Source organism: Streptomyces sp. NPDC093065 (genome assembly GCF_044754585.1).
Lineage (GTDB): Bacteria > Actinomycetota > Actinomycetes > Streptomycetales > Streptomycetaceae > Streptomyces.
In genome coordinates this window covers 1-356,569 of record NZ_JBIVPJ010000007.1, presented here as the reverse complement: position 1 = coordinate 356,569, position 356,569 = coordinate 1, and the positions used below count along the sequence as shown (strand labels likewise).

At 73.1% G+C, this 356,569-nt stretch carries 335 protein-coding genes, 1 rRNA gene, 6 pseudogenes and 2 riboswitches; of the genes and pseudogenes, 175 read left to right on the top strand and 167 right to left on the bottom strand.

From position 1 onward, the window contains the following. Positions 1–168: 168 nt before the first annotated feature. From argG to ACIQFU_RS15890, 3 genes are all read right to left on the bottom strand, one after another. Positions 169–1,614 carry an argininosuccinate synthase gene (gene argG / locus ACIQFU_RS15900; protein ID WP_402551913.1) on the bottom strand — a complete coding sequence of 482 codons (1,446 nt, stop codon included), beginning with the start codon at positions 1,612–1,614 and terminating at the stop codon, positions 169–171. Positions 1,615–1,683: 69 nt separating this feature from the next. Beyond that, positions 1,684–3,129 carry an NAD-dependent succinate-semialdehyde dehydrogenase gene (locus ACIQFU_RS15895; protein WP_402551912.1) on the bottom strand — a complete coding sequence of 482 codons (1,446 nt, stop codon included), beginning with the start codon at positions 3,127–3,129 and terminating at the stop codon, positions 1,684–1,686. 67 nt (positions 3,130–3,196) lie between these two features. After that, positions 3,197–4,465 (bottom strand): aspartate aminotransferase family protein, encoded by a 1,269-nt coding sequence (locus tag ACIQFU_RS15890; RefSeq protein WP_402551911.1) that lies wholly within the window; start codon positions 4,463–4,465, stop codon positions 3,197–3,199. 224 nt (positions 4,466–4,689) lie between these two features. On the opposite strand from ACIQFU_RS15890, the gene ACIQFU_RS15885 reads away from it, so the two are divergent. Further along, on the top strand, positions 4,690–6,372 hold the full coding sequence (locus ACIQFU_RS15885) for a PucR family transcriptional regulator (RefSeq protein WP_402551909.1): 1,683 nt from the start codon (positions 4,690–4,692) through the stop codon (positions 6,370–6,372). A 38-nt stretch (positions 6,373–6,410) separates the two neighbouring features. Beyond that, positions 6,411–6,983, top strand: a complete 573-nt coding sequence (locus ACIQFU_RS15880) for a dihydrofolate reductase family protein (protein WP_402551907.1) — start codon at positions 6,411–6,413, stop codon at positions 6,981–6,983. Positions 6,984–7,050: 67 nt separating this feature from the next. Here ACIQFU_RS15880 and ACIQFU_RS15875 read toward each other — a convergent pair whose 3' ends face one another. Genes ACIQFU_RS15875 through ACIQFU_RS15860 form a run of 4 tightly spaced genes read right to left on the bottom strand, consistent with a single transcriptional unit; the run spans position 7,051 to position 12,524 of the window. Next, positions 7,051–9,441 (bottom strand): beta-glucosidase, encoded by a 2,391-nt coding sequence (locus ACIQFU_RS15875; protein ID WP_402551905.1) that lies wholly within the window; start codon positions 9,439–9,441, stop codon positions 7,051–7,053. Further along, on the bottom strand, positions 9,438–10,256 hold the full coding sequence (locus ACIQFU_RS15870; protein WP_402551903.1) for a carbohydrate ABC transporter permease: 819 nt from the start codon (positions 10,254–10,256) through the stop codon (positions 9,438–9,440). The genes ACIQFU_RS15875 and ACIQFU_RS15870 overlap by 4 nt, the downstream gene beginning before the upstream one ends. Continuing rightward, entirely contained in the window at positions 10,253–11,209 is a 957-nt protein-coding gene (locus ACIQFU_RS15865) for a carbohydrate ABC transporter permease (RefSeq protein WP_402551902.1), read from the bottom strand. Before ACIQFU_RS15865 ends, ACIQFU_RS15870 begins: the two co-directional genes overlap by 4 nt. A 10-nt stretch (positions 11,210–11,219) precedes the next feature. After that, positions 11,220–12,524 carry an ABC transporter substrate-binding protein gene (locus ACIQFU_RS15860; RefSeq protein ID WP_402551901.1) on the bottom strand — a complete coding sequence of 435 codons (1,305 nt, stop codon included), beginning with the start codon at positions 12,522–12,524 and terminating at the stop codon, positions 11,220–11,222. A gap of 138 nt (positions 12,525–12,662) precedes the next feature. On the opposite strand from ACIQFU_RS15860, the gene ACIQFU_RS15855 reads away from it, so the two are divergent. Next, positions 12,663–13,703, top strand: coding sequence for a LacI family DNA-binding transcriptional regulator (locus ACIQFU_RS15855; RefSeq protein ID WP_402551900.1), 1,041 nt, complete (start codon positions 12,663–12,665; stop codon positions 13,701–13,703). Positions 13,704–13,843: 140 nt separating this feature from the next. Here ACIQFU_RS15855 and ACIQFU_RS15850 read toward each other — a convergent pair whose 3' ends face one another. From ACIQFU_RS15850 to ACIQFU_RS15835, 4 genes are all read right to left on the bottom strand, one after another. Continuing rightward, on the bottom strand, positions 13,844–14,323 hold the full coding sequence (locus tag ACIQFU_RS15850; protein WP_402551899.1) for an NUDIX hydrolase: 480 nt from the start codon (positions 14,321–14,323) through the stop codon (positions 13,844–13,846). A gap of 68 nt (positions 14,324–14,391) precedes the next feature. Beyond that, entirely contained in the window at positions 14,392–16,005 is a 1,614-nt protein-coding gene (gene lnt / locus ACIQFU_RS15845) for an apolipoprotein N-acyltransferase (protein WP_402551897.1), read from the bottom strand. A gap of 76 nt (positions 16,006–16,081) precedes the next feature. Further along, positions 16,082–16,624 (bottom strand): hypothetical protein, encoded by a 543-nt coding sequence (locus ACIQFU_RS15840; protein ID WP_402551896.1) that lies wholly within the window; start codon positions 16,622–16,624, stop codon positions 16,082–16,084. 79 nt (positions 16,625–16,703) lie between these two features. Beyond that, complete coding sequence (locus tag ACIQFU_RS15835; RefSeq protein WP_402551937.1) at positions 16,704–17,489, bottom strand: glutamate racemase; 786 nt, start codon at positions 17,487–17,489, stop codon at positions 16,704–16,706. A gap of 57 nt (positions 17,490–17,546) precedes the next feature. On the opposite strand from ACIQFU_RS15835, the gene ACIQFU_RS15830 reads away from it, so the two are divergent. Continuing rightward, positions 17,547–18,773 (top strand): glycosyltransferase, encoded by a 1,227-nt coding sequence (locus ACIQFU_RS15830; protein WP_402551894.1) that lies wholly within the window; start codon positions 17,547–17,549, stop codon positions 18,771–18,773. Between the two features lie 18 nt (positions 18,774–18,791). On the opposite strand, the gene ACIQFU_RS15825 is transcribed toward ACIQFU_RS15830, so the two are convergent. Then, positions 18,792–20,069: a TerD family protein gene (locus ACIQFU_RS15825; protein WP_402551936.1), complete on the bottom strand. Its 1,278-nt coding sequence runs from the start codon at positions 20,067–20,069 to the stop codon at positions 18,792–18,794. A 298-nt stretch (positions 20,070–20,367) separates the two neighbouring features. On the opposite strand from ACIQFU_RS15825, the gene ACIQFU_RS15820 reads away from it, so the two are divergent. The 4 genes from ACIQFU_RS15820 (at position 20,368) to ACIQFU_RS15805 (ending at position 25,066) form a co-directional block, all read left to right on the top strand. Beyond that, a complete protein-coding gene (locus ACIQFU_RS15820) occupies positions 20,368–20,811 on the top strand; it encodes a DUF6643 family protein (protein WP_061447215.1) in 444 nt (147 codons plus the stop codon). A gap of 42 nt (positions 20,812–20,853) precedes the next feature. Then, positions 20,854–21,681, top strand: a complete 828-nt coding sequence (locus ACIQFU_RS15815) for an MOSC domain-containing protein (protein WP_402551892.1) — start codon at positions 20,854–20,856, stop codon at positions 21,679–21,681. Positions 21,682–21,913: 232 nt separating this feature from the next. Next, positions 21,914–22,519: a hypothetical protein gene (locus ACIQFU_RS15810; RefSeq protein WP_402551891.1), complete on the top strand. Its 606-nt coding sequence runs from the start codon at positions 21,914–21,916 to the stop codon at positions 22,517–22,519. A gap of 108 nt (positions 22,520–22,627) precedes the next feature. Next, positions 22,628–25,066 (top strand): right-handed parallel beta-helix repeat-containing protein, encoded by a 2,439-nt coding sequence (locus ACIQFU_RS15805; RefSeq protein ID WP_402551890.1) that lies wholly within the window; start codon positions 22,628–22,630, stop codon positions 25,064–25,066. 31 nt (positions 25,067–25,097) lie between these two features. On the opposite strand, the gene ACIQFU_RS15800 is transcribed toward ACIQFU_RS15805, so the two are convergent. Continuing rightward, the gene (locus ACIQFU_RS15800) at positions 25,098–27,473 is read right to left on the bottom strand and encodes a hypothetical protein (protein WP_402551888.1); all 2,376 of its coding nucleotides are present in this window, start codon (positions 27,471–27,473) and stop codon (positions 25,098–25,100) included. 256 nt (positions 27,474–27,729) lie between these two features. On the opposite strand from ACIQFU_RS15800, the gene ACIQFU_RS15795 reads away from it, so the two are divergent. Both ACIQFU_RS15795 and ACIQFU_RS15790 read left to right on the top strand, forming a co-directional pair. Further along, the gene (locus tag ACIQFU_RS15795) at positions 27,730–28,554 is read left to right on the top strand and encodes a DeoR/GlpR family DNA-binding transcription regulator (RefSeq protein WP_402551886.1); all 825 of its coding nucleotides are present in this window, start codon (positions 27,730–27,732) and stop codon (positions 28,552–28,554) included. A gap of 134 nt (positions 28,555–28,688) precedes the next feature. Beyond that, positions 28,689–29,162, top strand: a complete 474-nt coding sequence (locus ACIQFU_RS15790) for an SRPBCC family protein (protein ID WP_402551884.1) — start codon at positions 28,689–28,691, stop codon at positions 29,160–29,162. 7 nt (positions 29,163–29,169) lie between these two features. On the opposite strand, the gene ACIQFU_RS15785 is transcribed toward ACIQFU_RS15790, so the two are convergent. Continuing rightward, on the bottom strand, positions 29,170–30,294 hold the full coding sequence (locus ACIQFU_RS15785) for a PLP-dependent cysteine synthase family protein (protein ID WP_402551882.1): 1,125 nt from the start codon (positions 30,292–30,294) through the stop codon (positions 29,170–29,172). A gap of 360 nt (positions 30,295–30,654) precedes the next feature. Between ACIQFU_RS15785 and ACIQFU_RS15780 the strand changes: the two genes are divergently transcribed. Next, positions 30,655–30,978: a hypothetical protein gene (locus tag ACIQFU_RS15780; protein ID WP_402551934.1), complete on the top strand. Its 324-nt coding sequence runs from the start codon at positions 30,655–30,657 to the stop codon at positions 30,976–30,978. 185 nt (positions 30,979–31,163) lie between these two features. Then, positions 31,164–31,712, top strand: coding sequence for an ATP-binding protein (locus tag ACIQFU_RS15775; RefSeq protein ID WP_402551881.1), 549 nt, complete (start codon positions 31,164–31,166; stop codon positions 31,710–31,712). Positions 31,713–32,175: 463 nt separating this feature from the next. Here the strand turns inward: ACIQFU_RS15775 and ACIQFU_RS15770 are convergent, their stop codons facing one another. From ACIQFU_RS15770 to ACIQFU_RS15760, 3 genes are read right to left on the bottom strand one after another with little or no spacing between them, the layout of a single operon-like run. Further along, complete coding sequence (locus ACIQFU_RS15770) at positions 32,176–34,737, bottom strand: FtsX-like permease family protein (protein WP_402551880.1); 2,562 nt, start codon at positions 34,735–34,737, stop codon at positions 32,176–32,178. After that, a complete protein-coding gene (locus ACIQFU_RS15765) occupies positions 34,734–35,483 on the bottom strand; it encodes an ABC transporter ATP-binding protein (protein ID WP_402551878.1) in 750 nt (249 codons plus the stop codon). The genes ACIQFU_RS15770 and ACIQFU_RS15765 overlap by 4 nt, the downstream gene beginning before the upstream one ends. Beyond that, positions 35,480–35,764 (bottom strand): SHOCT domain-containing protein, encoded by a 285-nt coding sequence (locus tag ACIQFU_RS15760; RefSeq protein ID WP_402551876.1) that lies wholly within the window; start codon positions 35,762–35,764, stop codon positions 35,480–35,482. Before ACIQFU_RS15760 ends, ACIQFU_RS15765 begins: the two co-directional genes overlap by 4 nt. 176 nt (positions 35,765–35,940) lie before the next feature. Here ACIQFU_RS15760 and ACIQFU_RS15755 point away from each other — a divergent pair, with 176 nt between their 5' ends. The 5 genes from ACIQFU_RS15755 to ACIQFU_RS15735 are packed head-to-tail and all read left to right on the top strand — an operon-like array spanning position 35,941 to position 38,898. Continuing rightward, entirely contained in the window at positions 35,941–36,528 is a 588-nt protein-coding gene (locus ACIQFU_RS15755; protein WP_402551875.1) for a TetR/AcrR family transcriptional regulator, read from the top strand. 39 nt (positions 36,529–36,567) lie between these two features. Continuing rightward, entirely contained in the window at positions 36,568–37,155 is a 588-nt protein-coding gene (locus ACIQFU_RS15750) for a DUF4865 family protein (protein ID WP_402551873.1), read from the top strand. Further along, positions 37,152–38,060, top strand: a complete 909-nt coding sequence (locus ACIQFU_RS15745) for a phosphotriesterase (protein WP_402551871.1) — start codon at positions 37,152–37,154, stop codon at positions 38,058–38,060. Before ACIQFU_RS15750 ends, ACIQFU_RS15745 begins: the two co-directional genes overlap by 4 nt. Before the next feature lie 47 nt (positions 38,061–38,107). Continuing rightward, complete coding sequence (locus ACIQFU_RS15740) at positions 38,108–38,509, top strand: tautomerase family protein (protein ID WP_402551870.1); 402 nt, start codon at positions 38,108–38,110, stop codon at positions 38,507–38,509. Further along, a complete protein-coding gene (locus ACIQFU_RS15735) occupies positions 38,503–38,898 on the top strand; it encodes a VOC family protein (protein WP_402551869.1) in 396 nt (131 codons plus the stop codon). Before ACIQFU_RS15740 ends, ACIQFU_RS15735 begins: the two co-directional genes overlap by 7 nt. 21 nt (positions 38,899–38,919) lie before the next feature. Here ACIQFU_RS15735 and ACIQFU_RS15730 read toward each other — a convergent pair whose 3' ends face one another. After that, on the bottom strand, positions 38,920–40,158 hold the full coding sequence (locus tag ACIQFU_RS15730) for an ROK family protein (RefSeq protein WP_402551867.1): 1,239 nt from the start codon (positions 40,156–40,158) through the stop codon (positions 38,920–38,922). 40 nt (positions 40,159–40,198) lie between these two features. Next, positions 40,199–40,809: pseudogene (locus ACIQFU_RS15725) on the bottom strand (alpha-ketoglutarate-dependent dioxygenase AlkB); the annotation flags it as partial. Between the two features lie 124 nt (positions 40,810–40,933). Between ACIQFU_RS15725 and ACIQFU_RS15720 the strand changes: the two are divergent. Then, the gene (locus ACIQFU_RS15720; protein ID WP_402551933.1) at positions 40,934–42,067 is read left to right on the top strand and encodes a methyltransferase; all 1,134 of its coding nucleotides are present in this window, start codon (positions 40,934–40,936) and stop codon (positions 42,065–42,067) included. Here ACIQFU_RS15720 and ACIQFU_RS15715 read toward each other — a convergent pair. Both ACIQFU_RS15715 and ACIQFU_RS15710 read right to left on the bottom strand, forming a co-directional pair. Continuing rightward, entirely contained in the window at positions 42,057–42,941 is an 885-nt protein-coding gene (locus ACIQFU_RS15715; protein WP_402551865.1) for a class II fructose-bisphosphate aldolase, read from the bottom strand. The two genes, ACIQFU_RS15720 and ACIQFU_RS15715, sit on opposite strands and share 11 nt — an antisense overlap. Before the next feature lie 28 nt (positions 42,942–42,969). Next, positions 42,970–43,851 (bottom strand): SIS domain-containing protein, encoded by an 882-nt coding sequence (locus ACIQFU_RS15710; RefSeq protein ID WP_402551864.1) that lies wholly within the window; start codon positions 43,849–43,851, stop codon positions 42,970–42,972. A gap of 127 nt (positions 43,852–43,978) precedes the next feature. On the opposite strand from ACIQFU_RS15710, the gene ACIQFU_RS15705 reads away from it, so the two are divergent. Next, the gene (locus ACIQFU_RS15705; protein ID WP_402551863.1) at positions 43,979–44,758 is read left to right on the top strand and encodes a DeoR/GlpR family DNA-binding transcription regulator; all 780 of its coding nucleotides are present in this window, start codon (positions 43,979–43,981) and stop codon (positions 44,756–44,758) included. 28 nt (positions 44,759–44,786) lie between these two features. On the opposite strand, the gene ACIQFU_RS15700 is transcribed toward ACIQFU_RS15705, so the two are convergent. Then, on the bottom strand, positions 44,787–45,755 hold the full coding sequence (locus ACIQFU_RS15700) for a hypothetical protein (RefSeq protein WP_402551862.1): 969 nt from the start codon (positions 45,753–45,755) through the stop codon (positions 44,787–44,789). Between the two features lie 190 nt (positions 45,756–45,945). Here ACIQFU_RS15700 and ACIQFU_RS15695 point away from each other — a divergent pair, with 190 nt between their 5' ends. From ACIQFU_RS15695 to ACIQFU_RS15685, 3 genes are all read left to right on the top strand, one after another. Next, positions 45,946–46,179: a heavy-metal-associated domain-containing protein gene (locus ACIQFU_RS15695; RefSeq protein WP_402551860.1), complete on the top strand. Its 234-nt coding sequence runs from the start codon at positions 45,946–45,948 to the stop codon at positions 46,177–46,179. Positions 46,180–46,262: 83 nt separating this feature from the next. Beyond that, a complete protein-coding gene (locus tag ACIQFU_RS15690; RefSeq protein ID WP_402551858.1) occupies positions 46,263–48,524 on the top strand; it encodes a heavy metal translocating P-type ATPase in 2,262 nt (753 codons plus the stop codon). 208 nt (positions 48,525–48,732) lie between these two features. Next, positions 48,733–49,392, top strand: coding sequence for a phosphatase PAP2 family protein (locus ACIQFU_RS15685; RefSeq protein ID WP_402551856.1), 660 nt, complete (start codon positions 48,733–48,735; stop codon positions 49,390–49,392). Positions 49,393–49,448: 56 nt separating this feature from the next. Here the strand turns inward: ACIQFU_RS15685 and ACIQFU_RS15680 are convergent, their stop codons facing one another. Then, positions 49,449–49,901: a phospholipase gene (locus ACIQFU_RS15680; RefSeq protein ID WP_402551855.1), complete on the bottom strand. Its 453-nt coding sequence runs from the start codon at positions 49,899–49,901 to the stop codon at positions 49,449–49,451. A 127-nt stretch (positions 49,902–50,028) separates the two neighbouring features. Beyond that, complete coding sequence (locus tag ACIQFU_RS15675) at positions 50,029–51,144, bottom strand: Gfo/Idh/MocA family protein (protein WP_402551854.1); 1,116 nt, start codon at positions 51,142–51,144, stop codon at positions 50,029–50,031. Positions 51,145–51,379: 235 nt separating this feature from the next. Between ACIQFU_RS15675 and ACIQFU_RS15670 the strand changes: the two genes are divergently transcribed. The 3 genes from ACIQFU_RS15670 (at position 51,380) to ACIQFU_RS15660 (ending at position 54,384) form a co-directional block, all read left to right on the top strand. Then, the gene (locus ACIQFU_RS15670) at positions 51,380–51,982 is read left to right on the top strand and encodes a Dps family protein (protein ID WP_402551852.1); all 603 of its coding nucleotides are present in this window, start codon (positions 51,380–51,382) and stop codon (positions 51,980–51,982) included. Between the two features lie 11 nt (positions 51,983–51,993). Further along, a complete protein-coding gene (locus ACIQFU_RS15665) occupies positions 51,994–53,052 on the top strand; it encodes an ABC transporter permease (RefSeq protein ID WP_402551850.1) in 1,059 nt (352 codons plus the stop codon). 129 nt (positions 53,053–53,181) lie between these two features. Beyond that, on the top strand, positions 53,182–54,384 hold the full coding sequence (locus ACIQFU_RS15660) for a cysteine desulfurase-like protein (protein WP_402551849.1): 1,203 nt from the start codon (positions 53,182–53,184) through the stop codon (positions 54,382–54,384). 25 nt (positions 54,385–54,409) lie between these two features. Here ACIQFU_RS15660 and yicI read toward each other — a convergent pair whose 3' ends face one another. Beyond that, positions 54,410–56,680: an alpha-xylosidase gene (gene yicI, locus ACIQFU_RS15655; RefSeq protein WP_402551847.1), complete on the bottom strand. Its 2,271-nt coding sequence runs from the start codon at positions 56,678–56,680 to the stop codon at positions 54,410–54,412. Between the two features lie 285 nt (positions 56,681–56,965). On the opposite strand from yicI, the gene ACIQFU_RS15650 reads away from it, so the two are divergent. The 7 genes from ACIQFU_RS15650 (at position 56,966) to ACIQFU_RS15620 (ending at position 63,990) form a co-directional block, all read left to right on the top strand. Then, complete coding sequence (locus ACIQFU_RS15650; protein WP_402551846.1) at positions 56,966–58,252, top strand: ABC transporter substrate-binding protein; 1,287 nt, start codon at positions 56,966–56,968, stop codon at positions 58,250–58,252. 11 nt (positions 58,253–58,263) lie between these two features. After that, on the top strand, positions 58,264–59,223 hold the full coding sequence (locus tag ACIQFU_RS15645; protein WP_402551845.1) for a carbohydrate ABC transporter permease: 960 nt from the start codon (positions 58,264–58,266) through the stop codon (positions 59,221–59,223). A 5-nt stretch (positions 59,224–59,228) separates the two neighbouring features. Further along, positions 59,229–60,056, top strand: coding sequence for a carbohydrate ABC transporter permease (locus ACIQFU_RS15640; RefSeq protein ID WP_402551843.1), 828 nt, complete (start codon positions 59,229–59,231; stop codon positions 60,054–60,056). Between the two features lie 31 nt (positions 60,057–60,087). Then, positions 60,088–61,467, top strand: a complete 1,380-nt coding sequence (locus tag ACIQFU_RS15635) for a GH1 family beta-glucosidase (protein WP_402551841.1) — start codon at positions 60,088–60,090, stop codon at positions 61,465–61,467. Between the two features lie 201 nt (positions 61,468–61,668). Further along, positions 61,669–62,853 (top strand): MFS transporter, encoded by a 1,185-nt coding sequence (locus ACIQFU_RS15630; protein ID WP_402551931.1) that lies wholly within the window; start codon positions 61,669–61,671, stop codon positions 62,851–62,853. Between the two features lie 72 nt (positions 62,854–62,925). Beyond that, positions 62,926–63,666, top strand: coding sequence for a maleylpyruvate isomerase family mycothiol-dependent enzyme (locus ACIQFU_RS15625; RefSeq protein ID WP_402551839.1), 741 nt, complete (start codon positions 62,926–62,928; stop codon positions 63,664–63,666). Positions 63,667–63,705: 39 nt separating this feature from the next. Then, on the top strand, positions 63,706–63,990 hold the full coding sequence (locus ACIQFU_RS15620; RefSeq protein ID WP_402551837.1) for a DUF6332 family protein: 285 nt from the start codon (positions 63,706–63,708) through the stop codon (positions 63,988–63,990). On the opposite strand, the gene ACIQFU_RS15615 is transcribed toward ACIQFU_RS15620, so the two are convergent. The 3 genes from ACIQFU_RS15615 to ACIQFU_RS15605 all read right to left on the bottom strand — a co-directional run bounded on the left by ACIQFU_RS15615 (position 63,951) and on the right by ACIQFU_RS15605 (position 67,243). Then, a complete protein-coding gene (locus tag ACIQFU_RS15615; RefSeq protein WP_402551836.1) occupies positions 63,951–64,616 on the bottom strand; it encodes a response regulator in 666 nt (221 codons plus the stop codon). The two genes, ACIQFU_RS15620 and ACIQFU_RS15615, sit on opposite strands and share 40 nt — an antisense overlap. Beyond that, entirely contained in the window at positions 64,613–65,860 is a 1,248-nt protein-coding gene (locus tag ACIQFU_RS15610; RefSeq protein ID WP_402551835.1) for a sensor histidine kinase, read from the bottom strand. Before ACIQFU_RS15610 ends, ACIQFU_RS15615 begins: the two co-directional genes overlap by 4 nt. 96 nt (positions 65,861–65,956) lie before the next feature. Beyond that, a complete protein-coding gene (locus ACIQFU_RS15605; RefSeq protein ID WP_402551833.1) occupies positions 65,957–67,243 on the bottom strand; it encodes a geranylgeranyl reductase family protein in 1,287 nt (428 codons plus the stop codon). Between the two features lie 144 nt (positions 67,244–67,387). On the opposite strand from ACIQFU_RS15605, the gene ACIQFU_RS15600 reads away from it, so the two are divergent. Beyond that, positions 67,388–68,743, top strand: coding sequence for a dipeptidase (locus ACIQFU_RS15600; RefSeq protein WP_402551831.1), 1,356 nt, complete (start codon positions 67,388–67,390; stop codon positions 68,741–68,743). Between the two features lie 120 nt (positions 68,744–68,863). On the opposite strand, the gene ACIQFU_RS15595 is transcribed toward ACIQFU_RS15600, so the two are convergent. From ACIQFU_RS15595 to ACIQFU_RS15585, 3 genes are all read right to left on the bottom strand, one after another. After that, positions 68,864–69,907, bottom strand: coding sequence for an NUDIX domain-containing protein (locus ACIQFU_RS15595; RefSeq protein WP_402551829.1), 1,044 nt, complete (start codon positions 69,905–69,907; stop codon positions 68,864–68,866). A gap of 166 nt (positions 69,908–70,073) precedes the next feature. Continuing rightward, entirely contained in the window at positions 70,074–70,268 is a 195-nt protein-coding gene (locus ACIQFU_RS15590; protein ID WP_402551827.1) for a hypothetical protein, read from the bottom strand. Positions 70,269–70,479: 211 nt separating this feature from the next. Continuing rightward, a complete protein-coding gene (locus ACIQFU_RS15585; protein ID WP_402551825.1) occupies positions 70,480–71,436 on the bottom strand; it encodes an ROK family protein in 957 nt (318 codons plus the stop codon). A 213-nt stretch (positions 71,437–71,649) separates the two neighbouring features. Between ACIQFU_RS15585 and ACIQFU_RS15580 the strand changes: the two genes are divergently transcribed. Continuing rightward, positions 71,650–72,726: a LacI family DNA-binding transcriptional regulator gene (locus ACIQFU_RS15580; protein WP_402551823.1), complete on the top strand. Its 1,077-nt coding sequence runs from the start codon at positions 71,650–71,652 to the stop codon at positions 72,724–72,726. 41 nt (positions 72,727–72,767) lie between these two features. Continuing rightward, positions 72,768–73,634 (top strand): hypothetical protein, encoded by an 867-nt coding sequence (locus ACIQFU_RS15575; RefSeq protein ID WP_402551821.1) that lies wholly within the window; start codon positions 72,768–72,770, stop codon positions 73,632–73,634. Here ACIQFU_RS15575 and ACIQFU_RS15570 read toward each other — a convergent pair. From ACIQFU_RS15570 to ACIQFU_RS15545, 6 genes are all read right to left on the bottom strand, one after another. Next, positions 73,615–74,913, bottom strand: coding sequence for a DUF6986 family protein (locus ACIQFU_RS15570; protein ID WP_402551820.1), 1,299 nt, complete (start codon positions 74,911–74,913; stop codon positions 73,615–73,617). The two genes, ACIQFU_RS15575 and ACIQFU_RS15570, sit on opposite strands and share 20 nt — an antisense overlap. Positions 74,914–75,078: 165 nt before the next feature. Continuing rightward, complete coding sequence (locus ACIQFU_RS15565) at positions 75,079–75,549, bottom strand: hypothetical protein (RefSeq protein ID WP_402551818.1); 471 nt, start codon at positions 75,547–75,549, stop codon at positions 75,079–75,081. Between the two features lie 110 nt (positions 75,550–75,659). Continuing rightward, on the bottom strand, positions 75,660–76,622 hold the full coding sequence (locus ACIQFU_RS15560) for an electron transfer flavoprotein subunit alpha/FixB family protein (RefSeq protein ID WP_402551816.1): 963 nt from the start codon (positions 76,620–76,622) through the stop codon (positions 75,660–75,662). Positions 76,623–76,706: 84 nt separating this feature from the next. Beyond that, positions 76,707–77,495 carry an electron transfer flavoprotein subunit beta/FixA family protein gene (locus ACIQFU_RS15555; RefSeq protein WP_402551814.1) on the bottom strand — a complete coding sequence of 263 codons (789 nt, stop codon included), beginning with the start codon at positions 77,493–77,495 and terminating at the stop codon, positions 76,707–76,709. 220 nt (positions 77,496–77,715) lie between these two features. Beyond that, positions 77,716–78,225 carry a flavin reductase family protein gene (locus tag ACIQFU_RS15550; protein ID WP_402551812.1) on the bottom strand — a complete coding sequence of 170 codons (510 nt, stop codon included), beginning with the start codon at positions 78,223–78,225 and terminating at the stop codon, positions 77,716–77,718. Positions 78,226–78,371: 146 nt separating this feature from the next. Further along, positions 78,372–78,719: a TlpA family protein disulfide reductase gene (locus ACIQFU_RS15545; RefSeq protein WP_402551810.1), complete on the bottom strand. Its 348-nt coding sequence runs from the start codon at positions 78,717–78,719 to the stop codon at positions 78,372–78,374. A gap of 296 nt (positions 78,720–79,015) precedes the next feature. Between ACIQFU_RS15545 and ACIQFU_RS15540 the strand changes: the two genes are divergently transcribed. Then, on the top strand, positions 79,016–79,744 hold the full coding sequence (locus ACIQFU_RS15540; RefSeq protein ID WP_402551808.1) for a lysophospholipid acyltransferase family protein: 729 nt from the start codon (positions 79,016–79,018) through the stop codon (positions 79,742–79,744). A gap of 9 nt (positions 79,745–79,753) precedes the next feature. Here the strand turns inward: ACIQFU_RS15540 and ACIQFU_RS15535 are convergent, their stop codons facing one another. The 4 genes from ACIQFU_RS15535 to ACIQFU_RS15520 form a co-directional block, all read right to left on the bottom strand. Continuing rightward, on the bottom strand, positions 79,754–80,326 hold the full coding sequence (locus ACIQFU_RS15535) for a transglutaminase domain-containing protein (protein WP_402551807.1): 573 nt from the start codon (positions 80,324–80,326) through the stop codon (positions 79,754–79,756). A gap of 87 nt (positions 80,327–80,413) precedes the next feature. Continuing rightward, positions 80,414–81,484: a threonine aldolase family protein gene (locus ACIQFU_RS15530; RefSeq protein WP_402551805.1), complete on the bottom strand. Its 1,071-nt coding sequence runs from the start codon at positions 81,482–81,484 to the stop codon at positions 80,414–80,416. Beyond that, a complete protein-coding gene (locus ACIQFU_RS15525; protein ID WP_402551804.1) occupies positions 81,481–82,227 on the bottom strand; it encodes an SDR family NAD(P)-dependent oxidoreductase in 747 nt (248 codons plus the stop codon). Before ACIQFU_RS15525 ends, ACIQFU_RS15530 begins: the two co-directional genes overlap by 4 nt. A gap of 68 nt (positions 82,228–82,295) precedes the next feature. Beyond that, positions 82,296–83,699, bottom strand: coding sequence for a DUF6421 family protein (locus ACIQFU_RS15520; protein WP_402551803.1), 1,404 nt, complete (start codon positions 83,697–83,699; stop codon positions 82,296–82,298). Positions 83,700–83,926: 227 nt separating this feature from the next. Here ACIQFU_RS15520 and ACIQFU_RS15515 point away from each other — a divergent pair, with 227 nt between their 5' ends. Continuing rightward, positions 83,927–84,610: a glycerophosphodiester phosphodiesterase gene (locus ACIQFU_RS15515; protein WP_402551801.1), complete on the top strand. Its 684-nt coding sequence runs from the start codon at positions 83,927–83,929 to the stop codon at positions 84,608–84,610. Between the two features lie 42 nt (positions 84,611–84,652). Here ACIQFU_RS15515 and ACIQFU_RS15510 read toward each other — a convergent pair whose 3' ends face one another. Beyond that, positions 84,653–85,192 carry a GNAT family N-acetyltransferase gene (locus ACIQFU_RS15510; RefSeq protein ID WP_402551799.1) on the bottom strand — a complete coding sequence of 180 codons (540 nt, stop codon included), beginning with the start codon at positions 85,190–85,192 and terminating at the stop codon, positions 84,653–84,655. Between the two features lie 95 nt (positions 85,193–85,287). Between ACIQFU_RS15510 and ACIQFU_RS15505 the strand changes: the two genes are divergently transcribed. After that, the gene (locus ACIQFU_RS15505) at positions 85,288–85,680 is read left to right on the top strand and encodes a VOC family protein (protein WP_402551798.1); all 393 of its coding nucleotides are present in this window, start codon (positions 85,288–85,290) and stop codon (positions 85,678–85,680) included. A gap of 120 nt (positions 85,681–85,800) precedes the next feature. Continuing rightward, positions 85,801–86,565 carry a VOC family protein gene (locus tag ACIQFU_RS15500; RefSeq protein ID WP_402551796.1) on the top strand — a complete coding sequence of 255 codons (765 nt, stop codon included), beginning with the start codon at positions 85,801–85,803 and terminating at the stop codon, positions 86,563–86,565. Between the two features lie 39 nt (positions 86,566–86,604). Here the strand turns inward: ACIQFU_RS15500 and ACIQFU_RS15495 are convergent, their stop codons facing one another. Further along, positions 86,605–87,168: a MarR family winged helix-turn-helix transcriptional regulator gene (locus ACIQFU_RS15495; RefSeq protein ID WP_402551795.1), complete on the bottom strand. Its 564-nt coding sequence runs from the start codon at positions 87,166–87,168 to the stop codon at positions 86,605–86,607. Next, the gene (locus tag ACIQFU_RS15490; RefSeq protein WP_402551793.1) at positions 87,165–88,853 is read right to left on the bottom strand and encodes an FUSC family protein; all 1,689 of its coding nucleotides are present in this window, start codon (positions 88,851–88,853) and stop codon (positions 87,165–87,167) included. Before ACIQFU_RS15490 ends, ACIQFU_RS15495 begins: the two co-directional genes overlap by 4 nt. Before the next feature lie 199 nt (positions 88,854–89,052). Here ACIQFU_RS15490 and ACIQFU_RS15485 point away from each other — a divergent pair, with 199 nt between their 5' ends. From ACIQFU_RS15485 to ACIQFU_RS15465, 5 genes are all read left to right on the top strand, one after another. Beyond that, positions 89,053–89,619, top strand: a complete 567-nt coding sequence (locus ACIQFU_RS15485; protein WP_402551791.1) for a DUF5134 domain-containing protein — start codon at positions 89,053–89,055, stop codon at positions 89,617–89,619. A gap of 128 nt (positions 89,620–89,747) precedes the next feature. Further along, positions 89,748–90,683 (top strand): M56 family metallopeptidase, encoded by a 936-nt coding sequence (locus ACIQFU_RS15480; RefSeq protein WP_402551790.1) that lies wholly within the window; start codon positions 89,748–89,750, stop codon positions 90,681–90,683. A 45-nt stretch (positions 90,684–90,728) separates the two neighbouring features. Continuing rightward, a complete protein-coding gene (locus ACIQFU_RS15475) occupies positions 90,729–91,433 on the top strand; it encodes a phosphatase PAP2 family protein (protein ID WP_402551788.1) in 705 nt (234 codons plus the stop codon). Continuing rightward, positions 91,430–92,119, top strand: coding sequence for an HAD family hydrolase (locus tag ACIQFU_RS15470; RefSeq protein WP_402551786.1), 690 nt, complete (start codon positions 91,430–91,432; stop codon positions 92,117–92,119). The genes ACIQFU_RS15475 and ACIQFU_RS15470 overlap by 4 nt, the downstream gene beginning before the upstream one ends. A 145-nt stretch (positions 92,120–92,264) precedes the next feature. Next, on the top strand, positions 92,265–92,975 hold the full coding sequence (locus ACIQFU_RS15465) for a TetR/AcrR family transcriptional regulator (protein ID WP_402551784.1): 711 nt from the start codon (positions 92,265–92,267) through the stop codon (positions 92,973–92,975). On the opposite strand, the gene ACIQFU_RS15460 is transcribed toward ACIQFU_RS15465, so the two are convergent. Continuing rightward, positions 92,963–94,465, bottom strand: a complete 1,503-nt coding sequence (locus tag ACIQFU_RS15460) for an LVIVD repeat-containing protein (protein WP_402551782.1) — start codon at positions 94,463–94,465, stop codon at positions 92,963–92,965. The two genes, ACIQFU_RS15465 and ACIQFU_RS15460, sit on opposite strands and share 13 nt — an antisense overlap. Positions 94,466–94,672: 207 nt before the next feature. Here ACIQFU_RS15460 and ACIQFU_RS15455 point away from each other — a divergent pair, with 207 nt between their 5' ends. Next, entirely contained in the window at positions 94,673–95,329 is a 657-nt protein-coding gene (locus tag ACIQFU_RS15455) for a DUF305 domain-containing protein (protein WP_402551781.1), read from the top strand. 42 nt (positions 95,330–95,371) lie between these two features. Here ACIQFU_RS15455 and ACIQFU_RS15450 read toward each other — a convergent pair whose 3' ends face one another. Together ACIQFU_RS15450 and ACIQFU_RS15445 are read right to left on the bottom strand one after the other, a co-directional pair. Continuing rightward, entirely contained in the window at positions 95,372–95,827 is a 456-nt protein-coding gene (locus ACIQFU_RS15450; protein WP_402551779.1) for a DUF6214 family protein, read from the bottom strand. Between the two features lie 184 nt (positions 95,828–96,011). Further along, positions 96,012–96,374: a helix-turn-helix domain-containing protein gene (locus tag ACIQFU_RS15445; RefSeq protein WP_402551777.1), complete on the bottom strand. Its 363-nt coding sequence runs from the start codon at positions 96,372–96,374 to the stop codon at positions 96,012–96,014. A gap of 138 nt (positions 96,375–96,512) precedes the next feature. Between ACIQFU_RS15445 and ACIQFU_RS15440 the strand changes: the two genes are divergently transcribed. Together ACIQFU_RS15440 and ACIQFU_RS15435 are read left to right on the top strand one after the other, a co-directional pair. Next, on the top strand, positions 96,513–97,592 hold the full coding sequence (locus ACIQFU_RS15440) for an NADH:flavin oxidoreductase/NADH oxidase (RefSeq protein WP_402551775.1): 1,080 nt from the start codon (positions 96,513–96,515) through the stop codon (positions 97,590–97,592). A 197-nt stretch (positions 97,593–97,789) separates the two neighbouring features. Then, complete coding sequence (locus ACIQFU_RS15435; protein WP_402551773.1) at positions 97,790–98,590, top strand: pectate lyase; 801 nt, start codon at positions 97,790–97,792, stop codon at positions 98,588–98,590. Positions 98,591–98,594: 4 nt separating this feature from the next. Here the strand turns inward: ACIQFU_RS15435 and ACIQFU_RS15430 are convergent, their stop codons facing one another. Continuing rightward, the gene (locus tag ACIQFU_RS15430; protein WP_402551930.1) at positions 98,595–99,347 is read right to left on the bottom strand and encodes a PaaX family transcriptional regulator C-terminal domain-containing protein; all 753 of its coding nucleotides are present in this window, start codon (positions 99,345–99,347) and stop codon (positions 98,595–98,597) included. 102 nt (positions 99,348–99,449) lie between these two features. On the opposite strand from ACIQFU_RS15430, the gene ACIQFU_RS15425 reads away from it, so the two are divergent. The 5 genes from ACIQFU_RS15425 (at position 99,450) to ACIQFU_RS15405 (ending at position 105,183) form a co-directional block, all read left to right on the top strand. After that, entirely contained in the window at positions 99,450–101,153 is a 1,704-nt protein-coding gene (locus ACIQFU_RS15425) for a DNA alkylation response protein (protein WP_402551771.1), read from the top strand. A gap of 82 nt (positions 101,154–101,235) precedes the next feature. Then, on the top strand, positions 101,236–102,390 hold the full coding sequence (locus ACIQFU_RS15420) for a WD40/YVTN/BNR-like repeat-containing protein (protein WP_402551769.1): 1,155 nt from the start codon (positions 101,236–101,238) through the stop codon (positions 102,388–102,390). Between the two features lie 70 nt (positions 102,391–102,460). Beyond that, positions 102,461–103,138, top strand: a complete 678-nt coding sequence (locus tag ACIQFU_RS15415) for a uracil-DNA glycosylase (protein ID WP_402551768.1) — start codon at positions 102,461–102,463, stop codon at positions 103,136–103,138. Continuing rightward, positions 103,135–104,118, top strand: coding sequence for an N-acetylglucosamine kinase (locus ACIQFU_RS15410; RefSeq protein WP_402551766.1), 984 nt, complete (start codon positions 103,135–103,137; stop codon positions 104,116–104,118). Before ACIQFU_RS15415 ends, ACIQFU_RS15410 begins: the two co-directional genes overlap by 4 nt. A 138-nt stretch (positions 104,119–104,256) precedes the next feature. Then, positions 104,257–105,183 carry a sirohydrochlorin chelatase gene (locus ACIQFU_RS15405; RefSeq protein WP_402551764.1) on the top strand — a complete coding sequence of 309 codons (927 nt, stop codon included), beginning with the start codon at positions 104,257–104,259 and terminating at the stop codon, positions 105,181–105,183. A 190-nt stretch (positions 105,184–105,373) separates the two neighbouring features. Here the strand turns inward: ACIQFU_RS15405 and ACIQFU_RS15400 are convergent, their stop codons facing one another. Both ACIQFU_RS15400 and ACIQFU_RS15395 read right to left on the bottom strand, forming a co-directional pair. After that, positions 105,374–106,414, bottom strand: coding sequence for a lactonase family protein (locus ACIQFU_RS15400; protein ID WP_402551762.1), 1,041 nt, complete (start codon positions 106,412–106,414; stop codon positions 105,374–105,376). Between the two features lie 151 nt (positions 106,415–106,565). After that, positions 106,566–108,056 (bottom strand): FUSC family protein, encoded by a 1,491-nt coding sequence (locus ACIQFU_RS15395; protein WP_402551760.1) that lies wholly within the window; start codon positions 108,054–108,056, stop codon positions 106,566–106,568. A 218-nt stretch (positions 108,057–108,274) separates the two neighbouring features. Here ACIQFU_RS15395 and ACIQFU_RS15390 point away from each other — a divergent pair, with 218 nt between their 5' ends. From ACIQFU_RS15390 to ACIQFU_RS15380, 3 genes are all read left to right on the top strand, one after another. Further along, the gene (locus ACIQFU_RS15390) at positions 108,275–108,751 is read left to right on the top strand and encodes an Lrp/AsnC family transcriptional regulator (RefSeq protein ID WP_003977712.1); all 477 of its coding nucleotides are present in this window, start codon (positions 108,275–108,277) and stop codon (positions 108,749–108,751) included. Between the two features lie 20 nt (positions 108,752–108,771). Beyond that, positions 108,772–109,476: an HAD family hydrolase gene (locus ACIQFU_RS15385; protein WP_402551759.1), complete on the top strand. Its 705-nt coding sequence runs from the start codon at positions 108,772–108,774 to the stop codon at positions 109,474–109,476. A gap of 148 nt (positions 109,477–109,624) precedes the next feature. Further along, positions 109,625–110,365, top strand: coding sequence for a DUF4142 domain-containing protein (locus tag ACIQFU_RS15380; RefSeq protein WP_402551757.1), 741 nt, complete (start codon positions 109,625–109,627; stop codon positions 110,363–110,365). A gap of 20 nt (positions 110,366–110,385) precedes the next feature. Here ACIQFU_RS15380 and ACIQFU_RS15375 read toward each other — a convergent pair whose 3' ends face one another. Beyond that, positions 110,386–111,246, bottom strand: a complete 861-nt coding sequence (locus ACIQFU_RS15375) for a LysR substrate-binding domain-containing protein (protein WP_402551755.1) — start codon at positions 111,244–111,246, stop codon at positions 110,386–110,388. A 58-nt stretch (positions 111,247–111,304) separates the two neighbouring features. On the opposite strand from ACIQFU_RS15375, the gene ACIQFU_RS15370 reads away from it, so the two are divergent. Then, positions 111,305–111,712, top strand: a complete 408-nt coding sequence (locus tag ACIQFU_RS15370) for a DUF5997 family protein (RefSeq protein WP_402551753.1) — start codon at positions 111,305–111,307, stop codon at positions 111,710–111,712. A gap of 129 nt (positions 111,713–111,841) precedes the next feature. Here ACIQFU_RS15370 and ACIQFU_RS15365 read toward each other — a convergent pair whose 3' ends face one another. From ACIQFU_RS15365 to ACIQFU_RS15355, 3 genes are all read right to left on the bottom strand, one after another. After that, the gene (locus ACIQFU_RS15365; protein ID WP_402551752.1) at positions 111,842–112,333 is read right to left on the bottom strand and encodes a DUF1360 domain-containing protein; all 492 of its coding nucleotides are present in this window, start codon (positions 112,331–112,333) and stop codon (positions 111,842–111,844) included. A 16-nt stretch (positions 112,334–112,349) separates the two neighbouring features. Beyond that, a complete protein-coding gene (locus ACIQFU_RS15360; protein ID WP_402551750.1) occupies positions 112,350–112,763 on the bottom strand; it encodes a DUF2267 domain-containing protein in 414 nt (137 codons plus the stop codon). Positions 112,764–112,854: 91 nt separating this feature from the next. Continuing rightward, positions 112,855–113,967: a galactosyldiacylglycerol synthase gene (locus ACIQFU_RS15355; RefSeq protein ID WP_402551928.1), complete on the bottom strand. Its 1,113-nt coding sequence runs from the start codon at positions 113,965–113,967 to the stop codon at positions 112,855–112,857. A gap of 261 nt (positions 113,968–114,228) precedes the next feature. Between ACIQFU_RS15355 and ACIQFU_RS15350 the strand changes: the two genes are divergently transcribed. From ACIQFU_RS15350 to ACIQFU_RS15335, 4 genes are all read left to right on the top strand, one after another. Continuing rightward, positions 114,229–115,083, top strand: coding sequence for an SDR family NAD(P)-dependent oxidoreductase (locus tag ACIQFU_RS15350; protein ID WP_402551748.1), 855 nt, complete (start codon positions 114,229–114,231; stop codon positions 115,081–115,083). Positions 115,084–115,099: 16 nt separating this feature from the next. Then, the gene (locus tag ACIQFU_RS15345; RefSeq protein WP_402551747.1) at positions 115,100–116,008 is read left to right on the top strand and encodes a DMT family transporter; all 909 of its coding nucleotides are present in this window, start codon (positions 115,100–115,102) and stop codon (positions 116,006–116,008) included. Positions 116,009–116,123: 115 nt separating this feature from the next. Further along, the gene (locus tag ACIQFU_RS15340) at positions 116,124–116,951 is read left to right on the top strand and encodes a polysaccharide deacetylase family protein (RefSeq protein ID WP_402551746.1); all 828 of its coding nucleotides are present in this window, start codon (positions 116,124–116,126) and stop codon (positions 116,949–116,951) included. 4 nt (positions 116,952–116,955) lie between these two features. Next, entirely contained in the window at positions 116,956–118,734 is a 1,779-nt protein-coding gene (locus tag ACIQFU_RS15335; RefSeq protein WP_402551744.1) for a glycoside hydrolase family 15 protein, read from the top strand. 66 nt (positions 118,735–118,800) lie between these two features. On the opposite strand, the gene ACIQFU_RS15330 is transcribed toward ACIQFU_RS15335, so the two are convergent. Genes ACIQFU_RS15330 through ACIQFU_RS15315 form a run of 4 tightly spaced genes read right to left on the bottom strand, consistent with a single transcriptional unit; the run spans position 118,801 to position 123,653 of the window. Then, positions 118,801–119,925 (bottom strand): XdhC family protein, encoded by a 1,125-nt coding sequence (locus tag ACIQFU_RS15330; protein WP_402551742.1) that lies wholly within the window; start codon positions 119,923–119,925, stop codon positions 118,801–118,803. After that, a complete protein-coding gene (locus tag ACIQFU_RS15325; protein ID WP_402551741.1) occupies positions 119,918–122,068 on the bottom strand; it encodes a xanthine dehydrogenase family protein molybdopterin-binding subunit in 2,151 nt (716 codons plus the stop codon). The genes ACIQFU_RS15330 and ACIQFU_RS15325 overlap by 8 nt, the downstream gene beginning before the upstream one ends. After that, a complete protein-coding gene (locus tag ACIQFU_RS15320; RefSeq protein WP_402551739.1) occupies positions 122,065–123,057 on the bottom strand; it encodes an FAD binding domain-containing protein in 993 nt (330 codons plus the stop codon). The genes ACIQFU_RS15325 and ACIQFU_RS15320 overlap by 4 nt, the downstream gene beginning before the upstream one ends. Further along, entirely contained in the window at positions 123,054–123,653 is a 600-nt protein-coding gene (locus ACIQFU_RS15315; RefSeq protein ID WP_402551738.1) for a 2Fe-2S iron-sulfur cluster-binding protein, read from the bottom strand. The genes ACIQFU_RS15320 and ACIQFU_RS15315 overlap by 4 nt, the downstream gene beginning before the upstream one ends. Before the next feature lie 227 nt (positions 123,654–123,880). Between ACIQFU_RS15315 and xdhR the strand changes: the two genes are divergently transcribed. Continuing rightward, positions 123,881–124,471: a purine salvage operon transcriptional regulator XdhR gene (gene xdhR / locus ACIQFU_RS15310; protein ID WP_402551736.1), complete on the top strand. Its 591-nt coding sequence runs from the start codon at positions 123,881–123,883 to the stop codon at positions 124,469–124,471. On the opposite strand, the gene ACIQFU_RS15305 is transcribed toward xdhR, so the two are convergent. Next, complete coding sequence (locus ACIQFU_RS15305; RefSeq protein WP_402551733.1) at positions 124,434–125,288, bottom strand: response regulator; 855 nt, start codon at positions 125,286–125,288, stop codon at positions 124,434–124,436. The two genes, xdhR and ACIQFU_RS15305, sit on opposite strands and share 38 nt — an antisense overlap. After that, entirely contained in the window at positions 125,285–126,931 is a 1,647-nt protein-coding gene (locus tag ACIQFU_RS15300; protein WP_402551731.1) for an ATP-binding protein, read from the bottom strand. The genes ACIQFU_RS15305 and ACIQFU_RS15300 overlap by 4 nt, the downstream gene beginning before the upstream one ends. A 308-nt stretch (positions 126,932–127,239) precedes the next feature. Here ACIQFU_RS15300 and ACIQFU_RS15295 point away from each other — a divergent pair, with 308 nt between their 5' ends. The 4 genes from ACIQFU_RS15295 to ACIQFU_RS15280 all read left to right on the top strand — a co-directional run bounded on the left by ACIQFU_RS15295 (position 127,240) and on the right by ACIQFU_RS15280 (position 130,769). Further along, positions 127,240–128,226, top strand: a complete 987-nt coding sequence (locus tag ACIQFU_RS15295; protein ID WP_402551730.1) for a Bug family tripartite tricarboxylate transporter substrate binding protein — start codon at positions 127,240–127,242, stop codon at positions 128,224–128,226. Continuing rightward, positions 128,223–128,768: a tripartite tricarboxylate transporter TctB family protein gene (locus ACIQFU_RS15290; protein ID WP_402551728.1), complete on the top strand. Its 546-nt coding sequence runs from the start codon at positions 128,223–128,225 to the stop codon at positions 128,766–128,768. The genes ACIQFU_RS15295 and ACIQFU_RS15290 overlap by 4 nt, the downstream gene beginning before the upstream one ends. Before the next feature lies 1 nt (position 128,769). After that, the gene (locus ACIQFU_RS15285; protein WP_402551727.1) at positions 128,770–130,269 is read left to right on the top strand and encodes a tripartite tricarboxylate transporter permease; all 1,500 of its coding nucleotides are present in this window, start codon (positions 128,770–128,772) and stop codon (positions 130,267–130,269) included. Positions 130,270–130,445: 176 nt separating this feature from the next. Beyond that, complete coding sequence (locus tag ACIQFU_RS15280) at positions 130,446–130,769, top strand: putative quinol monooxygenase (protein WP_402551726.1); 324 nt, start codon at positions 130,446–130,448, stop codon at positions 130,767–130,769. Between the two features lie 27 nt (positions 130,770–130,796). Here the strand turns inward: ACIQFU_RS15280 and ACIQFU_RS15275 are convergent, their stop codons facing one another. Further along, positions 130,797–131,219, bottom strand: a complete 423-nt coding sequence (locus ACIQFU_RS15275) for a secondary thiamine-phosphate synthase enzyme YjbQ (RefSeq protein ID WP_402551725.1) — start codon at positions 131,217–131,219, stop codon at positions 130,797–130,799. Positions 131,220–131,274: 55 nt separating this feature from the next. Between ACIQFU_RS15275 and ACIQFU_RS15270 the strand changes: the two genes are divergently transcribed. Further along, positions 131,275–132,354 carry an NAD(P)-binding domain-containing protein gene (locus ACIQFU_RS15270; protein WP_402551723.1) on the top strand — a complete coding sequence of 360 codons (1,080 nt, stop codon included), beginning with the start codon at positions 131,275–131,277 and terminating at the stop codon, positions 132,352–132,354. A 12-nt stretch (positions 132,355–132,366) separates the two neighbouring features. Here ACIQFU_RS15270 and mltG read toward each other — a convergent pair whose 3' ends face one another. Both mltG and ACIQFU_RS15260 read right to left on the bottom strand, forming a co-directional pair. Continuing rightward, positions 132,367–133,122, bottom strand: a complete 756-nt coding sequence (mltG, locus tag ACIQFU_RS15265) for an endolytic transglycosylase MltG (RefSeq protein ID WP_402551927.1) — start codon at positions 133,120–133,122, stop codon at positions 132,367–132,369. A 223-nt stretch (positions 133,123–133,345) separates the two neighbouring features. After that, complete coding sequence (locus tag ACIQFU_RS15260; RefSeq protein WP_402551722.1) at positions 133,346–135,148, bottom strand: ABC transporter ATP-binding protein; 1,803 nt, start codon at positions 135,146–135,148, stop codon at positions 133,346–133,348. A 148-nt stretch (positions 135,149–135,296) separates the two neighbouring features. Here ACIQFU_RS15260 and ACIQFU_RS15255 point away from each other — a divergent pair, with 148 nt between their 5' ends. Continuing rightward, positions 135,297–135,761 (top strand): MarR family winged helix-turn-helix transcriptional regulator, encoded by a 465-nt coding sequence (locus ACIQFU_RS15255; RefSeq protein ID WP_402551720.1) that lies wholly within the window; start codon positions 135,297–135,299, stop codon positions 135,759–135,761. Between the two features lie 17 nt (positions 135,762–135,778). On the opposite strand, the gene ACIQFU_RS15250 is transcribed toward ACIQFU_RS15255, so the two are convergent. Continuing rightward, positions 135,779–136,537 carry a hypothetical protein gene (locus ACIQFU_RS15250; protein WP_402551718.1) on the bottom strand — a complete coding sequence of 253 codons (759 nt, stop codon included), beginning with the start codon at positions 136,535–136,537 and terminating at the stop codon, positions 135,779–135,781. A 254-nt stretch (positions 136,538–136,791) separates the two neighbouring features. Between ACIQFU_RS15250 and ACIQFU_RS15245 the strand changes: the two genes are divergently transcribed. From ACIQFU_RS15245 to ACIQFU_RS15230, 4 genes are all read left to right on the top strand, one after another. After that, the gene (locus tag ACIQFU_RS15245; RefSeq protein ID WP_402551716.1) at positions 136,792–138,711 is read left to right on the top strand and encodes an ABC transporter ATP-binding protein; all 1,920 of its coding nucleotides are present in this window, start codon (positions 136,792–136,794) and stop codon (positions 138,709–138,711) included. Beyond that, the gene (locus ACIQFU_RS15240) at positions 138,708–140,489 is read left to right on the top strand and encodes an ABC transporter ATP-binding protein (protein ID WP_402551714.1); all 1,782 of its coding nucleotides are present in this window, start codon (positions 138,708–138,710) and stop codon (positions 140,487–140,489) included. The genes ACIQFU_RS15245 and ACIQFU_RS15240 overlap by 4 nt, the downstream gene beginning before the upstream one ends. Positions 140,490–140,978: 489 nt before the next feature. Continuing rightward, positions 140,979–141,449, top strand: a complete 471-nt coding sequence (locus ACIQFU_RS15235) for a DUF5709 domain-containing protein (RefSeq protein ID WP_402551712.1) — start codon at positions 140,979–140,981, stop codon at positions 141,447–141,449. Between the two features lie 66 nt (positions 141,450–141,515). Further along, on the top strand, positions 141,516–141,788 hold the full coding sequence (locus ACIQFU_RS15230; protein WP_153180988.1) for a type B 50S ribosomal protein L31: 273 nt from the start codon (positions 141,516–141,518) through the stop codon (positions 141,786–141,788). Positions 141,789–141,808: 20 nt separating this feature from the next. On the opposite strand, the gene ACIQFU_RS15225 is transcribed toward ACIQFU_RS15230, so the two are convergent. After that, a complete protein-coding gene (locus tag ACIQFU_RS15225; RefSeq protein ID WP_402551709.1) occupies positions 141,809–142,603 on the bottom strand; it encodes a metal-dependent hydrolase in 795 nt (264 codons plus the stop codon). 145 nt (positions 142,604–142,748) lie between these two features. Between ACIQFU_RS15225 and ACIQFU_RS15220 the strand changes: the two genes are divergently transcribed. Both ACIQFU_RS15220 and ACIQFU_RS15215 read left to right on the top strand, forming a co-directional pair. Then, on the top strand, positions 142,749–145,262 hold the full coding sequence (locus ACIQFU_RS15220) for a DEAD/DEAH box helicase (protein ID WP_402551707.1): 2,514 nt from the start codon (positions 142,749–142,751) through the stop codon (positions 145,260–145,262). 19 nt (positions 145,263–145,281) lie between these two features. After that, positions 145,282–146,148, top strand: coding sequence for an acyl-CoA thioesterase (locus tag ACIQFU_RS15215; RefSeq protein ID WP_402551705.1), 867 nt, complete (start codon positions 145,282–145,284; stop codon positions 146,146–146,148). Positions 146,149–146,282: 134 nt separating this feature from the next. On the opposite strand, the gene ACIQFU_RS15210 is transcribed toward ACIQFU_RS15215, so the two are convergent. After that, a complete protein-coding gene (locus ACIQFU_RS15210) occupies positions 146,283–147,149 on the bottom strand; it encodes a DUF6397 family protein (protein ID WP_402551704.1) in 867 nt (288 codons plus the stop codon). Between the two features lie 137 nt (positions 147,150–147,286). After that, positions 147,287–147,700, bottom strand: a complete 414-nt coding sequence (locus ACIQFU_RS15205) for a roadblock/LC7 domain-containing protein (RefSeq protein ID WP_402551702.1) — start codon at positions 147,698–147,700, stop codon at positions 147,287–147,289. Positions 147,701–147,808: 108 nt separating this feature from the next. On the opposite strand from ACIQFU_RS15205, the gene ACIQFU_RS15200 reads away from it, so the two are divergent. The 3 genes and pseudogenes from ACIQFU_RS15200 to ACIQFU_RS15190 form a co-directional block, all read left to right on the top strand. Next, positions 147,809–148,237: a PPOX class F420-dependent oxidoreductase gene (locus ACIQFU_RS15200; protein WP_402551700.1), complete on the top strand. Its 429-nt coding sequence runs from the start codon at positions 147,809–147,811 to the stop codon at positions 148,235–148,237. Positions 148,238–148,875: 638 nt separating this feature from the next. After that, entirely contained in the window at positions 148,876–149,475 is a 600-nt protein-coding gene (locus tag ACIQFU_RS15195; RefSeq protein WP_402551699.1) for a class I SAM-dependent methyltransferase, read from the top strand. Positions 149,476–149,535: 60 nt separating this feature from the next. Next, positions 149,536–149,865 (top strand): annotated as a pseudogene (locus tag ACIQFU_RS15190) (PadR family transcriptional regulator); the annotation flags it as partial. Here ACIQFU_RS15190 and ACIQFU_RS15185 read toward each other — a convergent pair. Further along, positions 149,851–150,750: an oxygenase MpaB family protein gene (locus ACIQFU_RS15185; protein WP_402551697.1), complete on the bottom strand. Its 900-nt coding sequence runs from the start codon at positions 150,748–150,750 to the stop codon at positions 149,851–149,853. The pseudogene ACIQFU_RS15190 and the gene ACIQFU_RS15185 sit on opposite strands and share 15 nt — an antisense overlap. Before the next feature lie 94 nt (positions 150,751–150,844). On the opposite strand from ACIQFU_RS15185, the gene ACIQFU_RS15180 reads away from it, so the two are divergent. Further along, positions 150,845–151,150 (top strand): hypothetical protein, encoded by a 306-nt coding sequence (locus tag ACIQFU_RS15180; protein WP_402551695.1) that lies wholly within the window; start codon positions 150,845–150,847, stop codon positions 151,148–151,150. A 141-nt stretch (positions 151,151–151,291) separates the two neighbouring features. After that, a complete protein-coding gene (locus ACIQFU_RS15175) occupies positions 151,292–152,206 on the top strand; it encodes a hypothetical protein (protein ID WP_402551693.1) in 915 nt (304 codons plus the stop codon). 55 nt (positions 152,207–152,261) lie between these two features. On the opposite strand, the gene ACIQFU_RS15170 is transcribed toward ACIQFU_RS15175, so the two are convergent. Continuing rightward, positions 152,262–152,444, bottom strand: a complete 183-nt coding sequence (locus tag ACIQFU_RS15170) for a hypothetical protein (RefSeq protein WP_402551691.1) — start codon at positions 152,442–152,444, stop codon at positions 152,262–152,264. Between the two features lie 271 nt (positions 152,445–152,715). Here ACIQFU_RS15170 and ACIQFU_RS15165 point away from each other — a divergent pair, with 271 nt between their 5' ends. Next, positions 152,716–155,580 carry a DEAD/DEAH box helicase gene (locus tag ACIQFU_RS15165; protein WP_402551925.1) on the top strand — a complete coding sequence of 955 codons (2,865 nt, stop codon included), beginning with the start codon at positions 152,716–152,718 and terminating at the stop codon, positions 155,578–155,580. Continuing rightward, on the top strand, positions 155,577–156,842 hold the full coding sequence (locus ACIQFU_RS15160; protein WP_402551689.1) for an SWF or SNF family helicase: 1,266 nt from the start codon (positions 155,577–155,579) through the stop codon (positions 156,840–156,842). The genes ACIQFU_RS15165 and ACIQFU_RS15160 overlap by 4 nt, the downstream gene beginning before the upstream one ends. A 149-nt stretch (positions 156,843–156,991) precedes the next feature. On the opposite strand, the gene xylA is transcribed toward ACIQFU_RS15160, so the two are convergent. Continuing rightward, positions 156,992–158,155 (bottom strand): xylose isomerase, encoded by a 1,164-nt coding sequence (gene xylA / locus ACIQFU_RS15155; protein WP_402551688.1) that lies wholly within the window; start codon positions 158,153–158,155, stop codon positions 156,992–156,994. A 155-nt stretch (positions 158,156–158,310) separates the two neighbouring features. Between xylA and xylB the strand changes: the two genes are divergently transcribed. From xylB to ACIQFU_RS15130, 5 genes are all read left to right on the top strand, one after another. Further along, the gene (xylB, locus tag ACIQFU_RS15150) at positions 158,311–159,756 is read left to right on the top strand and encodes a xylulokinase (RefSeq protein ID WP_402551686.1); all 1,446 of its coding nucleotides are present in this window, start codon (positions 158,311–158,313) and stop codon (positions 159,754–159,756) included. A 253-nt stretch (positions 159,757–160,009) separates the two neighbouring features. After that, positions 160,010–161,218: an ROK family protein gene (locus ACIQFU_RS15145; RefSeq protein WP_402551684.1), complete on the top strand. Its 1,209-nt coding sequence runs from the start codon at positions 160,010–160,012 to the stop codon at positions 161,216–161,218. A gap of 447 nt (positions 161,219–161,665) precedes the next feature. Further along, positions 161,666–162,271, top strand: coding sequence for an N-acetylmuramoyl-L-alanine amidase (locus ACIQFU_RS15140; RefSeq protein ID WP_402551682.1), 606 nt, complete (start codon positions 161,666–161,668; stop codon positions 162,269–162,271). A 132-nt stretch (positions 162,272–162,403) separates the two neighbouring features. Continuing rightward, positions 162,404–163,663 (top strand): GAF domain-containing protein, encoded by a 1,260-nt coding sequence (locus tag ACIQFU_RS15135; protein ID WP_402551680.1) that lies wholly within the window; start codon positions 162,404–162,406, stop codon positions 163,661–163,663. A 138-nt stretch (positions 163,664–163,801) separates the two neighbouring features. Further along, entirely contained in the window at positions 163,802–165,325 is a 1,524-nt protein-coding gene (locus tag ACIQFU_RS15130) for an aldehyde dehydrogenase family protein (RefSeq protein ID WP_402551678.1), read from the top strand. Positions 165,326–165,659: 334 nt separating this feature from the next. Here ACIQFU_RS15130 and ACIQFU_RS15125 read toward each other — a convergent pair whose 3' ends face one another. Next, on the bottom strand, positions 165,660–166,067 hold the full coding sequence (locus ACIQFU_RS15125; protein WP_402551676.1) for an SgcJ/EcaC family oxidoreductase: 408 nt from the start codon (positions 166,065–166,067) through the stop codon (positions 165,660–165,662). A 34-nt stretch (positions 166,068–166,101) separates the two neighbouring features. After that, positions 166,102–166,860, bottom strand: coding sequence for a YqjF family protein (locus tag ACIQFU_RS15120; protein WP_402551674.1), 759 nt, complete (start codon positions 166,858–166,860; stop codon positions 166,102–166,104). A gap of 115 nt (positions 166,861–166,975) precedes the next feature. Between ACIQFU_RS15120 and ACIQFU_RS15115 the strand changes: the two genes are divergently transcribed. From ACIQFU_RS15115 to ACIQFU_RS15070, 10 genes are all read left to right on the top strand, one after another. Next, a complete protein-coding gene (locus ACIQFU_RS15115; protein WP_402551672.1) occupies positions 166,976–168,064 on the top strand; it encodes a MerR family transcriptional regulator in 1,089 nt (362 codons plus the stop codon). A 122-nt stretch (positions 168,065–168,186) separates the two neighbouring features. Continuing rightward, positions 168,187–169,041 carry a DUF4132 domain-containing protein gene (locus ACIQFU_RS15110; RefSeq protein WP_402551671.1) on the top strand — a complete coding sequence of 285 codons (855 nt, stop codon included), beginning with the start codon at positions 168,187–168,189 and terminating at the stop codon, positions 169,039–169,041. Next, positions 169,038–174,245, top strand: coding sequence for a hypothetical protein (locus tag ACIQFU_RS15105; RefSeq protein WP_402551669.1), 5,208 nt, complete (start codon positions 169,038–169,040; stop codon positions 174,243–174,245). Before ACIQFU_RS15110 ends, ACIQFU_RS15105 begins: the two co-directional genes overlap by 4 nt. A gap of 52 nt (positions 174,246–174,297) precedes the next feature. Continuing rightward, on the top strand, positions 174,298–175,467 hold the full coding sequence (locus ACIQFU_RS15100) for an AAA family ATPase (protein ID WP_402551667.1): 1,170 nt from the start codon (positions 174,298–174,300) through the stop codon (positions 175,465–175,467). Between the two features lie 5 nt (positions 175,468–175,472). Then, on the top strand, positions 175,473–179,336 hold the full coding sequence (locus ACIQFU_RS15095) for a DUF5682 family protein (protein WP_402551666.1): 3,864 nt from the start codon (positions 175,473–175,475) through the stop codon (positions 179,334–179,336). Beyond that, the gene (locus ACIQFU_RS15090; RefSeq protein WP_402551665.1) at positions 179,333–181,201 is read left to right on the top strand and encodes a hypothetical protein; all 1,869 of its coding nucleotides are present in this window, start codon (positions 179,333–179,335) and stop codon (positions 181,199–181,201) included. The genes ACIQFU_RS15095 and ACIQFU_RS15090 overlap by 4 nt, the downstream gene beginning before the upstream one ends. Positions 181,202–181,323: 122 nt before the next feature. After that, on the top strand, positions 181,324–182,349 hold the full coding sequence (locus ACIQFU_RS15085; RefSeq protein WP_402551663.1) for a LacI family DNA-binding transcriptional regulator: 1,026 nt from the start codon (positions 181,324–181,326) through the stop codon (positions 182,347–182,349). A gap of 309 nt (positions 182,350–182,658) precedes the next feature. Then, entirely contained in the window at positions 182,659–183,831 is a 1,173-nt protein-coding gene (locus ACIQFU_RS15080; protein ID WP_402551662.1) for a cellulose binding domain-containing protein, read from the top strand. Positions 183,832–183,997: 166 nt separating this feature from the next. After that, positions 183,998–185,092 (top strand): lytic polysaccharide monooxygenase, encoded by a 1,095-nt coding sequence (locus ACIQFU_RS15075; RefSeq protein WP_402551661.1) that lies wholly within the window; start codon positions 183,998–184,000, stop codon positions 185,090–185,092. Between the two features lie 119 nt (positions 185,093–185,211). Beyond that, positions 185,212–185,637, top strand: coding sequence for a luciferase family protein (locus ACIQFU_RS15070; protein ID WP_402551659.1), 426 nt, complete (start codon positions 185,212–185,214; stop codon positions 185,635–185,637). On the opposite strand, the gene ACIQFU_RS15065 is transcribed toward ACIQFU_RS15070, so the two are convergent. Together ACIQFU_RS15065 and ACIQFU_RS15060 are read right to left on the bottom strand one after the other, a co-directional pair. After that, on the bottom strand, positions 185,600–187,201 hold the full coding sequence (locus ACIQFU_RS15065; protein WP_402551657.1) for an MFS transporter: 1,602 nt from the start codon (positions 187,199–187,201) through the stop codon (positions 185,600–185,602). The two genes, ACIQFU_RS15070 and ACIQFU_RS15065, sit on opposite strands and share 38 nt — an antisense overlap. A 115-nt stretch (positions 187,202–187,316) precedes the next feature. Further along, positions 187,317–187,790 (bottom strand): MarR family winged helix-turn-helix transcriptional regulator, encoded by a 474-nt coding sequence (locus ACIQFU_RS15060; RefSeq protein WP_402551655.1) that lies wholly within the window; start codon positions 187,788–187,790, stop codon positions 187,317–187,319. A gap of 106 nt (positions 187,791–187,896) precedes the next feature. On the opposite strand from ACIQFU_RS15060, the gene ACIQFU_RS15055 reads away from it, so the two are divergent. Next, a complete protein-coding gene (locus ACIQFU_RS15055; RefSeq protein WP_402551653.1) occupies positions 187,897–188,265 on the top strand; it encodes a DUF779 domain-containing protein in 369 nt (122 codons plus the stop codon). A gap of 34 nt (positions 188,266–188,299) precedes the next feature. On the opposite strand, the gene ACIQFU_RS15050 is transcribed toward ACIQFU_RS15055, so the two are convergent. The 6 genes from ACIQFU_RS15050 to ACIQFU_RS15025 all read right to left on the bottom strand — a co-directional run bounded on the left by ACIQFU_RS15050 (position 188,300) and on the right by ACIQFU_RS15025 (position 193,532). Continuing rightward, on the bottom strand, positions 188,300–188,494 hold the full coding sequence (locus tag ACIQFU_RS15050; protein ID WP_007388144.1) for a hypothetical protein: 195 nt from the start codon (positions 188,492–188,494) through the stop codon (positions 188,300–188,302). 116 nt (positions 188,495–188,610) lie between these two features. Then, complete coding sequence (locus ACIQFU_RS15045; protein ID WP_402551651.1) at positions 188,611–189,474, bottom strand: phosphatidylinositol-specific phospholipase C/glycerophosphodiester phosphodiesterase family protein; 864 nt, start codon at positions 189,472–189,474, stop codon at positions 188,611–188,613. 137 nt (positions 189,475–189,611) lie between these two features. Continuing rightward, complete coding sequence (locus ACIQFU_RS15040; protein ID WP_402551649.1) at positions 189,612–190,700, bottom strand: acyl-CoA dehydrogenase family protein; 1,089 nt, start codon at positions 190,698–190,700, stop codon at positions 189,612–189,614. Beyond that, a complete protein-coding gene (locus ACIQFU_RS15035; protein WP_402551647.1) occupies positions 190,697–191,878 on the bottom strand; it encodes an acyl-CoA dehydrogenase in 1,182 nt (393 codons plus the stop codon). The genes ACIQFU_RS15040 and ACIQFU_RS15035 overlap by 4 nt, the downstream gene beginning before the upstream one ends. After that, positions 191,875–192,855, bottom strand: a complete 981-nt coding sequence (locus ACIQFU_RS15030) for an NADPH:quinone oxidoreductase family protein (protein WP_402551646.1) — start codon at positions 192,853–192,855, stop codon at positions 191,875–191,877. The genes ACIQFU_RS15035 and ACIQFU_RS15030 overlap by 4 nt, the downstream gene beginning before the upstream one ends. Positions 192,856–192,956: 101 nt before the next feature. Further along, complete coding sequence (locus tag ACIQFU_RS15025; RefSeq protein ID WP_402551645.1) at positions 192,957–193,532, bottom strand: helix-turn-helix domain-containing protein; 576 nt, start codon at positions 193,530–193,532, stop codon at positions 192,957–192,959. Positions 193,533–193,609: 77 nt separating this feature from the next. On the opposite strand from ACIQFU_RS15025, the gene ACIQFU_RS15020 reads away from it, so the two are divergent. The 8 genes from ACIQFU_RS15020 to ACIQFU_RS14985 all read left to right on the top strand — a co-directional run bounded on the left by ACIQFU_RS15020 (position 193,610) and on the right by ACIQFU_RS14985 (position 201,403). Further along, a complete protein-coding gene (locus tag ACIQFU_RS15020) occupies positions 193,610–194,575 on the top strand; it encodes an NAD(P)/FAD-dependent oxidoreductase (RefSeq protein WP_402551644.1) in 966 nt (321 codons plus the stop codon). 66 nt (positions 194,576–194,641) lie between these two features. Next, a complete protein-coding gene (locus tag ACIQFU_RS15015) occupies positions 194,642–196,180 on the top strand; it encodes an ATP-dependent DNA ligase (RefSeq protein ID WP_402551643.1) in 1,539 nt (512 codons plus the stop codon). After that, entirely contained in the window at positions 196,177–196,638 is a 462-nt protein-coding gene (locus ACIQFU_RS15010; protein ID WP_402551642.1) for an NUDIX domain-containing protein, read from the top strand. The genes ACIQFU_RS15015 and ACIQFU_RS15010 overlap by 4 nt, the downstream gene beginning before the upstream one ends. Positions 196,639–196,735: 97 nt before the next feature. Continuing rightward, positions 196,736–198,121 carry an NADP-dependent succinic semialdehyde dehydrogenase gene (locus ACIQFU_RS15005; RefSeq protein ID WP_402551641.1) on the top strand — a complete coding sequence of 462 codons (1,386 nt, stop codon included), beginning with the start codon at positions 196,736–196,738 and terminating at the stop codon, positions 198,119–198,121. Positions 198,122–198,146: 25 nt separating this feature from the next. After that, on the top strand, positions 198,147–198,383 hold the full coding sequence (locus ACIQFU_RS15000) for a DUF6213 family protein (protein WP_007388168.1): 237 nt from the start codon (positions 198,147–198,149) through the stop codon (positions 198,381–198,383). A 94-nt stretch (positions 198,384–198,477) separates the two neighbouring features. Next, on the top strand, positions 198,478–199,662 hold the full coding sequence (locus tag ACIQFU_RS14995; protein ID WP_402551640.1) for a 1,3,6,8-tetrahydroxynaphthalene synthase: 1,185 nt from the start codon (positions 198,478–198,480) through the stop codon (positions 199,660–199,662). After that, on the top strand, positions 199,659–200,873 hold the full coding sequence (locus tag ACIQFU_RS14990) for a cytochrome P450 (RefSeq protein WP_402551638.1): 1,215 nt from the start codon (positions 199,659–199,661) through the stop codon (positions 200,871–200,873). The genes ACIQFU_RS14995 and ACIQFU_RS14990 overlap by 4 nt, the downstream gene beginning before the upstream one ends. Then, the gene (locus ACIQFU_RS14985; RefSeq protein ID WP_402551636.1) at positions 200,870–201,403 is read left to right on the top strand and encodes a cupin domain-containing protein; all 534 of its coding nucleotides are present in this window, start codon (positions 200,870–200,872) and stop codon (positions 201,401–201,403) included. The genes ACIQFU_RS14990 and ACIQFU_RS14985 overlap by 4 nt, the downstream gene beginning before the upstream one ends. 103 nt (positions 201,404–201,506) lie before the next feature. Here ACIQFU_RS14985 and ACIQFU_RS14980 read toward each other — a convergent pair whose 3' ends face one another. Next, positions 201,507–202,733, bottom strand: a complete 1,227-nt coding sequence (locus ACIQFU_RS14980) for an acyl-CoA dehydrogenase family protein (RefSeq protein ID WP_402551634.1) — start codon at positions 202,731–202,733, stop codon at positions 201,507–201,509. A 170-nt stretch (positions 202,734–202,903) separates the two neighbouring features. On the opposite strand from ACIQFU_RS14980, the gene ACIQFU_RS14975 reads away from it, so the two are divergent. Then, positions 202,904–203,560: a TetR family transcriptional regulator gene (locus ACIQFU_RS14975; protein WP_402551632.1), complete on the top strand. Its 657-nt coding sequence runs from the start codon at positions 202,904–202,906 to the stop codon at positions 203,558–203,560. 50 nt (positions 203,561–203,610) lie between these two features. Here the strand turns inward: ACIQFU_RS14975 and def are convergent, their stop codons facing one another. Next, entirely contained in the window at positions 203,611–204,150 is a 540-nt protein-coding gene (gene def / locus ACIQFU_RS14970; RefSeq protein ID WP_402551630.1) for a peptide deformylase, read from the bottom strand. Between the two features lie 179 nt (positions 204,151–204,329). Here def and ACIQFU_RS14965 point away from each other — a divergent pair, with 179 nt between their 5' ends. The 5 genes from ACIQFU_RS14965 (at position 204,330) to ACIQFU_RS14945 (ending at position 208,927) form a co-directional block, all read left to right on the top strand. After that, on the top strand, positions 204,330–205,568 hold the full coding sequence (locus ACIQFU_RS14965) for a MurT ligase domain-containing protein (protein ID WP_007388173.1): 1,239 nt from the start codon (positions 204,330–204,332) through the stop codon (positions 205,566–205,568). Positions 205,569–205,591: 23 nt separating this feature from the next. Further along, entirely contained in the window at positions 205,592–206,320 is a 729-nt protein-coding gene (locus ACIQFU_RS14960; protein WP_328559181.1) for a glutamine amidotransferase, read from the top strand. A 218-nt stretch (positions 206,321–206,538) separates the two neighbouring features. Then, entirely contained in the window at positions 206,539–207,564 is a 1,026-nt protein-coding gene (locus ACIQFU_RS14955) for a 6-phosphofructokinase (protein ID WP_402551628.1), read from the top strand. 198 nt (positions 207,565–207,762) lie between these two features. Beyond that, positions 207,763–208,713 (top strand): cytochrome c oxidase assembly protein, encoded by a 951-nt coding sequence (locus ACIQFU_RS14950; protein WP_402551627.1) that lies wholly within the window; start codon positions 207,763–207,765, stop codon positions 208,711–208,713. Between the two features lie 43 nt (positions 208,714–208,756). Further along, positions 208,757–208,927, top strand: a complete 171-nt coding sequence (locus tag ACIQFU_RS14945; RefSeq protein WP_398325916.1) for a hypothetical protein — start codon at positions 208,757–208,759, stop codon at positions 208,925–208,927. Positions 208,928–208,949: 22 nt separating this feature from the next. On the opposite strand, the gene ACIQFU_RS14940 is transcribed toward ACIQFU_RS14945, so the two are convergent. Genes ACIQFU_RS14940 through ACIQFU_RS14925 form a run of 4 tightly spaced genes read right to left on the bottom strand, consistent with a single transcriptional unit; the run spans position 208,950 to position 213,236 of the window. Continuing rightward, complete coding sequence (locus ACIQFU_RS14940) at positions 208,950–210,155, bottom strand: sensor histidine kinase (protein ID WP_402551923.1); 1,206 nt, start codon at positions 210,153–210,155, stop codon at positions 208,950–208,952. An 8-nt stretch (positions 210,156–210,163) separates the two neighbouring features. Next, entirely contained in the window at positions 210,164–212,047 is a 1,884-nt protein-coding gene (locus ACIQFU_RS14935) for a cation acetate symporter (protein ID WP_402551626.1), read from the bottom strand. A gap of 28 nt (positions 212,048–212,075) precedes the next feature. Continuing rightward, positions 212,076–212,471 carry a hypothetical protein gene (locus tag ACIQFU_RS14930; RefSeq protein ID WP_402551624.1) on the bottom strand — a complete coding sequence of 132 codons (396 nt, stop codon included), beginning with the start codon at positions 212,469–212,471 and terminating at the stop codon, positions 212,076–212,078. A 3-nt stretch (positions 212,472–212,474) separates the two neighbouring features. Continuing rightward, positions 212,475–213,236, bottom strand: a complete 762-nt coding sequence (locus tag ACIQFU_RS14925; protein WP_402551623.1) for a LytR/AlgR family response regulator transcription factor — start codon at positions 213,234–213,236, stop codon at positions 212,475–212,477. 77 nt (positions 213,237–213,313) lie between these two features. On the opposite strand from ACIQFU_RS14925, the gene ACIQFU_RS14920 reads away from it, so the two are divergent. The 3 genes from ACIQFU_RS14920 (at position 213,314) to rocD (ending at position 216,002) form a co-directional block, all read left to right on the top strand. After that, entirely contained in the window at positions 213,314–213,817 is a 504-nt protein-coding gene (locus ACIQFU_RS14920; protein ID WP_402551621.1) for an Lrp/AsnC family transcriptional regulator, read from the top strand. Positions 213,818–213,942: 125 nt separating this feature from the next. After that, complete coding sequence (gene ddaH, locus ACIQFU_RS14915) at positions 213,943–214,782, top strand: dimethylargininase (protein WP_402551619.1); 840 nt, start codon at positions 213,943–213,945, stop codon at positions 214,780–214,782. Continuing rightward, positions 214,779–216,002 carry an ornithine--oxo-acid transaminase gene (gene rocD, locus ACIQFU_RS14910; protein WP_402551618.1) on the top strand — a complete coding sequence of 408 codons (1,224 nt, stop codon included), beginning with the start codon at positions 214,779–214,781 and terminating at the stop codon, positions 216,000–216,002. The genes ddaH and rocD overlap by 4 nt, the downstream gene beginning before the upstream one ends. 15 nt (positions 216,003–216,017) lie before the next feature. Here the strand turns inward: rocD and ACIQFU_RS14905 are convergent, their stop codons facing one another. Beyond that, positions 216,018–216,476: an RpiB/LacA/LacB family sugar-phosphate isomerase gene (locus tag ACIQFU_RS14905; RefSeq protein WP_402551617.1), complete on the bottom strand. Its 459-nt coding sequence runs from the start codon at positions 216,474–216,476 to the stop codon at positions 216,018–216,020. A 141-nt stretch (positions 216,477–216,617) separates the two neighbouring features. Between ACIQFU_RS14905 and ACIQFU_RS14900 the strand changes: the two genes are divergently transcribed. Beyond that, entirely contained in the window at positions 216,618–218,132 is a 1,515-nt protein-coding gene (locus tag ACIQFU_RS14900) for an MFS transporter (protein ID WP_402551616.1), read from the top strand. A 104-nt stretch (positions 218,133–218,236) separates the two neighbouring features. Here ACIQFU_RS14900 and ACIQFU_RS14895 read toward each other — a convergent pair whose 3' ends face one another. After that, a complete protein-coding gene (locus ACIQFU_RS14895) occupies positions 218,237–221,437 on the bottom strand; it encodes a M20/M25/M40 family metallo-hydrolase (RefSeq protein WP_402551614.1) in 3,201 nt (1,066 codons plus the stop codon). 546 nt (positions 221,438–221,983) lie between these two features. Beyond that, positions 221,984–223,411 (bottom strand): helix-turn-helix domain-containing protein, encoded by a 1,428-nt coding sequence (locus ACIQFU_RS14890; protein WP_402551612.1) that lies wholly within the window; start codon positions 223,409–223,411, stop codon positions 221,984–221,986. Between the two features lie 235 nt (positions 223,412–223,646). On the opposite strand from ACIQFU_RS14890, the gene ACIQFU_RS14885 reads away from it, so the two are divergent. After that, a complete protein-coding gene (locus ACIQFU_RS14885; RefSeq protein ID WP_402551611.1) occupies positions 223,647–224,378 on the top strand; it encodes a lysophospholipid acyltransferase family protein in 732 nt (243 codons plus the stop codon). A gap of 76 nt (positions 224,379–224,454) precedes the next feature. Beyond that, a complete protein-coding gene (locus ACIQFU_RS14880) occupies positions 224,455–225,480 on the top strand; it encodes an NAD-dependent epimerase/dehydratase family protein (RefSeq protein ID WP_402551609.1) in 1,026 nt (341 codons plus the stop codon). A gap of 66 nt (positions 225,481–225,546) precedes the next feature. Here the strand turns inward: ACIQFU_RS14880 and ACIQFU_RS14875 are convergent, their stop codons facing one another. From ACIQFU_RS14875 to ACIQFU_RS14860, 4 genes and pseudogenes are all read right to left on the bottom strand, one after another. Then, positions 225,547–227,160: an alpha/beta hydrolase gene (locus ACIQFU_RS14875; protein WP_402551607.1), complete on the bottom strand. Its 1,614-nt coding sequence runs from the start codon at positions 227,158–227,160 to the stop codon at positions 225,547–225,549. Positions 227,161–227,301: 141 nt separating this feature from the next. Continuing rightward, positions 227,302–228,033: pseudogene (locus ACIQFU_RS14870) on the bottom strand (urease accessory protein UreD). Beyond that, a pseudogene (locus ACIQFU_RS14865) lies at positions 228,028–228,252 on the bottom strand (urease accessory UreF family protein); the annotation flags it as partial. The pseudogenes ACIQFU_RS14865 and ACIQFU_RS14870, both read right to left, overlap by 6 nt. Before the next feature lie 101 nt (positions 228,253–228,353). Next, positions 228,354–228,638: a type II toxin-antitoxin system Phd/YefM family antitoxin gene (locus ACIQFU_RS14860; RefSeq protein WP_402551605.1), complete on the bottom strand. Its 285-nt coding sequence runs from the start codon at positions 228,636–228,638 to the stop codon at positions 228,354–228,356. A gap of 111 nt (positions 228,639–228,749) precedes the next feature. On the opposite strand from ACIQFU_RS14860, the gene ACIQFU_RS14855 reads away from it, so the two are divergent. The 3 genes from ACIQFU_RS14855 (at position 228,750) to ACIQFU_RS14845 (ending at position 230,785) form a co-directional block, all read left to right on the top strand. Next, positions 228,750–229,385 carry an ATP-dependent Clp protease proteolytic subunit gene (locus ACIQFU_RS14855; RefSeq protein WP_402551603.1) on the top strand — a complete coding sequence of 212 codons (636 nt, stop codon included), beginning with the start codon at positions 228,750–228,752 and terminating at the stop codon, positions 229,383–229,385. Positions 229,386–229,393: 8 nt separating this feature from the next. After that, positions 229,394–229,702, top strand: coding sequence for a hypothetical protein (locus ACIQFU_RS14850; RefSeq protein ID WP_402551602.1), 309 nt, complete (start codon positions 229,394–229,396; stop codon positions 229,700–229,702). A gap of 507 nt (positions 229,703–230,209) precedes the next feature. Continuing rightward, positions 230,210–230,280, top strand: a riboswitch (cyclic di-AMP (ydaO/yuaA leader). 31 nt (positions 230,281–230,311) lie between these two features. Beyond that, the gene (locus ACIQFU_RS14845; protein ID WP_402551601.1) at positions 230,312–230,785 is read left to right on the top strand and encodes a C40 family peptidase; all 474 of its coding nucleotides are present in this window, start codon (positions 230,312–230,314) and stop codon (positions 230,783–230,785) included. Here the strand turns inward: ACIQFU_RS14845 and ACIQFU_RS14840 are convergent. Further along, positions 230,756–231,268 carry an ATP-binding protein gene (locus ACIQFU_RS14840; RefSeq protein ID WP_402551599.1) on the bottom strand — a complete coding sequence of 171 codons (513 nt, stop codon included), beginning with the start codon at positions 231,266–231,268 and terminating at the stop codon, positions 230,756–230,758. The two genes, ACIQFU_RS14845 and ACIQFU_RS14840, sit on opposite strands and share 30 nt — an antisense overlap. A 216-nt stretch (positions 231,269–231,484) precedes the next feature. Here ACIQFU_RS14840 and ACIQFU_RS14835 point away from each other — a divergent pair, with 216 nt between their 5' ends. Together ACIQFU_RS14835 and ACIQFU_RS14830 are read left to right on the top strand one after the other, a co-directional pair. Then, positions 231,485–232,345 (top strand): helix-turn-helix domain-containing protein, encoded by an 861-nt coding sequence (locus tag ACIQFU_RS14835; RefSeq protein WP_402551597.1) that lies wholly within the window; start codon positions 231,485–231,487, stop codon positions 232,343–232,345. A 21-nt stretch (positions 232,346–232,366) separates the two neighbouring features. Next, the gene (locus ACIQFU_RS14830; RefSeq protein WP_402551922.1) at positions 232,367–232,597 is read left to right on the top strand and encodes a DUF397 domain-containing protein; all 231 of its coding nucleotides are present in this window, start codon (positions 232,367–232,369) and stop codon (positions 232,595–232,597) included. A 42-nt stretch (positions 232,598–232,639) separates the two neighbouring features. On the opposite strand, the gene ACIQFU_RS14825 is transcribed toward ACIQFU_RS14830, so the two are convergent. Continuing rightward, on the bottom strand, positions 232,640–233,767 hold the full coding sequence (locus ACIQFU_RS14825; protein ID WP_402551596.1) for an 8-amino-7-oxononanoate synthase: 1,128 nt from the start codon (positions 233,765–233,767) through the stop codon (positions 232,640–232,642). A gap of 150 nt (positions 233,768–233,917) precedes the next feature. Between ACIQFU_RS14825 and bioB the strand changes: the two genes are divergently transcribed. The 4 genes from bioB to ACIQFU_RS14805 all read left to right on the top strand — a co-directional run bounded on the left by bioB (position 233,918) and on the right by ACIQFU_RS14805 (position 238,229). Next, positions 233,918–235,180, top strand: a complete 1,263-nt coding sequence (gene bioB, locus ACIQFU_RS14820) for a biotin synthase BioB (RefSeq protein ID WP_402551595.1) — start codon at positions 233,918–233,920, stop codon at positions 235,178–235,180. Continuing rightward, complete coding sequence (locus tag ACIQFU_RS14815; protein WP_402551593.1) at positions 235,173–236,459, top strand: adenosylmethionine--8-amino-7-oxononanoate transaminase; 1,287 nt, start codon at positions 235,173–235,175, stop codon at positions 236,457–236,459. The genes bioB and ACIQFU_RS14815 overlap by 8 nt, the downstream gene beginning before the upstream one ends. A 1-nt stretch (position 236,460) precedes the next feature. Next, a complete protein-coding gene (gene bioD / locus ACIQFU_RS14810; RefSeq protein ID WP_402551591.1) occupies positions 236,461–237,177 on the top strand; it encodes a dethiobiotin synthase in 717 nt (238 codons plus the stop codon). Between the two features lie 374 nt (positions 237,178–237,551). Further along, the gene (locus ACIQFU_RS14805) at positions 237,552–238,229 is read left to right on the top strand and encodes a class I SAM-dependent methyltransferase (protein ID WP_402551589.1); all 678 of its coding nucleotides are present in this window, start codon (positions 237,552–237,554) and stop codon (positions 238,227–238,229) included. Positions 238,230–238,241: 12 nt separating this feature from the next. Here ACIQFU_RS14805 and ACIQFU_RS14800 read toward each other — a convergent pair whose 3' ends face one another. Both ACIQFU_RS14800 and ACIQFU_RS14795 read right to left on the bottom strand, forming a co-directional pair. After that, complete coding sequence (locus ACIQFU_RS14800; protein ID WP_402551587.1) at positions 238,242–238,616, bottom strand: fic family toxin-antitoxin system, toxin component; 375 nt, start codon at positions 238,614–238,616, stop codon at positions 238,242–238,244. Between the two features lie 16 nt (positions 238,617–238,632). Continuing rightward, positions 238,633–238,860, bottom strand: a complete 228-nt coding sequence (locus tag ACIQFU_RS14795; RefSeq protein ID WP_402551585.1) for a toxin-antitoxin system HicB family antitoxin — start codon at positions 238,858–238,860, stop codon at positions 238,633–238,635. On the opposite strand from ACIQFU_RS14795, the gene ACIQFU_RS14790 reads away from it, so the two are divergent. From ACIQFU_RS14790 to mug, 6 genes are all read left to right on the top strand, one after another. Then, a complete protein-coding gene (locus ACIQFU_RS14790) occupies positions 238,785–239,393 on the top strand; it encodes a GNAT family N-acetyltransferase (protein ID WP_402551584.1) in 609 nt (202 codons plus the stop codon). The two genes, ACIQFU_RS14795 and ACIQFU_RS14790, sit on opposite strands and share 76 nt — an antisense overlap. Positions 239,394–239,474: 81 nt before the next feature. After that, a complete protein-coding gene (locus ACIQFU_RS14785) occupies positions 239,475–240,875 on the top strand; it encodes a hemolysin family protein (RefSeq protein ID WP_402551582.1) in 1,401 nt (466 codons plus the stop codon). Then, positions 240,872–241,885, top strand: coding sequence for a hemolysin family protein (locus ACIQFU_RS14780; protein ID WP_402551581.1), 1,014 nt, complete (start codon positions 240,872–240,874; stop codon positions 241,883–241,885). Before ACIQFU_RS14785 ends, ACIQFU_RS14780 begins: the two co-directional genes overlap by 4 nt. A 239-nt stretch (positions 241,886–242,124) precedes the next feature. Continuing rightward, positions 242,125–242,907, top strand: coding sequence for an SGNH/GDSL hydrolase family protein (locus ACIQFU_RS14775; RefSeq protein WP_402551579.1), 783 nt, complete (start codon positions 242,125–242,127; stop codon positions 242,905–242,907). Between the two features lie 85 nt (positions 242,908–242,992). Next, complete coding sequence (gene purB, locus ACIQFU_RS14770) at positions 242,993–244,435, top strand: adenylosuccinate lyase (RefSeq protein WP_402551577.1); 1,443 nt, start codon at positions 242,993–242,995, stop codon at positions 244,433–244,435. 44 nt (positions 244,436–244,479) lie between these two features. Further along, a complete protein-coding gene (gene mug / locus ACIQFU_RS14765) occupies positions 244,480–244,992 on the top strand; it encodes a G/U mismatch-specific DNA glycosylase (protein WP_402551575.1) in 513 nt (170 codons plus the stop codon). A 9-nt stretch (positions 244,993–245,001) separates the two neighbouring features. Here mug and ACIQFU_RS14760 read toward each other — a convergent pair whose 3' ends face one another. The 3 genes from ACIQFU_RS14760 to ACIQFU_RS14750 all read right to left on the bottom strand — a co-directional run bounded on the left by ACIQFU_RS14760 (position 245,002) and on the right by ACIQFU_RS14750 (position 247,157). Next, positions 245,002–245,442 (bottom strand): hypothetical protein, encoded by a 441-nt coding sequence (locus ACIQFU_RS14760; RefSeq protein ID WP_402551573.1) that lies wholly within the window; start codon positions 245,440–245,442, stop codon positions 245,002–245,004. A gap of 66 nt (positions 245,443–245,508) precedes the next feature. Further along, positions 245,509–246,234 (bottom strand): ABC transporter permease, encoded by a 726-nt coding sequence (locus tag ACIQFU_RS14755; protein WP_402551572.1) that lies wholly within the window; start codon positions 246,232–246,234, stop codon positions 245,509–245,511. Between the two features lie 2 nt (positions 246,235–246,236). Then, entirely contained in the window at positions 246,237–247,157 is a 921-nt protein-coding gene (locus ACIQFU_RS14750) for an ABC transporter ATP-binding protein (protein ID WP_402551570.1), read from the bottom strand. Between the two features lie 108 nt (positions 247,158–247,265). On the opposite strand from ACIQFU_RS14750, the gene ACIQFU_RS14745 reads away from it, so the two are divergent. From ACIQFU_RS14745 to ACIQFU_RS14735, 3 genes are all read left to right on the top strand, one after another. Further along, positions 247,266–248,432, top strand: coding sequence for a sensor histidine kinase (locus ACIQFU_RS14745; protein WP_402551568.1), 1,167 nt, complete (start codon positions 247,266–247,268; stop codon positions 248,430–248,432). Positions 248,433–248,446: 14 nt separating this feature from the next. Then, positions 248,447–249,109 carry a response regulator gene (locus ACIQFU_RS14740; RefSeq protein ID WP_402551566.1) on the top strand — a complete coding sequence of 221 codons (663 nt, stop codon included), beginning with the start codon at positions 248,447–248,449 and terminating at the stop codon, positions 249,107–249,109. A 100-nt stretch (positions 249,110–249,209) separates the two neighbouring features. Continuing rightward, a complete protein-coding gene (locus tag ACIQFU_RS14735) occupies positions 249,210–250,364 on the top strand; it encodes an ROK family transcriptional regulator (RefSeq protein WP_402551565.1) in 1,155 nt (384 codons plus the stop codon). A gap of 148 nt (positions 250,365–250,512) precedes the next feature. Here the strand turns inward: ACIQFU_RS14735 and ACIQFU_RS14730 are convergent, their stop codons facing one another. Beyond that, the gene (locus ACIQFU_RS14730; RefSeq protein WP_402551563.1) at positions 250,513–251,274 is read right to left on the bottom strand and encodes a GntR family transcriptional regulator; all 762 of its coding nucleotides are present in this window, start codon (positions 251,272–251,274) and stop codon (positions 250,513–250,515) included. Positions 251,275–251,465: 191 nt separating this feature from the next. Then, a complete protein-coding gene (locus ACIQFU_RS14725) occupies positions 251,466–252,353 on the bottom strand; it encodes an RNA polymerase sigma-70 factor (protein ID WP_402551561.1) in 888 nt (295 codons plus the stop codon). Positions 252,354–252,492: 139 nt separating this feature from the next. On the opposite strand from ACIQFU_RS14725, the gene ACIQFU_RS14720 reads away from it, so the two are divergent. Further along, positions 252,493–253,371, top strand: coding sequence for an alpha/beta fold hydrolase (locus tag ACIQFU_RS14720; protein WP_402551560.1), 879 nt, complete (start codon positions 252,493–252,495; stop codon positions 253,369–253,371). Here ACIQFU_RS14720 and ACIQFU_RS14715 read toward each other — a convergent pair. Further along, on the bottom strand, positions 253,323–254,192 hold the full coding sequence (locus ACIQFU_RS14715; RefSeq protein WP_402551558.1) for an esterase/lipase family protein: 870 nt from the start codon (positions 254,190–254,192) through the stop codon (positions 253,323–253,325). The genes ACIQFU_RS14720 and ACIQFU_RS14715 overlap by 49 nt on opposite strands. A gap of 321 nt (positions 254,193–254,513) precedes the next feature. On the opposite strand from ACIQFU_RS14715, the gene ACIQFU_RS14710 reads away from it, so the two are divergent. From ACIQFU_RS14710 to ACIQFU_RS14685, 6 genes are all read left to right on the top strand, one after another. Further along, positions 254,514–255,176, top strand: coding sequence for a hypothetical protein (locus ACIQFU_RS14710; protein WP_402551556.1), 663 nt, complete (start codon positions 254,514–254,516; stop codon positions 255,174–255,176). Between the two features lie 49 nt (positions 255,177–255,225). Next, on the top strand, positions 255,226–256,983 hold the full coding sequence (locus ACIQFU_RS14705; RefSeq protein ID WP_402551555.1) for an NAD(P)/FAD-dependent oxidoreductase: 1,758 nt from the start codon (positions 255,226–255,228) through the stop codon (positions 256,981–256,983). A 223-nt stretch (positions 256,984–257,206) separates the two neighbouring features. Beyond that, entirely contained in the window at positions 257,207–257,656 is a 450-nt protein-coding gene (locus ACIQFU_RS14700) for an RNA polymerase sigma factor (protein WP_402551553.1), read from the top strand. A 53-nt stretch (positions 257,657–257,709) separates the two neighbouring features. After that, complete coding sequence (locus ACIQFU_RS14695) at positions 257,710–258,378, top strand: hypothetical protein (RefSeq protein WP_402551551.1); 669 nt, start codon at positions 257,710–257,712, stop codon at positions 258,376–258,378. A gap of 89 nt (positions 258,379–258,467) precedes the next feature. Next, positions 258,468–260,021 (top strand): ABC1 kinase family protein, encoded by a 1,554-nt coding sequence (locus ACIQFU_RS14690; protein ID WP_402551549.1) that lies wholly within the window; start codon positions 258,468–258,470, stop codon positions 260,019–260,021. A 106-nt stretch (positions 260,022–260,127) separates the two neighbouring features. After that, a complete protein-coding gene (locus ACIQFU_RS14685) occupies positions 260,128–261,027 on the top strand; it encodes an SAM-dependent methyltransferase (protein WP_402551547.1) in 900 nt (299 codons plus the stop codon). A 75-nt stretch (positions 261,028–261,102) separates the two neighbouring features. Here ACIQFU_RS14685 and ACIQFU_RS14680 read toward each other — a convergent pair whose 3' ends face one another. The 9 genes from ACIQFU_RS14680 to ACIQFU_RS14640 all read right to left on the bottom strand — a co-directional run bounded on the left by ACIQFU_RS14680 (position 261,103) and on the right by ACIQFU_RS14640 (position 270,810). Further along, on the bottom strand, positions 261,103–262,347 hold the full coding sequence (locus tag ACIQFU_RS14680) for a wax ester/triacylglycerol synthase domain-containing protein (protein ID WP_402551546.1): 1,245 nt from the start codon (positions 262,345–262,347) through the stop codon (positions 261,103–261,105). Positions 262,348–262,403: 56 nt separating this feature from the next. Beyond that, entirely contained in the window at positions 262,404–263,726 is a 1,323-nt protein-coding gene (locus ACIQFU_RS14675) for an NAD(P)/FAD-dependent oxidoreductase (protein ID WP_402551544.1), read from the bottom strand. Then, positions 263,723–264,325, bottom strand: a complete 603-nt coding sequence (locus ACIQFU_RS14670; RefSeq protein ID WP_402551542.1) for a flavin reductase family protein — start codon at positions 264,323–264,325, stop codon at positions 263,723–263,725. Before ACIQFU_RS14670 ends, ACIQFU_RS14675 begins: the two co-directional genes overlap by 4 nt. Then, complete coding sequence (locus tag ACIQFU_RS14665; RefSeq protein ID WP_402551541.1) at positions 264,297–264,764, bottom strand: aromatase/cyclase; 468 nt, start codon at positions 264,762–264,764, stop codon at positions 264,297–264,299. Before ACIQFU_RS14665 ends, ACIQFU_RS14670 begins: the two co-directional genes overlap by 29 nt. Positions 264,765–264,816: 52 nt before the next feature. Further along, positions 264,817–266,142, bottom strand: a complete 1,326-nt coding sequence (locus tag ACIQFU_RS14660; RefSeq protein WP_402551539.1) for an aspartate aminotransferase family protein — start codon at positions 266,140–266,142, stop codon at positions 264,817–264,819. Beyond that, on the bottom strand, positions 266,142–267,269 hold the full coding sequence (locus tag ACIQFU_RS14655) for an SDR family oxidoreductase (RefSeq protein WP_402551537.1): 1,128 nt from the start codon (positions 267,267–267,269) through the stop codon (positions 266,142–266,144). Before ACIQFU_RS14655 ends, ACIQFU_RS14660 begins: the two co-directional genes overlap by 1 nt. Before the next feature lie 845 nt (positions 267,270–268,114). Further along, on the bottom strand, positions 268,115–269,248 hold the full coding sequence (locus ACIQFU_RS14650) for an acyl-CoA dehydrogenase (RefSeq protein ID WP_402551536.1): 1,134 nt from the start codon (positions 269,246–269,248) through the stop codon (positions 268,115–268,117). A gap of 91 nt (positions 269,249–269,339) precedes the next feature. Continuing rightward, a complete protein-coding gene (locus ACIQFU_RS14645; RefSeq protein WP_402551534.1) occupies positions 269,340–270,302 on the bottom strand; it encodes a bifunctional lysylphosphatidylglycerol flippase/synthetase MprF in 963 nt (320 codons plus the stop codon). After that, positions 270,286–270,810 carry a hypothetical protein gene (locus ACIQFU_RS14640; RefSeq protein WP_402551533.1) on the bottom strand — a complete coding sequence of 175 codons (525 nt, stop codon included), beginning with the start codon at positions 270,808–270,810 and terminating at the stop codon, positions 270,286–270,288. The genes ACIQFU_RS14645 and ACIQFU_RS14640 overlap by 17 nt, the downstream gene beginning before the upstream one ends. A 149-nt stretch (positions 270,811–270,959) precedes the next feature. On the opposite strand from ACIQFU_RS14640, the gene ACIQFU_RS14635 reads away from it, so the two are divergent. From ACIQFU_RS14635 to ACIQFU_RS14625, 3 genes are all read left to right on the top strand, one after another. Continuing rightward, a complete protein-coding gene (locus ACIQFU_RS14635) occupies positions 270,960–272,378 on the top strand; it encodes a PLP-dependent aminotransferase family protein (protein ID WP_402551531.1) in 1,419 nt (472 codons plus the stop codon). 160 nt (positions 272,379–272,538) lie between these two features. Then, complete coding sequence (locus tag ACIQFU_RS14630) at positions 272,539–274,125, top strand: alkaline phosphatase D family protein (protein ID WP_402551529.1); 1,587 nt, start codon at positions 272,539–272,541, stop codon at positions 274,123–274,125. A gap of 181 nt (positions 274,126–274,306) precedes the next feature. Further along, the gene (locus tag ACIQFU_RS14625) at positions 274,307–275,620 is read left to right on the top strand and encodes a GNAT family N-acetyltransferase (protein ID WP_402551527.1); all 1,314 of its coding nucleotides are present in this window, start codon (positions 274,307–274,309) and stop codon (positions 275,618–275,620) included. 87 nt (positions 275,621–275,707) lie between these two features. On the opposite strand, the gene ACIQFU_RS14620 is transcribed toward ACIQFU_RS14625, so the two are convergent. Continuing rightward, positions 275,708–276,931, bottom strand: coding sequence for a trans-sulfuration enzyme family protein (locus ACIQFU_RS14620; RefSeq protein WP_402551526.1), 1,224 nt, complete (start codon positions 276,929–276,931; stop codon positions 275,708–275,710). Positions 276,932–276,990: 59 nt separating this feature from the next. Between ACIQFU_RS14620 and ACIQFU_RS14615 the strand changes: the two genes are divergently transcribed. Together ACIQFU_RS14615 and ACIQFU_RS14610 are read left to right on the top strand one after the other, a co-directional pair. Further along, the gene (locus ACIQFU_RS14615; RefSeq protein ID WP_402551524.1) at positions 276,991–277,506 is read left to right on the top strand and encodes an Lrp/AsnC family transcriptional regulator; all 516 of its coding nucleotides are present in this window, start codon (positions 276,991–276,993) and stop codon (positions 277,504–277,506) included. Between the two features lie 78 nt (positions 277,507–277,584). Beyond that, entirely contained in the window at positions 277,585–279,273 is a 1,689-nt protein-coding gene (locus tag ACIQFU_RS14610) for a DUF885 domain-containing protein (protein WP_402551522.1), read from the top strand. 19 nt (positions 279,274–279,292) lie between these two features. Here the strand turns inward: ACIQFU_RS14610 and ACIQFU_RS14605 are convergent, their stop codons facing one another. Genes ACIQFU_RS14605 through ACIQFU_RS14595 form a run of 3 tightly spaced genes read right to left on the bottom strand, consistent with a single transcriptional unit; the run spans position 279,293 to position 281,225 of the window. Then, a complete protein-coding gene (locus ACIQFU_RS14605) occupies positions 279,293–280,138 on the bottom strand; it encodes an SDR family oxidoreductase (RefSeq protein ID WP_402551521.1) in 846 nt (281 codons plus the stop codon). A gap of 55 nt (positions 280,139–280,193) precedes the next feature. Beyond that, complete coding sequence (locus tag ACIQFU_RS14600; RefSeq protein WP_402551519.1) at positions 280,194–280,712, bottom strand: immunity 21 family protein; 519 nt, start codon at positions 280,710–280,712, stop codon at positions 280,194–280,196. A gap of 21 nt (positions 280,713–280,733) precedes the next feature. Further along, positions 280,734–281,225 (bottom strand): rhodanese-like domain-containing protein, encoded by a 492-nt coding sequence (locus tag ACIQFU_RS14595; protein WP_402551517.1) that lies wholly within the window; start codon positions 281,223–281,225, stop codon positions 280,734–280,736. A 133-nt stretch (positions 281,226–281,358) separates the two neighbouring features. Between ACIQFU_RS14595 and ACIQFU_RS14590 the strand changes: the two genes are divergently transcribed. Then, entirely contained in the window at positions 281,359–281,805 is a 447-nt protein-coding gene (locus ACIQFU_RS14590) for an Lrp/AsnC family transcriptional regulator (RefSeq protein WP_402551515.1), read from the top strand. A 29-nt stretch (positions 281,806–281,834) separates the two neighbouring features. Here the strand turns inward: ACIQFU_RS14590 and ACIQFU_RS14585 are convergent, their stop codons facing one another. From ACIQFU_RS14585 to ACIQFU_RS14570, 4 genes are all read right to left on the bottom strand, one after another. Further along, entirely contained in the window at positions 281,835–284,834 is a 3,000-nt protein-coding gene (locus tag ACIQFU_RS14585; protein WP_402551513.1) for an AAA family ATPase, read from the bottom strand. Continuing rightward, a complete protein-coding gene (locus tag ACIQFU_RS14580; RefSeq protein ID WP_402551512.1) occupies positions 284,831–285,994 on the bottom strand; it encodes an exonuclease SbcCD subunit D in 1,164 nt (387 codons plus the stop codon). Before ACIQFU_RS14580 ends, ACIQFU_RS14585 begins: the two co-directional genes overlap by 4 nt. Before the next feature lie 136 nt (positions 285,995–286,130). Beyond that, positions 286,131–286,757, bottom strand: coding sequence for a YigZ family protein (locus ACIQFU_RS14575; RefSeq protein ID WP_402551510.1), 627 nt, complete (start codon positions 286,755–286,757; stop codon positions 286,131–286,133). Between the two features lie 68 nt (positions 286,758–286,825). Beyond that, positions 286,826–287,539 (bottom strand): hypothetical protein, encoded by a 714-nt coding sequence (locus tag ACIQFU_RS14570; RefSeq protein ID WP_402551508.1) that lies wholly within the window; start codon positions 287,537–287,539, stop codon positions 286,826–286,828. Between the two features lie 151 nt (positions 287,540–287,690). Here ACIQFU_RS14570 and ACIQFU_RS14565 point away from each other — a divergent pair, with 151 nt between their 5' ends. Next, positions 287,691–288,098 (top strand): CoA-binding protein, encoded by a 408-nt coding sequence (locus tag ACIQFU_RS14565; RefSeq protein ID WP_402551507.1) that lies wholly within the window; start codon positions 287,691–287,693, stop codon positions 288,096–288,098. A 27-nt stretch (positions 288,099–288,125) separates the two neighbouring features. Here the strand turns inward: ACIQFU_RS14565 and ACIQFU_RS14560 are convergent, their stop codons facing one another. The 4 genes and pseudogenes from ACIQFU_RS14560 to ACIQFU_RS14545 form a co-directional block, all read right to left on the bottom strand. Continuing rightward, entirely contained in the window at positions 288,126–289,361 is a 1,236-nt protein-coding gene (locus ACIQFU_RS14560; RefSeq protein WP_402551920.1) for a VWA-like domain-containing protein, read from the bottom strand. A 311-nt stretch (positions 289,362–289,672) separates the two neighbouring features. Beyond that, positions 289,673–290,914: an AAA family ATPase gene (locus ACIQFU_RS14555; RefSeq protein WP_402551506.1), complete on the bottom strand. Its 1,242-nt coding sequence runs from the start codon at positions 290,912–290,914 to the stop codon at positions 289,673–289,675. Between the two features lie 79 nt (positions 290,915–290,993). Then, positions 290,994–292,399: pseudogene (locus ACIQFU_RS14550) on the bottom strand (hypothetical protein). Between the two features lie 267 nt (positions 292,400–292,666). Then, entirely contained in the window at positions 292,667–293,026 is a 360-nt protein-coding gene (locus ACIQFU_RS14545) for an ArsR/SmtB family transcription factor (RefSeq protein WP_402551504.1), read from the bottom strand. Positions 293,027–293,134: 108 nt separating this feature from the next. Between ACIQFU_RS14545 and ACIQFU_RS14540 the strand changes: the two genes are divergently transcribed. Then, entirely contained in the window at positions 293,135–294,196 is a 1,062-nt protein-coding gene (locus ACIQFU_RS14540; RefSeq protein WP_402551502.1) for a cation diffusion facilitator family transporter, read from the top strand. A gap of 4 nt (positions 294,197–294,200) precedes the next feature. Here the strand turns inward: ACIQFU_RS14540 and ACIQFU_RS14535 are convergent, their stop codons facing one another. From ACIQFU_RS14535 to ACIQFU_RS14525, 3 genes are all read right to left on the bottom strand, one after another. Beyond that, entirely contained in the window at positions 294,201–294,758 is a 558-nt protein-coding gene (locus tag ACIQFU_RS14535; RefSeq protein ID WP_402551500.1) for a YbaK/EbsC family protein, read from the bottom strand. A gap of 43 nt (positions 294,759–294,801) precedes the next feature. Next, positions 294,802–295,374 carry a helix-turn-helix domain-containing protein gene (locus ACIQFU_RS14530; protein WP_402551498.1) on the bottom strand — a complete coding sequence of 191 codons (573 nt, stop codon included), beginning with the start codon at positions 295,372–295,374 and terminating at the stop codon, positions 294,802–294,804. A gap of 132 nt (positions 295,375–295,506) precedes the next feature. Beyond that, complete coding sequence (locus ACIQFU_RS14525; protein WP_402551497.1) at positions 295,507–296,310, bottom strand: acyltransferase; 804 nt, start codon at positions 296,308–296,310, stop codon at positions 295,507–295,509. Between the two features lie 107 nt (positions 296,311–296,417). Here ACIQFU_RS14525 and ACIQFU_RS14520 point away from each other — a divergent pair, with 107 nt between their 5' ends. Continuing rightward, positions 296,418–296,954: a gamma carbonic anhydrase family protein gene (locus ACIQFU_RS14520; protein ID WP_402551495.1), complete on the top strand. Its 537-nt coding sequence runs from the start codon at positions 296,418–296,420 to the stop codon at positions 296,952–296,954. A gap of 66 nt (positions 296,955–297,020) precedes the next feature. Here ACIQFU_RS14520 and ACIQFU_RS14515 read toward each other — a convergent pair whose 3' ends face one another. After that, positions 297,021–297,656 carry a DedA family protein gene (locus ACIQFU_RS14515; RefSeq protein ID WP_402551494.1) on the bottom strand — a complete coding sequence of 212 codons (636 nt, stop codon included), beginning with the start codon at positions 297,654–297,656 and terminating at the stop codon, positions 297,021–297,023. An 81-nt stretch (positions 297,657–297,737) separates the two neighbouring features. Then, positions 297,738–298,175 (bottom strand): DUF4442 domain-containing protein, encoded by a 438-nt coding sequence (locus ACIQFU_RS14510; protein WP_402551918.1) that lies wholly within the window; start codon positions 298,173–298,175, stop codon positions 297,738–297,740. An 84-nt stretch (positions 298,176–298,259) separates the two neighbouring features. On the opposite strand from ACIQFU_RS14510, the gene ACIQFU_RS14505 reads away from it, so the two are divergent. Further along, positions 298,260–299,195, top strand: a complete 936-nt coding sequence (locus ACIQFU_RS14505; protein WP_402551916.1) for a hypothetical protein — start codon at positions 298,260–298,262, stop codon at positions 299,193–299,195. Between the two features lie 77 nt (positions 299,196–299,272). Further along, on the top strand, positions 299,273–300,301 hold the full coding sequence (locus tag ACIQFU_RS14500) for a hypothetical protein (protein ID WP_402551493.1): 1,029 nt from the start codon (positions 299,273–299,275) through the stop codon (positions 300,299–300,301). Positions 300,302–300,325: 24 nt separating this feature from the next. Here the strand turns inward: ACIQFU_RS14500 and ACIQFU_RS14495 are convergent, their stop codons facing one another. The 3 genes from ACIQFU_RS14495 to ACIQFU_RS14485 form a co-directional block, all read right to left on the bottom strand. Next, positions 300,326–301,171, bottom strand: coding sequence for a spermidine synthase (locus ACIQFU_RS14495; RefSeq protein ID WP_402551492.1), 846 nt, complete (start codon positions 301,169–301,171; stop codon positions 300,326–300,328). Between the two features lie 31 nt (positions 301,172–301,202). After that, the gene (tuf, locus tag ACIQFU_RS14490) at positions 301,203–302,381 is read right to left on the bottom strand and encodes an elongation factor Tu (protein WP_402551490.1); all 1,179 of its coding nucleotides are present in this window, start codon (positions 302,379–302,381) and stop codon (positions 301,203–301,205) included. Between the two features lie 274 nt (positions 302,382–302,655). Next, entirely contained in the window at positions 302,656–303,378 is a 723-nt protein-coding gene (locus ACIQFU_RS14485) for a DNA alkylation repair protein (protein WP_402551489.1), read from the bottom strand. Positions 303,379–303,427: 49 nt separating this feature from the next. Between ACIQFU_RS14485 and ACIQFU_RS14480 the strand changes: the two genes are divergently transcribed. After that, entirely contained in the window at positions 303,428–304,204 is a 777-nt protein-coding gene (locus ACIQFU_RS14480; RefSeq protein WP_402551487.1) for a TVP38/TMEM64 family protein, read from the top strand. 7 nt (positions 304,205–304,211) lie between these two features. Here the strand turns inward: ACIQFU_RS14480 and ACIQFU_RS14475 are convergent, their stop codons facing one another. Then, complete coding sequence (locus ACIQFU_RS14475) at positions 304,212–305,381, bottom strand: thiolase family protein (protein ID WP_402551486.1); 1,170 nt, start codon at positions 305,379–305,381, stop codon at positions 304,212–304,214. Positions 305,382–305,527: 146 nt separating this feature from the next. Between ACIQFU_RS14475 and ACIQFU_RS14470 the strand changes: the two genes are divergently transcribed. From ACIQFU_RS14470 to ACIQFU_RS14460, 3 genes are all read left to right on the top strand, one after another. Further along, entirely contained in the window at positions 305,528–306,001 is a 474-nt protein-coding gene (locus ACIQFU_RS14470) for a winged helix-turn-helix transcriptional regulator (RefSeq protein WP_402551484.1), read from the top strand. 151 nt (positions 306,002–306,152) lie between these two features. After that, a complete protein-coding gene (locus tag ACIQFU_RS14465) occupies positions 306,153–307,028 on the top strand; it encodes an undecaprenyl-diphosphate phosphatase (protein WP_402551483.1) in 876 nt (291 codons plus the stop codon). A 63-nt stretch (positions 307,029–307,091) separates the two neighbouring features. Beyond that, the gene (locus ACIQFU_RS14460; RefSeq protein WP_402551481.1) at positions 307,092–307,271 is read left to right on the top strand and encodes a hypothetical protein; all 180 of its coding nucleotides are present in this window, start codon (positions 307,092–307,094) and stop codon (positions 307,269–307,271) included. A gap of 101 nt (positions 307,272–307,372) precedes the next feature. On the opposite strand, the gene ACIQFU_RS14455 is transcribed toward ACIQFU_RS14460, so the two are convergent. Continuing rightward, complete coding sequence (locus ACIQFU_RS14455; protein ID WP_402551480.1) at positions 307,373–308,113, bottom strand: SDR family NAD(P)-dependent oxidoreductase; 741 nt, start codon at positions 308,111–308,113, stop codon at positions 307,373–307,375. Positions 308,114–308,255: 142 nt separating this feature from the next. Here ACIQFU_RS14455 and lnt (ACIQFU_RS14450) point away from each other — a divergent pair, with 142 nt between their 5' ends. Continuing rightward, positions 308,256–309,830: an apolipoprotein N-acyltransferase gene (gene lnt, locus ACIQFU_RS14450; RefSeq protein WP_402551479.1), complete on the top strand. Its 1,575-nt coding sequence runs from the start codon at positions 308,256–308,258 to the stop codon at positions 309,828–309,830. Here the strand turns inward: lnt (ACIQFU_RS14450) and ACIQFU_RS14445 are convergent. Both ACIQFU_RS14445 and ACIQFU_RS14440 read right to left on the bottom strand, forming a co-directional pair. Continuing rightward, positions 309,754–310,659, bottom strand: coding sequence for a Gfo/Idh/MocA family protein (locus ACIQFU_RS14445; RefSeq protein ID WP_402551477.1), 906 nt, complete (start codon positions 310,657–310,659; stop codon positions 309,754–309,756). The genes lnt (ACIQFU_RS14450) and ACIQFU_RS14445 overlap by 77 nt on opposite strands. Positions 310,660–310,672: 13 nt before the next feature. Beyond that, the gene (locus tag ACIQFU_RS14440) at positions 310,673–311,863 is read right to left on the bottom strand and encodes an FAD-dependent monooxygenase (protein WP_402551475.1); all 1,191 of its coding nucleotides are present in this window, start codon (positions 311,861–311,863) and stop codon (positions 310,673–310,675) included. Positions 311,864–311,965: 102 nt separating this feature from the next. On the opposite strand from ACIQFU_RS14440, the gene ACIQFU_RS14435 reads away from it, so the two are divergent. The 3 genes from ACIQFU_RS14435 to ACIQFU_RS14425 all read left to right on the top strand — a co-directional run bounded on the left by ACIQFU_RS14435 (position 311,966) and on the right by ACIQFU_RS14425 (position 313,757). Then, positions 311,966–312,586 (top strand): TetR/AcrR family transcriptional regulator, encoded by a 621-nt coding sequence (locus tag ACIQFU_RS14435; RefSeq protein WP_402551473.1) that lies wholly within the window; start codon positions 311,966–311,968, stop codon positions 312,584–312,586. A gap of 42 nt (positions 312,587–312,628) precedes the next feature. Next, on the top strand, positions 312,629–313,141 hold the full coding sequence (locus ACIQFU_RS14430) for a DinB family protein (protein ID WP_402551472.1): 513 nt from the start codon (positions 312,629–312,631) through the stop codon (positions 313,139–313,141). A 112-nt stretch (positions 313,142–313,253) separates the two neighbouring features. Further along, positions 313,254–313,757 carry a hypothetical protein gene (locus ACIQFU_RS14425; protein ID WP_402551470.1) on the top strand — a complete coding sequence of 168 codons (504 nt, stop codon included), beginning with the start codon at positions 313,254–313,256 and terminating at the stop codon, positions 313,755–313,757. 32 nt (positions 313,758–313,789) lie between these two features. Here the strand turns inward: ACIQFU_RS14425 and ACIQFU_RS14420 are convergent, their stop codons facing one another. Continuing rightward, positions 313,790–314,341 carry a hypothetical protein gene (locus ACIQFU_RS14420; protein ID WP_402551468.1) on the bottom strand — a complete coding sequence of 184 codons (552 nt, stop codon included), beginning with the start codon at positions 314,339–314,341 and terminating at the stop codon, positions 313,790–313,792. Between the two features lie 123 nt (positions 314,342–314,464). After that, the gene (ung, locus tag ACIQFU_RS14415; RefSeq protein WP_402551466.1) at positions 314,465–315,148 is read right to left on the bottom strand and encodes a uracil-DNA glycosylase; all 684 of its coding nucleotides are present in this window, start codon (positions 315,146–315,148) and stop codon (positions 314,465–314,467) included. A gap of 128 nt (positions 315,149–315,276) precedes the next feature. Between ung and ACIQFU_RS14410 the strand changes: the two genes are divergently transcribed. Next, entirely contained in the window at positions 315,277–315,756 is a 480-nt protein-coding gene (locus ACIQFU_RS14410; RefSeq protein ID WP_402551464.1) for a nuclear transport factor 2 family protein, read from the top strand. A gap of 65 nt (positions 315,757–315,821) precedes the next feature. Here ACIQFU_RS14410 and ACIQFU_RS14405 read toward each other — a convergent pair whose 3' ends face one another. From ACIQFU_RS14405 to fabG, 3 genes are all read right to left on the bottom strand, one after another. Next, positions 315,822–317,408: an ABC transporter substrate-binding protein gene (locus ACIQFU_RS14405; protein ID WP_402551462.1), complete on the bottom strand. Its 1,587-nt coding sequence runs from the start codon at positions 317,406–317,408 to the stop codon at positions 315,822–315,824. A 209-nt stretch (positions 317,409–317,617) separates the two neighbouring features. Beyond that, a complete protein-coding gene (locus tag ACIQFU_RS14400; protein ID WP_402551461.1) occupies positions 317,618–318,379 on the bottom strand; it encodes an SDR family oxidoreductase in 762 nt (253 codons plus the stop codon). 37 nt (positions 318,380–318,416) lie between these two features. Continuing rightward, positions 318,417–319,178: a 3-oxoacyl-ACP reductase FabG gene (gene fabG / locus ACIQFU_RS14395; RefSeq protein WP_402551459.1), complete on the bottom strand. Its 762-nt coding sequence runs from the start codon at positions 319,176–319,178 to the stop codon at positions 318,417–318,419. Between the two features lie 266 nt (positions 319,179–319,444). On the opposite strand from fabG, the gene ACIQFU_RS14390 reads away from it, so the two are divergent. After that, positions 319,445–320,224: a hypothetical protein gene (locus tag ACIQFU_RS14390; RefSeq protein ID WP_402551457.1), complete on the top strand. Its 780-nt coding sequence runs from the start codon at positions 319,445–319,447 to the stop codon at positions 320,222–320,224. A gap of 52 nt (positions 320,225–320,276) precedes the next feature. Here the strand turns inward: ACIQFU_RS14390 and ACIQFU_RS14385 are convergent, their stop codons facing one another. Both ACIQFU_RS14385 and ACIQFU_RS14380 read right to left on the bottom strand, forming a co-directional pair. Continuing rightward, a complete protein-coding gene (locus tag ACIQFU_RS14385; RefSeq protein WP_402551455.1) occupies positions 320,277–320,660 on the bottom strand; it encodes a DUF3037 domain-containing protein in 384 nt (127 codons plus the stop codon). Positions 320,661–320,674: 14 nt separating this feature from the next. After that, complete coding sequence (locus tag ACIQFU_RS14380) at positions 320,675–321,421, bottom strand: HipA family kinase (protein ID WP_402551453.1); 747 nt, start codon at positions 321,419–321,421, stop codon at positions 320,675–320,677. Between the two features lie 193 nt (positions 321,422–321,614). On the opposite strand from ACIQFU_RS14380, the gene ACIQFU_RS14375 reads away from it, so the two are divergent. Both ACIQFU_RS14375 and ACIQFU_RS14370 read left to right on the top strand, forming a co-directional pair. Continuing rightward, a complete protein-coding gene (locus ACIQFU_RS14375; protein WP_402551452.1) occupies positions 321,615–322,112 on the top strand; it encodes a Rieske (2Fe-2S) protein in 498 nt (165 codons plus the stop codon). After that, complete coding sequence (locus tag ACIQFU_RS14370; RefSeq protein WP_328559299.1) at positions 322,109–322,576, top strand: pyridoxamine 5'-phosphate oxidase family protein; 468 nt, start codon at positions 322,109–322,111, stop codon at positions 322,574–322,576. The genes ACIQFU_RS14375 and ACIQFU_RS14370 overlap by 4 nt, the downstream gene beginning before the upstream one ends. Before the next feature lie 28 nt (positions 322,577–322,604). Here ACIQFU_RS14370 and ACIQFU_RS14365 read toward each other — a convergent pair whose 3' ends face one another. Then, positions 322,605–323,516 carry a LysR family transcriptional regulator gene (locus ACIQFU_RS14365; protein ID WP_402551450.1) on the bottom strand — a complete coding sequence of 304 codons (912 nt, stop codon included), beginning with the start codon at positions 323,514–323,516 and terminating at the stop codon, positions 322,605–322,607. A gap of 74 nt (positions 323,517–323,590) precedes the next feature. Here ACIQFU_RS14365 and ACIQFU_RS14360 point away from each other — a divergent pair, with 74 nt between their 5' ends. Further along, on the top strand, positions 323,591–324,580 hold the full coding sequence (locus ACIQFU_RS14360; RefSeq protein ID WP_402551448.1) for a DMT family transporter: 990 nt from the start codon (positions 323,591–323,593) through the stop codon (positions 324,578–324,580). A 13-nt stretch (positions 324,581–324,593) separates the two neighbouring features. Here the strand turns inward: ACIQFU_RS14360 and ACIQFU_RS14355 are convergent, their stop codons facing one another. After that, the gene (locus tag ACIQFU_RS14355; protein ID WP_402551447.1) at positions 324,594–325,931 is read right to left on the bottom strand and encodes an aminotransferase class I/II-fold pyridoxal phosphate-dependent enzyme; all 1,338 of its coding nucleotides are present in this window, start codon (positions 325,929–325,931) and stop codon (positions 324,594–324,596) included. Between the two features lie 35 nt (positions 325,932–325,966). Between ACIQFU_RS14355 and ACIQFU_RS14350 the strand changes: the two genes are divergently transcribed. Further along, entirely contained in the window at positions 325,967–326,653 is a 687-nt protein-coding gene (locus ACIQFU_RS14350) for a pyridoxamine 5'-phosphate oxidase family protein (RefSeq protein ID WP_402551445.1), read from the top strand. Between the two features lie 55 nt (positions 326,654–326,708). Here ACIQFU_RS14350 and ACIQFU_RS14345 read toward each other — a convergent pair whose 3' ends face one another. The 3 genes from ACIQFU_RS14345 to ACIQFU_RS14335 all read right to left on the bottom strand — a co-directional run bounded on the left by ACIQFU_RS14345 (position 326,709) and on the right by ACIQFU_RS14335 (position 329,498). Further along, positions 326,709–327,662 (bottom strand): DMT family transporter, encoded by a 954-nt coding sequence (locus ACIQFU_RS14345; RefSeq protein ID WP_402551443.1) that lies wholly within the window; start codon positions 327,660–327,662, stop codon positions 326,709–326,711. Between the two features lie 186 nt (positions 327,663–327,848). Continuing rightward, positions 327,849–328,853, bottom strand: coding sequence for an EamA family transporter (locus ACIQFU_RS14340; RefSeq protein ID WP_402551441.1), 1,005 nt, complete (start codon positions 328,851–328,853; stop codon positions 327,849–327,851). Between the two features lie 105 nt (positions 328,854–328,958). Further along, complete coding sequence (locus tag ACIQFU_RS14335; protein WP_402551439.1) at positions 328,959–329,498, bottom strand: Clp protease N-terminal domain-containing protein; 540 nt, start codon at positions 329,496–329,498, stop codon at positions 328,959–328,961. 220 nt (positions 329,499–329,718) lie between these two features. Between ACIQFU_RS14335 and ACIQFU_RS14330 the strand changes: the two genes are divergently transcribed. Beyond that, complete coding sequence (locus ACIQFU_RS14330) at positions 329,719–329,886, top strand: hypothetical protein (protein ID WP_003977461.1); 168 nt, start codon at positions 329,719–329,721, stop codon at positions 329,884–329,886. A gap of 89 nt (positions 329,887–329,975) precedes the next feature. Here the strand turns inward: ACIQFU_RS14330 and ACIQFU_RS14325 are convergent, their stop codons facing one another. From ACIQFU_RS14325 to ACIQFU_RS14315, 3 genes are all read right to left on the bottom strand, one after another. Next, the gene (locus ACIQFU_RS14325) at positions 329,976–330,635 is read right to left on the bottom strand and encodes a PadR family transcriptional regulator (protein ID WP_402551437.1); all 660 of its coding nucleotides are present in this window, start codon (positions 330,633–330,635) and stop codon (positions 329,976–329,978) included. 93 nt (positions 330,636–330,728) lie between these two features. Continuing rightward, positions 330,729–331,412 (bottom strand): ABC transporter ATP-binding protein, encoded by a 684-nt coding sequence (locus ACIQFU_RS14320; RefSeq protein WP_402551435.1) that lies wholly within the window; start codon positions 331,410–331,412, stop codon positions 330,729–330,731. Next, the gene (locus ACIQFU_RS14315) at positions 331,409–332,497 is read right to left on the bottom strand and encodes an ABC transporter permease (protein WP_402551433.1); all 1,089 of its coding nucleotides are present in this window, start codon (positions 332,495–332,497) and stop codon (positions 331,409–331,411) included. Before ACIQFU_RS14315 ends, ACIQFU_RS14320 begins: the two co-directional genes overlap by 4 nt. A 171-nt stretch (positions 332,498–332,668) precedes the next feature. Between ACIQFU_RS14315 and ACIQFU_RS14310 the strand changes: the two genes are divergently transcribed. The 3 genes from ACIQFU_RS14310 (at position 332,669) to ACIQFU_RS14300 (ending at position 335,419) form a co-directional block, all read left to right on the top strand. After that, positions 332,669–333,883, top strand: coding sequence for a sensor histidine kinase (locus ACIQFU_RS14310; protein WP_402551431.1), 1,215 nt, complete (start codon positions 332,669–332,671; stop codon positions 333,881–333,883). Continuing rightward, positions 333,880–334,515, top strand: a complete 636-nt coding sequence (locus ACIQFU_RS14305) for a response regulator (RefSeq protein WP_402551430.1) — start codon at positions 333,880–333,882, stop codon at positions 334,513–334,515. The genes ACIQFU_RS14310 and ACIQFU_RS14305 overlap by 4 nt, the downstream gene beginning before the upstream one ends. Positions 334,516–334,609: 94 nt before the next feature. Beyond that, positions 334,610–335,419, top strand: coding sequence for a PhzF family phenazine biosynthesis protein (locus tag ACIQFU_RS14300; RefSeq protein ID WP_402551429.1), 810 nt, complete (start codon positions 334,610–334,612; stop codon positions 335,417–335,419). Positions 335,420–335,447: 28 nt separating this feature from the next. Here the strand turns inward: ACIQFU_RS14300 and ACIQFU_RS14295 are convergent, their stop codons facing one another. Both ACIQFU_RS14295 and ACIQFU_RS14290 read right to left on the bottom strand, forming a co-directional pair. Next, positions 335,448–336,275, bottom strand: a complete 828-nt coding sequence (locus ACIQFU_RS14295; RefSeq protein WP_402551427.1) for a CPBP family intramembrane glutamic endopeptidase — start codon at positions 336,273–336,275, stop codon at positions 335,448–335,450. 85 nt (positions 336,276–336,360) lie between these two features. After that, a complete protein-coding gene (locus tag ACIQFU_RS14290) occupies positions 336,361–337,878 on the bottom strand; it encodes a glutamate--cysteine ligase (protein WP_402551426.1) in 1,518 nt (505 codons plus the stop codon). Positions 337,879–338,435: 557 nt separating this feature from the next. Between ACIQFU_RS14290 and ACIQFU_RS14285 the strand changes: the two genes are divergently transcribed. The 3 genes from ACIQFU_RS14285 to ACIQFU_RS14275 all read left to right on the top strand — a co-directional run bounded on the left by ACIQFU_RS14285 (position 338,436) and on the right by ACIQFU_RS14275 (position 340,856). Continuing rightward, positions 338,436–339,017, top strand: a complete 582-nt coding sequence (locus tag ACIQFU_RS14285) for a hypothetical protein (protein WP_402551425.1) — start codon at positions 338,436–338,438, stop codon at positions 339,015–339,017. 340 nt (positions 339,018–339,357) lie between these two features. Continuing rightward, positions 339,358–339,561 carry a DUF5999 family protein gene (locus ACIQFU_RS14280; RefSeq protein ID WP_030189388.1) on the top strand — a complete coding sequence of 68 codons (204 nt, stop codon included), beginning with the start codon at positions 339,358–339,360 and terminating at the stop codon, positions 339,559–339,561. A gap of 230 nt (positions 339,562–339,791) precedes the next feature. Then, complete coding sequence (locus ACIQFU_RS14275) at positions 339,792–340,856, top strand: LacI family DNA-binding transcriptional regulator (RefSeq protein WP_402551423.1); 1,065 nt, start codon at positions 339,792–339,794, stop codon at positions 340,854–340,856. A gap of 9 nt (positions 340,857–340,865) precedes the next feature. Here ACIQFU_RS14275 and ACIQFU_RS14270 read toward each other — a convergent pair whose 3' ends face one another. Continuing rightward, complete coding sequence (locus ACIQFU_RS14270) at positions 340,866–341,435, bottom strand: DUF1707 domain-containing protein (RefSeq protein ID WP_402551422.1); 570 nt, start codon at positions 341,433–341,435, stop codon at positions 340,866–340,868. Between the two features lie 343 nt (positions 341,436–341,778). After that, positions 341,779–341,947: pseudogene (locus ACIQFU_RS14265) on the bottom strand (MerR family transcriptional regulator); the annotation flags it as partial. Positions 341,948–342,108: 161 nt separating this feature from the next. Here ACIQFU_RS14265 and ACIQFU_RS14260 point away from each other — a divergent pair. Next, entirely contained in the window at positions 342,109–342,528 is a 420-nt protein-coding gene (locus ACIQFU_RS14260) for a molybdopterin-binding protein (protein WP_402551420.1), read from the top strand. A gap of 69 nt (positions 342,529–342,597) precedes the next feature. Here ACIQFU_RS14260 and gcvP read toward each other — a convergent pair whose 3' ends face one another. Next, a complete protein-coding gene (gene gcvP / locus ACIQFU_RS14255) occupies positions 342,598–345,483 on the bottom strand; it encodes an aminomethyl-transferring glycine dehydrogenase (RefSeq protein ID WP_402551418.1) in 2,886 nt (961 codons plus the stop codon). Between the two features lie 177 nt (positions 345,484–345,660). After that, positions 345,661–345,756, bottom strand: a riboswitch (glycine riboswitch). A gap of 150 nt (positions 345,757–345,906) precedes the next feature. Between gcvP and ACIQFU_RS14250 the strand changes: the two genes are divergently transcribed. Next, positions 345,907–346,284: a PRC-barrel domain-containing protein gene (locus ACIQFU_RS14250; RefSeq protein ID WP_402551416.1), complete on the top strand. Its 378-nt coding sequence runs from the start codon at positions 345,907–345,909 to the stop codon at positions 346,282–346,284. Here the strand turns inward: ACIQFU_RS14250 and ACIQFU_RS14245 are convergent. The 11 genes from ACIQFU_RS14245 to rrf all read right to left on the bottom strand — a co-directional run. Beyond that, a complete protein-coding gene (locus ACIQFU_RS14245; RefSeq protein ID WP_402551415.1) occupies positions 346,200–347,636 on the bottom strand; it encodes a DNA polymerase IV in 1,437 nt (478 codons plus the stop codon). The genes ACIQFU_RS14250 and ACIQFU_RS14245 overlap by 85 nt on opposite strands. 71 nt (positions 347,637–347,707) lie before the next feature. Next, positions 347,708–348,394: a MerR family transcriptional regulator gene (locus ACIQFU_RS14240; protein WP_402551413.1), complete on the bottom strand. Its 687-nt coding sequence runs from the start codon at positions 348,392–348,394 to the stop codon at positions 347,708–347,710. A 191-nt stretch (positions 348,395–348,585) separates the two neighbouring features. Continuing rightward, a complete protein-coding gene (locus tag ACIQFU_RS14235) occupies positions 348,586–349,059 on the bottom strand; it encodes a bifunctional nuclease family protein (protein WP_030189411.1) in 474 nt (157 codons plus the stop codon). Positions 349,060–349,167: 108 nt separating this feature from the next. After that, positions 349,168–349,908 (bottom strand): MerR family transcriptional regulator, encoded by a 741-nt coding sequence (locus tag ACIQFU_RS14230; protein WP_402551412.1) that lies wholly within the window; start codon positions 349,906–349,908, stop codon positions 349,168–349,170. A gap of 44 nt (positions 349,909–349,952) precedes the next feature. Further along, a complete protein-coding gene (locus tag ACIQFU_RS14225) occupies positions 349,953–350,804 on the bottom strand; it encodes an FHA domain-containing protein (protein ID WP_402551914.1) in 852 nt (283 codons plus the stop codon). Between the two features lie 148 nt (positions 350,805–350,952). Next, the gene (locus ACIQFU_RS14220; protein WP_402551411.1) at positions 350,953–351,810 is read right to left on the bottom strand and encodes a DUF881 domain-containing protein; all 858 of its coding nucleotides are present in this window, start codon (positions 351,808–351,810) and stop codon (positions 350,953–350,955) included. Positions 351,811–351,815: 5 nt separating this feature from the next. Further along, positions 351,816–352,148, bottom strand: a complete 333-nt coding sequence (locus ACIQFU_RS14215) for a small basic family protein (protein WP_003977440.1) — start codon at positions 352,146–352,148, stop codon at positions 351,816–351,818. After that, positions 352,145–353,041, bottom strand: a complete 897-nt coding sequence (locus ACIQFU_RS14210) for a DUF881 domain-containing protein (RefSeq protein WP_402551409.1) — start codon at positions 353,039–353,041, stop codon at positions 352,145–352,147. Before ACIQFU_RS14210 ends, ACIQFU_RS14215 begins: the two co-directional genes overlap by 4 nt. Positions 353,042–353,148: 107 nt before the next feature. Next, positions 353,149–355,644 carry a sugar phosphate nucleotidyltransferase gene (locus ACIQFU_RS14205; protein ID WP_402551407.1) on the bottom strand — a complete coding sequence of 832 codons (2,496 nt, stop codon included), beginning with the start codon at positions 355,642–355,644 and terminating at the stop codon, positions 353,149–353,151. Between the two features lie 112 nt (positions 355,645–355,756). Further along, a complete protein-coding gene (locus ACIQFU_RS14200) occupies positions 355,757–356,365 on the bottom strand; it encodes a CDP-alcohol phosphatidyltransferase family protein (RefSeq protein WP_007388195.1) in 609 nt (202 codons plus the stop codon). A gap of 109 nt (positions 356,366–356,474) precedes the next feature. Then, positions 356,475–356,569 (bottom strand): 5S ribosomal RNA (gene rrf / locus ACIQFU_RS14195); the annotation flags it as partial.

Sequence of the window (356,569 nt, the reverse complement as noted above, 5' to 3'; positions counted from 1 at the left end):
GGTTGTTTGGTGCGGCGCCGGCCCGGCCGCCCCCCGGCATATACCCCCCCCCCCCCCCCCCCCCCCCGGGCCCCCGGCCCCCCCCGCCCCCCCCCCCCCCCCCCCCCCCCCCCCCCCCCCCCCCCGGCCCTTGCCGGTGCGGGGTCCCCTCGGACGGGGGACGAGGGATCAGTCCGTGCCGGACTCCATCGCGGCGCGGTCCAGCAGCTCGTCGTCGGCGGATACCTCGCCGCGCGAGGCGATGGCCTCGGCGCCGCCCTCGGGCATGGCGCCGATCAGCCCGGTCGCGGCCGCCTGCGCGGCCCCGATGGCGGGGCTGCCGGTGCCGATGAGACCGAGCCCGGCGTACTGCTCCAGCTTGGCGCGGGAGTCGGCGATGTCCAGGTTGCGCATGGTGAGCTGGCCGATCCGGTCCACGGGGCCGAACGCGGAGTCCTCGGTGCGCTCCATGGAGAGCTTGTCCGGGTGGTAGCTGAACGCCGGTCCTGTGGTGTCGAGGATCGAGTAGTCCTCACCGCGCCGCAGCCGCAGCGTGACCTCGCCGGTGACCGCCGAGCCGACCCAGCGCTGCAGGGACTCGCGGATCATCAGGGACTGCGGGTCGAGCCAGCGGCCCTCGTACATCAGCCGGCCCAGGCGCCGTCCCTCGGTGTGGTACTGGGCGAGGGTGTCCTCGTTGTGGATGGCGTTGACCAGGCGCTCGTAGGCGGCGTGCAGCAGGGCCATGCCGGGGGCCTCGTAGATGCCGCGGCTCTTGGCCTCGATGATCCGGTTCTCGATCTGGTCGGACATGCCCATGCCGTGCCGGCCGCCGACGGCGTTGGCCTCCATCACCAGGTCGACGGCGGAGGCGAAGTCCTTGCCGTTGATCGTCACGGGGCGGCCCTGGTCGAAGCCGATGGTCACGTCCTCGGGCGCGATCTCGACCGACGGATCCCAGAACCGCACGCCCATGATGGGCTCCACGGTCTCCACACCGGTGTCGAGGTGCTCCAGCGTCTTGGCCTCGTGGGTGGCGCCCCAGATGTTGGCGTCGGTGGAGTACGCCTTCTCCGTGGAGTCCCGGTAGGGCAGGTCGTGGGCGACCAGCCACTCCGACATCTCCTTGCGGCCGCCCAGCTCGGTCACGAAGTCCGCGTCCAGCCAGGGCTTGTAGATCCTGAGCTGCGGGTTGGCGAGCAGGCCGTAGCGGTAGAACCGCTCGATGTCGTTGCCCTTGAACGTGGAGCCGTCGCCCCAGATCTGGACGTCGTCCTCGAGCATCGCCCGGACGAGCAGGGTGCCCGTGACGGCACGGCCCAGCGGCGTGGTGTTGAAGTAGGCACGCCCCCCCGAGCGGATGTGGAACGCCCCGCAGGTGAGCGCGGCCAGGCCCTCCTCGACCAGTGCCGCACGGCAGTCGACCAGGCGCGCGACCTCGGCGCCGTAGGTCTTGGCACGGTCGGGCACCGAGGCGATGTCGGGCTCGTCGTACTGGCCGATGTCGGCGGTGTACGTGCAGGGGACGGCGCCCTTGTCACGCATCCACGCGACCGCGACCGAGGTGTCGAGGCCGCCCGAGAAGGCGATACCGACGCGCTCGCCGGTGGGGAGGGAGGTGAGGACCTTGGACATAGGAAGAGTATGCATGATTACGCATGACCATGCAAAGCCTTGCTCGTCCCGGAGCGGAAACCCTCCTCGTCACCGCGTCGGCATCGCCACGTACTGGTACTCCAGGAACTCCTCGATCCCGACCCGGCCGCCCTCCCGGCCGAGACCCGACTGCTTGACCCCGCCGAAGGGCGCGGCGGGGTTGGAGACCAGGCCGGTGTTGAGCCCGACCATGCCGACCTCCAGGCGTTCGCTGACCCGCAGGGCGCGATCCAGGCCCTCCGTGAAGACGTAGCCGACCAGGCCCCAGGGGGTGTCGTTGGCCCGGCGGACCACCTCGTCCTCGTCGTCGAAGGTGAGGATCGCGGCGACCGGGCCGAAGATCTCCGTACCGGTCAGCCGGCTGTCCGGGGAGACGTCGGTGAGCACGGTGGGCGGGTAGAAGCAGCCGGGGCCCTCGGGCGTGGTGCCGCCGACCAGCACCCGGGCGCCGCGCTCCACCGCGTCGGCGACCAGTTCCTCGACCTTGGCGCGTCCGGCGGCGTCGATGAGCGGACCGACGTCGACACCGTCCTCGGTGCCGGGGCCCACCACGAGGGACCCCATCCGCCGGGCCAGCCGGCCCGCGAACTCCTGAGCCACCGAGCGGTGCACGAAGAAGCGGTTGGCTGCGGTGCACGCCTCGCCCATGTTGCGCATCTTGGCCACCATCGCGCCGTCCACTGCGGCGTCGAGGTCCGCGTCGTCGAAGACCACGAACGGCGCGTTGCCGCCCAGCTCCATCGACGTCCGCACGACCGTGTCCGCGCACTGCGCGAGCAGCAGCCGCCCCACGGCCGTCGAACCGGTGAAGGACAGCTTGCGGATCCGCCCGCCGCGCAGGAGCGGTTCGCACACCTCGCCCGCACGGGAGGTGGTGACGACGTTGAGCACCCCGTCGGGCAGCCCCGCCTCCTTGAGGATCGCGGCGAGGGCCAGGCTGGAGAGCGGGGTCTGGGGCGCCGGTTTGAGCACCGCCGTGCAGCCGGCCGCGATCGCCGGGCCGATCTTCCGGGTGCCCATGGCGAGGGGGAAGTTCCACGGGGTGATCAGCAGGCAGGGACCGACCGGGCGCCGGGCGAGCAGCATGCGGTTGCGCCCGTCGGGGAGGATTCCGTGGCCGCCGTCGATCCGGACGGCCTCCTCGGAGAACCAGCGGAAGAACTCCGCGGCGTAGGCCACCTCGCCGCGGGCCTCGGCCAGCGGCTTGCCCATCTCGGAGGTCATCAGGCGGGCCAGTGCGTCCGTGCGCTCCACGACGATCTCGTAGGCACGGCGCAGGATCTCGCTGCGCGCCCTCGGCGCCGTGCGGGCCCATGCCTCCTGCGCCTGGACCGCGGCCTCCTCGGCGAGCCGGGCGTCCTTGGGACCCGCGTCGGCGACGTGGGCCAGGACCTCGCCGGTGGCGGGGTCGTCCACGGGCATGACGGCGCCGTCCGCGGCGTCCACCCAGGATCCGCCGACGAACAGCTGTGTGGGGGTGTCGGTGCCGGTCATGGGGTTCCTCCTGATCACCGGTGTGCGGGCGCTGCGGGGCGGGTCGTGAGGCGGTGCGCGGCGGCCGTCACCGTCCCGCCGCTCCCGACGTGCCGGCCTCGACGGCGGCGGCCCACGCCCGGAGGCCCTGGTCCACGGCGGTCTCGTCGACGACCAGGGCCGGGATCATCCGCACCACCTGGTTCCAGGCCCCGCACAGCAGGAGGAGCAGCCCTTCGTCGACGGCCGCCCGCTGCACGCGGGCGGCGGTCTCCGGGTCGGGCTCGCCGTCCCCGGTGACGAACTCGCTCGCCAGCATCAGCCCCATGCCCCGTACGTCGCCGATGGCCGAGGTCCGGGACGCCACCGCCTCCAGTCCGTGGCGCAGCCGGGCGCCCATCGCCTCGGCGTTGTCGACGAGCTTCTCGTCGCGTACGACGTCCAGCGTGGCGCAGGCCGCCGCGCAGGCGACCGCGTTGGCGCCGTACGTGCCGCCCTGGGAGCCCGCCCAGGCCTTGCGCATCAGCTCCTCGGGAGCGGCGATGCCGGACAGCGGGAAGCCGCTGGCCAGGCCCTTGGCGGTGACCAGGATGTCGGGGGTGACGCCGAAGTGCTCGTGGCCCCAGAACCGGCCGGTGCGGCCCACCCCGGTCTGCACCTCGTCGAGGATCAGCAGGAAGCCGTGCCGGTCGGCGCGCTCGCGCAGGCCCTGGACGAAGGCCCGGTTCGCGGGCACGTAGCCGCCCTCGCCGAGGACCGGCTCGACGATCACGGCGGCGGTGTCGGCCGGCGAGGAGACCGTCTGAAGGGTGTAGTCCAGCTCCTTGAGGGCGAAGCGGGTGGCCGTCTCCTCGTCCCAGCCGTAGCGGAAGGCCGTCGGGAACGGGGTGACGACCACACCGCTCATCAGCGGCGAGAACCCGGACCGGAAACGGGTGCCGGAGGTGGTCATGGACGCCGCGGCCACCGTGCGGCCGTGGAAGCCGCCGTGGCAGACCAGCACGTTGGGCCGGCCGGTGGCCTGGCGGGCCAGGCGCAGCGCGGCCTCGACCGCCTCGCTGCCGGAGTTGGTGAAGAACAGACTGTCCAGGCCGTCGGGCAGCACCTCGCCGAGCTTGTCGACCAGGCGCCGCAGCGGCGGGTGCATGACGGTCGTGTACTGCCCGTGGACCAGGGTGGCGACCTGTTCCTGGGCGGCGGCCACGACCCTCGGGTGGCAGTGGCCGGTGCTGGTGACGCCGATGCCGGCGGTGAAGTCCAGATAGCGTCGGCCGTCCTCGCCCTCGATGTGGACCCCCTCGCCCCGGACCGCCACCACGGGGGTGGCCTGGCGAAGGTGCGGCGACAGTGCGGTCATGCTCGTCTCCCGGCCTGCTCGTCGGTCTCCTGCGGTCCCCCGAGCCTTCCCGCCCCGTCGGGCGCGGCAACGCGTGATCTGTCCGGACGGGGCGGGGTGTCCGGACGATGTGTCAGGCGTTCGGCGGCCCTGGCGGTGCCCGCCCGCGCCCCTGCCGGGCTCCGAGCGCCCTTGCGCAGGTCAGCGAGGCTTGTCAGAGTGACCGGAGTGCGCAGGGAGGCACCGTGAGCGAGAACCGGCAGCCGGGCCCGGCGGGCCGTCCGCCCACCGTGGCCGACGTGCTGGCGCTGCCCGTCCTGGCCGGCGGCGATCCGCGGGTGGTCACCGGCGAGGAACACGTGGACCGTCAGGTCCGCTGGGTCCACATCACCGAACTGACGGACCCCGCCTCCTTCCTGAAGGGCGGCGAGCTCGTCCTCACCACCGGCATGCCCCTGCCCGACGACCCCGCCGGTGTCCGCCGCTACGTCGACGAACTCGCCGCCGTCGGTGCCGCCGCCCTGGTCATCGAGCTGGTCCGCCGCTATCACCGGCCGCCCGACGCCCTGGTCCGGGCGTGCCGTGCGCGGGGGCTGCCTCTGGTCACGCTCTCCAGGGACGTCAACTTCCTGGAGGTCACCCAGGTGGTCCACACCCTGATCCTCGGCCACCAGTCGGAGGCGATGCGCAGGACCCAGGGCGTCCACGAGGCGTTCACCGCGCTCACGCTGCGCGGCGCGGGCCCCGAGGAGGTGCTGCGTGCGGCGGCGGAGATGAGCGGACGCACGGTCGTCCTGGAGAACCTCGTCCACCGGGCGCTGGTCTGCGAGCCGTCCGGGAGCACGGCGCACGCGGCTCTGACGGACTGGGAACGGCGCTCGCGCACCACGCCGGCCACCGACCGCGCGGAGGCCACGGGTCCCGAGGGCTGGCTCACGGCCCCGGTGGAGTACCAGGGGGAGCGCTGGGGCCGGGTGGTCATGCTTCCCGTCGTGCCGCCGGGGCGGGGCTTCGGCCCCGAGGACGTCACGGTGCTGGAGCGGACCGCGATGGCGCTCACCATCGCCCGTCTCACCCGTCCCGCTTCGTGGGAACGCACCGCCCACCGCACCGTGCTGCGCGATCTGGTCGAGCAGCGTCTTCACTCCGCCGCGGAAGCCCGGACCCGGGTCGCGGCCCTGGGGCTGCCCGCGGAGCACGTCCGCTTCGTCGCCGTCCTGGCGGACCTGCCCTCCCGGGAGGACGCCGGAGCGGCCGAGGCCCGGCTCGCCGAGGAACCGGGCGCGGCGGGAGCGCAGGTCCTCGTCGGTCTCCTGTCGCCCGCCCGCCTCGGGGTGCTGCTGGCGCTGCGCCCGTCCCGGCCGTGGCGCGAGGCCGTCGAGCGGCTGAGCCGCACCGTCCTGGACGTGGCCCCGGACGCGACGGTGTGCGTCGGCTCGCCGGCCCGCGACCTCGCCGACGTGGCCCGCTCGTTCCGCGAGGCGGCCCGGGTGGCCGAGGCCACCGAACCCGGCCTGCCCCTCCCGTCCGGCCGCTCCTTCCACGAGCGGTCCGACATCGGCCTGCGCCGCCTGCTGTTCGCGCTGCGCGACGATCTCCGCGTCCAGGACTACGCGGAGCGGCAGTTGGGCCCGCTCCTCGACCACGACGCCCGGCACGGCACCGGTCTCGTCGCGACCCTGCGGGGTTATCTGGAGGCCGCGGGCAACAAGACGGTGGCCGCCCGCTCGGCGGGGCTGTCCCGGGAGACCGTCTACCAGCGTCTGCGCACCATCGAGCGGTTGCTGGGCCGCGACCTGGAGTCCGGCGAGCAGCGCACCGAACTGCACGTCGCCCTGCACGCCGTCGACGCGCTGCGGGCGCGCCCGTCCACGGCGTCCGGGATCGCGGCCGCGACCGATGAGTTTCCCTCCGGCCCCCGGTCGTAGTGGGGACTGGCCGCACACGAAACATCGAGGAACCACGCATGCGTACTCTGATCAGCACCGCTTTCGTCTCGCTCGACGGCGTCGTGGAGGCCCCGGGCGGCGAGCCCGGCTACCGGAACTCCGGCTGGACCGTCGAGCTCGTGGACTTCGTCCCCGAGGCGTACGAGATCAAGGGCCGGGAGCAGGGCGAGGCCGCGGCGCTGCTCCTCGGCCGGGTCAGCTACGAGGCGTTCAGCCCGGTGTGGCCGGACATGGCGGAGTTCCCCGAATACCGGAGAATGCCGAAGTACGTCGTCTCCACCACCCTCGGCGAGGAGAACCTGGTGACGAACTGGGGTGAGACGACGATCCTGCGTTCGCTCGACGAGGTCGCCGCGCTGAAGGAGACCGAGGGCGGTCCGATCATCGTCCACGGCAGCGCGGCCCTGAACCGGAGCCTTTCGGACGCCGGGCTGATCGACCGCTACCACCTGCTGGTCTTCCCGCTCCTCCTCGGCGCGGGCAAGCGGCTGTTCAGCGACACGGACAAGGACGCCCAGCGGCTGAAGCTCGTCGAGCACGAGGTCTACGCCAACGGCATCCAGAAGAACGTCTTCGACGTCGTGCGCTGAGCCGGGCGGCGAGCGGTGGTGCCGGGAGCCGGAGCCCGGGACCACCGCTCGGCGTCGGGCCGGTGTCTCAGGCGCCCTCGACTGCCTCCTTTGCCTCCTGCCGGAACACGGCGTGCAGCCGCCGTGTGTGATCGACCTGCCGCTCCGGTCCGGTGAGCGCGACCGTCGCCGTGAGCCGCGGCTCGGTGCTGGACGCGGCGAACCGCAGCTCCAGCTCGCCCGGTTCGACGACGCGGCGGCCGTCGCGGCCGGTGAAGGAGGCGAGGTCGGCGGGCACCTCGACGCTCAGCCTGCGGGACTCACCGGGGCCGAGCGGCACCCGCGTGTAGCCGATGAGGCGCTGCACCGGCTGGACGACGGAGGCGACCGGGTCGTGCAGGTAGAGCTGCACGATCTCGGTGCCGTGCCGTTCGCCGGTGTTGCGGACGGTCAGCTCCAGCGAGAACGCACCGTCGGCCGGCGCCTCCCCGGTGTGCACCACGAGGTCGCTCCAGGCGAACGAGGTGTACGTGAGCCCGTGCCCGAAGCCGAAGGCCGGTGTCGGGTCGATGCTGGACACCTCGCTGGCGTGGGCGAGCCGCGCCCCGAGGTAGGTGGTCGGCTGGGCGCCCGCGCCGCCGGGCACGCTGACGGGCAGCCTGCCGGTGGGGCCGGTGCGGCCGCTGAGCACGCCGGCGATCGCCGCGGTGCCCTCCTCGCCGGGGAAGAACGACTGGACGATCGCGGCGGACTCGGCCACGGCGCGGCCGAGTGCGTAGGGCCGTCCGGCGAGCAGGACCGTGACCACCGGCTTCCCGGAGTCGAGCAGCGCGTCGAGGAGCTGCTGCTGGGCGCCGGGCAGGGCGAGGGACTCGGCGTCGCAGCCCTCGCCGCTGGTGCCGCGGCCGAACAGGCCCGCGCGGTCGCCGAGGACGGCGACGACGACGTCCGCCGCACGGGCCGCGTCCGCCGCCTCGCCGATGCCGGAGAGCTCGCCGTCGTCGACGCCGGTGCCGCGGGCGACGGTGATGTCCGCGTCGGGGAACTCGGCGGTCAGGGTGTCGCGCAGGGTGGGCAGGTCGATGCCGACCGGGACCTGGGGATGCTGCACACCGACGTGGCGCGGGAAGGAGTAGCAGCCGAGCACGGCGGTCGCCTCGGTGGCGTTGGGGCCGACCAGGGCGATGCGGCGGGGCCGGGCGAGCGGCAGGGTGCCGTCGTTGGTGAGCAGCACCACCGCCTTCTCGGCGATCTCGCGGGCCAGTTCCCGGTTCTCGGACCGGTCCAGGTCGATACGGCCGCGCAGCGCTTCCGGATCCGAGAGGTCCACCCCGTCGAGCGCGGGCGGGACGGGGCTCCAGTCCGGGTCGAGCAGTCCGAGCAGCGCCTTCTGGCCGAGGACGCGGCGCAGCGCCCGGTCGACGAGGGACTCGGGGACCCGGCCCTCGGTGACCGCCTCGACGAGCGGCGCGCCGAAGGTCTTCACGGTGGGCAGTTCGACGTCGACGCCCGCCTCCAGCGCGGCGCCCGCGGCGCCGGCCCAGTCTGCGGCGATGCCGTGCAGGGTCTTGAGGAAGGCGATGCCGAAGTAGTCGGCGACGACCGTCCCCTCGAAGCCCCAGGTGTCGCGCAGCAGCCCGGTCAGCAGTGCCTCGTCGGCCGCGGCCGGCACGCCGTCGATGTCGGTGTAGGCGTGCATGACGGAGCGGGTGCCGCCCTCGCGGACGGCCATCTCGAACGGCGGCAGCAGGACGTCGGCCCGTTCGCGGGCGCCCACGGAGGAGGGCGCGAGGTTGCGGCCGGCGCGGGAGGCGGAGTAGCCGACGAAGTGCTTGAGGGTGGCGACGATCCCGGCGGACTCCAGGCCCTGTACGTACGCGGTGCCGATGGTGCCGACGAGGTACGGGTCCTCTCCGATGGTCTCCTCGACGCGGCCCCAGCGGGCGTCGCGGACCACGTCGAGGACGGGTGCGAGGCCCTGGTGGACGCCGACGGACCGCATGTCGCGGCCGATGGCGGCGGCCATCCGGCGCACCGCGTCCGGGTCGAAGGTGGCGCCCCAGGACAGCGGGACGGGGTAGGCCGTGGCGCCCCAGGCGGCGAAGCCCGCCAGGCACTCCTCGTGCGCGAGAGCGGGGATGCCGAAGCGGCCCGCCGAGGTGATCCGGGCCTGGGTGCGCATGAGGGAGAGCGCGCCGAGGGCGGGGTCCACGGGGACGGTGCCGAAGGGGCGGGTGAGCTGGCCGAGGCCGGCGGGCAGGAGCGCGTCGAGGTCGACGGTCTCCTCCATGTCGTGCTGGTGGGGGGCGACTTCGCCGCCCTTGTCGGAGGCGCCCACCCACACTCCGTACAGCTGGGCGATCTTCTCCTCGAGGGTCATCGCGGCGACGAGCGCGTCGACTCTGGTGGCGACGGGGTGGGTGGGGTCGTTCCAGAGGGGGATTTCGGGGGTGGTCTCTACGGCCACGTCGGCAGTCACTTTCCTCCGACACCCATCAGCCCCTGGATGAGGGCGCGACGGGCGAACAGGTAGACGAGCAGGATGGGCACCATGGACAGCACCACGGCTCCCAGCAGACCGGGGATGTCGATGCCGTGCGCGGTCTGGAAGTTGTACAGGCCCAGGGTGACCACCTTGGTGGACTCGGACTGGGTCAGCACGAGCGGGAACAGGAAGCCGTTCCACGCCTGGAGCGCGGAGAACACCACGATCGTGGACAGTCCCCCGCGCGACAGCGGCACGACGAGCTGGAAGAACATGCGCCGCGGGCTCGCGCCGTCCATCGCCATGGCCTCGTACAGCTCCGGGGAGATGTCACGCATCGCACCGCTGAGGATGAGCGCGGACATCGGCAGGCAGAAGGCGGCCGTGGGCAGGATGACGCCGAGCAGGTTGTCGTACAGCCCGGCTTCGCTGATCAGGTAGAACATCGGCACGATCACGGCCTGGGCCGGGATGGCGAGACCGAGCAGGAAGAGCCGGAAGATCGCCGACGTGGCCCTGCCCCGGCTGCGGACGATGGCGTAGGCGAGCGGCGGGACCAGCAGCAGCACGATGCCGATCACGCAGGCGGTGACGACGAGCGTGTTGAGGAAGTACTGGCCGAAGCCCGAGTCGAAGGCGCCGGTGTAGTTGTCCAGCGTGAAGCTGTCCGGGAGGGAGACCGGGCCGTTCTCGGCGTAGTCCTGGCGGGTGCGCAGGGTCGCGGCCAGCATCACGTACAGCGGCAGGCCGACCAGGACGAGCCAGACGAGTGAGCCGGCGCCGGCCGGGTAGTTGGGTCGGCGCCTCATGACACACCCTCCATGGAGCTGCGCATCTTGTCGTAGCCGGAGACCCGGACGACGACCAGCGAGATGATCGTGGCCGCGACGACCAGGGCCAGGGCGATCGCGGAGCCGATGCCGTAGTCGAAGCTCTTGAAGGCCTTGTCGTACATGTAGTAGGCGCTGATGGTCGTGTCGGTGCCGGGGCCGCCCTGGGTCAGGATGAGGACCGTCTCGAACGTGGTCAGGCCGCCGACGATCATCAGGATCATCGAGGTGATCATGGAGGTGCGCAGCTGCGGCAGGGTGATGTGGAAGAACTGCCGGTAGCGGCCGGCCCCGTCGATCTCCGCCGCCTGGTACAGCACCTGCGGGACCGCGCGTGCGGCGCCCTGGTAGATGAGCGTGTGGAACGGGGTGAACTGCCAGGTGCTGACGAACGCCAGCACCCCGACTGCGGTGGTCTGCTCCCCGAACAGGTTGCCGTCGCCGAAGAGCCACGTGGCCTCGGCGGGGATGCCGAAGTTCGGGTCGAGCAGCGCCCGCCAGAGCACGGACACGGCCGTCGCGGACAGCAGCAGCGGGATGAAGTAGATGACGGACAGGACGGCGCGGTTGCGCTGGTGACCGGCGGCCCAGACGCCGAGCAGGATGCTCAGCGGGGTCTGCAGGACCACGCCGAGCGCGGTCAGCAGCAGGGTCAGCCAGATGCTCTTGAGCATCACCGGGTCGTCGATGAGGCGCGACCAGTTGTCGGTACCGACGAACTCGGGCGAGCTGATCCCGTCCCAGCTCATGAAGGACAGTACCGCCACCATGATCAGCGGGACGATGGCGAAGAGGAAGAAGAACACTGCGGCGGGCACCGCCCAGCCGAAGCCGGGGCGGCCCACCGTCGTCGCGGACGAGGCGGGCGGCCGCCGCCGGGACTCCTTGCGGGGTCCGGCGGCGGGCCGAGCGCTCGTGAGGTGTGTGGTCATGAGCCGTTCGTCACTCGGTCGGGAGGGCCTGCATGGCCTTGATGAAGCCGTCCGTGTCGAGCTGTCCGTTGAAGAACTGCTGGATGGCCTTGTGCATGTCCGAGCTGGCCTTCTGCGGGTACGCCTGGTCCCAGGACAGCTGGAAGGACGGGGCGTCGGCGACGAGTTCGTACTGGAAGCGCGTGTACTCGGGGGTGGCCGAGTCGTCGATGAACTTGTCGGTGTTGGTCGTGGTCGGCAGGTTGCCGATGTCCAGGTGCGCCTTGACGAACTCGTCGGAGTACATGAGCTTCAGGAACTCGGCGACGGCCTCGGGGTGCTTCGTCTTCTTCATCACCGAGTAGTAGTTGTTGGTGTTGCCGGCGACGTCGGCCGGGTCGCCCTTGCCGCCCTCGACGCCCGGGAAGGCGGTGTAGCCGAGGTCCTTCTCGGCGAACTCCTTGTGATCCGTGAGCTGCTGGGAGAAGTACCAGGAGCCCATCAGCTCGAAGCCCGCCTTGCCCGAGGCCACCAGCTGGACCGATCCTCCGTTGGTGTACTTGACGGAGTCGTAGTTCTTGCCGAAGGCACCGGCGTCGACGAGGTCCCTGATCATGCCCAGGGCCTTCTTGCTGTCCGCGCTCTCCCAGGCGCTCTTGTCGCCCGAGAGGGCCTTGGCGAACAGCTCCGGACCGGCGATGCGGTCGTAGAGGTACTGGAACCACATCTGGGTGGGCCAGACGTCGCCGCCGCCGAGCGCGATCGGCGTGACGCCCGCGTCCTTGAGCTTGTCCACCGCGGTGAGCAGTTCGTCCCAGGTCTTCGGCGGCTGGACGCCGGCCTCGTCGAGGACCTTCTTGTTGTGGAAGAGCAGGACCGGCTGGGTGCCGCGCATCGGTATGCCGTACGGCTTGCCGTCGACGACGGCGCTGTTGAAGACGGACGGCAGGAACTTGTCCTTCAGGCCCGGGTCCTTCTTGATGAAGTCGTCGAGCGGCATGAGCAGGTCCGCCTTGACGAACGGCTTGATGCTGCCGCCGCCCCAGTTGTAGAAGACGTCCGGGGCCTGGGGGGTGTTGATGATCGTCTGCAGCTTCGTCTGGTAGTCGGCACCGGGGATGGTGTCGAGCACCGCCTTGACGTCGGACGTCTTGTTGAAGGTGTCGACGATCTGCTGCTCGATCTTGTTGCTGGCGTCCCCGTAGACCAGGACATGGATCTTGCCGTCGTCCGACGACGCCCCGCCGTTCCCGTCACCGCAGGCCGACAGGCTCAGCGCCAGGGCCAGCGTCGCACCGGTGGCGACCAGTCTGGGCAAGCGCGCACGTGTCTTCATCGTTCGCCTTTCGAAAGTTTCGGCGCCATCACCGAAAGTCCATGCTGGTCGGACAGTAAAGTGAGACCGGATTTCTGGTCAATGGCCGTGCGGCTGCCGACTCAAAACGTTATCGATCGCATGGCCTATCCTGCCTGCATGCACGATGAAGTTGAGGTGAGCGCCAGGGTGACCCTGGCCGAGATTGCGAAAGAGGCGGGGGTCTCCCCGCCGACAGTTTCGAAGGTCCTCAACGGTCGTTCGGATGTCTCCAACCCGACCCGGGCGAAGGTCGAGCGGCTCCTGGAGGGGCACGGCTACCGCCGCCGGAACGCGGGCCGACCGCGCTCCCCGCTGGTCGAACTCGTCTTCCACGAGCTGGACAGCGTCTGGGCGATGGAGCTCGTCCGGGGCGTGGAGAACGTCGCCAAGGCCAACCGGACCGAGGTCGTGCTCACCCGCAGCGGCACCCGGCACGCCCCGGCGCCGGACTGGATCGACGGTGTGCTCGGGCGCGGGCCGCTGGGCGTCGTGCTGGTCTTCTCCTCGCTCCCCGCCGAGGTCAAGCGGCGGCTGCGGTCCTGGAACATCCCCTTCGTCATCGTCGACCCGGCCGGCGACCCGGACCCCGACGTTCCGTCCGTCGGCTCCGCCAATTGGGCCGGGGGTCTGGCGGCCACCCGCCACCTCACCGACCACGGGCACCGACGCGTCGCGATCATCACCGGGTTCGAGGACATGCTGTGCTCACTGGCCCGGCTCGACGGCTACCGCTCGGCGATGACCATGGCGGGCCTGCCGGTCGACCCGGCCCTGGTCCGCCACGGCGACTACGACGTGCAGAGCGGCTTCGAACACGGTATGGACCTGCTCGCGGGTCCCGACCGGCCGACGGCCGTCTTCGCGGGCAGCGACCTCCAGGCACTCGGCGTGCTGGAGGCTGCCCGCGTCACGGGCCTGAGGGTCCCGCAGGACCTCTCGGTCGTCGGCTACGACGACGTGCCGCTGGCCCAGTGGTCCAGCCCGCCGCTGACCACCGTCCACCAGCCGCTGCGGCACATGGCCGAGGAGGCCACCCGCATGCTCTTCCACCCGGACGACCCCGGCCGCGCGGGCCGGCGCATCGAGCTGGCGACCCACCTCGTCGTACGGCAGAGCACCGCACCGCCGGACGGGGCGGCCGCGGCGCCCGGTGCCTGACAGCGATGACCCGTTGAGCTTCCCTCGGCGCGCCTCCGCAGGCGGTACTGGCCATACCTCGCACCTGAGCCTGTCGGACCGGCCGTGAGATGCGTACGGCCCGCCGGGGCCACCCCTCCGGGTGGGCCCCGCACCGTGTCTCAGAGGGTGCCGCTGGGTTCGAACCAGGTGGGGGCGTCGGACAGGGCCTGCTTGACCCTGGTGTGTCCGAATTCCTTGATGTCCGGCAGCGCGTCCACCGCGAACCAGCCCACCTCCAGCGACTCGTCGTCGTTGACCCGGGCCTCGCCGCCCACGGCCCGGCAGCGGAAGGTGATGTCCATGAACTGGCAGACGTCGCCGTTGTCATAGGTGACCGGCTTCATCGCCTGTACGAGGACCATCCGCTCGACGGCGCACCGGACGGCGGTCTCCTCCTCGACCTCGCGCACGGCGCAGGCCGCGGGCTGCTCCCCCGGGTCCGGGATGCCCCCGATCAGCGACCAGCGCCCGTTGTCCGACCGCCGGCCGAGCAGCACTCTGCCCTCGTCGTCGAAGACGACGGCGGTGACTCCGGGGAGCCACAGGAGCTGGTGTCCGGCGAAGGCCCGCAGGTCGCGGATGAAATCGGGAGTAGCCATGCGCCCGACCCTAACCGGCCAGCCGCACCGCTCCCGACGACGACGCGGGGCGTGCGACGGGCGTACGGCTACACGTCGCGGGCGCGCCGACCGCGCACACCGGCGCCGACGGCCCAGCCGAGACCGCCGGCGGCGACCAGGACCAGGGTGATCTCGGGTGCGACGCCGAGCCGGGTGGCGGGTGTCTCGGAGGAGCGCAGGGGCACCTCCTGGACCAGGGAGTCGGCCACGAACATGCCGGTCTTCTGGGTGATCCTGCCGTCCGGCATGATGATCGCGCTGACGCCGCTGGTCACCGGGACGGTGACGGTCCGGCTGTGCTCGACCGCACGGATCCGGGACATGGCGAGCTGCTGGTAGGTCATCTCGCTGCGGTCGAAGGTCGCGTTGTTGCTGGGCACGGAGATCATCTGGGCGCCGTCGGTGACCTCGGAGCGCACGGCCCAGTCGAAGGCCGCCTCGTAGCAGGTCACCAGGCCGACCTTGGTGCCTGCCATGGTGAACACGCCGGGCTCGGTTCCCCGGCTGAAGTCCCGGCTGACCATGCTGGTCCAGGTGTCGTTGATCGCCCCGATGAGCGAGCGCAGGGGCAGGTACTCGCCGAACGGCTGGATCTGCCGCTTGTCGTAGGTGTCGACGGGGCCCTTGTCCGGATCCCACAGGATCTGCTCGTTCAGGAGCTTGCCGTCGCGGTCCACGACGCCGCCGACCGAGATGGGCGCACCGATGGCCTTGGCGGCCCGGTCGATGGCCGAGCGCGCGTCCGGGTTGGCGAAGGGGTCGATGTCCGAGGAGTTCTCCGGCCAGAGGACGAAGTCGGGACGGGCCGTCCTGCCCGCCTTCACCTCGGCGGCCAGGCGTACGGTCTCGCGCACGTGGTGGTCGAGCACGGCCCGGCGCTGGGCGTTGAAGCCGAGACCCGCGCGGGGCACGTTGCCCTGGACCACGGCGACGGTCGCGGTGCCGTCCTCCGCCTCGTCGCCGACCAGCGGCCGTGCGGCCAGGGCACCCACGACGGGTACCGCCACGCCGAGCAGTGCCACCGCCGCGGCACCGCGTCGCACCTCGTCGCCGCGGCGGGCCCGGACGGCCAGGCGCACGGCCTCGCAGAGCCCGAAGCCGCACAGGACGACCGCGAAGCCGAGCAGCGGTGTGCCGCCGGCGGCCGCAAGCGGCAGGAACACGCCGTCCGCCTGGCCGAACGCGATCTTCCCCCAGGGGAAGCCCTCGAAGGGCACGCGCGCGCGTGCCGCCTCCCCCGCGGTCCACAGCGCCGCCGCCCACACCGGCCATCCCGGCAGCTTCGACACCGCGGCGACGCCCGCGCCGACGGCCGCCACGAAGAGTGCCTCGATCGCGGCCAGGGCGAGCCAGGGGCCGGGGCCGACCTCCACGCCGGTCCACACCAGCAGCGGCAGCAGGAAGCCGAGACCGAAGAGGTAGCCGAGGCCGAGGCCCGCCTTCCAGCCGCGCCCGCGCAGCACCCCGCCGAGGACGGCGAAGGCGGGGAGCGCGAGCCACCACAGGGTGCGCGGCGGGAAGCTGACGTAGAGGAGCACTCCGGAGAGCGCCGCGGCGGCGGCCGGGAGGAGGCGCGTGAGCCGCGCGACGGCCCGGGAGGCGGGCGTGGTCTGCGGTTGCGTCCGGTCCGACTCGCCGACGGAGGTTGCGGTGGCTGTCACCCCCCGGAGTGTACGGCGGGTGACCTGGCCGCGGACAGGACGGTCCGCCGGCGTCGCGGGGGTCCCGCCCGCCCGCTCAGTGCGCCGGGCCGGGTGTCTTCGGGCGCAGCCGGTCCTTGATGACCTGGACGGCGGCCTCCGCGTCGTCCACGGTGATCGTGAAGGTGTGCCCGTCCCACAGCCGCAGGATCAGGCCCTCCCCGCGTCGCACGACGACGGCGGTGCCCCGCTCGGGACGCCATCGGTAGCCCCAGCCGCCCCAGTGGCGCGGGGTGACGTGCGGCGCGAACTCGGCGCCGGCGACGTGCGAGAGGGGGATGCGGCGGCGGGGCACGCCGATGTGGCCGCAGCGCACCTCGAGGCAGTCCTCGTCGACTCTGAGCGCGACGTGCACGAAGGCGAGCGTGCCGAACAGGACCAGCAGGCCCGCCGCGATACAGCCGACGACGGCCATGGCGAGCGGGGCGACGCCGGACTCCCAGGCCGATTCGACGGCCAGGGCGATGCCGAGCGCCACGCAGGCGGCGCCGATGAGCGCCAGGAACCACTGGATCCGGCTGGTGGCCCGGCCGGTCCAGACGTTCGGCTGTGGGACGGTCTCGCCGTGGCGATGCCTCATGGATATGAGGTTACTCATGTTTCGCTGTGCCGGTACCTCGTCGCGCAGGGTGACTGGGCCGACCGTGCGGGCGGGCCGGTCAGCCGGCCGGGGTGACCTCGTGCAGGAGCCTGCCCTCGTCGTAGGCCAGCGCGGGCGCGGGCAGAGTGCCCTCGCGTCCGCTGAGCAGCACGGTCAGGGTGCCCGCGGCCGGAGCTCCGGGGTCGGGCCGGGCGCCGATCCGGCGCAGCGCCTGGGCGGCCACCGCACCGGCGGAGCCGTGCAGGACGAGGCGCGGGGCGCCGGGGCGCTGGACGGCGGCGCGGATGCGCTCGGCGACCAGTTCGTAGTGGGTGCAGCCGAGGACGACGATCGTCACGTCCTCGGGGGTGAGGGCGGCCGCGGCGGCGACGGCCGCGGTGATCGCCGCCTCGTCCGCGTGCTCGACGGCGTCGGCGAGCCCCGGGCAGGGCACCTCGGTGACGGATGCTCCGCCCGCGAACTCCTCGATCAAGCCACGCTGGTAGGGGCTGCCGGTGGTGGCCGGTGTCGCCCAGATCGCCACGGGGCCGCCTCCCGCCGCGGCCGGCTTGATCGCCGGCACGGTGCCGACTACGGGCACCCCGGGCTCGAGCCGGCCGCGCAGCGCGGGCAGCGCGTGCACGGTGGCGGTGTTGCAGCCGACGATCAGGGCGTCCGGACGGTGCGCGGCGGCGGCCTCGGCCACGGCGAGGGCCCGTCCGGTCAGGTCCTCGGGGGTGCGCGGGCCCCAGGGCATGCCGTCGGGGTCCAGGGAGAGGATGAGATCGGCGTCCGGTCGCAGCCGCCGTACCGCGGCTGTGGCCGCCAGCAGACCGATCCCGGAGTCCATGAGCGCGATCTTCACCCGGCCACCATAGACGATGCGCCGCCACCGGCCCGTGCCGTGGTGCAGACTGCGCACGTGAGCGCCGATGTGTGGACTTCCGTCGTGACCGTCGTGACCTTCGTGTCCGCCCTCTCCCTCGCCGCCTGGCTGTGGCTGCTGCTGGCCCGGGGCTTCTTCTGGCGTACGGACGTCAGACTGCCGGCGCGGAAGGAACCCGGTGTCTGGCCCTCGGTGTGCGTCGTCGTTCCGGCGCGCGACGAGGCGGCGGTGCTGCCCGCGAGCCTGCCCTCGCTGCTCGCCCAGGACTATCCGGGGCGGGCGGAGGTCTTCCTGATCGACGACGGCAGTACGGACGGCACGGGTGGGCTGGCCTGCGAGCTGGCCCGGCGGCACGACGGGCTGCCGCTCACCGTGGCTTCGCCCGGGGAGCCGCCCGCCGGCTGGACGGGCAAGCTGTGGGCGGTGCGGCACGGCATCGACCTGGCACGCGCGCGCGAACCCGAGTACCTGCTGATGACGGACGCCGACATCGCGCACGCGCCGGACAGTCTGCGCGCGCTGGTGTCGGCGGCGGGCACCGGAGGGTTCGACGTCGTCTCCCAGATGGCCCGGCTGCGGGTGGAGAGCCTGTGGGAGCGGCTCGTGGTGCCGGCCTTCGTCTACTTCTTCGCCCAGCTGTATCCGTTCCGGTGGATCGGCGGCGGCCGCGCGGGGAGCGGGAGGAAGAAGGGGACGCGGACGGCGGCCGCGGCGGGCGGCTGTGTGCTGCTGCGTACCGAGGCCGCCGAGCGGGCGCGGATCCCGGACGCCATCCGGCACGCCGTCATCGACGACGTGGCCCTCGCCCGGGCGGTCAAGGGCGCCGGCGGGCGGGTCTGGCTGGGTCTGGCCGAGGGGGTGGACAGCGTCCGTCCGTATCCGCGGCTGCACGACCTGTGGCGGATGGTCTCGCGCAGCGCGTACGCGCAGTTGCGGCACAACCCCCTGGTGCTCACCGCGACGGTCGTCGGCCTGGCGCTGGTGTACCTGGTGCCGCCCGCGGCGGTGCTCGCCGGCCTGGCGGCGGGGCGGGGCACGACGGCCCTGCTGGGCGCCGCCGCCTGGCTGGTGATGGCGGGGACGTATCTGCCGATGCTGCGTTACTACCGGCAGCCCCTGTGGCTCGCGCCGACGCTGCCGTTCACCGCGTTCCTCTATCTCCTGATGACGGTCGACTCGGCGGTGCAGCACTACCGGGGACGCGGCGCGGCCTGGAAGGGCCGCACCTACGCGCGTCCGGAGGCCGTGCCCGAGGAGGGCTGAGCGTGCGCCCGGGGCGGGTCACTTGCGGCCGGGGGTCCAGTTCATGCCCCAGCCGTAGGCGTGGTCGACCGTTCGCTGCGGGCTCACCCCTCGGTCGGGCACCAGGTAACGGGCCTCGCGCTGGACGACGAGGTCGCTGCCGGTGTTGGTGATCAGCGCGAGGGCGCACACCGTCGAGGGCACGGTGCACTCGTCGAGCGAGAAGTCGACCGGGGCGCCGTGCTGCGGCTGGAGGGTGACCGTGGCGTGCAGGTCGGCGAAGGAGCGGGCGCCCTCGTAGATGGTGACGAAGACGAGGATGCGCCGGAAGTACTGCTTGTGGTCGAGGCTGATGGTGAGGTTCTCACCACTCGACACGGCGCCGGTGCGGTCGTCGCCGTCGAGGTGGATGAACGGCGGCTGGTGCAGCGCGCCGAAGGCGTTGCCGAGTGCCTGGACGACGCCCTTGCTGCCGTCGCTCAGTTCGTACAGGCAGCACAGGTCGAGGTCGAGGTCGTTGTGCGTGGCGACCGGGCGGCCGAGCTTGCGGGCCCAGCCCGAGAACTGTTTGCGCACCTCCCAGTTGAGGTTGACGCGCATGGCGCCGGAGGTGCCGCCCTGCTTGGTCAGCGAGACGGAGGGCGCCGCCTTGGTGAGCGTGACCTTGGTCAGGCGGACCGGCGCGGCGGACGGCGCGGGAGGGACGGGGGGTGCGGGCGGCGTGGGAGGGGGCGTCGTGGCCGCCGGAGCCGGCGGTGCCACCGGCGCGGGCGGCGCGGCAGGGGGCGCGGCGTGCTGGGGTTCGTCCACCGAGATGCCGTAGTCGGTGGCCAGGCCCTCGAGTCCGCTGTCGTATCCCTGGCCGACGGCGCGGAACTTCCAGGCGCCCTGGCGGCGGTAGAACTCGCCGAGCACGAAGGCCGTCTCGACGGTGGCGCCCGGGTTGTCGAAGCGGGCGACGACGGTGTTCTGCGCGGCGTCGCGGACCTCGATGCAGAGATCGGGGACCTGCCCGAACGCTCCGCCGTCCGAGGAGGCGGCGAGGATCACGGTCTCGATCGCGGGCTCCACGCGCGCGAGGTCGACGAGCAGGCTGTCGGTCACCTGGCCGCCGGCGTCCCGCTTGCCCTCGTGCCGGACCGATCCGGAGGAGTGGGCCGGCTGGTTGTAGAAGACGAAGTCCGCGTCGGAACGGACCTTCCCGCCCACCAGGAGGAGGGCGGAGGCGTCCGCGTCGGGCACGCCGGGTCCCGATCGCCAGCCCAGTTCGACCCGCAGCGCCGTCGTCGGCACCGGGGTGTTCGACCCTTTCGACATTGACATGTCCGCCCCCATCACGTGTCACCGAGCCGGGCTGCCAGGTCCCGGCGAATCGTCGAGTTCTCGACGCCCAACCTATTCTCCGGACCGCCCGTCCTTGGAGAGGAGTCCGCCGGAAGCTTCCGTCAACCGCCGGTAACCCGCCCGGAACTCGGCCTTTACCGCAAAATCGCGCGGCGTGGCGCCCCTTTTTGTCAAGTTCGCTCGCATTGGGGATACCGGGTCACTGCGGACACGGAAAACAACCCTCTTATCGGTCTCCCCAACCAGCACATCGTGGGCTTAACTTATGGCCATGACCTCCCCCCGCTCCACTTATGGCGGCGGCTACTACTCCGCCTCCTTCCCGGACACCCCGATCTACGACTCGCTCGTGGCCGAACGGGGCACACCGCAGATCGCCCCGATCCGGGTCCCCGCCGCGTACGACATGCCGAGCAGCAGCCATCTGCCCGCGCTGCCGTCCGCCCTGCCCGCCCTCCCGGCGGGCCCCTCGCAGCCCTCCTACGGATATCCGCAGCAGGCCCCGCAGCCCGCCCCGCTGCAGCAGGCCCCCGCCGCGTACATCCCGCACCAGGCGACCGCGCCACGCGGATACCCCGGCCCGCAGCAGCCGCAGCAGCCCCGCCCGGCCGCGCCCGGCCCCGCGGGGTACGAGGCGATGCGCCCCGCGGCTCCCCGGCCGGCCCCCGCGCCGTACCAGGATCCGTACAACCAGCAGCAGTACCGCGGCTACTGAGCCGTCCCCGGGGTCACCGCCGCCACCTGGCACGATGACCTCATGGGGTACGCGCGACTGCAGTCGATCCACGTCCATCCGGTCAAGGCCTTCCGGAGCCTGTCGCTCCAGGAGGCCGTCGTGGAGCCCTGGGGGCCGGCCGGAGACCGACGCTGGATGCTGATCGACGACGGGGGAAAGGTCGTCACGCAACGCAAGCAGCCGCGTCTCGCCCTGGCCGCCGCCGAGCTCCTGCCCGGCGGCGGCGTACGGCTGTCCGCGCCTGGCATGGCCCCGCTCACGGTGCCCGTTCCGCGCGCGGCGGACACCGTGACGGTGCGGATCTTCAACGACAAGGTGGAGGCGCTGCCCGCCGGGGACGAGGCCGCGCACGCCTGGTGCAGCGCGCTGCTCGGGGCCGACGTCCGGCTGGTGCACCTGGACGATCCCGCCACCCGCCGCCCCGTGGACCCGCGTTACGCGCTGCCGGGCGAGACGGTCTCCTTCGCGGACGGCTTCCCGCTGCTGCTGACCACCACGGCCTCGCTCGACGCCCTGAACGCCCTGATCGCGCGGGGCGAGCACGCGGACGAGGGTCCCCTGCCCATGAACCGCTTCCGGCCGAACCTGGTCGTCTCCGGCACCGAGCCCTGGGCGGAGGACCGCTGGTCGCGCGTCGCCGTCGGCGAGGTCGTCCTGCGGGTCGCCAAGCCGTGCGGGCGGTGCGTCGTGACCACCACCGACCAGGACACCGCCGACCGCGGTGCCGAGCCCCTGCACAGCCTCGGCCGGCACCGGCGCGTCGACGGCAAGCTGGTCTTCGGGCAGAACCTGATCCCGCTCGGCCGCGGCACGGTCCGGGTCGGCGACCCCGTGCGGATCATCGAGTGACGTGCAACCGTTCGTACCCGGCGGGCGGACCGGAGGCCGTTCCCGGGCGAACGGGCCGGTGACGGGAACCCGTTGCGGGATCCGCGCGTTGGGCTTTGTGAGAGGTTCATGAGAATCCGGCCGGCGAGGGCCGTCGAGCGGGGGCGGCACCCTCCCGCGGCCCGGCCCGCACTGGATTCGCGTGAACGGCTCGGCGGGGGGAGGCGGAGCGGAGCGGGAAGGGGGCGCGGGCGTGCGAGCGATCAGAGGTCTCTGGCGCTGGCGAGGCAATCCGCTGTGCCGCACGAGCGACCTGGCCGAGGCGTGGGTGGCCCTGACCGCGCTGCTCCTGATCCTGTCCGTGGCGCCCCTGATCGGCGCGCTCGTGGGCGGCGCGGCGCACGGCGCCCTGCAGCGGTCGGTGCGTGACCAGCACGAGTCACGGCACCGGGTGACGGCCACCGTCGTCCGTGCCCTGGAGCGTTCGCCCCTGAGTGTCGACCCGGAAGGCGCCTCGGGGGAAGACCTGCGCAGCCGTGTCCTCGCCGACTGGACGGGCCCCGACGGGTCGCGGCACGAGGCCCCCGTCCTGGTCGGCATCCACGATCCGGGCAGCGGCGACCGGTTCGCCATGTGGACGGACGCGCGGGGCCGCGAGGTGGCCCGCCCGCTGGACGCCGAGACCGCGACCACGCACGCCGTGCTCGCCGGGCTCGGCACCGCGGTGGTGGCCGCGGCCCTGGTGGAGGCCGCCCGGCGGATCGTGGTCTGGCGCCTGGTGTGCCGCCGGTACGCGCGCCTGGAGCAGGAGTGGGAGCGGGCGGGGCCGGACTGGGGCAGGACCGGCGCGGGCAGCTGACCGGCTTGTGCCACCGGTCAACTCACCACCTGCGCACACGCTACGGTGGACCGGCCGAACCGAATCGGCGACGACCCGCGTACGACGAGGTGGGGGCACAGCAACGCCATGGCACAGGGCACGGTCCAGGTGACGCACACCGGCACCTCGCGGTGGCGGCGCCGCACGGGTGAGTACGCATCGCTCGCCGCCGCCCTGGAGGCCGCGGCCGACGGCGACGTCCTCACCGTCGCCCCCGGCACCTACCGGGAGAACCTCGTCGTCCAGCGGGCGGTGACCCTGCGCGGACCCGAGGGTGCCCAGGGCTCGGTGCGCATCGCGCCCTCCGACGGGGTCCCGTTGACGGTGCGCGCCTCGGCGGTGATCCAGGACCTGCACGTCGAGGGCCAGGACGCGGCGGCGCCCGCGGTGCTGGTGGAGGACGGCACGCCGGAGCTGCTGGGCCTGCGCGTCGTCGCGCGTTCCGCCTCCGGGATAGAGGTGCGCGGCGACGCGCGTCCCACGGTGCGGCGCTGCACCGTCGACAATCCGGCCGGCGTCGGCATCGCCGTCCTGGACGGCGGGGGCGGCGTCTTCGAGGAGTGCGAGGTCGTCGCGGCCGGTCAGGCGGGCGTAGCGGTGCGCTCCGCCGCCCGCCCCCGCCTTGAGCGCTGCCGGGTGCACCACGCCGCGGGTTCCGGGCTGACGGCGACGGGCGAGGGCTCCGCTCTTGAGGCCGTGGGCTGCGAGGTCTACGAGGTCCGGGGCAGCGGCGTGCAGGTGACCGGCCGGGCCACGGCCCACCTGACCGACTGCGACGTGCACCGCACCACGGGCGACGGCGTCACCCTGGACACGGACGCGGTGCTCACCCTCGCCGACTGCCGCATCCACGACATCCCGGAGAACGCGGTCGACCTCAGGTCCCGCTCCGTCCTCACCCTGACCCGCACCAGCGTGCGGCAGTTCGGGCGCAACGGCCTGTCGGTGTGGGACCCGGGCACGCGGGTCGACGCCAACCAGTGCGAGATCTTCGACAGCACCGGCGACTATCCCGCGGTCTGGGTCAGCGACGGGGCCACCGCGGTGCTCGACTCGTGCCGGGTGCACGACGTGCCGGACGCGCTGTTCGTCCTGGACCGCGGCTCGCGCGTGGACGTCGTCGACAGCGACCTCTCCCAGGTGCGCAACACCGCCGTGTCGGTGAGCGACGGCGCCACCGCCCAGCTCGACGACTGCCGCATCCGGGACGCCGCGACCGGCGCCTGGTTCCGCGACCACGGCAGCGGCGGCACCCTGAACAACTGCACCCTGGACGGCAATCGCACCGGTGTGATCGTCACCAAGGGCGCCGATCCCACCATCGAGCGCTGCACGGTCGACTCGCCCTCCGAGGCGGGCGTGTACGTGTCGGCGGGCGGCCGCGGCAGCCTCCTGAACTGCCGGGTCACCGGAAGCGCCGGCTACGGCTTCCACGTGATCGACGGCTGCCGCACGACGCTGAAGAAGTGCCGCACGGAGCGGTGCGCGCGCGGCGGGTTCGAGTTCGCGGAGGGCGGCCCCGACACGGCCTACGACTCCGGTCCGCTCGTCGAGGACTGCACCAGCGACGAGAGCACCGGCCTGACGGCGCCGGCCGCGCCCGAGCCGGTGGTGCAGACGGCGGCCCAGTCCCCCGGTCTGCTGGGCTCGATCCCCGGGCAGCGCACCACGGAGCAGGAGCCCCTGATCGCGGGCACGGCCCCGCCGGAGCCCGCGCGGACCTCGAAGGCCGTGCTGGGCGAACTGGACGCCCTGGTGGGCCTGGACAGCGTCAAGCGCGAGGTGCGGGCGCTGACCGACATGATCGAGGTGGGCCGGCGCCGGCAGCGGGCGGGTCTGAAGGCCGCCTCGGTCAAACGGCACCTGGTCTTCACCGGTTCCCCCGGCACCGGCAAGACGACGGTCGCCCGGCTGTACGGCGAGATCCTCGCCTCGCTCGGCGTGCTGGACAAGGGCCACCTGGTCGAGGTGTCCCGGGTGGACCTGGTGGGCGAGCACATCGGCTCCACGGCGATCCGCACCCAGGAGGCGTTCCAACGGGCCCAGGGCGGCGTGCTGTTCATCGACGAGGCCTACGCGCTCTCCCCCGAGGACGCGGGCCGGGACTTCGGCAAGGAGGCCATCGACACGCTGGTCAAGCTGATGGAGGACCAGCGGGAGGCCGTCGTCGTGATCGTCGCGGGGTACACGGCGGAGATGGAGCGCTTCCTGTCCGTCAACCCCGGTGTGGCCTCCCGCTTCTCCCGCACCATCACCTTCGGCGACTACGGTCCCGGGGAGCTGCTGCGGATCGTGGAGCAGCAGGCCGACGAGCACGAGTACCGGCTGGCGCCGGGCACCTCCGAGGCGCTCACGAAGTACTTCACGGAGCTCCCCAAGGGCCCGGCCTTCGGCAACGGCCGCACCGCCCGCCAGACCTTCGAGGCGATGGTGGAGCGGCACGCGAGCCGGGTCGCCCAGCACTCCGACCCCAGCACGGACGACCTGACGCTGCTGTACCCCGAGGACCTGCCCGGGCTGCCGTAGCGGGAGCCGGGCACGGGCGCCCCGGCCGGTCCTAGCAGTCCTCCGCCGTGTCGTCGGCCGCCGGGACGGACGCGGCCGGACCCTCGGTGTGGCGCGGCGCCGGCACCTCCGGGCGCAGCCGGGACAGCAGCCGTTCGCGTTCCTCGGCGAAAACCGGGTCGGCCTCGTAGTCGGAGTGACCGAGGATCGGCGCCGGCAGCGGGTGCAGTTCGGTGCGGCCGTACGTCAGGGGGTCCTTGAGGGGTGCGCGGTCCACCGCGGGGCCCGCGTCGCCCGGCAGCCGCATCGGGCCGCCGATGGGGTCGGTGCGCCGGTACAGGTTGCGCCAGCAGTCGACCTCACCGTGCAGCGAGGCGAGCGCGTCGGGACCGAAGTGGGCCGGGAACCAGCGGCCGTACAGCCGCTCCAGCGGGGAGCCGTAGGTGAGCAGGGCGACGCGCCTGCGGGCGGACGGCTCGAGCTGCCAGGACGCGGCGGCGGCGAGGACGCTGCCCTGCGAGTGCCCGGAGATGACCAGCCGCCCGCCGGTGGCTCGGGTCCAGGTCGCCATCCGCCAGGTCAGGTCGGGCACCGCGCGCTCGGCGTAGCAGGGCGGGGCGAAGGGGTGCGCGGCGCGCGGCCAGAAGGTGCCGACGTCCCACAGGATGCCGATGGTGCGCCGCGCGGAGGCGTCCTTGTAGGCGCGCCTGCCCCAGGTGACGAACAGTATGAAGCCGAGGCCGATCAGCCAGGAGCCCAGTTCCTGCGCGGTCTGCGCGGCGCCCTGGACGACGGCGTACGTGCCGCGCGCGGCCTCGCCCGGTACCCGTTCGGTCGTCAGGGCGCCCACCAGGGCCCCGGCGCCGAGGAGCAGGGTGGCGGTGGAGGTGATGGCGACGAGGAGGGGCGCCCGGTCGGTCAGGGTGGCCATGGCCCTGGTGAGCGCGATGCGCCGGGTGCGCCCCGCATCCCCGGTCTCGCCCGGGTGGTCGTGTTCCACGGTGTCCCGTTCGGCGCGGGCGAGGCGCAGGGTGTGCCGGGCGAGCGCGGCGCACATCAGCAGGACGACGACGAGCAGCGGCGGGATGACGGACGCCTGCCAGGTCAGCAGTACGGGCGGGCCTTCGAGGAAGGTGCCGGTGCCGTCCATCCAGTCGGAGACGCGCTGGGCGACGCCGCCGGACATCACGCCGCCCAGCGCGCAGGCCAGCATGGCGACGGCGGGACCGCCCAGGCCCCGGACCGCGGCGCGGGCGTCGGGGCGGCTGCGGTGGAGCAGGTGGGCGACCACGGCCAGCGCGACGACCAGCAGCCCCTGCACCAGGGCGATGGCGCCGAAGGCCGTGTCCCCGGACAGCCGGCCGTCCGAAGCCCACCCGGGGCGGTCCCGGCCGCCGTACAGCAGGGCGAGGACGAACAGGAGGAGCGCGGCGAGCGGCAGGCGGCGTACGAGGTGCTCGTCGAGTGTCCGGTCGAGGCGGTTCTCGCTGCGGCCCCGGCGGCACACCACCGCGACCACGGCGACCGCCCCCGCGGCCAGCGCCCCCAGGAGCGCCCATCCCAGCGTGTCGAGCAGTGCGGGTCCGCCCGGCCGGCGGTCGAAGCGGGCCGCCGGGGCGCCGACGGCCACGGCGACGGTCAGCAGTCCCGCGGCGGTGTGCGCGGCGCGCAGCCGGGCCACCAGGCGGCGCCCGTACCAGAACCCGGGGCGGCCCAGCGCGGCGCGGCGGGGGTCCCCCTCGGGGTCGGTCTCGCGGTCCATCGGCTGCTGGGACTCGTACGCACGCCAGGTGCGCAGCGACAGGTACCACAGCAGTCCGGTCAGCGCGGCGGGCACCGCGGCCGCGAGGGCGAGCCTGCGGCCGGGTGTGCTCCACCAGCCGCCGTCCGACATCGCCGGGGAGAGGAAGCCCAGCCAGGAGTGCCGCTCGGCGCACGCGCGCGTGCCCGCGCACTGCCAGGCGACGAGGTCGAGGGCGACCTCGCAGGCGGCGGCGACCAGGAGCACGGTCAGGGTGAGGCCCGTGAGCCGCAGCAGCAGTCCGTAGAGGCGGACGGTGCGGATCCGGCCGTCGGCGGCGGGCCGCATCCAGTGGGCGATGTTGACCACCATGAAGGGCAGGAGGAGCAGCCACAGGGCGCGGGTGCCGTTGCCCGAGGTGAGGTTGCACCAGACGTAGGCCTCGGGCACCGGCCGCCCCCGGTAGTCCTCGGGCCTGGACTCGGCGTCGGCGTCCTCGGTGCGCCGGAAGACGGCCGCGACGTGGTCGCCGGTGATCCGCACGGTCCGCGGGTCGTCCAGCATCTCGGCCGGTGTCGTACCGCCCACTCCGTGCACCAGGAGTTCCAGGGCGGTGCCGCTTCTCCCGTCCGTCCCGTCCGTCCCGTCCGTCCCGCGCTTCCCGGCCCTTCCGTGCGCCTCTTCCACTGTCCGCACTCCCCCGTGACGCGCCGTCGGCTCTGTCCGTGCGGGCACAAGGATCTCCATTCCGGGGGCGTCGTACACCCGTGGGCACGGAATCTCCCCGATCCGTGTGACCGGTGCCGCCGGGACGGGCGGTGGCGCGGGTCGTCGCGGAGCGTGCGAGGATGGGACGTCCGCGCACGGGTGCGGGGAGAAGTCCTCATCGGAGCGAGTGCGTCGGCGTGTCGGACGGTTGTGCGGCGAAAGGACCGAAGCGTACGTGAGCGAGAATCCGAACCTCCTCGCGGAGCAGCGGCGCGCCCTGATCCTCGACGAGGTGCGCCGCCGGGGCGGGGTCCGGGTCAACGAGCTGACCCGCAAGCTCGGCGTGTCGGACATGACGGTCCGCCGCGACCTGGACGCGCTGTCCCGGCAGGGTGTCCTCGAGAAGGTGCACGGCGGCGCGGTGCCGGTGGCCGAGGCCAGCACCCACGAGCCGGGGTTCGAGGCCAAGTCGGGTCTGGAGCCGACCGCCAAGGAGGACATCGCGCGGGCCGCCGCGGAGCTGGTCGCGCCGGGCGCCGCGATCGCCCTGTCGGGCGGTACGACGACGTACGCGCTGGCGCACCGGCTGGTGGACGTGCCGGAGCTGACGGTGGTGACCAACTCGGTGCGGGTGGCCGACGTGTTCCACGTGGCGCAGCGCACCTCGGGGGCGCGGCAGGGAGCGGCGACGGTGGTGCTCACCGGCGGTGTGCGCACGCCCTCCGACTCGCTGGTGGGCCCGGTGGCCGACCAGGCGATCGCGACGCTCCACTTCGACGTGCTGTTCCTGGGCGTGCACGGGATATCGGCCGAGGCCGGTCTGTCCACACCGAACCTGGCGGAGGCCGAGACGAACCGGCGCCTGGTGCAGTCGGCGCGGCGTGTGGTGGTGATCGCGGACCACACCAAGTGGGGTGTCGTGGGCCTGAGTTCGTTCGCGGCGCTGGAGCAGGTGGACACACTGGTGACCGACTCCGGGCTGTCGGCACAGGCTCGCGCGGAGGTCGCCGAGCATCTCGCGCTGGTCGTGGCGGGCGAGCCGGAGCCCGCGGCCGGCTGACGCCGTCGTCGGGCGCCGCGGGAGCCCCCTGCCGTGCGGCGCCTGCCCCGCTGACACCCGAGGCGCCCGGGGCTATCGTGGCGCCACCCGGACGATCGTCCGCACGCGCGGCTTCGCACAAGGGGGTGGTGGTCATGGTTCGCCGTCTGCGTCCGGTGGGTCTCGACTTCGTCGAGACGGCGCCGGTACGCCTGGTCTTCGCGCGGGACGTCGCCGCCGCTCCGGACCCGGTCTTCCGCGCCCTGGCCGAGGACGTGCCCGGCTGGCCGGCCTGGTTCTCGGCGGTGACGTTCGCCCGGCCCATCGGCGAGGGGGCGGGGCGCGAGATGCGGCTCAGGGGCGGCACGCGCGTGGTGGAGACGGTGCTGGCGGCCGAGCGGCCCGAGGTGTACGCCTGTCGCGTCGACGTCACCAACGTGCCGGGCGCACGGGCCGTGCTCGAGGAGTGGCGGCTGGCGCCCGCCGGTACCGGGACACGGGTGCGGTGGACTTTCGCGGCGGACGGCACCGCGCCGTTCCGTTTCGTCCTCGACCGGGCGCGTCCGGGGCTGGGACGGGCCTTCCGGGACGCGGTGACGTCGCTGGACCGGCGGCTGCGGCGGCCGTAGGCGCGGCTCAGGCGAGCAGGCTGCCGGTGCGCAGCAGGGACTCGATCGCCGCCGCGTACGGCCCGATGTCGAGGCCCTGTTCGGCGAGCCAGGCGTCCGAGTAGTACTTGTCGAGGTACCGGTCCCCCGGGTCGCACAGCAGCGTCACGACACTGCCCCGCTCCCCCGCGGCCACCATCTCGGCGACGATCTTCAGCGCGCCCCACAGGCCGGTGCCCGTGGAGCCGCCCGCCTTGCGGCCGACGGCCTGCTCCAGGGAGCGTACGGCCGCGACGCTGGCCGCGTCCGGCACCTTCATCATGCGGTCGATCGCGCCGGGTACGAAGCTCGGTTCCATCCGGGGCCGGCCGATGCCCTCGATGCGGGAGCCGTGGTCGCAGGACACGTCCGGGTCGCCGGTGGTCCAGCCCTCGAAGAAGCAGGAGTTGTCCGGGTCGGCGACACAGACGCGGGTGTCGTACTGCATGTAGTGGACGTAGCGGGCGAGGGTCGCCGAGGTGCCGCCGGTGCCGGCCGTGGCGACGATCCAGGAGGGCTCGGGGTACCGCTCCAGGCGCAGCTGGCGGAAGATCGACTCGGCGATGTTGTTGTTGCCGCGCCAGTCGGTGGCGCGTTCGGCGTAGGTGAACTGGTCCATGTAGTGGCCGCCGGTCTCCGCCGCGAGGCGGGCGGACTCCTCGTACATCCGCCGGGAGTCGTCCACGAAGTGGCACCGTCCGCCGTGGAACTCGATCAGGCGGATCTTCTCGGTGCTCGTCGTGCGGGGCATGACGGCGATGAAGGGCACGCCGATCAGCTTCGCGAAGTACGCCTCGGAGACGGCCGTCGAGCCGCTGGACGCCTCGATCACCGGCCGGTCCGGCCGGATCCAGCCGTTGCACAGGCCGTAGAGGAACAGGGAGCGGGCGAGGCGGTGTTTGAGGCTGCCGGTCGGGTGGGTCGACTCGTCCTTCAGGTACAGGTCGATGCCCCAGTGCTCCGGGAGCGGGAAGAGGAGCAGGTGGGTGTCGGCCGAGCGGTTGGCGTCGGCCTGGACCTTGCGGACGGCCTCTTTCAGCCATGCGCGGTAGGCGGCGTCGCTGTGGTCGACGTCGAGGGTGGCGCCGGTGCCGGTCTGTGGGGAAGTGCTCACTTCGGGGGCTCCTTACGCTGCGCGCCGACGGCGGACAGCGCGGCCGACAGGTCGATCATAAACACCTTCCACACGCTTCTCACCTGCATAAACACCTCTTTGGGAGTCCCAAAGGCACCCCTGGGGCGGCGTGGTCGGGGCGGCGGGGGCGCGGTGGGGGGGCGCATTCGCGCGAGTGCTCCGGTCGCGCCCGGAAAGGGAGGGCGCGTACTGGTGCTCGGAGCGCGGTGCGGGCAGACTGCCAGCGGCGGGACCGGATTCCGGTCGCGGGCGCACACTGGAGCACGACACGAGCCGGTACCGGGAGCACCGCGGTCGGTGCACGGTCCGGCAACCGACGCGCACGAGGGGGCGACGGCCATGGCGGAGCCGGAGTTCAGGGCCACGGGGGTGCGGATCGGCAAACGGCTGCGTTCACTCACCCGGGCCGGGACGGTCCGGATCAGCGGTGGCCGGGTCGAGTTGCTCACCAGCTACGGCAGTGAGATAGACAGCGCCCCGGTACAGGCGGTGCGCGCCTCCCGCCCGTGGTTCGGCCCCGAGGACCGCGCGCTGGCCGATCTCAACGGCAAGCGGTACCTGCTGACCCTCGGCGAGGGTGACCCCGCCCCCGGCGAGCCGGGCCCGCCGGCGGCCCGCCGCTTCATCGAGGCGGTGCGCAGGGCGGCCGGACGCCGCGTCTGAGAGATGTCCGTAAGTTGCGGTGCCTCACCCCTTGCGTCACGCTGGTCTCACGTCACTCTGGGTTTACCGGCGATAACGCTGCGAACCAGCCCGCCGGCCATGACAGCGGGCGGCGTGCGCCGTGTGCGGCTCGCTGGATCCGAACTCCGTGTTCTTCCGGACCTCTATGTCGGGGAGTCGCAGCCGTGATCACTCACCCAAGCAGACACTGCACGGTGGAGCTCCAAGCCCTGCCGTCGCGGATCGGCCAGGTCCGCAGAATCGTATCTGCGCAATTGCGCTACTGGCATATGGATCTCCTGATCGACCGGGCGGTGCTCGGCGTGACGGAGTTGCTGACCAACGTCCACCTCCATGCGCGCCCCGACAAGACGTGCACCGTGGAGATAGAACTGCTCCTGGACCGGCTCACGGTCTCGGTGCGCGACCACGATCCGCGGCTGCCCGTCGTGGACGACGCCGCCCCCCTCGCGACCTGCGGGCGCGGGCTCGCCATGGTGGCCGCGATGAGCGAGAGCTGGGGCGCACGGCCGCAGGGCGAATCGGGCAAGGTCGTCTGGTTCACGCTCCCGACGGCCGTCACCCCCGTGCCGGTCACCGCACCACCGGTGTCGACGCGTCCGCCGCGCCGCCTGGTCGAGGAGGTGCCGGCCGCCGCCTTCGCCGAGGTGCAGCACGCGGTCGACCTCGGCAGCCCCCAACCCGCTCCCGCCCGGTCGGCCGTTGCCGGCTGACCGGGCGGTGACCCCCCGCTGCCGCGGACCCTGCGGCACGGTTCCGGGCGGTGTCCGGGGCCCGTGTGCCGGGCGGTTCGCGGTCGCGCGGGCCGGGCGTGTCCGGGGCGCGGGGCTGGGCGGTGTCCGGGGCGCGGGGTCCACCCGGCGGCCGACAACTGCGCCTGCCGGGCGAGTCCCTGACCGCCCGTCGGTCCCCCGGTATGGCTCTGGGGCGGGTCGAGCGGTGGGCGGGGGCCTGGTTCCTGCCGGACCTGCGTCTGTCCGGTCGGTGCGCGGTCGGCGGCGTGCCACTCGGGCCGGCCGGTGGCCGGGGTGGCCCCTGCGTCCTCTCCCGGTGCCGTTCCGTCCGGCCGGCGCGACTGCGGACGGCCGCCCCGGCCGGAGCGGCACCCGCCGTGGGTGAAGGGCGGGTGCCGCACCGGCGTCCGGATCTGCCGGGTGGCTGCGGTGCCGGCCCGGCCTACTCCGTGGCGACCGCGCGCAGTACGTCCAGGCGGGACGCCCGCCGGGCCGGGCGCAGGCCCGCCAGGGCGCCGGCCGCGAGGCCGACCAGGGCCACCACCGCGAGCCGCGCGGGCGGCACGGCGAACGCGAACGCGGTGTCCGAGGCGCCGTCGGAGGCGGCCACGAGGACCCAGCCGAGGAAGGCGCCGAGGCCGAGCCCGCCGGCCGTACCGAAGGCGGCGACCAGCACGGACTCCCAGCGGACCATGGCCCGCAGCTGGGCCCGGGTCTGTCCGACGGCCCGCAGCAGCCCGAGTTCGCGGGTGCGCTCGTGGACCGCCAGGGTGAGGGTGTTGGCGATGCCGAGCAGCGCGATGAGCACCGCGAGGGCGAGCAGCGCGTAGACGAGGGTCAGCATCATGTCGATTCCGCCCGCCGAGGACTCGGCGTACTCGTCACGGGTCTGCACCTGCGGGTTGCCGTACTGGCCGGCGACCTTCTCGACCGCCGCCTTGCCCGCGTCGGCGCCCACGCCGTCCTTGAACGCGACGGCGAGCAGGGTGTCGGAGTCCTGGGTGCGGTGCGGGGCCCAGGCGGCCCGGGTGATGACGTAGTCGCCGGCGAGTTCGGACCGGCCGTAGACCGCGCGGACGGTGAAGGTGGCGCTGCGCCCGTCGGTGAAGGTGAGGCGGGTGGTGTCACCGGGGGCCAGTCCCTGCTTCTCCGCCTCGCTCCGGGTGAGCGCGATGCCGTCGGTGCCGAGGCCGTCCAGTGAGCCGTGGACGGTGCCCAGGTCGAAGGTGCGGTTCAGGGCGACCGGGTCGGTGACGGTCAACGCGCGTCCGGCGCCGTCCACTTGTGCGACGCCCCGGCCGAGGCCGACGGCGGTGTCCACCTCGGGCAGCTTCTGGACCGCGCCGGCCAGCCGCGGGCTCAGACCGCTGCCGCCGGCGCCGAAGGACGGCGCGCTGACGGCTACGTCGCCCGCGAAGGACCGGGAGACGGTCTGGTCCATGGTCGCCTTGAGCGAGGCGCCGAACACCGTGAACAGCGACACGACCGCCACGCCGGTCATCAGCGCCCCGGCGGTGGCGGCGGTGCGCTTGGGGCTGCGCAGGGCGTTGCGCCGGGCGAGGACGCCGGTGACGCCGCGCAGCCGGCCCAGCGGGGCGCCGAGGACGCGCACGGCGGTGGCGGAGGCGACCGGGCCGAGCACCACGAAGGCGGCCAGGGCGAGTACGGCGCCCGCGCCCGCGAGCCACAGCGACGGGGACAGCAGGACCCCGAAGAGCGTCAGCGCGAGGGCGAGCGCGAGCAGCGCCGTGCCGGTGACCGCCCGCGCGCGGGAGGCGCCGGAGGTGTCGACGGCGGTCTCGCGCAGCGCGGCCAGGGGTGCGGTGCGCCCGGCGCGGGCCGCGGGCAGCAGGGCGGAGCCGAGGCAGACCAGGACGCCGACGGCGAGCGGGAGCAGCAGCGACAGCGCGCTGATCACCAGGGCGCCCTCGGGGAAGGGGAAGCCGATCGCCGGGAACAGGGCCCGGAGTCCGGCCGCGATGCCGATGCCGCCCGCGAGCCCGGCGGCGGACGCGGTCACGGCCACGACGGCCGCCTCGACGAGGGTGACCGCGGTGACCTGGCCGCGGGAGGCGCCGAGGGCGCGCAGCAGGGCGTTCTCGCGGGTGCGCTGGGCGACCACGATGGCGAAGGTGTTGTGGATCGAGAAGGTCGCGACCAGCAGGGCGATGCCGGAGAAGACGAGCAGGAAGGTGGTGAACAGGGTCAGGAACTGGCTGGAGATCATGTCGGTGTTCTCCGCGGCCGACTCCTGCCCGGTGATGGCCTCGACACCGTCGGGCAGCACGGGGGTCAGCCGGTCGACGAGCTCCTGCTGACCGACGCCGGGCCCGGCCCGCACCTGGATGCTCGCCGCCTCGCCGGGCCGCGCGGTGAGGTACTTCTCGGCGTCGGCCCGGGTCATGCCGGTGAAGGTCACCTGGGCCATGCCGTCCTCCCCGCCGAAGGTGGCGAGGCCGACGACGGTGACCTGGACGGGGTCGGGGGTGCGCAGGGTCGTGGTGTCGCCGATCGCCAGGCCGCCCTTCTCGGCGGCGCCCCGGTTGACGACGACCTCGCCGGACCGCTGCGGGGCGCGGCCCTCGGCGAGGCGGTACGGGTTCAGGTCGGGGTCGGTGATCCAGTTGCCGGCCAGCGTGGGAGGGCCCTGGCCGCCGACGGGGTCGCCGTCCGCGCCGACGAGCTGGCCCGCGCCCTGGATGCTGGGGGCGACGGCCGCGACGCCGGGCACCCGTTCGAGGGTCCGGACCAGGTCGGTGCCGACCGGCTGCCGTACGCCCTGGCTGTCGCCCGGTGCGGTGATGGCGTCGGCGCTGCGCACGACGGCGTCGGTGCCGACGGTGGCGTTGCCGAACATGGTGTCGAAGCTCGCGCGGAGCGTGTCGCCCATGACCAGGGTGCCGGCCAGGAAGGCGACGCCGAGGACCACGGCGAGGAAGGTCCCCGCGAAGCGGCGTCTGTGGGCCCTGAGCGAGGAGACGCTCAGGCGGACGGAGGCGTTCATGAGGGCACCTCGAAGGCTTTCATCCGGTCCAGGACCTTGTCGGCGGTCGGCGCGTCCATGCGGTCGACGAGGCGTCCGTCCGCGAGGAAGACGACCTCGTCCGCGTGGGCGGCGGCGACGGGGTCGTGGGTGACCATGACGACCGTGCGGCCGGTCTGCCGGACGGTGCGGCCGAGCAGGCCCAGCACCTCTCCGCCGGAGCGGGAGTCGAGGTTTCCGGTCGGCTCGTCGGCGAAGACCACGTCCGGCCGTCCGGCGAAGGCGCGGGCCACCGCGACGCGCTGCTGCTGGCCGCCGGAGAGTTCGGCGGGCCGGTGGTGGAGGCGGTCGCGGAGTCCGACGACGTCGATCAGCGCGTCCACCCACTCGGTGTCGCCCCGGCGGCCGGCCAGGTCGAGGGGAAGGGTGATGTTCTCGGTGACGGTCAGCGTCGGGACCAGGTTGAAGGCCTGGAAGACGAAGCCGACTCGGTCGCGGCGCAGCAGGGTGAGCCGGCGGTCGTCGAGGGTGCCCAGGTCGGTGTCCCCGATGCGGGCGGTGCCCGAGGTGAGCGCGTCCAGGCCGGCGGCGCAGTGCATCAGGGTGGACTTGCCGGAGCCGGAGGGCCCCATGATGGCGGTGAGCCGGCCGGCCGGGAAGTCGACGCTGACGCCGTCGAGGGCGCGTACGGCGGTGTCGCCACCGCCGTACACCTTGACGGCGTCCACGACCCGGGCGGCGGCCCGGGTGTCGGTCGTCGTGGTCATGCCGCACCGCCCCTGCCCGTCCGGCCGAACTGCTCGTCCAGCACGGACAGCCGGCGCCAGTACTCGTCCTCGTCGATCTCGCCGGAGGCGAAGCGGTGGCCGAGCACGGTGATGGGCGAGTTGTCCTCGACGGCCGTCGGCCGCCCGGGGCGCCGGCGTCCGCGCCACACCGTGCGGCGCAGCAGGGTGATGACTCCGCCGATGACCAGTGCCCAGATCACCGGGAAGAGCAGGATCCACGGGCCGGGCCCGCCGTCGCCGAACTGTGCCAGGGTCTCCATGTCGTCCAACTCCTCGGTCGCGATGTCCCTTGTCTCGCTTCCGAGCCTGGCTCCGGGCGGGGGTCCGGGGCGTCGTACCGCCAGCGGCAGTTCGTGTACCCCGCGGGGAGTACTCCGGAGGTCCGCGGCTGCTTCCCCGGTCCTCGGGCGCTCGCTCGACTTCTGTAACTACTAGTATGTACAGTGCTTCCATGAGCACCTCGGAACGTCTGGTCGAGTCCACCCGCGAGCTGCTGTGGGAGCGCGGGTACGTGGGCACCAGCCCCAAGGCGATCCTCGAACGGGCCGGGGCCGGGCAGGGCAGCATGTACCACCACTTCAAGGGCAAGCCCGATCTCGCGCTCGCCGCGATCCGGCGCACGGCCCAGGAGATGCGGGCCGCCGCCGGGGCCGTGCTGGGCGGTCCGGGGACGCCGTACGAGCGCATCGAGGCGTATCTGCGGCGCGAGCGCGACGTGCTGCGCGGGTGTCCGGTCGGCCGTCTGACGATGGACCCGGACGTGATCGCGGACGACGCCCTGCGCGCACCCGTGGACGAGACCCTCGACTGGCTGCGCGAGGAGATCGCCCAGCTGGTCGAGGAGGGCAGGGAACAGGGCGAGTTCGCACCCTGGCTGGACGGCGAGGAGGTCGCGGCGGCGGTCGTGGCGACCGTGCAGGGAGGCTACGTCCTGGCCCGCGCGTCCGGCTCCCCCGCCGCGTTCGACGCCGGTGTCCGAGGCCTCCTTTCGCTGCTCGCGCCGCCGGATTCCCGCACCGCGTGACAGGTTTCGCCACCCGACTGTTCCGGAGGATCACGAACCGTGCATGCCATGCAGTACACCTTCACCCTGCCCGCCGGCTACCCGATGGACGTCATCAGGGAGCGGGTGGCCCGCACCGGGCACCTGCTGGACGACTGGCCCGGGCTCGGGCTCAAGGCGTACCTGGTCCGCGAGCGCGGGGAGGACGGCTCGCCGGTCAACCAGTACGCGCCGTTCTACCTGTGGCGCACCGTGGAGGGCATGAACTCCTTCCTCTGGGAGGGCGCCTTCCAGCGGCCCACCGACGACTTCGGCCGGCCCTCGGTCCGGCAGTGGACGGGCCTGGCGTACGAGGAGGGGGTCGCCTCCGGATCCCCCGCGCGGGTGGCGGTCAGGCGGCGGCAGCCGGTGCCGGAAGGCGTACCCCTGTCGGAGGTGGCGGCGGGGGCGGTGCGGGAGACCGGACGGCTGGCGGCCGTGGACGGAGTGCTGCTCGCGGCGGCGGTCGTGGACACCGGGTGCTGGGAGCTGGTGCACTTCTCCCTGCACGCGGGCGAGGCGCCGGACGGGATGGAGGGCGAGGTCTTCCGGGTGCTGCACCTGTCGGAGCCGGGGCGGGGCCTGCTCCCGAGGGGGCGTCAGTGGTGAGCGCCGTCCGCACCGTCCTCGGGGACCTCCCCGGCGGGGAGTTGGGCGTGTGCGACGCGCACGACCACCTGTTCTTCGCCAGTCCCCGGCTGCCCGGCGAGGAGCTCCGCGACGCCGTGGCGGCCCGGGCCGAGCTGGCCGCGTTCCGGGAGCGGGGCGGCGGCGCGATGGTGCAGTGGACGCCGTACGGGCTCGGCCGGCGGGCCGCCGATCTGCCGGCCCTGTCCCGGGAGACCGGCGTCCACGTGGTGGCCGCGACGGGACTGCACCAGGACGTCCACTACGGCGAGGACACGCTCGCCGCACTGCGGGGCCGCGCCGCCGACGTCTTCGTCGCCGAACTGACGCGGGGCATCGGGACGTCGGGCGTCCGGGCCGGACTGATCAAGGTGGCGGGCGGCTTCCACGCGCTCGACGCACACGCGCGGTGGACCATGTCGGCGGCGGCCGAGGCACACCACGCGACGGGCGCGCCGATCGCCGTGCACCTGGAGCTGGGCACCGGTGCCCTGGACGTACTGGACCTGCTGTGCGGAGAGTCGGCCGTGCCGCCGGACCGGGTGATCCTCGGTCACCTCAACCGCTCCCCCGACCCCGTGGCCCACCGGCAGGCTGCCGCGTCGGGGTGCTGGCTGGCCTTCGACGGGCCGTCGCGGGCGCATCACGCCACCGACTGGCGGATGCCGGACGCCGTGCGGGACCTGGCCGAGGCGGGGTTCGGCGACCGGCTGCTGCTCGGTGGCGACACGACGACCGCGGCCGCACGGTCCGTCGACGGCGGCCCGGGGATGCCGCACCTGCTGCGCCGCGTGGCGCCCCGGCTGGCCCTCGCCGTGGGCGAGGAGCTGGTGCGGCGTGTCCTCACCGAGAACCCTGCGCGGGCGTTCGCCGTCGAGTGGCGCTGACGCCCTCTCGCGGACCCCGTGCCGGCCCCACCCCACAGGAGATGCCCATGCCCTTCGTCCGCATCGACGCGTACGGCGACGACACCGGCGCCGACCGGCTGGACGCGCTCGGCCGGGCCGTCCACGACGCCCTGGTCGAGGCACTCGGCATCCCGTCCGACGACCGCTTCCAGGTCCTGACCGCCCACGAACCGGGCCGTGGCACCCTGCGTCACGGCGACTACCTCGGCGTGCACCGGGACGAGGGCATCGTCTTCGTGGCGATCACCCTGCGGGCGGGGCGGACGACCGGGCGGAAGGAGGCGCTGTACCGCCGGATCGCACAACTCGCCGAGGAGTACGCGGGGACGGAACCGCGCAACGTCTTCGTCACCCTGACCGAGAACACCTCCGTGGACTGGTCGCTGGGCAACGGGCTCGCGCAGTACGCAGGGTCGGGATCATGCTGAGACTCGGAATCCCCGTCATCGGTGTCACGGACCTCCCCCGTGCGGTGGCCTTCTGGACGGCCGCGCTGCCCCTGGTCGCCGCGGAGGAGTGGGAGAGCGAGACCTGGCGCACGCTCGAGTACGCCGACGGCTCCGGCCGGGCCCTCGGCCTGCTGCGCGGCGACTCGCCGCCCGAGCCCCGGCCGCGTCTCCACCTCGACCTGTGCACGGACTCGGCCGAGGAGCAGCAGGCGGAGGTGCGGCGGCTGATCGGCCTCGGTGCACGGGCCGTCGAGTGGGAGCTGTATCCGCCCGATCCCGACTTCGTCGTTCTGGCCGACCCGGACGACAACGTCTTCTGCGTCGTCGACCTCGGCCACGCCCCGAGCGGCGGCGGGCCCGCGCTCTGAGACGCGGGCCCGTCCGGCCGCCTACGCGGGCACCTTCAGCGGGTCGTCCAGCACCGGCTGCCAGGCCAACTCGGCCGCGCCGACCAGGCTGTTGTGGTCCAGGCCGCAGGGCAGGATCGGCACCCCGCCGCTCTGGCCCCACAGGCTGCGCCCGGCGACGACCGCGCGCAGCCGCTCCGGGTCGGCGTCGAGGAGCGCCCGGTGCAGTCCGCCGAGGATGATGCGGTCCGGGTTGAGGATGTTCACCAGGCCGGCGAGGCCCAGGCCCAGGCGGTCGATGAGGGACTCGGTGGCGGCGCGGACGGCCGGGTCGGCGTAGTCCTCGCGGATCAGGTCGTAGGACTGCTGGAGCAGGGACACCTCGGGTCCCGGTGCGCGACCGGCCGCCGTGAGGAAGGCCAGCGGGTCGGTCTCCACGTCCAGGCAGCCCCGGCTGCCGCAGTGGCAGGGGCGGCCCTCGGGGTTGACGGCGAGGTGACCGACCTCCAGGGCGAGACCCGAACTCCCGGTGTGCAGGCGGCCGTCGAGGACCAGCGCACCGCCGACGCCGCGGTGGCCGGTGGCCACGCACAGCAGGTCGCGGGCGCCGCGTCCGGCACCGTGGCGGTGCTCGGCGAGGGCGGCGAGGTTGACGTCGTTGGCGGCGAAGGCGGGGCCGTCGATCCCGGCGGCGCGCACCTGCTGGGCGAAGATCTCCCGCACGGGCGCGCCCGCCGGCCAGGCCAGGTGCAGCGGGTTCAGGGCCAGGCCCTCCGGTTCCGCGACCGCGGACGGCACGGCGAGTCCGGCGCCTACGCAGCGCCGCCCGGTCTGCCTCAGGAGTTCCGCGCCCGCCTCGACGACCGAACCCAGCACCTTCGCCGGATCGGCGTCGACGACCTCGCAGCCGGGTGCGGTGGCGACGATCCGGCCGCCGAGACCCACCAGGGCCGCGCGGAACCCGTCGGCGTGGACCTGGGCGGCGAGGGCGACGGGCCCGTCCTCGGCGACCGAGAGGCGGTGCGAGGGGCGGCCCTGGGAGCCGGCCGCGGCGCCCGGCCGGGCGTCCACCCGGATCAGGCCGAGCGCCTCCAGTTCGGCGGCCACCGCGCCTGCCGTGGCCCGGGTCACGCCCAGTTCCGCGGTGAGGACGGCCCTGGTGGGGGCGCGTCCGGTGTGCACGAGCTCCAACGCGGGTCCGAGCGCGGCGCGCCCCCGGTCCAGCCGCGTCCTCGAGGTGGTCCCTTCCCCCGCCGCCCGGGGGTCCGCCTTGCCGCTCATGAGGGGGAGTCTCCCATGATCCGTCCGCCCGGGGTGCCTGGAGGCCACTGATCCGGAGCGTGATGTTCAGCCGCCCGGCGAGTCCCAACTCGGGCGGTGCGGTGCCCGGGTGCCCCCTCGACACCCCGCGGTACGCGCCCCGGGACGGGCCGCCGAAGACGAAGAGGTCGCCGCGGCGGAATCCGTGTCGGTGCACGGGCGAGTACGGGTCCCGGTGTTGCCGAAGCGGAAGGGGCAGGTGTCGCCGAGGCTCAGGGAGACCACGGGAGCGTCGGAGCACGCATCCGCGTCGCGGTGCGTGCCCGTGCGGGCGTCGGCGTCGTCGAAGTCAATCAGCGCGATGTCGTACGGCGCCGGTGCCGCCGCGCCGGCGCCCAGCGTCTCGGTCACCGCACGACGGGCCAGGCGGGAAAAGGCTTGACCGGGGCGCCGTCGCTGTCGACGGCCGTGGGGGCATAGCCGTACGGGTACCAGTGCCGGCCCAGACCTGCCGGGCGGTCATGGTGCCGTCGCCGGGACGCGCAGTCCGGCGGGCGGGCGGGCCCAGTCGCGGCGGAGCTCGCGCCGGCGTCCCGGGGCCGGCCAGTCCGGCACGTGGACGGCGCCGGGCGTGGTCTCGGCGCCGGTCCTGGCAAACAGCTCGGCGTCCATGCTCCCCATCGTGCCTGCGCGCCCCGCCTCACCGGGCGCGACCGGCACTGAGCTGGGGCTCGGCTAGCCTGGACACACGATGAACGACCGCAGCACGAACGACCGCAGCGACCGCGACGACCGCATGACGACGCCCTGGGGCGAGCGCGTGCTGTCCCGCTTCCCCGAGGACCCGCGCGACCGGCTCCGCGCGTGGGACGCCTCCGACGAGTACCTGCTGGCGCACCTCGCGGAGCGGGAGGTCCCGCCGTCCGGCACGGTCGTGGTCGTCGGCGACCGCTGGGGAGCGCTGGTGACGGCGCTGGCGGAGCACCGGCCGGTGCAGATCACCGACTCCCACCTCGCGCGGGAGGCGACGCGGGCCAACCTGGAGCGGGCCGGCGTCGAGCCGGGCTCGGTGCGTCTGCTCACCACGCAGGACCCGCCGCCGGACCGGGTCGACGTACTGCTGGTGCGGGTGCCGAAGAGTCTGGCGCTGCTGGAGGACCAGTTGCTGCGGCTGGCGCCCGCGCTGCACGAGGGCACGGTCGTGGTCGGCACCGGGATGGTGAAGGAGATCCACACCTCGACGCTGCGGCTGTTCGAGCGGATCGTCGGCCCGACCCGGACCTCGCCGGCCGTCAAGAAGGCCCGGCTGATCTTCGCGGAGCCCGATCCCGCGCTGGAGCGGCCCGCCAGCCCCTGGCCCCTCGGCTACCGGCTTCCCGACGACATCGGGCCGCTCTCCGGCCGCCCCGTCGTCAACCACGCCGGTGTCTTCTGCGCCGACCGGCTCGACGTCGGCACCCGCTTCTTCCTCCGGCACCTGCCGGACACCGGGGGCTTCAGGCGGGTGGTGGACCTCGGCTGCGGCAACGGTGTGGTCGGTACGGCGGTGGCGCTGGCCGATCCGGACGCCGAGGTGCTGTTCACCGACGAGTCGTTCCAGGCCGTGGCCTCGGCCGAAGCGACGTACCGGGCGAACGATGTCGCCGGCCAGGCGGAGTTCCGGGTCGGCGACGGGCTGGCCGGGGTGCCGGACGGCAGCGTCGACCTGGTGCTCAACAACCCGCCCTTCCACTCCCACCAGGCGACCACCGACGCCACGGCGCGGCGGATGTTCACCGGGGCGCGGCGGGTGCTGCGCCCCGGCGGCGAGCTGTGGGTCGTCGGCAACCGGCACCTGGGCTACCACGTCGGACTGCGGCGCCTGTTCGGCAACAGCCGGCTGGTGGCGGGCGACCGGAAGTTCGTGGTGCTGAAGGCCGTCAGGGAGTAGCCGGAGGCGGGGGAAGGGGAGCGGTGCGGGCGGCCACCTGGATGAGCGTCGCCACCGTCCGGACCATGGCCTCCCTCCCGGCGGTGAGGTAGCCGCGCGAGTCGACCGCCTCGGGGCGTGCGGCGAGGTGCTCCCTGATCGCGCCGGTCATGGCGATGTTGAGCGCGGTGCCGACGTTGACCTTGGCGATGCCGCCCGCGACGGCCGCGCCGAGTTCGCCGTCCGGGACGCCCGAGGAGCCGTGCAGGACGAGGGGCACCTCCAGGGTGCCGGACAGCTCCTTGAGCAGGTCGTGGTCGAGGGTCGCGGTGCGTGTCGTCATGGCGTGGGAGCTGCCGACGGCGACGGCCAGGGCGTCCACGCCGGAGTCGGCGACGTAGGCGCGCGCCTCGGCGGGGTCGGTGCGGGCGCCGGGGGCGTGCGCGTCCAGCGGCGGGGCGCCGTTCTTGCCACCGACCTCCCCCAACTCCGCCTCGATCCAGAGTCCTTGGGCATGCGCCCAGTCGGCGGCGGCCCGGGTCGCCGCGAGGTTCGCCGCGTACGGCAGCCGGGCGGCGTCGTACATCACGGAGCTGAACCCGGCGTCCGCGGCCTGGCGCAGCAGGCCGTCGCTCTGGACGTGGTCGAGGTGCAGGGCGACGGGCACGGCGGCGCCCTCGGCGGCGGCGACGGCCGCGCGGGCCAGGGGCAGCAGGCGGCCGTAGCGGTACTTCACGGCGTTCTCGCTGACCTGGAGGACGACGGGCATCCGTACGGACTCGGCGCCGGCGACGACGGCCTCGATGTGCTCCAGGGTGATGACGTTGAACGCGGCGACGGCGGAGCGGCCGGCCGCGGCACGGCCGACCAGGTCGCCGGTGGTGGCGAGGGGCACGGTCTGGTTCCTTCCCGGGCGTCGGGTGTCAGGGGGCGAGGATCACCGAGCGGGTCAGATGGCGCGGGCGGTCCGGGTCGAGACCGCGGGCGTCGGCGACGGCGACGGCGAGCCGCTGGGCGCGGACCAGTTCGGCCAGCGGGTCCAGCTCACCGGGCACCCACATCGCGCCGGTCTCCCGGACCTGCTCGGCCAGCCCGTCGGGCTCCTCGCCGAACATCCAGGTCGCCGTGCCCGCCGTGCTGATGCTGATGGGGCCGTGCCGGTACTCCATCGCCGGGTAGGCCTCGGTCCAGGACAGGGAGGCCTCGCGCATCTTGAGCCCGGCCTCGTTGGCCAGGCCGACGGTCCAGCCCCGGCCGAGGAAGGTGAACTGGGTGCGCTCCACGAGCCCTTCGGGCAACTCGGCGGCGAGCGCGGCGCGGGCGTCGTCGACGACGGCGCCGGTGTGCAGGCCGAGGTGGGCGCGGAGCAGCGTGAGGGCGGTGGTCGCGAACCTCGTCTGCACGACGGACCGTTCGTCGGCGAAGTCGAGGACGACCACGTCGTCGGCGGCGGTCATGACCGGTGTCCCGGGGTCGGCGGTGAGGGCGACGGTGCGGGTACGTCCCTTCAGCTCCGTGAGCAGCTCCAGCACTTCGGTGGTGGTGCCGGAGCGGGTGAGGGCCACGACCCGGTCGTAGGTCCGCCCCCGCGGGAACTCGGAGGCGGCGAACGCGTCCGTCTCCCCGAGGCCGGCGTCCTCGCGCAGGGCCGCCGCCGACTGCGCCATGAAGTACGAGGTGCCGCATCCGACGATCGCCACCCGCTCCCCCGCCGCGGGCAGTGCCGCCGTGTGGCGTGCCGCCTCCTCGGCCGCGCGCGTCCAGCACTCGGGCTGGCTGTTGAGCTCGTCCTCGACATACGTCATGTCGCACACTCCCCGAACACGGATTGATTGTTCCTGCAAGATATCGCGTACTTTCAAGCACAATCAAGCAATCCGGAGAACAGTACGGTGCGCTAGGGTCGGCGGGGATCGAGGAACGGAGGCGCGGATGTCGCGCGACGCCCGCTGGAAGGCGCTGCTGGAGCTGCTCGTCGAGCGCGGCCGGCTGGACGTCGAGGAGGCGGCGACCGAGCTGGAGGTCTCGGCCGCGACGATCCGGCGCGACTTCGACCGGCTCGCCGAGCAGCAGATGCTCGTGCGCACGCGCGGGGGCGCGGTCGTGCACGGAGTGTCGTACGAACTGCCGCTGCGCTACAAGACCGCCCGGCGCGCCTCGGAGAAGCAGCGCGTCGCCCAGGCGGTCGCCGCCCTGGTGGCGCCCGGCGAGGCGGTGGGACTGACCGGGGGCACGACCACCACGGAGGTGGCGCGCGCCCTGGCGGTGCGGGCCGACCTGACCTCCGGCACCCCCGCGCTGACCGTGGTCACCAACGCGCTCAACATCGCCAACGAGCTGGCCGTCCGGCCGCAGTTCAAGATCGTGGTGACCGGCGGGGTGGCCCGGGCGCAGTCGTACGAGCTGATCGGTCCGCTCGCGGACGGGGTGCTGGGCCAGGTGACCCTCGACGTGGCGGTACTGGGCGTCGTGGCCTTCGAAGTCGGGCACGGCGCGGCGGCGCACGACGAGGCGGAGGCCGCGATCAACCGGCTGCTGTGCGAGCGTGCCGAGCGGGTGGTCGTGGCTGCCGACTCCAGCAAGCTGGGCCGGCGGGCGTTCGCCCGGATCTGTGCGACCGAGTCGGTGGACACGCTGGTCACGGACGGTGCGGCCGACCCGGAGCTGGTCCGGGGGTTCGAGGAGGCGGGGGTCCGGGTCGTCACGGCCTGAGGAATCCCGGAGTGAATGGCGCCGCCGGTCAGTGCCCGTGCCCGTCCGCGTGCTCCGGTGCGGTGGCCGAGGCGGGCTCCTGTGCGCCCGGCGTCGATCCGGCGCGCACGGTGAACGCCGCGGTGTGGACCTGCCCCTGGTGCCGGAAGTCCAGGAAGAGGCGGTAGGTGCCGCCGCTGGGCGCGGTGGCGGTGAAGGAGATCTCCGGGCCGGGCCGGGTGGTGCCGTCGCCGGATTCGCCGTTCGGGTGGACGTGGAGGTGGGCGAGGTCGCCGGAGCGCAGAGCGACGAGGTGGCCGTAGGCACCCAGGTAGGGCTGGAGGTCGTTGACGGGCGCGCCGTCGCGGGACACGTTCAGCTTCAGTTCGCTCGCCTTGCCGGGGCGCAGGGAACCGGCGAGTTCGACCTCGTAGCCGTCGGTGCGGACGGTGCTGTCCGGAGCCGGCAGCCGAGCCGGCTCGTAGCGGCCGGAGGCGGCCAGGTCGGCGCCGAGGGTGAGGTTCTCCGCGTCCTCGCCGGCCGGGGTGAAGTCGGCGAAGACGCGGTAGCCGCCGGCCGCGGGCAGGTCGACGGGGGTGCTCCAGGTGCCGTCGGCGGCGCGGGCGGGGTGCAGGTGGCGGTAGGTGACCAGGTCGCGTGAGGCGAGGACGAGGTGGAGTTCCCTGTCGTGCTCGCGCTGGTACGCGGTGACGGCCTCGCCGTGCGCGTCCCGCACCGTGAAGCGCAGTTCGGCGTGCTGACCGGCGGTGACGCGCGGGGTGGCGAGGTCGAGGGTGTAGCCGGCCTCGGAGATCTGCAGGCCGCCGGCCGGAGCATTCTCGTGTCCCGCGCGGCTCTCGCCCTTCTGCCGCTGTTCCGGTGACTCACCGTGCTCGTCGTGCGGTGCGGGTTCACCGTCCGCGACGATCGGGTCCACCCCCGCGCCGACCCCGTAGGCGGTGCCGAAGGTCGCGGCCAGCGCGGCGGCGAACGCGGCGGTCCTCAGTCCGGTGTGCATGGTGGTCGCCCCTCTCGAATCAGGGTCTCCGACGCACTCGGAGGCCTCTCCATGCACCTCAATATACCCCTGGGGGGTACCTGGTCAACCATTCGAGCCGCTTGCCCCTGCTACCCCCCAGGGGTATATATGGAGTTGTCCCGGCCGGATACCCCCGGCCCGTATTTCCCCACGATCTCCGGAGGAAGCAATGCCCTCGAACGCCACCGCACCCGTCACCACCGCCTACGCCGTCGACGGCATGACCTGCGGTCACTGCAGCGCGACGCTCACCCGGGTGATCGGCGGGCTGGACGGGGTCACCGGTGTCCACGTCGCGCTCGACACCGGCCGAGTCACCGTCACCTCCGCCGCCGAGCCGGACGACACCGCGATCGCCGAGGTCGTCGACGAGGCCGGCTACGAGCTGACCGGCCGTCTCTGACCGGCCCGCACTCCCCCGTCGACCGCCGCACCGCCGGGACCCGCACGCCGGGACCCGGCCGACGACCCGCATCAGGAGCAGCCATGACCACCAGTACGACCAGCGCACCGGCCGAGGTGGAACTCGCCATCGGCGGTATGACCTGTGCCTCGTGCGCCGCCCGGATCGAGAAGAAGCTGAACCGGATGGAGGGGGTCACCGCCACCGTCAACTACGCCACGGAGAAGGCCAAGGTCAGCTGTGCCGGTGGCGTCTCCGTCCCCGAGCTGATCGCCACGGTCGAGGCCACCGGGTACAGCGCCCGCGAACCCGAGCCGGACCGTGCCGAGCCCGCGGACGGCGCGGCGGACACCGACGCCCCCGACACACTGCGGCCGCTCAGGCAGCGGCTGGTCACGGCCGTGGTGCTGGCGGTCCCCGTCATCGCGATGGCGATGGTGCCCGCATTGCAGTTCGAGTACTGGCAGTGGCTGTCGCTGACCCTGGCCGCGCCCGTCGTGACGTACGCCGCCTGGCCCTTCCACAGGGCCGCCCTCACCAACGCCCGGCACGGCGCGGCCACCATGGACACCCTGATCTCCGTCGGCACGTCGGCGGCGTTCCTGTGGTCGCTGTGGGCGCTGTTCCTCGGCACCGCGGGCACTCCCGGCATGACGCACCCCTTCGAGCTGACCGTCGCCCGCGGGGACGGCTCCGGGAACATCTACCTGGAGGCCGCCGCCGGGGTGACCGCCTTCATCCTGGCGGGGCGGTACTTCGAGGCGCGCTCCAAGCGCAAGGCCGGTGCCGCGCTGAAGGCGCTGCTGGAACTGGGCGCGAAGGACGTCACCGTCCTGAGGGCGGGCCGCGAGGAACGTGTCCCCGTCGGCGAGTTGAGGACCGGGGACCGTTTCCTGGTCCGCCCGGGCGAGAAGATCGCCACCGACGGCACGGTGGTCGAGGGCACCTCGGCCGTCGACGCGTCGATGCTCACCGGCGAGTCCGTCCCGGTCGAGGTCGGCGTGGGCGACGGGGTCACCGGCGCGACCCTGAACGCGGGCGGGCGGCTCGTGGTCGAGGCGACCCGGGTCGGCGCCGACACCCAGCTCGCGCGGATGGCGAAGCTGGTCGAGGACGCGCAGAACGGCAAGGCCGCCGCCCAGCGGCTCGCCGACCGTATCTCCGGCGTCTTCGTCCCCGTGGTGATCGCCCTCGCGCTGGCCACCCTCGGCTTCTGGCTCGGCAACGGCTCGGGACCGGCCGCCGCGTTCACCGCCGCCGTCGCCGTCCTGATCATCGCCTGCCCCTGCGCCCTCGGCCTGGCGACCCCGACCGCGCTGATGGTCGGCACCGGGCGCGGCGCCCAGCTCGGCATCCTCATCAAGGGGCCCGAGGTCCTGGAGTCCACCCGCAAGGTCGACACCGTCGTCCTCGACAAGACCGGCACGGTCACCACCGGCCGCATGACACTGCTCGCCGTGCACACCGCGGAAGGCACCGAGGAGGCCGAAGTGCTCCGGCTGGCCGGGTCCTTGGAGCACGTCTCGGAGCACCCGATCGCCCGGGCGGTGGCCGCGGGCGCCGCCGAACGGGTCGGCATCCTGCCCGCCCCCGAGGACTTCGCCAACATACCGGGGCTCGGTGTCCAGGGCGTCGTCGAGGGGCACGCGGTCCTCGTCGGCCGCGAGAAGCTGCTCGCCGAGTGGGCCATGGAACTGCCCGTGGACCTGGCCCGTGCGAAGACCGCGGCGGAGCAGGCCGGCCGCACCGCGATCACCGTCGCCTGGGACGGCGAGCCCCGGGCGGTCCTGGAGGTCGCCGACGCGGTGAAGGAGACCAGCCCCGAGGCGATCGCCCGGCTGCGGGCACTGGGCCTGACGCCGGTCCTGCTGACCGGAGACAACGAGGCGGTGGCCGCCTCCGTCGCCCGTGAGGTCGGCATCGACGCGGAGCACGTCGTCGCCGAGGTACTGCCGCAGGAGAAGGTGGCCGTCGTCAAGCGCCTGCAGGACGAGGGGCGTTCGGTGGCGATGGTCGGCGACGGTGTGAACGACGCCGCCGCGCTCGCCCAGGCCGACCTGGGGCTCGCCATGGGCACCGGCACGGACGCGGCCATCGAGGCGGGCGATCTCACCCTCGTCCGAGGCGACCTGCGCGCCGCCGCCGACGCCATCCGTCTGGCCCGCAGGACGCTGGGCACCATCAAGTCGAACCTGTTCTGGGCCTTCGCCTACAACGTCGCCGCCCTGCCGCTCGCCGCGGCCGGACTCCTCAACCCGATGATCGCCGGAGCTGCCATGGCCTTCTCCTCCGTCTTCGTCGTCGGCAACTCCCTGCGGCTGCGGGGCTTCAAGGCCGCGGACTGACCGCCCCCGCACCGCCGGGTCGCCGGCCGGCTCCCCGAGGGGCGGCCGGCGGTCCGGCGCCGGGCCGGGAGCCGGTCGTGGGCCGGACGCTCCGCCCGATCCGGGACCCTGCCTGCCGCCGTCCCCCGGACGGGCCCCGCCCACGCGCCGACGGGTCCGGGCGCGACCAGGATGGTTCGGGTCCCCTCTCCCCGCGGAGCAGGAGCCCATGACCGAACCGACCAACGCCGACGGCGACACCCGTGGCCCGCTGGGACCGGCTCCCGCGCCGCCTCCCGCGAAGCGGCGGGCCGTCGCCGCCGTGCTCGGGGATCTGCGTGCCGTGGACGGCGCGCTGTACGCGGCGGTGGCCGCCACGTCGACGCCCGCGCTCGACCGGGCACTGCGGCGTCTGTCCCACGCCGCCGACCATTCGAAGGTCTCGCTGGGGATCGCCGCCGCGCTCGCGCTGGGCGGAGCGCGGGCACGGCGGGCGGCCCTGGTCGGCGTGGGGGCGGTCGCCGTGGCGTCGGCCTCGACGAACCTGCTGGGCAAGCGCCTGGTGCACCGGGCGCGGCCGGACCGGGAGGCGGCGCGGGTGACGGCGGACCGGTACGTGCCCATGCCCCGGTCGGCGTCGTTCCCTTCGGGGCACACGGCCGCCGCGGTCGCGTTCGCCACGGCCGTCGGCGTGGTCCTGCCCGAGGCCGCCGTACCGCTCGGCGCGCTGGCGAGCGCCGTCGGCTACTCCCGGGTCCACACCGGTGTGCACTACCCCGGTGACGTCGCCGCGGGAGCCGTCCTGGGCATCGCCAGCGCGGCCGCCGCGCTGGCGGCAGCGGCGTCCGCTCCGGTGCCGGGCCGCGGGCCGGGCGCCGGGCGGCCCTGAGCCCGGGCCCGTCGGCCCCTGTCCCCGGGCTCGCGGGCCGTTGGCCCGGCGGCCCGTCAGCCGAACACCTTGACGGCCTGGTAGTACGTCCACGCGGTGCTGTTGCAGGCGGTCTTGGTGGCACCGCCGTAGCCGGCGCAGACCCGTTTGAGGTCCTCGTAGAAGGCGCTGTCCAGACGGGACTTGTTGGCGCTGAAGGTGCCCGCGTCCTTGTAGTTGCGGTAGCCGAAGTCGTGCCGTGCGCAGGAGGTGCTGAAGGGGAAGCCGAACGGGTTGTCCGGCGAGGAGGAGCAGTAGTCGGTGGTCCAGTCGAAACCGTAGGCGGACCAGGCGGACTTGTTGGCGCGTGCAGCGGTCCAGGCGTTGTAGCTGGACGCACTGGTCTGCGTCCAGCTCGCGAGGACCTGTGCCTTGTCGGAGGGAGCGGCGTCGGCGGCCGCGGCGGTGGCGACGACGGTGGTCACGGCCAGTGCGGCGGCGGTGAGTCCGGTGGCGAGTCTGCGGTGCATCCCACACCTCCATGAGGCTGCGACCCGCCCCTCGGGCCGCAGGTTCATGTCAAGATGATGCGCACCTCGACCCCCTGTTCACACCTCCGCCGCCCCAACCCGCCGTGAACAGTGCGGTTTTGGACGGCTACGCGCGTCCTGCGGGGGCCCAGTCGGGGTGCTCGCCGTGCATGGCCGCGTAGAAGGGGTCGCCCGGCCCGACCTCCCCCGCGAGCACCGGCCGCCCGGTGAACGCCGCCTTGTACAGGGCAGCGGCGAACTCCAGCGTGGCGCGGGCCTCGACGCCGCTGCCGGGCGGCCGGACCCCGGCGTCCCAGGCGTCCAGGACGGCGCCGAGCTGTGCCGTGTGGGAGCTGGGCACGTCGGCGTGCGGGGCGCGCCAGGCGGCGGCGCGCTCGGGCGCGACATGCCGGGCCGGCGTGTAGCTCCAGTCGTCGTTGCGGTGCCCGTACAGGTGCGTCAACTCGACCGTCGCGTCGGCACAGTCGACACGCAGCCGGCTCATCTCGTCGGGGGAGAGCACACTGTTGACGACGGTGGCGAGGGCACCGCTCCCGAAACGCACCAGGGCAGTGGAGACGTCCTCGCTCTCGGTGTCGTGGACCAGGCGCGAGGCCATGGCCCGTATCTCCGCCCAGGGGCCGAGCAGATGCAGCAACAGGTCGTACTGGTGGATGCCGTGCCCCATGGTCGGGCCGCCGCCCTCGGTGGACCAGCGTCCGCGCCACGGCACCGCGTAGTAGGCGGCGTCGCGGTGCCAGGTCGTCTGGCAGTGGGCCACCAGCGGGGTGCCCAGCTCGCCGCTCGCGATCAGTTCGCGGGCGTGCGCGGCACCGGAGCCGTACCGGTGCTGGAAGACCACGGACGCGTACGCCCCGGACGCCTCCTCGGCCGCCGCGATGTCGTCGTACTCCGCCAGGGAGAGGCACAGCGGCTTCTCGCACAGCACCCAGGCGCCCGCCTCCAGCGCGGCCACCGCCTGCTCCCGGTGCAGGGACGGCGGCGTCCCGACGAGGACGAGGTCGGGTCGTACGGCGTCCAGCATGGCGTCCGTCGACGCGTACCCGGCGATGTCGCCGGGCGCCTGCGCGCGGAAGGCGTCGAGCCGGGCGGGGTCCACGTCGACGGCGGCGACCAGCTCGGTGCGGTCGGCGTGGGCGGCGAGCGCCGGCAGGTGGCTGCCGGCGACGATGGCACCGGTACCGATCACCGCGACCCGGCGGCGGGCGGGGCGTGGGGACATGCGGTTCTCCTCGGACGGCGAGAGGCGGCGGCACGGGGCGCACGCAGCGCCGTGCCGCACACATGGCTTAGAAAGCGCTTTCAAGCAAGCCCGACCATAGGCGGACGGCGATGGCCCGGACAACCCCCACCGTTTGCGGGCCGGGCGCACGCCTGGTCGACTGTCGCGGGGGGAACCGGGGCCGGCGGCCATCGCGCCGGCCCGCCCTTCAGTCCTCTCCGGAAGGAGTCCCGGCGTGAGTTCCCCGAAGCCGAAACCCTCGTCGTCCGTGGAGCAGCGGTCGGACGGCAGCCAGCCCTGGCTGCACCAGAAGGGCCGGACCATTCAGGAGTTCGGTACCGTCAAGCAGTTCCCCGTGGCCCTCAGCATGGACACCCGCCTCTACTCCTGCCAGCGGCTCAACAAGGTCCTGTCGGACACCCGGATCCTGCACGACCTGTACAAGAAGTACCACTGGCTGATGCGCGGGGCGACGTTCTACCAACTGCACCTGCTGCTGGACAAGCACGCGGGTGAACAGCTGGAGCTGATCGACACCGTCGCCGAGCGCGTCCAGACACTGGGCGGCGTCGCGGTGGGCGATCCCCGGCACGTCGCCGAGATCACCACCGTGCCGCGTCCGCCGGACGGCGTGGAGGAGGTGCCGTCGATGCTCTCGCGCCTGCTGGAGGCGCACGAGCTGATTCTGACCGAGTGTCACGACGCGGCGGCCCGCACCCAGGAGTACGGCGACGACGGCACCAACGACCTCCTGGTCTCCGAGGTCGTGCGCACCAACGAACTCCAGGCGTGGTTCGTGGCGGAACACCTCGTGGACACTCCGCTGGTCCACGCCTGACCCCGTCGGACATGGCGCACACGTCCGAGGGCCCCGAAGCCGGCCCGGAGCGCGGACGGTGGTCCGCGTTCCGGGAGACGCCGTTCTGGCCGGCCACCGTCCTGGTGCTGATCCTCGCGGCCGCGGCGGGTCTCTTCGCGGGCTCGTACACCTACTCGATGGCGAACCCGACGCCGCGCCTGATCCCCACGGCCGTGGTCGGCTCGTACGAGAAGGCGGGCGGCCGGGCCTACCTCCGCGGCCTGGAGAAGGCGCTGGACACCTCGGTGAAGGTGCATCCCTACCGGACCCGCGCCGCGGCCCACGAGGCGATCGAGCAGCAGGAGGTCTTCGCCGTCTTCGAGTTGCGCGACGACGGGCGCAGCGCCCTTCTCGACGTGTCCGGCGCGTCCGGCGCCTCGGTCGCCGAACTGCTCTCCAAGACGGCACCGGCCGTGGGCAGGAAGCTCGGCGTCCAGGTCACCGTGCGGGACGTCAATCCCCTGCAGGAGGGCGACCCGCGCGGGCTGGCGATCTTCTACATCTCGCTGGCCGCCGTCATCATCGGCTTCGTCGGCGCGATCCAGCTCAGCGTGCACGCCCGCACGCTCACCCCGGTCGAGCGCATCCTGTTCACGGCGGCCTACGCACTGCTCGGCGGGTTCGCCATCGCCGCCACGGTGGACTGGCTGCTGGGTGCGCTGGACCTGCCGTTCGTCCAGTCGTGGCTGATCCTGGCGCTCACCATGTTCGTGTCGGGCATGGTCTTCACCATGTTCAACACCATGTTCGGCCGCTGGGCGATGCTGCCCACCTGGGGCCTGATGGTGATCATCGGCAATCCTTCCTCCGGCGGCGCGGTGTCCTGGCCGCTGCTGCCGTCACCGCTCGGGACGATCGGCCGGTGGCTGCCGCCCGGGGGTTCGGTCAACGCGCAGCACACCGCGGTGTACTTCCAGGGGCATCAGCACGCGTTCCCGTTCCTGGTGCTGGGCGGGTGGGCGCTGCTGTCCTGCACGGTCTTCTGGGTCTGGCGGCACCGGCACCCCGGCGGCCGGGACAAGGATCCGACGGGGGCGGAGGACGGCTGACCGCCGGTCGGGGGCATCTGTCGCGGGCGCCGAGCGGCTGCGATCATGAGGCGGGAACACCCGCCCTCGGGAGTCCGCGCTTTCGGAAGTACCGGCTTCCGGGAGTCCCCGCCTTCGGTTGGAGTGCACATGGCCCTCGACGTCGACGCGATCCGCGCGCAGATACCCGCCCTGAAGTCCGGCTCCGCCCGCTTCGACGCTCCGGGCGGCACCCAGACACCGCAGCCCGTCATCGACGCGATCGCCGAGGCACTGTCCGGCCCGCTGGCCAACCGCGGCCGGACCACCGAGGGCGAGCGCAACGCGGACGGCATCGTCGCGGACGCCCGCAGGGCGCTGGCCGACCTGCTGGGCACCGAGCCGCAGGGCATCGTCCTCGGCCGCAGCGCGACCCAGCTCGCCTACGACCTGTCCCGGACGATCGCCAAGTCGTGGAGGCCCGGGGACGAGGTCGTCGTCACCCGACTGGACCACGACTCCAACATCCGGCCCTGGGTCCAGGCGGCCGAGGCGGTGGGCGCGACCGTGCGGTGGGCCGACTTCGACCCGGCCACCGGTGAACTGCGTCCCGAGCACGTCGAGGCGGTGCTCTCCCCGCGCACCAGGCTGGTGGCGGTGACGGCCGCGTCCAACCTGATCGGCACCATGCCCGACCTGCCGGCGATCTCCCGGCTGGCGCACGGCGTGGGCGCGCTGTGCCACGTCGACGCGGTGCACTACGCCTCGCACGCCGTCGTCGACCCGGCGGCCCTCGGGGCGGACACGCTGGTGTGCTCGCCCTACAAGTTCCTCGGCCCGCACCTGGGGGTGCTGGCGGCCCGGCCGGAGTTCCTCCAGACCCTGCGGCCGGACAAACTGCTGCCCTCCAGCGACGCGGTACCCGAGCGTTTCGAGCTGGGCACGCTGCCGTACGAGCTGCTGGCCGGCGCCCGTGCCGCGGTGGACTTCCTCGCCGGTCTGGAGCCGGACGCGCGCGGCACGCGCAGGGACCGGCTCGTCGCCTCGTTCGCGGCGCTCGAGGCCCACGAGGACGTACTGCGCGAGCGGATCGAGCGGGGCCTGGCCGGCCTGGACGGCGTCACCGTGTACTCGCGGGCCGCACGGCGCACGCCGACCCTGCTGTTCACCGTGCCGGGCCTGGGCCCGGCCGACGTGTACCGGCAGCTGGCCGAGCGGGGCGTCGACGCGCCCGCCGGGTCCTTCTACGCCCTGGAGGCCTCGCGCCGCCTGGGTCTCGGCGACGCGGGCGCCGTCCGGGTCGGGCTGGCGCCCTACACCAGCGCGGACGACGTGGACCGTCTTCTGACCGCGCTGGCCGGCCTCGGCCGCTGACCCGCGCGGCCGCACGACGGCGGCCTCACGACAGCGGTACGGTCACCTCCCCTTCGCCCTCGGCGCCGGCGCCGCCCGCGACCCGGACGGTGAAGGGGCGGTCCGTACCGGTCGCGGTCACCCGCAGCACGTCCCCCTCGCGCCGCACGCGGAAGGTCGCCGCGGGTGTGCCCAGCAGGTCGGGCACGGTGACCTCGGCCGCGTGCCCGGCGTCGGCGGCCGGGTGGACCAGCAGGGTCGGCGCGTCCAGCCAGTCGCCGTCGGGCCGCCGGTCGTCCGAGGCCAGCGGCAGGACCGCGCCCTCACGGACGTACAGGGGCAGGCTGTCGTAGCCGTGCCGTTCGGTGCGCCAGGCCGGGCCGGTGACGCGCTCGCCGGACAGGAGGTGGGTCCAGGTGCCCTCGGGGAGGTAGACCTCGACCTCCCCGTCCTCGGTGAAGACCGGGGCGACCAGGAGGTCGGAGCCGAGCATGTACTGGCGGTCCAGCGGGCGGCACGCCGGGTCCCGCGGGAACTCCAGGACCATCGGTCGCATCATCGGCACGCCGGTGCGGTGGGCCTCGGCGGCGACGCCGTAGAGGTAGGGCATCAGGCGGTGCTTGAGGAGGGTGAAGCGGCGGGCGACGTCGACGGCCTCCTCGCCGAACTCCCACGGCACCCGGTACGACGAGGAACCGTGCAGCCGGCTGTGCGAGGAGAGCAGGCCGAAGGCGAGCCAGCGCTTGAAGACCGCCGGGTCGGGCGTGCCCTCGAAGCCGCCGATGTCGTGGCTCCAGAAGCCGAAACCGCTCAGGGAGAGGGACAGACCGCCCCTGAGCGACTCGGCCATCGCCTCGAAGGACGACCAGCAGTCGCCGCCCCAGTGGACGGGGTACTGCTGGCCGCCCGCGGTCGCCGAGCGGGCGAAGAGGACGGCCTCGCCCTGCCCGCGCTCCTTCTCGAGCAGTTCGAAGACGGTGCGGTTGAACAGGTGCGTGTAGTAGTTGTGCATGCGCTCCGGGTCGGAGCCGTCGTGCCAGACCACGTCGGTGGGGATGCGCTCGCCGAAGTCGGTCTTGAAGCAGTCCACGCCCTGGTCGAGCAGGGGCTTGAGCTTCCCGGCGTACCAGTCGCGGGCGGCCGGGCTGGTGAAGTCGACCAGGCCCATGCCGGCCTGCCACAGGTCCCACTGCCAGATGTCGCCGTCGGGCCTGCGCACCAGGTGCCCGAGAGCGGCGGCCTCGTCGAAGAGCGGGGACTTCTGGGCGATGTAGGGGTTGATCCAGGCGCTGACCCGCAGCCCCTTGGCCTTGAGCCGGGCGAGCATGCCGTCGGGGTCGGGGAAGACGTCCGGGTCCCACTGGAAGTCGCACCACTGGTACTCGCGCATCCAGAAGCAGTCGAAGTGGAACACGGACAGCGGGATGCCCCGCTCGGCCATGCCGTCCACGAATTTCGTCACCGTCCGCTCGTCGTACGAGGTGGTGAAGGACGTGGTGAGCCACAGGCCGAAGGACCAGGCCGGCGGCAGGGCGGGGCGGCCGGTGAGGGCGGTGTAGCGGGTGAGGACGTCCTTGGGCGTGGGACCGGCGACGACGTAGTACTCCAGCGTCTGGTCCTCGACGCTGAACTGCACCTGGCCCACGGACTCGGACCCGACCTCGAAGGAGACCGCGCCGGGGTGGTTGACGAAGACGCCGTAGCCGCGCGAGGAGAGGTAGAACGGGACGTTCTTGTAGGCCTGTTCGCTGCTGGTGCCGCCGTCGGCCTGCCACATGTCGACGACCTGGCCGTTCTTCACGAACGGGGTGAAGCGCTCGCCGAGGCCGTAGATCTGCTCGCCGACACCGAGGGCGAGCCGGCCGAGCATGTGGTGGGCGCCGTCGCCGGTGGTGGCGAAGGCGGTGCTCTTGGCGTCGGCGCGGGTCAGCTCGCGTCCGTGCGCGTCGTGGAAGGTGAGGCCCCAGGGGCCCTCGCGGTCCAGGCGGAGGGTGAGCGGGCCGCTGGTCAGCTCGGTGACGGTGCCGTCCTGGCGCACCTCGCCGGCACCGTCCGCCGCGCCGGTGAGGGTGAAGTCGGGGCCCGGCCTGCGCTTGCCGGCGTGGTGGGTGACGCGGACGCCGATGACGCCCTCGGCGGGAGAGAAGCATTCGACCGTGAGGAGCGGCGCGTTGAGCGTGTCCCCCCTCCGCGTCACCTTCTTCACGGCGGCATGGGCGGTGAAGCGCTTCGATTCGGGACGTACATCGCGTACCTCGGTGGCGTACGTGACGTGCACGCCCTCGCGGATGAGCCAGAAGCCGTCGGTGAACTTCATGATCTTCCTTGGGTGGGGCGGGAGCTGTCGGATGGGGAGCACGGGGGCCGTCTCACAGCGTTTTGATCGTACACAGAACAAATCCCCAGGACGAGGCGTTCGCTTTACTCATGCCTCACTGACCTGGCGTTATTACGCCAGAGAACACCTTCCTCACCGCACGGAGTCCCGAGACGGGGGCCACTTTCCCCTAGCGCGGAGGCGGGTCCGTGACGTATTAGTCATCACATCAAACAAATCGGTCCGGCAAGGAAGCCGGACAGTACGACAGCAAGGGCCGCATCCATGTCGAAGCGCTTCACCTCGCTCGCCTTGACAGCCCACCCTCCGGCTGCCACACGCCGCGGGCGAGGACGCTCACGCCGAGTCCTCGCCCCGTTCACCGCCGTGTCCGTGCTGGTCGCCGGAGCGGCGCTGACCGGCTGCGGACAGCAGCGCGACGCCGGCACGTACACCGTGATGAACTCCTCGACCGACGAGTCGTACCACCGCTGGGACGCGGAGGCGATGGCCCGCTGCGGCGAGGAGCTGGGCGTCACCATCGAGCAGCAGAGTGTCCCCGCCGCGCAGGTGATGACGAAGGCGCTGCGCATGGCCTCGTCCAAGTCGCTGCCCGACATCGTGCAGTTCGACGCGTCCGAGATGCCGACCTTCGCCGACGCGGGCGGCCTGGTCGACCTCAGGACCCTCGGCCTGACCACCGACGACATCCCCGACGGGATCGTCGACTTCGGCTCGTACCAGGGCACGTACTACGGGGCGGCCCGCTCCGTGAACACCCTGGCCCTCTTCTACGACAAGGACGTCCTCGACCGGGCGGGCGTGCGGGTGCCCACCACGTGGGCCGAGTTGCGCGAGACCGCGAAGAAGCTCACGCAGGGCAAGCGGTACGGCCTGGCGCTCAGCGCGGGCGGCGCGGAGGACGGCGTCTTCCAGTTCGCGCCGTTCATGTGGTCCAACGGCGGTGACGAAACCGACCTGGACGGCCCGAAGGTGGTCGAGGCCCTGGACTACTGGAAGAGCCTGCTGAAGGACCGTTCGCTCTCGAAGTCCACGGTCAACTGGACCCAGGCGGACGTCAACGACCAGTTCATGGCCGGCAACGCGGCCATGATGATCAACGGTCCGTGGCAGGTGGAGACGCTCAACAGCGACGAGTCGCTGCACTGGGGCATCGCGCCGATTCCGGTGCCCGAGACGGGCGACGACTCGGTGGGGCCGCTCGGCGGCGCGGTCCTGACCGTGCCCAACACGGGTGACGAGGCGCGGGAGAAGACCGCCGGGAAGATCGTCGCCTGTCTGGCGAGCGAGAAGGAGCAGCTGACCTACGCGCTCAACAGCTGGATGGTCCCGGCCAACGCCGAGGCCGCCGCCGTCTGGCGCGAGAAGGTGCCCGAGCTGGACTCCCTCGCCGACCAGGTGGCCGTCGCCCGCTCCCGGACGGCGAAGCTCGGTGCCGGCTGGTCGAGCGTGTCGCTCGCCCTGCAGAGCGCCTTCCAGTCCGCCCTGACCGGCCAGTCCAGCCAGACCGCCCTGAAGCGCGCCCAGCAGCGGGCCACGAGCGGGAACTGAGGTACGCCCCGATGACCACGCCCACGTCCACCGTCGGCGCGCGGACGCCCGCGAAGGCGTCCGAGTCCGCCGCCGCTCCCGACCCCGGCCGGATCGCGCGCCGCCGCAGGCTCGCCCAGTGGGGATTCGTCGCCCCCGCCGTCGTCTTCATGCTGCTGTTCTTCGGCTACCCGCTCGTGCGCAACGTCGTGATGAGCTTCCAGGACTACACGCCGAAGACCTTCTTCACCGGTGAGGCACCCTTCAACGGCGCCGACAACTGGTCCCACGTGTTCCAGGACGCCCTGTTCGGCAAGGCGCTGTGGCACACGCTCGTCTTCACGGCGGGTTCGCTGCTCGGCCAGTTCTGCATCGGTCTGGCGCTCGCGGTCTTCTTCAGTCGCCGCTTCCCGTTGAACGGGGTGCTGCGCTCGCTGATCCTGCTGCCCTGGCTGGTGCCCATGGTGGTGTCCGGCATCGTCTGGCGGCGCATCCTCGACCAGGACACCGGCGTGCTGAACTCGTTCCTGGACACCCTCGGCATCGGCGGTCACACGCCCTGGCTGACCAGCCCGGACATGGCCCTGCTCTCGGTCGTCCTGGTCAACATCTGGATCGGCATCCCGTTCAACATGGTCATCCTGTACGGCGGTCTCCAGGAGATCCCGAAGGAACTGCACGAGGCGGCCGCGCTGGACGGCGCCTCGGCCTGGCGGACCTTCCGGTCGGTCACCCTGCCGATGCTCAAGCCGGTCGTGACGGTCGTCCTCGTGCTGGGCTTCATGTCGACGGTGAAGATCCTCGACCTGATCCTCGCCCTGACCGACGGCGGTCCGGCCGACGCCACCCAGACGCTCGGCACCCTGACCTACCAGAACTCCTTCGTCCAGCTGGACTTCGGCGCGGGCGCCGTGGTCGGCAACGTACTCATCCTGATCTCCGCCGTGTTCGCGGTGTTCTACCTGCGGGCCAACCGCACCGAGGGGAAGTGACGTCCATGGCCTCCCACCCGCCCACCGCCTCCCGGCGCCGCTGGGGCTCCACCGTCGCCGGCGTGCTCGTCCTGTGCGTGATGCTCTTCCCGCTGTACTGGATGCTCAACACCGCGCTCCAGCCCGACTCGGGGCTGCTCCAGGTCGACCCGGTGCCGGGCAGCCCGGACCTGTCCGGCTTCTCCAAGGCGATCGGCGACCAGGGCGGGCACCTGCTGACCTCGCTGGCGGTCTCGCTCGGCGCGGTCGCCATCTGCCTGGCGATCTCGGCGCCGGCCGCCTACGGGCTGGCACGGTTCGGGCTGCGCGGCTCGCGCACCATCGTGTTCGGCACGCTGATCACCCAGATGGTGCCGGGCATCGTCATCGCCAACGCGCTCTACAACTCCTACGTCGACCTGGGCCTGGTCAACTCCTACTTCGGCCTGATGCTGGCGGACGCCTCGCTCGGCATCCCGTTCTCCATCGTGCTGATGCGCTCCTTCATGGTGTCGATCCCGGGCGAGGTGATCGAGGCCGCGCAGATCGACGGGGCCGGGCCGGTGCGGACGTTCGTGCGGGTGGTGCTGCCGATGAGCCGCAACTCGCTGATCACGTCGGGGCTGTTCGCGTTCCTGTTCTCGTGGAGCGACTTCATGTTCGCGCTCACCCTGAACACGACGGACGACGTCAAGCCCATCACCCTGGGCATCTACCAGTACATCGGCGCGCACGTCGGCGACTGGGGCTCGGTGATGGCCGCGTCCGTGCTGTCGGCGGTGCCGGCGGCGGTCCTCCTCGTCCTCGCCCAGAAGTACATCGCCGCCGGGATCACCGGCGGATCCGTCAAGTGACCCTCGTACACATGGAATTGAGCTGTACAGCATGAGCGACTACCCCAGTTTCCCGCCCGGCTTCGTCCTCGGCGCCGCGACCGCCTCGTACCAGATCGAGGGCGCGGCGGCCGAGGACGGCCGCGGTCCGTCGATCTGGGACACCTACAGCCACACCCCCGGCCTGGTGGTGAACGGCGACACGGGTGACGTGGCCTGCGATCACTACCACCGCTACGCCGAGGACGTGGCGCTGCTGCGCGACCTCGGCGTCGACTCGTACCGCTTCTCCATCGCCTGGCCGCGCGTCGTGCCGGACGGCTCGGGCGCGGTGAACCCCAAGGGCCTCGACTTCTACTCCCGCCTGGTGGACGAACTGCTGGCGGCGGGCATCGAGCCGGCCGCCACCCTCTACCACTGGGACCTCCCCCAGGCCCTGGAGGACCGGGGCGGCTGGCGGGTGCGGGAGACGGCGGAGCGGTTCGCCGAGTACACGGCGGTGGTCGCGGAGCACCTGGGCGACCGGGTGCCGCGCTGGATCACCCTCAACGAGCCGTGGTGCAGCTCCTTCCTCGGCTACTCCATCGGCCGGCACGCGCCCGGCGCCAAGGAGGGCCGGGGCGCGCTCGCCGCCGCCCACCACCTGCTGGTCGGCCACGGGCTGGCCGTGCAGGCGCTGCGCGCGGCCGGGGTCCGCGAGGTCGGCATCACGCTCAACCTCGACCGCAACCTGCCCGCCACCGGCTCCCCCGCCGACCTGGCGGCGGTGGTCCGCGCGGACACCCAGCACAACCTGGTGTGGACCGAGCCGATCCTCGCCGGCCGCTACCCGGCCACCGAGGAGGAGACCTGGGGCGAGCTGATCACCGGGGCGGACTTCCGGTGCGACGGCGACCTGGAGCTGATCTCCCAGCCGCTGGACTTCCTCGGCGTCAACTACTACCGGCCGATCGTGGTCGCCGACGCCCCGCACCGCGAGAGCGACCCGGCGCTGCGCGTGGCCACGGACAACCGGTACGAGGAGGTACGGCTCCCCGGCGTCCGGCACACGGCGATGGACTGGCCCGTCGTCCCGGAGAGCCTCACCGACCTGCTGGTCGCGCTCGGGAAGCAGTACGGCGACGCGCTCCCGCCGGTCCACGTCACGGAGAACGGCTCGGCGGAGGACGACGCGCCCGCCGCCGACGGCACGGTGCACGACACCGACCGGGTCGCCTACCTGCGCGACCACCTCACCGCGCTTCGGGCGGCGATCGACGCGGGCGTGGACGTGCGCGGTTACTACGTGTGGTCGCTGCTGGACAACTTCGAGTGGGCGTACGGCTACGACAAGCGCTTCGGCATCGTGCGGGTCGACTACGACACCCAGGAGCGCACACCGAAGGACAGCTACCACTGGTACCGGGAGATGATCGCCGCGCACCGCGGCTGACGGAATGACGGGCGGGTGCCACGGATACCGGGGGCGTCGGGAGGCTGCCCCCGGCACCGGCGGGCGACTTCGCGGGCGGCTCCGGCCCGCGGCACCGGGGGCGGAAGCGGGGCGGGGTGGGGCAGCAGCCTTGCCCGTCCGTGACCCTGCCTCTAGCCTGACTTTGTGCCGCAAATAAACAAAGCCCGTTCGCACAGCGCCGTGCCGGGCACCCGCCACGATCTCACCCGCCTCCGTGTCGCCCTGACCGCCTTCTTCGCCCTCGACGGCTTCGTCTTCGCAGGCTGGGTGGTCCGCATCCCGGCCATCAAGGAGCAGACCGGCGCCTCCGCCAGCGCCCTGGGCCTCGCCCTGCTCGGTGTCTCGGCGGGTGCCGTCGTCACCATGACGCTCACCGGACGGCTGGTCCGCCGCTACGGCAGCCACCCCGTCACCGTCGCCTGCGCGGTCCTGCTCTGCCTCAGCGTCGCGCTGCCCCCGCTCACCCACTCGGCGCTCGCCCTCGGCATCGTGCTCCTGGTGTTCGGGAGCGCGTACGGCGGGATCAACGTCGCCTTCAACAGCGCCGCCGTCGATCTGGTGGCGGTGCTGGGGCGCCCGATCATGCCCAGCTTCCACGCGGCGTTCAGCCTCGGCGGCATGGTCGGCGCGGGGCTCGGCGGGCTGGTCGCCGGGGCGTTGTCGCCGACGCGGCATCTGCTCGCCCTCACCGTGACCGGTCTGCTGGTCACCCTGTTCGCGGGCCGCGCCCTGCTGCGCTGCGAGCCCGCCGTCCCGCCGGACCGCACCCCCGAGGAGGCTCCCGAGCGGGACGGCGCCCCGCGCGGCCGGGACCCCCGTACCCGCCGCCTCGTCGTCACCTTCGGCCTGATCGCCCTGTGCACGGCGTACGGCGAGGGCGCCATGGCCGACTGGGGCGCCCTGCACCTGGAGCAGGACCTCGACGCCTCGCCGGGCACGGCGGCCGCGGGGTACTCGTGCTTCGCACTCGCCATGACCGTAGGCCGGCTGACCGGGACGACGCTGCTGGAGCGGCTGGGCCGGACGGCCACGGTCGTGGCCGGCGGCAGCACCGCCGTGGCCGGCATGCTGCTCGGCTCGCTCGCCCCGTCCGTGTGGGCGGCGCTGTTCGGCTTCGCGATCACCGGGCTCGGACTCGCCAACATCTTCCCGGTCGCGGTCGAGCGGGCCGGCGCGCTCGGCGGCCCGAGCGGTGTCGCGACCGCCTCCACCCTGGGCTACGGCGGCATGCTGCTCGGCCCGCCCGCGATCGGCTTCATGGCGGACTGGTTCTCCCTCCCGGCCGCGCTCACCAGCGTGGCGGCGCTCGCGGCGGTGGCGGTGCTGGTCGCGGTGGCGACGCGGCGCGCGGCGGTGACCGGCTGAGGCGGGCCCCTCTCCCCCGCGACGTGCCCGGGGCCTGCCGCCGGGTGCGCCCGGTGCGGCACACTCACCGCCATGAAGACTGCCGCGTACGTCGAGATCCTGGACCGTGAGGGTACGTTGCTGGCCGCGGCCGCCGAGGCGGCGGGCACGGACGCCGAGGTGGCCACCTGCCCCGGCTGGCGGGTGCGGGACCTGCTGCGGCACACCGGGACGGTGCATCGCTGGGCGACGGCGTTCGTCGCCGAGGGACACACCGGGCCCCGGCCCGCCGACGAGCCGCCCGGCCTCGACGGCGCCCCGCTCCTGACCTGGTTCCGGGACGGGCACGGGCGCCTCGTCGACACCCTGGCCGGCGCCGCGCCCGACGTGCGGTGCTGGCACTTCCTGCCCGCGCCGTCGCCCCTGGCCTTCTGGGCCCGGCGGCAGGCGCACGAGACGGCCGTGCACCGCATCGACGCCGAGTCGGCCCGCGGCGGCGAACCCACCGGCATCGACGCGGACTTCGCGGTGGACGGCATCGACGAGCTGCTGTGCGCCTTCCACACCCGTCCGAAGAGCGCGGTGCGCACCGAGGAACCCCGCACGCTGCGGGTACGGGCGACGGACACGCCGGACGGCGTGTGGACCCTGCGGCTGTCCGCACGGCCGCCGGTGACCGTGCGGGACGGCGCCGGGGACGCCGACTGCGAGCTGTCCGGACCCGCCGCGCGGCTCTACCCGGCGCTGTGGAACCGCCGGCCGTTCCCGGACGTCACCGGTGACGGCTCGCTGGCCGCGCTGTGGCGCGAGCGGTCGGGCATCACCTGGAAGTGATGCGACCGTGCGGGGCGCCGCTCTGGAAGACTTCACGTCATGGACACCCACGGGGGACGGCGCTCGCAGGGCGAGCGGGACGCCATCACGGTCGAGATCGGGTACGCCCTGTGCAGCGCGGCGTTCGCGGCCGCCGTGCTGTTCGGGGCGGTGGCGGGACCGGCGTATCTCTTCGGTCTGACGGGCGGCCCGCGCACCGTGCTCGTCGGGTCCGGGACGGTGCTGGCCGTGGTGGTGTTCCTCGTCCGGGTGGTGAGCGTGCTGGTCCGGTTCGGGCGCGGTGGTCAGCCGAGCCAGCCCGGCCGCACGAGCCCCGACTCGTAGGCGAGGACGACCAGTTGGGCCCGGTCGCGGGCGCCCAGCTTGACCATGGTGCGGCTGACGTGGGTCTTGGCGGTCAGCGGGCTGACGACGAGCCGGCGGGCGATCTCCTCGTTGGACAGTCCGATGCCGACCAGCGCCATCACCTCGCGCTCCCGCTCGGTCAGCCGGGCCGTCTCGCCGGCCGCCGCGGGCTCCTTGGACCGGGCCGCGAACTCGGCGATCAGCCGGCGCGTCACCCCCGGCGACAGCAGCGCGTCGCCGGCCACCACCGCACGCACGGCGCGCAGGAGTTCCTCGGGTTCGGTGTCCTTGACCAGGAAGCCGGAGGCACCGGAGCGGATCGCCTCGAAGACGTACTCGTCGAGTTCGAAGGTGGTGAGCATGACCACCTTCACGCCGTGCAGCCCGGCGTCACCGGTGACCTCGCGGGTAGCGGCGAGGCCGTCCAGCCGGGGCATGCGGATGTCCATGAGGACGACGTCGGGGCGCAGTTCGCGGATCGAGCGCACCGCCTCCTCGCCGTCGGCGGCCTCCGCGACCACCTCGATGTCCGACTGCGCGTCCAGCAGCGCCCGGAAACCGGCCCGTACCAGCGACTGGTCGTCGGCGAGCAGTACGCGGATCACCGGTTCTCCTCCTTCGTGCGGGGCATGGACTTCACGTCGGCCGGCAGGGCCGCCAGCACCCGGAAGCCGCCGTCGGGACGCGGGCCCGCCTCGATGGTGCCACCGAGGGCCGCCGCGCGCTCCCGCATCCCGGCCAGCCCGTTGCCGCTGCCGCCCGCGTCGGCGCCCGTGGCGGGGCCGTCGTCGTCGACGCACAGCCGCAGTGTGCGCCCGTCCCGGTCGAGGCGGACCCGCGCGTGCCGGGAACCCGAGTGCCGTACGACGTTGGTGAGCGCCTCCTGCACAATGCGGAACGCGGCCAGGTCGGTACCGGGCGACAGCCTCGGCGGCTCCCCCGCCACCTCGACGGTGAGGCCCGCGCCCGCCGCCTGCTCGACCAGTTCGGGCAGCCGGTCGAGGCCGGGGGCCGGAGCGCGCGGCGCGTCCCCGGGCGTACGCAGGGTGTCGAGCACCTGCCGCACCTCGCCGAGCGCTTCCTTGCTCTGGTCCTTGATGGTGGTGAGCGCGGTGCGGGCCTGTTCCGGGTCGGTGTCCAGGAGTGCCAGACCTACGCCGGCCTGCACGTTGATGACCGAGATGCTGTGCGCGAGTACGTCGTGCAGCTCGCGGGCGATCCGCAGCCGCTCCTCGTCCGCGCGCCGGCGTGCCGCCTGGGCCCGCTCGGCCCGTTCCCGGGCCCACTGCTCACGGCGGGCGCGGGCCAGCTCCGACAGGGCAGCGATCGCCACGGCCCAGGTCGCGATCACCAGTTCCTGACCCCAGGACGCGGCCGAGTCCCCGGACGGCGGCAGCCACCGGTAGAGCCAGTGCGCCACCAGGGCGTGCCCGGCCCACAGGGTCCCCATCGCCGCCCACGCGGCCTTGCGGTGCCCGGCGACGACGGCACCGAAGCAGGCCACCGCGACGGCCAGGAACACCGGGCCGTACGGGTAGCCGGCGCCCAGGTAGACCAGGGTGGTCACCGCGGTGGCGAACACGACCGGCACCGGGTACCGCTGCCGCCACAGCAGGGCGGCCCCCGTCACGAACAGCAGCGCGCGTGCGAAGGGGTCCAGGCCGGCCCGCTCGCCCGCCTGGGCGTGGGCCGCGAAGTTCGAGCCGAACAGCACGAACGCCGTGACGAGCACGGTGGAGCGCCAGGGCCACCGGGGGCGGCGCTCCTCGTCGCCCCGCCGGTCCCACCACGCGGGCCCGTGCCGCCACCACCGCGGTGCCCGGCCCCCGGGCTCGTGCTGTCCGTCCATGCCCGCCACGCTAGACGCCGGGCACCTCGGGCGGCGTCACCCGCGCGTGGTGATCACACGTACTCCCGGCGAAGTACGCCCTTCGCGGGCGGGAGGTCAGGCGCCGGTCGCTTCTCCCGCCGGCGGCTCGGACGGAGCGGAGGACGCGGGCGGGTCCGAGGGCGCGGCCGGCTCGGGCCGCCGGTCCATGGCCGCCAGCGCCCGCTGCGCCAGCGGATGGCCGCGGACCAGCTCGCCCAGGGTGGTCGAGCCCTGCGTGATGTCCTTGAACGCCTTCCAGGCCGGACGGAATCCGGTCAGGGCCGCGTGGAACAGTCCGGGCCGGCGCTCGAACACCGTCAGCATCCGCTTGCCGACACTCATCTCCACGCCAAGACCGGCCTTGACGGCGAACGCGTAGTTCAGGGCCTGCTTGCGCGCGTCCACGGCGTCGTGCGCCTCGGAGACGCGGACCGCCCACTCCCCCGCGAGCCGGCCCGAGCGCAGCGCGAAGGAGATGCCCTCACGCGTCCACGGCTCCAGGAGCCCGGCCGCGTCGCCGCACACCAGGACCCGGCCGCGCGACAGCGGCGAGTCGTCCGCGCGGCAGCGCGTCAGATGGCCGGAGGAGATGCTCGGTTCGAAACCGGCCAGCCCGAGCCGGGCGACGAAGTCCTCCAGGTACCGCTTGGTCGCCGCGCCCTCGCCGCGTGCCGAGATGACTCCGACCGTCAGCGTGTCGCCCTTGGGGAAGACCCAGCCGTAACTGCCGGGGATCGGGCCCCAGTCGATGAGCACCCGGCCCTTCCAGTCCTCGGCGACCGTCTCGGGCACCGGGATCTCCGCCTCCAGGCCGAGGTCGACCTGGTCGAGCTTCACCCCGACGTGCGCGCCTATCCGGCTGGCGCTGCCGTCCGCGCCGACGACGGCCCGGGCCAGGACCGACTCGCCGCCCTGGAGGACGACGGCCACCGTGCGCCGGTCCGGCACCGCCGACCCGTGCTGCTCCACCCGGGTCACGGTGGCCCCGGTGCGCAGCTCGGCGCCCGCCTTCTGGGCGTGCTCGACGAGCTGCAGGTCGAACTCGGGCCGGTTGACGAGCCCGAACAGCATCTGCCGGGAGCGCCGGGTCCGGGTGAAGCGCCCGTTGTTCGAGAAGGTCACCGCGTGCACCCGGTCCTGGAGGGGCAGCTCGAAGCCGGGCGGGAGGGTGTCGCGCGAGGGGCCGATGATGCCGCCGCCGCACGTTTTGTAGCGGGGCAGCTCCGCCTTCTCCAGCAGCAGCACGCGCCGCCCCGCGACCGCCGCCGCGTAGGCGGCCGAGGCCCCCGCAGGTCCCGCGCCCACCACGACCACGTCCCAGACCTGACGCACGTCGTCCGCCGAAGAGTTCTCGCTGCTCACGATGGTCTACTGCTCCGATCAAACCGCCTGCCGCACCTGACCCCCGCATCCTACGGCGGGCATCGCCGCAGGCCACTGTGGGAGGATCGGCCCATCATTCCAAGTACTCCTTGGTACAACGTCGCACCCACAAGGAGCGTGCCCATGTCGCCGAATCCGGTCGCCGAGACCGTCGCTTCGCTGATGCCCCGCGCGAAGGAGGAACTCGCCGCGCTGGTGGCCTTCAAGTCGGTGGCCGACTTCGACCAGTTCCCGCGCAGTGAGAGCGAGGGCGCCGCCGACTGGATAGCGACGGCCCTGCGCGCCGAGGGCTTCCAGGACGTGGCCCTGCTCGACACCCCGGACGGCACGCAGTCGGTCTACGGGTACCTGCCCGGCCCCGAGGGCGCCAGGACGGTGCTGCTCTACGCCCACTACGACGTGCAGCCGCCGCTGGACGAGGCCGGCTGGGACAGCCCTCCCTTCGAGCTGACCGAGCGCGACGGCCGCTGGTACGGGCGGGGCGCCGCGGACTGCAAGGGCGGCGTGCTGATGCACCTGCTGGCGCTGCGCGCGCTCAAGGCGAACGGCGGCGTGCCCGTGCACGTCAAGGTGATCGCCGAGGGTTCGGAGGAACAGGGCACGGGCGGTCTGGAGCGGTACGCCGAGGCACATCCGGAGCTGCTGGCCGCCGACACCGTCGTCATCGGCGACACGGGCAACTTCCGCGTCGGACTGCCGACGGTCACCTCCACGCTGCGCGGCATGACGCTGCTGCGCGTGAAGGTCGACACGCTCGAAGGCAACCTGCACTCCGGCCAGTTCGGCGGTGCGGCGCCCGACGCGCTGGCCGCCCTGATCCGCGTACTGGACTCGCTGCGCGCCGAGGACGGCTCGACGACCGTGGACGGTCTCGCGGCGGACAGCGTGTGGGAGGGCCTCGCCTACGACGAGGAGCAGTTCCGCCGGGACGCGCGGGTGCTGGACGGCGTGGAGCTGATCGGTTCCGGCTCGGTCGCCGACCGCATCTGGGCGCGTCCCGCCGTCACGGTGCTCGGCATCGACTGCCCGCCGGTCGTCGGCGCCACCCCGTCCGTGCAGGCGGGCGCGCGGGCGCTGGTGAGCCTGCGCGTGCCGCCGGGCGTGGACGCGGCCGAGGCCACCAAGCTGCTCCAGGCCCACCTGGAGGCGCGGACGCCGTGGGGCGCGCGGGTCGGCGTCGAGCAGATCGGCCAGGGCCAGGCGTTCCGCGCCGACACCACCAGCCCGGCGTACCAGGCCATGGCGGACGCGATGGCGGTGGCGTACCCCGGCGAGGAGATGCAGTACGCCGGTCAGGGCGGCTCCATTCCGCTGTGCAACACCCTGGCGGCCCTGTACCCGGAGGCGGAGATCCTGCTGATCGGTCTGAGCGAGCCGGACGCGCAGATCCACGCCGTGAACGAGAGCGTGTCCCCCGAGGAGCTGGAGCGGCTGTCGGTGGCGGAGGCGCACTTCCTGCTCAATTACGCGGCGAGCTGAGCCGGGTCGCGTTTCGGGTTCCACCGTCGGCAAAGGGGTCTCGCCACCCGGCTGGGCCCTGCCTGCGGGCGTGCGCGGTACCGAGCGCGTCGGCGCGGACGTACGGGGACCCGGCCGGTCTCAGCCGACCGGTGTGCCCGCCTCCAGGTAGTGGGCGGCCCCGCGCTCCCGGGCCCTGAGCGCCCAGCGCAGCCGCTCGTAGCGGACCGGGGGCAGCAGGGCGGCGGCCTCGTCCTCGGTGGCGAAGCGCCAGGCGCGCAGCTCGGAGCCGGGCAGCAGGACCCGGTCGGCGTCCGCGGAGTCGAGCCGTCCGCCGTCGAAGAGCAGCCGCAGGCCGCCGCGGGCGGGGGGCACCGGCGGTTCCCAGTCGACGACGAGCAGACCCGGTACGTCGTCGAGGCTGAGCCCGGTCTCCTCGGCGACCTCGCGCATGCCGGCCCGGGCCGGCGCCTCACCGGGTTCGACTACGCCGCCGGGGAACTCCCAGCCGGGTTTGTAGGTGGGGTCGACGAGCAGGACCCGGTCCCGGTCGTCGAAGAGCAGGACGCCGGCGGCGACGGTCTCGCCGGTGGGCTCCGGGGTCTGCACGATCTCGCAGGCCGGTACCGCACCGGTACCGACGGCCTCGGCGACCCGGACGGCGGCCTCGTACGGGGTGAGCGCGCCGGTGTCGACGGGATGGGCGTCGGCGGTGAGCCAGGAAGCGAGGGCCGCGCGGTAGGGCTCGATGTGGTCGTAGGACCACTGCCGTACCCGCATCTCGCCGTCCGGCAGGTCCTCGGGTATCTCCCGGCTCGCTATCCGCTCCCGCAGGATCGTTTCGGCCGGAGCCAGCAGGACGTGCCGGACCTCGATCCGGCGGGCGGCGAGACCGCCGAAGATCTCGTCCCGGTACTCCTGGCGCAGCAGGGTCATCGGGACCACGAGGGTCCCGCCGAGGTCGGCCAGCAGCGCGGCCGCCGTGTCGATCACCAGTCGGCGCCAGACCGGCAGGTCCTGGAAGTCCCCCACCTCGGCCAGGCGTTTGGGCGGCAGCAGATGCGCGAGCGCCCCGCCGACGACCTCGGGGTCGAAGAGTGTGCTGTTCGGGATCAGTTCGATCAGTTCCCGTGCGGTGGCGGTCTTCCCCGCACCGAACGCGCCGTTGATCCAGACGACGGTCACAGGTCCCCCTCTTCTGTTGGCCCCCTGTGGCTTGCCCGCTTCACCCTGCCACGGAAACCAGGCCGCGTTGAGGGCGTGCGAAAGGGCATATGACAACGGCGCCGGCGCCCCTCGGGGCACCGGCGCCGTGCGGTCCGGCCTGGCACGCGGGCCCGGCCGACGGGTGTCAGCCCAGCTGTCCCAGGGCGTCGTCGTCGAGGGTCAGGCTCTCGGTGGCGACGGTGTCCTCCAGCGTGCTGACGGTGTCGTCGACCCCGAGATTGAGCGGGAGGTCGCCCGGGGCCGCGTGGGACGGGCTGACGGCCGCCACGACGAAGCCGGTGGCGAGGGACGCGAGGGCGAGCATGCTGCGCTTCTTCATGCCCCGTTCAACTACGCCGACGCGCCGGGGTCACGGGCGGGGCGCGGAAGCCTTGGAAGATCCCGGCCCGCACCGGCTCCTCCCGGGACTCGTACAGGCGGGCCGGTCGCACCCGCCGGACTCAGCCGCACGCGGCGCTCACCTCACCCCACGGCGCACGCGGCACCCGCCGCACCCACGGCGCGCACGGTGATCGTCGCGCCCGCCGTGCTCACACCCCCGCGGCGGTCGTCTCGCCCGCCGTCCGCGACAGGGCCGCCGAGGCCGCGCCGACGAGCCCGGCGTCCGTCCCCATCTGGGCCGGGACGACCACCAGCCGCTGGACGAAGGACAGCGTCGCGTAGTCGGTGAGCGCCTTGCGCAGGGGGGCGAAGAGGACGTCGCCCGCCTTGCCCACACCCCCGCCGACCACGGCGATGTCGATCTCGACGAGGGTCGCGGTCGCGGCGATGCCGGCCGCCAGCGCCTGCGCGGCCCGTTCGAAGGACGCGACGGCGACGGGGTCGCCCAGTCGCGCGGCGGCGGCGACCGCGGCGGCGGAGGTGTCGCCGTCGGGGCCGGGCCGCCAGCCCGCCTCCAGGGCGCGGCGGGCGATGTTGGGGCCGCTCGCTATGCGCTCCACGCAGCCGCGCGCACCGCACGGGCAGGGGTCGCCGTCCAGGTCGACGCTGATGTGGCCGATGTGGCCGGCGTTGCCGGTCGGGCCCGGGTGCAGCCGGCCGCCCAGCACCAGACCGCCGCCGACGCCGGTCGAGACCACCATGCACAGCGCGTTGTCGTGTCCGCGGGCGGCGCCCTGCCAGTGTTCGGCCGCAGTGATGGCCACCCCGTCGCCGATCAGCTCGACGGGCAGGCCACCGGTGGCGGCCCGGACCCGGCGCACGAGCGGGTAGTCGCGCCAGCCCGGCACGTTCACCGGGCTGACCGTGCCGGCCGAGGCGTCCACCGGGCCCGCGCTGCCGATGCCGACGGCCGTGGCCCGGTCCCACAGGGGCGACGTGGTCAGTTCCGCGAGGACGCCCTCGACGGCCTCCATCACGGTGTCGCCGTCCTCCCGGGCCGGTGTCGCACGCTGCGCGCGCGCCTGGATGCGGCCGTCGCCGTCCACCAGTGCGCCGGCGATCTTGGTGCCGCCGATGTCCAGCGCTGCCACGAGGTCGGTGTGCATCAGAGTCGGATCTCCCCGTCGGACCGAAAGCGAAAAAGCCGTACACAAGAGCGCGCGGCGGCCGGCCCCGCGGTGGGGACGAGGGCCGGAGAGTGCGATGGACAGTGTCTCCCGCATCTGACAACGTTGTCCAGGCTCTATGCTCGACGCCACATCCTCATACAAGCCCATCGCCGACACATCCCCCCGGACAGCAGGAGCCGACGCAATCCCGTGGACGACAGGACAGGACACCGCATCGTGCCCGACACGACCCGCCGCGCAAACGGCCTCCCCGGGAACCGTTACGGCAATCGCCCGACCATGAAGGACGTCGCCGCCCGCGCCGGTGTCGGCCTCAAGACCGTCTCCCGGGTGGTCAACGGCGAGCCGGGCGTCACCCCGGAGACCGAGCGGCGCGTCCAGGAGGCCATCGACGCGCTGGGCTTCCGCCGCAACGACAGCGCACGGGTGCTGCGCAAGGGCCGCACCGCGAGCATCGGTCTGGTCCTGGAGGATCTGGCCGACCCGTTCTACGGGCCGCTCAGCCGTGCCGTGGAGGAGGTGGCCCGCGCCCACGGCGCCCTGCTGATCAACGGCTCCAGCGCCGAGGACCCAGACCGCGAGCAGGAGCTGGTGCTGGCGCTGTGCGCGCGCCGCGTGGACGGACTCGTGGTGATCCCCGCGGGGGACGACCACCGGTATCTGGAGCCCGAGTTGAAGGCGGGCGTCGCCACGGTGTTCGTGGACCGTCCGGCGGGGCAGATCGACGCGGACGTGGTCGTCTCCGACAACTTCGGCGGTGCCCGCGACGGCGTGGCCCACCTCATCGCGCACGGGCACCGCAGGATCGGTTTCATCGGCGACATGCCCCGCATCCACACCGCCGCCGAGCGGCTGCGCGGCTACCGGGCGGCCATGGAGGACGCGGGCATACCGGTCGAGGACTCCTGGATGTCCCTGGGCGTCACCGACCCCGAGCGGGTGCGCCGGGCGGCCGAGAGGATGCTCGCCGACCCTCAGCCGGTCACCGCGATCTTCACCGGCAACAACCGGGTGACGGTCACCGTGATCCGGGTGCTGGCCGAACACACCCGGGGCGTCGCCCTGGTCGGCTTCGACGACATCGAACTGGCCGACCTGCTCCAGCCGGGCGTCACCGTGGTCGCGCAGGACGCCGCCGCCCTCGGCCGCACCGCCGCCGAGCGGCTCTTCAGGCAGCTGGACGGCACCCTCCTCGCCCCCGACCGCATCGAACTGCCGACCAGGCTGGTCACCCGCGGCTCGGGCGAGCTGCCGCCGTCGCACTGAACGGACCGCGCCGCCCCGACCACCGGGAGGAGAGACCCACCGTGCCGCATCCACGGACCGAGGGCCGCGAACCCGTGCCGCCCGGCGGGAACCGGACGCTGCGGGCGCTCGGCCTGGACGGCGTGCCGCGCGAGGAGCCGCTGCTGTACCCGGGTGCGTGGCCCCGCGAGTCCGGGCTGCTGGACGGGGACCTGCTGCTGCCGCTGGGCCGGCCCGCGCGCGAGGAGTGGGAGGAGGACGGCCGGGTCCCGGTGCTGGCGATCGGCTCCAACGCGAGCCCGGCCCAGCTGCGGCACAAGATGGCCGAGTTCGGGATCGACTCGCCGGTCCCGATGGTCAGGTCCCGGGTCACCGGCGTGGACGTCGGCGTCTCCGCGCACGTGAGCCGCATGGGCTACGTGTCCGCCTCGCCGGTGGCGGCGCCCGGCGCCGTACGGGAGCTGTTCGTGCTGTGGCTCGACGCAGGGCAGCTCGCGGTGATCGACGCCGGCGAGGGCGTGCCGATGGCGGGCGGCAACTTCGACCGGGTCTGGCTGCCCGCGCCGGACGTACGCGTGGAGCCGGGGGACGGCTCGGTGTTGGGCGGCGCGTACGCGTACGTCAACCGCCACGGCGTCCTGCGCGACGGCACCGGCGCGCCGCGGCGGCATCCGGGCGAGCAGCGGGCCCTGATCACCGAACTGCTGCACGGGTCGGCCCGGCTGCGGGAGCTGTTCGGGGTGACGCCGGAGGAGTTCTGCGCACGGGCGCGCGCGGACCGGCGGCTGTGCGACCGGGGGACGCGGTTGTTCGCCGAGGAGCAGTGGGTGACGGCGTCCGGCCTGGAGCGCTACACGGGCTCCGGGCCGGACGATCCCTCCGCCGGGGGCAGGGCGCCGTCGGCGGGACCTACTGCGCCGATGCCGTGAGGTCGCCGCGCCGCGGGCCCGAGAAGCCCTCCAGGTCGGCGCGGGTCAGGCCGGTCAGCCGGGCGACCTCGCCGATGTCGAGGGCGCCGCAGTCCAGGCCGCGCAGCAAGTAGCCGCTGAGGGCCTTGGCGGTGGCGGGCTCGTCCATCACGTCGCCGCCGGCCCGGTTGGCGTAGCGGGCGAGGCGGGCGGCGGCCTGTTCGAAGCCCTCGCGGTAGAAGGCGAAGACGGCGGCGTACCGGGTGGGGATGTGACCGGGGTGCATGTCCCAGCCCTGGTAGTAGGCGCGGGCGAGCGCGCGGCGGGTGAGGCCGTAGTGCAGGCGCCAGGCGTCGTGGACCTGCTCGGTGGGGCCGACCGGCAGGACGTTGGTGGAGCCGTCCGAGACGCGTACGCCGGTCCCGGCGGCGGCGACCTGCATGACCGCCTTGGCGTGGTCGGCGGCCGGGTGGTCGCTGGCCTGGTGGGCGGCGGAGACGCCGAGGCAGGCGCTGTAGTCGAAGGTGCCGTAGTGCAGGCCGGTGGCGCGGCCCTCGGCGGCCTGGATCATGCGGGCGACGGTGGCCGTGCCGTCGGCGGCGAGGATGGACTGGCTGGTCTCGATCTGGATCTCGAAGCCGATCCGGCCGGGCGTGAGGCCGCGCGCCTTCTCGAAGGCCTCCAGGAGCCGGACCATGGCGGTGACCTGCTCGGGGTAGGTCACCTTGGGCAGGGTGAGGACCAGCCCGTCGGGCAGGCCGCCGGCCTCCACCAGGCCGCTGAGGAAGACGTCGAGGGTGCGGATGCCCCGGGCGCGCACCGGAGCCTCCATGCACTTCATGCGGATGCCCGTGTACGGGGCGGCCGTGCCCTGCTCGTACGCCTCGGCGACCAGCCGGGCCGCGCGGGCGGCCGCCTCGTCCTCCTCGGCGTCCGTGCGGTTGCCGTAACCGTCCTCGAAGTCGATGCGCAGGTCTTCGACCGGCTCGCGCTCCAGCTTGGCGCGGACGCGGGCGTACACCGGCTCTGCGAGGTCGTCGGCGAGACCGAGGACGGCGGCGAAGGACGCGGCGTCCGGGGCGTGTTCGTCGAGGGCGGCGAGCGCCCGGTCGCCCCAGGAACGGACGGTGTCGGCGGCGAAGACGTCACCGGGGACGTAGACGGTGTGGACGGGCTGGCGGGTGCCCGGGTCTCCGGGGTAGCGGCGCTCCAGCTCCGCGTCGACCGGTGCGAGGGAGGCACTGATCTCCTCGCCGACGGCGCCCGCGAGGCTCGTTGCCACCTTCTCCTGCTGACCCATTCGACACCCTCCTGATGTTCATTTTTCCGCTGACCGGAATCAGTTATCCGTAGAGCGAAGTTATCTGCCGGTCTCTCGCCGGTCAACACCAGCCTGTGCCGCACGCCGGACGGCGCGCGGTCTCCCGGCGTGCGGCGGTGCGGTCCCGCACCGGCCCACAGCCACTCAGCGCATCCTGGTGAGCTCTTGTGTGACCGGCCCGTCCGGATCGGACTGGAAGTACAGCGTGTCCTGATCGTCCACATAGAGCTGGATCCCGCCGGTCTCGCCGAGTCCGCCGTCCTCGACCCCGAGGTACACGAAGTCGCTCGACGTGCCCGGGTCCTCGTAGTCCCAGCTGCCGCTGAAATCGACCGGGTTCCCGCCGGTGCGCGTCGTCACGCGGGTGGCCGAGAACGTGCCGTCCGCCGAGAGCTCGATCCGGCCGCCGTCGTCGTTGCGGTAGACACCGGGCAGTTTCTCCGGGTCGACCGCCGCCGAGCACGCGCAGAGGAGCACCGCGGAAGCGGCCAGCGCGGCGCAGAGCCACCGTCCGCCCGAGCCGAACGCCCCCAAACGCAGCGCGGCACCCGTCGCGCGCCCGCCGAAAGTGCCCAGTGACTGCCGTCTGCCGGATATCCGTCGTGACGGTGACATCACGGCTCCCTTCTCGGTTACGGGATGGATGGAACAGCCTCAAACGACGACGCCGGCCTTCAAGACCACGGTCGGGTCCTGAAGGCCGGCGTCATGCCGGACCTCGATGGTCAGCCCTTGCGGGTCTTGACTTCCTCGGTGAGCTGCGGGACGACGTCGAAGAGGTCGCCCACGACCCCGTAGTCGACCAGCTCGAAGATCGGGGCCTCGGCGTCCTTGTTGATCGCCACGATCGTCTTCGAGGTCTGCATGCCCGCGCGGTGCTGGATCGCGCCGGAGATGCCCGAGGCGATGTACAGCTGCGGGGAGACGGACTTGCCGGTCTGGCCGACCTGGTTGGTGTGCGGGTACCAGCCCGCGTCCACCGCGGCACGCGAGGCACCGACGGCCGCACCGAGGGAGTCGGCCAGCGCCTCGATGATCGCGAAGTTCTCCGCGCCGTTGACGCCGCGGCCGCCGGAGACGACGATCGCGGCCTCGGTCAGCTCCGGGCGGCCGGTCGACTCGCGCGGCGTGCGCGAGGTGACCTTGGTGCCGGTCGCGGCGGCGGAGAAGGTGACCGACAGGGCCTCGACCGCACCGGCGGCCGGAGCGGCCTCCACGGCGGCCGAGTTCGGCTTGACCGTGATGACCGGGGTGCCCTTGGAGACACGGGACTTGGTGGTGAAGGCGGCGGCGAACACCGACTGGGTGGCCACCGGGCCCTCGTCGCCGGCCTCCAGGTCGACGGCGTCGGTGATGACGCCGGAGCCGAGACGCAGCGCCAGACGGGCGGCGATCTCCTTGCCCTCGGCGGAGGACGGGACCAGTACGGCGGCCGGGGAGACGGCCTCGTGGGCGGCCTGGAGGGCGTCGACCTTCGGCACGACCAGGTAGTCGGCGTACTCGGCGGCCTCGTGGGTCAGCACCTTCACCGCGCCGTGCTCGGCGAGGGCGGCGACCGTGTCGCCCGCGCCGTTGCCGAGGGCGACGGCGACGGGCTCGCCGACGCGGCGGGCCAGCGTCAGGAGCTCCAGGGTGGGCTTGCGGACGGCGCCGTCCACGTGGTCGACGTAGACGAGAACTTCAGCCATGGGACTTCTTCTCTCCTGCTTGCGAAAGATGAGGGGCGGTCAGCGAGGGGCCGGGCTCGGATGAACTTCTGGCCGGCCAGGCGGTTACACGAACTTTCGCTCCGCGAGGAAGGCGGCGAGCTGCTTGCCGCCCTCGCCCTCGTCCTTGACGATCGTGCCCGCGGAGCGCGCCGGACGCTCGGTGGCCGACTCCACGACCGTGTAGGCGTTCTCCAGACCGACCTCGTCCTCGTCGACGTCGAGGTCGGACAGGTCCCAGGACTCCACCGGCTTCTTCTTGGCCGCCATGATGCCCTTGAAGGACGGGTACCGCGCCTCGCCCGACTGGTCGGTGACCGACACGACCGCCGGCAGCGACGCCTCCAGCTGCTCCGTGGCCGAGTCGCCGTCACGGCGGCCCTTCACGACGCCGCCCTCGACCGACACCTCGGACAGCAGCGTCACCTGCGGCACGCCCAGTCGCTCGGCCAGGAGCGCGGGCACGACGCCCATGGTGCCGTCGGTGGAGGCCATGCCGGAGACGACCAGGTCGTAGCCGGCCTTCTCGACGGCCTTGGCCAGGACCAGGGAGGTGCCGATGGCGTCGGTGCCGTGCAGGTCGTCGTCCTCGACGTGGATCGCCTTGTCCGCACCCATGGACAGCGCCTTGCGCAGCGCGTCCTTCGCGTCCTCGGGGCCCACCGTCAGAACGGTGATCTCCACGTCGTCGTCGGAATTCTCGGAGATCTGCAGCGCCTGCTCGACCGCGTACTCGTCCAGCTCGGAGAGCAGACCGTCCACGTCGTCCCGGTCGACGGTCAGGTCATCGGCGAAGTGCCGGTCGCCAGTGGCGTCGGGCACGTACTTCACAGTGACAACGATCCTCAAGCTCACGCCGGCTCTCCTACTGCGTCGACATTTCAGTGCTGCCTCTTGCAGGCAGCATAGGCGCCCCAAGCGGCCGATCCCGGTCGGGGCGACCTGCGCTCCGCCCGGAATATTACTCGTCAGTACACCCAGTCCCTGCCCGCTAAGCAAGCGCTTTGAACTGTGACCTTCGCAACGCAGCGTAACCGGAACTCGACGCCTTCGCAGAAGGCGTCCCGCTGACCGGTCAGTCGCGCAGACCGCGGTAACGCCCCTGGTGGTACAGCAGTGGCTCGCCGGCGCCCGCCGGGTCACCGAGGAGGACCTCCGCCAGCACGATCCGGTGGTCCCCCGCGGGCACCCGGCCGGCCACCCGGCACACCAGCCAGGCGAGCACGCCGTCCAGCAGCGGCACGCCCTCCGGCCCCTCCCGCCACGCGGTGGGAGCCGCGAAGCGGTCGGCGCCACTGCGGGCGAAGGTCGCCGCCAGCTCCTCCTGGTGCTCGCCGAGCAGGTGGACGCCGACGTGCTCGGCCCCGGACACCGCGGGCCAGCACGAGGAGCCGGTGCCGATACCGAAGGAGAGCAGCGCGGGACGGGCGGAGACGGAGGTGAGGGACGTGGCCGTGAAACCGGCCGGCCCGCCGGGGCCCCGCGCGGTGATCACGGCGACACCCGCAGCGTGCCGCCGGAAGACGGACCGCAGCAGGTCGTCGGTGGCGGGCCGCGGAGCGGCGAGGCCGGGGGTGACCGTCATACGGGGTGGTCCTTCTGCGTTGCGCCTCGGCCCCGGGAGCCCGGAGCGGGGCACGGGGGCGGGCTGGCGACGGGTGGCACACACAGTCAATTACGTCCCGGGATCTCGAAGCTGTGGAGAAGACCTCACCGCTCGCGTGGCGCTTGTCACACCGCCTCGCCCAGCGCGGCGATCACGTCCGCCGTGCGCGGCTGCCCGACGGCGCGCCGCACGACGCGGCCGCCGGCGTCCAGCACCAGCACGGTGGGGGTCTTGAGCACGTCGAGGGCGCGGACCAGTTCCAGCCGGTCCTCGGCGTCGATCTCGACGTGGGCGACACCGGGGACCATGCCGGCCACCTCGCCCAGCACCCGCCGGGTGGCCCGGCAGGGCGCGCAGAAGGCGCTGGAGAACTGTACGAGCGTGGCGCGGGCCCCGAGTTCCGCACCGAGGTCGGCCGCATCCAGCCGCCGGGCACCGGCACCGGACCGCCTGCCGTCGTCCTGCTCGCGCACCAGCGCGCCCCCGTTCCGCCGCCGTCGCGGCCGCCCTGGGCACGCGCACCCGCGTGCCGCCGATCCGGTTCTCGGAGGGTGCAGCGCTCCGGAGGCGGCCAGGATTCCCGCCGACCGTCGCGTTTCGGCCACGAAACGGCCGGGCGAGTGATGAGGATCTCTCCTCACACGGGCACCAAGGCTGGTACACCGGCCGTTCTTGGGGCACGATCGGCGACAAGCCGAAAACCTACGGCTGCGTAACTTTCGACTGGGAACCCCCTTCCCAGGCTGACAAGGAAGGGTCCGACCCGCCCATGGCAGAACTCGTCTACCGCCCGGTCATCGGTCTCGCCCGCACCATGTTCAAGGTGTGGGACCTCAAGATCGACTGCCGTGGTTCGGAGAACATCCCGCGCACGGGCGGCGCCGTACTGGTGAGCAACCACATCAGCTACCTGGACTTCATCTTCGACGGCCTGGCCGCGCTGCCGCAGAAGCGGCTGGTGCGCTTCATGGCGAAGGAGTCGGTCTTCCGGCACCGGATCTCCGGCCCGCTGATGCGCGGGATGAAGCACATCCCGGTGGACCGCAAGCAGGGCGAGGCGGCCTACGCGCACGCCCTCGACTCGCTGAAGTCCGGCGAGATCGTCGGGGTCTTCCCGGAGGCGACGATCTCCGAGTCGTTCACCCTGAAGAGCTTCAAGTCGGGGGCCGCGCGGCTCGCGCAGGAGGCGGGCGTCCCCCTGGTGCCGATGGCTCTGTGGGGCACCCAGCGCCTGTGGACCAAGGGCCACCCGCGCAACTTCAAGCGCAGCCACACCCCCATCACCATCCGGGTCGGCGAGGCGATGGAGGCCTCGCGCGAGCAGTACGCGGGCGCCATCACCCGGCGGCTGCGCGGGCGCGTGCAGGAGCTGCTGGAGGCGGCGCAGCGCGCCTATCCGGTGCGCCCCAAGGGGGCCGACGACACCTGGTGGATGCCGGCCCACCTCGGCGGCACGGCCCCGACGCCGGAGCAGCTGCGCACGGCCCAGGCTCACTGAGCCGGGTTCTCAGAGCGCGGCCGGGAGGCTCTGCCACAGCTGCGGGCGGTCGGCTGCCGCCTTGAGGACCTCCAGTACGGCCGGGTGCGGTGCGGCGTAGAGCTCCGGGTAGTCGGCCTCGCCCGCCGCGCGGTCCGGCGTGAAGGCCAGTTGCTCCCGCCCCAGGGAGAACCGCGCGTCCACGCCGGGCTTGTTCCCGCGCGGGTCCTGCCGGTGCCAGGCACCGTCCAGGCGTACGGCGATCAGACCGTGCACCACGTCGAACCGCTGGTAGCACAGTGCGGTGGGGATGTCCTCGGCCCGCAGCAGCGCGGCCAGCGCGTGGGCCTTGGCGTAGCAGATGCCGGTGCGCTGCTCCAGCACGTCCGAGGCGCGCCAGGTGACGCGCGGGTCCCCGGAGTCCTGTGAGTGCGGGATGGTGTCGCGCACGAACTCGAACGACAGCCGCGCATAGGCATACGAGTCCTCCGCCTCCTTGGCGAGCCGTCCGGCCACCTCCCGTACGCGCGGGTGATCGTGGTCGACGGCCTCGTCGGCAGCCAGATAGGCGGACAGGTCAGGGGTTGTCTGGATCAGCTCCATGGCCGCAGAGCATAGGAAAGCGATCACCCGTCAGTCAATGACTTTTCAGGTGATCGCATACCTATGCATCACTCGAATCCGACCCCGTCAGCGCGCCATCTCCTCCTTGAGGGCGGCCACGAACGCGTCGACGTCGTCCTCGGTGGTGTCGAAGGCGCACATCCAGCGCACGTCTCCGGCGGCCTCGTCCCAGAAGTAGAAGCGGAACCGCTTCTGCAGGCGCTCGCTCACCTCGTGCGGCAGCCGGGCGAAGACCGCGTTGGCCTGCACCGGGTAGAGGATCTCGACGCCGTGCACGGCCCGCACGCCCTCGGCCAGGCGCTGGGCCATCTCGTTGGAGTGCCTGGCGTTGCGCAGCCACAGGTCCTTGGCGAGCAGCGCCTCCAACTGGACGGAGACGAAGCGCATCTTGGAGGCGAGCTGCATGGAGAGCTTGCGCAGGTGCTTCATGTGGCGCACCGCGTCCCGGTTCAGCACCACGACCGCCTCGCCGAACAGGGCGCCGTTCTTGGTACCGCCGAGGGAGAGGAGGTCGACGCCGACCGCGTTGGTGAACGTGCGCATGGGCACGTTCAGGGAGGCGGCGGCGTTGGCTATCCGGGAGCCGTCCAGGTGCACCCTCATGCCGTGCGCGTGGGCGTGCTCGCAGACGGCGCGGATCTCGTCGGGCGTGTAGAGGGTGCCCAGCTCGGTGCTCTGCGTGATCGACACGACCTGCGGCATCGCCCGGTGCTCGTCGTCCCAGCCGTAGGCCTGCCGGTCGATCAGGTCGGGCGTGAGCTTGCCGTCGGGGGTGGGGACGGTGAGCAGCTTGAGGCCGCCCATGCGCTCGGGGGCGCCGCCCTCGTCGACGTTGATGTGCGCGCTCTCGGCGCAGATCACCGCTCCCCAGCGGTCCGTGACCGCCTGGAGCGCGACCACGTTGGCGCCGGTGCCGTTGAACACCGGGAACGCCTCGGCGCCGGAGCCGAAGTGGCTGCGGATCACGCGCTGGAGGTTCCCGGTGTAGTCGTCCTCACCGTACGCGACCTGGTGTCCGCCGTTGGCCAGCGCGAGGGCGGCGAGCACCTCGGGGTGGGCCCCTGCGTAGTTGTCGCTGGCGAAACCGCGGACCTCGGGGTCGTGATGGCGACGCGCGTCGGTCTTCGGGGGGTTCACGGCTTCTCGGTCAGCCACAGGCGGTTTCCGTTCACTTCCGCGGCGGGCTTGTCCCAGACGCCGGCGACGGCCTCGGCGAGGTCACGCACGTCCGTGAAGCCCGCGAACTTCGCGTTGGGGCGCTCGGCGCGCATCGCGTCGTGCACCAACGCCTTGACCACCAGGATCGCAGCCGCCGACGTCGGCCCCTGCTCGCCCCCCGCCTTGCGGAAGTAGTCCGCCATGGCCAGCGTCCACGCCTCGGCGGCGGCCTTGGCGGCGGAGTAGGCGGCGTTGCCGGCGGTCGGCTGCGACGCGCCCGCGGCGCTGATCAGGACGTAGCGGCCGCGGTCGCTGCGCTGAAGCGCCTCGTGGAAGGCGAGGGAGGTGTGCTGCGCGGTGCGGACGAGCAGCTTCTCCAGGAGGTCCCAGTCACCGAGTTCGGTCTTGGTGAAGGACTTGCTGCCGCGCCAGCCGCCCACGAGGTGGACCATGCCGTCGACGTGGCCGAACTCCTTCTCGGTGCGGTCGGCCCAGGCCCGGGTGGAGTCCAGGTCCAGCAGGTCGACGGTCTCGCCAGTGACGGTGGCGCCGCCGTGTGCGTAGCGCGCCGCGTCCACCGCCTCGGCCAGCCGCTCCGGGTCGTTGTCCGCGCCGACGACGGTCGCACCCGCCTCGGCGAGCCGCAGCAGCGCGGCCCGTCCGGCGGGTCCGCCCGCCCCTGCCACCGCGATCACCGCGCCGTCGAGCGCCCCGTTCCCCATGATCCTCGCCTCCCGAGCCTGCTGAGCCTGTGTCTGCCGTACGTGTTCGGGCGTGCCGCCGCCCTCGCTCACGCGGCGGCCCGCTCGGCACCGTCCGTGGCCGCGGTGATGCCCCGGGTGGCGGCGATCACCTTCTTGAGCTTCTTGGACAATGCCTCATAGAACATGCTCAGCGGAAACTCGTCGGGAAGCACGTCATCGACGAGTTTGCGCGGCGGCAGGGTCAGGTCCAGGGCGTCGGGGCCCTTGGCCCACTTGGAGCCCGGGTGCGGGGCGAGGTAGGTGGAGACCAGCTCGTAGCCGGCGAACCAGTGGACGATCTTGGGGCGGTCGATGCCGTCGCGGTAGAGCTTCTCGATCTCGGCGCACAGCTGATTGGTGACCTGCGGGGCGCGCTGCCAGTCGATGAAGAGCTTGTTGTCGGTCCAGCGGACGACGTCGTGCTTGTGCAGGTAGGCGAAGAGGAGCTGGCCGCCGAGGCCGTCGTAGTTGCGTACGCGCTCGCCGGTCACCGGGAAGCGGAACATGCGGTCGAAGAGCACCGCGTACTGCACGTCGCGGGCCTGCGGGACGCCGTCGGCCTCCAGCTTCACCGCCTCCCTGAAGGCGGTGAGGTCGCAGCGCAGTTCCTCCAGGCCGTACATCCAGAACGGCTGGCGCTGTTTGATCATGAACGGGTCGAAGGGCAGGTCGCCGTGGCTGTGGGTGCGGTCGTGGACCATGTCCCACAGCACGAACGCCTCCTCGCAGCGCTTCTGGTCGTGGACCATCGCGGCGACGTCCTCGGGCAGTTCGAGGCCCAGCAGGTCCACGGCGGCCTCGGTGACGCGGCGGAAGCGGGCGGCCTCGCGGTCGCAGAAGATGCCGCCCCAGGAGAAGCGCTCGGGGGCCTCGCGCACGGCGATGGTCTCGGGGAAGAGGACGGCCGAGTTGGTGTCGTAGCCGGCCGTGAAGTCCTCGAAGGTGATGCCGCAGAACAGCGGGTTGTCGTAGCGGGTGCGCTCCAGTTCGGCCAGCCAGTCGGGCCAGACCATGCGCAGCACGACCGCTTCGAGGTTGCGGTCCGGGTTGCCGTTCTGCGTGTACATCGGGAAGACGACCAGGTGCTGGAGGCCGTCCGCGCGGTTCGCGGCGGGCTGGAAGGCCAGCAGCGAGTCGAGGAAGTCGGGCACCTGGAAGCCGTCGTCGGCCCAGCGGCCGAGATCGGTCACCAGGGCCTCGTGGTAGGCGCGGTCGTGCGGGAGGAGCGGGGACAGCTCCCGCACGGCCTCGATGACACGGCGTGCGGCGTCCTCGGCGGTGGCCCGCTCCGGGGCGCCTTCGGCGTCGAAGTCGATCGACCCGTCCTTGGACTGCCATGGCCGGATCCGCTCCACGGCATCCTTGAGCACGGGCCACGCCGGGTGCTCGACCACCCTGCTCGCCGGAGGAACATCGCCCTCCACACCCACCTGCACAAGAATTTCCGTCATGTCCCATCCTCCACGGGAGAAGCTAGCGTGACGACACCGTAGCCATACGACGTTTCTCCAATCAAGGGGTGGCTCCGTAAATTATCCTGCCTCACCCCGGACTTCGCCGCATTTTTTCCTGTCGAGCGCCGGATTCGTATACCCGGCGCGGCACGGGGGAAACGGTCCGGCAGGGCCGTTAGGCTGCCGCCCTGCCCACGCCGACGTCGACGGAAGCGAGTCGAGCCTTGAACTTCCTCACCATCGGTCACCGCGGAGCGATGGGTGTCGAACCCGAGAACACCCTGCGCTCCTTCGTCGCCGCCGAGCAGGCCGGCCTCGACGTCGTCGAACTGGACCTGCATCTGAGCAAGGACGGCGCTCTCGTCGTCATGCACGACGCCGACGTGGACCGCACCACCGACGGCACCGGCGCGATCGCCGACAAGACGCTGGAGGAGCTGCGCGCCCTGGACGCCGGGCGCGGGGAGCGGATCCCGGTCTTCGAGGAGGCGCTGGACGCCGTCTCGGTACCGTTGCAGGCCGAGATCAAGGACGCGGCGGCCGCGCGCGTCCTCGCCGAGGTGATGCTCCGCCGGGACCTGGTCGACCGGGTGGAGGTGATCTCGTTCCACGACGAGGCCCTCGTCGAGATCGCCCGCCTGGTGCCGGGGGTGCGGACCGCGCTGGTCGCGCAGTACTACGGCCCCGAGGTCGTGGACCGCGCCGTGGAGGCGGGCGCCCGGACCCTGTGCCTCGACATCAACAGGATCACGCTGGAGATCGTGAAGAAGGCCCGCAAGGCGGGACTGCGGGTCTTCTCCTGGACCGTGAACACCCAGGACCACCTGCGCCTGGTGCGCGCCCTGGGCCTGGACGGCGCGACGACCGACTACCCGGAGATCAAACGCACCGGCCGCTTCACCGCCTGAGTCGCCTGAGTCGCCTGAGTCGCCCGAGCGGCCAACGGCGCGTCACACCAGCGGCTTGACCAGCAGCTCGAACTCGAGGTCGTCGCGCTGCGGGACACCGAAGCGCTCGTCGCCGTACGGGAAGGGGGTCATCCTTCCCGTACGGCGGTAGCCGCGGCGCTCGTACCAGGCGATCAGGTCCTCGCGCACGGAGATCACGGTCATGTGCATCTCCGTCACGCCCCACGTCTCGCGGGCCTGCCGCTCGGCCTCCGCGATGATCGTCTTGCCCAGTCCCTCCCCCTGGAGCGCCGGGCTGACGGCGAACATCCCGAAGTAGGCGTGCGCCCCCCGGTGCTCGAGCTGGCAGCAGGCCACGATCCCGCCGTCCCGCTCCACCGTCAGCAGGCGGCTGTCCGGCGCCTCGACGACGTCCAGCACGCCCTGCGGGTCGGTGCGCTGCCCCTGCAGGATGTCCGCCTCGGTGGTCCACCCGGCCCGGCTGGTCTCGCCCCGGTACGCGGACTCTATGAGCGCGACGAGCGCGTCCACGTCGGCGCCGGTGGCGTCACGGTAGGTCAGTGGGCTGGCGGCGGTGTCCATGGTGGGCGTCTCCGGTTCGTTCTCGGGCGGTGCGGGTCGGGGCGCGGCACCGATGAGCGTAACGCCGTCGGTGGTCGCCACTAGTGTCGGGACGCATGGTGCATGTACTCGGCAGCAGGACCCTCCTCCGCCCCACCGACCCCGACCGCTCCCGCGCCTTCTACGGCGAGCAGCTCGGCCTCGCCGTCCACCGGGAGTTCGGCACGGGCCCGGAGCGGGGCACCGTCTACTTCCTCGGCGGCGGTTTCCTGGAGGTCTCCGGGCGCTCCGACGCCCCCGTCACCCCCGGGCTCGCCCTGTGGCTCCAGGTCGAGGACGCGGCGGCGGCCCACGCGGAGCTGCGCGCCAAGGGAGTCGCGATCGTGCGGCCGCCGGTCAAGGAGCCGTGGGGCCTGGTGGAGATGTGGATCGCGGACCCGGACGGCGTCCGGATCGTGCTGGTGGAGGTGCCCGCGGAGCATCCGCTGCGCTACCGCCCCGGCATCTGAGCCGCAGGCGAGGTCCGCGGGCGGGGCGCTTACGCGCCGGATGGCCGCGGCCGGGGCCCGGCCTTAGCGTGCTGGAGGGGGACGGACGGTCTGCTGCCCCGGCGGAAGGACGCCACCACGATGAAGCTCCACGAACCGGTGACCGGCGGGCCCTGCTGGGCGGAGCTCGGGACCACCGACCTGGAAGCGGCCAAGCGGTTCTACACCAAGCTGTTCGGCTGGTTCCCCGAGACGGACCCGCGCAAGCAGGCGGGCGGCTACACGATCGCCCGGATCGACGACGCGGCGGTCGCCGCCCTGACCCCGCTGTACCAGCCGGGGCAGCCGGTCGCGTGGCACGTGTCCTTCGCCGTGCGCGACGCGGACGCGGCCGTACGGCAGGTGACTGCGGCGGGCGGTGCGGCTCTCCAGGGGCCCACGGACGTCTTCGACTCGGGCCGCTTCGTGGTGGCCGCCGATCCGACCGGGGCGGTGTTCCAGCTGTGGCAGGGGCGTTCCTTCCCCGGGGCCGGGCTGTTCAACGCGCCCGGCTCGCTGGGCTGGGTGGAGCTGCTGACCAGGGAACCCGACCGGGCGGCCGACTTCTACGAGACGGTGTTCGGCTGGAGCGTCACCCCCTCGCAGAGCTATCCGCAGTGGGGCATCGGCGGAGCGGACTTCGGCGGCATGGTGACGATGGACGAGAAGTTCCCGCACGAGGTGCCGGCGCACTGGCTGCCGTACTTCGCGGTGGCGGACGTGAACACCGTCGCGGTCGACACCACCGACGGCGGCGGCACGGTGCTCATGGAGCCGACCTCCGTGCCCGACGGGCCGCGCATCGCGGTCCTGCGGGACCCGCAGGGCGCGATGTTCGGCGTGTACCGGGCGGGCGACGAGCGCTGACCCGCCCGGCGACCGCCGCCGTCCTGCGCCGAGGGCCGATCAGACCCGCAGCGCGTCCAGGCGGCCCTCCAGCTGGCCCAGCAGCCCGCCCAGGAGCGCCGCGAGCTCGCCCTGCCGGGGTCCGTCGACGCCGGACAGGACGGCGGACTCGTAGGCGAGCTGTTCCGGCAGGATGCCGTCGACGAGATCGCGTCCGGTGTCCGTGAGGCGGAGGTGGGCGACCCTGCGGTCCCGGGTGTCGCCGCGCCGCTCGACGAGGCCGCGTTCGGTGAGCTGCTTGAGGCGCTTGGTGACGGCGGCGCCGGAGGAGAAGGTCTCCCGCGCCAGCTCGCCCGGTGTCAGCTCGTGTCCGGTGCGGCGCAGCGCGCCGAGCAGGTCGAACTCGGCGCGGCTGAGGCCCGCCCGGCGCAGCGGGGCGTCCTCGGCCTGCTGGAGGAGGGCGGCGCAGCGGTTGATGCGGCCGATGATCTCCATCGGTCCGGTGTCCAGGTCCGGGCGGACGGCACGCCACTGGCGTACGACGGCGGCCACGGTGTCCCCGCCGGGCCCCGTCCTGCCGTCACCGGCTCCCGCGTCGTGGGCTCCCCCGTCGGTTGCGGTCATGGCCGTACGTCCTCCGTTCTCGTGCCCGTGTCCCGGTCCGGACGCGCTGCCTGGCGTCGCACCGCCTCGGCGAGCGTACGGTGTCCGGACTGCTCGGCGAGCACGACCCTCTCCTGGGGCAGGGCGCGTCCCCACCATTCACCGGCCGCACCGTCGGCGGTGGCCCGCAGGTCGGTCAGCGCGGCGGCCAGGGACCGGCGGGCGGCCTCCAGCGCGCCGGGGCCGGGGGCGGGCTCCGCGAGGAGGCGGGCGGCGCGCTCCCGGGCCCGGTCGGCCGCGGTCACCGCCTGTTCGACGCGGTTCCCCGCGCGCCGGTTGGTGACGACGACGGCGGCGAGGAAGCCGACCAGGGCCCCGACGAGGGTGTCCACGGCCCGCTCGGTCATCAGGTCGCCGGGGGCCTGGTAGCCGGCGAACTCGGTGACGAGCAGGGCCATCGGGGTCACGCAGACGCTGCCGAGCCAGTAGTTGCGGGTGATGAGGGCCTCGGCGCCGAAGTTGAGGGCGAGGCAGCACAGGACGAGGAGCGCCTGCCCGAGGTGCGCGAGCGGGGCTATGGCGGCGAAGAGCAGCACGCCGGCGAGGTTGCCGACCACGCGCTGCACGGCCCTGCTCCAGGTCAGGGTGATGTTGGCCTGGTAGAGCGCGGCGGCGGTGACCAGGGCCCAGTAGGGGCGGCCGATGCCGAGGGCGAGGGAGGCGTAGCCGGCCAGCGCGCAGCCGAGGGCGGTGCGCACGGCGATCGGGGTCAGTGGGCCGAGCCGCCGCCACAGGGGCGCGGGGCGGGCGGCGAGTTCGGCGTCGACGCCGAGGAGTTCGTCGGTGTCCGCCGGGGCGTCGCCGGTGCGGGGGATGCGGCCGCCGCCGCGCAGTGCGTGGGCCCAGGCGCGCAGCCGCTCGGGGTCGGTGTCGGCGGGGGCGGCCAGTGCGACCTCGGCGCGGACGACGAGGCGTTCCAGGGCGTGCCGGGTGGTGGCGCGGGTCCCCGTCGCGGGCAGGGACAGCAGCGTCTGCCAGGCGGCCTGCACGGCGGCGTACCCGGCGGCGCGGGCGGAGGCGTGGCCGTCGGCGGTGCCGCGGGTGGCGGCGTACGCGGCGGCGGCGTTCAGGGCCTGGGCGGTGGCCCGGCGTTCCGGTCCGTGCGGACGGACCAGGGCGGGTGCCATGCCGACGAGCCAGGCCCAGACGCCCGCGGCGGCGGCCAGCGCCAGGTGTCCGGGGACCTGGGCGAGGGTCTGCGGGGCGAAGAGGGCGGCGGAGCTGATGAAGGTCGGGATCACGTTGCCCGGTGGGCCGACACGGCTGGCGTCGCACAGCACCTTCTGCACGGCGGCCAGCAGGGCGCCGACGGTGACGAGGACGACGGCGTCGCGGGTGAGCGAGGCGGTGACCAGGGCGACGGCGACGCCGCCGAGCATGCCGAGCACCACCCACGCCAGGGTGCGGGCGCGGGCGGCGTAGGGACGGTTGTGGGCGTAGAGCGCGCACAGGGACCCGGCCATCGTGTACATCGCCAGGTCCAGCCGGCCGAAGGCCAGCAGGAGCAGGTTGGGAGGGGCGACGGCGGCGACCGAACTCAGGGCGGGCTTGAACCAGATCTCCGAGGGACGGCGCAGGCGCAGCACGCCCGCCAGGGACAGACGTCGGGCCGGTGAGGCGCCGGGGGTGGGGGTCGCACTGCTCATGACTACGAGATTAACAAGTGTTTTACCTGTAAATCAAATACCGGCTTCAGTTCGCCCACCTCACCGACCAGCGACGACACACCCCGGCGCGGGCGCGCGCTCCCCCGAATGCCCCCGCGTACCCCCTTGCGCTCGCGTGCGCGCCGCATCGGCCGGGCAGTTCTTGACGGACCGTGGACCGCGGAACGGGGAGGTGCGTGTGCACGGACCGGCGTCGTCCGGATGGCTGCTGGTCGCGCTGTGCGCGGCGACCGGCGTCTACTGCCTGCTGCGGATGCGCAGCGGTGTCGAGGAACAGCGCAGCGCGGCGGGCGGTGAGGCGCTCATGGGGTTCGGCATGGCGGCCATGGCCGTGCCCGCGGCGGTGTTCACCCCGCCGGCCTGGGTCTGGCCGGCCTACGCGGTGGTGTTCGGGGCCGCGGGCCTGCGGGCCCTGTGGGCGGCCCGGTCCGGGCGCCACCATCTGCACCACCTCGTGGGCGCCGCCGCGATGGTCTACATGGCGACGGTGATGACCGGCTCCCCGGCCCACGCGCACGCACACGGCACGTCCGGCACACCGGTGCTGACGGGGGCGCTGCTGCTCTACTTCACGGGATACGTCCTGCTCACCGGCGTACGCCTGATACCCGTCGTGGCGGTGGCCGGGGGCGGCACGGGGACCGCCGGCCGCCCGGCGGCCGGCTGGGGCGACCGGCCGGAGCTGGCGCGGGCCTGCCGCCTCTCCATGGCGATCGGGATGCTGGCCATGCTGCTGCCGCTGTGACGCCGCCGGCCGGGACCCGGCGGTCCCGGGGTCCGGGCTGCCCGGGGTTCGCCGTGCGCAGTCGTTGCCTGCGTCACTTTGCGCCTCGGGCCGCACTGCCGACGGAGCGGCGCTCATAGGCTGCACCCATGATTCTCCCCGCGGCACTGCTGCTGCTCGGCGCGCTGACCGCCGTGCTCGCCCCCGGGCTGCTCGCCCGGGCCGACTGGCCCGATCGCGAACCGGTGGTCGCGCTGTGGGTCTGGCAGTGCGTGGTGGCGGCGGTGATCGTGTGCTGCGCGCTGTCGATGACGTTGAGCGCGGCGGCGGCCTGGCACGCGGTCGGCGGACCCGTCTTCGCGACCGCCCCCGGCCCGGTGGTCGAGGCCTACGCGCTGGGCACGTCCGGCCTCTGGGCGGACACGACCGCCGTCACGCTGGCCTGCGGTGGACTGTGGAGCGTCGCGATGCTGGCCCGGGAGGTCGTACGGGCCCGCTCCCGGCGCCGGCTGCGCCGGGCGGAGCTGAGGCATCGCGCCCCGCTGCTCCCCGGCGAGGAGCCCGGCCCGGGACGGCTCGTCGTGCTGGAGGGCGAGCGGCCGGACGCCTGGTGGCTGCCCGGCACTCCCCCGCAGCTGGTGGTCACCACCGCGGCGCTGCGCCGCCTCCAGGGCCGGCAGCTGGACGCGGTCCTCGCCCACGAGAAGGGGCACGCGCAGGCGCGGCACGACTGGCTGCTGAACTGCTCCACCGCGCTGGCGGACGGTTTCCCGCAGGTTCCGGTTTTCGCGGCCTTCCGCGACGAGATGCACCGCCTGGTCGAACTCGCCGCCGACGACGTGGCCTCCCGCCGCTTCGGCCGGCTGACGACCGCCCTGGCCCTGGTCGAACTCAACGAGGACCGCGGCGTCTTCGGCCCGTGCCCGACCGCGCAGGCCCACGTCCCGCAGCGGGTCCACCGCCTGCTCACCCCGCCCAACCGGCTGACCGCGGGCCGGAGGCTGCGGCTGACGGCCGCTGCGGCACTGGTGCCTGCGGTGCCGGTCCTGGTGGCCTTCGCACCGGGGCTGCGGGCGCTGGGCTAGCCGGGGAACTGGCCCCGGAACCACCGGTTCGGCGAGTATCGCAGCATGCAGACGCCGCCGGTCGACTCCCCGCCCGCCCCGCCGCAGCCGCGCACCGCGCTCCGCGTCGGCTGGGTGCTGTCCGTGTGCTCCGCGCTCCTGCTCACCCTGGTGGCCGTCGAGTGGCACCCGCTGATGGACCTCGACGACGACATCGCCGGCACGACCCACCGCTGGGCCGTCGACGAGGGCGGCGTCACCCACGCCGTGCGGATCCTCAGCGACTGGGTGTGGGACACCTGGACGATGCGTCTGCTGTGTGCGGTGGTGGTGCTGTGGCTGTGGTGGCGCAGGGCGGACCGGTGGACGGCTGTGTGGCTGGGGGCGACCTGCCTGCTGGGCAGCCTTCTGCAGCAGGTTCTGAAGGCGGCGGTGGACCGTCCCCGCCCGGCCTGGCCCGACCCCGTGGACTCCGCGAAGTACGCGGCCTTCCCCTCCGGGCACGCCATGACCGCGACGTTCGTGTGCGGCCTGCTGGTGTGGCTGCTGCACCGCTACGGCGCCGGCCGCCGTCTGCGCCGGGCCGGCCTCGCCGTCGCGGTGGTCTCGGTGGCCGGGGTCGGCGTGACCCGCGTGTGGCTCGGCGTCCACTGGGCCACGGACGTCCTCGGCGGCTGGCTCCTGGGCGCCCTGGTCGTGGCGCTCGCGGTACTGGTGCACCGGCGCCGGCATCCCATGAGCCCCGTCGGACCCCTAGGATCCGGCCCATGACCGCCGTGCTGTTCGACTTCTCCGGGACCCTGTTCCGCATCGAATCCACCCGAGCCTGGCTGCGCGCGGCCCTCGCCGACGCCGGACTCGACCTCCCCGCACCGGCGTTGGCCGAGACGGCCCAGGCTCTCACGCGAGCGGGGGCGCTGCCCGGCGGTGCACTGCCGCTGCGGGTGCCGGAGGAACTCGCCGAGGTGTGGGAGACCCGCGACCAGAGTTCCGCGCTGCACCGGGCCGCGTACACCGGCCTCTCCCGGCAGGTGCCGCTGCCGGACCCGGGCCTCCACGACGCGCTGTACGAGCGGCACATGTCGCCGGACGCGTGGCGTCCCTACGCCGACGCCGCCGAGGTGCTGAGCACGTTGCGGGAGCGCGGGATCGCCGTGGGGGTGGTGAGCAACATCGGCTGGGACCTGCGGCCGGTCTTCCGCGAGCACGGCCTCGACCGGTTCGTGGACACCTACGTCCTGTCGTACGAGCACGGCATCCGCAAACCCGACCCCCGGCTGTTCGGCGTCGCCTGCGCGGCGCTGGGCGTGGAACCGGGGCGGACGCTGATGGTCGGCGACGACCGCGGGGCGGACGGCGGTGCTGCGGCGCTCGGCTGCGGGGTGCACTTCGTCGACCACTTGCCGGTGGCCGAGCGTCCGGCGGGACTGCGGCCGGTGCTGGACCTGGTCACGTAGCCCGAGGCAACCAGTGAATGATGCCGTCCGCCTCGGACGATCCCCCGTGTCGCCCGAGGCAGACGGTCGCCGGAGCGGACCCCGGAGGCCCGTCCGCCTGCGCCGAGTATAGTTGGCTGCCAGCCAGTCAACGCAGGAGTACAGCATGTCCCCGCGCAGCGCCTCGGTCAATGAAGAATTGCGGCGGCGCTCGAAGGAGCGTCTGCTGCAGGCCGCGGTGGAGCTCGTGGGCGAGCGCGGGTACGACGCGACGACGCTCGGCGACATCGCGGACCGGGCGGGCTCGGCGCGCGGACTCGTGTCGTACTACTTCCCCGGCAAACGCCAGCTGGTGCAGTCCGCCGTGCACCGGTTGATGCACCGCACCCTGGAGGAGGCGCTGGAGCGCGAGCCGGGCACCGCCGAGGGGCGGGAGCGGCTGGCGCGGGCCATCGACGCGATCCTCGGACTGGCCAGGGACCGGCCGGTGCTCATGCGCCAGCACATGGCGGGACTGCTCCAGACCGAGGTGGGTTTCGTGCCGTGCCCGGAACAGCGCCGGCTGGCGGAGCTGCTGCGGGACACCGTGGCCCGGCACGGCTCGCAGGACGTCGACCGCGACTACCCGATGCTGCGCGCCCAGCTGATGGGCGCCGTCTTCGCGGCTCTCGTGCCCGGGGTGCCGATGCCGGTGCCCGAGCTGCGCGCCGAGTTGTTCGAGCGCTACCGGCTGGACTGGAGGCTCGGTGTCCCGCCGGACGCCGAGGCGCCCGGCGGGACGTCGTGCGACCCCGACCTGTCGCGGTTCTTCGCGACCGGTGTACCGGATCAGCCGGACCGGCCCGACCGGACGGACCGGGCCGCTCAGTCGAAGTAGTCCGGCTGCGTCTGCGTGTTGAGCTCCCGCAGACGGACCCGCTCGGCCGGGTCGGTGCGCCGGTCGCTGAGCTTGAGGACGTCGAAGCCCTTGGCGATGTCGTTCGAGTAGATGTAGCCGTTGTAGTAGTACGCCGACCAGGAACCGCCGGTGGTCATCCTGTCGGTGCTCAGCGGGCCCCGCTCGAAGTAGGCGATCTCCCTGGGCCGCGAGGAGTTGGTGAACTCCCAGACGGAGACGCCGCCCTGGTACCAGGCCTGGACCATGATGTCCTTGCCCTTGACCGGGATCAGCGAACCGTTGTGTGCCACGCAGTTCTCGGTGTCCGCCTGGTGGCGCGGGATCTTGAAGTAGCTGCGGAAGACCAGCCTGCGGTGATCACCCCGGCCGACGATGTCGTAGATGCCGTCGGCGCCGCGGTTCGGGCCGATCTCCGCGTTGCAGGTGGCGGCGCCGCCACCGCCCAGCTCGTCGGTGAAGACGACCTTGTTCGCCTTCTGGTTGAAGGTCGCCGAGTGCCAGAACGCGAAGTTCACGTTGTCCTGGACACGGTCGATGACCTTCGGGTGCTCGGGGTCCTTGATGGAGAACAGGATGCCGTCGCCCATGCAGGCACCCGCCGCGAGGTCCTCGGAGGGCAGCACGGTGATGTCGTGGCAGCCGGTGGTCTTGGACACACCGGGGTTGGTGGGCCCGCCCGGGTTGCCGCCGCCGTCGGGACCCTCACCGGGGAACAGCACGGGGAAGCCCACGAGGGCCGCCCGCTCGGGTGCCTTGCGCGGCACCTTGATCACGGAGATCCCGTCGTGCGGCGGCTGGCAGTCGGGGTAGGCGGCGTTCGGCGAGTACGAGGAGACGTAGATGTAGACGTTGTTGCGCTCGGGCACCAGCGTGTGGGTGTGCGAACCGCAGGCCGTCTCCACCGCGGCGACGTACTTCGGGTTCCGCTTGTCGCTGATGTCGAAGACCTTCATGCCCTCCCAGGAGGACTTCTCGGTCGCGGGCTGTGTGGTGCTGTTGCAACTGCTGTCGCTGCGCGAGGAGTCGGTCGACAGGAACAGCAGGTTCCCGGAGACCGAGATGTCGTTCTGCGAGCCGGGACACAGCACCTGGGCGACGGTCTTGGGCTTCTTCGGGTTCTTGATGTCGAAGATGCGGAAACCGTCGTAGTTCCCGGCGAAGGCGTACCGGCCCTGGAAGGCCAGGTCCGTGTTGAAGTCGGACAGCGCGTCCTTGGGGATGTTGGTCAGATGCTCGATGTTGCCGGAATGGACTGTCTCGTCCTGACCGGGTATCTCGCCGCTCTCGATGGCGTCGCGCACCTCTGCGAGCGCGCTCTTGGACACGTCCTTCGACGTGGCCGGAGTGTCCCCGGGGTCGGGGGTGGCGACGGCCGGGCCGGCGGTCAGCAGGGCGGACAGGAGTCCGGCGGCCGCAGCCGCCACCCCCAGCCGTCTGCGCCGCGCTCGCGGGTCGTTCAACAGGGTCACTGTTTCCTCCCAACGTCCGTTCCCGTTGGAACGGTTCACGCTTCCGGCAGTATCGTCGTCGCCATGCTCATATCAACAGGGGGCAACAAAGACGCAATGAAGTTTTCTGATCACTGACGCGCGGAAGCGTGCTAGGACGGTCATCGCGCCCACAAGGTGTTCCGCTTCCCTCTCCGGAGGGTGCGCCCCCAGCCACAGGAGGTCGTCGTGTCCCTTCGCCCCGGGTCGTCCAGCGCGTCGCTCGCCACGGCCGCACTGGCCGCGCTGGCCGTGCTCGCACTGGGGGCCTGCGACTCGGGTTCGGACACCGGCTCGCCGGCCGCCGCCGGGCCTTCGGTGATCGCTCCCGGCAAGCCGGGCGAGGGCAACCGGACCCTGTCCGCCGAGGACGCCGAGAAGCAGCGAGCCGACGACGACTCCCCCAACTCGGCGGACGTCTCCTACGCGCGCATGATGATCCAGCACCACGCCCAGGCACTGGAGATGACCGAACTGGTCCCCGAACAGGCCCAGTCGAGTCAGGTCAAGAAGCTGGCCGAACGGATCTCGGCCGCGCAGGGGCCGGAGATCAAGGCGATGGAGGGCTGGCTCGAAACCAACGGCAAGAAGGTGACGGGCGGCGGACACGACCATGCCGCGATGCCGGGCATGGCCACCGAGGCACAGCTGAAGAAGCTGCGCGCGGCCGAGGGCAAGTCCTTCGACCGGCTCTTCCTCACTCTGATGATCACTCACCACGAGGGTGCCGTCAGCATGGCCACGGACGTGAAGTCCGAGGGCAACAACGTGCTGATCGAGGAGATGGCCGACGACGTGGTCGCCCAGCAGACCAGCGAGATCTCACGGATGCGCGCGATGCTGTGACGCGGCGGCGGTCGGAAAGCGGCGCGGACCCGGGGGCGCGTGTCAGCGCCGCGCGCGGCGCGGCGCCAGGAACCCCTCGTCGCGCGCCTGGCCGATCAGCCTGAGCGACCTGCGCCTGCTGTGCCCGGTCGCGCTCATCACCGCGAGGACCGGATCGCCGCCCTCCGCCCTGGCCGCCCGGTACTCCCGGGCGGCCAGCCTGCGCTCCTCCCGCCCGCGCGGCCACGCGGCCCGGGCCCGCCGCGACGCGGCCGGCGCGTCACGGGCAGGGGCGGGCACGCAGGCCTCGAAGAGCGGGTCCTCCAGCCACTCGGCGAGCACGGCCAGGTCGTCGAGGGACAGCGGCGGCTGGGCCCGCACGTCCTCGACCCGCACGCTCCGACCGGACAGCACGGCGAGCGCGTCCACCCGGGCGCCGTCGGCGAAGGCAAGGCGGACGTCGAACCACGAGGTCGTGACGCCGCCCTCGCTCACCACCCAGGCGTGGCGCACGGACATCTCACCGTCGTCCGGACAGCGGTCGGAAAGCTGAAGAGAACGATCAACGAAGGATGCTTCGAGCACATACGCAACGTAACCGAATGATCACATTCAATACGAACGGAACACGCTTCGTTCAACGGACTCGGCACCCTGTCAGCGGAGCAGGCCGCGCCGGTGCGGGCGCCTCCACCCCTGCCGGTCAGCCGCCCCCGACGACGGCCACCTGCCGGGCGGCCGCGGCCAGCAGGGCGTCGAGCAGCCCGGGGAAGAGGGCGTCCAGATCGTCCCGGCGCAGGCCGTTCATCTTGGCCGTGCCCCGGTAGGTCTGCCGGATCACCCCGCTCTCGCGCAGCACCCGGAAGTGGTACGTGGTGGTGGACTTGGTGACCGGCAGGTCGAAGTGCGAGCAGGCGAAGAGTGCGCCGCTGTCGGCGGCGAGGTCCCGCACGATCCGCAGCCGCACCGGGTCGGAGAGCGCGTGCAGCACCCCTTCGAGCCGGATCTCCGCACGCGTGGGGTGGGGCAGCTCGCGGGTGCCGGCGGCAGTGGCGGCGAGGGGCACGGCGACTCCAGTTCGTCAGGGGTCCCACCGGGCGGGAGGGCTTCCCATTGTACGAAGGACGACGTAGTTTGACACTCGACGTACTACGAGAGTTACCGTACCAGCCGTCCCGTCCCGCGACCCAGGGAGCAGCCCGCCGTGAGCGCCCTCTTCCAGCCCCTTCAGCTCCGTGACACCACGATCCCGAACCGGGTCTGGATGCCGCCGATGTGCCAGTACTCGGCCGCACCGGAAGGCCCCTCGGCGGGCGCGCCAGGCGACTGGCACTTCGCGCACTACGGCGCCCGCGCGGTGGGCGGCACCGGCCTGATCGTGGTGGAGGCCACCGGCGTGACGCCCGAGGGCCGCATCTCCCCGCAGGACCTCGGACTGTGGAACGACACACAGGTCGAGGCGTTCCGACGGATCACGGGCTTCCTGCGCTCCCGGGGCACGGTTCCCGCGGTCCAGCTCGCCCACGCCGGCCGCAAGGCGTCGACCGCGCGGCCCTGGAAGGGCGGAGCGCCGGTGGGACCGGACGCGTACGGCTGGCAGCCGCTGGCCCCGAGTGCGCTGGCGTTCGACGAGCGGCACCCGGTGCCGACGGAACTGACGGTCCCGCAGATACATGAGGCCGTCGGCCGGTTCGCGGACGCCGCACGCCGGGCGCTGGCCGCCGGTTTCGAGATCGCCGAGATCCACGGGGCCCACGGCTACCTGATCCACGAGTTCCTGTCGCCGCACTCCAACCACCGCACCGACGCCTACGGCGGCTCCTACGGGAACCGCACCCGGTTCGCCCTGGAGGTCGTCGACGCGGTCCGGGAGGTCTGGCCCGACGACAAGCCGCTGTTCTTCCGCGTCTCGGCGACCGACTGGCTGGAGGAGGGCGGCTGGACTCCGGAGGACACCGTCCGCTTCGCCGGCGACCTGCGGGCCCACGGCATCGACCTCCTCGACGTCTCCACCGGGGGCAACGTCCCGCGCGTCCGGATCCCGACCGCGCCCGGCTACCAGGTCCCGTTCGCCGCCCGCGTGAAGGCGGGGAGCGCGCTGCCGGTCGCCGCCGTCGGACTGATCACCGAAGTCGAGCAGGCCGAGAAGATCCTGGCCAACGGCGAGGCCGACGCGGTACTGCTGGGCCGGGAGCTGCTGCGCAACCCGTCCTGGGCCCAGCACGCCGCGCGGGAGCTCGGCGCGGATGCCCGGATGCCGGAGCAGTACGGCTGGGGCATGTGAGGCGGACCTCCGCGCGAGACGTTGACTAGAAAGCGCTTACCCCCTACGGTCCGTTCATCAGCATGACCGTCGCGAACGTTGCGACCCCACCCTTCCCCACAAGTGTGGCCGCGCGTTCGCATCTTCGGTCATGGTGACGCACGACGTTCACGTACATGTTCCGTTCCACCCCCACTCCCTATGGAAGGGATCAGAACATGACCCCTGTGACACGGCCGCGCGCACGCCGCGCGGTGACCGGCGCACTGGGCGCGCTCGGGCTCTCGGTTGGCATGCTCATGACCTCCGGGGCCTCCCCGGCGCAGGCCGCCACCTGGCCGACCCCCAACGGCAGCGAGGGCGTCTCCTCCACCATCCCGGTCTCCGGCACCAAGGACTACGGGATGAAGCGCCTGTACGGCACCGGCGACCTGGGCTCCGGCGGCCAGGACGAGGACCAGGGCCCGATCCTGGAGCTGGCCCCCGGCGCCGTCCTCAAGAACGTGATCATCGGCGCCCCGGCGGCGGACGGCGTCCACTGCAAGGGCAGTTGCACGCTCCAGAACGTCTGGTGGGAGGACGTCGGCGAGGACGCGGCGACCTTCCGCGGCTCCTCGTCGTCGAACGTCTACACGGTCTCCGGCGGCGGCGCCAAGGAGGCCGACGACAAGGTGTTCCAGTTCAACGGCGCCGGCACGCTGAACATCTCCGGCTTCGCCGTCAAGAACTTCGGCACCTTCGTCCGGTCCTGCGGCAACTGCTCGACGCAGTACAGGCGGACGATCAACCTCAGCGGCATCGAGGTGAACTGGAAGGGCGGCCGGATCGCCGGCATCAACACCAACTACGGCGACAGCGCGACCCTGCGCGGCATCACGATCGTCGGGGACGGCAGCAAGAAGATCGTGCCGTGCCAGAAGTACATCGGCAACGACGACGGCGACGAGCCGGACTCGAACGGTTCGGGCGCCGACGGCACGTACTGCAAGTACTCCTCGTCCGACATCACCTACAAGTGACGCGTCAGGTCCGGGCGCCGTGCGCCCGGACCTGTCCGGACTGCTCCCGCTGGTAGTGCGCGTAGGCCTCCCGCAGGGCAGCCCCCGGCCAGTCGGCCGGGAGCAGCTCCGCGGGCAGCACCGGATCCGCGAGCAGGTGCCGCACGACGGCCGCGAAGGCGGTGAGGCGGTCGGCCGGGCGCCGGGCCCCGCCGACGTGGGCGAGCAGCGCCCGCGCCGTGTCCGCCCAGTCACCCAGCGGCCACAGGCGCGCGGCCAGCGCGGGGGCCGGGGCCCCGGGGCGCGAGACGAGCCGCTCGGCGACCCGGTCGAGAGCGGCGGGCAGGGGACGGTCGAGGTTGGCGGGACGCAGCCAGACGCCCTCGCGGAGCTCGGCCAGGCGCAGGGCGGTCAGCCGGGTGCGCAGTTCGGCACGGGCGGCGGGGCCGCGCCCCGTGGCGGTGATCACGAGCGTCTCCCAGTCGCCGTCCCACGCGCGCGTATGCGGTCGCAGGGCCTCGTCCTGGCGCCGCTGCCGCTCCAGCAGCCGCTCGCTGAGCCGGTAGCCGGTCTCCGTGCGCCGCAGGTCCCCGGCGGCGGCCATCCTGCTGAGCGCCGCCCGCGCGGTGGAGGCGCCGACGTCGAATCCTTCGACGAGCCGCACCAGCTCGCGCCCCGGCAGCTCCGGCGGGTGGGTGCCGAGCAGCAGGCTCAGGACCACCGACCGCGCGGACAGCGGGCGCAGCCTGAGCCCGCCGGGGAGATCGGAACCGCTCATCCGCGTGCGCCGGTGTCGTTCGTCCACATGGGCACGTACTGTACGTGCGCCCACCGCGTTGCACTCTTGCTGCGGTCGCAGAAATAGTGCAACACTCATGTCATGTCGACACTCGCGCATGAGCCGCCGGACGAGTCGTACGAACCGTCCGAGGAGCCCTGGGACGGTCCGGAGGGGTACGCGACACACGACGTCACCAATCAGCCCCCTCCCCTGGCCCCCTACGACGCGTCCGGCGACACCGCCCTGCTGGAGGGCGTACGGCGGGAGGGCGCCGGGTGGGCCGAGGAGGACCTGCGGCGGCTGGGCCGGCGGGCGGGGAGCGCCGAGGCGCAGGAGTGGGGCGACCTCGCGAACCGCCACGAGCCCGTGCTGCGCACGCACGACCGGTACGGCAACCGCGTCGACGAGGTCGAGTACCACCCGAGCTGGCACCACCTGATGCGGGTGGCGGTCGGGGAGGGTCTGGCCGGGGCTGCGTGGGCCGACGACCGGCCGGGCGCCCACGTGGCGCGGACCGCCGGCGGACTGGTCTGGGGCCACACCGAGGCGGGGCACGGGTGTCCGACGTCGATGACGTACGCGGCCGTCCCGGCCCTGCGGGCCCAGCCCGAGCTGGCGAAGGTCTACGAGCCGCTGCTGACCTCACGGGAGTACGAACCGGGGCTGCGGACGCCGACGGACAAGCGCGGTCTGCTGGCCGGCATGGGAATGACCGAGAAGCAGGGCGGCTCGGACGTCCGGACGAACACCACGGCGGCCGCCGCGACCGCCGAGCCCGGCGTGTACACGCTGCGCGGGCACAAGTGGTTCACGTCGGCGCCCATGTGCGACGTGTTCCTGGTGCTGGCCCAGGCGCCCGGCGGCCTGTCGTGCTTCCTGGTGCCCCGCGTGCTGCCCGACGGCACCCGCAACACCTTCCGCATCCAGCGGCTGAAGGACAAGCTCGGCAACCGGTCCAACGCCTCCTCGGAGCCCGAGTTCGACGGGACGGTGGCCTGGCTGGTCGGGTCCGAGGGGCAGGGCGTCAAGACGATCATCGAGATGGTCAACTGCACCCGGCTGGACTGCGTGATGTCCTCGGCGACGCTCATGCGCAAGACCCTCGTCGAGGCCGGTCATCACGCACGACACCGCAGCGCGTTCGGCGCCCGGCTGGTCGACCAGCCGCTGATGCGCAACGTCCTGGCCGACCTCGCGCTGGAGTCCGAGGCCGCGACGACGCTCACCCTGCGGCTGGCCGGCGCGGCCGACCGTGCGGTGCGCGGGGACGCCGGGGAGGCGGCGTTCCGGCGGATCGCCACCGCCGTCGGCAAGTACTGGGTGACCAAGCGCGGGCCCGCGTTCACCGCGGAGGCCCTGGAGTGCCTGGGCGGCAACGGCTATGTGGAGGAGTCTGGCATGCCCCGCCACTACCGCGAGGCGCCGCTGCTGTCGATCTGGGAGGGCTCGGGGAACGTCAACGCCCTCGACGTGCTGCGGGCACTCGGCCGCTCCCCCGCCTCCGCACACGCACTCTTCGAGGAACTCGCCCTCGCGCGCGGGGCGGACGCCCGGCTGGACGCCGCGGTGGCCCGGCTGGAGGCGGGGCTCGGCGAGGCGTCCGAGACCGGTGCCCGCCGGCTGGTGGAGCTGATGGCCCTCACCCTCCAGGCCTCCCTCCTGGTCCGGCACGCCCCGTCCGCCGTCGCCGACGCCTTCTGCGCGACCCGGCTCGGCGGCGACTGGGGGCACGCCTTCGGCACGCTGCCGGACACGGCCGACCTGGACGGGATCCTGGCACGGGCGCTGCCGCGCAAGGGCTGAGCGGGGCGGCGCGAAGACACCTCCGCGGAACCGACACCACCGTACTGACCTGGGGCGACGTCCTGTCCAGGGGTGAGTGTCAGTGGCTGGGTGCAGACTGGCCCGTGTCCGAGACGAAGGCGTCGACGAGGACGCCGCGGAGGTGATCGGCATGACCGAGGTACTGCTCGCCGTGGGCACCCGCAAGGGCCTGTTCATCGGGCGCCGGCGGGGTGGCACCTGGGAGTTCGACGAGAGTCCCCACTTCAACGCGCAGGCGGTCTACTCGGTCGCCCTCGACACCCGCGGCGACACCCCTCGGCTGCTGGCCGGTGGCGACAGCGCACACTGGGGACCGTCGGTCTTCCACTCCGACGACCTCGGCCGGACCTGGACCGAACCGGCCGCGCCTGCCGTCAGGTTCCCCAAGGAGACCGGCGCCTCACTGGAGCGGGTGTGGCAGCTGCACCCGGCGGCCGCCGAACCGGACGTGGTGTACGCGGGCACGGAGCCGGCCGCGCTGTACCGCTCGGAGGACCGCGGCGAGAGCTTCGAGCTGGTCCGCCCGCTGTGGGAGCACCCCACACGGTCGCAGTGGGTGCCGGGCGGTGGCGGTGAGGGGCTGCACACCGTCCTCACCGACCGGCGCGACCCCGAGTCGGTGACGGTCGCCGTCTCGACCGCGGGCGTGTTCCGCACCACCGACGGCGGCGCGAGCTGGGAGCCGTCGAACTCCGGTGTCTCCGCCGTCTTCCTGCCGGACCCCGACCCGGAGTTCGGCCAGTGCGTGCACAAGGTCGCGCGGGACGCGGCCACCCCGGACCGCCTGTATCTCCAGAACCACTGGGGGGTGTACCGCAGCGACGACGCGGGCACGCACTGGACGGACATCGGCGAGGGCCTGCCCTCCACGTTCGGTTTCGCGGTGGCCGCCCACCCGCACCGCGGCGACACGGCATATGTCTTCCCGATCAACGCCGACGCCGACCGGGTCCCGGCGGACCACCGGTGCCGGGTCTTCCGTACCGCGGACGCGGGCAAGAGCTGGGAGCCGCTCTCGGCCGGCCTGCCCCAGGAGGACCACTACGGCACGGTGCTGCGCGACGCGCTGTCCACCGACGACGCGGAGCAGGCGGGCGTCTACTTCGGCAACCGCAACGGCGAGGTGTTCGCGTCGGCCGACCACGGCGACAGCTGGCGGCAGTTGGCCTCCCACCTGCCGGACGTGCTGTGCGTGCGGGCCGCGGTCGTCGCGTGAACCGGACCGGGGGGACCGGCCTTGGCCACCGGTTGATCGGCGTCACCCGTACGGCAGTAGGGTGACGCCCGTGGCACCACGACCCTTGAATGAAATCGTCGAAGCGGGCTGGGCGAAAGCCCTGGAACCCGTCGCCGGACGGATCACCTCGATGGGTGAGTTCCTGCGCGCGGAGATCGCCGCCGGACGCACCTACCTCCCGGCCGGGGCGAACGTCCTGCGGGCCTTCCAGCAGCCCTTCGACGACGTACGGGTCCTGATCGTCGGTCAGGATCCCTACCCCACACCGGGACACGCCGTCGGACTGTCGTTCTCCGTCGCGCCCGAGGTACGCCCGCTGCCCGGCAGCCTGGTCAACATCTTCCGCGAGCTGAACGCCGACCTGAACCTCCCTCAGCCCTCCAACGGGGACCTGACACCCTGGACGCAGCAGGGCGTGCTCCTGCTCAACAGGGCGCTCACCACGGCCCCGCGCAAGCCCGCGGCGCACCGCGGCAAGGGCTGGGAAGAGGTCACCGAGCAGGCGATACGCGCGCTCGCGGCCCGCGGCAAGCCGATGGTGTCCATCCTCTGGGGCCGCGACGCCCGCAATCTTCGGCCGCTGCTCGGCGACCTGCCGGCCCTGGAGTCCGCACACCCCTCCCCGATGTCGGCCGACCGGGGCTTCTTCGGTTCACGTCCGTTCAGCCGGGCCAACGACCTGCTGGTGCGTCTGGGAGGTCAGCCGGTCGACTGGCGTCTGCCGTGACCGGCGCCGGCTTCCTGGCCGTGGACTCCGGGGGTTCGGGGCTGCGCGCCGTCGTCGGCACCGCCGGTGGCGACGGGCCCGTTCCGCTCGGCCGGCGTGCCTCGCGGGAACCGGTCCGCACCGGCCCGCGCGGGATCGACCCCGATCACCTCCTGGGGCAACTTCTGCCCATGGCCGGGGCCTTGACCGAGGAGACGGGGGTCGCCCGGCTCGGCACCGTCGTCGTGGGTGCCGCCGGGCTGGCCACGCTGGGCGATGCCCTGCGCGCCGAACTGCCGGGCGCGCTGGCCCGGGAGCTGGGCGTACGGACGGTCGCGCTGGCCGCCGACGCCGTGACCGCGTACGTGGGCGCCCTGGGTCCGCGGGCCGGGGCGGTCGTGGCCGCCGGTACCGGCCTGATCGCCGTCGGCACCGATCTGTCCCGCTGGCACCGGGCGGACGGCTGGGGACATCTGCTGGGCGACTGCGGCAGCGGCGCCTGGATCGGGCGGGCCGGTCTCGAGGCGGCGCTGCGCGCCCATGACGGGCGAGAGGGCGGTTCCGCGCGGCTGCTGGCCCGGGCGGAGGCGTGTTTCGGTCCGGCGGCGGGGCTGCCCGGGCAGGTGTATCCGCGCTCCGACCGTCCCGCCGTCCTCGCCTCCTTCGCGCCCGAGGTGGCCGCCTGCGCGGCCTGGGACCCGGTCGCCGCGGGCATCCTGCGGGCCGCCGCCCGGCACATGGCCGACTCGGCCGCCGCGGTCTGCCCGGCCGGCGGTGAGCCATGGGTCGCGGTCACCGGCGGTCTGCTGCGGGTGGGTGATCCGCTCCTCGTGCCGCTGGGGGAAGAGCTGGCGAAGCGGCTGCCGCAGGCGCGGCGGACGACCGCGGAGGGTGATCCGCTGGACGGCGCGGTCCGGATCGCGGCCGATCTGGCGGCCGGCTCGTTCACGCTTCCGGGTGACGACAGAATGCTGTGGGTGACGAGTGCGCCGGGCGGCTGAGAAGTGGTCGGCCGGGGAGGTGAATCGTGCCGATGTCGGCCGATCCGTACATCACTCATCAGACAAAACCGGACGGATACCGCTCACCTGCACCCTCCCCGAACAGGGAAACCCCGGAAACCAGTAACATGCGGCGCCATGAGCTCCCCCACTGGGCCCGCGTCCGGCCTGCCAGTACGAATGCCGCGCCCCCGCCAGCCCGGACGGCACCGCCGTCCCGAACCCCTGGTGGCTCCCGAGGGCGCGCCGGCGCTTGTCCTCGCGGTGCCGGGGACGCCCAGCAGCGCCACCCGTGGCCTCGCCGACGAGGTCATCAGCATCGCCCGTTCCGAGCTGCCCGGGCTCGACGCCCGGATCGGCCACCTCGACGGTGACGACGACGCCGAGTTCCCCTCCCTGTCCGCCGTGCTCGTCCGGGCCGCCGAGGAGCGCACCGCCCGCTTCGAGCAGGCCCGCGCCGCCGGCCTGGACGTGAAGGAGCCCGAGGGCCCCGTGGCGGTCGTCGTGCCGCTGCTGGCCGGGCCGGACAACGCGCTGCTGCGCCGGATCCGGCAGGCGGTCATGGACAGCAAGATCGCGGCCGAGCTGACCGACGTGCTCGGACCGCACCCGCTGCTGGCCGAGGCGCTGCACGTGCGGCTGTCCGAGGCCGGTCTCGCCCGCGCCGACCGTGCCCGCCTGTTCACCGTGGCGACCGCCGCGGACGGCATCATCCTCGCCTCCGTCGGCGGTGACGAGGCCGTTCAGGCGGCCGGGATCACCGGCATGCTGCTCGCCGCGCGTCTCGCCGTGCCGGTGATCGCGGCGGCGCTGGACGAGGAGGGCTCGATCGCTTCCGTGGCCGAACAGCTGCGCTCCTCGGGGTCCCAGCAGCTGGCGCTCGCGCCGTATCTGATCGGTCCGGAGATCGAGGCGTCCGTGCTGGAGGAGGCGGCCAAGGAGGCGGGCTGCTCCACGGCGGAGCCGCTCGGTCCGTACCCGGCGATCGGGAAGCTGGCGCTGGCCAAGTACACGACGGCGCTCGGGATCTCGCCGCAGCAGGCGCAGGGGGCGCCGGTCCAGTGACGGGTCGTGTGCGCGTCTAGGTGTGTCTGAAGGGGCCCGCTCCGGGTGAGGAGCGGGCCCCTTCGGCGTTGCGGGGCCGCCGGTCAGGAGCGCGCCCTGCCTCCGTGCGGGGCGGGGAGGGGCGCGCGCCCGGCGCTACGGGGTGCCGCTGCGCCCACCCGTGCCGCCCCAGCGGCACGACTGCCCGCGGCTATGCGGGGGCGAAGAGGACGCAGGAGGCTGCCGGGACTGCCAGGGAACCCGTGCGGCGGGGGACGCCGGTGGCCGGGTCCAGGGCGAACCAGGTCACGTCGCCGGAGCGTTCGTTGGCCGCGTACAGGAAACCCTCCGACACGGTGATGTCGCGGGGCCAGTGCCCGCCGCAGGGCACGGTGGCGGACAGCCGCAGTCCGTCCGGCTCCACGGCGAGCACGGACAGGACGTCCTCGCCGCGGGTCGCGGTCCACACGAAGCGGCCGTCGGGCGAGACGGCGATGCCGGACGGGTAGGCGTCGCCCGCCGGTGCCCCCGGCAGCACCGGCACCTCGACGAGGGGTTTGAGGGTGCCGTCGGCGGCGTCCCAGTGGCAGACGGTGACGGTGGGCGCCAGTTCGTTGACGACGTAGGCGTGGGAGCCGTCCGGGTGGAAGGCCAGGTGGCGCGGCCCCGACCCCGGGCGCAGCGCGATCTCCCGGTGCACGGCGGGAACGCCGTCGGTGAGGGTGCAGACCCGCACCGAGTCGGAGCCGAGGTCCACGCTGACGGCCCACCGACCGCTGGGATCGGGCCGCACCTGGTGGGCGTGCGGGCCCTGCTGCCGCTGGGCGTGCGGGCCTGAGCCGGTGTGCCGCAGGACGCCGGACGCGGACCGGGCGAGGGTGCCGTCGGCACGGACCGGCACTGCGGTGACGGTGCCGGAGCCGTAGTTGGCGGTCAGCAGGTGCCCGGCGTACAGGCTCAGGTGGGTCGGTCCGTCGCCCTCGACGGGCACCGGCCGGCCGGCGGGCTCGGGCCTGTCCCCGCTCACGCGATAGGCGGCCACCGCGCCCTCGGCGGTCTCGCTGACGGCGTAGAGCGTGGCGCCGTCGGGCGCCAGGGCCAGGTAGGAGGGGTCGGCCAGACCGTCCGTGCCGCTCACGACCGTGAGGGCGCCGCTGTCGGGGGCGACGGTCGCCGTCAGGATCCCGGGGCCGCCGGCCGCCGTGAACGAACCGATGTATGCCCGTCGCTGCCGCCTGCCGCCGTCCGCCACCGCTGTCCCTCTCGTCCCGCTTCGTCTGCCCGCTTCGTCCTGCGTCGCGTCGAGTGCCGGCCTCGTCGTCGGCACGGACGTCCGCCCGGGAGCGACGGTAGCAGTCGATCACCTGCGGTCTAGACCAAACGGGTGTCGCGGGTGCGAGGGGTCAGGCCCCGGCCAGGCGTGAACCGGAGGGGCTGCGCAGCGGCGCGGCGAGTTCGGCGAGGGCGTGTTCCAGGTCGTGGAGGTGGGCCAACGCGGGTTCGGCGGCGCGCGGTCCGCCCGCGCGGGCGGGGACCGCGCCCCCGCCGGTGAGGGCCTCGACCGCGGCTTCGACACGCCAACAGGCCGCGGCCAGCCGGGCGTCGTGCGAGGCCTCGGGGTCGGCGGCGACGGCGACGAGGCCGCGGATCTCCCGGGCGCAGTCGTCGAGCAGGTCGAGGACCCGGCGGGCCCGCCCTCTGCGGCCGTGCATGGGGCTCAGCGGGTGCACGAGCGGGGCGACCGACAGCCGTACCCGGCCGAGCAGCTGCTCCAGTTCCGCCACGCGCGGCGCCGGGTCGGCGCCCTGCGTACCGGCGAGGCGGGCGGCGGCCTCGGCGGTGCAGGCGTGCACGCAGCGCAGGGCGCGCTGGATCCAGGCGTCGGTGACGGCGTGCGTGGTGACGGGCAGGACGAAGAGCACGGCGAGCGCGGCGCCGAGCGCGCCCACACCGGTCTCGGCGAACCGCAGGGCGAGCAGGCCGGGGCTGAGGACGCCCAGAAGGCCGTAGAGCAGCTCGGCGAGCAGGGTCACGCAGAGCATCATCCAGGTGTAGGAGACCGCCGCGGTGTAGAAGATGCCGAAGACGCAGGCGGCGGCGAGCACCGCGGTGGGCACCGGGGATCCGGCCACGGGCACGGCGACCAGGAAGCCCAGGCCGATGCCGACGACCGTGCCGAGGACCCGGCGGAATCCGCGGACCAGTGTCTCGCCGCGCGAGGTGGTGTTGACGAACACCCACCAGGTGGCGCCGACGGCCCAGTACCAGCGGTCGCCGGACACCAGCTGGCCCACGACCAGGGCGAAGCCGGCGCCCGCGGCGGCCTGCACGGCCTGCCGGGTGGTGATGCGGGCCAGGCCGGTGCCTGCGGGCGGCGCGGGGACGGCGGGCGCGGGCTGGCGGCGCTCGTAGCACCACAGGCCGAAGCGGACCGCCGCCGCGGCGGCCACGGACAGCAGGACGGCGGTGTACATCTCGGGCAGCCGGTCCGCGGTCGCGTGCAGGAACTGGGCGATGAAGAAGGTCATGAAGGCGAACACGCCGAGGCTGTGCCCGCGCGGGCCCCAGCGGCGCGCGTACACGCCGGCGCCGACGACGGCGAGGAAGGTGAGGTCACGGGCCACGGGCAGGTCGTGCAGCGCGGCGGCGGCGGTGAGCACGGGCAGCCCGGCGACCGGCAGCAGCGCGGTGGTGACGGCCTGGCCGCGCACGGTGGCGTCGGTGACGGTGAACAGCGCGAGCAGGGCGGCGAGGCCGCCGATGATCGCGCCGACCAGGGAGGTACCGGCCAGCCCGCACACCACCACGGCCAGCCCGATGCCGAGGACGGCCCGGGCGGCGAACCGCAGCCGGGACCGTCCCGGGTCCGGGCTCACGAACACCTTCTTCAGCACTGATTACCGCCCCCTCGCTCATACACGCCCACTGGCCCGGAAGTCACCGCATGCAAAAGGCGCCGCGGGGTCCGCAGCGCCATCGACACGTCTATAGGAGCATCTTCTCCACCAGTGGCTCAACAGGCTCGTGCTTGAGTAGGCCATTGGTACTGTGATCACGACATGACCACGGCCATCGGTAAGCCAATGGCCGACGAGAGGGGACGGGGTCCGCGATGGCCGTCGACGAGCTGGACACCCGCATCCTGCGGCTGCTGCTCGAGCAGCCGCGCACCAGCGTGCGCGAGTACGCCCGCCTCCTGGGGATCGCCCGCGGCACCCTCCAGGCACGGCTGGACCGTCTGGAGCGGGACGGCGTGATCACCGGTACCGCTCCGTCCCTCTCCCCCGCCGCCCTGGGCCACCCGGTGCTCGCCTTCGTGCACATCGAGGTCACCCAGGGGCATCTGGACGAGGTGGGCGAGGCGCTGGCGGCGGTGCCGGAGATCGTCGAGGCCTTTTCGATCACGGGCGGCGGGGACCTGCTGACCCGCGTCGTGGCGCGCGACAACGCACACCTGGAGGACGTGGTGCAGAAGCTGATCAGCCTGCCCGGTGTGGTCCGCACCCGCAGCGAGGTGGCGTTGCGCGAGCGGGTGCCGCACCGGCTGCTCCCGCTCGTGGAGTCGATCGGGCGCTCGGCCCGCAGGTGATCCTTGGCATCCTGGACGTCATGAGCACCCTGGGCGCACTCGGCGACATCTCGGTCGTCTTCGATCTCGACGGAACCCTCGTGGACAGCGAGCCGAACTACTACGAGGCGGGCCGCAGGACCCTCACCGAGTACGGCGTCCCGGACTTCACCTGGGCCGACCACGAGGCGTACGTGGGCATCAGCACCCGGGAGACGGTCGCCGACTGGCAGCGGCGGTACGGACTGCGGGCCACGGTCGGGGAACTGCTCGCCGTCAAGAACCGCCACTACCTGGCGCTCGCCCGCGCCTCGGCCCGCGCGTACCCCGAGATGCGGACGTTCGTCGAGCTGCTGGCGGACGAGGGCGTACCGATGGCGGTGGCCTCGGGTTCGTCGCCCGAGGCGATCGGGACGATCCTCGCCCGCACCGGCCTGGACGCCCACCTGCACACGGTCGTCTCGGCCGACGAGGTCGCGCGGGGCAAGCCCGCCCCCGACGTGTTCCTGGAGGCGGCCCGCCGGCTCGGGGCGGAACCGGCCCGCTGCGTGGTCCTGGAGGACGCCGCTCCCGGCGCCGCCGCCGCGCACGCGGCCGGGATGCGCTGCATCGCGATCCCTTACGTCGCGGACCAGGCCGACGCCCCGGAGTTCGCCACCGCGTCGCTGCTGGTGCGCGGAGGCCAGGACGAGTTCACCGCGCGGGCGGCGTACGACTGGCTGGCGCGGACGGCGCGCGTCTCCTGAGCCGACGGCGACCGACGGCGACCATGCGCGACCGATGCGGATCGAGGGGCCGGGAAACAAAATGAGCAAGTGCCCGAAACGGTGATCAGAACGCCGCCCGCATCCGTACCTCCTGATGTCCGAGCCTGTCCTCGTCCCGGGAGGCACGATGCGCGTCACGCGCACCACGGCAGGGACCGCCTTCGTGGCCGGTGCCCTGGTCCTCACTCTCACCGCACTCGCCTACCCGACCATGCTCGGGGTGCAGAACGCGGGAAGCGACCAGGCCCGGATCGTCACCAACACGCGGTACGGGCCCCTCACCGAGCAGGACCGGGACTTCGTGGTGAAGGTGCGTGCCGCGGGGCTGTGGGAGCACCCGCTGGGGCTCATGGCCATGGAGCGGGGGACGACACCGGAGATGAGGGAGGCGGGTGAGCACCTGGTCGTCGGCCACTCCCGGCTGGACGCCACCTGCCGCAGGATCGCGCCGGAGCTGGGCATCACCCTGCCCAACCTGGCGTCCCCGCAGCAGCAGCAGTTCGTGTCGACCGTGGAGGGGACCCGGGGCAAGCAGTTCGACACGACCGCGGTCAACATCATGCGGATCACGCACGGGCAGATCTTCCCGGCCATCGCCAAGATCCGCGCCAACACCAAGAACTCCCTGGTGCGGCAGCTCGCCGACCAGGCCAACGACACCGTCCTCGATCACATCACCGTGCTGGAGAAGACCGGGCTGGTCAATTTCGACCAGGTCAACTTCCAGCAGACCGCCCCGCCCGGCCTGCCCAAGGTGCAGCTCACGCCGCCGGCGCCGCAGCCGGGCGAGCCGGTGCTCTCGCTCACCGCGCCGCCCGGACTGGAGGTCAACACGTCGGCGCCGACGCCCAGTCCGACGGTGCGCTGACGGGCCGCCGGCCGGCGGGGTCAGCGGGCGCGCGGCCTGCCGCCGCGGCCACCGCCCTTGCCCTTGCCGGTGCTTCCGCCCCGGCGGTTGCCACCGGTGGAGCGCCGGGCGGCGGCGCCGGTCTGCTTTCCGCCGGTCTTCCCGCCCGCACCACCTGCACCGCCCGTCCTGCCCGTTTTACCGCCGCCCGTCCTGCCGCCGCCTGCCGGTGTGCGGCGCGCGGGAGTGGTCGCCTCCGCGCGTCCGTCCTTCGAGCGCGCCGGCTCGGGCTGCCGGCCCCGGGTGCTGTTGACGGTGCGGCCCCGGACGATGCCGATGAAGTCCTCGACGCGGTCCGTGTGCGCGTCCTCGGGCCAGGACAGGGCCACGCTCGATTCGGGGGCTTCCGTGACCGTGCGGTACGTGAGGTCCTTGCGGTGGTGCAGCCGGGCCAGCGACAGGGGCACGAGCAGCACACCGATCCCGGCCGCCACCAGTTCGACGGCGTCCGCGGTGGTGGCCGGACGCTCCAGAGCGGGTCGGCCCGGCAGCTCGTCCCACCCGAGGACGTCGTCCAGGGGGTGCAGCACGATCTCGTCGGCGAGGTCATCGAGGGTCACCTGGTCGGCCGCGGTGACGAGGTGGTCCCTGGGGATCAGCACGACCGTGGTCTCGGTGTAGAGGGGGATGGCGCTGAGCACGGTGCGGTCGACGGGCAGCCGCACCAGCCCGGCGTCGGCCTCGTCGGCCAGCAGCACACCGCCCGCCCTTTCGGCGGGGACCTGGGTGAGGGAAAGGGGGACGTCCGGCAGCCGCTCGTTCCAGATGCGCACCCACTTGTCGGGCGTCACCCCCGGGACGTACGCGAGCCGGAACGAGGGGGGAGCTTCCGAGCCAGTCACCCGGCCAGGTTACCGGGCCTGGTCGGGGACCACTCACACGATCGATACCCTTGACGGCATGACGTCGCACCAGAACACCCAGACCATGAAGCCCGCGACCGCGGCGAAGAAGCTGGGTGTGTACCTCGAGGCCACACCCGCCGAGTTCCGGGAGGGCGTCGTCACGCGCGCCGAGCTGAACGCGCTTCAGGCCGACCCGCCCGCGTGGCTGCGCGAGCTGCGGCGCGACGGGCCGCACCCGCGACCGGTGGTGGCGGCCAAGCTGGGCGTCTCCATCGCGGGCCTGCACCGGGGCGGGGTCGCCGAGCCCCTCACCACGGAGCAGATCGAGGAGCTGAAGGAGGAAGGCCCGGAGTGGCTGGAGCGTGAGCAGGCCGTGCAGGCCGACGTGCGCAAGGAGGCGGCCCGCGTGAAGAAACTGCACGCCGAGCGCGCGGAGCGGGCGGAACGCGCCGAGCGCGACTGACCCACCGCGCCGCCCGGGGTGCCCCGGCCGGGGGTGCCCCGCCCACGCCCCCGGGGCTGTCCCGGCCCACTCCCCCAGGTCTCGTCGGCCCCGGTCACTCCCCGGTCTCGTCGGCCCCCGCCGCCCCGCTCACTCCTCGGCCTTCTGCGCCGTCAGGCTCCACGCGTACTGCAGCCAGTCCGACACCACGACCGCGCTCAGGCCCGCGCACAGCAGCCGCCCCGCCCGGGGCGCGACGGCGTAGGTGCCGACGAGTCCACCGGCCACCCAGGCCGAGGTGCAGAACGGGCAGGAGACCAGGTCACCGACGGCACGGCGCAGACCGGTGCCGCGCCCGGCGTCCATCACCTCGTTGGCGTTGCCCTGACCCTCCCGGCTGGTGAACGGCGCCCGCAGGAAGCTGGTGACCTTGTCCTTGGTGAGCAGCCGGGAGTCCTTGAACGTCGCCGTCCCCAGCAGGGCCACGTCCCATGGGGGCACGGATTCCGGCAGCCGGACCCCACGCCGCCACGCCGTGACCGCGAACGCACCGGCGCCCGCCGCGAAGGTCGTCGCGAGCGCCGCGTATCCGGCGAGAGGTGTTTCCTCCTCGCCGGCGTAGCGCTGCTCAACGTCCGTCATGGGTGTCTCCTCGATCTCAGTGGGGTGCTCCGGTGGAGTGCTCCCCGTGGGGTGCCGGTCCGCCGAAGAGGTCGGCACAGTCCGGGGGCAGGTGGGCCAGCAGCTGGTCGACCCGTTCGCGGGGCACGGCCTCGGCGAGGGTGGCCAGCACGGCACCCGCGTCCCATTCGGCGGTGCGTGGCCGGGCGCCGGTCTGCTGGGCCACCCGCCGGAGGAACTCCTCACGGCCGAAGGACTCGGGGCGCCCGCGTTCCAGCCGGAGCGCTTCGTCCAGCGGCGCCGGCAGCCCGTCGGCCAGCGCGGCGGCCGCCTCAGGTGTGACGCGGGACGCGATCACCCACAGGACGGCCGTGGTGACCTGCTCGGCCTCGTCGTCGCTGTGGAACTCACTGCGGTCGCGAACCCGGGTGAGGAATTCGTCGAGCAGCACGACGTCGCCTCCTTGTGCCGGTTCCCGCTCCGGGCCGGGTGCCCTGGGGGCGGGCGGGAAAACGGGCGCGCGCTCGGCGTCGTACCGACCCTCACCGTCGTGCGTCGGGCTCTCGGAGGCGGGTACGCGTACGGGCGCCGTCGGCGAAGCCGGTCACCAGGGTCAGGGCGTCCGCGTTCTCGGTGAACAGCGCGCGTCCGGCGGCGATCCGCCGCTTCCGGGCCGGGCCCGGTGCGGTGAGCCGCCGCACCGCCTCCAGCAGCTCGGTCTCGTTCTCGGCGACCTCGGAGACGCCCAGCGCGGCCATCCGCCGGACGCCGTCGGCACCGTGCCCGGGGATCGGGCGGTGGCCCACGACCGGCAGTCCGGCGGCGAGCGCCTGTACGGCGGTCTGCCCGGCCGCGTTGTCGATCAGTGCACGGGCGGCGTGGAGCAGGCCGGGCATGTCCGTCACCCAGCCCAGGGCGAGGACGCCCGGTGCGCCGGACAGGGTGCGGCGCAGCCGCTGGTTGCCGCCGCAGAGCACGACCGGCAGGAAACCGTGGTCCGTCAGCAGCCGGACCGTGGCGTCCAGGCGGGAGCCGACGCCCCAGGCCCCCGCGGACAGCACCACGGAGGGCCGCCCGGGCCCGAGCCGGCCGAACATCTCCCGCCAGGCGGCCGCCCCCGGAACACCGGTGGTGCCGGCGAGGAAATCAGGTGCCACGACGGGACCGCACCGCCTGGCCGGCCTGCCGGTGTTCCCCCGCGCCTCGCGTGCCGCGTCCTCGGTGAGGCACAGGTATCGGTCATTGCCGGGATGGAGCCACTGCCGGTGCACCTCGAAGTCGATCACGAGGACGACCGTGGGCACGGGCAGCAGCCCGCGGTCCCTCAAGTGGCCGGTCAGCTGGGCGCCCAGATGGAAGACGGGCACGACGACGTCCGCGCCCGTGCGCTCGGCCAGCTCGCACAGTCTGCCCCCGGCGAGCCGGGCCAGGGGCGTGCCGCTGGGACGGCGTCCCGGGCCGGGCCGCAGGAAGAGCCGGTACACGGCGGCGTACGCCCAGGGGAAGTGCCGTACCGACCCCCGGTAGAACCACCTGAGGACGGTGCCCAGGCCGAACGGCAGGAGGGCGAGGACGTCGACGGCCTGGGCGGTGTCGCCGCGCTCGCGCGCCCGGCGGACCAGTTCGGCGGCGACCGTGTCGTGACCGGCGCCCATGCTGGCGCTGAGCACCAGCAGACGCCTGCCCTCGCGCGGACCCCGCGGACCGCGCGTGAGACCGGCGTGGCGGGGCGCTGACGGGCTGCAAGGGTGCACAGCGGACCAGGTTGCCGACCCGTCGGATTCCAAACCACCTCACATGCGGGCGTTTCGGAAGCTCCGCCGGGGATACTCCGTGACCGCCCGTCCGGCCGGACGCCGGAGCCGACCGCCCGGTCGGACGCTGCCCGGTGCCCGCCCCGAGCCAAGGTGGTCCTCATGGTCCATGCGTTCTCCCGCCCCCGGTCCGCCCCCGGACCGCAGGTAGTCGCCCTCGACGCGGACCACGCGAGGCCCGGGCCCCGGCCCGTCCCGGAGCGAGGCACGCGGACCCGCACGGCGCTCGTGACGGGAGCCTCCTCCGGCATCGGCGCGGCCGTGGCCCGCCGGCTGGGTGACGAGGACAGCTGGCGGCTGGTGCTCACCGGACGCGATCCGGTGCGGCTGCGTCAGGTGGCCGACGCCACTTCGGCCACCGCGTTCGCGGCGGACCTCACCCTTCCCGGTGCCGAACGGCAGCTCACCGACTTCGCGACGGCCACGTCCGGCCCGGTGGACCTGCTGGTGGCCGGAGCGGGTGTGGGCTGGGCCGGGGAGTTCCTGGACATGCCCCCGCACACCATCGACGAGGTGTTCGACATCAACGTGCTGGCCACGCTGCGCCTGGTGCGGCTGCTGCTGCCGGGCATGGTGGCGGCGGGTTCGGGACGGGTGGTGCTCATCGGATCGCTGGCGGGCAGTGTCGCGGTGCGCGACGAAGCGGTGTACTCCGCGGCCAAGGCCGCGGTGGGCGCCTTCGCGGACTCGCTGCGCTACGAGTTGCGGGGCACCGGTGTGGGGGTCACCCATGTGGTGCCGGGCGTGGTCGACACTCCGTTCTTCGAGCGCCGCGGCACTCCCTACCGGCGGTCCAGGCCGCGTCCGGTGCCTCCCGAACTGGTGGCCGACGCGGTACGCAGCGCGGTCGAACGGGGCCGGGACGAGGTGTACGTGCCTTCGTGGCTGCGCCTGCCGTGCCGGGTGCGGGGCGCGGCCCCTGGGCTGTACCGGCGGCTGGCCGCGCGGTTCGGGTGACCGGGAGCCCGCCGCGGTGAGTGTCCTCACCGTCGTCCTCGCCCTGTTCGCGGCGCTGTCCAACGCGGCGGCGTCGGTACTTCAGCGCCGGGCCGCGGCGCAGGACGAGGACCGGGCGGGGGCCAGGCACACGGCGCTGCGCTCACTGCTGCGGATGGTGCGCGACCGGTACTGGGTCGGCGGGGCGGCGCTGCTCGCGCTGACGACGGTGCTGCAGGCGGCCGCGCTGGCGGTGGGCAGTCTGGCCGTCGTACAGCCGCTGATGGCCACCGAACTGCTGTTCACACTGGTGGTGGGCAGTGCGATCTTCCACCGGCGTCCGGACTCGCGCACCTGGCTGGCCTTCGCCGCCCTGGCCGTGGGGCTCGCCCTGTTCCTGGGCTCCGCCGCCCCCTCGGCCGGCCACGACACCGCCACCGGGGGCCGGTGGCTCTGGGCCGGGCTGGCGCTGTTCGCCCTGATCACGGTCCTCGCCTCGATCGGCAGCCTGGTGCACGGCGCGCCCCGCGCGGCACTGTTCGGGTCGGCGTCCGCGGTGGGGTTCGGCGGTACGGCGGCGCTGCTCAAGGAACTCACCGGACGGCTCCCCCAGGGGGTGGGCGAGGTGCTGACCCAGTGGCCGCCGTACGCGACGGCGGTGGTGGGCGTGGTCAGCTTCCTGCTGCTGCAGAGCGCCTTGCGGGCGGGGACCCTGGCGGCCTCGCAGCCGGCGCTGACCCTCGGCGACGCACTGACCAGCGTGGCCCTGGGCTGGACCCTGTTCGGTGAGGAGATCCTGCTGGGCGTGCGGGTGCTGCCCGAGCTGATCGGCGTGGCGCTGATCGGCCTCGGCAGCGTCGGTCTGGCCCGCGCTCCGTCGGTCCACGGCGCCTGGGACACCGCCACGGCGGCGCGGGACGGCCCCGGGCGGCCGGTCAGGCGATGAGCGAAGCGGGACAGGCGACACGGAGAACAGCGGCACGACAGCAGCCCGTACGGGAACAGCCGCGCGAGAGCAGCGGAACGTCAGCAGCGAACCGATGAGGTCGGAGGCACCACGGATGCGTCAGAGGTCTTCCGCCGGACGGGCGGCCTACGCCGCCGCACCGGTGGCCGCCGTCGCGCTGGCCCACATCGGCCCGGCCGCGACCTGGCTCCCCGGGCTGCGCCGGCGCCGGTTCCCCGGGCTGGCCGGGCAGGGCGGCCCCGGTCACGTCGCCCTCACCTTCGACGACGGCCCGGACCCGGTGTCCACACCGCAGTTCCTCGACGTACTGGACGCACTCGGCGTACACGCGACGTTCTTCGTCCTGGGCGAGAACGCCGCACGGCACCCGGCGGTGGCCCGCGAGCTGGTCCGGCGCGGGCACGAACTCGCCGTCCACGGCTGGACGCACGACCGTCCCTGGTGGCCGTCGCCGGCGCGGGACGCGCGCGAGCTGCTGCGTGCCGTCCAGGTGGTGGGCGAGGCGGCCGGCCGGCGCCCCCACTGGTACCGGCCGCCCTACGGCATCCTCAACTCCGGACGCTGGGCAGCCGCCCGGCGGGCCGGGCTGCGGCCGGTGCTGTGGACGGCGTGGGGCAAGGACTGGCGGCACGACGCGACGCCCGCCTCGGTGCGCGCGACCGTCGCGGCGGACCTGCGCGGCGGCGGCACGGTCCTCCTCCACGACACCGACCACGCCTCCGCTCCGGACAGCTGGCGGGCCGCGCTCGGCGCCCTGCCGGACATCGTGCGCGACTGCCGCGAGGCGGGTCTCGCGGTGGGTCCGCTGGGCGAGCACGGGGTGGGCGGGCTCGCGGTGCCGCAGGCGACGCCGGGGGCGGCGGGAGCGCCGGGGACGGCGCGTGCGGCGTCGTTTCGGTCACCGGCGCCGGGACAGCCGTAGCGGCATGAAGGACAGCGACGAGCGGCGCGCGGCGGCGCCGGACACGTCGTGCCCGCCCTGGGCACTGCGCGAGTACGCCGTCCTCGCCGACGGCGAACGGGGAGCGGTCCTCGACCCCCGGGGGCGGATCGTGTGGCTCTGCGCCCCGCGGTGGCACGACGACGCGGTGTTCTCCGCGCTGATCGGCGGCGCCGGTCACTTCACCGTGGAGCCGGCCGACCCCTGGCACGTCTGGGGCGGCTCCTACGAGGAGGGCACACTGATCCGGACGAGCCGGTGGGTGAGCGCCGACTGCGTGATCGAGTGCCGCGAGGCCCTGGCCATGCCGTCCCGTACGGACCGGCTCGTGCTGCTGCGCCGCATGCGGGTTCCGCGGGGCGAGGCCCGGCTGAACCTGGACCTGGATCCGCGGCCCGGCTTCGGCGCGGACCGGATGCGCGAGCCCCGGCGGGACGGGGAGGTGTGGACGGCCGGGGCGGAAGGCCTGCGGATGCGGCTCGCCGGGGCGCCGGACGCGGTGTGGCGGGACGGGGCCGGGCTGTGCGGCGACTTCCGGCTGCGGGAGGGCGAGACGCACGACCTCGTCCTGGAACTGTCCACGAAACGGGAGACCGAGCCGCTCGACGCCGACGCCTTGTGGCGGGCCACGGAACGGGAGTGGCGACGGACGGTCCCGGACTGCTCGCGGCTGGTCGCGCCCGGCGACGCCCGGCACGCGTACGCCGTGCTCCGCGGGCTGACCAGCGTCTCCGGCGGAATGGTCGCCGCGGCCACCACGTCCCTGCCGGAGCGGGCCAACAGCGGGCGCAACTACGACTACCGCTACGCCTGGCTGCGCGACCAGTGCTACGCCGGTCTCGCGGTCGCCGCGCACGGCCCGCACCCGCTGGTCGACGACGCCGTGCGCTTCGTCGCCGAGCGCATCCTCGCCGACGGCGACGAGGTGCGCCCCGCCTACACGGTCGACGGCCGGCCGGTCGGAGGGGAGCGGTCCCTGCGGCTGCCCGGCTACCCCGGTGGCAACGACCACGTCGGCAACGACGCGGGCGCCCAGTTCCAGCTGGACACCTTCGGCGAGGCGCTGCAGTTGTTCGCGGCGGCGGCCGCGCACGACCGGCTGACCGAGGAGGCGGAACGGGCCGCGGTCCTCGCCGTCGACGTCGTCGAGCGGCAGTGGCTGAAGCCGGAGGCCGGTCTGTGGGAGCTGGAGAACCGGTGGTGGACCCACTCCCGGCTGAGCGTGGTGTGCGGTCTGCGCCGGATGGCCGGGGTACTGCCCGGGACGGCGGGCCGCCGCTGCGCCGACCTGGCCGGCACGGTGCTGCGGGAGACCCGGCGACGCTGCCTGCACGCCGACGGCCGCTGGCGGCGGGCGGAGGACGACGACGGGCCCGAGGCCGCGCTGCTGGTGCCGATGGCCCGCGGCTGCGCGTTCGGGGACGGCGACGGCGACGCCGCCACCCGTGCCCGCATCGAGTCCCGCCTGACCGAGGACGGGTACCTGTACCGCTTCGAACACCCCGGCACGTCGCTCGGCGAGGCCGAGGGGGCCTTCCTGCTGTGCGGCTTCGCGATGGCGCTCGCCACGTACCGGGTCGGCGACCGGTCCGGCGCGTTCCGCTGGTTCGAGCGCACCCGGGCGGCCTGCGGACCGCCCGGGTTGTTCGCCGAGGAGTACGACGTGCGCCAGCGCCAGCTCCGCGGCAACCTCCCGCAGGCCTTCGTGCACGCCATGATGCTGGAGTGCGCGGTGCGGCTGGCCGGTGAGTCGGCCCTGCCCTGACCGTGCCGCACGGTGGAGGGTGCCGGTTGCCCGAGCCTCAGCAGTCCTGCCCTGCCCCTCCCTGTCTCAGGCTGCCGTCACCTCCCGGTGGATCGGTGTCGCCCCGCCCGTCAGGGGCGTGCCCGTGCCGCCGCGGCGCAGCGCGACGATCTCCGCCGCGATGGACAGGGCCGTCTCCTCGGGGGTGCGGGCGCCCAGGTCGAGGCCGATCGGTGAGCGGAGCCGGGACAGCTCGTCCTCGGTCAGGCCCGCCTCGCGCAGCCGTCGGTCGCGGTCCTCGTGGGTGCGGCGCGAGCCCATCGCGCCGACGAACGCGACCGGCATCCGCAGCGCCTCCGTCAGCAGCGGCACGTCGAACTTGGCGTCGTGGGTGAGTACGCACAGCATCGTGCGCCCGTCGGTCGGGGTGGTGCGCAGGTAGCGGTGCGGCCAGTCGACGACGACCTCGTCGGCCTCCGGGAAGCGGGCCGGCGTGGCGAAGACGGGGCGGGCGTCGCACACCGTGACGTGGTGTCCGAGGAATTTCCCCGCCCGCACCAGGGCCGCGGCGAAGTCGACCGCGCCGAAGACGATCATGCGGGGCGGCGGCACGCTGGACTCGACGAGCAGGGTGAGTCCGCCGGGGCAGTGCGATCCGTCCTCCGAGAGCGCGACCGTGCCGGTGCGCCCGGCGTCCAGCAGGGCACTGGCCTCGGCGGCCGCCGTGCGGTCGAGGCCGGGGTGGCCGCCGAGACCGCCCTCGTGGGTGCCGTCGGGCCGGACCAGCAAGGCCCGGCCCAGCATCTCGGACGGGCCCCGAACGACCCGGGCGAGGGCCGCGGTCCGGCCCCGGGCGGCGGTGGCCAGCGCCGCCCGGAACACCTCCCGCGACGGCGCGTCGGCGCCGACCGGTGTGACCAGGACGTCGACGGTCCCACCGCAGGTCAGTCCGACCGCGAAGGCGTCCTCGTCGCTGTAGCCGAAGCGTTCGCGCACGGTCTCGCCGCTGCGCAGGGCGTCGGTGCACAGCTCGTACACCGCGCCCTCCACACAGCCGCCGGAGACCGAGCCGATCACCGTGCCGCCGCTGTCGACGGCGAGGGCGGCGCCGGGCCCGCGCGGTGCGCTGCCGCCGACGGAGACGACGGTGGCGACGGCGAACTCCCTGCCTTCCGCGAGCCAGCGGTTCAGCTCGTCGGCGATGTCAAGCATCGGTGCCGCTCCCGGCCCCCGGCACCCCCGCCGCCAGCACGCGGTCGGGCCGGATCGGCAGGTTGCGGTGGCGGACGCCGGTCGCGTGGCGCACCGCGTTGGCGACGGCCGCCGCCGCGCCCACGACGCCGATCTCGCCGACGCCCTTGATGCCCACCGGGTCGTCCGGGTCGGGATCGTCCACCCAGTCCGCCTGGACGTCGCCCACGTCGGCGTTGGTGGCCACGTGGTAGCCGGCGAGGTCCGGGGCGTACAGGGCGCCGCTCGCCCGGTCCCGTACCGCCTCCTCGTGCAGGGCCATCGAGATGCCCCAGACCATGCCGCCGACGAGCTGGTTGCGGGCGGTGAGCGGGTTGACGATCCGGCCCGCCGCGAAGATGCCGAGCATGCGCCGCACCCGTACCTCACCGGTCGCGGTGTCCACGGCGACCTCGGCGAACTGCGCCCCGAAGGAGTGGCGTTCCTTCTGCGCGAGGCGGCCGAGGGCCTCGGTGGTGTCGGACCGTACGGTGATGCCCTCGGCCGGGATGTCGGCGCCCAGCGCGAGGCGTTCGCGCAGTTCGGCGGCCGCGGCCGTGATCGCCCAGGCCCACGAGCGGGTGCCCATCGAGCCACCCGCGATCATCGCCGGCCCGAAGTCGCTGTCGCCGATGCGGACCCGGACCCGCTCGGGCGCGACCTCCAGGGCGTCGGCCGCGACCAGGGTGAGCGCGGTGCGGGCGCCGGTGCCGATGTCGGCGGCGGCGATCCGCACGGTGAAGGTGCCGTCCGCCTCGGCGGTCAGCAGCGCCGTGGAGGGTCCGGCGCCCGAGTGGAAGGAGGCGGCGGCCGTGCCCGTGCCCAGCAGCCAGCGTCCGTCTCGGCGCACCCCGGGGCGCGGGTCGCGCTCCGCCCAGCCGAACCGCCGGGCGCCCTCACGGAAGCAGGCCTCCAGGTTGCGGCTGCTGAACGGCAGGCCGGACACCGGGCCGACCTCGGGCTCGTTGCGCAGGCGCAGTTCGATCGGGTCGAGGCTGCAGCGCTCGGCCAGTTCGTCGAGGGCCGACTCGACGGCGAAGGACCCCGGCGCCTCGCCCGGCGCTCGCATGAACGTCGGCGACGGCACGTCGAGCGCCGTGACCTCGTTGGCCGTGTGGTGGGCGTCGGCGTCGTACATGACCCGGGCCACGCCCGCGCTGGGCTCGACGAACTCGTAGACGGTGGACGTCTGGTTCAGCGAGCGGTGCTCCAGGGCGCGGAGCCGGCCGTCGGCGTCGGCGCCGAGCCGCACCCGCTGGACGGTCGGGCTGCGGTAGCCGGCCAGCGAGAACATCTGGCGCCTCGTCATCACCACGCGTACTGGCCGCTGCAGTTCGGTCGCGGCCATCACGGCGGCGACCTGGTGGGCGCGCAGGCCCTTGCTTCCGAAGCCGCCGCCGATGTGTTCGGAGCGCACCCGCACGGCGGACACGTCGAGGGAGAACATGCTGGCCAGTTCGGTCTGGATCCAGGTGGTGCCCTGGTTGGAGTCGACGACCTCCAGCCGGCCGCCGTCCCACCGGGCCGTGGCGGCGTGCGGCTCCATCATGCTGTGGTGCTCTTCGGGCGTGGTGTACTCCTCGTCCACCACGACGGCGGACGCGGCGAGGCCGGCCGCCAGGTCGCCCTTTGCGGTCTCGCCGGGCATCACCCCGCCGGCCGGGTGGGCGCCGGGGTGGCCGGCGGTGAGCTCGGTCTCGTGCGGTTCCTCGTCGTAGGCGACGACGAGGGCCTCGGCGGCCTCCCGGGCCTGCTCGGGCGTCTCGGCGACGACGAGTGCGACCGGCCAGCCCACGTGGTGCACGCGGTCCTGCTGGAAGACGGCGGCCGTGGGGTCGGGCGGGATGCCCAGCAGGCCGATGTAGTCGGTGTCGACGCGCGGGGCGTTGCCGTGGTGCAGGACGCCGAGCACGCCGGGCATGGCGAGGACGGGCTCGGTCTCGATCGCGCGGACGCGGCCGCGGGCCGCGGTGGACAGCACCAGCCAGCCGTGCGCGAGGTCGGCGAAGGGGATCTCGCCGGCGTAGCGGGCCGCTCCGGTGACCTTGTCGCGGCCCTCGACGCGCGTGTGGGCGGTGCCGACGGCGCCCCGGGCCGTGGTGCGGCCGGTCGTGGCGGTCGTCATCGGGCGGCCTCCCCGGCGAGTTCGGTCAGGACGGCCACGACGAGGTTGCGCATGAGTGTCACCTTGTATCCGTTGTCGGGCAGCGGCCTGGCGGCCGCGAGTTCGGCGTCCGCGGCGGCGGCGAAGGTCCCGCCGTCGGCCGGTGCGCCGGTAAGCACGGCCTCGGCCGCGTGGGCCCGCCAGGGCCGCGAGGCGACCGCGCCGAAGGCCAGCCGGGCCTCGCGCACGACGCCGTCCTCGACGTCGAGCGCGGCGGCGACCGAGCCGATCGCGAAGGCGTACGAGGCGCGTTCACGCACCTTGCGGTAGCGGGAGCGGGCGGCGACCGGGGCGGGTGGCAGGGTGACGCCGGTGATCAGTGCGCCGGGCGGCAGGGCGGTCTCCCGGTGCGGGGTGTCACCGACGGGGAGGTAGAAGTCGGCCAGCGGCAGCTCGCCCGGTCCGTCGAGGGTTTCGTAGCCGACGACGGCGTCGAAGGCGGTGAGGGCCACGCCCATGTCGGAGGGGTGGACGGCCACGCAGTGGTCGGAGGCGCCCAGGACGGCGTGGTTGTGGTGTTCGCCGGTGATCGCGGGGCAACCGCTGCCGGGGGCCCGCTTGTTGCAGGGCTTGCCGAGGTCGGTGAAGTAGCCGCAGCGTGTGCGCTGGAGCAGGTTGCCGCCGACGGTGGCCATGTTGCGCAGCTGGCCGGAGGCGCCGGCCAGGACCGCCTGGGTCAGCGCCGGGTAGCGGCGCCGCACCTCGGGATGGGCGGCGAGGTCGCTGTTGGTGACGGTGGCGCCGATGCGCAGCCCGCCGTCCGCCCTCTTTTCGATGCCGTCCAGGGGGAGTTCGCGGACGTCGACGAGCCGGGCGGGGCGTTCGACTCCGGTCTTCATCAGGTCGACCAGATTGGTGCCGCCCCCGAGGTAGCGGGCGTCGGGGTCGGCGGCGAGCAGGCTCACGGCGCCGGTGACGTCGTCGGCGCGCTGGTATCCGAACTCCCTCATGCCGCCGCCTCCTCGACCGTCCCGGCCGGGGCGCCGTCGTCGTCATGGGCGGCTGCCGCGTGGGCCTCGGCCGCGCGGGTGACCGCCTGGACGATGGAGACGTAGGCGCCGCAGCGGCACAGGTTGCCGCTCATCCGTTCGCGGATCTCGTCCGGCGTCAAGGATGGGGGGCCGGCTTCAGGACGTACGTCCTCGGTGGCGGCGCTGGGCCAGCCGGCCGCGTGTTCTTCGATGACGGCGATCGCCGAGCAGATCTGCCCCGGGGTGCAGTAGCCGCACTGGTAGCCGTCGAGGTCGAGGAAGGCCTGCTGGACCGGGTGCAGCCGGTCGCCGTCGGCCATGCCCTCGATGGTGGTGATCTCGCGGCCCTCGGCGGCGACGGCGAGGTTGAGACAGGAGACGGCGCGGCGCCCGTCGACCAGGACGGTACAGGCGCCGCACTGGCCCTGGTCGCAGCCCTTCTTCGTACCGGTGAGATCGAGGCGCTCGCGCAGGGCGTCGAGCAGGGTGGTGCGGTGGTCGACGGTCAGCTGGTGCTTCTCGCCGTTGATGTTCAGGGTGACGGCGCTGGACGTCGACGAGGGCGCTGGGGCCATGGTCAGCCTTCTTTGGTGTCTGGTGACTGGGGTGTCCGGTGACAGGGAGAAATGGGCTGTAGGCAGTGGGGGGCATCCGCGGCCGGTCGACCACCGGCCGGTTCACGCGGCCGCGTCCGCCGCTAGACTGGGCGGGTAACCGGACAACTGTCCGCTGACTCAGAACGTAACGGACAGCTGTCCGCTTAGCAAGGTCGGGATTCGGCCACAACCCGAAAGGGGGACGAGTGCCGCAGCCGAAGAAGGACAAGCCGGACACTCCCTTGCGCTCGGACGCCCAGCGCAACCGCGAGCGCATCCTGGCAGTGGCCACGGAGGAGCTGACGCACTGCGCGAACGCCCCGTTGAGCGCCATCGCCAGGAAGGCGGGGGTCGGGCAGGGCACCTTCTACCGCAACTTCCCGAACCGCGAAGCGCTCGTCCTGGAGATCTACCGCCACGGGATGCAGCAGGTGGCCCAGGCCGCGCCCGAGATGCTGGCCACCCGGGAACCCGACCTGGCCCTGCGCGAGTGGATGGACCGCCTCGCCGAGTTCGCCATGACCAAGGCGGGTCTGGCGGACGCGATCCGGCTGGTCACCAGCGCGCCCGGGGCGCCGGAGAAGCCGCGCCCCACCCCGCTGGAGGACGCGGCCGAGCTCCTGCTCCGTGCCAACGACGAGGCCGGCACGATCCGGCCCGGAGTGACCGGTGACGACTTCTTCCTCGTCCTCGGTGGTCTGTGGCTGATCGGCCCCGGCGAGGACTGGCAGCCGCGGGTCACCCGGTTCCTGGACTTCGTCATGGACGCCCTGCGTGCGGGAGCGCCGGGCCGGTGACCTCGCCCCGGAAGCGGTAGCGGCGCTCGGGCCGACCGGCCACGCCGTAGCGCAGGGAGACCTCCGCGCTGCCCACGGTGTGGAAGTGCTCCAGGTATCTGCGGGCACTGACCCTCGAGACGCCGGTCAGCGCCGCGCACTCGCTGGCGGACAGGGTGCCGTCCGCCTCCCGCAGGGTCCGCTCGACGAGTTCGGCGGTCTCCACGCTCATACCCTTGGGCAGCGCGGGGGCCGTGGCCGCCTGCGCCGCGGCTCCGGCCAGTACGCGGTCGACGTCGGCCTGGCTGCGCACGACCGTGCCGAGCAGCCGCCCCCGCTGGAGGGCGTAGCGCTCCAGCCGGATCCGCAGGTCCTCGAAGTCGAAGGGTTTGAGCAGGTAGTCGACCACGCCCTGCCGCACGGCGCCGCGCACCGCGTCCGCCTCGCGGGCCGCGCTGATGACCATGACGTCGCAGTCGTGGCCCGCGGCCCGCAGCCGTGGGATGACGTCGAGGCCGAAGACGTCCGGCAGGTACAGGTCCAGCAGGACCAGGTCGGGGCGCAGCTCCCCGACGGCGGTGAGTGCCTGCTCCCCGGTACCGGCGACCCCGAGCACCCGGAAGGGCTCGACCCGTTCGACGAACGCGCGGTGGACCCGGGCCACCATGAAGTCGTCGTCGACCACGAGCACGCCGATCGGGGCTGCGGCAGGGGGCCCCTTCGGGCCCGGGGCGGCCGGGCCGGCCGTGCCGGGCCCACCGGCCGCGGCGGACGTACCGGCCGTCGCGGTCCCGTCGGCCGTCGCGGTCCCGTCGGACGTGCCGCTCGTCGCCGTCATGGTGCTGCTCCTTCCGCCACCGCGTCGGTGAGGTGGCTGACGGTCATGCGTGCGGTGAACATGGCCCCGTCCGGGGTGTTGGCCACCGAGATCTCACCGCCGTGACGTTCGCAGACCAGCCGCGTCAACGCCAGGCCGATGCCGCGCTCGCCCTGCCGGGCGGCCTTGGTGGTGAAGCCGTGGGAGAAGACCTCGCGGGCCAGTTCGGGTGCCACGCCGGGCCCGGAGTCGCGGACCACGATCTCGACGCTCGCGGCGTCCTGCCGCAGTTCGACCTCGACCCAGGCCTCGTGTTCGCCTCCCGGGGCCGCGGCGGCGTCCACGGCGTTGTCGACGAGGTTGCCGACGACGGTCGCCACGTCGGCGGCGTCCGCCGGCTCCAGCCGGTCCAGCGCCGTGCGGTCCGAGACGCGCAGCGCGACTCTGCGCTCGGCCGCCAGGGAGGACTTCGCCGTGATCAGCGCGGCCACGGCGGTGTCCCGGACCCGGCGGCTGAGGGTGACGTCCAGGGACTGGCGGCGCTGGTTGAGCCCGCGGACGTAGCGCACCACCTCTTCCTGCTCGCCGATCTGGATGAGCCCGGAGATGGTGTGCAGTTGGTTGGCGAACTCGTGGGCCTGGGCGCGCAGCAGCTCGGAGGTGCTGCGGAAGGAGCCGATCTCCCGTTCCAGGCGGGCGAGTTCGGTGCGGTCGCGCAGGGTGGTGACCGAACCGAGCACGCGGCCGTCCTTGGTGACGGTCATCCGGTTCATGACCAGGACCCGGCCGTGGCGGACGACGACCTCGTCGCGCGGCTCGGCCGCCTCGGGCGTGGCACCGGCGAGGACGTCGCGCAGCCGCCCGTCGATGCCGAGCCCGTCCAGGCTCTGGCCCACGCAGTCGGCGGGCAGGTCGAGCAGGCGCCGGCCCATCTCGTTGACGAGGGTGAGCCGGTGCTGCGGATCCAGGGCGACGACACCCTCGGCGATGCCGTACAGCATGGCCTCGCGGTGTTCGGCGAGGCCCGCGATCTCGCGCGGCTCCAGGCCGAGGGTCTGGCGTTTGACGCGCCGGGCCAGCAGCCAGGAACCGGCCACGCCGAGGCCGCTGGCGATGCCGAGGTAGGCGAGCAGGTAGGAGGAGGCCCCGCTGAGGCGCTGCCACACCGTCGGGTCCGCCTCGCCGACCATGACCGTGCCGAGGCGCCGGCCGAGGGTCTCCCGGGTGGCGCCGAGCACCGGCACCTGGGCGACGAGTTCCCGGCCGCCCTGCACGGTCAGCGGCCCCGACCAGCCGCTCGATGCGTCGGCGCCCTTCCCGCGCGGCAGCCCGGCGCCGATCAGCGTGGGGTCGGTGGAGCTGACGACGCGGCCTTCGGCGTCGGCCACCGTGACGGAGGTGACCCCGGACTGGGTCTGGGTGGAGTTGACCAGCGGGGCGAGGGCCTCCCGCGGCAGGGGGCTCAGCAGCTGGCTGCGGACCAGCGGCGTGGCGGCCAGCTGCTCGGCCAGGGCGGTGACCCGGCGCCCCTCGACGCGGTTGAAGGTGGCCCTGGACTGGGCGAGCGAGACGGCGGCGACCGCGCACAGGACGACCACGACGATGGCGAGCTGGAGGACCAGCATCTCGCCCGCGAGGGTCTGACGGCGGAAGGCGGGGGCCACGGCGGACTCGTTCTCGGCTGACGTAGGAAGTGGGGGCGGGGTGTGGTGACCGGCCGGGGCCGGCGGGTGTGCCGGGTCGCCATCATGGTGCCCACCTGCGGCGAAGGAAAGAGATGTGCCTTCTTCGCAATGAACCGGCGATCCGACGGCGACGTAGATCACGCGGTTTTGGCGACCGCAATGAACACAACCTCCCTTGGTTCCGCAAGGAAGACACGCGGCGGACCCGCGGGCACCATGTGGCCCACGTCACCCTCCCCCACAGGGCTCCCCGTACCGCTCTACCCAACCGACAGGTGGTGTCATACGTGCGCCTGCGCACCCCCCTTGCCCTGCTCGGGGCCGCCGTGCTCGTGCTGGCCGGACCGCCGTTGCTCTCCTCGGGCGACGACTCGGACTCCGGCACCCAGATCCCGGGCCTGCGCTTCATGGTTCCCAACACGCCCGGCGGCGGCTACGACATCACCGCCCGCACGGCCGCGAAGAACGCCGAGGACGCGGGGCTCACGCACAACATCGAGGTGTTCAACCTGCCCGGCGCGGGCGGCACGGTGGGCCTGAGCCGGCTGGTCAGCGAGCACGGCAACGGCAAGCTCGCCATGTCCATGGGCCTCGGCGTCGTGGGCGCCGCCCGCTCCAACCACGCCCCGAAAACCCTCGCCGACGCCACGCCGATCGCGCGGCTCACCGAGGAGCAGGACGTCGTCGTGGTCGCCAAGGACTCGCCGTACAAGACGATCGACGAGCTGATCGACGCCTGGAAGAAGGACCCGGGCAAGATCCCCGTCGGCGGTGGTTCGTCGCCGGGCGGGCCCGACCACCTCGCCCCGATGCTGATGGCGCAGGCCGCCGGCATCCAGCCGAAGTCGGTCAACTACATCCCCTTCGACGGCGGCGGCGAGCTGCTCGCCTCGATCCTCGGCAACAAGGTCGGCTTCGGGGTCTCCGGCGTCGGCGAGTACCTGGACCAGATCAAGGCGGGCGAGCTGAGGGTGCTCGCGGTGACCGGTCCCGAACGGGTGGACGACCTCAAGGACGCACCCACCCTCAAGGAATCCGGCTACGACGTGGACTTCACCAACTGGCGCGGCATCGTCGCCCCGCCCGGCCTGTCCGAGGCGCAGCGCAACAAGCTGGTCCGCCTCTTCGAGGAACTGCACGACTCCCCCGAGTGGAAGAAGTCCATGGACCAGAACGGCTGGGACGACGCCTTCCTGACCGGGGAGAAGTTCGGCGACTTCCTGGACGCCCAGGACGAGCGCGTGGTGTCGGTGCTGAAGGAGCTGGGACTGTGACGACGCGCACCGAACTCCCCGAGGACCGCGGGGGCAGGGCCGCCGGCCGCCGCTCGTGGCTGCGCGAGCACTCCGAACTCGGCGTGTGCGTCCTGCTGCTGGCGCTCGGCGTGCTCGTCCTGACCGACGCGCTGACCATGGACGTCGACATCACCCAGCGCGGCCCGGTGGGCCCGAAGACCGTGCCGGTCGTGGTCGGCGCCGGTCTGCTGGTGATCGCCGCGCTGCTCGCCGTCGACGTGCTGCACGGCGGCCGGGGCGAGGCCGAGGGCGGCGAGGACGTCGACCTGTCCGAACCGGCCGACTGGCGCACGGTGCTGCTGCTCTCCGGGATCTTCCTCGGCTCCGCGGCCCTGATCGAGCCGGCCGGCTTCCCCGTCGCGGGCGCGCTGCTCTTCTGGGGCGCCGCCTTCGCGCTCGGCAGCCGCCGCGTGGACCGCGATCCGCTGATCGCCGCGGTGCTGTCCCTGATCACCTACGTCGTCTTCGACAAGCTGCTCGGCGTGCCGCTGCCCGGCGGTCCGCTGATGGGAGTGCTCTGACATGAACGCCCTCAACTCCCTCATGGACGGGTTCGGTACGGCGCTCACTCCGGTCAACCTGCTGTGGGCCGCCCTCGGCGTGCTACTCGGCACGGCCATCGGCGTGCTGCCCGGCATCGGCCCGGCGATGGCGGTGGCGTTGCTGCTGCCGGTGACGTACGGGCTGGACCCGGTCGCCGCGTTCATCATGTTCGCGGGCATCTACTACGGCGCGATGTTCGGTGGTTCGACCACCTCCATCCTGCTCAACACCCCCGGCGAGAGCGCCGCCGTGGTCGCGGCCATGGAGGGCAACCCCATGGCCAAGGCGGGCCGCGGCGCGCAGGCACTCGCCGCCGCCGCCATCGGCCACTTCGCCGGCGGCATGATCGGCACGATGCTGCTGGTGGCCCTCGCCCCGACCGTCGCCGACCTGGCGGTGGACATCGGCGCGCCGGACTACTTCGCCATCATGGTGCTGGCGTTCATCGCCGTGACGTCGGTGCTGGGTTCGTCGCGGATCAGAGGTCTGGCCTCGCTGCTGATCGGTCTGACGATCGGCCTGGTGGGCCTGGACCAGATGACCGGCCAGCAGCGGCTGACCTTCGGTTCGCTGCAACTCGCCGACGGTGTGGACGTGGTGATCGTGGCGGTCGGCCTGTTCGCGATCGGCGAGGCGCTGTGGGTGGCCGCGCACCTGCGGCGCGGCGGGGGTGAGCCGATCCCGGTGGGCCGTCCCTGGCTCGGCCGCGGCGATGTGAGGCGCACCTGGAAGTCCTGGCTGCGCGGCCCGTTCATCGGCTTCCCGTTCGGAGCGATTCCGGCGGGCGGCGCGGAGATACCGACGTTCCTCTCGTATGTCACGGAGAAGCGGCTGTCCAAGCACAAGGACGAGTGGGGCAAGGGCGCCATCGAGGGCGTGGCCGGTCCCGAGTCGGCGGCGTCGGCCTCGGCGGCGGGCACGCTGGTGTCCATGCTGACCCTGGGCCTGCCGACCACCGCGGTCGCCGCGGTCATGCTGGCCGCCTTCCAGCAGTACGGCATCCAGCCGGGCCCGCTGCTCTTCGAACGGGAGCCCGAGCTGGTGTGGGGCCTGATCGCTTCGCTCTTCGTCGGCATGGTGCTGCTGCTGGCGCTGAACCTGCCGCTGGCACCGGTGTGGGCCAAGCTGCTGCGCATCCCGCGTCCGTACCTCTACGCGGGGATCATGTTCTTCGCAGCGGTCGGCGCGTATGCGGTCGGCGGCGAGGTGATCGACCTGGTGATCCTGCTGGTCATCGGTCTGATCGGGTTCGGCATGCGGCGCTACGGGCTGCCCGTCCTGCCCGCGGTGATCGGCGTCATCCTCGGCCCGAACGCCGAGCAGCAACTGCGCCGCGCCCTGCAGATCAGCGACGGCAGCGTGTCGGGCCTGGTCAACACGCCGTTCTCGGTGACGGTGTACGCGGTGATCGTGCTGCTCCTTGCCTGGCCGCTGGTGAAGCGGCTGGTGGGGCGGGGGCGGACGCGGACGGAGGCCTGACCACCCGGAGGTCTGACCACCGCCCCGGAAAGAGAGCGCCGAACGGCTGCCTCACCTGGCCCAGCCGAAGGGTGCCGGCAACCCGGAACCGGGTACGGATACGGACGGCAAGGCACTCGCTCCGTCCCCGGCCCGCACCACCCACGCCCATGCTCACGATCACAGAAGGCGAACCCATGATCTTCATCACGGCGAAGTTCCAGGTACTCCCCGAACACGCGGACCGGTGGCCGGAGATCGCCGGCGAGTTCACCCGGGCCACCCGGGCGGAACCGGGCTGCCTCTGGTTCGACTGGTCGCGCAGCCTCGACGACCCCACGGAGTACGTCCTGGTCGAGGCGTTCCGCGACGACGAGGCGGGCGCGGCCCACGTCCGGTCCGCGCACTTCCGGGCCGCGCAGGAGAAGCTGCCGCCCCACCTCGCCCGCACGCCGCGCATTGTGAACACGACGGTCGACCAGGAGGGCTGGTCGGAGCTGGGCGAGATGGCGGTGGAGTAGGACCCCGCCCCCTGCGGACCGCTGCCGTCAGCCGAGGAAGCTCAGCCGCACCCGGCGGTCGGGGTTGTCCCGGTTGGTGTCCACCAGGCACACCGACTGCCAGGTGCCGAGTTCCAGGCGGCCGCCGATCACCGGCAGTGTCGCGTGCGGTGGTACGAAGGCGGGCAGGACGTGGTCCCGGCCGTGGCCGGGGCTGCCGTGGCGGTGCTGCCAGCGGTCGTCGGCCGGGAGCAGGGTGTGCAGGGCCGACAGCAGGTCGTCGTCGCTGCCGGCGCCGGTCTCGATGATCGCGATTCCGGCGGTGGCGTGCGGGACGAAGACGTTGAGGAGGCCGTCGCGGCCGGACGCCGCCTCGCGCAGGAAGGACTCGCAGTCACCGGTGATGTCGGCGACCCGCTCCGCCGAGCCGGTGGCGAGGTTGAGGACACGGGTGGTGAAGGCTTCTGGCATGCCCCCATCCTGACACCGGGGGAAGATCGGGGCCTCCGGCGCCGTTGGTAGAAACGTGAACAACACGCGTGAGGTCGAGGTCGTCGTCATCGGTGCCGGTCAGGCCGGACTCGCCGCCGCCTACCACCTGCGGCGCACCGGGTTCGAGCCGGAGCGCGACTTCGTGGTGCTCGACCACTCCCCCGGGCCCGGCGGCGCCTGGCAGTTCCGCTGGCCGTCGCTGACGTACGGCAAGGTCCACGGGATGCACGCCCTGCCGGGCATGGAGCTGACCGGGGCCGATCCGGCGCGGCCGTCCGCCGAGGTGGTGAGCGGGTACTTCGCGGAGTACGAGCGGACGTTCGACCTGCGGGTACGACGGCCCGTCGATGTCCACGCCGTCCGCGAGGGGACCGACGGGCGGCTGCTCGTCGAGACGCCGGCCGGTCCCTGGTCGACGCGTGCGCTGATCAACGCGACCGGCACCTGGGACCGGCCCTTCTGGCCGCGCTATCCCGGGCAGGAGACCTTCCGGGGGCGGCAGCTGCACACCGCGCAGTACGCCGGACCGGAGGAGTTCGCGGGGCTGCGCGTGATCGTGGTGGGCGGCGGTGCCTCGGGAACGCAGCACCTGTTGGAGATCGCCCCGTACGCGGCGGCCACCACATGGGTGACCCGCAGGCCCCCCGTCTTCCGCGAGGGACCCTTCGACGAGGACGCGGGCCGGGCGGCGGTGGCACTCGTGGAGGAACGGGTGCGGCAGGGCCTGCCGCCCAGGAGTGTCGTCTCGGTGACGGGGCTGCCGCTGAACGAGGCGATCCGGGCCGGGCTGGAGTCGGGTGTGCTGGACCGGCAGCCGATGTTCGACCGGATCACGCCCGAGGGCGTGGCGTGGAGCGACGGGCGGCGGGTGGTCGCGGACGTCGTCCTGTGGGCGACCGGGTTCCGCCCCGCCATCGACCATCTGAGGCCACTGCGGCTGCGGGAGGCCGGCGGCGGTGTCCGGGTCGAGGGGACACGCGCGGTCGCCGACCCGCGGATCCATCTCGTCGGCTACGGCCCCTCCGCGAGCACCATCGGCGCCAACCGTGCGGGACGCGCGGCCGTGCGGGACATCAGGCGGCTGCTGGCCGAGGGGGAGCAGGTCGCCGCTTGACGCCCCGACCGGTCACTTGGCGGCCTCGGCCTGCTTCGAGGCGCTCTCCTGGAGGCGGTTGAACTCGGCCACGTTGCGCTGGTGTTCGGCGTAGTCGGCGGTGAACCGGGTGTCGCCCGGCTTGACCGTGACGAAGTACAGCCAGTCGCCGGGGGTCGGGTTGATCGCGGCGCTCATCGCGTCGTCACCCGGACTGGCGATGGGGGTGGGCGGCAATCCCATGCGCTGGTACGAGTTGTAAGGACTGTCGATCTTCGTGTCCTTGGTGGTGGTCTTCAGGGTGGAACGGCCCAGGGCGTAGTTGATGGTGGAGTCCATCTGCAGCGGCATGCCGCGTTCCAGCCGGTTGAAGATCACGCGGGCCACCTTGCCCATGTCCTCCTCGGTGGCGGCCTCCTCCTGCACGATGCTGGCGATGGTGACCGCCTGATAGACGTTCAGCGCGTTGCGCTGGGCGCCCGCGGCGACCGGCGCGCCCGTGAACCTCTTGTTGGCCTTGTCGACCATGGCCGCCAGCAGCTCTTCCGGGGTGGGGTTCTCACCGAGCGGATAGGTCGCCGGGAAGAGGTAGCCCTCGGGGTTGCCCTCGGCGTCGTTCGGCAGCTTGAGGTTGGCCTTGGCCAAGGACTTCTTGGTGGTGCCCGCGGGCAGGGCGAGGACCTTGTCGACGGCCCCGTAGACCTGGGTCGCGCGCCAGCCCTCCGGGACGACCAGGGACGTGGGACGGGACTCGCCCTCGTCGTCGGTCGTCAGCAGCGGCACCGCCACCGCGGCACCGGCCACGACTGCGCCGACCGCGATCAGCGCGACGCGGCCCCGGCGCGTCAGCCGGACCGCCCTCCGGGGGGTTCTGGGACCTCTGAGACCTCTGGGGCTCTTGAGGCTCCCCCGGGGGCCTCTGGCGCTCCTCGCGCTCCTCGCGCTCCGTGGCGGAGTGTTCATCTGCATGCGGGCACGGTAACCCCCACATGCGTACAAACCCGGCATATCTTCATCTTGTCGGCTCCAGTCGGGCGTCCCGGCGGACCAGTGCGGCGTATCTCCCGTCCTGCGCCAGCAACGCCTCGTGCGTGCCCTGTTCGGCCAGACGCCCGGAATCGAGGACCACGATCCGGTCAGCGCCCTGCACGGTTGAGAGGCGGTGGGCGATGGTGATGGTGGTGCGGTTGGCGGACAGGGAATCGATGGCGCCCTGTACCGCGGCCTCCGTACGGGTGTCCAGTGCGCTGGTCGCCTCGTCCAGGACCAGGACGGGCGGGTCGCGCAGAATGGTGCGGGCGATGGCCAGGCGCTGCTTCTCGCCGCCGGAGAACCGGTGGCCGCGCTCGCCGACGACGGTGTCGTAGCCGTCGGGCAGGGCGGCGATGTGGTCGTGGATCTGCGCGGCCCTCGCCGCCGCCTCCATCTCGGCGTCGGTGGCGTCCGGCTTGGCGAAGCGCAGGTTCTCGGCGACGGAGGCGTGGAAGAGGTACGTCTCCTGCGAGACGACGCCGACCGCGCGAGCGAGGGTGTCGAAGTCGAGGTCGCGCACGTCGACACCGTCGAGGGTGACCCGGCCGCGCGTCACGTCGTACAGCCGCGGCACCAGGTGACCGAGCGTGGACTTGCCGGCGCCGGTGGGGCCGACGACGGCGAGGCTACTGCCGGCGGGGACGGTGATGTCGATGCCGTCGAGGACCGGGCCGCCCTTGCCGCCGTAGCCGAACTCGACGTTCTCGAAGCGGACCTCACCCTTGATGTGGTCGAGGTGGACGGAGTCCTGGCGCTCGGTGATGTCGATCGGCAGGTCGAGGTACTCGAAGATGCGCTGGAAGAGCGCGAGGGAGGTCTGGATCTGCACGCCGGTCGACAGCAGGCTCACGGTCGGACGGAACAGCCCCTGCTGGAGCGAGACGAAGGCGACGATCGTGCCGAGGGAGACGCCGGGGCCGCCGAGTTGCAGGGCGATGCCGGCCGTCCAGTAGATGACGGCCGGCATGGCGGCCATGACGATCGTGATGACGGCCATCCGCCAGCGGCCCGCCATGTTCGACCTCACTTCGAGGTCGACCAGGCTCTCGGACTCGTCCGCGAAGGCACGGGTGAGCGAGTCGGACCGGCCCATGGTGCGGCCGAGCAGGATGCCGCTGACGGAGAGCGACTCGGTGACCGTGGCGGCCATCGCGGCCATCTGCTTCTGGCGCCGGGTGGTGATCTTCCTGCGCTCCCTGCCGACGCGGCGGCTGATCCACACGAACACCGGGAGGAGGAGCAGCGAGACGACGGTCAGGCGCCAGTCGAGGACGACCATGGCGACGATCGTGGCGACCACGCTGGTGAGGTTGGAGACCAGGGAGGTCGCCGTGGAGGTGACGGTGGCCTGCATGCCGCCGATGTCGTTGGCGATGCGGGACTGGACCTCACCGGTGCGGGTGCGGGTGAAGAAGGCGAGGGACATCTGCTGCAGCCGTCCGTAGACGGCGGTGCGCAGGTCGTGCATGACGCGCTGACCCACGGTGGTGGAGATCAAGGTCTGCAGCACGCCGAAGACACTGGTGAGGACGGCGCCGAAGATCATGCCGAGGGCGAGCAGGCTCAGCAGGCCCGTGCGCCCCTCGGGGATCGCGACGTCGAGGATCTCCCTGAGCAGGAAGGGCGTGGCGACCGACACCAGGGACGCGGCGCCGACCAGCAGACCGACGACCGCGAGGCGGCCGCGGTAGGGGCGGAACAGCTTGAGGATGCGGCGCACCTGCCGGGGCTGTTCCTTCGCGTCGGCGGGTGCGGTCCAGGCGGATTCGCGATCGGGGTGCATGGGCTCCTTCGGAGGCGGCGACGGGAGGTCCGCGGAGCCTTCCGGGCGGCAGGCCTTCGGACACTGCCACGGGCATGCGCGGATCTTACGGATCGCAGGTCATTGTTACCTATACTCACAATGAACGTCATCCTGATATTGTTCCCGCATGACCGCCCCCGATCCCGACGGACTGCTCGCCGAGCAGTTGCTGCGGCTCACCCGCAGGGTGTACCGCATCCAGAAGCGTCATCTCGAGCACCGTGACCTCGGCATCACCCCGGCCCAGTCCCGGCTGCTGCGCACGCTGGCGCACTACGGCTCGCCCCCGCGCATGGCCGATCTCGCCGAGCGCCTGGAGGTCGTGCCCCGGGCGGTGACGACACTGGTCGACGGGCTGGAGACGGCCGGGAAGGTGCGCCGCGCCCCGGACCCCGCCAACCGCCGCGTCATCCGGATCGAGCTGACCGACGACGGGCGTGCGGCCCTCAGGGAACTGCGCGCCGCACGCCGGTCCGCCGCCGAGGAGATCCTCGCCCCGTTGAGCGACGAACAGCGCTCGGTGCTGGGCGGGCTGCTGGACACCCTGGTCGACGGGCCCGACACCGGCCGGCGCCACCGTCACACCGCCTGAACCGGGTGCCGGGAGGCTCAGGCCTTCAGCTCCGCCCTGTCCCCCATCACCACCACGGGGTGCAGGTCCGGGTCGAGCGTGCGCAGCAGGTACTCCATCGCCGGCTTGGGCAGGCTGACACAGGCCGACGTACCGCTGCCGTGGTCCATGTGGAGCCAGATCGAACCGCCCTTGGCCGAACCCTCGGGTCGGGTCGGGTCGTTCGGCGGGGTTCCCTTGACGCGGTTGTAGTCGACGGCGATGACGTAGTCGAAGTCGTGCCAGTACGACTTCGCCCACCAGCGTGGTGCCGCGAAGCTCTCGGACCGGCTGTAGGGCAGGCCCGTGCCGGGGGCCGGATTCGGGTCCGGGAGCACGCCGCCCGCGTCGCTGAGTGTGAACACGCCGACCGGGCTGCGCTTGTCGTCCTCGTGGTGGTCGGTCGTCCAGCCCTTCGTGCCGTTGTGTGCCGCCCAACTGCGGGCGCGGTGCCAGGCGGAGCCCCGCTTCGTGTAGAGCACGGCCATGGAGTCGGCGGAGTCCCTGCCGTCTCCGTACACCGCGACCACCTGACGCGAGTCGGCTGGGATGCGGCGCTGGAGCCGGTCGCCGACGCCGGGGACCGTGGTCGGGTCGGCCGTCGCACTGCTCCGGCCCGCTCCGCCGGGGGGCACGCTCGCCCCGACGTCCGCTCCGTGCTCCGTCGGGCCGCCGCAGGCGGACAGCGCCGTCACCGTCAGCAGGGAGCCAAGGGCCGCCATCGCGACCGCCGTATGCCGTACGCCACCACTCGCCATCCGTCCATCGTCGCACTCGCCCCGGGCATGCCGTCAGGACTTCGGCGGGCGAACGCGGGTGGGGCGCCGCGGGTGTGCGCGAGTGAAGCCCCGTGGATGTGTGCCGGCGACGTGTGGCGGTCCGGAGCCGGATTGGTGCCCCACCGCGGAAAACCGCTTGATTTTGGGCACGTGGCAACGCGAACCTTTCACGGTTTGCAGCCTCTTGATGCCGCATAGCGACGGCACCTCCTGACACGAGCCACTGGGACGTCATGCAGATCCAAGACCTTCCGTATCCCGACCCGGGCGTGCCGGACGCACGCTCGGGCCCCCGATTCCTGTGGTGGCTGTTCCGCAACCAGCTCGGTGGCCAACTCAAGGCACTGGCCTGGGGCCTGCTGCACTTCGCCTCCGTCTCCGCCCTGCCCTTCTGCGTCGGTCTCGCCATCCAGGCGGTCGTCGACCGCTCGGGCAGCCGGCTCGCCCTCGCGGGCGGCCTCATGGTCCTGTGCTGCGCGGGCAACGCGGTCGGCGACACCTTCCTGCACCGCGCCGCCGTCACCAACTGGATCACCGCGGCCGCCCGCGTCCAGCAGATGCTGGCCCGCAAGACGGCGCTGCTGGGCTCGGCACTGACCCGGCGCGTCGCGGCCGGGGAGGTCGTGGCCGTGTCCACCGGTGACGTCGAGAAGATCGGCTGGTTCGTGGAGGCCGTCTCCCGCTTCACCGCGGCCGCGTTCACGATCGTGCTGGTCTGTGTGGCACTGGTCGTCTACCAGCCGGCGCTCGGCGTCGTCGTGATCGTGGGCCTGCCGGTGCTGGCCCTCGCGGTGCTGCCCCTGCTGCCCCGGGCCACCCGGCGGGCCGACGTCCAGCGCGACAAAGCCGGTCGTGCCACGGAACTCGCCTCCGACACCGTCGCCGGACTGCGGGTGCTGCGTGGCATCGGCGGCGAGGAACTCTTCCTCGACCGCTATCGCGGTGCCTCCCAGGAGGTGCGCCACGCGGCCGTGCGCAGCGCCCGCATGTGGTCCCTGATCTCCGCGATCCAGGTGCTGCTGCCGGGACTGCTGCTGATCGCGGTGGTCTGGCACGGCGTCCACCTGGCCCGCGAGGGCCGCATCGGCGTGGGCGAGCTCGTCACCGTCTACAGCTCCGTCATGATCCTCACCTACCCCCTGCGTCACTTCGAGGAGATCGCCATGGCGTACTCCTTCTCCAAGCCCTCGGCCAAGCGGGCCGCACGGGTGCTGGCCCTGGAACGCGCCACGGACACCACGGGGTCACGCGCCGCCGAGATCCCCACCGGTGACCTGTACGACCCGGCCACCGGTCTCCTGGCCCCGGCGGGCCGGTTCACCGCCGTGGTGTGCGGGGACCCGGACGCGGCCGGACGGCTGGCGGAACGCCTCGGCGGGCATCCCTCGGAGAAGGGCACGTCGGCCCTGCTGGGCGGGGTGCCGCTGGACGAGCTGCCCCTGAAGTCCGCCCGCACCGCCGTCCTGGTCCAGGACAAGGACCCGGTGCTTCTCTCCGGCACGCTTCGCGAACTCCTTGATGTGCCCGCGTCCGGTGCCGTCGGCGCCGAGGACGCGCTGACCGCCGCGCAGTGCGGTGACGTACTGACGGCGCTCTCGCAGGGCTCGCTCGGCGCGGGCGACCCGATGGACGCCCGCATCACCGAGCGGGGCCGGTCGCTGTCGGGCGGCCAGCGCCAGCGGCTGGCACTGGCGCGGTCCCTGATCACGGACCCGGAGGCGCTGGTCCTGGACGAGCCGACCTCGGCCGTGGACTCGCACACCGAGGCGCGGATCGCGGAGGGCGTGCGGGCCCTGCGCGCGGGGCGCACCACCGTGGTGTTCACCTCGTCCCCGCTGCTGCTGGACCGCGCGGACCGGATCGTGTTCCTCCACGACGGCGAGGTCGCGGCGGTCGGCGACCACCGGGAGCTGCTGCACACCGAGCCCCGGTACCGGGCGGTGGTGACCCGCGAGACCGACGAGGAGAGCGCTGCGCGCCACGACGGTGTACCGGCCGGGAGGGGGCCGGCGAGGTCCCTGCCCGACGACGCCCGCGACGGCGACCGCCGTGAGGGACGCGGTGAGGGACATGACGGACGTGGTGACGCACAGGACGGCGCCCTGAGCGACGACGTACTGCACCGACTGGAAGAGATCGAGGAAACGGCATGACCGGCGTCGCGCCCCCGTCCTACGACCCGGCGGCTCCCACGACCGCGAGCACCCTGCCCGTCGGCGCTCGCCCGACCGTGCGCGCGTACGTGGGAGAGCTGCTGCGCCGGCACCGTCGGGCGTTCCTCTTCCTCGTCACCGTCAACACCGTCGCCGTGATCGCCTCGATGGCCGGCCCCTACCTGCTGGGCGGGCTCGTGGAACGGGTCTCGGACGACGCCCGCGAGCTGCATCTGGGCCTCACGGCCACGTTCTTCGTGCTCGCCCTCGTCGTGCAGGCCGTGTTCGTGCGCGAGGTACGGCTGCGGGGGGCCATGCTCGGCGAGCGGATGCTGGCCGACCTGCGCGAGGACTTCCTGGTGCGGTCGGTCGGACTGCCGCCCGGCGTGCTGGAGCGGGCGGGCACGGGTGACCTGCTCTCCCGGATCACCACGGACATCGACCGGCTCGCCAACGCCATGCGCGAGGCCGTGCCCCAGCTGGCGATCGGCGCCGTCTGGGTGGTGCTGCTGCTCGGTGGCCTGGTGGTCACGGCACCGCCGCTGGCGCCCGCGGTACTGATCGCGGTGCCGCTGCTGGTGATCGGCTGCCGCTGGTACTTCCGCCGGGCGCCCGCCGCCTACCGCTCGGAGGCCGCCGGGTACGCCGCGGTGGCCGCCACGCTCGCCGAGACGGTGGACGCCGGGCGCACCGTGGAGTCCCATCGCCTCGACGCCCGTCGTATCGAACTCTCGGAGCGCCGGATCAGGGAGTGGACGGCCTGGGAGCGATACACCCTCTGGCTGCGGTCGGTGCTCTTCCCCGTCATCAACGTCACCCATGTGACCGTGCTCGCCTCCGTCCTGCTCATCGGTGGTGTCTTCGTCCTCCAGGGCTGGATCGGGGTCGGCCAGCTGACCACGGCGGCCCTGATCGCACAGATGCTCGTCGACCCGGTCGGCATCATCCTGCGCTGGTACGACGAGCTGCAGGTGGCCCAGGTCTCGCTGGCCCGGCTGGTGGGCGTGCGGGACATCGAGCCGGACGCCGGTGACGGCACGCTCTCCCCCGAGGGACGGCATGTGCACGCCGACCGGGTGCACTTCGGCTACCTCGAGGGGGTGGACGTGCTGCGCAAGGTGTCGCTGGAGGTCGCCCCCGGCACCCGGCTCGCCCTGGTCGGCCCCTCGGGCGCCGGCAAGTCCACACTGGGCAGGCTGCTGGCCGGCATCTACGGTCCCCGGGAAGGCCGGATCACCCTGGGCGGCGCGGAACTCTCCCGGATGTCCGCCGAACGGGTCCGCTCGCACGTCGCCCTGGTCAACCAGGAGCACCACGTCTTCGTGGGCTCCCTGCGCGACAACCTCCGTCTGGCCAGGAGCGGCGCCACCGACGCCGAGCTGTGGGCGGCGCTGGGCGCGGTCGACGCGGACGACTGGGCCCGTGGGCTCGAGAAGGGTCTGGACACCGAGGTCGGCTCGGGCGGCTTCGCGCTCACCCCTGCGCAGGCACAGCAGATCGCACTGGCCCGCCTGGTGCTGGCCGATCCGCACACGCTGGTGCTGGACGAGGCGACGTCGCTGCTCGGCCCGCGGGCCGCGCGCCATCTCGAACGGTCCCTGGCCCGGGTCCTGGACGGCCGCACGGTGATCGCGATCGCCCACCGCCTCCACACCGCCCACGACGCGGATGTCATCGCCGTGGTCGAGAACGGCCGGATCAGTGAGCTGGGCAGCCACGACGAACTCGTCGCGGCGGACGGCGCCTACGCGGCGCTGTGGCGGTCCTGGCACGGGTAGCCGTGTCGCGGCTTCCTCCGAGGGCCGGGTGCTCCCGGGCCCGGCAACCGGGGCGGGGCCGGCCGGCCGGGGCGGGGTGGGCAACCGGGGCAGGGGCCGTTCGGGTGCGGGGCGGCCCGGAGCCGCCCGGCTCCGGCCGGGACGGACAGAAGGCGCCACCACCGGACGACTCGGGCCGGGTCCCGGCGAGGGGCAGCACGGTGGGCAGGACCGTGGGCAGGGTGCCGACGCGTCGCCCGTGCCGGGCCGGCCGGCGGCGTGGGCCGGCCGGGCCGGTGGAGCCGGAGGACCGGGACCGGCGGTCACCCCGGCGGGGTCCGTGCCGTTGCGCGGTCCCGAACGGGAGTGGAAGGCTGGGAGGAGGCACCGGCTCGAGGCAGGCCCCGGAACCGAGCGGTTCCGCGAGGGGTGACGGCTGTGCCCCGTGCAGCGGCGACCCGCCGCGGTCCACGGTGAGAAGGGGCCGGTCCCCACCCCCTGGAGGTACCCGTGAACAGCGTCGACGGATGGGGAGATGACGTCTACCAGCCCGACGGATCCGAGCAGAGGGAGGACACCGGCCTGCTCGACGGCGAGGACACCCTTGAGGAGGACGGTGTCGACGATCCGCTCGACCGGGGCTGGTCCCCGCCCGAGCGTCCCTGGGCGGTGGAGCACACCGGTGTGACGGCCGCCGAACGCCACCGCGGTGAAACGCTGGACCAGCGGCTTGCCGAGGAGCGTCCGGACGAGCTCGCGCCCGACGGCGACGGACTGGGCGACTCCGACGGCACCGACGGGGAACTGCTGGACAACGAGGTCGGCGCGGACCGGTCCGGCCGGCTCGTGGCACCCGACGAAGGGACGCACGAGGACGAGGAGCCGGCGCTGGTGGCCATGGACGTGGGCATCGACGGCGCGGCCGCCTCCGCCGAAGAGGCCGCGATGCACGTGGTCGACGAGGACTCCCTGCCGGGCTGAGGCCACTCGCGACAGCGGGCCCGCGCCGCCGTCGCCCCCATGATCCCCGCCGTACGAGGAGCAGCCATGCAGCAGGACAAGCACCCCGACTACCGGCCTGTCGTCTTCCGTGACCGCAGTGCCGGGTACGCCTTCCTCACCCGGTCCACCGCGACCAGCGACCAGACCATCGCGTGGGACGACGGCGAGACCTACCCGGTGGTGGACGTGGAGATCTCCTCGGAGAGCCATCCCTTCTACACGGGCAAGGCTCGAACGGTGGACTCGGAGGGGCGCGTCGCCCGTTTCGAGCGGCGTTACGGGGCCGGCGAGGGGCAGGACGCCGGGGAAGCCGGCTGAGCCCGCCGGGCCCGCGTCGCTCAGATGTAGTTGAGTGCCGCCGCGCCGCCCACTCCGCCGAGCAGCATGAACACCGGCATCAGTACCTTCAGCTCCACCCAGCTGCCGGCCCGGAACCGGATGGCCTTCGGCGGCCCGATGGGGTACCAGCGCTTGCGGCCCACGGGTATCGGCCAGAGTATCGGGCACCCGGAGACGGTCAGCGCGTCCCCGATGTCGTGCACCAGCGCGCCGAGCACGATCGGCAGCCCCAGCCACAGGTACTCCTGGCCCGGCGCGGTGAACAGCCAGTCCGCGCCGCCGTCCGGCTTGTCCAGGATTCCGGCGAGGATCCATGCGCTGGTGCCGGCCAGCAGCCAGACCAGCACGTCGCTGCTGGAGCCCCGGGTGGCCCGCCAGAGCAGGCCCTCGATGGCCAGCACCATGTGGACGAAGAGGATCGCCAGGACCGCCCAGCGCCCGCCCGTGATGGCCAGGACCGAAGTGCCTCCGCCGATCAGGACCGCCCACAGCCAGGTGTGGGTCAGCGTGCGGTGTCCGCCCGAGCGGCGCGGGTCGCCCCGCTTCTTGGTGGCCTTGTAGACGGCGTAGGACAGCTTGTCGACGATCTCGCACAGCCCCCGAGAGACCGGTCCGAAGGCGCGGGAGATGGTGGCCGCCTTGTGGTCGAGGTCCGGGGCGAGCGCCGCCCCGGCGCAGATCAGGGCTCCGGCGAGCAGCACCGGCCAGGGCATCGGATGTCCCGCGGCGGCGGTCGCCGCTCCGACGCCGAGCCACGCCGCGGCGCCCGACAGTGAGTGTGCTGGTCCCATCATCGCCGTTGCCCGCCCCATTCCTCGTGTGCCGCTGTGCAGTTGTCCGGTTCCGCGCTTGCCGCGTCGGCGACCCAGCGTAGCGTTCGTGATCTTCACGCGGACAGCCGATTCCCCCATCGCGGCCCGGGGCAGGCAAGATGGGGGCGTGACCCTCATCGATCAGCTGCCGCGGACCGCCGACCCCGATGCCCTGTACGAAGCCTTCGAGGCGTGGGCCGAGGAGCGCGGTCTCACGCTCTACCCCCATCAGGAGGAGGCGCTGATCGAGGTGGTCTCCGGCGCGAACGTCATCGTGTCGACGCCCACCGGCTCCGGCAAGAGCATGATCGCGGCGGGCGCGCACTTCGCCGCTCTTGCCCGGGACGAGGTCACTTTCTACACGGCTCCGATCAAGGCGCTGGTGTCGGAGAAGTTCTTCGAGCTGTGCAAGATCTTCGGCACCGAGAACGTGGGCATGCTGACCGGCGACGCCTCCGTGAACTCCGATGCCCCCGTCATCTGCTGCACCGCCGAGGTCTTGGCATCGATCGCGCTGCGTGACGGCAAGCACGCGGACATCGGCCAGGTCGTCATGGACGAGTTCCACTTCTACGCGGAGCCGGACCGCGGCTGGGCCTGGCAGATCCCTCTGCTGGAACTGCCGCAGGCCCAGTTCGTCCTGATGTCGGCGACGCTCGGTGACGTCTCGTTCTTCGAGAAGGACCTCGCGCGCCGCACCGGCCGCCCCACCTCGGTGGTCCGCTCGGCGACCCGCCCGGTGCCGCTGTCCTACGAGTTCCGCTACACCCCGCTCACCGAGACGCTCACCGATCTGCTGTCGGCCCGGCAGGCCCCCGTGTACATCGTGCACTTCACCCAGGCGCAGGCCGTGGAGCGGGCGCAGGCGCTCATGAGCATCAACATGTGCACGCGGGAGGAGAAGGAGCGGATCGCCGAGCTGATCGGCAACTTCCGCTTCACCACGAAGTTCGGCCGCAATCTCTCCCGCTACGTGCGGCACGGCATCGGGGTTCACCACGCCGGCATGCTGCCCAAGTACCGGCGACTGGTGGAGAAGCTCGCGCAGGCCGGCCTGCTGAAGGTGATCTGTGGGACGGACACGCTGGGCGTGGGCGTCAACGTCCCGATCCGGACCGTGCTGTTCACCGCGCTGACCAAGTACGACGGCACCCGGGTCCGCACGCTGAGGGCCAGGGAGTTCCACCAGATCGCCGGCCGGGCCGGGCGCGCCGGGTTCGACACGGAGGGTTTTGTCGTCGCTCAGGCGCCCGAGCACGTCGTCGAGAACGAGAAGGCGCTCGCCAAGGCCGGTGACGACCCGAAGAAGCGGCGCAAGGTCGTCCGGAAGAAGGCTCCCGAGGGCTTCGTGGCCTGGTCGGAGAGCACGTTCGAGAAGCTCATCGGCTCCCAGCCGGAGCCGCTGACCTCCCGCTTCCGGGTCACGCACACCATGCTGCTGTCGGTGATCGCCCGTCCCGGCGACGCCTTCTCCGCGATGCGGCACCTGCTGGAGGACAACCACGAGCCGCGCAGGCAGCAGCTCAGGCACATCCGGCGGGCGATCGCCATCTACCGCTCGCTGCTGGACGGCGGCATCGTGGAAAAACTCGACAAGCCGGACGCCGAAGGACGCATCGTACGTCTCACGGTGGACCTGCAGCAGGACTTCGCGCTGAACCAGCCGCTGTCCACGTTCGCCCTGGCCGCTTTCGAGCTGCTGGACCCGGAGTCGCCGTCGTACGCGCTGGACATGGTGTCGGTCGTGGAGTCCACGCTGGACGATCCGCGGCAGATCCTCGCCGCCCAGCAGAACAAGGCGCGCGGTGAGGCCGTGGCCGCGATGAAGGCGGACGGGGTCGAGTACGAGGAGCGCATGGAGCGCCTCCAGGACATCACGTACCCGAAGCCCTTGGAGGAGCTGCTCTTCCACGCCTACGACACGTACCGCAGGAGCCACCCCTGGGTCGGTGACCACCCGCTGTCCCCGAAGTCGGTCATCCGCGACATGTACGAGCGGGCACTGACCTTCACCGAGCTGGTCTCCCACTACGAACTGGCCCGCACCGAGGGCATCGTGCTGCGCTACCTGGCCAGCGCCTACAAGGCCCTCGATCACACCGTCCCGGACGACCTGAAGTCCGAGGACCTGCAGGACCTGATCGAGTGGCTCGGCGAGATGGTGCGTCAGGTCGACTCCAGTCTCCTCGACGAGTGGGAGCAGCTCGCCAACCCGGAGGAGATGACCGCCGAGGAGGCTCAGGAGAAGGCCGACCAGGTACGACCGGTCACCGCCAACTCGCGCGCCTTCCGTGTCCTGGTCCGCAACGCCATGTTCCGCCGTGTCGAGCTCGCCGCCCTCGACCAGGTCGGTGAGCTGGGCGAGATGGACGCCGACGCCGGCTGGGACGCCGACGCGTGGGGCGAGGCCATGGACAAGTACTGGGACGAGTACGACGACCTCGGCACCGGCCCTGACGCCCGCGGTCCGAAACTGCTGCTCATCGAGGAGGAGCCGCGGAACGGGCTGTGGCGTGTGCGGCAGATCTTCGACGACCCGAACGACGACCACGACTGGGGCATCAGCGCGGAGGTCGACCTCACCGCCTCCGACTCGGAGGGTCGTGCGGTCGTCCGGGTCACCGATGTCGGCCAGCTGTGAGCACAGGAGAACCCTGCCCATGACGAATCCGGCCGAGAGCCTCGTCGCACTGCTCGACCTGGAGCAGATCGAGGTCAACATCTTCCGTGGCCGCAGCCCCGAGGAGTCGCTGCAGCGGGTCTTCGGCGGCCAGGTGGCCGGCCAGGCACTCGTCGCCGCGGGCCGCACCACCGACGGCGATCGCCCGGTGCACTCGCTGCACGCGTACTTCCTGCGGCCCGGTCGCCCGGGTGTGCCGATCGTGTACCAGGTCGAACGGGACCGGGACGGACGGTCGTTCACCACCCGCCGGGTCACCGCCGTGCAGCAGGGCCGCACGATCTTCACGCTCACCGCCTCCTTTCACAAGCCTGAGCAGGGGAGTTTCGAGCACCAGTTGCCGCCGGCCCGCAAGGTCCCGGATCCCGAGTCCCTGCCGACGGTCGCCGAAGAGGTACGGGAGCACCTGGGCGCACTGCCGGAGCAGCTGGAGCGGATGGCACGCCGCCAGCCCTTCGACATCCGGTACGTCGACCGGCTGCGCTGGAGCCCCGAGGAGGTCGAGGGCGCCGAGCCCCGCAGCGCCGTGTGGATGCGCGCGGTGGGGCCGCTCGGCGACGACCCGCTCGTGCACACCTGCGCCCTGACCTACGCCAGCGACATGACGCTCCTGGACGCCGTGCGCATCCCGGTGGAACCGCTGTGGGGTCCCCGGGGGTTCGACATGGCGTCGCTGGACCACGCCATGTGGTTCCATCGGCCGTTTCGGGCGGACGAGTGGTTCCTGTACGACCAGGAGTCGCCGATCGCGACCGGTGGGCGCGGTCTGGCCCGTGGTCGGATCTACGACACGGAGGGACGGATGCTGGTGTCCGTCGTCCAGGAAGGCCTCTTCCGGTCGCTGTAGGTCAGGAGTCTCTGCGCCACAGCCGGCCGAGCAGACCGCTCAGCCGTCCGGGTCGTTCCGCTTGGCGCGGGCCCGTGTTCTCCGTGTCGTGCCGCACGCCCACCCGCGTCTCGCGCGGCAGGGGCTCCCCCGCCTCATCCGGCCCGTCCCCGGGGCCGGGCCGGACCGGCACGGCGCGCAGGGCCGGGCGGGGGGGCCGGAGACTGCCGACGGGCCGCTTCCACCGCGTCCGCCAGGTCGGAGCGGAGCCAGTCGATCTCGTCCTGGTCCGCAGCCGTCACGATCTCCTCGGCGAGCTGTGCGGCCGGGGAGCCCGGCGAGCCGTGCGCCGCCGGCGCGGGCCGGGACCGGCGCAGACGAGAGCGCTCGTAGGGGTCGGTGACGACGTCCGAGACCTCTGCGGCGTCGAGCAGGGACGCCACGGCCGCGGCCCGGGCCCAGGGGTCGTCGGCCGACTGGCGGAGCAGAAAGCCCAGGTGCCTTCCGCGCCAGTTGCGGGGCCGCAGATCCAGCCCCTCCCCCAGCTGGGTACGGAGGGCTTCCGCTGTGCGGCCCTTCAGCAGTGCGGCGTTTCGCTCGTCGGCGGCGAACCGCCGCAGCTCCTCGGCCAGATACAGCCAGACGACGGCTCGGTACCGGTTGACATAGAACTTCACCGGCACCAGCAGTCCCAGCCGGGCCAGACGGGTGAACCGTGCCCTGGTCACGTCCATGAGGGCCGCACCCTCCGTGGTGCCAACGGTCCGGACATCGGCCCGGAGCCCCTCGGGGAAGCCGTTCGCCGCCCGGATCCGGTCGATCTCGGTGCGGGGGACTCGCCGCCCGCCTCCCGTGTCGTCGGGTACCGTACGGATCCGGCCGAGGTGCACCGCGAGGTCGAACTCGCTGCGTTTGAGCCCCAGTTGCCGTGCCGCGCGATTCGGCGCGACGGCGGCGTCGCGGGCGGTGCCGGTCCGCTCGGCGGCTGCGGCGGTCCTGTGCGTGACGGTGGTGCCGGACATGGTTCGTCTCCCCCGTGGAGTGTGTGGCAGGCGCTGTTCGCACCCGCTGACACAAAACCGTAGCCGCAGCCGCGTCATCCGTGGCAGGCCTGTGGAAAACCTCGCGTCCGACCCCAGCAATGGGCTGAAAGCCCAGGTCAGAGCTCGGTCGGCGATATGTGTCCCGGCTGCCGCGCATCGACGTCGAGGTGCTCGCCCACCCGGTTCACGAGCAGCGTCATCTCGTACGCGATCTGCCCGATGTCGGCCTCCGCTCCGCTGAGCACGCACAGGCAGCTGCCCGCACCCGCAGCGGTGACGAACAGCACGGCGTCGTCGAACTCGACCATCGTCTGGCGCACCTGACCGGCGCCGAAGTGCCGGCCCGAGCCCTTGGCCAGGCTGTGCAGCCCGGACGAGACGGCGGCGAGGTGCTCGGCGTCCTCGCGCCGAAGGCCGGTGCTCGCTCCGGTCACCAATCCGTCGTTGGACAGGACCAACGCGTGCCGTACGTGCTCGACACGCGCCGTCAGATCGTCAAGCAGCCAGCCGAGTCCCTGGTTCTGCACCATGGTCCGATATCTCCCCGTGTCTCCCCGTACGCGTTGCCTCCCCCTGGCCGGGGGATCCGTCCGCCAGCCTTCACCACGCCCGTGCTCCGGGCAAGGAGGATGGGGGGCATGGCACAGAAGATGACCGATGAGGAATGGCGGGCGTTCGTCTCGGACGGCACCCGCACCGGAAAGCTCTGCACCGTTCGGGCCGACGGAAGCCCGCATGTGGCGCCCATCTGGTTCCTGCTGGACGGGGACGACTTGGTGTTCAACACCGGCAAGGACACCGTGAAGGGGCGCAATCTGGTCCGTGACGGCCGCATCGCCCTGTGCGTGGACGACGACCGGCCGCCCTTCCACTTCGTGGTGCTGCAGGGCCGCGCGCGGATCTCGGAGGATCCGGGCGAGTTGCGGCACTGGGCCGCCCGCATCGGCGCACGGTACATGGGCGAGGAGCGCGCCGAGGAGTTCGGTGCGCGCAACGGTGTTCCGGGCGAACTCCTCGTCCGAGTCACCGTGGACAAGGTCCTGGCCCAGAAGTCGGTGGCGGACTGAGGGCCGGCTGTCCCGGCCACCGGGCCGGTCGGCGGACGGAGCCGAGGAGCCGGGCGGTGTGCACGCGCACAGGTCGATCAGTGTCCGGTGTTCCGGTCCGGGCGCGCTGTCGCCCGCGTCCGGTGCACCGGCTGCGCGCGTGACGAGGGCGATCGGATCGAACCGCGCTCCCGTGGGGCCGGCCGGTCGCGGACGGCCGACGCCGGCGCCACGGGTGGCGGCCGGGGAAGGGGTCCGGCCTCGTTGGCGCACCACTTGCTGCCCGGTCGCCGCGCCGTGGTCTCCCGACCGTGCGGTCGGTGCCCGGCGTCGGCTCCCGGTAGTCGGCGCCGGGCACCGAAGGCGGATCGGTCGCATGGCGGACGGCTGCGGACCGCTCGGCCTGCAGGGCGGCGACGGCGTTGCTGACGAGCGCCGGGGCACGGGCATCCACGCGCTGAACCTGCCGCTGCCGGGAGACGACCTGCGCGGTGGTCCACGTGGCCCGTGGGCCCCGGACGGCAGTCCGGAACGGGCGCACGGTGAGGGCGCGCTTCGAAGGTGTGGTCATCTGACGCGGAGGAGCGCTGGAACGAACGTTTCAGGCTCGAACGTGTGCGCTGCGGCATCTTCCGCGCTCTCGGGGGATCATGCGGAGCATGAGTGACGACCACACGCACGTCCAGGAATTCTTCGGCTCCCGGGCCGCCGACTGGGACCGCCGGTTCCCGGACGACGGTCCGGCCTACGCGGCCGCGGTCGCCGACCTGGGGCTTCGCAAGGGTGATCGCGTGCTCGACGCGGGTTGCGGCACCGGGCGCGCCCTGCCCCCGCTGCGTGCGGCCGTGGGGCCCTCGGGGCTGGTCGTCGGCGCCGATCTGACACCTGCCATGCTCCAGGCCGCCGTACGGGCCGGGAGGGACCGCGACGGACGTCTGCTGCTGACCGACGTGGCCGCGCTGCCGCTTCGTTCGCAGTCGCTCGACGCGGTGTTCGCGGCGGGTCTCGTCGCCCACCTGCCCGACCCGGCCGGGAATCTGCGGGAGTTGGCGCGCGTCGTGCGTCCGGGCGGCGTTCTGGCACTCTTCCACCCGATCGGCCGGGCGGCGCTGGCGGCCCGGCAGGGGCGGCGGCTCACTTCGGACGACCTGCGTGCCGAGCCCAGCCTCCGTCCGCTGCTGACCGGTTCCGGGTGGGACATGACGGTGTACGTCGACGAGGATGCCCGTTTCCTGACCCTGGCGGTCCGAGCGGGCTGAGTCAGCCCCGCCCGGCCACCGCCGCCGCGAACGCGTCGGGCCGGTCGGGCACGACGTTGCCACGTCCTGACGCTCACCGAGGAGGGCCGGCGGGAGCTGCACCGACGGCTCGCCGAGCCCGCTCGGCGCGACATCAGCGACGAGAACCGCTGGTTCACCGTGCTCGCCTTCCTCCGGCACCTGGACGACGCGGCCGCACAGGCCGTCGTACTGCGCCGTCGGCTGACGTTCCTGGAGGAGCCCGCGAGCATCTTCTACGACGGGGACCGGCCCCTGAGCGCCGAGGAGTTGGACGACCCTTTCCGGCGTGGCGTACTGACCGTCGCGCGGGCCACCTCGCGCGCCGAACTCAGCTGGCTGCGCGAGACGATCGCTTCACTCGACGGCTGACGTGTCGATGTGGCGGACCGGGCAGCCCCTGATGCCGGGGACCGGGCGGGTGCCCAGCTCCGCCAGCCGGTAGCCGTTCGGGTAGCCCTTGATCTCCCTGTTCTGACGGGCATGGTGCGGAGCGCGCCTCGGGGGCAGCAGGCGGACCGCGCGCCCGCGCAGCCTGACGGCACGGCGCACGGCCGCGCGGGTGACAGGGCTGGGCGGTGCGTAGCCGAAGGCCCGCAGGAGGGGCTCGTCGAGCAGGGCGAGGGTACCTGCGCGCAGCAGCGGCGCGAGGGGGCGCGGATACCAGGAGGCCATGAGGTCGAGCGTGGCGTCGGAAACGCGACGCCCACCCTCGTCCCAGGCGAAGTGGGCCGCCTCGTAGGCGTCGAGGCAGGCTTCGAACTCCTCGTAGGAATTGGGAATGTCCTTGATGCCCATGTGCCGGCCCAACGTGCGGTAGTGGACGGCGGAGGCGACGGTCTCGTGGCGGGACATGCGGCGCCAACCGTAGGCGTCGATCCAGCGTTTGGGGATCACGACGAACGTGCACAGGACGTACCGCATGTCGTCGTCGGCGATGTCGTAGCTGCGGTGCATCCGGTTGATGCGCCGGATCGCCGTGCGGCCCTGCTCGCTGTCGAAACCGTGCTCGACGACGGCGTCGAGCAGCAGCGCGGTGTCGTCGTACCGTTTCTGTGGCCGGTCGGTGAACTCCGCCGTCTCGGCGAGCAGCCGGCCGATCCTCGGCACGGCGTAGGTGCGGTAGAGCGCGAGCTCCAGGGCGCGGGCGAAGTCCCAGGGGAATTCGTAGGCCGAGGACAGCCGGTAGATCTCCGACGCGTCCTCGTGGGGATCCATGCGCCTGATCCGTGCCAGTAGTTCGAAGCGCCGCACCATGGACGTCCCCTTCTGCCGTCGGAACTTCAACTCTACGTTGAGTAGCGAGAGATGCACCGTCAGGCAGGGCGATCGCAAGGGGAGGGTGGTCCACTTGTTCGGCAGGATCCGCGAGGCTTGGGACAGATCCCGTACCGCTCGGCGTTCGGCAGCGGCGAAGAACGGACAGGCGGCGGGCGGGTCGCGTTCCCACAACCTGTTCGAGGCCGCCGCCTATGTCGCGGCGTGTGTGGACGACGATCGGGACCGTATCGACGAGGCGGTCGGCCGGGTGTCGCCGGAAGCCCTGTCCTTCGGGGTCAACGAACTGGCGTGCCGGGCGGTGATCGCCCTCGCACGGGAACGGGACGAGCCGCCGCGGGACGTGGCTCGCGCACTCCTGGGGCTGCCCGGTACCTGAGTGCCGCTCCCCGGTACCGAGTGGTCGATTCGCCCCCGTCCAACCGGAAACCTGCAGCTCGGGTGCGTCTGGGAGTCGTGACAAGGGCTTCCCGCGCACACTAGGGTGCCCGCCATTGGACGAACCGATGGGGAGGCTGGGATGGCCGGGACGGACGAGGACGCCGTCGCCGCCGCGGACGATGCGCTCTATGTGCTCACGGCGGTACTGCTGACGCCGGCGAAGTTTCCGAGTGTGCTGGGCGACGACTATCCGGAGGCGTGCGCCGCGCTCGGTCTCCCCCCGCTGGCCGACGGCTACGGCCTGGTGCTCGGCCAGGACGGGGACGGCGCCCGGTGGACCGTCGTCGTCGACGACGTCTCGCTGGTCGCCGTAGCCGTGGCGTCCTGGGACTGCGGCATGGAGTACGACCTGTCCCCGGACGAGCGCTCGGTCGTCACCGCGCTGCCCGGCTGGCCCCTCGCGGTCGCGGTGGCGGCCCCCGGCGTGCCCGTGCCGCACGACCCGGGTCCCGAGTCCGCCGACCAGCCCGCGCTGTGCCCGCCGGACACCAGTGTCTGGGGTCCGGCCCAGCGCCGCCTGGGGGCCGACGAGATCGCCCTCCAGTGGGCGCAGTGGCGGGAGCAGATCGACGACTCGGAGTTCCCGGCTCAGGACGGCGGCGCCGGTTCGGTGGACGGCCCGTCCGACGAGGGGCGATCCGGAGCAGGCACGGGCGGGGGCGCACAGGCCGACGCCTCGGACGATGCCGTTGCCGCGGACGACCGGACCGGTACGGGAACCTCCGGGCACGACGGCGTCCGGCGGGTGCTCGCGGAAGCTCGCGCCTACGTCGACACGCCGCCGCCGCTCGGCCGTGTCCGGTCGTCCTTCGCGCCGGGTGACGCAAGGACGCTGCGCGCGGACGGTCCTGGCTGGTCATTCGTCGCCAGGACCGACGACATCGCCTTCATCCTGCTCGACGAGGAGCCCGGCGAGGTCCTGCCGGTGGGGCGAGGGCCGTCGCTGCCCGGACTCCTGGAGGCGCTGGACAAGATGGCCGTACGTCCGAGCTGACCAGGAGCAGGGAAGGCGTTGACGGCCGAGCCGGTCATATCGCCCCGTCAGCGCCTCAGCGCCCAATTTCCCTGCGCGAGACACGGCGCAGCCTGCGCCGCTGCGAGGGGTCCAGGGCGAGGTAGGCGGCGGCCGGGACTCCCAGGACTATCAGCAGGGCAGCCCACCAGGGCAGCCAGATCAGCAGGATGAGCCCGGCCGCCACGCCACCCGCTGCGACCTTGGCATTGTTCGACATGATGTCGCCTCCTTCGCGGCCACTGCCGCTCTCTGTCCTGAAAACGGGCACGCGCTCCCGGCGGTTCCGTACCCCGCCCCTGAGAACTCCCTGAGGCCGCCCCCTACGCGACCCTGAGGGCACACCGGAGGCCGAGGCCGGAGAGGCACCCGAAACAGCCTCTCCCCTTCTGAATGGTGACCCATGCCATGTCCCGGTCGCAGCTCGCAACCTCGACGATCGGGTACGATCGGCCGCCGCACCCCGGCTAGTCAAATTTGAGGAATACGTCATCGCTGCGCAGAAGACTTCTTTCACCCCCTCAGAGATCTCCGCACTCTTCGGATGCTGCGCCGTTTTCCTGCCCGGCGAACCGGGCCGCACCGGCACGGTCGCGTTCTGGCGGCCCGACGGCGAAGCGCCCGGCGCCCTTCCGTCGGGGGCTCCGGGGAACCTGACGGTCGTGCTGCCCGACGGCGACGGCGTGGAAGCGGTGAGCGTGCCCGCGGTGCTACTGCCGCTGCGGGCCGCCCTGCCGGTGCTCACCCGCGCGCGTGCCGACGCCGGAGGTCACCGGGCATCGGTCTTCTGGGGTGCGGTCGCCGTCGAGGCATTGCACCTCGTGGCGCGCGGGCTGTTGCTGCCCGGCCTGTCCGAGGCCGACCACGACGCCTGGCGCACGGGGCCACTGGACGCGGAGGAGACCGAGCGGATCCGGCATCTCGCCGCCGCCATGCCGCCCGAGGCGCACGCGGTCCCGGTGGACGGCACCGATCCGCTGCGACTGCCCGATCCGGAACACCTGGTGCGGTCCTTCCTGGACGCCGTCGCGGACACGCTGCCCCGCTCCCCCGCCGCCGAGTTCCTGACGGCCGGGCCCGCCTACGCCTCGTGGGAGCCCCGGCGCTCGCCCGAGTTGCGCGAGTGGGCCTCGGACGTCGCCGCGGGACACGACACGGGCGTGCGGCTGTCACTGCGCGTCGAGGTGCGCGGGCTGTCGGCACCGGCTTCCGTGGACGCCCGGCCGACGTTCCGGGTGGTGCCCCAGGTGCACAGCGTCAGCGATCCCGCACTCGTCGCGGACACCGCTGAGGTGTGGGCCGGCACCGTGGGTGAGGCGTTCGGCACGCGCGCGCGGATGGACGCCCTGCTCTCCCTGCGCCGGGCAGCACGGGCCTGGTCCTCCCTCACGCCGCTGCTGTCGGCCGCCGTACCGGACGCCGTCGAGCTCACCGGCGAAGAGGTCACCGAGCTTCTCGGCGCCGGCTCCCGGGCGCTCGCCGGCGCGGGGGTCGACGTCCACTGGCCGAGGGAACTGGCCCGCGACCTGACGGAGCGTGCCGAGGTCGGACCGTCCGACGACGACCCGGCGTCGCGCGCGGCCGCGTCCGAGGCCGGCCGGTCGTTCCTGTCGGCCGACGCGCTGCTGGCCTTCAACTGGACGTTCGCCCTGGGCGGCAAGGGACTCACGCGCGAGGAGCTGGACCTGCTCGCCGAGGCCGATCGCCCCGTCGTGCGCCTGCGCGACCAGTGGGTGCTCGTCGACCCCGAGGAGGCCCACCGCGCCCGTGCCCGGCAGGACCACAAGGTCACGCCGGTCGACGCGCTCGCCGCGGCCCTGACGGGCTCGACGGAGGTCGACGGACGCCGCGTGGAGGTGCGCCCGACGGGTTGGCTGGCGACCCTGCGGGAGCGCCTCGCCGGCCCCGAGGCCCAGGAGGCCGTGGCGCAGCCCGCCGCCCTCGACGCCACGCTGCGCGACTACCAGCGACGGGGACTCGGCTGGCTGGTGCGCATGACGTCGTTGGGGCTCGGTTGCTGTCTTGCGGACGACATGGGACTCGGGAAGACCATCACACTGATCGCCCTGCATCTGCACCGGCAGGCGGACACCGACGCCGCCGGTCCCACCCTGGTGGTCTGCCCGACCTCCCTGATGGGCAACTGGCAGCGGGAGATCGAGCGGTTCGCGCCCGGCACACCGGTGCGCCGCTTCCACGGCACCCGCCGCGACCTCGACGACCTGGCGGACGGCGAGTTCGTGCTGACCACCTACGGGACCATGCGTCTGGACAGCGACCGGCTCGCCGCCGTGCCGTGGGGCATGGTCGTGGCGGACGAGGCGCAGCACGTGAAGAACCCGTACTCCGAAACCGCACGGCAGCTGCGGTCCATCGACGCACGCGCGCGCGTGGCGCTCACCGGCACACCTGTGGAGAACAACCTCTCCGAACTGTGGGCCGTCCTCGACTGGGCCACCCCGGGACTGCTGGGCCGTCTCGGCACCTTCCGCCGGCGCTACGCACAGGCCGTCGAGAGCGGGCAGGACCCCGCCGCCGCGGAGCGGCTGGCCCGGCTCGTACGGCCCTTCCTGCTGCGACGCCGCAAGTCGGACCCCGGGATCGCGCCGGAGCTGCCGCCCAAGACCGAATCGGACCATCCCGTGTCGCTGACCCCCGAGCAGACGGGCCTGTACGAGGCGGTGGTGCGGGAGGCGCTCTCGGAGATCGCCGGCGCCGGACACATGGCACGTCGCGGCATGATCGTGAAGCTGCTGACGAGTCTCAAGCAGATCTGCAACCACCCGGCGCAGTTCCTCAAGGAGGAGCGGCCGAGGATCACCGGCCGCTCCGGGAAGCTGGAGCTGCTGGACGAGTTGCTCGACACGATCCTCGCCGAGGAGGCGAGCGTGCTGGTGTTCACTCAGTACGTGCAGATGGCACGGCTCCTCGAACAGCATCTGGCCGCGCGCGGCGCGTCGTCGCTGTTCCTGCACGGCGGCACGTCCGTCACGGCGCGGGAGTCGATGGTGAGGCGGTTCCAGGACGGTGAGGTCCCGGTCTTCCTGCTGTCGCTCAAGGCGGCCGGCACCGGACTGAACCTCACGCGCGCGGAGCACGTCGTGCACTACGACCGCTGGTGGAACCCGGCCGTCGAGGCACAGGCGACCGACCGGGCCTACCGCATCGGGCAGACCCGCCCCGTGCAGGTGCACCGGCTGATCGCCGAGGGAACCGTCGAGGACCGCATCGCCGCGCTGCTGCACCGCAAGAGGAAACTCGCCGACGCGGTTCTGGGCACGGGCGAGGCGGCTCTCACGGAACTGTCCGACGCGGAACTGGCCGACCTGGTCGAACTGCGAGGGGGTACGCGATGACTCGGTACGACGACGCGGAACGGACGTTCCTCGCACTGCCGCCCGCGCAGGGACGGGGCTTCGCGCAGACCTGGTGGGGCCGCGCCTGGCTGAAGGTGCTGGAGGAAGCGGCGATGGACACGGCACAGGTGAAGGCGGGGCGCCGCCTCGCGCGCGCGGGAGCGGTCGGCGCGGTCTCGGTGCGGCCGGGGCGCATCACCGCGGTCGTCCAGGACCGGGACCGTACGGCGCATCGGGCCGACGTCCTGCTGGAGCGGCTCTCCGACGCCCAATGGGGACGCTTTGTCGACATGACGATCGAGCGGTCCGGGCATGTCGCGGCGCTGCTGGACCGCGACATGCCGCCGCATCTGGTGGAGGACGCCGCGGCGGCGGGCATCGACCTGCTGCCCGGCATGGGCGACTTGGAGCCGGAGTGCGACTGCGGCGCCTGGGACCACTGCGGGCACACCGCGGCGCTCTGCTACCAGGTCGCCAGGCTGCTGGACCAGGACCCCTTCGTCCTGCTGCTGATGCGGGGGCGGGCGGAGAGTGCCGTTCTCGACGCCCTGCAGGCACACGGCCCCGCGGCCGCGGAGGAGGTCGCCGCGCGGACGGAGGGTGTGGACGCCGCGGAGGCGTACGCGGTGGGGCAGATGCTGCCTCCGTTGCCCGCACCTCCCGGTCTCCAGGAGGGCCCGGGTGGACCGCCTGCCCTGGAGACCGAGGCGATGCCTCCGCCCGGCGTCGACCCGTCCGGTCTGGCCTTTCTGGCTTCCCGGACGGCGGTGGAGGCCCATCGTCTGCTCGCCGAAGCCCTGCGGAGCGGGCACGACCGGCAGGCCGTGGGCACGGAGCCGACCGTGGCGCAGGACGCGGTGCGCCTGGCCGCGGGAGACCCCGGACCGGGCGCGCTGGACCGCCTCGGCGAGGGCTCGGGGCGCACGCGGGACGAGCTGACCGTGGCCGTACGCGCGTGGCGGCTCGGCGGCGCGGCCGCTCTGTCCGTGCTCGATGAGGAGTGGGCGGTGGAGGGCGACACACTCGCACGCGCGCGTGCGGCGCTGGAGTCGGCCTGGGAGGAGGACGAGCGGCCGTCCCTGCGGGAGCGGGCCAACCGGTGGACCGTCGTCGGCGCACCGCACCAGCTCCGCCTGGACCACGACGGGCACTGGTGGCCGTACCGCAGGGAGCACGGCCGATGGGTCCCCGCCGGCGGCGCGGCCCAGGACCCGGCGACGGCCCTGGCTTCGGCGGCCCTCGCTGCGGGGGACGAGCCCTGACTCCCCCTCAGGCGCTGCCCCGTTCTGTCTGTTTGTCTCTTTGCTGTCCAGTCCCCCGCGCACGCGTTCCGGACTGCTGACGGTTCGCAAAAGCTCCAGCCCCGTCCGTGCTGGAGGGGGCCGGAGCGTTCGCGCGGAGGCAGGACGGATCAGCGGGCGCCGAGGAGGTGGTCCATGGCGAGCTGGTCGAGGTGCTCGAAGGCCATGCCGCGCGCGGCGGCCGCGTCCACGTCGAAGGTGTCGTAGGCGCTCCGGTCGGCGAGCAGGCCGGCGAGACCGTCCTCGGCGGTGGGCAGGGCCAGCTCGTCCAGCCGGGCCGCGGCCAGGGCCTCCTGCACCTGCGGGTCGGCACGGAAGGCGGCCGCCCGGTCCTTGAGGATCAGGTAGTTGCGCATGCAGCCGGCCGCGGACGCCCACACGCCGTCGAGGTCCTCGGTCCGCGGCGGCTTGAAGTCGAAGTGCCGCGGCCCCGCGTATCCGGCCCGCTCCAGCAGGTCGACGAGCCAGAACGCGGCCCGCAGGTCGCCCGCACCGAACCTCAGATCCTGGTCGTACTTGATGCCCGACTGGCCGTTGAGGTCGATGTGGAAGAGCTTGCCCGCCCACAGCGCCTGCGCGATGCCGTGGGGGAAGTTGAGGCCGGCCATCTGCTCGTGGCCGACTTCCGGGTTCACGCCGTAGAGTTCCGGCCGCTCAAGGCGCTCGATGAAGGCCAGGGCGTGGCCGACCGTCGGGAGCAGGATGTCACCGCGCGGCTCGTTCGGCTTCGGCTCGATCGCGAACTTCAGGTCGTAGCCCTGCTCGGTGACGTACTCGCCCAGCAGGTCGAAGGCCTCCTTCATGCGGTCCAGCGCGTCCCGCACATCCTTGGCGGCGCCGGACTCCGCGCCCTCCCGGCCTCCCCAGGCCACATAGACGCTCGCGCCCAGCTCGACCGCGAGATCGATGTTGCGGATCGTCTTGCGCAGCGCGTAGCGGCGCACGTCCCGGTCGTTGGCCGTGAAGGCGCCGTCCTTGAACACCGGGTGGGTGAACAGGTTCGTCGTCGCCATCGGCACCTTCATGCCGGTCGCGTCCAGCGCCTGCCGGAACCGCTTGATGTGCGCCTCCCGCTCGGTGTCGCTCGACCCGAACGGAATCAGGTCGTCGTCGTGGAACGTGACGCCGTGGGCGCCCAGCTCCGACAGCCGCCGCACGGACTCGGCCGGGTCCAGGGCCCGCCGGGTGGCGTCACCGAACGGGTCACGGCCCTGCCAGCCGACCGTCCACAAACCGAACGTGAACCTGTCCTCGGGAGTGGGCTGGTAGTTCATTCCGCGGCTCCTCACTCGATGCCGATCAATCGCTGCCGACTATTTCGTCATGGCGCTTTACAAATTAGTATGCACACACGGTCCTGGGAAGGGACAAGGTGTCCCCGAAGGAGTGAAGTCCGGGTCCCAGGACCCGCGAAAGAGGGAGAAGCCCGATGTCAGCAGCCGAGGGTCCGCTCGTCGTCGGCGTGGACACGTCCACCCAGTCCACCAAGGCACTGGTCGTCGACGCGGCCACCGGCCGGGTGGTCGCGAGCGGTCAGGCGCCCCACACCGTGTCCTCCGGGGCCGGGCGCGAGAGCGATCCCCGCCAGTGGTGGGACGCGCTGGGCGAGGCCCTGGCCCAGTGCGGCGACGCCGCCCGCGAGGCAGCCGCGGTGTCCATCGGCGGACAGCAGCACGGCCTGGTCACGCTCGACGAGCGGGGCGAGCCGGTACGCCCGGCCCTGCTCTGGAACGACGTGCGCTCGGCCCCGCAGGCCCGCCGGCTGATCGACGAACTGGGTGGGCCCAAGGCCTGGGCGGAGCGCACGGGCAGTGTGCCCAGCGCCTCCTTCACGGTCACCAAGTGGGTCTGGCTGGCCGAGCACGAGCCGGAAGCGGCCCGCGCGGTGAAGGCAGTACGGCTCCCCCACGACTACCTCACCGAGCGCCTCACCGGCGAAGGGACCACCGACCGCGGCGACGTGTCCGGCACGGGTTGGTGGGCGTCGGGTACGGAGGCGTACGACGAGGGGATCCTCGCACGCGTGGGGCTCGATCCGGCGCTGCTGCCCCGGGTCGTCCGGCCCGGCGAGGTCGCCGGTACCGTACGCGACGGCCACGGCCTGCCGTTCGCCAAGGGCACCTTGGTCGCCGCCGGTACCGGGGACAACGCGGCCGCCGCACTGGGCCTCGGACTGCGTCCCGGCGTCCCGGTGATGAGCCTCGGCACCTCGGGCACGGTGTACGCCGTCTCGCAGCACCGGCCCGCCGACCCGACCGGCACCGTGGCGGGCTTCGCCGACGCCCGCGGCGACTGGCTGCCGCTGGCCTGCACCCTCAACTGCACGCTCGCCGTCGACCGCGTCGCGGCCCTGCTCAACCTGGACCGGGAAGCCGTCGAGCCGGGCACCGACGTCACGCTGCTGCCCTTCCTGGACGGGGAGCGCACACCGAACCTCCCGCACTCCACCGGCCTCCTGTACGGCCTGCGCCACGACACGACCGCCGGCCAGCTGCTCCAGGCCGCGTACGACGGCGCCGTGCACTCGCTGCTCGGCGCGCTCGACCTGGTCCTGGACGCCGACGCGGACCCGTCCGCGCCGCTGCTGCTGATCGGCGGCGGTGCTCGGGGGGCGGCCTGGCAGCAGACCGTTCGGCGGCTGTCGGGGCGTCCTGTCCAGATACCGGAGGCCAGGGAACTGGTCGCGCTCGGTGCCGCCGCGCAGGCGGCCGGCCTGCTGACCGGGGAGGACGCGGCCGCGGTCGCCCGGCGTTGGAACACGGCCGCCGGGCCCGTGCTCGATGCGGTGGAACGGGACGAGGCGACGCTGGACCGGATCACCGGGGTACTCTCCGACGCGGCACCACTGCTGGAACGGGACACGGCCTCGCGCTGAGGACGTGCTCGCACGGGTGTGACCACTCGTGAACCGTTCCTGCGGGCGCCGCGGGAACAAATCGCCCCCGGACAGGGTCGTTCGTGGGCACCGCGACCGGCGTGTCCCGCCGTCGGCCGGCGAGCGCGCGGGCCACGGCCAGTGGTCGAGGGACGAGGGTCCGTTTCCGGTCGCCGTCCGCACTCGCTCCGGCGGGGCCGCGGCCCGGGACCGGACCGGACTGAGCGACGACAGACCAAGGACTGACGGAGGCATGACCGCACCGCCGCACGAAGCCCAGCCGGCCCGCCCGGGGCCCCCGCTGCCGAACACTCAGCAGGGAATGCGCCGCCGCAATCTCGCGCGGGTGATGCACGCGGTCAACGCCGAGGGCCCGCTGTCCCGGGCCGCCGTCGCCTCACGGATCGGGCTGACGCGGGCGGCGGTGTCGACCCTCGTGGACGAACTCGTCCGCTCGGGCCTGCTGGAAGAACTGGGCCCCGAGCGCCCCGGCCGGGTGGGCCGCCCCGGGTCCGCGCTGGCCGTCAGTGCGCAGGGCCCGGCCGGTATCGGGGCGGAGGTGGGCGTCGACCATCTCGCGGTCTGCGCGGTCGACCTGCGCGGGCGGGTACGCGCGCGTGCCGTGCGGTACGGAAGCAACCGGGGCCGTTCACCGGAGCCGGTGCTCGAGCAGCTCACCGGCCTGGTGGGACAGGTCGTCTCGGAGGCGGAGACCGAGGGGCTGTGGCCGGCCGGGCTCGCGGTCGCCGTGCCGGGTCTCGTGGCACGGGACGGCCGCACCGTCGTACGCGCCCCGAACCTGGACTGGCACGACGTGGACCTCGGCACGCTGCTGCCCGCGGATCTGCCGCTGACCGTGGACAACGAGGCGAACTTCGGTGCGCTCGCCGAGCTCTGGCTCGGTGACGGCACTCCCCGGGACTTCCTGCACGTCTCGGCCGAGATCGGCATCGGTGCGGCCGTGGTGTTCGACGGCCGGCTGCTGCGCGGCACCCGCGGGTTCGCCGGCGAGCTCGGTCATGTGCCGGTCCGTCCCGACGGGCCGGAATGCGCTTGCGGCGGACGAGGGTGCCTCGAGCAGTACGCGGGTGAGAAGGCGGTACTGCGGGCGGCGGGCGTGGAGCCGGGGGAAGACCGGGTCGGGCTGCTCTCGGGGCGTGCCGCGCAGGGCGACGAGGACGTGCGGCGTGCCCTGCGCGAGGCGGGTACGGCGCTCGGCATCGCCCTGACCGGTGCGGTCAACCTGCTGGACCCCGAGGGAGTGGTGCTCGGCGGCGCCCTCGCCGGACTCGCGCCCTGGCTGGTGCCGTCGCTGCGCGACGAACTCGCCCGGCGCACGGCCGGACCGGCCTGCCCGGTCGCGGTGTCGGAACTGGGTCCGCAGGGACCGCTGCTCGGCGCCGCGCACTCGGTGGTGCGGGCCGTCCTGGACGACCCGGGCGCGGTGGCGCAGCGGGCCTGACACCCGCCCCGCCCCGCCGCCGGCGACGCAGCGATCACACGGGGCAAGCCGCGATCGCCCGGCGCCGTGAGGGACACCGGACGCCGGAGGCCGGCCAACGCTGTGCCGCCGAATACCGCGGCGACAACGACAGCGGCGACGACTGATCCGCCCACCGGGGGAGGTTCCTCGAGAACCTGCCCCGTACTGGCCCGCGCCCCGCGTTCACTCGATCGAGTGAGCGCGGTGTCCACAAGGCGGTGGCTGTCCACGGAACGGCGCGGCGCTCTACTGCGCAACCCCCGCCCCCCGTACGGTGATTCACGCGGACGCACCTCGCCCCCCGGGCGGTCGGAGGTCCGCGTCGGCTTTCCGCTCCGCAACCATGTCGCTCCGTCATGTCGAACAGCTGAGCACCGCCCCCTCCCCCCACCGGGCCCAGGGCCCCACCGACGAAAGGGCAATCCCATGGACAGGGAAAGGACAGCACCCGTTCCGAGCAGGCGGCGGCTCCTCAAGGGTGCCGCGCTGGCCACCGTCCCCTACACCCTGCTCTCCGGCACACGGGCGTCGGCGCAGGTCCGTGCCGTCGACTACCCCTCCGCCGAATGGCAGCCGGCGAACGCGTCCAACTACAGCCGGTCGAGCCGCCCCACGGCCTATCCCCTCGACTACGTGATCGTCCACGTCACTCAGGAGACGTACGCGGACACCCTGTCCATCTTCCGCGATCCGGAGAAACAGGTCTCGGCGCACTACGTCGTGCGGTCCTCCGACGGCCACGTGGCGCAGTGCGTCCGTGAGACGGACATCGCCTGGCACGCCGGCAACTGGGACTACAACACCCGCAGCATCGGGATCGAACACGAGGGCTGGGTGGACCGGCCCGAGTACTTCACCAACGCCCTGTACGAGCAGTCGGCCCGGCTCACCGCGGCGATCTGCACCGCCTACGGCATCCCCAAGGACCGCACGCACATCATCGCCCACCACGAGGTACCCGGCAGCGACCACACGGATCCGGGCCCCTTCTGGGACTGGACCCGCTACATCAGACTGGTCAACTTCGCCTGACCCACTCGCCGCGCTTCGTCCCGTCCACCCGGAACACGGCGTTCGGGTGATCCGGCCGGTCGAAGTGGTTGTCCGAGCGTGTCCGCGGAGTCACGATGTCCCGAAACCGCAACACCGTCCGGGGAGGCCGAGTTGACCGATTCATGGCTGGCTCTGGAACCGGGGGCCGACCCCGCGGAGCGTGCGCGGACCCTGCGACGCGCGCATGAGACGTTCACCGAGGCGGGGACGGTGCCGCGTCCCGTGCGCGCCGTGGTGGCGGATTCGTGGCGGCGATCCGTCCGGGCGGGTGTCGGCCCGGACGGCACCGCGAGTGTGGAGCTGATGGACGGCGACCTCGGCGTCTACCGGTCCGAACACCCGCTGGCGCGGGTGATGCCGCTGGTCCGGGAGCTCCTGGGCACGTTCGCCGCCGACGGCGAGCATCTGCTCGCGGTGTGCGACGCGCACGGCAGGCTGTTGTGGGTAGAGGGCCATCCGGCCACCCGGCGCCGGGCGGGACGGATGAACTTCGTGCCCGGAGCCCGCTGGGCGGAGTCGGCCGTCGGGACGAACGCGCCGGGCACGGCGGTGGCCGTCGGCCGTCCGGTGCAGGTCTTCGCGGCCGAGCACTTCATACGCAGGGTCCAGCCCTGGACCTGCGCCGCCGCTCCGGTGCACGATCCCCGCACCGGGCGGGTGCTCGGCGCCGTGGACATCACCGGCGGGGACGGTCTGGCGCATCCGCACAGCCTGGGTTTCGTACAGGCCGTGGCACGTGCCGCGGAGTCGCAGCTGGCGCTGCTCACTCCCGAGCGGCCCGGAACCGAGTCGGCCGAGCTGACCGCGCTGGGCCGCGACGAGGCGCTGCTGAACGCCGACGGTCGGCGCGTCCGGCTGAGTCGGCGGCACAGTGAGATCGTCGTGCTGCTGGCCCATCACCCGGAGGGCCTGACGGGCGACGAGTTGCTGTGTGCCCTGTACGAGGACGAGACGGTGCCGCCGGTGACACTGCGGGCCGAGCTGGCCCGGCTGCGCGGCATCCTGGGACCCGGCAGGCTGGCCTCCCGGCCGTACCGGCTCACGATGCCCGTCGAGACCGACGCCGCCGTTGTGGATCGACGTCTGGCGGCCGGTGCGGTCACGGGGGCCGCGACAGCCTACGCGGGTCCGCTGCTGCCCGGCTCGCAGGCTCCGGCGGTGCAACGGCTCAGGCGCCGTCTCGCCGACGGCTTGCGGGCGGCGCTGATCGCCTGCGGCGATCCCGACCTGCTGGCCGACTGGGCGCACGCGCCGTGGGGGGAGGACGACCTCGACGTATGGCGCGCACTCGCGGCGGTCCGGCCGACGGCGGCGACCGGCTCCCGGCTCGCGGCGCTGGAGTCCGAGCTGACGGCGGCGGACACGTGGTGAGCGCCCGCCGGCGGGCGCCGCTCACGGAGACCGGACGGTGACGACGGCGCACGCAACGTCACTGCAACGTCCCGCTTCCTAGCCTGACGCGCAGAGCTGTCCAACGGCGGGCAGCGCTCGATGAGGGAGGCACAGAGGATGACCCGTTACGCGGCGCCCGGCACCGAGGGCGCGATCGTCTCCTATCAGTCGCGCTACGACCACTTCATCGGCGGGGAGTACGTGCCGCCGGCGCGTGGGCAGTACTTCGAGAACCCGTCCCCGGTGAACGGCCTGCCGTTCACCGAGGTCGCGCGCGGCACGGCGGACGACGTCGAGCGGGCACTCGACGCCGCGCACGCGGCCGCTCCGGGCTGGGGCCGTACCTCGGTGACCGAGCGCTCCGACATCCTGCTGAAGATCGCCGACCGCATGGAGGCGAACCTGGAGCGCCTGGCAGTCGCCGAGAGCTGGGAGAACGGCAAGCCGGTACGCGAGACGCTGGCGGCGGACATCCCGCTCGCCGTCGACCACTTCCGCTACTTCGCGGGTGCGCTCCGTGCCCAGGAGGGCTCACTCAGCGAGGTCGACGACGACACCGTGGCGTACCACTTCCACGAGCCGCTGGGGGTCGTGGCACAGATCATCCCGTGGAACTTCCCGATCCTGATGGCGGCCTGGAAACTCGCCCCCGCCCTCGCCGCCGGGAACGCGGTGGTCCTGAAGCCGGCGGAGCAGACCCCTGCCTCGATCCACTACTGGCTGAGCCTGGTGTCGGACCTGCTGCCGCCCGGCGTCCTGAACGTCGTCAACGGCTTCGGCGTGGAGGCGGGCAAGCCGCTGGCCTCGAGCCCCCGGGTGGCGAAGGTGGCGTTCACCGGGGAGACCACCACCGGGCGGCTGATCATGCAGTACGCCTCGGAGAACATCAAACCGGTCACGCTGGAGCTGGGCGGCAAGTCGCCGAACATCTTCTTCGACGACGTCTGGGCGCGGGACGACGACTTCCGCGACAAGGCCCTCGAAGGCTTCACGATGTTCGCGCTCAACCAGGGCGAGGTCTGCACCTGCCCGTCCCGGGCGCTCGTCCAGCGCGGCAACTACGCCGAGTTCATGGAAGCGGCCGTCGTCCGCACCGAGCTGATCAAGCCGGGTCACCCCCTGGACACCGACACGATGATCGGCGCGCAGGCCTCCAACGACCAGCTGGAGAAGATCCTGTCCTACCTGGACATCGGCCGGCAGGAGGGCGCCAAGGTACTCACCGGAGGCGAGCGGATCGAGCACGACGGCGAGTTGAAGGGCGGCTACTACGTCCAGCCGACGATCTTCGAGGGCCACAACCGCATGCGGATCTTCCAGGAGGAGATCTTCGGCCCGGTCGTGTCGGTCACGTCCTTCGACGACTTCGACGACGCGATCAAGACCGCCAACGACACCCTGTACGGCCTCGGCGCGGGAGTGTGGACCCGCGACATGAACACCGCCTACCGCGCGGGCCGCGCCATCCAGGCGGGGCGTGTGTGGACGAACTGCTACCACGCCTACCCGGCGCACGCCGCCTTCGGTGGCTACAAGCAGTCGGGCATCGGCCGGGAGAACCACAAGATGATGCTGGAGCACTACCAGCAGACCAAGAACATCCTCACGTCCTACAGCCCGAAGAAGCTCGGCTTCTTCTAGAGCCGCAAAGGGGGTGCCTGGAAGCGCCGCCTGAGGCGGCGGACGTATAAGGCACCCCCTTCCTCCCGGCCTGGGGGGAGGAACTTTCACTACCGCGGCCCAAGGTGTTTTCCGCCCGTGCGGATGAATGTCCGTGCCCAGGGCGGCATCGAGAAGATGCTGTGTCGTGCGGCGCCGCGACTGGCGTGTGGTGCTGGTGCTCGACGAATTCGACGCGGCACACGAGGTGTTGCGCGACCAGCCGCTCGCCGGCGTGTGACCGCCGTTCCGCTCGACTGGACTCGGACCACGCCTCGCCGCCAGCGGGCCCGGACGGTCAGGCCGGGATACGTGCTCACCCGCTGCGGACTTCGGTGTTCTGTCCGGCGTGCAGCAGCCAGCGTCCGTCGTCCTGCCTGGTCATGACGTACAGCGGTGTGCCCTGCGTGTCGCCCTCGGCCGAGTGGTAGACCTGCCGGACCTTGACCGCGGCCACGTCGGGGCGCAGGAACCTCGTGTGCGCCACCTCGTAGGTCACCTCGCCGTCCCAGGCGGCGTCGGGCAGCACCGCGCGGGTGAACGCGGCGATCGCGTCGAGCCCGAGCAGCACCTTGCCGTGGGCGGTGGTCCAGAGGGCGTCGGGGTGGAAGAGGGCGAGGAATCCTTCGGCGTCCTTGGCGCGCTGGGTACGTTCGACGGTGGCCACGACGTGCTCTATGGCCTTGATGTCCGCGACTTCAGTGGGTACGGCTTCCGGGTTCATGCGGGTCACTGTGGTACCTCGACCGTGCTTGAGGTCAAGGGGCGGGCGGCACGGTGGGTACCGGCCGGGCTGGGCGACCCAGGCGAACCGGTACTCCGGGTGAGTACAGGACGCTGACCGGTGCGTCCGTCGGGGCGGGTATCCCGGCGCTCGCCACCAGATCCTCGTCGCACGCGACGAGCCGGGCCCGGTGCAGGGGCCAGCGGGGGTGGTGATTGGGCAGGTAGGCGGCCCCGCCGAAGAACATGTTGTGCATGCCCCAGCGGGCGGTGAGGAAGTGCTCCAGGGGCGTGGGCTCGTGGATGCGTTCACCGGTCCGCAGGGTGATGCGGCTGTGGGCGCCGCGCGGTCCCGGCCAGCGGCGCGTACTGGTGTAGGTCACGGTGTCGCCCACCGGGCGGACGGTCATCCGGGACCACAGGTAGGGCAGCCGGAAGCCGAGGCGTCCCATCACCACCGGTATCAGCCGCGAGGCGTCCATCGACCGGAAGACCACGCCGCGCCGCCCGTGCGCGTCCACGCTGTACAGACGCACGTTGGTCTCCGGGAACGAGCCGAAGTAGGGGACCCCGGGCAGCCGGAACCATCCCACCCGGTGCATCCGGAACGCGACGAGCCCGACGTACGTGAGCCCGTCGTGCGTGTCGGGAACCGTGCCGCTCGGCATCAGTCCCGCCACGGCGGAGGGCTCGACGGCCCAGTGGACGAAGGCGAGGTCGAGCCACTCCTGGGTGAGGAGCGGCATCCGTATCGCCGTGGGGGCGTCCGGGGTGACGGCGCTGGGCTTGTGCACGGCGCAAGAATGACAGACGGGCGGGGCGTGCCGGCCGTCCGGTCGTTGCCGGAAAGACCCCGAGATTGACCCTCGACCTGGTCAAGGGCTCAGAGTTCCGGACGTGGAGAGCGAGATGCGCAGCATTGGGGAGATGGCCCGCGACAGCGGACTGGGCGTGAGCGCCCTGCGGTTCTACGACCGTGCCGGTGTGCTGGTCCCCGCCCGGGTCGATCCGGCGAGCGGCTACCGCTGGTACGCCCCGGAGCAGCTCGACGAGGCCAGGGTGCTCGTCCGACTACGGCGGGCGGGCATGCCGTTGGCGGACATCCGGCTGGTGCTGGCCGGCTGGTCCGGCGCGGACGCGGACCTGGTGCGCAGGCTGCTCCGGGCGCACCTGCGCCGCCTCGAGCTGGGGCTGGCCGAGGCCCGCAGCGAGTTCTCCACGCTCCGAGCGCTACTCGAACACAGGGAGAATCCCATGACCGCTTCGCCCCGTACCGGCACCCTCCGGCTGTCCCTTGCCTCGCCCGAACTGGCGGGCGCGCTCGACGCGGTCCGTTTCGCCGCCGGCGAGGACCCCGAGCTGCCGATGCTCGGCGGGGTCCTGTTCGACGTCGAGGGCGACGCTCTCCACGTCGTGGCCACCGACCGGTACCGCATGGCGGTCGCGCGCACGGCCGCCGCCGGACACGGCGGCCCGCGTGAACAGGTTGTCGTGCCTTCCCCGCTCGTCGACGCGATGCGCGCGCTGCTGGGGGAAGGCGAACCCGCCCGCTTCGCCGTCGAGGACGACCGCGTGACACTGGAGGCAGGCGAGCGCCGGGTGTCGGGGCAGCGCCTGGACCACGACTTCCCCGACTACCGCCGTCTCGTCCAGCTGCCGGCCGGGCGGCGGTTCGTCGTCGACGTGCCCGCGCTCCGGGAGGCGTTGGAGACCGGTCCCGTCCGCGTGGGCGAGGCGGGCGGGACCGGCGGGTCCGCGCGTGACGTCAGCGTGCTCGCGACGACGGACGACCGTACGGTGACCGTCTGCGGGGACGGCGACGCGGACGGGAACAGCGTCGGCGTCGACCGCGGATTCCTGCTGGACGCGCTCGCGGCCGCGGACCGGGACTGCCTCGTCCTGGAGTTCGGAGCGACCCCCACGGCACCGCTGGCGATCCGCCGGACGGACGACGAGGGGACGTTCTCCCTGCTGATGCCGGTCCGCCTGGACCACTGACGGCCGACCGGTCGCACTCCCCCACGGGCCGTCCCCGCCCGCCGTCCCCAGTGCTCACGGCGTTGTCAGTGGCCTCGCCTAGAGTCGTCAGCACTTGATCACTGCGGTGCGGGGAGGCACTCATGGGGTGGGTGACGGCCGGGGACTACGAGGTCGCCCTGGACGACGGGAAGGTGGTGTGCCGCAACGCCACCGGACGGCGGCTGAAATCGGTGCCGGCCAGGCTCGTGGACGATCCGGCGGTGATCGGACTGCGGCAGCTCGCCGAGTGGCTGGAGCGGCACGAACGCGAGTGCCTGGGCGACGTGGAGCGGTGGATGGTGCGGTCCCTGCCCGTGCCCCTCGCCGTACTCACCCGGGTGTGGGCCGATCCGGCCTGGCGCGCCGCCCTGCGCGACCTCGTGGTCACCGGCGCCGGCGGCGAGGTCGCGGGCTTCCTGCGGGACGCCGACCCCGAGCGCGGCCTCGGCCTCGTCGACCTCGACGGGGACACGGTGCGCATCGCTCCCGACCTGGTCCGTCTCCCGCACCCGGTGCTCCTCGAAGACCTGGAGGAGCTGCGGGAGTTCGCCGTCGAACTCGGCGTCGAGCAACGGGCCCAGCAGCTCTTCCGCGAGGTGTGGCACCGCCCGGCCGCAGTCGACGCCGAGGCCACCTCCGTCGAGGACTACGCGGGCGGCGCTTTCAGGGAACTGCGGTTCCTGCACGGTCGGGTCGCCCAGCTCGGTCACCGCGTACGCGGCGGATACGCGGTCTGTTCCGTCTGGGAGGACGGCCGGGGTGCGGAGGCCCGCGTCTGGGTCGGCGACTACGACGGCTACGAGGAGACGGAGACCGGCCCCCTGATGTGGACCGACGCCGCCGGGCGGGTGCTGAAGCTGGGGCGGGTCGGTCCCGTGGCCTGGTCCGAGGGCATGCGTATGGCCGCCGCGCTGTATGCCGGCCGCGACATCGAGGACGAGGAGCGGGCGGCATGAGCGCCACGAACACGGCCACCGCGCCCCAGGGCGGCACCGGCGCGCACGCGGCCACCGGCCTCGACGAAGCCACCGCCTCCGCCCTGCTCGAAGCCGGCGCGCTGTTGCCGCCGGGCAGCAGCGGCCGGGACGACGCCGACACCCTCACCGTCCGTACGTACACCCATGCCGCGCTGGGCGAGCGCAGCGTCGTCCGGCTGGTGCCGGGCACCCTCGGGGAGGCCGAGGACCTCGCTCTCGACTTCCTCGGGCTCGCGCGGGACGCGGAGACTCCCGAAGTCGGGCAGGTCAGGCGCGAGACCCTCGGTTTCCCCGCCTGGGCCCTGGTCAACGATCCGGCCAACGGGCACCACGCGCTGGCCCTGGTCAAGGATGTGGAGCGGCTCGCGCGCCAGGCCAAGTCCCGGCCCGGCACCGCGAAAGAGGGCTTCGAGAGGCTCGGCGACCGGCTCGGCCGGGCCGTGCCGCACTTCCTGCCGACCTTCTTCGAGCAGGCGGCACGGATCTTCCTCCGGTTCGACAACACCACCTACGCCGCGGCCTTCTTCGGCAAGGCCCGCGACGCGGAGCGGGTGCACGCGCTCGCCGTCGACGAGCAGCGGCAGCGTGCCGTGTTCCTGGAGTTCGCGTTCGCCGGGGCCTTGACGGTCAAGGCACTGAAGCAGCATGTGAAGGACCTCGCCGCCCGGCTGGACGCCGCCGAGGCGTGGGCGCAGTTCCGTCAGCTGGCCGTGGAACGCTGTGCGGCCGGTATGCCGCCGTACGCGTCGCTGCCGCAGGACGCGCGGCTGCTGATCAAGGCGGCCGGGCTGCCCCGGGTGGAGGCGGAGTGCGACCTCGTGGCCGACCTGGTCGGCTCGCCCGCCGCGGTCCGGGCACCCGCCTCCTTCTGGACCGCGTACCGGGCGACCCTGAGCGTCCTCGCCGAGCGGCGGCCCGCGATCAGGGCGCGGCTGCTGGAGATCATGCCGGCCGGGTTGGAGCACGGCGCCAAGAGCGAGGAGTTCTGGCTGGCGCTGCTGGCCGAGTGCGGTGCCGACCGGCTGCTGACGGGCGCGGAGGGTCCGACGGCGGGCGGGAGCGACGCGGCCGCCGGTACCCCGGCCGCCGCCGACGCGGCGGTCGAGGTCGCGGGCGGTGTCGACGCGGCGGACTGGCTGACCCGTTGGGCCGCGCACCGCAAGCGCGGCACCCGGGTGTGCGACAGTTCTCCGGCCACGCTCGACCTCGTGGCACGGATGGCTCCCCGGCTGCGGGCCGGCGGACGGGCGGTCGACCTGTTCACCGGCCGTCGGCATGGGAGCGTCGACATCGCCCTGCTCGACCTGTGCGCGGCGGAAGGGATCCCCCTCGCCGTACCCGGTCCCGACGACGAGGTCCACCTCGGACTGGATCGCTGGGCGCGCGACACCCGTCCCGAACGGCGCGATCTGGCCGCTGTCGCGGGAGATCCGCGGCTGCGCCCGCTGCTGCTGCGGGCGGTCGGCGCCGTGAGTGCGCGGCAGTCGGGCCGGGTACTGGACCACCTCGCCGACCATCCGGTGCTCAGGGGTGTGCTGCGCGAGTGGCTGGACGAAGCGGTGGACGGACTCACCGACGCGGTGGGCCTGCCCGGGGCACGCGAGGCACTGCACCGGCTGAGCCCCTTCCGGTCGGTGGCTCCGAGGGTCAATCCCGAGGCCGTCGCCCGCGTCGCCGCCTACCGGGCTGCTCCGCCGCTCGCACGGACGCTGCGGGCCGGCGTCCTGGACGAACTGGGCTGGCCCGCCCTCGAACAGACCCTGCGGCTGCTCGACGCCGAAACCCGGGCCCGGTCCGGAGGGGGAACCGGGGCCGGTTCCCGCGGAAACCGCGACACGACGCTGATCGTGAACGAGGCGTGGCCCTGTCTCGTCCTGAGCCGCGGGCACAAGGCGGTCGTCGTCGGTCCGGACCGGATCCTGCTCGAGCACGACCTGCGGCTCCCGGACGACCTGGACCGCTGGCAGCGCCCGCGGTTCCGCTACGTCGACGGGGAACTGCTCGTGGTGTGGTGGCAGGACGGCAAGCAGCGCGGCTACTGGTCCACCCGCCCGTCCGAGGTCCTCACGTTCACCGGCGAGCAGATCGCACACCGGTGGCACAGCGACGACACGGTGGCCCCGTCCATCCCCTTGCCCGGCGGCGGCCGGGCCACCGGTGGCCCCGCCCTGCACGCCGGCGACACCGTCCTGCCCGCGAGCCGGCCCGTCATCGGGGACGGCACCTCGTACTGGCGGCAGGGCAGGCAGGGCCGTCGGCAGGTGTGGCTGGAGTACGACCCGGCGACCGGCGCGCACGGTCGCGCGTCGCTGCCCGCCCTTCTCCGTTCCGGCATCAGCGACGGGGCGACGCTGATGCACGACCGGTGCGAGGTTCTGCCGCTGCAGTCCGGGCTGGAGCAGAGCCCGTTCGGCACCGACGGAGTCGTACTCGGACGTTGGGTGCGGACCGAGGAGGGGGCAGGCGAGGCGCTGACCACCGCGGGCACGCCCGACGGCCGCACCGTGACGTTGCGGAGCTCCCCGCACGGTGAACGCGCCCTCCCGCTAGGCGCGTTGCGGCTGCCCGGGGGCGCCGCGCCCGTCGTGGCCCGCACCTGGCGTCGGGTCACCCTGTTCGCGGGGAGCGAGGGCCCCGACGCGGGCGTGCTCGGCCGGGTGACGCCTGGCGAGCGCGGCGGTGAGTTCGCGGCGGGCACGGAACTGGTCCCGCCGGTCGCCTTCTGGCACGCACTGCGTCCCCGCGACGAGCGTGCCTCGGCGGTGTTGCGCGCCCTCACCGACGAGGAGTCGGCCGACCTGCTGCGCGCCGCGGAGCGGGCGCTGGCCGAGCGCCAGGCACGGGTGACCGCCGACGGTGGCACGGAGGAAGCGGCCGGGGACTCGGACGCGGACACCGGAGCAGACGCCGGTCCGGCCGACGGCGCGGGCGGGGCCGCCGTGCCGCCCGCCGAGGTGGTCGTCCGGCAGGCCGTGTCGCGGGCGCTGCCCGGAATCACCGACAGGCGGCTCCTCGCCGGCGTGGCGGCCCTGGTCCGAACGGCGGTCCAGATCGCGGACACGGCCACCCGCTTCGTCACGCCACCCGAGGAGCGGGCGAAGCCGGAACGGAAGCGGACCGAGGGGATGTTCGCGGACTACCGGCCCCGGCACGGCGACGATCGCACGCTACGGGCGGGCGCCGACGGCCTGGCCCGGATGTGGGGGTCGTGGGGCGGCGAGGCCCAGTGGACCGCGCTCCGGCAGATCCGTGCCGTGAACCACGTGCTCTCCGGAAAGCCCGCCGACGGCAGGCGACTGCCCGACCGCACTCGTCTGCCCGCCCTCGGCGACGGGTGGCACAGCGACGAGCACACCGTCCCCGGCATCGGCCTGATCTGGCCGGATCTGCTGGGCGTGCTGCGGCCACTGGCCTACCGGGCCACGCTTGCGACCCTGCCGACGGCGGAACGGGAGGCACTGCTCCTCCTGTTCGAGGCGCTGGTCGAGGGGCCGCTCGCCGATCCGGGGGCCGGCCTTCGGGAGATCGTCCTGGGCGAGGCGTACGACAAGCACCGGCAGCGGGAGCGTTCGGGTCAGGTGCTGCGACGTGACGGCCGCACCGTGGTCGTCCTCGGCTGCCAGAACATCGACTACGCCCGCGACCGCGTCAACTGGCGTGCGATCGAACACGATCCGGCGGGCGCGTTCGGGGCCGTCGCCCACTTCACCCTGGAGAGGGAGACCCGGCACGCCACGACGCTCCCGGCCGACACGCTCGCCGCGCTCGCCCGGCTGGTCCGGGACAAGGGAGCCGCACCCTGGCGGTCCGAGGCACCGGCCGCCCTCGCCGCGGCCACCGACGGCGGGGTCGGACCGCTCCAGGCCACCGTGCTTCTCGCCGGGCTGCCGCACAGTCTCGACGCCGGCGCACTCGCCACGGCCGGGCTCAAGTCCCGCCAGCTGGACGCGGGCAACCGCATGCTGGAGGCGCTCCCCGACGCGGACCGTGCCGCGCTCATCGGCGCCCTGCTGCCCGACGACCCGGCCGAGCTGTGGACGGCGGGGCCGGACACGGGTGCCGCGGGCCGGACGTGGGCCGAGCGCCTCGGTTCCCTCGTCCGCGTGCCCGAGGACCTGGCCGCAGCGCTGGACGGCCTGCCGACCGGGTACGCCGAGGCGGTCCTGAACCCGGCGCGCACCCCCTGGCTCAGCCGAACCACGGTTCAACGGCCGGACAAGGACGGCCGGCTGGTCGCGGACGACCCCGCCGCCGTGCCCCGTCATCAGGCGCTGACCGGCTCCGTCGACGCCCTCGGCTCGCTCGCCTACGCTCTCCCCCACGGCCACCCGCTGCGCGCGGCTCTGCCCCGGGGCCTGGCCGCTTTGCGCAGCCGCCTCGCCGACCCCGGGCTGCTCCTCGACCTGGATGTCGAGTGGACGGAGAAGGGGGGCACCACCGCGGCCGAACTCCGCAAGGCGTACGGCCTGCCCGCGGCGGGCGGCGCCGACGCGGACGGCACGACGCGGCTCGGTGCGGCCCTCGTCCTGCGCCCCCGGCACGGCGACAGGGAAACCGTGCTGGTGCGGCCGGCCGGCCTCACCGGCCCGGAAGACGCCGTGTTCGGCCTGGTCGAAGGACTCGTGGGTGCGGCGCGCGGCGCCGGGATGCGGGCCCTGCGCGCCATCCTGGGGGAAGAACTCGCGCGGACCCTCGACGCCGGTCCGGGTGCCACAGGGGCTGCCGGCCCGGCACAGAACCCCGCGGTCAGTGTCCCGGCACTCGTCACCGAGGTAGCGGCGGCCCACGGTCTGAGCGAGGACGCGGCGGTGCTCTACCTGCAGTTGCTCGCCCTGCCCGACCCCACCGACCGCAACTGCGTCCGCTGGACCGGCTGGCGGCCGGCCCGGTGGAAGAAGGCCCGGGCCGAGCTGGCGGCCACGGAGCTGGTCGTCGAGGCCAAGCGGTCGCGGGCCGGCCGTTCCCTCTTCCTGCCCTGCGGCTGGCGCGACCTCAAGTCGCCCGCTCTGCCGGTGGAGACGTGGAAGGAGGGCCTGTACCCGGTCGGCGAAGGGACCCGGGCCGTCCCCCTGCTCCCGGTGTCCGAGTTGTTCACCCGTGCCTGGGAGCGGGTGCGCGCCCAGGACGCGCCCGCGTACGAGGAGCTGACCACCCGCGCCACCCGCAAGGGGCGCCGCCGGTGACCCCGCGCGAAGCCACACCGACTCCTGCCCGACCCCACCGGAAGATCCGTCGATGACCACCACCCTCTCTCCCGACACCGCCCGTCAGATCGTGCCGCCGGAAGACCGGTACGCCTCCGAACTGGCCTTCCTCGCCGCCTATGACAGCGGACCGCGCCCGCCCGCCTGGCGGCTCACGCCCCGCGCCGTGGTCACCTTCGTCATGGGCAGCGACGGCCGTGCCCTGAAGCTGCCCGAGGACGCCGAGGCGCCCGGCGGGGTCCCGCGCCGGCTGGTGGTTGAGGGCAAGTTCGTCGGCGACCGGGCGCTGATCGAGCGGTGCGTCGTCACGCTCGCTGGGGAGCGCGGTCTGCTCCTCGTCGGCGAACCCGGTACCGCCAAGTCCATGCTGTCCGAGTTGCTCTCGGCGGCCGTGTGCGGCACCAGCGGCCTGGTGGTGCAGGGCACGGCGGGTACGACCGAGGACCAGCTCAAGTACGGATGGAACTACGCCCTGCTGCTCGCCCAGGGCCCCAGCCGGACGGCACTGGTGCCCTCACCGGTCCTGACCGCGATGACCCGGGGCGGCATCGCCCGCGTCGAGGAGGTGACCCGCTGCCTGCCGGAGGTGCAGGACGCCCTGGTCTCCCTGCTCTCCGAGCGGCGCATCGCCGTCCCCGAACTCTCGGGCACCGATGACTCTCTGGCCCACGCGGCGCCCGGGTTCAACCTGATCGCCACCGCCAACCTCCGCGACAAGGGCGTCTCCGAGATGTCCGCCGCGCTCAAGCGCCGCTTCAACTTCGAGACGGTGGGCCCGATCCCGGACCTCGACGCCGAGACGGCCCTGGTCCGCAGCCAGGCACGGGCCTCGGTGGAACGGGCCGGGGCGCCCTTCCAGGTCGACGAAGCGGTCCTGGAAGCACTGGTCGTGGCCTTCCGGGATCTGCGCGAGGGCCGGTCGGCGGAGGGCTGGGAGGTCGAGCGTCCCTCCACGGTCATGAGCACCGCGGAGGCCGTGTCGGTCGCGGGCGCGCTGGGGCTCGCCGCGGCCTACTTCCCCGGGGACCGCGATGTGCTGGGGCTGCTGCCCGGACATCTCCTCGGCGTGGTCCGCAAGGACGACCCCGCCGACGCGGCACGGCTGCGCGGGTACTGGGACGGTCCCGTCCGGCGCCGCGCCGAGCAGGGTTCGGCCACCTGGCGCACCCTGTGGGACCTGCGCACGGTCCTGGAGGGCTGACGGCCGTGTCCCGTTCCCCGTCCTCGCCCGGCGCTCCCTCCCGCGCACCGCTGTCCGCGGACGAGGCGGTGGAAGCGCTCACCGATCCCTCGGCGCCCTTCCTCATCGGAGTGCGCCACCATGCTCCGTCGCTGGCCGCGGCCGTGCCCGCCCTGCTGGACGGGGCGGCTCCGGACGTGCTGCTGGTCGAGCTGCCCGCGGAGATGCAGGAGTGGCTCCCGTGGCTGGGTCACCCGGAGACGCTGGCACCGGTCGCACTGGCCGCGGCCGGCACGGAGGAGGGGGCGGGGCTTGCCTTCTACCCGTTCGCCGACTTCTCCCCGGAGCTGGCCGCCGTGCGCTGGGCCTCCCGGCGGAGGATCCCGGTCGTCGCCTGCGACCTGCCGTTGGCCGACCGGACGTGGCGGGAGGAGAGGCGCTCAGGGGCACCCGTCACGCCCACCGGGTCCGCCTCACGCATCGCGCCCACGGCACGCACCGGGCCCACGGCACGCGCGGCACCGCCCACCGCACCGGAACCGGGCCGTCCGGGCGGTGTGGAGCATGTGGCCCCGGACCGCGCCGGGCTCGGCAGGGCGCTGCGGGCGCGGCTCACCGGTCGTCCCGGCGAGGACCTGTGGGACCGCCTCGTGGAGGCCACGGCTCCGGGTTCGGGGCCGGAGGCGTTGCGCCGTGCCGCGCTCCTGACCGGGTGGGCCCTGCGCGAGGAGGCCCGCGCCTCGGGAGGCGTGCCCGAGCTGGATCTACGGCGTGAGGCGTGGATGCGCTCCCGTCTGGCCGCCGCCACCGCGGACGGTGCACGGGCCGCCCTGGTCGTGGGCGCGTTCCACGCGCCGGCGCTGATCTCGACGGCCACGTCGGCCGAGCCCCGCCGGGCGGGCTCCGGCGCGCCCACGGGAACCGCCGGCCGGTCCGGGACTGCGGAGCGGTCCGCGTGGGTCACGTCCCTCATCCCGTACACGTACGCCCTCCTGGACGAGCGGTCCGGGTACCCCGCCGGTATCCGGGACCCGGAGTGGCAGCATCTGGTGGTGCGGGCGGCCGGTGACCCGGCCGCGTTGGAGGAGGCGCTGACGCACGCGGCCGTACGGGTGTGTGCGGCACTGCGCGGCCTGGGGCATCCGTCGGGGCCCGCCGACGCGCGCGAGATCGTACGGCTGGCCTCGGACCTGGCGCGGCTGCGCGGGCTGCCCGCTGCCGGCCGGGGCGAACTGGTCGAAGCGGTGCAGACCGTACTCGCGCAGGGGGAGCCGTACGGCAGGGGGCGGGCCGTCGCCAGGGCGATGGAGCAGGTCCTCGTCGGGACCCGCGGCGGCCGTCCGGCCCCGGGCGCTCCGCGCAGCGGCCTCGCCCCGGCGGTCGAGGCCGAGCTGGCGGCTCTGGGCCTGCCCGGCCCGGGGCCGGCCGGCCCGCGACCGACGGGGACGGGCGGCGCCGGGCGCGGGGCCGTCGCGCCCGGCACCACGGTGCCGGCCGCGGCCGCACGGGATCTGCGGCTGGACCCCCTGCGGTCGGACCTCGACCGCGCGCGCGATCTGTTGCTGCGCCGCCTTGCGGTGTGCGGCGTGCCGTACGCCGAGGCGCGCGGTGTCGTCGGTGCGGGCGGTGCCGAGACCTTGACGACCCGTTGGGAGGTGCGCTGGACTCCGGCCACCGAGGCGATGCTCTGGGCGGTCGGCGTGCACGGTGTCACGCCCGCCCAGGCCGCCGAGGGGGTCCTGCGCGAGCGGTGGCGGACGGAGCGGGACGAGGGCGGACCCACCGCCGCACAGACGCTGGACGGACTCCGCCAGGCGGCCGAGTGCGGCCTGCAGGACCTGACGGAGGCACGGCTCGCGGAGACGGCCGATGTGCTCCCCGGAGCGGCCACACTGTCCGAACTCCTCGGCGGTCTGGGCCTGCTGGACCGGCTGCGGGCGGGGCACGTCCCGGGGCTGGGCGCCGACGAGGAGCGTGCGGTGCGGGCCACCGCCGTGGCCGAGCTCCTCACCGCGGCGGCGGTACGCCAGGTGGACGGGCTCGGCGGCGCCGAGGACCCCGCGGACGCGCACGCCCTGCTGGAACTCGCCCACCGCGCCGACGTACTCGGCGGCGTCCGGCTCACCGAGGCCCTGGCCCGGCTGGCTCACGAGGGCTCGCCCCTGATGCGCGGCGCCGCCGGAGCCGTCCGGGTGCTCCTCGGACACGAGGACCCCGACGTGCTCGGCGAACGCGTCGCTTCCTGGGTCGACACGGCACACGACCGCGCGTCCAGAGCCGCGCTCACCGCCCGGCTCACGGGGCTGCTCACGGCCGCGGGCCCGCTGCTGGAGTCGGCGGCGCCCGCGCTGGAGCCGCTCCTCGACCGGGTGTCGGAGTTGGCCGACCGGGATTTCCTCGACCGGCTGCCGGCGTTGCGCGGCGGCTTCGACACGCTCAGCCGGGCCGCCCGCGACCGTCTCCTCTCCGTGGTCGAGGAGCGGCTGGACGTCGACCGGCCGGCCGACACGGGCGGGGTGGATCCTGCCGCGCTCGCCCTGTGGACGCGCGCGGACCTCACGGCACGCACCTGCCTCGGCGGGCTCGGGCTGCTCCCCGCCGCCAGGACCGCAGCCGAGACCCCGGCCGACGGACCCCACAGAGGCAGCGAAGACGACAACAGCGCGAGCGACGACAACGACGGCAACCCGAGCGGGACCGACGAGGCCGCCGCACTGAGAACGCCCGACGGAACCGCCGCGGCTGCGGTCGCCCCGTCCGTCGTCGGGGAGCACCACCTCACCCCCGGCGACCGCTGGCGGCTCGTGCTCGGTCGCCGTACCGACCGGCTGTCCCCGGCGGCGGCCGCTCCGGCCACCGCACTGGACGAGCTGTACGGCAGCGGTCGCGGCGAGGGCAGCCGGGGGGACCTGACCGGGCCCGCCGGGGGCGGTGCGGGCGGCGGCCGGGAGGCGTCGTACCCGAGTGTGCGTGAGTGGTCGGAGGACCTGGCGGCGCTGTTCGGGCCGGGCATCCGCGAGGAGGTGCTGGCGGCCGCGGCCTCGTCCGGCAGGCCGGACGTCCTGGCCGAGCTCGACCCGGACAGCGTGCGGCCCTCCGTCGACCTGCTGCGCACCGTGCTCCGGCACGCGGGGGGCCTGCCCGAGGCACGGCTGGCCGCCCTCCGGCCGCTCGTGCGGCGCTTGGTCGAGGCGCTGACCCGGGAGCTGGCCACGCGCCTGCGCCCCGCGCTGCACGGCACCGTGATGCCGCGTCCCAGCCGCCGCCCGGGCGGTGGCCTCGACCTGTCCCGCACCCTGCGGGCCAACCTGGCCTCGGCGCACCGCGGTCCGGACGGCACGGTCCGGGTCCTCCCGGAGCACCCGGTCTTCCGCACCCGGGCCAGAAGGGCGGCGGACTGGCGGCTGATCCTGGTGACGGACGTGTCGGGCTCCATGGAGGCGTCCACGGTGTGGGCCGCCCTCACGGCGTCGGTGCTGGCGGGAGTGCCCACGCTGTCCACCCACTTCCTGGCCTTCTCCACGGAGGTCATGGACCTCACCGAGCACGTCGACGACCCGCTGTCCCTGCTGCTGGAGGTCAGTGTGGGCGGCGGCACCCACATCGCCGCGGGCCTGCGGCACGCCCGCGAACTGGTCACCGTGCCGTCCCGCACCCTCGTGGTCGTCGTCAGCGACTTCGAGGAGGGCTATCCGCTGGGCGGGCTGCTCGGGGAGGTCCGCGCCCTGGTCGGGGCCGGCTGCCAGGTGCTGGGCTGCGCGAGCCTCGACGACGCGGGCCGCCCGCGCTACTCCACCGGGGTGGCGGGGCAGCTCGTCGCCGCGGGCATGCCGGTCGCCGCGCTCAGTCCGCTCGAACTCGCCCGCTGGGTAGGGGAGAAGATCGCATGAGTCCGCACCTTCCGCCGGTCAGTCCCTCGGTGACCGCCCAACTGGTCGCGGCGCTCTCCCCCAGGCTGCGCAAGCGGCTGGACGCGGGTGTGGCCAAGGTCGTGGGGCGGCCCGTCGTCCGGGACGGGGACGTCGTCCGCATCGCGGTCGACGACGACACCGACCTCGAACTGCACGCTCCTGGAGGGGTCGTGGTCGGTGCCGAGGCGATCCGCTGCGGTTGCCTGCTGGCGCCGGACTGCCTTCACCGGGCCGCCGCGGCATCGGCGGCCCCGGTCGCCGGCCCCACGGACCCGCCGGAGACGGCACCCGAGGCGTCGGCCCCGTCTCCGGCTCCCGACCCCACGCCCGTCCCCGCCGCTCCCACCGGCGACCCGGCTCCCGCCGGCGACCCCGCCCCCGAGTCGGCCACTCCCACCCAGCGCGCCGCGGCGGCCGCGCTGCGCGATGCGGCGGCCGCGGTGCTGGAGGCCGGCGCCGAGGGCGCCGGAGCCGTACTCCAGGCCGAGTTGCTGCGGGCGGCGCACACCGCCCGGCTCGCCGGACTCCCGCGCGCGGCCGGCCGTGCCGTCGCCGTGGTCACGGCGTTGCGCGCGGCCCGTGACGGCGACCCCGCCCACCGCCTGAGCGATCTCACCGCCGCCCTGCGCGACGTCCTGGTCCTCGCGCACCGCCTCCCGGCGGCCACCGGGACCGAACTCGCCGGGCTGCGCGGCAGGACGAGGCAGCCGTACAGACCGGACGGCTCGCTGCGCCTGTACGGGCTCTTCGCCGAACCGGTCCTCACGGCGACCGGTTACGCGGGCACCGTCACCTGGACCTGCGACGCCTCGGGGCGGCTCTGCACGGTCTCGGACGTGGCTCCGGGCGGCGCCGACCGGGCCACGGGGTCGGCGGACCGCGCCGTACGCGTCGGCGACACCACGCTGACGCACCGTGAGCTCTCCCGCGCGGGCCTCGCCGTGTCCGGGGCGACGGTCTCCCCGACGGGACGTCTGGGGGCGGGCGCGGGCGTACGGGCCGTGCGCGCGCCCGGGGCCTCGTGGCACGCGGAGCCGCTCGACCGTTTCTGGGCGGTACCGGTGGCCGAGCAGGTCTCGCGGGCGCTCGCGAGCGAGCTCGGTCCGCCCGGCGCCGGCGGCTCGCAGGAGCGCGACGACCGGGACGGCCAGGACCTGCTGTTCCTCGACGTCACGATCACCGGCACCGCCCGCGAGGCGGCGGGCGAGTGTCTGCTCGCCGACTGCGGGGATCTGACCGTCCGGCTCGCCGCGGCCCACGACGATCCCGCGCTGCCCCACCGTGACAACCTCCGCCTCCTCGCCTCCGCACCGGGCGCCCGGCTGCGCGTGGTCGCCCGGCTCACGCCGGCTCCGCTCCCCCGCGCCCTGCTGCTGGCGGCGAGTCGTCCCACCGATCCGGAAGCCCGTGTCGACCTCGGTATCGACCGGCTCCGACGCGCGGACCTGCCCGCGCAACCGGCGCCGGGCACCGCACCCGGCACCCGGGGCGCACCGGCCGTGCGGCCTGCGTCCGCCGCCGACGAGGCTCCCGTGCATCTGCTGCGGCGCCGGGTCCACCAGGCCGTGTCCGGGGGCCGCCGAGTACTCGCCTTCCCCGGCAGCCGAACGTCCGAGGCCGCGCGACTGCGCCGGTACGGCCTCGGCACCGGCGCGGAACTGCTCGCCGAGTTGCACGCCACCGCCGAGGAACGGTCGCGCGATCCCTTCGGCCGGCTGCTCCCCGCCGACACCGGAGGCTTCGCCCGCGCGTGGCTCGGCGCGGCCCTCTACACGGAGGAGGTCGACCGTGCCCTGTGTGCCGCCGCGTGGGGCGCCGGGCTCGCCGACCCCACCGGCCGGTGACGCCACCGTCCCGGCGGGCCGCGGTACGCGCCGACCGTCCGGTGCCGGCCTCGCGATCGCCCCGCCGGGCCGGGGCGGGTCACCGTAGTATCGGATGATCTCGTGGGGGAAGGCGGGCGGACATGGGCAGGCAGCGTCCCGGCACGCCGACGCTGGAGGAGGTGGCCGCCCTCGCCGGCGTGGGCCGAGGCACCGTCTCGAGGGTCGTCAACAACGCGGCGGGTGTGCGGGACACGACGCGCCGGGCCGTACAGCGGGCCATCGCCGAACTGGGGTACGTCCCGAATCTCGCGGCCCGTTCCCTGGCGGGACATCGCGCCGACGCCGTCGCGCTGGTGATGACGGAGCCGGACTGGCGGCTGTTCGGGGAGCCGTTCTTCACCGAGGTCGTCCACGCGGTCGGCGACGCGCTCACCGACACCCCGGTGCAGTTGCTGCTCACGCTGGTGCGTACGGACACCGAGCGGAGGCGCTTCGTGGAGTACGCGCGGGGCGGCCGGGTCGACGGAGTGCTGCTCATGTCCGTGCACGCCGAGGATCCGCTGCCGGACATGCTCGCCGAGGCGGGGCTGCCCACGGTCATGCTGGGGCGGCGTTCCGGCGATGAGAGCGTCACCTATGTCGACGCCGACAACGCGGGCGGCGCGCGTGGCGCGGTCAGGTATCTGCTGGACGCCGGACGCACCACGGTCGGGGCCCTCAGCGGACCGCTCGACATGTACGTCGCCCAGTGCCGCCTGCGCGGGTACCGGGAGGCGCTGGAGGCGGCGGGCATGGCGGCCGGGGCGTCGCTGGTCGTCGAGGGGAGCGACTTCACGGAGGAGAGCGGATGCCGGGCGATGACCGGCCTGCTCGCCCGGCATCCGGAACTCGACGCGGTTTTCGCCGCGTCGGACACGCTGGCCGCCGGGGCGCTCGGCGCGCTGCGGGCCGCGGGCCGCCGGGTTCCGCAGGACGTGGCGGTGATCGGCTTCGACGACTTCCATCCGGCCCGTCCCACCGACCCGCCGCTGACGACGGTCCGGCAGCCGCTGGAGGAGATCGGCCGCACGATGGTGCGGCTGTTGCAGGAGGAGATGGAGGAGCCTTCCGTCGCCTGGCGGCACGTCATCCTCCGTACGGAACTGGTGATCCGCGACTCCGCCTGAGCGGGCTCCGGAGCACGTCCCCGAATAAGCCCTGGAAGCAAGTCCCGGATCAGCAACCGGAGTTGGCCCCGGAGCCACCCCTGACGTGACGCTCGGGCGGCTGTCTGCCGGGAGCGCTCCCGGCAGGACGTCTCTCACCTGGGGCTTCGAGATTCGTTCGACAACTTGGGCACGCACAGTCTTGTCAGGAACATGAACCGCTCCTACAGTCCTCAATCAACCGGTAATTGGGAGCGCTCCCATCAGTGGGGAGTTGGGAGCGCTCCCGCCCCGGCCCCCTCCTTCCCCCCGCACCCCCGGAGAGGCCCCATGCGAAAGTTACGGCCCCGAGTCCGCGCCCCGCGTGGCCTCCTGGGCGCCCTGAACGCGGCCCTGGTGACCTTCGCCCTCGTCGCGTCACTGGCGATCGCCGTGGCACCGGCCCAGGCGGACACCGCGATCTGCGAGCCCTTCGGGACGACGACGATCCAGGGACGGTACGTCGTCCAGAACAACCGCTGGGGCTCCACCGCCACCCAGTGCGTCACCGCCACCGACACCGGCTTCCGGGTCACGCAGGCCGACGGCTCGGCGCCGACCGACGGGGCACCCAAGTCGTATCCGTCGGTCTTCAACGGCTGTCACTACACGGCCTGTTCGCCGGGAACCGGCCTCCCCGCCCGGCTCGACACCGTCTCCGCGGCGCCGTCCAGCATCTCCTACGGCTTCGTCGACAACGCCGTCTACAACGCCTCGTACGACATATGGCTGGACCCGGCGGCCCGCACCGAAGGGGTCAACCAGACCGAGATCATGATCTGGTTCAACAAGGTGGGCCCGATACAGCCCATCGGCTCGCCGGTGGGCACGGCGAACGTCGGCGGTCGGACCTGGGAGGTGTGGAGCGGCGGCAACGGCTCCAACGACGTGCTGTCGTTCGTGGCGCCGTCGGCGATCACCGGCTGGAGCTTCGACGTCATGGACTTCGTGCGGGCGGCCGTGGCGCGCGGACTCGCCGAGGACGACTGGTACCTGACGAGTGTGCAGGCAGGCTTCGAGCCCTGGCAGAACGGCGCCGGGCTGGCCGTGAACTCCTTCTCCTCCACCGTCGAGACCGGCGGCACGCCCGGCGGCACCCCCGGCGGCACGGACCCCGGTCCGGACCCCGGCGAGCCGGGTGACACGTCGACGTGTGCGGTGTCGTACGGCACGAACGTGTGGCAGGACGGCTTCACCGCAGACGTCACCGTCACCAACACGGGCACGGCCCCGGTCGACGGCTGGCGGCTCGCCTTCACGCTGCCCTCCGGTCAGCGGATCGGCAACGCCTGGAACGCCTCCGTCACGCCTTCCACGGGCAGCGTCACGGCGACCGGCGTGAGCCACAACGCCCGGATCGCACCGGGCGGCAGCCTGTCGTTCGGCTTCCAGGGCACCTACAGCGGCGCGTTCGCCGAGCCGGCCGGCTTCCGCCTGAACGACGCCGCCTGCACCACGGCCTGACACCCGCACCACCCACCGCCTCCTCGCCCGTCCGGTCGAAGCGCCCGCCCCGGACGGGCGGGGGTTCCAATTCCCACACGACTCCATTTCCCTCAGGACTCCCGTTCCCTTACGACCCCACTCTTGTCATGGACTGATCACCAACAGGACCGATGGGAGACCCCATATGGCTCGACGCAGCAGATTCCTGACCTTGGCGGCGGTCATGGCCACCCTGCTCAGCGCGCTCGGCATGACCTTCCTGCTCGGACAGGGGCGGGCCGAGGCACACGGCGTGGCGATGATGCCCGGCTCCCGCACCTATCTGTGCCAGCTGGACGCCAAGACCGGCACCGGTGCCCTCGACCCGACGAACCCGGCCTGTCGGGCCGCGCTCGACCAGAGCGGGTCGACGGCGCTGTACAACTGGTTCGCCGTGCTCGACTCCAACGCGGGCGGCCGCGGCGCCGGTTACGTTCCGGACGGCACCCTGTGCAGCGCGGGCGACCGTTCCCCGTACGACTTCTCCGCCTACAACGCGCCCCGCGGGGACTGGCCCCGCACGCACCTGACGTCGGGTGCGACGATCCCGGTGCAGTACAGCAACTGGGCGGCCCACCCCGGTGACTTCCGGGTGTACCTGACCAAGCCCGGCTGGTCGCCCACGTCCGAGCTGGGCTGGGACGACCTGGAACTGATCCAGACGGTGGCCAACCCGCCCCAGCAGGGCTCGCCGGGGACCGACGGAGGCCACTACTACTGGGATCTCGCACTGCCCTCGGGCCGCTCGGGCGACGCGCTGATCTTCATGCAGTGGGTGCGTTCGGACAGCCAGGAGAACTTCTTCTCCTGCTCGGACGTCGTCTTCGACGGCGGCAACGGAGAGGTCACCGGTATCCGCGGCTCCGGCACCACTCCGGACCCGACGGACCCGACGGACCCCACGGACCCGACGGACCCGCCCACGCACACCGGTTCCTGCATGGCCGTGTACTCCGTGGAGAACTCCTGGAGCGGCGGCTTCCAGGGCTCGGTCGAGGTGATGAACCACGGCACCGAGCCGCTGAACGGCTGGGCCGTGCAGTGGAAGCCGGGCAGCGGGACCACACTCGGCGGGGTGTGGAACGGTTCGCTGTCCAGTGCGGCCGACGGCACGGTCACGGTCCGCAACGTGGACCACAACCGCGTCGTGCCACCGGACGGGAGCGTGACCTTCGGCTTCACCGCCACGTCGACGGGCAACGACTTCCCGGTCGACTCGATCGGCTGCGTGACGCCCTGACACAGCCTGTGCCGGGAGACGGTCGGCGGGGCACCGGCAGGGTCCCCGCCGACCTCACGTGCCGGTTAAGAATCGCTCAACCTCTGGTTGCGAAGCGGTGATCGGGCGACGATGGGGCCATGACTCTGGCCCAGCGCGCCTTTGAGCGGCTGCACACCTGGCCTGACCTCTCCGCGGGTCCGGCCAGTTGCCGAACCGGACGGGCGCTGCGCTCCGTCCGCGACGAGATCGTCCACTTCCACTCGGACCGGGACGTGGACCTCCACCTCACCCACCGGGCCATCCAGCGCTTCCAGTACGACCTCGGCGGCTCCACCGCCATCCGCCTGGTGCCCGGCTCCCGTTGGGTGACGGTGCACCTGGACTGCGACGCGGACGTCGACCTGCTGCTGAGCCTGACGAGTATCGCGCTCAAGGCCCACCAGTCCCGGCCGCCGGCCGACCCCGCCCCGAGGCCGTCGGGGTACTCCGGGTACCCGGCGCCCCCGGGGTGCAACTTCCACCGGGTCACGGTGCTTCCGCGCTCCGCGGCCGGGGAGGCCTGAGTCCGGCCGCGGCGAGGACCACGCCGAGCACGCAGAGGGCACCAGTGACGACCACGGCCACGTGGACGCCGTTCATGAACGCCTGCCCGCTGCCCTCCACCACGGCGGCCCGCAGCCCGGCCGGCAGGTCGCCGGAGACGGGCGCCACGCCCATGGCCACGGCGTCCTTGGCCTCCAGGAGACCGTCGGCCATGGCGGCGGGCACGCCCGCGCCGGTGAGCTCACCCGTGAGCGTCGCCCCGACCTCGGCGCTGATCAGGGAGACCAGCACCGACGTGCCGAGCGCACCGCCGATCTGCAGGGTCGTCGCCTGGAGGCCGCCCGCGACGCCTCCGTCCCGGACGGGGGCGTTGCCCACGATGGCGTCGGAGGAGGCCGACATCACCATGCCGACGCCGAGACCGAGCGCGACGAACGGCGGCCACATGGTGGCGTAGGAGGAGTCGGTCTGCCAGGTGAGCATGCCGAAGCAGGAGGCCGCCTGGAGCAGCATGCCCAGCGGCATGGTCAGCCGGGGGCCGAAGCGCTGGGTCAGGGCCGCGCCCAGGGGCGAGGCCACCAGCGAGGCGAGGCTGAGCGGGAGTGTCCGCACGCCCGCCTCGACCGGCGTGAAGCCGCGCACGTTCTGCAGGTACAGCATGACGAAGAAGATCACGCCGAGCATGACGAAGAAGTTCAGCGCGGTGACGATCGCGCCGATGGTCAGCGCGCGGCTGCGGAACAGGCGCATCGGCAGCAGCGGATGCTCCACGCGGGTCTCGTGCCGGCCGAACACGAGCAGGAGTACGAGGCCCGCGGCGACCGAGCCGAGGGTGCCCGCGGAGGTCCAGCCCCAGGTCTCGCCCTTGACCACGCCGAACACGACGGCCAACAGGCCGAGGGCGAGCAGGACGAGGCCGGGTACGTCGAAGCGTTCCCGGCCCGTGGCGTCGCGGCTCTCGGGAAGGACGAGGGCGCCGAAGACGACGGCGGCGACCCCGATGGGGGCGTTGATGTAGAAGACGGACTCCCAGTCGACGTGCTCCACGAGGAGGCCGCCGACGATGGGTCCGAGCGCGGTCGCGACGGCGGAGACCATCGCCCAGATGCCCACGGCCATGGCGAACTTCTTCGGCGGGAAGACGGAGCGGAGCAGTCCGAGGGTGTTGGGCATCAGCAGTCCGCCGAAGGCACCTTGGAGGGCCCGGAAGGCGACCACGCCCTCGATCGAACCGGACAGGCCGATGGCGACGGAGGCGAGGGTGAAGCCGGCGACGCCGACGAGGTAGTAGGTGCGGCGTCCGAACCGGTCACCGAGTTTGCCGCCCAGGATGAGGGTGGCGGCGAGCGCGAGCAGGTAGGCGTTGGTCACCCACTGGAGCTGGGCGGTGGACGCGTGCAGGTCGCCGCCGATCTCGGGGTTGGCGATGGCGACGACGGAGCCGTCGAGCTGGACCATGAACAGCCCGAACGCGACGGCGAAGAGGGTGAGCCACGGATTGGACCGCGGACGGCCGGGCGCGCGTGGGACGGGGGCGGTCTCGGCCGCGGGCATGGCGGAGTGATCCACGGACGTGGACGGCATGACGGAGCCTTCTCTTCCGGATCGGAGGGGTACCGCAGCGAGGGCGGACTGCGGGAAAAGGGGGGGGCGCTGCGAGGAAGGGAACGGCACGCCGCGAGGGGCGTGCACATGTGTGTCAGTGAGTGCCGGGGTGCAGGTGCCGCGTCAACGCGTCGAGGGCGTCCAGGGCTGCGCCGAGCGCGCCCTGCTGGCCCTCGGTGAGGGAGGTCAGGGCGTGACGGATGAACGCGGTCTCCAGTTCCCGCACCTCGGACAGCCGCTCACGGGCCGTGGCCGTGAGGTGGAGGTGGGCGACCCGCTTGTCGGTGCTGTCCCGCCTGCGCTCCAGGTCGCCCCGCTCGGTGAGCTGGGAGACCAGGGCACTGACGTTGTTCGGCTTCATCAGCAGGGCCTCGGCGGCCTCACGCACCGTGGTGCCCTCGTGCTGCGCGACGAAGCGCAGCAGGGCGATCTGCCCCTCGGAGGGCTTGGGGTGCGGGTACCGGGCGGCGACCTGCCGGTCCAGCGCCCGGTGCAGCGCGGGAAGGCATGCCGCGAGGCCGGAGGCCACGTGGTCGATGTCCCGGCGGGGGGTGCTGGAGGCGGTCACCCGCGCATAATAAGTATGACTGGATAGGTATGTCAAAGGAGGTAGTACGAACGCCCCCGCCCTCCCGCAACGCACTCGCAACGTTCCCCGTGGTGGCATACGAGGCATGGGCGACACATACGAGGAGATCCCGCGCGTCGAGCTGACCGCCGAGGCGTCCGCACTGCTGCGGCGGCTCCGCGAGGCGCACGGCCCGCTGATGTTCCACCAGTCCGGCGGCTGCTGCGACGGCAGCGCCCCCATGTGCTACCTGGCCGGCGAGTTCCGCACCGGCGCCTCGGACGTCCTGCTGGGCGAGCTGACGGTCGACGGCGTCGAGGAGCCGGTGGAGTTCTGGATGTCGCGCAGTCAGTACGAGGTCTGGAGTCACACCCGGCTGACGGTGGACGTCGTCGCGGGCCGGGGCAGCGGCTTCTCGCTGGAGGCGCCCGAGGGGGTGCGCTTCCTCATCCGCTCCCGCGTGATCGACGTCTAGCACCTCCGGGGTCCGGGGCCCCGGAGCCACCGGGCTACGGTCTGAGGCTGCTCACGATCTCCGCGGTCGCTGTCAGCCCGCTGCTGATGGTCGGGGCGATGCTCGTGCTCGCCAGGTAGAAGCCGAGCAGCAGGCACACCAGCGCGTGCGAGATCTTGAGCCCGCCGTTGCGCAGGAAGAGCACCGCCAGGATGAACAGCAAGAGCACCACAGAGATGGAAACGGCCATCGTCAACCTCCTCCGCCACGTCCACTTCGCGGCGTTCGGCCGCAAGTGTGGCGTAGCGGAGGGTTCGTCCGGGCGGCTGACCTGTCCTCCGAACGAGTGGTGTTCCGGCGCTGCCCCTACCGGTGTCGGCGGCCGTCGAGGAAGGCCTCCAGACCGGCGAGGTCGTCGGTGTTGAGATGGTCGACACCGGCGGCGAGCAGTTCGGCCCACACGGCGTCCCGTGCGGGCCCGGCCGCGTCGGGCGTGGCCCAGAAGCGCACCCGCTGTCCGCGGGCGTGGGCCGCGGCCACGGTCTCCCGCAGTCTGCGCCGCTCGGCCGCCGGGAAGGCGCCCACGCCCTGCCAGGTGAAGTTGAGTGTCCAGTTGTCGCTGATCAGGGGGACGAAGGAGGCCGGTGCGGCGGTGCCGAGGTCGGAGAGCCGGCCGTCGTAGAAGGCGTGGCGGGTGCGCTGGGCCTCCATGGGCGCCCGGGCGGCCCGGTCGCCGGAGACCACCGCGGTGACGGCGCCCGGGTGCACGCGCCCGTGGGCGTAGGCGGTGAACAGGTGCCGGTGACGGCGCAGTTGCCGGTCGAGTTCGAGGTAGGTCGCCTCGCCCTCGGTCTTGATGTCGATCAGGAGTTGCAGGGAGCCGCGGCCCCGCCGGTGGACCCGGCCGTGGTTCGCGCGGACGCGGGCGGCGAGCGGGTCGAGGTAGAGCGACTCCAGGGTGCGGGAGGGGTCGAGGTCCTCGGGGTCGTGGGCGACGAGGAGTTGACCGCCGGCCAGGTAGATGTCGGCCTCGACGCTGCCGAAGCGGTGGTCGAGGGCGTCGAGGAGAGGACGGGGGTGCTCGTAGTCGTTGTGGGCGTGCGCGCGCCACAACGGGCGCGGCCCGTGCCTGTCATCGGAGGCCGACGCGATGCCGGCGGGCAGGGCGACCGCGCCCGCGAGGGCGGCGCCGAGGGTGGTGAGGGCTCTGCGTCGGGTGGTGAGGGCCATGCTCTGCCTCCCTGGAAGTGCCGTACGGGACCCAGTGAGTATGGGGTCCCGTTGGCCTCAGGGAGCAGAGCCGTGCGGGGAGTTGGCCGGACCGCCGCCGGCCGTTCACTCGGCCGGCGCGAAGTCGGGACAGGGCGTCAGGGGGCTCGCAGGTCGACCGGTTCGGCCAGCGCCGCGCGGTGGGCGCCCGCCGCTCCGTAGGCAATCGAGTCGGCCTTGGCCCGCTTGAGGTACAGGTGGACGGGGTGTTCCCACGTCATGCCGATGCCACCGTGCAGCTGGAGCGCCTCCTCGGCGGCGTGGACGGCGACCTGTGCCGCGTACGCCTGGGCCACGGCGACGGCCACGTCGGTGTCCTCACCGGTCGCCAGGGCGTCGGCGGCGCTCCGGGCGGCGGCGCGCAGGCCCGCCACCTCCAGCCACAGCCGGGCGAGCCGGTGCTTGAGCGCCTGGAAGCCGCCGACTGGACGGTTGAACTGCTTGCGTTCCTTGAGGTAGCGGACCGTCTCGGTCAGCAGCCAGTCGGCGAGGCCCAGTTGTTCCGAGGCGAGCAGTCCGGCACCGGCCCGCAGGGCCCGGCGCACGGCGGGCTCCGCGTCACCGAGCCGGCGCCCGGGGGCACCGTCGAGGGTCACCCGTGCCACCGGCCTCGTGGAGTCGAGCGAGACCTGCGCGGTCACCGTCGCGTCGGCGGCACGGACGGCGTACAGGCCCCCGTCGTCGGCGGGCACCAGCAGCACGTCGGCGACGGAGGCGTCCGCGATGCCCGTCAACTCGCCGTGCAGGGCGCCGTTCTCCAGTCGCACGCCCGTGACGGCGCCGCCCGGTGCGACGTGCAGCCCGACGGCGAGCACGGCGACGGTCGTGGCGGCCGCCAGCTCGGTGAGCAGGACCGCGGCCCCGCAGGCCAGCAGCGCCTCGGTGGCGACGACCGCGCTCGTCAGGTACGGCACCGGCGCCACCGCACGTCCCAACTCCTCCAGGACCACGGCGGCTTCCCGGTGCGTGGCGCCCTGCCCGCCCAGTTCCTCGGGGATCAGCAGGCCCGCCAGGCCCATCGAGCCGGCGAGGGACTTCCACAGCGACACGTCGTGCGGAGCGGCCGTTTCGGTGCGGGTGATGACGCCCGACGGGTCGCAGTGGTCGCCGAGCAGGTCCCGGACGGCGGCGCTCAGCGCCTCTTCCTCCTCGGAGTGGAGGAGAGCGGGTTCCGGCTGTGCGCTCATCGGGCGAGGTCCTTCCATGCGACGTCCTTGTCGGTACGCGGCTCGGCGGGCAGTCCGAGGACGCGCTCGGCGACGATGTTCAGCAGGACCTCGCTGGTCCCGCCCTCGATGCTGTTGCCCTTGGAACGCAGGTAGCGGTATCCGGCGTCGCGGCCGGTGAAGTCGACCAGCTCGGGTCGGCGCATGGTCCAGTCGTCGTAGAGCAGGCCCTCCCCGCCCAGGAGTTCCACCTCCAGGCCGCTGATCTCCTGGTTGAGGCGGGCGAAGTTCAGCTTCATGCCGGCGCCCTCGGGGCCGGGCTGGCCGGCCGCCAACTGCTGGCGCAGGCGCACGCCGGTGAGGCGGGCGACCTCCGCCTCGACCCACAGGCCGAGCAGTCGCTGGTGCAGGTCGTGGGTGCGCAGTTCGGGGCGCTCCCGCCAGGTGGCGGCGATCTTGCCGATCATGCCGCCCTCGCGGGGGACCGGGGTGCCGCCGATGGCGACGCGCTCGTTGTTGAGGGTGGTCTGCGCGACCCGCCAGCCGTCGCCGACCTCGCCGAGGCGCCGTGAGTCGGGGATGCGGACGTCGGTGAGGAAGACCTCGTTGAACTCGGCCTCGCCGGTGATCTGGCGCAACGGCCGGACCTCGACACCGGGGTCGGTCATGTCGCACACGAAGTACGTGATGCCCCGGTGCTTGGGCACGTCCGGATCGGTGCGGGCGATGAGGATGGCCCAGCGGGCGAGGTGGGCACTGGAGGTCCACACCTTCTGCCCGCCCACGACCCAGTCCTCGCCGTCCCGGACGGCCCGCGTGCCGAGGGCGGCCAGGTCGGACCCGGCGCCCGGCTCGCTGAAGAGCTGGCACCAGACCTCTTCGCCGGTCCACAGCGGGCGCAGCAGCCGGCGCTTCTGCTCGTCGGTGCCGTACTGCAGGATGGTGGGGGCGGCCATGCCGAGGCCGATGCCGATGCGCCGGGGGTCGTTGTCGGGGGCGCCGGCGGCCGCCAACTCGGCGTCCACGACGGCCTGGAGGGAGCGCGGGGCGCCGAGTCCGCCGAGCCCCTCCGGGTAGTGCACCCAGGCGAGCCCGGCGTCGAAGCGGGCCCGCAGGAAGTCCAGGCGGTCCGTGCCGGCCGGTGGGTGAGCGGCCAGCAACTCCTGGGTACGGCGGCGCAGTTCGTTCGCGTCGGTCATGCGGCGGCTCCCTTCTCCTGCTGCTCCGGCACGACGGCCACGCGGCCGGTCGTGAGTCCGTCGGCGACGCGCTGCACGGCCGCTGCGGCGTCGGCGAGCGGCACCCGCTCGCTCACCAGCGGCTTGATCGCGCCCCGCGCGGCCAGCTCGGTGAGCTGCTCGTGGCAGTGCCGGACCAGCCGGGGGTCCTTGGTGTTGTACAGGCCCCAGTGCAGGCCCAGGATCGCGTAGTTCTTCACCAGCGCGTGGTTCAGTGCCGGGCCGGGGATCGTGCCGCTCGCGAAGCCGACTACGACGATCCGGCCCTCGAAGGCGACGACCTTGGTGGACTGGGTGTACGCCTCGCCGCCCACCGGGTCGTAGATCACGTCGGCGCCCCGGCCGCCGGTGGCCTCCCTGACGGCGGCCACGACGTCCTCGCCGTGCCGGTCGACGACCACGTCGCAGCCCAGTTCGCGGGCGACGGCCGCCTTCTCCGGGCCGCCGACGACGCCGACGACGGTGGCACCGGCCGCCTTGCCGAGCTGCACGGCGGCGCTTCCGACGCCTCCCGCGGCGGCGTGGACGAGCAGGGTCTCGCCGGCCTCGATGCGGGCCCGGCGGTGCAGGCCGAACCAGCCGGTCTGGTAGCCGACGTGCAGGGCGGCGGCCTCGGCGTCGTCCAGGGCGTCCGGCGCGGGCAGCAGGGCGCGGGCGTCGGCGAGTGCGTACTCGGCGAAGCCGCCGTGCGGCAGCGCGGGGTTGGCGAGGACGCGGCGGCCGTCCTCGGTCTCGCCGCAGACCTCCACGCCCGGCGTGAACGGCAGCGGCGGCCGGACCTGGTACTGGCCCCGGCACAGCAGGGCGTCCGGGAAGTTGACGTTGGCGGCGCGGACCTTCAGCAGGACCTGGCCCTCGCCGGGCGTCGGCGGCGCCACGTCCGCGAGGCGCATCACCTCGCCCGGCTCGCCGTTCTCGTGCACCTGCCATGCCTGCATGCGGGGCCTCCACCGACTGCGTCGTCCGACCGGGTCCTTCGCATACTAAGCGGTCGCTTGCCGTTCGGGAACAGCTTCCGGGCAGTCGCGCGTCACAACCTTCAGGAGCGGGCGGGCCGTGCCCGTACGTGCATCCGCTCCCCCTGCGGCCCGAAGAGGCTGAGGAACTCGGCCGGCCCCTCTCCCGTCGACCCGAACCAGTGCGGCACCCGGGTGTCGAACTCCGCGGCCTCCCCCGCCGACAGCACCACGTCGTGCTCGCCGAGCACGAGCCGCAGCCGCCCGGAGAGGACGTAGAGCCACTCGTACCCCTCGTGGGTGCGCGGGTCCGGCTCTTCCCTGCGCCGGGGTTCCAGCACCTTGAACGCCTGGAGGCCGCCCGCCTGACGGGTCAGCGGCCAGTGGGTGCGGCCGTGGCGCACGATCGGTTCGGCCCGCACCCGGGGGTCGCCGACCGGCGGGGCGCCGACCAGCTCGTCCAGCGGCACCTGGTGGGCCTGGGCGATCGGCAGCAGCAGTTCGAGGCTCGGCCTGCGCAGGCCCGACTCCAGCCGCGACAGGGTGCTCACCGAGATGCCGGTGGTCTCGGACAGCGCCGTCAGGGTCACTTCCCGCTCCTTGCGGAGCTGACGGAGCCTGGGTCCGACACCGGCGAGGACATCGTCTGCGGTCGTCATGTATTTATTGCAGTTCCGGCAAACCAGTTTGTCAATCCCGTGGCGCCTGAGCGACCTTCTTCGTGGAGGTGGTCACCATGACCCGGAACAGCACCACGACCGAGAAGAAGGATCCGGCAGGGCAGTACGACGTGGTCGTCGTCGGTGGCGGCGCGGCCGGGCTCTCCGCCGCGCTCGTCCTGGGCCGCTCACGGCTGCGCACCCTGGTCGTCGACGCCGGTGAGCCGCGCAACGCTCCTTCGGACCACATGCAGGGCTACCTGACCCGGGACGGCATGTCGCCCGCCGAGTTCCTGGCCCTCGGCCGGGAGGAGATCGCGCGCTACGGGGTGGAGCTGGTCCGCGACCGTGCCGTGGACGTCACCCGCGGCGGGGACTTCGCGGTGGAGCTGGCCGGCGGGGACACCGTGCACGCCCGCCGGCTGATCGTCACCACCGGGCTCAGGGACGAGCTGCCGGCCGTGCCGGGGGTCGCCGGGCGGTTCGGCCGGGACGTGCTGCACTGCCCGTTCTGCCACGGCTGGGAGGTGCGGGACGAGCGCTTCGGAGTCCTGGCGACCGACCCGCTCGCCGTGCACCAGGCACTCATGGTGTCCGGCTGGTCGGACGACGTGACGCTCTTCCTGCACACGGTCGCCGAGCGGGAGCTGTCCGACGACGACCTGCGGCGGCTCGCCGCGGCCGGGGTCGAGGTGGTGCCCGGGGAGGTCGCGGGCCTGCGCGTCGAGGACGACCGGCTCACCGGGGTCCGGCTGGCGGACGGCACGGAGCACGAGCGCACGGTGCTGTTCGTCGCCCCAAGAGCGGTCCCGCGGACCGGCCTGATGGAGCGGCTGGGGGCGGAGCTGCAGGAGACGCCGTTCGGCGCGTACCCCGTGGTGGACCCGACGGGCCGGACGACCGTGCCGGGCGTGTGGACGGCCGGCAACGCCATGGGCTTCGCCGAGCAGGTCGTCCACGCGGCGAGCGGCGGCTACCGCGCGGCGGCGGCGGTCGTCGGCGACCTGATCATGTCGGACCTGGACGCGGCCGTCGCGGAGTGAGGGCACTCCGGGGCCCGGGTGCCTGCGCGGGGTGTGCGCCCGGCCTCTCCGGTGCACCATGACTGCATGCTGCTCGCCCGGTTGGCCCAGGTGTCCCGGGAGGTCGCCGCCACGTCGGCGCGGTCCCGCAAGACCGTCCTGCTCGCGGAGCTGTTCCGCGAGGCGGAGGCGGCGGACGTGCCGGTCGTCATCCCGTATCTGGCGGGACGGCTCCCGCAGGGCCGGATCGGCGTCGGCTGGAAGGTACTGAGCCGCCGGGTCCCGCCCGCCGCCGGACCGACCCTGACCGTGCGGGACGTTGACGCCCGGCTCACCCGGCTCGGCGCGGTGTCGGGCGCCGGTTCGCAGGCCGAGCGGAGCCGGCTGGTCGGCGAGCTGATGGGCGCGGCCACGGAGGACGAGCAGCGCTTCCTGATCGGGCTGCTCACCGGCGAGGTCCGCCAGGGCGCCCTGGACGCGGCCGCCGTCGAGGGCCTGGCGGCGGCGACGGACGCTCCCCCGGCGGACGTACGACGCGCGGTGATGCTCGCGGGGTCGCTCCAGACGGTGGCCGAGGCCCTGCTGGCCGACGGGCCCGGTGCCCTGGACCGCTTCCGGCTCACCGTCGGCCGGCCCGTGCTGCCGATGCTGGCGCACAGCGCTTCCTCGGTCGCCGAGGCGGTCGGCAAGCTGGGCGCCGCGGCCGTCGAGGAGAAGCTGGACGGCATCCGCGTCCAGGTTCACCGGGACGGCGACGCCGTGCGCGTGTACACCCGCACCCTGGACGACATCACCGGCCGGCTTCCCGAGGTCACCGAGGCGGCCCTCGCGCTGCCCGGTGAGCGGTTCATCCTGGACGGCGAGGCGATCTCCCTCGACGAGGACGGACGCCCCCGCTCCTTCCAGGAGACCGCCGGCCGGGTCGGCTCCCGCACCGACGTGGCCACGGCGGCGCGGGCGGTTCCCGTCTCCGCGGTGTTCTTCGACGCGCTGTCCGTCGACGGCCGCGACCTGCTCGACCTCCCGCTGACCGAACGGCACGCGGAGCTGGCCCGGCTGGTCCCCGAGCCCCTGCGAGTACGGCGCACGCTGGTGCACGGCCCCGAGGAGACCGGGGGTGCGGAGGAGTTCCTCGCCGAGACGCTGGCCCGGGGGCACGAGGGCGTCGTCGTCAAGGGGCTCGACGCCGGGTACAGCGCCGGCCGGCGCGGCGCGTCCTGGCTGAAGGTCAAGCCGGTCCACACGCTCGACCTGGTGGTGCTGGCCGCCGAGTGGGGCCACGGCCGCCGCACCGGCAAGCTCTCCAACCTGCACCTGGGCGCCCGTACCGCCGACGGCTCCTTCGCGATGCTCGGCAAGACCTTCAAGGGCATGACCGACGCGCTGCTGGCCTGGCAGACCGAGCGCCTGACGGAGCTGGCGGTCGAGGAGCACGGCTGGGGTGTGACCGTACGCCCCGAACTCGTCGTCGAGATCGCCTACGACGGCCTCCAGCGCTCCACCCGCTATCCGGCCGGCGTCACCCTCCGCTTCGCCCGCGTGGTCCGCTACCGCGAGGACAAGCGCCCCGAGGACGCGGACACCGTGGACGCCCTGCTCGCCGCCCACCCCGGGGTGGCGCCGTGAGGCGCAGCGCGGGCCTGCTGCTGTACCGGCGCGGCCCCGGCGGCGAGCTCCAGGTACTCCTCGGTCACATGGGCGGCCCGTTCTACACCCGCAAGGACGCGGGGGCCTGGACCGTCCCCAAGGGCGAGTACGACCCGGCGGAGCCGGCGTGGGAGGCGGCCCGGCGCGAGTTCGAGGAGGAACTGGGGCTGCCGCCGCCCTCGGGCGGGGCCGTTCCGCTGGGCGAGGTGCGGCAGGCGGGCGGGAAGGTCGTCACGGTCTGGGCCGTCGAGGCCGACCTCGATCCGGCGACGGTCGTCCCCGGCACCTTCCGCATGGAGTGGCCGCCGAGGTCGGGGCGGACCGAGGAGTTCCCCGAGCTGGACCGGGTGGCGTGGTTCGGGCTGGAGAAGGCCCGCGAGGTGATCGTGAAGGCGCAGGCCGCGTTTCTCGACCGGCTGGCTGAGCACTCGCACTGACGAGACACCACGAGGAACGACGCGACCCGTCCGCGTTGCGGCACCCCGCGCCGCGCGCCAAGGTCGAAGCACGATTGCGCACCCAGGGAGGTCGGCCATGCCCATCGCGACGGTGAACCCGGCGAACGGCGAGACGCTCAGGACGTACGAGGCCATGGGCGAGGAGGAGATCGAGCGCCGGATCGAGCTCGCGGAGGCCACCTTCCGCACCTACCGGACCACGGGCTTCTACGAGCGGGCCGGGCTGATGCGCCGGGCCGCCGATCTCCTGGAGGCCGACCAGAAGGAGATCGGCCGGGTCATCACCACGGAGATGGGCAAGCCGGTCAAACAGGCCCGCGCGGAGGCGGCCAAGTGCGCCATGGCGATGCGCTGGTACGCCGACCACGCGGCGGAGCTGCTGGCCGACGAGGAGCCCGCCGAGGCCGACGTGAAGGACTCCGGCGCCTCCCGCGCCCTGGTCCGCTACCGGCCGCTCGGTCCGGTGCTCGCGGTGATGCCGTGGAACTTCCCGCTCTGGCAGGTGATCCGGTTCGCGGCGCCCGCGCTGATGGCGGGCAACGTCGGGCTGCTCAAGCACGCCTCGAACGTGCCGCAGACCGCCCTGTACCTGGAGGACCTGTTCCACCGGGCGGGCTTCCCGGAGGGCTGTTTCCAGACCCTGCTCATCGGCTCCGCGGCCGTCGACGACATCCTGCGCGACGAGCGGGTGCGGGCCGCCACCCTCACCGGCAGCGAGCCGGCCGGCCGCGCGGTGGCCTCCACCGCCGGCGAGATGATCAAGAAGACGGTGCTGGAGCTGGGCGGCAGCGACCCGTTCGTCGTCATGCCGTCCGCCGACGTCGACCGCGCCGCCGAGGTGGCGGTGACCGCGCGCACCCAGAACGCCGGGCAGTCGTGCATCGCCGCCAAGCGGTTCATCGTGCACACGGACGTGTACGACGCCTTCGCCGAGCGCTTCACCGAGGGGATGCGGGCGCTGAAGGTCGGCGACCCGATGGACGAGGAGACGGAGGTCGGCCCGCTCTCCGGCGAGCAGGGTCTGAACGACCTGGTGGAGCTGGTCGACGACGCGGTGCGCGGCGGCGCGACGGTGCTGTGCGGCGGCGAACGCCCCGAAGGCGCCGGCTGGTACTACCCGCCGACCGTCCTCGCGGATGTCACCCGCGACATGCGCATCCACCGCGAGGAGGCCTTCGGCCCGGTCGCCACGCTCTACCGGGCGGCCGACCTGGACGAGGCGGTGCTGATCGCCAACGACACGGACTTCGGGCTCAGTTCCAACGTGTGGACGCGCGACGACGCCGATGTGGACCGTTTCGTCCGGGACCTGGAGGCGGGCGGTGTGTACGTCAACGGGATGACGGCGTCCCATCCGGCGTTCCCGTTCGGCGGGGTCAAGCGGTCGGGCTACGGGCGTGAGCTGTCCGGGCACGGAATCCGCGAGTTCTGCAACATCACCACCGTATGGCACGGAGCGTGAGACTTCCGCGACTACGATCCCCTTTGTGAACCGCGAAGTGACCCTGCCTCTGATCGTCGACGACCGCGGCACGCTCCAGGTCGCCGCGTCCGACGTGAGCAAGCTGCTGCGCACGGTCGGCGGGCGGTGGCTGCGGCTGGTGGAGACCGGCGAGGAGAGCCTGGACGAGGACACCGTCGCGGCCCTCACCATCGAGCTGGCCAAGCTGGCCGACCGGATCGACGTGGCGTGCATCGCCCACAGCAGCGGCCGCTCCTCCTGACGGCTTTCCCAGGACGGCGCCTTCCCCGAGACGGAGTAACCCGGCGAGAGATCACCGCCCCCGTGGGTGATCGTGGACGGGCACCCCTGAAAAGGTGCACCACTTTCCGGCCGGGGGGCGCAAGCCTTCCGCGAGGCGAAAGCAGGCACGGTTCATGGCGACTTTGTGCAGACCCTCGGTGTCCGTCCCGGAGCATGTGATCACGATGGAGGAGACGCTGGAGCTGGCGCGCCGGCGTCACACCGACCATCCGCAACTGCCGCTCGCGCTCCGGCTGATAGAGAACACCGGGGTCCGCACCCGGCACATCGTGCAGCCCATCGAGGAGACGCTGAGGCACCCCGGCTTCGAGGACCGCAACAAGGTCTACGAGCGGGAGGCGAAGTCCCGCGTCCCGGCCGTGATCCAGCGGGCGCTGGACGACGCGGAGCTGCTCACCACCGACATCGACGTGATCATCTACGTCTCGTGCACGGGCTTCATGATGCCCTCGCTCACGGCGTGGCTGATCAACGAGATGGGCTTCGACAGCACCACTCGGCAGATACCCATCGCCCAGCTGGGCTGTGCGGCCGGCGGCGCGGCGATCAACCGGGCCCACGACTTCTGCACCGCGTATCCCGAGGCCAACGCACTGATCGTGGCCTGCGAGTTCTGCTCGCTGTGCTACCAGCCCACCGACATCGGCGTGGGCTCCCTGCTCTCCAACGGCCTCTTCGGCGACGGCATCGCCGCCGCGGTGGTCCGGGGACAAGGCGGCACCGGGGTGCACCTGGAGCGCAACGGTTCGTACCTGATCCCCAAGACCGAAGAGTGGATCATGTACGACGTGAAGGCGACCGGTTTCCACTTCCTGCTGGACAAGCGGGTGCCGGCCACCATGGAACCGCTCGCCCCGGCGCTCAAGCAGCTGGCGGGCGAGCACGGTTGGGACGCCGCCGACCTGGACTTCTACATCGTGCACGCGGGCGGCCCCCGGATCCTCGACGATCTCAGCAAGTTCCTCCAGGTCGACCCGCACGCGTTCCGCTTCAGCCGGGCCACGCTGACCGAGTACGGCAACATCGCCAGCGCCGTCGTCCTGGACGCGCTGCGCAGGCTCTTCGACGAGGGCGGCGTCGAGGCGGGGGCGCGCGGGCTGCTGGCCGGCTTCGGGCCCGGCATCACGGCGGAGATGTCCCTGGGCTGCTGGCAGACCGCGGATGTGCGGCGGGGCGTACGGGACGACGTGACGCGGGCGGTGCCCCGGGACGTGACGCGGAGTGTGAGGCAGACGTGAGCGAAGAAACGATTTCCCAGAGCGTGCCGCCCGTCCGGGACTGGCCGGCCGTCGACCTGCCCGGCAGCGACTTCGACCCGGTGCTGACCGAGCTGATGCGCGAGGGCCCCGTCACCCGGATCTCGCTGCCCAACGGCGAGGGCTGGGCCTGGCTGGTGACCCGCCACGACGACGTCCGCATGGTCACCAACGACCCGCGGTTCGGCCGCGAGGCCGTCATGGACCGGCAGGTCACCCGGCTGGCCCCGCACTTCATCCCGGCGCGCGGCGCCGTCGGCTTCCTCGACCCGCCCGACCACACCCGGCTGCGACGCTCGGTGGCCGCGGCCTTCACCGCGCGGGGCGTGGAGCGCGTGCGCGAGCGGTCGCGGGGCATGCTCGACGAACTGGTCGACGCCATGCTGAAGGCCGGACCGCCCGCCGACCTCACCGAGGCGGTGCTGAGTCCCTTCCCCATCGCGGTGATCTGCGAGCTGATGGGTGTGCCGGCCACCGACCGGCACGCCATGCACACCTGGACCCAGCTGATCCTGTCCTCCTCGCACGGCGCCGAGGTCAGCGAGCGGGCCAAGAACGAGATGAACGCCTACTTCGCCGATCTCATCGGGCTCCGGTCGGACAGCACGGGCGAGGACGTCGCCTCGCTGCTGGGTGCCGCCGTGGGCCGGGACGAGATCACTCTGGAGGAGGCGGTCGGGCTCGCGGTACTGCTCCAGATCGGCGGCGAGGCGGTCACCAACAACAGCGGGCAGATGTTCCACCTGCTGCTGAGCCGTCCGGAGCTGGCCGAACGCCTGCGCTCGGAGCCGGAGATCCGTCCCCGGGCCATCGACGAGCTGCTGCGCTGGATCCCTCACCGCAACGCCGTCGGCCTCTCCCGGATCGCCCTGGAGGACGTGGACGTCAGGGGCGTGCGGATCCGGGCGGGCGACGCGGTCTACGTGTCGTACCTGGCCGCCAACCGCGACCCGGAGGTCTTCCCCGACCCGGACGCGATCGACTTCGAGCGTTCCCCCAACCCGCACGTGTCCTTCGGTTTCGGCCCGCACTACTGCCCGGGCGGCATGCTGGCCCGGCTGGAGTCGGAGCTGCTCGTTGACGCCGTCCTGGACCGGCTGCCGGGGCTGAAGCTCGCGGTGGCTCCCGAGGACGTCCCCTTCAAGAAGGGCGCGCTGATCCGCGGGCCCGAGGCCCTGCCGGTGACCTGGTGAGCGGCCTCGTGGCGGCGGCCGAGGGCCTGCTGGTGCCGCCGGGCCACGGCCGGGTGGTGCAGGCGCCGGCCCAGCACGTGACCTTCAAGGTGACCGGCTCGCACTCGCGCGCGGCCTCCACCTTCGAGGTCGTCGTGCCGCCGGGGTTCGACGTCGGTGCGCATGTGCACACGCGCAGCGAGGAACTTTTCTACGTGCTGGAGGGCGAGCTGGACGTGCTCGCCTTCGAGCCGAGGATCCGCACGCCGGACAACTGGCAGAAGTGGGAGTCGAGTTCGGGCAACCGGGTGGTCCGCGCGACCCCGGGCACGGTGATCGTCGTGCCCCCCGGCTGCCCGCACGCCTTCGCCAACCCGACGGGCGAGCCGGCCAAGATGTTCTTCCAGGCCAGCCCGCCCCCGGACCACGAGCGCTACTTCGAGGAGCTGCTGGAGATCCTGGGCGCCGGGGGCCCGCCGGACCACGAGGCGATCGAGGCGCTGCGGGCGAAGTACGACATCGAGCAGCTCACTCCACTCCGGCACGGGTGAGCCACCCTGGGGCGCGGGACAGTGTCGACGTGCGGCTCCGCCGCGCGGGCGCGACCAGCCACGACGGACGGCAGGCCGGCGTCGCACCCGCACCCCTACGGCGCTACCGGATCGGCATGCCCGCCAGCGTCCGCGCGATCACCAGCCGCTGGATCTCGCTCGTGCCCTCGAAGATCGTGTAGATCGCCGAGTCGCGGTGCATCCGCTCCACCGGGTACTCCCGCGTGTAGCCGTTGCCGCCCAGGATCTGGACCGCCTGGGCGGTCACCTTCTTCGCGGTCTCGCTCGCGAACAGCTTGGACATCGAGCCCTCGGCCGCCGTGAACGGCTTGCCGTTGATCGCCATCCACGACGCCCGCCACACCAGCAGGCGCGCCGCGTCGATGGACGTGCGCATGTCGGCGAGCTGGAAGGCGACACCCTGGTTGTCGATGATCGGCCGTCCGAACTGCTCACGCGTCTGCGCGTACTCCAGCGCCACCTCGTACGCGGCACGCGCGGTGCCCACGGCCATCGCGCCGACGGCCGGGCGGGACGCCTCGAAGGTGGCCATCGCCGCGTTCTTCACGCGCTCCCCGCCCTTCTTGGCCTTCTCCCGGGCGCGGGCGAGGCGGGCGTCCAGCTTCTCCTTGCCGCCGAGCAGGCAGGATCCGGGCACCCGCACGTCGTCGAGGACGACCTCGGCGGTGTGCGAGGCGCGGATGCCGTGCTTCTTGAACTTCTGGCCCTGGGACAGCCCCGGCGTGCTCGGCGGGACGATGAAGGAGGCATGGCCCTTGGAGCCGAGGTCCGGGTCGACGACCGCGACGACGACGTGGACGTTGGCGATGCCGCCGTTGGTCGCCCAGGTCTTGGTGCCGTTGAGCACCCACTCGTCCTTGGCCTCGTCGTACACGGCACGCGTGCGCATGGAGGCCACGTCGGAGCCGGCGTCGGGCTCGGAGGAGCAGAAGGCGGCGACCTTGACGTCGTTGGCGTCGCCGTACATCTGGGGGATCCAGGTGCCGATCTGCTCCTCGGTGCCGTTGGCGAGGACGCCGACGGCGGCGAGGCCGGTGCCGACGATCGACAGGGCGATGCCCGCGTCGCCCCAGAACAGCTCCTCCATCGCCATGGGGATGCCGAGGCCGGTGGAGTCGAAGTACTGCTGGGCGTAGAAGTCCAGGGAGTAGATGCCGACCTTGGCGGCCTCCTGGATGACCGGCCAGGGGGTCTCCTCGCGCTCGTCCCATTCGGCGGCAGCGGGGCGGATGACGTCGGCGGCGAAGCCGTGCAGCCAGTCCCGGACCTCCTTTTGTTCGTCGCTCAGCTCCATGGTGAACTCGGCCATGTCCCCTCCAGTGACGCCCGTGCATGTTACTTGCGGTAACCCCGAGTCTGTTACCGGCGGGTAGTGAAAGTCAACTCCCTCGGCACCCTCGCCCTCCCGTTCGATGGCGCTCGTCCCGTGAGTGTTAGTTTGCGCAGGCGTCACCGAAACAGCACGGGTGGGGAGAGCACATGAACACCACGCAGCGGACCGATCAGCAGACGTCCGCCGACCGCAGACGGCGCGAGCTGCTCGAGGCCGCCGACCGGGTGGTGCTGCGCGACGGTCCGCACGCCTCGATGAACGCCATCGCCGCCGAGGCGGGCATCACCAAGCCCATCCTCTACCGGCACTTCGGCGACAAGGGCGGACTCTACGCCGCCCTCGCCGTCCGGCACACGGACGCCCTCCTCGCCTCGCTGCGGGCCGCCCTGGACGCCCCGGCGGAGCGGCGGCAGCGCGTGGAGTCCACCCTGGACACCTATCTGGCGGCCATCGAGGCCCGCCCGCAGGTGTACCGCTTCCTCATGCACCCGGCGGAGGGCAGCACCGCACCGGGCGACCAGGCCGAGCAGGGCTTCGACGTCGGCAGGCACTCGGCGCCGCTGCTGCGCCGCATGGGCGAGGAGCTGGCCCAGGTCATCGAGGAGCGCCTCGACGTCGGACCGGGCACCCAGCAGCTGGCCCGGGTGTGGGGGCACGGCATCGTCGGCATGATGCACGCCGCCGGGGACTGGTGGCTGGGCGAGCGGCCGTGCCCCCGGGAGGAATTGGTGCGCAGCCTGGCCGACCTGCTGTGGGGGCGCCTCGCCGAGGCCGGGGACAAGGCGGGCGGACCGGGGTTCTGACGGCCCGGGGTGCCCCGACGGGTCCTCCCCCCTCCCGGGGCGCAGCCCTCTCAGCGGCGCCAGGACGCCCGCGCCACCTGCCGCATCAGCTTCCGGTGACGCCGTCCGGTCAGGCGATCGGCGTAGACCCGCCCCTCCAGGTGGTCGCACTCGTGCTGGAGGCAGCGGGCGAAGAACCCCGTACCGCGTACGGTGACCGGCTCCCCGGTCGCCGTGAGGCCCGTCACGACCGCCTCGTCGTACCGCTCGGTCCCCGCCTCCAGGCCGGGCAGCGACAGACAGCCCTCCGGACCGCGCACCACCACCCCGCCGGTCTCCACCAGCCGTGGGTTCACCACGTGTCCGAGGTGCCGCTCGTCCTCGTCGTCCGGGCAGTCGTACACGAAGACGCGCAGCGCCTCGCCGATCTGGTTCGCGGCCAGGCCCACGCCGTGGGCGGCGTACATGGTCGCGAACAAGTCCTCCACGAGCGCCGCGAGTTCCGGACCGAAGTCCGTCACCGGCGCGCAGGGGTCGTGCAGGACGGGGTCGCCGAGGAGGCCGAGGGGACGGACGCGCCCGTGGGCGCCCGGGATGGAGCCTTGTCGCATGGCGGTCAGAGTAAGGTCCCTGTGTCCCCCGGCGGCACGCGCCCACCGCCGGAACCCGGTGGCCGGTGCCGCGATTCGGGAGTGCGAATGGATCTCGATAGGCTGAGGCCCACACCACGTGGCCGTCAGGCTTCACAGGCTTCAGGCGCGGCGCGTACGGCAAGGAGGATCGAGAACTGATGGCAGGCAACTCGGACCCGCTCACGCCGCGGGCCAAGATCGCCGTGACCGCGGGCAAGGCGGTCGCGGCGGCGTCCCGTGCCGCTGGACGCGGCAGCGGTTCGGTGATCGGCGGCCGGGTCGCGCTGAAACTCGACCCCGACCTCCTCCACCGGCTCGCCGGGCACCTGGACGTGACCCTGGTCTCGGCGACCAACGGCAAGACCACCACCACCCGGCTCATCGCCGAGGCGCTCAAGGCGGCCGGTCCGGTCGTCTCCAACGCCCTCGGCGCCAACATGCCGGCCGGCATCACCTCGGCGCTCGCGGGCGGCGCGGAGGCCCGTTACGGGGTCATCGAGGTCGACGAGAAGTACCTCGTCGGCGTCGCCCAGGCCACCGAGCCGAAGTGCATCGCGCTGCTCAACCTCTCCCGCGACCAGCTGGACCGCGCCGCCGAGACCCGCATGCTCGCCGAGAACTGGCGCGAGGGCCTGGCCGGCTCGAAGGCCGTGGTCGTCGCCAACGCCGACGACCCGCTGGTGGTGTGGGCCGCGTCCTCCTCTCCGAACGTGATCTGGGTCGCCGCCGGGCAGATGTGGAAGGACGACGCCTGGTCCTGCCCGTCCTGCGGCGGCGTGATGCAGCGCCCCGGCGACGACTGGTTCTGCGGCGAGTGCGGCTTCCGGCGCCCGACGCCGAGCTGGGCCCTGTCCGGCGACCACGTCCTGGACCCGCACGGCTCCGCCTGGCCGATCCACCTCCAGCTGCCGGGCCGCGCCAACAAGGCCAACGCCGCCTCCTCGGCCGCCGTCGCCGCCGTCTTCGGGGTGCCGCCGCAGGTCGCCCTGGAGCGCATGTACCAGGTGCAGGCGGTCGCCGGACGCTACGACGTCGTCCAGTTCCAGGGCCGCGACCTGCGCCTGCTGCTCGCCAAGAACCCGGCGGGCTGGCTGGAGACCTTCTCCCTGATCGACCCGCCGCCGGCCCCGGTGATCCTCTCGGTGAACGCCCGCGGCGCCGACGGCACCGACACCTCCTGGCTGTGGGACGTCGACTACACCCGGCTGTCCGGCCACCCGATCTGCGTGGTCGGCGACCGGAAGCTGGACCTCGCGGTGCGCCTGGAGGTCGCGAACCAGCAGTTCCAGGTGTGCGAGGACCTCGACCAGGCGGTGCAGCTGTGCCCGCCCGGCCGGATCGAGGTCATCGCGAACTACACCGCCTTCCAGGACCTGCGCCGCCGCGTCGGCAACTGACCGCGAGACTTCAGGGGACTTTCGTGAGCGACAACCAACTGCGGATCGTCTGGATCTACCCGGACCTGCTCAGCACCTACGGCGACCAGGGCAACGCCCTCGTCGTGGAGCGCCGGGCCCGCCAGCGCGGCCTCGACGTGGCCCGCCTCGACGTGCGCAGCGACCAGCCGATCCCGACCTCCGGCGACATCTATCTGATCGGCGGCGGCGAGGACCGGCCGCAGCGGCTCGCGGCCGAGCGGCTGCGCAGGGACGGCGGGCTCAACCGGGCCGTGGAGAACGGCGCGATCGTCTTCTCCGTCTGCGCCGGCTACCAGATCCTGGGCCAGGAGTTCATCAACGACCTCGGCCAGCGCGAGCCGGGCCTCGGTCTGCTCGACGTGGTCTCGACCCGCGGCGAGGGCGCCCGGTGCGTCGGCGACGTCCTCGGCGACATCGACCCGCGCCTCGGCCTGCCGCCGCTGACCGGCTTCGAGAACCACCAGGGCGTCACCCACGTCGGACCCAGCGCCCGTCCGCTCGCCCAGGTCCGCTTCGGCAACGGCAACGGCACGGGCGACGGCACCGAGGGCGCGTACAACGACACGGTCTTCGGCACGTACATGCACGGCCCCGTGCTGGCCCGCAACCCGCAGATCGCGGACCTGCTGCTCAAGCTGGCCCTCGACGTGAACGCGCTGCCGCCGACCGACGACCGCTGGTACGAGGCGCTCCGCAACGAGCGCATCGCGGCTGCGCAGCAGCCTGCGTGAACACAGTTGCGCAGCAGCCTGCGTGAACACAGTCGCGCAGCAGCCTGCCTGTCCCCCTCTCCGGCAGCCCGTCTGATGGTGCGTCCGCACAGGTGAGCGGGTGCGTCCAGTAGGCGGACGCGTGGTTCGGCCCCGCCCCCTCGTACCGCTAGGGTGGCGGGGATCGAGCCGGACAGCGCAGTCCGGACCCGTGCCACGTTGAGAAGGTATTTCGGGCTATGCGCATTGGTGTCCTCACGTCCGGCGGCGACTGCCCCGGCCTGAACGCCGTCATCCGGTCCGTCGTGCACCGTGCCGTCGTGGACCACGGCGACGAGGTCATCGGTTTCCGGGACGGCTGGAAGGGCCTCCTGGAGTGCGACTACCTCAAGCTCGACCTCGACGCGGTCGGCGGCATCCTGGCCCGCGGCGGCACCATCCTCGGCTCCTCCAGGGTCCGCCCGGAGCACCTGCGGGACGGCGTCGAGCGGGCCCGCGGCCACGTCGACGAACTCGGCCTCGACGCGATCATCCCGATCGGCGGCGAGGGCACGCTCAAGGCGGCCCGGCTGCTCTCCGACAACGGCCTGCCGATCGTGGGCGTGCCGAAGACCATCGACAACGACATAGCGGTCACCGACGTCACCTTCGGCTTCGACACCGCGGTGACCGTCGCCACCGAGGCCCTGGACCGGCTCAAGACCACCGCCGAGTCGCACCAGCGGGTGCTGATCGTCGAGGTCATGGGCCGGCACACCGGCTGGATCGCGCTGCACTCCGGCATGGCGGCCGGCGCGCACGCCGTGGTCGTCCCGGAGCGGCCCTTCGACATCGACGAGCTGACCGCGAAGGTCGGCAAGCGCTTCTCCGCGGGCAAGCGGTTCGCGATCGTGGTGGCCGCGGAGGGTGCCAAGCCGAAGGCCGGGACCATGGACTTCGACGAGGGCGGCAAGGACGTCTACGGCCACGAGCGCTTCGCGGGCATCGCCCGCCAGCTCTCGATCGAGCTGGAGGAACGCCTCGGCAAGGAGGCACGGCCGGTGATACTCGGCCACGTCCAGCGCGGCGGGACGCCGACGGCGTACGACCGGGTGCTGGCGACGCGGTTCGGGTGGCATGCGGTGGAGGCGGTGCACCGCGGGGAGTTCGGGAAGATGACGGCGCTGCGCGGGACGGACATCGAGATGGTGTCGCTGGCCGACGCGGTGGAGTCGCTGAAGACGGTGCCGGATGCGCGGTACGCGGAGGCGGAGTGTGTTCTTTGAGGTTGCCGTAGTACGCCGACTGCGGCTGGTAGGTGGTTGCTCGCGCCCCCGCGGCGGAGCCGCAGATTGATTCAGCCCCGCGCCCCTGAGGCCGGCTGTCCCGCCCCCGGTCACAAGTGCGGCCGGGGGCGGTTCTAGTCTTGCTTCGGACAAGCGGCGTTGAACCGCGCTCAACCCCCACGAAACAGGAGCGGGCGGATGGATCACAGCGGGCACGGCATGACGATGGATCTGCCGCCGTTCACGCTGGGGCGGGGGCTCGCCTGGTCGGCGGATCCCTTCTTCCTGATCGCGTGCCTCCTCGGCCTGGCGCTGTACGGCTGGGGCGTCGTCCGCCTGGTGCGGCGCGGTGACAAGTGGCCGGTCGGCCGGACCGTGGCCTTCGTGGCCGGTGTGCTGAGCGTCGCGCTGATGATGTGCACCAAGCTGAACGACTACGGCATGGTCATGTTCAGCGTGCACATGGTGCAGCACATGGTGATCAGCATGGTGTCGCCGATCCTGCTGCTGCTCGGTGCTCCGGTCACGCTGGCCCTGCGCGCGCTGCCGCCGGCGGGCCGTGGCCGCAAGGGGCCCCGTGAGCTGCTGCTGATGCTGCTGCACAGCCGCTACATGCGGATCATCACGCATCCCGCGTTCACCATCCCGCTGTTCATCGCGAGCCTGTACGCGCTGTACTTCACCCCGCTCTTCGACACCCTGATGGGCTCGCGGGCCGGGCACATCGGGATGATGGTGCACTTCCTCGCCGTCGGTGTGGTGTTCTTCTGGCCCATCATGGGCGTCGACCCGGGCCCGCACCGGCCGGGCTACCTGATGCGGATGCTCGAGCTGTTCGCGGGCATGCCGTTCCACGCGTTCTTCGGCATCGCGCTGATGATGGCCTCCTCCCCGATGGTCGAGACGTTCAAGAACCCGCCCGCCTCGCTCGGCATCGACGCCCTCTCCGACCAGAACGCGGCCGGTGGCATCGCCTGGGCGTTCAGCGAGGTCCCGTCCGTGCTGGTGCTGCTCGCGCTGCTGTTCCAGTGGTACGCCTCGGAGGAGCGGCAGGCCCGGCGCAGCGACCGGGCCGCGGAGCGCGACGGCGACAAGGAGCTGGCGGCGTACAACGCCTATCTGGCCTCACTGAACACACGCGGCGGCTGAACGGGGCACCATGGAGGGCAACGGACACGAGGAGGGTGTTGCGATGCCCGGTTCCACGGACGGTTCGACGAAGACGATGGGAGCGCTCACCATCGGAGGCCTGGTCGCGGTGACGGCCTACACGGTGGCGCTCGGGAGCAACGGCTGGCTGTGGTTCGGCTGGGTCGTGCTCGGTCTGATCACCCTGGGGCTGGTGGCCACCCGCAGCGCCTGAGCCCCGTCCGGGGCACCCCAGCTCACTCGCGGCCGAGCCGGGTCGCCGAGTGCACGCCCGGCTGGTACTTCGGCAGCCGGACCGTGATCTTCATGCCCGCGCCGACGGCCGTCTCGATGACGAGGCCGTGGTCGTCTCCGTAGACCTGGCGGAGGCGGTCGTCGACGTTGGACAGTCCGATGCCGCCCGACGGGCTGACCTCGCGCGCGAGGATGCGGCGCAGCAGGCCGGGATCCATGCCGGCGCCGTCGTCCTCGATGACGACCAGGGCCTCGGCGCCCGCGTCCTGGGCGGTGATCTGGATGCGGCACCGGTCTGACTTTCCCTCCAGGCCGTGCTTGACGGCGTTCTCCACCAGTGGCTGGAGGCAGAGGAAGGGCAGTGCGACCGGCAGCACCTCGGGGGCGACCTGGAGGGTGACGGCGAGACGGTCGCCGAAGCGGGCCCGTACCAGCGCCAGGTAGTGGTCGATGGCGTGCAGCTCGTCGGCGAGGGTGGTGAAGTCGCCGTGCCGGCGGAACGAGTAGCGGGTGAAGTCGGCGAACTCGAGCAGCAGCTCACGGGCGCGCTCGGGGTCGGTGCGCACGAAGGACGCGATCACCGCGAGCGAGTTGAAGATGAAGTGCGGGGAGATCTGCGCGCGCAGTGCCTTGATCTCCGCCTCGATGAGACGGGTGCGGGACTGGTCGAGGTCGGCCAGCTCCAGCTGGACGGAGACCCAGCGGGCCACCTCACCGGCGGCCCGGACCAGGACGGCGGACTCGCGGGGCGCGCAGGCCACGAGGGCGCCGTGCACCCGGTCGTCGACGGTGAGCGGGGCGACGACGGCCCAGCGCACCGTGCAGTCCGGGGTGTCGCAGGTGAGGCGGAAGGCCTCGCCTCGGCCGGTCGACAGCGGTCCCGCGAGGCGTTCCATGATCTCCGTGCGGTGGTGGCCACCCACGCCGTCCCAGACCAGGACCTTTTCGAGGTCGGTCAGGCACAGCGCGTCCGTGCCCAGCAGGGAGCGCAGCTTGCGGGCCGACTTCCCGGCGGTCTCCTCGGTCAGGCCCGCCCGCAGCGGGGGTGTGGCCAGCGAGGCGGTGTGCAGGGTCTGGAAGGTGGCGTGCTCGACCGGGGTGCCCAGTCCGCCGAGGTGCTGCGGGCGGGCCGTGCGCCGCCCCAGCCAGAAGCCGGCGGCCAGCAGGGGGAGCAGGGCGACGGCGAGGCCTGCCAGGAACCCGCCCACGGAGCCGCTCACCGCGTCGTCTCCCCGCGCCGGCCGGCCGCCGCCTGCGGACCGTGGGTACCCGGGTCCTCCGTACGCAGGTCCTCCGCACGCAGGCCCTCCGCACGCAGGCCCTCCGCACGCAGGCCCTCGGTACGCAGTTCTTCCGCGCGCAGGCCCTCGGTACGCAGTTCTTCCGCGCGCAGCTCCTCCGTGCCCAGCTCCTCCGGCAGGTGGAAGCGGGCCAGGATCGCCGCCGTCCCGGCCGGGACCCGGCCCGGGGTGGCCAGGGAGACCAGCACCATCGTGAGGAAGCCCAGCGGCACCGACCACAGGGCGGGCCAGGCCAGCAGCGCGTGCAGCGATCCGCCGCCGCCCGGGAAGCCGCCCATGGTGGCGGCCACGGCGAGCAGGGCGGAGCCGCCGCCCACCAGCATGCCGGCGGCCGCGCCTGGCGGGGTCAGCCGCCGCCACCAGATGCCGAGGACGAGCAGCGGGCAGAAGGAGGAGGCGGACACGGCGAAGGCGAGGCCGACGGCGTCGGCGACCGGCAGCCCGCCGACCAGCGCGCTCGCCGCCAGCGGCACGGCCATGGCGAGCAGGGTGCCCAGCCGGAAGTGGGACACGGCGCGGGAGGGCAGCACGTCCTGGGTGAGGACGCCCGCGACGGCCATGGTGAGCCCCGACGCGGTGGACAGGAACGCGGCGAAGGCACCGCCCGCGACCAGTGCGCCGAGCAGGTCGCCGCCCACTCCCCCGATCACCCGGTCGGGCAGCAGCAGCACCGCGGCGTCGGCCTCCCCGGTGAGGGTCAGCTCGGGGGCGTAGAGGCGGCCCAGGGCACCGTAGAGGGGCGGCAGCAGGTAGAAGGCACCGATCAGGCCGAGCACGGCGACGGTGGTGCGGCGGGCGGCGACGCCGTGCGGGCTGGTGTAGAAGCGGACCACGACGTGCGGCAGGCCCATGGTGCCCAGGAACGTGGCCAGGATCAGGCCGTACGTGGCGTACAGCGGGCGTTCCGTGCGGCTCTCGGCCCGCGAGGGCGACAGGGCGTCGTCGGCGCCGCGTCCCGCGGCCGGGACGGGGGTGTCGGCGGCGAAGGTGAGGCGGGTGCCGGCCTCGATGCGGTGGGTGCCGGCGGGCAGGACGACGCGGGCGCCGTCACGGGCGCGGCCGTCCACGGTGCCGTCGACGGTGATCGTCAGCGGCTCCTCGAGCTTCAGGGTGAGGCTGTCGTCGACGCGGACCGAGCGCTGCTCACGGAAGGTGGCGGGTTCCTCGAAGGGGCGGCCGGGGGCGCCGTCGCCCTGCCAGGCCAGGACCAGGAAGAGGGCGGGGACGAGCAGGGCGGTGAGCTTGAGCCAGAACTGGAAGGCCTGGACGAAGGTGATGCTGCGCATGCCGCCGGCGGCGACGATCGCGGTGACGACGACGGCGACGATCACCCCGCCCAGCCAGTCGGGCGCCCCGCTGAGCACGGTCAGGGTCAGTCCGGCGCCCTGGAGCTGGGGCAGCAGGTACAGCCAGCCGACCCCGACGACGAAGGCTCCCGCGAGCCGCCGCACCCCCTGGGAGGCGAGCCGGGCCTCGGCGAAGTCGGGCAGCGTGTAGGCGCCCGAGCGGCGCAGCGGGGCGGCGACGAACAGGAGCAGGACCAGGTACCCGGCGGTGTAGCCGACCGGATACCAGAGCATGTCGGGGCCCTGGACGAGGACCAGTCCGGCGATGCCGAGGAAGGAGGCGGCGGAGAGGTACTCGCCGCTGATGGCGGCGGCGTTGAGGCGCGGGCCGACGGTGCGGGAGGCGACGTAGAAGTCGGAGGTGGTGCGGGAGATGCGCAGGCCGAAGGCGCCGACGAGGACGGTGGCCACGACGACGAGGGCGACGGCGGGTATGGCGTAGCTGGAGTTCATGGCGCTTTCACGGCCTCGTCCGGGAGGGTCATCGGTCCTCGACGAGGCGCACGAAGTCGCGTTCGTTGCGTTCGGCTCGGCGCACGTACCAGCGGGCGAGGAGGACCAGCGGGGCGTACAGGCCGAAGCCGAGGACGGCCCACTCCAGGTGGCGGGCGTCGGGCAGGGCCGCGAACAGCAGCGGGAGCGGGCCGACGAGGAGGCCGAGGACCGCGAGGGCGGTGAGGCCGGCCCGCAGCTGGCTGCGCATCAGGGAGCGGACGTAGGTGTGGCCGAGGGTGGTCTGCTCGTCGATCTCGGTGCGCGGGCGGTAATGGCCGGAGGTCTGCGGGTGCCGACCACGCGAGCGGAGCCGGGCGTGGGGGACGGTGCGCCGCGCCGGGCCGGTGACGGTGACGCGGCGTTCGGTGGGGTCCTGGGGCACGGTTCACGGCCTCCGCATGAGCAGGTCCCGCAGTTCACGGGCGTGGCGCCGACTGACCTGGAGTTCCTCGGTGCCGACCAGGACGCTGACGGTGCCGGCGTCGAGACGCAGCTCGCCGATGTGGCGCAGGGCGACGAGGTGGCGGCGGTGGATGCGGACGAAGCCCCGGGCGCGCCAGCGCTCCTCCAGGGTGGACAGCGGGATGCGGACGAGGTGGCTGCCCCGGTCGGTGTGCAGGCGGGCGTAGTCGCCCTGGGCCTCGACGTGGGTGATGTCGTCGACGGGGACGAAGCGGGTGACTCCGCCGAGTTCGACGGTGATGTGGTCGGGGTCGGGTTCGTGCACGGGGATGCGCGGGGCGGGCGCGGCGGCGGTGCCGCGCTGTTCGGCGGCGCGGCGCACCGCTTCGGCCAGCCGCTCCCTGCGCACCGGTTTGAGCACGTAGTCGACGGCCTTGAGGTCGAAGGCCTGGACGGCGAAGTCCTCGTGCGCGGTGACGAACACGACCAGCGGCGGCCGGGCGAACCCGGTGAGCAGCCGGGCGAGGTCGAGGCCGTCGAGGCCGGGCATCTGGATGTCGAGGAAGACGACGTCGATGGCGTCGGGGCCGTCGGGGCCCGACTCCAGGGCCCGGTTGATGCGGCGCAGCGCCTCGGTCGCGTCGTTCGCACCCTCCGCGGTGCCGACGCGGGGGTCGGCGTTGAGCAGGTACACGAGTTCCTCGAGCGTGGGGCGTTCGTCGTCGACAGCAAGGGCGCGCAGCATGAAGGTGGAGTGTAGGGGTGATCCGAGCGCCTGCACACGCCTGCGACGTGGCCGTATCCGCTGGATACAGTGCCCGCATGAACAGCAGGCCCGCTTCCTTCGACGAACTCGACCGGAAGATCGTCACCGCCCTGATGGAGAACGCCAGGACGTCCTTCGCCGAGATCGGCGCGGAGATCGGGCTGTCCTCGACGGCGGTCAAGCGCCGGGTGGACCGGCTGCGCGAGACGGACGTGATCACCGGGTTCGCGGCGACGGTGCGTCCCTCGGCGCTGGGGTGGCGCACGGAGGCGTACGTGGAGGTGTACTGCGAGGGGGCGGCGCCGCCCCGGCGGCTCGCGGAGGTCGTGCGAGGCTACCCGGAGATCACGGCGGCGATGACGGTGACCGGCGGCGCGGACGCGTTGCTGCACGTGCGGGCGCGGGACGTGGAGCACTTCGAGGAGGTGCTGGAGCGGATTCGTGCGGAGCCGTTCATCCGGAAGACGATCAGCGTGATGGTGCTGTCCCACCTGATCCCGGACAGTCCTGAGGCGGGAGCCGCCCTGCTCGCTCCGGACGGCGCAGCAGACGTGCGCTGACCGGGCGAACAACGCAGCGATCCTGCGGGAACACGCAGCTTTCATCGCTTGTCGGGCTCGGGCGACAGTTTCTACCGTGGTGTCAACACCCCGTCACACACCGTGAAAAGCGGAGGTACCCCTCTGTGACCGAGTCCCGTGTGCCGCGCCGGCGGCGCTTCGTGGTCTGCGAACCCAGACACTTCGCCGTGCAGTACGCGATCAACCCGTGGATGAGCACCGACCGACCCGTCGACGTCATCCGCGCCCTCGACCAGTGGCAGGCGCTGGTCGACGTCTACCGTGCCCACGGCCACACCGTGGACACCGTCGCTCCGGTACCCGGCCTGCCCGACATGGTCTTCGCCGCGAACTGCGCGGTCGTGGTCGAGGGCCGGGTGTTCGGCTCCCTCTTCCACGCACCCGAGCGGCGTCCCGAGTCCGTGCCCTTCGAGACGTGGTTCAAGACGGAGGGCTTCGAGGTCCACTACCCCGAGTCGGTCTGCGAGGGCGAGGGCGACCTGGTCCCGGCCGGCCGCTGGATCCTGGCCGGCACGGGGTTCCGCACCACCCGTGAGGCGCACCGCGAGGTGCAGGAGTTCTTCGGCGTGCCGGTGGTCTCGCTGACCCTGGTGGACCCGTACTTCTACCACCTGGACACGGCCCTCTTCGTGCTCGACGACGGAACCGACGGGGACGGCGGGAACATCGCCTACTACCCCGGCGCGTTCTCGCCCGGCAGCCGCGAGGTGCTGGAGCGGCTGTACCCGGACGCGGTGCTCGCCACCCGCGAGGACGCGATGGCGTTCGGGCTCAACTCCGTGTCCGACGGACGGCACGTGTTCATCGCGCCCGGGGCGCGGGAGCTGGCCGACCGGCTCGCCGGTCGCGGCTACGTGCCCGTGCCCGTCGACCTGTCCGAGTTCCACAAGGCCGGTGGCGGCATCAAGTGCTGCACCCAGGAGATCCGGGAGACCCGCTCATGACCGCACCCGCCCGCCCCGGCCGCGGCTCCGAGGAACTGATCCGCGCGGAGGAGCCCGTCCTCGCGCACAACTACTATCCGCTGCCCGTCGTGGTGGCCCGCGCCGAGGGCGCCTGGGTCGAGGACGTGGAGGGCCGCCGCTATCTGGACATGCTGGCCGGCTACTCGGCGCTCAACTTCGGCCACCGCCATCCGGCGCTGGTGGAGGCCGCCCACCGGCAGCTGGACCGGCTGACCCTCACCTCGCGCGCCTTCCACAACGACCGGCTCGCGGGTTTCGCGGAGCGGCTGGCCGCGCTGACCGGCACGGACATGGTGCTGCCGATGAACACCGGCGCGGAGGCGGTGGAGAGCGGCATCAAGGTGGCCCGCAAGTGGGCCTACGACGTCAAGGGCGTCCCGGCCGACCGGGCGACGATCGTGGTCGCCGCGGACAACTTCCACGGCCGTACGACGACGATTGTGAGCTTCTCCACCGACGAGACGGCCCGCGCCGGCTTCGGTCCCTTCACCCCCGGCTTCCGGATCGTGCCGTACAACGACCTGGCGGCGCTGGAGGCGGCGGTCGACGAGACGACGGCGGCCGTGCTGATCGAGCCGATCCAGGGCGAGGCGGGCGTGCTGATCCCGGACGACGGCTATCTGGCCGGGGTGCGGGAGCTGACCCGTCGCAAGGGCTGCCTGTTCGTCGCGGACGAGATCCAGTCCGGTCTGGGCCGCACCGGGCACACCCTGGCCGTCGAGCACGAGTCGGTGGTGCCGGACGTGGTGCTGCTCGGCAAGGCGCTGGGCGGCGGCATCGTCCCGGTGTCGGCGGTGGTCGGCCGCCGGGACGTGCTGGGTGTGCTGCACCCGGGCGAGCACGGTTCGACGTTCGGCGGCAATCCGCTGGCGGCCGCGGTGGGCACGGCGGTGGTGGAGCTGCTGGAGACCGGCGAGTTCCAGCGCCGGGCGGCCGAGCTGGGCACGGTGCTGCGCGAGGGCCTGGCCGCGCTGGTCGGCAAGGGTGTCGTCGGCTTCCGGGCCCGGGGGCTGTGGGCGGGCGTCGACGTGGACCCGGCGCTGGGCACCGGCCGCGAGGTCAGTGAACGCCTGATGCGCGAGGGCATCCTCGTCAAGGACACCCACGGCTCCACGATCCGGCTGGCCCCGCCGCTGACCGTCACGGCCGAGGAACTGTCGGGTGCCCTCGGGACGCTGGAGAAGGTCCTGGCCTCCTGACCGGCCCCGCGGGGATCACCGAGCGGCTCGGCGTCCTTCGTCGAGCCGCTCGACGTGCCTGACGTTGTCCCGGTCCTCGGCGTCCTCGCTGGGCCCGCCCGCGAACCAGGCGTCGAGGATCTCCCGCAGCAGCGGCCCGGAGGTCTGCCGCAGGCTGAGGGCGAGCACGTTGGCGTCGTTCCAGCGGCGGGCCCCGTCGGCGGTGTACGCGTCGGCGCACAGGGCCGCGCGGACGCCCGGCACCTTGTTGGCGGCGATGGACGCGCCGGTGCCGGTCCAACAGCACACCACGGCCTGGTCGGCCCGCCCCTCGGCGACCTCGCGGGCCGCCTGCTCGGAGCAGGCGGCCCACCGCGGGTCCGCGCCGGGGCTCAGCGCGCCGTACGCGCGCACCTCGTGGCCGCGGCCGTGCAGTTCCTCGACGAGGAGCCGGGCGACGGGTTCGTCCATGTCGGAGGAGACGGAGATACGCATGTGCGAAGCGTACTCACCGGCCGCTCACCTCATCGGCCCAGTCCCATGACCGAAGTCACGACCATACCCAGCATGATCGGGGGAACGGGTACGAGCTGAGAGACGTACGACCGAGCAGCGCTCCGCCCGGAGTGTCTGCGCGTGGAAAGGGAGGCCGCCACGTCCCCCACCGAGAACGGACCGGAGACCGACGCCGCGGCGGTGCGCCGCCACCCCGCCCTGTTCCGGGCGATCAAGCGTCGGAAGAACCCCCGGCTGCGCCGGTCGGACATCACTGTCACGGACGAGGCCGCGGTCAAGCGAGCCGTGAAGGCCGCCTCTCTCGGCAATGCCATGGAGTGGTTCGACTTCGGCATCTACGCCTATCTGGCGGGCACCATCGGCCGTGTGTTCTTCCCGTCCGGGAGCGACACGGCGCAGCTGCTGTCCTCGTTCGCCACGTTCGCCGTGGCGTTCCTGGTGCGCCCGGTCGGCGGCATGGTCTTCGGCCCGATGGGCGACAAGATCGGTCGCAAGAAGGTGCTCGCGCTGACGATGATCCTCATGGCGATCGGCACCGCCGCCATCGGGTTCATCCCCAGCTACGACTCGATCGGCTTCTGGTCCCCGCTGCTGCTGATCCTCTTCCGTCTGCTCCAGGGCTTCTCCACCGGCGGCGAGTACGGCGGCGCGTCCACCTTCATCGCCGAGTACGCGCCCGACAAGCGGCGCGGCTTCTTCGGCAGCTTCCTGGAACTGGGCACGCTGGCCGGGTACACCGGTGCCGCGAGCCTCGTCACGGCCCTGACGGCCGGGCTGGGCAGCGACACCATGGACGCCTGGGGCTGGCGGATCCCGTTCCTCGTCGCGGCGCCGCTCGGCATCGTCGGTATCTATCTGCGGCTGAAGCTGGACGACACGCCCGCGTTCCTGAAGCTGGAGGACTCCAACGTCCACATCTCGGACGCGGCGACCGCGGTGGAGACCACCGCGCGGGGCGACCTCGCCAAGATCTTCCGCACCCACTGGCGGTCGCTGGTGCTGTGCATCGCGCTGGTCGGCGCGTACAACATCACGGACTACATGCTGCTGTCGTACATGCCGACCTACCTGTCGGACGAGCTGGACTACAGCGAGAGCCACGGTCTGATGATCCTGGTGGCGACGATGGCGCTGCTGATGCTGATCATCAACCAGGTGGGCCGGCTGTCCGACCACTTCGGCCGCAAGCCCGTCCTGATGACCGGCATGATCGGGTTCTTCGTCCTGTCCGCCCCGGCCTTCGTGCTGGTGCAGGAGGGCAGCCTGCTCGCCGTCTCGGGCGGCATGCTGATGCTCGGCCTGTCCCTGGTCTGTCTGCTGGGCACCATGTCGGCCGCGCTCCCGGCGATGTTCCCCACGAACGTCCGGTACGGGTCCCTGTCGGTGGGCTACAACCTGTCGGCGTCCATCTTCGGCGGTACGACACCGCTGGTGATCACCGCGCTGATCAGCGTGACCGGCTCCGACATGATGCCCGCCTACTACTCGATGGCGGCGGCCCTGATCGGTGTCGTGGCCGTGGCCTGCATGCGGGAGACGGCCCAGAAGCCCCTGGCGGGCTCCCCGCCGTCGGTGGGCACCGAGGAGGAGGCGGCGGAGATGGTCGAGGCGCAGGCGCCGACGCCGAAGTTCTGACGCCGCAGGCGTGCGGACGCGCCTCGGGGCGGTGGGGTTCCGTGCGAACCCCACCGCCCCTTCGGCGTGTCAGGCGTGTTCAGAGGTGTGGCTGCTGATGGGCGTCAGAGGCGCTGCCAGAGGGCGGGGACGTTCGGCGGCTCCCAGCCGGGGTAGGCGGTGTGGCCCTGGACGCACCGGTAGCCGACGCCGTTGTAGCTCACCACGTCGCCGGCCGCGTAGGTGGCTCCCAGCTGCCAGGTGGTCTCGCCGCCGCCGTCGCCGGAGACGGTGAGGGTGTACGTGGTGGTGTGGGTGACGGTGCCGGTGCCGGTGAAGGTCAGGGTGTAGGTGCCGCCGGCCGTGCCCGCGGCGACCTGGACGGTGGCGGTCGAGGACTGGCCGGAGGTGACCGAGTCCGGGCTGAAGCCCACGCTCACTCCGGTCGGCGCGCCGGATGCCGACAGCCGCACGTTCTGCGCGTCGCCGCCGGTCGTGGCGGTGTTCACGGTGACCGTCGCGGAGCTGCCCGGGGCGACCGTGCCCGAGGACGGGTTGGCGGAGACCGAGAAGTCGTCGGTCGGAGTCGGCGTGTCACCGACGGCGGTCTTCCAGATCGTGTAGGCGATGCCGTCGGAGCTGCGGTTCAGTGCGGTGGCGTTGATGTTGGAGGTGGTGTCGCAGGCGGAGTGGTAGCACGGGTCGTAGGACCGGCCCGCGGTGCCGCCCCACTTGGCCGCCTCGGACGACGACTTGATGGCGGAGGCGCCGGTGGCGTAGCCCGAGGTGGGGATGCCGACCTGCTGGAACGAGTAGTCGTCGGAGCGGCCCTGGCCCTCGACGTTCTCCTGCGGGGCGAGGCCGAGGGAGGTCCAGTACTCCCGCATCGGGGCGGAGGCCGAGGAGGTCAGGTTGTTGATGAAGTAGCCGCCGTTGACGGAGGCGACCATGTCGAAGTTGTAGTACGCCTTGATCCTGGAGCGCTCGGTCGGGGACAGGCCGCGGGCGTAGAAGTCGGAGCCGTTCAGGCCCTGCTCCTCGTCGGTCCACCAGGCGAAGCGGACGCGGTTCTTCATGGTCGGGTTCTGCTCGGCCAGGGTGAGCGCCGTTTCCAGGAGCGCGGCGGAACCGGAGCCGTTGTCGTTGATGCCGGGTCCTGCCGAGACGCCGTCGAGGTGGGCGCCGAACATGTAGACGCTGTTCGCGTCGCCCTTGGGCCACTCGGCGATCAGGTTGTCGCCCGCGCCGGCGGAGCAGCCGGAGGTGCAGGTCTGCTCGGTGACGGTGTAGCCCGCCGCCTGGAGCTTGCCCTTCACGTACGCGAGGGAGGCGTCGTACCCGGTGCCGGTGGACCGGCGGTTGCCGCCGTTCTGCGCGGCGATGGAGCCGAACTGCGCGAGGTGGGCCCGCACCTGGGCGACGTCGACGTCGGGCGGCGTGCCGGGGTTGTTGCCGCCGCCGACGGCGAGGGTGTACTGGGCGGTGTGGCTCTTGCTGCCCGCCGTGCCCTTGACGGTGATCGAGTAGGTCCCGGCGGCGGTGTCGGAGGTGGTGGAGACCCGCATCGTCGAGCTGGAGCCGGAGGTGACCGTCGCGGGGCTGAAGGTGACGCTCACGCCGGGCGGGGTGCCGGTGGCCGTCAGCGACACCTGCTGGGCGCTGCCGGCGACGGTGCTGGTGTTGACCGTGGCGTTGACCGCGGAGCCGGCCTCGACGTCGCCGTTCGCCGGGCTGAGGGCCAGCGAGAAGTCGGTCTCCTGCCGGGCGCAGGCCGGGTCGCCGCTCTGGGCCGGGATGTCGATCGCGTTCCAGGCCGCCTTGGTGGCGTCGAACAGGTCGCAGGAGGCGTCCAGGTTCTTGGCCGCGGTGAGGGTGGCGGTGCGGTACCGCTTGTAGGTCATGCCGCTGGTCTTGAGCAGCATCGCGCCGTAGAAGATCTTTCCGGCGTTCTGGATGCCGACGCCGGTCACCCGGCCGCCGTCGCAGGTGGGGCTGGAGGGCTTGCCGCCGCCGGGGCTGGAGCCCTCGGCGAGGAGGTAGAACCAGTGGTTCATGGGCCCGGCCGCCGCGTGCTCCTCGGTCCGCGGGATGGCGGAGGAGTAGCAGTTGGGGTCGTTGTTCACCAGCTGCGGGTTGTACATGTTGCGGATCGGTCCGCGGCCCTGGAGGTCGATCTCCTCGCCGACGGTGTAGTCGGGGGTGTCGTACGGGGCCGGCTGGTTCGCGTACGCCTCGGTCAGGGCGCCCATGATGTCGCCGGTGGCCTCGCCCAGGCCGCTCTCGTGGTTGGCGCCGCCGGGGGTGTAGCTGTCGAGGCCGTGGCCGAACTCGTGGCCCACCACGTCCATGCCGGCGATCCACTTGCCGGCGCTGTTGTGGCCGATGGTGACCCGCGAGCCGTCCCAGTAGGCGTTGAGCTGGTTGAGGCCGACGAGGACCGGCCAGCTGCCGCCGTTGCCGTTGTGTCCGTTGCGGCCGAGCCAGTCGCGGAGCATGTCGGACTCCTTCTGCGCCGCGTACATGACGTCGACGCAGCCGGTCTCACGGCTGGAGGCGTTGCCGGTGCCCCAGTCGTCGTCCGGTCCGGTGAACAGGCCGCCGTTGTAGTCCGAGCACTGCAGGCCGGGCCGGGTGGTGTCGCGCAGTGCGTACTGGCTGCCGGAGCGGGAGGTGTCGATGGTCAGCGGGTTCGGGCCGTTCCACTCGCTGTGGCCGGTGCCGGCCTTCACGTCGTCGTAGCTGTCGACGACCTTGCCGGTGCGGGCGTCGACGAAGACGTGCAGCTTGCTGGGCACACGGTCCTTGGTCGTGCCGACGAGCACGGTCTCCCAGGCGAGGGTCTGGACGTCGTCCTTGACGCGGACCACCAGGCGCTCGGAGTCGACCTTGTCTACGTTCGCGAGCCGTTCGCGGCTGGTCTTCACCGCCCGCTCGGCCTTGATCCGGGCCTCGGTGGGCACGGCTATCGCGGCCTCGGTGGCGGACCGGACGGCGCGGACCCTGCCCTTGCCGTCGGCGAGGACCACTGCGTCGCCGCCGACCACGGGCAGACCGTTGTAGGTGCGCTCGTAGGCTACGGAGAACAGGTCCTTGTCCCAGGGGGTGACCTGGTGGCGGTCGTACTGCTCGCCCTGGCCGCCGGCGGCCAGGGCGTCCAGGCCGCTGCGTACGGCCTGATCGGCCGCGGCGACGGCCCTCTCGACGGGGGTGGGTTCCGCCGCGGAGGGCGCGGACCGCTCCGAGGCCGAGGCGAGGGAGGTCGGTACCACCACCCCCGCGAGTGTCATGGCCAGGACTGTCCCGGCCACCGCGGTCTGTCTGAGCATCGTGGCTCCTTGTGAGAGTGGGGAGGCTCCTTGCGGGCCGGCCCGGGCCAGGACATGCCGGACGCGCAGCCTGGGGTGCGGAGACGCGTCCGTCGGGTGTGCGGGGTGTGCGGGTGTCATTTGCATGTCATGTCGCGGGCTGGCGGAACCCTCACACCCCGTCACACCGGAATCAACGGCTCCGTGAGCTTGGTCCAGACCTGTCAAATTCCGGCAAGTACGCGTGCGCCCGCGAGGGGGGGCGGGCTGCTGTGGAACGGCCGCCCGGGAGAGGCCCCGTCCGCTGTGGAACGGCCGCCCGGGAAAGGCCCCACCCGCCGGGGAACCAGCCGCCCAGGAAAAGCCCCACCCGCCGAGGAACCAGCCGCCCAGGAAGAGCCCCACCCGCCGAGGAACCAGCCGCCCAGGAAAAGCCCCACCCGCCGAGGAACCAGCCGCCCAGGAAGAGCCCCACCCGCCGAGGAACCAGCCGCCCAGGAGAAACCCCACCCCTGGGCACCAGCCGCCCGACAGAAACCCCGCCCCCGGGGCACCGGGCCCCTCGTCTCACTCCCCCGCGTGCAGCAGCCGCTCCCGGTACTCCCGGACCTCCGGCAGGTCGGCCCACTCGGCGGTGAGCCGGCTGTGCAGTCCGCGCAGTTCGGCGGTGACCATCGACTCGCGTGAGCGCACCGCCTCCGGCAGGACCTCCGAGGCGAGGGCGACGGCGGCCCCGGGCTCGCCGGCACACGCCCAGCTGTCCGCCAGCCGCAGGGTGAGCAGCAGCCGGGCGCCCCGCATCTGGGGCGGCACCTGCGCGCGCGAGCGTGCGGTGGCGTCGACCGCACGCCTGGCCGCCGTACGGTCCCCGGTCACCACGGCGAGGTCGCGCAGGGCTCCGCCGATCGCCGAGTCGACCCGCATCGCGCCCTCCGCCCCGGCCATCCACGGCGCCTCCAGGTGGTCCCGCCGGTCGAGGCGGGCGAATCCCCGCCGGGCCAGGGCGATGTGACGACGGCACTGCGCGGCGTCGCCCGCCAGGGCGTACCCCCGTGCCAGGTAGAGGTCGGACAGGGTGGCCGTCCAGCGGCGCCGCCCGTCCACCGCGCCGATGCCCTGCGCGTACCCGAGCATCAGCGAGGGGTCCCCGTCGAGCCGGACCAGGGTGCACATGTCGCTGAGCAGGGTGGCGCGGGCCGGCGCGTCGTGGACGGCGTCCGCCCAGCGCAGTCCGTGGCCGAACCAGGCCATCGCCACTCCGATCTGCCCGCGCTCCATCCGCAGCCGTCCGGCCACCTGGGCGTACTGCGCGCCGAGCCGCAGCTGCCCGTACGGCAGCCGTCCGGCGGAGTTGACCTCTCCGGCCCAGCGGGCCAGGGCCCGCAGCAGTCCCTCGACGGCGGTCACGCGGCCCTCGTGGCGGAAGGCCTCGCGGATCAGACAGGCCAGGACGGCGGTGAGGCCGTGCAGCAGCTCCGCCTCGGCGACCGCCGCTCCGCCGCCCGTGCCCCACCCGGTCGCCGGACCGCCCGCGGGACCCGGCCCGCCGAGCAGCGCCGGCAACTCGTCCGGATCGGGCACAGCGCACCCGGCGGTGCCGTGCAGCGGGCACACCAGCCCCTCGGCGGGCAGCCGCGCGGGCCACATCCGGGGGTCCGGTGCCGCCTGTCCTCCGGGGGCGTCCGCGCCGGGCAGCGGCGCGAACAGCGCCGGGTCGGCCGGGAACCGGCCCGGTGGCCGCGGCACCTCGCGCGGCGCGGCGACGATCGCGGCCAGCTCGCCGCCCGTCTCCAGCACCGCGTCGAGCCGGCGCACCAGTCCCACGGGCGGCTCCCGCAGACCCGCCTCGAGCTTGCTGACGGCCGAGTGGTGGTACCCCACCCGAAGGCCGAGTTGCAGCTGGGTGAGTCCGGCCGCCCTGCGCAGGGAGCGCAGCCGCCGCCCGAACTCCGCCCACCGAGCCCCGGCCGCCACCCGTGCCGATTCACCGGTCATCCGCCCTCCCCCTCGGTCGCGCCCGCCCGGGGCCGTGCCCGGCCCCGGCTTCGCGCGGTCCCACCAGACAGCACAGCGGTCCCCACCGGACAGCACAGAGGACGGGGTGTGCCGCGTCAATCGAGTTGACCGAAGAGCGGCCGAACCGGTCCCGGCCGGTTTCGGCGCGGTCGGGCTACGATCGATCACCGGTCGCGGACGACCGGTCGGGAGCCCGGAGAACTGGAGACGCACCGTGTTCTACTACGTGCTCAAGTACGTCCTGCTGGGCCCGCTGCTGAGGGTCGCCTTCCGTCCCCGGATCGAGGGCCTGGACCATGTGCCGGGGTCGGGGGCGGCCATCGTCGCGGGCAACCACCTCTCGTTCTCGGACCATTTCCTCATGCCCGCGGTGCTCAGACGCCGCATCACCTTCCTCGCCAAGGCCGAGTACTTCACCGGTCCGGGTCTCAAGGGCAGGCTGACCGCGTTCTTCTTCCGCAGCGCCGGGCAGATCCCCGTCGACCGCTCCGGAAAGGAGGCGGGGCAGGCCGCGATCCGCGAGGGGCTCGGTGTGCTGGGCAGGGGCGAGTTGCTCGGCATCTATCCGGAGGGCACCCGCTCGCACGACGGCCGGCTGTACAAGGGCAAGGTCGGCGTCGCGGTGATGGCGCTCAGGGCCGGGGTCCCGGTCGTGCCCTGCGCGATGATCGGCACGTTCGAGGCGCAGCCGCCGGGCCGGAAGATCCCGAAGCTGCACCCGGTGGTGATCCGCTTCGGCGAGCCCCTCGACTTCTCCCGCTACGCGGGCATGGAGGGCGAGAAGGCCGTGCTGCGCGCCGTCACCGACGAGATCGTCTACGCGATCCTCTCGCTGTCCGGCCAGGAGTACGTCGACCGCTACGCCGCGGACGTGAAGGCCGAGGAGGCGGAGGAGGCCCGGAAGGCGGCGCGGGGCCGGAGGTTCCCCCGGCTGCCGCGCCACTAGTGGGACCCGGGGTTCTGCCCTCTGCCGTCGGCAGAGGGCGTGGCCGACCGGGCGGCGGTGGGCCTACGGTCGCCGTATGACACGTGCGGTGGTGGTCGGGGCGACGGGACAGATCGGGCGGGCGGCGGTCGACGCGCTGGCCCGGGACGGCTGGGAGGTGACGGCCCTCTCGCGCAGCGGTGACCGGGACCCGCGGTGGCCCGGTGACGTACGGGTCGTGCGGGCCGACCGGGAGGACGACGGAGCGCTGTCCGCGGCGGTCGGCGAGGGCTGCGACGTCCTGGTGGACGTGGTGGCCTACCGGGAGCGGCACGCACGGCAGTTGGTCTCGCTCGCCGGGCGGGTCGGCTCGGCGGTGGTGATCTCCAGCGTGTCGGTCTACGAGGACGGCGAGGGCCGCAACTTCGACACCCAGGCCGAGCCCGGCGGCTTCCCCGAGTACCCGGTGCCGATCACGGAGGCGCAGCGCACGATCCGCCCGGGCGAGGCCTCGTACAGCACCGGCAAGGCGGCGCTGGAGCGGGAACTCCTCGCGGCGGGCGACCGTTTGCCCGCGACGCTGCTGCGGGCGGGGGCGGTCCACGGCCCGTACTGCCGGTCGCCGCGCGAGCTGTACTTCGTCAAGCGCAACCTCGACGGCAGGCGTCGGCGCGTGCTCGCGTACGGCGGTGCGAGCCGCTTCCACCCGGCGAGCGTGCGCAACATCGCCGAGCTGGTCCGGCTGGCCGCCCCGCGGCCGGGCGCGCGCGTCCTGAACGCGGTGGACCCGGACGCCCCGACGGTGGCGGAGATCGCGGCGGCGATCGACGCGGTGATGGGCGTCGGGGCCGAGGACGTGCTGATGGACGGCCCGCCGGTGGACGGCGTGGGCGACACCCCGTGGTCCGTGCCCGCGCCGGTGGTGTGCGGCATGAGCGCGGCCGAGGAGCAGTTGGGCTACCGCCCGGTGGTCCGGTACGCCGACACCCTGCCGGAGACGGTGGCCTTCATCGAGGAGCGGCTGGCGGGGCGGGACTGGCGGGAGGCGTACCCGAAGATGTCCGCGGCGTACGGCGACCTCTTCGACTACGCGGCGGAGGACGCCTGGGCCGAACGGCGCTAGCGGCACGAGAGGCAGGGTGCGACCGGTCGAACCGGTCGCACCCTGTCCTGGTGTCCGCCCGCCGGGCTACGGCTTGGGCGTGGCGTGCGGCGCGCAGGTCACGTCACGGGCGTCCGTCCTGCCGGTGAGCAGGTAGGTGTCCACGCGGTCGTTGACGCACGGGTTGACCAGTCCGGTGACTCCGTGCGAGCCGGCGTCCCGCTCGGTGACGAGCCGGGAACCCTTGAACCGCTGGTGCAGTTCGACGGCGCCCGCGTACGGGGTGGCCGCGTCCCGCTCGGACTGGACGATCAGGACCGGGGGAAGTCCCTTGCCGGTCTTGACGTTCAGCGGGGTCTGCTGCTTGACCGGCCAGGTGGCGCAGGGCAGGTTCATCCAGGCGTTGGCCCAGGTCATGAACGGGTGGTCGCGGTGCAGCCTGGTGTTGTCGCGGTCCCAGGTGTTCCAGTTCGTGGGCCACTTGGCGTCGGTGCACTCGACGGCCGTGTAGACGGCGTTGCCGTTCTCCGCGGAGGCGTTGCCCGCGGTGTCGGACGGGTCGGGCGCGGCGGCGTCGACGAGCGCCTGGGTGTCACCGGCGACGTACTTGCTGAAGATCTCCGCGGTCGGCGCCCAGGCGGAGTCGTAGTAGGGGGCGCTCTGGAAGAAGGAGATCAGCTCGGCCGGTCCCACGACGCCGCCCAGCGGCTTCTTCGCGGCGGCGGCGCGCAGCTTCAGCCACTGCTCCTGGACCTCGGCGCGGGTGTCGCCGAGGTGGTAGGCGGCGTCGTTCGCGGCGACCCAGTCCTGCCAGTCCTTCCAGCGGCCCTCGAAGGCGACGTCCTGGTCCAGGTTGGCCTGGTACCAGATCTTGTCGCGGGACGGGTTGACGACGCTGTCGACGACCATGCGGCGCACGTGGCCCGGGAAGAGGGTGCCGTAGACGGCGCCGAGGTAGGTGCCGTAGGAGACGCCGAGGTAGTTGAGCTTCTTCTCGCCGAGCGCGGCGCGGATGACGTCGAGGTCGCGCGCGGTGTTCGGCGTGGTCATGTGCGGGAGCATCGCGCCGCTGCGCTCGAAGCAGCCCTCGGCGTACTCGCGGGCGAGCCCCCGCTGGACGCGCTTGTCCGCCTCGGAGCCGGGCACGGGGTCGGCCTTGGGCGCCTTGACGAACTCCTTCGGGTCGACGCAGGAGATGGGTGCGGAGTGGCCGACGCCGCGCGGGTCGAAGCCGACGAAGTCGTAGGCCTTGGCGGTCTTGGCCCACACGGCGCTCTTGCTCGTGACGCGGGCCGGGAAGCGCAGGCCGGAGCCGCCGGGACCGCCCGGGTTGTAGATGAGCGCGCCCTGACGCTCGCTCTTGGTGCCGGTGTTGCCGATGCGGTCGACGGCGAGCTTGATCTGCTTGCCGAACGGCTTGGCGTAGTCCAGCGGCACCGTGACGTAGCCGCACTGGATGGGCTTGGGCAGGTTCCAGTCGGCGGCGCAGTCCTCCCAGTCGATGCCGTTTCGGGCGGCGCGGGCGGCGGCGACGGCCGCGCCGCGTGCCTCCCGGTCCCAGCCGCGCGCGTGCCCGTTCCCGTCGGCCGGGGCGGCGCTCGCGGCGGGCGCCGAGACGGCGCCGGCTATCAGCGTGGCGGTGACCAGCGCTCCAGCCGAGCCGAACGCGGTCGCCCTCCGCCGCATGCTGCTCTTCCTCAAGTGGCCCTCCCCGTACGTGTTCGCGACAAGTACGGGGATCCTCGCGGCTGTGGGTTTGCTGAGAACAGAGTTGGTGCTACTTCTTTGCCAATCCGATAAACGGATCAGCGCGTTCGATCGACGGACTCGTCGACGTGAACCTCAGTCCAGCGAGGCCCGCGCCCCGTCCAGCAGCCGTCGCAGCCGCAGCCCGTCCGGTGCCACGGCGGTCACCAGCGCGGCGGGCCCGGCGAGCGGCATGACGGCCGCACCCTCGTCGAACACACGCGCCGCCGGCGGCCGGCCGGCGAACTCCGGCCGTACGACGACCAGCTGGCCGACCGCGCGGTGTCCCGCCGGCGCGCCGGGCCCGCAGGCCAGCTTCTGGTCGAGGACGCACCTTCCGCCGATCCGTACGGTCAGACGGCTGGTGAGGCGGCCGGGTTCATCCCCGGCCACGCCCGAGCACCTGCTCCTCGCGCAGCAGCCGCCGGGCCCCGGCGGCCAGGTCGACGGACGTGGTGACGTGCAGGTCGCTGCCGTCGGCGGAGATCAGCTGCTCCGGCAGCCGGCACAGCCCGGCGTCGTCGTCGACGGTGAGCCGGACGTCGTGCGGGCACCGGCCTTGTCCTGCCCGGGCAGCGCCGGTGCGGCGGCGGCCGAGCCGACCCGCAGCCGGGCACCGCGCGCCGCATGGACCGCCACGGTGGAGTGGTCGCCACCGAGCGGCCCGCTCATCGCGCCGACCAGCATCACCCGGGCCTCGGCTCCGCTCCCCCGGGTCCGGCGCACGGCGAGGGGCCCCTCGCCCTCCAGCACCGGCAGGACACGCCCCGCCACCTCCACCGCGTCGCCCGCCGCCCGGTCCGCGTCACCCGCCAGCCGCGCCAACACCCCCGTCGCGTCGAACGGATCGAGACCGAGCAGCCGCACGACCGCCGTCGCGGGCCCGCTCACCCTCTCGTAGAGGGAGCAGTACGCGGCGTCGAGCGCCCCGAGACCGGCAGCGCGCGCCGCCAGCCCGAGCACGACGGGCTGATGCGCACCCTTGGGGAACAGCGAGGCGACGGCGTCGAGTTCGGCACTCGGCCAGGTCGCCCGCGCGGCCCGCAGGTGGATCGGGGTGCAGATCAGGGCTGGAGTGTCACGGTCACGTCACCCGGTTTTGACCGATTGATTACCGATTGCGGTGGGCGGCTTCCGGCATGCCCGCACTAGGACGGGTTCGGCCCCCGGTGCTCCGCGGCGATACCGAAGCGGTGGTGCTCGCGGGGCCCCGAGGCGGCGGCCGTGTCGTGGGCCGCGGCGACCGAGGTGATCACCTGGGCGTCCGAGGACCCCTGGACCTCCTCCAGTCGCTCGAGGTCGGCGGCGGAGACGAGGGCGACGAGAGGCTTGCCGTGCCGCGTCACGACGACGCGCTCACCGCCGTACACCACCCGGTTGATCAGGTCGGCGAGCTCAGCCCTGGCTTGCGTCACCGGAATCTCGTAGGCCATGACCCCAGCTTACGGTTTCGCCCGAATCCGCTCCCCGAAAGAGTACGTCCTGTACATTTTTTACGGAGAGAGTGCAGCAGAAGACGGCTCTGCCACGAGAAGGGGTTCACCATGACCCGACCGTCCGCCCGCCATGTCCTGCCCGAGTTCACCGAGCGCACGAGTGCCGGGGCCCGGACGATGGATCCGTACTCCAAGCTGCTCCAGGAGCGGATCGTCTTCCTCGGGACACCGATCGACGAGACCTCCGCGAACGACGTGATGGCGCAGTTCATGTACCTGGAGCACCAGGCGCCGGACCGCGACATCGAGTTGTACGTCAACTCCCCCGGCGGCTCCTTCACCGCCATGACGGCGATCTACGACACGATGCGCTACGTCACCTGCGACGTGGCGACGACCTGCCTCGGACAGGCCGGTTCGTCCGCCGCGGTGCTGCTGGCGGCGGGCACCCCGGGCAAGCGTGCCGTGCTGCCCGGCGCCCGGGTGGTGATCCGCCAGCCGGCGCTGACCGAACCGGTGGAGGGACAGGCGAGCGACCTGGCCGTCCACGCCGCCGAACTGGTCCGCATCCGCGCCCGTCTGGAGGAGATCCTCGTACGGCACACGGGCCGCACTCCCGGGCAAGTGAACGCGGACATCGAGCGGGACACGATCCTCGACGCCCAACAGGCGCTGGAATACGGCCTGGTGGACCGGATCGTGCCGGACCGCAGGACGCCGTCGGCCACGCCCGGCGCGAGGTGACCGGGCCGGTGCTGCCACCCGAGTTGCCGCCGCTGCCCGCTCTGACCCGCGCCGAGGCGGAGGTCGTCGACCGCTATCTGGACGTCGTCGACCTGCTGGGCCGCATCAACCCCGGGCGGGACGGCGACACGTACCGCGGACTGCGGGCCGCCCAGGCGCTGGTCGGCAAGGCGACGGCGCTGCGGGACGCGCTGGCGCTGATGCACCGACGCGGCGAGACGGAGGTGCACGCCACCACCCTGGCCCGGGCGCTGCGGGTGCTGGACGGCGAGCGGCGGACGGCACGGGTCGGCCTTCCGCCCTGTTCCGGGAGCTGAGAAGGCCGGCGCCTCGTCGTCCCGAGCCGCATCGTCCCGAGCCGTATCGCCCGAGCCGGAACAAGCCGGATCCGATCTGAATCCGATCCGAAACGGACTGTTCCGAAACGGACCAAACGGCGTACCCCCTTTCGGCGTAGGAACACCTCCGATTCGCAACCGGTCGAAGTTGCGGCGCCCGTGCCCACGGCTTGCGGATCGCGCCGCTGCGCCGCTGGTCCCGGGGCCGCCGCCGCACTCGACGACTCCTCGGACGGGAGGGCGCCAACCCGAACGGATGAACGGCACGTAACAACACAAAGAGCACGTTCCGTTGGGAATTCCCCGTGGGGCGGGACAAGATCCGTGACTGACGACAAGCCCCCGCCGCAGCGGCGGGGCGGTCCGGGCGGACGCCGAGTCCTGCCGCCGTCCGGACGACCGGTCGCAAGGGAAGTGGATCGGCAGGAGTGGAGGACCCGAGCACGACGGGTCGCCGGACCGGCCGCCTCCGCGAGAGGCACCGGTCCCAGCGGCCCTTGGGGTGAAGCCGCACACGTGCGGCCGGGCAACTTCGCCAGCCCGAATCCGACAGGTCATCCTTCACAGGCGGCTGACGAAGGGTTGCGCATGTCCGCGCTCAATCGTGTCCCGTCCCTGATGGCTCGTGCCGGTACGGCCTCGGCCCTCACCCTCGCCGCCGTGGGCGGCTCCGTCGTGGTCCCCGGTGCCGCCGCCGAGGCGGCCGCGGCGAGCCATGCGACGAAAGCCCTCAAGATCGCGGCTTCCAAGAAGGGCGCCCCGTACCGATGGGGCGCCACCGGCCCCTCCCGGTTCGACTGTTCCGGCCTGACGCTGTACTCGTTCAAGAAGGCCGGCAAGAAACTGCCGCGCACGGCGGCCCAGCAGTACAACAAGACCAGCCGCGTCTCCGTGACCAACCGCAAGGCCGGAGACCTCGTGTTCTTCCACTCCGGCAGCAGCGTCTACCACGTCGGCATCTACGCCGGGAAGGGCAGGATCTGGCACGCGCCGAAGACCGGCGCCGTGGTGCGCCTGGAGAAGATCTGGACGTCAAGCGTCTGGTACGGCCGGGTCAAGTAGTCCGCCCGCGGGGGTGACGGCGTTCTGGGCCGCCGTCACCCCCGCGGGTGCGGCCGGCCGGTCCGGGGGCGTCCAGGGCAGCTCGATCGAGACGGTCTTGCCGCCCTCGCCTGTGGGCCGGACCCTCAGCCTGCCGCCGCACTCGGCGGTCAGCCAGCGGATGATCACCATGCCCCGCCCGTTGTCCTGCTGCACGGCCGCGGGCAGGCGCTTGGGGAAGCGCGGATGGCTGTCGGTGACACCGACGCGCAGCCGCTCGTCGCGGTCGAGGACCAGGTCCACCGTGAAGGTGGGCGACTGCCCCAACGTGTGCTGGACCGCGTTGGTCGCCAGTTCGGACACGACGAGCCGGACGGTCTCGGACAGGTCGGCGTCGGCCGGCAGCCCCCATTCCGCCAGAGTGCCGACCACGTAGGTCCGCGCGGCGGCCACCGAGGCGGGATCGCTCGGCAGAGTGACGGATGCTTCCAGATGGTCTGCCATGGCGACGTCGTCCCTTTCTCACGGGACCGCAGGCCCGACACGGAGCGGATGGTTCGAGTACGGTCCCGGACTGGTGCTTCGCCGCCAGACTGCCATCACCAGGCCCGCGAAGGGCGGCGATCCACCAAGATATGCATATATCTGTCGCTCGAAGCGGTGAACTCTGCGACGGCAGAGCGTATTTGGGCGGCTCATAAGGAGTAAGGGAGTTGTCCCATGCAGCACGGTCCCGTGGTGCGCCGCCGGAAGCTGGGCGCGGAACTGCGCGCCCTGCGCACAGCGGCGGGCATCACCAGCGGCGAGGCGGCCCGGCTCGTGGGCTGGCACCAGTCGAAGGTCAGCCGGATCGAGACCGGGACGAGCGGCACGAAACCGGCCGACGTGCGGTTACTGCTGGACGTCTACGGCGTGCGCGACGAGCAGTTGCGGGGGCTGCTGGTGACGCTGGCGCACCAGGACGGGGCGGGCGGCCGCAACCACTGGTGGCACGCCTACCGCGGGGTGCTGCCCCCGACCTACCGGGACTTCATCAGCCTGGAGTCGCAGGCCAGCGCCATGCGCACACTGGAGACCACCGTGGTCCCCGGCCTGCTCCAGACGCCGGAGTACGCCCGCGCGGTGACGCGGGCCGCGGTGGACGGACTGCCGGAGGAGCGGCTGGACACTCTGGTGGAGGTCCGGCTGGCCCGGCAGGACGTGCTGCGGGCACAGCCGCCGTTGGCGCTGAGCGCGGTCCTGGACGAGGCGGTGCTGCGCCGGGAGGTGGGCGGGCCGGGGGTGATGGACCGTCAACTGACCAGACTGGTCGAGGCCGCGCGGCTCCCCCATGTCCGGCTCCAGGTGCTGCCGTTCGCCGCCGGGGCGCACATCGGTGTCACCGGCCCTTTCGTAATCTTCTCTTTTTCGAGCACTTCTGATCTCGACGTGGTTGTTCTCGACCACTTGACGAGTAGCCTGCACCTCGAACGGAAAGAAGACCTAGAGGCCTACACCGAGGCCTTCAACGCCCTTCTGATCCATGCCCTTTCGCCCGAGGACTCGTTGGACTTCATCGCCGCGACCGCGGCAGGCGCGTAAGGAGGCACCATGTCAGGCTCCATGTCCGAACTTCCGCGGAACATCCCTGTCAGCACCGATATGACCGGCGCCCGGTGGCTGCGCAGCAGTTACAGCACCGGCGCGAACAACTGCGTGGAGACGGCTCGTCCGTCGGCCGGTCCCTGCGCCGGACTGCTCGCCGTGCGCGACTCCAAGAATCCGGCAGGCCCCGCCCTGCTCTTCTCCCCCGGGAGCTGGACGGCGTTCACCGCCTGCGTCCACCGCGGCTGACCACGCCGGGCGCCGGACGACGCACGGCCGTGTCACGCCGACTCATGGCCGCGTTTCGCCGATCACCCGTACAGCACGTTCGATCTGATCCCCGGAGAGGTCCCCGCGAGCGGTCAGCCTGAGCCGTGAGATCCCGTCGGGCACGGACGGAGGGCGGAAACAGCCCACGGACAGGCCGGCCGCACGGCAGTCGGCCGCCCATCGCACGGCCTCCTCCGGGGAGGGCGCACGCACCGAGACGACCGCGGCGTCCGGACGTACCGCGTCCAGACCTGCGGCGGTCAGGCGTGCGTGCAGTTCACCGGCGACGGCACGGGCCCGTGCCGCGCGCTCCGGCTCGCGGCCGAGCAGCCTGAGCGCCGCAAGGGCCGCTCCCGCCGCGGCGGGGGCGAGTCCGGTGTCGAAGATGAACGTGCGGGCCGCGTTGACCAGGTGGTCGACGACCCGGGCGGGCCCCAGCACGGCGCCGCCCTGGGCGCCGAGCGACTTGGACAGCGTGACGGTCACGACGACGTCGTCCCGGCCCGCGAGTCCCGCGCCCTGCGGTGCGCCCCGGCCGCCGTCGCCGAGGACGCCGAGGCCGTGGGCGTCGTCGACGACCAGTCCGGCGCCGTGTTCCCGGCACGCCTCGGCGAGCGCGGCCAGGGGCGCGGCGTCGCCGTCGACCGAGAAGACCGTGTCGGAGACGGCCACGGCGGGTCCGTCGTGCGTCGTCAATGCCTTGCGCACGGCGTCCGGGTCGGCGTGTCCCACGACCTGCGTGGTGCCCCGGGCGAGCCGGCAGCCGTCGATCAGGGAGGCGTGGTTGCCCGCGTCGGAGACGACAAGAGTGCCGTGCGGTGCCAGCGCGGTGACCGCGGCGAGGTTGGCCGCGTAGCCGGAGGAGAAGACCAGCGCTGCCCCGAACCCGCAGAACTCGGCCAGCTCCCGCTCGAGTTCGGTGTGCAGTGCGGTCGTGCCGGTCACGAGGCGCGAGCCGGTCGCGCCGCCGCCCCAGGTCCGCGCGGCCCGGACCGCTCCTTCGACGACCTCCGGGTGACGGGCCAGTCCCAGGTAGTCGTTGCTCGCCAGGTCCAGCAGCGGGGACTGCGCCGGACGGCGGCGCAGCACCCGTACGAGTCCCGCCTCGCGGCGCGCCCGGTCCTGCTCGTCGATCCAGCCGAACGCCATGGGGCGGTCCTCCGGGGTTTTGTAGGCAATGAACAGACATTAGCGGTCCGGCCACCCCCGCGAGGTGTGGCAATACCCACACGTCGATCTGTCAGTGTTGTGCAAAGTCTCCTTGGCCGCGGACGGCCCCTTAGGACAGGATCGGCTCTCATGGACCTGCTGAACACGCTGGTGGACAAGGGGCTTCGGCGCGAGTCGCCGACCCGCGAGGAGGCACTCGCCGTCCTCGCCACTTCCGACGACGACCTGCTCGACGTGGTGGCCGCGGCCGGGAAGGTGCGCCGTCACTGGTTCGGCCGACGGGTGAAACTCAACTATCTCGTCAACCTCAAGTCGGGCCTGTGTCCCGAGGACTGCTCCTACTGCTCGCAGCGGCTGGGCTCCAAGGCGGAGATCCTCAAGTACACCTGGCTGGGGCCCGAGCAGGCCTCCGCGGCCGCCTCGGCGGGCGTGTCCGGGGGCGCCAAGCGGGTGTGCCTGGTGGCCAGCGGCCGGGGTCCGACCGACCGGGACGTGGACCGGGTGTCGGACACCATCAAGGCCATCAAGGAGCAGAACGAGACCGTCGAGGTGTGCGCCTGTCTGGGCCTGCTCTCCGACGGCCAGGCGGAGCGGCTGCGGGAGGCCGGTGCCGACGCCTACAACCACAACCTCAACACCTCCGAGTCGACGTACGGCGACATCACGACCACGCACACGTACGCCGACCGGGTGGACACGGTGAACAAGGCGCACGCCGCCGGTCTGTCCGCCTGCTCTGGTCTCATCGCGGGCATGGGCGAGAGCGACGCCGACCTGGTCGACGTGGTCTTCTCGCTGCGCGAACTGGACCCGGACTCGGTGCCGGTCAACTTCCTGATCCCGATGGAGGGCACACCGCTGGCCAAGGAGTGGCACCTCACCCCGCAGCGGTGCCTGCGCATCCTGGCGATGACGCGGTTCGTCTGCCCGGACGTCGAGGTGCGCATCGCCGGCGGGCGCGAGGTCCATCTGCGCACGATGCAGCCACTCGCGCTCCACCTGGCCAACTCGGTCTTCCTCGGCGACTACCTCACCAGCGAGGGCCAGGCGGGCCACGCGGACCTGGAGATGATCGCGGACGCCGGTTTCGAGGTGGAGGGCGCCGGCGAGGTCACGCTGCCGGAGCACCGCGCATCGGTGCGGGGTGGGGGCTGCGGCTCGCACGACGGAGGTGGCGGCTGCGGCTCGCACGAGGATGGTGGCGGCTGCGGTTCGCACGCGGGCGCGGACGGCGAGGCCGCCGGCGCCGGTGGTTGCGGCTCGCACGCGGGCGGCGGGGTGTGCGCTCCCGCGCCCGCGTCCACGACGCCGCGCCCCGCCGGGGAGCCCCGCACGGACCTGGTGGCGGTACGCCGCCGCGGCGCCGGCACGGACCTCGCGCCCAATGCCTGAGCCGGCGCTGGACGTCGCCGAGTTGCTGGCCCTCGACCGGCGGCACGTCTGGCATCCGTACGGCCCCATGCCCGGCCGGCAGGACCCGCTCGTCGTGGAGTCGGCGAGCGGGGTGCGGCTGCGGCCCGCCGACGGCTCCGGGGAACTGGTCGACGGGATGTCGTCCTGGTGGTCGGCGATCCACGGCTACAACCACCCGGTGCTGAACGAGGCCGCGCGCGAGCAGTTGGAGCGGATGAGCCACGTCATGTTCGGCGGGCTCACCCACGAGCCCGCCGTGCGGCTGGCGAAGCTCCTTGTCGACATGTCACCCGAGGGCCTGGAGCATGTGTTCCTCGCCGACTCCGGGTCGGTGTCGGTCGAGGTCGCGGTGAAGATGTGCCTGCAGTACTGGCGTTCGCTCGGCCGCCCCGGCAAGCGGCGCCTGCTCACCTGGCGCGGCGGCTACCACGGCGACACCTGGCAGCCCATGTCGGTGTGCGACCCGGAGGGCGGCATGCACGACCTGTGGTCCGGCGTCCTGCCGCGCCAGCTCTTCGCCGACGCGCCCCCGGCACGGTACGAGGAGGCCTACGCCGACCACCTGCGGTCGATGGTCGAGCGGCACGCCGACGAGCTGGCCGCGGTGATCGTGGAGCCGGTGGTGCAGGGCGCGGGCGGAATGCGCTTCCACTCCCCCGCCTACCTGCGGGTGCTGCGCGAGGCGTGCGACGCGCACGACGTGCTGCTGGTGTTCGACGAGATCGCCACCGGGTTCGGACGCACGGGCGCGCTGTTCGCGGCGGAACACGCGGCGGTGACACCGGACGTGATGTGCGTGGGCAAGGCGCTGACCGGGGGCTATCTGACGATGGCGGCCACCCTGTGCACGTCGCGGGTGGCCGAGGGCATCTCGCGGGGCGAGGTGCCGGTGCTGGCCCACGGGCCGACGTTCATGGGCAACCCGTTGGCGGCGGCCGTGGCGTGTGCGTCGATCGGACTGCTGCTCGGCCAGGACTGGCTCGCGGAGGTCGAGCGGATCGAGGCGGGCCTGCGCGAAGGGCTCGCGCCCGCCGCCGGGCTGCCGGGGGTGCGGGACGTACGCGTGCTCGGCGCGATCGGGGTGGTGCAGCTGGACCACCCCGTCGACATGCGGGCGGCGACCCGGGCGGCCGTGCGCGAGGGCGTGTGGCTGCGACCGTTCCGCGACCTGGTCTACACCATGCCGCCGTACGTGACGGGTGACGCGGACGTGGCACGGATCGCCCGCGCGGTGTGCTCGGCGGCACGGGAGGGGTGACATGCCGGTACTGCTGATCACGGGCACGGGCACGGAGGTCGGCAAGACGGTCGTGACCGCCGCCGTCGCCGCGACGGCCCTGGCCGGCGGCCGTTCGGTGGCCGTGCTGAAGGCCGCGCAGACGGGCGTGGGTCCGGACGAGGCCGGGGACGCCCAGGAGGTGGCGCGGCTCGCGGGCGACGTGACGGTCGCCGAAGTGGCCCGGTTCCCCGAGCCGTTGGCGCCGGGCACGGCCGCGCGCCGGGCCGGGCGGGCGCCGGTGCGTCCGCCGGAGGTGGCGGAGGCCGCGGCCAAGCTGGCCACCGAGCACGACCTGGTGCTGGTCGAGGGTGCGGGCGGGCTGCTCGTGCGCTTCGACGCGGCCGGCGGCACGCTGGCGGACGTGGCCGGTCTGCTGGGCGCACCGGTGCTGCTGGTGACGTCGCCGGGGCTGGGCACGCTGAACACCACGGAGCTGACGGCGCGCGAACTGCGGTCCCGGGGCCTGGAGCTGCCGGGGCTGGTGATCGGGAGCTGGCCCGGGTCCCCCGGCCTCGCCGCCCGCTGCAATCTCGCCGACCTTCCGGACGTGTCCGGTGCTCCCCTCCTCGGCGCGGTCCCGGCCGGGGCGGGGTCCCTCGCCCCGGCCGGCTTCCGGTCGGCGGCACCGCGCTGGCTGGCGCCGCCGCTGGACGGCACCTGGGACGCGGACGCGTTCGGCGACCGGCACGGGCCGTGACCGGCGGGGTGTTCGGGGCGGGCGGCGCGGGAGCGCGCGGCGACGGACCACGCGCCGTCCAGGCCATCCGGGCGCGGACCCGTTCGGCGCCACGGAGCCAACCCGACCGGGGTGTGTGCCCGTCCGTGGCGTCCGAGACGTCCCCGACCGGCGGCGCGGGAGGGTGCGCGATGGCGCCACTCGGCGGCACGGCGGCGGACGGAGTCGCGGCGCGGACCAGCTCGCCGTGATCGGGTGGTCCCGGCTGCTGCCGCCGGGGTCCGGGGCCGCGCGGCCGGTCGGGCGCGCTCCGGGCCGGCCGCTCGCGCGGTGGGTGCACCGGCCCTGCGCGGGGCAGAATCGCGGTAGGGCTGCCGCCTCGTGAGGGAGGTCCCATGCCGCTGCGATCCGCCCGGGCCCGCGGGGTGCCGCGGGATGCCGTGCACCATCCGCTGTTCGCCCGCTACTACGCCCGGATCAGTGTGGGCGCCGAGACCCGGATGGGCATGGCGCGCGTCCGCGAGCGGCTGCTCGCCGGGCTCTCCGGGCGGGTGATCGAGGTCGGCGCGGGCAACGGGCTGAACTTCGCGCACTACCCGGGCACCGTCTCCGAGGTCGTCGCCGTCGAACCGGAGCGCGTGCTGCGGAAGTTGGCGGTCGACGCGGCGCAGCGCGCCCGGGTGCCGGTGGACGTGGCGCCGGGTGCGGCGGAGGCGCTGCCGGTCAAGAGCGAGGCCTTCGACGCGGCCGTGGTCTCGCTGGTGCTGTGCAGCGTCCGGGACGTGCCGCGGGCGCTGGCGGAGCTGCGGCGGGTGCTGCGGCCCGGCGGACAGGTGCGGTTCTTCGAGCACGGCCGGGGCGGCGGGCCGATGATGACCTTCACCCAGCGCGCGCTGGACCGGACGCTGTGGCCTCCTCTGTCCGGCGGCTGCCACCTGTCCCGCGAACCGGTCGCGGCGCTGCGGGACGCGGGTTTCGTGCTCGGGCCCTACCGGCGGACGATGATGCCGGAGAACGGGCCGGCGCTGCCGAGTTCGTACTGCGTGCTGGGCACGGCCTGGCGGCCTTCCTGAGCCGTGGCACGGTCACCCGCCCCACCGGCGCAGTTCGTCCGCGATCTCCTCGACCGACGCCTCGCCCCGCTTGACCAGCAGCGCGAGGTCGCGCACCTGCTCTGGCGCGGGAGCGACGCCGATGCCGCTGGCGACCAGGTAGGCGTAGGCGACCGCCGAGGCGAACAGGGCGTTGGAGCGCTCCAGCGCCGGGACGTGGATCAGCAGTTGGAGCAGGGCGGCGGCGCGGGTGTGCGGGGTGGCGTAGACCGGGGTGTCGAATATCTCGGCCCGGTGGCGGGCGACGGCCGCGACGAGCGCTCCCCAGTCGGTGACCCGCGGGTCGCCGGGAGTGCGCTGCTCGGCGAGCATCAGCAGCCAGGCGAGATCGATGGTGAGGTCGTTCATCCGGGGGCGGGACGGCTCAGTGACGGCCCTCGCCGACCTCCTCGGCGAACACCTTCTCGTACTGCCGCATGAAGTCGGCGGCTGCCTCCACGAAGGTGTGGCCGGCCTCGCCGGTGTCCTGCCGGACCAGGTCCTCGATGTAGCGGTTGACGCTCATCCCCCGGGCCAGTGCCTTCTCGCGGGCCGCCCGGGCGGTGCCCTCGTCCACCCGCACGTTCAGCTGGGCCTTCTGGGTCTTCGCCATACCTCGAAGCTAGCGCCGAAGCGCTAGCAGGGGCAAGGCCGGCCGCCCGCCGGTCCGCATGCCGGAATCAACGCACCGGGGTCCGGCGCGCGTGGTGGGATCGCGGCATGACCGATCTGCGCGTACGGCCCGCCGCGGCCGAGGACCTGGACGCCGTGCTGGCCTTCTGGAAGACGGCCGCCGAGGGGACCAGCATCAGCGACGACCGGGACGGCGTGGAGCGCCTCGTGGCGCGCGACCCCGGGGCACTGCTCTTGGCCGAGCGCGACGGGGAGCTGGTGGGCACCGTGATCGCCGGTTTCGACGGCTGGCGCTGTCATCTCTACCGGCTGGCGGTGCACCCGGACCACCGGCGCCGGGGCATCGGCTCGGCCCTGCTCGCGGCGGCCGACGAGCGGTTCGTACGGCTCGGCGGGCGCCGCGGGGACGCCATGGTGCTGGTGCGCAACGAACGGGCCCAGCATGCATGGCGGGCCGCCGGGTACGAGCCGCAGGAGCAGTGGCGGCGCTGGGTGAAGCACCTCACCGGCTGAGCGGCGCGAGGCGAAAGGTTGAAGGCTTGAACATCGGGCGAACCTCCGGTTCCTGGCCGATCATGGATCCGAGGTGACCCGATGACCGAAGTGCTCCTGCTGCTGGTGGCGATCCTGCTCTCGCTCGCGTGCGGCGCCTTCGTCGCGGCCGAGTTCTCGCTGACCACCGTCGAACGGGGCGAGCTGGAGCGGGCCGCGGCGCGGGGCGAGCGGGGCGCGGCGAGCGCCCTCAAGGGTGTCCGGAACCTGACCTTCCAGCTCTCCGGCGCACAGCTCGGCATCACGGTCACCAACCTGGTCGTCGGCATGCTCGCCGAGCCGTCGGTCGCGGCGCTGATCTCCGGGCCGCTGGAGGACCTCGGCATGTCCGGTTCGGCGGCGTCCTCGCTGGCGCTGGTGCTGGGCACGGCCCTGTCGACGGTGTTCCTGATGATCGTCGGTGAGCTGGTGCCGAAGAACTGGGCGATCTCCTCGCCGCTGGCCGTGGCCAGGCGGGTGGGCGGCCCGCAACGCTGGTTCAGCGCCGTCTTCCGGCCCTTCATCAGCCACCTGAACAACACCGCCAACCGTGTCGTACGCCGCTTCGGTGTGGAACCCGCCGAGGAACTGGCCTCCGCGCGCGGGCCGCAGGAGCTGGCGGCGCTCGCCCGGCACTCGGCCAAGGAGGGCGCGCTGGAGGCCGACACCGCCGAGTTGTTCGTGCGCACCCTGAACCTGGCCGACCTGACGGCGCAGCAGGTGATGACGCCGCGGGTCCAGGTCGTGGCCCTGGAGGCACGGGCGACGTGCGAGGACGTGGCGAACGCGACGCGGGCGACGGGGCTGTCCCGGTTCCCCGTCTACCGGGGGTCCCTCGACGCCGTGGTCGGCACGGCGCACGTCAAGGACGTCCTGGCGGTGCCGGCCGAGCGGCGGCCGGGGATGCCGATCGCCGACCTGATGCGCGAGCCGTTGCTCGTCCCCGAGTCGCTGACCGTGGACCGGCTCCTGGACCGGCTCTCCGGGCGGCGCACGATGGCCGTGGTGATCGACGAGTACGGCGGGACGGCGGGCGTGGCCACGCTGGAGGACATCGTCGAGGAGGTCGTCGGCCAGGTACGGGACGAGCACGATCCGCACGAGACGCCCGACCTCGACCCGGCCGGCACGGACGAGGAGGGGCACGCGCTGTACTGGGCCGACGGCTCGGCGCGCGTGGACCGGCTAGAGCGGCTGGGGCTGCGGGTGCCGGAGGGGCCGTACGAGACGGTCGCGGGGCTGGTCGCGGCCGGGCTCGGACGCATCCCCGCCGTCGGCGACAGCCTTGACGTCTCGGGCTGGCGGCTGGACGTCGTGGACGCCACGGGGCGCAGGGCGGCCAGGGTGCTGATGCACGCTCCCCTGAACGACACGGCCGGCACGACCGACACGACCGACACGGCCGGCCCCGGCTTCGACGCCGGTTTCGGCACCGGGGAGGACCAGGGGGAGGACGGCCGTTGACCGCCGTACAGCTGCTGATCGGACTGGCGACGCTGGTCGTCAACGCGTTCTTCGTGGGCGCCGAGTTCGCGCTGATCTCCGTGCGCCGCAGCCAGGTGGAGCCGCACGCCGAGGAGGGCGACACCCGCGCCGAGCGCGTGCTGTGGGGACTGGAGCACGTGTCCGCGCTGCTGGCCGCGGCCCAGCTCGGCATCACCCTGTGCACGCTGGTCCTCGGCGTGGTCGCGGAACCTGCGATCGCGCATCTGCTGGAGCCGGTGTTCCACGCGGTGGGTGTGCCGTCGGGTGCGGGGCACGCGGTGTCCTTCGTGATCGCCCTGGCACTGGCGACGTATCTGCACATGCTGCTCGGCGAGATGGTGCCGAAGAACATCGCACTGGCCGAGCCGGTGCGCAGCGCGCTGATCCTCGGGCCCCCGCTGGTGGCGCTGTCCCGGGCCCTGCGCCCGGTGATCTTCACGGTCAACGCCTTCGCCAACGGGCTGCTCAAGCTGCTCAGGGTCGAGGCGAAGAACGAGGTGGCGGCGACCTTCACGGACGCGGAGCTGGCGGAGATCGTCAAGGACGCCGGCGAGGCGGGGCTGATCGACGACCGGGCCCGGGAGCGGCTGCACGACGCCCTGGAGCTGGGCCGGCGGCCGGTGCGGGACGTGGTGCTGCCGCTGGAGCGCGTCGTGCACGCGCGCGTGGGCATCACCCCTGAGCAGTTGGAGCGGCTATCGGCGCAGTCGGGGTTCTCCCGGTTCCCGGTGGTGGACGACGGGCGGCGGATCGTCGGCTACCTGCACGTGAAGGACGCCTTGGACGCCTCGCCGCGCAATGTGCCGTTCCGGCTGCCGGACATGCGCCCCATCGCCCGGGTGCGCGAGCGCACCCCCCTGGACGACGTGCTCACCGCCATGCGGCGCAGCCGCACCCACCTGGCGGCCGTACTCGGCTCCGACGGACGGCTCGCGGGCCTGGTGACCATGGAGGACGTGCTGCGGGAGCTGTTCGGGCAGCGGACGTGAGCCGCGCACGCGTGCGAGCGGCACGCGCGCCGTCCTCCCGCGGGCGGGGGCAGGCCGGCGGCGGGCCGGACGATCCCGACGGGCCACCCGCGGCGCCGCGACGGCGTCGATGTGGACGTCACCCGTGAACCAGTCGGCGGGCCCTTGCCGGTGTCGCCCGAACTGCGGCAGCGGGCGGCCCGAACGCGTGGAGGGCGACCGACCGGCGGGTATGTGCAGGGGATACCATTTCCGACGCCATGCAGACGAATCCCGCGTACACCAGCCTCGTCGCCGTCGGCGACTCCTTCACCGAGGGCATGTCGGACCTGCTGCCCGACGGCTCCTACCGAGGATGGGCCGACCTCCTCGCCGCACGGATGGCGGCGCGCTCCCCCGGCTTCCGGTACGCCAATCTCGCGGTGCGGGGAAAGCTGATCGGGCAGATCGTCGACGAGCAGGTGGACGTGGCGGCGGCCATGGGAGCCGACGTCATCACCCTGGTCGGCGGGCTCAACGACACGCTGCGGCCCAAGTGCGACATGGCCCGCGTGCGGGACCTGCTGACCCAGGCCGTGGAGCGGCTCGCCCCGAACTGCGAGCAGCTGGTGCTGATGCGCAGTCCGGGCCGTCAGGGGCCGGTGCTCGAACGGTTCCGGCCGCGCATGGAGGCACTGTTCGCCGTCATCGACGACCTGGCGAAGCAGCACGGCGCCGTGGTCGTCGACCTGTATGCGGCCCGGTCGCTGGCCGACCCCCGGATGTGGGACGTGGACCGGCTGCACCTGACCGCCGACGGCCACCGCCGGGTGGCGGAGGCGGTGTGGCAGTCGCTCGGCCACGAGCCCGAGGACCCCGACTGGCACGCGCCGGTCCCGGCGACGCCGCCGCCGGACTGGATGGCGCGCAGGACCGCCGACGTCCGGTTCGCCCGGCAGCACCTGCTGCCCTGGATAGGCCGCAGGCTGACCGGCCGCTCCTCCGGCGACGGCCTGCCGCCCAAGCGCCCCGAGCTGCTGCCCTACGAGAATCCGTCGCGGTGACTCCCTGCGCCACGCGCCCTTCGTAGCTTCCGACGAACAACCCCGCGGCGCCCACCTGCACGAATCGCCAGTAGAATCCCTCTACGTGACTTCCGCTCCCGCCAAGCCCCGCATCCCGAACGTCCTCGCCGGACGCTACGCCTCCGTCGAGCTCGCCACCCTCTGGTCGCCCGAGCAGAAGGTGAGGCTCGAGCGGCAGCTCTGGCTCGCCGTGCTGCGGGCCCAGAAGGACCTGGGCATCGAGGTGCCCGACGCCGCGATCGCCGACTACGAGCGCGTCCTCGACCGGGTCGACCTGGCCTCGATCGCCGAGCGCGAGAAGGTCACGCGGCACGACGTGAAGGCGCGGATCGAGGAGTTCAACGACCTCGCCGGGCACGAGCACGTGCACAAGGGCATGACCTCCCGCGACCTCACGGAGAACGTCGAGCAGCTGCAGATCCGGCTGTCGCTCGAGCTGATCCGGGACCGCTCGGTGGCAGTCCTCGCGCGGCTGGGCAAGCTGGCCGGCGAGTACGGCGAGCTGGTCATGGCCGGCCGCTCCCACAACGTCGCCGCGCAGGCCACGACGCTGGGCAAGCGGTTCGCCACCGCCGCCGACGAGCTGCTCGTCGCGTACGGCCGGGTGGAGGAGCTGCTCGGCCGCTACCCGCTGCGCGGCATCAAGGGCCCGGTCGGCACCGCGCAGGACATGCTGGACCTGCTCGGCGGCGACGCGGGCAAGCTCGCGGAGCTGGAGCAGCGGATCGCCGGGCACCTCGGCTTCTCCGAGGCCTTCACCTCGGTCGGCCAGGTCTACCCGCGCTCCCTCGACTACGAGGTCGTCACCGCGCTGGTGCAGCTGGCGGCGGCACCGTCGTCGCTGGCCAAGACCGTCCGGCTGATGGCCGGGCACGAGCTGGTCACCGAGGGCTTCAAGCCCGGCCAGGTCGGCTCGTCGGCGATGCCGCACAAGATGAACACCCGCTCCTGCGAGCGCGTCAACGGCCTCATGGTGATCCTGCGCGGCTACGCCTCGATGACCGGGGAGCTGGCGGGCGACCAGTGGAACGAGGGCGACGTGTCCTGCTCGGTGGTGCGCCGGGTGGCCCTGCCGGACGCGTTCTTCGCGCTCGACGGGCTCCTGGAGACGTTCCTGACCGTGCTCGACGAGTTCGGCGCCTTCCCGGCCGTCGTGGCCCGGGAGCTGGACCGCTACCTGCCGTTCCTGGCCACCACCAAGGTGCTGATGGGTGCGGTGCGCGCCGGTGTCGGCCGGGAGGTCGCCCACGAGGCGATCAAGGAGAACGCCGTCGCCTCCGCCCTGGCCATGCGTGAGCAGGGCGCCGAGCGCAACGAGCTGCTGGACAAGCTGGCCGCCGACGACCGCATCCCGCTGGACCGGTCCGCTCTGGACGCCCTGATGGCCGACAAGCTCTCCTTCACCGGTGCCGCGTCCGACCAGGTCGGTGTCGTCGTCGGCCGGATCGAGGAGATCGTCAAGCAGCACCCGGCCGCCGCGGGCTACACCCCCGGAGCCATCCTCTGACCCGCTTCACCAGGGCCGAGCTGGAGGCCGCCCGCGACCGACTCGTGCCGGACGTCGTCGCGGACGGCCTTCGCGTGCTGTTCTGCGGCATCAACCCCGGCCTGATGACGGCGGTGACCGGCCACCACTTCGCCCGTCCCGGCAACCGCTTCTGGCCGGTCCTGCATCTGTCCGGGTTCACGCCCCGGCTGCTGAAGCCCTCGGAGCAGGACGAGTTGCCGTCCTACGGGCTCGGCATCACGAACGTGGTGGCGCGGGCCAGCGCACGGGCGGACGAGCTGACCGCCGAGGAGTACCGGGAGGGCGGGCGGCTGCTGGTGGCGAAGGTGGCACGGCTGCGGCCCCGCTGGCTGGCCGTGGTCGGGGTCACCGCGTACCGGACCGCCTTCGACGAGCGGAAAGCGCAAGTGGGCCCGCAGGAGCGGACGTTCGGCGGCACCCGGGTGTGGGTGCTGCCCAACCCGAGCGGGCTCAACGCGCACTGGACGGCGCGGACGATGGCGGAGGAGTTCGCCCGGCTGCGGGTCGCGGCGCAGGCGCGGCCGTCGCAGGCGTAGGCCGGGTGGTCACGGTGGCGCCTCCTCGGTGACGACCGCGAGCAGCCGCACCTCGTCCGCCGCGTCCCGGTCGGCGACGGCCACCGCGACCCAGCGGCCGGTGCCCTCCGCCTCCCACAGATACGCCACGCGCGCGTGGGCACTCAGCCCGGCCCACGGCTCGGGTATCTCCTCCCGCTCGGTCCGCAGGAGGACCGTCTGCAGGTTCCAGGGGGCCGTCTCGCCCCAGCGCGGGGCGAGCCGTTCGCAGAGTGCGTCCCGCTCCTTCTCGTACTGCTCCACCGTCGCGGCCCGCTGCGCCGGGTCGCGGTCGCGCAGGCCGCGGCTGCTCTCCAGCACCGCCGTGAAGCCCCGGGGCCCCGCGGTGGCCTCGTCCGACGGGCCCTGCTCCGCCGGGAAGGGCCGGAAGCACAGCTCGTCGATGAGTGCGAGGTGCCGCGCGATGTTCATGTGTCCAGTAAACCCGCCGGCACTGACAATTGGCGGGGCGTCAGCCCGGCCACCGCCTTCCCGTGGTCAGGCGTCCCGGCGGCGCAGCCGCCAGAACCCGGCGAGGAGCGCGGCCGCCGTCCAGGCCGCGGTCACCGCGAGCCCGGTCCAGACCCCCAGGGTCCCCTCGTACGTCTGGTGCAGGACGATCTGCCCGGCCCTGTCCGGCAGGAAGTCGGCGACGGTGCCCGCCGCGTCCCCGATGACGAAGGAGATGATCAGGATGAACGGGATCAGGGTGGACAGCGTGGCGACGCCACTGCGGAACAGGGTGGTGAGGCCGGCCGCGAAGAGGGCCATGAGCATGAGGTAGATGCCGCAGCCCACGACGCCCCGGATCTGCTCGCCGGCGGTGAGCCCGGCCGCCGCCGAGCCGAGGCCCGCGCGAGCGGCGAGCAGGGCGGCGAGCGCGGTGAGCAGCCCCACCCCGAGGACGGGGACGGCGACGACCGCCAGCTTCGCCGCGAACCACCGCCCCCGCTGCGGAACCGCGGCCAGGGTGAGCCGGATCCCGTTGCCCTGGTACTCGCTGGACACGACGACGGCTCCGAAGGCGATGGCCGCGATCTGGCCGGGCATGACCCCGGACAGGGCCGTGAACAGCGGGTCGAAGTCCGGGTCCGAGGTGTCGGACACCCCGGCCAGCGCGGAGAACGCGGTGGTGAAGGCGAACAGGGCCAGCAGTGCGCCGCACAGCGAGCGCAGGGTGAGCACCTTGAGCGCCTCCGCGCGGAGGACGGGCGTGAGGTTCATGGTCAGGCCTCCTGGGGCTGTGCGGTGAACTCGGTCTCGTTGGCGGTCAGGTCGAGGTAGGCCTGTTCCAGCGTGCCCTCGTCCGAGGTCAGTTCGAGGACGGGTACGCCCGCGCCGGACACGATCCGGCCGACGTCGTCCACGCGTGCGTGGTGCACGGTCCAGTACCCGTCGTCGTGCTCCACGGCGTCGTGGCCGTGCCGGGCGAGAGCGGCCGTCAGGGCGGTCGGGTCCGACGTCCGGACGCGCACCCGCGGTTGCACGCGCGCGTCGATGAACTCCCGCATCGGCGTGTCCGCGAGCAGGCGGCCCCGGCCGAGGACGACCAGGTGGTCGGCGAAGGACGCGGTCTCGTTCATCAGGTGGCTGGAGACCAGGACCGTGCGCCCCTCGGCCGCGAGCCGCCGCAGCAGTTCGCGGATCCAGATGATGCCCTCCGGGTCCAGCCCGTTGGACGGCTCGTCCAGCATCACCACTTCGGGATCGCCCAGCAGCGCGGCGGCGATGCCCAGCCGTTGGCGCATGCCCAGGGAGTACGTCTTCACCCGGCGGCGGGCCACGGACGCGATGCCGGTCTCCTCCAGCACCTCGTCGACCCGCCGCGCGGGGACGCGGTTGCTCGCCGCCAGGACGCGGAGGTGGTTCCGCGCGGTGCGCGAGCCGTGGGCGGCGTGCGCGTCGAGCAGGGCACCGACGTGCCGCAGCGGTTCCTCGAAGGCGGTGTAGGAGCGGCCGCCGACGGTCGCGGTCCCCGAGGTGGGCCGGTCCAGGCCCAGGACCAGTCGCATGGTGGTGGACTTGCCGGCGCCGTTGGGGCCGAGGAAGCCGGTGACGCGGCCGGGGCGCACGGTGAAGGTGAGGTCGTCGACGGCTCGTCGGGTGCCGTACTCCTTGGTGAGGTTCTGGACGTCGATGCTGGTCATGGCGGCAGCGTGCCGGTCGGTGCGGGAGCGGGGCCTCCCCCGCCGGTGGAGACCGGCTCCCCCGTGCGGGGGAGGCCGGGTGTCAGTGGCGACTGCCAGGATGGGCGAATGGTCCGCTTGCTGCGCCCGTTCGGCCGGGCGGTGACGTACACACGATGGCTGCACCTGTTCATGGCCGTGGTGTGGCCGGCCATGTGGATCTTCCTCGACGAGGCGTGGGCCTTCGTGTCGGTGGTGCCGCTGGCGGCGGCCGGCCTGGTGCCCGGGATGCGGGTGGTCGAGGGCGTGCAGGCCAGACTGCTGCTGACCGGCCACCGGCCGGACGACACGACGACGGACATCGTCGTCGCGCCGTCCGCGACCTGGGCCGACCGCGGACGCACGGTCGTGTGGCTGGAGGCACGCCTGCTCATCGGCTCCTGCGTCGCGATGCTCACGGTGCAGCTGCCCGTCCTCGCCGTCGACCTGGTGAACGCGGCGCGCGGCGGGCGGCAGGGGGAAGGCTCGTTCCTCCGCCTCACGGGAAGCGGCTGGTGGTACGGCCTGCTCTCGCCGCTGCCGCTCCTGCTGCTCGCCGCGGTCGTCGTCGGCTCCGGGGAGCTGATCACCCGGCTCGCCCGCCGCCTCCTGGGACCGTCCGCCGCCGAACGGCTCTCCGCCCTGGAGGAACGCACCGAGCAGCTCCTGGAACGCAACCGCATCGCACGCGAGCTGCACGACTCCATCGGCCACGCGCTGACCGTCGCCGTCGTCCAGGCGGGAGCCGCTCGCGCGGCGAACAGCGCGGAGTTCACCGACCGGGCCCTGACGGCCATCGAGGAGACCGGCAGGTCGGCCCTGGAGGACCTGGAGCGGGTCCTCGGCGTGCTGCGCGAGTCGGAGCGGCCGGTGAGCGGCAGACCGACGCTCGTGGACGCCGTCCGCCTGCTGGAGTCCGCCCGTGCCTCGGGGGCCAAGCTCGACGCCGAGGTCGCGGGCCCGCTGGAGACCCTGCCGGGTCACGTCTCCCGCGAGGGCTACCGCATCCTGCAGGAGGCGCTGACCAACGTGCTGCGGCACGCGGGCGCCGTGCCCGCGCGGGTCCGCGTCGAGGTGGCGGAGGACGCGCTCACCCTGGACGTACGCAATCCGCTGCCGGACGCGAGAGCCGCGCCGGGACGCGGCGCGGGACTGCGGGGCATACGGGAACGGGCCGCGCTGCTCGGCGGGCGGGCCCACACCGGGCCGGACGGTGCCGGCGACTGGCTGGTGCGCGTCGAGCTCCCGTTGGGCTGATCTACGCTGACCGGATGCCGGTCAGAGTGCTCCTTGTCGACGACGAACCCCTGGTGCGCGCCGGTCTGCGGGCCGTGCTGGAGGCGCAGCCGGACATCGAGGTGGTCGGCGAGGCGGCCGACGGGGCGGCGGTCATTCCGCTGGTGCGGCAGGTGCGGCCGGACGTGGTCGCCATGGACGTCCGGATGCCGCTGCTGGACGGCATCGAGGCCACGCGCGCACTGCTGCGGACGGTGGCCGACCCGCCGAAGATCCTCGTGGTGACGACGTTCGAGAACGACGAGTACGTGTACGAGGCGCTGCGCGCGGGCGCGGACGGGTTCCTGCTCAAGCGCGCCCGCCCGGCCGAGATCGTGCACGCGGTACGACTGATCGCCGAGGGCGAGTCCCTCCTGTTTCCCGCCTCGGTGCGGCAGCTGGCCGCCGAGTACGGCGACGGCGGCGGCAACCGCGCGGCCCGCGGGGTGTTGGAGCGCGCCCGGCTGACCGAGCGGGAGGGCGAGGTGCTGCGGCTGATGGCGCGGGGGCTGTCCAACGCGGAGATCGCCGCGCGGCTGGTCGTCGGCACGGAGACGGTGAAGTCGCATGTGAGCGCCGTACTGGCGAAGCTGGGGGCGCGGGATCGCACCCAGGCGGTGATCACGGCGTACGAGTCGGGGTTCGTGGCACCCGGATGAGCGACGGCCGCGGGCCGGGCGGGCGCGGGCCGGAGCTCGCCGGGGATCGGCGGGCCGAGTACCATCCGGCCAACACGCGCACTAGCTGGGAGGACGGACCTTGGCAGGCCTGACCGGCGGGGATCCGTCGCTGTTGCGGAGGATCAACTCCGCCGTGGTGCTGCACGCGTTGCGTGCGACGGACTCCGCGACGCTGACCGAGATCACCCGGGTGACGGGGCTGTCCCGGCCGACCGTCGAGGGCGTCGTGGAGGGACTGATCGAGGCCGGTCTGGTCGTCGAGGCGGCTGCCGACGGGGCCACGGCCCGGCGGCAGGGACGGCCCGCGCGGCGGTTCCGGTTCCGGGCGGAGGCCGGGCACCTGCTGGGCCTGGAGATCGGCCCGCACCGCGTCGCCGCGCTCCTGTCCGACCTGGACGGCCGGGTGATCGGCGCCCAGGCCAAGGACGTGGACGAGAACGCGTCGGCCGACGAGCGGCTGGAGCGGCTGCGCACGGCCGTCGCCGAGCTGCTGCGCCGGGCCGGTGTGGCGCGCGGCTCGCTGCGGGCGGTCGGCGCCGCCACGCCCGGCATCGTCGAGGCGGACGGCACGGTCCGGCTGGGCACGGCACTGCCGGGGTGGACGGGGCTGGGCCTCGGCGAGCGGCTGAGCCGTTCCTTCAAGTGCCCGGTACTGGTGGAGAACGACGCGAACGCCGCGGCGGTCGCCGAGCACTGGAAGGGCTCCGCCACCGAGTGCGAGGACATCGTGTTCGTGCTGGCCGGGCTGAGTCCCGGGGCCGGGGCGCTGATCGGCGGGCGGCTGCACCGGGGGTACGGCGGGGCGGCCGGGGAGATCGGGGCGCTGCATCTGCTGGGCCGGGACGTGACGCCGGAGACGCTGCTGTCGACCACGGACCAGCCGCTGCACCCGCTGGACGAGCAGGCCGTGGCCAAGGTCTTCGCGGAGGCCCGCGAGGGCGACGAGCGGGCCCGCGCGGCCGTCGAGCGCTTCATACAGCGGCTGGTGCACGACGTGGCGGCGCTGGCGCTGGCGCTCGATCCCGAGATGGTGGTCATCGGCGGCTGGGCGGCCGGGCTGGACGGCGTACTGGAGCCGTTGCGGCGGGAGCTGGCCCGCTACTGCCTGCGTCCGCCGCGGGTGGCCCTGTCGCTGCTCGGTGAGGCCGCCGTGGCCACGGGCGCGCTGCGGCTGGCCCTCGACCATGTGGAGGAGCAGTTGTTCGCGGTCGAGGGCGCCACGGCCCGCCGCTGATCCCCGTCGCCGGCGCCCGGCGACGGGCGACCGACTGCCCGGCGGTGGGCACGGACGCGCAACGACGGGCGTGGACCGGTGGATCGGGCCGTGCGTACGGCCGCCGGCGGGCGGAGGCCCGCCGACGCGGGCGGGTGGGCCGGGTGGGTCAGGAGGCCTGGGTCTGGGGGCCGTGGTGGATCTCCACGTCGCCCGAGTCGCCGAACGTCAGCCGGCAGGTGTCCGCGCGGTAGGTCGCGACGGAGAGCGCGGCGGTGCGGCCCTCGGCGAGGAAGCGGGTGGTGACCACGAGGACGGGCGCGCCCGGGAGACGGTCCAGCTCCTTCGCGTCGTCCGCGCCGGCCGAGCCCAGCTCGACGGCGCTCTCCCGCCGCTCCAGCGCCCCGCGCTGCAGTTCGCGCAGCACGGCACGCGCGCGTGCGGCGCCCGAGGGCGCGTCGATGGCGGGGAGGCCGGGCACGGAGGACGACGGCACGTACAGCAGTTCCGCGGCGACGGGCTGGCCGTGGCTCACGCGGGAGCGGCGGACGGTGTGAACGGGCTCGTCGCGCCCCGTCTCCAGGGCGTCGGCCACGGCCGCGGGAGGCGCGGTGAGGAGACAGTCGGCCGGTTGCCACGCGTCGTCGGCCGTGCCGGGCCAGGCGTGTTCCCGGGTGTCGACGGCCACGCCGACGCGCGGCGGGGCCACGGTCGTACCGACGCCGCGGCGGCGCTGCAGCCTGCCCTCCAGCTCCAGCTGCTCCAGGGCCTGCCGCAGGGTCGCGCGGGCGACGCCGAAGCGGGCGGCGAGGTCACGTTCGTTCGGCAGGATCTCGCCCACCTGGAACTCCGAGTCCAGGGCCTCGGTGAGCACGGTCCTGAGGTGCCAGTACTTCGGCTCCGGTACCGATTCCAACTGCGTGGTCCCCACCCTGTCCTCCGCAATCGCCGTGGTCCGGCGGCGTTTTGACGCCCTTGTTTATTAAAGGTTGTTGCAGTTCTCTGCGACCATAAAACGCCCCACCCCCTTGGTCAAGACCAATCCCGCGACGGGACGGCCCCGGCGCCCGTCGCGGGACGGGGGCCGGGGCCGTGGGGCGGGCGGGAGGGCGCGGCGGAGCGCTAGGGAATGTCGGCCAGAGAGGTCAGCTTGTCCGGGTTCCGCACGATGTACACGGCCTGGATGCGCCCGTCGGCGACGTCCACCTGGAGGACGGCGTCGGGCTTGCCGCCGGAGCGGACCAGCACGGCCGGGCCGCCGTTGAGTTCCAGGAAGCGGAAGGTGGCGTCGGGAACGCCCTGCCGAGCGACGCCGAGCAGGAAGCGCCCCACCTTGTCCGAGCTCTCCAGCACGCGCAGCGGCGCCTTGGAGCGGCCCCCGCTGTCGCCCACCAGCCGGACGTCCGGCGCGAGCGTGGCCAGCAGGCCGGCCAGGTCGCCCTCGGTCGCGGCGGCGAGGAAACGCTCGGTGAGGTCGCGGCGCTGCGCGGGGTCGACGTCGTAGCGGGGCCGTCGCTCGTCGACGTGCCTGCGGGCGCGTCCGGCCAGCTGGCGCACCGCGGCCTCGCCGCGCTCCAGCATGGCGGCGATCTCCGCGTACGGGTAGCCGAACGCTTCCCTGAGGACGAACACCGCGCGCTCCAGCGGGGACAGCGACTCCAGCACGACGAGGACGGCGAGGGAGACCGAGTCGGCGAGGACGGCCCGCTCGGCGGTGTCCGGCACGGCGTCCCCGAAGTCGGTGACACAGGGCTCGGGCAGCCACGGGCCGATGTACGTCTCGCCGCGCGACTTGACCTGGCGCAGCCGGTCGACGGCGAGGCGGGTGGTGACGCGCACCAGGTAGCCCCGGGGCTCGCGCACGGCGGCCCGGTCGGCGCCTGACCAGCGCAGCCACGCCTCCTGTACCACGTCCTCCGCGTCCGCCAGGCGGCCCAGCATGCGGTAGGCGACGCCCAGGAGGACGGGCCGGTGCTTCTCGAAGACGTCGGTCGCGGTGTCGGTGGTCACCGTTCCATCCCAGCGGACGAGTCCGGTGGTGTCCAGGCGGAATCACCCCGGCCGGGCACCGGGGCTACCCGTCGGTAGCTCCTACTGACAAGCTGTCTACCCGACGTCGCCTCGTTACGTGTTCCCGACAAGGAGTCCCATGTCCGCAACACTCTCCTTCACGGCCCCCACCGGGCACGGCCCGCAGGACATCACCCTCGCCTACAACCGCGTGGGCACCGGCGAGCCCCTGCTCCTGCTGCACGGAATCGGCCACCACCGGCAAGCCTGGGACCCGGTGGTCGACATCCTCGCCACCGAGCGCGAGGTGATCGCCGTGGATCTGCCGGGCTTCGGGGAGTCGTCGGCGCTGCCGCACGGCCTGCCGCACGACCTGCCGACGACGAACGCGGTACTCGGTGCCTTCTGCGCGGCGCTGGGGCTCGACCGCCCGCACGTGGCGGGCAACTCGCTGGGCGGCCTGCTGGCCCTGGAGCTCGGCCGGGAGAACCTGGTGCGGTCGGTGACGGCCCTGTCCCCCGCCGGCTTCTGGACGCAGGCCGAGCGCCGCTACGCCTTCGGCCTGCTGACGGGCATGCGCCGCACCGCGCGCGCCCTGCCGCTCCCCCTGGTCGAGCGGCTGTCCCGCATGGCCGTCGGCCGCACCGCCCTGACCAGCACGATCTACGCCCGCCCCGGCCGGCGCTCCCCCGAGGCCGTGGTCGCCGAGACCCTCGCGCTCGCGCACGCCGAGGGGTTCGCCGAGACGCTGCGGGCGGGCCGGAGCGTGCTGTTCACCGATGACGTGCCGGACGTCCCGGTCACGGTCGCGTGGGGCACCCGCGACCGGCTGCTCCTGCCCCGCCAGGGCATACGCGCCAAGCGCACCGTCCCGCACGCCCGTCTTGTACGGCTGCCCGGCTGCGGCCACGTCCCCATGAACGACGACCCGGCACTGGTGGCCCGTGTCGTCCTGGACGGCAGCCGCGCTCAGGAGGCGAGCGCCGCGAGGACCTCCTTCAGCACGGTCGCGTTGTAGGGCATGCTCACGTGCGGCGTGTGGTCGTCCGGGTCGATGTCCTGAAGGACGATGTTGTTGACGAAGCGCCCCTCCGTCTCCTCCAGGGCGCACGAGGTGTACGGGGTGACCACGTCGTCGTACCGGGTGGCGATCACGGTGTGGCGGACGCCCTCCGTGGTCTCGCCGAGATCGGCCAGCTCCCGCTGGAAGGGGTGGTCGTGCTGCAGCTGCGGCCAGGCCGGCACGACCTCCCCGACGGCGCCCTGTTCGAGCACTTCCACCGCGCCGGGGATCTGGCGGGCCAGGTTCATCAGGCCCTGCGCGGTGACGCCGTGGTGGCTGGGTGAGATGCCGACGAAATTGTGCACCTTGGGCCCGCCGCCCAGTGCGTTGAGGTAGTAGCGAGGCATCATGCCGCCCTGCGAGAAGCCGACGAGGTCGACCTTCCGCGCGCCGGTGCGGCGGAGCACCTCGTCGACGAATTCGGCCAGCTGGCGCGCGGAGTGCCTGATGTCGCCGAGGCCGAAGATCACCGGATTGCCGTGCTGGCCGTAGTCGAGCCGGAAGACCCGGTGCCCGTGCTCGCGCAGCAGGGGTGTCGCGGTGCTCCAGGTGTAGCCGCGATTGCCGAAGGTGCCGTGCACGAGTACCACCGGACGCGGATGTTCCTCGCTGGGCGGCGCGTTCCAGTCGTCTTCTCCCGCCTGTACGTCGACGGTGGCGACGACCTGTGCTCCGCCGGCCGCGACGACCGCGCCCAGGCGGTGCGGCGTTTCGGTGACGTCCGTGACGACGTCGTCCGAAGCGACTCCCGGAAGGCGGGGGTTGAGGAAGCTCACGGTGTTCTCCCTTTCGTGGAGGAATGCGGCCGAGGTGAAAGCGACTTCTCAGTCTCACGTCCATCGAATTCCGCAACGATCCCTCGGCCGGGGGAAAGAATTCACCCCATGGAGTAATTAGGGTCCATTTTTTCGAGTCGTGCGCATTGAGGGTCCGCAACGTGCGCCCCGAGCGCGTTCCGCGCATCACGCGCCGCCGGTCCCACGTCAACGCGCGGGCGGGGGCGATCCGTTGTGAAACGGGGGTCGGGGTGCGGCCCGAGCGTAAAGACAGGTGAGACGGACACTGCCAATGAGGTAACAGGGCAAGGGGGTTGGGTCATGGCCGCGGGTCCCGATGTTCCGGAGGTTCCGGATTCCGCCGCGGGCGGGCCGGGGTCGTCACCCTCCGTGCCGCCGGAGGCGCTGCCCGAGGCGTGGCAGCCCCTGCTCGGCCGGCCGGCCCTGGCGGAGCTGCTCGGACACCCCCTCGCGGGCGCCGCTCTGACGGAGATGCGCCGGCTGCTGCCGCCCAGCGTGGCCGTGCACTCCCTGCGGACGTTCCTGCTGGCCGACGCCTTGGCGCGCACCGACGGGACGGCCTACGACCGGGTGGGGCTGCTGGCCGCCGCGGCGTTCCACGACTCCGGGCTGGTCGGCCGCTCACGGCTCGGCCGCGGTGGGTTCCCCTGCCGTTCCGCCCAGTTGCTCGACGCGTTCCTGGCCGGGCACGCGGTGGGCCTGGGGCGGCGCACCGCCCTGACGCGTGCGGTGCGCGACCACATGCGGCCCTTCCCCGCGCGCGGCGCCGGGCCCGAGGCACGGCTGCTGCACTTCGGTGCGTGGCTGGACGTCACCGGCCGCGGGGAGCGCCACGTCCCTCGGGACCGCGAGCGGTTGGCCACCCTGGCTCCCACTCCCTGGTTCGCCGTGTCCTTCTCCGCCCGGGTGGTGGCCTGCGGGCTGCGCCGGGTGCTGCCGGGTCCTCCCGTCGCCCGTGGGTGACCGGGTGGACCGGCGACTCGTCCTTCCCGTTGCGAAAGGAACCGCCAACATGCAAGAAGACCAGCGTGTTTTCGATGTCGCCATCGTCGGAGGCGGCATCGGCGGGACGATGCTGGGGACCGTCCTCGCCCGCCACGGCGTGCGCGTGCTGCTGCTGGAGGGCAGCGGTCACCCCCGGTTCGCCATCGGAGAGTCCACCGTCCCCGAGACCACGTTCGGCCTGAGGGTCCTGGCCCGCCGCTACGACGTGCCGGAGCTCGAGCACCTGGCGACCAACGCGGCTCTGCGCCGCCACGTGTCGTCGAACTGCGGGGTCAAGCGGAACTTCAGTTTCGTCTACCACCGGGAGGGCGAGCCGACCCGGCCCGACGAGTGCACGCAGTACCCCACCTGGGGCCCGCCGCTCGGTCCCGACTCGCACTACTTCCGGCAGGACGTGGACGCGTACATGTTCCACGTCGCCGTGTCCTACGGCGTCACCGCGTACACCCACACCATGGTCGACGACGTGAAGTTCGAGGAGGACGGGGCCACCCTCCTCACCCGGGACCGCGGCAGCTTCCGGGCGTCGTACGTGGTCGACGCCGGCGGGATGCGGGCGATGCTGCCGGAGCGGCTCGGACTGCGCCAGGAGCCGCCGTACCGCACCCGCTCGCGCACCGTCTTCACGCACATGGTGGACGTGCGCCCCTTCGACGCCGTGTCGCCGCCGCGCGAACAGCACGGCATGCCGAGCCCGTTCAGCCAGGGGACGCTCCACCACATGTTCCAGGGCGGCTGGCTCTGGGTCATCCCCTTCGACAACCAGTCGACCAGCACGAGCGAGCTGTGCAGCGTCGGCCTCAACCTCGACCTCGACCGGTACCCGCGCCCGGACGACGTGTCGGCGGAGGAGGAGTTCTGGCAGCACGTACGCCGGTTCCCCAGCGTGGCGCGGCAGTTCGAGCGGGCGCGGGCGGTCCGGCCGTACGTGTCCACCGACCGCACCCAGTTCGCCTCGCAGAAGGTCGTCGGCGACCGGTGGTGCCTGCTGCCGCACGCCAGCGACTTCATCGACCCGCTCTACTCCAGCGGGCTCGCCGTCACGGTGATGGCGCTCAACGCCCTGGGCCACCGGCTCATCGACGCCGTGCGCCAGGACGACTTCGACACCGCGCGGTTCGCGTACCTGGACCACTGGACCAAGCGCATGTTCCGGTTCTACGACGACCTGGTGGCCTGCAGCTACATCGCGTTCGACGACTTCGACCTGTGGAACGCGTGGAACCGGGTGTGGACCCTCACCACGCTCTACGGCACGAACGCGCAGAACCAGGCCGCCGTGACGTACGAGAAGACGCACGACCCGGCCTGCTTCGACGTCCTGGAGTTGCCGCCGTACCGAGGCCTCCAGGGTATGGACAATCCCTGGGTGGAGCGGATGTTCGACCAGGCGCGCGACGCGGTACTCGCCTACCGGGCAGGTCAGTCGACGAAGGAGCAGACGATCGCCCGCATCTACGAGGTGCTGGGCGAGAGCGGCCTCGTCCCGGCGGTCTGGGGGACCCTGGACCCCGGGAACCGCTGCCCGTCCGGGGTGTTCACGCTCTGGCCGCTGATGAGGATCCTGCTGTGGGGCAGGTACCGCTCCCCCCGGCACGTGCGGGGCTCCTACTTCACCGGCGGCGCGCGGCTGGTGGGCAAGGAGGCGGTCCAGGCGTACACCAGCGAACTGCGCGCCGGCAGCTCCCTGGTCCACCAGACCGTACGGGACATGTGGCTCAACTGGAACCGCGACTGGGCACGTCGGCCCGCCCCTCGGAAATGAGCGCGAAAAAACATTTCCGCCGACTCGCGGAAACATACATTCCGGTTTGCCTCCGCAGAGCCTCGGGTAGGAAAACCACATGGCCGGCAAATAGAAAGTCGGCCGCGGTTCTCCCTGCCCAATCCGAGAGACAACGGGCCGCAATCCCATGGTGCGACATTCCACCTGCCAATCGCCCGCTGAATGCTCCTGGGAAGACATCTTCCAGCACCAGGACCGCCTCATGCGATTGGTTCGACGAAGACTGCCGAGTTTTCAGGACGCCGAGGACTGCGTTCAGGAGACCATGGCCCGCGCAGCCGCTCACGCCGCGTTGGACAGGAATCGGCTCGGTTCCTTTCTGACGTCCGTGGCGCTCCGCCTCTGCATCGACTTCTACCGTGACATGGAGCGCCGCAGCAGACTTCTGCAGCGCGCAGCGCTCGTGGACACCTTCGGCACGACCGAGGACGACGTCTGCGACCAGGACTTCGGCCGTTGGCTGCTGAGCCAGGTGCAACACCTGCGGGGACGGGAACAGGAGGTCATACTCGCCCGGTCCAAGGGAATTTCCACCGCGGAATTCGCTCGCATGCACAACATTTCCGTCAAGGCGGCCGAAGCCGCTTTCACCAGGGGGCGCGCCCGATTGAAAAGCGCGTGCGCAAAAGCCTTGGAAGGCTGCCCCGGGTAACAGCCGGACCCCTCACCTCTCCCATCACAGAGAAACGGAAAGGGACCACACTCATGGGCAACAGCAAGAACATCCAGGACATCTTCAAGGATTTGGTGGGCGATATGACCGACAGCTGGAAGGAGGCCTTCGACGACCTCCTGAACCGAGACGACTCGGACTCGTCGCGCCGCTCCCGCAACGCCGTCGACACGCTGGCCGGGCTGCCCCCGAGCGCCCTCGGCGCGCTGGCCGGTGCCGTCAACCCGGCGACCGCGCTGGCCGGTGTCGCCAACCCGCTGGCCGCCCTCGGCGGGATCGGCGGAGCCGGCGGGTTCGGCGGAGCCGGCAACCCCCTGGCCGCACTCACCGGCGCCGCGGGCGGCGCCAACCCGCTCGCGGCGGCACTGGGCGGGGCGGGCAACCCCCTGGCCGCGATGGGCGGTGCGGCCAACCCGCTCGCCGCGGTCGGCGGCGCGGCCGGCGCGCTCGGCGGACTCGGTCAGCTCGCCGGAGGCCTCGGCCACGCGGCGAGCGGGGCGGGTGACCTGATGGCGCTGCCGTCCCAGCTCACCCAGCTGCTCCAGGTGCTCCCCAAGCTCCTCGACGCGGTCCAGGGCCTGCAGAACATGGCCAACCTCCCCGCCCAGGCCGGACAGCAGGGCCTGGCCGCGCTGCAGGGCCTGACCGGGCAGGGCGGAGGCGACCGGCCCCCGGGCGGACAGTCCTCGACCTCGAGCTGACCGGCAGCACCACCGTCCCGCCGGCCGGCTCCACGCGGTACGCCGGCCGACGTTCGTACGCGCGTCGCACCTGAGGAGGATCACACACGATGACGTCTGTCGTCGGCGACCGGCTGCGTCTCGTGGTCAAGGTCCTGGGCAGCCTCGTGGCCGACGAGGTGGGGCTGACGGCCCGGCTGCGCGGGCGTACGAAGCGGGACGCGCGGTCCCCGGCTGGGGGCACCGACGCCTCCGCCGGGGACGACCGCCGCCGCGCCAAGGCGGTGCGGACCGCCCTGGAGAGCCTCGGGCCCTTCTACGTGAAGCTCGGTCAGATCCTGTCCACCAGACCGGACATGGTCCCCGAGTCCATCCGGGACGAACTCCAGAACCTGCACGACGAGGTCGACGTGCAGCCGTTCTCTGAGTTCGAACCGGTGCTGGCCCGGGACCTGGGGCCGGACTGGAAACTGCGCTTCGACGACGTCGAGACCGCCGCCCCGCTGGGGGCGGCGTCCCTCGCCCAGGTCTACCGGGTGACGCTGCCCGGCGGACGTGCCGCCGTGGTGAAGATCCAGCGGCCCGGCATCCGCGAGGGTGTACTCGCGGACATGGCCCTGATGCGCCGGGCGGCGCGCATCGTGGCCCGGGTCGCTCCTCGGTTCAACGAGGTCATCGACATCGAGGCGATGCTCGGCTCGGTCTTCGACGCCATGGAACCGGAGCTGGACTTCACCGGCGAGGCCCGCAACATGGACGAGGCGCGTGAACACGTCCGGCCGTTCCGTTCCCTGGAGGTGCCCCGGGTCCTGCACGCCAGTCCCCGGGTCCTCGTCCAGTCGCTGGCGGACGGGAAGTCCGTGCGGCACCTCGACCGCGCGCACTTCACGGACGGCGAGCGCGTGGAGATCGGCAAGGACCTGCTGCGCTTCATGTACCACGGGTACTTCGTCCACCGCTTCTTCCACGCCGACCCGCACGCGGGCAACGTGTTCGCCGCCCCCGGGGGCCCGGCGACCCTGATCGACTGGGGCATGGTCGGACGGCTGGACCGGCGGACCAGCCTGCAGTTGCTGCCGCTGTTCATGACGCTGGCGCAGAACGACGGCGCGGGCCTGGCGCAGCACTGGGCCGAGATGGGCCGGATGACGCCGTGGGCCAACATGCCCGCGTTCGCCGCCGACATGGCGGCCTTCGTGCCCAAGGTCTCCCATCTGGCCCTGGAGGACATGAACTTCGGCGTCTCGCTCACCACGGTGCTGGCCAAGGCGACCAAACGGGGCATCGGTTCGCCGCCGGCGGTGTCGCTGCTCGGCAAGTCGTTCGCGAACCTGGACGGTTCGGTGCGCTGTCTGGCACCCGAGATCACCCTGCCGGAGGTGTTCCAGGGGGAGGTACCGAAGATCCTTTTCGCCCTCGGCCGCGAGTTCCTCGGGCGCAACCAGTTCGCCCGGAACTCCATGGAGCTGCTGCTGGCCGCCGTCACCGGCCCCGACCAGGTCCGGGGCGTCCTGTCCGACGTGGCCAACCGCCAGTTCGCGCTGAACGTCCACGAGCCTCGCACCCCGGCCGCGATGGGCGGCCAACGGCCCACCCGTCCTTCCAAGGGCATGCTCGCGCTGGGTGCCGCCGCCTACCTGCTGGGCCGCCGCCGCTCCGGCTGACCGGGGGCCGTCCACGCCGCCGCGCGCGGTCGCCCTCCGTCCGGCCCCTCACCGTTCCGTCACGCTCCGCCCGTCTGCACGCTCCGCCCGTCTCCAGGAGGTCCCCATGCCGGAATCCACCCGTCCACAGCAGGTCGCCGGGCCGCGGTCACCGTCGGTACCGGCTGCCGCCCGAGCCCCCGAGGGCCTCTCGCACGCGGCGCTCTGGACCACCGCCGCCCACGCGGCGGAGGCCCTGCGGCCCACGCCGTGCGTCCTCGACCCGTGGGCCGCCGACTTCCTGCACGCGGCCCGCTTCCAGGGGGGCCCGCCCGGTGACGGGCCGATGCAGCGCCTGCTGCCCGACTGGCAGGTGGTGCGCTCCCGCTTCTTCGACGACCACCTGCTGACCGCGGCCCGTTCGGGCTGCCGTCAGGTGGTCGTCCTCGGTGCCGGCCTGGACACCCGCGCCTTCCGGCTCCCGTGGCCGACCGGCGTGCACCTCTTCGAGGTCGAGGTCCCCTCCGTCCTGGCCTTCAAGGACCGCGTGCTGGACGGCAGCCCGGTCACCTGCGGACGCCGCACCACCGTCGGAGCCGGCCTCACCGGGGCGTGGGGCGGGGAACTCGTCGCGGCGGGGTTCGATCCCGGCAGGCCCACCGCCTGGCTCTGCGAGGCACCGCTGTACTTCCTGCATCCCGACCGGGTGGCGGCCGTCGTCGCCACGATGACCGGACTGTCCGCCGACGGCAGCACCTTCGGCGCCGAGTGTGTGAACTCCCGGGCGGTGGACTCGCCCCTCGTGGCGCCCTTCCTCCATGCCCTCGCCACGATCGGGGCGGCCTGGAACTGGCGGCTCGCCGAGCCCGGGGAGTGGTGGGCGGAGCACGGCTGGGACGCGCGGGTCGCCGACCTGTTCACCCTGCCGTACGCGATGGAGCGGCTGTCCCCGTACCTGCCGCTGGTCGGCGAGGCAGCCGCCGAGTGCGCCTTCCTGACGACCGGGACGCTGCGCGGCACGCGCTGACCAGCCGTGCCACGTACGAAGCCCCGGGCGCCTGCCCGGGGCTTCGTCGCGGCCCACGCGCGGATCGCGCGCACCTCACCGGCGTTCCAGCTCCAGCAGCGCCGCGAGCCACAGGCCGGGGAGTTCGTCGGCGGTGCGCAGCGCCTCGTCGTGCACGACGGTCAGGCAGGCGGTGTCGTGCTGGCCGGTCAACGTCACCACGCTGCGGATTCCGGAGGCGACGCTCGTGTAGACAGCCGCCCGCCTGGCAGAAAGCCCCCGGTGGACCAGCGCCGTACCGAAGTTCACGCTGCTGACCGGCCCCGCGACGAGCCTGCCGTGCACCAGCCGGACGCCGACCCGGGCACCGACGGACCGCGGGGTGGCCGCCAGCAGCACGCGCATGGAATCACGCCGCCGGCCGGCCCGCAGCCCGTTCATCGCGGCCACGACCCGGGCCAGCGCCCGTCGCGGCGACTCCTCGTCGCACGGCAGCAGGATCCGTGCGGTGATCATGCGGTTGCCCGGTGCCCGCTCCTCGCCACGGGCCCGCACGGACATCGGGATCGCCACGGGCAACGGCGGGTGGACCGTGCCCGTGTCCTTCAGGTGCCAGGTACGGACGGCGTGGGACAGGGCGGCGAGGTAGACGTCGGTCACCGTCGCCCCGTACGTGCGGCCGACGGCGCGGAGCCGGGCGAGCGAGGTCTCCGCGTGGCACACGTCGACGCGTCCGGTGCACGCGCCGTCGAAGGCCGGTTTCGCCGTGGCCGCGCCGAACGCCCCGGCCAGGTCCCCCAGCGTGCCCGCGAGGCCGGCGGCGGTGGGCAGCCGGCGGGGCTGCGGCGCCGGTCCGCCCTCCGGGTCGTCGCCGAGCAGGGCGCGGGCGGTGTAGGCGGCGCCAACGCCGTCCTGGAACGCGTGGTCGGTGCGGTAGCAGAGGGTGTGGCGGCCCGCCGGTCCGTGCACCAGCCACACGTCCCAGGGCGGCCGGCCGTCGGCGTCCATGGGACGGGAGAGCATCAGCCGCCCGGTCGCCGACCCGTCGGTGTCGTCGGGCAGCCACGCCTCGTGCACGTGCCGGTCCGCCGCGATCCGGTCCACCCGCCGGAACCTGCGGCGCTCCCGTGCGATGCGGTAGTGCAACGCCGGGATGCGGTGGGCGCGTTCGGCCACCCGCGCCCGCAGGGAGTCCAGGGTCGGGGCCGCGCCGTCGAACGCGAACGCGAACACGACGGGGAGCGGCCTGCCCCGCGCGGCCAGGTGAAAGGCGACGTCGACGGTGCCCATCGGCACGGACGGCGGCAGACGGCCGTCCCTGCCCCGGCTGGGTCGCAGCATGTGAACCTCCCGGTCGGTCTCAGGAACTGGAATGGGACACCACCCCGCGGCGGCCGTCAGCAGACACGCCGCACGGCCCACCCCTGTGCGCCCACGCCGGCGCGGAGCAGGGGGCGCACGGGTCCGCCAAGGGGCAGACGGGGGGCGCGCGAGCGGTGCCAGGGCAGCGGGTCGCCGGGATCCGGCTCGCCGAGCAGTGCGCCGGCCACGTACGCGCCGTGCGCCACGGAGAGCGCGAGACCGTGGCCGCCGCAGCCGCCGATGTACCAGACCTCGGAGTGGCCCCGCACCGGCCCGACCACCGGAAGACCGTCGCCGGTCATGCCGATCCGGCCGGACCAGCGGTGGGTGACCTGGACCCGGGCCAGGTCGGGGTGCAGGTCCCGCACCCAGCGCGCCAGCCGGGCCCAGGCGCGCTCGCGCACCGCCTGGAGCCGGGGTGCGGCGAGCCCGGCGGGAACCGCCGCGGTGCCGCCGCCCGCGACCAGGCCCCCGTCCGGGAGCAGGCGGAAGTACGGCGCCAGCGGCACGGCGTCGATCACGGCGGGTCCGGCGCCTCCGCCCAGCAGCTCGTACGCCGCGGGGCCCAGCGGTTCGGTGGCGACGGCGTACACCTCCAGCGGGAGCACCGTGCCGACCGGCAGGTCCAGCGCCTGTGCGGCGGAGTTGACGGCCAGCACCGCCTGCCCGGCGTACAGCCGTCCGTGCGGGAGGACCAGCTCGGGGCCGACGAGGTCGCCGGGGCGCAGGGCGAGGAGCGGGCTGCGGCCGTAGAACCGCACGCCCTTGTCGGCGCAGGCGCGGGCCAGGGCGCAGGTCAGAGCGGCCGGGTCGAGGGTGGCGGCCGGGCGGTGCAGGAGCGCGGCCCGGTAGGACACCGCGACGCGTTCGCGGATGCCGGCCGGGGAGAGGACGGGGACGTCCAGGCCCAGTTCGCGCCCGGCGCGGGCCTGGCGGGCGAGTGCGACCAGGCCCGCGGGCGAGCGGGTGGCCATGAGCTGCTCACCGGGCCGCAGGCCGCAGGGCAGGTCGAGCCGGGAGCACAGGTCGAGCACGTCCCGTACCGCCTGCTGACTGGCCCGGTGCATCCGGCGTGCCGTCCCGGCGCCGAAGCGGCGCATCGCGCGGTCGAGGGCGGGTCCGGCGCGGGGGCCCAGCAGGCCGGTGCCCCGGCCGCTGGCCCCGGCGGCCGGGTGCTGCGCGTCGATCACGGCGATGTCGAGCCCGGGGGCGCGTTCCGCGAGGTGGTAGGCGCAGGACAGCCCGGCCAGACCGGCCCCGACGACGGCCACGTCCGCGGTGACCACGCCGTGCAGTTGGGGCTGGGGCGGGAGTTCCGCCCGGTCCCAGCACGGCGTTCCGGCCGGCTGCCCACTCATCCGACGGCGTCCGGCACCGGCTCGGTCAGCGCGCCGAACCTGCGGTCGTGCCACAGCAGCGGCCGGCCGGCGCCCACGTGCACCGCGGCCACCCGGCCGACGACGAGGTGGTGGTCGCCGTAGCGGCGCACGTCCTCGGTGAGGCACACCGACCAGGCGAGCGCCCCGGCCAGCACGGGCACGCCCAGCACCTGCCGGGTGTCCGTGCCCGCGAACCGTTCGGCCGCGGTCGTCGTGGGGGACGCGAACCGGCCGGCCAGTTCCTGCTGTTCCTCGCGCAGCAGGTGCACGGCGAAGGTCCGGCGGGAGCGGACGGCGGCGAGGGTGCGGGAGCCGTCCCGCAGACAGGCCAGGAGCAGCGGCGGCCGGGCGGAGAGCGAGGTGACGGCGGAGACGGTCATGCCGAGCGGGCCGTCCTCGCCGCGGGCGGTCACGACGGTCACGCCGGCGGCCAGCTTGGCGTAGAGGCCGAGGCAGCGGGCGGCGCCCGGCCCGGGTTCCTCGTGCAGGGGCTCCGCGTGGGGTGGGCCGGCGGCCGGGGGCGGAATTTCGGCGTGCGCCGTCGTCCGGTCAGCCACGAGCCGCAGTCGCGTGTTCATCGATCACCTCCGCGTCCGCCAGGCCGCGCAGCACACGGGCGATGTTGGTGGTCACCGTCGACTCCGCCACCGGGTCGAGGATCTCGGCCAGGGAGGGGATGCCGAGGTCGAACGCGGCGGTGAAGACGACGAGAGTGCCCCCGTCCTGCGGCTCGCACCGCCAACCGCCCTCGAAGGTCTGGAAGTCGCCGCTGAGCTGCTCGAAGGCGAGGGAATGGGTCTCGGGCGAGTAGGTGTCGCGCTCCCGCCAGCGCATCAGGCCGCCCCGGAACTCGACGGTCCAGTCCGAGAGGGTGGAGCCGTCGGGCAGCGGCGGTTCGACGCGCACCTCGTGGAAGACGTCGCTGTACTGGGGGTAGCGGCCGAAGTCGCTGATGCGGCGGTAGACGTCGGCGGGTGTGAGGCCCTTGGCGAGGGCGTGCAGGACCACGTGGCGCATGGGGCGTTCGGTTCCTTCCGGGTGGTTGTGCGGGCGGGTGCCGGCCGGGCGGTCAGCGCGGCGGCCGGCCGGACATGCGGCCGGCCGTACTGTGCAGGGCCTGGGCGAGGGTGGTGAGGAACAGGTCCAGCTCGCCGTCCCCGACCACGGCGGGTGGAGTCAGCCGCAGCACCCGGGTGGAGTTGAGGGAGTGGTTGACGAGGACGCCGCGGGCGATCAGCTCCAGCAGCAGTTCGCCGACGGCCTGTTCCTCGGCGAACTCGATGCCGATCAGCAGCCCCCGGCCGCGTACCTCGCTGACCAGGCCACCCCCGTACGGCGCGCACACCTCCCGTACGGCGGCCAGGAGGCGCAGGCCGAGCGCGGCGGCCCGGGCCACGGTGTTCTCCGCCTCCATCGCCCGTACGGTGGCCAGTGCGGCGGCACAGGCGATCGGGGAGGCGCCGAAGGTGGAGGTGTGCAGGTAGGGGTCGCGGCTGAACGGCCCGTAGGCCTCCGCGGTGGCGGCCATGGCGGCGACGGGTACGACGCCGCCGCTGAGCCCCTTGCCGGCCAGCAGCACGTCCGGGCGCACCGATTCGGCGTCGACGCCCCACCAGGTGCCGAGGCGCCCCATGCCGGTCTGGATCTCGTCGACCACCAGCAGGGCGCCGTAGGCAGTGCACAGGGCGCGCACCTGCCTCAGGTAGCCGCGGCGGGGGATGCGGACGCCGCCCTCGCCCTGGACGGGTTCGACGATGACGCAGGCACGGTCGCGCCGGGCCGCCAGCGCCTGTTCGAGGGCGGCCGGGTCGTCGTGGTCGACCTGGGTGACGTCGGGGAGCAACGGCTGGAAGGGCGTCTGGTAGGTGGCGTTGGCGGTGACGCTCAGGGCGCCGAGCGTCTTGCCGTGGAAGCCGCGCCGGGTCGTGATCACCGAGGTGCGCCCGTGGGCGCGGGCGAGTTTCAGAGCGGCCTCGGTGGCCTCGGCACCCGAGTTGACGAAGTGGACGTAGTCGACACCGGGCGGGGTGTGGGCGGCGAGGGCCTGGGCGGCGCGGGCGGCCACGGGTTCGAGGAAGACACGGCTGGCCAGCGGGTGGGTGTCGATCTGCCGGTGCACGGCCTCGACGACGGCCGGGTGGCGGTGGCCGAGGATGAAGACGCCGTAGCCGCCGAAGTCCAGGAAGCGGCGGCCGTCGTCGGCGTGGATCCAGGTGCCCTCGGAGCGGACCTCGGCCATGCCGCCCATGACCCGGCCCATGACGGCGCGGCCCGAGCCGATGTGCTTGAGGTAGAGGCCGACGACGTCGGTCCGGTCGGCGGATTCGGTGGGTTCGGCTGGTTCGGCGGGGTCGGCGGCCCTGGCGGCTTCCGCGGAGGGGGGCGACACGGTCATCACGCCACCTCCGTGCCGGCTGCCGCGGCCGCGGGCTCACGGCGCCGCCCGGACAGGCCGGTCCGGCCCGCCGCCCAGCTCTCCAGGTTGCGTACGAGTGCGGCGTGGATGTCGGCATGGGTGACGCGGGTGCCGCAGTGGGGTGTGCCGAGGGAGGTGTCGAACGGCAGCTCGCGCTGGAAGACCAGCAGCAGTTCGGCGTAGTGCCGGAACCGCTGCCGCACCGAGGCGGGCAGTGAGGTGCCCTCCAGCATGGGCAACAGCAGCCGGTGGACGGCCTCGACGGGGATGAGCCGGGGCCGCGGAGGCCGGGGCAGGCCGTGGCGGACGGCGAACTCGGCGCAGGTGTCGGCGATCTCGCTCAGGGCGGGGGCCTGACTGCCCGCGGTGAGCCAGTACTCGCCGCCGCCCACGCCGCCGCGGATGAGGGCGCCGACGGCGCGGGTGACGTAGTCCTGCGGGACCATGTCGATGCGCGCCTCGGGAGCGCCGGGCAGTACCGGCACTTGGCCGAGGACCATCGCGCCGATCGTCTTGGTGAGGCCCTGCTGTCCGGCGATGCGGCCGGTGGCGGAGTGGCCCATGACGACGGAGGGCCGCACGATGGCACCGGGCAGCCCCGCCTCGCGCGTCAGTTGCTCGGCCCTGCTCTTGGAGTCGAGGTAGGCGGCGGCGCCCGGGAAGCGCTCTCGGTCCTCCTCACCCGGCGTGTTGGCGACGAAAGCGGTGCTGACCAGGTAGAAGGGGGCGTTCGCACGGGTGGCGAGGTCGAGCATCGTCTCGGCGCCGAGGGTGTTGGTGCGGACGATCTCCTCGGGCCGGGTGCGCCAGTTGGTCTGGGCGGCGGAGTGCAGCACCACGTCGACGCGCAGGGCCAGTTCGTACCATTCGCCGGCGCCGAGTCCGAGACGCGGGGCGAGGAGGTCCCCCTCGACCTCGCGCACCCGCGGATCGTTCAGGGGCCTCCTGCGGCGCAGGCAGATCAGGTCGTAGTCGGGCGCCAGTTCGTCGATCAGGGCCCGGCCGAGGACCCCGGAACCGCCGGTCAGCAGGAGGGTGGGACGCTCGCGCACGGTGGCGCGGGGCGGGGCGGGAAGGACGGTGGGACGTGTGGCGTTCGGCGGCATGGTGGGCTCCCCTCGACTGGTTTCGGCTGCCGTGGAACGCGGGACGGCGGGACGGCGGCCGATATCGGGTTGGTTGGGACGACGGCCGGCACGATCCGGGCGGAACGAAGCCGGGAGCGGGCCGGCCGCGCAGACGGACGGACCGGGCTCGGGTGGGTCGGCGGAGGCAGTGGTGTCAGGGTCCGGGCGACGGCCTACTCGCCGCCCACTGGGGCGGTTGAGGCGGATACGGGGTCCGGTAGGGACGGCACCGGCTCGAACCGTGGCGTGTGGACGCCCCGTCCCCGGCCGGACGGAACATCTGCCGGCCTGCCTCCACACGGGACGACGGGGGTTCGGGGCCGAACGACACCACGGCCGGGGCGAGGTGCAGGCGGACGACGACCGGGCTCTGGACGGACGGACCACGGCCGGCCTGAACGGGACCGGACGACGGCCGGAACCGGCCCGAACGGGACCGGACGGGACCGGACGGGACCGGACGGGGCCGCGGCCAGGGCAAGGGTGCAGGCGGACGACGACCGGGCTCTGGACGGACGGAACACGGCCGGCCGGAACGAGGTCGGGCGGTGCCGGGGCGGTGGTCGATGGGAGGCGGCCGGTGTTCGAGCGGGGTCGGAGTCCGGGCGGACGGAACACGGCCGGCCGGAACAGGACCGGACGTGACCACGGCCGGGGCAAGGGGCAGGCGGACGACGACCGGAGTCTGGGCGGCAGACGGAACACGGCCGGCCGGAACGAGGTCGGGCGGTGCGGGGCGGATGGTCGATGGGAGGCGGCCGGTGTTCGGGCGGGCGCGGGGGCGGCCGAGGGACGGGCGGCGGACGGGACACGGCCTCTCGCGGTCACGCGACGGCGAGCGGGCCGTCGGCCAGGTACGTCGACAGCGGGCCCGTCATGCGGGAGCGCGACGGCGGGTGCAGGGACAGCCCGTTGGCGCAGGCGGCCAGGTGTCCCACCTCGTCGGAGGTCATGAAGTTCAGCCCGCCGAGCAGTTCGACCGCGCGGGGCACGATGCGGGCGAGGGCGTCCTGGACGCCGTAGCGCACGCACAGCGACTGGGCGAGGGCCGACTCGTCCAGTTCCCCGGCGTCCACCCGGCGGGCGACGCCCTCGGCGGTGGCCGTGGCGGCCTCGGTCTCGACGAAGAGGCGCACGCGCTCGTGCTCGGGGATGCGCTCGTTCGACAGCACCCGTTCCACCAGGGCGGACGCGGCACCGAGGTAACTGCCCGTCATCAGCACCTGGAACCAGACCAGACCCGCGGTCTGGAGCTCGTCCAGGCGGTCCCCCGAGGTGGCCCCGGTGCGCAGGACGAGTTCCGGCGGGACGAGGACGTCGGTGAGCGTGACCTGTTCGCTCTCCGCGCCCGCGAGGAAGGCGCTGGACCAGAAGCCGCTGACGCTCAGGCCCTCGCTGTCGGCCGGCACGAGGGCGACGGCGAGTTCGTCGCCCCGACCGTCCTCGCGCGGGATCACCACGCCCGCGGTGAGCACGTCCATCGAGTGGGCCAGACTGCACGGCCGTTTGACGCCGTTGATGCGGATGCCGTCGGCGGTCACGGCGGCGGTCATCGACGGGTCCAGGATGCCGGCGCCGGGCCGGCCCTCCGCGAAGCCGGAGGCGATGACGCGGTTGCCCGTCGCGACGCCCTCGACGAGCATCCATTCCAGGCCGTCGCCGAGGCCGCCGAGACCGACCAGGGTGGCCATGGAGAAGTGGTGCATGGTGGTGGCCACCGCCAGGGACGGTGACCGGCTGCCGATGGCCCGCTGCACCCGCAACGCGTCCAGCGCGGTGGCGCCGCGCCCCTGGTGGGACTCGGGAACGAGGAGTCCGGGACCGCCGCTGTCCCGGAAGTGCCGGATGCCCGGGCTGCCCGGCCGTTCCAGTTCCATCAGGGGGATCTCGCGCAGGGCGGGGTCCAGGTCGGGCAGCAGCTTGGCGAGGATGGTGCGTTCACGCTCGAGGAATCTCATGGGCGTGCGGTCCTCCTGGGTGGATGGCACGGGGCTGCGGTGCGGACGTGGTCGGTGCGTGGGCCGGACGCGAGCCTGAAGGCAGCTGTTCTCACACGGCGTTGGTGGCGCGCAGCAGCTGCCAGACGGCGCCGGGGCGTGGTCTGCCGCGGAAGGCGATGTACTCGGGAAGCACCGCGTGCGGGGCCCACTTCTGCTTGTACTCGAGCTGGGACGCCGCGGGGTAGACCGCGTCGCCGTGCTCGGCCAGCAGCCGGGCGAAGCGCGTGAACAGGCGGCTGGCGCCCGGTAGTTCGTGACTCGGGTCCAGTCCGGTGAACGGGGTGAACCCGAAGTGCAGCCAGCCGGCTCCGTCGGCGGTCAGCCGTTCCATGACGGTGGCGTTGAGCGCCTCCATCACGCCTGGCGGGGCGTCGGGACGGCGGCGACTGAGGTCGTGCAGCATGCCGGGGCGGCTGCCGTAGACCGGCGAGTAGTTGACGTAGCCGACCGCCTCGCCGTCGATCCGGCCGACGAACAGGCGCCGGTGCCGCTGCAGGCTGCCGGTCCGCTGGCCGACCAGGAACCGCAGCTCCTTGACGTGCCGCCCCTTGTCCCGCAGCCAGCGCCGGTCGAGCCGGTCGAGCTCGGCGCAGTCGTCGCCGTCCCGCACTTCGGTGATCTCCAGGCCGGCCCGCCGGGCGCGCGAGATCTTGTTCCGCAGGCGCACGAACCGGGAGCCGCGCAGCGTGAAGCGGCTCAGGTCCACGGCGTACGAGGCGCCGATCTGGTTGACCGTGAACCCGCGCGCCGCGTACAGGTCGGCGTCCGCCCGTTGCAGCTGTACCGCGACCAGGCGGCGCCCGGTGCGGGCGGCGAAGGCTTCCAGCAGGCGCGCGCGGTGCTCGGGGGCCGTGAAGGGGCCGCCGAATTGCAGGACGTAGCGGCCGGAGGTGCGGTAGGCGCACGCGCCGTCGAACCGGTCGTCCCGGAAGTAGGAGTTCCCGCTGTTGAGGGCGAGGAAGGAACTGGGGTTGTCGCTGTGCGCGGCGAGCGTGTCAAGTACGGACGGCATCGGTGTCCTCCACGGAATCCGGCGCCGCACCGCTCGCACCGAGTGTGCGAGGGCCTCGGGAATCGCTTTCCGGCCGGTACTTCTGCTCGAAATACCGGAACGCCGGGCTGGTTTCCGGTTCGAAGGCGACTCCGAAGGGTTTCAGGGAGTTCCCGAAGAGCGCCCGGTCGCCCATGAGGTGGATCGGGAGGGCCAGCAGTGCCCATTCCGGCCGGACGAACAGGGCCCAGGTCCCGGCCAGGACACCCGCGGTGACCAGGCTGTGCATCGTGTTGTAGGCCACGTAGTAGCCACGCGGAACCGGTCGGTCCGGGCGACGCCGGAAGGCGATCGCGCCGGGAATGTATCCGATGGCGTCGATCACGGTGAACAGCAGCACGAAAACGCCCCAGCGGATTTCCGTACGGTGCTGGACCGCAAGCACGAGCGATACGGCGAGAAAGCCCAGCCATTCGAGTCGGGAGAGAGCGAAGGTGACCTTCGTCTCGAAACGGTTCTTGGCGTCCACGGGCGCTCCTGAATTGCGCGTACGATTCCGGGGCCCGGCGGCGGCCTGCCCCCTCGCTGTGGTCTGTCACTCGGGTTTACGCACGGACGGCTCCAACCCCTCGTAAAGTGGGGGCGTTTGGGACGTGTGATCCTCGGGGGGCCGTTTTCATGACGTCGGCGTGGGAGTTGCTGCTGCCCGCGGCATCGGCACCGGCACGCGCCCGTGGCCGCGCACTGCGGGAGGCACTGCGGGACGCGGTCCGCTCGGGCCGGCTCGCGGCGGGCACCCGTCTGCCGTCGAGCCGGGACCTCGCGGCCGATCTCCGCGTGTCGCGGGGGCTGGTCACGGAGGCGTACGAGCAGCTGACGGCCGAGGGCTATCTGCGCAGCGGGCGGGGGGCGGGTACCTGGGTGGGTGACGCCGTACGGGCCGCCCGGCCCCGCGCGCGGGATCTGGCCCCGCGCTCCCGGGGCGACCTGGCGGACTTCGTGCCGGGTACACCTGACCTGTCGCTCTTCCCCCGTTCGGCGTGGGCCGCGGCGCAGCGGGGCGTGCTGGCGGACCTGCCGCACGAGAGCCTCGGCTATCCCGACCCGCGGGGGCTGCCCCGGCTGCGGACCGCCCTGGCCGAGCTGCTCGCGCGCCGCCGGGGCGTGGTGGCGGACCCCGAGCGGATCGTGGTGGTCTCGGGGGTGGCACAGGCGACCGCGCTGCTGGCGGGCGTGCTCCACGCGCGCGGCACGCGCACCGCCGGTGTCGAGGATCCCGGCAGCCCTCAGCACAGCGCCCTGTACGCCTCGGCGGGTGTCGGCACGGTCCCGCTGCCCCTGGACGACGAGGGACTCGCCCTGGGCCCGCTGCACGCCTCGGGTGTACGCGCCGTGGTGACGACACCGGCCCACCAGTTCCCCACCGGGATCGCCTACTCGGCGCGGCGCCGTGCCGAACTGCTCGCCTGGGCGCGGTCCGTGGACGGCCTCGTCCTGGAGGACGACTACGACGGCGACTTCCGGTACGACCGTGCTCCCGTGGGCGCGCTCCAGGGGCTCGATCCGGAACGCGTCGCCTATACGGGCTCGGTCAGCAAGTCCCTCGCCCCGGGGCTGCGGCTGGGCTGGCTGCTGGTGCCGGACTGGCTGGCGGACGACGTCGTCGAGCGCAAGCGCACCACCGACCTCGGTCACCCCACCCTCGACCAGGCCCTCTTCGCCCGCTTCGTCGAGCGCGGAGACTACGACCGCCAGCTCCGTGTCTGCCAGCGCGCCTACCGGGAGCGCCGCGACGCCCTGGTCGCGGCGCTGGCCGAGCACTTCCCCGGCGCACGGGTCACCGGCATCGCCGCCGGTCTGCACGCCATCGCCACGCTGCCCCAGCACCACGGGCCCGAGGAGCGCTTCCTGGCGCGCGTGACGGAGGCGGGCGTCGTGGTGCGCCCACTGACGGCGTACGGGCACGGCGGGGCGGCGGGTGATCAGGCGGCAGGTGCGGCGCGGGCTCCGGAGGGGGTCCGGCTGGTGCTGGGGTACGCGCATCTGACGCCGGGACGGATCCGGGCCGGGGTGGCGAGGATGGCAGAGGCCGTGTGAAGCCGGCGGCCCGGCTCGCGCGGACGGCGGACCGCTCGCCCGTCCCGGTTGTTCACCCGCCATTTCCGTGGGCGCCGCGCCGTGCCAGTAGGTCTGGCTGCGCACAGTGGCCCGAACACCACCCGAGAGCGGGCCGGATCCCGTCCCTGGAGGCACGTCCATGTCACCACGTCCGTTACCCGGCCGCCGCAGCGTGCTGCGCGGTTCGCTCGCCGCGTCGGCGGCCCTGTCCCTGCCCACCGCGCTCGGAGCGGCGCCGGCGTTCGCCCGGTCCGGGCGGCCGGGGGCGGGCTGGGGCGTGCAGACGGGAGACGTGACCTCCCACTCCGGCCTGGTGTGGGTGCGGTCCGACCGGCCGGCCCGGATGGTCGTCGAGACGTCCGCGACCGAGTCGTTCCGCCGCCCGCACCGCTGGCACGGTCCGCTGCTCGGACGCGACACCGACTTCACCGGCACCACACGGCTGCACGGCCTGCCGCCGGGCGAGCAGATCCACTACCGCGTGCTCCTCGCCGACCCGGACGACCCGCGGCGCACCGGTGAGCCGGTCACCGGCACCTTCCGTACCGTGCCGGTCCGCCGGCGCGACGGCGTGCGCTTCGTGTGGTCCGGCGACCTCGCGGGGCAGGGCTGGGGCATCAACCCCGACCTCGGCGGCTACCGCATCTACGACGCCATGGGTGCCCTGGATCCGGACTTCTTCCTGTGCAGCGGCGACAGCATCTACGCCGACGGCCCCATCACCGAGACCGCCGCCCTGCCCGACGGCGGCACCTGGCGGAACATCACGACCGAGGAGAAGTCCAAGGTCGCCGAGACCCTCGCCGAGTTCCGCGGCAACTTCCGCTACAACCTGCTCGACGAGAACCTGCGGCGCTTCAACGCCCAGGTTCCGTCGATCGTCCAGTGGGACGACCACGAGGTGCGCAACAACTGGTACCCGGGTCAGGTGATCGCGGACACGGACGACCGGTACACCGAGAAGAGCGTCGACGTACTGGCCGCCCGCGCCCGGCGCGCGTTCGGCGAGTACTTCCCGGTCTCCACCCTGCGCCCCGGCGCGCGCGAGGGGCGTGTGCACCGGGTGCTGCGCCAGGGACCGCTGCTCGACGTCTTCCTGCTGGACATGCGGACGTACCGCAACGCCAACTCCCCCGGCGGCCAGGGCGTGGACCCGCAGGGCATCCTGGGCCGCGAGCAGTTGGAGTGGCTGAAGCGGGAGCTGGCGCGGTCGCGTGCGGTGTGGAAGGTGATCGCGGCGGACATGCCCATCGGGCTGGTCGTGCCGGACGCCACCGAGGGCGCACCCAACATCGAGGCGATCGCGCAGGGCGACCCCGGCGCACCCCTGGGGCGCGAGCTGCAGATCGCGGAGCTGCTGCGCTTCGTCAAGCACCGGCGGATCACGGGCACGGTGTGGCTGACGGCCGACGTGCACCACACCTCGGCCCAGCACTACCAGCCGTCGCGGGCCGCGTTCGGTGACTTCGAACCGTTCTGGGAGTTCGTTTCGGGGCCGCTCAACGCGGGCGCGTTCCCGGCCGGCGAGCTGGACGGCACCTTCGGTCCCGAACGGGTCTTCGTGAAGGCGCCGACCGCCTCGAACGTCTCGCCCGCGGGCGGCTACCAGTTCTTCGGGGAGGTCGACATCGACGGCGACAGCGCCGAGATGACGGTGCGGCTGCGCGAGCGGGACGGCACGGTGCTGTTCACCAAGGTGCTGCGGCCGGGCCGGGTCGGCCAGTAGTCCCGTAGCCTGTCGGATGTGCCGCGCACCGGCGTCATCCCCCGGTGCGCGGTCCGGTTGGTGCGGCCCCGGCGCGCGCCGGCTCCGCCCGAATCTCCCGGAATCCCTCTTTACCCACCGGTCACAGAGCGTTCGCGATCACGCAACACCGTTCCTTCACAGTGGATGCATGAATCGAGACATGTCTGATGTGACGGACGCCGTGGCACGTCTCGCCGGCCACGGCACCGCGGTGCCCGCCATGGTGCTGGCCTCGGTGGCGGTACTGATCGCCACGGCGGGGTTCCACACCCGGCGGTCACGACGCCACGGTCACGCGCCGCCCGCGGACGATACCGGCGCCCGGCCGCCGACCGGGGAGCGGCCGGCCGGGCCGGGGCCGGCCGAACACGAAGCCGGTACCGACGCGTTGTGGCGGATGCGGACGACGGTGCGGGACGCGCCGGGATCACTGGCCGTGCTGTGCGCGGCCCTCGCCGACCGGCGGATCGACATCCTGAGCCTGCAGACGCATCCGCTCGCCGAGGGCACGATGGACGAGTTCCTGCTCCGTGTCCCGGGCGAACTGAGCGGGACCGAACTGGCCGAGGCGGTGACGTCGGCGGGCGGTACCCGGACCTGGACCGAGCGGGCGGACGCCCACGACCTGGTGGACGCGCCGACCCGGATACTGGGCCTGGCCGCCCGGACGGCTCTGGACGCGTCCGAACTCCCACTGGCCCTCAGGCAGTTGCTGGGCAGGTGCACCATCCGGTCCCTGCCCGCCGGCACAGGGGTGAAAGGCGCCGAGACCGTACCGCCGGAGGGTGCCCTCGAAGACACCGTGCTGCGGCTGCGCGCTCCGGAGGGCGGGGTGGTCAGCGTGGAGCGCCCCCATCTCCCCTTCACCCCCGCGGAGTTCGCACGGGCGCGCGCCCTGGTCGAGCTGGACGCCCTGCTCGGTCCGCGGATCCCGCGCGGCCGGGACGTGCTGACGCTTCCCGAGGGCAGCGACATCACCGTCCGCCGGGCCGACACGCGTGACCTCCCCGCCGCAAAGGCGATGCACGAGCGCTGCTCGGCGCGGACCCTCGGGATGCGGTACCACGGCCCGGTCGGGGACGCCGACCGGTATCTCGGCCACCTGCTCAGTCCGCGCTTCGGCCGCACCCTCGCCGTGCAGACCGCCTCGGGGCGGATCGTCGGGCTCGGGCATCTGCTGTGGGACGGGGAGGAGACGGAGGTCGCGCTGCTCGTCGAGGACGCGTGGCAGCGTCGCGGCATCGGCGGCGAACTCCTCGGCCGGCTCGTCGCGATGGCCGCGGAGACGGACTGCGAGAGCGTGTACGCGGTCACGCAGGCGTCCAACACCGGCATGGTCGCCGCGATGCGCGGCCTGGGCCTCCCCCTCGACTACCAGATCGAGGAGGGGACCCTGGTCGTCACGGCCCGCCTGGATCCGTCCGCCCGCTCCGCGGCACACCTGCCGCACGGGGAGCGGATCGGCCAGGACTGACCGGCAGGACCGGCAGGACCGGCAGGACCGGCAGGACCGGCAGGCAAGCGTGTGGGGTGGAACGGGTGCGACGGGCGTGACGGGCGGTCACTCGGCCGGCGACAGGGCCTCCCGCAGCGGCACCGCCCCGGCCGCCCGCTCCCCGAGCGCCCGGTCCAGGTCGGCCCACAGGTCGTCGACGTCCTCGAGACCGACCGACAGCCGCAGCAGCCGGTCGCCGACCCCGGCGCCCCGCCGGTCGTCCGCGTCCACGATGCGGTGGCTGATCGACGCCGGGTGCTGGATGAGCGTGTCGACGCTGCCGAGGCTCACCGCCGGGGTGATCAGGCGGACGCCGCCGATGACCTCGTGCGGATCGCCGTGGACCTCGAAGGAGACCATGGCTCCGCCGATGCGCGGGTAGTGGACGCGGGCCACCCGCGGGTCGGCGGCCAGCCGTCCGGCCAGCTCGGCGGCGTTGGCGGAGGCGGCGCGTACTCGGACGGGCAGGGTGGACAGTCCCCGCAGCAGCAGGTAGCCGGCCAGCGGGTGCAGCACCCCGCCCGTGGCGAAGCGGACCTGCCGCAGCCGTCCCGCGAGCTCCTCGTCGCAGGCGACCACGCCGGCCAGCACGTCGCCGTGCCCGCCGAGGTACTTGGTCGCGCTGTGCAGCACCAGCCGGGCACCGTGTTCGGCGGGACGCTGGAGCACGGGCGTGGCGAAGGTGTTGTCCACGAGCAGCGGCACCGATCCGCAGGCGTGGGCGACGGCGCGCAGGTCGACCTCGGCCAGCGTCGGGTTGGCCGGCGACTCCACGAGCACCAGGCCGGTGTCCGGGCGCAGCGCGTCCGCGACGCCCGCCGGGTCGGTCCAGGTGACCTCGGACCCGAGCAGCCCGGCGGTCAGCAGGTGGTCGCTGCACCCGTACAGGGGCCGTACGGCGACCACGTGCCGCAGCCCCGTCGAACCGCGGACCAGCAGGACCGCGCTCAGCGCCGCCATGCCGCTGGCGAAGGCGACGGCGGCCTCGGTCCCCTCCAGCCGGGCCAGCGCCGTCTCGAAGCGGGCGACGGTCGGGTTGCCGAGGCGGCCGTAGACCGGCGGCCCGTCCGGCTCGGCGCCGTTGGCGGCGAACGCGTCGATGCGGGCGGCCTCGCCGCGGCTGTCGTACGACGGGTAGGTCGTGGACAGGTCGATGGGCGGGGCGTGCAGTCCCCGGCCGGCGAGGTCGTCGCGGCCGGCGTGCACGGCTTCGGTGGCCAGTGCCCTGCCCGAGGGTGCGGTGGTGCGTACGTCGTCGAAGGGTGACGTGTGCGTGCGCGCTGAGTCCATGCCCGAAGAGTGAACACCGACCGGGCCGACGGGACTGTTCTCCGTGCTACGTTCGGTTCATGCCCGATTCTGTCGCCCTGGATCCGGTGGACCTTCATCTGCTGCGGTTGCTGCAGAACGACGCCCGGACCACCTACCGCGATCTCGCCGCCCAGGTCGGAGTCGCCCCGTCGACCTGTCTGGACCGGGTGGCCCGGCTGCGGCGGGCCGGGGTGATCCTCGGTCATCGGCTCGAACTGGACCCGGCGAAGATGGGGCGCGGTCTGCAGGCCCTGCTGCTGGTGCAGGTGCGCCCGCACCGGCGGGAGCTGGTCGGCCCGTTCGTGGACCGGATCCGGGCGCTGCCGGAGTCGCGCACCGTCTTCCACCTCACCGGCCCGGACGACTACCTCGTGCATGTGGCGGTCGCGGACATGACGGACCTGCAGCGGCTGGTCCTGGACGAGTTCACGTCGCAGCGGGAGGTGGCCCGGGTCGAGACCCGGCTGATCTTCCAGCAGTGGGAGTGCGGCCCCCTGCTGCCTCCGGCCGCGCCGGCACCCTCCCCGGCGGCGGCCCGCGCGGCCACGCCCTGAGCGAAATCCGGCCGCCCGTGCCCTCGGGGCGGGCCCGACGGGCTGACGCGACACCGGTATCCGTATGAGGATGTCCGCATGTCAGAGACCAACAGCCCGCTGCCCCGCGAGGTCGCCGACGCCTACGTCGACGAGCTCATCGCCCTCGACCCGGTCACCGGTACGTACCTCGGTGTCGCGGAGAGTTCCAGCCGTCTGCCCGACTTCTCCCCCGCCGGGCAGGAGGCCCTCGCGGAACTGGCCCGCAGCACCCTTGCCCGGCTGGACGAGGCCGAGCGCAGGCCGGGCGGCGACAGCGACGTGGAGCGGCGCTGCGCGCGGCTGCTGCGCGAGCGCCTCACGGCCGAACTCGCGGTGCACGAGGCCGACGAGGGCCTGCGCTCGGTCGGCAACATGGGCACCGCCGCCCATTCGGTGCGCGAGGTGTTCACCCTCACCCCGACCGAGACCGACGAGGACTGGGCCCGGATCACCGAGCGCCTGCGCGCGGTGCCGGCGGCGTTCGCGGGGTACCGCGAGTCCCTGTCGCTGGGCCTGGAGCGGAAGCTGTACGCGGCGCCGCGTCCGACCGCCACCTTCGTCGGGCAGCTCGGCGAGTGGGCGGACACGGGCGAGGGGCGCGGCTGGTTCGAGGACTTCGCGGCGGACGGCCCCGAGGCGCTGCGCGCCGAGCTGGACGAGGCCGCGCGGGGTGCGACCGCCGCCGTGGCGGAGCTGCGGGACTGGATGCGCGACGTGTACGCCCCGGCGATCGAGGGCGCCCCGAACACGGTCGGCCGCGAGCGCTACGCCCGCTGGTCGCGCTACTACAACGGCACGGACCTGGACCTGGACGAGGCGTACGCGTACGGCTGGGCCGAGTACCACCGCTTGCTGGCCGAGATGAAGGCGGAGGCGGAGAAGATCCTGCCGGGCGCCGAGACGCCGTGGGTGGCCCTCGCGCACCTGGACGAGCACGGCAAGCACATCGAGGGCGTCGACGAGGTCCGCGACTGGCTGCAGGGCCTGATGGACCAGGCGATCGAGCAGCTGGACGGCACCCACTTCGAACTCGCCGAGCGGGTACGGAGGGTGGAGTCGCGCATCGCCCCGCCCGGCAGCGCGGCCGCGCCCTACTACACCTCCCCGTCGGAGGACTTCTCCCGCCCCGGCCGCACCTGGCTGCCGACGATGGGCCAGACCCGCTTCCCCGTGTACGACCTGGTGTCGACCTGGTACCACGAGGGCGTCCCGGGCCACCACCTCCAGCTCGCCCAGTGGACGCACGTAGCGGAGGACCTCTCCCGTTACCAGGCCTCCGTGGGCATGGTCAGCGCCAACGCCGAGGGCTGGGCGCTGTACGCAGAGCGGCTGATGGACGAGCTGGGCTACCTCACCGACGCGGAGCAGCGCCTCGGCTACCTGGACGCGCAGATGATGCGGGCCGCCCGGGTCATCGTGGACATCGGCATGCACCTGGAGCTGGAGATCCCGGCGGACTCGCCCTTCCACCCGGGTGAGCGCTGGACGCCGAAGCTGGCGCAGGAGTTCTTCGGGGCGCACAGCAGCCGGCCGGCGGACTTCGTGGAGAGCGAGCTGACCCGGTACCTGACGATCCCGGGCCAGGCGATCGGCTACAAGCTCGGCGAGCGGGCGTGGCTCCTCGGCCGGGAGAAGGCCCGCGAGCGGCACGGCGACACCTTCGACCCGAAGGCCTGGCACATGGCGGCCCTCTCCCAGGGTTCGCTGGGCCTGGACGACCTGGTGGACGAACTGTCGCGCCTGTGACGCCCCTTCACACCGACGCTCAGCGCCGGAAGCCGCCCTCGGAGTCGATCACCTGACCAGTGATCCAGTCTGCCTCGTCCGTGGCCAGCCACGCGACGAGGCGGGCCGGGTCGTCGGGCATGCCCCACCGCCCGGCGGGGAAGAGCGCGGCGACGGCTTCGTAGTCCTCGCCGGTCAGGTAGTCGGTGTCCACGGGACCGGGGTTGACCGCGTTCACGGTGACGGCGTACTCGGCGAGGGTCGTCGACAGGGAGCGCGTGACGGAGGCGAGTGCGCCCTTCTGCAGCGCGTAGGCGATCTCGCCGGGCATGCCGCCCGCGATGTCCTGACCGGAGGTCATCATCACGACCCGTCCGCCGGGCGTGCGGGGCGGCAGCGCGGCACGGCGACGGGCGTAGGCCTGGATCAGCAGCAGCACGGAACGGGTGTCGACCTGCCAGTGCGCGTCGAGCATGGCGGCGTCGACGGTGTCGAGGGTGCCGTCGGACCCGCTGAGGGCGTGGTTGGCGACGAGGACGTCCAGTCGCCCGCCGAGCGCCTCGGCGGCGGTGGCGACGAGTGCGCCGGGCGCGTCGGGTCGGGTGAGGTCGCCGGGGCCCGCGTGCACGGCGGCCTCCGGGTCGCCGAGCGCGGCGCGTACGGAGTCGGCCACGTCCTCGGGACGGTCGGCGCCCCAGGGCATGGCGGCGTCGTGCGGCACGTGGTGGTGCAGGTACACGCTCGCGCCGTACGCGGCGAGCCGCCGCGCCACGGCGTGGCCGATGCCGCCGCGCCGGCTGGCCCCGGTGACGAGGGCCGTCCGGCCGCGCAGGGGCAGCGGGTCGCGGCGCAGGTCTTCGGGTGCGGGGTGGGGAAGTCGTGGCATGGGCACCCATGATGGGTGGGACACGGGCCGCCCCGCACGTCAAAATCGTCCCCGGCTACCGGTCGGCGAGCCGCCGCAGGTGTACGAGGCTCAGCCAGGTCTCCGGCCCGGGGCGCACCTCCGCCGCGCGCACCGCGTACCGGCCCGACTCCAGCACGACCCGCGCCCGGCCGGCGCGGTCCGACGCGCTGCCCGGCCAGGCGGCGTCGAACAGGAGCACGGGGCCGGACACGTTCCAGGACACCTCGGGCTCCCACTCGGCCGTGTCGAGCGCGGCGGGGACACCGGCCAGCACCTCCTCCTCGGAGTCCGCGGCGCACCAGCGGACGAAGGTGCCGTGGTCGGGGAGGTAGGCGGTGGCGGCGGGTTCGTCGCCGAGCACCAGGGCGGTGGAGTCGCCGACGGGAAGGAGTCCGACGTAGCCGTCGACCTCGCAGGCCCGGTCGTAGTCGGAGTCCGTCTCCTCGCCGTCGGCTCCGGTCCAGAACGGCAGGACCGTCTCCGGGACCGCGATGAGCGGCCCTCCGCCCGACTCGACCCACTCCACCCGGCCCGGCTCCGCGTATCGCACCATGCGGCAGAACCTACACGCCGCTCAGCAGCCGCAGTCGTCCGCGTCCACCGGAACGGTAAGGGGGTCGGCGGCGGGCCGCTCGGTGCCCTGCCGCGTCTCGAACTCCAAGCCCTCGCGCACCCAGTACTCGAAGCCGCCGAGCATCTCCTTGACCCGGTAACCGAGTTCGGCGAGGGCGAGGGCGGCGCGTGCCGCGCCGTTGCAGGCGGGGCCCCAGCAGTACGTGACGACCGGCACCGCCGGATCGAGGAGTTGAGCGGCCCGCTCGGCGACGAGCGCGGTGGGCAGGTGGACGGCGCCGGGGGCGTGGCCCTGGTCCCAGGACTCGGTGGACCGGCAGTCGACGAGCACGAACCCCGGCTCGCGGCCGGCCGCCAGCGCGGCGGCGACGTCGGAGACGTCGGTGTGGAAGGCGAGGCTCGCCCGGAAGTACCCGGCGGCCTCGGCGGGCGGTGCGGGGGCGACGCGCAGGACGGGGTTGTCGTGCGAAACGGCGTGGGTGGCGGCGCTCATGGTCCGGCCTCTCCTCGGTGCGGTCCCGGTGGGGATTCCGGTCAGGAATCTACGGTTCGCACCACCCCGCCATGAAGGGGGATTCCCCGGCCCCTGCCTTGCCTCACCGGGGATTCCCTGTTATCCATCCCGGATGACCGAGTATTCCCCGGACACCACCGACTGGCTCATCCTCGACGCCCTCCAGCGGAACGGCCGGGCCGGCTTCGCCGAGCTGGCCCGTGCCGTGTCGATGTCCGCGAGTGCGGTGACGGAGCGCGTGCGGCGGCTGGAGGAGGCCGGGATCATCCAGGGGTACGCGGCGGTCGTCGACCCGGAGCGGCTGGGGCTGCCGATCCTGGCGTTCGTGCGGCTGCGCTACCCGGTCGCCAACTACAAGCCGTTCCACGACCTGGTCGCGGTCACGCCGGAAATCCTGGAGGCGCACCACGTCACGGGCGACGACTGCTTCGTCATCAAGGTCGCGGCCCGTTCGATGCGGCATCTGGAAGAGGTGTCCGGCCGGATCAGCGCCCTGGGTTCGGTCACCACGAGCGTCGTCTACTCCTCACCGCTCCCCCGCCGCCCCCTGGGCCGCTGAGACACGCGTGCCGACGGGGACGGGGGCGCTCAGTCGGCGCCGCGCTGCCGCAGCACCGACCCCGAACGCCCCTTCACGACCTCGAGCTGTGCGTGGATGCGGCGCCTCAGGTCGGCGACGTGGCTGACGATGCCGACGCTGCGGTCCCGCTCGCGCAGCGCGTCGAGGACGTCGAGGACCTCGTCGAGGGTCTGGTCGTCGAGGCTGCCGAAACCCTCGTCGATGAAGAGGGTGTCCAGGCGGACACCGCCCGCCTCGTCGGTGACGACGTCGGCGAGGCCGAGCGCGAGGGCGAGCGAGGCGAAGAAAGTCTCGCCGCCGGACAGCGTGGCGGCGTCGCGCTCGCGGCCGGTCCAGGCGTCGACGACGTGCAGCCCCAGGCCGCTGCGTCCGCGGCCGGCGCGGTCGTCGGAGTGGACGAGGGTGTAGCGGCCGGAGGACATGCGCAGCAGCCGGGCGGTGGCGGCGGCGGCGACCTGCTCGAGCCGGGCGGCCAGGACGTACGCCTCCAGGCGCATCCGGCGTTCGTTGTCCGCGGAGGTGCCCGCGGCGAGGGAGGCGAGCCGGGCGACCCGGGTGTGCTCCTCGCGCAGCGGGGCGAGCCGGCGCACGGAGGTGGTGGCCTGCGCGGACAGCCGGTCCAGCTCTGCGCAGCACCGGGCGGCGGCGTCGCGGGCCGAGGACGCCTCGCGCAGCCACCGGCCCGTCTCGGCGGCCGCCCGTTCCGCCTCGGCGAGGCCGGCGGGCGGTCGCCGGGCGGCGTCGGCGGTGTCGGCCTCGGCGAGGACCGAGCGGACGGCGGTGTCCTCCGACTGCCAGGCGTCGAGCCGTCGTTGCAGCTCACGGTGGGCGGTGTCGTCGAGCAGGGCGGCGGCCGCGTCCCCGGGGGTGTCGAAGCCGGCCCGGAAGGCGGCGTCGGCGAGCCGGGCGTCGGCGTCCTTGAGCCGCTGGGCGGCGTCCGCGGCGACGCGGGCGGCGTCCGCGGCCTCCGTGAGCCGCGCGGCCTGTCGCTCCAGCTGCGCCGCCCGCTCCGCCACGCTCGCGGCGGCGCCGCAAGCCCGCGTCAACTCCTCCTCCAGCGCGATCTGTTCGCGCTCCAGCCGCTCGCGTCCCGCGACCCGAGAGGCGGACCGGACGGCGGCCTGCTGCTGGGCGGCGACGCGCTCCTCGCGTTCGTGCTCCGCCCGCCGCAGCTCCTCCTGCGCGGCGTGCAGCCCGGAGGCCACCGCCCGCGCCCGTGTGAACTCCCCCTCGATCTCCCCGGCCTCCTCGGCCAGCCGGGCCGTGGACGCGTCGCCGGCTTCCGCCGCCGCGGCGGCCAGTGCCTCCCGTAGGGTGCCCAGGTGCCGTTCGGCGTCCGCGCGCCGCTCGTCGGCGGCCTGGTAGGCGGCGAGGGCGCGCTCCTCCGCCTCGCGGTCGACATGGCCGGCGCTCTTGCGCGCCGGGGCGGGGTGCTCGGTGGCGCCGCACACCGCGCAGGGTGCGCCGTCGGTGAGGCTCGCGGCGAGTTCGGCGGCGATGCCGTGCAGGCGCTGTTCCTTGAGGTCCAGCCAGTGGGCGCGGGCCTCGACGGCCTGTTCGGCCGAGGCGAGCGCCTGCCGCCGCGCCGCTCCCGTGTCGTCGGTGAGCCGGTCACGCTGCCGGGCGGCGTCGAGCCGCCGCCGTGCCGGGTCGCGTTGTACGGCGAGCTGTTCGGCGCGGGTCGCGGCCTCCTGCGCGGAGTCGACGCGGCCCTGGAGTGCGGCGCGGGTGGTCTCCCAGTCGGCGAGCCAGGTCTCCGCCTCCTGCCGGACGTCGTCGTCGGCGCGTTCCTGGCGGTCGAGGCCGGCCCGCTCCTCGACCAGTTCGGTGAGGCGTCGTTCGGCGCGGCGGGCCGACTCGAGGCCGCCCAGTTCCTCCGTGGCCCGGCGTGCGGCGGCGGCGAGCCCGGCCGCACCCGCGCCGGCGAGCGCCTGCGGCAGCTGGCCACGGGCGCGTGCTTCCGCGGCGGCCGCCCTCCGGTGTTCCGTGTCGGCGGCCTCCCGCAGTTCCAGCGCGGGTGCCACCGCCTCGGCCTTGCGGCCTCGCTCCATGCGCTCCTTCGCGGCGCGGTGGGCGTCGGCCCGCTCCGCCAGCCGGGCGGCACGCTCCCGTGCCTCGGCGAACCGGCGTTGCAGCCGGTCGAGTTCGCGGGTGTCGGCCAGGTGGCGTTCGGCGGCGGCCTGGGCGGACTCGGTGGCCGCGAGCCGGCAGTCGGCGACCGCGAGCAGCTCGCGTGCGGTGCCGCGGGCGACGGCTGCGGCACGCAGGACCGCGTCGGCCAGGCCCGGCTCGCCCGGCGCCAGCTCGGGCAGTTCCATGGCGCTGCCCGCGGCCTGCTGCATCCGGTGCGCGTCGGCCAGCAGCGCGGCGTCCCCTTCGCGTACCCGGGCCTCCGTCGTCCGGCGCCGTTCGGCGAGGTGCTTCTCGACCTCGGCGAACCGCCGGGTGTCGAAGAGCCGCCCGAGCAGCTTGCCGCGTGCCTCCGCGTCGGCACGCAGAAAGCGCGCGAAGTCGCCCTGGGGCAGCAGCACGACCTGGCAGAACTGCTCGCGGCTCATGCCGAGCAGCTGCGTGACCTCCTCGCCGATCTCCTGGTGGGACCGGCTGAGGTCCTTCCAGACCCGGGTCTTCGCGTCGTACTCGCGCAGCCAGGTCTGCGCCTTGTCGACGGTCGTGCCCTTGCCGCGGAGCTTGGGGCGTTCCCAGGGCGGTTGCCGGGTGATCTCCAGCCGGCGTCCCGCGACGGTCAGTTCGAGGCACACCTCGGTGCGGGTGCCGACGGCCGCGTGATCGCTGCGCAGCGTCATGCCCTGACCGCTGCCGCTCTGCCGGGCGCCCGGCACCGAGCCGTACAGGGCGTAGCAGACGGCGTCGAGTACGGAGGTCTTGCCCGCGCCGGTGGGGCCGTGCAGCAGGAACAGCCCGGCGGCGGAGAGCTCGTCGAAGTCCACGCTCTGGGAGGCGCCGAAGGGGCCGAAGGCGGTGATGTCCAGCCGGTGCAGCCTCACCGGGCCACCTCCCGCACGGTGTCGTCCGCGCGCACCGCGTCGAAGGCGTCCCGCAGCACGCCCTGTTCGTGGTCGTCGGGCCCGGCGCCGCGCACGTGGGCCACGAAGTCCTCCGCGATCTGCTCGTCGCTGCGGTCCGCGAGCCGCCGGGCGTAGGACACGCCCGGCTCGTCGGGTGCCCGCTCGGGGTCGAAGACGAGGCTGAGCGTGTGCGGGAACCGCTCCGTGAGCCGGGCCATGGGCTCGTCGGGGCGGACCGGGTCGGTGAGGGTCGCCTCGACCCACGCGTCCTCGTGCTCGGTCAGCTCCGGGTCGGCGAGCAGGTCCGCCAGCGTCCCGCGCAGCCGGGCCAGCGAGCGCGGCACCGGGCAGTCGAGGCGCTCGGCGGTGACCGACCCGCCGGCGTCGAGATCGACGAGCCACATGCTCTTGCGGTGCCGGTGCTCGGAGAAGGAGTACGGCAGCGGGGAGCCGGAGTAGCGGACTCGCTCGGTGAGGGTCTGGCAGCCGTGCAGGTGCCCCAGTGCGACGTAGTCCACGCCGTCGAAGACACCGCAGGGCACGGCGGCGACTCCGCCGACGGTGATGTCCCGCTCACTGTCGCTCTGCTCGCCGCCGGTGACGAAGGCGTGTGCGAGCACGACGGAACGGGTGCCCCGCGCGCGTGCGGCGAGGTCGGCGCGCACCCGGTCCATGGCGGCGGCGAGCACGGCCTCGTGGCCCGCCTTGTCGACACCGAACTCGGTCTTCACGAGAGCCGGTTCGAGATACGGCAGCCCGTAGAAGGCCACGTCCCCGTGGGCGTCGGCCAGCACGACGGGGGTGCCGCAGCCCGCCGGGTCGGTGCGCAGGTGGATGCCGGCCCGGTCGATGAGCCCGGCACCGACCCCGAGACGGCGGGCCGAGTCGTGGTTGCCGGAGATCATCACCGTCGGCACGCCGAGGTCGGCGAGGCGGTGCAGGGCTTCGTCGAACAGCTCGACGGCGGCGAGCGGCGCCACCGCCCGGTCGTACACGTCTCCCGACACGACCACGGCGTCGACGGCGTGCTCGCGCACGGTCTCGACGAGGTGACCGATGAACCCGGCCTGGGCGCCGAGCATGTTCACCCGGTGGAACGCCCGGCCGAGGTGCCAGTCGGAAGTGTGCAGCAGTCGCATGGTCCCCGAGACTAACGGGAGGGTCCGACAGTCCTGGCGGTAACTCCCGTTTCGCCCTGGACCGCGGCGCCGTCAAGGGTAGTTACGCCCCTTTTGCCCGCTTTGTCTGCCATTGTCCGCCTTGTCTGCGCCTTGCCTATGCGTCCCCGTACGCCTCTCCGCCCAGTTCGAGGCCGGCCGATCCCGCGGTGGCGTCCGCGAGCCAGGAGCGGAAGGTGTCCACGTCGGCCTCCGGCAGGCCGACCTCGATGGTGACGGCCTCGCCGTACCGCACGTCGCGTACCGCGCGGCCCGCGGTACGCAGGTCGTTCTGGAGCCTGCCGGCCCGCTGGTGGTCGACGGTCACCGTGGCCAGGCGGAACCGTCGGCGAGTGAGGGTGCCGAGGTCGTCCAGGGCTTCGCCGACCGCGCCGCCGTAGGCGCGGATGAGTCCGCCCGCGCCGAGCTTGACGCCGCCGTAGTAGCGGGTGACGACGGCGACGACGTACCGCATGTCGCGGCGCAGCAGCATCTGGAGCATCGGGACGCCGGCGGTGCCGCCCGGTTCGCCGTCGTCGCTCGCCTTCTGGACGGCGGCGTCCGCGCCGATGACGTACGCCCAGCAGTTGTGGCTGGCGTCCGCGTGCTCCTTGCGCACGCCGGCGACGAACGCCTGGGCGTCCTGTTCGGTGGCGGCCGGGGCGAGGGCGCACAGGAAGCGCGAGCGGTTGATCTCGGTTTCGTGCACACCCGCGCGGGCGACCGTGCGGTACTCGTCCTGCATCAGGCCAGCCTATGCGCTCGGCGTGCCGCGTCCTTCGGGCCGGTCGTCCCGGCCGGGCGGAGCCGCGGTCAGTACGCGGTGCCGACGTCCCGGGTGAGCTGGAGGCCGAGGAACCGGTCGGCGTACGCGCAGATCTCGAACCGGGCTCCGTCAGCGAGGTCCGGGGCGGTCTCCACCTGGCGCAGGACGCCCAGTACCGCAGGGGCGTCCAGGTCGTCCTCCCACGCGGCCCGCAGCCGGTCCCTCACCTCGCCCGGGACCGGACGCGAGGGGTGCCGGGCCCAGTCGGCGACCGACCGGCGCCACCGGGCGAGGGTGCCCCGGGCCTCGTCCAGCGCTGCGGCGTCGAGCCCCACGCGCGCGTGGTGGTGCCGTTCCAGCAGGGCGAGGCGTACGGCGTCGGGGTCGGTGAGGTCGGAGACGGCCGGGCGCACGGGGGCGACGGAGACGATCGCCGCGTCCGGGGCTGCTTCCCCGCTCCCGCCCTCGCCCACGACGCGGACGCTCTGCCCGGTGCCCGCTCCGTGGGCGTCGCCGTCCTCGAAGGGCCGGATGCCGAGGGCGGCGGCGTCCTTCCGCAGCCGTCCCCCCTTCTCCGCCCCCGTGAGCACGCCCCACGCCGGGGTGCCGTCGAGTTCCAGGACGCGCACCAGGAGGTCCGCGACGAGCACGACCCGCAGGGCGGTGGCGTCGCACCCCGGCGCGTGCGCCTCGACCCGCGTCGGGGCCCGTCGGGCGGCGGGGGCGGGTTCTCCGGTCCGGGCGTCGATGATGCGCAGCACGAGGCGAGCGTAGGCGGCGTGGCTCGACGACGCACAGGGGCGCGCTCGGGGCATCGCTCCCGGCGCACCGGGAATCCCGGCGCGCCGCCGTCCGTTGTCCCGACCGGGCGGCGCGACCCGCGGGCCGCCCGGGAGCACGAGGAGGCCGCCGGTGTACGGCGACGAGGCAACCGTCCGCAAGATCCTCACCGAGCTGGGCGACACCTGGGCCGTGGTGGGTCTGTCGTCCAACCGGCAGCGCGCGGCGTACGGCGTCGCCGAGGTGCTGCGGCGCTTCGGCAAGCGCGTCGTGCCCGTACATCCGAAGGCGGAGACGGTGCACGGCGAGCAGGGGTACGCCTCGCTGGCGGACATCCCGTTCGACGTGGACGTCGTCGACGTCTTCGTCAACAGCGACCTGGCCGGCCCGGTCGCCGACGAGGCGGTCGCCAAGGGTGCCGGTGCGGTCTGGTTCCAGCTCGGCGTGGTCGACGAGGCGGCGTACGAGCGGACCCGGGCCGCGGGCCTGGAGATGGTGATGGACCGCTGCCCGGCGATCGAGATTCCGCGGCTCGGCTGACCGTGCCGGTACCGGCCGCGCCCCGGCTCAACCGCCCGGTCCGGACTCGATGAGCACCACGCGGGCCCAGTCGGGCGGTGCGTCGGGAACGTAGTCGGGGTCGTCCTCGTCGTAGGCACCGCTCCGTTCCCGGGGGAACAGGCCCACCACCGTCCGGCACGCGGGCCGCGTGTCCGGCCAGGGTGTCTGGCCGTCGGTCAGCACCACGACGGCGTCCGGCGCGGGCCGTGAGCGGAGTGCCTTCGCGAAGCCGGTACGCAGGTCCGTACCGCCGCCGCCCACCAGCGCAATGCCCTCGGCCCGGCACAGGGAGTGTGTGACCCGGGCCGCCGCGTCGCACGGCACCACGGTGACCAGGTCGCGTCGGCCGCCGACGGCGCGGGCGATCGCGGCGACCTCCAGGAGCGCGCTGCCCAGTTCGGCGTCGCTGACCGATCCCGAGGTGTCGATGACCACGGCGACCCGGGGCGGTCTGCGCCGCAGGCTGGGCAGCACCACGCCGGGTGTTCCGGCCGAGCGGCGCGACGGCCTGCCGTACGTGTAGTCCTCGCCCGCGCCGCCCGACGAGGTGGCCGAGCGGACCGCCGCACCCAGCAACTCGCGCCAGGGCTGCGGTGGATGGAACACCTGCTCGGCCCACCGGCGCCAGCCCTCGGGGGCCTTTCCCGGGCGGGCGCTGATGCCCCGTGCCACCCGGAAGCGCACGGCGTCGCGTTCCTGCTCGCTGAGTCCGTCCGCGCCGTCGGGCCCCAGGTCCCACTCCCGGTCGAGTCCGTCGGCGCCGCTGCCGCAGTCCAGCCAGGCCAGGCTCTCGGTGAGCCGCCCCAGCCGGAACTGGCGCAGGTAGTCCTCCATGAGCTGCCCTTCGGGCAGTTGCAGGAATCTCGGATCGACCGCGCCCTCGGGGCGGACCAGCCCGTCGCCGAACACGTCGTCGTTGATCTCGCAGTCCGCGGCGATGTTCATCCGCAGCCGTTCCGCCGGGCCGGTCAGCCCGCGCTCGCGCGCCACCCGGTCACTGCGCCCGTGGTGGTCGCGCAGCAGGTGCGAGACCTCGTGCACCCAGACGCCGGCCAGCTCCTCCACGGGCGTACGGTCCACGAAAACGGGCGAGACGTAGCACCGCCAGTGCCGGTCGACGGCCATCGTCGGCACCCTGCGCGACGGGACGACGTGCAGGGCGAACAGCGCCGTCGCCAGGTAGGGCCGGGCCCGGGCGGCCTGCAACCGGGCGGCGAAGAGCTTGTCGAGGTCCGCCTTCACCCGGCCCGGCCCGGCCGTCTCCGTGCCGGACGCCGAAACCCCCGAGGCGGTCCCGCTCGGCGCCGGCGGGCCCGGCTCGGCCGCGCCGGATCCGGCCGTCGCCGGCCGAACCGCGCTCGACCCGCCGCCGGCCCCACCCCCGTCCGGCGCGCCGACGCCCGCTCCGGCCGAGCCGGACGCACCGCCGTACGCCCCGTCCGGTCCCGGCACACCCGGAGGCGGCGCCGCCCCGGCCGGGCGCCCCGGGTTCCTCGGCTTCCCCGGGTCCCTGGACGTCCTCGGTCCCCACGGCCTCCCCGGCTTCATCGGCTTCATCGGCCCGCCTTCGCCGTTCCCGCGACGCGTGCGGCCGCCCGGTCGGCCGCTCGGTCCGCGCGGCGGGACAGGGTCATGGCTCCGGCCAGCCGCTCGATCGAGACGGGGACGTCCCAGTCCTGCTGCCGCAGCGTCGCGAGTGTCGTCGCCGGGACGACCACGACGTCCGGCGCGCCGGTCTCCGTCGCCCGGGCCAGCAGCGCCCACGCCGCGTCCCACCGGGACTTGTCCGGCCGCTTGCGTACGGCGGCCACCACCCCGTCCAGCACGGCCTGACGCAGGTCTCCCCGTTCGGGCAGCACCGCACCCATCGGGTCGGCGAGCAGCGTCTCGGGGTCCGGGAGGTCCATCCGGTCCAGGCCCGCCATGAGTTCGAGGCCGGGGCCGTCCCCGACGGTCCCCCGCACCAGCAGGGAGAGCACCTCCCTGGAGGAGCCGGCCGCAGTCGCGAAGGCGATCAGGCACAGGGTCATCTCCCAGCTACGGGGCGACGGCCAGGCGCCGCCCCGGCGTGTCTCGCCGCCGGGCAGCCGGTGGACGAGCCCGGGGCGGGCGGTGAGGAACTCGCACACCGCGCGGCGCGCGTACCGCACCGCCTTCTCCAGCCCTGCCGGGTCGAGGCTCGGCAGCGTCGCCCGGGGCCAGGTTCCGCCGAGGCCGCGTACGACGACGTCCTGGTCGTGGGTCCACTGGAGATGGACGAACCGGTTGGCCAGGGGCGGGCTCAGCTCCCAGCCGTCGGCCGCCGAGGACCGCGGGTTGGCGGCGGCCACGATCCTTACTCCGGGCGGCAGGCGCAGCGCGCCGATCCGCCGTTCGAGGACGAGGCGGAGGAGTGCGGCCTGCACGGCGGGCGGCGCGGTGGACAGTTCGTCGAGGAACAGCAGTCCCCGGCCCGCCCGCACCAGGCGCACGGCCCAGTCCGGCGGGGCCATCGGAACGCCCTGTTCGGCCGGGTCGTCGCCGACGACGGGCAGCCCGGAGAAGTCGGACGGCTCGTGCACGCTGGCGATCACCGTGGTCAGCGGGAGGCCCAGGGCGGCGGCGAGCTGTGTGAGCGCCGCGGTCTTGCCGATCCCGGGCTCTCCCCACAGCAGCACGGGGAGGTCGGCGGTCACGGCCAGGGTGAGGGCCTCCAGTTGGGTGTCGGGCCGCGGTTCGGTGGTCGTGGCGCGCAGGAGGGTCAGGAGTTCACCGGCCACGTCGAGCTGCGAGGGCGCGGTGGGGTCACATGTCATCTTTTTTCATCACCATGGTGTCAGTCGTGGGCGGGGTGCGGCGCGGAGATGTCCGGCGAAGACGTCCGCGGGCCCCGGGTCAGTCGAAGGTCGCGTGACGCGGGCGGGAGCGGCCCTCCCGTGGCCGGTTCCGGTCCGGGCGGACGCGTCTCGCGGTGGGCTCGTCCAGGCCCGCGCGGAACATGCCGTGGGCGATCCGCCGCCGCGCGGCGGCCTCCAGGTCGTCCCGCAGGGCGCCGTCGCGCAGGCGTGCGGCGGGGCCCAGCAGGCTTCGACGACGGCGAGGGCACCGGCGGTGTCCCCGTGGTTGAGGCGTTCGCGGATGTCGGGGAGGCACTCCGGACGCCGGTGTGCCTCGTCGACGGCCTGGAAGCAGGGCAGCGGCGTACCGGTCAGCGCGGCGAGAAGTTCCTCGCGGCGGGTCTCGGCCGGATCGTGGTCCAGGGCCGCGAGGGCTCCGTCGACGAGACCGATCCGGTGCCGGGCTCCCCGGCAGTCCACGATCCGCGGGCCCGCAGCCGGGTCCCAGGCCCGGGGCGGGGCGGCCGGTGCCGGAGCCGGGCCCGGTGACAGTGCCGGGGCGACCAGCGGATGCAGCCGGCCCGCATCGATCGCTCCGGCGCGGATCAGCTCCAGGTCGGGCAGCACCCAGGTGGCAGCGTCGGGGAGCACCGGCAGCGCGGACGGGACTCCGCCCGTGGGCAGCGCGGCCACCCGCGGTGGCGCGGACACGTCGCGTTCGTCGGCGCCCGTCTCCAGGGCAAGCCTCCGTCCGGCCCCGACCCGCACGACGACCGTCGTGGAACCGGTGTCCTCGGCCCGGAGCAGCATCCGCGCCTCGGCCGCCCACCGGCCGGCGGCGCAGCGCCGTCCCGGCGGCACCGTCCCCAGTGCGTCCGCGAGTTCGGGCGGTGCGTCGGCCGACGCCGGCAGGCCGGCACCCGAGCGGACGCGCAGTTCACCGGTTCTGCGCGCGTCCCACAGGTGGCGGTGCAGGTCGAGCCGGAAGCGCCGGCTGGGCCGGGGGTGCGGGTGCCGTGCGGTGCCAGGGCCCGAACCGTCCCACAGGGCCAGGCTGATGCGCTGACCGCCGTCCGCCCAGGCGGGCGGGGTGCGAACGACGAGGTGCACCGGACGTGCGCCGTCGCGGTCGTCGGTGTCGTACCGGGCCAGGGTGAGGGTGAGGCCCGGGCGGAGCAGTCCGTCCGGGGCGATTCTCGGCATGTGCCAGCGCAGCAGGTCGGGAGCGAGGTGACGCAGGTCGGCCCGGAGCCGGGAGGCGAGAGCTTGGCCGTGGGCGCGCGCCACGGAACGCAGGTCGAGGTCGACGTCGACGGCCGCGGCGGCGCACGCGCCCGCCCAGTCCCCGGCCCGGCGGCGGGTGGTCGCGGTCTCGATCATGGAGGGCGGCACGGCGAACTCGCGCACGCGCTGCCAGAGGGAAATGCGGGAGCAGGAGTCCCCGTTCACGAGGTGAGTGGCCATCAGCACTCACCTTGCGCGGACGGGTCCCCCAATCTGCCGAGTGGAGGAGTAGTCATCGCGGGGAGCATAGCTTCGCCGGTCGTGACCCGCCAGGCCTTTTCCCGGAGTGAGGCCACCGCGGCCGTTCCCGGAGCTGATGGAGCGTCAATGTCGTGGCCACTCAGAGCAGTTCCCAGTGACGGACCTGCTCCGCGAGTACGCGGACGTGGGGGGCGGGAGATCCGGTTCGGCGTGCGGGACGTGTGCCCGCACGGGACCGGGTCCCGCTCAGTCGTGCAGTGGCCGGTCGCCGAGCCGGTGGTCGGCCACGTTCAGCGCCTCGTCGACCAGGCGGCGCAGGTGTCCGTCGCGCAGGGAGTACACGACGCGGCGCCCCTCCTTGCGGGTGCTCACCAGCCCCGCGAGCCGCAGCCGGGCCAGGTGCTGACTGACCGCCGGGCGGGCCGCCCCGCAGGCCTCGGTGAGGGTGGTGACGTCGGCTTCTTCGGCAGTCAGGGAGTGCAGCAGAGTGAGGCGGGTGCGGTCGCCGAGCAGGGCGAGGACCTCGGCGGCGAGCGCGAACTGCTCCTCGCCCGGTGTGCGCGGGTGCGCATCGTCCGCAGGTGATAGGTGCATGCGTGCGCTCATACGCACATAATGGCGTCGTGGACGGCGCGCGTCCACCCCGACCGCACCGGCACACAGGAACACCGGCCGCCGGAAGACCAGAACACCCGAACACCGGAAGGGGCACCCATGAGCGACCCGCACCGGCATCACCACCACGACGGTCAACCCCGCCACGACCACCGCTCCCCCGCCGGCCGGTGGCACCGCGTCACGCACCGCCTCGCCCACCGGCTCACCCCCCATTCGCACGAGAGCGCCGACAAGCTGGATTCGGCCCTGGAGTCCTCGGCCCGCGGGCTGCGCGCGCTGTGGGTGTCGCTGGCGGTGCTGGGCGCGACGGCGCTCGCGCAGGCGGCCGTGGTGGTGGTCTCCGGCTCGGTGGCGCTGCTCGGCGACACGGTGCACAACACCGCGGACGCGCTGACCGCCGTACCGCTGGGCATCGCCTTCGTCCTGGGCCGGCGCGCCGCCACCCGGCGCTTCACGTACGGCTACGGACGGGCGGAGGACCTGGCCGGCGTCGTGATCGTCCTGACCATCGCCGCGTCCGCGGTGCTCGCGGCGTGGACGGCGGTGGACCGGCTGCTCGACCCGCGCCCGATGGCACACGTCCCGGCGGTCGCCGCGGCCGCCCTGGTCGGCTTCGCCGGCAACGAGTGGGTCGCCCGCCACCGGATCCGCGTGGGCCGGGAGATCGGCTCGGCCGCGCTGGTCGCCGACGGCCTGCACGCCCGCACCGACGGCTACACGTCACTGGCGGTACTGCTGGGCGCGGGAGGTGCCGCGCTCGGCCGGCAGCTCGCCGACCCGGTCGTGGGACTGGCGATCACGGCCGCGATCGTCCTGGTCCTGCGGGACGCGGCCCGCGAGGTGTTCCGGCGGCTGATGGACGCCGTCGACCCGGCACTGGTGGACCGGGCCGAGCGGGTGCTTGGCGAGATCCCGGGCGTGCGCGGGGTGGGCGAGCTGCGGCTGCGCTGGATCGGGCACCGGCTGCGCGCCGAGGTCGCCCTGGTGGTGGACGGCGAGGCGACCGTGCGCGAGGCGCACCGCATCGCCGTGGCGGCCGAGCACGCCCTGCTGCACGCCGTGCCGCGGCTCACCGCGGCCCTGGTCCACGCCGACCCGGCGCCCTCCCCCGGCGAGGCGGATCCGCATCTGGCGATCGCCCACCACGCCACCGCATGACGGCTCAGGCGGTGCCGAGCCCGTCCAGCACCTCGGCGCCGGGCAGCTCGGCGAACGCCTTGCCCGGCACGAGCAGCTTGCCGCGCCGGCGTCCGCTGCCGACCAGGACGTACGGCAGGTCGACGACGGCCGAGTCGACCAGCACGGGCCAGTCGCCGGGCAGGCCGACCGGCGTGATGCCGCCGTACTCCATGCCGGTCTCGCCGGTGGCGGCGTCCATCGGGGCGAACGACGCCTTGCGCGCCCCGAGGTGACGGCGTACGACGCCGTTGACGTCGACGCGGGTGGTGGAGAGCACGACACAGGCGGCCGGCGTCGTGCCGCCGCCCCGCTTGCCGGTGACCACCACGCAGTTGGCGGACTGTTCGAGCAGCTCACGGCCGTAGTGCTCGACGAAGGTGGCGGTGTCGGCCCATTCCGGTTCGGTGTCGACGTAGAGGATCTGGTCGGCGGGGACGCTGCCGCTCCACAGGCGTACGGCGTCGGCGACCGGGCGGATCAGTTCGTCGAGGCATTCCGGGGCGGGTGTGGCCCGGTCGAAGTTCCCGATGGGTGCGTGCATGGCGGCACGCTAACAACTGCCGATGCCGCGGAGAACGGCCGTCTCAGCGGACGGGCGGCACCGAGACCGCCATGATCATCTCCATCGGGGCGTCGCCCTCGTTGCCGTACGTGTGCGGGGTGTCGGACTCGAAGGAGGCGCTCGCGCCCGTCGGGACGCGGTGGGCCGCTCCGTCCACGGTGAGGGTCAGCTCCCCCGCCGTCACGTGCACCAGCTCGACCGTGCCGGTGGGGTGCGGGTCGGAGGGGCTGCTCTCGCCCGGCATCAGCCGCCACTCCCACATCTCCAGCGGCCCGGGCGCCTCCGCTCCGGCGAGGAGCCGGCTGAAGCTGCCGGCGTCGGTGTGCCAGAGGCGTACGGCCTGCTCGGCGGGGACGACCCGGACCGTGGGCCCCTGCTCCCAGTCGAGCAGGGTGGTGATGCTGACGCCGAGCGCGTCGCCGATCTTCACGACGGTGCCGAGGCTGGGGTTGGTGCGGGCCTGTTCGATCTGGATGAGCATGCCGCGGCTGACACCGGCACGCGCCGCCAGCGCCTCCAGGGTGAAGCCGCGCTCGGTACGCCAGCGCTTGACGTTGCGCGCGAGGGACTGGGTCAGCAGGTCGAGGTCCGCCACGTTCCGTCCGGTAACTAGTGCGTCGGCGTGCAGGACAGGGTGCACTTCGCTGGACCACGGTCCGCTGCACCCGAAGGTCCACCGAACTGTACTGCGGGGCGCGCCGGCGGTGCCGTTCGCCTCGGCTCCCGCTCAGCTCTCCGCGGCCGGTTCGGCGAGCCTGCCCGCCGCGTCCCCCGGGGCGTCCAGCTCGGCGAGACGGGCCACCGCCTCGTCGTCCAGCTCGGACAACTCCCGCAGCTGACCCGGCGTGATCCCGTCGGGGATCGGCACCGGGGCCGGCGTCCTGAGCGGCGGCTGCCAGCCCTCGGCGGGGGTCCAGCGGCGTACGACGCGGGCGGGGGCGCCCGCCACCACGGCGTGGTCGGGGACCTCGCCCCGGACCACTGCACCGGCGGCCACGACCACGTTCCGCCCGATCCGGGCACCCGGCAGGATCACCGCGCCGGTGCCGATCCAGCAGCCGGGGCCGATCTCCACCGGGTCCATCCGGGGCCACTGCTTGCCGATGGGCTGGTGGGGGTCGTCGTAGGAGTGGTTGGTGGAGGTGACGTAGACGTACGGGCCGAAGTAGCAGTCGCCGCCGATGGTGACGGTGGTGTCCGCGATGACGTGGCTGCCCCGGCCGAGGACGACTCCGTCGCCGATGCGCAGGATCGGCTCCGGACCCAGGTCCAGGTCGGGCATCAGCCCGGCGGTCAGCGTGACCTGCTCGCCGATGATGCAGTGGGCGCCCACATGGATCCAGGGCTCGCCGAAGACCGTGCCGAGCGGGAAGGCCAGCCGGGTGCCCGTGCCCAGCGCGCCGAAGCGGAAGCGCCCGGGGTGCGCGGCGGTGACGGAACCGGTGCGCTGCACCCAGGCCCAGCCCGCGTGGACGGCCCGCTGCGCGAGGCGGCTCCGCCAGGACGAGAACGTGTTCTTGCGGTGGGGCACCCGCTCACGGTAGTCCGCGCGAGGTACGGCCAGGCCCGAACCGGGCTGTGATCTTCACCCCACCGGGTGGCGTACGGTGCCGTACAACACCCGAGCAGGAGGCGAAGATGACGCAGAAGGCGCTGATCACGGGCATCGGCGGCAAGGACCCGAAGGTGGACGCCGGGACCTTCGTGGCGCCGACGGCCTCGGTCGTCGGGGACGTGACCCTGCACGCGGGGGCGAGCGTCTGGTACGGCGCGGTGCTGCGCGGCGACGTCGAGCGGATCTCCGTCGGCGCGGACAGCAACGTCCAGGACAACTGCACCCTCCACGCCGACCCCGGCTTCCCCGTCACCGTCGGCGAGCGGGTCTCCATCGGGCACAACGCCGTGGTGCACGGCGCCACCGTCGAGGACGACTGCCTGATCGGCATGGGTGCCACGGTGCTCAACGGCGCGGTGATCGGCGCCGGTTCACTGGTCGCCGCCCAGGCCCTGGTCCCGCAGGGCATGGTGGTGCCGCCGGGGTCACTGGTCGCGGGGGTGCCGGCCAAGGTGAAGCGGGAGCTGACGGAGGAGGAGCGTCAGGGGGTCACGCTGAACGGCACGATGTACGCGGCGCTGGCCGGGCAGCATCGGGATGCGATGGGTGAGGTTCTGTAGTCGGCCGGCCGCGGCTTCGTCGTGGTTGCTCGCGCAGTTCCCCGCGCCCCTTGATCGGGGCGCGTTTCATTCCCCGGCGACGACCGGCTCGGGGTCCGGCTGGGCCTTGCTCGCCCTGCGCCTGACGATCAGCATCGAGGCGACGCCGATCACGACGGCCAGGACCAGGCCCAGCCACGAGAAGCGCTTGAGCCAGTCCTCCGCGACGACGCCGACGTAGTAGATGACGGCGGTGGTACCACCCGCCCAGACGATGCCGCCGAGGACGTTGGCGATCAGGAACTTCCAGTACGGCATCCGCAGCACACCGGCCAGCGGGCCCGCGAAGATGCGCAGCAGGGCGACGAAGCGGCCGAAGAACACGGCCCACATGCCCCACTTCTGGAAGGACCGCTCGGCGGTGGCGACGTGCCCCTCGCTGAAGTGCTTGGGGAACTTTCTGCCCAGCCAGGCCAGCAGGGGCCGGCCACCCTTGCGGCCGATGGCGTATCCGATGGAGTCGCCGATCACCGCGCCCGCGCTGGCACAGGCGCCGAGGACCACGGGGTCGATCCCGCCGTGCTGCGACGACAGCAGGGCCGCCGACACCAGGACGATCTCGCCGGGCAACGGAATGCCGAGGCTCTCCAGACCGATGACCAGCGCCACGACGGCGTAGACGGCCGCCGCGGGCACCGTGTCGAGCCATTCCTGGACGTGCAACGCCCCACCCTCCGCTTCGGACACCTTTTCCCGGTGCGCCTCGAACGAGGCGCACCGGGAAGCGTACCGGGTCGGCGGAGGTCAGCTGTTGGGGCGCAGGGTCCATATGACGGTCATCTCACCGGTGACGGCTCCGTCCTCGCGCCGGATGGCGACGCTCACCGGGAATTCGGGGCGGCTGCCGGCGTCCAGTTCGGCGACGACCTCCGCTGCGGGCCGGCCGAGCGTCGCGGTGGCGGTGACCGGGCCGAGGGCGATCTTCTTGAAGGCGATCTCCGCGGTGACCGGCAGCGGCACCGCCCGGGAGAGCTGGTCGCCGAAGGCGGCGAGGACGATCGCGCCACTGGCCGACTCGCCCAGCGTGAACATGGCTCCGGCGTGCGGTCCGCCGACGTGGTTGCGGTACTCGCTCTGGTCCGGAAGGGCCAGGACGGCCTTCTCGGGGGTGGTTTCCCGGTACTCGAGGTTCAGGGTCCGGACCATCGGCACCGTGGCGGCGAGCAACTCGCCGATCGACATCTGATCTGCGCTCATGGCGGTAGGTTACCCATGAGTAGCTTCCGGGGCCAGGCACCGGCCAAGATCGCCGTATGCTGTGCGCCCATGTGGCCAGGAGAGCAGTCGTCCACCGGCGGACCGGACCCGCGGCAGCCCAACCCGTACCGGCAGCCCGGTTACCAGCAGCAGCCCGCGCCCTGGAACGTCCCCACCGTCACCTCCGGCGGGCCGGCCGGCGGACCGCCAGGACGGGGACCCGGCAACGGCCGTACGAGGACGGTCGCGATCGTCGCCGCCGCGGTAGTCGTGGTCGCCGCCGCCGTGACCGGGGTGGTCCTCCTGGGCGGCGGTGAGGACGAGGAAGCCCGGCCCGGCCCGACCACCGCCTCCCCGTCCGCCTCCTCCCCCGCCGACGACCCGCGCGGCGGTGACGACTCCCCGGAGGCCACCGTCGAGGGCTGGACCGTCGTGGCCAACCCCGACCACGGCCTCGCCTTCGACGTGCCGGCCTCCTGGGCACTCCGGTCGCGCGGCTGGACCACCTACGTCGCCGAGGACGACGACCCCGAGGAGAAGCCCCTGGTCGCCATGAAGGGCCCCGCCGTCCTGAAGGAGAAGTGGTGCGGGTCGGACGGCGACCGGGACGGCTCGGTCGACTACAAGCCCCTGGCCAGTGCGGGCACCCGCGGCAACAACGGCGCGCGGAGCACCGAGGAGATCGCCAGGAACGACTCGGCGGCCTGGGTCTACGGAGTCTTCACCCAGCCGGACCGGGACAAGGTCTCGACGGGACCGGTGACGTCCTTCACCACCGCCTCCGGCATCGAGGGCAGCGTGGCCACCTCACGGTCGTCCGGAGTGGCGAAGAAGGACAAGTGCGACGTGAACGGGAAGGCGACCACCTTCGCCTTCGAGTCCGCCGACGGCGACTTCGTCTCCTGGTCGTTCTTCGGCGCCGCGGACGTCGCCGACGAGGTGCCCGAGGCCACCGTCCGCGGGATTCTGGCCACCGTCAGGGAATACACCCCTTCGGAATCCTGAGGCTTCGGGGTTTCGGTACGTCCCTGACAAGGGCCGGTGACCGAATCGTGTCCTGGGCGGCATTAGGGTGACTGCTCATGTGGCCAGGACAGCAGCCGCCCGGGGGCGAGCAGAACCCGCAGAACGAGAACAATCCGTACCAGCAGCCGGGGTACCAGCAGCCGAATCCGTACCAGCAGCCCGGCTACCAGCAGCAGCCCGGCGCGTACGGGCAGCAGCAGTGGAGCGCTCCGCAGCCGCCCACCGCCGTGCAGTCGGCGGGCGGTGGCGGCGGTGGCGGGAACCGGACGAAGCTGGTCGCGATCATCGCGTCCCTCGCCGTGGTGGTGGCCGCCGGCGTCACCGGGTTCCTGGTGCTCGGAGGTGACGAGGACGACCAGGCGGACGCGGGCAAGGACAAGAAGGTGTCGGCGAGCCCGACCGAGAAGAAGTCCGAATCCCCCACCGCCGACCCGACCGGGTCCGGTTCCGACGACAACCCGCGCGGCGGCGAGGGGGCGAAGGCCACCGTCGACGGCTGGAAGGTCGTCGCCAACCCGCGCTTCGGCACCATGTTCGACGTGCCCGCCGACTGGGAGATCGAGAGCACCGACACCAGCGTCGGCTTCGAGTGGGAGGAGAAGGACGGCAAGATCGAGCGCACCACCGTCACCGCCCCGGCCTACCTGAAGTCCGAGTGGTGCACGGCCGACGAGAACAAGGACGGCCGCAAGGAGACCACCTCGCTCGCCACCGCCGGCACCCGGGGCGAGAGCGGCGCCAAGGACACGGACACGGCGGCCGAGACCCGGGTGCCGTGGTGGATCTACGGCGGGTACACCGAGCCGGACAAGAAGGCCGTGAAGTACGGCAAGCCGAAGCCGTACACGACCGCGGCCGGCATCAAGGGCAGCGTCATCACTGCGCACTCGGAGGGCGCGCCCAAGAAGGGGAAGTGCGACACCGAGGGCAAGGCGATCACCTTCGCCTTCAAGAACGGCGCGGGCGATTTCGTCACCTGGAACCTGTACGGTCCCAAGGGCGTCAAGGACGAGATCCCGGAGGCGACGGTCCAGAAGATCCTCAGCACCGTGCGCCTCACCGAGGAACCGCCGACCGAGTCGTAGGCGTGCCGGGCCGGACGGGGCCGCTCAGCCGATGCCGAACGCCCCGGCGGGCGGCTCGGGCGACGGCACGGCGTCCTCGTCGCGCACCGGCCCGGCGTCGCCGGTGAAGTCCCGCAGGGCGGCCCCGTGCTCGACCCTGGCCGGGAAGGCGTCGGCGGCGGTGCGCCGGGCCAGGGCCGCGGTGTCCAGAGGCCGGTGCGCGGCGACGAGCACCGCGTTGCCGAAGCGGCGCCCGCGCAGCACGCCCGGTTCCGCGATCAGCGCCAGCTCCTCGAAGAACAGGGCGAATCCGGCCAGTTGGCCGCGCAGGAACCCGAACGGCGCCCCGTCGGCCAGGTTGGCCACGTACACCCCGTCGGCGCGCAGCACCCGGGCCGCCTCGCGCACGTAGCCGACGGAGGTCAGGTGCGCGGGCACGCGCGAGCCCCCGAAGACGTCGGCGACCAGGACGTCGGCCGAGTCCGCGGGGGCGGCCGCCAGCCAGGCGCGGGCATCGGCCCCGTGGGCGGTGATGCCCGCGTCCGGCGGCAGCGGCAGGTGCTCGGCGACCAGGTCGAGCAGCCCCCGGTCGGCCTCCACGACGTCCTGCCGCGAGCCGGCCCTGGTCGCGGCCAGGTACCGGGGCAGGGTGAACGCGCCGCCGCCCAGGTGCACCACGTCCAGCGGGCGCCCCGGCTCGGCGACCGTGTCCAGGACGTGGCCGAGCCGGCGCGTGTACTCGAACTCCAGGTGCGCCGGCTCGTCCAGGTCGACGTACGACTGCGGCGCCCCGTCCACGGTGAGCAGCCAGGCCCGTTCCCGGTCGACGTCGGGCATGAGCTTGGCGGTGCCGTGGTCGGTGGCGCGGCTGACGGGTATGGCTTCGTTCACCTGCCCATTGTGCCGGTGCCCGGCGGGGCACTCACCCCACCGCGGTCACCGTCCCCGCGCCCACCGTGCGGCCGCCCTCGCGGATCGCGAAGCCGAGCCCCGTCTCCAGCGGCACGTCCCGCCCCAGTTCGACCGTCATGGTGACGGTGTCGCCGGGCCGGGCCACGGCCGCTTCGCCGAGGTCGACGTCGCCGACGACGTCCGCGGTCCGGATGTAGAACTGCGGCCGGTAGCCGGTGGTGAGGGGCGTCGAGCGCCCGCCCTCGCGGGTTGACAGGACGTACACCCGCGCCGTGAAGCGACGCGAGGGCACGACGCTGCCGGGCGCGGCCACCACGTGCCCCCGGCGCACGGTGTCGCGGGCGACCCCGCGCAGCAGCAGCGCCACGTTGTCCCCGGCCTGCGCCTCCTCCATCGGCTTGCCGAAGGTCTCCAGGCCGGTGACGACCGTCTCGACGGATGCGCCGAGCACCTCGACCCGGTCGCCGACGCGCACGGTGCCTCGCTCGACGGCCCCGGTGACGACGGTGCCGCGGCCGGTGATGGTGAGCACGTTCTCCACCGGCAGCAGGAACGGCGCGTCCAGGTACCGCTCGGGCATGGGCACGTACGTGTCCACGGCGTCGAGCAGCGCCTCGACGGACGCCGTCCACCTCGGGTCGCCCTCCAGGGCCTTCAGCCCGGAGACCCGCACGACCGGAGCGGCGTCGCCGCCGTAGCCGTGCGCGGAGAGCAGTTCGCGGACCTCCAGCTCGACCAGGTCGGTCAGTTCCTCGTCACCCGCGTCCGCCTTGTTGAGCGCGACCACGATGTGGTCGACGCCCACCTGCCGGGCGAGCAGCACGTGTTCGGCGGTCTGCGGCATGATCCCGTCCAGCGCGGAGACGACGAGGATCGCCCCGTCGAGCTGGGCGGCGCCGGTGACCATGTTCTTGACGTAGTCGGCGTGGCCGGGCATGTCGACGTGCGCGTAGTGCCGGGTGTCGGTCTCGTACTCGACGTGCGCGATGTTGATGGTGATGCCGCGCGCGGCCTCCTCCGGGGCGCGGTCGATGCGGTCGAACGCGACGTATTGGGTGGTGCTGCCGGCCCCGCGCTCGGCGAGGACCTTGGTGATGGCGGCGGTCAGGGTGGTCTTGCCGTGGTCGACATGGCCCATCGTGCCGATGTTCAGATGCGGTTTGGTGCGGACGTACGCCGTCTTGGACATGGCGGTACCTCGAAGCCTCGTGGCGGTGGTGGGGACCCCTGGGGCCGGCCGACCCTCCCCCTGCGGGGTCCGCCGGACGATCCGGGGAGGGTCAGCTTCGGGCGCCGTCGACTGCGGCGGTGAAGTGGGCGACGGCAGCCTTCGGGGCATCCGCGACCGCGGATGCTGCGAGGTGGAAGGCGTACCGGAACATGACGCCGATCATTGCCGACGCGTCGTCGCACGTCGAATGGTTTTTGAGGGAACGGCAGTTCGACCGGCGGCGCCGCCGGTATTAGCGACCGATGGTCCGAAGCGCCTCCCGCACGGACAGCGGTGCGAGCCGGTCCCGGTGCCCGGCCACGAAGGCGCGTACGGCGTCCGGGTCGGTCTTGGCGTACTCGCGCAGGCACCAGCCGACGGCCTTGCGGACGAAGAAGTCGCCGTGGCCCGACTGGCGCAGGCAGTAGCCGAAGAGCCGGTCGGTGTCGGTGCGTTCCTTGTGGCGCAGCTGGTGGAGGAGGGCCGTGCGGACCAGCCAGCGGTCCTCGTCCCCGATCCAGGCGTCCATGTCGGCCGCGAGGCCGCGGTCGGCGGTGACCAGGCCTCCGACGACGTGCGCGGCGAGCAGGTCGACGGTGTCCCACCAGGGCACCGTGGTGAGCAGGTGCCGGACCACGGGCAGGAATCCGGACGAGCAGTGCGTCACATACCGGCGCAGGTAGTCGACGGCGAAGTAGTGGTACTCGCGCTCGGGCAGCCGCCAGCAGCGCAGCGCGACCGCGGCGCAGTCCGACTCGTCCGGGCGGGGCACGCCCGCCAGCACCGTGCGGGAGAGGGAGCGGCGAACGGGCGAGGTCATGCCCAGGAACGGTGCCGCGTTCTTCATGTACGCCCGCAGCCCGACGGCCCGCTCGGGGTCGGCCGCGGTGGGGTACTCGGCGGTGAGCCGCTCCAGCACGGTGTCGGCGAGAGCGCTCCTCGGTGCGTCCGGAACCGGCCGGGCTGTGACGCTCATGAGACGCACCATACGGCGATCACACACATTTGTCGGTTAGTGTCACCGGATGCTCGATGCCACCACCCGCTCTGGGGGCACCGCCACGGTCTCTCCCCGGACCGCCGCCGCCGAACTCGCCGGTGCCACCGCCGGACCGGCCGCTCCGACCGGTCTCAGCGCCCGTGTGACGAGAGTGCTGCTGTCCCCGTGGTCGCGGCTCTCCCTGCTCGTCGCCCTGCTGGCCTCGGCCGCGACGGCGGTGGTGCTGTTCCAGCCGCAGGAGTTGCTGACCAACGGCTGGCCGCCGCAGCTCGGGGGTGCCGCGGCGGCCCTCGCCTACGCCGTGGCGTACGGGCTGTGCACGGTCGCCTTCGTGCCGCGTCCGCTGCTCAACCTGGCGGCCGGCGCGCTGTTCGGCTCGCAGTTCGGGCTCGCCTCCGCGCTGGCGGGAACGGTGCTCGGCGCCGGGATCGCCTTCTGCCTGGGCCGGGTCCTCGGCCAGGAGGCGCTGCGTCCGCTGCTGCGGGGCAAGTGGCTGAAGGCCGCCGACGGGCAGCTCAGCCGGCACGGTTTCCGCTCGATGCTGGCGGCGCGGCTGTTCCCCGGGGTGCCGTTCGCCGCCGCCAACTACTGCGCCGCGGTGTCCCGCATGGGCCTCCTGCCCTTCCTGCTGGCGACGGCTCTCGGTTCGATCCCCAACACCGCCGCCTACGTCGTCGCCGGCGCCCGCGCCTCGACGCCCACCTCGCCCGCCTTCCTCATCGCGCTGGCCTGCATCGCCCTGCCGGGGCTCGCGGGTGCGGTGGTGGCCTGGCGCAAGCGGCACCGGCTGCGCGGGCACTGACGGGGCGTTACACCGCTTCCAGGATCATGGCGTTGGCGAGACCGCCCGCCTCGCACATGGTCTGCCGGCCGTAACGGGCCCCGCGTTGGCGCAGGGCGTGGACGAGGGTGGTGGTCAGGCGGGTGCCGCCGGCGCCGAGGGGATGGCCGAGCGCGACGGCCCCGCCGTGCACGTTGACCTTGTCCAGGTCGGCGCCGGTCTCCTGCTGCCAGGCCAGCACGACGCTCGCGAACGCCTCGTTGACCTCGAACAGGTCGATGTCGCCGAGGGACAGCGACGCCCTGCGCAGCACCTTCTCGGTGGCCGGGACGACGCCGGTGAGCAAGAGCAGCGGGTCGGAGCCGGTGACGGCGAAGCTGTGCAGCCGGGCGAGCGGGCGCAGGCCGAGGCGGGCCGCGGTTTCGCCGGAAGTGATCAGCACCGCCGAGGCGCCGTCGTTGACCGGGCTGGCGTTGCCCGCGGTGATGTTCCACTCGATCCGCGGGAACCGTTCGGCGAAGGCCGGGTCGTGGTAGGCGGGCCCGAGACCGGCGAGGACCTCGACGCTGCTGTCGGGGCGGACGCACTCGTCGCGCGACACCCCGTCCAGGGGCGCGGTCTCGGCGTCGAAGCGGCCGGTGTCCCAGGCGGTGGCGGCCTTCCGGTGCGAGGAGACGGCGAAGGCGTCCATGCGCTCCCTGCTCAGCGACCACTTGGCGGCGATCAGTTCGGCACTGATGCCCTGCGTGACCAGCCCCTGCGGGTAGCGGGCTGCGACGCCGGGGCCGAAGGGGTCGGCGCCGGGCGGCACGTTCGACCACATCGGCACGCGGCTCATGGACTCGACGCCGCAGGCGACCACGAGGTCGTACGCCCCGGCCATGACGCCCTGTGCGGCAAAGTGGACGGCCTGCTGGGAGGAGCCGCACTGGCGGTCCACGGTGGTCGCGGGCACGGACTCGGGGAAGCCCGCCGACAGCAGCGCGTAGCGGGTGGTGTTCATGGCCTGTTCGCCGACCTGGTCCACGGTGCCGCCGATGACGTCGTCGATGAGCGCCGGATCGACCCCGGAGCGCTCGACGAGGGCGCGCAGCATGTGCGCGAGGAGTTCCACGGGATGGACGTGGGCGAGGGCTCCGTTCGGTCTGCCCTTGCCCATCGGGGTGCGTACGGCTTCCACGACGACTGCGTCACGCATGGTGCGGGCCTCCGGTGGCCGGTGAAGTGCCAGTGGGGAACTACCGGTGAATGGGGAACTACCAGTGAGTAGGAAATCCGGACCCACCATGGCCCTGCTAGTTTGAAATTCAAACCCATACCCGCTCCTCGCCTAGACTGGCCGTCATGGCCGCCGCTCCCAAGAACCCGCGCCCCTGCTCGATCGCCGACACCCTCGCGCTCGTCGGCGAGAAGTACTCCCTGCTCGTCCTGCGCGAGGTCTGCCTTGGCAACGGCCGCTTCGACCGGCTGGTGCGCAACACCGGCGCCCCGCGCGACGTCCTCGCCACCCGGCTGCGGCGACTCGTGGACGCCGGCATCGTGACCAGGGAGCCGTACAGCGAGCGTCCGCAGCGCTTCGAGTACCGGCCGACCCGGGCGGGTCTCGAACTGGAGCCCGTCCTCATGACGCTCATGGCGTGGGGCGACCGGCACCTGCACCCGGACGGCGACCGGCCCATGGTGATCGAGCACGCCTGCGGCCACGAGCTGGTCCCCCAGGTCACCTGCCCGGCCTGCGGCGACGCCGTCCGCCACGAGGATCTGACCGCCCATCCACAGGTCCCGGGCTGGACGGTGACGGGCCCCGCGGTGGCGTAGGGCCCCGTTCACCCCCGTCGCCCGGGGTTCATTTCGGGGCGCTACGCTGCCCCTCGGCACGCCAGGTCCCGATCACCGCACGCGACGGTTCGGCGTGTCCGCCGACCGTTTCTCGCCGTTCCCCGATCGCCGCTTGGACTGACGCAACTCCATGTCTTGGTTTGAATCCCTCGTCCTCGGACTCGTCCAGGGACTGACCGAGTTCCTCCCCGTCTCATCCAGCGCGCACCTGCGGCTGACCGCGGCGTTCTCCGGCTGGCACGACCCGGGCGCGGCCTTCACGGCGATCACGCAGATCGGCACCGAGGCCGCGGTGCTCATCTACTTCCGCAAGGACATCGGGCGGATCATCTCGGCGTGGACGCGCTCCCTCGCCGACAAGTCGATGCGCCACGATCCCGACGCACGCATGGGCTGGCTGGTGATCGTCGGCTCGATCCCGATCGGTGTGCTCGGCCTGACCCTCAAGGACCAGATCGAGGGCCCCTTCCGTGACCTGCGGATCACCGCGACGATGCTGATCGTCGTCGGCGTGGTCATCGGTGTCGCCGACCGGATGGCCGCCCGGGACGAGAAGGGCGGCCGGCACCGCGCGCCGCAGCAGCGCAAGGAGCTCAGGGACCTGGGCGTGCGGGACGGCCTGATCTACGGCCTGTGCCAGGCGGCGGCACTGATCCCCGGCGTCTCCCGCTCCGGCGCGACCATCAGCGGCGGCCTGTTCATGGGCTACCGGCGCGAGGCCGCCGCCAGGTACTCGTTCCTGCTCGCGGTCCCGGCGGTGCTCGCCTCCGGCGTGTTCGAGCTGAAGGACGCGATGGAGAGCGACCACGTCGCCTGGGGACCGACGCTCTTCGCGACGGTCATCGCCTTCGCCTCCGGGTACGTGGTCATCGCCTGGTTCATGAAGTTCATTTCCACCAAGAGTTTCATGCCGTTCGTCTGGTACCGCATCGCGCTCGGCATCGTCATCATCGCGCTGGTCGCGGCCGGTGTCCTCAGCCCGCACGCCGCGGAGTCCGCCGGCTGACCGCGCCCGCTTCTGTAGCCGTCCGGTAGCGCAGCGTCAGTGCTTGCCCCTAGGCTTGTCCGCATGTCCCCCGATTACGTGACCCCTGGTTCCGTGCGGTCCGCCGCGGAACTGAACGATCAGATCCGTGCGCTGTGGCGGCGCGCGGGCGGGACCCTGTCCGCGCAGGAGCGGGTGGAGTACGAGTTGCTGGTGGTCCAGTGGGCGACCGCGATCCGCGGCGAGGTCATGGAGGCGGCCTGAGCGCAGGCGGCTCGCGCGCCGGGACGGCCCGGGCCGAGGGGACCGCACCGCTGCGCAGCCGGTCCCGCTGCGCAGTCGGTCCCCCTTCCTACGGCCCTCGGTCAGCGTCCGCCCGCCACCCGGAGCACCGTCCCCGTCGCGTACGACGCGTCGGGCGACAGCAGCCAGGCGATGGCCGCGGCGATCTCCTCCGCCCGGCCCGCTCGTCCCATCGGCACCGCCGCCCCCATCCGCGCCGCCCGGCCGGCGTCGCCCGCCGCCGCGTGCATCTCGGTGTCGATCACCCCGGGCGCGACGCCGTTGACCCGGATCCCGTCCGGGCCCAGCTCCTTGGCCAGGCCCAGCGTCAGCGCGTCGACACCCGCCTTGCTCGCCGCGTAGTGCACATACTCGCCGGGGCTGCCGAGGGTCGCGGCGCCGGACGACACGTTCACGATCGCGCCGCTGCCCCGCGGTGCCATCAGCCGCGCGGCCCGCCGGGCGCACAGCAGCACGCCCAGCAGGTTGACGTCGAGGACCCGGCGCAGGTCGGCGGTGTCGCTGTCGGCCAGCCGCCCCAGCGGTCCGGTCACGGCCGCGTTGTTCACCAGCCCCGTCACCGGGCCCAGCCGCCGCTCCGCCGTCTCGAAGAGGCGCTCGACGTCGGACTCGACGGACGTGTCCGCCCGCACCGCTTCGCCGCGGCCGCCCGCCTCGCGCACCCCCGCCACGACCGCCTCCGCGGCCGCCGAGTCGCGTGCGTAGCCCACGACGACGTCGTGTCCGTCGGCCGCGAGACGCAGACAGGTCGCCGCTCCGATCCCCCGGCTGCCGCCGGTGACCACCGTGATGGGTCGCGCCATTGATACCTCCACGTTTTGATCGATCATCTTAGGGAAAGCCGCGCGCGCCGCACAGTCCTCGGTGTGATCAACTGAATTCGCCCTCGTCGCGGGCGCACACTGTACGGATCACCGGGTAGGCACCCTCGGTAAGGAGGCGCCCATGAAGCAGCTCGACCACTGGCTCGCCTCCCGGTGGCGGCGCTCGGTCCTCGCCGTGTTGGCCGGGGCCCTGCCCGTGCTCGCCTTCCCGGGGCCGGCCCTGTGGTGGTGGGCGTGGTTCGCGCTGGTCCCCTGGATCCTGCTGGCCCGTACCGCGCAGGACGGCAGGCGGGCGACGTACGACGGGTGGTGCGGGGGGTTCGGCTTCGTGCTGGCCATGCACCACTGGCTGCTGCCGAACCTGCACGTGTTCACGTTCGTCATCGCCGCCCTGCTCGGCGCGCTGTGGATCCCGTGGGGCCGGCTGGTCCGCCGGACGCTGGGCGGGGCGCCGTCCGCCGGCCGGGTCGCGGCGGCCCTCGTGGTGCTGCCCTCGGGCTGGCTGCTCGCGGAACTGGTCCGCTCCTGGCAGGGGCTCGGCGGCCCCTGGGGGATGCTGGGCGCCAGCCAGTGGCAGGTGGCTCCGGCGCTGCGGCTCGCCTCGGTGGGCGGGGTGTGGCTGCTGAGCTTCCTGGTGGTGGCCGTCAACGTCGCCGTCGCCGTTCTCCTCGCCGTCCGCCGGGCGAGGGTGCCGGCGCTGGCCGGGCTGGTCGCCACGGCCGCGGCCACCTCGGCGGCCTGGGTCTGGTCACCGCGCCCCGACACCGACGAGCGGGCCGCGGTCGCCGTGGTGCAGCCGGGCATCGTCGCCGGGGCCGGGAGCGCCGACCGGCGGTTCGACCGCGAGGAGGAGCTGACCCGGCGACTGGCGGACCGGAACCTCGACCTGATCGTCTGGGGCGAGAGCAGCGTCGGCTACGACCTGGACGACCGGCCGGACCTCGCCCGTCGGCTGGCCGCGCTGTCCCGGGACACCGGCGCGGACATCCTGGTCAACGTGGACGCGCGGCGCTCCGACAAACCCGGTATCTACAAGAGTTCGGTGCTCGTCGGCCCCGAGGGCCCGACCGGCGACCGGTACGACAAGATGCGGCTGGTCCCCTTCGGCGAGTACGTGCCGTTCCGCTCACTGCTCGGCTGGGCCACCTCCGTCGGCAAGGCGGCCGGCGAGGACCGCAGGCAGGGCACCGAGCAGGTGGTGATGGACGTCGGCGACGGCCTGCGGGTCGGGCCGATGGTCTGCTTCGAGAGCGCGTTCCCGGACATGAGCCGCAGTCTCGTCGCCGACGGTGCCGAGGTGCTGGTCGCCCAGTCCTCGACATCGACCTTCCAGCACACCTGGGCCCCCGAGCAGCACGCCTCGCTCGCCGCCCTGCGCGCCGCCGAGACCGGCCGGCCCATGGTGCATGCGACGCTGACCGGCGTCTCCGCCGTCTACGACGCGAACGGTGCGCGGATCGGCTCCTGGCTCGGCACCGACGCGAGCGCGTCACGGGTGTACGAGGTGCCCGTCACCCACGGCACCACCCCGTACGTCCGCTACGGCGACTGGACGGTGTACGCGGCACTGCTGGCCCTCGTGGCCTGGGGCGCCGCCGAGGGCGTACGGACCGGGCGGCTCAGGCGGAGCCGTCCCGCACGGCCCGGACCACGCGCTCGCACAGCTCATGGGTCTCCAGCGCGTCCCGGGCACTGAGCACCTCGCCGTTTCGCACCGCCTCAAGGAAGGCGAGCACCGCCTGCTCGATGCCGCGCTGGCGGGCCACCGGGACCCAGTCGCCGCGCCGCCGCACGGTGGGCTGGCCCTTGTGGTCGATCACCTCGGCGAGGTTGACGACCTGGCGCTTGGTGTCCTGGCCGGAGACCTCCAGGATCTCCTCCGCCGAGCCGCTGAGCCGGTTCATCACGCCGAGCGCGGAGAAGCCGTCCCCGGCGAGCTGAAGCACGACGTGGTGCAGCAGACCGTCGACGGCCCGGGCGCGCACGGTCACGTCGTCGACCGGCCCGGGCACCAGGAACCTGAGCGTGTCGACGACGTGGATGAAGTCGTCGAGGATCATCGTGCGCGGGTCCTCGGGCAGCCCGGTGCGGTTCTTCTGCATCAGGATCAGCTCGCGCGGGTGCTCGGCGCACTGCGCGTACCCGGGCGCGTGGCGGCGGTTGAAGCCGACGGCGAGGCTTGTGCGCCGTTCCTCGGCGAGGGCCACCAGGCGCTCGGAGTCGGCGAGTTCGTAGGCGAGGGGCTTGTCCACGTAGGTGGGGACGCCGGCTTCGAGGAGCCGGGTCACGATCTCGGGGTGGGCGGCGGTCGGCGCGTGCACGAAGGCGGCGTCGAGCCCTTGGGCGAGGAGCGCGTCGAGGTCGGCGTGGCGCCGCGCCGGCGGGATGCGCAGCTTCTCCGCGACCCGGGTGAGGGTGGCGGGGGTCCGGGTCTGCAGGTGCAGTTCGATCCCGGGGAGGGCGGCGAGCACCGGCAGGTAGGCCTTCTGCGCGATGTCGCCGAGTCCGATGCAGCCGACCTTCACGGGATGTGCTCCTCTAACGCTCGTTCCGCTCTCCGACCTGGGTCCGCCGGGAAGCATACGGGGGCTGCGGGGGCCGCCAGTCGGCGATGCCGTCGAAGCCGCGCAGGAACAGCGCCGGTCCGGCCTTGGACAGGGCGAGGATCGCGGCGTCGCGGACGGCGATCCCGGCACGGTTGCTCATCAGGTTGAGGCGGGCGACCTTGACGGCCTTGCCGGCGATCGCGGTCGTGCGGGGCAGCCGGGCGGCCGTGTAGGCGGCCAGGTCCTGGCTGTGGTGGGCGAGCACGACCGCGTCCTCGACGGCCTGGTTGCCGCCCTGGCCGAGGTTGGGCGGCATGGCGTGCGCGGCGTCCCCGAGGAGGGCGACCCGGCCGCGGTGGTGGGCCGGAAGCGGTTCGGCGATGTGGTGGACGTCGTGGCGCAGGACGTCCTCGGGTCCGGCGGCGGCGAGGACGGCGGGGATCGGGTCGTGCCAGTCGCCGTAGCGGTGCAGCAGTTCCGCCTTCTCGTCGGCCGCGTGCCCTCCGGCCGGCGCGACGGCGGCGGCGTACGCGTAGACCCGGCCGTCCTTGAGCGGATGCGTGCCCCAGATGCGGCCCCGGCCCCACGTCTCGTGGGAGGCGAAGTCGGCGCCCGGGACCGGGATCACGACCCGCCAGGTGGTGAAGCCGGAGTAGACGGTGCCGGGGTGCTCCGGGAACAGCGTGCGGCGTACGGCGGACCGGATGCCGTCGGCCCCGACGACCAGGTCGGCCTCCAGCTCGCCGTCCGGCGTGCGGACCCTGGCCGGACGGCCTTGGTCGCCGGGGTCGGCGAGCGTCGCGTCGGCGCCGGTGCGGACGGCATCCGGCGGCAGCAGCGCGGACAGCCGGTCGACGAGGGTCGACCGGTGCAGCAGCACCAGCGGACCGCCGAAGCGAGCCTCGGCGGCCTCGGCGCTGGACCGGGAGAGCCAGCGCCCGCCGGGGGTGCGCAGTCCCCCGTCGCCCTGCCAGGCGGCGAGGTCGCGGATCTCGTCGCCGAGGCCGATCACGTCCAGGGCGCGCAGGGCGTTGGGCGACAACGAGATGGCCGCGCCGACCGGCCGCAGCGAGGGGGAGCGCTCCAGCACGGTGACCCGCAGGCCGCTCTGGTGCAGGGCGGCCGCCGCGGTGAGGCCGCCGATGCCGCCGCCGATCACGACGGCCGTCTTCGTCCTTGCCATGACTCTCCTCGACGCTTCCCTCGGCATGACGCTCACTACAGATGTAGTAACTCCTGCCGCCGACTGTACTACAGCCGTAGTGCGACGGGTAGATTGATCTCCATGTCCGCACCTGCCGCGCCCTCCGGCTCCCCGTCCGGCGCCTCCCGCGCCGACCTCGTCGCCGACGCCGCTCTGGCGCTGCTCGCCGAGCGCGGCATGCGCGGGCTCACCCACCGGGCGGTCGACGAGGCGGCCCGGCTCCCCCAGGGCTCCACCTCCAACGTCGCGCGGACCCGGCAGGCGCTGCTGGAGATGGCGGTGCGGCGCCTGGCCGACCGGGAGGCGCGGGTGCTGGCCCTGCACGAGATGCCGGACCCGCGCGCCGGCCTCGGCGCCCTGGTCGACGCGCTGGCCCTGGCGACGCACCGCGCCCTGACCCGCAACCGCTCGCTGACGCTGGCCCGGTACGAACTGGCCCTGGAGGCCACGCGCCGCCCGGAGTTGCGGGCGCACTTCGACGCGGCGGGCGCCCGATTCCGGGAGCAACTGGGCACCCTCGTCACGGCGATGGGCTCGGCCGACCCGGCCCGGCACGTGCTCTCACTGGTCGCCTGGGCGGACGGCCTGATGTTCAGCTGCGTGGCCGGGACCTTCCACGCCGAGGTGCCGGGCCTCCAGGACGTGCGGTCGGGGCTGCGGGAGCTCCTGGACGGCATGCTGGACGACCTGCCGGACAGCTGAAACCTCCTGGTGGTACCGGCCGGTCTGGGCGAGGATGCCGCCATGACCACCGAACGCAGTGAACCCCCCGTCGACGCCGGCGAACGCGCCATGCTGGAGGGCTGGCTCGAGTACCACCGGCAGACCCTCGCCTGGAAGTGCGAAGGACTCACCGACGAGCAGTTGAGGACGGCCGCCGTGGCCCCCTCCACGCTGTCCCTCATGGGACTCGTCCGGCACATGGCGGAGGTGGAGCGCAGCTGGTACCGCAGGGTGCTGGCGGCCGAGGACGCGGGCCCGATCTACTACTCCGACCAGGACCCGGACGGCGACTTCCGGCTCACCGATTCGGACACCTTCGCCGAGGCGCACGCCACCTGGCAGGCGGAGATCGAGGCGGCCCGGCGCAACGCGGCCGGCGTCCCCCTGGGCGAACCGACCCGGGGCAAGCACCTGCGCACCGGTGAGCGCTACACCCTGCGCTGGATCCACACCCACATGATCGAGGAGTACGCGCGTCACAACGGGCACGCGGACCTGATCCGCGAGCGCCTGGACGGAGCCACCGGCGACTGACGTCACCTCCGGTCGCCCACGGCCCTCCGTACGGGGCCGGAGATCACCCTTGCGGGGCAACCTCCGCTCGTCCGGCGCCGCTTGAGGCACCGGAAGCAGCAGAGTGGCGCGGGTGCATCGAACGACGACCACCGCAACGCTCGTGCTGACCGTGGCTGTCTCGGCCGCGGCCGCCCTGACCGGCTGTACGACCGTCCGGGGCCCGGCCGAGGCCCACCCACCCGCGGCCGGCGCCCGCTCGTCCGCGCCGCGCCCGGACGGCCCGGCCGCGCCACGGGTCGTCCAGGCCCCGGCCCGGGAGGCGCTGGAGATGATCAGTCCCTCTCCCTCCCCTTCGCCGGAGCGCACCACCGCAGCACCACGCCGTACGGAGCCCCAGGCACCCCCGGCCGCGCCACGTGATCGGCCGGCCGACCCTGCCCCCGAACCGCGGTCCGCGCGCCCGGCGGCACCCGATCACACCCGCGCCCCCGCGTCGCCCCGGCCCGGGGTGCCCGACACGTCCCGCAGCGGCACCGGCGGGACGGCGGACGTATGCACCCTCGGCAAGCAGTACGGCGGCTGGCGGCCGGGCAGCCCCGAGGCACGCATCTGCGAACAGGCGTACGGCCGCTGAGGGCGGCCGTACGCCCGGGAAGCCGGCCTGCGTCACGGCCGCTGCCGCGGCGGTCGGCCCCACCCCTCGGGCCCGTCGGGCCGGTCGGGGCCGTCCGCGCGGGGTCCGGCGCCGTCCAGGCGCAGCTCCAGCCGGTCGATCGAGGCGCGTACGTCCTCTCCGTAGCGGCCGGGAGCGAGGGCCTCGGCCGCGGTGCGGGCGCGCCGCAGGTGCACACGGGCCGCCTCGTGGTGACCGAGCCGGTCGTAGTCCGCGGCCAGGTCCAGGTGGAGCGAGGGGTACAGGGCGCGGGCGGCGGGCGTGCCCTCGTGCCGGTCGGCGAGCCGGTCCTCCGTCAGCTCCTCGGCGGCCGCCAGCGCCCGCAGGTCCCAGGCCAGCTCCTCCGCCGGGTCGTCCTGGGTGTCGGCGAGGTAGTGGGCCAGCGTGCAGCGGTGCAGGGGGTCACCGCGCTCGCCGATCTCGGCCCACAGGGCGAGGTAGCGGTGCCGGGCCTCCTCGCGGTCGCCCGCGTGGTGCAGCATGGCGACCTGCCCGATCCGTGTCAGCACGGCGTCCGGCGCCGCCTGCTCCTGTCCCTTCGCCACCACGTCCTCCGTGCCCTCGTCGGCTGTCCCGACGACGCTAACCGCACGCTCCCGCTTTCCCCGTCAGGCGGCACCGGGCCGTGCGCGGGCCGGCCGGGCGACGGGCCGGCCCGGGCAACGGGATCAGCCCAGGTTGGGGATGGTCCAGTCGATCGGTTCGTGGCCCTGCCCGGCGACCGCCTCGTTGATCCGGGTGAAGGGGCGGGAGCCGAAGAACTTCTTCGCGGACAGCGGAGAGGGGTGGGCGCCCTTGACCACGACGTGCCGTTCCCCGTCGATCAGCGGCAGCTTCTTCTGGGCGTAGTTGCCCCACAGCACGAAGACCGCCGGGTCGCTCCGGCGGGCCACGGCGCGGATCACCGCGTCGGTGAACAGCTCCCAGCCACGGGCCTTGTGCGAGTTCGCCTCACCGGCGCGGACCGTGAGCACCGCGTTGAGCAGCAGGACGCCCTGCTTCGCCCACGGCATCAGATAGCCGTTGTCCGGGATCGGGGTGTCCAGCTCCGCGTGCATCTCCTTGTAGATGTTCCGCAGGGACGGCGGGACCTTCACGCCGGGCCGCACCGAGAAGCACAGGCCGTGTCCCTGGCCCTCGCCGTGGTACGGGTCCTGGCCGAGGACCAGGACCTTCACCCGGTCGAAGGGGGTGGCCTCCAGCGCGGCGAAGACCTCCTCGCGCGGCGGGTAGACGGGGCCGTTCGCCCGCTCCTCCTCGACGAACTGCATCAGCTCCTTGAAGTAGGGCTCTTGCAGTTCGCCGCCCAGCACCTCGCGCCAGGACTCGGGCAGCATGGCGATGTCGGTCACGTCAACTTCCTTACGCTGTGCGGTCGCTTCCACTTCTGTAGAACCTACCGGCGACCACTGACAACGGAGGCCGGCCGGCGCCCGAAAAGCGTTGTCCGGCGGTGGAGCGGCGCTGGTAGGAAGTGGGGATGACCGCTGACGCGATGAGCCCCATGGACCGCCTGCTCGCGGAGCGGGCCTGCGAACGCCTGATCGTCGACCTGGTCCGCCGTCTCGATCTCGGCGATCCCGCGTCGGCGGCCGACCTGTTCACCGCCGACGGGGTCTGGGAGTGGCCCCACGGCGACCGCCGTGTCGAGGGCCGGGAAGCGCTGCGGACGTACTTCGGCTCCCGGCCTGCGGACCGGCTGTCTCGCCGCGTGATGACGAACATCCTCGTCACCGTGGACTCCGCGACGACGGCGACCGCGACCTCCTACCTGGCGACCTACCGCGTCGACGGATACGTCGACGGGATGATTCCGCCGCGGCTGCCCGCGAACGTCGGCCACTACGAGGACACGTTCCGCAAGGTCGACGACGAGTGGCTGCTGGCCGCGCGGACCCTGTTCCTTCCCTTCGGCGGCGCGACGGAAAGGCTGTCCGCCCCGGCGCGCGGCGGCGCATGACGACGGACGGGCCGCGGGACAGCGCCAGTGCGGACGCCGTGCCGGCATCGGGTCCCGGCAGCCCGCTACCAGCTCGTCTTCCGTTGGAACTGCCACATCATCATGATCGTCGACGGGTCCAGGGACTGCTCCGCGCCCGAGATGTCCGTGCTGGCGGCGACGTACTGCTTGCCCTGCCACAGCGGGAGCAGCCGTGCGTCGTTCACCATGATCTGCTGCGCCCGCTCGAAGTCCCTCTCCACGTTGCCGCGGTCGCTCTCCCGGCGTGAGCGCGGCAGCAGTTCGCCGGTGATCTCCGGGGTGAGGTAGGGCGTACCGAGCGCGTTCTGCTTGCCGACGAAGGGGGCGATGAAGTTCTCCGCGTCGGGGAAGTCCGGGGACCAGCCGCGGCCGAACACCGGGTACTCGCCCTTCTGGTAGCCGGTGACGTACGTCTTCCAGGGGCGGCTCTTGAGCGTGACCTCGAACAGGCCCGAGGCGTCGAGCTGCCGCTTGATCTCCTTGAACTCCGTGCCCGTCTCGGAGCCGTAGCGGTCGGTGGTGTACCAGAGGGTGAGCGGGACCGGCTCGGTGATGTCGGCGTCCTCGAGGATCTCGCGGGCCTTGGGGACGCTGGGGTCGCCGTAGTCGTCGAAGAAGCCCGTGGTGTGACCGGTGAGGCCCTTGGGGACCATCGAGTACAGCGGGTCGACGGTGTCCTGGTAGATCTTGTGGGCGATCGCCACCCGGTCGATCACCTGGGCGACGGCCTGGCGCACTTCCTTGCGTCCCGCCCACGGGTCCTCGGGGTTGAAGACGAGATAGCTGATCTCCGTACCGCTGCCCTCGACCAGCTGGAGGTTCTCCTCCTTGCCCGCCTTGCCCTGGAGCGTGATGACGTCATCGGCGGCCAGACCGCGGTAGGTCACCTGGATGTCGCCGCCGCGCAGCGCCTCCACCATGCCGGCGGAGTCCTTGAAGTAGCGGACGGTCACCGCCTTGTTGTGCCGTTCGGCGAAACCCTTGTAGCGGTCGTTGCGGACGAGTTCGGCCCGCGCACCGTCCTCGTACGACTGGAGCGTGTACGGGCCGGATCCCACGACCCCGCTGCCTTCGCGCAGGGCGTCCGCGGGGTAGTCGTCGGGGTCGACGATCGACATGGCGGGGGTGGCGAGCACGAACGGGAAGGTGGCGTCGGGCTTGTTGAGGTGGAAGACCACCTCGCGCTCGCTCGGTGCCTGGACCCGGTCGAGGCTGCCGAGCAGGCCGGCCGGGCCTCCGTTGACGTTGATGTCCTTGATCCGGTCGATCGAGTACTTGACGGCCTGGGCGTCGAGGGCGTCACCGTTGGAGAAGGTCAGGCCCTCGCGCAGCCGACAGCGGTACACCTGGTTCGTGGTGTCCGTGAACGAGCACTGCTCGGCGGCGTCGGGCTGGGGCGCGGTGGCACCGCTGGGGTAACTGAGCAGCGTCTGGTAGATGTTCCGGAACAACTCCCAGGAGCCGTCCCAGGAAGCGGCCGGATCGAGGGTGCTGGGGGCGCTGGTCGTCCCGACGACGATCGGCTCCTCGTCCTGCGAATCGTCGGACGACAGCATGCCGCATCCGGTGACCAGTGACGATATGGACACGATGGCCGCGACCCGCCGCAGGCCCCGCTTCCGGTTGAACACGCGCACGCTCCTCGATCCGCCGTACCAAGGGTCGGCAGACCTTACCGCAGCGCCACGTCACCTGAACCCCCTTCTGAACAGGGGTTTTGATCATTCTGCGATGACTACGTTGTCATCGTGCACGGGGTTCCGATACGCGGACACGGGCGCCGCTTTCGTCAACGGCGCCCGTGTCGGGGGGCGGTCCTGCGGGGTCCCGGTGGGCGAGATCAGGCCACGCCGGCGTTGAGGAAGATGCCGCCGTCGACGACGAGCGTCTGGCCGGTGACCCAGGCGGACTGCTCCGAGGTGAGGAAGGCGGCGGCGCCCCCGATGTCGGAGGGCACGCCGAGCCGGCCCAGCGGGTAGCCGGAGGCGGCCTCCTCCTCGCGGCCCTCGTACAGGGCGGCGGCGAACTTGGTCTTCACGACCGCCGGGGCGATCGCGTTGACCCGCACCCCGGGCGCGAACTCGTGCGCCAGCTGCGCGGTGAGGTTGATCAGCGCGGCCTTGCTGACGCCGTACGCGGCGATGAAGGGCGAGGGCGAGAGGCCCGCGACCGAGGCGATGTTGACGATCGCGCCGCCGTTGTCCTTCTGCCAGGCGTGCCAGGTGCGCTGGGCGAAGCCGAGCGCCGAGATCACGTTGGTCTCGAAGACCTTGCGCGCGACGTTCAGGTCCATGTCGGCGATCGGCCCGAACACCGGGTTGGTGCCGGCGTTGTTGACCAGGTAGTCGACGCGTCCGAAGGTCTCCATCACCCGCTCGACGGCGACGGCCTGGTGGGCCTCGTCGTGCGCCTTGCCGGCGACGCCGACGACCCGGTCGGCGCCGAGCCTCTCGACGGCTTCCTTCAGGGCGTCCTCGTTGCGGCCGGTGATGCAGACCCGGTCGCCGCGCGCGACCAGCGCCTCGGCGACGCCGTAGCCGATGCCGCGGCTGGCGCCCGTGACGAGCGCGACCTTGCCGGAGAGTGCGGGCAGTTCAGTCATGTCAGTGTTCCCCAACCGTTCCTGGTCTCCGTGTTCCCTAGTCGAGCGGCCCGCCGGCCACGTACAGCACCTGGCCGGAGACGAAGCCGGCCGCCTCGCCGGTGAAGAAGGCGATGGCGTTGGCGATGTCGTCGGGCTCGCCGACGCGCGCGACCGGGATCTGGGTGGCCGCGGCGGCCTTGAAGTCCTCGAAGCCCATGCCGACGCGGTCGGCGGTGGCCTTGGTCATCTCGGTGGCGATGAAGCCGGGGGCGACGGCGTTGGCGGTGACGCCGAACTTGCCCAGCTCCTTGGCGAGGGTCTTGGTGAAGCCCTGGAGACCGGCCTTGGCGGCGGAGTAGTTGACCTGCCCGCGGTTGCCGAGCGCGGAGGAGGAGGACAGGTTGACGATGCGGCCGAACTTGGCGTCCACCATGTGCTTCTGGCAGGCCTTGGACATCAGGAAGGCGCCGCGCAGGTGCACGTTCATGACGGTGTCCCAGTCGGAGACGCTCATCTTGAACAGCAGGTTGTCGCGCAGCACGCCCGCGTTGTTGACGAGGATCGTCGGCGCGCCCAGCTCCTCGGCGATCCGCGCGACGGCAGCCTCGACCTGCGCCTCGTCGGACACGTCGCAGCCGATCGCGAGCGCCCTGCCGCCGGCCGCGGTGATCTTCTCCACGGTGTCCTTGCAGGCGGCCTCGTCGAGGTCGATGACGGCGACGGCACGGCCCTCGGCGGCCAGTCGTACGGCGGTGGCGGCACCGATGCCGCGCGCGGCTCCGGTGACTACGGCGACCCGCTGCTCAGTGGTGGACATTCGCTGCTTCTCCTCGTCCTGGGGATGCGGCCCGTGCGGAGCGTGCGCCCTCGGGTGAGCGACCGCTTAGTACCTTCCGCAGACGTGACGCTAGAAGCCCTGGCACCCGGTGTCAACGGGACACCGGGCCGGTGTGATCCATTACCCGGCCCTCCCGGCGCGCCACCGCACCCGGTCCCCCGATCGGCCCAGCGCTGCGGGCCGCCCGGCCGCCGGGCCCATAGCGTCGAAGCGCGAACCCACCCGTGGCCGGAAAGGAGGCGTCCATGCGCCGTCGTACCGGTGCAGCAGGCATAGCCGTCGCGATCGCCGCGATCGTGCCGCTGGCCGACCCCGCACCCGCCCAGGACCTCGACTCGGACCTGGCACAGGACTGCCGGAGCTTCACCTACCAGGAAGCGCTGCCGATCGGGCTGGACGAGGATCCGGGCAACCCGGACCCGTCGTGCCCGGGCGCGCTGTACGAGGATCCGTCCGCCGACGCCCCGCTGGACGGGGGCGGGTCCGACGACGGCCGGCTCGACGGGGGCTGGGTCGGCAACGGGCAAGGGGACGAGGGGCTGCCCGACGGCAGCGGACCGGGCCAGGCCCGACCGGACGAGAACCGCCCTGGCGGGGGCGGCTTCGACGGAGCCGGTCTCGACCCCGCCCGGCCCGGAGACGGCCGCGTCGACGAGGGGCGGCCCGACCAGGACCGGCCCGGGACGTCGCACTCCGGCCAGGGCTCTTTCGGCCAGGACGGAATCCGTGAGATCCGCGAGGCGGACGGCGGCGCGGGCGGCGGCGCGGCGCATCCGCGGGAGCAGGACCCGACGATCTCCGCCACCTCCCTGCCGCGTCCGGCCACGACGGCACCGGCCCCGGCCGTCACCACGCCGGCGCCCGTGGCCTCCCCCGCCGTGACGCCGACGCTCGGCACCCAGGGCGGCCTGGGCGGCGCTTCGGGCACCGGGCCCAGCGACTGGGACATCGGCATCGGCCTGAGCTTCGTCACCGGCGCCGCGCTCGCGACGGGCTACGTGATCCGGCGCCGCCGGCGCGCCTGAGCCGCGGCCCGGACCCGCGCGGGTCCGACCGCCGGGGCCGGTCTCCTCGCCCCTACCGCACCAGCAGGTCGAGCAGCCGTTCCGTCTCGGCGGCCGGGTCGGCCGTGAGGCCGGTGTGGACGGGGCCGGGCTGGACGACGGTCGAGCGGGGCGCGACGAGCCAGCGGAACCGGCGGCCGGGGTCGTCCCCGGCCGCCTGGCCGGCCGCGTCCCCTCCGGCGCACACGCCCTCCACCGCGCGCAGCGCCGCCCGCACGCCGGGCAGGTCCACCCGCGGGTCCAGGGCCAGCAGCCGGCCCTCGTCGAGGTGGGTAAGGGCACCGACGTAGGACCTGGCCCGGCAGTAGACGAGCACGCCGGCGTTGACGCGCTCCCCGCGCTCGACGCGCGGCACGACGCGCAGCAGCGCGTACTCGAAGACGTGGCGGTCGCTCACCGCTCCCCCTTGGCTCACTTGACGCGTTCGTGGATCGTGGCGGCCCGCGCGAGCAGCGGCGCGGCGTAGGCCCTGCGGAGGTCTTCGGGGGTGGCGAAGCCGGGTTCGTCCCGCAGCCAGACGTCCGGGATCTCGGCGGTGACCTCGGCGAGGAGTTCCTCGGTGACCAGCGGTGCGAGCGCGGCGGCGGCCGCGCGGACGTCCGGCGCGAAGCGGGCGAGGGCGTGGTCGGCGGCGTCGTAGGGGCGGGCGGCGGAGGCCTCGGCGCCGGGCCAGTTGTGGTGCCAGATCATGGTGGCGCCGTGGTCGATGAGCCACGTCTCGCCGTGCAGGCGCAGCAGGTTGGGGTTGCGCCAGGAGCGGTCGACGTTGTTGACCAGCGCGTCGAACCAGACGATCCGTCCGGCCTCCTCGGCGCTCACCTCGAAGGCGAGCGGGTCGAAACCGAGCGCGCCGGAGAGGAAGTCCATGCCGAGGTTGGTGCCGCCGCTGGACTTGAGCAGTTCCTGCACCTGCTGGTCCGGCTCGCCGAGCCCGAGCACCGGATCGAGGTCGACCGTGACCAGCCGCGGCACCCGGAACCCGAGCCGGCGGGCGAGTTCGCCGCAGACCACCTCGGCGACGAGCGTCTTGCGGCCCTGTCCCGCGCCGGTGAACTTCAGGACGTAGGTCCCGAGGTCGTCGCCCTCGACGAGCCCCGGCAGCGAGCCGCCCTCACGCAACGGCGTGATGTAGCGGGTCGCGATGACTTCCTTGAGCATCGCCCCAGGTTACCGGCGCGATGCGGGGGCGCCGCACCCGGCGGGGGCGCGGCCGACAGCGAATCGACAGCCGTGTTTTACGTCCGCCCGACCGCCGGCCCGAAAGCATCTCGGCACGGTCTGAACAGCACGTGCCACGGGGCCGTACCTCTCGGCAGATCATCACGCGTCCACCCCGGAAGGGAACCCCAGCATGACCAGCGCATCGTTTCATCCCGCAGCGGGACCGGCCCGTCGCACCGTCGTGGCCGCGGCCGGAGCGGCAGGGCTCGGCGCCGTGCTGGCCGCCTGCTCCGGCTCGGACGACGACGCTTCGGCCGACAACGGCACCGCCCCCTCCGGCTCCGCCTCCCAGGAGGCGGGCAGCAGCGGTTCGGGCGGCGGCGAGAACGCGGGGACGGGGCCGGCGCTCGCGGCGACCGCCGACATCCCGGAGGGCGGCGGGAAGGTCTTCCCCGACCAGAAGGTGGTGGTCACCCAGCCCGCGGCGGGCGAGTTCAAGGCGTTCTCCGCCACCTGCACCCATCAGGGCTGCGCGGTGAAGAGCGTGTCCGACGGGGTCATCAACTGCCCCTGCCACAACAGCAACTTCTCGATCACCGACGGCAGTGTGCAGGGCGGTCCCGCGCCCCAGCCGCTGCCCGCCGTGCAGATCACGGTCAGCGGGGACTCGATCCGGCTGGCCGGATGACCGTGACGCAGCGCCGGGGGCGCCGGATCATGATGACCCCCGGCGAACTGGAGGCGTTCCTCACCACTCAGCGCACCTGCCGGGTCGCCACCGTCTCGGCCGACGGAGCCCCGCACGTGAGCACGCTCTGGTTCGTGTGGGACGGCTCGTCGATGTGGCTGTACTCGGTCGTGCGCAGCAGGCGCTGGACGGATCTGCGGCGCGATCCGCGGGTGGCGATCGTCGTCGACACGGGCGAGGAGTACGACGAGTTGCGGGGCGCGGAGCTGTCCGGCCGGGTGGAGTTCGTGGGCGAGGCCCCGCGCACCGGCGAGCTGTGCGCCGAACTCGACTTCCCGGAGACGCTGTTCGCCCGCAAGAACTTCGGTCTGCAGGAGATGCCGCACGACGGCCGGCACGCCTGGCTGCGGCTGACGCCGGAGAAGGTCGTCTCCTGGGACTTCCGCAAGCTGGCTTCCGCCTAGGCGGGCGCGCGGGGTCGCCGGGTCCGGCTCAGCCGGCCCGGCCCACCTCCCCCGCCGTCGCCCGCAACGCGTGCACCGCCGCCCGGATCGAGGGGCGGCGGTCGGCGTCGGCGCGCCAGACGACGTACACGTGCCGGCGCACCCGCTGCTTCAGCGGCACGGTGACGACCTCGGCGGGCATCGGGTGGCGTCCGAGCAGCGGTGCGATGCACACACCGAGCCCCGCGGCGACCAGCCCGAGCTGGGTGTGGGTCTCGGCGGCGCGGTGGCCGACGATCGGCTCGATGCCCTTCGACCGCAGCGTGAACATCAGCCACTCGTGACAGAACTCGCCCTCGCCCCAGGTGATCCACTCGTCCTCGGCGAACTCGGCGAGGTCCACCTCGTCCCGGCCCGCGAGCCGGTGGCCGACCGGCAGGGCGACGTCGGCGGGGTCGTCGAGCAGGGGCGCCTTGACCAGCCCGTCGGGCAGCGGCATCGGCTTGTTGTACCAGTCGAGTACGACGGCCAGGTCCAGGTCGCCGCGCACCACGCCGCCGATGCCGCGCTCCGGCTCCAGCTCCGAGGAGCGCAGGCGAAGCGCGGGATGCTCGGCGCGCAGGGCGGCCAGCGCGGCGGGGAAGAGTCCGCGGGCGGCCGTGGGGAACGCCGACAGCCTCAGCTCGCCGGCCACCTGTCCGCGCTGCGCCTCCAGGTCGGCCTGGGCCAGCTCGACCTGGGAGAGGATGCGGGCCGCGTGCTCGGCGAGCAGCCGGCCGGCGTCCGTGAGGCGGACGCCGCGCCCGTTCTTGGCGAGTAGCTGCTGACCGGCCTCGCGCTCCAGCTTGGCCAGTTGCTGGGAGACGGCCGAGGTGGTGATGTGCAGGCCGGCGGCGGCGCCGCTGACCGATCCGTGCCGGGCGAGGGCGTCCAGGGTCCGCAGGCGCTCCAGGTTCAACATGTAAGCAATACTACGAGATACTGCGTGCGAAATCTCGATTGTGCTACGAGGACGGCTGCCGCATCGTTGCCGGTATGAGCAGCGTCCCGGTCTCCCCCGCGTCCGTCCCCTCCGCACCCCGCCACGTTCTCGACTGGCGGCTGCGCTTCGGACTCCTCTCCCTCGTGTGGGGGTTCAGCTTCCTCTTCATGAAGGTGGGCACCGAGAGCTTCGCGCCGTTCCAGGTGACGCTCGGGCGGCTGGCGTTCGGTACGGCGGTGGTCGCGGCGGCGATGGCGGTGAAGCGGGAGCGGCTCCCGCGCGGGGCGTGGACGTGGGTGCACCTGGCGGTCGCCGGGTTCCTCCTCAACGCGCTGCCGTTCTCCCTGTTCGCCTTCTCGGAGCTGACGATCCCGTCGTCGCTCGCGGGCATCTGCAACGCGACCTCGCCGCTGTGGGGCATGGCCCTGTCGCTGGTCGCGCTGTCCGAGGACCGGCCCACGCGGCGCCGGGTGGCCGGACTCGGCATCGGCTTCCTCGGCGTCCTGACGGTGCTGGGCGTCTGGCAGGGCTTCCACGGCCTCGACGTCACGGGCACGGCGCTGGCCCTGCTGGCCTCGCTGAGCTACCCGGTCGGCTGGATCTACGTGCGCCGCACCCTGGCCGGCTCCAGCCACTCCCACCTCTCCCTGACGGGCGCCCAGCTGGGCCTGGCCACGCTGCAGCTGGCCGTGGTGACGCCGCTGTTCACGTCGGTCCCGGCCGCCTTCCCGGTGCTCCCGCTGCTGGCGGTCGCGGCCCTCGGCGTCCTGGGCACGGGGCTCGCCTTCCTGATCCAGTACGACCTGGTCGCCGAGGTCGGCCCGACGACGGCCCAGATGGTCACCTACTTCACCCCGGTCATCGCCACGGCCGCGGGCGTCGCGCTCCTCGGCGAGTCGCTGTCCTGGTCGACGCCCGTCGGCGCGGTGATCGTCCTCGCCGGTGCCGCACTGACCCGGTCCCGGCCCGGGACCGGCAACCGGGGCAAGGCCGTGCCCGCGCCGCGGGCACCGTCACCGGTGCGCCGGGAGTCGCGGGTCTGAGGGTGGGGACGACTCAGACGTAGCTCCGCGGCGGCCCGGCCCCCGGCCCCACCGCCGCCGCGACCGCCGCCGCCAACGCCCCGAGGTCGTCCTCGCCCAGCGCCGAGACGGTGATCCTGATGCCGGGCGGGGCGCCCAGGCGGAAGCGTGCACCGGGGGCCACGGCCCAGCCGGCGTGCAGGAGCCGGGCGACGGCGCCGGTCTCGTCCGGCACCGGGACCCACACGTTCATTCCGCTGCGCCCGTATCCGGTGACCCCGTGCTCCGCGAGGGCGCCGAGGAGCGCGTCCCGGCGTCGCCCGTACACCCCCGCCACCGCGCGGGCGTCCACCGTGCCGTCCGTCCACAGCCGGGCCACGGCCCGCTGGGTGATGCGGCTGACCCAGCCGGGGCCGAGCCGCTGCCGCCCCCGGACCCGGTCGAGCGTGACGGGGTCGCCGGTGAGCACGGCGAGCCGCAGGTCGGGGCCGCAGGCCTTGGCGGCCGAGCGGACGAGGGCCCAGCTGCGGGTCGTACCGGCGAGGGGGTGCAGCGGCAGGTCGACGATGCCGTGGCCGTGGTCGTCCTCGATGAGCAGCGTCCCGGGGTGGTCGCGCAGCACCGACCGCAGGGCACGCGCGCGTGCCGCGCCCACCGCCGCGCCGGTCGGGTTCTGCGCGCGGTCGGTGACCACCAGTGCGCGGGCGCCGGCCGCGAGGACCCGGCGCACGTCCTCGGGCAGCGGCCCCTGGTCGTCGACTCCGACGGCGACCGTGCGCAGGCCGAGCGCGGGCACCAGGTCGAGGAGGCTGCCCCAGCCCGGGTCCTCGACGGCGACGGCGTCGCCGGGCTTGAGATGGGCCGCGAGGACCCGCTCCATCGCGTCCAGCGAGCCGGAGGTCACCGCCAGGGGCCCGTCCGGCACGCCGTCGGCGTCCAGCCCGGCGCGGGTGACGCGGGCCAGCTCCGGGTCCACGGGCTCGTGCCCGTACAGCACCGGTTCGCGGTCGCCCTGCTCCGCCGCCGCCGCGAACACCGGGCCGAGGGCGGGCAGGAGCGCCGGGTCCGGATTGCCGTCGGACACGTCGCGCACACCCTCGGGCACCTCGACGCGGATGAACTCGCGTCCGGTGGTGGCCGGCTTCGCGCGCACCCGGCTGCCCCGCCGCCCGGCCGTCTCGATGACCCCGCGCTCGCGCAGGGTGCGGTAGGCGGCGGCGACGGTGTTCGGGTTCACCCCGAGGTGCTGTGCCAACTCCCGCATCGGCGGCAGGGGCTGCCCCGGTTCCAGCTCTCCCGAGCCCACCGCGCGCTCCACGCTCGCGGAAATCTCCGCAGCACCCCGCCCGGTGATCCGATACTCTCCTAGCACAAAGACTATTATGCACTAGTGCAATGGAGGACGCCATGCAGGAGACCACGGAGACGCCGGCGCAGCCCACCGGCACCTATCCGCCCACCGACCGCACCGTCCCCACCCGCTCCCCCGAGCGGGCCGCCTACGACAAGGAACTGGTGCACTCGATACTCGACGAGGGCTACGTGTGCCACCTCGGTTTCGTACGCGACGGCGCCCCGGTGGTCCTGCCGACCCTGTACGGCCGGGTCGGCGAGCGGCTCTACGTGCACGGCTCGACGGGCTCGCGCCCGCTGCGGATGACGGGCGCCGCCGACCCGGGTCTGCCGGTGTGCCTGACGGTGACGCACGTGGACGCGCTGGTGCTGGCCCGCGCCGCCTTCCACCACTCGGTCAACTACCGGTCGGTGGTGGTGCACGGCACGGCGTACGAGGTGACGGACCCGGACGAGCGGCGCACGGCTCTGGACGCCCTGGTCGACCACGTCGTCCCGGGCCGCTCCCGCGACTCGCGGCCGGCCAACAAGAAGGAGCTGGCCGCCACCTCCGTGATCCGCCTCGATCTGACCGAGGTCTCCGCCAAGCTCCGCACCGGCGGGGTGAACGACGAACCGGAGGACCTCGCCCTCCCGCACTGGGCCGGTCTCCTCCCGTTGCGCAAGGGGTACGAGGCCCCCGTCGCCGACCCGGCCCTGGCGTCCGGCACGGCGCTGCCCGACTACCTGTCGGCCCGGTGAGACCGGCCTGGGTGTGAGCCGGGGCCAGGGGAGGTGGCCCCACGGGCCCCCGCCGTCACGCCGGCGTCGCTCGCGTCTCCCTCATCGCCCGCGCCGCCCGCGTCTCCGCCACCGCGAGTCCCGCGACCGAGCCGAGCATCAGCAGCGTGCCGGCCAGGGTCGCCGCCGTGAGGTGCTCGCCGAGCAGCAGGACGGCGAACGCCGCCGCGCTGAACGGCTCCAGGAGCATGACCACCGAGACGGTCGCGGACCGGACGACGGCCGCGCCGGCGAAGTAGAGCCCGTAGGCGAGAGCGGTCGGGACGGCCGCGACGTACGCCAGCAGCCACAGGAGCCGGACCGGCTCCGCGGTGTGCGGCACCAGGCCCTCGGCCAGGGCGAGCGGCAGCAGGCACAGGCTCGTGACGGCGAACGCCCCGACGGACGTGTCGGCGCCGTCCGCCCCGCCGCCCCTCCCCCACCAGCGGGTGAGCAGCGTCATCACCGAGTACCCGGCGGCGGACAGCAGCGCGAGGAGCACGCCCGGCAGGCGGACGGTCGTACTCCCGCCGCCGAGGACGAGCACCGCGAGCCCGGCGAGAGCGCCGACGACGGCCGCGGCGCCGCCCGGCCCCAGGTGTTCCCCGAGGGCCAGTCGCGCGCCGAGTGCGATCAGTACGGGCCCGGCGCCGAGGGTGACGACCGTGGCCACGGCCAGCCCGGTGGACTGGACGGCGGCGAAGTAGGCGGTCTGGAACACCGCGAGCCCGAGACCGGTGACGACGGCCCGAAGCGCCTTGCGGGCCAAGGGTTCGCGGACGGCCGGGCGCACCCGCGGACGCAGCGGACGGGCGGCGAGCAGCAGGACGAGTCCCGCCGCGCAGCGCCAGAACGACAGGGCGACGGGACCCATGTCGCTGGCGCGGTAGACCAGTGAGGCGGCGGCACCGGCGGTGCCCCAGGCGACACCGGCGACGACGAGATACAGGAGGCCTCGCCCGACGGGCAGGCCGGAGACGGCATTCGACACGAGTTCTCTCCGCAGACGCGCACGGGGCGCGGAAGTTCGAGGCGCCCGGAATCACCGGGGCGCGGGGACTCTCGTCTGCGGGCAGCACCACCCGGCCCGGCGACAGCGCGCCGGGCTCGTCACAGGGGCCCGCCTCAGGCGGCCGGAGGCGGGAGGACGCGTGCGTCGGAATGCATGACCGGCACCTTAGGTCGCCGTTCCGCGGCTCGACAACTCCCTTTCGGGGCCGCCCCCGGCGACCGGGGCCGCCGAGCCCTTGGCCGGGGTCGACGACTGGGCGATGAGGGCGCCGGCCAGTACCACGACGCCCCCGACGATCTGCGGGGCGGAGAGGTGCTCGCCGAGCAGCACCCAGGCCAGGACGGTCGCGATGACCGCTTCGAGGCAGGCCACGACTCCGGCGACCTGCGGTGACAGCCGGCGCACGGCGACGATGCCGGTGACGTAGGCGAGCACGGTGGCGATGAGCACGATCCAGGCCAGCAGCAGGTACGCGGCGACGGGTGCGCCGTCCATGGGGGCGGTGCCGCCCAGGACGGACCAGTCCATCGACCAGGGCCGGGCGACGACCGTGAGCACCGCCGCCCCGACGAGCAGGCCGTAGGCGATGACCCCGAGCGGGTCGGGCGCCTCCTCGCCCGCGTCGCTGCCCTGGTCGGACAGGACGAAGTAGCCGACCTGGCAGCAGGCGGCGCCCAGCGCGAGCAGCAGTCCGAGGGCGTCGAAGCCGAGCCCGGCCCAGACCTCGACGACGCAGGCGAGCCCGCCGACCGCCAGGACCACGCCGAGCGCGGCGGCCCGCGTGACCGGCCGTCGCTGCACGAACCGCACCCAGCCGAGGACCAGGGCGGGGGCCAGGTACTCGACGAGCAGCGCGACGCCCACGGGGATGCGCGAGATGGCGGCGAAGTAGCAGGCCTGCACACCGGCCACGGCGAGCAGTCCGTACCCGGCGACCAGTGCGGGCCTGCGGCGCGGCAGCGCACGGTGGCGCACGGCGAGCGGCAGCATCACCAGGGCCGCGCCGGCCACGCGCAGCCAGACCACGTGGAGGGGATCGAGTCCGGCCTCGATCAGCGGTTTGGCCGCGACTCCGGAGCCTCCGAAGGCGACCGCCGAGGCGAGTGCCAGGCCGAGCCCGGTGCCCTTGCCGCGATTGCCGCGGGCGCTGTCAGACGTATGCACCGGCACATGATGACAGGGGTCGACATGACCGTCATCCCCGTTGACACCTGTCTCACCGGCTGGACGGGCGGCGTGACTCCCGCCGGGCACGAGCGGGAGCGCGGGACGGGCTCAGGACGTCGGCTCGAAGTGGCTCGCCACCCGGGCGAGCACGGCGTGCGGTTCGACGGCGGCACGGGCCAGCACCTCGGCGGCGCGGGTGCGCGGGTCCGCGACCAGGGCGGCGAGCAGGTCCACGCCCCCCGTCCGGGCCGCCCCGCGCCGGGCCGCCCGTGCGCAGGCGTCCTCCATGGCCGCCGCGGCCGGCGCGGAGAACCCGGCGACGCCGGTCACGACGGGTACGGCACCGGAGTCCTCGACGGTGCTCTGCCAGCGCAGGCCGTAGCCGATGCTGCGCTGCACGAGGTAACCGAGGACGCGGGCGCCCCGCGGCCCGTCCCCGAGAAGCGCACGGGCCTCGGCGTCGCACTCCAGCAGCGAGTGCAGCAGGTGGGCCGTGTCGACCTGCCGGTCTCCGTCCCGCACCGCCCGGCGGCGGGCACCGGAGACCGCCGAGGCCAGTTCCGCGCTGAACCGGTCGTCGAGGTCGGTGCCGTCCGGCCACCGGCCGCCTTGCTCGCCGGCGGACTGCCGGGGGATACGGGGTTGCACGTATCCCAGCTCACCAGTCCCTCGGGGCCCGGTCATCCCCGGGGGGAAGCATTTCGCCGTCCCACACAGAGTGGACCCGCCCGGACGGAATCTCCTCCTTGCGGATGAGATCAGGCCGTTGCGGCCGACCGGGCGCGCGCCGCCTTGCCAAGCGCCCCCCGGGGCAACCGAAACCCGTCCTCGTGGGTCGAACAGGGGCATGAGGAGCAGGTGCTGGCTGGTGGCGCTGCCTGCCGTCGACGGCAGGCAGTACGTGTACCGGGTGGACGCCCCGGCGGAGGCGCTGCTCGCCGACCTGTTCTGGGAGGCGTGGCACTGCCACGACGAGAGCGCCTTCCCGCGCGCGTGGGACGTCTTCGACGCGGCGGTGATACGGCGCGTGGACTGAGCGCCCTCTCGGACACTCCGCCGCACGCGCCGTCGCACGCGAAGGGGCCCCGCGGATCCTCTCCGCGGGGCCCCTCGTTCCGGCCGGTGTCAGTCCTCGTCGGCGAGGATCAGGTACAGCTTCTTGCGAGCGTCGCCGATGACGGCGAGCGCCTTCTCCCGCTGCTCCTTGCTGCCGGTCTTCCAGACCTGGCCGAAGGCCTCCATCAGCCCGAACCCGGCCTGCCGGATGTCGTTGAGAGCCTCCCAGTCGACGCCCCGCGAGGCCTCCTCCCAGGGCGCCTCCGGCCCTTCCTCGGCCGCGGTGCGGCCCGCCTCGGTGAGCGCGAAGAGCTTCTTGCCGCCCTCGCTCTCGCTGGCGATCAGCCCCTCGTCCTCCAGCAGCTGGAGGGTGGGGTACACCGAACCGGGACTGGGCTTCCACGCCCCGCCGCTGCGCTCGGCGATCTCCTGGATCATCTCGTAGCCGTGCATCGGCCGGTCCTTCAGGAGGGCCAGGATCGACGCCCGTACGTCGCCCCGCCGCGCCCTCCCCCTGGGCCCGCCTCGCCCTCGGCCGCCCCAGGGGCCCCCGTGACCGAAGCCCGGCCCGAAGGGGCCGCCGGGACCTCCGGGGCCACCCGGCCCGAAGGGGCCGAACGCGGCACGCCGGCCGTCGAAGGCGCCTCGGCCGAAAGGTCCGAAGGGGCCGCCCTCCCCGCGGCCGGGGCCGTGCCCACCGTGTCCACGCTCGTATCCGTGGTTGTGCATCGCCATCACTCCATTCAGTTGTTGATCTGTCGCGATGCCTCAACGATATATCGGAAGGTATCGCACGGCAAGCCCCTTCCCGAGACCGGCCCGTCAGGGGGCGGACACCGACAGGCGCAGGCGGCCGTCGTGGACCTCGGCGACCCGGTCGACGGCCGTGAGGTGGGTGCGGTCGTGGGTGACCAGAACGGTGGCGCTCGCCTGCTGGTGGGTGAGGCGGGTGATCAGGTCGATGACGGCGGCGCCGCGTTCGTGGTCGAGGGCGCTGGTGGGTTCGTCGACCAGGAGGACGGTCGGGTCGTTCATCAGGGCGCGCGCGAGGGCGACGCGCTGGCGCTGGCCGCCGGAGAGCTGGTGGGGACGGCGGCCCGCCTGTCCGGCCAGCCCGACCGCGTCGAGGAGCTCCATCGCCCGGCTCCGGGCGGAACGGGGCTTGCGGCCGTCGATCTGTGCCATGACCTGCAGCTGCTCGGCGGCGGTGAGGGAGGGCAGCAGGTTGGGCTGCTGGAAGACGATGCCGATCCTTTCGCGGCGCAGGGCGGTCAGCTCTCCGCGGCTCAGACCGGTGGTGGGGACGCCGTCGACGGTGACGGTCCCGGCGTCGGGGGTGATGAGGGTGGCGGCGACGGCCAGCAGGCTGGACTTGCCGGATCCGGAGGGACCGACCACGGCGGTCAGGCAGCCCCTCGGGACGTCCAGGCCGACCCGGTCGAGCGCGGTCAGGCGGTCCTCGCCGTCGGCGTAGGTGAGGGTGACGTCGGTCAGGTTCAGGCTCATCGGGCGCTCCCCAGGGCGGTCAGCGGGTCGACGGAGGTGATCCGGCGGATGGACAGGGCGGCTCCGAGGGCGCCGAGGACGACGATCACGGCGGCCGGGAGGAGGACGGTGGCGGGAGTCAGGAGGAACGGCACGGCCGAGCCCGCGACGAGCGCTCCCAGGGCGGCGGCGACGCCGGTGCCGATGAGGGTGCCGCCGGCCAGCAGGACGACGGCCTGGCCGAGGGCGTCCCCGAGGAGGCCTGCCGTGGAGGCGCCGAGCGCCTTGAGGACGGCGACGTCCCCGCTGCGCTGGATGGTCCACACGGTGAAAAAGGCGCCGATGACGAGGGCGGAGATGGCGAACAGGAAGCCGCGCATCAGCTGCAGCGAGCCGTTCTCGGAGGCGTAGGAGCCGATGGCGGACAGCGAGTCGTCCTTGGAGAGCGTCCTGGTGCCCGCCGCCTTGTCGGTGGCCGCCACATCGGCGCCGCCGTCGGTGTTCAGGGCGATCACGGTCGCGGCCGGCCCGTCGCTCCCGGCGGCGGGGGGTGCGGTCTTCCGCCAGACCTCGAGGCTGGTCCACACGACCGGGGTGTGGCTGAAGAAGGCGTCGCCCCGGACGGCGGCCACGGTCAGCCGCTGACCGGCCAGGGCCAAGGTGTCGCCCGCCTCGGTGCCGAGGTCGTCGGCGGCCGTCCTGGACAGCACCACCGATCGCCCGTCCAGCCTGCCGCTGTCCGGCGCGAGGCGGGAGCCCGGCCGGACACCGAAGGCGGACACCCCGGTGCTGCGGTCCCCGGCGGTCGCCTTGGTGGTGGTGATTCCCAGCGGTTCGGCGCTGGTGACTCCGGGCGCCTCGGCCCACCGCCGCCACTGCCGCTCGGTGACCGAGGAGTCCGAGTACGACGGGTCCCGTCCGCCGCCGGGCGCCTGGAAGGCGATCCGGTCCGAGGGCAGGCCGGTGACGGCGGAGATGTTCTGCTGCCCCAGTCCCGCCGTGAGTCCGGACAGCAGCCCCACCAGCAGGGTGATCAGCACGATGACGGTCCCCATCAGGGCGAAGCGCCCCTTGGCGAACTTGAGGTCTCTCCAGGCGACGAACACGGTCCCGGCCTGTCCTTTCCGGCGGTGGTATCGGTACGACCCCACCGTCGCCACCGGCCCCCCTCGCACGCGTCCGGCGCAGGACGGCACTTCACGGGCCGGAAGGCGGCGCCCGGGTTGCAACTTTCGATGGAGGCCCCCGGGGCCGGCCTTTCGTAGCCTGGACACACTGTGAACGCCTCCTCCCCCGCCCTGACCCCGACCACCCGGGCCCTGGCCTGGTGCCTGCACCTGCTGGTCGTCGGTCTGCTCGCCCTGGTCGCCGCCCGCGCCGTGACGGACGGCCGGCCCCACTCCGGGCCGATCGTCGCCGTCGCGGTGCTGTGCGGCCTGGTGTACGCGGCCGGGCCCGTCCTGCCCGGGGTCCGTCTCGTCCGGCGGGCCGCCGCCTGGTGGCTGGCCGCCGTGGGGGCCGTGTGGCTGGTGCTGTTGACGCTCTCCCCCGAGGCCGTGTGGGTGGCCTTCCCGCTGTACTTCCTCCAGCTCCACCTGCTCTCGCGCCGGGCCGGCCCGGCCGCCGTGACCGTCACGGCCGTGGCGGCCGTCGCCGGGTACGCCGCCCACACCGGCTCCTTCGGCCCGGCCATGGTGATCGGTCCAGCGCTCGGTGCCGCCGTCGCCGTCGCGGTGGTGTGGGGCTACCAGGCCCTGTACCGCGAGAGCGAGCGGCGCAGGCGGCTGATCGAGGAACTGACCGCCACCCGCGCCGACCTCGCCAGGGCCCAGCACACCGCCGGCGTGCTCGCCGAGCGCGAGCGGCTGGCCCGCGAGATCCACGACACCCTCGCCCAGGGGCTGTCCAGCATCCAGCTGCTGCTGCGGGCCGCCGAGCGCGCCCTGCCCGAGCGTCCGGGGACCGCCGCCGGCCACGTCGTGGCGGCCCGGCAGGCCGCTGTGGACAACCTCGCCGAGGCGCGCCGTTTCGTCGCCGCCCTGACACCGCCCGCCCTGGAGGACACGACCCTGGCCGGCGCCCTGGAACGCCTGTGCGCCACGACCTCCGCCCGGCACCGGGTCACCGCCCGCTTCCACCTCACCGGCGTCCCGGTCCCGCTGCCGACCGCCCACGAGGTCGCCCTGCTGCGCATCGCCCAGTCGGCCCTGGCCAACACGGTCCGCCACGCCGACGCCGCCAAGGCCGAGGTCACCCTCAGCCACCTGGGCGACCACGTCGCCCTGGACGTCGTCGACGACGGCACCGGTTTCGACCCGGACGAGCTGCCTCCCGCCGACCCCGAGGCGGGCGGCTTCGGCCTGGCCGCCATGCGGGCCCGGCTGGACGCCCTCGGCGGCACCCTGACCATCGAGACCGCGCCGGGCCAAGGCACCGCCCTGGCCGCCCGGCTGCCCCTCGCCCCGCCCACCGAACCCGAGGCCCACCCGTGACCGAGACCCCCATCCGCCTGCTGCTGGCCGACGACCACCCCGTGGTACGGGCCGGTCTGCGCGCCGTGCTGGAGACCGAGCCGGGCCTCGTGGTGGTGGCCGAGGCGGCCACCGCGGAGGAGGCCGTCGCCCGCGCCGCGCACGGCGACGTCGACGTCGTGCTGATGGACCTGCAGTTCGGCAGGGGCATGAACGGCGCCGAGGCCACCGCCGCCATCGCCGCCCGCCCCGGGGCCCCGCGCGTCCTGGTCGTCACGACGTACGACTCCGACGCCGACACCCTGCCCGCCATCGAGGCCGGCGCCACCGGCTACCTCCTCAAGGACGCGCCGCCCGAGGACCTGGCCGAGGCCGTGCGCACCGCCGCCGCCGGCCGCACCGCCCTCGCGCCCGCCGTCGCCGACCGGCTCATGAACCGGCTGCGCACCCCCCTCACCACTCTGACCCGCCGGGAGACCGAGGTCCTGGCCCTGGTGGCCGACGGTCTGTCCAACCAGGCCGTCGGGCAGCGGCTGCATCTCACCGAGGGCACCGTGAAGTCCCATCTGGCCCGCATCTACGCCAAGCTCGACGTGGACTCGCGCACCGCCGCCGTGGCCACCGCGACGTCCCTCGGCCTGATCCGCCGCTGACCGGCCACGAGCGCGGGCCGAGGCCCCGAAAAGCGGTCCAGCACTCCGGGATTGGCCTTGGCCCGCGGCTTCTGACGACGTCTAGCGTCGGGGCATGCGCATTCGAATCGTCGACGCCTTCACCGACCGGCCCTTCGCCGGCAACCCCGCCGGGGTCGTGCTCCTCGACGCCTTCCCCGACGACGACCGGCTCCAGCGGATCGCCCTGGAGGTGAACCACTCCGAGACGGCGTTCGCCCACCGGCTGCCCCCGGGCGGCGAGGCCGACTGGGCGCTGCGCTGGTTCACGCCGGCCACCGAGGTGGCGATGTGCGGCCACGCCACGCTCGCCACGGCCCACGTCCTGCACACCACCGGCGCCCACGAGGGACCGGTGCGGTTCGCCACCCGCAGCGGCGTCCTGATCGCGACCTCCGGCGAGGACGGCTCGATCACCCTCGACTTCCCGACGGCGCCGCTCACACCTGCCGAAGCACCGGCGGGCGTCGCCGAAGCCCTGGGCGCGGAGCCCCGCACCGTGGTGGACACCGGGGCGAACACCGGCGACCTCCTGATCGAGGTCGCCGACGAGAAGACGGTCCGCGGCCTGGCGCCGGACCTCAAGGCGCTGGCCGCCTACTCCGAGCGCGGCGTCATCGCCACGGCCCGCGCCCAGGACCCCGCCCGCGGCTACGACTACGTCTCCCGCTGCTTCTTCCCCAACGTCGGCATCGACGAGGACCCGGTCACCGGCAGCGCCCACACGGCCCTCGCGCCCTTCTGGTCCGAGCGTCTCGGCCGCCCCGACCTCACCGGGCTCCAGGCGTCGTCCCGCTCCGGCCGGGTGCGCACGGAACTGCGCGGCGGGCGCACGCTGCTGAGCGGACACGCGGTGACGGTGATCGACGGCGAGCTGCTGGCCTGACCCCCGCGGGGGCGCGGGGTCCGCACGGTCACGCAGTCGGCAGCCAGTCCACCTTCCCGGCGAGCAGGCCGTAGCCGACGAAGGCCCCGATGTCGAGCAGCGAGTGCGCCACCACGAGCGGACCCACGCGCCCCCAACGGCGGTACAGGCAGACGAACACGGCGCCCATCACCATGTTGCCGACGAACCCGCCGATCCCCTGGTAGAGGTGGTACGAACCGCGCAGTACCGAACTGGCCGCCAGCGAGGCACCCGCACCCCAGCCGAGCTGGTCGAGCCGGCGCAGCAGGTAGCCGACGACGACGACCTCCTCCAGGACGGAGTTCTGCACCGCCGAGAGGATCAGGACGGGGTACTTCCACCACACCTCGGGCAGCGCCTCGGGCACCACGGTGAGGTTGAAGCCGAGGCCGCGGGCGGCGAGGTAGAAGGCGATGCCGGTGCTGCCGATGACGGCGGCCACGGCGGCCCCGCGGCCCAGGTCGGGCCAGGGGCGGGTGCGGTCGAAGCCGAGGGTGCGCAGACTGCGCCCCTCACGCAGCAGGAAGTGCGCGACGAGGGCTACCGGGACGAGGGCCGTGGTGATGCCGAAGAGCTGCCAGGCCAGGTCGAGCCAGGGACGGCCGGGCGCCGCGGAGGCGTTGAGGGTGGCCGCCTGGTCCTTGAGCCCGCCGGGTCGGGTGACCGAGCCGATGAAGCTGATGAGGGCGGACACGCCGCTCGCGCCGAGCGAGAGCGCCAGGACGAGCAGCGTCTCGTCCCGCAGGATCCGCCGCGTGAGCCGCTCCTCGGTCAGTGACCGCTCGTCGAGTCGCTTCTGGGGGAACGCATCGTCCACCGGGCCCGCCTCCGCCATGCACACCTGCCTCCAGCTGGGACGTCACAGCTTGCCCGATCAGTATGGGGCGGCGCGCGGCGGGGGGGGGCGGGCCCGGCCGCGGTCAGCGCGGCACCACCGTCTCCGGCAGGCCCACCGGCCACAGGTGCACGGGGTCCCCGTCACGCATCAGCTCGACGTAGCGGCGGGTCGTGGCGGCCAGCGCGGCCTCCCGGGACAGGCCCGCCTCCAGCCCCCGGTGGAAGGTGGCCGCCTGCCAGGAGGCGCCGTTGACCCGGCGCCGGCATCGCTCCTCGATCACGCCGAGGTAGAAGTCCCGGTCGGCCGGTTCCACGCCCCAGGCGTCGAGACCTGCCTCGGCGAGCGGCAGCAGTTCGTCGCGTACGAGGACGGCGGCGTCGACCTCGGTGGTGCCGCCGAGGCGGCCGCGCCGGGGCCACTCGAAGCGGGCCTCGATGCCGTGACGGCACGCGGCCTCGAAGTTGGCGGCGGCGGCCTCGAACGGCAGCCGGGTCCACACCGGCCGGGGCTCCTCGGCGAGCGCGCGCACGACTCCGTAGTAGAAGGCGGCGTTGGCGATGACGTCGGTGACGGTGGGACCGGCGGGCAGGACCCGGTTCTCGACGCGCAGGTGCGGGACGCCGTCGGCGATGTCGTAGACGGGGCGGTTCCAGCGGTAGACGGTCCCGTTGTGCAGGACGAGTTCGGAGAGCGAGGGCACACCGCCCGCGTCGAGGACGTCCAGCGGGTCCTCGTCGTCGCAGATGGGCAGCAGCGCCGGGAAGTAGCGCCGGTTCTCCTCGAAGAGGTCGTACGCAGAGGTCACCCACCGCTCGCCGAACCAGGTGCGCGGCCGCACGCCCTGGGCCTGGAGCTCGGGTGGGCGGGTGTCGGTGGACTGCTGGAACAGCGGGGGCCGCGACTCCCGCCACAGCTCGCGGCCGAAGAGGAAGGGCGCGTTGGCGCCGAGGGCAATCTGCGCGGCGGTGACGGCCTGCGCCGCGTTCCACACGTCGGCGAAGCGGTCGGGGGTGACCTGGAGGTGCAGTTGCACCGAGGTGCAGGCGGCCTCGGGGGCGATGGACTTCGACGTGCAGGTCAGGCGCTCGACGCCCTCGATGTCGAGGGTGAAGTCCTCCCCGCGGGCGGCCACGATCTGTTCGTTGAGCAGGGCGTAGCGGTCGACGGCGGAGAGATTGGACGAGACCAGGTCGTCCCGGTCCAGCGTCGGCAGAATACCGATCATCGCGATTCCGGCGTCGACCTCGCCGGCCTTGCGGTCCGCATATGCCAATGACGTACGGATCTCCTCCGCGAGCCGGTCGAATACCCGCCCGCCCAGGCGGTGCGGAGCTATGTTGACCTCGAGGTTGAACATGGCGAGTTCGGTCTGGAAGTCGCGGCTCGCGATGCGTTCGAGGACTTGCGCATTCAACATTTTCGGCATCCCGTCGGCACCGACGAGATTCAATTCGATCTCCAGCCCCATCAGGTTCTTCGGGCGGTCGAACCGCTTCTCCGCCAGAAGTCGCTCCAGGCCCGTCAGGCACCGCTGGAGCTTCTCGCGGTAGCGCTGGCGATCGGACAGGTCGAACTGACCTGCCGCGACCTTCTCCCCCATGGAAGAGTCCCTTCTCGGAGCGATGTGTGGAAGACCGGCCGCCGTCGGCCGGCCGCCGGTCAGGTGGGATGATGCCCAGCCGAAGCGATCGATAACGTCCCCGCACCGGCCCGGCAGCCGCTACGCTGTGCCGATGTGACCGGTGGCACATTCACCGGGCATGGCGCGTCGAGCAGTTTCCCGGGCCGGCAACTCGTGAAAAACGCCGACGACAATTGGCCGACCGCTCGGTGAACATTCCCCGAGGTCACCGCAGTACACCCGGCCCAGAATCCGGAGGATTCCCGCATATCGACGGCCGAGTTCAACCTTGTACTGCTTACCGGAATCGGCTAGCCGAAACACAGTCTGAACACATGTCGTATAAACTCCGCGGACAGGCAGCGGACCGGCGTCCACGGTCGAAGGATCCTGCCGTCGAGCTGACGCGCGGCAGGCCTCTCCCACTTCTCGTTTCCGGACCCGGTCCCTGCCTCTCCCAGCCCTGTGAGCCGACAGTGTCGTCCGCCCCGCTCCGCCCTCGCGCCACCGTGCCTTCGAATGAGAGGCGACCTATCATGCCCCTGCGTGTCCCCCAGGCCCCCGCGCCCGCCCTGCGCTCCGTCCTCACCGCCCTCTCGTCGCCCACCGCGGTCCGCGAGGCCCGGACCCCCGCCCTGCTCGGCGCCCAGGGACCCGCAACACCGGAGCTGCCGCTTCCCGTGCACGTCCTCGACCGGGTCGCGGCGCAGGGCGTGACGGCGACGCGGCTGACCGGGTGGCGGTTCCACATCCGGTGCGGCGACCGGGCGGTGGCGGCGGCGGAGACGATGCTGACCGCCGACGGCTGGGCGTTCTCGCACTTCTTCGAGGGCCCCTACGTCACCTCGACCGAGCGCGCGTTGCGGCAGGCCGACCTGATGCCCCAGTCGTACCAGCCGCGCCTGCTGTCCGTTCCCGAGCTGTACATGCTCACGCTGTGGCTGCACGGCGACTGCGCCGCGGACGCCGCGGCCGGGCCCGCGGCCACCGATCTCCTGGTGCCGCTGGCACCGGCCCCGCCCGGGATCGCGGCCCACGTGCCGCACCGGGTCGCCGAACTGCTGCCGGTCCTCACGCACCGGATGACACCGACGCGGCTGCTGGGTTCCCCCGCCTGATCCGGCCCCGCGGCCCCGGATCACCGGCCCGTCCCGTTCACCGGCCCGCCGACCTGCCCCGTTCGGCCGGACCGCCGGCCCACCCGCGCGGACTAGCCCCAAACGGCCATGCCGAACCACCCGAAGTGACAGTGCAGTTGGGCTGAACCGTCCGCGCGGGTGACGCGTCATGAACCTGTGAGAAGCGGTGCTGCGAAATACCTGCGGATCGACGCCCGTGGGGCAACACTGGGTTTCGGACCGACTCAAACAACGGGGGGCGGCCATGGACGAGGCTTCACGCCGCGGTACGGCCACGACAGCGAACTCACCCATCATCACAGACCGAGAGACCCCACTCATGTGCCAGCACCAGCCACCGTGCCCGTCAGCCGTCTCCGCCGACCGGGAGTCCGCCCGTCTCGTGGCGCACCACCCGGAGCAGGGGTGGAGCCTGCTGTGCAACGGTGTCGTCCTTTTCGAGGACACCGGTGAGCTACTGCCGGACGGTCAGGCCATCGCCCCGCACCGTCCCGTCGGCGCGGGCCTGACGACCGCCGCCTGACCACGAGCCGGGCAGGGTGACGCCACTGTGCCCGCTGCCTCACGGGGCCGGCCCGCAGCCACGGCTGCGCACCGGCCCTCATGCGTGTCCGGGGCCGGTCACTCCCCGTAGCGTGTCGGCGCGGACGCGGTGACGGCCCGGTTCGCGGGGCCGCTGCGACTTCCCCCGAGGGCCCGGTTTCCGGAAGACTCCTGGCAGTTTCGCGGTCGGTGTCGGCGGAGGTGGGGGAAGTGGCGGTGGACGGGGCCCGGGCCAGAACGGCTTCCGGCGGCCGGGGCAGGGTCACGATCACGGACATCGCCCGCCGCGCGGGGGTCTCGGTGCCGACCGTGTCCCGGGTCGTGAACGGCCGGGCGGACGTGTCGCCGGGGACCAGGGCGCGGGTGGAGGAACTGCTGCGCCGGCACGGGTACCGCAAGCGCGCCGCCGCACCGGGCCGCCAGGCCGCCCTGCTCGACCTGGTCTTCAACGACCTGGACAGTCCCTGGGCCGTGGAGATCGTCCGAGGGGTCGAGGAGGTGGCCCGGGCCGCGGGCGTCGGCACCGTGGTCTCCGCTGTCCACGGCCGCTCGGGCGACGCCCGTCAGTGGATGCGCAATCTGCGGGCCCGGGCCTCGGACGGCGTCGTCCTCGTCACCTCGGCCCTGGACCCCGTGCTCCACCAGGAGCTGCGGATCCTCGGCGTGCCCCTGGTCGTGGTCGACCCGGCGGGCTCCCCCGCCCTGGGTGTGCCCACCGTCGGCGCGGCCAACCGGGCGGGCGCCATGGCGGCCACGGAGCATCTGCTGGCGCTGGGGCATCGCCGGATCGGTCTGATCGCCGGGCCGGCACGGCTGCTGTGCTCGCGCGCCCGCCGCGACGGCTACCGCGCCGCCCTGGAAGACGCCGGCCTCGCCGTGGACGAGTCCCTGATCGTCCCCGGCGACTTCCGCCACGAGTCCGGTTTCGCCGCCTGCGAGGTCCTGCTGGGCCTGCCCGAGCCGCCGACGGCCGTGTTCGCGGCCAGCGACCAGATGGCGCTCGGCGCGATCGAGGCGCTGCGGCGGCGTGGGGCGAGGGTGCCGCAGGACATGAGCGTCGTCGGTTTCGACGACCTTCCGGAGGTCCGCTGGTCGGCGCCGCCCCTGACGACCGTGCGCCAGCCGCTCGCCGACATGGGCAGGGTGGCCGCGCGCACGGTGCTCCGCCCGGCCCGCGACGAACGCCCGGACTCGCCACGGGCCGAGCTGGCCACGGAGCTGATCGTCCGCTCCAGCACGGCGCCCCCTCCGGGCCCCGCCGCGCCGTCCGGGTGAGCCGTCCGGCTACGCCCTGCGCCCGAGCCTGCGGCGCGGCGCACGCACCACGACCTGCCCCCAGCTGATCTCGCCCGTGATCTCCACCCTCAGCTCCACGGGCACCCCGGCGTCGACGGTCCTCGGGATCTTCACCTCGCCGTAGTTCGTCGCGAGTGAGTCGGTGTCCACGACGATGCCGGGCCGGGTCACGATCTTCAGTGCCCCGGCCCGCATGTCGAGGTCGATGCGGAGGGTGTCGTGCGTGATCACCGCCCGGGTGAGATCGAGCGTCACCTCGCCCCAGGCCGAGCGGATCTCCACCCGCCGGGGTACCACCCAGCCCTCCCCCCGCCGGGTGGACGCGCCCTCCTGCTCGATACGGACGACGTCCTTGGCCAAGGGGGGCGCGGTGCCGTCCGCCGGGAGCGGCAGGTCGGCGGTCAGGGCGGCCAGCTCCTCCTGGGTGCGCGCGGTGAGCGCCGCCCCCACCCGCTCGTCCAGTTCGCCGGCGGTCAGTCTGCCGTCGCCGGCGGCGGCGCTCAGTACGTCCACGGCCCGGTCCCGGTCCGCGTGCGAGGCGCGGAGAGCGGGCGCCACTCCGCCCTGTGAAGGCTGCACCGGCATAGCTCGACCCCGATCTTCCCGGGCGCCCTGTGGGCGCCCCGCCACTGCGGCACACTAACGCTATATCGCGTTATACCCCACGACCAACCCCTCGTCCACCGTCCTCTTCCCGCGGACTGTCGTGACCCAGTGACCCGCACGCAGTCCCGCACGGCCCGCCGGGCCGCCCGGCGTCAGCCCGGACACCGTGCACCGCCGGGCCGACGCGGGCCGGACCACCACCCGCCACCACGAGGAGGGGCGGCGCGTCGACGCGACCCGCCCCAGGCCGCGCGCGGTTCCGCCGGGCCGGGCCTCGGGGTTGCGTGGATCGAGTCCTGTCGATGTGTACACGCGTCGACTTCACCCGAGCCGTGGCCGCGCGCCGACCTCGACGCCGAGTTCCTCCACCGTCTCCCTGGCCGGCAGGAGACGAGCCGAGTGAGGACCGTCCCCCCGACCCGGGCCGCGACGTCCCCGGGCCCGGCCGTGGTGACGATCCCAGGGAGGATGCGACACCCACCGTGAGGACGGCCCGGAGAGATCCTCGGCGAGCCGCCCGCCTGGAGCGTCACGGCGACCGGATCCGCGTGCGCCTCACAGCCCGACTCCCGACGCAGACCCTCGCATACCCGGCGCAACGCCCCCGTCGGGCTACGGTGCCCTCATGAGCCTGAGCATCCGCAACCAGCTCCCCGGGACCGTCACCGCCGTCACCCCGGGCGAGGCCATGGCGACGGTCGGGGTACGCCTCTTCGGCGGCCAGGACCTCACCGCCGCGATCACCCGGGAGTCGGCCGAGGACCTCGCACTCGCCCCAGGCACCGCCGTGCGGGCCCTGGTGAAGTCCACGGAGGTCGCCCTGGCCACCGGACGCGTCGAGGGCCTGTCCGTCCGCAACCGCCTGCCGGGCACGGTCACCGCCCTCACCACCGGCGCCGCGATGGCCTCGGTCACGGTCGCCGTCGAGGGCGCCGGGCTGACCGCCGCCATCACCAGGGAGGCCGCCGACGACCTTGGGCTGTCCGTGGGCGTTCCCGTCGTCGCGCTGATCAAGGCGACCGAGGTGTCGCTCGCCACGGCCTGAGAGACGACGAGAGGCCCCGTCCGGACCCTGGCAGCCCGGACGGGGCCTCTCTCACTTCCTCGGCGGGACTCAGTCCTCGTAGGCGTCCAGCGGCGGGCAGGAGCAGACGAGGTTCCGGTCGCCGTAGGCCTGGTCGATGCGGCGCACCGGCGGCCAGTACTTGTCGGCGACGGACACACCGGCCGGGAAGACGGCCTCCTCGCGCGTGTAGGCGTGGTCCCAGTCGCCGCCGAGCGCGCCCGCGGTGTGCGGGGCGCCGCGCAGCGGGTTGTCGTCGGCCGGCCAGTCGCCGGAGCCGACCTTCTCGATCTCCGCGCGGATGGCGATCATCGCCTCGCAGAACCGGTCCAGCTCGGCCAGGTCCTCGGACTCGGTCGGCTCGATCATCAGCGTCCCGGCCACCGGGAAGGACATCGTCGGCGCGTGGAAGCCGTAGTCGATCAGCCGCTTGGCGATGTCGTCGACGCTGACGCCGGTCGCCTTGGTCAGCGGGCGCAGGTCGATGATGCACTCGTGCGCGACCAGCCCGCCGGGGCCGTTGTAGAGCACCGGGAAGTGCGGCTCCAGGCGCTTGGCGATGTAGTTGGCGGACAGCACGGCCACCTGCGTGGCGCGCTTGAGACCCTCGCCGCCCATCAGCCGCACGTACGACCAGGAGATCGGCAGGATGCCGGCCGACCCCCACGGCGCCGCCGAGATCGGACCGACGCCGGTCTGCGGGCCGACCGCGGGCTGCAGCGGGTGGTTGGGCAGGTACGGCGCCAGGTGCGACCGTACGGCCACGGGGCCGACGCCGGGGCCGCCGCCGCCGTGCGGGATGCAGAAGGTCTTGTGCAGGTTCAGGTGGGAAACGTCGCCGCCGAAGTGGCCGGGCTTGGCGAGGCCGACCAGGGCGTTGAGGTTGGCGCCGTCCACGTAGACCTGGCCGCCCGCGTCGTGCACCTGGGCGCAGATGTCGGCCACGTGCTCCTCGAACACGCCGTGCGTGGAGGGGTACGTGATCATCAGCACGGCGAGCTCGTCGCGGTGCTTCTCGATCTTGGCGCGGAGGTCCTCGACGTCGATCTCGCCGTCCTCGGCGGTCTTGACGACGACGACCTTCATGCCGGCCATCACGGCGCTGGCGGCGTTGGTGCCGTGTGCGGAGGACGGGATGAGGCAGACGGTGCGCTGCTCGTCGCCGTTGGCCCGGTGGTAGCCGCGCACGGCGAGCAGGCCCGCGAACTCGCCCTGCGAGCCGGCGTTGGGCTGCAGCGAGACCTTGTCGTATCCCGTGACCTCGGCGAGCCGCTCCTCCAGCTCACGGATGAGCGTCAGGTAGCCCTGCGCCTGCTCGGCGGGCGCGAAGGGGTGCAGCGCGCCGAACTCGGGCCAGGTGACCGGTTCCATCTCGGTGGTCGCGTTCAGCTTCATGGTGCAGGAGCCCAGCGGGATCATGCCGCGGTCCAGCGCGTAGTCCCGGTCGGCGAGGCGGCGCAGGTAGCGCAGCATCGCGGTCTCGGAGCGGTGCTGGTGGAAGACGGGGTGGGTCAGGAAGTCGTCGGTGCGCAGCAGCGCCTCGGGCAGCGCCTGCCCGGTCTCCGCGTCCAGCGCCTCGACGTCGCCCTCCACGCCGAACGCGTTCCACACGCCGCCGACCTGCGTCCGCGTGGTGGTCTCGTCGCAGGCGAAGGACACCTGGTCGGCGTCGACGAGCCGCAGGTTGATGCCGTTCTCGCGGGCGGCGTGCACGATCGCGTCGGCCCTGCCGGGCACCCGCACGGTCACGGTGTCGAAGTAGGCGCCGTGCACGATCTCGACGCCGCCGGCGGCCAGACCGGCCGCGGTGATCGTGGCGTACCGGTGGGTGCGCCGGGCGATGGCCCGCAGCCCCTCGGGGCCGTGATAGACGGCGTACATGCCGGCCATGACGGCGAGCAGCACCTGTGCGGTGCAGATGTTGCTGGTGGCCTTCTCGCGGCGGATGTGCTGCTCACGGGTCTGCAGGGCCAGGCGGTAGGCCTTGTTGCCGTCGGCGTCCACGGAGACGCCGACCAGGCGGCCGGGCAGGCTGCGGGCGAACTTCTCGTGCACGGCCATGTAGCCGGCGTGCGGGCCGCCGAAGCCCATCGGCACGCCGAAGCGCTGGGTGGTGCCCACCGCGATGTCGGCGCCCAGCTCGCCGGGCGAGGTGAGCAGCGTGAGGGCGAGCAGGTCGGCGGCGACGGTGACGAGCGCGCCGAGCTCGTGCGCCCGGTCGATCACCGGCTTGATGTCGCGGACGGCACCGGAGGCGCCCGGGTACTGGATGAGGACGCCGCAGATCTCCCGCTCGGCGACCTCGGCGGGGATGCCCTCGCCGAGGTCGGCGACGACCACCTCGACGCCGGTCGGTTCGGCGCGGGTCCGTATCACGGCGACGGTCTGCGGCAGGGCGTCCGCGTCGACCAGGAAGAGGCCCTTCTTGTTCTTGCCCATGCGCCGGGAAAGGGCCATCGCCTCGGCGGCGGCGGTGCCCTCGTCGAGCAGCGAGGCCCCGGAGGTGGGCAGACCCGTCAGCTCGGCGACCATCGTCTGGAAGTTCAGCAGCGCCTCGAGCCGGCCCTGCGAGATCTCCGGCTGGTACGGCGTGTACGCCGTGTACCAGGACGGGTTCTCCATGACGTTGCGCAGGATGACCGGCGGGGTGAAGGTGCCGTAGTAGCCGAGGCCGATCATGGAGTCGAGGACCTGGTTGCGGTCGGCCAGGGAGCGCAGCTCGGCCAGCACCTCGGCCTCGGAGCGCGCGCCCGGCAGGTCGAGCCGGTCGGCGTTCTTGATCACGTCCGGCACCGCGGCGGCCGTCAGTTCGTCGAGCGAACCGTAACCGACCTGCGCGAGCATCTTGGCCCGGGCCTCGTGGTCGGGGCCGATGTGGCGCTGCTCGAACGGCGCTGCCTGTTCGAGTTCGGAGAGCGGAGTGCGGTGGGCGGTCATTGCGGAGGCCTCCTGGTCTGACGACCTTCGAGGGGCACCACGGCGCGGGTACCCGGACGGCCTCCCCCTCTGTCATCTCAACCTGAGAGCTTCACCGGACGAGCCCGGAGGCCCTTCCGGCTTTCACCGTCGGTGAGAGCGGAAGCCGTCGACACCCGCCCTGCTTTCCAGAGTGACCTCGTCCGTGCGGTACGTGAGCCTGAGAGATTCCGGGGAGGATTTGCTCCTTCGGCGCCTCCGGTGGTGTCCGGAGGACTCTCCCGCGCGGGGTCAGCGGCCGTTTGCCAGCGTACCAGCGAGACGTTCGCGCGAACTTCGAGTGGCCGACCGGCCACATGTGCTCTTTTGTAGTACTTACGGATGATTAGGCGGCTGGTGTCCGACCCCAGTCCGGCCCAGTGGCGCGATCAAGTGGAGGGCCCCGTGCGTACTGACATCGATCCGCGGAACCTGATCGGCCGCAAGGCGTTCGACCGCGACGGCACGAGGATCGGCACCGTGGACGAGGTGTACCTCGACGACGCCACCGGCGTCCCCGAGTGGGCCGCGATACGGACCGGCCTCTTCAGCAGGGACGCCTTCGTCCCCCTGGAGCCCAGCGAACTGGTCGACGGCACCCTGCGCGTGCCCTTCGACCGGTCCCTGATCAAGGAGGCGCCCGACTTCGGCGTCGGCCGCCACCTCTCGCCGGAGCAGGAACTCCAGCTCTACCACCACTACGGCCTGGACGTGGCCGCCGGTCCCCCGCCCCCCGACCACGACTTCGGCAAGCTGGCCGGCAAGGGCAACGACGACGGCTGACCGGCCTCGCCGCCCTCCGCGCCGGTGACCAGCGGCAGCGGATCGGCCGGGCTCAGCTCGGGGTCGTCCACCGGGAAGGTCCGCACCCGGCCGACCTCCGAGTACGGCGTCTCGAACCGCACGGTGACCCGCCCGAGACCGCTGCCCTGCACCCACCCGTGTCCGAGCGCCGCATGCCGTACGTCGTGCCCCGCCGGCCACCTCCGCTCGGCGGGCGAGGGGCCGTGCTCCTCGACGGGGCCGGTCTCGGGCTCCTCGGCCGGCACCTCGGGAACGTCACCTGCGGCCTGCGCGAACAAGTCCTCCTGCGTGTAGTCGGCGAGCCCGCTGACTCCCACCCCCAGCAGCCGCACGCCGCCCGTGGTGTCCACCGAGTCCAGCAGTCTGGCGGCGGCCTCCCGGACCACCGCGGGGTCGTCGGTGGGCCCGCGCAGCGTCTCCGAGCGCGTCAGCGTGGAGAAGTCGTACCTGCGGACCTTGAGCACGATGGTCCGCCCGGACAGACCGGAGGCGCGCAGCCGCCGCACGCAGCGGTCCGCCAGCCGTCCGACCTCGACGCCGACCCGCACCCGGTCGTGGATGTCCACGTCGTAGGTGTCCTCGACCGACACGGACTTGGTCTCCCGCTCGGCCACCACCGGCCGCTCGTCCCGCGCCAGTGCCATGGCGTACAGCGCGTGGCCGTGCGCCTTGCCCAGCAGCCGTACCAGCTCGTCCTCGCCCGCCTCGGCGATCTCGCCGACCGTGGTGATCCCCGCCCGGCGCAGATGGTCTCCGGTGGCCGGCCCCACCCCGGGCAGCGTCCGCACGGTCATCGGCTCCAGCATGGCCCGCTCGGTCCCCGGCGGGATGAGGACCAGTCCGTCGGGCTTGGCCTCCTCCGAGGCGATCTTGGCGAGCATCTTGGAGGCGGCGAGCCCGACGGAGCCGGTGAGGCCGGTGACGGCACGGATGTCCGCGCGCAGCCTCGCTCCCGCCAGCCGGGCCGACTCCGCGTCCCAGGCCGCGTGGCCGGCCTCCAGATCCACGAAGGCCTCGTCCAGGCTGAGCGGCTCCACCAGGGGCGAAAGCTCCCGCAGCAGCCGCATGACCTGCTCGCTGATCGACCGGTACAGCTCGAAGCGCGGCACGAGGTAGGCGGCGTGCGGCGCGAGTCGACGAGCCTGGCCCATGGGCATCGCGGAGTGCACCCCGAACACCCGCGCCTCGTACGAGCAGGTGGCGACCACGCCGCGGGGCCCGAGACCGCCCACGACCACGGCCTTCCCGCGCAGACTCGGCTTGGACGCCTGCTCCACCGAGGCGAAGAAGGCATCCATGTCGAGATGCAGGATCGTGGGCGCGGTTCTCACATCTTCGATGCTGCCCTACGCCACTGACAATGCCGCCACCACGCGGGCCGGCGCCCGGAGGCGCGGCGCCGTCAGACCGCCCTGTTGTTCCGCCGCCGGGCCAGCTCGTCGGCGGGATTGTGCCCGACCAGGGTCTCGCCCGTGTCGATCCGCTCCCCGTGCAGCTGGGACAGCGCGCTCTCCACGTCCCGCCACACCACGCCCACGGCGATCCCGAAGATGCCCTGGCCGCCCTGGAGCAGCGCGTGCACCTCGTCGGGCGAGGTGCACTCGTAGACGGTGGCGCCGTCGCTCATCAAGGTCATCCGCTCCAGGTCGCGGAAGCCGCGCTCCCGCAGGTGCTGGACGGCGGTGCGGATGTTCTGCAGCGACACCCCGGTGTCCAGGAAGCGCTTGACGATCTTCAGCACGACCACGTCGCGGAAGCTGTACAGCCGCTGCGTTCCGGATCCGTGCGCGGGCCGCACGCTGGACTCGACGAGTCCCGTGCGCGCCCAGTAGTCGAGTTGCCGGTAGGTGATGCCGGCGGCCGCGCAGGCCGTCGGCCCGCGGTAGCCGATCTGCTCGGACGCCATGGACGTCGCCCCTCCGCTGGTCGGCACGGCTGCCGGTCGCTGCGGACCGGGATCGGTCGCGCCACCGTGCCGGGCGTGGCCCGCGCTCGCGCGAAGCCGGGAGCCCGGGGGAGGGTACGGACCGCCTGCCCCGAGGCTGTGCCCGGGGCCACCCCCAACCGTACCGTCGCCGCTGATTCTCACGCCGACCTCCGTCCTTGACCTGCCTCCTCGAAGGTAGGCAGTCACCAAGGGTGCGTCAACGATCGCCACACTCGGCACGCCGAGTGATAATCACCCTACGAGTGGTTTCCCGTGCCCAGTTCCGGGAAAGGCTAGCCGGATGTGCCCGGACAGGGCCTCGCGTGGCCCTGAATCCGCCCCGGCCGGGCGCCTCACTGGTTGCTGGTTCCGAAGTCCTCGGGCGAGATCTGGTCGAGGAACTCGCGGAACTTCTCCACCTCGTCCTCCTGCTCGTCCGGGATGGCGATACCGGCGTCGTCGAGGACCGTGTCGCTGCCGTAGATCGGCGTACCGGTGCGCAGGGCCAGCGCTATGGCGTCGGAGGGCCTGGCACTGACCTCGACCCCGCTCGCGAAGACCAGCTCGGCGTAGAAGACCCCGTCGCGCAGGTCGGTGATGCGTACTTCCGTGAGCTCCTGGCCGACGGCCTCCAGCACGTCCTTGAAGAGGTCGTGGGTCAGCGGTCGTGCGGGAGCCATGCCCTGCTGGGCGAAGGCGATCGCCGTCGCCTCCCCGGGGCCGATCCAGATGGGAAGGTAACGGTCGCCGCCCACCTCGCGCAGCAGCACGATCGGCTGGTTGGAGGGCATCTCGACCCGGACACCTACGACATCGAGCTCGTTCACACAGCAACCCTAGGCCGTGCCCGGGACGTTTGGGTAGTCGGGCCGGGATCGGGTGGGCGATCCGGGTCCGGACCGGTGGTCGGTTCCAGACCCTCGCTCCCCGTCGTTTCAGGGCAGCCGCACGCCCAGAGCGGTCTGCACCAGCGCCGCGTGCAGTTTCACTGCCAGTCCCGCCAGCTCCTTGGTGCGGGCTTCCGCGTGTGCCCTGGTCTGGGGGTTGCGGTGCCGCTTCAGCGGGGCCACCACCTGGTCCACGAGCCCGGCCTCCCGGTCGGCGGCGGCCTTCATCACCCGCAGGTGCCGCGGCTCGATCCCGAACCGCCCCAGCTGCACCACCAGCGACGCCACGGTGACCGCCTCGGCGTCGTAGGCCCCGTCGGCCAGCGGGACGAGGAGTCCGTAGGACTCCCACTCCTTCAGTTCCTGGTCGCCGATCCCGGCCGTTGCGAGCAGCTCGTCGCGTCCGATCCTGGCCACCGTCGGGCCCTCGGCGGGCTCCGCCACGGCCGCCTCGCCCTCCCGCTGGCGGCCGACCCGTGGCAGGGACACCGCCTCCCCGCGTTCCACGGCGTCCAGATGCTCGCGGATCACCTTGAGCGGCAGATAGTGGTCGCGCTGCATGCGCAGCACCTCGCCGAGGCGCTCGACGTCGTGTGCGCTGAACTTGCGATACCCGGCCGGGGTCCGCCTCGGCTCGACGAGGCCCTCCGACTCAAGGAAACGGATCTTGGAGATGGTGATGTCGGGGAACTCGTCACGCAACGCGTTCAGCACTGCGCCGATGCTCATCAGCCCACTGTCCGTGGCGGCGGCGCCTTGCCCGGCACCGCCGCTCGGTGTTTGAAACATGGACCTTCCCTGGAGGTTCCCCGGACGGGCGGCCCGGGGGCGGGTCAGTAACCCCGCTGGCTCGCGTAGAACACCAGCCGGTACTTGCCGATCTGCACCTCGTCACCGTTGGACAGGGCGACCTGGTCGATGCGCTCCCGGTTGACGTACGTGCCGTTCAGGCTGCCGACGTCGGCGACCGTGAACGAGCCGTCCGGGCTGCGGCGGAACTCCACGTGCCGGCGCGAGACCGTCACGTCGTCCAGGAAGATGTCGCTCTGCGGATGACGCCCGGCGGTGGTCAGCTCGCCGTCCAGCAGGAAGCGGCTGCCCGAGTTAGGGCCGCGACGCACGACCAGGAGCGCGGAGCCCAGCGGCAGCGCGTCGACGGCCGCCTGCGCCTCGGGCGAGAGCGCCGGCATCGCCGTCTGGCCGGTGACCTCCGAGTCGTACGCCTCCAGACCGGAGATGGAGATCGTGGAGGTCGTCTCGGACGCCCGCTCCGGCACCGCACCGGGCCGCAGCGGAGCACCGCAGTTGGAGCAGAAGCGGCTGTTCTCCGCGTTGCGGTTGCCGCACCTCGTACACACCAGGGCCGACATGGACGGATCCTCCTGCCGCGGCTGCCCCGCCGGGGCGTTCGACGCGTACGGGTCGGGGGTGAACCCTCCGCCCGTACCCGGGGCCGAGGACTGGCCGAAACCTATGCCGCCGGACTGAGCAGGGTCAACAGACGGCGCGCCGGGACCACCCACCTGGTCCCGGAACATCGGGCGTGAGCCCTCCGCGTCGGGCTGTGCGCGATGACGGGCGGTCGCGTTGTCGCTGCCGCCCTCTCGCGCGCTCTTGCCGAACAACTTCGCAAACAACTTCACGGGCGATTCCCCTTGACCGAAACAGACCCGCCCGTGGGGCAGGACGAACCCTTACTGACCGCGCTGACCGACCCGGACACCTTCACAACGTCCGTCTCCACCAGACAGTTTCCACCACGCACCACCCAATCGGTGCGCCGACCCCCCGCAACCTCATGCCCTCGCCGGACGCCCCCCATGCACCGCCGGTTCACTGGGAGGACGACCGAGCGTAGTCAGGCCGCTTCGCCGCTCGCAAGGCGTCCACGACGATCTTGCTCGACCGCTCAACAGTAACGGTGGCCTGTTCCTTCTCCAGAGTCTGCACCACTCCTCCAGGAATGTTGAGAGCCGGTTCGAGGTCCTGCGGCTTGCCGATGACCTGGAAACGATAGGGCGCGTTGATCTTGTTCCCGTCGACGCTGACGGACTTGTCGGCGTCCGCGAGATACGTGCCGGCGACGACCCGTACGCCGTTCACCTGGATCGCCTCCGCACCGGCCGCGCGCAGCTCCTGGACCGCGTCGAGCAGCATGTCCGCCTCGACCGTCCCCTTCGTGTCCTCGATGGTCACCGTGATGCCGGGCCCCTGCGCGGCCACGGTGCCCGCGAGGATGCCCAGCTGCCGCTCCTTCTCGAGCGTCTGCTTGCGGGCCTCCTCCGCCTGGTCGGAGCTGTTCTCCAGCTCGTCGCGCTGCTTCTCGAGGCCCTGCTTCTCGTCTTCAAGACGTTGAGTACGGTCGTCCAGTTCATCGAGGATGCGCACCAGATCCTCCTGGCGGGCGCCACGCAGCGCGCTGTCGCCGTCACTGTTGGACGCCACCTGGACCGCGAGGCCGAACCCGAGCCCGAACAGGAGCAGGGCCACGATGAGTTGGGCCCGTGTGAGGCGCGGCGGCCACACACCCTTCAGGAGCCGCTGTCTGCCGGTCAGCCCGTTCCGCTCCTGTTGGGCGCCCTGCGGCGAGTCGCCCGCCGGGGCGTCCGCGTCCCGCTTCTCCGCGGGCGCCACTTCCTCGGGCAGTTCCTTGCGCAGCCGGTTCGGGCCCTGCTCCTCTGGCTCGTTCATCGGCCTCACGCCCGGAAGACGTGGCGTCGGATCGCCGCGGCGTTGGAGAAGATGCGGATGCCCAGGACCACCACGACACCGGTCGACAGCTGGGCGCCGACGCCCAACTTGTCGCCCAGGAACACGATCAGTGCGGCGACGACCACGTTCGACAGGAACGACACCACGAAGACCTTGTCGTCGAAGATGCCGTCGAGCATGGCCCGCAGACCACCGAAGACGGCGTCCAGCGCCGCCACGACGGCGATCGGGAGATACGGCTCCACGGCCGCCGGCACCTCGGGCCGGACCAGCAATCCGGCCACGACTCCCACGACGAGGCCCAGTACGGCGATCACGATGTGCCCTTCTCGGTTATCGGCTGTGCTGTTCGTACGATCAGACTCGGTGCGGCCGGCAGCTTGAGGTCGTCCGCGACGGAGATGGCGGTCCGGATGCCGTAGCTCTCCTGCAGGGCATGCAGGTACAGTCCGTCGGCGCTGTCCTGGAACGCGGTGCTCAGCCGCGCACCGTCCCCCACCGCGAGCACCGTGTACGGCGGCACCAGCGGTCTGTTGTCGACCAGTATCGCGTCACCCGCGGCCCTGATCGCCGACAGCGCCGTCAGACGCTGTCCGTTGATGGAGATCGCCTCGGCGCCCGACTCCCACAACCCGTTGACCACGCGCTGCATGTCCCGGTCCCGTACCCGGCCCGTGTCGGAGAAGCCGGAGGTGCCGCGCGGTTTCCCGTCGGCTCCGCCGCCCACGTCCTTGGCGTCGTCGACCACGAGCTTCACACCCGGACCGTGCGCCTCGACCGCACCCGCCAGCATGCCCACGAGGTCGGTACTGTCGCCGTCGCCGCTCTGCTCCAGCGCCTCGCGCCGGCGCGCGTTCACGTCGTCGCGCAGCTCGTCGACGCTCTTCTCCAGCTTGTCGGCCGCCGAGGTCTCCCCCTCTATGCGGTCGACCAGCTCCTCACGTTCCTTGGCGACGACGGGAGCGGCGACCCGTGCCTGGGCCGCCCCGACCGTCACGACCAGGGCCGCGAGCACCAGTCCGGCCGCCAGGCCCAGCTTGGCACGGAGCGTCTTGGGCAGGCCGCCGCTGCCTTCGGCCTTCTTCCGCGCGGCGGCCTCGGCGTATCCGTCGTCGAGGCTGTGATCCATGACGTTCGTGAGCAGTGACATGGACGCGTCCGGGCGCGCGGGCCGCGTGAATGTGCTCCGAACGGGGGGTGGCTGCGGCATGCCGCACATCGTCGCACGCCACCGCCACTACCTCCGAACGGCCCCACCGGCGTGCCGGACAGGCCCCCTTGGGGACACTTGTCCGGCACGCACGCGTGCGGTGTGTTTTACCGGCCCGCGCTGTCCACCACCGCGGCCCACTCGTCCAGCAGCGCCTGTGCGGAGGCGTCGTCGGGACCCTCGGCCCACAGGTGGGTGACCGCCTCCGCCGGGTCGGGCAGCACCATCACCCAGCGTCCGTCGGTCTCGACCACCCGCACCCCGTCCGTGGTGTCCACGAACCGGTCCCCGGCCGCCTCGACGACCCGCCGCATCACCAGGCCCTTGACCGCCCAGGGAGTGGCCAGATCCCGCTTGAGGACGTGAGCCCGCGGGATCCGCGCGTCGATCTGGCTCAGCGTGAGCTGCGTGCGCGCCACCAGCCCGATCAGCCGCACGAAGGCCGCCGTGCCGTCGTACACGCTGCTGAACTCGGGGACGATGAAGCCGCCCTTGCCGTCGCCTCCGAAGATCGCCCCCTCCTCGCCTCCGACCCGCGTCAGGTCGTCCGGGGAGGTGGTTGTCCACTCGACCTGTGTGCCGTGGTAGGCGGCGACCTGCTCGGCGATCCTGGTGGTCGTCACCGGGAGCGCGACCCGTCCGCTGCGCCGCTCGGCCGCGATCAGGTCCAACATCACCAGCAGCGCCCGGTCGTCCTCGATGATGCGGCCCTTCTCGTCGACGAGCGACAGCCGCTCACCGACCGGGTCGAAGCGCACGCCGAACGCGGCCCGCGAGGACGCCACGATCTCCCCGAGGCGCACCAGACCGGAGCGCCGCATGTCGGCCGACTCGGTGGGCCTGGCCTCGTCGAGTCCGGGATTGATGGTCAGCGAGTCGACGCCCAGCTTCCCGAGCAGGCTGGGCAGGACCAGCCCCGCGCTGCCGTTGGAGGCGTCCACGACCACCTTGAGCCCGGATTCGGCGATGCCGGTGATGTCGACGTTGCGCAGGAGCGACCCGGTGTAGGAGTCGAACACACTGGACGGGAAGTGCAGGTCCCCGATCTCCCCGGGGAAGGCCCGCCGGTACTCCTGCCGCGCGAACACCCGGTCCAGCTTGCGCTGGCTGCCCTGCGACAGGTCGGCGCCCTGGCCGTCGAAGAACATGATGTCGACGGAGTCCGGCACACCCAGGGTGGTCCGGATCATGATCCCGCCGGCACTCCCCCGCGCGGTCTGCTGCCGCGCCACGGGCAGCGGTACGTTCTCCAGGTCGCGTACGTCGATGGCGCTGGCCTGCAGCGCGGAGATCACCGCCCGCTTCAGCGCACGGGCACCACGGGAGTGGTCGCGCGCCGTGGTGACGGTGGACCCCTTCTTGAGTGTCGTCGCATACGCGCCGGCCAGCCGTACGGCCAGCTCCGGCGTGATCTCCACGTTCAGGATGCCGGAGACCCCGCGGGCACCGAAGAGATGCGCCTGGCCACGGGACTCCCAGATCACCGAGGTGTTGACGAATGCGCCGGCCTCGATGGTCTTGAACGGGTAGACCCGCACGTTCCCCTGGACGATCGATTCCTCACCGACCAGGCATTCGTCGCCGATGACCGCGCCGTCCTCGATCCGCGCGGCACGCATGATGTCGGTGTTCTTGCCGACCACGCAGCCCCGCAGATTGCTGTGCGGCCCGACGTACACGTTGTCGGCGACCACGGCCTTGTGCAGGAAGGCGCCGCTCTTGACGACGACGTTCGATCCGACGACCGTGTGCTCGCGGATCTCGGCGCCGGCCTCGACCTTGGCGTAGTCGCCGACATACAGGGGCCCGCGCAGCACGGCGTCGGGATGCACCTCGGCGCCCTCGGCCACCCAGACGCCGGGAGAAATCTCGAAGCCGTCGATGTCGACGTCGACCTTGCGCTCCAGGACGTCGGCCTGGGCCTTCACGTAGCTCTCGTGGGTACCGACGTCCTCCCAGTAGCCCTCGGCGACGTAGCCGTAGATGGGCTTGCCTTCCTTCATCAGCTGCGGGAAGACATCGCCGGACCAGTCCACGGGCACATCGGGGTCGACGTAGTCGAAGACCTCGGGCTCCATGACGTAGATGCCGGTGTTCACCGTGTCCGAGAAGACCTGGCCCCAGGTCGGCTTCTCCAGGAAGCGCTCGACCTTGCCCTCTTCGTCGACGATGGTGATACCGAATTCCAGCGGGTTGGGTACGCGCGTCAGGCACACGGTGACGAGCGAGCCCTTTTCCTTGTGGAAATTGATCAGGTCAGTGAGGTCGAAGTCGGTCAAGGCATCGCCGGAAATAACGAGGAAGGCATCGTCCTTCAACGCCTCCTCGGCGTTCTTGACGCTTCCGGCGGTACCGAGTGGCTTCTCCTCGTTGGCATAGGTGAGCTCCATTCCGAGCTCCTCGCCGTCACCGAAGTAGTTCTTGACCAGCGAGGCCAGGAACTGGACGGTCACGACGGTCTCGTTGAGCCCGTGCCTTTTGAGCAGCCGAAGCACATGCTCCATGATCGGCCGGTTGACCACCGGCAGGAGCGGCTTGGGCATGCTAGAGGTCATGGGACGAAGGCGTGTGCCTTCGCCTCCAGCCATCACGACGGCCTTCATGTCGGAAGCGTCCTCCTCTGAGAGACGACGGTTTAGCCGACTTCACCCGTCCAGGGTCCCGCACTTTTCCAGCACGGGCCATCCGGCCACGGAGGCCGCACAATCAGCGAGTTCAATCGGCTGCGACGTCCGCACGAACCAGGCGGCGGACCTGCACCACGTAGAGAACACCTGCCCACCAGTACAGGGTTGTACCCCACCCGGCGAACGCCCATCCGAAAACTGCGGCGAGTGACGCGATCCATCCGCTTCCGTCACTGAGCAGAAGCAGCGGGAAGGCGTACATCAGGTTGAAGGTGGCGGCCTTGCCCAGGAAGTTCACCTGGGGCGGCGGATAGCCGTGCCGCCGGAGGATGCCCACCATCACCAGGAGCATCGCTTCCCGGGCAAGCAGTACAAGGGTCAACCAGAGCGGGAGAATCTCACGCCAGGTGAGGCCCACCAGCGTCGAGAGGATATAGAGCCGGTCGGCAGCGGGGTCCAGGAGCCGGCCGAGGCTGCTGATCTGATTCCAACGCCGCGCGAGCTTTCCGTCCAGGTAGTCGCTGACCCCGCTGAGGGCCAGCACCAGCAGCGCCCAGCCGTCGCTCTGCGGGCCGCCGAACTCGGGCCGCAGGATGAGCCACAGGAAAAGCGGCACGCCGGCCAGGCGCGCCATGCTGAGGATGTTCGGGATGGTGAGGACCCGGTCGGTCTGCACGCGGGTCTCCTGGACCTCCACGCGGGGGCCTCCTGGGGGAAACGAGCCAATGATGCTCACTGACCCTACCTCAACGCAAAAAAGCTCTGGCTCTCGGGCTGCATGCCCAAGAGCCAGAGCTCTAAAAGGAGTTCGGCGGCGTCCTACTCTCCCACAGGGTCCCCCCTGCAGTACCATCGGCGCTGTAAGGCTTAGCTTCCGGGTTCGAAATGTAACCGGGCGTTT

Coding starts and splice junctions, on each gene's coding strand:
- argG (WP_402551913.1), bottom strand. CDS start 1,614: ATGTCCAAGGTCCTCACCTCCCTCCCCACCGGCGAGCGCGTCGGTATC.
- ACIQFU_RS15895 (WP_402551912.1), bottom strand. CDS start 3,129: ATGACCGGCACCGACACCCCCACACAGCTGTTCGTCGGCGGATCCTGG.
- ACIQFU_RS15890 (WP_402551911.1), bottom strand. CDS start 4,465: ATGACCGCACTGTCGCCGCACCTTCGCCAGGCCACCCCCGTGGTGGCG.
- ACIQFU_RS15880 (WP_402551907.1), top strand. CDS start 6,411: ATGCGTACTCTGATCAGCACCGCTTTCGTCTCGCTCGACGGCGTCGTG.
- ACIQFU_RS15870 (WP_402551903.1), bottom strand. CDS start 10,256: ATGAGGCGCCGACCCAACTACCCGGCCGGCGCCGGCTCACTCGTCTGG.
- ACIQFU_RS15865 (WP_402551902.1), bottom strand. CDS start 11,209: ATGACCACACACCTCACGAGCGCTCGGCCCGCCGCCGGACCCCGCAAG.
- ACIQFU_RS15860 (WP_402551901.1), bottom strand. CDS start 12,524: ATGAAGACACGTGCGCGCTTGCCCAGACTGGTCGCCACCGGTGCGACG.
- ACIQFU_RS15855 (WP_402551900.1), top strand. CDS start 12,663: ATGCACGATGAAGTTGAGGTGAGCGCCAGGGTGACCCTGGCCGAGATT.
- ACIQFU_RS15850 (WP_402551899.1), bottom strand. CDS start 14,323: ATGGCTACTCCCGATTTCATCCGCGACCTGCGGGCCTTCGCCGGACAC.
- ACIQFU_RS15840 (WP_402551896.1), bottom strand. CDS start 16,624: ATGAGGCATCGCCACGGCGAGACCGTCCCACAGCCGAACGTCTGGACC.
- ACIQFU_RS15825 (WP_402551936.1), bottom strand. CDS start 20,069: ATGTCGAAAGGGTCGAACACCCCGGTGCCGACGACGGCGCTGCGGGTC.
- ACIQFU_RS15820 (WP_061447215.1), top strand. CDS start 20,368: ATGACCTCCCCCCGCTCCACTTATGGCGGCGGCTACTACTCCGCCTCC.
- ACIQFU_RS15815 (WP_402551892.1), top strand. CDS start 20,854: ATGGGGTACGCGCGACTGCAGTCGATCCACGTCCATCCGGTCAAGGCC.
- ACIQFU_RS15805 (WP_402551890.1), top strand. CDS start 22,628: ATGGCACAGGGCACGGTCCAGGTGACGCACACCGGCACCTCGCGGTGG.
- ACIQFU_RS15790 (WP_402551884.1), top strand. CDS start 28,689: ATGGTTCGCCGTCTGCGTCCGGTGGGTCTCGACTTCGTCGAGACGGCG.
- ACIQFU_RS15780 (WP_402551934.1), top strand. CDS start 30,655: ATGGCGGAGCCGGAGTTCAGGGCCACGGGGGTGCGGATCGGCAAACGG.
- ACIQFU_RS15770 (WP_402551880.1), bottom strand. CDS start 34,737: ATGAACGCCTCCGTCCGCCTGAGCGTCTCCTCGCTCAGGGCCCACAGA.
- ACIQFU_RS15765 (WP_402551878.1), bottom strand. CDS start 35,483: ATGACCACGACGACCGACACCCGGGCCGCCGCCCGGGTCGTGGACGCC.
- ACIQFU_RS15760 (WP_402551876.1), bottom strand. CDS start 35,764: ATGGAGACCCTGGCACAGTTCGGCGACGGCGGGCCCGGCCCGTGGATC.
- ACIQFU_RS15755 (WP_402551875.1), top strand. CDS start 35,941: ATGTACAGTGCTTCCATGAGCACCTCGGAACGTCTGGTCGAGTCCACC.
- ACIQFU_RS15740 (WP_402551870.1), top strand. CDS start 38,108: ATGCCCTTCGTCCGCATCGACGCGTACGGCGACGACACCGGCGCCGAC.
- ACIQFU_RS15735 (WP_402551869.1), top strand. CDS start 38,503: ATGCTGAGACTCGGAATCCCCGTCATCGGTGTCACGGACCTCCCCCGT.
- ACIQFU_RS15730 (WP_402551867.1), bottom strand. CDS start 40,158: ATGAGCGGCAAGGCGGACCCCCGGGCGGCGGGGGAAGGGACCACCTCG.
- ACIQFU_RS15720 (WP_402551933.1), top strand. CDS start 40,934: ATGACGACGCCCTGGGGCGAGCGCGTGCTGTCCCGCTTCCCCGAGGAC.
- ACIQFU_RS15710 (WP_402551864.1), bottom strand. CDS start 43,851: ATGACGTATGTCGAGGACGAGCTCAACAGCCAGCCCGAGTGCTGGACG.
- ACIQFU_RS15705 (WP_402551863.1), top strand. CDS start 43,979: ATGTCGCGCGACGCCCGCTGGAAGGCGCTGCTGGAGCTGCTCGTCGAG.
- ACIQFU_RS15700 (WP_402551862.1), bottom strand. CDS start 45,755: ATGCACACCGGACTGAGGACCGCCGCGTTCGCCGCCGCGCTGGCCGCG.
- ACIQFU_RS15695 (WP_402551860.1), top strand. CDS start 45,946: ATGCCCTCGAACGCCACCGCACCCGTCACCACCGCCTACGCCGTCGAC.
- ACIQFU_RS15690 (WP_402551858.1), top strand. CDS start 46,263: ATGACCACCAGTACGACCAGCGCACCGGCCGAGGTGGAACTCGCCATC.
- ACIQFU_RS15685 (WP_402551856.1), top strand. CDS start 48,733: ATGACCGAACCGACCAACGCCGACGGCGACACCCGTGGCCCGCTGGGA.
- ACIQFU_RS15680 (WP_402551855.1), bottom strand. CDS start 49,901: ATGCACCGCAGACTCGCCACCGGACTCACCGCCGCCGCACTGGCCGTG.
- ACIQFU_RS15675 (WP_402551854.1), bottom strand. CDS start 51,144: ATGTCCCCACGCCCCGCCCGCCGCCGGGTCGCGGTGATCGGTACCGGT.
- ACIQFU_RS15665 (WP_402551850.1), top strand. CDS start 51,994: ATGGCGCACACGTCCGAGGGCCCCGAAGCCGGCCCGGAGCGCGGACGG.
- ACIQFU_RS15660 (WP_402551849.1), top strand. CDS start 53,182: ATGGCCCTCGACGTCGACGCGATCCGCGCGCAGATACCCGCCCTGAAG.
- yicI (WP_402551847.1), bottom strand. CDS start 56,680: ATGAAGTTCACCGACGGCTTCTGGCTCATCCGCGAGGGCGTGCACGTC.
- ACIQFU_RS15650 (WP_402551846.1), top strand. CDS start 56,966: ATGTCGAAGCGCTTCACCTCGCTCGCCTTGACAGCCCACCCTCCGGCT.
- ACIQFU_RS15645 (WP_402551845.1), top strand. CDS start 58,264: ATGACCACGCCCACGTCCACCGTCGGCGCGCGGACGCCCGCGAAGGCG.
- ACIQFU_RS15640 (WP_402551843.1), top strand. CDS start 59,229: ATGGCCTCCCACCCGCCCACCGCCTCCCGGCGCCGCTGGGGCTCCACC.
- ACIQFU_RS15635 (WP_402551841.1), top strand. CDS start 60,088: ATGAGCGACTACCCCAGTTTCCCGCCCGGCTTCGTCCTCGGCGCCGCG.
- ACIQFU_RS15625 (WP_402551839.1), top strand. CDS start 62,926: ATGAAGACTGCCGCGTACGTCGAGATCCTGGACCGTGAGGGTACGTTG.
- ACIQFU_RS15620 (WP_402551837.1), top strand. CDS start 63,706: ATGGACACCCACGGGGGACGGCGCTCGCAGGGCGAGCGGGACGCCATC.
- ACIQFU_RS15610 (WP_402551835.1), bottom strand. CDS start 65,860: ATGGACGGACAGCACGAGCCCGGGGGCCGGGCACCGCGGTGGTGGCGG.
- ACIQFU_RS15600 (WP_402551831.1), top strand. CDS start 67,388: ATGTCGCCGAATCCGGTCGCCGAGACCGTCGCTTCGCTGATGCCCCGC.
- ACIQFU_RS15590 (WP_402551827.1), bottom strand. CDS start 70,268: ATGAAGAAGCGCAGCATGCTCGCCCTCGCGTCCCTCGCCACCGGCTTC.
- ACIQFU_RS15585 (WP_402551825.1), bottom strand. CDS start 71,436: ATGCACACCGACCTCGTGGCAGCGCTGGACATCGGCGGCACCAAGATC.
- ACIQFU_RS15570 (WP_402551820.1), bottom strand. CDS start 74,913: ATGGGTCAGCAGGAGAAGGTGGCAACGAGCCTCGCGGGCGCCGTCGGC.
- ACIQFU_RS15565 (WP_402551818.1), bottom strand. CDS start 75,549: ATGTCACCGTCACGACGGATATCCGGCAGACGGCAGTCACTGGGCACT.
- ACIQFU_RS15560 (WP_402551816.1), bottom strand. CDS start 76,622: ATGGCTGAAGTTCTCGTCTACGTCGACCACGTGGACGGCGCCGTCCGC.
- ACIQFU_RS15550 (WP_402551812.1), bottom strand. CDS start 78,225: ATGACGGTCACCCCCGGCCTCGCCGCTCCGCGGCCCGCCACCGACGAC.
- ACIQFU_RS15540 (WP_402551808.1), top strand. CDS start 79,016: ATGGCAGAACTCGTCTACCGCCCGGTCATCGGTCTCGCCCGCACCATG.
- ACIQFU_RS15535 (WP_402551807.1), bottom strand. CDS start 80,326: ATGGAGCTGATCCAGACAACCCCTGACCTGTCCGCCTATCTGGCTGCC.
- ACIQFU_RS15525 (WP_402551804.1), bottom strand. CDS start 82,227: ATGGGGAACGGGGCGCTCGACGGCGCGGTGATCGCGGTGGCAGGGGCG.
- ACIQFU_RS15520 (WP_402551803.1), bottom strand. CDS start 83,699: ATGACGGAAATTCTTGTGCAGGTGGGTGTGGAGGGCGATGTTCCTCCG.
- ACIQFU_RS15510 (WP_402551799.1), bottom strand. CDS start 85,192: ATGGACACCGCCGCCAGCCCACTGACCTACCGTGACGCCACCGGCGCC.
- ACIQFU_RS15505 (WP_402551798.1), top strand. CDS start 85,288: ATGGTGCATGTACTCGGCAGCAGGACCCTCCTCCGCCCCACCGACCCC.
- ACIQFU_RS15500 (WP_402551796.1), top strand. CDS start 85,801: ATGAAGCTCCACGAACCGGTGACCGGCGGGCCCTGCTGGGCGGAGCTC.
- ACIQFU_RS15495 (WP_402551795.1), bottom strand. CDS start 87,168: ATGACCGCAACCGACGGGGGAGCCCACGACGCGGGAGCCGGTGACGGC.
- ACIQFU_RS15490 (WP_402551793.1), bottom strand. CDS start 88,853: ATGAGCAGTGCGACCCCCACCCCCGGCGCCTCACCGGCCCGACGTCTG.
- ACIQFU_RS15480 (WP_402551790.1), top strand. CDS start 89,748: ATGATTCTCCCCGCGGCACTGCTGCTGCTCGGCGCGCTGACCGCCGTG.
- ACIQFU_RS15475 (WP_402551788.1), top strand. CDS start 90,729: ATGCAGACGCCGCCGGTCGACTCCCCGCCCGCCCCGCCGCAGCCGCGC.
- ACIQFU_RS15470 (WP_402551786.1), top strand. CDS start 91,430: ATGACCGCCGTGCTGTTCGACTTCTCCGGGACCCTGTTCCGCATCGAA.
- ACIQFU_RS15465 (WP_402551784.1), top strand. CDS start 92,265: ATGTCCCCGCGCAGCGCCTCGGTCAATGAAGAATTGCGGCGGCGCTCG.
- ACIQFU_RS15450 (WP_402551779.1), bottom strand. CDS start 95,827: ATGTCCGTGCGCCACGCCTGGGTGGTGAGCGAGGGCGGCGTCACGACC.
- ACIQFU_RS15435 (WP_402551773.1), top strand. CDS start 97,790: ATGACCCCTGTGACACGGCCGCGCGCACGCCGCGCGGTGACCGGCGCA.
- ACIQFU_RS15430 (WP_402551930.1), bottom strand. CDS start 99,347: ATGAGCGGTTCCGATCTCCCCGGCGGGCTCAGGCTGCGCCCGCTGTCC.
- ACIQFU_RS15425 (WP_402551771.1), top strand. CDS start 99,450: ATGTCGACACTCGCGCATGAGCCGCCGGACGAGTCGTACGAACCGTCC.
- ACIQFU_RS15405 (WP_402551764.1), top strand. CDS start 104,257: ATGAGCTCCCCCACTGGGCCCGCGTCCGGCCTGCCAGTACGAATGCCG.
- ACIQFU_RS15390 (WP_003977712.1), top strand. CDS start 108,275: ATGGCCGTCGACGAGCTGGACACCCGCATCCTGCGGCTGCTGCTCGAG.
- ACIQFU_RS15385 (WP_402551759.1), top strand. CDS start 108,772: ATGAGCACCCTGGGCGCACTCGGCGACATCTCGGTCGTCTTCGATCTC.
- ACIQFU_RS15380 (WP_402551757.1), top strand. CDS start 109,625: ATGCGCGTCACGCGCACCACGGCAGGGACCGCCTTCGTGGCCGGTGCC.
- ACIQFU_RS15370 (WP_402551753.1), top strand. CDS start 111,305: ATGACGTCGCACCAGAACACCCAGACCATGAAGCCCGCGACCGCGGCG.
- ACIQFU_RS15365 (WP_402551752.1), bottom strand. CDS start 112,333: ATGACGGACGTTGAGCAGCGCTACGCCGGCGAGGAGGAAACACCTCTC.
- ACIQFU_RS15355 (WP_402551928.1), bottom strand. CDS start 113,967: ATGGGCGCCGGTCACGACACGGTCGCCGCCGAACTGGTCCGCCGGGCG.
- ACIQFU_RS15350 (WP_402551748.1), top strand. CDS start 114,229: ATGGTCCATGCGTTCTCCCGCCCCCGGTCCGCCCCCGGACCGCAGGTA.
- ACIQFU_RS15340 (WP_402551746.1), top strand. CDS start 116,124: ATGCGTCAGAGGTCTTCCGCCGGACGGGCGGCCTACGCCGCCGCACCG.
- ACIQFU_RS15335 (WP_402551744.1), top strand. CDS start 116,956: ATGAAGGACAGCGACGAGCGGCGCGCGGCGGCGCCGGACACGTCGTGC.
- ACIQFU_RS15330 (WP_402551742.1), bottom strand. CDS start 119,925: ATGCTTGACATCGCCGACGAGCTGAACCGCTGGCTCGCGGAAGGCAGG.
- ACIQFU_RS15325 (WP_402551741.1), bottom strand. CDS start 122,068: ATGACGACCGCCACGACCGGCCGCACCACGGCCCGGGGCGCCGTCGGC.
- ACIQFU_RS15320 (WP_402551739.1), bottom strand. CDS start 123,057: ATGAGGGAGTTCGGATACCAGCGCGCCGACGACGTCACCGGCGCCGTG.
- ACIQFU_RS15315 (WP_402551738.1), bottom strand. CDS start 123,653: ATGGCCCCAGCGCCCTCGTCGACGTCCAGCGCCGTCACCCTGAACATC.
- ACIQFU_RS15305 (WP_402551733.1), bottom strand. CDS start 125,288: ATGACGGCGACGAGCGGCACGTCCGACGGGACCGCGACGGCCGACGGG.
- ACIQFU_RS15285 (WP_402551727.1), top strand. CDS start 128,770: ATGAACGCCCTCAACTCCCTCATGGACGGGTTCGGTACGGCGCTCACT.
- ACIQFU_RS15280 (WP_402551726.1), top strand. CDS start 130,446: ATGATCTTCATCACGGCGAAGTTCCAGGTACTCCCCGAACACGCGGAC.
- ACIQFU_RS15275 (WP_402551725.1), bottom strand. CDS start 131,219: ATGCCAGAAGCCTTCACCACCCGTGTCCTCAACCTCGCCACCGGCTCG.
- ACIQFU_RS15260 (WP_402551722.1), bottom strand. CDS start 135,148: ATGCACCCCGATCGCGAATCCGCCTGGACCGCACCCGCCGACGCGAAG.
- ACIQFU_RS15255 (WP_402551720.1), top strand. CDS start 135,297: ATGACCGCCCCCGATCCCGACGGACTGCTCGCCGAGCAGTTGCTGCGG.
- ACIQFU_RS15250 (WP_402551718.1), bottom strand. CDS start 136,537: ATGGCGAGTGGTGGCGTACGGCATACGGCGGTCGCGATGGCGGCCCTT.
- ACIQFU_RS15245 (WP_402551716.1), top strand. CDS start 136,792: ATGCAGATCCAAGACCTTCCGTATCCCGACCCGGGCGTGCCGGACGCA.
- ACIQFU_RS15240 (WP_402551714.1), top strand. CDS start 138,708: ATGACCGGCGTCGCGCCCCCGTCCTACGACCCGGCGGCTCCCACGACC.
- ACIQFU_RS15230 (WP_153180988.1), top strand. CDS start 141,516: ATGCAGCAGGACAAGCACCCCGACTACCGGCCTGTCGTCTTCCGTGAC.
- ACIQFU_RS15225 (WP_402551709.1), bottom strand. CDS start 142,603: ATGATGGGACCAGCACACTCACTGTCGGGCGCCGCGGCGTGGCTCGGC.
- ACIQFU_RS15215 (WP_402551705.1), top strand. CDS start 145,282: ATGACGAATCCGGCCGAGAGCCTCGTCGCACTGCTCGACCTGGAGCAG.
- ACIQFU_RS15210 (WP_402551704.1), bottom strand. CDS start 147,149: ATGTCCGGCACCACCGTCACGCACAGGACCGCCGCAGCCGCCGAGCGG.
- ACIQFU_RS15205 (WP_402551702.1), bottom strand. CDS start 147,700: ATGGTGCAGAACCAGGGACTCGGCTGGCTGCTTGACGATCTGACGGCG.
- ACIQFU_RS15200 (WP_402551700.1), top strand. CDS start 147,809: ATGGCACAGAAGATGACCGATGAGGAATGGCGGGCGTTCGTCTCGGAC.
- ACIQFU_RS15195 (WP_402551699.1), top strand. CDS start 148,876: ATGAGTGACGACCACACGCACGTCCAGGAATTCTTCGGCTCCCGGGCC.
- ACIQFU_RS15185 (WP_402551697.1), bottom strand. CDS start 150,750: ATGGTGCGGCGCTTCGAACTACTGGCACGGATCAGGCGCATGGATCCC.
- ACIQFU_RS15175 (WP_402551693.1), top strand. CDS start 151,292: ATGGCCGGGACGGACGAGGACGCCGTCGCCGCCGCGGACGATGCGCTC.
- ACIQFU_RS15170 (WP_402551691.1), bottom strand. CDS start 152,444: ATGTCGAACAATGCCAAGGTCGCAGCGGGTGGCGTGGCGGCCGGGCTC.
- ACIQFU_RS15160 (WP_402551689.1), top strand. CDS start 155,577: ATGACTCGGTACGACGACGCGGAACGGACGTTCCTCGCACTGCCGCCC.
- xylA (WP_402551688.1), bottom strand. CDS start 158,155: ATGAACTACCAGCCCACTCCCGAGGACAGGTTCACGTTCGGTTTGTGG.
- xylB (WP_402551686.1), top strand. CDS start 158,311: ATGTCAGCAGCCGAGGGTCCGCTCGTCGTCGGCGTGGACACGTCCACC.
- ACIQFU_RS15145 (WP_402551684.1), top strand. CDS start 160,010: ATGACCGCACCGCCGCACGAAGCCCAGCCGGCCCGCCCGGGGCCCCCG.
- ACIQFU_RS15140 (WP_402551682.1), top strand. CDS start 161,666: ATGGACAGGGAAAGGACAGCACCCGTTCCGAGCAGGCGGCGGCTCCTC.
- ACIQFU_RS15130 (WP_402551678.1), top strand. CDS start 163,802: ATGACCCGTTACGCGGCGCCCGGCACCGAGGGCGCGATCGTCTCCTAT.
- ACIQFU_RS15125 (WP_402551676.1), bottom strand. CDS start 166,067: ATGAACCCGGAAGCCGTACCCACTGAAGTCGCGGACATCAAGGCCATA.
- ACIQFU_RS15115 (WP_402551672.1), top strand. CDS start 166,976: ATGCGCAGCATTGGGGAGATGGCCCGCGACAGCGGACTGGGCGTGAGC.
- ACIQFU_RS15110 (WP_402551671.1), top strand. CDS start 168,187: ATGGGGTGGGTGACGGCCGGGGACTACGAGGTCGCCCTGGACGACGGG.
- ACIQFU_RS15105 (WP_402551669.1), top strand. CDS start 169,038: ATGAGCGCCACGAACACGGCCACCGCGCCCCAGGGCGGCACCGGCGCG.
- ACIQFU_RS15100 (WP_402551667.1), top strand. CDS start 174,298: ATGACCACCACCCTCTCTCCCGACACCGCCCGTCAGATCGTGCCGCCG.
- ACIQFU_RS15090 (WP_402551665.1), top strand. CDS start 179,333: ATGAGTCCGCACCTTCCGCCGGTCAGTCCCTCGGTGACCGCCCAACTG.
- ACIQFU_RS15085 (WP_402551663.1), top strand. CDS start 181,324: ATGGGCAGGCAGCGTCCCGGCACGCCGACGCTGGAGGAGGTGGCCGCC.
- ACIQFU_RS15080 (WP_402551662.1), top strand. CDS start 182,659: ATGCGAAAGTTACGGCCCCGAGTCCGCGCCCCGCGTGGCCTCCTGGGC.
- ACIQFU_RS15075 (WP_402551661.1), top strand. CDS start 183,998: ATGGCTCGACGCAGCAGATTCCTGACCTTGGCGGCGGTCATGGCCACC.
- ACIQFU_RS15070 (WP_402551659.1), top strand. CDS start 185,212: ATGACTCTGGCCCAGCGCGCCTTTGAGCGGCTGCACACCTGGCCTGAC.
- ACIQFU_RS15065 (WP_402551657.1), bottom strand. CDS start 187,201: ATGCCGTCCACGTCCGTGGATCACTCCGCCATGCCCGCGGCCGAGACC.
- ACIQFU_RS15055 (WP_402551653.1), top strand. CDS start 187,897: ATGGGCGACACATACGAGGAGATCCCGCGCGTCGAGCTGACCGCCGAG.
- ACIQFU_RS15050 (WP_007388144.1), bottom strand. CDS start 188,494: ATGGCCGTTTCCATCTCTGTGGTGCTCTTGCTGTTCATCCTGGCGGTG.
- ACIQFU_RS15045 (WP_402551651.1), bottom strand. CDS start 189,474: ATGGCCCTCACCACCCGACGCAGAGCCCTCACCACCCTCGGCGCCGCC.
- ACIQFU_RS15040 (WP_402551649.1), bottom strand. CDS start 190,700: ATGAGCGCACAGCCGGAACCCGCTCTCCTCCACTCCGAGGAGGAAGAG.
- ACIQFU_RS15035 (WP_402551647.1), bottom strand. CDS start 191,878: ATGACCGACGCGAACGAACTGCGCCGCCGTACCCAGGAGTTGCTGGCC.
- ACIQFU_RS15030 (WP_402551646.1), bottom strand. CDS start 192,855: ATGCAGGCATGGCAGGTGCACGAGAACGGCGAGCCGGGCGAGGTGATG.
- ACIQFU_RS15025 (WP_402551645.1), bottom strand. CDS start 193,532: ATGACGACCGCAGACGATGTCCTCGCCGGTGTCGGACCCAGGCTCCGT.
- ACIQFU_RS15020 (WP_402551644.1), top strand. CDS start 193,610: ATGACCCGGAACAGCACCACGACCGAGAAGAAGGATCCGGCAGGGCAG.
- ACIQFU_RS15015 (WP_402551643.1), top strand. CDS start 194,642: ATGCTGCTCGCCCGGTTGGCCCAGGTGTCCCGGGAGGTCGCCGCCACG.
- ACIQFU_RS15005 (WP_402551641.1), top strand. CDS start 196,736: ATGCCCATCGCGACGGTGAACCCGGCGAACGGCGAGACGCTCAGGACG.
- ACIQFU_RS14980 (WP_402551634.1), bottom strand. CDS start 202,733: ATGGCCGAGTTCACCATGGAGCTGAGCGACGAACAAAAGGAGGTCCGG.
- ACIQFU_RS14975 (WP_402551632.1), top strand. CDS start 202,904: ATGAACACCACGCAGCGGACCGATCAGCAGACGTCCGCCGACCGCAGA.
- def (WP_402551630.1), bottom strand. CDS start 204,150: ATGCGACAAGGCTCCATCCCGGGCGCCCACGGGCGCGTCCGTCCCCTC.
- ACIQFU_RS14965 (WP_007388173.1), top strand. CDS start 204,330: ATGGCAGGCAACTCGGACCCGCTCACGCCGCGGGCCAAGATCGCCGTG.
- ACIQFU_RS14955 (WP_402551628.1), top strand. CDS start 206,539: ATGCGCATTGGTGTCCTCACGTCCGGCGGCGACTGCCCCGGCCTGAAC.
- ACIQFU_RS14950 (WP_402551627.1), top strand. CDS start 207,763: ATGGATCACAGCGGGCACGGCATGACGATGGATCTGCCGCCGTTCACG.
- ACIQFU_RS14945 (WP_398325916.1), top strand. CDS start 208,757: ATGCCCGGTTCCACGGACGGTTCGACGAAGACGATGGGAGCGCTCACC.
- ACIQFU_RS14935 (WP_402551626.1), bottom strand. CDS start 212,047: ATGAACTCCAGCTACGCCATACCCGCCGTCGCCCTCGTCGTCGTGGCC.
- ACIQFU_RS14925 (WP_402551623.1), bottom strand. CDS start 213,236: ATGCTGCGCGCCCTTGCTGTCGACGACGAACGCCCCACGCTCGAGGAA.
- ACIQFU_RS14920 (WP_402551621.1), top strand. CDS start 213,314: ATGAACAGCAGGCCCGCTTCCTTCGACGAACTCGACCGGAAGATCGTC.
- rocD (WP_402551618.1), top strand. CDS start 214,779: ATGACCGCACCCGCCCGCCCCGGCCGCGGCTCCGAGGAACTGATCCGC.
- ACIQFU_RS14905 (WP_402551617.1), bottom strand. CDS start 216,476: ATGCGTATCTCCGTCTCCTCCGACATGGACGAACCCGTCGCCCGGCTC.
- ACIQFU_RS14895 (WP_402551614.1), bottom strand. CDS start 221,437: ATGCTCAGACAGACCGCGGTGGCCGGGACAGTCCTGGCCATGACACTC.
- ACIQFU_RS14890 (WP_402551612.1), bottom strand. CDS start 223,411: ATGACCGGTGAATCGGCACGGGTGGCGGCCGGGGCTCGGTGGGCGGAG.
- ACIQFU_RS14880 (WP_402551609.1), top strand. CDS start 224,455: ATGACACGTGCGGTGGTGGTCGGGGCGACGGGACAGATCGGGCGGGCG.
- ACIQFU_RS14860 (WP_402551605.1), bottom strand. CDS start 228,638: ATGGCCTACGAGATTCCGGTGACGCAAGCCAGGGCTGAGCTCGCCGAC.
- ACIQFU_RS14855 (WP_402551603.1), top strand. CDS start 228,750: ATGACCCGACCGTCCGCCCGCCATGTCCTGCCCGAGTTCACCGAGCGC.
- ACIQFU_RS14845 (WP_402551601.1), top strand. CDS start 230,312: ATGTCCGCGCTCAATCGTGTCCCGTCCCTGATGGCTCGTGCCGGTACG.
- ACIQFU_RS14840 (WP_402551599.1), bottom strand. CDS start 231,268: ATGGCAGACCATCTGGAAGCATCCGTCACTCTGCCGAGCGATCCCGCC.
- ACIQFU_RS14835 (WP_402551597.1), top strand. CDS start 231,485: ATGCAGCACGGTCCCGTGGTGCGCCGCCGGAAGCTGGGCGCGGAACTG.
- ACIQFU_RS14830 (WP_402551922.1), top strand. CDS start 232,367: ATGTCCGAACTTCCGCGGAACATCCCTGTCAGCACCGATATGACCGGC.
- ACIQFU_RS14825 (WP_402551596.1), bottom strand. CDS start 233,767: ATGGCGTTCGGCTGGATCGACGAGCAGGACCGGGCGCGCCGCGAGGCG.
- bioB (WP_402551595.1), top strand. CDS start 233,918: ATGGACCTGCTGAACACGCTGGTGGACAAGGGGCTTCGGCGCGAGTCG.
- ACIQFU_RS14815 (WP_402551593.1), top strand. CDS start 235,173: ATGCCTGAGCCGGCGCTGGACGTCGCCGAGTTGCTGGCCCTCGACCGG.
- bioD (WP_402551591.1), top strand. CDS start 236,461: ATGCCGGTACTGCTGATCACGGGCACGGGCACGGAGGTCGGCAAGACG.
- ACIQFU_RS14805 (WP_402551589.1), top strand. CDS start 237,552: ATGCCGCTGCGATCCGCCCGGGCCCGCGGGGTGCCGCGGGATGCCGTG.
- ACIQFU_RS14800 (WP_402551587.1), bottom strand. CDS start 238,616: ATGAACGACCTCACCATCGATCTCGCCTGGCTGCTGATGCTCGCCGAG.
- ACIQFU_RS14795 (WP_402551585.1), bottom strand. CDS start 238,860: ATGGCGAAGACCCAGAAGGCCCAGCTGAACGTGCGGGTGGACGAGGGC.
- ACIQFU_RS14785 (WP_402551582.1), top strand. CDS start 239,475: ATGACCGAAGTGCTCCTGCTGCTGGTGGCGATCCTGCTCTCGCTCGCG.
- ACIQFU_RS14775 (WP_402551579.1), top strand. CDS start 242,125: ATGCAGACGAATCCCGCGTACACCAGCCTCGTCGCCGTCGGCGACTCC.
- ACIQFU_RS14760 (WP_402551573.1), bottom strand. CDS start 245,442: ATGAACATCGCGCGGCACCTCGCACTCATCGACGAGCTGTGCTTCCGG.
- ACIQFU_RS14755 (WP_402551572.1), bottom strand. CDS start 246,234: ATGAACCTCACGCCCGTCCTCCGCGCGGAGGCGCTCAAGGTGCTCACC.
- ACIQFU_RS14750 (WP_402551570.1), bottom strand. CDS start 247,157: ATGACCAGCATCGACGTCCAGAACCTCACCAAGGAGTACGGCACCCGA.
- ACIQFU_RS14745 (WP_402551568.1), top strand. CDS start 247,266: ATGGTCCGCTTGCTGCGCCCGTTCGGCCGGGCGGTGACGTACACACGA.
- ACIQFU_RS14740 (WP_402551566.1), top strand. CDS start 248,447: ATGCCGGTCAGAGTGCTCCTTGTCGACGACGAACCCCTGGTGCGCGCC.
- ACIQFU_RS14720 (WP_402551560.1), top strand. CDS start 252,493: ATGTCCGCAACACTCTCCTTCACGGCCCCCACCGGGCACGGCCCGCAG.
- ACIQFU_RS14710 (WP_402551556.1), top strand. CDS start 254,514: ATGGCCGCGGGTCCCGATGTTCCGGAGGTTCCGGATTCCGCCGCGGGC.
- ACIQFU_RS14705 (WP_402551555.1), top strand. CDS start 255,226: ATGCAAGAAGACCAGCGTGTTTTCGATGTCGCCATCGTCGGAGGCGGC.
- ACIQFU_RS14700 (WP_402551553.1), top strand. CDS start 257,207: ATGCGATTGGTTCGACGAAGACTGCCGAGTTTTCAGGACGCCGAGGAC.
- ACIQFU_RS14695 (WP_402551551.1), top strand. CDS start 257,710: ATGGGCAACAGCAAGAACATCCAGGACATCTTCAAGGATTTGGTGGGC.
- ACIQFU_RS14690 (WP_402551549.1), top strand. CDS start 258,468: ATGACGTCTGTCGTCGGCGACCGGCTGCGTCTCGTGGTCAAGGTCCTG.
- ACIQFU_RS14685 (WP_402551547.1), top strand. CDS start 260,128: ATGCCGGAATCCACCCGTCCACAGCAGGTCGCCGGGCCGCGGTCACCG.
- ACIQFU_RS14680 (WP_402551546.1), bottom strand. CDS start 262,347: ATGCTGCGACCCAGCCGGGGCAGGGACGGCCGTCTGCCGCCGTCCGTG.
- ACIQFU_RS14675 (WP_402551544.1), bottom strand. CDS start 263,726: ATGAGTGGGCAGCCGGCCGGAACGCCGTGCTGGGACCGGGCGGAACTC.
- ACIQFU_RS14670 (WP_402551542.1), bottom strand. CDS start 264,325: ATGAACACGCGACTGCGGCTCGTGGCTGACCGGACGACGGCGCACGCC.
- ACIQFU_RS14665 (WP_402551541.1), bottom strand. CDS start 264,764: ATGCGCCACGTGGTCCTGCACGCCCTCGCCAAGGGCCTCACACCCGCC.
- ACIQFU_RS14660 (WP_402551539.1), bottom strand. CDS start 266,142: ATGACCGTGTCGCCCCCCTCCGCGGAAGCCGCCAGGGCCGCCGACCCC.
- ACIQFU_RS14655 (WP_402551537.1), bottom strand. CDS start 267,269: ATGCCGCCGAACGCCACACGTCCCACCGTCCTTCCCGCCCCGCCCCGC.
- ACIQFU_RS14650 (WP_402551536.1), bottom strand. CDS start 269,248: ATGAGATTCCTCGAGCGTGAACGCACCATCCTCGCCAAGCTGCTGCCC.
- ACIQFU_RS14645 (WP_402551534.1), bottom strand. CDS start 270,302: ATGCCGTCCGTACTTGACACGCTCGCCGCGCACAGCGACAACCCCAGT.
- ACIQFU_RS14635 (WP_402551531.1), top strand. CDS start 270,960: ATGACGTCGGCGTGGGAGTTGCTGCTGCCCGCGGCATCGGCACCGGCA.
- ACIQFU_RS14630 (WP_402551529.1), top strand. CDS start 272,539: ATGTCACCACGTCCGTTACCCGGCCGCCGCAGCGTGCTGCGCGGTTCG.
- ACIQFU_RS14625 (WP_402551527.1), top strand. CDS start 274,307: ATGTCTGATGTGACGGACGCCGTGGCACGTCTCGCCGGCCACGGCACC.
- ACIQFU_RS14620 (WP_402551526.1), bottom strand. CDS start 276,931: ATGGACTCAGCGCGCACGCACACGTCACCCTTCGACGACGTACGCACC.
- ACIQFU_RS14615 (WP_402551524.1), top strand. CDS start 276,991: ATGCCCGATTCTGTCGCCCTGGATCCGGTGGACCTTCATCTGCTGCGG.
- ACIQFU_RS14610 (WP_402551522.1), top strand. CDS start 277,585: ATGTCAGAGACCAACAGCCCGCTGCCCCGCGAGGTCGCCGACGCCTAC.
- ACIQFU_RS14605 (WP_402551521.1), bottom strand. CDS start 280,138: ATGCCACGACTTCCCCACCCCGCACCCGAAGACCTGCGCCGCGACCCG.
- ACIQFU_RS14600 (WP_402551519.1), bottom strand. CDS start 280,712: ATGGTGCGATACGCGGAGCCGGGCCGGGTGGAGTGGGTCGAGTCGGGC.
- ACIQFU_RS14595 (WP_402551517.1), bottom strand. CDS start 281,225: ATGAGCGCCGCCACCCACGCCGTTTCGCACGACAACCCCGTCCTGCGC.
- ACIQFU_RS14590 (WP_402551515.1), top strand. CDS start 281,359: ATGACCGAGTATTCCCCGGACACCACCGACTGGCTCATCCTCGACGCC.
- ACIQFU_RS14580 (WP_402551512.1), bottom strand. CDS start 285,994: ATGCGACTGCTGCACACTTCCGACTGGCACCTCGGCCGGGCGTTCCAC.
- ACIQFU_RS14575 (WP_402551510.1), bottom strand. CDS start 286,757: ATGCAGGACGAGTACCGCACGGTCGCCCGCGCGGGTGTGCACGAAACC.
- ACIQFU_RS14555 (WP_402551506.1), bottom strand. CDS start 290,914: ATGACATGTGACCCCACCGCGCCCTCGCAGCTCGACGTGGCCGGTGAA.
- ACIQFU_RS14545 (WP_402551504.1), bottom strand. CDS start 293,026: ATGAGCGCACGCATGCACCTATCACCTGCGGACGATGCGCACCCGCGC.
- ACIQFU_RS14540 (WP_402551502.1), top strand. CDS start 293,135: ATGAGCGACCCGCACCGGCATCACCACCACGACGGTCAACCCCGCCAC.
- ACIQFU_RS14535 (WP_402551500.1), bottom strand. CDS start 294,758: ATGCACGCACCCATCGGGAACTTCGACCGGGCCACACCCGCCCCGGAA.
- ACIQFU_RS14520 (WP_402551495.1), top strand. CDS start 296,418: ATGACGCAGAAGGCGCTGATCACGGGCATCGGCGGCAAGGACCCGAAG.
- ACIQFU_RS14510 (WP_402551918.1), bottom strand. CDS start 298,175: ATGTCGATCGGCGAGTTGCTCGCCGCCACGGTGCCGATGGTCCGGACC.
- ACIQFU_RS14505 (WP_402551916.1), top strand. CDS start 298,260: ATGTGGCCAGGAGAGCAGTCGTCCACCGGCGGACCGGACCCGCGGCAG.
- ACIQFU_RS14500 (WP_402551493.1), top strand. CDS start 299,273: ATGTGGCCAGGACAGCAGCCGCCCGGGGGCGAGCAGAACCCGCAGAAC.
- tuf (WP_402551490.1), bottom strand. CDS start 302,381: ATGTCCAAGACGGCGTACGTCCGCACCAAACCGCATCTGAACATCGGC.
- ACIQFU_RS14485 (WP_402551489.1), bottom strand. CDS start 303,378: ATGAGCGTCACAGCCCGGCCGGTTCCGGACGCACCGAGGAGCGCTCTC.
- ACIQFU_RS14480 (WP_402551487.1), top strand. CDS start 303,428: ATGCTCGATGCCACCACCCGCTCTGGGGGCACCGCCACGGTCTCTCCC.
- ACIQFU_RS14475 (WP_402551486.1), bottom strand. CDS start 305,381: ATGCGTGACGCAGTCGTCGTGGAAGCCGTACGCACCCCGATGGGCAAG.
- ACIQFU_RS14470 (WP_402551484.1), top strand. CDS start 305,528: ATGGCCGCCGCTCCCAAGAACCCGCGCCCCTGCTCGATCGCCGACACC.
- ACIQFU_RS14465 (WP_402551483.1), top strand. CDS start 306,153: ATGTCTTGGTTTGAATCCCTCGTCCTCGGACTCGTCCAGGGACTGACC.
- ACIQFU_RS14460 (WP_402551481.1), top strand. CDS start 307,092: ATGTCCCCCGATTACGTGACCCCTGGTTCCGTGCGGTCCGCCGCGGAA.
- ACIQFU_RS14455 (WP_402551480.1), bottom strand. CDS start 308,113: ATGGCGCGACCCATCACGGTGGTCACCGGCGGCAGCCGGGGGATCGGA.
- lnt (WP_402551479.1), top strand. CDS start 308,256: ATGAAGCAGCTCGACCACTGGCTCGCCTCCCGGTGGCGGCGCTCGGTC.
- ACIQFU_RS14440 (WP_402551475.1), bottom strand. CDS start 311,863: ATGGCAAGGACGAAGACGGCCGTCGTGATCGGCGGCGGCATCGGCGGC.
- ACIQFU_RS14435 (WP_402551473.1), top strand. CDS start 311,966: ATGTCCGCACCTGCCGCGCCCTCCGGCTCCCCGTCCGGCGCCTCCCGC.
- ACIQFU_RS14430 (WP_402551472.1), top strand. CDS start 312,629: ATGACCACCGAACGCAGTGAACCCCCCGTCGACGCCGGCGAACGCGCC.
- ACIQFU_RS14410 (WP_402551464.1), top strand. CDS start 315,277: ATGACCGCTGACGCGATGAGCCCCATGGACCGCCTGCTCGCGGAGCGG.
- ACIQFU_RS14400 (WP_402551461.1), bottom strand. CDS start 318,379: ATGACTGAACTGCCCGCACTCTCCGGCAAGGTCGCGCTCGTCACGGGC.
- fabG (WP_402551459.1), bottom strand. CDS start 319,178: ATGTCCACCACTGAGCAGCGGGTCGCCGTAGTCACCGGAGCCGCGCGC.
- ACIQFU_RS14390 (WP_402551457.1), top strand. CDS start 319,445: ATGCGCCGTCGTACCGGTGCAGCAGGCATAGCCGTCGCGATCGCCGCG.
- ACIQFU_RS14380 (WP_402551453.1), bottom strand. CDS start 321,421: ATGCTCAAGGAAGTCATCGCGACCCGCTACATCACGCCGTTGCGTGAG.
- ACIQFU_RS14375 (WP_402551452.1), top strand. CDS start 321,615: ATGACCAGCGCATCGTTTCATCCCGCAGCGGGACCGGCCCGTCGCACC.
- ACIQFU_RS14370 (WP_328559299.1), top strand. CDS start 322,109: ATGACCGTGACGCAGCGCCGGGGGCGCCGGATCATGATGACCCCCGGC.
- ACIQFU_RS14365 (WP_402551450.1), bottom strand. CDS start 323,516: ATGTTGAACCTGGAGCGCCTGCGGACCCTGGACGCCCTCGCCCGGCAC.
- ACIQFU_RS14360 (WP_402551448.1), top strand. CDS start 323,591: ATGAGCAGCGTCCCGGTCTCCCCCGCGTCCGTCCCCTCCGCACCCCGC.
- ACIQFU_RS14350 (WP_402551445.1), top strand. CDS start 325,967: ATGCAGGAGACCACGGAGACGCCGGCGCAGCCCACCGGCACCTATCCG.
- ACIQFU_RS14325 (WP_402551437.1), bottom strand. CDS start 330,635: ATGCACAACCACGGATACGAGCGTGGACACGGTGGGCACGGCCCCGGC.
- ACIQFU_RS14320 (WP_402551435.1), bottom strand. CDS start 331,412: ATGAGCCTGAACCTGACCGACGTCACCCTCACCTACGCCGACGGCGAG.
- ACIQFU_RS14300 (WP_402551429.1), top strand. CDS start 334,610: ATGCGCATTCGAATCGTCGACGCCTTCACCGACCGGCCCTTCGCCGGC.
- ACIQFU_RS14295 (WP_402551427.1), bottom strand. CDS start 336,275: ATGGCGGAGGCGGGCCCGGTGGACGATGCGTTCCCCCAGAAGCGACTC.
- ACIQFU_RS14290 (WP_402551426.1), bottom strand. CDS start 337,878: ATGGGGGAGAAGGTCGCGGCAGGTCAGTTCGACCTGTCCGATCGCCAG.
- ACIQFU_RS14285 (WP_402551425.1), top strand. CDS start 338,436: ATGCCCCTGCGTGTCCCCCAGGCCCCCGCGCCCGCCCTGCGCTCCGTC.
- ACIQFU_RS14280 (WP_030189388.1), top strand. CDS start 339,358: ATGTGCCAGCACCAGCCACCGTGCCCGTCAGCCGTCTCCGCCGACCGG.
- ACIQFU_RS14260 (WP_402551420.1), top strand. CDS start 342,109: ATGAGCCTGAGCATCCGCAACCAGCTCCCCGGGACCGTCACCGCCGTC.
- gcvP (WP_402551418.1), bottom strand. CDS start 345,483: ATGACCGCCCACCGCACTCCGCTCTCCGAACTCGAACAGGCAGCGCCG.
- ACIQFU_RS14230 (WP_402551412.1), bottom strand. CDS start 349,908: ATGTTTCAAACACCGAGCGGCGGTGCCGGGCAAGGCGCCGCCGCCACG.
- ACIQFU_RS14220 (WP_402551411.1), bottom strand. CDS start 351,810: ATGAACGAGCCAGAGGAGCAGGGCCCGAACCGGCTGCGCAAGGAACTG.
- ACIQFU_RS14210 (WP_402551409.1), bottom strand. CDS start 353,041: ATGCCGCAGCCACCCCCCGTTCGGAGCACATTCACGCGGCCCGCGCGC.
- ACIQFU_RS14205 (WP_402551407.1), bottom strand. CDS start 355,644: ATGAAGGCCGTCGTGATGGCTGGAGGCGAAGGCACACGCCTTCGTCCC.